356 protein-coding genes, 6 tRNA genes and 2 pseudogenes (1 of these 364 running past the window's edge) are annotated in these 461,373 nt (G+C 49.9%); 139 read left to right on the top strand and 225 right to left on the bottom strand.

Annotated elements, in window-relative coordinates:
- Positions 1–538: the 3' portion of an ABC transporter ATP-binding protein gene (locus tag B5X72_RS02780; RefSeq protein WP_079715286.1), read on the top strand. 242 nt of this gene lie to the left of the window's left edge; 538 of the gene's 780 nt are visible here — the last part of the coding sequence; its start codon lies beyond the left edge, outside the window; the stop codon is at positions 536–538.
- A 6-nt stretch (positions 539–544) separates the two neighbouring features.
- Here B5X72_RS02780 and B5X72_RS02775 read toward each other — a convergent pair whose 3' ends face one another.
- Genes B5X72_RS02775 through B5X72_RS02765 form a run of 3 tightly spaced genes read right to left on the bottom strand, consistent with a single transcriptional unit; the run spans position 545 to position 5,217 of the window.
- Positions 545–1,492, bottom strand: coding sequence for a siderophore ABC transporter substrate-binding protein (locus tag B5X72_RS02775; RefSeq protein ID WP_079715285.1), 948 nt, complete (start codon positions 1,490–1,492; stop codon positions 545–547).
- 13 nt (positions 1,493–1,505) lie between these two features.
- The gene (locus B5X72_RS02770; RefSeq protein ID WP_176146068.1) at positions 1,506–2,768 is read right to left on the bottom strand and encodes a DUF4374 domain-containing protein; all 1,263 of its coding nucleotides are present in this window, start codon (positions 2,766–2,768) and stop codon (positions 1,506–1,508) included.
- A 25-nt stretch (positions 2,769–2,793) separates the two neighbouring features.
- Positions 2,794–5,217, bottom strand: coding sequence for a TonB-dependent receptor (locus B5X72_RS02765; RefSeq protein WP_079715283.1), 2,424 nt, complete (start codon positions 5,215–5,217; stop codon positions 2,794–2,796).
- Positions 5,218–5,354: 137 nt separating this feature from the next.
- On the opposite strand from B5X72_RS02765, the gene B5X72_RS02760 reads away from it, so the two are divergent.
- Both B5X72_RS02760 and B5X72_RS02755 read left to right on the top strand, forming a co-directional pair.
- Positions 5,355–6,386, top strand: a complete 1,032-nt coding sequence (locus tag B5X72_RS02760) for an AraC family transcriptional regulator (protein WP_139378491.1) — start codon at positions 5,355–5,357, stop codon at positions 6,384–6,386.
- Positions 6,383–6,685, top strand: coding sequence for a DUF2218 domain-containing protein (locus B5X72_RS02755; protein ID WP_079715281.1), 303 nt, complete (start codon positions 6,383–6,385; stop codon positions 6,683–6,685). Before B5X72_RS02760 ends, B5X72_RS02755 begins: the two co-directional genes overlap by 4 nt.
- Here B5X72_RS02755 and B5X72_RS02750 read toward each other — a convergent pair.
- Positions 6,682–9,105 (bottom strand): S9 family peptidase, encoded by a 2,424-nt coding sequence (locus B5X72_RS02750; RefSeq protein WP_079715280.1) that lies wholly within the window; start codon positions 9,103–9,105, stop codon positions 6,682–6,684. The two genes, B5X72_RS02755 and B5X72_RS02750, sit on opposite strands and share 4 nt — an antisense overlap.
- A gap of 204 nt (positions 9,106–9,309) precedes the next feature.
- The gene (gene ispF, locus B5X72_RS02745; protein WP_079715279.1) at positions 9,310–9,789 is read right to left on the bottom strand and encodes a 2-C-methyl-D-erythritol 2,4-cyclodiphosphate synthase; all 480 of its coding nucleotides are present in this window, start codon (positions 9,787–9,789) and stop codon (positions 9,310–9,312) included.
- A 210-nt stretch (positions 9,790–9,999) separates the two neighbouring features.
- Between ispF and B5X72_RS02740 the strand changes: the two genes are divergently transcribed.
- Positions 10,000–11,562 carry an SUMF1/EgtB/PvdO family nonheme iron enzyme gene (locus B5X72_RS02740; RefSeq protein ID WP_079715409.1) on the top strand — a complete coding sequence of 521 codons (1,563 nt, stop codon included), beginning with the start codon at positions 10,000–10,002 and terminating at the stop codon, positions 11,560–11,562.
- 203 nt (positions 11,563–11,765) lie between these two features.
- Here the strand turns inward: B5X72_RS02740 and B5X72_RS02735 are convergent, their stop codons facing one another.
- Together B5X72_RS02735 and B5X72_RS02730 are read right to left on the bottom strand one after the other, a co-directional pair.
- Positions 11,766–13,232 (bottom strand): DUF4270 domain-containing protein, encoded by a 1,467-nt coding sequence (locus B5X72_RS02735; protein WP_079715278.1) that lies wholly within the window; start codon positions 13,230–13,232, stop codon positions 11,766–11,768.
- Between the two features lie 98 nt (positions 13,233–13,330).
- Positions 13,331–14,161, bottom strand: coding sequence for a glycogen/starch synthase (locus B5X72_RS02730; RefSeq protein WP_079715277.1), 831 nt, complete (start codon positions 14,159–14,161; stop codon positions 13,331–13,333).
- A gap of 152 nt (positions 14,162–14,313) precedes the next feature.
- On the opposite strand from B5X72_RS02730, the gene panC reads away from it, so the two are divergent.
- The 6 genes from panC to B5X72_RS21000 all read left to right on the top strand — a co-directional run bounded on the left by panC (position 14,314) and on the right by B5X72_RS21000 (position 19,044).
- Positions 14,314–15,153: a pantoate--beta-alanine ligase gene (panC, locus tag B5X72_RS02725; RefSeq protein ID WP_079715408.1), complete on the top strand. Its 840-nt coding sequence runs from the start codon at positions 14,314–14,316 to the stop codon at positions 15,151–15,153.
- A 187-nt stretch (positions 15,154–15,340) separates the two neighbouring features.
- The gene (locus B5X72_RS02720; protein WP_079715276.1) at positions 15,341–15,883 is read left to right on the top strand and encodes a hypothetical protein; all 543 of its coding nucleotides are present in this window, start codon (positions 15,341–15,343) and stop codon (positions 15,881–15,883) included.
- Between the two features lie 80 nt (positions 15,884–15,963).
- Positions 15,964–16,611 (top strand): hypothetical protein, encoded by a 648-nt coding sequence (locus B5X72_RS02715; RefSeq protein ID WP_079715275.1) that lies wholly within the window; start codon positions 15,964–15,966, stop codon positions 16,609–16,611.
- A gap of 84 nt (positions 16,612–16,695) precedes the next feature.
- On the top strand, positions 16,696–17,166 hold the full coding sequence (locus B5X72_RS02710; protein WP_079715274.1) for a hypothetical protein: 471 nt from the start codon (positions 16,696–16,698) through the stop codon (positions 17,164–17,166).
- A complete protein-coding gene (locus B5X72_RS02705; protein WP_079715273.1) occupies positions 17,163–17,633 on the top strand; it encodes a zinc metalloprotease in 471 nt (156 codons plus the stop codon). Before B5X72_RS02710 ends, B5X72_RS02705 begins: the two co-directional genes overlap by 4 nt.
- A gap of 10 nt (positions 17,634–17,643) precedes the next feature.
- Positions 17,644–19,044 (top strand): M43 family zinc metalloprotease, encoded by a 1,401-nt coding sequence (locus B5X72_RS21000; protein ID WP_079715272.1) that lies wholly within the window; start codon positions 17,644–17,646, stop codon positions 19,042–19,044.
- Positions 19,045–19,059: 15 nt separating this feature from the next.
- On the opposite strand, the gene porV is transcribed toward B5X72_RS21000, so the two are convergent.
- Entirely contained in the window at positions 19,060–20,184 is a 1,125-nt protein-coding gene (porV, locus tag B5X72_RS02695) for a type IX secretion system outer membrane channel protein PorV (protein ID WP_079715271.1), read from the bottom strand.
- A 425-nt stretch (positions 20,185–20,609) separates the two neighbouring features.
- On the opposite strand from porV, the gene panD reads away from it, so the two are divergent.
- The 6 genes from panD to B5X72_RS02665 all read left to right on the top strand — a co-directional run bounded on the left by panD (position 20,610) and on the right by B5X72_RS02665 (position 26,412).
- A complete protein-coding gene (gene panD / locus B5X72_RS02690; protein ID WP_079715270.1) occupies positions 20,610–20,957 on the top strand; it encodes an aspartate 1-decarboxylase in 348 nt (115 codons plus the stop codon).
- A gap of 232 nt (positions 20,958–21,189) precedes the next feature.
- Positions 21,190–21,468 (top strand): hypothetical protein, encoded by a 279-nt coding sequence (locus B5X72_RS02685; RefSeq protein WP_079715269.1) that lies wholly within the window; start codon positions 21,190–21,192, stop codon positions 21,466–21,468.
- A gap of 225 nt (positions 21,469–21,693) precedes the next feature.
- The gene (locus tag B5X72_RS02680; protein ID WP_079715407.1) at positions 21,694–23,970 is read left to right on the top strand and encodes a TonB-dependent receptor; all 2,277 of its coding nucleotides are present in this window, start codon (positions 21,694–21,696) and stop codon (positions 23,968–23,970) included.
- An 88-nt stretch (positions 23,971–24,058) separates the two neighbouring features.
- Positions 24,059–24,631 (top strand): CAP domain-containing protein, encoded by a 573-nt coding sequence (locus B5X72_RS02675; RefSeq protein WP_079715268.1) that lies wholly within the window; start codon positions 24,059–24,061, stop codon positions 24,629–24,631.
- A gap of 203 nt (positions 24,632–24,834) precedes the next feature.
- Positions 24,835–25,467 (top strand): FKBP-type peptidyl-prolyl cis-trans isomerase, encoded by a 633-nt coding sequence (locus B5X72_RS02670; RefSeq protein WP_079715267.1) that lies wholly within the window; start codon positions 24,835–24,837, stop codon positions 25,465–25,467.
- A gap of 36 nt (positions 25,468–25,503) precedes the next feature.
- On the top strand, positions 25,504–26,412 hold the full coding sequence (locus B5X72_RS02665; protein WP_079715266.1) for an FKBP-type peptidyl-prolyl cis-trans isomerase: 909 nt from the start codon (positions 25,504–25,506) through the stop codon (positions 26,410–26,412).
- A gap of 49 nt (positions 26,413–26,461) precedes the next feature.
- Here B5X72_RS02665 and B5X72_RS02660 read toward each other — a convergent pair.
- A pseudogene (locus B5X72_RS02660) lies at positions 26,462–26,806 on the bottom strand (gliding motility protein GldB-related protein); the annotation flags it as partial.
- Positions 26,807–26,951: 145 nt separating this feature from the next.
- Between B5X72_RS02660 and B5X72_RS02655 the strand changes: the two are divergent.
- Both B5X72_RS02655 and B5X72_RS02650 read left to right on the top strand, forming a co-directional pair.
- The gene (locus B5X72_RS02655; RefSeq protein ID WP_079715264.1) at positions 26,952–27,188 is read left to right on the top strand and encodes a hypothetical protein; all 237 of its coding nucleotides are present in this window, start codon (positions 26,952–26,954) and stop codon (positions 27,186–27,188) included.
- Positions 27,181–27,588, top strand: a complete 408-nt coding sequence (locus B5X72_RS02650; RefSeq protein ID WP_079715263.1) for a PIN domain-containing protein — start codon at positions 27,181–27,183, stop codon at positions 27,586–27,588. Before B5X72_RS02655 ends, B5X72_RS02650 begins: the two co-directional genes overlap by 8 nt.
- A gap of 111 nt (positions 27,589–27,699) precedes the next feature.
- On the opposite strand, the gene gldB is transcribed toward B5X72_RS02650, so the two are convergent.
- Positions 27,700–28,734 (bottom strand): gliding motility lipoprotein GldB, encoded by a 1,035-nt coding sequence (gldB, locus tag B5X72_RS02645; RefSeq protein WP_317043095.1) that lies wholly within the window; start codon positions 28,732–28,734, stop codon positions 27,700–27,702.
- 54 nt (positions 28,735–28,788) lie between these two features.
- Here gldB and B5X72_RS02640 point away from each other — a divergent pair, with 54 nt between their 5' ends.
- The 3 genes from B5X72_RS02640 to B5X72_RS02630 all read left to right on the top strand — a co-directional run bounded on the left by B5X72_RS02640 (position 28,789) and on the right by B5X72_RS02630 (position 31,853).
- A complete protein-coding gene (locus B5X72_RS02640) occupies positions 28,789–29,454 on the top strand; it encodes a porin family protein (protein WP_079715262.1) in 666 nt (221 codons plus the stop codon).
- A 22-nt stretch (positions 29,455–29,476) separates the two neighbouring features.
- Positions 29,477–31,120, top strand: coding sequence for an NAD+ synthase (locus tag B5X72_RS02635; protein WP_079715261.1), 1,644 nt, complete (start codon positions 29,477–29,479; stop codon positions 31,118–31,120).
- Between the two features lie 148 nt (positions 31,121–31,268).
- Positions 31,269–31,853, top strand: a complete 585-nt coding sequence (locus B5X72_RS02630) for a DUF4136 domain-containing protein (RefSeq protein ID WP_079715260.1) — start codon at positions 31,269–31,271, stop codon at positions 31,851–31,853.
- Between the two features lie 23 nt (positions 31,854–31,876).
- On the opposite strand, the gene B5X72_RS02625 is transcribed toward B5X72_RS02630, so the two are convergent.
- The 14 genes from B5X72_RS02625 to B5X72_RS02560 all read right to left on the bottom strand — a co-directional run bounded on the left by B5X72_RS02625 (position 31,877) and on the right by B5X72_RS02560 (position 49,369).
- Positions 31,877–32,908, bottom strand: a complete 1,032-nt coding sequence (locus B5X72_RS02625; protein WP_079715259.1) for a GntR family transcriptional regulator — start codon at positions 32,906–32,908, stop codon at positions 31,877–31,879.
- 65 nt (positions 32,909–32,973) lie between these two features.
- On the bottom strand, positions 32,974–33,165 hold the full coding sequence (locus B5X72_RS02620; RefSeq protein ID WP_200120776.1) for a hypothetical protein: 192 nt from the start codon (positions 33,163–33,165) through the stop codon (positions 32,974–32,976).
- Positions 33,166–33,329: 164 nt separating this feature from the next.
- A complete protein-coding gene (locus B5X72_RS02615) occupies positions 33,330–34,682 on the bottom strand; it encodes an alkaline phosphatase family protein (RefSeq protein ID WP_079715258.1) in 1,353 nt (450 codons plus the stop codon).
- The gene (gene eboE, locus B5X72_RS02610; protein ID WP_079715257.1) at positions 34,679–35,896 is read right to left on the bottom strand and encodes a metabolite traffic protein EboE; all 1,218 of its coding nucleotides are present in this window, start codon (positions 35,894–35,896) and stop codon (positions 34,679–34,681) included. Before eboE ends, B5X72_RS02615 begins: the two co-directional genes overlap by 4 nt.
- 4 nt (positions 35,897–35,900) lie before the next feature.
- Entirely contained in the window at positions 35,901–37,064 is a 1,164-nt protein-coding gene (locus B5X72_RS02605; RefSeq protein ID WP_079715256.1) for a 3-dehydroquinate synthase, read from the bottom strand.
- A gap of 96 nt (positions 37,065–37,160) precedes the next feature.
- Complete coding sequence (gene eboC / locus B5X72_RS02600) at positions 37,161–38,054, bottom strand: UbiA-like protein EboC (protein WP_176146067.1); 894 nt, start codon at positions 38,052–38,054, stop codon at positions 37,161–37,163.
- A gap of 8 nt (positions 38,055–38,062) precedes the next feature.
- Entirely contained in the window at positions 38,063–39,043 is a 981-nt protein-coding gene (locus B5X72_RS02595) for a TatD family hydrolase (RefSeq protein WP_079715255.1), read from the bottom strand.
- Between the two features lie 5 nt (positions 39,044–39,048).
- On the bottom strand, positions 39,049–39,957 hold the full coding sequence (locus tag B5X72_RS02590) for an EboA domain-containing protein (RefSeq protein WP_079715254.1): 909 nt from the start codon (positions 39,955–39,957) through the stop codon (positions 39,049–39,051).
- Positions 39,958–39,975: 18 nt separating this feature from the next.
- On the bottom strand, positions 39,976–40,761 hold the full coding sequence (locus B5X72_RS02585) for a 3-keto-disaccharide hydrolase (protein WP_079715253.1): 786 nt from the start codon (positions 40,759–40,761) through the stop codon (positions 39,976–39,978).
- Between the two features lie 27 nt (positions 40,762–40,788).
- Positions 40,789–41,949, bottom strand: coding sequence for a Gfo/Idh/MocA family protein (locus B5X72_RS02580; RefSeq protein WP_079715252.1), 1,161 nt, complete (start codon positions 41,947–41,949; stop codon positions 40,789–40,791).
- Between the two features lie 28 nt (positions 41,950–41,977).
- A complete protein-coding gene (locus tag B5X72_RS02575; protein ID WP_079715251.1) occupies positions 41,978–43,012 on the bottom strand; it encodes a sugar phosphate isomerase/epimerase family protein in 1,035 nt (344 codons plus the stop codon).
- Positions 43,013–43,161: 149 nt separating this feature from the next.
- The gene (locus B5X72_RS02570; protein WP_079715250.1) at positions 43,162–44,667 is read right to left on the bottom strand and encodes a RagB/SusD family nutrient uptake outer membrane protein; all 1,506 of its coding nucleotides are present in this window, start codon (positions 44,665–44,667) and stop codon (positions 43,162–43,164) included.
- Positions 44,668–44,700: 33 nt separating this feature from the next.
- The gene (locus B5X72_RS02565; protein WP_079715249.1) at positions 44,701–47,847 is read right to left on the bottom strand and encodes a SusC/RagA family TonB-linked outer membrane protein; all 3,147 of its coding nucleotides are present in this window, start codon (positions 47,845–47,847) and stop codon (positions 44,701–44,703) included.
- Positions 47,848–48,103: 256 nt separating this feature from the next.
- A complete protein-coding gene (locus B5X72_RS02560; protein WP_079715248.1) occupies positions 48,104–49,369 on the bottom strand; it encodes an MFS transporter in 1,266 nt (421 codons plus the stop codon).
- A 500-nt stretch (positions 49,370–49,869) separates the two neighbouring features.
- Between B5X72_RS02560 and B5X72_RS02555 the strand changes: the two genes are divergently transcribed.
- Positions 49,870–53,064 carry a PVC-type heme-binding CxxCH protein gene (locus tag B5X72_RS02555; RefSeq protein WP_079715247.1) on the top strand — a complete coding sequence of 1,065 codons (3,195 nt, stop codon included), beginning with the start codon at positions 49,870–49,872 and terminating at the stop codon, positions 53,062–53,064.
- 81 nt (positions 53,065–53,145) lie between these two features.
- Here B5X72_RS02555 and B5X72_RS02550 read toward each other — a convergent pair whose 3' ends face one another.
- From B5X72_RS02550 to B5X72_RS21160, 10 genes are all read right to left on the bottom strand, one after another.
- Entirely contained in the window at positions 53,146–53,994 is an 849-nt protein-coding gene (locus tag B5X72_RS02550) for a sugar phosphate isomerase/epimerase family protein (protein ID WP_079715246.1), read from the bottom strand.
- A gap of 48 nt (positions 53,995–54,042) precedes the next feature.
- Positions 54,043–55,083: a ThuA domain-containing protein gene (locus B5X72_RS02545; protein WP_217698080.1), complete on the bottom strand. Its 1,041-nt coding sequence runs from the start codon at positions 55,081–55,083 to the stop codon at positions 54,043–54,045.
- 22 nt (positions 55,084–55,105) lie between these two features.
- Entirely contained in the window at positions 55,106–56,323 is a 1,218-nt protein-coding gene (locus B5X72_RS02540) for a cupin domain-containing protein (RefSeq protein WP_079715244.1), read from the bottom strand.
- Positions 56,324–56,343: 20 nt separating this feature from the next.
- Complete coding sequence (locus tag B5X72_RS02535; RefSeq protein WP_079715243.1) at positions 56,344–57,414, bottom strand: aldose 1-epimerase family protein; 1,071 nt, start codon at positions 57,412–57,414, stop codon at positions 56,344–56,346.
- Positions 57,415–57,422: 8 nt separating this feature from the next.
- Positions 57,423–60,107 carry a c-type cytochrome gene (locus B5X72_RS02530; RefSeq protein WP_245826782.1) on the bottom strand — a complete coding sequence of 895 codons (2,685 nt, stop codon included), beginning with the start codon at positions 60,105–60,107 and terminating at the stop codon, positions 57,423–57,425.
- 63 nt (positions 60,108–60,170) lie between these two features.
- Positions 60,171–61,595 carry a RagB/SusD family nutrient uptake outer membrane protein gene (locus B5X72_RS02525; RefSeq protein WP_217698079.1) on the bottom strand — a complete coding sequence of 475 codons (1,425 nt, stop codon included), beginning with the start codon at positions 61,593–61,595 and terminating at the stop codon, positions 60,171–60,173.
- A gap of 88 nt (positions 61,596–61,683) precedes the next feature.
- Positions 61,684–65,034 (bottom strand): TonB-dependent receptor, encoded by a 3,351-nt coding sequence (locus B5X72_RS02520; protein ID WP_176146066.1) that lies wholly within the window; start codon positions 65,032–65,034, stop codon positions 61,684–61,686.
- 198 nt (positions 65,035–65,232) lie between these two features.
- On the bottom strand, positions 65,233–66,417 hold the full coding sequence (locus tag B5X72_RS02515; protein ID WP_079715239.1) for a FecR family protein: 1,185 nt from the start codon (positions 66,415–66,417) through the stop codon (positions 65,233–65,235).
- 122 nt (positions 66,418–66,539) lie between these two features.
- Entirely contained in the window at positions 66,540–67,094 is a 555-nt protein-coding gene (locus tag B5X72_RS02510; RefSeq protein WP_079715238.1) for a sigma-70 family RNA polymerase sigma factor, read from the bottom strand.
- A 61-nt stretch (positions 67,095–67,155) separates the two neighbouring features.
- Positions 67,156–67,314 (bottom strand): Rpn family recombination-promoting nuclease/putative transposase, encoded by a 159-nt coding sequence (locus B5X72_RS21160; RefSeq protein WP_370584493.1) that lies wholly within the window; start codon positions 67,312–67,314, stop codon positions 67,156–67,158.
- Positions 67,315–67,421: 107 nt separating this feature from the next.
- On the opposite strand from B5X72_RS21160, the gene B5X72_RS02500 reads away from it, so the two are divergent.
- Positions 67,422–67,802, top strand: coding sequence for a co-chaperone GroES (locus tag B5X72_RS02500; protein ID WP_200120757.1), 381 nt, complete (start codon positions 67,422–67,424; stop codon positions 67,800–67,802).
- A gap of 16 nt (positions 67,803–67,818) precedes the next feature.
- Here B5X72_RS02500 and B5X72_RS02495 read toward each other — a convergent pair whose 3' ends face one another.
- From B5X72_RS02495 to B5X72_RS02455, 9 genes are read right to left on the bottom strand one after another with little or no spacing between them, the layout of a single operon-like run.
- Entirely contained in the window at positions 67,819–69,468 is a 1,650-nt protein-coding gene (locus B5X72_RS02495) for a sodium:solute symporter family protein (RefSeq protein WP_079715236.1), read from the bottom strand.
- Positions 69,465–71,756, bottom strand: coding sequence for an FAD-dependent oxidoreductase (locus B5X72_RS02490; protein ID WP_079715235.1), 2,292 nt, complete (start codon positions 71,754–71,756; stop codon positions 69,465–69,467). The genes B5X72_RS02495 and B5X72_RS02490 overlap by 4 nt, the downstream gene beginning before the upstream one ends.
- Before the next feature lie 21 nt (positions 71,757–71,777).
- Entirely contained in the window at positions 71,778–73,817 is a 2,040-nt protein-coding gene (locus tag B5X72_RS02485) for a glycoside hydrolase family 2 protein (protein WP_079715403.1), read from the bottom strand.
- An 11-nt stretch (positions 73,818–73,828) separates the two neighbouring features.
- The gene (locus tag B5X72_RS02480) at positions 73,829–76,435 is read right to left on the bottom strand and encodes a beta-L-arabinofuranosidase domain-containing protein (RefSeq protein WP_245826781.1); all 2,607 of its coding nucleotides are present in this window, start codon (positions 76,433–76,435) and stop codon (positions 73,829–73,831) included.
- Positions 76,435–78,705 (bottom strand): TIM-barrel domain-containing protein, encoded by a 2,271-nt coding sequence (locus B5X72_RS02475; RefSeq protein WP_217698078.1) that lies wholly within the window; start codon positions 78,703–78,705, stop codon positions 76,435–76,437. The genes B5X72_RS02480 and B5X72_RS02475 overlap by 1 nt, the downstream gene beginning before the upstream one ends.
- Before the next feature lie 18 nt (positions 78,706–78,723).
- Positions 78,724–80,523 carry an FAD-dependent oxidoreductase gene (locus tag B5X72_RS02470; RefSeq protein ID WP_079715233.1) on the bottom strand — a complete coding sequence of 600 codons (1,800 nt, stop codon included), beginning with the start codon at positions 80,521–80,523 and terminating at the stop codon, positions 78,724–78,726.
- Positions 80,520–81,488, bottom strand: coding sequence for a hypothetical protein (locus B5X72_RS02465; protein WP_139378489.1), 969 nt, complete (start codon positions 81,486–81,488; stop codon positions 80,520–80,522). The genes B5X72_RS02470 and B5X72_RS02465 overlap by 4 nt, the downstream gene beginning before the upstream one ends.
- Entirely contained in the window at positions 81,479–82,972 is a 1,494-nt protein-coding gene (locus tag B5X72_RS02460) for a RagB/SusD family nutrient uptake outer membrane protein (RefSeq protein ID WP_079715231.1), read from the bottom strand. The genes B5X72_RS02465 and B5X72_RS02460 overlap by 10 nt, the downstream gene beginning before the upstream one ends.
- A gap of 33 nt (positions 82,973–83,005) precedes the next feature.
- A complete protein-coding gene (locus B5X72_RS02455; protein ID WP_079715230.1) occupies positions 83,006–86,020 on the bottom strand; it encodes a SusC/RagA family TonB-linked outer membrane protein in 3,015 nt (1,004 codons plus the stop codon).
- Between the two features lie 209 nt (positions 86,021–86,229).
- Between B5X72_RS02455 and B5X72_RS02450 the strand changes: the two genes are divergently transcribed.
- Positions 86,230–87,252 carry a GntR family transcriptional regulator gene (locus B5X72_RS02450; protein WP_079715229.1) on the top strand — a complete coding sequence of 341 codons (1,023 nt, stop codon included), beginning with the start codon at positions 86,230–86,232 and terminating at the stop codon, positions 87,250–87,252.
- 14 nt (positions 87,253–87,266) lie between these two features.
- On the opposite strand, the gene B5X72_RS02445 is transcribed toward B5X72_RS02450, so the two are convergent.
- The 8 genes and pseudogenes from B5X72_RS02445 to rhaT form a co-directional block, all read right to left on the bottom strand.
- Positions 87,267–88,382 (bottom strand): NAD(P)-binding domain-containing protein, encoded by a 1,116-nt coding sequence (locus B5X72_RS02445; protein ID WP_079715228.1) that lies wholly within the window; start codon positions 88,380–88,382, stop codon positions 87,267–87,269.
- Positions 88,383–88,441: 59 nt separating this feature from the next.
- Entirely contained in the window at positions 88,442–89,524 is a 1,083-nt protein-coding gene (locus B5X72_RS02440; RefSeq protein ID WP_176146064.1) for a DNA alkylation repair protein, read from the bottom strand.
- 34 nt (positions 89,525–89,558) lie between these two features.
- Positions 89,559–89,783: pseudogene (locus B5X72_RS02435) on the bottom strand (alpha-L-rhamnosidase C-terminal domain-containing protein); the annotation flags it as partial.
- A 15-nt stretch (positions 89,784–89,798) separates the two neighbouring features.
- Positions 89,799–90,959, bottom strand: a complete 1,161-nt coding sequence (locus B5X72_RS02430; RefSeq protein ID WP_079715225.1) for an alpha-hydroxy acid oxidase — start codon at positions 90,957–90,959, stop codon at positions 89,799–89,801.
- Positions 90,949–92,343 carry an FGGY-family carbohydrate kinase gene (locus tag B5X72_RS02425; protein ID WP_079715224.1) on the bottom strand — a complete coding sequence of 465 codons (1,395 nt, stop codon included), beginning with the start codon at positions 92,341–92,343 and terminating at the stop codon, positions 90,949–90,951. Before B5X72_RS02425 ends, B5X72_RS02430 begins: the two co-directional genes overlap by 11 nt.
- A 10-nt stretch (positions 92,344–92,353) precedes the next feature.
- Positions 92,354–93,628, bottom strand: a complete 1,275-nt coding sequence (locus B5X72_RS02420; protein ID WP_079715223.1) for a sugar isomerase — start codon at positions 93,626–93,628, stop codon at positions 92,354–92,356.
- A 90-nt stretch (positions 93,629–93,718) separates the two neighbouring features.
- Positions 93,719–95,845 carry a bifunctional aldolase/short-chain dehydrogenase gene (locus tag B5X72_RS02415; RefSeq protein ID WP_079715222.1) on the bottom strand — a complete coding sequence of 709 codons (2,127 nt, stop codon included), beginning with the start codon at positions 95,843–95,845 and terminating at the stop codon, positions 93,719–93,721.
- 91 nt (positions 95,846–95,936) lie between these two features.
- A complete protein-coding gene (rhaT, locus tag B5X72_RS02410) occupies positions 95,937–97,019 on the bottom strand; it encodes an L-rhamnose/proton symporter RhaT (protein ID WP_079715221.1) in 1,083 nt (360 codons plus the stop codon).
- 188 nt (positions 97,020–97,207) lie between these two features.
- On the opposite strand from rhaT, the gene B5X72_RS02405 reads away from it, so the two are divergent.
- The 20 genes from B5X72_RS02405 to nrdF all read left to right on the top strand — a co-directional run bounded on the left by B5X72_RS02405 (position 97,208) and on the right by nrdF (position 120,618).
- Positions 97,208–97,816: a hypothetical protein gene (locus B5X72_RS02405; RefSeq protein ID WP_079715220.1), complete on the top strand. Its 609-nt coding sequence runs from the start codon at positions 97,208–97,210 to the stop codon at positions 97,814–97,816.
- A 294-nt stretch (positions 97,817–98,110) separates the two neighbouring features.
- Positions 98,111–99,229, top strand: a complete 1,119-nt coding sequence (locus tag B5X72_RS02400) for a redoxin family protein (protein ID WP_079715219.1) — start codon at positions 98,111–98,113, stop codon at positions 99,227–99,229.
- 615 nt (positions 99,230–99,844) lie between these two features.
- A complete protein-coding gene (gene atpD, locus B5X72_RS02390) occupies positions 99,845–101,347 on the top strand; it encodes a F0F1 ATP synthase subunit beta (RefSeq protein WP_079715218.1) in 1,503 nt (500 codons plus the stop codon).
- Positions 101,347–101,595 carry an ATP synthase F1 subunit epsilon gene (gene atpC, locus B5X72_RS02385; RefSeq protein ID WP_079715217.1) on the top strand — a complete coding sequence of 83 codons (249 nt, stop codon included), beginning with the start codon at positions 101,347–101,349 and terminating at the stop codon, positions 101,593–101,595. The genes atpD and atpC overlap by 1 nt, the downstream gene beginning before the upstream one ends.
- 355 nt (positions 101,596–101,950) lie before the next feature.
- Positions 101,951–102,880, top strand: coding sequence for a branched-chain-amino-acid transaminase (gene ilvE / locus B5X72_RS02380; protein ID WP_233632568.1), 930 nt, complete (start codon positions 101,951–101,953; stop codon positions 102,878–102,880).
- Positions 102,881–102,882: 2 nt separating this feature from the next.
- Positions 102,883–104,580: a dihydroxy-acid dehydratase gene (gene ilvD / locus B5X72_RS02375; RefSeq protein WP_079715216.1), complete on the top strand. Its 1,698-nt coding sequence runs from the start codon at positions 102,883–102,885 to the stop codon at positions 104,578–104,580.
- Positions 104,581–104,663: 83 nt separating this feature from the next.
- Positions 104,664–106,412 (top strand): biosynthetic-type acetolactate synthase large subunit, encoded by a 1,749-nt coding sequence (gene ilvB / locus B5X72_RS02370; RefSeq protein ID WP_079715215.1) that lies wholly within the window; start codon positions 104,664–104,666, stop codon positions 106,410–106,412.
- Positions 106,413–106,500: 88 nt separating this feature from the next.
- Entirely contained in the window at positions 106,501–107,091 is a 591-nt protein-coding gene (gene ilvN, locus B5X72_RS02365; RefSeq protein WP_079715214.1) for an acetolactate synthase small subunit, read from the top strand.
- A gap of 25 nt (positions 107,092–107,116) precedes the next feature.
- Positions 107,117–107,605: a DinB family protein gene (locus B5X72_RS02360; RefSeq protein WP_139378486.1), complete on the top strand. Its 489-nt coding sequence runs from the start codon at positions 107,117–107,119 to the stop codon at positions 107,603–107,605.
- A 73-nt stretch (positions 107,606–107,678) separates the two neighbouring features.
- Positions 107,679–108,737 carry a ketol-acid reductoisomerase gene (gene ilvC / locus B5X72_RS02355; protein ID WP_079715213.1) on the top strand — a complete coding sequence of 353 codons (1,059 nt, stop codon included), beginning with the start codon at positions 107,679–107,681 and terminating at the stop codon, positions 108,735–108,737.
- Positions 108,738–108,805: 68 nt separating this feature from the next.
- Positions 108,806–110,314 (top strand): 2-isopropylmalate synthase, encoded by a 1,509-nt coding sequence (locus B5X72_RS02350; RefSeq protein WP_079715212.1) that lies wholly within the window; start codon positions 108,806–108,808, stop codon positions 110,312–110,314.
- A gap of 97 nt (positions 110,315–110,411) precedes the next feature.
- The gene (gene leuC / locus B5X72_RS02345; protein ID WP_079715211.1) at positions 110,412–111,809 is read left to right on the top strand and encodes a 3-isopropylmalate dehydratase large subunit; all 1,398 of its coding nucleotides are present in this window, start codon (positions 110,412–110,414) and stop codon (positions 111,807–111,809) included.
- Positions 111,810–111,814: 5 nt separating this feature from the next.
- The gene (leuD, locus tag B5X72_RS02340; RefSeq protein ID WP_079715210.1) at positions 111,815–112,411 is read left to right on the top strand and encodes a 3-isopropylmalate dehydratase small subunit; all 597 of its coding nucleotides are present in this window, start codon (positions 111,815–111,817) and stop codon (positions 112,409–112,411) included.
- 2 nt (positions 112,412–112,413) lie between these two features.
- Positions 112,414–113,964 carry an alpha-isopropylmalate synthase regulatory domain-containing protein gene (locus tag B5X72_RS02335; protein WP_079715209.1) on the top strand — a complete coding sequence of 517 codons (1,551 nt, stop codon included), beginning with the start codon at positions 112,414–112,416 and terminating at the stop codon, positions 113,962–113,964.
- 82 nt (positions 113,965–114,046) lie between these two features.
- A complete protein-coding gene (gene leuB, locus B5X72_RS02330; RefSeq protein ID WP_079715399.1) occupies positions 114,047–115,141 on the top strand; it encodes a 3-isopropylmalate dehydrogenase in 1,095 nt (364 codons plus the stop codon).
- Positions 115,138–116,370 carry a threonine ammonia-lyase IlvA gene (gene ilvA / locus B5X72_RS02325; RefSeq protein WP_079715208.1) on the top strand — a complete coding sequence of 411 codons (1,233 nt, stop codon included), beginning with the start codon at positions 115,138–115,140 and terminating at the stop codon, positions 116,368–116,370. Before leuB ends, ilvA begins: the two co-directional genes overlap by 4 nt.
- A gap of 322 nt (positions 116,371–116,692) precedes the next feature.
- Positions 116,693–116,929, top strand: a complete 237-nt coding sequence (locus B5X72_RS02320; RefSeq protein ID WP_079715207.1) for a glutaredoxin family protein — start codon at positions 116,693–116,695, stop codon at positions 116,927–116,929.
- Positions 116,930–117,026: 97 nt separating this feature from the next.
- Positions 117,027–117,440 carry a class Ib ribonucleoside-diphosphate reductase assembly flavoprotein NrdI gene (nrdI, locus tag B5X72_RS02315; protein WP_079715206.1) on the top strand — a complete coding sequence of 138 codons (414 nt, stop codon included), beginning with the start codon at positions 117,027–117,029 and terminating at the stop codon, positions 117,438–117,440.
- Positions 117,397–119,502 carry a class 1b ribonucleoside-diphosphate reductase subunit alpha gene (gene nrdE, locus B5X72_RS02310; protein WP_079715205.1) on the top strand — a complete coding sequence of 702 codons (2,106 nt, stop codon included), beginning with the start codon at positions 117,397–117,399 and terminating at the stop codon, positions 119,500–119,502. Before nrdI ends, nrdE begins: the two co-directional genes overlap by 44 nt.
- 132 nt (positions 119,503–119,634) lie before the next feature.
- Complete coding sequence (nrdF, locus tag B5X72_RS02305) at positions 119,635–120,618, top strand: class 1b ribonucleoside-diphosphate reductase subunit beta (RefSeq protein ID WP_079715204.1); 984 nt, start codon at positions 119,635–119,637, stop codon at positions 120,616–120,618.
- Between the two features lie 53 nt (positions 120,619–120,671).
- Here the strand turns inward: nrdF and B5X72_RS02300 are convergent, their stop codons facing one another.
- The 8 genes from B5X72_RS02300 to B5X72_RS02270 all read right to left on the bottom strand — a co-directional run bounded on the left by B5X72_RS02300 (position 120,672) and on the right by B5X72_RS02270 (position 133,354).
- On the bottom strand, positions 120,672–122,117 hold the full coding sequence (locus B5X72_RS02300) for a Gfo/Idh/MocA family protein (protein WP_079715203.1): 1,446 nt from the start codon (positions 122,115–122,117) through the stop codon (positions 120,672–120,674).
- A gap of 137 nt (positions 122,118–122,254) precedes the next feature.
- On the bottom strand, positions 122,255–123,883 hold the full coding sequence (locus tag B5X72_RS02295) for a RagB/SusD family nutrient uptake outer membrane protein (RefSeq protein WP_079715202.1): 1,629 nt from the start codon (positions 123,881–123,883) through the stop codon (positions 122,255–122,257).
- A 12-nt stretch (positions 123,884–123,895) separates the two neighbouring features.
- Complete coding sequence (locus B5X72_RS20995; RefSeq protein ID WP_245826780.1) at positions 123,896–125,536, bottom strand: TonB-dependent receptor domain-containing protein; 1,641 nt, start codon at positions 125,534–125,536, stop codon at positions 123,896–123,898.
- Positions 125,436–126,365, bottom strand: coding sequence for a TonB-dependent receptor plug domain-containing protein (locus tag B5X72_RS20990; RefSeq protein WP_245826779.1), 930 nt, complete (start codon positions 126,363–126,365; stop codon positions 125,436–125,438). The genes B5X72_RS20995 and B5X72_RS20990 overlap by 101 nt, the downstream gene beginning before the upstream one ends.
- The gene (locus tag B5X72_RS20985) at positions 126,362–126,934 is read right to left on the bottom strand and encodes a carboxypeptidase-like regulatory domain-containing protein (RefSeq protein WP_245826778.1); all 573 of its coding nucleotides are present in this window, start codon (positions 126,932–126,934) and stop codon (positions 126,362–126,364) included. The genes B5X72_RS20990 and B5X72_RS20985 overlap by 4 nt, the downstream gene beginning before the upstream one ends.
- A 403-nt stretch (positions 126,935–127,337) precedes the next feature.
- Entirely contained in the window at positions 127,338–128,921 is a 1,584-nt protein-coding gene (locus B5X72_RS02285; RefSeq protein WP_079715201.1) for a RagB/SusD family nutrient uptake outer membrane protein, read from the bottom strand.
- Between the two features lie 99 nt (positions 128,922–129,020).
- Positions 129,021–132,128: a SusC/RagA family TonB-linked outer membrane protein gene (locus tag B5X72_RS02280; protein WP_245826777.1), complete on the bottom strand. Its 3,108-nt coding sequence runs from the start codon at positions 132,126–132,128 to the stop codon at positions 129,021–129,023.
- Between the two features lie 545 nt (positions 132,129–132,673).
- The gene (locus tag B5X72_RS02270) at positions 132,674–133,354 is read right to left on the bottom strand and encodes a hypothetical protein (protein ID WP_394332949.1); all 681 of its coding nucleotides are present in this window, start codon (positions 133,352–133,354) and stop codon (positions 132,674–132,676) included.
- Between the two features lie 237 nt (positions 133,355–133,591).
- Between B5X72_RS02270 and B5X72_RS02265 the strand changes: the two genes are divergently transcribed.
- The 3 genes from B5X72_RS02265 to bcp are packed head-to-tail and all read left to right on the top strand — an operon-like array spanning position 133,592 to position 136,392.
- Positions 133,592–134,203: a fumarylacetoacetate hydrolase family protein gene (locus B5X72_RS02265; RefSeq protein WP_079715198.1), complete on the top strand. Its 612-nt coding sequence runs from the start codon at positions 133,592–133,594 to the stop codon at positions 134,201–134,203.
- Between the two features lie 8 nt (positions 134,204–134,211).
- Positions 134,212–135,912 (top strand): M23 family metallopeptidase, encoded by a 1,701-nt coding sequence (locus tag B5X72_RS02260; RefSeq protein WP_079715197.1) that lies wholly within the window; start codon positions 134,212–134,214, stop codon positions 135,910–135,912.
- A gap of 18 nt (positions 135,913–135,930) precedes the next feature.
- On the top strand, positions 135,931–136,392 hold the full coding sequence (gene bcp / locus B5X72_RS02255; protein WP_079715196.1) for a thioredoxin-dependent thiol peroxidase: 462 nt from the start codon (positions 135,931–135,933) through the stop codon (positions 136,390–136,392).
- A gap of 31 nt (positions 136,393–136,423) precedes the next feature.
- On the opposite strand, the gene B5X72_RS02250 is transcribed toward bcp, so the two are convergent.
- Complete coding sequence (locus tag B5X72_RS02250; protein WP_079715195.1) at positions 136,424–137,062, bottom strand: 4'-phosphopantetheinyl transferase family protein; 639 nt, start codon at positions 137,060–137,062, stop codon at positions 136,424–136,426.
- A gap of 141 nt (positions 137,063–137,203) precedes the next feature.
- Between B5X72_RS02250 and dcd the strand changes: the two genes are divergently transcribed.
- Positions 137,204–137,740, top strand: a complete 537-nt coding sequence (dcd, locus tag B5X72_RS02245) for a dCTP deaminase (RefSeq protein ID WP_079715194.1) — start codon at positions 137,204–137,206, stop codon at positions 137,738–137,740.
- On the opposite strand, the gene prfB is transcribed toward dcd, so the two are convergent.
- Positions 137,737–138,823, bottom strand: a protein-coding gene (prfB, locus tag B5X72_RS02240) for a peptide chain release factor 2 (RefSeq protein WP_139378485.1) whose coding sequence is annotated in 2 segments (ribosomal slippage) — positions 137,737–138,762 and positions 138,764–138,823 — 1,086 coding nt in all. Because the reading frame shifts where the segments join, the coding sequence is not laid out codon by codon here. The genes dcd and prfB overlap by 4 nt on opposite strands.
- Positions 138,824–138,908: 85 nt before the next feature.
- On the opposite strand from prfB, the gene pgi reads away from it, so the two are divergent.
- Positions 138,909–140,558, top strand: coding sequence for a glucose-6-phosphate isomerase (gene pgi, locus B5X72_RS02235; protein WP_079715193.1), 1,650 nt, complete (start codon positions 138,909–138,911; stop codon positions 140,556–140,558).
- A 1-nt stretch (position 140,559) separates the two neighbouring features.
- Positions 140,560–141,486, top strand: coding sequence for a phosphatase PAP2 family protein (locus tag B5X72_RS02230; protein ID WP_079715192.1), 927 nt, complete (start codon positions 140,560–140,562; stop codon positions 141,484–141,486).
- Here the strand turns inward: B5X72_RS02230 and B5X72_RS02225 are convergent.
- The 22 genes from B5X72_RS02225 to B5X72_RS02120 all read right to left on the bottom strand — a co-directional run bounded on the left by B5X72_RS02225 (position 141,483) and on the right by B5X72_RS02120 (position 171,130).
- Entirely contained in the window at positions 141,483–143,822 is a 2,340-nt protein-coding gene (locus B5X72_RS02225; protein ID WP_079715191.1) for a hypothetical protein, read from the bottom strand. The two genes, B5X72_RS02230 and B5X72_RS02225, sit on opposite strands and share 4 nt — an antisense overlap.
- Before the next feature lie 18 nt (positions 143,823–143,840).
- The gene (locus tag B5X72_RS02220; protein ID WP_079715190.1) at positions 143,841–147,464 is read right to left on the bottom strand and encodes a BamA/TamA family outer membrane protein; all 3,624 of its coding nucleotides are present in this window, start codon (positions 147,462–147,464) and stop codon (positions 143,841–143,843) included.
- Positions 147,461–148,315, bottom strand: a complete 855-nt coding sequence (locus tag B5X72_RS02215) for a hypothetical protein (protein WP_079715189.1) — start codon at positions 148,313–148,315, stop codon at positions 147,461–147,463. The genes B5X72_RS02220 and B5X72_RS02215 overlap by 4 nt, the downstream gene beginning before the upstream one ends.
- Positions 148,308–150,353, bottom strand: a complete 2,046-nt coding sequence (ppk1, locus tag B5X72_RS02210; protein ID WP_079715188.1) for a polyphosphate kinase 1 — start codon at positions 150,351–150,353, stop codon at positions 148,308–148,310. The genes B5X72_RS02215 and ppk1 overlap by 8 nt, the downstream gene beginning before the upstream one ends.
- Complete coding sequence (locus B5X72_RS02205; RefSeq protein WP_079715187.1) at positions 150,350–151,564, bottom strand: Pycsar system effector family protein; 1,215 nt, start codon at positions 151,562–151,564, stop codon at positions 150,350–150,352. The genes ppk1 and B5X72_RS02205 overlap by 4 nt, the downstream gene beginning before the upstream one ends.
- 177 nt (positions 151,565–151,741) lie before the next feature.
- On the bottom strand, positions 151,742–152,704 hold the full coding sequence (locus tag B5X72_RS02200; RefSeq protein WP_079715186.1) for a helix-turn-helix domain-containing protein: 963 nt from the start codon (positions 152,702–152,704) through the stop codon (positions 151,742–151,744).
- Complete coding sequence (locus B5X72_RS02195) at positions 152,694–153,332, bottom strand: sterol desaturase family protein (RefSeq protein WP_233632565.1); 639 nt, start codon at positions 153,330–153,332, stop codon at positions 152,694–152,696. The genes B5X72_RS02200 and B5X72_RS02195 overlap by 11 nt, the downstream gene beginning before the upstream one ends.
- A gap of 4 nt (positions 153,333–153,336) precedes the next feature.
- On the bottom strand, positions 153,337–153,822 hold the full coding sequence (locus B5X72_RS02190; RefSeq protein WP_176146063.1) for a DUF4833 domain-containing protein: 486 nt from the start codon (positions 153,820–153,822) through the stop codon (positions 153,337–153,339).
- A 78-nt stretch (positions 153,823–153,900) separates the two neighbouring features.
- Positions 153,901–154,797, bottom strand: coding sequence for a PfkB family carbohydrate kinase (locus B5X72_RS02185; RefSeq protein WP_079715183.1), 897 nt, complete (start codon positions 154,795–154,797; stop codon positions 153,901–153,903).
- A complete protein-coding gene (locus B5X72_RS02180) occupies positions 154,781–155,506 on the bottom strand; it encodes an HAD family hydrolase (RefSeq protein ID WP_079715182.1) in 726 nt (241 codons plus the stop codon). Before B5X72_RS02180 ends, B5X72_RS02185 begins: the two co-directional genes overlap by 17 nt.
- Position 155,507: 1 nt before the next feature.
- A complete protein-coding gene (locus B5X72_RS02175) occupies positions 155,508–156,545 on the bottom strand; it encodes a lysylphosphatidylglycerol synthase transmembrane domain-containing protein (protein ID WP_079715181.1) in 1,038 nt (345 codons plus the stop codon).
- Between the two features lie 12 nt (positions 156,546–156,557).
- On the bottom strand, positions 156,558–157,499 hold the full coding sequence (locus tag B5X72_RS02170) for a CDP-alcohol phosphatidyltransferase family protein (RefSeq protein ID WP_079715180.1): 942 nt from the start codon (positions 157,497–157,499) through the stop codon (positions 156,558–156,560).
- Positions 157,499–158,383, bottom strand: a complete 885-nt coding sequence (locus B5X72_RS02165; RefSeq protein ID WP_079715179.1) for an ATP-grasp domain-containing protein — start codon at positions 158,381–158,383, stop codon at positions 157,499–157,501. The genes B5X72_RS02170 and B5X72_RS02165 overlap by 1 nt, the downstream gene beginning before the upstream one ends.
- Before the next feature lie 26 nt (positions 158,384–158,409).
- Positions 158,410–159,114 (bottom strand): nucleotidyltransferase family protein, encoded by a 705-nt coding sequence (locus B5X72_RS02160; RefSeq protein WP_079715178.1) that lies wholly within the window; start codon positions 159,112–159,114, stop codon positions 158,410–158,412.
- A gap of 14 nt (positions 159,115–159,128) precedes the next feature.
- Positions 159,129–161,711 (bottom strand): DUF5686 family protein, encoded by a 2,583-nt coding sequence (locus B5X72_RS02155; protein WP_079715177.1) that lies wholly within the window; start codon positions 161,709–161,711, stop codon positions 159,129–159,131.
- Positions 161,712–161,867: 156 nt separating this feature from the next.
- Positions 161,868–163,202 (bottom strand): inositol-3-phosphate synthase, encoded by a 1,335-nt coding sequence (locus B5X72_RS02150; RefSeq protein WP_079715397.1) that lies wholly within the window; start codon positions 163,200–163,202, stop codon positions 161,868–161,870.
- 26 nt (positions 163,203–163,228) lie between these two features.
- Positions 163,229–164,230 (bottom strand): NAD-dependent epimerase/dehydratase family protein, encoded by a 1,002-nt coding sequence (locus B5X72_RS02145; protein WP_079715176.1) that lies wholly within the window; start codon positions 164,228–164,230, stop codon positions 163,229–163,231.
- Positions 164,227–165,345, bottom strand: coding sequence for a GNAT family N-acetyltransferase (locus B5X72_RS02140; RefSeq protein WP_079715175.1), 1,119 nt, complete (start codon positions 165,343–165,345; stop codon positions 164,227–164,229). Before B5X72_RS02140 ends, B5X72_RS02145 begins: the two co-directional genes overlap by 4 nt.
- Positions 165,345–166,550 (bottom strand): serine palmitoyltransferase, encoded by a 1,206-nt coding sequence (gene spt, locus B5X72_RS02135; protein ID WP_079715174.1) that lies wholly within the window; start codon positions 166,548–166,550, stop codon positions 165,345–165,347. The genes B5X72_RS02140 and spt overlap by 1 nt, the downstream gene beginning before the upstream one ends.
- Positions 166,551–167,038: 488 nt before the next feature.
- Positions 167,039–167,536: a thiol peroxidase gene (tpx, locus tag B5X72_RS02130; protein ID WP_079715173.1), complete on the bottom strand. Its 498-nt coding sequence runs from the start codon at positions 167,534–167,536 to the stop codon at positions 167,039–167,041.
- A gap of 173 nt (positions 167,537–167,709) precedes the next feature.
- Complete coding sequence (locus tag B5X72_RS02125) at positions 167,710–169,830, bottom strand: carboxy terminal-processing peptidase (protein ID WP_079715396.1); 2,121 nt, start codon at positions 169,828–169,830, stop codon at positions 167,710–167,712.
- 163 nt (positions 169,831–169,993) lie between these two features.
- Positions 169,994–171,130 carry a tetratricopeptide repeat protein gene (locus B5X72_RS02120; RefSeq protein WP_079715172.1) on the bottom strand — a complete coding sequence of 379 codons (1,137 nt, stop codon included), beginning with the start codon at positions 171,128–171,130 and terminating at the stop codon, positions 169,994–169,996.
- Positions 171,131–171,570: 440 nt separating this feature from the next.
- Here B5X72_RS02120 and B5X72_RS02115 point away from each other — a divergent pair, with 440 nt between their 5' ends.
- Complete coding sequence (locus tag B5X72_RS02115) at positions 171,571–172,851, top strand: replication-associated recombination protein A (protein WP_079715171.1); 1,281 nt, start codon at positions 171,571–171,573, stop codon at positions 172,849–172,851.
- A 56-nt stretch (positions 172,852–172,907) separates the two neighbouring features.
- Here B5X72_RS02115 and B5X72_RS02110 read toward each other — a convergent pair whose 3' ends face one another.
- A complete protein-coding gene (locus B5X72_RS02110) occupies positions 172,908–173,759 on the bottom strand; it encodes a glutamate--tRNA ligase family protein (protein ID WP_079715170.1) in 852 nt (283 codons plus the stop codon).
- 343 nt (positions 173,760–174,102) lie between these two features.
- Here B5X72_RS02110 and B5X72_RS02105 point away from each other — a divergent pair, with 343 nt between their 5' ends.
- Positions 174,103–175,080 carry a DUF4097 family beta strand repeat-containing protein gene (locus tag B5X72_RS02105; protein WP_139378484.1) on the top strand — a complete coding sequence of 326 codons (978 nt, stop codon included), beginning with the start codon at positions 174,103–174,105 and terminating at the stop codon, positions 175,078–175,080.
- A gap of 20 nt (positions 175,081–175,100) precedes the next feature.
- On the opposite strand, the gene B5X72_RS02100 is transcribed toward B5X72_RS02105, so the two are convergent.
- Both B5X72_RS02100 and B5X72_RS02095 read right to left on the bottom strand, forming a co-directional pair.
- Entirely contained in the window at positions 175,101–176,012 is a 912-nt protein-coding gene (locus B5X72_RS02100) for an alpha/beta hydrolase (RefSeq protein ID WP_079715168.1), read from the bottom strand.
- Positions 176,013–176,030: 18 nt separating this feature from the next.
- Complete coding sequence (locus B5X72_RS02095; protein ID WP_079715159.1) at positions 176,031–177,242, bottom strand: alanine dehydrogenase; 1,212 nt, start codon at positions 177,240–177,242, stop codon at positions 176,031–176,033.
- Positions 177,243–177,466: 224 nt separating this feature from the next.
- Between B5X72_RS02095 and B5X72_RS02090 the strand changes: the two genes are divergently transcribed.
- From B5X72_RS02090 to B5X72_RS02075, 4 genes are all read left to right on the top strand, one after another.
- Positions 177,467–179,392, top strand: a complete 1,926-nt coding sequence (locus B5X72_RS02090) for a polysaccharide biosynthesis protein (RefSeq protein WP_079715157.1) — start codon at positions 177,467–177,469, stop codon at positions 179,390–179,392.
- Between the two features lie 72 nt (positions 179,393–179,464).
- A complete protein-coding gene (locus tag B5X72_RS02085; protein ID WP_079715156.1) occupies positions 179,465–180,142 on the top strand; it encodes a tetratricopeptide repeat protein in 678 nt (225 codons plus the stop codon).
- Between the two features lie 76 nt (positions 180,143–180,218).
- Positions 180,219–180,710 (top strand): 6,7-dimethyl-8-ribityllumazine synthase, encoded by a 492-nt coding sequence (gene ribH / locus B5X72_RS02080; RefSeq protein ID WP_079715154.1) that lies wholly within the window; start codon positions 180,219–180,221, stop codon positions 180,708–180,710.
- 242 nt (positions 180,711–180,952) lie between these two features.
- Positions 180,953–181,729: a hypothetical protein gene (locus B5X72_RS02075; protein ID WP_139378483.1), complete on the top strand. Its 777-nt coding sequence runs from the start codon at positions 180,953–180,955 to the stop codon at positions 181,727–181,729.
- Here the strand turns inward: B5X72_RS02075 and B5X72_RS02070 are convergent.
- Positions 181,726–182,133 carry an RNA-binding S4 domain-containing protein gene (locus B5X72_RS02070; protein WP_079715151.1) on the bottom strand — a complete coding sequence of 136 codons (408 nt, stop codon included), beginning with the start codon at positions 182,131–182,133 and terminating at the stop codon, positions 181,726–181,728. The genes B5X72_RS02075 and B5X72_RS02070 overlap by 4 nt on opposite strands.
- A 150-nt stretch (positions 182,134–182,283) precedes the next feature.
- On the opposite strand from B5X72_RS02070, the gene B5X72_RS02065 reads away from it, so the two are divergent.
- The 4 genes from B5X72_RS02065 to folP all read left to right on the top strand — a co-directional run bounded on the left by B5X72_RS02065 (position 182,284) and on the right by folP (position 185,069).
- Entirely contained in the window at positions 182,284–183,102 is an 819-nt protein-coding gene (locus tag B5X72_RS02065; RefSeq protein WP_079715150.1) for a 2,3,4,5-tetrahydropyridine-2,6-dicarboxylate N-succinyltransferase, read from the top strand.
- A gap of 22 nt (positions 183,103–183,124) precedes the next feature.
- Entirely contained in the window at positions 183,125–183,706 is a 582-nt protein-coding gene (locus tag B5X72_RS02060) for an L-threonylcarbamoyladenylate synthase (RefSeq protein ID WP_079715148.1), read from the top strand.
- Between the two features lie 72 nt (positions 183,707–183,778).
- On the top strand, positions 183,779–184,261 hold the full coding sequence (locus tag B5X72_RS02055) for a DUF4920 domain-containing protein (RefSeq protein ID WP_233632562.1): 483 nt from the start codon (positions 183,779–183,781) through the stop codon (positions 184,259–184,261).
- 1 nt (position 184,262) lies between these two features.
- On the top strand, positions 184,263–185,069 hold the full coding sequence (gene folP / locus B5X72_RS02050) for a dihydropteroate synthase (RefSeq protein WP_079715145.1): 807 nt from the start codon (positions 184,263–184,265) through the stop codon (positions 185,067–185,069).
- 3 nt (positions 185,070–185,072) lie between these two features.
- Here the strand turns inward: folP and metG are convergent, their stop codons facing one another.
- Positions 185,073–187,148: a methionine--tRNA ligase gene (gene metG, locus B5X72_RS02045; protein ID WP_233632561.1), complete on the bottom strand. Its 2,076-nt coding sequence runs from the start codon at positions 187,146–187,148 to the stop codon at positions 185,073–185,075.
- Positions 187,149–187,271: 123 nt separating this feature from the next.
- Here metG and B5X72_RS02040 point away from each other — a divergent pair, with 123 nt between their 5' ends.
- The 13 genes from B5X72_RS02040 (at position 187,272) to B5X72_RS01980 (ending at position 201,488) form a co-directional block, all read left to right on the top strand.
- Positions 187,272–187,679, top strand: coding sequence for a DoxX family protein (locus B5X72_RS02040; protein ID WP_079715143.1), 408 nt, complete (start codon positions 187,272–187,274; stop codon positions 187,677–187,679).
- A gap of 7 nt (positions 187,680–187,686) precedes the next feature.
- On the top strand, positions 187,687–188,355 hold the full coding sequence (locus tag B5X72_RS02035; RefSeq protein ID WP_079715142.1) for a class I SAM-dependent methyltransferase: 669 nt from the start codon (positions 187,687–187,689) through the stop codon (positions 188,353–188,355).
- An 80-nt stretch (positions 188,356–188,435) separates the two neighbouring features.
- Positions 188,436–189,050 (top strand): TetR/AcrR family transcriptional regulator, encoded by a 615-nt coding sequence (locus B5X72_RS02030; protein ID WP_079715140.1) that lies wholly within the window; start codon positions 188,436–188,438, stop codon positions 189,048–189,050.
- 188 nt (positions 189,051–189,238) lie between these two features.
- On the top strand, positions 189,239–190,378 hold the full coding sequence (locus B5X72_RS02025; RefSeq protein ID WP_079715138.1) for an efflux RND transporter periplasmic adaptor subunit: 1,140 nt from the start codon (positions 189,239–189,241) through the stop codon (positions 190,376–190,378).
- A 6-nt stretch (positions 190,379–190,384) separates the two neighbouring features.
- The gene (locus B5X72_RS02020; protein WP_079715136.1) at positions 190,385–193,600 is read left to right on the top strand and encodes an efflux RND transporter permease subunit; all 3,216 of its coding nucleotides are present in this window, start codon (positions 190,385–190,387) and stop codon (positions 193,598–193,600) included.
- A gap of 66 nt (positions 193,601–193,666) precedes the next feature.
- Complete coding sequence (locus B5X72_RS02015) at positions 193,667–195,106, top strand: TolC family protein (RefSeq protein WP_079715134.1); 1,440 nt, start codon at positions 193,667–193,669, stop codon at positions 195,104–195,106.
- A 120-nt stretch (positions 195,107–195,226) separates the two neighbouring features.
- Positions 195,227–195,298 (top strand) — tRNA-Glu (locus B5X72_RS02010).
- Positions 195,299–195,708: 410 nt separating this feature from the next.
- Positions 195,709–196,104 carry a DUF1801 domain-containing protein gene (locus B5X72_RS02005; protein ID WP_079715133.1) on the top strand — a complete coding sequence of 132 codons (396 nt, stop codon included), beginning with the start codon at positions 195,709–195,711 and terminating at the stop codon, positions 196,102–196,104.
- 133 nt (positions 196,105–196,237) lie between these two features.
- Entirely contained in the window at positions 196,238–196,795 is a 558-nt protein-coding gene (locus B5X72_RS02000) for an RNA polymerase sigma factor (protein ID WP_079715132.1), read from the top strand.
- Positions 196,796–196,918: 123 nt separating this feature from the next.
- Positions 196,919–197,173, top strand: a complete 255-nt coding sequence (locus B5X72_RS01995) for a hypothetical protein (protein ID WP_079715130.1) — start codon at positions 196,919–196,921, stop codon at positions 197,171–197,173.
- Positions 197,148–198,008: a FecR family protein gene (locus tag B5X72_RS01990; RefSeq protein WP_079715128.1), complete on the top strand. Its 861-nt coding sequence runs from the start codon at positions 197,148–197,150 to the stop codon at positions 198,006–198,008. The genes B5X72_RS01995 and B5X72_RS01990 overlap by 26 nt, the downstream gene beginning before the upstream one ends.
- A 44-nt stretch (positions 198,009–198,052) precedes the next feature.
- Complete coding sequence (locus B5X72_RS01985) at positions 198,053–200,665, top strand: TonB-dependent receptor (RefSeq protein ID WP_079715127.1); 2,613 nt, start codon at positions 198,053–198,055, stop codon at positions 200,663–200,665.
- Positions 200,666–200,669: 4 nt separating this feature from the next.
- Positions 200,670–201,488 (top strand): DUF4249 family protein, encoded by an 819-nt coding sequence (locus B5X72_RS01980; protein WP_079715125.1) that lies wholly within the window; start codon positions 200,670–200,672, stop codon positions 201,486–201,488.
- A 37-nt stretch (positions 201,489–201,525) separates the two neighbouring features.
- Here B5X72_RS01980 and B5X72_RS01975 read toward each other — a convergent pair whose 3' ends face one another.
- Together B5X72_RS01975 and B5X72_RS01970 are read right to left on the bottom strand one after the other, a co-directional pair.
- Complete coding sequence (locus B5X72_RS01975; RefSeq protein WP_079715124.1) at positions 201,526–202,746, bottom strand: hypothetical protein; 1,221 nt, start codon at positions 202,744–202,746, stop codon at positions 201,526–201,528.
- On the bottom strand, positions 202,736–203,356 hold the full coding sequence (locus B5X72_RS01970) for an RNA polymerase sigma factor (RefSeq protein WP_079715122.1): 621 nt from the start codon (positions 203,354–203,356) through the stop codon (positions 202,736–202,738). Before B5X72_RS01970 ends, B5X72_RS01975 begins: the two co-directional genes overlap by 11 nt.
- Before the next feature lie 170 nt (positions 203,357–203,526).
- Here B5X72_RS01970 and B5X72_RS01965 point away from each other — a divergent pair, with 170 nt between their 5' ends.
- The 5 genes from B5X72_RS01965 (at position 203,527) to arsB (ending at position 207,099) form a co-directional block, all read left to right on the top strand.
- Positions 203,527–204,519, top strand: a complete 993-nt coding sequence (locus B5X72_RS01965) for a glycosyltransferase (protein WP_079715121.1) — start codon at positions 203,527–203,529, stop codon at positions 204,517–204,519.
- Positions 204,520–204,585: 66 nt separating this feature from the next.
- Entirely contained in the window at positions 204,586–204,912 is a 327-nt protein-coding gene (locus B5X72_RS01960) for an ArsR/SmtB family transcription factor (RefSeq protein ID WP_079715120.1), read from the top strand.
- 73 nt (positions 204,913–204,985) lie between these two features.
- On the top strand, positions 204,986–205,426 hold the full coding sequence (locus B5X72_RS01955) for a DUF6428 family protein (protein ID WP_079715118.1): 441 nt from the start codon (positions 204,986–204,988) through the stop codon (positions 205,424–205,426).
- Between the two features lie 18 nt (positions 205,427–205,444).
- Positions 205,445–206,056 (top strand): arsenate-mycothiol transferase ArsC, encoded by a 612-nt coding sequence (locus B5X72_RS01950; RefSeq protein WP_079715116.1) that lies wholly within the window; start codon positions 205,445–205,447, stop codon positions 206,054–206,056.
- Positions 206,057–206,058: 2 nt separating this feature from the next.
- Complete coding sequence (gene arsB, locus B5X72_RS01945) at positions 206,059–207,099, top strand: ACR3 family arsenite efflux transporter (protein ID WP_079715114.1); 1,041 nt, start codon at positions 206,059–206,061, stop codon at positions 207,097–207,099.
- A gap of 117 nt (positions 207,100–207,216) precedes the next feature.
- On the opposite strand, the gene yidD is transcribed toward arsB, so the two are convergent.
- Together yidD and B5X72_RS01935 are read right to left on the bottom strand one after the other, a co-directional pair.
- Complete coding sequence (yidD, locus tag B5X72_RS01940) at positions 207,217–207,432, bottom strand: membrane protein insertion efficiency factor YidD (RefSeq protein ID WP_079715113.1); 216 nt, start codon at positions 207,430–207,432, stop codon at positions 207,217–207,219.
- 117 nt (positions 207,433–207,549) lie between these two features.
- A complete protein-coding gene (locus B5X72_RS01935; RefSeq protein WP_317043094.1) occupies positions 207,550–208,272 on the bottom strand; it encodes a GTP-binding protein in 723 nt (240 codons plus the stop codon).
- 93 nt (positions 208,273–208,365) lie between these two features.
- Between B5X72_RS01935 and B5X72_RS01930 the strand changes: the two genes are divergently transcribed.
- Genes B5X72_RS01930 through B5X72_RS01920 form a run of 3 tightly spaced genes read left to right on the top strand, consistent with a single transcriptional unit; the run spans position 208,366 to position 210,857 of the window.
- A complete protein-coding gene (locus B5X72_RS01930; RefSeq protein ID WP_079715393.1) occupies positions 208,366–209,205 on the top strand; it encodes an oxidoreductase in 840 nt (279 codons plus the stop codon).
- 50 nt (positions 209,206–209,255) lie between these two features.
- Entirely contained in the window at positions 209,256–209,924 is a 669-nt protein-coding gene (locus tag B5X72_RS20980; RefSeq protein ID WP_245826776.1) for an Atu4866 domain-containing protein, read from the top strand.
- An 18-nt stretch (positions 209,925–209,942) separates the two neighbouring features.
- Positions 209,943–210,857, top strand: coding sequence for a helix-turn-helix domain-containing protein (locus B5X72_RS01920; RefSeq protein ID WP_079715111.1), 915 nt, complete (start codon positions 209,943–209,945; stop codon positions 210,855–210,857).
- 206 nt (positions 210,858–211,063) lie between these two features.
- On the opposite strand, the gene B5X72_RS01915 is transcribed toward B5X72_RS01920, so the two are convergent.
- Positions 211,064–211,504 (bottom strand): PepSY-like domain-containing protein, encoded by a 441-nt coding sequence (locus B5X72_RS01915; protein WP_139378482.1) that lies wholly within the window; start codon positions 211,502–211,504, stop codon positions 211,064–211,066.
- A gap of 266 nt (positions 211,505–211,770) precedes the next feature.
- Between B5X72_RS01915 and B5X72_RS01910 the strand changes: the two genes are divergently transcribed.
- Together B5X72_RS01910 and B5X72_RS01905 are read left to right on the top strand one after the other, a co-directional pair.
- Positions 211,771–213,015, top strand: coding sequence for a DEAD/DEAH box helicase (locus tag B5X72_RS01910; RefSeq protein ID WP_079715391.1), 1,245 nt, complete (start codon positions 211,771–211,773; stop codon positions 213,013–213,015).
- A gap of 33 nt (positions 213,016–213,048) precedes the next feature.
- The gene (locus tag B5X72_RS01905) at positions 213,049–213,510 is read left to right on the top strand and encodes a cold-shock protein (RefSeq protein WP_079715108.1); all 462 of its coding nucleotides are present in this window, start codon (positions 213,049–213,051) and stop codon (positions 213,508–213,510) included.
- Here the strand turns inward: B5X72_RS01905 and B5X72_RS01900 are convergent.
- Positions 213,507–214,571: a fatty acid desaturase family protein gene (locus B5X72_RS01900; protein WP_079715107.1), complete on the bottom strand. Its 1,065-nt coding sequence runs from the start codon at positions 214,569–214,571 to the stop codon at positions 213,507–213,509. The genes B5X72_RS01905 and B5X72_RS01900 overlap by 4 nt on opposite strands.
- Before the next feature lie 177 nt (positions 214,572–214,748).
- Positions 214,749–214,940 (bottom strand): cold-shock protein, encoded by a 192-nt coding sequence (locus B5X72_RS01895; protein ID WP_079715105.1) that lies wholly within the window; start codon positions 214,938–214,940, stop codon positions 214,749–214,751.
- A gap of 206 nt (positions 214,941–215,146) precedes the next feature.
- Here B5X72_RS01895 and B5X72_RS01890 point away from each other — a divergent pair, with 206 nt between their 5' ends.
- Positions 215,147–216,664, top strand: a complete 1,518-nt coding sequence (locus B5X72_RS01890; RefSeq protein WP_079715104.1) for an acyl-CoA dehydrogenase family protein — start codon at positions 215,147–215,149, stop codon at positions 216,662–216,664.
- A gap of 81 nt (positions 216,665–216,745) precedes the next feature.
- Here B5X72_RS01890 and B5X72_RS01885 read toward each other — a convergent pair whose 3' ends face one another.
- The 12 genes from B5X72_RS01885 to B5X72_RS01830 form a co-directional block, all read right to left on the bottom strand.
- Complete coding sequence (locus B5X72_RS01885) at positions 216,746–218,329, bottom strand: calcineurin-like phosphoesterase C-terminal domain-containing protein (protein ID WP_079715102.1); 1,584 nt, start codon at positions 218,327–218,329, stop codon at positions 216,746–216,748.
- A 119-nt stretch (positions 218,330–218,448) separates the two neighbouring features.
- Positions 218,449–219,618 (bottom strand): metallophosphoesterase family protein, encoded by a 1,170-nt coding sequence (locus B5X72_RS01880; protein WP_079715101.1) that lies wholly within the window; start codon positions 219,616–219,618, stop codon positions 218,449–218,451.
- Positions 219,619–219,708: 90 nt separating this feature from the next.
- Positions 219,709–221,304, bottom strand: coding sequence for a RagB/SusD family nutrient uptake outer membrane protein (locus B5X72_RS01875; RefSeq protein ID WP_079715099.1), 1,596 nt, complete (start codon positions 221,302–221,304; stop codon positions 219,709–219,711).
- Between the two features lie 23 nt (positions 221,305–221,327).
- The gene (locus B5X72_RS01870; protein ID WP_079715390.1) at positions 221,328–224,282 is read right to left on the bottom strand and encodes a SusC/RagA family TonB-linked outer membrane protein; all 2,955 of its coding nucleotides are present in this window, start codon (positions 224,280–224,282) and stop codon (positions 221,328–221,330) included.
- A 115-nt stretch (positions 224,283–224,397) separates the two neighbouring features.
- Positions 224,398–225,441 (bottom strand): FecR family protein, encoded by a 1,044-nt coding sequence (locus B5X72_RS01865; RefSeq protein ID WP_079715098.1) that lies wholly within the window; start codon positions 225,439–225,441, stop codon positions 224,398–224,400.
- Between the two features lie 61 nt (positions 225,442–225,502).
- Positions 225,503–226,027, bottom strand: a complete 525-nt coding sequence (locus tag B5X72_RS01860) for an RNA polymerase sigma-70 factor (RefSeq protein WP_079715096.1) — start codon at positions 226,025–226,027, stop codon at positions 225,503–225,505.
- Positions 226,028–226,174: 147 nt separating this feature from the next.
- Positions 226,175–227,581: a group II intron reverse transcriptase/maturase gene (gene ltrA / locus B5X72_RS01855; protein WP_079715095.1), complete on the bottom strand. Its 1,407-nt coding sequence runs from the start codon at positions 227,579–227,581 to the stop codon at positions 226,175–226,177.
- A 514-nt stretch (positions 227,582–228,095) separates the two neighbouring features.
- Positions 228,096–228,980, bottom strand: a complete 885-nt coding sequence (locus tag B5X72_RS01850) for a metallophosphoesterase family protein (RefSeq protein WP_079715094.1) — start codon at positions 228,978–228,980, stop codon at positions 228,096–228,098.
- A gap of 526 nt (positions 228,981–229,506) precedes the next feature.
- Positions 229,507–230,415 carry a DUF6528 family protein gene (locus B5X72_RS01845; RefSeq protein ID WP_079715092.1) on the bottom strand — a complete coding sequence of 303 codons (909 nt, stop codon included), beginning with the start codon at positions 230,413–230,415 and terminating at the stop codon, positions 229,507–229,509.
- Positions 230,416–230,422: 7 nt separating this feature from the next.
- A complete protein-coding gene (locus tag B5X72_RS01840) occupies positions 230,423–231,841 on the bottom strand; it encodes a RagB/SusD family nutrient uptake outer membrane protein (RefSeq protein ID WP_079715091.1) in 1,419 nt (472 codons plus the stop codon).
- On the bottom strand, positions 231,838–232,626 hold the full coding sequence (locus B5X72_RS01835) for a FecR family protein (RefSeq protein ID WP_176146061.1): 789 nt from the start codon (positions 232,624–232,626) through the stop codon (positions 231,838–231,840). The genes B5X72_RS01840 and B5X72_RS01835 overlap by 4 nt, the downstream gene beginning before the upstream one ends.
- A 155-nt stretch (positions 232,627–232,781) precedes the next feature.
- Complete coding sequence (locus B5X72_RS01830; RefSeq protein WP_176146060.1) at positions 232,782–233,396, bottom strand: RNA polymerase sigma factor; 615 nt, start codon at positions 233,394–233,396, stop codon at positions 232,782–232,784.
- A 164-nt stretch (positions 233,397–233,560) separates the two neighbouring features.
- Here B5X72_RS01830 and B5X72_RS01825 point away from each other — a divergent pair, with 164 nt between their 5' ends.
- Positions 233,561–235,156 carry an ArnT family glycosyltransferase gene (locus B5X72_RS01825; RefSeq protein ID WP_079715087.1) on the top strand — a complete coding sequence of 532 codons (1,596 nt, stop codon included), beginning with the start codon at positions 233,561–233,563 and terminating at the stop codon, positions 235,154–235,156.
- Positions 235,157–235,208: 52 nt separating this feature from the next.
- Here B5X72_RS01825 and B5X72_RS01820 read toward each other — a convergent pair whose 3' ends face one another.
- From B5X72_RS01820 to B5X72_RS01640, 37 genes are all read right to left on the bottom strand, one after another.
- The gene (locus B5X72_RS01820; protein WP_079715085.1) at positions 235,209–236,738 is read right to left on the bottom strand and encodes an alkaline phosphatase family protein; all 1,530 of its coding nucleotides are present in this window, start codon (positions 236,736–236,738) and stop codon (positions 235,209–235,211) included.
- Between the two features lie 36 nt (positions 236,739–236,774).
- Positions 236,775–238,253 (bottom strand): SusD/RagB family nutrient-binding outer membrane lipoprotein, encoded by a 1,479-nt coding sequence (locus tag B5X72_RS01815; RefSeq protein ID WP_079715084.1) that lies wholly within the window; start codon positions 238,251–238,253, stop codon positions 236,775–236,777.
- A 34-nt stretch (positions 238,254–238,287) separates the two neighbouring features.
- On the bottom strand, positions 238,288–241,740 hold the full coding sequence (locus tag B5X72_RS01810; protein ID WP_217698076.1) for a SusC/RagA family TonB-linked outer membrane protein: 3,453 nt from the start codon (positions 241,738–241,740) through the stop codon (positions 238,288–238,290).
- Between the two features lie 196 nt (positions 241,741–241,936).
- Positions 241,937–242,884 carry a FecR family protein gene (locus B5X72_RS01805; protein WP_176146059.1) on the bottom strand — a complete coding sequence of 316 codons (948 nt, stop codon included), beginning with the start codon at positions 242,882–242,884 and terminating at the stop codon, positions 241,937–241,939.
- A 99-nt stretch (positions 242,885–242,983) separates the two neighbouring features.
- The gene (locus B5X72_RS01800; protein ID WP_079715082.1) at positions 242,984–243,586 is read right to left on the bottom strand and encodes an RNA polymerase sigma factor; all 603 of its coding nucleotides are present in this window, start codon (positions 243,584–243,586) and stop codon (positions 242,984–242,986) included.
- 207 nt (positions 243,587–243,793) lie between these two features.
- Entirely contained in the window at positions 243,794–245,554 is a 1,761-nt protein-coding gene (locus B5X72_RS01795; RefSeq protein ID WP_079715081.1) for a lysophospholipid acyltransferase family protein, read from the bottom strand.
- 139 nt (positions 245,555–245,693) lie between these two features.
- Positions 245,694–246,428, bottom strand: a complete 735-nt coding sequence (locus B5X72_RS01790) for a phosphatase PAP2 family protein (RefSeq protein ID WP_079715080.1) — start codon at positions 246,426–246,428, stop codon at positions 245,694–245,696.
- 72 nt (positions 246,429–246,500) lie between these two features.
- Positions 246,501–247,493: an endonuclease/exonuclease/phosphatase family protein gene (locus B5X72_RS01785; RefSeq protein ID WP_176146058.1), complete on the bottom strand. Its 993-nt coding sequence runs from the start codon at positions 247,491–247,493 to the stop codon at positions 246,501–246,503.
- A gap of 11 nt (positions 247,494–247,504) precedes the next feature.
- On the bottom strand, positions 247,505–250,258 hold the full coding sequence (locus tag B5X72_RS01780) for a TonB-dependent receptor (RefSeq protein ID WP_079715078.1): 2,754 nt from the start codon (positions 250,256–250,258) through the stop codon (positions 247,505–247,507).
- Between the two features lie 107 nt (positions 250,259–250,365).
- The gene (locus tag B5X72_RS01775) at positions 250,366–252,147 is read right to left on the bottom strand and encodes a purple acid phosphatase family protein (RefSeq protein WP_079715077.1); all 1,782 of its coding nucleotides are present in this window, start codon (positions 252,145–252,147) and stop codon (positions 250,366–250,368) included.
- Between the two features lie 7 nt (positions 252,148–252,154).
- A complete protein-coding gene (locus B5X72_RS01770) occupies positions 252,155–253,009 on the bottom strand; it encodes a glycerophosphodiester phosphodiesterase family protein (protein WP_079715076.1) in 855 nt (284 codons plus the stop codon).
- A 7-nt stretch (positions 253,010–253,016) separates the two neighbouring features.
- Positions 253,017–254,246 carry a purple acid phosphatase family protein gene (locus tag B5X72_RS01765; protein ID WP_079715075.1) on the bottom strand — a complete coding sequence of 410 codons (1,230 nt, stop codon included), beginning with the start codon at positions 254,244–254,246 and terminating at the stop codon, positions 253,017–253,019.
- 27 nt (positions 254,247–254,273) lie between these two features.
- Positions 254,274–255,647: a PhoPQ-activated pathogenicity-related family protein gene (locus tag B5X72_RS01760; RefSeq protein WP_217698075.1), complete on the bottom strand. Its 1,374-nt coding sequence runs from the start codon at positions 255,645–255,647 to the stop codon at positions 254,274–254,276.
- 54 nt (positions 255,648–255,701) lie between these two features.
- Positions 255,702–257,348, bottom strand: coding sequence for a SusD/RagB family nutrient-binding outer membrane lipoprotein (locus B5X72_RS01755; RefSeq protein WP_079715074.1), 1,647 nt, complete (start codon positions 257,346–257,348; stop codon positions 255,702–255,704).
- A gap of 29 nt (positions 257,349–257,377) precedes the next feature.
- Entirely contained in the window at positions 257,378–261,025 is a 3,648-nt protein-coding gene (locus tag B5X72_RS01750) for a SusC/RagA family TonB-linked outer membrane protein (protein WP_245826775.1), read from the bottom strand.
- Between the two features lie 153 nt (positions 261,026–261,178).
- Positions 261,179–262,159: a FecR family protein gene (locus B5X72_RS01745; protein ID WP_079715073.1), complete on the bottom strand. Its 981-nt coding sequence runs from the start codon at positions 262,157–262,159 to the stop codon at positions 261,179–261,181.
- Positions 262,160–262,236: 77 nt separating this feature from the next.
- The gene (locus B5X72_RS01740; RefSeq protein ID WP_079715072.1) at positions 262,237–262,836 is read right to left on the bottom strand and encodes an RNA polymerase sigma factor; all 600 of its coding nucleotides are present in this window, start codon (positions 262,834–262,836) and stop codon (positions 262,237–262,239) included.
- Positions 262,837–262,877: 41 nt separating this feature from the next.
- Positions 262,878–263,801, bottom strand: a complete 924-nt coding sequence (locus B5X72_RS01735) for a glycerophosphodiester phosphodiesterase family protein (protein WP_245826774.1) — start codon at positions 263,799–263,801, stop codon at positions 262,878–262,880.
- 73 nt (positions 263,802–263,874) lie between these two features.
- A complete protein-coding gene (locus tag B5X72_RS01730; protein ID WP_079715071.1) occupies positions 263,875–265,620 on the bottom strand; it encodes a RagB/SusD family nutrient uptake outer membrane protein in 1,746 nt (581 codons plus the stop codon).
- Positions 265,621–265,639: 19 nt separating this feature from the next.
- Positions 265,640–269,131, bottom strand: a complete 3,492-nt coding sequence (locus B5X72_RS01725) for a SusC/RagA family TonB-linked outer membrane protein (protein ID WP_176146056.1) — start codon at positions 269,129–269,131, stop codon at positions 265,640–265,642.
- A 243-nt stretch (positions 269,132–269,374) separates the two neighbouring features.
- Positions 269,375–270,382, bottom strand: coding sequence for a FecR family protein (locus tag B5X72_RS01720; RefSeq protein WP_079715069.1), 1,008 nt, complete (start codon positions 270,380–270,382; stop codon positions 269,375–269,377).
- Positions 270,383–270,451: 69 nt separating this feature from the next.
- Positions 270,452–271,066: a sigma-70 family RNA polymerase sigma factor gene (locus B5X72_RS01715; protein WP_079715068.1), complete on the bottom strand. Its 615-nt coding sequence runs from the start codon at positions 271,064–271,066 to the stop codon at positions 270,452–270,454.
- Between the two features lie 165 nt (positions 271,067–271,231).
- On the bottom strand, positions 271,232–272,206 hold the full coding sequence (locus tag B5X72_RS01710; RefSeq protein ID WP_245826773.1) for a phosphatidylinositol-specific phospholipase C: 975 nt from the start codon (positions 272,204–272,206) through the stop codon (positions 271,232–271,234).
- Positions 272,207–272,296: 90 nt separating this feature from the next.
- On the bottom strand, positions 272,297–273,862 hold the full coding sequence (locus B5X72_RS01705; protein ID WP_079715384.1) for a RagB/SusD family nutrient uptake outer membrane protein: 1,566 nt from the start codon (positions 273,860–273,862) through the stop codon (positions 272,297–272,299).
- A 17-nt stretch (positions 273,863–273,879) separates the two neighbouring features.
- Positions 273,880–276,993 carry a SusC/RagA family TonB-linked outer membrane protein gene (locus B5X72_RS01700; RefSeq protein ID WP_079715067.1) on the bottom strand — a complete coding sequence of 1,038 codons (3,114 nt, stop codon included), beginning with the start codon at positions 276,991–276,993 and terminating at the stop codon, positions 273,880–273,882.
- Positions 276,994–277,028: 35 nt separating this feature from the next.
- Positions 277,029–278,096, bottom strand: coding sequence for a FecR family protein (locus B5X72_RS01695; protein WP_079715066.1), 1,068 nt, complete (start codon positions 278,094–278,096; stop codon positions 277,029–277,031).
- A gap of 112 nt (positions 278,097–278,208) precedes the next feature.
- Complete coding sequence (locus B5X72_RS01690; protein WP_176146055.1) at positions 278,209–278,811, bottom strand: RNA polymerase sigma factor; 603 nt, start codon at positions 278,809–278,811, stop codon at positions 278,209–278,211.
- Between the two features lie 83 nt (positions 278,812–278,894).
- A complete protein-coding gene (locus B5X72_RS01685) occupies positions 278,895–281,333 on the bottom strand; it encodes a phosphocholine-specific phospholipase C (protein WP_079715064.1) in 2,439 nt (812 codons plus the stop codon).
- A 37-nt stretch (positions 281,334–281,370) separates the two neighbouring features.
- Positions 281,371–282,504 carry a TIGR03364 family FAD-dependent oxidoreductase gene (locus tag B5X72_RS01680; RefSeq protein WP_079715063.1) on the bottom strand — a complete coding sequence of 378 codons (1,134 nt, stop codon included), beginning with the start codon at positions 282,502–282,504 and terminating at the stop codon, positions 281,371–281,373.
- The gene (locus tag B5X72_RS01675) at positions 282,501–283,826 is read right to left on the bottom strand and encodes a DUF5690 family protein (RefSeq protein ID WP_079715062.1); all 1,326 of its coding nucleotides are present in this window, start codon (positions 283,824–283,826) and stop codon (positions 282,501–282,503) included. Before B5X72_RS01675 ends, B5X72_RS01680 begins: the two co-directional genes overlap by 4 nt.
- A gap of 7 nt (positions 283,827–283,833) precedes the next feature.
- Complete coding sequence (locus B5X72_RS01670) at positions 283,834–284,520, bottom strand: HAD-IA family hydrolase (protein WP_079715061.1); 687 nt, start codon at positions 284,518–284,520, stop codon at positions 283,834–283,836.
- Positions 284,521–284,544: 24 nt separating this feature from the next.
- Positions 284,545–285,921, bottom strand: coding sequence for a (R)-1-hydroxy-2-aminoethylphosphonate ammonia-lyase (gene pbfA / locus B5X72_RS01665; RefSeq protein ID WP_079715060.1), 1,377 nt, complete (start codon positions 285,919–285,921; stop codon positions 284,545–284,547).
- Positions 285,918–287,822, bottom strand: a complete 1,905-nt coding sequence (locus B5X72_RS01660) for a metallophosphoesterase (protein WP_079715059.1) — start codon at positions 287,820–287,822, stop codon at positions 285,918–285,920. Before B5X72_RS01660 ends, pbfA (B5X72_RS01665) begins: the two co-directional genes overlap by 4 nt.
- Before the next feature lie 20 nt (positions 287,823–287,842).
- Positions 287,843–289,306, bottom strand: a complete 1,464-nt coding sequence (locus B5X72_RS01655) for a SusD/RagB family nutrient-binding outer membrane lipoprotein (RefSeq protein ID WP_079715058.1) — start codon at positions 289,304–289,306, stop codon at positions 287,843–287,845.
- A gap of 28 nt (positions 289,307–289,334) precedes the next feature.
- The gene (locus tag B5X72_RS01650; protein ID WP_079715057.1) at positions 289,335–292,646 is read right to left on the bottom strand and encodes a SusC/RagA family TonB-linked outer membrane protein; all 3,312 of its coding nucleotides are present in this window, start codon (positions 292,644–292,646) and stop codon (positions 289,335–289,337) included.
- A gap of 139 nt (positions 292,647–292,785) precedes the next feature.
- On the bottom strand, positions 292,786–294,150 hold the full coding sequence (gene pbfA / locus B5X72_RS01645) for a (R)-1-hydroxy-2-aminoethylphosphonate ammonia-lyase (RefSeq protein ID WP_079715056.1): 1,365 nt from the start codon (positions 294,148–294,150) through the stop codon (positions 292,786–292,788).
- 110 nt (positions 294,151–294,260) lie between these two features.
- Positions 294,261–294,833: a helix-turn-helix domain-containing protein gene (locus tag B5X72_RS01640; protein WP_079715055.1), complete on the bottom strand. Its 573-nt coding sequence runs from the start codon at positions 294,831–294,833 to the stop codon at positions 294,261–294,263.
- 142 nt (positions 294,834–294,975) lie between these two features.
- On the opposite strand from B5X72_RS01640, the gene B5X72_RS01635 reads away from it, so the two are divergent.
- Positions 294,976–298,362 carry a HEAT repeat domain-containing protein gene (locus tag B5X72_RS01635; protein ID WP_079715054.1) on the top strand — a complete coding sequence of 1,129 codons (3,387 nt, stop codon included), beginning with the start codon at positions 294,976–294,978 and terminating at the stop codon, positions 298,360–298,362.
- A gap of 62 nt (positions 298,363–298,424) precedes the next feature.
- Here the strand turns inward: B5X72_RS01635 and B5X72_RS01630 are convergent, their stop codons facing one another.
- The 7 genes from B5X72_RS01630 to B5X72_RS01600 form a co-directional block, all read right to left on the bottom strand.
- Positions 298,425–299,210 (bottom strand): hypothetical protein, encoded by a 786-nt coding sequence (locus B5X72_RS01630; protein ID WP_079715053.1) that lies wholly within the window; start codon positions 299,208–299,210, stop codon positions 298,425–298,427.
- A 58-nt stretch (positions 299,211–299,268) separates the two neighbouring features.
- Positions 299,269–299,985: a 6-phosphogluconolactonase gene (gene pgl, locus B5X72_RS01625; RefSeq protein WP_079715052.1), complete on the bottom strand. Its 717-nt coding sequence runs from the start codon at positions 299,983–299,985 to the stop codon at positions 299,269–299,271.
- A 4-nt stretch (positions 299,986–299,989) separates the two neighbouring features.
- The gene (zwf, locus tag B5X72_RS01620) at positions 299,990–301,492 is read right to left on the bottom strand and encodes a glucose-6-phosphate dehydrogenase (RefSeq protein ID WP_079715051.1); all 1,503 of its coding nucleotides are present in this window, start codon (positions 301,490–301,492) and stop codon (positions 299,990–299,992) included.
- A gap of 69 nt (positions 301,493–301,561) precedes the next feature.
- Complete coding sequence (locus tag B5X72_RS01615) at positions 301,562–302,029, bottom strand: RpiB/LacA/LacB family sugar-phosphate isomerase (protein WP_079715050.1); 468 nt, start codon at positions 302,027–302,029, stop codon at positions 301,562–301,564.
- A 214-nt stretch (positions 302,030–302,243) separates the two neighbouring features.
- Entirely contained in the window at positions 302,244–303,512 is a 1,269-nt protein-coding gene (locus B5X72_RS01610) for a glycoside hydrolase family 99 protein (protein WP_079715049.1), read from the bottom strand.
- Between the two features lie 5 nt (positions 303,513–303,517).
- The gene (locus B5X72_RS01605) at positions 303,518–304,759 is read right to left on the bottom strand and encodes a hypothetical protein (RefSeq protein WP_079715048.1); all 1,242 of its coding nucleotides are present in this window, start codon (positions 304,757–304,759) and stop codon (positions 303,518–303,520) included.
- Between the two features lie 167 nt (positions 304,760–304,926).
- Positions 304,927–307,182, bottom strand: a complete 2,256-nt coding sequence (locus B5X72_RS01600; RefSeq protein WP_079715383.1) for a GH92 family glycosyl hydrolase — start codon at positions 307,180–307,182, stop codon at positions 304,927–304,929.
- 43 nt (positions 307,183–307,225) lie between these two features.
- Here B5X72_RS01600 and B5X72_RS20710 point away from each other — a divergent pair, with 43 nt between their 5' ends.
- Positions 307,226–307,369, top strand: a complete 144-nt coding sequence (locus tag B5X72_RS20710) for a hypothetical protein (protein ID WP_176146054.1) — start codon at positions 307,226–307,228, stop codon at positions 307,367–307,369.
- Between the two features lie 218 nt (positions 307,370–307,587).
- Here the strand turns inward: B5X72_RS20710 and B5X72_RS20705 are convergent, their stop codons facing one another.
- From B5X72_RS20705 to B5X72_RS01565, 6 genes are all read right to left on the bottom strand, one after another.
- Positions 307,588–308,880: a DUF5013 domain-containing protein gene (locus tag B5X72_RS20705; RefSeq protein WP_176146053.1), complete on the bottom strand. Its 1,293-nt coding sequence runs from the start codon at positions 308,878–308,880 to the stop codon at positions 307,588–307,590.
- A gap of 22 nt (positions 308,881–308,902) precedes the next feature.
- Positions 308,903–310,837, bottom strand: coding sequence for a RagB/SusD family nutrient uptake outer membrane protein (locus tag B5X72_RS01585; protein WP_079715046.1), 1,935 nt, complete (start codon positions 310,835–310,837; stop codon positions 308,903–308,905).
- Positions 310,838–310,849: 12 nt separating this feature from the next.
- Complete coding sequence (locus B5X72_RS01580) at positions 310,850–313,984, bottom strand: SusC/RagA family TonB-linked outer membrane protein (protein ID WP_079715045.1); 3,135 nt, start codon at positions 313,982–313,984, stop codon at positions 310,850–310,852.
- A gap of 418 nt (positions 313,985–314,402) precedes the next feature.
- Positions 314,403–316,940, bottom strand: a complete 2,538-nt coding sequence (locus tag B5X72_RS01575) for a galactose oxidase (RefSeq protein WP_139378480.1) — start codon at positions 316,938–316,940, stop codon at positions 314,403–314,405.
- A gap of 120 nt (positions 316,941–317,060) precedes the next feature.
- Positions 317,061–319,550: a glycoside hydrolase family 95 protein gene (locus tag B5X72_RS01570; protein ID WP_079715043.1), complete on the bottom strand. Its 2,490-nt coding sequence runs from the start codon at positions 319,548–319,550 to the stop codon at positions 317,061–317,063.
- A 141-nt stretch (positions 319,551–319,691) separates the two neighbouring features.
- Positions 319,692–320,972, bottom strand: a complete 1,281-nt coding sequence (locus tag B5X72_RS01565) for a Gfo/Idh/MocA family protein (protein ID WP_079715042.1) — start codon at positions 320,970–320,972, stop codon at positions 319,692–319,694.
- 190 nt (positions 320,973–321,162) lie between these two features.
- Here B5X72_RS01565 and B5X72_RS01560 point away from each other — a divergent pair, with 190 nt between their 5' ends.
- On the top strand, positions 321,163–321,444 hold the full coding sequence (locus B5X72_RS01560) for a CBU_0592 family membrane protein (protein WP_079715041.1): 282 nt from the start codon (positions 321,163–321,165) through the stop codon (positions 321,442–321,444).
- On the opposite strand, the gene B5X72_RS01555 is transcribed toward B5X72_RS01560, so the two are convergent.
- Positions 321,412–322,026, bottom strand: a complete 615-nt coding sequence (locus tag B5X72_RS01555) for a TetR family transcriptional regulator (protein ID WP_079715040.1) — start codon at positions 322,024–322,026, stop codon at positions 321,412–321,414. The two genes, B5X72_RS01560 and B5X72_RS01555, sit on opposite strands and share 33 nt — an antisense overlap.
- A 289-nt stretch (positions 322,027–322,315) precedes the next feature.
- On the opposite strand from B5X72_RS01555, the gene B5X72_RS01550 reads away from it, so the two are divergent.
- The 5 genes from B5X72_RS01550 to B5X72_RS01530 all read left to right on the top strand — a co-directional run bounded on the left by B5X72_RS01550 (position 322,316) and on the right by B5X72_RS01530 (position 329,888).
- A complete protein-coding gene (locus B5X72_RS01550) occupies positions 322,316–325,600 on the top strand; it encodes a SusC/RagA family TonB-linked outer membrane protein (protein ID WP_079715039.1) in 3,285 nt (1,094 codons plus the stop codon).
- Positions 325,601–325,618: 18 nt separating this feature from the next.
- Positions 325,619–327,436 carry a RagB/SusD family nutrient uptake outer membrane protein gene (locus B5X72_RS01545; RefSeq protein ID WP_079715038.1) on the top strand — a complete coding sequence of 606 codons (1,818 nt, stop codon included), beginning with the start codon at positions 325,619–325,621 and terminating at the stop codon, positions 327,434–327,436.
- Between the two features lie 15 nt (positions 327,437–327,451).
- A complete protein-coding gene (locus B5X72_RS01540) occupies positions 327,452–328,711 on the top strand; it encodes an alkaline phosphatase family protein (protein ID WP_079715037.1) in 1,260 nt (419 codons plus the stop codon).
- 113 nt (positions 328,712–328,824) lie between these two features.
- Entirely contained in the window at positions 328,825–329,163 is a 339-nt protein-coding gene (locus B5X72_RS01535; RefSeq protein ID WP_079715382.1) for a PadR family transcriptional regulator, read from the top strand.
- Positions 329,160–329,888, top strand: coding sequence for a hypothetical protein (locus tag B5X72_RS01530; RefSeq protein WP_079715036.1), 729 nt, complete (start codon positions 329,160–329,162; stop codon positions 329,886–329,888). Before B5X72_RS01535 ends, B5X72_RS01530 begins: the two co-directional genes overlap by 4 nt.
- Positions 329,889–329,914: 26 nt before the next feature.
- Here the strand turns inward: B5X72_RS01530 and B5X72_RS01525 are convergent, their stop codons facing one another.
- The gene (locus B5X72_RS01525) at positions 329,915–331,759 is read right to left on the bottom strand and encodes a beta-N-acetylhexosaminidase (protein ID WP_079715035.1); all 1,845 of its coding nucleotides are present in this window, start codon (positions 331,757–331,759) and stop codon (positions 329,915–329,917) included.
- A 164-nt stretch (positions 331,760–331,923) separates the two neighbouring features.
- On the opposite strand from B5X72_RS01525, the gene B5X72_RS01520 reads away from it, so the two are divergent.
- Genes B5X72_RS01520 through B5X72_RS01510 form a run of 3 tightly spaced genes read left to right on the top strand, consistent with a single transcriptional unit; the run spans position 331,924 to position 336,007 of the window.
- Positions 331,924–334,380 carry a TonB-dependent receptor gene (locus B5X72_RS01520; RefSeq protein WP_079715034.1) on the top strand — a complete coding sequence of 819 codons (2,457 nt, stop codon included), beginning with the start codon at positions 331,924–331,926 and terminating at the stop codon, positions 334,378–334,380.
- Positions 334,381–334,393: 13 nt separating this feature from the next.
- Positions 334,394–335,752 carry a PepSY-associated TM helix domain-containing protein gene (locus B5X72_RS01515; RefSeq protein WP_079715033.1) on the top strand — a complete coding sequence of 453 codons (1,359 nt, stop codon included), beginning with the start codon at positions 334,394–334,396 and terminating at the stop codon, positions 335,750–335,752.
- A gap of 6 nt (positions 335,753–335,758) precedes the next feature.
- Positions 335,759–336,007, top strand: coding sequence for a hypothetical protein (locus tag B5X72_RS01510; RefSeq protein WP_079715032.1), 249 nt, complete (start codon positions 335,759–335,761; stop codon positions 336,005–336,007).
- Here B5X72_RS01510 and B5X72_RS01505 read toward each other — a convergent pair.
- Genes B5X72_RS01505 through B5X72_RS01495 form a run of 3 tightly spaced genes read right to left on the bottom strand, consistent with a single transcriptional unit; the run spans position 336,004 to position 338,859 of the window.
- A complete protein-coding gene (locus tag B5X72_RS01505; protein WP_079715381.1) occupies positions 336,004–336,651 on the bottom strand; it encodes a beta/alpha barrel domain-containing protein in 648 nt (215 codons plus the stop codon). The two genes, B5X72_RS01510 and B5X72_RS01505, sit on opposite strands and share 4 nt — an antisense overlap.
- 4 nt (positions 336,652–336,655) lie before the next feature.
- Positions 336,656–337,648, bottom strand: coding sequence for a sugar kinase (locus B5X72_RS01500; protein WP_079715031.1), 993 nt, complete (start codon positions 337,646–337,648; stop codon positions 336,656–336,658).
- Between the two features lie 26 nt (positions 337,649–337,674).
- The gene (locus tag B5X72_RS01495) at positions 337,675–338,859 is read right to left on the bottom strand and encodes a trans-sulfuration enzyme family protein (protein WP_079715030.1); all 1,185 of its coding nucleotides are present in this window, start codon (positions 338,857–338,859) and stop codon (positions 337,675–337,677) included.
- Between the two features lie 154 nt (positions 338,860–339,013).
- Here B5X72_RS01495 and B5X72_RS01490 point away from each other — a divergent pair, with 154 nt between their 5' ends.
- The 3 genes from B5X72_RS01490 to B5X72_RS01480 all read left to right on the top strand — a co-directional run bounded on the left by B5X72_RS01490 (position 339,014) and on the right by B5X72_RS01480 (position 340,626).
- Positions 339,014–339,412 (top strand): iron chaperone, encoded by a 399-nt coding sequence (locus B5X72_RS01490; RefSeq protein ID WP_079715380.1) that lies wholly within the window; start codon positions 339,014–339,016, stop codon positions 339,410–339,412.
- A 3-nt stretch (positions 339,413–339,415) separates the two neighbouring features.
- Positions 339,416–339,877: a GNAT family N-acetyltransferase gene (locus tag B5X72_RS01485; protein WP_139378479.1), complete on the top strand. Its 462-nt coding sequence runs from the start codon at positions 339,416–339,418 to the stop codon at positions 339,875–339,877.
- Positions 339,878–340,017: 140 nt separating this feature from the next.
- Positions 340,018–340,626 carry a 2'-5' RNA ligase family protein gene (locus tag B5X72_RS01480; RefSeq protein WP_079715028.1) on the top strand — a complete coding sequence of 203 codons (609 nt, stop codon included), beginning with the start codon at positions 340,018–340,020 and terminating at the stop codon, positions 340,624–340,626.
- Positions 340,627–340,628: 2 nt separating this feature from the next.
- Here the strand turns inward: B5X72_RS01480 and B5X72_RS01475 are convergent, their stop codons facing one another.
- The 3 genes from B5X72_RS01475 to B5X72_RS01460 form a co-directional block, all read right to left on the bottom strand.
- Positions 340,629–341,216 (bottom strand): RNA polymerase sigma factor, encoded by a 588-nt coding sequence (locus B5X72_RS01475; RefSeq protein WP_079715027.1) that lies wholly within the window; start codon positions 341,214–341,216, stop codon positions 340,629–340,631.
- A 369-nt stretch (positions 341,217–341,585) separates the two neighbouring features.
- Positions 341,586–342,857: a serine hydroxymethyltransferase gene (gene glyA / locus B5X72_RS01465; RefSeq protein WP_079715025.1), complete on the bottom strand. Its 1,272-nt coding sequence runs from the start codon at positions 342,855–342,857 to the stop codon at positions 341,586–341,588.
- Between the two features lie 60 nt (positions 342,858–342,917).
- Positions 342,918–343,445, bottom strand: a complete 528-nt coding sequence (locus B5X72_RS01460) for a DUF7935 family protein (protein ID WP_079715024.1) — start codon at positions 343,443–343,445, stop codon at positions 342,918–342,920.
- 102 nt (positions 343,446–343,547) lie between these two features.
- Between B5X72_RS01460 and B5X72_RS01455 the strand changes: the two genes are divergently transcribed.
- From B5X72_RS01455 to B5X72_RS01440, 4 genes are all read left to right on the top strand, one after another.
- Positions 343,548–343,901, top strand: a complete 354-nt coding sequence (locus B5X72_RS01455; protein ID WP_079715023.1) for a HesB/IscA family protein — start codon at positions 343,548–343,550, stop codon at positions 343,899–343,901.
- Positions 343,902–344,300: 399 nt separating this feature from the next.
- The gene (ileS, locus tag B5X72_RS01450) at positions 344,301–347,714 is read left to right on the top strand and encodes an isoleucine--tRNA ligase (protein ID WP_079715022.1); all 3,414 of its coding nucleotides are present in this window, start codon (positions 344,301–344,303) and stop codon (positions 347,712–347,714) included.
- Positions 347,715–347,718: 4 nt separating this feature from the next.
- A complete protein-coding gene (locus tag B5X72_RS01445; RefSeq protein WP_079715021.1) occupies positions 347,719–348,105 on the top strand; it encodes a TraR/DksA family transcriptional regulator in 387 nt (128 codons plus the stop codon).
- 92 nt (positions 348,106–348,197) lie between these two features.
- Positions 348,198–348,848, top strand: a complete 651-nt coding sequence (locus B5X72_RS01440) for a lipoprotein signal peptidase (protein ID WP_079715020.1) — start codon at positions 348,198–348,200, stop codon at positions 348,846–348,848.
- Positions 348,849–348,989: 141 nt separating this feature from the next.
- On the opposite strand, the gene gnd is transcribed toward B5X72_RS01440, so the two are convergent.
- Positions 348,990–350,444 carry a decarboxylating NADP(+)-dependent phosphogluconate dehydrogenase gene (gene gnd / locus B5X72_RS01435; RefSeq protein WP_079715379.1) on the bottom strand — a complete coding sequence of 485 codons (1,455 nt, stop codon included), beginning with the start codon at positions 350,442–350,444 and terminating at the stop codon, positions 348,990–348,992.
- A gap of 248 nt (positions 350,445–350,692) precedes the next feature.
- Between gnd and B5X72_RS01430 the strand changes: the two genes are divergently transcribed.
- The 3 genes from B5X72_RS01430 to B5X72_RS01420 all read left to right on the top strand — a co-directional run bounded on the left by B5X72_RS01430 (position 350,693) and on the right by B5X72_RS01420 (position 353,178).
- On the top strand, positions 350,693–351,628 hold the full coding sequence (locus B5X72_RS01430) for a glycoside hydrolase family 43 protein (protein ID WP_079715019.1): 936 nt from the start codon (positions 350,693–350,695) through the stop codon (positions 351,626–351,628).
- Between the two features lie 77 nt (positions 351,629–351,705).
- The gene (locus B5X72_RS01425; protein WP_079715018.1) at positions 351,706–352,638 is read left to right on the top strand and encodes an SDR family oxidoreductase; all 933 of its coding nucleotides are present in this window, start codon (positions 351,706–351,708) and stop codon (positions 352,636–352,638) included.
- A 15-nt stretch (positions 352,639–352,653) separates the two neighbouring features.
- A complete protein-coding gene (locus B5X72_RS01420) occupies positions 352,654–353,178 on the top strand; it encodes an acyl-CoA thioesterase (protein ID WP_079715017.1) in 525 nt (174 codons plus the stop codon).
- A gap of 22 nt (positions 353,179–353,200) precedes the next feature.
- On the opposite strand, the gene B5X72_RS01415 is transcribed toward B5X72_RS01420, so the two are convergent.
- From B5X72_RS01415 to B5X72_RS01385, 7 genes are all read right to left on the bottom strand, one after another.
- Positions 353,201–353,413 (bottom strand): hypothetical protein, encoded by a 213-nt coding sequence (locus B5X72_RS01415; protein ID WP_079715016.1) that lies wholly within the window; start codon positions 353,411–353,413, stop codon positions 353,201–353,203.
- Positions 353,414–353,512: 99 nt separating this feature from the next.
- Positions 353,513–355,453 carry an ATP-binding protein gene (locus B5X72_RS01410; RefSeq protein ID WP_079715015.1) on the bottom strand — a complete coding sequence of 647 codons (1,941 nt, stop codon included), beginning with the start codon at positions 355,451–355,453 and terminating at the stop codon, positions 353,513–353,515.
- Between the two features lie 57 nt (positions 355,454–355,510).
- On the bottom strand, positions 355,511–355,918 hold the full coding sequence (locus tag B5X72_RS01405; RefSeq protein WP_079715014.1) for an EVE domain-containing protein: 408 nt from the start codon (positions 355,916–355,918) through the stop codon (positions 355,511–355,513).
- Positions 355,919–355,967: 49 nt separating this feature from the next.
- On the bottom strand, positions 355,968–356,318 hold the full coding sequence (gldC, locus tag B5X72_RS01400; protein WP_079715013.1) for a gliding motility protein GldC: 351 nt from the start codon (positions 356,316–356,318) through the stop codon (positions 355,968–355,970).
- Between the two features lie 51 nt (positions 356,319–356,369).
- On the bottom strand, positions 356,370–356,618 hold the full coding sequence (locus B5X72_RS01395; protein WP_079715012.1) for a hypothetical protein: 249 nt from the start codon (positions 356,616–356,618) through the stop codon (positions 356,370–356,372).
- Positions 356,615–357,955 carry a DEAD/DEAH box helicase gene (locus tag B5X72_RS01390; protein ID WP_079715011.1) on the bottom strand — a complete coding sequence of 447 codons (1,341 nt, stop codon included), beginning with the start codon at positions 357,953–357,955 and terminating at the stop codon, positions 356,615–356,617. Before B5X72_RS01390 ends, B5X72_RS01395 begins: the two co-directional genes overlap by 4 nt.
- Before the next feature lie 31 nt (positions 357,956–357,986).
- Positions 357,987–358,337, bottom strand: a complete 351-nt coding sequence (locus tag B5X72_RS01385; protein WP_079715010.1) for a hypothetical protein — start codon at positions 358,335–358,337, stop codon at positions 357,987–357,989.
- 173 nt (positions 358,338–358,510) lie between these two features.
- Between B5X72_RS01385 and B5X72_RS01380 the strand changes: the two genes are divergently transcribed.
- Entirely contained in the window at positions 358,511–359,680 is a 1,170-nt protein-coding gene (locus B5X72_RS01380) for a glycosyltransferase family 4 protein (RefSeq protein ID WP_079715009.1), read from the top strand.
- Between the two features lie 32 nt (positions 359,681–359,712).
- Here the strand turns inward: B5X72_RS01380 and B5X72_RS01375 are convergent, their stop codons facing one another.
- Complete coding sequence (locus B5X72_RS01375; protein ID WP_079715008.1) at positions 359,713–360,957, bottom strand: dipeptidase; 1,245 nt, start codon at positions 360,955–360,957, stop codon at positions 359,713–359,715.
- A gap of 97 nt (positions 360,958–361,054) precedes the next feature.
- On the bottom strand, positions 361,055–361,471 hold the full coding sequence (locus B5X72_RS01370; protein WP_139378478.1) for a hypothetical protein: 417 nt from the start codon (positions 361,469–361,471) through the stop codon (positions 361,055–361,057).
- Positions 361,472–361,657: 186 nt separating this feature from the next.
- On the opposite strand from B5X72_RS01370, the gene B5X72_RS01365 reads away from it, so the two are divergent.
- Together B5X72_RS01365 and B5X72_RS01360 are read left to right on the top strand one after the other, a co-directional pair.
- Positions 361,658–362,215: a TetR/AcrR family transcriptional regulator gene (locus tag B5X72_RS01365; protein ID WP_079715006.1), complete on the top strand. Its 558-nt coding sequence runs from the start codon at positions 361,658–361,660 to the stop codon at positions 362,213–362,215.
- A 50-nt stretch (positions 362,216–362,265) separates the two neighbouring features.
- Complete coding sequence (locus B5X72_RS01360; protein ID WP_079715005.1) at positions 362,266–363,174, top strand: NAD(P)/FAD-dependent oxidoreductase; 909 nt, start codon at positions 362,266–362,268, stop codon at positions 363,172–363,174.
- 44 nt (positions 363,175–363,218) lie between these two features.
- Here B5X72_RS01360 and B5X72_RS21110 read toward each other — a convergent pair whose 3' ends face one another.
- From B5X72_RS21110 to B5X72_RS01315, 11 genes are all read right to left on the bottom strand, one after another.
- The gene (locus B5X72_RS21110; RefSeq protein WP_255539679.1) at positions 363,219–363,353 is read right to left on the bottom strand and encodes a hypothetical protein; all 135 of its coding nucleotides are present in this window, start codon (positions 363,351–363,353) and stop codon (positions 363,219–363,221) included.
- A 103-nt stretch (positions 363,354–363,456) separates the two neighbouring features.
- A complete protein-coding gene (locus B5X72_RS01355) occupies positions 363,457–364,710 on the bottom strand; it encodes an MFS transporter (RefSeq protein ID WP_245826771.1) in 1,254 nt (417 codons plus the stop codon).
- Positions 364,707–365,582, bottom strand: coding sequence for a zinc-binding dehydrogenase (locus tag B5X72_RS01350; RefSeq protein ID WP_245826793.1), 876 nt, complete (start codon positions 365,580–365,582; stop codon positions 364,707–364,709). The genes B5X72_RS01355 and B5X72_RS01350 overlap by 4 nt, the downstream gene beginning before the upstream one ends.
- A 4-nt stretch (positions 365,583–365,586) precedes the next feature.
- A complete protein-coding gene (locus B5X72_RS20905; RefSeq protein ID WP_217698073.1) occupies positions 365,587–365,790 on the bottom strand; it encodes a hypothetical protein in 204 nt (67 codons plus the stop codon).
- 25 nt (positions 365,791–365,815) lie between these two features.
- Positions 365,816–367,096: a PHP domain-containing protein gene (locus B5X72_RS01345; RefSeq protein WP_079715004.1), complete on the bottom strand. Its 1,281-nt coding sequence runs from the start codon at positions 367,094–367,096 to the stop codon at positions 365,816–365,818.
- A gap of 19 nt (positions 367,097–367,115) precedes the next feature.
- Positions 367,116–368,621, bottom strand: coding sequence for an alpha-L-fucosidase (locus B5X72_RS01340; RefSeq protein ID WP_079715003.1), 1,506 nt, complete (start codon positions 368,619–368,621; stop codon positions 367,116–367,118).
- 25 nt (positions 368,622–368,646) lie between these two features.
- Positions 368,647–370,266: a GxGYxYP domain-containing protein gene (locus B5X72_RS01335; protein ID WP_176146051.1), complete on the bottom strand. Its 1,620-nt coding sequence runs from the start codon at positions 370,264–370,266 to the stop codon at positions 368,647–368,649.
- Positions 370,267–370,292: 26 nt separating this feature from the next.
- A complete protein-coding gene (locus B5X72_RS01330; RefSeq protein ID WP_079715001.1) occupies positions 370,293–372,035 on the bottom strand; it encodes a RagB/SusD family nutrient uptake outer membrane protein in 1,743 nt (580 codons plus the stop codon).
- A 33-nt stretch (positions 372,036–372,068) separates the two neighbouring features.
- On the bottom strand, positions 372,069–375,407 hold the full coding sequence (locus B5X72_RS01325) for a TonB-dependent receptor (protein WP_176146050.1): 3,339 nt from the start codon (positions 375,405–375,407) through the stop codon (positions 372,069–372,071).
- Between the two features lie 282 nt (positions 375,408–375,689).
- On the bottom strand, positions 375,690–376,877 hold the full coding sequence (locus tag B5X72_RS01320; protein ID WP_079714999.1) for a FecR family protein: 1,188 nt from the start codon (positions 376,875–376,877) through the stop codon (positions 375,690–375,692).
- 152 nt (positions 376,878–377,029) lie between these two features.
- Positions 377,030–377,626, bottom strand: coding sequence for an RNA polymerase sigma factor (locus tag B5X72_RS01315; RefSeq protein WP_079714998.1), 597 nt, complete (start codon positions 377,624–377,626; stop codon positions 377,030–377,032).
- Positions 377,627–378,415: 789 nt separating this feature from the next.
- On the opposite strand from B5X72_RS01315, the gene B5X72_RS01310 reads away from it, so the two are divergent.
- A complete protein-coding gene (locus B5X72_RS01310; RefSeq protein WP_079714997.1) occupies positions 378,416–379,753 on the top strand; it encodes a M16 family metallopeptidase in 1,338 nt (445 codons plus the stop codon).
- Between the two features lie 25 nt (positions 379,754–379,778).
- Positions 379,779–381,827 (top strand): M16 family metallopeptidase, encoded by a 2,049-nt coding sequence (locus B5X72_RS01305; protein ID WP_079714996.1) that lies wholly within the window; start codon positions 379,779–379,781, stop codon positions 381,825–381,827.
- A gap of 67 nt (positions 381,828–381,894) precedes the next feature.
- Here B5X72_RS01305 and B5X72_RS01300 read toward each other — a convergent pair whose 3' ends face one another.
- Entirely contained in the window at positions 381,895–382,416 is a 522-nt protein-coding gene (locus tag B5X72_RS01300) for an NADPH-dependent FMN reductase (protein WP_079714995.1), read from the bottom strand.
- 123 nt (positions 382,417–382,539) lie between these two features.
- Here B5X72_RS01300 and B5X72_RS01295 point away from each other — a divergent pair, with 123 nt between their 5' ends.
- The 5 genes from B5X72_RS01295 (at position 382,540) to lepB (ending at position 387,283) form a co-directional block, all read left to right on the top strand.
- Positions 382,540–383,337, top strand: coding sequence for a ParA family protein (locus B5X72_RS01295; protein WP_079714994.1), 798 nt, complete (start codon positions 382,540–382,542; stop codon positions 383,335–383,337).
- 6 nt (positions 383,338–383,343) lie between these two features.
- Entirely contained in the window at positions 383,344–384,267 is a 924-nt protein-coding gene (locus tag B5X72_RS01290; protein WP_079714993.1) for a ParB/RepB/Spo0J family partition protein, read from the top strand.
- Entirely contained in the window at positions 384,267–385,004 is a 738-nt protein-coding gene (locus tag B5X72_RS01285) for a DUF5683 domain-containing protein (protein WP_079714992.1), read from the top strand. The genes B5X72_RS01290 and B5X72_RS01285 overlap by 1 nt, the downstream gene beginning before the upstream one ends.
- A gap of 68 nt (positions 385,005–385,072) precedes the next feature.
- The gene (gene dapB, locus B5X72_RS01280) at positions 385,073–385,822 is read left to right on the top strand and encodes a 4-hydroxy-tetrahydrodipicolinate reductase (protein ID WP_079714991.1); all 750 of its coding nucleotides are present in this window, start codon (positions 385,073–385,075) and stop codon (positions 385,820–385,822) included.
- A gap of 36 nt (positions 385,823–385,858) precedes the next feature.
- Complete coding sequence (gene lepB, locus B5X72_RS01275) at positions 385,859–387,283, top strand: signal peptidase I (RefSeq protein WP_079714990.1); 1,425 nt, start codon at positions 385,859–385,861, stop codon at positions 387,281–387,283.
- Positions 387,284–387,597: 314 nt separating this feature from the next.
- Here the strand turns inward: lepB and B5X72_RS01270 are convergent, their stop codons facing one another.
- On the bottom strand, positions 387,598–388,617 hold the full coding sequence (locus B5X72_RS01270) for an HlyD family secretion protein (protein WP_079714989.1): 1,020 nt from the start codon (positions 388,615–388,617) through the stop codon (positions 387,598–387,600).
- 166 nt (positions 388,618–388,783) lie between these two features.
- Entirely contained in the window at positions 388,784–389,197 is a 414-nt protein-coding gene (locus tag B5X72_RS01265; RefSeq protein WP_262497463.1) for a cysteine peptidase family C39 domain-containing protein, read from the bottom strand.
- A gap of 178 nt (positions 389,198–389,375) precedes the next feature.
- Between B5X72_RS01265 and B5X72_RS01260 the strand changes: the two genes are divergently transcribed.
- The 3 genes from B5X72_RS01260 (at position 389,376) to B5X72_RS01255 (ending at position 392,287) form a co-directional block, all read left to right on the top strand.
- Entirely contained in the window at positions 389,376–391,046 is a 1,671-nt protein-coding gene (locus B5X72_RS01260) for a vitamin K epoxide reductase family protein (protein ID WP_079714987.1), read from the top strand.
- Positions 391,047–391,181: 135 nt separating this feature from the next.
- Complete coding sequence (locus tag B5X72_RS20900; RefSeq protein ID WP_217698072.1) at positions 391,182–391,382, top strand: hypothetical protein; 201 nt, start codon at positions 391,182–391,184, stop codon at positions 391,380–391,382.
- Positions 391,383–391,471: 89 nt separating this feature from the next.
- Positions 391,472–392,287, top strand: coding sequence for a GLPGLI family protein (locus B5X72_RS01255; RefSeq protein WP_079714986.1), 816 nt, complete (start codon positions 391,472–391,474; stop codon positions 392,285–392,287).
- A 69-nt stretch (positions 392,288–392,356) separates the two neighbouring features.
- On the opposite strand, the gene B5X72_RS01250 is transcribed toward B5X72_RS01255, so the two are convergent.
- Entirely contained in the window at positions 392,357–393,082 is a 726-nt protein-coding gene (locus tag B5X72_RS01250; protein ID WP_079714985.1) for a pyridoxine 5'-phosphate synthase, read from the bottom strand.
- A gap of 108 nt (positions 393,083–393,190) precedes the next feature.
- On the opposite strand from B5X72_RS01250, the gene cdaA reads away from it, so the two are divergent.
- Positions 393,191–393,973, top strand: coding sequence for a diadenylate cyclase CdaA (cdaA, locus tag B5X72_RS01245; protein WP_079714984.1), 783 nt, complete (start codon positions 393,191–393,193; stop codon positions 393,971–393,973).
- 79 nt (positions 393,974–394,052) lie between these two features.
- On the opposite strand, the gene B5X72_RS01240 is transcribed toward cdaA, so the two are convergent.
- The 5 genes from B5X72_RS01240 to B5X72_RS01220 form a co-directional block, all read right to left on the bottom strand.
- A complete protein-coding gene (locus B5X72_RS01240; RefSeq protein ID WP_079714983.1) occupies positions 394,053–394,901 on the bottom strand; it encodes a DUF2911 domain-containing protein in 849 nt (282 codons plus the stop codon).
- Between the two features lie 186 nt (positions 394,902–395,087).
- Positions 395,088–396,371, bottom strand: a complete 1,284-nt coding sequence (locus tag B5X72_RS01235) for a sugar MFS transporter (RefSeq protein WP_079714982.1) — start codon at positions 396,369–396,371, stop codon at positions 395,088–395,090.
- A 405-nt stretch (positions 396,372–396,776) separates the two neighbouring features.
- Complete coding sequence (locus B5X72_RS01230) at positions 396,777–397,289, bottom strand: DinB family protein (RefSeq protein ID WP_079714981.1); 513 nt, start codon at positions 397,287–397,289, stop codon at positions 396,777–396,779.
- Positions 397,270–398,496 (bottom strand): sensor histidine kinase, encoded by a 1,227-nt coding sequence (locus B5X72_RS01225; RefSeq protein WP_079714980.1) that lies wholly within the window; start codon positions 398,494–398,496, stop codon positions 397,270–397,272. Before B5X72_RS01225 ends, B5X72_RS01230 begins: the two co-directional genes overlap by 20 nt.
- A complete protein-coding gene (locus tag B5X72_RS01220; RefSeq protein ID WP_079714979.1) occupies positions 398,493–399,704 on the bottom strand; it encodes an aspartyl protease family protein in 1,212 nt (403 codons plus the stop codon). The genes B5X72_RS01225 and B5X72_RS01220 overlap by 4 nt, the downstream gene beginning before the upstream one ends.
- An 84-nt stretch (positions 399,705–399,788) precedes the next feature.
- Between B5X72_RS01220 and gltX the strand changes: the two genes are divergently transcribed.
- A complete protein-coding gene (gene gltX / locus B5X72_RS01215; RefSeq protein ID WP_079714978.1) occupies positions 399,789–401,321 on the top strand; it encodes a glutamate--tRNA ligase in 1,533 nt (510 codons plus the stop codon).
- Here gltX and B5X72_RS01210 read toward each other — a convergent pair.
- Entirely contained in the window at positions 401,302–404,187 is a 2,886-nt protein-coding gene (locus B5X72_RS01210) for a DEAD/DEAH box helicase (protein WP_079714977.1), read from the bottom strand. The two genes, gltX and B5X72_RS01210, sit on opposite strands and share 20 nt — an antisense overlap.
- A gap of 94 nt (positions 404,188–404,281) precedes the next feature.
- A complete protein-coding gene (locus B5X72_RS01205) occupies positions 404,282–406,498 on the bottom strand; it encodes a helix-turn-helix domain-containing protein (protein WP_079714976.1) in 2,217 nt (738 codons plus the stop codon).
- A gap of 197 nt (positions 406,499–406,695) precedes the next feature.
- Between B5X72_RS01205 and B5X72_RS01200 the strand changes: the two genes are divergently transcribed.
- The 3 genes from B5X72_RS01200 (at position 406,696) to B5X72_RS01190 (ending at position 409,752) form a co-directional block, all read left to right on the top strand.
- On the top strand, positions 406,696–406,938 hold the full coding sequence (locus B5X72_RS01200) for a FeoA family protein (protein WP_079714975.1): 243 nt from the start codon (positions 406,696–406,698) through the stop codon (positions 406,936–406,938).
- Positions 406,939–406,942: 4 nt separating this feature from the next.
- A complete protein-coding gene (gene feoB / locus B5X72_RS01195; RefSeq protein WP_079714974.1) occupies positions 406,943–409,027 on the top strand; it encodes a ferrous iron transport protein B in 2,085 nt (694 codons plus the stop codon).
- 224 nt (positions 409,028–409,251) lie between these two features.
- Positions 409,252–409,752 carry a cupin domain-containing protein gene (locus B5X72_RS01190; RefSeq protein WP_079714973.1) on the top strand — a complete coding sequence of 167 codons (501 nt, stop codon included), beginning with the start codon at positions 409,252–409,254 and terminating at the stop codon, positions 409,750–409,752.
- A gap of 6 nt (positions 409,753–409,758) precedes the next feature.
- On the opposite strand, the gene def is transcribed toward B5X72_RS01190, so the two are convergent.
- The 4 genes from def to B5X72_RS01170 form a co-directional block, all read right to left on the bottom strand.
- Positions 409,759–411,015 carry a peptide deformylase gene (def, locus tag B5X72_RS01185; RefSeq protein ID WP_139378477.1) on the bottom strand — a complete coding sequence of 419 codons (1,257 nt, stop codon included), beginning with the start codon at positions 411,013–411,015 and terminating at the stop codon, positions 409,759–409,761.
- Positions 411,016–411,023: 8 nt separating this feature from the next.
- On the bottom strand, positions 411,024–412,739 hold the full coding sequence (locus tag B5X72_RS01180; protein ID WP_079714971.1) for a GMC oxidoreductase: 1,716 nt from the start codon (positions 412,737–412,739) through the stop codon (positions 411,024–411,026).
- Between the two features lie 32 nt (positions 412,740–412,771).
- Positions 412,772–413,287, bottom strand: coding sequence for a gluconate 2-dehydrogenase subunit 3 family protein (locus B5X72_RS01175; protein WP_079714970.1), 516 nt, complete (start codon positions 413,285–413,287; stop codon positions 412,772–412,774).
- 204 nt (positions 413,288–413,491) lie between these two features.
- The gene (locus B5X72_RS01170) at positions 413,492–413,683 is read right to left on the bottom strand and encodes a cold-shock protein (protein ID WP_079714969.1); all 192 of its coding nucleotides are present in this window, start codon (positions 413,681–413,683) and stop codon (positions 413,492–413,494) included.
- A 232-nt stretch (positions 413,684–413,915) separates the two neighbouring features.
- Here B5X72_RS01170 and B5X72_RS01160 point away from each other — a divergent pair, with 232 nt between their 5' ends.
- The 4 genes from B5X72_RS01160 (at position 413,916) to B5X72_RS01145 (ending at position 424,692) form a co-directional block, all read left to right on the top strand.
- Positions 413,916–419,981, top strand: coding sequence for an alpha-2-macroglobulin family protein (locus B5X72_RS01160; RefSeq protein ID WP_176146049.1), 6,066 nt, complete (start codon positions 413,916–413,918; stop codon positions 419,979–419,981).
- An 82-nt stretch (positions 419,982–420,063) separates the two neighbouring features.
- Entirely contained in the window at positions 420,064–421,929 is a 1,866-nt protein-coding gene (locus B5X72_RS01155; RefSeq protein ID WP_079714966.1) for a DNA topoisomerase IV subunit B, read from the top strand.
- Positions 421,930–421,936: 7 nt separating this feature from the next.
- Positions 421,937–422,779 (top strand): formyltetrahydrofolate deformylase, encoded by an 843-nt coding sequence (gene purU, locus B5X72_RS01150; RefSeq protein WP_079714965.1) that lies wholly within the window; start codon positions 421,937–421,939, stop codon positions 422,777–422,779.
- Between the two features lie 110 nt (positions 422,780–422,889).
- Positions 422,890–424,692 (top strand): hypothetical protein, encoded by a 1,803-nt coding sequence (locus tag B5X72_RS01145; protein WP_079714964.1) that lies wholly within the window; start codon positions 422,890–422,892, stop codon positions 424,690–424,692.
- Positions 424,693–424,708: 16 nt separating this feature from the next.
- On the opposite strand, the gene B5X72_RS01140 is transcribed toward B5X72_RS01145, so the two are convergent.
- From B5X72_RS01140 to B5X72_RS01130, 3 genes are read right to left on the bottom strand one after another with little or no spacing between them, the layout of a single operon-like run.
- A complete protein-coding gene (locus tag B5X72_RS01140; protein ID WP_079714963.1) occupies positions 424,709–425,605 on the bottom strand; it encodes a class I SAM-dependent methyltransferase in 897 nt (298 codons plus the stop codon).
- Positions 425,606–425,634: 29 nt separating this feature from the next.
- The gene (locus tag B5X72_RS01135) at positions 425,635–426,387 is read right to left on the bottom strand and encodes an ABC transporter ATP-binding protein (RefSeq protein ID WP_079714962.1); all 753 of its coding nucleotides are present in this window, start codon (positions 426,385–426,387) and stop codon (positions 425,635–425,637) included.
- Between the two features lie 21 nt (positions 426,388–426,408).
- The gene (locus tag B5X72_RS01130) at positions 426,409–427,143 is read right to left on the bottom strand and encodes an MlaE family ABC transporter permease (RefSeq protein ID WP_079714961.1); all 735 of its coding nucleotides are present in this window, start codon (positions 427,141–427,143) and stop codon (positions 426,409–426,411) included.
- Between the two features lie 266 nt (positions 427,144–427,409).
- Between B5X72_RS01130 and B5X72_RS01125 the strand changes: the two genes are divergently transcribed.
- The 5 genes from B5X72_RS01125 to ispG are packed head-to-tail and all read left to right on the top strand — an operon-like array spanning position 427,410 to position 432,377.
- The gene (locus B5X72_RS01125; protein ID WP_079714960.1) at positions 427,410–428,129 is read left to right on the top strand and encodes an SDR family oxidoreductase; all 720 of its coding nucleotides are present in this window, start codon (positions 427,410–427,412) and stop codon (positions 428,127–428,129) included.
- Between the two features lie 12 nt (positions 428,130–428,141).
- Positions 428,142–428,726, top strand: a complete 585-nt coding sequence (locus tag B5X72_RS01120) for a PspC domain-containing protein (protein WP_176146048.1) — start codon at positions 428,142–428,144, stop codon at positions 428,724–428,726.
- Positions 428,727–428,735: 9 nt separating this feature from the next.
- Entirely contained in the window at positions 428,736–429,692 is a 957-nt protein-coding gene (locus tag B5X72_RS01115) for a LiaI-LiaF-like domain-containing protein (protein ID WP_079714958.1), read from the top strand.
- Positions 429,693–429,695: 3 nt separating this feature from the next.
- Entirely contained in the window at positions 429,696–430,313 is a 618-nt protein-coding gene (locus tag B5X72_RS01110) for an RDD family protein (protein ID WP_139378476.1), read from the top strand.
- A 54-nt stretch (positions 430,314–430,367) separates the two neighbouring features.
- Positions 430,368–432,377 carry a (E)-4-hydroxy-3-methylbut-2-enyl-diphosphate synthase gene (gene ispG / locus B5X72_RS01105; RefSeq protein WP_079714956.1) on the top strand — a complete coding sequence of 670 codons (2,010 nt, stop codon included), beginning with the start codon at positions 430,368–430,370 and terminating at the stop codon, positions 432,375–432,377.
- An 85-nt stretch (positions 432,378–432,462) separates the two neighbouring features.
- Here ispG and B5X72_RS01100 read toward each other — a convergent pair whose 3' ends face one another.
- The 3 genes from B5X72_RS01100 to B5X72_RS01090 all read right to left on the bottom strand — a co-directional run bounded on the left by B5X72_RS01100 (position 432,463) and on the right by B5X72_RS01090 (position 435,723).
- The gene (locus B5X72_RS01100; RefSeq protein ID WP_079714955.1) at positions 432,463–432,966 is read right to left on the bottom strand and encodes a T9SS type A sorting domain-containing protein; all 504 of its coding nucleotides are present in this window, start codon (positions 432,964–432,966) and stop codon (positions 432,463–432,465) included.
- Between the two features lie 250 nt (positions 432,967–433,216).
- On the bottom strand, positions 433,217–434,917 hold the full coding sequence (locus B5X72_RS01095; protein ID WP_079714954.1) for an amino acid permease: 1,701 nt from the start codon (positions 434,915–434,917) through the stop codon (positions 433,217–433,219).
- A gap of 104 nt (positions 434,918–435,021) precedes the next feature.
- On the bottom strand, positions 435,022–435,723 hold the full coding sequence (locus B5X72_RS01090; RefSeq protein ID WP_079714953.1) for a hypothetical protein: 702 nt from the start codon (positions 435,721–435,723) through the stop codon (positions 435,022–435,024).
- 94 nt (positions 435,724–435,817) lie between these two features.
- Here B5X72_RS01090 and tyrS point away from each other — a divergent pair, with 94 nt between their 5' ends.
- Positions 435,818–437,101, top strand: a complete 1,284-nt coding sequence (tyrS, locus tag B5X72_RS01085; RefSeq protein WP_079714952.1) for a tyrosine--tRNA ligase — start codon at positions 435,818–435,820, stop codon at positions 437,099–437,101.
- A 99-nt stretch (positions 437,102–437,200) separates the two neighbouring features.
- On the opposite strand, the gene B5X72_RS01080 is transcribed toward tyrS, so the two are convergent.
- Positions 437,201–437,938 carry a DUF4397 domain-containing protein gene (locus B5X72_RS01080; RefSeq protein ID WP_079714951.1) on the bottom strand — a complete coding sequence of 246 codons (738 nt, stop codon included), beginning with the start codon at positions 437,936–437,938 and terminating at the stop codon, positions 437,201–437,203.
- Positions 437,939–438,129: 191 nt separating this feature from the next.
- Between B5X72_RS01080 and B5X72_RS01075 the strand changes: the two genes are divergently transcribed.
- A complete protein-coding gene (locus tag B5X72_RS01075; protein ID WP_079714950.1) occupies positions 438,130–440,703 on the top strand; it encodes an FtsK/SpoIIIE family DNA translocase in 2,574 nt (857 codons plus the stop codon).
- Between the two features lie 4 nt (positions 440,704–440,707).
- The gene (locus B5X72_RS01070; protein ID WP_079714949.1) at positions 440,708–441,370 is read left to right on the top strand and encodes an outer membrane lipoprotein periplasmic chaperone LolA1; all 663 of its coding nucleotides are present in this window, start codon (positions 440,708–440,710) and stop codon (positions 441,368–441,370) included.
- 18 nt (positions 441,371–441,388) lie between these two features.
- On the opposite strand, the gene B5X72_RS01065 is transcribed toward B5X72_RS01070, so the two are convergent.
- Entirely contained in the window at positions 441,389–442,192 is an 804-nt protein-coding gene (locus B5X72_RS01065; RefSeq protein WP_079714948.1) for a lytic transglycosylase domain-containing protein, read from the bottom strand.
- 246 nt (positions 442,193–442,438) lie between these two features.
- Here B5X72_RS01065 and B5X72_RS01060 point away from each other — a divergent pair, with 246 nt between their 5' ends.
- Both B5X72_RS01060 and B5X72_RS01055 read left to right on the top strand, forming a co-directional pair.
- A complete protein-coding gene (locus B5X72_RS01060; RefSeq protein WP_079714947.1) occupies positions 442,439–443,581 on the top strand; it encodes a pseudouridine synthase in 1,143 nt (380 codons plus the stop codon).
- A 64-nt stretch (positions 443,582–443,645) separates the two neighbouring features.
- On the top strand, positions 443,646–444,113 hold the full coding sequence (locus B5X72_RS01055) for a pyrophosphohydrolase domain-containing protein (protein ID WP_079714946.1): 468 nt from the start codon (positions 443,646–443,648) through the stop codon (positions 444,111–444,113).
- Between the two features lie 16 nt (positions 444,114–444,129).
- On the opposite strand, the gene B5X72_RS01050 is transcribed toward B5X72_RS01055, so the two are convergent.
- The 15 genes from B5X72_RS01050 to B5X72_RS00980 form a co-directional block, all read right to left on the bottom strand.
- Entirely contained in the window at positions 444,130–445,077 is a 948-nt protein-coding gene (locus tag B5X72_RS01050; protein ID WP_079714945.1) for a tRNA modification radical SAM protein MnmL/YtqA, read from the bottom strand.
- A 174-nt stretch (positions 445,078–445,251) separates the two neighbouring features.
- Entirely contained in the window at positions 445,252–449,532 is a 4,281-nt protein-coding gene (gene rpoC, locus B5X72_RS01045; protein WP_079714944.1) for a DNA-directed RNA polymerase subunit beta', read from the bottom strand.
- A gap of 35 nt (positions 449,533–449,567) precedes the next feature.
- Positions 449,568–453,377, bottom strand: a complete 3,810-nt coding sequence (gene rpoB / locus B5X72_RS01040) for a DNA-directed RNA polymerase subunit beta (RefSeq protein ID WP_079714943.1) — start codon at positions 453,375–453,377, stop codon at positions 449,568–449,570.
- 175 nt (positions 453,378–453,552) lie between these two features.
- A complete protein-coding gene (gene rplL / locus B5X72_RS01035) occupies positions 453,553–453,933 on the bottom strand; it encodes a 50S ribosomal protein L7/L12 (protein WP_079714942.1) in 381 nt (126 codons plus the stop codon).
- A 78-nt stretch (positions 453,934–454,011) separates the two neighbouring features.
- The gene (rplJ, locus tag B5X72_RS01030; RefSeq protein WP_079714941.1) at positions 454,012–454,533 is read right to left on the bottom strand and encodes a 50S ribosomal protein L10; all 522 of its coding nucleotides are present in this window, start codon (positions 454,531–454,533) and stop codon (positions 454,012–454,014) included.
- A 2-nt stretch (positions 454,534–454,535) separates the two neighbouring features.
- Positions 454,536–455,234, bottom strand: coding sequence for a 50S ribosomal protein L1 (gene rplA / locus B5X72_RS01025; RefSeq protein ID WP_079714940.1), 699 nt, complete (start codon positions 455,232–455,234; stop codon positions 454,536–454,538).
- Positions 455,235–455,257: 23 nt separating this feature from the next.
- The gene (gene rplK / locus B5X72_RS01020; RefSeq protein ID WP_079714939.1) at positions 455,258–455,701 is read right to left on the bottom strand and encodes a 50S ribosomal protein L11; all 444 of its coding nucleotides are present in this window, start codon (positions 455,699–455,701) and stop codon (positions 455,258–455,260) included.
- A gap of 179 nt (positions 455,702–455,880) precedes the next feature.
- Positions 455,881–456,426 (bottom strand): transcription termination/antitermination protein NusG, encoded by a 546-nt coding sequence (gene nusG, locus B5X72_RS01015; RefSeq protein WP_079714938.1) that lies wholly within the window; start codon positions 456,424–456,426, stop codon positions 455,881–455,883.
- Positions 456,427–456,443: 17 nt separating this feature from the next.
- Entirely contained in the window at positions 456,444–456,638 is a 195-nt protein-coding gene (gene secE, locus B5X72_RS01010; protein ID WP_079714937.1) for a preprotein translocase subunit SecE, read from the bottom strand.
- 17 nt (positions 456,639–456,655) lie between these two features.
- A tRNA-Trp gene (locus B5X72_RS01005) sits at positions 456,656–456,726 on the bottom strand.
- 83 nt (positions 456,727–456,809) lie between these two features.
- A complete protein-coding gene (gene tuf / locus B5X72_RS01000) occupies positions 456,810–457,997 on the bottom strand; it encodes an elongation factor Tu (protein WP_079714936.1) in 1,188 nt (395 codons plus the stop codon).
- A 54-nt stretch (positions 457,998–458,051) separates the two neighbouring features.
- Positions 458,052–458,123: transfer RNA gene (locus B5X72_RS00995), tRNA-Thr, on the bottom strand.
- A 76-nt stretch (positions 458,124–458,199) separates the two neighbouring features.
- Positions 458,200–458,272, bottom strand: a tRNA-Gly gene (locus tag B5X72_RS00990).
- A gap of 6 nt (positions 458,273–458,278) precedes the next feature.
- Positions 458,279–458,362, bottom strand: a tRNA-Tyr gene (locus B5X72_RS00985).
- 7 nt (positions 458,363–458,369) lie between these two features.
- Positions 458,370–458,442 (bottom strand) — tRNA-Thr (locus B5X72_RS00980).
- Between the two features lie 235 nt (positions 458,443–458,677).
- Here B5X72_RS00980 and B5X72_RS00975 point away from each other — a divergent pair.
- Entirely contained in the window at positions 458,678–459,838 is a 1,161-nt protein-coding gene (locus tag B5X72_RS00975) for a BamA/TamA family outer membrane protein (protein ID WP_079714935.1), read from the top strand.
- Here B5X72_RS00975 and B5X72_RS00970 read toward each other — a convergent pair whose 3' ends face one another.
- Complete coding sequence (locus B5X72_RS00970; protein WP_139378475.1) at positions 459,839–461,353, bottom strand: hypothetical protein; 1,515 nt, start codon at positions 461,351–461,353, stop codon at positions 459,839–459,841. It lies immediately after the preceding gene.
- Positions 461,354–461,373: the final 20 nt, after the last annotated feature.

The following is a 461,373-nucleotide window of genomic DNA, read 5'->3' as shown; positions in this document are numbered from 1 at the left end:
CATGCCACAGAGCGTCCCTACGGATATCAACCTGTCGGTCATTGAGGCGGTGATCAGTGCGCTGAAAGCCTCCCCGCTGGACGCTGCCGGAGATGGCAACGAACAATTACATAATCGCGCAATTGCAGTCCTGGAACGCATCGGTATCTCGCATTTGGCATTGGAGCCGCTCAACCAGCTGTCGGGAGGCCAACGGCAGATGGCCAGCTTAGCACGCAGTGTAGTGCGCGAGCCGAAGGTATTGCTATTGGACGAGCCAACCAGCGCCCTTGACCTCAAACATCAGCTCAAGGTGATGCGATTGGCCCGATCCTTCGCCGCCGACGGCCGCATTGTGGTCATGGTATTGCATGACCTCAACCTGGCACTTAAGTGGGCCGACCAGGTCATCGTCATGGATAAAGGCACCATTGCCAGCCATGGGCGCCCCACAACAGCCATTACACCCGATATCATCGCCCAAGTATATGGCGTGGCGATTCGTGTGGAAATCTGTTCATTGGGACTGCCCAATCTTATCGTCGACAGGGAACTATAAGAATTTTCAGAACTTCAGCCCGTACAACTGTGTGCCCACATCCGTAATCATTTTATCGACCGAGATCAGTCCCCCACCGGATACATACCAGATATTTCCGGGCAGTGCCACAATTTTGTTGTTCCGATAGGCCGGTGTCTGCTTCAATTCATCGCTCAGCAGCCCATCGGTTTGTTTCTCGTCGCCCCCCACTGCCGAATCACGGTCGATCAGAAAGAGGTAATCCGGATTTGCTTTCTCCACCAATCCATCACCTTCGCTAAACCGATGGCCGGTATGGCTGGTGTCATCCAAGTCGGCCAACGACTGGCGAACCCCCAGTACATCGTGGATGAAGCCGAACCGCGAACCACTGCCATACGCGGTATGGCCACCCCGCACATGTAAGACAACGAAACCAGTATTGCCATCATCTTTCGTCTCGGTGGTAACGAGATCCCGTTTCTGCCGCAATGCAGCCAGCTTCTGCTCAGCCAGTGCTTCTTTGCCATGTAGCTTGGCAATATGGCGCACGTTGGTCTCAAAACTACGCCAGTAGTCTTTCGTATCGACACCGAGAAATATCGTTGGAGCGATCGTCGATAGCGAGTCATAAGCGTTCGACTGCCTGCCGGAGATGATGATTAGATCCGGTGCAAAGGCAGCAATCGCTTGGATATCCGGGCCTTTGACACCACCTAATTTGGCATATTTGTCACTTCTGTATTCCGGCAAGTAGGCCGGTACACTGTTGGCCACACCAGCAACCGGTATGCCCAGTTCGTGATACGTCTCCAGCGAACCGATATCAAAGATGACTACCCGTTCCGGATTTTTCCTGACTTGCGTTTCGCCAAGCTGGTGTTTAATCGTCACCAGTTCGTCCTTACCATCCGCTATACCGAGGCTGGCCATGCCAATAAAAGCAGCGAGCACCATGCCCGCTACTTTTTGGATAAAGGTATGTCGTTGCATAATCCGCCTTACCTTAATATTCAAACCGTGACAAAGCCGCTACGCCTTCCGCTTGTATCACTAACCCTGCCTTTGCTGTTGCCGTTTCCGGATCGATGACATATACGGTAGGCTGCGCAGACGCAGTGGTTACAGGGAAATACATTTTCCCGTTATCGGCAAACGGCAATCCCGTAGCCGAAATCTCATCTTTGGCCGGAAACCCTTCCCGTACCCAGCTAAAGGTCTTGTCTTGCATCTTTACGACGGCATATTGACTGGCAGCGGTGGTAGAACCGTATTCCAAATCGTTGTATACCTCCAACAAGAAATAGTCTTCGGTGATATGCCATACCTTGCGGAAACGGTAACCACCCGACATCTCCTCAATGTTGAAATAATAACTTTGGTCGAAATCCGCAGCCCCTTTGTTGATGCGCAACGCGCCGGCAGGCTTGGTGGTACTGCTTTCAAACGAACCGGAAAACACGTACACATTGCCCGCATCGTCGCTGGCAATCTGCGAATAATACTGCGAACGCATACGGCCCGAAGCATAGCTGATGCGGTCATCCCGGTAAATCCGCTTTACATTGAGGTTGGCGTCCAATGCGGCTACCCATACGCTATCCGGATGCGTGACAGGGCCGGTACTCCCCCCGCCGCCGGCTTCGGGATCTTTCGGTTCGGACACTACCAGCCCGGTGAGAAACTCGCCGTTGCCCAGATCGACGATGCCGGAAAAGGTAGCAAGCTGGCCGTTACCGGTGAAATTCTCCGTTACGATGTCCCGTTGCGTCATGGTATTGTGGTTGTCCAAGTCGATGAAATTAAAAACAGCCCCCGTCTTGCCATCCGTCAGTGTTTGTCCGCTCACACTTGTGACGACATACTTATCAAATGCCCCATAGGTTGTAAAGCGGGATGTGATTTGAAACTCATTGCCCACGGGGACCAGGTTGCCGCTGGCGTCCAAGCCGTAAGAAATGCCGATACCGGGATCGCCCTGTGCATAGATAAGCCCTACCGAAGCCTTGGTGCCATTGTTTACCCACATGGAATAGGTACGTGGTATCTCCACGCCATTTCCGACGATAGTTGCCGTGCCAGATTCCAAATCGTCGGCCGTAAGCAGGTAAGTACTCGAACCCGCGGTAGCGGCGATAAAATACCTTTCGCCGTTTCCGCCATTGCCACCAGCCGGCCCCGGACCATCATTTTTGCTGCAGCCCACGGCTGCTAAAAGCGCCAGGCCTATGCCCCATACGCTACCATTCATTGTTTTAACGTGTTCCATATTCATATTGTTTTTGTTTAACGGTTTATCCATTTCGTTTGATTAAGAAATAGCGTAGTTTGAGTGAGAAGCTCCTTCCCGGTTTTTGCAGGCTGAAATTGTCGTACAGCATTGCGTCGGTAAAATTGCGTGCTTCGAAGGCGATGTTGTATCGCCCGTTTTTCAGCATGTACGACATGCTGAAATCGTGGTATACTTGCCGGGGTAGCGTAGCTTTGGTGTTTTGATTGCCCAAACTTTCCCAATCCAGGAAAAACTCACCCACGAAGTTGAAGGTATAGCCCAGACTCAATACATTGCCTGCACCCCATAAATCGTGTATATAGTAAGCCGCATCGGCATTGCCAAAAAAATAAGGGACGTTGCGCATGCGGTTGTTGTAGGTCACGCTCAGGCGATCGCCCGTCGATGATGCATAGCGCTCTTTATTCCGCATATCCTGATAAGTCACATTACCGCCAGCCATGAAACGGTTTTTGTAATAATAGCGCAATTCTGCATCCACACCGATGTTTCGTACTTTACCATGGTTGCTGTATCCAGCCGTGCCATAGCGTTGCTCGACCAGCCGTTGGATATAATCCTTGATATCGCGGTAATAGCCGTTGACATCCACGTACACCGAATGATCATTTTGCAGCGTGCTATTCCAGGTAGCGCCCACATTATAATTGATGGAATGCTCCGCACGCAACGATGTATTGCCCGTCTCCAGCACCTCATCGCCAAACAATTCGTTGTCCGTGGGCAACCGGAAAGCCTTTTCAATGGAAGCCTTAAGTTGGAAATCCCGAAAGAAGTACGTAGAAGCCAGCCCGTAACCGGTGGTGCTGAACGATTCTGTGCGTTCGCTATAAGCGGTGCTACCCGCAACCTGCGAGGTGTCGATGGGCCCTGTCACGCGCTGGTAGTAATATTTGCCAAAGAGGTTGGTATTCCAGTTTTTATTGTGCTGGTAGCGGTACGAAGCGCCCAGTACGTTTTTTATGTTGGCGCGCCGCATCGTGTCGATCGACGAATAGATATCGGTGGCGGCTACGCGATCGGCATTTTTACGTTCATAACCGGTAATGACGTTATTGAATGCCAATGCGTGCCTTTCATTGAACCGGTAGGTCACATTGGCCGTGGTTGAGGCGTTATCGTTATAAAATTTACCCAGCGTGTAGCTTGATTCGCCAAGATATCGCGTAGGGCGGTATTCACCAAACCAGTTGTATTGGCGGGCAGCGGTATCGATGTTATGGTTATAGTTCCGGTTGTAGTTGGCGGTCACACGTACATGCAAATTAGCTATGAAGAGGTTCTTTTTCTCATAGGACAGCGATGGCAGCACCGTGGTGCCGCTCCGTTCGCGCATACCAAAAACGATCTTCATCAGATTGGAATGCTGGATTTCCGCCTTCTCCCGGCCCAGCGTAATGCCAAACAGCAGGCGATCGGCCCACGGTTTATTGACGAAGCCGACCTTGGCCATGACCGTTTCATTATGGTAGGCATCATTGAAGCGCCGCACCCAGTATTCCTCCCACGAAAAGTTGCCGGTTTGTACATCCAGTACGCTCGTGCGTACCTTATAATCATTGTCTGAATAGTTCTGGAATGCATTGAGCTGAAACGTGAAACCGCCTTTCGTCGTATGGCCTACACTTATATTGGTCTTGTGCGTGTTGAATGAACCATAGGAATAAGAAGCATCAAGATACGTATTTGCACGTTGGTTGGTCACAATGTTGATGACCCCACCCATTGCATCCGCTCCGAATTCAATGGGCACCACACCTTTGTACACTTCAATGCGGTCGGCAACGTTTACCGGGATGTTGTTGAGTTGAAAGGCAGAACCGAACCCGTCCATCGGCACACCGTCCATAAATAGCTTGATGTGCCTGCCCGTAAAGCCATTCAACGAAATGGACATGCTCGAACCCATACCACCGGTTTCCCGGATTTTCACACCGGACGCCCTATCCAGCATGTGGCCCAGGTCCAGGGTCGAATTGTAAAGTGATTTTGCATCAAGCGCTACCACATTGAACGGGGATTCACGCACCTCGGCAATGGCTGATTTACCGACCACCTCCACTTCCTGCAAGTGATAGTTGCCATCTTTTACCATCACAAAATCGAGCTTATGGTCTCCACCTACCTGAATAGCCAGGCTGACCGCCTGCTGCCTGTAGCCCACGAGCGTGCATACTATCCGGTGCCGACCTCCCGGCACCTGCAATTGAAATACACCGCCGGCATCGGTTACGGCCGAAAACGAACTGCCTTCGATATATACAGAGGCGTCCTGCAAAGGGGCTCCTTCTTCTGTCGTTACCATGCCGTGCAACCGGACGGAAGTATGCTGAGCACGAACGGAAAACGGGACAAAGCTCCACATCAACCCACTTATCAATACCAGCAGCACCAGACGGTTTACGTAAAAATTTCCAACAATCATTTACTATTTAGACTAATTATAAATATTTTTGCTGCAAAAATAGAAGCCGTAGCGCCATAGTACTTGCGCCATTGGTATTATTATTTGCAAAAAAATTGGCCGGCTATGGTGCCAGTTATCGAAGCAGCAACGCGAAAATGAAGTTAACGTCACGCATAACAAGCATACCAGGTTGGATATACAACTTGGAAGTTGGGGATGATTACATGCCCGACAGCGCGTTGGATGAAGGGGTCAACACGATTGACCACCCCGCCATCAGGTATATGGAAGCACACTACCTGACCACCTCGGGCCTTATCATCGCTAATTGCCGCATGAGCTTTCGCGAGGACACCGAAGATCTGTTTCGGATCGACGGAAGCAATATCATGCTTAACTTCGGTTTAAGCGGATCGATTGCCTACGAGGTGGATAAACTTGTCCCCCTCCATCCGGCAACCTTGACCAGCCACACCATATCGTATACGCCTTACTTCCATGGACGTTTTCTCATGCCAGCGGGCCAGCAAATTCATTATGTTTGCATTATCCTTTCGGAAAGTTTCTATTTTAATCTGATCAGTAAGGAGTCGACATTGCACAAGGATTTCGTCAATAAGATGCAAAAAAAAGAGCACGCCTATTTTTCGCCGGGGCCTCTGAAGGTAACGCCCGATGTGAAATGCGTGCTATCTGAAATCGTAGCGGCGAATAAACAAGGCCGGTTACCGCGGTTGTTCTTGGAGACGAAGATAAAAGAAATACTGGTGGTCCAGCTTGAGCAGTTTCTTTATCAGGAACCGCCGGGCACGGGTAACCTGCCGTTGCAGGCTGCCGATGTCTCTAAACTCGCCGAAGCAAAACGCATTCTGGATGACCAATTTGCCAACCCGCCCCTTATCCCCACCTTGGCAAAAGCCGTCATGCTGAATGAGTACAAGCTCAAAGTGGGATTCAAAGCCTATTACCAGCAAACCGTCCACCAATATGTCATCCACAAGAAGATGCGGCTGGCCCTTTCGCTCCTTAAAGACGGAAACCATACCATCGGTGAAGTTGCCTATCAGGTCGGTTATCGGGATATCGCGCACTTTTCTAATGCATTTTTAAAATATTATGGCTGTCGCCCGAAACAGCTCGTACACCGGCTCGGCGATGAACCAGCCACAAAAAAAAATACACGATGAAAAAATCCATCAGTATCATACAAACACAAGCTGCCAGCAGTTATATCGGTAAACTATGCCGCCACTTCCGGCACAAAACCGAAGCAACGTACACGCCAACGACAGGCCGGGCGATTTTCCCCTTCGGGACATGCGAAATGATAGCTAAGCCCGACCAGCTCGTTTTTGACATTACTGCGTCAAACGCTGAAGACATTGAAAAAATAAAAGGTGTCCTTGTGAGACACCTGCTGAAATTTTCCTATAAAGAAGAACTGATCATCGAATGGCAAGACGACATGGCGTCTTCCACGGATTAGTCGGCCTTATTTTTGACATATTTTTCCAACCACTGATCCATTTCCCACAAGGTATGGAATACGGATTCTTTTGCGCGGTAGCCATGCAGCTCCTTGGGCAAGAAGACCAGGCGCACGGTACCACCATGCCCCTTAATCGCAGCGTAGAGACGCTCACTATTGATAGGGAATGTCCCTGAATTGTCGTCATCCATGCCGTGAATAAGTAAAATCGGCGTTTTGATCTTATCAGCAAAACTGAATGGCGACATTTGGTAGTATACCTCCGGGGCTTCCCAATACGTGCGGGGCTCTGCTTGGAAGCCAAATGGTGTCAGTGTACGGTTGTACGCACCGCTTCTGGCGATTCCAGCGGCAAACAAATCGGTATGTGCGAGCAAATTGGCCGTCATAAACGCACCGTACGAATGCCCTCCCACGCCTATCCGCTTCGGATCAGCGACACCCAGCGAAGTGACGTAATCAATCGCCGCTTTGGCATTTGCCTGTACCTGTGGCACAAAGGTGTCATTGGGTTCTTCATCGCCTTCGCCGACAATGGGCATATCCGCATTGTCAAGCACGGCATAGCCTCTGGTAACCCAGTAAATCGGCGAACCCCATGCTATGCGGGTGAAACGGTATGGCGACCCCTTAACCTGGCTTGCCGCGGCGGCCGTCTTAAACTCCCTTGGGTATGCCCACATCAGCATAGGAAGGGGACCATCCTCCTTCTTGTAATCTTTTGGCAAATACAGCGTACCGGTAAGCGTCAACCCGTCGTTTCGGGGATATGACAATTGCTGCTTCTGCACGCCTTTGAGTGACGGATATGGGTGTGGGAATGCAGTGAGCGGTGTCATCGAACGGTTTTTGAGATTGACGGTGTAATAATTCGGCGGTTCCTCCACCGACTCCCGTGAAACGATGAGTGTGCCCGTATTATCGAAATACAGCGGCGACTCATAATAAGGCGCCTGCGACCGAAACAGCGTATCCGTCTTTCCGGAGATCAGATTCCATCGCATCAAAAATGGACGATCGCCCTCGGGGGAAGCGCCTTCTGAGATCGTAAATACCGTCGGTTGCTTGCCTTTATCCAGCAACAACACCGAGCGGTCATAGGCATTGGGCGTGTACACGAACCGTCCCGGGTCCGTATAGGTATCCTCCGACGAGCGGTCCGCGATGGTCTTTATCGTGTCGCCACTATTGGAGTCAAACAACGTCATCTTTTCGCTGCGCGATTGCCGCCAACGTTCGCTCAATACCGCATAACCGTTGTCCGCCCAGGTGATGCCGCCAAACCGCAACGAGGTCGTGATCAAAGTGGTTGGTTGGCCGGCAAAGGGCGCTTCCAGTTGATATACCGCATCGCGCTTATCCGCTTTTTTGCGGGCCAGGCCACCATCCAATGCTTCCACCCAATACAAGGTAGCCGCTTTGTCCGGACGCCAGCTATACGCCCGCGGGCCGGGCGTCACGTTGTCGAAACCAATAGGGACGTTGTCTGCCAAAGGGGCCTCATGCAATTTCTTTATTTCATTGCCCTTGCTGTCCCAAACAAGCACATGGTACGGGAAGGAAAATACCGGTACAAGATAAGAATAAGGGCGTTTTACCTGTTGCACCAGTAAGTAATTCCCGTCAGGCGAATAGTTTAATGAACGGTAGATACCCGGCGTGCCAAGTTTCGTGATGTTGCCCTGCAAATCCACCAGCCCCAATTGCGCGGTCATGTAGTAATCAAACAGCGCCTCGTCATGCGGATTCTCCAGCAAATTCTGATACGTCCGCGAAGGCGCGGTTTTGCCCAAGCTTTCCTGCACGACAGGTCCGGTGGGCACATCACTTGCCTTTGGTGCGGCACCCCGCCCCTCCGGAATAAACTTGGCCAGGATATGCGTACCACTGGGTGTCCACACGAGCGTAGCGCCGAAGGCATCGTTGAGCGCCACGTCGGTCAGTTTCTTTGCCGTCAACTGTTGCATATCCGCTATCCAAAGCTCCACGCCTGTCTTTGTACTATTGCTGAAGGCCACCCATTTCTCATCCGGGCTAATCGCCACATTGCCGATACGGGCTTCCGCCGGTAAACCGGTGACCGTACTTTCCTGACCGCTCTTTACATCTTTTACCATAATGGCCGTAAAACCAGTCCCTCCTGCAGCATTATTGGCCGGATTGAGCCGTATGCCCGCAAGCCCCAATACGGGCTGAGCGATGTCTGCAATCGTCGGGAAGTCCGGCCGTTCGAGCAAAAGCATCTTGTCCCTACTTTTGGTAAAAAGCACCGACGGTGTAGTGGGCGCATCCACCAGTGCACGGATGCTTTCGGGTGGCGCCTGATAAGTCAAGTTGTCCTGCGCAATGGCGGCCGAGCAAAACGGCAGTAAAAACAATGCGAAGGCAGCCCCACGTGGCGTAAATTTTCTTTTCATGTGTAAGTAAATTAACTTTCGTTAGTAAAAGGGTGATTAAATCCTATTTTTCGAAGATTTTCGCTGACCGTAAGCTGGCTCAACCGCCAAATCAACGCCATCCTCACGCCAAATATCAATGTTTTTTTGACAAAAAACACGGGGGTAACTATCAAGTTACGTTCAAATCACCGAAATATCGCCCCTTTTTGCACCAAATTCAGCCTATTTCCGTTCGATCAAGCAAACGGCATACGCTACAACACCCTCTTGCCTTCCCACAAACCCCATCGTTTCGTTGGTCGTTGCCTTAATGGATATGTCATCCGGATCGATACCCGCCGCGATCGCAACTTTTTGTTTCATCTCAGGAATATACGGCTTAATCTTCGGCGCTTCCAGGCACAACATCGCATCAATGTTGCCCAACGCCCACCCACGCTCGCCTAACAACCTGACACACTCCTCCAATAAAATGAGGCTGCTGATACCCCTCCAGCGCTCATCCGTGTTGGGAAAATGATGGCCGATATCGCCTAAATTCGCGGCACCCAGCAATGCGTCGCATATGGCATGAACCAATACGTCCGCATCGGAATGCCCGAATGCCCCGGCGTGGTGCTGCACCTGCACGCCCCCCAAAACAAAAGGATGCCCCGCTTTAAGCTGGTGCACATCAAACCCGAATCCTACTTTTATCTTCATATCGTTATTTTATAAAGTCCATACAGCCGCAGATCACCGCTATCAGACCTCCGGTTACCAGCCAAACATAACCAAATGCCCGCACAATCTCAAAACGCTGGCCCTATTATCCCGCCGAACCCGAAGTAATTTTATTTCAATTGCAGCAACTTCAATATTTTATCCTATTTTTGGTTCTTGGTAAAGAAATGTGTCTTTCTGATGTACCGAATGAAAACGACAACCACTTATTTCACTTATTTCCTCACATTACTCTGCTGTGGCTCGCTATTGAGTTCCTGTAAAAACCGAAGCGGTGTATCCTCGAAAACCGGAGTAGCCTATAATGACCCTTATAACGGCGGATTGCAAATCAACAGAAAGGTAAAGGAAGGGCCCGGCCCCGGCTTAGTGGTCATTGAGGGCGGGACCTTCGTCATGGGAGGCAGCCTCAATGAGGACATCACCTATGCCCATGACAACCTCAAACGCCGGGTAACGGTGGCTTCATTCTACATGGATGAAACCGAAGTTTCCAATGCCGACTGGCTGGAATATCTGCATTGGCTCAACCAGAACTTTCCGGAGGATAAAGAACTCTATTACAATGCTCTTCCAGACACGTTGGTATGGCGTCAGCCACTGTCGTATAACGAACCGTATGTCGACCTTTATTTGCGGCACCCGGCGTACCAAGATTATCCGGTGGTGGGTGTTACTTGGGAACAAGCCAATGCCTATTGCGTATGGCGCACCGATCGGGTAAACGAACACATTCTCCGCCAACGCGGGGCTTTGGTAGATTATCGGACTTTGGCGGAATCGCAATCGCGCCCAAATGAGCCCTTCAACACGGACATTTACCTCAACGGGCAATACCAAGGTGAAGGAATTGACGGCGAACGGATGCCGCGCGATAACCGGCCGGGCGCCGAGGACGGATCGCGCCGCCCGGTACGGATGGAAGACGGTATACTTAAGCAACCTTACCGTTTGCCAACTGAGGCGGAATGGGAATATGCAGCGCTCGGGTTGGTAGGCAATACCGAGTTCGGCAACATTGAAACCGGCCGGGTATATCCCTGGGATGGATTAGGTGTTCGCTCAGGCAAGAGACGCACGCAGGGCCTGATGATGGCCAACTTCAAGCCCACCAGCGGGGATAACATGGGCGTGGCTGGCTACCTCAACGACGCAGGTGACATCACCGTACCGGTGACAAGTTACCTTCCCAACGATTACGGCCTGTATAACATGGCAGGCAATGTCAACGAGTGGGTAAGCGATGTCTACAGGCAACTCTCGTTTGAGGATTTTGAAGACTTCAATCCGTTCCGTGGCAATGTATACTTAGATAAACAATACGAGGACGCCGAGAAAGGCATTATTGCAAAGGACAAATATGGACGGCCCATCCGCGTACCGGCCAAGGCCCCGAGGAAACAGACCTGGGAAGAATTGCAGGCCGCATCCGCGGATTCGGCCCGGGCCGGCTTTGACCACGATATGCGCGGATATGCCGACGAGACAAATAACGAACTTTATGGCGTCACTTCGTTGATAAACGATAAATCCCGCGTATACAAAGGCGGCTCCTGGAACGACCGCGCTTATTGGCTGAATCCGGCAACAAGACGCTTTATGCAACAAGACGAGTCCAACGCCATGACCGGTTTCCGCTGCGCGATGACTTTGGTGGGCTCACCGGAAGTCTATACCAAAACGAAGCCGAGCTTCCCGGCCAACCGGACACGATCCCAGGGCAACAAGAAAAAGGTATTGGGCATCTTCTAATCGAGGAACAGAGCGAACAGCATAAAAGTAACGGTTGCGTTTATAACAAGCGCAACCGTTACTTTTTCCCCGCACCGGGGCACCGTCAACACAGTCTTGGCAAGCAAGCATCCGGCAATTCCGACTCAATTGGATATCGGTATAAATGAGAAAGCATCCGCGACTTCACGGATGCTTTCTCATCGGACAGCAGAAGCCGGATGTTAATCCCCTATCTGCGTATAATAGATATTCAATTTCATTTTCACGTTGGGGTCGTCAAGGTTGCTGATAATCGCCCGTCCGCCGTTGTTCAATGTGGGATGATAGGGAATTATATTATCGGTAATAGCCGCAGGGGCGATAAAGAACTCGCTGCGGTTTATCCTCCCCATAAGCACGTCCTGGACGAATGACGTCAGGTGGAAAACGTAGCGCTGTTTTTCGGTATCCAACAGGCCGCCGAACGCCCGCCAATTACCATAGCGGTACCAAAGGCTACGCCCATCGCCTGTGAAGCTGTTGCCGCTTGCGCGGGAATCGCCATCGGGAATGGGTTGACGTTGCCCGGCAATGTCTTCACGGTACAGGGTCAGCCGCGGTGCGTGAAGATCGAACCCGCCGTTGGAAGCACCCGAATCAACATAGAGCACCAGCTCAGCTTTATTTACGGCAATATTACGTCCTTTCAGCGCATCGATATACGGAATCCGCAACCGCGCCCGAAGTCCGGCGGGCGCCTGCAAATATAACTGTCCGTAGTTGCCTTCCGGGTTTTCCAGCTGGGCCAGTACATCCGCCGTATACGTCCGCTTGATGCTTGAAGACAACCGATGGTAGGTCGCCCCGCTGAAGCCATCCTGTATCGTCGTGGGCAGGAATGTACGCACCGTGTCGATGGCGGCGTCATCGCCTTCTTTGCCGTTCGGTTGCCGATAGGTTAATTCTATTCCTGTCATGTTGACGATACCCCGCAGGGTCACCAGGCCACCAACACCGTTCATGGCAGCATCATCGACACTCAGGTAAAGGCCTTTTACATGATTATTAAATCCGGCATCCGTCGAAAGCGTTGCCGAATCAACCGACTCACTGAGCAGCTCCTTGAAAAATTCCGGCGAAAGTGCCAAACGCAGCTGCGGGATTTCCTTTACCAATGAATCCTTGCCATCTATATGCTTAGTGATGCTGACGCTATCGCTTTGCTTGTAGGCAAAACGATTGATGGTTTTGGAGCCAATCACCGCTTCCCGCACCGACCATTGCTTAGAAGAGAAGTTTCCATCGGTGTAAGCCTCATCCAATTGGCGCACCTGCAGGGAAAAGAACGGATTAAGCGTATCGCCAAAGTACTCCGTGCCATACGGGAGTACCAAAATAACCGAATCAATTTCTGCGTCGGGGCGCAGCCGCGGAACCGCGGTCGGCCTTCCGATGGCCAGCGCAATATCGGCAACGGTCTTACCGATTACCGGATCGTCAAACCAGCCAAAAACGGTTTGATTGAATGACGACGAACGGGTACTGTCATCCCGTATAGTCACGGCGTGCAGCGTAAGGGTATCCGTCAACGTACCCACAATCTCATCGCCCGGATTTACATCCAATCCAATACCTGATGGGTTTGTACAGCCTCCCAAAACAAAAAGACTTATCAACAATGTTAATAAGTCCTTAGTATGATATCTCATTTGTATATTGTTAGTTTAAAAGCTAATGGAACATCCACGTGTATCGCACATTTTCAACAGCCGTGACGAAGGCCCATTTGCAAGAAATTAATCCAAAATTACGCTTCCAATTCCGTTTCAAGCTCAACACTTGAAAATTGTTCGTAAAGGTTGCAATAATTTTCGAATTCTGCATTGCTTTCTACTTCGAATGCCGGAATTTCGCTCGTTTTAACAATATTTAACAGTTGCTCGTCTACCTCATCGCCCGTCAAAACCACAGCGTCGGAATAAGCCAGGGCCCCTTGATACAACCCTGCATAATCGCCGGTACCGTATGCCGCCACGTCTGCAGCAGTCATATTGCCGGTACGTGCTATTTCCGCAAAATTTTCACCCAAAGAAAAGTTAAAATCTTCCTTATAAAGTGAATAAATTACTTTGGCGTCTTTGAAAGTCGGATCGTCCTTATAGGCCGTCTTGACATACGCCGGTATCAACGCACTCATCCATCCATGGCAATGCACCACATCCGGAGCCCATCCCAATTTCTTCACCGTCTCCAAAGCCCCTTTGCAGAAAAACACCGTGCGCTCGTTATTGTCTTCGAAAAATTTACCGCACTCATCACAAAACACGTGCTTGCGCTGGAAATATTCCTCGTTATCCAAGAAATACACCTGCATACGCGCCGCTGGAATAGAAGCGACTTTAATAATCAACGGATTGTCATTGTTGTCTACAACAATGTTCATTCCTGAAAGCCTGATTACTTCATGTAAACGGTTTCGGCGTTCGTTGATGTTCCCGAAGCGCGGCATCAGTATACGGATCTCATAACCTTTTTCCTGCATGGCCTGAGGCAGCTGGCGGGTGATTTCAGAAATTTTACTTAGTTCGAGGAAAGGCGACATCTCGTGGGTAACAAACAGAATCTTCGTTTTTGCCATCTCCAATTTATTGTTTTTAATTTTTATTAGAAAAGTAAAATCGGTTTGCAAAGATAATCATTTTTTGTCAATATACCAATTAGTTACCCGATCCGTAAATGAGATTACCTAAAAATTTATCATTTTTGTCAAACAAAAAACAAGTTCGTCTGTTGAAAATCGTTAAGACTAAGGAATCGTTGCATCAGCAGCTGCAACCCTATCGCAACCAACGGTTGCGCATCGCATTTGTCCCTACGATGGGTGCGTTGCACCAAGGCCATATCGCGCTTGTCAGTCATGCCAAGACGCTGGCCGATGTCGTCGTATGTAGCATCTTTGTAAACCCCACCCAATTTAATGACCCCGCAGATTTGGAGAAATATCCACGTCCCATCGAAAAAGACATCGCCTTACTGGAGGATGTACGTTGCGATGTGCTTTTCCAGCCTGAAGTCGACGAAATGTATCAGCCGGGCGAACAGTGGTATATGGAGCTGGGCGGATTGGATGGTGTGCTTGAAGGGCTTCACCGTCCGGGACATTTTCAAGGGGTAACACAGATTGTAAAAAAGCTGTTCGATGCCGTGCAGCCGGATGTGGCCTGTTTCGGCCAAAAAGATTTCCAGCAATATAAAATCATTGAATACATGGTTAACCAGCTGGCGCTTCCTGTTGCATTGAAGCTATGCCCCACGGTGAGAGAACTTGACGGCCTTGCCATGAGCTCACGCAATGTACGACTGACACCGCAAGGGCGAGCGCAGGCCCTGGCACTTTATCGGGCGTTGCTGCAAACAAAAGCGGATGCCGCGCATACGGACCTCCAAACGCTGCGCCAAAACGCTATCGACATGCTCGAAGCCAGCCCGGGCGTCCGGCTGGAATACTTCGCTATCTACGATGCCGACACGTTCACGGAAGCTAGCGATGCAGAAGACACCCCCGGATTAGTCGCTTTGGTCGCTGCTTGGGTAGACGGTGTGCGGCTGATTGATAATATATTGCTGTGACCTCGGCCACAAATGGCCGTCCGCTGGCCCGCTGTAGCATTCGGGGGCTAAGATACGTTCCTTTAAAAGCCCGCTATCATTTGGATTGTCAGGGTTAAGTTACTAACTTAGTGCTGGATATCAATTACCTGCCGAGACCTTTCGTTTTTAGCCAATCCAACGTGTTGTTTAGTTCAAAATTGTTGTTATGGATACCTCAAAAAGAATACTATTAGCCCTTGTCATATTAGCGGTTGCCGGTTGCTCCAAAAAAGAAGTAATCCCGGAGCATCCCGTCGAAGTGCAGTTCCAGCTACTGAATACCACCGGGGAGCCCACGACATCCTTTCGCGAAGGAGAAGATATCATATTTGATTATAAGATCGTGAACACAAGTTCGCAGGAAGTGGTTTGGATGTATTATAAGACAGATTATACAAATCTGTTTGAGGTGTCACAAGTATCTGCAGCCCAAGAAACTAAAGTGATAGGGTCTCCATATCAGAATATGGTCATACGTTGGCTCTGGGTGAGGCCAGGCCATAATATGGAACCAAACGACGAGGTTACAATGAGAATGACATGGATGGGGGATTGGGACAGATCGATTTACTTTAATACTGTTCTTGACGGAAAGCACGATCTAGAAGGCGAGGAAACCTTACATTACAGTTTTTTTGAGTATCTGCATCATCCCCCCCCTACCAAAAGGGCGATATCAGGTCACGGTGAAACAGGTTCTGGAATTTGAGGGGATTAATGACTTAAAAGTCGATAAAATAATTGCCTTTGAGGTTTTTTAGCACGGGGTAAACTACAAAATACAGTGTCATGAAAAGATTCTTAACTTTATTTTTTCTTGTATTGCTTGCATTTAGTGTGCATGCACAAATCCTCATCCAATCTTTAGAAACATTATCAGAAACCGAACGAAGCCGCCTATCATTAACAGATGCTGCTCCGGAAGTCCGGTTACCTTCGTATGATTATACAACCTTGCAGGAAGAAAACAGGGAGGTTACCGTCGGAATACCATTTCAGTTTGGCAAGACATATGACATGAAGATTGGTTTGGAAGATGGCGAATGGTATGATGAAGGCGGCCAATCAAAATGGAAATTAAAAATATCCTCACCTAGGGCATATTCCATTAATTTGATTTTTGACCAATTAAGTGTTCCAAATGGTGCTGCGCTGTATATCTATGACCGAAACAGAACAACGGTGATGGGGCCGATCGATGAATCCAACAGCGATGTAGAGGGAGAGTTTTGGACCGATCTGCTACCTGGCGATGGGATAATTTTGGAATTGTTGGGTGACAAAGAAGCATTGAAACAGGTAAAATTGAGTATATCAAAAGTGATACATGGATACATCAATACCTTTTCTACAGGATTCGGAGCATCGGCTCCCTGCAATGTAGACATTGACTGTCCGGTGGGGCAGCCCTTTGGATTGTCAGGATTAAGTTACTAACTTAGTGCTGGATATCAATTACCTGCCGATGCCTTTCGTTTTTAGCCGTAGCTTTTTAGGTTTATATCATCAAAACGCCGCGATATGGAAAATTCGATTAAAAACACGCTATTCCAGCTGCTAACGGCCGGCACGTTTTTCTGCCTGCCGCTGCTCGGTGGGTGCCAAAAGGCGGAATTACCTGACGAGGTAAACACCGTGGAGGAGGCCCGTCGAGTGATTGTTGGGGAATGGGAGTGGGAAAGAACTGAAATTAATTACAGAGGACAGGGAAATACCATATACGAGACTCCCGACACAGAAAATAAAACAATACAATATGTGTTTCGAAAAGATGGTACAGCGGCCAAAATTGAGAACGGCAAAGACTCTATCGACTATAATTTCGAAATAGAAGAATCCCTGGAATCCAGCGATTTCCATTTGACGTTATCTCCCAAGGATATAAACATACAAGTAAGCAGGACTTTTTTAATTCTCTATAATGGAAATTTAATTCTGACCAATCGATTAGGTGTTAGCAGCTATTACATTCGGAAAGCTAAACAATTATGAAACGTATTTTACTTCTTTTTGCAATCTTTATTCTTGGATTTCATTTTGGGTACGCACAACGCACCTGTGGATCTATTTTTAATTTAGACAGTATTGAAAAACATGCTCCCCATAGCTATCAACGCATTCTGCAAATAGAACAACATCTGCAGCGATACAATGAAATACTGAGTGAAGACATAAGTCGAAGTGTACCAGAAATCATACGTATCCCTGTGGTGGTACATGTATTGCATAATGGGGAGCCAGTAGGGACAGGACTGAATATCAGCATGGCACAAATCGAATCGCAGATCGATGCGCTGAACGAAGACTTTAGACGGTTGAATGCTGATGCAAGCAATACACCCTCAGTATTCCAGCCTGTGGCATCTGACGTAGGAATCGAATTTCACCTGGCTTGTATTGACCCGGAGGGCAATCCGACAAATGGAGTAAGGAGTAATAAGAAAACAAGGGCAAAGTAGTTATACTGTCGTGTCCCAAAACAGTGATAAGGTAAATGAATCTGCCACAGGCATTAAGCTTGGAGCCAACGGTTCTGCCGCCTGGCCAACAGACCGCTACCTCAATATATGGGTATGTAACCTTGCGGGTGACTTGTTGGGCTATGCGCAGTTCCCCCATTACTATGCTACGGATCCTAATACCGACGGCGTAGTTGTCACCACTACAGCATTTGGCAGAACAGGGAATGTGCTTGCCCCCTTCCATCTTGGAAGAACGGCCACCCATGAGGTAGGGCACTGGTTAAATTTAAGGCATATATGGGGTGACTATGTTGGTTGTGGGGGCGTTGGTGATGAAGTAGCTGATACTCCCGACCAAAATGACGCACGTACGGGCTGCCCATCTTTTCCCCAAATTTCATGTGGAACCAACGATATGTTCATGAATTATATGGACTATACCAATGACGGTTGCATGAATATTTTTACTTTGGGCCAGCGTAATCGCATGAGGGCTCTATTTGCTACAAATGGAGTCCGCAGAAGCTTCATCGAAACCCCATATGGATTTTCCATCACCGGCCCTTCCACGCTCTGCACCTCGGAAACCTACACGGTCACGAACCTGCCTGCGGGGGCTACGGTGACGTGGAGCGCCTCACCCGCCGGCGCTGTCACGCTCTCCGGCAGCGGCAACTCCCGTACGGTCACGCGCTCGGGAAGCTACTCGGGGTGGGTGACCCTGTCAGCGACGTTAGGCACCAGCTGTGGCAACACCGTCCTGACCCGCGACATCTATGTGGGTTTCCCATATATCGAATGCATAGCCTACAGCAACGCCATCGAAGAAGGGGATTTTACCTGCCAGCATGACGGCGGGGTCAGCTACCTCTGCACCACGCATGGCAACAACCGCATCCTGATCAAAACGGATGCGCCGCACACGCAGTATGAAATCCAGATCCGGAGCTACCCCTCGCTGGCCGTTGTCTCTACGCAAACGACCACAAGCAAATTGACCACATTAAGCTATGTACCTACCGTGCCGGGCTGGTACAACATCCGTGTACGGGCCATCGGCAGCATCAGTTGTGGCCCTGGACCGTGGCAAGAAGACGACATCGAGTTCATGGATTGTTCCGGAATGGATGGTGGAACAACGGTGTGGAAAGTCTTCCCCAACCCTGCCGATGAGACACTCACCGTGGCCCTGGGCAGCAAAGCCGAAGACAGCGGCCTGCCGGACAAATCAGCCCTGCCCGCATTCAGGGTTACCCTGTACGACAGCGGCGGCCGGCAACTCCGCCAGGGTGAAAGCAAGGAAGGTAGGATAGCGTTCGATACCCGGCAACTCGCCGCAGGCACCTACTTCGTGCACATCCACCACAACGGCGAAGTGGAGAAGCGGCAGGTGGTGATCCGGCATTGACAGGATAAACATCGCTTACCAGCCGTAGCTCAAGCCGAAACGCAACGTATTGCGCAGTGGATTCTGTTGCCGCGCGGAGATGAGATAAGAAAAGTCGAAACGCAGCCGCTCGTATCGCAACCCCATGCCTACCGTGAAGTAGCGAAGATCGTCCTTCCGCGGACTGGTATGGTAATACCCTCCCCGCAGTGCAAACTGTTCGCCAACCGACCATTCCAATCCGGTTGATATACGTACTTCGCTCAGTTCTTCCAGCAGACCGCCGGGAGCGTCTGTAAAAGAACCGAACACAGCCCCGGTGATGGAGCGATCGGGATTCTTGCCTTTGATGATGTTGCCCTGTGCATCCCGTTCCGGTTCTGTAGGAACGAGCAATTTATTTAAGTCAAGCGCGACAGAAACGCGGCTACCGTCCAGATGATGGGTATAGGCTGTGCCGATACGCAGGTTCATCGGCAGAAAATGGTCGTTGGATCCATACTGCATCCGCGTACCAAGATTGGACAGCTGGATGCCGAAAGCCAGGTCTGCATTAATACGATCCGGCGCCACCGGCTGTCTGCGGTACCACCCGACATCAAACGCGATGGCTCTGCCTGGAAAGGCTTCCCCCGTGAGGTAATCGCCCGCACCAATGCCGGAATAGATGTAACGGAAGGTCGTGGCCAATGCCATATAGTCGGAGAGCTTCAGTATGTAGGCTGCGTCTAAAGCTGCCTCAAACGCGCGGTACTGGAGGTACTCGTTGCCTTGCCCATCGGCAAAACGCACCTCGCCGAGCGAGAAGTATGTAAAGGATGCGGCAAGTGTCTGCCGCTCGTTCAGCCGCGCGTAACCACTGAGGTAAGAAAGGCTGATGTCATCGGCTAACTGACGCAACCATGGGGTAAAAGAGAGTGCCACGCCACCGCTTTCTTCCGCAAATGCATATTTGGCGGCATTCCAATGGATGGCGTAGGGATCAGGTTCGGTGGCTACCCCTACGTCACCCATTGCCCCGGCCTTTGCATCCGGCGCAATGAGCAAGAAAGGAACCGCCGTGCGGACATTGCTGTACTGCCCCCCATCAGGGCGGATAGATTGGCCTCCTACCCTACAGATAGATAGCAGACAGAAGAAAGTGAACAATATCCAGCGCATGGTTGAACGGTGTTGATGCCATTGATAAAGATAGCACAATCTGGTGGTTTCTGAAATTGTCGATCCTACTATTGACCTGATGAAGTAAAAAACGCAGCTCTGAGGCAGTCAACCACATTCCCGAAGTTTTCCTGTTCTGTCGCCTTTAATCACTATCGGTTATTCGGAAGCGGTCCGTACCCCCGCACTACCATATCCGTATCCCCTAAGGATTAACTCCATAATGAGTCCATAGTAAGTCCATAATGAGTCTATAAAACTCATGTTTTTTATGGATTCATTATGGACTTACCAAGGTAGTTTATTGTGGTCATGGCGAAGGCGGTAATAAGCGGTGTCTTCTCGGTATCGAGCGCGTATCAACCTGCAATTAGCCGGATAATAAAGGGCGGATCTGTTCTATTATTTTTCCGTATCTTTGTACCATGGTTATCGAGGTATTAAAATCCAAGATTCATCGCGTGCGCGTCACGCAGGCGGAATTAAACTATGTGGGAAGCATCACGATTGACGAGGATTTGATGGATGCGGCAAATATTATTGCCAATGAAAAAGTGCAAATCGTCAACAACAACAACGGCGCACGCTTTGAAACCTATGTCATCAAAGGCGAGCGTGGCTCAGGCACCATTTGCCTCAATGGCGCAGCGGCGCGCCTCGTGCAAGTAGGAGATATTATTATCATCATATCGTATGCGCTCATGGACTTTGAGGAAGCCAAAAAATACGAGCCTACATTGGTATTTCCCGACGAAAACAACCGGCTGCTATAACTTCCCGCAAATACTATCGAGAAAATTTAGCGAATTGTTAGGTTAATCAAACTCTTTCGCTTAACTTTGCTGTGGGTGTTCATTATGCGCCCCCTGCATCCAGATTAAGGTGGATCAGTCTTCGTAAAAAAGCGTTTAGTCATTACGAATGTGGAGTAGTAAGATCCGTCCAAGGCTCGCCTGGTTTCAAGCTATATTGTTCTGTTTGCTTGTCGCAAGTGGAACCGTCTTTATGCACAAGCATAAGACGGCTGACGGCCGGATCGTTATCCACGCCCACCCCTACAATTTATCAAAGGATTCCGATGCGACCAAGCATCACCATACGGAAACCGAGATCCATTTGCTGGATGTGATTTTTCAGGGTTCTTATACCCAGCCTTCCTGCATTGTCTTTGATTTCTCACTTGCCCTGCATTTTGTAATCCCCTTCAATGTCGGGCAGCATATTTATTACACCCACGAACCTTTCCAGTACGCGTATCTCCGCGGTCCACCGGCGATGTTATAAGCCACGGCTGCCAAGCAGATCCCGTGGTGCCGTTAACTGCGTGCAATCGGCATGCAGCGTATCATATATTTCAGGATGCGTCATCGATACCATTTATATCGTCGTGCAGCTACCATGCACGCGGTACGTCGGTGCGTAATCCGCGTCATCGGTAATAGCGTCATCGGTAATAATTACAACGAAAACAAAATTCAATCATACGATTCAATCATGAAACCGTTCATCATGAAACCTACTATTTTTACTTGCTTATATTTAGTGTTGTTCCATACCACGTTCGCTCAAGAGCGCCTTGCTGTTGTGTATGGAACGGTGGCCTCAGACGATGAGGTTGTTGCGGCGGCGACCATCTCGATAGCCAACACCTCCATCGCCACCAAATCCGATCCCTCCGGCCGGTTCCGGCTCAGCGTACCCGCGGGCAACGTCACCGTGGCCGTGCACGCCCTCGGCTACGCCCCTTATAGCAAAGCCCTCCAAGTGGCGGCAAATGACTCCGTCCACTTGTCCATCAGGCTGGAACCATCGAGTGTAACCCTTGATGAAGTGGTCCTTGATCGTCAGACCGGACTGACCAGGCGCACGCCTTATGCCGTTTCCGGTGTCGAAATGCAAAGCCTTTCGAAAAGCGGCAATCCCGGTGGTATTGCCGGCGCGCTGCGGGAAATTCCCGGGGTGAGCGGCGCTGGCATGGGGCCGGGAATCGTCAAACCGTTCATACGCGGCCTTGGGTTCTCCCGTGTAGTCACCCTTTACCAGGGCAATAAGCTGGAAAATCACCAGTGGGGCCAAGACCACGGTCTGGGCCTGAATAATGCCGGGGTAAGGAGCGTCGATGTCATCAAAGGGCCGGCTTCCATCTTATACGGATCGGGTGCGCTCGGCGGTGTGCTGATGGTCAAGGACGACGAAAGCTACCTCACCTCCGGCAAGGTAAGCGGCTCGCTCGGCTCGGTATTCAACAGCAACTCGAACGGCACCCGCACATTCGGGTCGATCGGCAACCGCTTTCAGAACGGGTTTTTCCTCAATGTAGACGCGGCTTATGAAAACCACGCCGACTATAAGGCTGGCGACGGATTGCTCATCGGCAACAGCCGGTTCAACAACCATACGCTGCGTGCACATGCGGGGGTAGACAAAGACCGGTTCAAGAATAAGCTCTCCTTTACGTACCACAGCCAGGACCTGGGTATCATTGCAGACGACGAACTGGAAGAGGGTGAATCACTGGTGACCACCCGGAATGACCGCAGCATGCAGCTCCCCTTCCAGCAGATCCGGGATTACCTGGCCTCTTACAACCAAGAGACCAGGCATGAGCACTTTGAAACGTACCTGCACCTGTCGCACCATTACAACGACCGCAACGAGATAGAAGAATCGTTTGACCAGCTCGACCTCGGGTTGATGCAACGCAACACGTTTTATTCCGGCCGGATCACGTTGCACCCGGACCGCGACCTTTCGCATACGCTGGGCGTGCAGGGTGGTTTCATCTCGACCTCCAATAAAGTGGCTGCAGCGGAAACCCTCATTCCCGACGCCAACACGTCCGACGTAGGCGTCTATTACCTGGGCAGCTTCGACTGGAAAAACTTCTATTTTCAGGGAGGTGCGCGCTTTGATTACCGGAAGGTCAACGCCGATGCCAGCGCACAGCACCTCGTTGACCATGGCTTTACCCTTCCCGGTGATCCCGCGGACCGGAAGCTGAGCGTCGATTTCTCGGGATTTTCGGGTTCACTCGGCGCGAGTTACATGCTGGCCGCCCAGCACCAGTTCAAGGTCAATCTATCCACCGGTTTCCGGGCGCCCGACCTTGCCGAACTGTTTTCCAATGGGCCACACCCGGGCACCAACCGGTTTGAAATGGGAAGTGTCGACTTCAAACGGGAGCAAAGTATACAGACCGACCTGAGCTATTCGTTCAGCTCCCCGGCAGTCGACATCGGCGCCTCGGTGTACAGCAACGCCGTGTCGAACTACATCTTTTTTGTAGCCACCGGAAACATCCGCCCTGAAGACGGACTGGAGATCTGGGCCTTCCAGCAACAGGACGCCGTGCTTTACGGTACAGAATGGGAACTTGCTTACCGGCCACTGCTCGACAAACGGTTGGAGCTGACGGCCAAGGGCGCCCTGGTGCGGGGAAATCTGCGGGAAAGCGACGAGCACCTTACTTTCGTTCCGGCTGATAATTATACGTTTCAAATCGCCCATGAGCCCCGGTTCTCCACCGGCACGCGGCTGTTCGCGGCGGTACAGCACACCGCTGCACAAAACAGGTTTGGCTTCAACGAACAACGGACACCGGGTTATACGCTGGTAAACGCGGGGGCCCAGCATGAATTTGCCTTCACAGGGGGAAAATTATCTGCGGCGCTCAATGTGAACAACGCATTTGACGTTTCCTACGTGGACCACCTGTCGATTCTCCGGGCATTTTCGATCCCCAATCCGGGCAGAAACATCGGTCTGGCCTTGGGTTACCGATTTTAACCCGTTCGGGGGACTGTGAAAAAGTGCAAGAAAAATTTGCACTTTTTCTCAGTAATTTATTAGCTTGCAGGAAATTTAACAGCTACCTATGTTAAAATATTCAACGCAAGTGGTGCTCTGCTTGTTCATTGTGCTGTCTGCCTGTGAGCCGAACGTCAATGAATCGTTGGAGCCTGTCCCAACAACGCCCACGGATATTCCGTCCGGTAACGGCAGTAACCCACCAGATGCTTCGATAGAGACTGACTCGACGATTATTTTAGCATTAGCCAAAATCAATGCATTGCGGCAAAAAGGCTGTGATTGCGGTAACCAGTCGATGCTGGCTACGTCCAGCGTAACGTGGAATACCAAGCTTTACGCAGCTGCCCTGGCCCACGCGAAAGACATGCACCTCAACAGTTATTTCAGCCACACAAGCCCCTCGGGCGAAAATATATACCATCGGCTTATCAAAGCGGGGTATATCTCCACGACCAGCGCAGTTCTTACTTACGGCGAAAACATTGCTTTCGGCAAGTTCGATCTGGAGACTGCCATTCAAAAGTGGCTTGAGAGTCCGAGCCATTGCGCCAACATCATGCGCGATTCGTATAAAGAAATGGCTATCGCCCATGACGGCAATTACTGGGTACAGGTTTTCGGCGCCCAGCGCGAATAACATGATAAACCGCCGAAATTTTCCATAGGCGTGTAGCAATCGGCAGCGCTTTTCCGTTTAATAAGGCACACACATTATGGACCATTGGTTTCCAGCAGGTTAGCCAAACCTTTGTTTTCATGATTTGTTAAATAGTGTTAAGGAACTAATTAATTGATTTATTTAAATAACTTTGCAACTCGCAAGGTTGAACGTGTAGTATTATGAAAAAAATAAATGTACTATTGTTGGGTTTGGTAACGGCTTTAGGGTTTTCTTCATGCATTGACGATGAAGAGCCATTTGACTGGGCAGCGCAATACGAAATTGAAAGGCCCATCATTGAGGCGTATGCGAGGGAAAACCTGGCGAATCCGCAATATCACGAAATCCAAGGTATGCGTATATGGTACGAGGTCATTGCATTGGGTGATGACGCTTCTTATCAATACAAAGTGATATCAAATCCGAATGCCCAAGGTGGGTACGCGATTGAAGCACCTGAGGTGCATGTCAGATACACCACTCGATTGGTGCAAACCGATGCTGTGGTCCGGTCCGTAGATGATGATGAGGGTGAGGAACTTGCTTGGAATAACGAACCTGCTATATGGCAGGCAGCCCTTTTTCCGCGTGAAATCCGGTACGATGAAGACGGCGAGCTGCTGGATGAGCCTGTGGAATTTGGTGGCATCACCACAAACGGCTTGAAACGGGGTGGCCGGATTCGTGTCGTCACTCCCTCGTATTTTGCCTACAGGAATGGTAGCAGTGGCAATATCCCCGCCAATTCGCCCTTATTCTACGACATTGAAATTGTCGAAATTGACGAGCCAAGCTCCAACAACAATCCATAAATCATTTGCAACTAAATTAGCTATCTTTATATACCGATGATCAAATCAACTTCTTGTATAGCGGCAGGTATCGCGATTGTCGCATTGCTGGCGGGATGTGGAAAGCAAGAATACCAATCGTTCGAAGAACTGGACAACGCCAATATCCTTGAGTATATCCAGCGAAATAACCTCAACGTCAGCCAATACAAGGAAACGGATTTGTTCTATCAGGTATTGGAGGAAGGTACCGGCAATCCGATTGATTACACGAAGACCTATCCGGTGGTGTATACCGTGAGAAGCTTGGATGGGGCCTATAATTCCGGCGATACGTTGAGCTTTAACAACCGCTATGCCGATTATTTCGGGTACTTTCCCTTTGGTTCGTCGGCAGCCGGCACCCCCACGGTGGAGCGTACGGGCGACTTCAAGGAGGTGATCCGCGAAGTGCTGCAAAAGACAAACGGTAAAATCCGCATCATCGTGCCTTCCCGCATCATGTATGGACGCAACGGCTCACCCAGCCAGGGCATCCCACCAAACGCTTCGTTGGATTACGTGGTAACCGTTCATGATAATTTTGAGGATTTCGAGAACAATTGGGTCATCCCGAACATGATTAAGCGTGCCGGATTGAATATCGACGAATTCACTAAAACCGACGATGGGATCTATTATAAGATATTGACGCAAGGGACAGGTGATCCCATTACGGTGGATTCCACCATCACAGCAATATATACGCTCAGAGCGCCTGCTGGAAATATCCTGGACAGCGGTGATAATTTTGAAACGGAGCTCTCCGGAGTGATTGCCGCTTGGGGTAAAATCGTTCCTCTACTCAATAAAGGCGGAAAGGTTCGATTATTCACTCCCAGTCCACACGCATATGGCTCAACCGGCAATCAGCAGATACCGCCTTATGCTTCCCTAGACTTTGAAATCGAAGTCAAAAACGAGTAAAAGATTAAAGATACAGAAGCCCGCAGCAGATGTTGCGGGCTTTTTTTATTCATCGCCCGCGATACTTCGATCCGTCAAGAATAGTCTGCGCATCGGAAATGTCCAATAATTCCGTCAACGTCGTTTCCGGATTCCTATCCATGTATTTTCTTACCATCTGCCATCCGATAAAGACCCCTAACTTGGGAGCCGACTCATTTTGCTCGCCCAATTCGGGTGTAAATGGAGCCTCGCCCAAATACTTCTGGATGCGATTGTAATCCGCCTCATAAAGTAGATTTTCCTGCAAGAACCAAGCCCAGATATCCCGCTAAAAACGATTGGCCCATGCCCACTGCTGGCCGGTGTACCCGATTTTCAGACTGTCTGCCACATGGGGCATCACCCGCTCTATGACACAGTACCGAGATTACTGGAAAGACAAGTATTATGCTTTGCTTGAGGTGCATAACAAGCTAATAAAAGCGAGGCATTTAAAGGAAAGTGAGTAACGATGAGGAATATTTTAGTATTTTTGTGTCAGAAAGGAGAGCAACGAGATGGTTCGAACGATCATAAAGCCAACAAAAAATAGCCTAACTATCCGTCTTCCCGATAACCTGGTCGGGAAAACGGTGGAGGTGCTGGCTTTTGAATTGGAAACGCCGAAAGTCGATGAAACCGTAACGGCCGATAAAGAGAAGCGGATCAAAGCATTGGAAAAAGGGTTGAACAAATACCGGATGGATTTATCAGGGTTTAAATTTGACCGTGACGAAGCAAACGATTATGACTAATCGCTATGCGTTGGACTCCAATATCCTTATCTATCTCCATGAAAAGGATGCCGGTTCGCACAAACGCATTGTTGCCCAACGTCTCGTGGTAGATACTCCTATTGTATCCCCGCAAGTCGTCAGCGAATATCTGAACGTCTGCCAAAGGCGGCTTTCAATGGATAAGTTGGAATCGATAGACGCTTTGATGCAGTGGCTTCCTTATTCGCTTTTAACCGGTTTTTCCCAAGAAGTATACCAACACACACAGAAGCTGATTAAAAGGTACCAATTCCAATTGTTTGATGCAGTTGTCGTGGCTTATGCATTATCGGCGGACTGCTCCTTATTATATTCTGAAGACATGCAGCACAATATGCTGGTTGAAAAGAGATTAAGGATCATTAATCCATTTCTATGAGTAATTCAGTCTGCTCCACCCACCAAATCAAAAATTTGGAGAAACAGTTGGACATCAATGAAAATAAATTTTTAAGGAACTTCAAAAGTCCAAGTACAAGACAGTTTTATTTCATCGCCCGCGATACTTCGATCCGTCAAGAATAGTCTGCGCATCGGTAATGCGCAGCAATTCCATCAACGCCGTTTCCGGATAACGATCCATGTATTTTCTTACCATCTGCCATCCGATAAAGACCCCTAACTTGGGAGCCGACTCATTTTGCTCGCCCAATTCGGGTGTGAATGGAGCCTCGCCCAAGTACTTCTGGATACGGTTATAGTCGGCCTCGTAGAGCAAATTTTCCTGCAGGAACCAAGCCCAAATATCGCGTTCGAAACGATTGGCCCAGGCCCATTGTTGGCTGGTGTACCCGATTTTCAGACTGTCTGCCACATCGGGCATCACCCGCTCCATCATGTACAGTACCTTCCCTTGGTAAACCATGTGCTGCAGCAGCGTAACGTCCAGCTCATCCTGCGGATACAGCTCTTCGCGTATATAGCTCTCCGTAACCCTTGGCACGATGTTCTCAGGGGTAAACCGCCGGGACAGGTAGTAGGGAATGCTTTCCCGCAGGGCCGGATAAAACTTTGAATCAGCCCCAAGAAACATATCCAGTCCGATACCGATGTAGTCTGACCCAATGGGCGTCTGCACCGCAAATCCCGAAAAAAAAGCGATGAACCGCGGGATACTGATTTCGGGAAAATAATACTTGAGGTGCTTGAATGCGCCAGTCAATCCGACTTCTTGGGCCGTCAGATTCGGATAGGTATCATACACACTGGTTTTCAACGCCTTGAAATCATCCGTTGCAATGACCCGCTCCAACACGGATGCCAACTGACCACTGTCCAGGGGATTACCAGCCTCAAGCATGTACCGCATGTAATCGCTATAGAAGGCGCCATACCGGCCGAGCCATTCCCGGTTTTTTTGTAGGATATTGTCCGGTGCCAAGCTATCCAACGCTTTATCGAAGCGCTCGATACGGATCTCAACATCGATGTGACTGACGTCTATGCGCTCACGCCTACTGCACGAAAACAGCGCGACAATCAAAAAAAAGCAATAAATTTGCGGTGCACGGTTTTTGAGCATCATTTTTGTTCGTTAGCCGGCAACGAAGTTAAGAAATTTGACGGAGCACCTTATACCATGCAAAAGAAAACGATACGAATCCCCCTGCTAATCCTCCTATTCGCGCTTATCCTGCGACCCGGCATTGCCCAGGACTATTACAGTTCTACTTATCAATACAAGCCCATATCGTTGGGTATAACCTTTTCACCCAATATGGGGTGGATGCGTTATGGCGACAACGACGCCTTTGAGAGCAGCCCAAAAATCGGCTATGCGTACGGCTTGCTTGCCGATTTTGCTTTTACGGAAAACTACTATTTTTCCACCGGTTTGCTCATCAATACCATGAACAGCGAGATCACCTTCCCCGATCCGGTATCCAGTGCTCCCAATACGAGCTTACGTACCACATATCGCCTGCAATATGCGGAGATTCCGCTATCCCTCAAGCTGAAGAGTACCATGCGGTATTTCCGAAGTTACTATGGGCAATTCGGCTTCACGTCGGGCTTTCGGTTGAATGCCAAAGAAAAGCTGGCCGAGGCGGACAATCGTACCAAGCTGGACGGCGCTAAATTTTTCCGCCTGGCGCTGCAAATCGGCGGCGGCGTGGAATGGCAGCTCGATCACAACCTGGTCATGATGACGGGGTTGAGCTTCAATAACGGATTTACAACCGCCGTTAATCATGGCGATGGCCGCAACTCGTATGTGGCCTTCAATTTCGGGATCTTATTTTAGTCATTACCAAACCCCAAAACGGATGATCATCGCTTTAGCTCAGCTCAACTACCATATCGGTAATTTTGGATGTAATCAGTCAGCCATTACCTGGGCGATACAGGACGCGAAAAACCGCGGTGCTGACCTGGTTATCTTCGCCGAGCTTGCCATCGGCGGCTATCCGGCAAAAGACCTGTTGCGTTCCGGAGCTTTTCTGGATCAATGCGAAGCTGCCGTTGTGGAAATCGCCAAGCAGTGCCAGGACATTGCCTGCATCATCGGGGCTCCTGTACGCAACACCACGGGCAAGGGGAAGCCGCTGTTCAATGCGGCGTTATTCATCGCCGAAGGCAAGGTGCAACGTGTGGTGCATAAAGGCTTACTGCCTGACTATGACGTATTCGATGAATACCGGTACTTCCAGCCGGCCGAGACGTTTGGATGCATCCGCTACAAGGAGCAGACCATCGCCCTCACCATTTGCGAGGATCTGTGGAACATCGCCACGCCAAAACTGTACCGCAGGAATCCGATGGATGCACTGCGCGAAGAGAATCCGGATATTATCATCAACATTGCGGCCTCGCCGTTTTCGTACAACCACCTGCGTGAGCGCATGGCTGTGCTGGTTGCCCATGCGCAGCAAACACAGGCTCCTTTGTTGTACCTCAACCATGTTGGTGCGCATACCGACATCATCTTTGATGGCCGCTCCATTGTGCTGGATGCGGCTGGTGAATGCGTCGACATGATGGCGTCCTTTGAAGAAGACCTGAAATGCTATGAACTGAAAGACGGCACCGTCACGCCCCTGCACGAAACACCTGCCGTGCAGCCTCCGCTCGACACTCCACTCATTCACCAAGCGCTGCTATTGGGTATCCGCGATTACTTCAGCAAGTCAGGCTTTAAAAAAGCGGTTGTCGGCCTGTCCGGTGGGATTGACTCGGCCGTGGTGGCCGCATTGGCCTGTGAAGCCCTTGGCCCTGAAAATGTCATGGCGGTGCTCATGCCTTCGGTATATTCGAGTGACCACTCGGTTACCGACGCGCTGGATTTGGTGCACAATACAGGTTGCCATCATGAGATTATCCCCATCCAACCGATGGCAGACGCGTTTAACCAAGGCCTTGAAAGATCATTCAGCGGATTAGCGCCCGATTTGACGGAAGAAAATATCCAAGCCCGTATCCGCGGGACGTTGCTGATGGCGTTTGCCAATAAACGGGGATACATCCTGCTCAATACGTCCAACAAAAGCGAGGCCGCCGTTGGCTACGGAACCTTATATGGTGACATGGCCGGGGCCTTGGGGGTCATCGGCGATGTTTATAAAACACAGGTTTATAAGCTTGCGGGGTATATCAACCGCGAACGGCTGGTGATACCCGAACATACGATCATTAAACCCCCTTCCGCCGAATTGAGACCCGGACAAAAGGACAGCGACTCGCTCCCGGAATATGAACTACTGGATGCGGTGCTCTTCCAATACATCGAAAATGAAAAAAGCGCTGCACAAATTATCGCCCTGGGTTTTGATGAGGATTTGGTGCATCGGGTCATCAGCCTGGTAGACAAAGCTGAATTCAAGCGTTTCCAAGCGCCTCCGATATTGCGCGTAAGCAGCAAAGCCTTCGGCGCGGGCCGATCAATGCCGCTCGTAGCCCGTTATCCACTGTAAGCCCGTGGCGCAACGGTCGGAAGAAAGAAGGAAAGAAGATGCCATGCGCTGTTGAGGTGCATGGCATGCCGCATCATGCGCATCACGATTAAACCATTACGTCCCTTTACAGTCTAACATAATAAACTGATTATAGGAGATTGTAACCATGAAACGGTTATTGTTATATATTGCACCTTTATTGCTTTTGGCGTCATGTTCGTCTTACAAATACCACACGACGAAAATCGAGGGAACTGATTTTTCGCAATACCGCACGTACGGCTGGCTCCCTCCGGTTGACTCGCTGTCCAAATCGTATTTTGACAACGACATCGCACAAGCCAACATTATGGAAACCGCAAATCGGGAATTGGAAGCACGGGGATTGACCTATAGCAAGGACAATCCGGATTTGCTCTTCCGGTACATCGCTATTGTAAACAACAAAAACCGGCCGATATATGGCGGTTATCCTTTTGGACCATGGGGTTTTTGGGGCTACAATCCGTGGATGTGGGGCCCGGGCTGGGGCTTGGGCTGGGGCTACGGTTGGAACCGGCCTATCGGCCAGGAACGTTATCGTGCTGGCCACATCATTATCGAGGCCAAAGATAGGCGAACGAACAGGGTGATCTGGCAGGCACGCGGTACCGGGGAAGTAAGAAATCCCGAACAGGCTATCAATAAATTGCCCGAAGTGGTGACGGGGGTTATCGAGCAGCTTCCTCTGCCGGTGACCAGTAGCCGGTGACAGCGGTCGGTGGTCGCCGATCGCTAAACCGAAGGCCTGAGGGTCAGATAAAAAGGCACCTTCTCGTGGCGTTTTGTATTTTCCAGGATGAGCATCGCCGCGGCTTCGCCCATGCGCTTGAAGTCCGTGGAGATGGTGGTGATGCCATTTAAAATAAATTTTTTCAAGGGGGTTTCATTATACGAGATAACCCCCACCTGTTTGCCGATTTGCAGCTTCAAGGATATCACCCGGTCAAGTAACTTTACCAAATCATCTTCCATGAGGTTAATGTAAACCTCGCCTTCCGATATGGGTTCCTCCAAAATGTCGCTTACCAGCAGATGATTAAATGCATATTGTTGGCAAAACCGATAGAATCCCTTGATAATGCCCTTCGGGAAATAGCTCTTGTCGGGAAAGATCAGTTTCAGAGTGTGGTATTTGCCCAGCTGTTCCCTGGCTTGCTCCAGCGCCTCATAGATATCGCGCTCGAAATCTTCATATACTGCGGCGTATTCACCTTCGACCTCGGGTACTATTTTGTCCAACAGCACCAGTTTGTCCTTCGGGATCGTATTAATAATGTCTGCAGCTTTGTCGCGTCCTTCGATAAAGTGCGGGATGATGACGTAATGTGTATATTCCTGCTTGAGGTTCTGGAGCAGCTTCCTGAAAAGCGATAAGTCATTGTTATAAATATAAAAGTCGACGGCGGCATCGCTTCCGATAGCTTGCACGAACGAATCATACACAATCTTCTTATGCGCGCTCAGCTTGTTGAAAAACAGCACGATTTGCAATTTCTGCTTGAAGTCGGCGTTGGTAATGTAATACCCTTTGCCCGGTACTGACCCCAATACGCCCAATTGCTTCAAATGCTTATACCCCTTTTCTGCCGTATCACGCGATATTTCCAGCACATAGCTCAGCTCATTGATCGATGGCAGCATGTCGCCTTTCTGTATTTTTCCGGCTTCAACCGCACCGATAACTGCATTAGCAAGCTGCAGGTATTTCGGCGTAGCGGAATATTCATTGATGTGGATATACTCAAACATGGATACTGGCTTCATATGTCAACCCCCTTTTTGGATTTTAGCGCATCAATATAGGGGGTTTACCTGATATTTACGTCAATTTATTCGTTTTTATAACGGACAATCATTGTTCGGCCTGTTAAGCCGGATGGCTGGACAGGCCATCCGGCCGCGTTGAACGGTTGATAGTCGATATTTACAAAGTTAATCTCATGGTAGTGCCGCCACTCCATTCCCTTCCTGTCCATATCCCGTATGCGGTTGGCCATGAGGTTGGCTACTTCAATGCGCACGGTGTTTTGCCGAAGGCTCCGCTCTGGGGATCCAGTAGCAGCGCGGTGCCATTGCTGGCTTCAAGCAGTGGGATGTAGGCGTCTACTGCGGCAGCTTGGTGATTTACCAGGTAATGATATACAAAGCTAAACTCCTGCTTTCTTGAAAGGATACTGGACTGGCTTCAGGAGGTAAGGCTAGCCAGGATGATATCCCTGACAGCGGTTGGCTCCAGCTTGTCCGTTTCTTGCCGTTCTTTCGTAATCAGTACGGGATAATACGCTTCCGGAATATCGATTGCGCCATGTGAGCCTTTGACCAACGTGGCATCCAACGGAATCACATCCAGCACGTAGCGAAACCCCAACTTTTTGCGTAGCAGCTTATAGCCTGCACGTAGTTTAGAGGTCATGAACATTTCCACGGGGTCGTAACCTGGCTTCTTATGGATATCTACCATCCGCGCATAATCGGGGGCCACCCGGTCATCCAGCCAGAAATAATAGGTAAACCAACTATCCGGCTTGGCGACGGCGATTAAGTCGCCCGCCCGTTCATGGTCGATATGTGCTTCCTTTTTCGCGGCATCATCCAGCAACCGCTCAATTCCCTCCACTTGCTCCAATCTCGCCATGACCCGCTTTTCCACCTCATCGTTTTGGGTATAGATGTGGGCAACTTGATGGTCTGCCACGGCAAACGCTTGGGAGGCACCTGCATCAAGCAATTCCAAACCCCGCTCCACACGGATGCCAAGAAGCCCCTCTTCGCGCAATATTCGATTGATATGTATGGGGCGCGATACCGGCACGATGCCATATTCTGACAGCAGGATGATGTTTGCGCCCCGCTGTTCGTAAAACTCGACCAACTGCTTCAATAACGCATCAATCTCCATTACTTCTTTGCCGATATTCGCCAGGTCAGGACCGAATTTTTGCTGGCAGTAATCTAAGTGGGGCAAATAAACAAGACTTAACGTTGGACTGTATTTTTCCTCCACATACATGGCGGCATCCGCAATCCATTGGGAGGATGCGATATTCGCCCCCGGGCCCCAGAAATTGAACAGGGGAAACTGACCGAATTTTGCTTGCAGTTCATCCCGCAACGACGCCGGGTATGCATAGCAGTCGGGAATCTTTCTGCCATCAGCCAAATAATTTGGTCGGGGTGTAACGGAATAATCCGCTCCGCAATACATGTTGTACCACCAGAAGAGTTGGGCGCAGGTAAAATTGGGATCAAGCCGCTTTGCGGTGTCCCACACGGATTCTCGCTGAACAAGCTTGTTGGACTGCTTCCAAAACTTTATCTCACAATCCACGCGATCATACCAGCCGTTGCCGACAATGCCATGCGCCGCCGGCCATTGGCCGGTCAGGTACGTCGATTGTACAGCCGTGGTAACCGCGGGCAGCATCGGTTTTATCTTCGTCAACTGGTTTTGTGCCAAGTAGGATGTCAAAAAAGGTGTCTTATCGCCAATCAATGCTGACGACAATCCCACCACATCGAGAACAACGGTCTTCCTCATATCGTTTCAAATTCGTTGCGTACCCAAAGCAACTCCCGCGATATGGAGTCTGCGATGGGCAACTGCAAATCCCGGGGCAATACGCCCCAGGTATAGGTCTCCACTTCCAGGTGGGCTGTCAACCGTCGATCGCGTTGTAGCCTCAATACTTCAATGATGTCTGACTGGGTAGACTTGAGCATGCCAAGATCTTCCAAAAATACCGGGACATGAAAATGCGATCGCCATTCCACAGCGTCCCTGTCATAAAGGGCATCCTGTGCTTCGGGCAGGTCTTTAAATCGGCGCACATCGCCATTGCGGTGCTTCGCAAGTACCTGGTGCAAGTAGGTCGGTTCGTCAAAGGCCATGAACGCTTCACCGACTGCAAGACGACCAGCCTGATCAACAGGTAACTGCGCCTTAACGGCCGCACTGATTTGAAATTTGCCTATTTTTATTCCATGACGGTTAAGTTCTTCAATAACCGCTGGATGATGCTCATATCCCAGTGCAAAATGGCAGACATCATAGCAGAGCCGAACATGACGTTTTAATGCATCCTCGGCCTCGGCAGGCGTCATGCCCAGCCGGTCTGTCAGGCCGGCCACCCCCGCGGGGACCAGCTCCTGCGTAAACCAGTCGATAAATTCAGGGCCGGTCTCCAGCACACCATCAGGCTCGGGCTCGATATCGATATGCAATGTCTTACCAGAACTGCGTTGTAGGCCAATCAAGTAAGCAGCGACATCGATGAGCTGCTCCGTAGCTCGTTTCCGCATGCTGGTCCATTGGCTTGCCGAGCCGTTATACCAATGGCGATACCCCAATGGCGATGTCGAAATCCCGCCGTCCATCCCCTCCGGAACCAGCTGTACCAGTATATCAAACAACCGCAAGGTGTAATGCAAGCGCTCGGCGGTCGTCCAATCAGGTGTGTGCACATGTGCTTTCACCACATCGTCGTGAAAGGCGCCAAAAGGAAACCCATTCATCGTAAATACGTAAGCACCCTGCTCCGACAGCCAGTCTTTGAATGCTTGCAAACGTACAGGATCTTGCAAATCCCGGCTTGCGATATCCGACAACCGGAGACCGATTCCCAGCGGAGCGTCTCCCGATACCTGCGCTTTAATCAGTGGAAATGTCGCCTTCAGGATGTCGAAATGGTCCTGCCAGTTTTCACCGCCATGGATGTTGGTACAATAGGTAAGGTGCCCGTGTTTCGTCAGCATAACTTCACAGTTGAATTTCAAAATCATTTTGCAGCACGGCGGCCGCAGCTAGCACGTGGTCCGTATCCATATGATGGACCTCCACCCCGGTACCGATGCCCTGCAACAACATAATGGTGAGCCTTCCCCCAAGATGTTCGCGAAATTCTTCCAGCCCGATAAGCAACGGATGGTCTGATGCCGTTGTATGCAGCAACGTGTGGGAAATGGGCAACCCAAGGGCTTGCAGTAGGTGGATAACGCGCTGCGCATCCGCATAAGATAAATATCCCCTCAGGTGGGAGTACATGCTATCCAGTGCAATACCGATGGCTACTGCTTCGCCATGCATTACGTTGAAGCCCGAAAGCTGCTCCAGTTTATGCGCACTCCAATGGCCAAAGTCCAATGGCCGAGACGAGCCGAACTCAAACGGGTCTGCACCGGCGATATGCTGTAAATGCAATTCAGCGCATCGGTAGATCAGGTATGCCATCGCATCGGCATCGCGGTGATACAGCGCATCGGCATGTGCCGCAATCCACTCAAAAAAAACGGCATCCTTAATCAAGGCCACTTTGACCGCCTCGGATATCCCTGAACGCCACGCGCGGTCAGACAGGGTCTGCAAAAACGAAAAATCGTTAAAGACGGCAAACGGTGGACTGAACGTACCGATGAAGTTCTTTTTACCCAAATAATTGATGCCATTTTTCACGCCTATCCCGGAGTCGTTTTGCGACAACACGGTTGTCGGAATGCGGATATGCCGGATTCCCCGGTGTGCAATGGCAGACGCGTAACCTACCGCATCCAGGACGGCGCCGCCACCAATGCAAATGATATAAGAATGCCGGTCTATGCCGTACTGATCTACGGCGGCTATAATCTTGTCGACAACCGCATGGTCATTTTTTGCATACTCACCGCCATTTACGACAATGAGATCGTCAACCAGTAAAATCCCCGACAAAGCGGCAAAATAGGCACGGACCTGGGGCAAAAGTTCGGGATGGTGGGTTGCTACGCCGTCGTCAACAACCACCAGCGCTTTAGCCACGGTATCCGAAGCATGACTTGCAAAAAAACGTGCGAGTACCGGATTGCTCGCTGCAAATAAATCCTCCGTAAAATGAACCTGATATCGGTAGGTCACCGTAAACGATTGTTCAATTGATTCCTTAATCATATTTCGTGATCTAAACACTTCATTCGCGATCCTTCATCCCACCGCATTCGACATCGCACATGCAACGATAGGAATCACAGCTGATCAAAAAGCTTGTTAAGTAACCGAAAACATTTTTGACAACCAAATGGATATCGGAAAAAGTGACAAAACAAAGACGGCCAGGCCCCATAGGCCGGCAGCGGCTACCCAGGCCGTATTCATGAAAATCAATGCAAGTACGCCATATTTCACGGATTTTCGAATATCCGGCGGTGCCAGTGTACGGACCGCTTTGAGAAGTGGACTATAGATGATCGTGGCAAAAACCAATAAAACGATCATACTAAACCACGTCTCGCTTTTCAGGGCACCATGATAGGCGATAAGCCCAATCACAACACCATATAACAGGGCCGAAAAAAGCAACGGGCTTCGTTTGCCGCCATGCACTTCTCCCCGACTGATAGTGGTAACTGCTGCTATATAGATGACCGGTATTCCGGCCAATAGCCAAACCGCGGGCAGTGCCGCGGGGAATAAGCTAATTCCTAAAAGAAGGTTCAATCCCCTGCATAGTCCCATGGCCAACGGGCCGGCCACGGCATGGTGCTTCGCCCATTTGTCATACAGCAAGCACATCAACACAATGGAAATGGCGATAAACAAGGAGGTGCCGCCCAAGAAACTTGCCGTCAAGGCACCCAATGCAAACAGGGCTGCACCTAGCCAGACGGCATGCCTTACCGGCACTCTTCCGCTGGGGATAGGACGCTCCGGCCGTTCTACGGCATCTAACCGGGCATCAAACACGTCGTTGAATACCACCCCGCCGCCATACAGCCCCATTGTGGATAGCGCCAGCAATACCCAGTAAATCAGGGGGCGATCGCCGGGGCTATCGGCAACGTGCAGCGTTGCGATGGCGGCTCCCGCCATGACGTCAGATATGGCCGTGACAATATTCGCCGGCCGCATCAGCTGCATATACGCTTTCCACACGATACTCATCCGATTGCCTAGGAAATGATGATGGAATCCGCATCCCTGCGGGGCTGTTGCCCCCCTCTCAACACCGAATTGCCAGCAAATTTTTTACCTTGGTCAATGCTGGTCTTTTCATTCAACATGGCTTCGTCGAGCTGTCCGCTCTGGGAAAAAGCAGCCACCGCATTCTGATAGCACACCTGCTCAATGGTCGCTTTAGGCAGGCCGCTTTTGACCATCAATGCGGCGGTCTTTGGTACCGCCAGCGGATCACTAATACCCCAATCTGCCGCGGAATTGACCAAGATACGTTCAGGCCCGTACTGTTTGACAATCTCCACCATGCGCTCATTCCCCATCTTGGTAAAGGGATATATCGTAAAGGCAGCCCAAAACCCTTTGTCCAAGACCTCCTTGACCGTTTCTTCGGTGTTATGGTCAATGATGACCATTCCCGGATCCAATCCGTGTTCCAAGGCAATGTCCATGCTACGGGAGGTTCCTTTGGTTTTATCACGGTGCGGCGTATGCACCTGTACGGGAAGCCCCGCTTCCTTGGCAAGTTCCAGCTGTAGCCGGTAATATTTTTCTTCCGCAGCGGTTTGGTCGTCAAAGCCAATTTCACCGACACCGACCACCCCTTCTTTATAAATAAAGAAGGGCAGCAGTTCCATCACTTCTTCTGCCAACGCCTCGTTATTGGCTTCTCGGGAATTTAATCCGATGGTGCAGAAGTGTTTTATCCCGAATTGCGACGCCCTAAACCGCTCCCAGCCGATTAAGCTGCTGTAGTAGTCCCTGAACGTATCTATTCCGGTACGGGGCTGCCCTACCCAGAAGGCTGGTTCGATGACGGCGACCACGCCAGCATCGGCCATGGCCTGGTAGTCATCAGTCGTCCTTGAAACCATGTGGATATGGGGATCGAAAAATCGAAATCCCTTCACCAAATCCAATTCCAGCGCGACGCGCTGCCCCATCGATGCCCGATCGCGTTCGTTATAATTACACATAACCCTTAATTCGTTTGTTCCGGCCAGCCGACCCAGGGCGTGTCGGCCGTATCCAATAAATCTGTTAATTCGCTATTTCCTGTCATAAAGTCCGTTGCCGGACGGTAGCTGCTCATTTGGAAAGCATAAGCAATCGCTTTCCGCTCGTGCAGCTGCTGACTTTTCAGTATGATTTGTTCCATCAGCCGGTATGCTCTTTCATCCACAAATGGCGCTACCAATATCCACAGCATGGGATTGATGGTTCTTTTGGCGGCGTGAAGCTCATAGGCATAGTCTACCAATGCTTCCGCCAACCGTGCGTTGTTGCGCTGTTTCAGACCGATAATGTGCGGGATATCTTCGTCCGTAAAAAACGCCTTCAACACCAGTTGGTTCCATGCCCCTTCATCCAAAAACTGGCTTGGATAGTGGTTGTTTACCATAATGGCTTGCCTTACCGGTGCCATATTGCTCCTGATGCCTTCCGTGCAACGAAGCCGCCATGCCGAAGGAAAGTCATATACGGGCAACGCTGCATAAAGCGCGGCCAGCTCTTCCATTTCACCGTATTTGAACAGCCGTTCGATGAGCGATACGTATGCTGTTTCTTCCAATGCCGGGATATTCATCAGTACCCACACCCGTATCAGCCGCACCAAGGGCCAATCCGTTACCACCAATGGCAGCTGACCCGTGCGCTTATCGGCCTCCGCCAAGGTAATCCGCAAATCCTTGTCGACGGATTTAAGGTTCCGGGGAATAGCCGTAAAAACCCGTGCCAGGCGGTGTGGCTGCGAGTCGGCACGTAAACGGTCTACCTGGTCGAGCAAGGCTTGCCATTCCCCCTCAGCGACATGGGGCGCTATTTGATTAGCAACCCACTCCTGAAACACCATGCGTTCGGCGGAAAAGCCAGCGTTTACATCATTCATAAGGTTAAGAAACTCCTGTTAAAGGTTCTTCAATCGTATATTCCTGAAAGCAATTTTCATTGGTGGGCCAACATGCACCTGAAATCCCATCAAGCCTTCAAATTTACGATTTTTCTCGTCATCATCAACCACCTCACTCATTAATATCCCGTTGATGTAATGCTGCAAGCGGTTTCCTTTGGCCACAATGCGGAGCTCATTCCAGTCTTCATGTTTGATATGCGCTTTTAACGAATCACGGTCGCCCAAAGACCCCGTTTCGACTCCTGCCGTCCAAACATTACCTTTGGCATAGTCGCCTATCTCGCCTTCGACCGGCGGGAGACGCATTTGCTGCCCTGGGAAGGCCAGGATTGTTCGGCCGCGCTCCTCATAATTTTGCCCCGTGTAGGTATTAGCCGCGTCGATATCGGCTTGGTAGCCCCGCAAAGCAAAAGGAACGTCCGGCAATTCCTCACTGCGGTAATTAAAACCGCTGTTTCCCTGACCGGTCAGCCGATATTCGGCGATCAGCTCAAAGTCTGCCGGCCGGCCGCCTTCCCAGATGATAAATGAATTCCGTTCCAATTTCCTGTCCGGCGTAATTTCACCGACGATGGCGCCATCTTCTACCCGCCAAAGCGCAGAGTCGCCGCGCCACCCGGCCAAACTGACCCCGTCAAATAGCACTGCAAATTCGTCCTGATTACCCGGCTGTTCAGTCTGCTGTTTGCCGCCCGAAGTACAACTTGCCAACGCCAACGCACACAACACAAATCCTCCGGCGCTTATATAGCGCCGGAGGTAACTCCATGATTTTAACATCTTATGTCGATTATGATAAAACAAACGCTAGCCAATTTCCACCTCCGTCCCCTTCCAACTGCGTGACTTGGCAGACTCGATAACTGCCTCACAAACTTTTTGCGTTTCATACGCATTTTTGAAGTCGGGCTGGCAGGGCTCGCCCGTCTCCAGGCTTTTCAGGAAATCGGCAACCTGATGAACGAAACTATGTTCATAACCGATACCCAAACCGGGCACCCACCATTTTTCCATGTAAGGGTGGTCGCCATTCGTCACATGGATGGAGCTCCACCCTTTGACATCCGAATCGACCGCGTTATCGAAGTACTCCAGCCGGTTCAAATCGTGCAAATCCCAGCGAATCGAAGCATGCTCACCATTGATCTCGAAGGTATAAAGGGCTTTATGCCCCCGGGCATACCGGGTCGATTCGAATAAGCCCAGCGACCCGTTCGCAAAGCGACAATGGAAGATACAGGCATCGTCTATTCCCACCTCTTGCAATTTGCCCGTATCCAGATGGACGCGCTGCTTTACAAACGTTTCGGTAACGGCCGAAACTTCCGTAATTCCACCGTTCAACCACATCGCCGTATCGATGCAATGGGCAAGCAGATCGCCTGTCACCCCCGACCCGGCTACATCGACATCCATCCGCCATGCGGCATCTCCACCTTGCGGAAGGTCGGCATTGATCGTCCAGTCTTGCAGGAAGTTCGCGCGGTAATGGAAAATTTTACCGAGCTTGCCGGAGGCGACGATTTTTTTCGCCAGGGTCACGGCGGGCAGACGCCGGTAATTATACCAAACGGTATTGGGCACACCGGCTTTTGAGACGGCATCTACCATGCTCTTAGCTTCTTCCAGGTTTCTGGCCAATGGCTTTTCCGTAAGCACCATTTTTCCTGCCTCGGCAGCTGCCACAGCAATTTCGGCGTGCAGGTGATTGGGCGTACAAATATCAACAGCATCGATATCGTCACGCGCGATGAGCTGCCGCCAGTCCGTTTCATACGAAGCAACCCCCCATTGATTGGCAAAGGCTTTTACTTTTTCCTCCCGTCTTGAACATACCGCCTGTAAAACCGGTTGGTACTGCAATTCAGGGAAAAAGTTGGGCACCCGGTTGTAACCATTGGCATGCGTACGGCCCATGAAGCCGCAACCGATTAATCCTATTCTCAATTTTTTCTTGTTGTCGCTCATATTTCTTGTTTTTGTTGTTAATCAATCACTATGCTTGCCACCCATGTGCTTCGCGAACACTTATCAATGCTGCCAGAATATCGTTCCAGGTCTGTTGCTGATTCAACACGGCATTGGAAAACATACAACCATCCCAGCAGATATGGTTGAACGCCTTGGTTAGCCGCCCCTGCTCGTCGCGCAGCCAGTGGCCCGCATCCTTGGCGATGTCCAGCTTACCATTCGGATCATTAGGCAAGCAATGCCTTCCGGTCTTATCATGCGAGCCGGATCCGAAGACCGTCCCGTCATTTTGCGCCACATGGAAATCTATCGTCCATGGGCGCAATGCACGCGTAAGCTCCCGTAGCCCTTCGGTGAGTGCTTCCCGATCATCCCATTGAAAATTTTCAGGGAGTATACGGTCTTCAGGCCTATTATAGCCCAGTAGGTAGAGAAACGTATGGGACATATCTGCTTGAAAGCCAATGTTCGGCCGGTCTACCGCTTCCAATGTATCGATCATGGTTTTCCAGCTGTGCATTCCGCCCCAGCAGATCTCCCCTTCAGCAGCTAGCCGCTCCCCATAATCGGCGGCCACGTCACAGGCTTCGCGAAACGTTTCCGCGATAATCTTGGTGTTGCCTGCCGGATCGGCCGCCCAATCGGAAGGTGTACAGGAGGAGTCGATTCGGATTACCCCGTAAGGGCGTATACCCAATTCGTTTAGACGCTGGGCAAACTGACAGGCCTTGCGCACCATATCTACAAATACCGTCCGGCTCTCCTTACTCCCCATTGCCGAACCTGCCCAAATGGGGGCTACCAACGATCCGATCTTGAGGTTATGCGCCGCCACCTTGTCTGCCAGCCGATTGGCCTCATCCCGTCCGCCGTTGATATCGACATGCGGATCGAGCAAGCCGATGTCTACGCCGTCGAATTTTATACCGTTGACTTCTGCTGCGGCCGTGTAAGCCAGCAGGTCGTCAAAGGGGATTACCGGTTCCGAATCCGGGCCCTTGCCAACAATTCCGGGCCAAGTGGCATTGTGTAGTTTGGGGAAATTATTCGTTGTACTCATATCGCTATTTTTTATTGTTACAATTATTGATTAATGATAACGCCTGCTTTGACAGCTTGCCTGTTTCCATATGATATTGATTGATTTATTATTGGGTTATGACTTCCAAATTTAAACAATTAATCCTTAAAACGTGGTAAATCACCCGACTAATAGCCACTGTTTTGCACCAAGTTGGTGTTGTTCCGCACCTCGCTGGTCGGTATCGGGAATAGCAGTTCCCGCTCTCTCAACACCGGCCCATACGTAAACCGATGCCCTACAAAATCTTCGAATTGCTTAGTCCTGACGTTGTACGCCTTGCGCAAACGCACCATGTCATACCACGTTTTGTTTTCGAAACACAATTCATACCACCGTTCTTTCCAAATGGCTTCCCGCAGATTCTCCTTTGACAAGTTCTCGAGATCGTCCAGTTCAGCCCGTGACCGAATGGCGTTGACCGCGTCGTATGCCGCAGCGGTAGGGCCGTTGACCTCGTTAGATGCCTCGGCAAACGTCAATAGTACATTTGCATAGCGTATCACAGACCAATTCAGGTCACTGTTTGCCGTGGTGGTCTGCGCTACCTCATCGAATAGCTTCCAGATGAAATATCCACCGAGATCGACCACTTGGTTTCGGTTGGATTCGTGGGTAAATTGGGTAAAGAAAAATTGCTTTTCCTGCGCCCGCAAATCACCCGGCTCATAGGATTCAGCGAAATCCGCCGTTGCATAGATGCCTCCGGTCTCATCGGCATACTGTGAAATGTTTTTGTTGTAGGGAATGATGGATACCTGCCAGTTGGGCACGATTATCTGCGTCTTGAACTGGATCATGAAAATATTCTCGATAATATTTTTCATGCTTGGATCATGCAGCGAGGCATAATCATCAAATAGCTCAAATGTTCCCGAGTTGATGACCTCTTCAGCCTTTTCGGCTGCGAGCCTGTAATAAGCTTCCCCCTTTTGCAATGGATAACCTGCCATCGTCAGGTACACCTCCGCGAGCAACGACTTCACTGCACCCAAGCTAACCCTTCCCGAAGGATCTCTCCAAGGCAACCCTGCTTCCTCGGCAACCGTCAGATCGGCTATAATCAAATTGTAGACAGCTTCGGGATCGGCTTGTAGCGGCCTTAGCTGCTCTGACTGCAATGAAATGGGTTCGGTGACCAAGGGAATGTGGCCAAACATACGGATCAGTTCGAAATAATACCAAGCCCGCAAAAAATGTGCTTCGCCCAACAGCCTGGTCGCCTCGTTGCTATCCATCGTGATTTCCGGAATTTTAGCAATGGAAAGGTTGGCATTCCCAATTCCTCGGTAGTAAGATGCCCAGATAGTTTGGCCATAACCGTTGTCAGATGTGTTATTCAAATCCTTGACGAAATAACTGTTGACGGCCTGCCCCAAATCCGTGGCCGCCAACCCGGTCGCAAATTCGGTCATCATCCAAGCCCCTCCGCCGAAACCGCTTGACAGCGGATCGCGCATACTCGCATAAATAGCATTTACCGAACTCCGGGCATGCTCCGGCTTGGTAAAATAATTCTCCACGGTAAAGTTGCTCGGATCCGACTCGTTCAAAAATTCGGAGCAGCTGCTCAATGCCAATGCGCCACCAGTGAAGGCCATTGTGATGTATTTTTTTATTGATATGGTTTTCATCGCTTCTTCGTTTTGATATTGCCTTTGTTATGGCTATAGTCCGATGTTCACGCCCAACATAAATACCCTTGGCCGTGGATAATCATACAGACCGTACCCTTGACCGAAAGCCGAGCTAGAATTGGAAACTTCAGGATCGTAACCACTGTACTTGGTGGCTACAAAAAAATTCTGTACCGATCCAAATAGCCGCACACGCTGCAGTTTCAGCCGCGACGCGAGTTGCGCCGGAAAAACATAAGCCAACAGCAGGTTCCGGCCCCTAATAAAAGAGGCATCCGACACCTTGTGGCTGTCGTCATTGGTGGTATAATAGGCGTTAATCGGCCGTATTTGCGCTATCGGAGTGTTTTGGTTCGTTTCGGTCCACGCATTCAATACCGTCTTGTAGCTGTTGGCGATACCTTGCCTGTCTTCTGCCGAGTGGATGCTTCGGTCCAGCACATCATTGCCGTACATGAATTGCAGGTCGACCGTTAATGACCACGCCTTGTATTGGAAGGTGTTCAGCAAGGTTCCGAATCCGTCGGGAATACCCTTACCGATAATTGCACGGTCGTTGTCATTGATGATGCCATCGTTATTGAGGTCGAGATATTTGACATCTCCCGGCCGCATATTGTACCGTGCTGCCTCTTCGGCCTCATCGGTAGACCATGTGCCCAGGTGCACCCGTCCAAAAAACGACCCCACGGGTTGGCCGACCCGCACGATGGTGGCTGCGCCGGGAAAAATATCGCTGCCACCGGACAGCGCCAGAACTTTGTTCTGATTAATGGAAATGTTGAATGTGGTATGCCAAGAGAAGTGGTCTGACCGTAGGTTGGTTGTATTCAGGCCAATCTCAATCCCCCTATTTTCCATGCTGCCAACATTGGTGTAGATGCTTCCATATCCGCTACTCAGGGGCAGCGGAGCATCCAGCAACATGTCGTTTACCTTCCGGCGATAAAGATCAACTTCAAGGTTTACCCGATTGGCGAAAAGCCCCAGCTCCAACCCGATGTCCACCTGATGGGTTTTTTCCCACTGAAGCGCCGGATTAGCCATCCGCCCGGTCCCAATCCCTATTTCACGGGCACCGCCAAAGATCACAGCATAATTGCTCATGCCAGCTAACGCCCGATAGGAAGGAATCTCGGAGTTGCCTGTAGCCCCATAGCTCGTACGGAGCTTCAGGTTTGAGATAGCAGGCATAGCTTGCATGAAATCTTCGTCACTGATCCGCCATGCCAACGCCGCCGATGGGAAAAACGCATATTGGTTTTGCTCCCCAAATTTCGACGAACCGTCGATGCGGCCGGTAAAGGTCACCAGGTATTTTCCGAGCAACGAATAGTTTAACCGTGTAAAATAAGAATTCAGTCCATAGGCCGACGCCCCAGAGCTCGGAGCCAGTGCAGTGGCACCCGCGCCCAGGTTGTTGAACTGGAAGTACGCATCCGAAAAGCCCTCGGCGTTCGCCTGGCTGCTGAAACTGTTGACGTGCTGCCATGAAAGGCCCAACATCGCATTCAACGAGTGGATACGGCCAACGTCTTTTTTATAAGTCAGGTAGTTTTCAAACTGCCACGAATTAAGCCGATTGTTACCTACATATGCATTGCCGTTGGTGGAGATGTATTGCAGCCCTGCCGCAGCAAAATAGTCGGTACGCTGATTGATGATGTTGGTACCGAGTGTGGAGCGGAGTTCAAGATTTTCCGCCAACCGGATGTTGGCATACATATTTCCCAGCATGGTTTGGGTACGGAGGAAATACAACCGTTCGTCTGCGACGCGTATCGGGTTATCCCCTCCTTCCATGCCTGGATAATCGCGGTTGCTTGCCCATGAACCATCGGCATACCGAACCGGCACGATAGGCAACGCCTCCAGAATCTGCCGGACCATGGTGATGCCGCCGCCGTCCAACTGGTCTACCTGCTTTTCATCTTGGTCATTATAGCTCAGTGACCCGCCTACTTTCAGCCAATCCTTAATCTCCGTATCGAACACGAAGCGGCCGGCATACCGTTTTTGCCATGAGCCGTACACCACCCCGTTTTCATTGCGGTAGTTCAGGAATGCCCCATAAGTTCCCTTTTCATTGCCATTGGTGAAACCCAGCTGATGATTTTGTGTAAAGGCCTCCCGGAACGCTTCCTTCTGCCAGTTGATATCATACAATGGGTTTCCCTGCGCATCGAAAAGCAGCGGGTTGATCCGCTTAGTACGAGGGTCTGTATATTTGGTGCCCGTTGCCCAGCCGACGGGGTCATATTTTTGGGCGTTAGCATAGGCGATTTCTTCTACCTCCAGGAATTCCCTTGCGTTTAAAACGGGTAGCAGCTTGGGGGCCACGCCCAGTCCGAAGTCTGCATCATAGGTCAGTGCTCCTCCGCCGGATGTGCCCCGTTTGGTCGTTACCAAGATAACCCCGTTGGCACCACGGGCGCCATAGATGGCCGTCGAAGACGCATCCTTCAGCACTTCGATGGAAGCGATATCATTGGGGTTGATATAGTCGATGGGTGTGCTGCCATTTTGCAGCCCGGATGTATTTAAAATCACACCATCAATCACATACAGGGGATTATTGGATACACTGATTGAGCTGGCCCCACGGATGCGGACATTGGTTCTCCCCCCAGGCCGCCCCGAATTGGACGATACGTTTACCCCCGTCACCCTTCCGGCCAAGCCCTGGTTCAAAGACGAGGCGGGCCGTTCTTGGAGAGCTTCCGCACGTACCGTGCCCACCGCTCCGGTCAGGTCGGATTTGCGCTGTGTACCGTAACCCACCACAACGACTTCATCGAGATCGGTTTGACTTTGTTCCATGACCACATTAAGCTGTGCTCCCGTGACGCGTATTTCCTGCGAGTCGTAGCCAACGCCACTAAACACCAATAGCGCTCCTTCGCCATGTTCTAACGTTATCGTGTATTCGCCCTGATCATTGGTACTGGTACTGTTGCTGGTACCCTGCTCAAGAACGGTAACGCCGCTGATGGGCACCTGGCCAGCATCGGTCACCCGACCGCGCACTGTTTGCTGATGCTCCGGTTCTGCCCATGCGGCGTGGACCACAGCCATCGTCAGTATTGCAAGCAAACACGAGGCGTTCACGCGCCAAGGCTGCCATCGCTTTTCGGCATGGCGGTGCCGGTTGATTGGATTGTCATTACACTTGTTCATAATTGGTTAATTTAATTGATTAAGTTAAATCTAATTGGTTTTCAGCATATTATGAATATTTTTAGCGTTTAACAATAGGCATAGCAATTCCATTGAATCACGATAGTGCTAATGCCCCCGGTGATTCTATTCGTTTTTAATAGCGCTCGACGTCAGATTTATTTCTTGGCAGTCCACTGTTCATCAGGCACGCCACAGGGGGTCAGCTGTTTGCTACTTACCCTCGGCGATGCCTTTTGAATGAAATCGGGCGCCATTAATGTATTGGCGGCTGTGTTGCTGCAGTAATTGATGCAGCCTTGCCTTTCAAACTTTTTTGCCAGAAGAAGAAAATGATGAACAAAACAATCAAAATAGCGGGGAATGAAACCATTTTAGCCAAAGCATCCTGGCCGGTAGCAAGCTCCAGGGCCGAATCGGTTAGTCCAGCGGAGGCATTTTTTTCCCGGGCTCCGTCAATCCAACTGCCGATAATGGGCTGGAAAATAGCCGTGGAAAACATGCCCACTCCTCCAATTACAGACATTCCCAACGCACCACTGAGCGGAACACGTTGAGCGGCCGAGCCCACCATCACCGGCCAGAAATAACAAACCCCCAAAGCAAATACCACCGCTGCGAAATAGGCCATTGGTCCGGTGACGACGCTGAATAAATAGATACCGAGGGTTGCGAATATCGCGCCGCCCAACAGTACGCCTGTCTGCCCTAATACACGGACAACGGGCCCCGCAAAAAAGCGTCCCACCGCCATCAAACCCGTTGTAAGGGCCAAGATAAGCATGCTGTCCGCTCCACTATGGCTCATGACAATAGACACCCATTGCTGCGGGCCAAATTCGCTAATGGCTGTGAGCGCCATGCAGCAAAACAAAAAAATGAAGGTAGGCGTACCCATTGCTTTAAAGTTCTGTGCGAGCGAGGTTGCACCTTCAACCTTGGGCCGAGGAAATGTTTTTCCATAGAACAATATGGCATAGATGATGGTAGGAATCATCAATATCCACATCTGTGTTTGCCATTGCTGAAGAACCCCACCAAAATCAGTCATAAATTTGGAAATGAGCGCTCCCAAAAGAATACCCCCAGGAAACCACATATGAAACCTGTTGAGCATTTTATTCATTTTGATGTGATTATCGGAGTACATGTCTGCAATCATCGGATTGCATGCGGCTTCGGTACAGCCGTTACCAAACCCGATAAACAAGGTGGAAATCAATAAACCGGCATATCCACCGGAATAAATGGTAAGCAAAATGCCTAAGGTATGCGCTACGAAAGCCACCCTCATGATGTTTGCAGCTCCAAAAGAGTGATACACCAGACCACCAATAATCATGGAGATGGGAAAGCCTAAAAACCACATCGAATTGATAAATCCAAGCTGTTCGGCACTTAAATTAAATTCTTGGCCAAGCTGCGGCAAAATCCCTGCGCGGATGGCAAATGTAAAAGCGGTAGTGATGAGTGCGAAGCATGACCCATTGAACAAAGCGGTCCTGTTAATGTTTTCGTTCATATTAAAAAGGTTTTAACTGGTCTAATAAATTAGCTATTTGTATCTATTGTTTTAATTTACCCTGCCAAAAAGCCGATTGATAAAACAATTTCGGATATCCAAACGCTGATTGTCCCTTCATGTCATTCGCAACATCATTCCCTGGAACGTACACAAAGATACCGTATCAGCTATGTAATGCTATCCTGTCCTATCCTGAACTTTCATGGCAGCCCAAAATAAGAAAAAATTCAGGGATTAAAAAAGGCCTTTTTTGAAAAGAAAACGGCACTTACCACCATGGTGGAACCGCAGATCACCAAGGACAGATAAGGACAGACCATGACGGTTAATTGAAAAACAATAAGTAACATTGGCTCCAGTTTTTTATAACAGCCAATTATGTTATAACCTAATAACTGTCACAACAGCAAATGCACCGAGCGTCCATAAAACGGTTGACTGCCACATCGTTGTAAAAGCATCGCCGAAGGTATGGCCGGGTATTTTAGTAAACTTATATGAAGAAGAGACATCCACGCATGAATATCATTCGTTTAATTACCTTATTCGGAGCGACACTAGCCTTGATATCTGCTTTACAGTGTACTTCAAATCCGAATACACTCAAAATAAAAAAGGGCTCACGCATTATTTTAATTGGCAACAACCTGGGGTCGAGGATGATGAATTACGGGTTTTTCGAAACAGAAATGCAGCTTCGGTACCCGGACAGCCTGTTGTACATCCGGAATATGTGCGATCCGGGCAACACCCCGGGATTCAGGCCGCATTCGGGCCGGCCGTCCCCCTGGGCATTTCCCGGTGCCGAACAATTCCAAAGGGAGCTGACCAACGACCCCAATAATCAAGGACACTGGGAAACACCGGATGAGTGGCTTACACGGCATCGCGCAGATATCATTATCGCTTTCTTCGGCTACGTCGAATCCTTCCAAGGCGAAGAAGGGCTGCGGCGCTACAAAGACGAACTTGATGCATTCATCAAACACACCCTGCAACAACATTACAACGGAGTTTCAGCACCGCAGCTTGCAATCGTGTCGCCCATTGCTTTTGAGGATTTGTCTGGCAAGCATGACTTGCCGGACGGCAAAAAAGAAAACAGAAACCTGTCAATGTACACCCAAGCGATGAAAGAGGTTGCACGCAACAACAATGTCCACTTCGTCGATATGTATACGCCATCCAAAAAGTGGTTCAACAAAAATGGCTGGTTTGTCAAAAATGATGAGCCGTTGACTATTGATGGCTCACAGCTCAACAAAACAGGCTATGCCAAGTTTGCGATACAGCTGGCTGACAACGTATTCGGCAATGTAAAACCGACAGATGAAACCCATCGCGAGCTGGTACATGCCGCCGTAATGGAAAAGAATTGGGTGTGGCACAAGGACATCAAGATGCCTAATGGCGTGCAAGCTTTCGGGCGTCGCTATGATCCATTCGGGCCAGACAATTACCCTGCCGAGATCGCAAAAATCAGGGAGATGACGGCCTTGAGAGATGAAGCCATCTGGAAGGCCGTAAAAGGAGAGAAAATGAACCTGGACAGCGCGGACGGGCGGACGTTACCGCTTCCCGAAGTCAAAACCAATTATCGCCCAAGCAACAAAAATGGCAACCCTACTTATCTTTACGGCGCCGAAGCGGTAAGGCAGTTGCGAACGGCCCCTGGCTACGAAATTGCGCTTTTTGCTTCCGAGGAAGAATTCCCTGACCTAAAAAAACCTGTTCAGCTGACGTTTGACAATCAAGGCCGGCTTTGGATTGCGACCATGCCATCATATCCGCACTGGAGGCCGGGAGACCCCAAGCCTGATGATAAAATCATTATCCTGGAAGATACCGACAACGACGGCAAGGCGGATAAACAGACCGTGTTTGCTGACAAACTACATTTACCCATGGGATTCGAAATCGCACCAGAGGGTGTCTACGTATCCCAGGGTATGGACATGGTACTGCTTAAGGACACCGACGGCGATGGCAAAGCCGATACGAAGGAGGTGCTACTAAGTGGTTTTGATGACCACGACACCCACCATGCGCACCATGCGTATACGGCCGATCCGTCCGGCGCTATCTACATGGGGCAAGGTGTATTCCTGCTAAGTGATATCGAAACGGCCTACGGCCCCGTACGTGGCACCAACGGTGGCTTCTTCCGCTACGACCCCAATAGGCGAAAGCTCGAATTTACAGCACAGCTATCCATCCCCAACCCGTGGGGAATTGCGTTCGATGAATGGGGGCAGAATTTTTACGCCGAAACGTCCGGACCGGATGTCAGCTGGATGATGCCGGGATCCGTCAGACCTACATATGGCAAGTTTACGCCAAAATCGAGAAACCTGATCGAAGACAAACATAAAGTACGGCCCACCTCGGGGCTTGAATTTGTTTCAAGCCGCCACTTCCCCGACGATGTGCAAGGGGATATGCTCATCAACAATACCATCGGCTTTCTGGGCATGAAGCAGCATACGATGACTGATGATGGCACGGGTTACAAAAGTCAGCACCGCCAGGACCTGATTTGGTCGGTAGACCCCAATTTTCGGCCGGTCGACATGGAATTTGCGCCGGACGGCTCGCTGTACCTGATTGACTGGCACAACATTCTGATCGGCCACATGCAACATAACCAACGCGATCCGCTCCGCGACCATACACATGGCCGTGTTTACCGCATCACTTACCCTTCACGGCCCCTGGTCAAGCCTGCAAAGATCGCTGGCGCAAGCATTGACACGCTGTTGGATAACCTGAAATTACCGGAATACCGCACCCGCTATCGCACCCGCCGCGAACTTCGGGGGCGCGACGCAGGAGAGGTGCTTAAGCACCTTAAAACCTGGGTGAACAATCTTGATGCCCGGGATCCGCGCTATGAACACCACCTATTGGAAGGTCTATGGGTGAGTTGGGGACTCAACCAGGTTGATCAATCGTTGCTTCGACGACTGCTGCAGGCAAAAGATTACCGCGCCAGAGCCGCCGCGGTGCGGGTACTGCGCTATACGGGCCACCAAGTAACGGATCAAGCAGAATTGCTCAAACAGGCCGCCGCCGACGTGCACGGGCGTGTCCGCTTAGAAGCGTTGGTTGCCGCCTCGTGGCTGGACGAAGGACAGGCACTGCCTGTTTTGGAAGAGGCTGCAAAGCACCCGCTCGATGACTGGATGACGGATGCGTACCGTGCAGCGCTGGCGCGCGTTGAAGGGCATGTCGAAGAGACCAAAAAAGAAGAAATCGTAAACACCGACCTAACAGGCACCGATTTGGCACTGTATAAACAAGGAAAACTGATTTATGAGCAGGATGGCTTTTGCATCACCTGCCACCAAGCGGACGGGAAAGGGCTGGAGGCCGCTGGTTTCCCGCCTTTAGCCGGCACGGAATGGGTTACAGGTGATGAGGCACGCCTTATTAAACTTACACTGAAAGGACTGCAGGGCCCAATAGAGGTACTTGGCAAATCGTATCCCGGGCAAGTGCCCATGACACCGTTTGGCGGCTTGTTGGATGACAAGGAAGTCGCTGCTGTGCTTACCTATGTCAGAAATTCGTTCGGCAACAAGGGAACGGCCATCGATCCCGAACAAGTAAAAGCCATCCGCGCCGTTATTGCGGATAAAAAAAGCTTTTATACGCCCGAAGAACTGCTGAAGGAGCATCCGCTACCAAGATAATAATCAGGCGAGATGGAAACCGACCATAAAAAAGCCGGAGTGCCAATTGATGGCACTCCGGTTTTTTTATTGAAACGCTTATCAAGCAAAATGGGAACGTAAGAAAGGAATCCCTTTGACGGCAATGGCTTCCAAGGACGGCTCGAAACTACGCCAGATGGATGCCGCCTTGGCCACAACCTTGACCTCCGGCGTGAATGACTCGATGACCAAACTGCCGGAGTAGTCGATGGCTTTCAAGGCATCGCGAATGCCGTCCCAGTTGATATGGTCGCCTCCGGGCGCGCCGCGATCGCAGCCACAGGCATGGACATGCAACAGGCGTTTACCTGCTTTACGGATAGCCGCGGGGGAATCTTTTTCCTCAATGTTCATATGATAGGTATCCAGCAGTATGCCCACCGCATCGTTGCCGACCGCCTCGACCAGTGCCAGGGCCTGTTCACATGTATTAATAAAGTCTGTTTCATAACGGTTCAACGGTTCGATAGCCAGCTTTTTTCCCAGATCCGCTGCCCGCGCGCCCAACGGTTTCAGGTGGCTCACCACCATATCCCACTGCTTCTTGTATTCATCCTCGGGCGTCTGCTCCGCACGTCCGACAGTTGAATAAAGTGGTCCGACCATCACCGGGCAGTCCAATACAACCATCGCATCCAATACTTCAGTAATATAGGCTATAGCGTTTTGTTGCTCAGCCGATGTGCCCCTGAGATCTCGGCCAGGCCCCATAGCAGCACAAATTGAAGAGCAAACCATACCATTATCGTCCAATGCCTGTTTAATCAAATGCGCATCGATATGCGCGGCATCCTCAAGCGCAATTTCCACCGCGTCGCAGCCCCAGGCTTTGAATTGCCGGATGATGTCGATGCGTTCGTTGGTAAACGGAGAGGTAAGTAAGAAGGTATTGACGCCGATTTTTAACATAGTTTTTCTAACTTGATTATTGATGATGTACTTATTGCTGATCGCCCGTTAATCTTCCTGCAGCCGATAGTCTGCCGGACGTTTGCCTTTTATGAAACTATCGAAACCAAACATGGTGGGCTGGTAAGGTGTGACGAATGCGACGTCAGCTTTTTCAGGGATTTGATTTTCAAGACCCACCGCCCAAAAGCACGCATTTACGAGCAGCCTTCTTAAATCTTCATTCAACAGGTCGACTGATGCACCCATGGTCGTTGTAAACGCTTTCCCTGATTTGCCATCTGGAAGTTTATAGCGCTTCGTCCAGGCAACAGGCAATGCAGGCTTGTCCCTGTTTACGGGATCGTCTGCGGTCATCCCACTGGTGGATTGCCCGTACATCAGTATATCCGCCCCGGCCAATCGGCCTACGGTATAAACATCGGTAGGCCCCCAGATATCCTGTACACCGTTCAATATAGGACTGGCAGCATTTTCTTCGTTGACAACGCCGCGCGTTCCTTCTTTGCCATGATCACCATGATGGCTTATCCAGGTTTCCCCCAGGACCAGTTTTCCAAAACCACCCTCCCAGCCGGATACGGTGCTCTGAAAATCATAGCGGGCGAACGGGTCATCCGGCTTTTTTGCGTAATGGAACGCATGGGTGGCCGTGCGCAAACCGACTACTGGTTTTCCTGCTTTTAAGTAGTCATCGATGTGACGCATCTGGTCAGGCGGCAGTTCACGAAATCGGGTAAAAATCACCATCAGGTCAGCAGATTCCAGGTTAGCCAGGCCCGGTATGTTGGCCTGTTGATTAGCATCGATTTCGCCCGTCGATGGATCAATGGAAAAAAGCACCGTGCAGGTAAAGCCAAATTTTTTGGCCAGTATCTGCGCCAGCATGGGCAGAGCCTCTTCAGAGCGATACTCTTCATCGCCACTGATCAGCACAATATGTTTGCCGGCACCCGGCCCTTCGTAGCCGGTGTAAGTGATCCATTGGTCTTCCGATATCTCCGGCCGTTCTCCTGCCGAGCATCGGATAAATCCCATCAGTGCAACCAGTAGGAGGAGTGACGACCATGCACGATTTGTCTTCTTCATATTGCTATCATTATGCTGTTGACTATGCTAATACCAAGTCCGGATTGCCCGGGCCGAAATGCTTCAGCATCACGATGGGATCTGTCTTCGACAGGTTCTCAATCCGTACGCCTGCCCGAGCCGCGCCCTCGCTCACAAAATACTCATCATACGTCAGCTGGCCGTAACGGATGAGCGCTGGTGTCTCGATGTCCCATACGCCCATACGTCCACGGCCCTGCATCATAATCATTCCATACGCCGCAGCATCCCGGATAGTGACCGTCGCACCAGGCAGCACCGTCAGCTCCTTCGCACTGAACGCATCAGACTTGTAACATACCCATTTTTCCGAATACCCAGACTCCAGCATCTCCGCCTCCTCCCGAACCGGCAACGGCGCCATGAAACGGTTCTGCATCGTGTTCGGATCAACGTTCAGCTCCCAGTCAAGCACCGCTATCAGCTCATCGTAGTCCCCGATACGGTCCTTCGGGGTACCGTTCCACAGCAGTTCCTCCGGTATCACTGCCTCGTTTACCAGCGACTGGTACATCGCAAACACGTCAGACGCCTTCTGTGGCTCATACGTACACAGGCTCCCCGGCGCATGCAGCAGCCCCGGCGGCACGTCCCAGCCCGTACCAGGCTCCAGGCGGTACGCCTGTGAATAGTTCGTTATCTTGTTGTCACCCTTTGTGAAATTGACCAGGCACTCCCGGATCTGCGCCTTGGTCGTCCCCGGGGCCAAGCCCACGAACGTATACGGGAAATCCCCGCCGTGGTTATTCAGCTGCGGAGGAAAATAATACGCCTCCGGCTTCCCCTGCTGGCCAATAAGCGCGGCCTTCTCATCGTTGTGGTGCACATGGTGCGGCAACGGCCCCATATTGTCGAAAAACTTCGAATACATGGGCCAGCCCCCGTAGGCAGACCACAGCCGCCCGCCGATCAGACCGTCCTGCAACACATCCACCGCTTCCTTCAGCAGAAACTGGTGAACCCGACCGCCGTCCTCAAAAACCACCTTGCTCAGCCCCTCATCCTCGCCCGTCAAGGGACCATTTTTCGCCGGGGTCGTCGATGACAGCCACCGCTCGTCTATACCTCCCCGTATGCCCCCAAGCACATAATAATCGTCCGGATGAAGCTTGATCCGGCGACCCGGAACACAGAACGAACGCGGCACCCATGTCGGAGCCAGGCGCAATATCCCTTCCCCAGATGATAACGCTTGCTTTGCAAATTGATGTGTATTCATATCTTATTTAAGTTTATAAATTAGTAGCTTTCGGTTTGTCCGGCAGCCTGTAAAAATGCAATAATATCCTCCGGCCTGTCCAATATCCGGATTGTCATGCCATAACTTCGCCGCTCCTTCGGCTGCAGTAAAATAAGCGAGCCGTCGCTCCGCGCACGCGACTGTCCAATGGGGGGATGGGTGCCCGGCTCCAACCCCACGACATACTCCCCCGGCCCCCAGTGCTGCCAGTTGGTCAACCAGGGCAACTGCTTTTTCTCAAACGCAATGGACAGCGCAATGCCAAGTTCGGGGTTATGGATTCCGCACAGGCATTTCCCCTCAACATCGGCCTCCACGTCAATGAATGCTGCTTCCTCCCCGCTGCCTGCGTGTTCTTCCAATGGTGGCTTTCCCTTCCGGAAGGGCATCCCCTTGCGAAAGATGCGGGCGTTATCTTCACCCTCCCGCGACGTCCAGCGACCTTTCCAGCAAATATCTGATCCCTCGTCCACCAAGGGCCAACCTAAATTCATATGATAAAGCAGCATATGGGGCGCAGGTGTATTCCCATGGTTGATGACTTCGTCCCGGATATGAATAGCCGGCTCGCCCAGTTTACCGGAAATCGTGCGTTTCAGCACCAGCTGCGCACCCAAGGGCTGCGACTGTTTGACAGTACCTGTGATGTGCATATCCAACCGCCCAGCCAACGGATCAGGCTGGACAATCGACTCGATGGTAGCGGACAAGCCGCTGAATTGGCTGTGAAGCCCCCGCTCGCCGTATTCATCAGCCTCGGGGCCACCCACATGGTCCAATCCGCAAGTGGTCAGTAAGCCGCCTCCGAATGCGTTCAACCATTCGATGCCGCGGTATCCGCCAGGCCGGGGGGCTATCACCCCCAAGTGGCTTATCCAAGCTAAACCATAGGCGTTGTAAAACGCATCAGCGATATCAAGCCCCCGATCGATGACCACTTTGTAACGGAGTCCAGCACCTGTATTTATCCACGCAATACGGGTACCCCGACCTGGGCCATCGTCCAGGACAGCTGTCTCGATACCGCCCACCTGCAGCGGGTTCGATACTTTATCTATCCAGTTTGCCATGCTTTCAGCTATTTGCCCTTATACGTGGGGCTGTCTTCGTTGCCGCCAGCCATCAGATAAGCCATTAAATCTTTCAACTCCTCTTCATTCAATACATTTAATGTACCGGGAGGCATGATGGACACCTTCGACACCCGCACTTCCCGCACGTCGCGTTTCGGTATCTCCTTCAGCACCTGCGGGGCATACGGGTTTTGTGACACCGAATAAACGTTCTCGTCTTCGCTGACCAATCTACCCATCACTGAAGACCCGTCGTTCAGTACCAGCACTTTAGACTCATATTGATCCGAAATCACGATATTGGGGTCAATAATTGCCTCCAGCATATCGCGAACAGAAAATCGCGTACCTAATTGCGTAAGGTCGGGACCAATTGCTCCTCCTTCTCCACGCATGGTATGGCACGACGCACAGCGTATCGCGACAAACAACTCCTTACCCCGTTCAAAATTCCTTTTCCCTTTATCTTCCTCAACGGATTTCAATGCATCCTCGATCTTCCAGTTCCTGCCCGGTCCTTTGGGTGGTTCAACGTTCTCGAATAACGCTTTACCAGACTCAGCAAGGAGCGAATCTCCGGATATGGTATTATAATGGGCAAATTGCGCTTTCGGCACGTTTTCCAACGCCAGCTTCCGGGCCGCATCGAGAAAGCCAATGAAGCTGTTACCGCCTTTATAGCCGAATGCGCCATAGAACCACTTGAAATAGCGTTCATACAACTCAGGAGTCCATCCCTCCGTCGCCTTGCTTAATGCCGTAGCATAATAAATCTGTTGAGCCGGGGGGGTCTTCGCCAAGGTGTTGGCGATATCCAGCCCGTATTGCGGGTTCCGCATGATCAGGTCGGATGAACTGGTCAATATCGGCTCCAGCGTCGTTGAGTCGTCTTTGGCACTTTCCAGCAGGGACAACGTTCTTTCTATCGCATATGGTGCACGAAGCTGTATGAGTAGTTTACTGAACTCTCGGTTCAACGCGTTATCCGTAGTAGGATACGCATTGGCAAAATAACCGATTAGCCGCTGCCCAATTTCCGGCTCGGGCTCTCCCATACGATAGAGGACCAGCTCAAAGGCGCGCAGCAGATCTATCTTATTTTCCTTGGATATCCGGTTGATATCCACGGTCATCAGCTTGCGCAGCATAACCGATTGCAATGCCGGATGACCCGTTTTCGCCATGGCTACCGTCGCATGTGTCACCGTACGGATATTCCGCTCACGGAACACCTTCTTTCCCCACAGTTTGATAGGCTGGTGCATCAACGCTACGGTCGCTGCATACCGCACATGCCGATCGTCATGGTTCAGATACGGCCACACTTCATTAACCACGTTGGAGTCGGCCGGGTGCTCGTAGTAGCTTTCCAACTGTCTACGTATCGCCATCTCCTCCGAAAGGTTGTCGCCCCGGTTCAGTTTGTCCTTCACGTTGTTATGGTCTTTATAATAGACCCGGTAGAGGTCGGAATCCAGTTTCCGCCCCCCAGTAAGGAAATACAGTGCACCATCCGGACCGATTTCTCCATCGGTAAGCGGTAAGGGAGCCCCGGAAAGAAATTCTTCCGCTGATGCACGATAGGTTGCCCCTTCTTGCTCCAATTGCACCGCGTATATAATGCCGAAGCTCCAGTCAAAAGCCAATAAGCTATTGCGGTATTTGTCAGGAAACTTGGCATTACCTGCAAAAACAAGATTGGTAGGCGACCCTTGCCCGATGTTAAGCAAGGATGGCAGGTTATCCGGATAATAGGTAGCCCACTTGGAATTACCCGTGCGCCAGCCGAACTCCGCACCCTTGGTTACATGCAGCAAACGGGTGGGCCGATACCAGGGCATCCCGAAATCCCATTCCATATCCGAATCATACGCAAATAACTCGTCATCGTCGTTAAACGCAATATCAAACGTGTTACGGAACCCAGCGGCCACTAATTGCCAGTGTTTTCCCAGCGAATCGGTTTTTGCTATCCACCCCCCGGGAGCCATGCGATCCGTGGCATGTCCGCGCGGATCTTTGATCGATTGGAAGATGTTGTCTTCATCCCAGTTGGACGGAAGCAGGTAACTATCCATTTTTGGCACATCGGTATGATTGCCACATACAAGGTATATCGACTGCCCGTCAGGCCCGAGGATAATGCTATGTGGACCGTGCTCACCATCTCCTTCGAATGATTTCAGCAAGGTGATTTCGTCGAACTGGTCATCATTGTCGTTGTCCTTCAGCCGGTACAGCCCGCTGCTCCTTTCGAATGTCGTATCGCCTCGGTGATTGACCATCACATAGAGGCTGTTGAATGCCCAGAGTAAGCCTTGCGCATATCCCATCCCCACTTTGGTCTGCGTGGTATCGTCCTTCCACTCGTCACCTGGAAATGCGAGCCGCTGCGGTTTAGCCGCCAGTGTATCCATACCTAATTCCGGTAGCTCGATCCGGTACAGCGCTCCAAACTGGTCGGACACGATCATCCGCCCTTTGTCATCAAACGTCATCGCTACCCATGAACCCTCCTTATTTTCGGATGGGCTGTAAAGGTGCTCCACCACAAAATCCGGTGCGGCGGTGATCTTCTCCACTTTTGGACCCGTGTCAACTTTAACCGATTCATCCTCTTTTTCGGTCTGACATGCCGAGGCCAGCAGCAACACCTGGAGTGCTGCTACTAAACCGCGGTTTTTTTTCATGAAAGTTTGCATATATATCTGTTAGTACAATTGTTTATGCGAATGTAAGGATTCTGACAAGCATTACCATCCCGGATTCTGTTCGAAGCCGTTCAAGCGGATTTCCCGTTCTGGAATGGGGAACAACAACTTATACGGTTGGATGTTGTACGCAGCGTTGCTCAGCCTGGTCAACCTTTCCTTCTCCTCAATGCCGTGCTGGGTCATGACTTCTATCGCCTTACCGGTCCTCAGCAATTGGTACCACCGATGATTTTCAAAGGCGAGCTCAATCCGTTGCTCACGGGCGACCGCCTCCCGGAATGCATCTTGGCCAAGACCAGCCAATGGATCCAGTCCAGCGCGCTCCCGCACAGCATTGATGTAAGGATATGGATCGCCCGCACCAGTCTCGTTCAATGCTTCCGCAAGCATCAGCAGCACATGTGCATACCGGTAAACCGGCCAATTCTCATCAGCGCGTCCATCTTCCAGAAATGGCGGATGGTAATACTTTTGAATAAACGGAATGTCGCCGCCGAAAGCCCGCGACTCCTCAAAATTGGCGTTGGAAGGGTCGCTGAATAGGGCGATAGACGCATCGCGGCGGACATCGCCCTCCTCATAAGCCCGGTAGATACTGGGGGTGGGGATGTTACTGCCGCCAAGATTCCCCGGAAAGCCAATCAGTTGGTTCTTTGCATTCCGTGGACCAAACATGAAAATAAAGTTGCTCGCCTCCGTTTGCAGCCCGGCATCGAACTGGATAGCAAATACCGACTCCGCATTGTTCTTGAATGCCGGATTGAAATTGTCCGCGTAATTGGGCAATAAACTATAACCCATATCCAACACCTGTTGAAAGGCGGTAGCCGCTTCATCAAAATTATGCAGTGTCATTTGTATTTCGCCAAGTAAGGTCAGCGCAGCACCTTTTGTCGCACGGCCGATATTGGATCCGGTGTAGGAGACCGGCAAGTTTTCTATCGCCCCGTTGACATCGGCCAAAATTTGATTATACACTTCTTCGACACTGGCCCGGCCTTCCGAAAAAGCACTTTCCGGATCTTCAACCTCGTCTATGATGAGCGGTACCGGCCCGAAAAGCCGCACCAGATGGAAGTATTGTAATGCGCGCAAGAATTGTGCTTCGCCTTTATACTGTGCCTTCTTGGCTTCATCCGAAAACTCCACGGGCTCGATACGGCCCAAGATGACGTTTGTCTGCTGAATATTCCGGTAAAGCATATTCCAGGTGTTGTTGACGTAGTTGTTTGTCGAGGTGATCAGAAATTCATCGATTTCTTCCCGTTGTTGAGCACCTCGATCGGACGCATCGAACTGGTAGTTGGTATTGTCGGCTACCATTTCGGTCATTGGCCAGAAGTGATCCACCGTATAAAGTTCCTGTAACGAGCCGTACGCCCCATTGACAGCCCTTAGAAACTGGCCTTCATTTTGGTAATAACTGGCGTCACTCGAAAACGTGTGGGGTTCTACATCCAGCATATGATGACATGATGCTAATGCAAACAAGGATAACAATAGGATTGAATATTTTTGGTGTTTCATCGATTCGTTCTTTCTAAATGACTAACTAAAAACTGAAATTGACACCCAGTGTATAGATACGCGGTACGGGATAATTGGAATAGTCAATACCGGGTACGAGTGCACCTGTATCCGGCCTGTTATAATTTGTACCTTCAGGGTTGCCGCTATAGCCTGTAAACAACAAGGCATTCTGGACGGTGGCATATACCCTCAAGCTGTTTATCCAGCGGTTTCCCATCATGCCGGCCGGAAGGTTATAACCAAGCGTGATGTTCTTTATCCACGCATAGTCGGTCTTTTCTATCCATAGACTATGGGTATCGCGGTACATTACCCGTCCGCGGCCCGTACCATTCGTGGTAGGCACCAGTCCGTTGCCGGGCTGCTCCGGTGACCGCCACCGATCCATCACATTGCGGTTTACGTTAAACACGCCGTCAATATTTCCGGTGTAGAAATTCGTGGCCCGTAACATCTCGGCCCCTACAGCGCCTACGACAAGCACCCGCAAATCGAGGTTTTTATACCGGAAGGTATTGGTGATTCCCCAATTGAAATCCGGATAAGGGTTTCCAATGACATCGAAATCCTGGAACGGCGTGATCTCTCCATCGCCGTTGACATCGCGGAACCGCATATTTCCGGGAATAGCCCCGGGAAATGCCGGATAGTTTTGAAGGTCTGCTTCGTTTTGATAAATTCCTTCGTACACATAGCCGATAATCATGCCCACAGGGCTTCCAATCCGCGTAATGTTTGTCGGATTCCCTTCACTGCTTTGACCGGAATAGATGGGATCGTCGCTTCGTCCCAATGCGATGACCTTATTGCGGTTGAACGAAATATTGAAATTGGTCGACCAATCGAAATTATTGGAAACGATATTGTGCGAAAGCACCCCCAGTTCAACGCCCCGGTTTCGCACGTCGCCCCGGTTTTCGGTTACCGTACCGAAGCCGGATGATTGCGGGATCTCGACATTGAGCAGCAAGTCTTGTGTATTCCTGTTGTAGAAGTCCGCCGTCAAGTTTACCCGGTTGTCGAGAAAATTGAAGTCAATGCCCAAGTTAAGCTCACGCATCCGCTCCCAGCCCAGATTAGGATTGGCCAAAGTCGTCATCACGCGGCCGCTGCCCAACGTACCGTTAAATACATAGTCCCGCGTACCGATGTTGCTCATGTAGGAGTAGTTCCCGATGTTGAAGTTGCCGGTAAATCCGTATGACGCACGCAATTTCAATTCGTCTATCCATGTACTGTTTTTCAAAAAGTTTTCTTCGGATAGCCGCCATCCGAGTGCAAAAGAAGGGAAGGTGCCCCACCGGTTGTTTGCGCCGAAACGCGAGGAACCATCCGTCCGCACCGTAGCGGTGATCAAATACTTACTGGCGAAAGAGTAATTGACCCTGGCCAGGTAGGAAATCAAGGCCCAATCGCTTATGTCAATCCCCCCCATGGTTATCCGTGCCGCTGCGTTCAACGACTCAATATCATCATCGGGAAACTGTTCGCCGTTGAAAGTATTATTGTGGACCTTTTGCGACTGCACCGTATAGCCTATCAATCCCGAAAGTGAGTGCCCTGTGTCCGAATTGTAGTCATACGTCAGCGTATTTTCATTCAGCCAGTTCAGGTATTTTACACTACCGTAGTTGCCCGAAGGCACCGATGGCGGGCGGGCGTTTTGGTTTCCCAAGGTAGAAGGCCGGAAATATTGGGAGTCGCCATCTTCAAAATCGACGTTAAACGAAGATTTGAATTTCAGGTTCTTGACAATTTCATATTCGCCAAACGTATTCATCAGAATCCGTGTCCGGCTGGCTTTGTTTACCGTCTCATTCAGCACCATAATGGGGTTGGGTATGCCGAAGGTTCCCGGAGATTCAATAAAGTCATTGTAACTGCCATCCGGATTGTATGCCGGCGGGATGGGGTTGGCAATTTCAAATCCCTCGTCCCTGCCCTGCCCCCTTACTCCCCCTCTCAGGAATGTCATGGAAGGCGCCAGGTTGACACCGACCTTAAACCGATCGGTGATATCAGCATCCATATTGGCCCGAAGTGAAAACCGGTCGAACTTGGTATTCAACATCACCCCTTCTTGGTTGAAAAATCCGGCAGAGACAAAGGTCCGTATCTTATCAGTTCCCCCGCTGATGCTTACACCGATATCCGACATCGGCGCCACGCGGGTCACCGCATCGTACCAGTCTGTGCCTTCGCCAATCAAGTCGGGGTTTCTATAAACCTCGGGGATATCCTCCAATGTGGGTTCACGGCCCTCTTCAAACCGGATTCGATCTTCGATGGCCTCCTTTCTGAACCGGGCAAACTCCCGGCCGTTCATCAGATCGGGTCTACCCTTTTGTGGCACTTCTTGCAAGCCAGAGCTTGCCGTCACTTGTATTTGCGGTTTGCCGGTGCTCCCTCGTCTGGTGGTAATCATCACCACGCCATTCGCACCGCGGGATCCATAAATGGCTGTAGCCGAAGCGTCCTTCAAGACGGTCATGGATTCGATGTCTTGCGGATTGAGCGAACTCATCGGATTGGACTGCTGCCCCGACGATGAAGGCACTGGAAAACCATCAATGACATAAAGCGGCTCACTGCCCGCACCGATTGCACCAATGCCCCGGACCTGTATCCGGGGGCCACCGCCCGGTGTACCGTTTGACGTACTTACATTAACACCTGATACCTGGCCGGAAAGCCCCTGGTCAAGGCTGGCAATGGACTGCCCCCTTACATTGGACATGCTGATTGGTGCAATTGACCCCGTCACATCCTTCTTCTGTTGGTTACCATATCCGACTACGACAACTTCTTGCAGATCGGCGGTTTCCTCTTCCAAAACCACGTCGATAGACGGCTGGCCGCCAACGGTTATTTCCCGTGCCAAATAGCCGACATTGCGAAATACCAAGACTTCGCCGCTTTTCGCTTCAATCTGAAAGCGCCCACTCGCATCGGTCGCTCCGCCACGGGAGGTACCCCTGACCAGTACCGAAACCCCTTCCAATGGGTTGCCGGAAGCATCTCTGACCACGCCGGTGACTTGATCCTGGCTCACATCGCCGTTTTTTTGCACCGGCTGTGATTGCTGCCGTTTGATGACTACCGTCTTATCCCCGGTGAAGACAAACTCAAACGGTTGGCCGGCAAAACATGTTTCCAGTGCCTTTTCAAGAGGCTGATTCCGGATATCCACGGATATCGGTTTCATCGTAGACAATAGGTTAGCGTCGTAGACAAAATCATAGCCGCTCTGCTGCGACAGTTGGTACAGCACATGCGCAGCCGGCAAATTTTTTACACGAATATTCACGTGCTGTCCATGGCCAGCTACTGCGAATTGAACAAATACTACGGTCAGCGAAATGATGAGTTTCATCAAGACCAAAACGTTAACCGGTTTAAAAATTGGTTCATGGCAATGCCTTACATAAAATTTTTTGTACATTTGAAGCTGGGTTTGTGATTAATAATTGGTTATGCAATCAGTTTTTTGGTCACCCTAATCGTCTGAACAGACAGGAACCGAGTGCGGGCCAACGCCTCGGTTTTTTTAACGCTTGGTGACCTTTCGTTATTAGTTTCCTATCACGGTGATCCTCCTTCCTTTGATGTTGAAATTTACCAACCCTGTTGTTTTAAAGCTCTCCAACAATTGTACGATGCTCTTTGACCGTTGGAAGACGCCTCCCAAATTGATGTTTTCCATACTTCCTTTATAATCCACATCCACGTCATACCATCTTCCTACCCGTTCCATGATGCTGGTGATATGCTCGTTATCAAAGATGAAATAACCGTTGTGCCAAGCAAGATCTTGATCAATATCGCTCTTCTTGATCTTAATGCCACTTTTCCCCAATTCACTTTCGGCAGTCTCGCCGGGCGTGAGTATCACCGTATTACCAGCCCCATTTACCGCCACTTGGCCTTCCACCAATGTGGTCTTCGCCTTCAGATTCGGGTAGGCACGAATGTTAAATACGGTACCCAATACCCGGATGGTTTGCAGTGATGTGTTTACAAGGAATGGCCTGGTCACGTCGGGAGCTACTTCAAAAAAGCCCTCGCCCACCAGTTGAACCTCGCGTGCTGCTCCGGCAAACCGGACCGGGTAACGAAGAGACGACTCGGCATTTAAGTGGACTTTCGTTCCATCTTCCAACACCACGTGATAGTGCCCCCCTTTAGGAATTTTAATGGTGTTGTACAGCACATACCCCATTGCATGGGCACCCGCCTCGTACCTGACCATGCCGTCGCCCAAGTTGCGGATGTAAACTCCCCCCTCCTCGGTGAGCAAGCCCGTATTGGAGTTATCCAATACTACTGTGCTGCCATTGGCCAGGATGATCATGGCCTTGTCGCTACCCGGTTCAATGCCGTATTGGGATACCGCCTGTTCCATGGTCAATTCGGCCCCATCGCAGTCACTGGAATAGAAATCAAGGATAGCCCAAGCGACCGTTGCAAGAAAAACAACGGCCACAACCTTAAACCATGGAAATAACGGGCGGATTACATTATCCGAAAAATCAGATCTCTTGCCGTTAAGTATTTTTCGCAACATCGCTTCACCCTGTTCATCAGAAAATACAGTATCGTTTGCTTCAAACGTTTCCCATTTATCCTGAAGTGCCTGCCTGACGGCGTCCTTATTCGACAGATCGGCCAGCAGTTCCTGCAACTCCTTCTGCTCCTGGGGGCTAATCGTGCCGTTTAGCGCGCGGTCTATCAGTAACAGAAGTGTAGCCCTATCCATTGATTACGATTAACAAATAAGTTTTATTGGTCTTTGATATAAAGACACCGGATTTTCAAAAAGTGGATACGGAAAAATTGATTTTTTTTAAAAGGCCGGTGTTAGCCACTGTTTGACCATGGTTAAGCCAATGCTTCGCCTTTTACAAATTCGCTAATAAATTTAACGGCGAGATGCTGGTATTTTTTTACGGACTCAATCGATAAGTTCATCCGTCTGGAAATCTCCGGATTTTTCAACCCTTGCCGCCTCAGCACGAACACCTTTTTTTGCTGTGGAGGCAATAAGCTGATCGCACGGTCTATCAGCTCGTACTGATCAGCCAAGCTTGTTACACCCTCTTCCTCGTGTACAGCGTCGAGTTCTAAGCGGTAAGCCTCCTTATTGCCCCGCTCGGCCACCATGCGGCGGATGTGGTTGAGCGTATGGTTGCGGCAGATGATAAATAGGAAGGCGTCAAACTTCTTAACTTGCGGGAGCGACTCACGGTCGATCCAGATTTTGGCAAATACCTCCTGTATGATTTCCCCGGTGACTTCGGTATCTTGAGTAAGTCCCTGTACATATGCACCAATCTGATTGTAGTATGCATAAAACAGTCTGGCAAACGCCTTTTCATCGCCATTGGCAATAAGCTTCAATACCGCTGCTTCATTGTTTAGTCTCTTTAATGCCATAATTTGGAGATAGGTAAACCCAAATTGTCATAACTGGTATACTGCAATACTAACACCTTTCTTACAAAGAGGCAACCTGTGCTGTCCTGTTTATGCACCAAAACACTACCCAATAATCGGCAAAAATATGTCCTATTGGAAATCCATATTCCCACTGCTTCCTCCCGTGGTAGAACAGGATTGGGATGATAGGTGTCAATTGCCTCCTTCTTTGCCTGATCTGTTGGTGGTAACCAGAAAACAGGCAGCTACCATCAAAAATGCCATATTGGCACGAAATGCCATTGCTGCACGGCTTTTGCTAACAATCGCAAAAATTGATTTGTTATGACCATCCAATTGACACAGGATAATAAGCTGAAAAAACTGATTGTTGTGGGCGACCGTGTGTTGATTAAGCCAACCAAGCCCAATGAACGAACCGAAAGCGGATTATACCTCCCTCCAGGGGTGCAGGAAAAAGAAAAAGTACAATGGGGATATGTGCTAAAAACCGGTCCGGGATACGCCATACCCGTGCCTGCAGAAGACGATGACGCTTGGAAACCTCAGGAAGAGCGGGTAAAGTATATTCCGTTACAAGCCAAAGAAGGCGATTTAGCTATTTTTCACATGGGTGCGTCCACCGAAATACAGTATCAAGGTGAAAAATATTTCATCGTACCGCAGAGTGCCATCCTCATGCTGGAGCGGGAAGAGGAGTTGTGAGCACTGTCTCGGGACGCTATGAAATAGTCCGTTTTCGGTAAGCCATGCGTAGCAAGCAGGTGCCTAACGCAACAATCATAAAGGCAATGGTCAATACAGCGGGCCGTCCGCTTGCAGCGAGCAGGCCCAATACCATTATCATCAATCCAACGCCTAACAACGCCAAGGCAACAGTTTTAATCGCCAATGCACTTTGCTGCTTCCCATGGGAAGCCACCTCGGCTCCATCGGCAGCAGCGTCGGCTGATGTTGCTATCCGGTAAGGCCGACGCCTGTAAACAACCTCGAAGATGGCCAGCAGCATGATGGGCAAGGACACGCCCAAGACCGTTTCTTGCATCCGGTCCAACATGACATTGAGCAGGGGCGGCGCGCCGAATTTGAAAAACACATTGATGGCTAAACTCACCAGGGTAGTAAAGAGGACGGAAAAGGCAGTTTGCCTGCGGGAAAATAATGCCCAAATGGCGGGGCCATAGAGCGGCACGCCAGTAAGTGCACCGATGCTAAGCACTACCTCGACAATGCCGCCCATTGCGGGTACCATCAGGGCCACCAACACGGTAATCATTCCAAACGCAAGCGTGGACAAACGGGCCACCCACATCAACGACCGGTTGGTAGCGCCGGGGTTTATCCGTTTATAGACATCATTGGTAAACACCGCAGACGATACATTGAGCGATGCATTCACTGAATCGGTGGTGGCAAAAATCATTCCCGTAATCATCAGGCCCATGAGGCCCGCCGGCAGCACCTCCTTACACATCATCAGATAGGCCCCCTCGTTTTCCAGTCCGGCGAGGTTGCCGTCAACCATCCGATAAAGCATCGGCGGCAGCATCCACACGACCGGACTAATCAGATACAGCCAGCCGAACAGGTAACCCACTTTCTTCGCTTCCCGTTTGGTGGGCACACTCGTGTACCGTTGTACATAAGCCCAGTTGCCGCCAATGAACACCATGTTATAAAGTCCGAAAGCGGCAATAAACCATGGGGTATATTCGCCGCCGGTAAGGTTAAAAAATCCTTCGGGTGCCGCGCTTACGAAAGCAGGTATGCCACCTACCCGCTCGAATGCCAGCGGCACGACGATCATCACCGCAGCGGTAAGCACCACGAATTGCAGCACATTGGTCACAATAACTGCCCATAACCCGCCGGAAGTCGTATAGAGCACGGCCATCAGACCGAAAAGCATGATTGCATAATGGGAAGGCAGGCCGGTTGACACGTTCACCAATTTCGCTACCGGATACAGGAAGGCCCCGTTGTAGGCAAAGCTCATCAGGAGAAAAACATACGTATAAAACTTATGGACACCGCTTCCGAATCGCTGTTGCACAAATTCGGCTGCGGTAAGCACACCGGTTTGCCGCCATCGCGGTGCGATGAAACGACCAATCAGGAATCCGGCAATGGCCATCATCCATTGTATGGTAATAGCCACCCATCCCTGTTCATAGGCAATGGCACCCCATACCACAAAAGTGCCCGCAGAGAAAAACCCCATGTACAGGGACAGACCGCTCATCCACCAGGGCAAGGCTCCGCTTGCGCCGAAATAAGACTGCATGTCCGCTTTGCGGTCGCTCATGGAAAGTCCGGCAACCAATATGCCGATGGAAAAAATCACGATTACCCAATAGTCAAGTGTCGTCATTGCACCCCCCCGTAACATCTGATGGCAAACAGGGCAGCGGGAACGTCATCGGACGGATGTTCGACATGGATCGTCAGCTTATCGGTCGTCACCGGTTCGTTCAAGACAATGATATTCCTTGTCTGGTAGTTATCCGTCTTTTGGTAGATCACGTTCCCGGCCGCATCTGCTATCCTGTAATTCCGCACACAAAACGGCATCACCCGTTCAGGATGAGTCATCAGCACAGACTCCATCGCATGGTCTGCATCCGTGTCAAACACCAGCACGATGCGGCTGATCGTTTCAGGCGTATCCCATTGCAACGAGACATGCGGATCAGCGTCATTGGGGTCAGCCACCCAGGCGTTAGGCCCGGTAACGGGTCGGTCTACGCCATTCCGGATATTATCCGGTTCGAATGCCAGCTGTGGATCAGCCAGTGCGATGGCGATATTCTGCCCTTCCGGGCGGCGTTGCGGACACCAGAACTCAAACTCATCCACCCCGGAGCCGACGGGCGGCTGCTGGTAGCCATTGTTAGACACTTTCTTGTTTACGCCATTGAACACCGAAAGCAGTCCTGTTATCCGCTGGTCGGTGTAAGGGAGCTGCACCTCGGGGTTTCCAAGGAAAGTCAGGAAAACATATTGTGCCTCCTCCAGCACCGCCTTGAAATCAAGCTCCAGGTCGGTCATCCCAGGCGCAAGCGCAACGGACTCCGTTGCCAGCACCGTATCGGGCGTAAATCCCCCTTTCCGGCTGCTCACCCGCAGTTCCACCACCAGCGCGGTATTGCCACTGGCCCGAACGGGCAGGGAAAACACCGGCACGGCGCCGGCATTTAGCGGCACCAACTGGGCAGCGCCGATGTCAAGCGATTTCCAGCGCAGATTTTCCCGCCGGAATCCAGAAAAAGCCAGGGTACTCGAAGCCGTCAGCCGCGCATGCGCGACCAGGTCAGCATCATCGGCCAACGCAAGGCCGGGAATATGCTGCCCCGTCTTCATCAATTCGCGCTGCAATTGGACCATGTGCCCCTGTTCGTAAAGCGCGCGTGGAAGCACACCCTGCCGTTTGCACAATGCTGCCGCCACCGCTACCGCCTGCCCCACGTAGGCACTGGTGGCCATCACACGCGTGGCGCCGAACGCCACGTGGCTCACGCTGATGATCCGGCCCGCAAAGAACAGGTTTTTGATGTTCCGGCTGTACAGGCACCGATACGGAATCTGGAAAACGCCCTTGCTATGCCATTGATTGCAAGGCTGCCGTTCGCTGAACACCCCGTCGGCGGGATGCAGATCAATGGACCATCCACCGTAGGCCACCGCATCGGGATGTGTGCGCTGCTCGATCAGGTCGCGCTGGCTCAGCATGTAGTCGCCCTCGAAACGGCGGCTCTCACGCTTGCCCGGGATCATCCCTACCCATTCCAGCGTCATGGTCTCGGCCTCCGGAAACTTACCGGAGTTTTTAATATAGTCCCAGATGCCGTACACCACGCGCCACAGCTCCCACTTGATACGCTCCGTATCATGTACCGTATCCAGGCGCCCCCCGTGCTCCACCCACCAGAGCTGGCAGCCATGCTCATTGGCCTTGAAATTCCGGAAACGCGGAATCTCCTTAGACACATCTATGGCAAAGGAGGGCGCGGTAAACTTCACCGGTTTTCCGGTATCCTTGCTGTAGAAATACAGTGAATGCCCCAGCAGCTCGCCATAGTCAGCATCCGGTGCCATGGGCTCATCAAACACTTCCCGCCCTTCAGCGCCCATGCGGAACGCTGCTCCCGCCAGAAAGCCCACGATACCGTCGCCGGAAGCATCGCAAAACAGAGGCGCTTCCAGGTGATAGGTGGTCGAATTCTGGCTGCAAAAGGCCTTCAGACTCCGGATAGTATCGGGGTCGGCCTTTTCCACCTCATATACCGCCGTATTGAGCAGCAGCGTGATATTCGGTTCCTGAACCACCTTGTCGAGCAGAATCATGTCCAGGATAATGGGATTGCCTTCGGGGTTCTGGTACATGTTTTCCACCAGCAACTCGTCTATGACCCCCCCTTCCCTGCTCCAGCGATTGTTGTTACCCATGTGCGAGGTAGCCCCCAATATCCATAGGCGCACCTCACTCGAGGCGTTGCCGCCCAATACCGGCCGGTCCTGCACCAGCACCACCTTCAACCCCTGCCTTGCCGCGGTGATGGCTGCACACGTGCCAGACAGACCTCCGCCTGTAATCACCAAGTCTGCTGACAAGGTGACCGTCCGGGAATATCTTCTATCAATTTCCGCTTCTTGAATCATGTCTTTATAGGTACTGTAAAATCAATTCTTTTCGTTCAACGTCATGGTTTGCTGCAAGGCTACATAGCCTGTGGGCTTGACGACTTTCAGCAAAATATCCTCCTGGAATCCGGTCACAGGCAAGGTGATCTCCGCGCTTTCGCCCGGTTCCAGGTCCGGTAAGTTTACCCGGGTATGTGGCGTTTCCAGCACATAGCCCTGTACCCTGTAGGCCGGGAAATCGGCCCGTGCACTTATTTTCAGCCGCAGCTCATGCACACCCTTACCCCCGGGCTGAAAACCCGTTTTTTCCACGGTCAGTGGAGCCATTTCCTGTTGATAAACCTGATAAGCCGGCCGGGCCGAGCGACCCGGACCCACCAGCCCCCACGGCCGGTAGCCGTTGGCATTGCTGCCGTAGTAGCGGCTTTGGTAATCGTTGTAGGTCCACCAGGCTGCACCGGCCACGTAGGGACGCTTCCGGAGTTCACCCATCACCTCAGTGATGTGCTGTACCTGCCCCGCTTCACCTTTTGCGTTGTCTGCCCGCACGCCCCATTCACTGATCAGGACCGGCTTATCCGGATAAAGCCGGTGAATGTGATCCAGCGCCTTGGCGTGGTTGCCGTAGATATTGGCGCTTACAAAGTCCACATACTGGCTGGCTTCGTCCTCCGGTTTTTCCGGCAGGCTATTCAGCCGCATGGTGGCAAAGGTATACAGTCTTGTGGCGTCCAGTTCCTTCGCATAAGCGATCATATCTTCGGTCCAGCGCTGGCCCTCCGGCTCGTCAGACAGGTACTCATTGCCTACACTGTAGGCTATTACGCTCGGATGATTCCAGTCGCGTTCAACCATCTCACGGAATTGCTGTTTGAACTTCGTGCGGATGGTGTCGTTGTCCAGTTGCTTCGGCGTAAGCTGCCAGTTGCCGGCTTCAGTAATGATCAGCATGCCGTAACGGTCTGCCAGGTCGTAGAAATATTCCGCCGGTGTATAATGCGTCAGGCGCTGAAACTCCATGCCCGCTTCCTTCATGAGCCGGAAATCCCGCTCAATGAGCCAGTCAGGCTCCAGTGAGCCTAAGCCCGGATAATCCAACACGCGGTTGCCCCCACCCAGCCGCACCGGCCGGCCGTTCAGCAGCAGTTGCGCATCGCGGACCTCCACTTTGCGGATCCCGAAGTTTGTCGCCACGGTATCGCTGCCCACCGCTGCGGCAAGGTTATACAATGTGGGCGAATTGATGTCCCACAGCTCGGTTTGGGCGGCAGAAAGCTTGCTGCTTGATTCCAGAGTGAGCGTTTCGCCTGCCGGTATGCGCAAGGCGCCGGTTTGCCACCGCAGCGGAATGGTCTGCTCGCCGAGGCGCACGATGAAATCGGATTTGGGCGAAACCGCCTGCTTTGAGGCATTGCGTATGCGGACTTTTGTCTTCAGAACGGCATCGCCCTTGTCCAGGTCAGGCGTCGCCTCCACCTTCAGGTTTTCGATGTAGACCTCGGGTTCCACGGTCAGGTACACCGGCCGGATCAGTCCACCGTAGTTGATCCAGGCCGGATACGAACCGTTGATATCATAATTATCCTTCACCGCCGGCACGGTATTCAGCTTCCAGGTGTCGTTGCTTACAGACACAGCCAGCAGGTTATCACCTTCCTTCAGATAATCGGTTATATCAAAATGAAAAGGCGTGTACCCCCCTTCATGCGTACCTACCTCTTGCCCGTTCAGCCATACCCTTGTCAGGTAATAGGCCGCATCAAAATGCAGGATCACGCGCTCGCCAGACGCGGGCTTCCACGCAAATGATTTGCGGTACCATGCTGTGCCCGTGTAAAACAGGTAACGCGGATCGGAAGAAAAACAGTGCGGCACCGTCACGATGTCCTGTCTATTGGTCCGGGTTATGCCATCAAGGTACCATTGACCGCTTATGCCCTGATCGGCCAGATCAAGCGCAAATGTCCATTCGCCGTGCAGCGTGATGGCGTTGGGATGCCGGATATGGTATTGGGCCAATACGCCACCCGTAAAGCCACAGGCCAAAACCAGCAGGATCAATCGTTTAATTCCGTTCATTTCAATACAAGTTAAGTCTGGTTCGTTAATTTGATCACCTTCAGCCCCCATGGCGGTAAATCTACCGCGAAACGCCCTTCTTCCACCCGCACGTCCTCGAGTTTCTCGCCCTTTTCGTCCAATAAAACGGCTGTGGAATATGCCGGCAGCGCAAGCCCTTGGAGCGATACCGAACTGCGCTGCGCCGTCGTGCTGTTGTTCAATAGCATCAGGTACATAGCGGTTCCACGGGTTGCTTTCGCCGCCATGAAATCCACCCGGGGGTTTTCAACGGTTACCGCCCCTATCGGGAGATACAGCGTTGCCGGAGCACCGAAAATCTGTCCGTCGGCAAAACCATACGGCTGGTGCGGCCCCACCTTCGGCGTGATGAAGCCCTTGGGAAAATTGATCTGTCCGTCGGAGCGTAGAGCAATTTCCGCAATCAGGTAGTCGGTGATCCACCCCACCTGCCACCACGCATGATGGGGGAACGGGCCTGACCCCGCATCCATTCGCGCCCAGTAGTAGGAAGCCACGCGGGTGGCCGGATCTACGAAGGCATCGCGCCCCCAGGCCGCGGCGCGAGCCATATCCAAAAACAGGCGCTCACCCGTCAGGCCCGCCATCCGTACAAACAGGCCGGCATGGCTGGCCAGCAGGATCGGGCCGCCACCGTTTGCTGAGCCCAGTGTTCCTCCATGCTCAAAACTAAGGCCCACCTGCGAAATTTCCCAATCTTCCTTTCGCTTTCCTTTTACTTCCTTGACCCGTTGCGAGGGTGTCGGATGGGTATACACCGAGGCCGTGTAAATCCTCGCCGCATCAATGGCAGCCTGGCGGTATACGGTATCGCCCGTCTGCTCATAGAGGTCCAGCAACGCCTGGGCGCTTTGTCCTGTCGCAAAGTCCGGTACAAAGCGCACATCGCCGCATACCCCCAGGAAATGCCCCTTGTTTACGGCCTCACGCACGTACCAGTCGGCACCCCGGATAGCGCCCTGAAGGTATTTTTTATCGCCCAGCAGGCGGTGGGCCACCAGGAGCCCATAAAACGTAGGGCGCAAATCCAGCTGGTCGGTAAATGCAGGCTGCTCGGTATGCCGGTCGTACGCCACCTGCCAGCTTCCATCGGGCCGCTGCCATTCCAGCAGCTTGTCTGCTCCCCGCCTCAGGCGGTCTTTCAGTTCCTTGTCGTCCGGCTCGAAAAGCAGAATGTTGCCAATGTCCAGCAGCGTATAGTACGTCAGGGCAATCGGTTCCACATAATCGCCCCACTCTTCGGTAAACCGCTTGCTTTTCCATAAGTAATACTGTCCAACCGCTGCGCCCTGGAAAAACCCATCTGCGGTCTGCTGCTGTGTCAGTTTAAAGTTCCGCGCCGGCTGTAGCCGGGTTTCGTTCAGCACGGCATCCTGCGTAATGCGGGCCAGCATCCACATGGCTCCGTAATCCGCGTTTTTCATCGCGTCTTTATCGGCACCCACTACTCCTCCAAGATACGATTGCGCCCCTATCTCCAGCCCCTGGTAGTTATGGACGTTCCATAGCGATGTCGAGTCATCCTTCAGGTAGTCCAGCATTGAGCGCACGCGGTCGGTCAGTGACTGCCGCGTATTCTTGAGCCGCACGGCTTCATCAAAGTCATAGACGTCATAGATGGCGTGTTTGTATACCTTAAACCAGTCGGCGCGTTGCAGCGAATACCTGAACCGGAAGACGCGTTCTTCACCCGCATTCAGGTAGGAATCCACCTCACCCAGCACCGGATGGTACAGTGTGGGAGAAAGCCCACCCCCGCGGTTCATCAGCGACAGGCCGAGCCGCCATTGGTCGCGCGAATCCCTGCTGTCCGCCCAGGGATCAGCGGCCGTGCCCGGTTCGGGGATTACGGCCAACGTCACGCCCTGTTTGTTTTGGATGAAAGCTGCCAGCGTGCTTGCCGTACGTTCGCGCACCACCACCGGGAGGCTGGGGATGCCCTGCCCGTACGCATAGGCCCGCAGCAGGTCCGGCTGGATGGCACGGCCCTGGAAATAACCGGGCAGCATGGCCCATTCCAGATCACCCGGCTCGGTGTTGAAAAGTGTGGGCGTCGCAAATGAAAAATAACCGGCCTGCCTGGCCGTCACACGCATTTCCACGAGCACATCATGGGTATAAAGGCGATCCAGCGACCAAATGATCTGCGCGGTAAACCGATCCGTTTGGTGCATAAATTCTACCCCGTGGGCCGAGGACCTGGCGCTTGACGGAAAAAACGAAACCGCCTCGCCCGCCGTATTCAGCGGCACCGGACGGAAGCAATCCCGCCACCGGTTAAGGATGTATTTATATTCGTCAAAGACATGACCTTTCGCTTCGGCAAGCAGCCCGGTGTTTATGGCGGTATCGGGCTTGCCGGCCGTATATAGCCCCACGTAGCTTCCCTCCGGAGCATCCAGAGCGAGGGAATCTGCACCGGGATTCAGCACGATTTCCCGCAGTACATACCCGCCGGCAGTGGGTACCCATTTCAAGCGCAGGTGCCCGTTTTCCAGCACCACGTTTTGCTGGGCAAACAAGCAGGCCGGCACCAGGTGTGCCAGTAGCAATAACACCGATGTAAAGGATTGTTTTTCGCAACGTCTCATAATCATCAATCAAGGCGGGTTAAGTGATATTCCATAGCGGGTTCTATCGGGAAGGAAAACGACGATTGCAGGTCATCCAACCCGATGACCTGTTCCTGGCCCGCTGCACGGTTTTCAATGCGGTATTTCCCCGGTTTCCAGCCGGCGAAAGATTTGTGGATGACGGCTGCACGCTCACCGTCGGGGAAGTAAAAGCGATAGGTAAACGGCTCATCCGATGTCGGGTAAACCCGGGCGTGGTAACGCTGGTCGGCTTGTTCGATGACCACGCCTTTGCCGCCAACGAATACCGGTATCTTATCCAAGGGAAAAGCATAGTTCTCCAGCGTTGTGGGGCCCTGGAACCACTGTTTGGTTTCATAATCCATCCATCTGCCCGCCGGAAGGTAGACACTCCGTGTCTTGGCAGTAGCATAATCATTGCCATACAGCGGCGTTGCCAGCAAGGACTCCCCCAGCATCCACGCATATTGGCGCCGTTGCGTTCCCGCTAAGCGGTACGTGGCTGAATCATGGGGAAATGCCAGCGGAAGGGGTGTCATGGCGTATGGGAAGCCGGTGTGATAACCTTTGACGGCTTCGCTGTATATATAAGCGGCATGCGCCGCGTGCCAATGGGCTGCCTTCTTCACGGCGTTTTCGTAGGTAGAGGATTCCAGGTGCCACGGCCCGTATCCCATGGCCATTACCGGGCTTACGGCCACGGTCATCGCATTGCGGACGAAATACAGCTTCTGATCATCGGTCAAGGGCTTCTCCAGGTACTTGCCGGCTACAATATCCAGGTAAACCGCTGAAACGCCGCTCGCCGCGTAATTAAGGCCATTGATCAGCGGTCGGTCCTGGTCAAACCCGTGCTTCGTGTCTTCCAGCCTGAGGATGTCGCCCGCCACCGAATAAGCACTGTTCCTGGCCATGACCAAGTAGCCGCGCTCCATCAACGCTTCATTCACCTTGTTCAGCTTGGCATCGTTATCGAGTTTCTTGCCATCAAAGAGCATCAGGTCTTCCTTAAACCCATCCACTCCCCACCGGTCTGCCCCTGCCGCGTACCAATCCACGGCCTCCGGCTTTTTACCATCCAGCAGGAATACCTTTCCCTGCGGAAAATTCACCCGGTAAGTTTCAGGCTTTCCGCTGCCGATAAAATAGTTCTTCGCAAGACCTTCTTGCATATATTTTCCGTCGTTCTCCGGTGTATAGAAGCCCCCATACTCCTCGGGGGCCTTGAAGTTTATGCGCAAGCCCAGCAAGAGGCTGATATCCCGGGCCCTGAAAAAATCCTTGAACGCCTGCGGATCCGGATAGCGCGGGTTGGGCAGGCCATCCTTCCTGCCAGCGGTAGCCGCGTCATCCCAGATACCGAAACTCGTGGTAGCGCCTTCTGTGGGTTTGCGCCGCTCACCCTTCCAGAATCCCGATCCCACCACCGCCCATTTCAGCGGGTACCCGCGCTCCAGATAAGCCGCAATGTCCTGCTCCACGGAAGACTGGTAAGTGTTCCATCCCAACGACCCGAATGCCTCATACCCCAACTGGAAAAACCGGTACTTCGGCTTCAGATCCGGATAACCTTCCGCTGCCTTCACCTGTTTATAGGCCTGGTAAATCTGCTTGGGCATACCGAAAAAATAGTAAATCGTCGCGGCCTTCGCTGCGGCAACGCCTAGCCTGTTTTCCGTTTGGGTGATGGCCACCCGATTGGTCCGCTCGCTGAACAGTACCTGCGCAAAGTTGTGGGCCGGGAAAATGGTAAACGTGGAGATAAAACGATGCTCGTTGTTACGGTTTCCGAAATCATCGTCCCTGAATCCCGTCACATCGGTACTCGAGCCGAAGCCACCGTGGTCTCCCAGCCCATATGCCGGGCTGAGCGGTGCCGCCTGGAAGTCAATGCGGTACAGCTGCTCCGGTACAGCGGCGTCCCCCTCAGGTGTCAGCGTCATCGAAAAGAAATCATCACCAAGCCGGAGGCGTATTTTGGCCGTCAAGCCGGCCGTGCTGGTCACACGGGCGATGAGCGAGTCGCCACCGTATTGCAGCACACGCCCCTCACGGATGCCGTGCATGCCTGTGTCCGTCACATGGGAAAAGACCGGATTTCCCAGCGCATGCCGAGGCATGTGCTTTTGCGCACTTTCCGCCCACATGGCCATGGTGGTGGTATCGACATAAAGCGTATAACCAGTCCGAGCAAGCGCGATGGTTGCTTGGCCTTGCGCATGCGCCGCCGCCGCTCCCAGGAGCAAGCACAGCGCAATCAAAATCTTTTGCACTATCAACACCACGCCTTCCTAGTCCTTGATCATTGCCACAAGTTCGTCCAAATGATCTTCATAGACACCCCTTGGCGTTGTGTTGTGCGCCTTGGCAATGGACGCGGCCATCCCGACCACCTCACCCATCATTCCGCAGGTCCGCATTACGCGGGTACTTCCAAAAGCCACATGCGTGGTACTGATGTTGCGGCCGGCCATAAACAGGTTGGGAATATTGCGGCTATACAGGCAACGATAAGGTATTGTATAAGGCGCCACCCGGATGTGTTCGGTACCGGCAAAAAACTCTTCCCCCGGGAAATAAAGACTGTTTTCTTTTTGCGGAAAATGCAGGTCAATGGTCCATGTGGCCGTCACGGTGGCGTCCGGATACATCTTGCCCTCCTGTATGTCCATCTGCGTCAGGATGTGATCGCCCAGCAAGCGCCGGGATTCCCGTTTACCACCAATGTATGCCACCCAGGCCAGCTCACGCTTGCCGTATTTCTCGGTCTTGTTATTCTTCAGGTATGACCAGTTGCCGTAAACCGCACGGAGGTTATGATCACGGATTTTCTCAGCCTCGGTAATGGTGTTCATGTTGCCAAAGCCCGTCTCCCACTGCCAGTCGGACCGTTCCTCATCTATGTGGTACTCATCTGAAAACGGCAAGGCCCACGGGGTTTCGGGAAAGCTTGTCACCGAATCCACGGGCAGCGAAGCCCAGAGGTTTGACGTGCCCAAGGTAAAATCATCGGCCTTTTCCGGAGCCAGTGATTCCCCCGTTTCGGCCCGGCTTTCCCGTCCCATGCGGTAGTCTGCACCCGCAAGGTAGCCCACGGTGCCATCGCCCGTGCAATCGGAAAAATAAGTACCCGTAAACCGGACTTCCCTGTTGGTCTTGATGTTCCGGCCAATGACCGCTGAAATCCGTCCCCCCTCCATCTCCACCTGGTAAACATGCGTATTCAGATACAGGTCTATATTCTTTTCATAACTGACCACGTCCAGTTTCCGTTTGTCGCCATAGTCGCTTCCACTTGGATTTCCGTTTCCCGGATCGCCGTTATCCAGCTCGCGCACCACCCTGCCCAGTTTGGGGTGATGGTTCTTGTCAATATCGCCGCGTAGGTGCACCCGCACTTCCGAGCTGTTATTGCCACCCAGGACCGGGCGATCCTGGATGAGCGCAACCTTCAGTCCCAGCCGCGCCGCCACTACAGCAGCACATGTACCCGCAATGCCGCCACCCACAACCACCAGATCAAAGTGCCCGGCTTCTTTCCGGGTCTGGTCCAGGCTGAGCAGCTCGCGCCGCAGACCGGACATCCCTGCAGAGTCCTGCGGCGGTTCACTGCCGGAGGTGCTGAAAAGCAATGCATCACAGCGCCCGTTGAAACCGGTCAGGTCCTTCAGCCGTATTTCAGCGGCAGCCTCATCAACCTTCACCTCACCGCCATAATACCATTTCCAGTCCACTGAACCGCTTTCGCCGAACACGCCCCCTGCCGGCTTGCCGTTCACCCACACCTGAAATTTACCCGGTCCTTTCGGGAACGGTGCCCAGTCTTTTGTCCGCACCCACAGGTGATACGTGCCGGGTTGCTCAAACCGGACGGTCGTCGTGGCATCCGCCACGGGCCTTCCCATGCCATGCGCCATGAGGTACGACGATTGGATAACCGGGAACGACTGCTGGTCGATCACCCATCCCCCCGGATCATCAAATGATTCGGCTTCCACCAGAACCTGGGTCTGCGCTTTTACGTGCACTGACAGTGCCCCCAGTAAGGCCAGCAGGCAGTAACGGGCTATAAAATTCAGTGGTATCTTCATGATTGTCTGTTTAGTAAATGTTCTATTCGTTCTGCAATAACTTCGTTGAAATCACCTTTATCCGTCGCCAGGCGGGTTCTCAGCGCGTTGGTCAGCGGCAATTGCTCCATTTTGTCCAAGATGCCCAGCTTCAGCCGGTAGCTTCCGCCCAGGAACGTTTCCCACAGCCAATTCTGCCGTTCCTCACCGGAAAAATAGGTTGGGGAAAGCCGCTTCAGCACATGGGCGGCCAGGAAAACATTAGGGCTGCGGATCAGGTTGATCACCGGTTCCCGGTAGTCGGGCTCCACATTCCCCTGGTTGTCCATCACCTTATCCAACGCAAAATACTGATACCGGTGGTTACGGCTTTCCAGAAAATGCAGCAGCAAGGGTGGGTCCACCAAGCTATCGGTGATCTTGGCAATGGTATCCACCACGCGGCCATGAGCGATATGCCAAAGCGTATAGCACGTATACAGGGCTCCCGGTATGACCACCGCCTGCAGGGACTTTGCCGTGGCCCCCGTCACCGCGTCGACCTCGCCCGGCGAAGTCTTGGTGGCCGACTCCACAAGCTCCTCCATTTCGTAGTCTTTCAGCAGCGAGTTGGAGTCCGCCAATATCTCGTGCAGCTTCGCATATTCCTCCCGCTTGAACTCCTCGTGGTCCATCTTGGTTAGCGACTCGTTGAGCGGAACCGTATACCGCAGATAGCTGCCCAGCAGGTCCCAATAGAGGTCTATATACACGGGCTTGCATACATCGTCGTCACAGACCGGCGTAAAGATACGCGCATGGTAATGTCCGGGCATGCCGGCACTGTCACGCACCAGCCGGACCTCATAGCTTATCCCGTTATACTCGTTTACGGGATAAGCCAAAGAATCGGCCGCATGGGGCGTCCGCGCATACGCAGCATTTACATTGGCAGCAGCAGCAATCGATATGAACAACACCAGTCTGCACATAGCGATCAGTTCCAATCAGGGTTTTGGGTCAGTTCCGGATTGGCATTGATTTCATCCTGCGGTATGGGGAAATACCTGTTTCTGGGCTGCACGTTCCTCACCGGATACACGTCATTTACCGCGTTGGGGATCACTTCAAGGAATTTCCCCGTACGCGTCAGGTCATACCAGCGGTCGCCCTCGGCAAAAAACTCCCAGGCCCGCTCCTGGATGACGGCATCAATGAAATCACCTTGGCTCAGCCCTGCCGGCAGCTCACCCAGGCCAGCCCTGGTCCTGATGGCATTCACATAGTCATACGCCTTGGCCGTGGGGCCATGAAGACGCGCTTCCGCCTCTGCCGCAATCAGGTAGATGTCTGCAAGCCTGAAGATGGGCAGGTTACGTGTCGAACTGGTCGTGGAGACCGGATCCTGGTATTTTTTTATCAATACACCCTCCGGCGTAATCGGGGTGATCTCCCGTTGGGGCACCCACCTCCCTGACCGGTCCAGATAAGTGGTATCCAGCAGCAGTCTCCTTTCATCAGCCGGATCAAAGGAGTTGAAGAAATCCATATAGGCAAACATGGAACCGTAGGAAGTACGGGCATATTCAACGCCCCCGCTGCCGGAAGGCCCCGTCAGCCCCACCATCTGGTGACCGTTGCCCGGGGAGATGGCATCTACTTCAAAGGCCCATATCATTTCCCTGCGCGCCTCTTCCTCATTTGCATGATGGAAAAGCTGTACCACATCATCAATAAGCGAATACGTCTGCGTCCCTAATATCGCCTCTGCTTTTTGCAGGGCAATCTCCCAATCTTCGTTATACAATGCGGCCTTTGCATGCAGCGCCTGGACGGCCTCCCGTGAAGGCCTGCCGGGCTCGACTGCCGGAAACGAAGGCAATCCGGCATTGTAAGCCATGTCCAGATCGGCATAGATCTGCGCATAAACCTCATTGAGCGGGCTTTTCGGCGTGTAAGCCTCGGCTTCTGTGGTGCTCGGCACTATTTTGACGGGAATCTCCCCAAAGTTTTTGGCCAGCATCCAGTGGTAAAATGCCCGTAGAAAATGTGCTTCCCCTATGATCTCCTGCTTACGTGTTTCATTCATCTGGGTTCCGGGCACCTTGGCGATGATCCAGTTGGCCCGTTCAATACCCTGGTAGCAGGACGTCCATATCTGCTGGGGTGACTCATTCAGCCTACCCTGGCTCCGCTGCGTGGTGTAGGTAGGCTCCACGGTAAACAACGTCAGCGTATTGCGGCCCACGACCGCACGCGGATACGTCTGGTCATCGCTGAAGTCAGGCACCAGCAAAGCCGCCGGCCCGCCATATAGCCCACCCAGCGCCCCATAGGCAGCAACCAACGCCTTTTCGGCGTCTGAAGCGGTCTGGTAGTAAGATTCGGTAAAAATTGACGAATAAATCGTTTCGTCAAGCTTGCACGCTGACATTCCCGAGCCAATAGCCAGGAACAGCATGGTTTTGTATAATTTGTTAAGCGATTTCATTGCCTGTTGTATTTTAATAACGGTCAAACCTGGTTAGAAACTCACCTGCACACCCCCAAGAAACGACTTGGCCTGCGGATAAACCAAGTTGTCGATACCTATCGTCGTGTTCGATCCTGCATAGGTATTTACTTCCGGATCAAAGCCGGAATAGTCCGTGAACGTAAAGAGATTATTCGCGCTCACGTACAGCCGGATCCTGCTGATTTTACCTATACCTTGGAAGGTGTAGCCTAAATTGATATTCCTTATCCGCAGGTACGAACCATCCTCCATCGCATAATCGGATATCGGCAGCCGACCCGCCACAAACGGACTCACATATTGGTTGCTGGGATTCTCCGGTGTCCACCGGTTTACCATGCCTTTCAGCAAGTTGCGTTGGCCCAGCGGATTTTCAAACGAGAGCCGGCTGATGTTATAGATGTCGTTTCCGTACGTTCCGGAAAGCAGCACACTCAGATCAAAGTTTTTGTAGTTGAAGTTGGTCGAGAAGCCGAAGATAAAATTCGGATTCGGGTCTCCCGTAATCACCTGATCATCGGTATCGATGTCGCCATCGCCGTCGATGTCACGCACCTTGTGACCGCCCAGGCGCCCATCATACCCGGGAATGATGGTCTCCCCGGTTTGGTTGATGCCATCAAAAACGTAGGTTTTAAAGACACCCAGCGGCTCGCCGACCTTTAAAAGGGTATAATTGGTGATAAACCGCTCATCGGTTGTGCCACCATCCAGGTTCAGCACTTTATTGCGGTTTGCGGTGATGTTGGCCGATACGGACCAGCGGAAATCGGAATCAACAAGCACAGCATTAGTTGCCAGTTCGAACCCCCGGTTTTCCAGCGAAGCATAGTTGCCCGTTATTTCCCCATAGCCCGAAGACAAGGGCAACGCCTTCACAAACAGGAGGTCTTCCGTGCGCTTATGGTAGTAGTCGGCCACGATGGACCACCTGTTGTTGAATAAGCTGATGTCAAGTCCCACATTCGTCTGCGTGGACTTCTCCCAGCGCAGGTCAGGATTGGCGATTCCCGTTGGGGCAATGCCCGTTTCCCATCCGTGGTTGAAATTATAGCCGCCGCTTGCGGCCACCATCGCCAAAGACTGGTATGGCGATATGCCGCCAGCATTTCCCGTGGTACCATAACTCGCCCGCAATTTCAGGTCGGTCAATTGTTTAAAATTTTGGAGAAAGGGCTCTTCGATAATCCGCCATGCAGCCGATACCGCCGGGAAGAACCCATATTTGTTGTTGGCACCGAATTTACTGGAACCGTCCACACGCGCCGTAACGTCCAGAAAGAATTTATCCCGGAATCCGTAATTCACACGCGCCATGTAAGAATCCAACCGCTGTCTTGTCCGTTCGCTGGACACCGTACGGTTCAGCGCCAGTTGCAACGCCTCATTCTTGGTAGCATCGTTAGGGAAACCCGTAGCCGACAGCAGGTTGCGCTTGTAACTTTCCGACTGGGTAGCAAACAATCCCGTAAACTTCAAGGAGTGGTCATCGGCAATCTGTGTTGAGTAGGTAATCAAGCTCTCATGCAGCAGGTTCAGGAAATCACGGTTATCCTTAGACCCCGAGCCCGAATTTTCATTGATATCCTGCTGGGCGATAATAGACAGCGGGGAATACGTGTCGTACAGCCGGTCGTCCACGTCAATGTTGAATGACGCACGGTAGGTCAACCCCGGGATCAGGGTATACTCGCCGTAAAAATTGCCCAATGTTCTTTTGAGCGTCCGCTGTTGCAGAATCTCGGTAAAATTCAACGGATTCACGACCTCGCGGTACCGCCCGCCGCGCTGTTCGGCAAACGGAAAAAGACTGCCGTCTTCGCGGTAAGGCTCCAGGGTAGGTGGCGCACCCAATGCCGCACCCAGCACGCTACCGGTGACCACACCCGCATTTCCCAGGTCGGTAGCACCCGCGCTGATGCCATGGTTTATCGAATAGCTACCCAATATACTGCTTCCAATCCTCAGCCGTTCATTGATGCGGTGATCCATGTTCAATCGGACGGAGTAACGCTCAAAGCCTGAATTAATGATAATTCCCTCCTGGTCAAAATAATTGAAGGAAAGTGCCAGCTGCGTCTTTTCGTTGCCCCCGTTGACCGTCAACTGGTGATTTTGCATGGGCGCATCCTGAAAGATCAGATCCTGCCAGTTGATCCCCTCGCCCATGGACGCAGGATCCGGATAAAAGTTGTCTTTGAACACCTCATTTTCCAGTTGCGCAAATTCCGCTGCGTTGAGCACGTCGAGGGTTTTGGCAACCTGCTGGACACCATAATAGCTCTCAACGTCTACCCTTGTGGCCCCGGCCTTGCCCCTTTTTGTCGTGATCAGGACAACACCGTTTGCAGCCCGGGCACCGTAGATGGCCGCCGCCGAGGCATCCTTGAGCACCTCTACAGATTCGATGTCATTGGGATTGATGGTAGACAACGGACTGACGTCGTTTACCCCCCCACCGTTCGAAACCTGGATACCGTCAATCACGTATAATGGCTCCGAGCTTCCGTTAATCGAGTTCGTTCCCCGGATCCGCATGCTGATGTTACCTCCGGGCGACCCCGAGTTTTGGTTTATCTGCACGCCCGCTACCCGCGCCTGCAGGCCCTGTGCCACGTTTGTCACCGGCATCTGGGTAAGCTCCTCGGACCGGACGGAAGCAATCGAACCTGTGGTCTCGATTTTCCGCTGCGTACCGTAGCCAACCACGACCACCTCGTCAAGCCCCATAGCCTCGCTCTCAAGCGCAACGTCGATTACGGCCCGGCCGCCGATCTCCTGAGTTGAGCCGGCAAAGCCAAGAAGCGAAAACGTGATCCGCTTGGCCGCGTCCATCAGTGTGATCCGATACCGGCCTTCGGCGTCGGTCTGCGTTTTTTGACCGGTCTCCGGAATAACAACGGTCACATGTTGTAAAGGTGTACCGTCGGTACGGTTGGTAACCGTCCCGGTCACGGTCTGCTGTGCAGTTGCCGTTGCTACCCAACAGCAAAAACAAAGAATAATGTAAAAAGATTTATCCATGGCTTACTCATAATTGGTTACTTTCCCTCATAACTGGTCTGGTGTGGTCTGGTATTTTAAACCACATTGCAAGTATACTACATTTGGTTTCATATCTCCAAATATTTTTGGAAAAACGGCTTTATCAGTCAGTTAATGTCCGAAACAGTCAATGGCACATCATATATGGTTTGGTTTGCACTGGTATTTCTTTACTTTTGTATCCTACTATGCAGACAACCGCCATTGATAGCCTTGCAGCTCCTGCTAACCAACGCATGAAATACATGCAGCTGGTCGATCATATCAATCAATTAATCGAATCTGATAAACTCCATATCGGCGACCGGTTGCCGTCCTTGAAGCAATTCGAAAAGGAACTGGGGATGAGTAAAGAGACGTTGTTGAAAGGGTTGAATCACCTCCTTGAGAAGGGTATTATCGAATCGGTCTACAGAAAAGGGTACTACGTCAAGAAAAAATCGGTAGACCATACCTACCGCGTGTTTTTGTTGTTGGACAAAATGAACATCATGCGTGATCGATTTTACCACACCTTATTCGATCAGTTGAAAGATGTCGCCGATGTAGACGTATACTTCCACCACCACAACCTTAAGGTATTCGAGAACCTCATCCGCGAAAACCTGAATAATTACACGCACTTTGTCGTCGCCACTTTTTTGAAAGACGACCCTTCCGATACGCTGAACCTTATCCCGCCACAAAAACGCATCATCATTGATTACGACCAACCGGGGTTAGACGGCGATTATTCCTGTGTATTCCAGGATTTTGAACACGACATTTACAGCGGGCTCACACAACTTAAACAACGGATTACCACCTATAAGAAACTTTTGCTCATCGCGCCGACGGAAGCCACACATGCCCGCCATGTCGTCGATGGTTTCCTGAAATTTTGCCTCGAACATCACATTCCTTACGCCATCCAGCATGAAGTGGAAGCCGGTAATTTCAAGAAAGGAAATGCGTACATCACGTTTAGCCGATACGACACGGACGATGTAGCCCTCATCAAACTCGCCCGGGGCAAAGGCTACAAACTCGGCAAGGATATTGGGTTAATTTCCTATAACGACACCGCCGTGAAGGAAGTTCTTGAAGATGGCATTACGGTGATTTCCACGGATTTTGAGGCGATGGGCAGGGCGGTCAGTAACGCGATCCTCCATCGTGAAACGGTGTCGATACGTAACCCGACCCATGTCATTGTCCGCAATTCGCTTTGAATATCGCCAGCATTTCAACGCGCATGAGTCAACCCCAGGTAATCCATGAGCTCGGTCGCCGCAGCCCTTCCGGCGCGGTTGGCTCCGATGGTAGACGCCGAAGGGCCGTAACCGACCAAGTGGATGCGCGGATTTTTTGCTACCATGGTAGCCAGCCGCCCTCCCATGACGATGCCTCCGTGCTCCTCCTTTAGCATCAAAGGCATCAGGTGATCCAACGAACTACGGAAGCCGGTACACCACAGAATGACATCGGCCATCACTTCACGGCCATCGGGCCACCGTACACCATGCGCCGTGATTTCGCTGAACATCGGCTGCCTATCCAACACACCTCGCTTGCGCATGGCATCGATTGCGGGGCTCCATGGCAATCCGGTGACGGACACCACAGAACCGGGCGGCAACCCCTTACGCACACGGGCCTCCACGATGGCTACGGCATCGCGGCCCGCTTTCTCGCCAAATGGGCCGCTACGAAAAATCGGCTCCTTTCTAGTCACCCATGTCGTGGTTGTCACACGCGAAATTTCGTCGAGCAGTTGGATGGCCGATATCCCCCCGCCCACAATGACGACATGCTTGCCCACGAACGCGTCAGCTGTCTGATAATCCCGGGTATGCAGCTGGACGCCCTCAAACAACCCTGCGCCCGGATAAACAGGAACATAGGGGGTCTCCCAGGTGCCCGTAGCATTGATGATACCCTGCGACGAAAAAAAACCGCGATCGGTCTCCACACGAAACCGGCTGTCGCGCTCACAAACAACCTTTACCTTTACCGGCCGATAAACGGTGAGACCGAATGTCTTTTCGTACACCTCGAAATAGTGTGGTACGGCAAGGTTAGCCTGCACCTCCGGTTGATTACCGGCTACCGTGTCTGAAAAGGGAAGCCCCGGCAGGTCATGGATACGGTTGACGGTGCGCAAGGTGAGTGATGGCCATCGGTATTGCCAAGCACCCCCTGGATGGGAAGATTGGTCTAACACGACAAAACCCCGGCCGATTTCAAGCCCTTGCTTTTTGAGGTGGTACGCGGCGGACAAGCCTGCTTGGCCGGCGCCGATAACGGCAATGCCCGTTTTGTACACCAGCCTTGAAGCCGATTGCAAAGTTGGCGTATCCATTTCCAAAGATAGGAAAGCGTACGCTGACGGCAAACAGTTTTGCCGATTAACTTACTTATTTATATATGCAACACAAACCGCACTTTGCCCAACGTGTTTCCATTGACAAGGATCTCCAGAAGGTGCTCCCCCGCGTAATGCTTGCGGGTGGTCAAATCCAGGAAGGGTTGCCTTTTGCTGAATTGTACCGCTTGCCCGGGTAAAAGCAGCACTTCCCTTAGCTTGTATACCTTTTTCATACGCACACCGGAAGCCTTTACGTAATGAATGGCATAATCAACGACCAGTTTTTGCTGCTGCTCGCTTTCGCTTTTTAGCCCGAAACCGAAAGACAGGGTGTCGCCTAAGCGGAGCGAAATTTTATCCGTATATAAGTTTTCCAATACCACAGACACTTCGCCCTCAAAGCCGAAGATCTTCAGCGCCTCTCTGTCGCCACGCTTGACAAGCGTCCGAATAGCATGTTTGATGATCCAGGAAGTGTGTTTGTTCGTCTTGTCCCAGCCACTGACCAAGTTCAACATATAGGAGGCATTGTCCTTGGAGTGATCATTCAGGTGATTGGCAACGGATTTCCGCACGTAAAGCGCTTCGTCTGCACTCAGTTTCTCCAGAATACCTTGAGTAAGTGCCGGTTGTTTAATAATTTCCGCCAACTTAAAAGACCAAGGAAGCCGCGGACGGCTGCCTTCTGAAGCTAGCCGTCTGACATGAACGTTTTTATCATCGGCCCATTTATGCATGACATCCAGTGTTTTTACCAAATCCGTCTTGAGAAACTCGCGGATGGCAAATTCTGCCGAGCCTAACGTGGTAAAATACTGAAGTGCCTCCATAGACTGATCAAAATGCTGCTTTCCATATAATGCCACATAATCAGGCAAAACCAATGCCGTGTAGCCTGCAGGCAATAAGGGAGCCGCAGCATACAGGATCGCTACAGCCTTGTTGAAATCGTCCGGCAGGTGTCGATGAAGCATAATAGACGTGTTGCGCAGCCGGCCGTTTAGCGAAAGCCTATCAATGCCACGGGTGACATCATCGATGAATGCTTCTACATGAAAGTGTTTGTCGACGTTGCCAAAGGCCTGCGCAAAATTCACATAGAACGCACGGTTGAACATTTCTTTAAGCGGTTCCATGGCGTAAAAATAGAAAAAACAATCGCGATAGCTTTCAGTCATTCGGAAACCTGATGCGATGACTACCCGCAGACAATACACGACACTCATCGCCGGACAATATCAAGGTAGCTGCTATTGGCAGGATGACGATATCCAGGTCTACCCGCGTACCCCTCTTTTTCCAGCCGCTCTTAATCGCCCCGTAGGCCCCCTCAAACGTCGCTTCGAAATGATCCAGCCCTTCCACGAAGTGAGACTCAATCACCACGTGTTTGAACCCCGGTTGGTGTTCTCATTTGGAAACCAAAGTCGCCGGAAAATCTCCAATTTTCTCGCAGCACACCTGTTCCATCACCTGTTTGAGTTGTGCTTTTAGCATGGCAATGGTGTGGTCACCTCCTTCTCGGCCCAGTGCCGCTACACCATACATAAACGGACGTCCCATGAACGTAAAATGTGCTCCGCAAGCCAGCGACCGTCCGATATCCGGGCCGGACCGCAACCCGCTGTCGATCATGATTTTCATCCTATCACCATATTTATCCGCCAGTCCCTTCAGCGGTTTGATGGTCGATTCACCAGCATCAATTTGTCTTCCGCCATGGTTGGATACAATAATCCCGTCTGCGCCAATGCGGATGCTCTCCTCCATATCCTCCTCACACACTACGCCCTTGATAACAAGTTTGCCTTTCCATAGGTCCCGGAGGGCTTTCACCTTATCCGCGTCTACGCGGCCGGTAAACGTAGCGTTCATAAATTTACCCAGCTGGCTCAGGTTGAGATCTTTGCCCATATAGGGCTTCAATGTTGCAAACTCAGGGATACCGACCCGTAAGGTCTCAAACGCCCAGGCCGGACGCGCCGCAGCCTGCAAAAAATTGTTAATCGTCATCTTGGGCGGCATGGAAAGCCCCGCTTTGATCTCCCGGTAACGAAGTCCAAAAGAGGGGACATCCACCAAGACCACGAGCACCGGGCATTGCACCGCTTCAAGCCTTCTAAGGATATCATCCCGCAGCTTGTTTTCCGTGGGGTGGTACAGCTGGAACCAAAATTGCGACTCGGTCACCTCCGCTATGCGCTCGATACTGCTTGTGGAGACTGTACTCAATGTGTACGGTATATTGTGTTTCAGGGCCGCTTTGGCCAATATTTCCGGCGCGTTGGGCCACATCAGTCCTTGTAATCCGATGGGCGATATACCAAAAGGGGCATCGTACACATGACCGAATAATTCGGTACGCATATCGACCCCAAAGTGTTTTTTGAGGTATCTCGGGATCAGCTGGACATCGCGGAAATCGGCTTCATTGCGCCAAAGGTTTATCTCTTCATTGCACCCACCTTCGAGGTAATCGAAAGCGAATTTCGGAATACGGCGTTTGGCTTTTCGCTTCAAATCGCTGACAGAAGGATACTGAGGGTTGTACTTGAGTAAATCAGGGTTCATTTTTTTCTGTTTTTTCTTTTTTTTCCGCCTGTGCATAAAACCGCAATTCAATGAGATCGTTCGGCATAGGCCTACTGTTCCAGGCCTCGTGGATGGCCAGTGCGGCACCTACCGCCGTGGCTTGCGCCATCGATGCCGCAAAGACTTCCATATCCGGAAATGCCTTTGCCAACAGATTCATGTAAATGGTATTTTTGCTAAACCCACCATCCACAAAAATACGTTTCACCGCTGACCCTTTAATCACCAGCTGGGTAGATAGCTGCTGCAATGCTATCAAATCCATAATCAAGCGGTGATAAGCCTCTTCATAGGACACAAAGTCCGACAGGTTGCGCTGCGCAAAAGCCGACACCTTGCCTCCGATGGGCATGGGCCCTCCTTTTTCTTGCTGCAACTTAGAAACGATGCTCCGGTCATAGGTCATATTGCGGTACCGGCTGGATGGCTGTCCAAAATGTTCGGCGATCCGCTTCACCTGGTGTTCGTGTTCATACCCCGCAAATAAGCGGGAAGCCTTCACCGGCGTGCCTTTGTAATGCAGGTAACATAGGCAGTCGGCCTCCAATTCCGCTTTCGTAAGCGGTGTGTGATTAAATGGGTTGAGGCTTATACACCAGGTGCCCGTGGAAATAAGTACGAACGGCTCATGGAAGCTAACCAAATAAGGAATCAATGCAGCCGAGCTGTCATGCAACCCAGTGCCCACTCCATAGCCGTTTCCGGGGAAGGACGCCGGATAGACCTCATCCGCCCGTGCCAGCGGCGCCAACTTATCGATGATCCCTTCCCGGTATACCCATTCGTGATAATCACGCTTGGTAAAGTCCCAAAGATGGGTGTGACAACCAATGCTTGTCATATCGGAGTACATCCGACCCGAAACAAGGAAACTCAGGTACTGGGGTAGGTGCAAAGCAAAATGGATACGTTCAAAGAGCGCCGGGCGCTCATACTTCAACCGGTATAGTTGCATGCCCGAATTGAGGCTACCCAACACGGGGGAGGCCGTGGTGAACGCTACGGTTTCCATTCCCCCGTAAGTCTCATAAAACTTGCGTTGCAATTCCTCCGGATAAGGTTTCAGGTAATTATACAGCGGTGCCAATGGCTTGCCGTCCTCATCGACATACACCAAGCTTGCCCCGTAAGCGGCAAAGTTGATCGCCCGCACTTCAAATTCGGGTTTTCTAAACACTTCATGTAACGAATCGAATACCGACAGGCGCAAGCTTTCGAGGTTCTCGCAAGGGTCGCCATCCTCATCCACCGTCTCGGTGAACCGGGCCGAACGCTCAAAGACTATCTTATACTGTTCGTTGAACAGAAACAGTTTCTTATTGGTTTTGCCTACATCGAATACGGCTATGACTGGTGTTTTCATCGTTCAATCCTTATAATCCGGTGGCCGTGGTTTTCGTTCCCCGTTCGCTAATCAGTTGGCCTCGCACATCCAGCTCCCTAAATAGCTGCAAGGGGTTCAAAGCGCCCCCCGCGCGCAGCCTCGCCTCGGCAACCAGGGGACGCACATCAGTACGGAACGCCTGCTGTAATAGCTCTTGTGCCCGCACAACGTCATTGGCAGCCTGGGCTTCAACCAATGCCACGCGATCGACCAACAGCGCTTGCGCATAGGCGATGAGTATCGCTTCTACGGACTGCAGCAGGTCTTCAAGCGGGTCTTTAAGGTTGTGTGAGGCATCAATCATCCAACCCAGATCGTTCGTGTGATCCATTCCACGGTTGTCCATTCCTTCGACCAGCTCATTGAATATCAGAAACAGTTGATAAGGTTTGACACTTCCGGTAGTCAGGTCGTCATCGCCGTACTTGGAATCATTGAAATGGAAACCACCAAGCTTGCCTTCCATCAGTAACAACGCGACAATCTGTTCGATATTCGCATTGGGCAGGTGATGTCCCAAATCAACCAACGTATAAGCTTTATCGCCCAGTTTATTGGAATACAGCAACGACTGCCCCCAGTCCCCGACCGTAGTGGAATAAAAGTTGGGCTCGAATGCTTTATATTCGACAAACATCTTCCAATCACCGGGCAATGCTTCGTAGACCTCCTGCAAGCTTTCCAGCGTATTCTGGAAGGCCTTACGGAAATTCAACTGCCCCGGGAAGCTCGACCCGTCAGCCAACCAGACGGTCAGCGACTTCGACCCCAGTTCGATGCCGTGCTTGATGACTTCGATATTGTGTTCAACGGCCTGCTTGCGGACGGCTTTATCCACATGCTGCATGGAGCCGAATTTGTAGCTAAGCGTCTGCCCCGGCTGGTCTTGAAAGGTATTGGAATTCATGGCATCAAACACCAACCCGTTTTGCTGGGCCAAGCTGCGGATAGCTGCATAGTCTTCCGGAATATCCCAGGGAATATGCAGCGATATCGCGCCGCTGGAGCGGTTAAGTGCGTGCAGTACCCCAATATCCGCTATTTTTTCTTCCAGGTTGCGTGGTTCGCCCCCTCCGGAGAACCGGCCAAAGCGTGTCCCGCCGGTGCCCAGTGCCCAGCTCGGTATAGCGACCTCAAAATCAACCAATCGCCCTATAACCTGTTCGGCATTGGGCAACTCATCGGCCAGTCGCATGAATCTGCGCCGATGGGACACCTCCAATTGTTCATTATGCTGCGTGATCTGATGTTTATCGATATGCATAAAAGGCTTACTTTATCAAAGGTAAAACAGAATTAGCAACGCGCACCCTTTACGATGATTTAGTTGACAATTCTGTTAAAAAAAGATAATCTAACGTACAAACGACATGGCTACACCGCCATCCACATTGAGCACATTGCCCGTGGACTTAGTCATCAGCCCCCCGACCAGGACAAAACAGGCATTTGCGATATCATCAGGCAGAATGACCTCATTCAGCAGGGTCCGCTTTGCATAATAGGCCGGTAATTCCTCCACAGAGATACCATATGCTTTTGCGCGTCCCTCCGCCCAACCGCCGGCCCAAATGTTGCTGTCACTGATGACTGCATCGGGGTTGACCACGTTTACACGGATTTTATCGGGCCCCAACTCCGCTGCGTTTAACCGGCTGAGGTGCAGCTGCGCTGCCTTCGCCGAGCCATACCCGGCATTGTTGGGCCCGCTTACCAACGCATTTTTGCTTACGATGTTAATGATATCGCCACCGATAGCCTGCTTTTTGAGCACCCGTACGGCAGCTTGGGTGACTAAAAACTGACCCTTGACCAAGACGTCATAAAGTAAATCCCAATCCGCTTGCGTATGTTCTTCAATGGACTTGGAGATGGACAATCCGGCATTGTTCACTACGATATCCACTCCCCCGAAGGCCAGCGCCGCTGCATCAAAGGCCTGCCGGATTTGACCTTCCTTGGTAACATCCAGTAATGCGGTTGTATAGGCATCCTTCCCAAATGCGGCGTTGAACTCCTCGCCTGCACCCTCCAGCCGCTCCGCATTCAGGTCGTTGAGGACCACCACCGCGCCTTCCTGAACAAATTTACGGGCAATAGCCTTGCCAATGCCCCCCGCACTGCCCGTGATCAAGGCTATTCGGCCTGACAATGGCTTAGGTTTGGGCATGCGCTGTAACTTAGCCTCTTCAAGCAACCAATATTCGATATTAAATGCCTCTTGCCGTGGCAATGCGGTATATTCCGATATGGCCTCCGCCCCTTTCATCACGTTGATGGCGTTGACGTAAAATTCAGCGGCCACGCGGGTGGTCTGTTTGTCTTTGGAGAACGAAAACATACCGATACCCGGATAGAGAATAATGACAGGGTTGGGATCGCGCATTGCCGGGCTATTGGGATGCCTGCAGGCTTCATAATATTCTTTATACATGGACCGGTAAACGTCAAAAGCAGGCGCTAACCGGGCTTTCAGTGCCGCTACGTCGGTCAGATCAGCATCCGGTGCCAAATCCAGCACCAATGGGCTGATTTTTGTGCGCAAGAAATGATCCGGGCAACTGGTGCCCATGGGAGCCAGTCGGTCAAGATCGTTGGAGTTGATAAACTCCAGCACCCGTTCATCGTCCGTAAAATGCCCCACCATATGACGTTCAGAGGAGCAGAATCCGCGGAGTACCGGCGCCAGTGCTGCCGCTTGCTTCTTTCGGTCGCCCTCCGGAATAGCGGCGATTTTTGTTCCGCCGAAAACCGGCCGTTTTTTACCATAGTTTGCCTCCAGGTATTCCGCGCAGCGTTCAATAACCGTCAGCGTGTTTACATAACTTTCGTAGGCCGTATTGCCCCAGGTGAATAGGCCATGCGAACCCAGCATGATGCCGCGGATACCTGGGTTTTCATCCAGACACTGCCTCAGCTTCAAACCGAGGTCAAAACCCGGCCGCTGCCACCCTACCCAACCGATTTCGCCGTTGAAAAGCTCCTGTGTAATGCGCTGGCCATCTTTGGCTGCGGCAATGGCTATTGCGGCGTCAGGATGCAAATGGTCGATATGTTTGAACGGTAGAAATCCATGCAAGGGGGTATCAATCGACGGCGCCTTGGACGCGAGGTCATAGATGCAGTGGTTAAACAGTTCAACCATTTCATCCTCATGCTCAAGTCCGCGGTAAACGTGCTCAAGGCTTCTCAGCCGATCTACATAAAGGGCGGCAAGCCCACTGCGTGTAAGGGTGCCGATGTCGCCACCGGAGCCCTTAATCCACATCACCTCCGTATCGAGCCCTGTCAGTGGATCTTTAGCCATGGCTTTACAGGACGTGTTCCCGCCTCCATAGTTGGTAAGCCTTAAATCAGCCCCCAATAAATTGGAGCGATAAAGCAACAGTGCTACTTCATCGCCTTCCAGTTCAGCTGCTTTGGCATCATCCCACAAATAACTAACATGCTTGAATGATTCTTTTCCGATAATTCCAGACATACGCTTTTATATTGTTTTCGTTAATTTACTTCGTTTGTATTCTCTTTGGCTGCCGGCATTCGCCCATCGGTTCCATGCGCCCGGCGCCCAACTACAATTCCAGCGTCCTTGCAAACCCGACCAACAGAATGGACAGGATGATCACGGCGATTCCCCCGATGATGGTGGCGTAGGTCCGCTTGCTTACTCCTTTCCACTCCTTTAAAACTACCCCCCAGGCATTAGCAATGAGAATGATGAATGCCATATGCAGTATCCAGGAGCTCGCCCCGTTTCCTAATCGGCTTTCTCCCATGCCATAAAAGAAAAACTGCAGGTACCATGTCGTGCCTGCCAAGGCACAGAACAAGATATTTCGACCGATAGGCACACGCGGGTTTACATAATCGCCAAAGGTTCTATTCTTTACATTGAGAAACATGCACCACAAAAAATTAGTCGTAAGTCCACCCCAAAGTACGACCACATACGTCACATTGTTCTGAAATAAAAACTCACCTTGCGCAGGATGATCCGCCTTCCACAGATCGTTGGCCACATGTGCCATGGGTTTTCCCGCTTCTAACCCAAAATTGAAACACGCACTCAAAACCCCAGAAACAATGGCCACCAACAATCCCGTGCCGAACTGGTAATCTTTGTTCCCGCTGGCGTCTGCCAGCGCACCCGTTAGTTCCCTTTCCTTCAGCACGCCTGCCCTGCCGCATAGGTAGATGCCCAGCACACAGACAGCCAAGCCGAGCAGAACCGTCCGGCCCGATGCCGTGGAAAAAAACAGATCGATGGTTTCTTTGCCTTCACTGCCATTGACGTAATAAAATATCGATGGAACTAACGAACCGAACACCATCGTTAATCCGAGAATAATACTGCTGCCAAGCGACACTCCCAAATACCTGACTCCCAACCCATACGTAAGACCACCGATACCCCAAAGCAGACCAAAAAGATAGGCATAGCCGATTGTGCTGTTATCGGCCTGCCGGATGATGCTCGCGGAATCCGGAATGGTGAGGTATGCGGCCAACGGCGGAACAATAAGCCACGAAAATAATCCACCGACGATCCAGAAACTTTCCCATGCCCACCCCTTTACTTTTTTATAGGGCACATAAAAACTTCCCGATGCAAATCCTCCGATGAAGTGAAAAATTACCCCCGCTAATGCTTGCATAACGATATGGTTAATTGGTCATTAATGATGGCGCAAGTTAGAAAAGATGGAAAAATGAACTGTTATGTGCTGTCATGTTTACACCAAACGTTGATCAATTTTATGCGGTTCGATTTCCAATTTAACAATAATTACCGTAATATCGTGTTCTTATAGTTGGAAACATAATTTAACAAGAGCTAACGAACATGAAAAACATTGCATTGCTGACCGTGCTGGTTGCTTTAATTTCGGTAGGAGATGTATTTGGTCAAACACCAACGCGGAGGGAACCCCCTAAAGGATCGCTCACAAGTGGAACAATAGACAGCCAATTTATCTATCTCTATGCGATTTCGAAGACACAGGATGGTATTGAGCATGTTCGCCAAGCGAACTTGGAGCGGATACGGCAAAATGTTGCCGACACCATCAAAGCGTTAAGTAAGGAAATTGCTGATTTAAAGGCAAAAGACGGTGATCAGCAGGCGCAAGTAGACGCGATGGCTGACTCACTCACGCAAGTCAAAAATGAGCTACGTGATGCCCAGCAGCAAAAAGATAGCTTTTCCTTTCTTGGTCTGTCGCTTCAGAAAGACACATACAGCCTAATCATGTGGGGAATTGTCCTCTTATTGGCTATCGCACTGATTTTTTACGTTTACCGATATAACCAAAGTCATGTGGTGATGCGCGATATCCAGAAGGCTATCGAAGAACTCCAAGCGGAATTTGATCAGCACCGCAAGAAAGCGCTGGAAAAGGAACAGAAACTCAAGCGGCAGCTACAGGACGAGCTCAACAAACGGTTGGGTTAGCCCTTCATCCCCCTACTTGGTGTACTTCAATGCGCCATAGCTGCGTATTGCTCGCTTATTTATTTCTCGGAGCTCGCCCGGATTCAGTTGGGTTTTGTTCGGATGAATCCGAGTAAACACCGGCTAAACTCCATGTTATGGCATGGGGATATTGGTAGGATATTTAGGGTATAGTTAGCGTAAGGGCTGGCTAAGGGTAAATTCCGTTCGACCAGACAGCAAGTTTTGTAGGCATTCTGGCAGATCGTAAACCAATTTTACCTAAATTTGTATATATTATAATCCTTTCCAGTTATGAAGCCATTCAAGAACATTGTTTTTTTATTGGCCTTAGTTGCGGCATCGACTTCAATGGCCTTTGCAGACGATCCCAAGCCGCTCCCGATCGGTGTCAAAGCTCCGGACTTCAGTTTGAAGGGCGTGGACGATAAAACCTATACGCTGGCGAGTTTTAAGGATGCCAGGTTGCTGGTCATTATTTTCACGTGCAACCATTGCCCTACAGCCCAGGCGTACGAAGATCGCATTATCGAGTTTACGGCGGCTTACAAACCCAAAGACGTGCAGGTGGTCGCCATCAGCCCCAATTCGGATGCCGCCATCCGGCTGGATGAACTGGGTTATACCGACCTGAGCGACAGTTTCGAAGAGATGAAAATACGCCATAAAGAGAAAGGCTATAATTTTCCGTACCTCTATGACGGCGAAGACCAACAAGCATCGGTTCAATATGGACCCGCCACCACGCCACATGCCTTTGTATTTGACGAAGAACGTATCCTGCGCTATGCGGGGCGCATTGATGATGATGAACACATCGGCAGGGCCAAAACATTCGATTTGCGAAATGCGGTGGATGAGCTGCTCGCCGAAAAACCGGTGACAACGGCCACCACCAGGACATTCGGGTGCTCCGTAAAGTGGAAATCTAAAACAGACTGGAAAACCCGCGAGGCAGAAGAATGGAAAAAAGAACCAGTGACCTTGGTAGCAGCCAATATGGATACACTGAAAGCTGTACTTCAAAACAATTCAGGAAAATACCGCTTGATCAATTTCTGGGCAACGTGGTGTGGGCCCTGCGTGGCTGAGTTTTCGGCACTTGTGGAAACCGACAAAATGTACCGCCACCGCGACTTCGACTTTGTCACGGTTTCGCTTGACGCCAAAAAATCGGCCGACAAAGTGCACACATTCTTGCGGCAAAAATATGCCAGTAACCGCAATTTCTTATTTGGCGACGAAAACAAATACGACCTCATTGAGGCGGTGGACGAAGAATGGCAGGGCGCTCTCCCCTATACCATACTTGTTTCACCGGAAGGCGAAATCGTTTACCGGCAAGCCGGCATCATTGAGCCCTTGGCGCTAAGAAAAGCCATCGTGGAACAGCTTGGACGATACTATCCCTAACCAAAATTTCGCGCTTACGCTTACTTAATGCTATTGGACGACAGGGCGCGTATAGTTGCAAACAAACAGCGGCCTATATCGTTGCCCAACAAGAAACCTGCTAAACCTATCTTTATGGCGAAAGCTTGCGTTTATTCAATTATCAAAACAAATCGTTGAAACATGAAGTACAAATTGTTAGGAAAACGGGCTTGAAAGTCTCCGAGCTTTGCCTTAGCCCGATGACTTTCGGGGGAAAGGGCATGTGGACCGCCATCGGTACGCTTCCCCAAGCGCCAAGAAAATCGTGAGTAAGCTCGTTCCAGAATGCCCCGGTTGGATGCTGGCCGGGCAGGGTGCGGATCGGCAAGCGGACTGATACCGCATGTTCGTTAATCGAGGCATCCGGTGTCACTTGTCCGCACGCTTTCTGACCCGCTGCCGCACCCGGAAACATTCAGCAAATGACGCTGATAGCCTTTTTGCCGCGCCACGCGTACCCCCACTGTTATCGGCCGATAATTCTTTGCATTTAAATTTGCTTTTAATTCTTTAAAGCGTATTTTTGCAGTCCAAAATTAAGGTCCGTATTTTGCCTTTATTACATTGGTTTATAAAATTTTAGTCCCTGATAATATGTCCAATATTGGAAAAATAGCCCAAATTATCGGCCCTGTGGTCGATGTAAGTTTCTCTGAAAACGCCAAACTTCCGAAGATTTATGATGCGTTGGAAATCGAGAAAGAAAACGGTCAACGTATTGTGTTGGAGGTTCAGCGGCACCTGGGTGAAGAGCGCGTCCGCACCATCGCGATGGACGGCACCGAAGGCTTGACCCGCGGCATGAAGGTAGTCGATACGGGTGCTCCTATCAAAATGCCGGTGGGTGAAGGCATCAAAGGGCGTGTATTCAACGTAGTGGGAGACGCCATCGACGGCATTCAAGAGCTTGACAAAACTGACGGGCGCAGCATTCACAGCACCCCCCCGAAATTTGAAGACCTTTCCACCGAAACCGAAGTACTTTTTACCGGCATTAAAGTAATCGACCTGTTAGAGCCTTATGCCAAAGGTGGTAAAATCGGTTTGTTCGGCGGCGCAGGCGTAGGAAAAACCGTGTTGATTCAGGAACTCATCAACAATATTGCAAAAGCCTACTCCGGGCTTTCGGTATTTGCAGGCGTAGGCGAAAGAACCCGTGAGGGTAACGACCTGCTCCGTGAGATGCTGGAATCGGGGATTATCAAATATGGCGAAGAATTTATGGAGGGCATGGAAAAAGGTGAATGGCCTCTGGAAAAAGTGAACGCCGAGGAACTGAAGGACTCCAAAGCCACATTCGTCTTCGGACAGATGAATGAGCCTCCCGGTGCACGTGCCCGAGTGGCCCTTTCGGGGTTGACCATCGCCGAATATTTCCGCGATGGTGACGGCGAAGGTGCCGGCCGGGATATCCTCTTCTTCATTGACAACATTTTCCGCTTCACGCAAGCGGGATCGGAAGTATCCGCCCTGTTGGGCCGGATGCCGTCAGCCGTAGGGTACCAACCGACATTAGCCACCGAAATGGGGCTTATGCAGGAACGCATTACCTCAACGAAGCGTGGCTCCATCACGTCTGTCCAAGCGGTATACGTACCGGCAGACGACTTGACGGACCCTGCACCGGCCACCACCTTTGCCCACTTGGATGCTACGACGGTGCTTTCCCGTAAAATTGCCGAGTTGGGTATCTATCCGGCCGTGGATCCGCTAGACTCTACTTCACGGATATTGAGTCCTGCGGTTTTGGGTGAAGAGCACTACAACACCGCACAGCGGGTGAAAGAAATCTTGCAACGCTACAAAGAACTGCAGGATATCATCGCCATCCTCGGGATGGATGAACTCTCGGAAGAAGATAAATTGGTTGTTGCCCGCGCGCGCCGTGTACAGCGCTTCCTGTCGCAGCCGTTCCATGTGGCCGAACAGTTCACCGGGCTCAAAGGCGTGCTGGTAGACATCAAGGATACCATCAAAGGATTCAACATGATTATCGATGGCGAAGTAGACGAGTATCCTGAAGCAGCCTTCAACCTGGTCGGTACGATTGAAGACGCCATTGAAAAAGGCAAGAAACTGTTGGCGGAGGCTGTCTAATGAAACTTACAATTATTACTCCGGACAAACCTGTTTTCGAGGGTGAAGTGACATCGGTGACCGTACCGGGCACCGCCGGCTCCTTTGAAGTGCTCGAAAATCACGCACCAATCGTGTCTACGCTGGAAGATGGGAAAGTCATTATCCGTACCGGTAAAAGCGAAGAAATTATCAACATTATCGGCGGCGTTGTGGAAGTCATCCACAACAACGTCACCGTGCTTGCCGAAGGGATAACAACGACATAAAATTCAATAAAAACAACAAACGAAAGCCCTCCGGCAGTGTTTACCGGAGGGCTTTCTTTTTGGCAACTTTTTGGATGGCAAACCCCATTTTACGCAGAATTTACCAAGATTTAACGTGCTAACGTAAAAGTGAACCGAATACCGAAACTGATTTTAGTATATCAATAAAAAAACATTATTCTGAACAAAACAATATTGAAGAAATAATATTCTACACAATACCGATATATAGAATTATATTATTATTCAAAAAAATGAATGACGGCTATTGCTTGATAAGAATAAAGATCCTACCTTGATAAAGTCAAAAAAGGACAGGAACCTATCGCGGATTTGAGGGAGAAATCCAAGTGGTATGGCAAAGCATAATTGGGCAAGTTCAGGTCAACGGAATATGCGATATTTTGGCAACGATACATGGGCCTATTTGAACGGCGAGTTTGTTAAAGCTGATGACACGAAAGTGGATTTCTTCAGCCAATCGCTACACTATGGCTATTCGGCCATCGAGGGCATAAGGGCCTACAACACGCATAACGGTACACGTTTATTCAAAGCCGAGCAGCACTATGATCGCCTCCGCCGCTCCTGCGAACTTGTGGGAATCGCGTTTCCCTGGAAAATTGATTACCTCGTCGATAAAACATATAAGCTTCTGGACAAAAACAACCTGAGGAGCGCATATGTCAGGCCGCTGGTTACCACCGGGCACAACATGTATTTGACCCCGGCCACCGACTCAAGTATCGTTATTTCAGCATGGGAATGGGGGCCTTTTCTGGGCACGGGGCTTATCCGGGTATCGTTGTCGCCCCATCAACGGCCAAACCCTCATTCGATGCCGCCGGATGCTAAAATCGCTGGTCAGTATGTAGCCTCTATCGTAGCCACGACGGAAGCCACCAAGCGGGGATTTGACGAGGCTATTCTATTGGATAGCAACGGCTATGTCGCGCAAGCTTCGAGCAACAACCTGTTTATCGAAAAGGACGGGGTCTTGTACACCCCTCCCACCGGCCATATTTTTCCGGGCATCACGCGGCAAACCGTTTTGGAACTTGGCAAGGCGCTCAACATTGACATGGTGGAAAAGCCGTTGTCTCTGGAAGAGCTGCGGGCCGCCGACAGCGCTTTTCTTACCGGAACAGCCACCGGTATCGTAGGCATCGCTGGAATTGATGATGCAAGCTTTCCCGAAAATTGGACGGATACGCTTGGTGCCACAATACAACGGGCCTATAAAAACCTGACATTGGAAAAAGAAAATTATCAAGTGATTATATAACGATGCTAACCAAACAAACAACAGAACTGAACAAATACAGTAAAGTACTTACACAAGACAAAACCCAGCCCGCGGCTCAAGCCATGCTTTATGGCATCGGGTTGACGGATGACGACATGCAAAAAGCCCAGGTGGGTATCGCTAGCATGGGCTACGACGGCAACACCTGCAACATGCACCTTAATGATCTGGCTAAAGTAGTGAAGGAGGGCGTGTGGAGCAACAACTTGGTAGGCCTGATCTTCAACACAATTGGCGTCAGTGACGGGATGAGTAATGGCACTGATGGCATGCGATATTCGTTGGTCAGCCGCGATATTATTGCCGATAGCATTGAGGCAATTTGCGGAGGCCAATACTATGACGGACTCATCGCCATCCCCGGTTGCGACAAAAACATGCCCGGATCCGTCATGGCTATGGGACGCCTTAACCGCCCTTCGATCATGGTATACGGGGGCACTATCGCACCCGGCCATTATAAAGGTCAGGATCTCAATATTATTTCCTCCTTCGAAGCACTCGGCCAGAAGATTGCGGGAAACTTATCTGAAGAAGATTTTATCGGCATTGTCAAAAATAGTTGCCCCGGTGCAGGCGCCTGCGGGGGGATGTATACGGCAAACACCATGGCTGCTGCCATCGAAGCGCTGGGCATGAGCCTTCCCTATTCATCTTCCAACCCCGCGATGAGCGAAGAAAAGCGTAAAGAATGCCTGGAAGCGGGGAAATACATACGCATCCTGCTTGAACGAGACATCAAACCCTCCGATATCATGACGCGGGAAGCATTCGAAAACGCGTTGCGGGTAATCATCGTATTGGGTGGAAGCACCAACGCTGTGCTGCATTTTATTGCCATCGGCAAAAGTGTGGGGGTAGACATCACGCAAGATGATTTCCAGCGGATGAGCGATACCACGCCGGTGCTGGCCGACTTCAAGCCAAGTGGTAAATACCTCATGCAAGACCTGCACCAATATGGCGGTGTACCTGCTGTGATGAAATACCTGCTTAACGAAGGCCTGTTGCACGGCAACTGCCTTACCGTGACAGGGCAAACGTTGGCCGAAAATCTGGCCGATGTTACTCCAATCAATGAAATTGACCAGCCCATTGTGCAAACATTGGATAACCCCATTAAGCCAACAGGACACCTGCAAATCCTGTATGGCAACTTGGCCGAAAAGGGCAGCGTGGCTAAGATCTCCGGCAAAGAAGGCGAACGTTTTGAAGGACCGGCCCGTGTATTTGATGGGGAAAAAGAACTGATTGCCGGACTCGCATCCGGTCGCGTAAAGCGTGGCGATGTGGTTGTGATCAAAAACGAAGGCCCCAAAGGCGCACCCGGCATGCCGGAGATGCTGAAACCCACCTCCGCCATCATCGGCGCAGGATTGGGCAAAAGCGTGGCCCTTATTACCGACGGTCGCTTCAGTGGTGGAACGCATGGTTTCGTGGTTGGGCATATCACACCGGAAGCCTATGATGGTGGGCTTATCGGCTTGGTGGAAGACGACGATCCGATCGTCATCGATGCTGTAAACAATACCATCACCCTTCAGGTGCCTGATGACATTATTGCCGAACGCCGCGCAAAATGGCAAAAACCGGCACTCAAGGCAACCAGGGGGGTACTCTATAAATATGCAAAGACGGTAGCCGATGCGGCCGCCGGCTGCGTGACGGACGAGTGTTGAATCTTCAATCCGCTGTAGGCTGTGAGCAATACATCATTGAACGTCGGCCTGTAGCCATAGCAAATTAGCAAAAAGAACGTAATATGAACACGCTGGAAATTACGAAAAACACCACACCATCTCATCAGGAAGGAAAGGCATCGATACAATTAAGCGGTTCGCAAGCGGTGCTTGAAGCATTGCTGGCAGAAGGCGTGGATACCATATTCGGTTATCCGGGCGGAGCCATCATGCCGATATACGATGCGTTGTATGATTACAACGACAGGCTCAAACATATCCTGGTACGGCATGAACAAGGAGGCATCCATGCAGCGCAAGGGTATGCGCGCACGTCGGGGCGTGTAGGCGTGGTATTTGCAACCAGCGGCCCGGGCGCAACCAATTTGGTAACCGGATTAGCTGATGCACAGATTGATAGCAATCCCATCGTTTGCATAACGGGCCAAGTATTCGCTCATTTATTGGGTACCGATGCTTTCCAAGAAACGGATGTTATCAACATCACCACGCCTGTGACCAAATGGAATTACCAGGTGACCGACGCTTGTGAAATCCCCACGGCGTTGGCAAAAGCCTTTCATATTGCCCGTACAGGCAGGCCGGGGCCGGTCTTGATAGATATCACGAAAAATGCACAGCTGCAATTATTTGCATACGAAGGATACAAGGTCTGTAACCATATCCGCAGCTACCGGCCGAAACCGATTGTGCGCAGGGAATATCTTGAACAGGCGGCGGCGCTCATCAACGCAGCAAAACGGCCATTTGTACTTTTCGGACAAGGCATCATCTTGGGCAAATCGGAGGCTGAATTCAAGGCATTTATAGAAAAAACAGGAATCCCCGCAGCCGCTACGGTAATGGGCCTCAGTGCCCTGGAAACGGACCACCCGCTACACGTAGGCATGCTGGGCATGCATGGTAATTATGCGCCAAATGTACTTACCAACGAATGTGACGTGCTCATTGCCATTGGCATGCGCTTCGATGACCGGGTAACGGGCCGATTGGATAAATATGCCAAACAGGCCAAGGTTATCCATCTCGACATCGACCCCGCCGAAATCGACAAGAATGTAAAAACCACCGTGCCGGTTTGGGGAGACTGCAAGGAAACACTCCCTTTACTTACCCAACTGGTGGAAGCACGGAAGCACCTGGACTGGGTCGGCCGCTTCCGCCAACTGGAACAGGAAGAGATCGACGAAGTCATCCGCGAGGAGCTGAACCCCAAAACGGATGTCATGACCATGGGTGAAGTTATCAACATATTAAACGACCTCACCGGCGGCGACGCAGTCATTGTTACAGACGTGGGGCAACACCAGATGGTCGCCTGCCGCTATGCAAAGTTCAATCGTTCAAAAAGCAATGTCACCTCGGGGGGGCTCGGCACGATGGGCTTCGGACTGCCCGCCGCCATAGGTGCCTGGCACGGCACGCCGGACCGGACCGTCGTGGCCATCATCGGAGATGGAGGCATTCAGATGACCATCCAGGAACTGGGCACCATCATGCAGTTCGGTGCCAAAGTGAAGATTCTTATCCTCAACAATTCCTTTTTAGGGATGGTGCGCCAATGGCAGCAACTCTTTCACGATAAGCGGTACTCCTTCGTCAACATCACCAGCCCTGATTTTGTGACGGTGGCTAAGGGCTATGGGATTGCCGGCCATAGCGTGAACGAACGCAAGGACCTCAAGCAAGCCTTACAGGACATGATCAATCACGACGGCGCTTATTTGCTGGAAGTGATGGTCGGCAAGGAAAACAACGTATTCCCGATGGTGCCGCAGGGCAGCAGCGTATCTGAAATACGATTGAAATAGGCAGACAAGGGGGCGAAAAAGTGGTATGCGGATTATAAACGGCTCCGCATACTGGCAACAAAAGTTTCAACGATAGCAAATTAAAGTCATGGAAAAGCAGGAATACACCATCACCCTCTATACGGAGAATAGCATCGGCATGATTGGCCGCATCTCCGCTATCTTTTCACGGCGTAAGATCAACATCGAAAGCCTGAACACCTCGCCTTCCGAAGCGGAGGGCATCCACCGCTTTACCATCGTGATTGAAGAAACGGAGGACGTGGTACGCAAACTCTGTCGGCAGATTGAAAAACAAGTAGAGGTGCTTAAGGCGTACTACAACACCAATGACGAGGTTATCTGGCAGGAACAAGCACTGTATAAGGTGCCAACGGAAATCGTAACCGAAAAGGCACCGGTAGAACGGCTCTTGCGCCAATACGGTGCCAGTGCGGTGGTCATACGCAATGATTACACCGTCTTTGAGACCGCGGGCCACCGCGAAGAAATCGATGCGCTGACTGACGCGCTGGCCGAGTACAACCTCATTGAGTTTGTGCGCAGTGCCCGGATTGCCATCATCAAAGACAGCGAAGGGTTCCACAAAAAGCTCAAAGAATTTGAGGAAGCTGAACCCGCTGCGGAAGTGGTGGAAAACAGGTACCTTGATAAGCAAGATAAGGTGTTTACGATGTAAAGTCGGAAGAAGATTACGTGATTACATGAATCAGCAAATCATTTTTAAATACATCAGGCAGACCAGAACCGTGTTTGCCCAATTATTGGAACAACTGACCCTCGAGGAAATCAACGAAATTCCAGACGGTTTCAAGAACAATATCGGATGGAATTTCGGCCACATCGCGGTTAGTACACCTGGGCTTTGCTACCGGCGTACGCAGGTGAGCCCGGATTACGAAATTCCTTATTCAAGCGATTACGGTAAGGGCACTAAGCCCGAAAGGTGGATTAGCGCAGAAGAGTTGGATTCCCTGAAAGGGCAGCTTATTTCATCTATCCAGCAGATTGAAGCGGACTACAACAAGGGGGTATTCGCTACCATCAGCCCCTTTGCTACATCCACTTACGGTCTTGAAATGAACACCATCGAGGAAGTCCTTTCCGCCGCATTGGCGCATGACAATCTCCACTATGGATATGCCATGGCTATTCGGCGAACATTGGAAGGGGAAAAACAAAAAAAGTCGTAATTTAGCATTGCATTTCCAAAAGTGCTGCGATTATAAATCAACTAGTTAAATAAGTAAAAACAAAAAGCAGAAAATGGCAAAGATCAATTTTGGGGGAGTCGTGGAAGACGTGGTAACCCGCGAAGAATTTCCTTTGGAGAAAGCTCAGGAAGTACTGAAGAATGAAACTGTAGCAGTCATCGGCTATGGCGTACAAGGCCCTGGACAAGCATTGAACCAAAAAGACAACGGTATTCACGTCATCGTAGGCCAGCGGAAGGACTCAAAAACATGGGATAAAGCCGTTGCTGACGGCTGGGTACCTGGCGAAACGCTATTTGAAATTGAAGAGGCCCTTGAAAAAGGAACCATTATTTGCTACCTATTGAGCGACGCCGCACAGATTGCATTGTGGCCTACGGTAAAGAAACACCTCACTGCAGGCAAAGCGTTGTATTTTTCACACGGCTTCGGCATCACATTCAATGAGCAGACGGGCATTATTCCGCCCCCAGACGTGGACGTATTCCTCGTAGCCCCCAAAGGATCAGGCACTTCGTTGCGCCGGATGTTCCTCGAAGGGCGTGGCCTCAATTCGAGCTTCGCCATCTATCAGGATGCTACAGGCAAAGCCCGCGATCGGGTCATTGCACTCGGCATTGCGGTCGGAAGCGGTTATTTATTCGAGACCGACTTCAAAAAAGAAGTGTATTCTGACCTCACCGGCGAACGCGGCACATTAATGGGTGCCATCCAAGGTATTTTTGCCGCACAATACCAAGTATTGCGCGACAAGGGACACTCCCCTTCCGAAGCATTCAATGAGACCGTCGAAGAGCTTACACAATCGTTGATGCCGCTTGTGGCCGAAAATGGTATGGATTGGATGTATGCCAACTGTTCCACCACAGCACAGCGTGGTGCACTCGATTGGTGGAAGAAATTCCGTGATGCTACGGCTCCCGTTTTTAAGGAACTTTATGAAAGCGTCGCTTCGGGCAAGGAATCACAACGTTCCATCGATAGCAATAGCCAACCGGATTACCGGGAAAAATTGGAAGAGGAGCTGAAAGAGCTACGGGAAAGTGAGATGTGGCAGGCAGGAGCCGCAGTACGCAGCCTGCGCCCTGAAAACCAGCCTACGGAAGTTTAATAGTGCTAAATACCATTTTATAGCGGCGCTTTCAAGAAAGCGCCGCTCCTTAAAAACATTGGAAAACCATGTTACACGATCCAAACCGCATATACATTTTTGATACCACCCTTCGCGACGGCGAACAGGTGCCCGGCTCTCAATTGACGACCCCCGAAAAGCTTATCATCGGCGAAGCGCTGGAATCCTTGGGCGTGGACGTCATCGAGGCAGGCTTTCCGATATCCAGTCCGGGAGATTTCACCAGCGTCGTGGAACTTTCGAAATTGGTCCGCGAGCCCGTTATTTGCGCACTTACACGTGCAAATAAAGGCGACATCGATTGTGCGGCGGAAGCATTGAAGCATGCCAAAAGACCCCGTATCCATACCGGCATCGGTTCATCCGATACGCACATCAAATATAAATTCAACAGTACGCGCGAGGCGATCCTGGAACGGGCCGTGGAAGCCGTGAAGTATGCCAAGACATTTGTTGAAGATATTGAATTTTATGCGGAAGACGCCGGAAGGGCCGACAATGAATACCTGGCCCGGATGATTGAGGCAGTGATTGCTGCCGGCGCAACGGTAGTGAATATCCCCGATACCAACGGTTATTGCCTTCCTGAGCAGTACGGGGCAAAAATCCGGTTTCTCAAAGAAAACGTTAAAAATATTGATAAAGCCATTATTTCGGTGCACTGCCATAATGACCTCGGATTGGCGACAGCCAATAGTATTGCCGGTTTGCAAAATGGCGCAAGGCAGGTCGAATGCACCATTAATGGCATCGGCGAACGCGCTGGCAACACATCATTGGAAGAGGTGGTCATGATCTTGAAAACACACGCCTCCGTCGGTCTGCACACGCACATCAACACGAAACAACTCTATCCGATAAGCGGGATGGTAAGCCGCATGATGCGCATGCCCGTACAGCCCAATAAGGCTATCGTAGGACGTAACGCTTTCGCACATAGCTCGGGTATCCACCAGGATGGCGTGCTTAAGCACCGTGAGAATTATGAGATCATGAACCCGGAAGATGTCGGGATTGATCAATCTGAAATCATATTGACTGCCCGCAGCGGCAGACATGCGCTGAAGCACCACCTCGAACGACTGGGATATACCATCGATCGGATTGACTTGAATCAGGTATACCAGCGCTTTTTGGAACTGGCCGATATAAAGAAAGAGCTGAAGGACGACGACCTCCTGCAACTGATGGGCGCCAAAATAGAAGAAAATTTCAAAAATGGCTTAGCCATCAATACATTACAGGTTAAGACCGGTGACCAAGAGTCCCCTGTGGCTACTATCCGACTAAACTACAATGGTGTGGAGCACGCTGCTACGGCCGTTGGCAACGGCCCGGTGAGTGCGACGATTAAGGCGATTGAGGAGATCATCGGCAAACACGTAGAAATCAAAGAGTTCAACATCCACTCTATCCATGGCGGCAGCGACGACGTCAGCAAGGTAGATATGCGTGTCGTTTATGACGATAAATCGTACATGGGATACGGCTTTAGCACGGACATCGTGCGGGCATCGGCAAACGCTTACCTGGATGCATTGAATAAGTTTATTTAGGCGTGGGCTTTAGGCTTGGCGGTAAGCCATAAATGGCAGGCTTAATGCCCGAAGCCGCGCGCTAAAAAGCAGAAACAAAACGACAACTATATAAGAAATGAGTAAGACATTATTTGACAAGGTATGGGATGCGCATGTGGTGCGTAAGATTGAAGGGGGGCCCGATGTGTTATTTATTGATCGGCACTTAATCCACGAAGTAACCAGCCCCGTGGCATTCCTGGGACTTAGAAAACGTGGCATCCGCGTATTATATCCGGAGCGGACATTCGCTACCGCTGACCACAACACGCCGACCATCAACCAACACCTCCCCGTACAAGACCCCTTGTCAGCCAACCAGTTAAAGGCGTTGGAGGAAAACACCAAAGAATACGGTATCCGACACTGGGGTTTGGGGCATTACAAGAATGGCATTGTACACGTAATTGGGCCGGAAAACGGCATTACACAACCGGGTGCGACCATCGTCTGCGGCGACTCCCACACATCTACGCATGGTGCTTTTGGCGCTATTGCTTTCGGCATCGGCACTTCGGAGGTGGAAATGGTACTTTCCTCCCAGTGTATCATGCAGCCGAAACCGAAAAAAATGCGCATCACCATCAACGGTACACTGGGTAAAGGCGTGCTGCCCAAGGACGTTGCCCTGTTTATCATTTCCAAGCTTACCACCTCGGGCGCTACAGGACACTTCGTGGAATATGCCGGAAGTGTATTCGAACAGATGACCATGGAAGGCCGGATGACGGTCTGTAACCTGAGTATCGAGATGGGTGCTCGTGGCGGAATGATTGCGCCAGACCAGACGACGTTTGATTACATCAAGGGCCGTGAGTTCAGTCCCAAAGGATCCGACTGGGACAAAGCAATGGCGTACTGGGAAACCCTGAAAACAGATGAAGGTGCCGTCTTTGATAAAGAATTGGTATTCGATGGTTCAGAAATCGAACCGATGATTACCTATGGCACGAACCCCGGCATGGGCATCGGTATCACGAAGGAAATTCCTAATGCAACCCAAGTGGAGGAAGCAAGGGCAACCTTTGAAAAATCACTCGGATACATGGGTTTCCACGAAGGCGAACCTATGCAGGGCAAGAAAGTGGACTATGTCTTTGTGGGTAGCTGCACCAATGGCCGTATTGAGGACTTCCGGGCCTTTGCATCCCTGGTAAAGGGCCAACGTAAGGCAGACGACGTAACGGTATGGCTGGTCCCCGGTTCGCACGTGGTGGAAGAACAGATAAAGCAGGAAGGTATCCTCGACATCCTTACAGAAGCAGGTTTTTCGCTACGCCAACCGGGATGTTCAGCCTGCCTGGCCATGAACGAAGACAAAATTCCGGCCGGCAAATATGCGGTAAGCACCTCCAACCGGAATTTCGAAGGCCGCCAAGGTCCGGGTGCGCGCACCTTGCTCGCCAGTCCATTAGTAGCGGCCGCAGCGGCCATTACCGGTAAAGTAACCGATCCGAGAACCTTTTTACAATAAGCATCATGGCATACGATAGTTTTAACATATTGAAAAGCACAGCAGTGCCGCTCCCCATTGAGAATGTGGATACCGACCAAATCATCCCTGCCCGGTTTTTGAAGGCTACTGAGCGGGTAGGTTTTGGCGACAACCTGTTCCGCGATTGGCGCTATAACCCGGATAATACGCCCAAGGCCGATTTTGTGCTCAACGACCCTACATACAAGGGAAAAATCCTCATAGGGGGTAAGAACTTCGGTTCGGGATCGTCGCGCGAACACGCTGCATGGGCCATCTATGATTATGGATTCAGATGTGTAGTATCTAGCTTTTTTGCTGATATTTTCCGAAACAATTGCCTCAACATCGGTGTGTTGCCCGTGCAAGTCAGTGCCGGGTTCCTGGAACGGATTTTCGCAGTGGTCTATGCCGACCCGGATACCGAGCTCGAAGTAAGCCTCCCCGAACAGACCATCACGCTATTGGCGACCGGCGAGCATGAATCGTTCGAAATTAACAGTTACAAGAAAAGTAACATGATGAACGGCTTCGATGACATCGATTACTTACTCAATATCAAATCGGATATCCAAGCGTTTGCAAAGACCCTTCCGTTATAGCCATGGAAAGCAGGAAACTAGAAATCATGGACACGACACTCCGCGATGGGGAGCAAACCTCGGGGGTGTCGTTCTCGGTTTCAGAAAAACTTACCATTGCGCAGCTGCTGCTGGAGGAACTTCGGGTAGATCGGGTAGAAGTAGCTTCTGCGCGGGTTTCCCAAGGGGAATTTGAAGCGGTGGAGGCCATCGCAAATTGGGCTTCCAAAAATGGATACCTGGGTAGTGTTGAGGTACTTACTTTCGTCGATAATGGGATTTCACTGGCCTGGATGCAACGGGCTGGCGTGAAGGTGCAAAATCTGCTGACCAAAGGTTCGCTGAACCACCTCACCCACCAATTGCGAAAAACACCACAGCAGCACTTCGACGAAATTGCCGATGCCATCATCCGGGCCGCGCAAGCGGGAATTGCCACCAACGTGTATCTGGAAGATTGGAGCAACGGCATGCGCCACTCGCCACAATATGTGCTGCAATACCTGGATTTCCTTACCGCGCAGCCCGTCAACCGGATAATGCTGCCCGATACCCTCGGCGTGCTTACCCCCGGCGAAACTCATCAATATATCGCGGCATTACGGGCCCGCTTTCCGCAGGCGCATTTGGATTTCCATGCCCACAATGATTATGACCTGGGTACAGCCAACGTCCTCGAAGCAGTGAAAGCGGGCATCGACGGACTGCACCTGACCGTAAACGGAATGGGCGAACGTGCCGGCAACGCTCCGCTTGCCAGCGCCGTAGCTGTCATTAATGACTTTCTTGCTGACGTCGAAATCGGCATCAACGAGTCTGCCATTTTTACCGTGAGCAAGCTGGTCGAAAATTTTTCCGGCGTGCGGATACCAGCAAATAAACCAATCGTCGGCGACAACGTCTTCACCCAGACGGCCGGCATACACGCCGATGGCGACAATAAAAACAACCTTTATTTCAACGATTTACTCCCCGAACGCTTCGGCAGAAAACGGAAGTATGCCTTGGGAAAAACATCCGGCAAAGCCAACATCGAAAAAAACCTGCAGGAGCTCGGTCTGAAACTGAATGAGGAAGACTTAAAAAAGGTAACACAACGGGTGATCGAACTGGGCGACAAGAAGGAGACTGTAACTACCGAAGACCTGCCTTACATCATTTCCGATGTGCTGGCGACCAAGGCTCACGAGGAGCGTATCCTCGTGGAATCCTACGTGTTGACCCACGCCAAAGGCCTGCGCCCATCGGCAACGATTGCCGTGCGTATCAATGGCCAGCTATTTGAAGAACACGCGCAGGGCGACGGCCAATTCGATGCGTTTATGAATGCGTTGACCATGGCATATGCAAAGAACGACATTCACTTGCCCAATCTGGTTGATTATAACGTGCGCATTGCCCCGGGGAGCAGCTCGGATGCCCTCTGCGAGACGACAATTACCTGGGAATCGGGCGACCGCACCTTCTCGACGCGCGGGTTGGATTCCGACCAAACCGTATCGGCTATCAAGGCCACGCAAAAAATGCTAAATATCGTGTTGAATGTGGATCAAATCGAAGTGATACCTACGTAAGTTTTATATTTTTGTACTTTAATTTTCTATGCTTCGGACTCCGAGCTTCCGGCTGGGGATTACCGACTTTAATTGAATGAATATGGAATTGAATATTGCGCTTTTACCCGGCGATGGCATCGGTCCTGAAGTGGTTGGCCAAGCTGTAAAAGTTGTGGATGCAGTGGCTGAAAAATTTGGCCATCGCGTAAATTGGACCTTTGGACTAACCGGTGCTGCGGCCATCGATGCAGTGGGCGACCCCTACCCGGAATCGACCCATGAAATCTGCTTGGCTGCTGACGCGGTACTGTTCGGCGCTATTGGTCACCCTCGTTATGACAATGACCCCAAAGCACCGGTACGCCCTGAGCAAGGGCTGCTGAAAATGCGCAAGCAGCTCGGTCTTTTTGCCAATGTACGCCCGACATTTACCTTTCCTTCCCTCATCGATAATTCGCCGCTGAAGCGTGAACGTATCGAGGGAACCGATTTAATTATCCTGCGCGAACTCACCGGTGGCATCTATTTTGGCGAACGTGGCAGGAAAGACAATGGCGAAACGGCCTTTGATACATGCACCTATACACGTGACGAGGTGAAACGGCTGGCCAAGCTGGGCTTCGAGATGGCGATGAACCGACGAAAGAAACTATGCTGCGTGGATAAAGCCAACGTACTGGAAAGTTCGCGGCTTTGGCGGGAGACCGTACAGGACATGGAGAAAGATTTTCCCGAAGTAGAAGTCAGCTATGAGTTTGTGGATGCCGTGGCGATGCGCCTGGTACAGTGGCCATCGTCATACGATGTGCTGATCACAGAAAACCTATTCGGCGATATCCTCACCGACGAGGCTTCCGTCATCTCCGGATCCATGGGATTAATGCCATCAGCTTCCATCGGTGTACATACTTCCCTTTTCGAACCGATACATGGCTCCTATCCGCAAGCTGCCGGAAAAGACATTGCCAATCCATTAGCTACCGTACTTTCGGCGGCTATGCTATTTGAAGATGCTTTCGGCCTGAAGGAAGAGGCTGAACTCATCCGGGCGGTAGTAAACAAATCGTTGGCCGAAGGCATCGTCACCGAAGATCTTGCCGCCAATAATAAAGCCTATAAAACCAGTGAAGTCGGTGATTGGCTGGCTGCTCAGGTCAAGCTTCCCGAAGGGATCACGGCAACACCTGCGCAATGAAACAGGCAATTGATGCTGCTGCTGAACGTTTCAAGGGAGTGGTAAACCGCACTCCCTTGCAATACAACCAGCGGCTGTCGGAAAAATATAACGCGTCGATATACCTCAAACGGGAAGATCTACAAATCGTGCGCTCCTATAAACTCCGTGGGGCCTTCAATAAAATCAGCAAGCTCACGGAAGCCGAGCGTATCAAAGGAGTGGTTTGCGCCAGCGCGGGCAACCATGCGCAAGGCGTGGCGTATTCCTGCAAAAAACTGGGAATAAAGGGAATCATTTTCATGCCCGGCCCTACGCCTAGGCAAAAAATCAGCCAGACCGAAATGTTCGGCGACGGCTATATCGAAATTGTACTGACCGGCGATACCTTCGACGATTGTCAGCAGGTGGCCCTGACCTACTGTGCCGAACAGGGCATGACATTCATTCATCCGTTTGACGATCCGGATATCATTGAGGGCCAAGGTACCGTAGGCACGGAAATCGTAAGTGACCAACCGGATACCGACGTCGTCATCCTACCCATCGGCGGTGGCGGGCTGGCGGCGGGCGTCGCGGCCTATCTGCGGGAAACCGTGCCCGGCATCCAACTATACGGTGTGGAACCCCAAGGTGCCGCTTCCATGAAGGCGGCATTGGCGCACGGTGCCCCCGTGATGCTCAACGAAATCAACCGTTTTGTAGACGGCGCCGCGGTAAAGCGTATCGGGAACCTTACCTATCAATACTGTAGCCAATTGCTCGATGATGTGCAGCCCATCCCCGAAGGGAAGATATGCACAACCATTTTGGAATTGTATAATAAAGATGCTATCGTTGCCGAACCGGCCGGTGCGCTGGCCATAGCGGCGCTTGATTTTTACCAACCTAAAATCCGGGGCAAAAAGGTGGTATGCATCTTGAGTGGCGGCAACAACGATATCGACCGAATGGGCGAAATCAAAGAGCTCTCGTTGTTGTACGAAGGATTGAAGCATTATTTTATCGTCCGTTTCCCGCAACGTCCCGGAGCGCTTAAGCTGTTTGTCAACGAAGTGCTGGGGCCGCATGATGATATCACCCGCTTTGAGTTCATCAAAAAAACGCAGCGCGAACGGGGACCGGCCTTAGTGGGTATCGAACTGCAAAAAGCGGCCGACTATGCGGCGTTAATCGAGCGCATGCGCGACCACCGCTTTGATTTTAAAGAAGTCAACAGGGATCCGACGCTCTTTGAATACCTCATCTAGCGCACAGTAGGCCAGACTGGCCAAAGCTGACTGTTTATCAAGAAGCATACCGAAGTCAGGTGTGGATTATCCACACCCACAAGCGAAATAGCTCATTGAATTAATCAAAAATATTGACTGACAGATTTTTGCAAAAAACGAAACCCACATCGATTATCCACAATGTGAATAATTCAACATCTGTTGATAACAATTGCTACCTAACTGAATCGAAATAGCTGATATTTGTTCTAAGGCTACAACTTACCAACCGTCACAACAGTAATTATCGGAATCTACCATTTCAGATCCGGCAGTTTTGAACATTAAAAATCGTATTGCTATGACACGGATTATTAAATTCGAAAAAAATGACTGTGCGCCTTGCAACCAAGTGTCGGAATTTCTCGACCGCAAGGGTATTACTTATGAAAAAGTAAATCCGTTTGACAAACCGGAATTGGCCATTCAATATAAAGTACGCACGGTGCCTACGGTTATTGTGTTGAATCACGACCAAGAGACGCAACGCATCATCGGATTCAAACCCGAGGAACTATCGGCATTGACTGTACAATAGTAGGGAGACCGAAATCGAAGTACTGAAACGAGCTATAAGGCAAAACATTAGGACCCCCTCGATAATGTGGGGGTTTACCATCTAAAAAGGTCTGCAAATGGAGAGGATATATTATGATAGCAAAACGGGGAATGTGGAACGGTTTATGCAGAAGGTGGCTGAATTAACCGGATGGATCACTCAAAAAATCCAACCGGACATGGAAGTGGGACAGGAAGGGCATTTGGTAACGTTTACCACCCGATTCGGGGAAATACCGGAGACGACAAAAAACTTCCTGCAGTATGCAAGTCCATACCTGCTTTCTGTATCTTCGAGTGGAAATCGAAACTGGGGACGGAACTTCGCCGTGGCCGGAGACAAAATTGCAACCGAATATGGTATACCGTTGGCATTAAAATTTGAGCTATCGGGAACCAACGAAGACGTTAATGAATTTATCGCTATTATTAAAGCAAGGAAACACTATGGTAACAAACGACGTAGCAAAGAGCTGGATTTTGCTCAATAACGAAATCATGATCAAACATGATGACGAGTTTAGCCTGCATAAGGATAAGGAAGCCGTACGCGCCTACTTTCTGGAGTATGTAAACAAAAACACCGTTTTCTTTTATACCTTAAAGGAAAAGATAGACTACCTCATCGAAAACAATTACTACATCAATTTCTATGAGTGGTTTACCTTTGAGGAGATGGAGCAGGTGTACAACTTCATAAATGCCAAGAAGTTCCGATTTCCGTCGTTCATGAGCGCCTTCAAGTTTTTCCAGAGCTATGCGCTGCGCGATGACTCCGGCGAAAAATTCCTGGAACGCTATGAAGATCGTGTTGCTGCCGTTTCCTTGTTTCTTGCGCGTCATGAAGGCGTGGACCGCGCCTTGCAATATGCTGAGCTGCTCATCAATCAAGAATACCAGCCGGCTACGCCTACGTTCCTCAATGCGGGCAAAAAACGTTCGGGAGAACTGGTGTCTTGCTTCCTTGACGAAATCGGCGATAATCTCAACGGCATTGGCTACGCCGTAGATTCAGCCATGAAACTATCGTCTATCGGCGGTGGCGTGTCGTTCAACATTTCAAAAATCCGTGCACGTGGTGAAGCTATCAAGGGTGTAGAAGGACGTGCCGGCGGCGTACTACCCATCATGAAGATCCTTGAGGATACCTTTTCGTACGCCAATCAGCTCGGCCAACGCCCGGGAGCGGGGGCCGTATACCTCAATATCTTCCATTCGGACATCGAAGAGTTTCTCGATTGTAAGAAAATCAATGTGGATGAGAAGGTCCGCATCAAATCGCTTTCCATCGGCGTGATTATTCCGGATAAATTCATGGAATTAGCAGCCAAGGATGAACCATGTTATCTGATACATCCCCATACGGTCATGCAGGAATATGGCAAGTACCTCGATGAATTGGACATGGACGAGATGTATGACGAACTCATCACTAATCCAAAAATCAAGAAAAAGAAAATAAATGCCCGTCACCTACTGGTTAAAATCGCCCAAACGCAAAAAGAAAGTGGCTACCCTTACATCTTTTTCAAGGAAAACGCTAATCGCCAGCATGCACTGAACGGGATTGGAAAAGTCAAGTTTTCGAACCTCTGCACGGAAATTATGCAGATTTCCGAAGTGTCTGACATCAACATATACGGACAAGAAGACACCATCCGCTACGGTATCTCCTGCAACTTGGGCTCGCTCAATATCGCCACCGTGATGGATAACAAACGGATAGAGCAAGCCGTGAAAACTGCGATGCGTGCGCTTACGATGGTATCAGACGTGACGGATATTGCCATGGTGCCTTCTATACAAAAAGCCAACCGTGAACTGCATAGCGTGGGCTTAGGCGCAATGAACCTGCATGGATACCTGGCCAAGAACTTCATCATGTATGAAAGCGAAGAAGCACTGGATTTTGCCAATGTATTCTTCATGATGGTCAATTATTATTCCCTGCAAGCGTCTATGGAAATTGCCCGCGAACGGAAAACCACGTTTACCGGATTCGAAAAAACGGCTTATGCCGACGGCACCTACTTTGACAAATACGTTAATCAGGATTATTTCCCGACCACGATTAAAGTAAGTGAACTGTTTGCAGGCATAGACATCCCAACTAAGGAAGACTGGAAAGCGCTCAAGCAACAAGTACAGGAGCACGGCGTCTACCATGCCTACCGCATTGCCATCGCGCCGAACCAGTCGACTTCATACATTATGAATGCCACTGCTTCGGTGATGCCGATAGTTGACACCATTGAGGTACGCGAATATGGCGATAGCACCACCTATTATCCCATGCCATACCTGACCAATGAAAATTATTTCTATTATAAATCGGCCTATGATATGGATCAGATGAAAGTGCTGCGGCTTGTTTCCGTTATCCAACGGCACGTCGATCAGGGTATCTCCACCATCCTGCATACCAACTCCCGCGACACTACGCGTGACTTGGCCCGTTACTACATCTATGCGCACAAGGTAGGATTGAAGTCGTTATATTATACACGTACACGCAAATCCACTATCGATGAGTGCGTATCGTGCTCAGCATAAGACAAGCGACGAATATTGCCGCGTATAGCGTATTGAGATTTTTCGGACAATCACAATACGCTATACGCAATGCACTGCACGCCATAAACAATACGAAACACCAAAAACAAAACACGAAAAAACGAATCTGACATGAAACAATATAAAGCCGTCAACTGGAACGATCCCGAAAATGACTACGCGCTGATGTTTTGGGAGCAGAATATCAAGCAATTCTGGATTGACACAGAGTATATCCCATCGAAGGATATAGACAGCTGGAAAGCGCTCTCGCCGGAAATGCGGGAATGTTATAAAAAAGCCCTGGGAGGCCTCACGCTTCTTGATACGTTGCAAAGCCATACCGGAATGCCCAAAATCATGGATCACATTGATTCGTTGCAAAATAAATCGGTATTGGCATACATGTGCATGATGGAAGCCATCCACGCCAAATCCTATTCCACTATCTTTACCACCGTAGCTACTTCACAGGATATTGAAGACATCTTCAACTGGGTTCAAAACAACAAGTACCTGCAGTTTAAGGCTTCCACGATAGACAAATACTATCGCAAGCTGGCTGAGACGGATATCAGTAAAGAGGATCTCTTTATGGGATTATGTGCCTCCGTCCTGCTGGAATCTTTCCTGTTTTATAGTGGCTTTTTTATTCCATTGTGGTTATGCGGACAAGGCCATATGGTAGCCAGTGCGGACATCATCAAAAAAATCATTGCAGACGAGTCCATACATGGCGTATTCGTAGGGTTATTGGCCCAGGATGTTTATAAAAAACTGCCCAATCCGGAGCGTGCAAAGGAAAAGCTCATCGTGCTGCTCAATGATCTGTATGAAAACGAGTTGAAGTATACGGAAGAAATCTATACGGATGTAGGGCTTACTGCGGAGGTAAAAGAGTATGTACGCTATAATGCCAATAAGGCGCTCATGAACCTGGGATTTGAACCCACCTTTGAAGTCAAACGCGTAAACCCCATTGTTTTAAACGGGCTTAATGTCGAAACGACACAACATGATTTCTTTTCCAAGAAATCAACCAACTACGAGAAGGCGACGGAGATCGTACACCTCAGGGATGAGGACTTCGCAATGGATACATCCATTGCTATCTAACTTCATAAAAAAAGGGGCCTGCGCCCCTTTTTTTATGAAGTTCAAGGATTATACTAAACGGCTGATAGCTCCCAGCCTTGGCGGTATTGCCGCTTTACGAATTGGTTGACCTCATCAAAGTTGGTCACCTTCATGTTGTCGTTATCCCAAATCAGTTTTAAATTCCTGCCAGGGTACTTATTATCAATCCGTAAATCCGAGCCGCGGATGGCCAGGTTGGACATCAACAATGCTTCGGTGAGCGGACCGGCAATTTCGAACGGAGAGCTCACTTCTTTATTGCCATACCCTGCGATAGCGGCTTCCACCCATTGCGCATAATGGCCGGCAGCCCCACCCGGTACACGTTCGTATTTTACAGGAAGCTTATGCTGCTCGGTCAATGAAGTAGGCAGTAACCGTGGATTTTCGGCATAGCAACCAGCCATCATCTTTCCCTTTGTACCGATAAAGAGGATGCCATTTCCACCGTCGCCGAACACTTCGTTTGGTCCCAGCTCTTCGGGGCGTTGCGGCTGGATGCCACCATCCATCCAGTGGATTTTTACGTCACCTGAAGTTTTGTCGGTTTTGGGGAAAGTCATGACCGCATAGCTTGACGGTGGGCAGCTTTCGGGGAAATACCCCCTTTTGAACTCATCCACGTATACCGAACCTACACTGGCTTGTACATCTTTCACGTATTGGAGCCCCAATATGCTAAACGGGGCTTCCATGATGTGGCAACCCATGTCGCCCAGGGCACCTGTACCGTAATCCCACCATCCACGCCAGTTAAAGGGCACCAGCTTTTCGACATAGTCTTTGTAAGGCGCTGTCCCCAGCCAAAGATCCCAATCAAGCTCATTCGGTACCGGTGCTTTTTGCGATGGCCATTGGATGCCTTGGGGCCATACGGGCCTATCCGTCCAGGTGTAAATGGTATGAACATCACCGATGAGCCCGGCATCGAACCATTCGCGCATTATGCGTACGCCGTCTCCAGAAGCTCCCTGGTTGCCCATTTGGGTGACAACCTTATATTTTTTTGCTGCCTCGGTCAATACCCGCGCTTCGTACACATCATGCGTGAGTGGCTTTTGTACATACACGTGCTTGCCCAGCTGCATCGCTGGCAGCGCATGGATAGCATGGTTGTGGTCCGGCCCCGATACCGAAACCGCATCGATGTGTTTGTGCTCTTTATCGAGCATTTCACGGAAATCCTTGTAGTATTTTGCTTTGGGAAACCGTTTTACAGAACCTGCTGCACGGCGGTCATCCACATCACAGAGGTAAGCAATCTCTGCCTTACCACTTTCGTGGAATGACCTCAAGTCGGATTCACCTTTACCGCCCACACCAATACCAGCCACTACCAATTTGTCACTGGGGGCAATAAAACCAGTACCGCCCAGTACATGCCTTGGCACCACCATGAAACCTGCCGCCGCTGCAGCACCCGTCTTGATGAAATCCCTACGGGTCGCACCTGCCTTTGATTTATTACTCTTTTCCATTTAAATAAATTGTTTTAGCGTATGAATGTTTATCCTTAGTACGTTGGTTAGCACAAATACTTTATCCCCCATTGTAGTACGGGGCTAATATATAAAAAAAAGCCAGCAAGTGGAAGTAACTTGCTGGCTACATTTTTTTAGTACCCGGGATTTTGTACGAGATTGGGGTTGATAGCAATCTGCGTATGAGGTATGGGATATATCTCTTTGTTAGGATCGTTTGTAGGCTGGTGGTCCCACCATGTACCATGCGTGAATTTGCCAAAGCGGATAATGTCCGTACGCCGTTTGCCCTCAAAAATAAACTCCCGGCCACGCTCTTCCAGCAACTCATCCATCGTCAGTGTAGCAGTCGTATACCGCGCCTCCGGCCAGTCTTCTGGCGAAAAAGCCCGTTCGCGGCATGCATTAACCAGATCCACCGCCTCTTGAGTAGCTACACCACCGTTTCTGCGCATGATGGCTTCTGCTTTGTTGAAATAGATCTCGGTCAGACGATAGATGATGTAGTGATTTTCCCGGTAATTTGGATCACTTACACGCCCGCTTTTGTATTTATTGAACCTGGCACCGCTGTTTTCCTCGCCTTCAGCCATGCCCCCCTCGCTGGTTAGATCGCCCTCACTTTCCCGCCTGATGGAATTGACGTAGACAAACGGCTGTTCATTCCATTCTTCCGTGCCAAGGATCGGCGTTTCAGTACCATAGACATATTGTGGACCAAACAAAAACCATTCTCTTTTTCGAAGGTCGTCTGCTGCGTATGCATCGAATGCGGTAGGGATAACCACCATGGCGTTATTGCCTGAATAGCCCACATCAAGCGCTTCACTTATGTTTGCATACCCCATCAAGTAGGCAGCCCAGTCGAAGACAAACCCGCCCTGCCTGCTGAATGCAAATTGGAAAAGTGCTTCCGACGCATCTTGGTTGGTATTACTGAATGTCGCTGCCAGATCATCTGCAAGCTGGGGTGTACCACCGAGTCCGCCTGCTTCGCCACTAATGATCCGGTCACAGGCTGCAATGCACTCATCCCACATTGGCGTGCCGATGAAGTACTCGGCATTTAGGTACAACTCGGCCAACATCGCATAGCCAGCCGTTGCTGACACGCGGCCGACCAACGCTGTTGAATAGGGCAGCAATTGCGGTACGTAGGTTTCCAATTCAGCCTGTATAAACGCAAACACCTCGGCCCTCGGCTGCGTGGGAAGATTGGCGGGCTCTTCGGCAACTTCCGTAGCAATCGGCACATTGCCCCAAAGCTCCATGATTTTCATGTAATGATAGGCGCGCAAGACGTGCAACTCCGCGATAATTGCCGTCATTTCCTCTTCGCTAATATCCAGTGCGGCGTAGTCTACCTCATTGAGATCTGCGATCGCGGAGTTGATATACCCCACACCCGTCCACATCAATATCCAAGCCGTCCGTGTGGGGTTTTCATTTGCTGTCCACGTATGATAATGCTGGCGAAAATGGTCTCCTCCATCATAACCGTGGCGTCCTTTTTGCGGCCACGCCAATTGGTCGGCGGATAACTCCGCATGGTAATAATAGCCTGTCTGCCCTGTTGGTGCAAGCCACGCTTGCATATGAGTAAACGGCCGGAGCGCCGCCTGCATCACTTCCAACCGGGAGTTATAGAAGCTATCTTTCTCAAGCTCGCTATACAAGTTCTCGTCCAAGTTCGTACATGCACCGATAGTGATTAACACGCTTGCGACCAGTGTACGTTTTATTTCGCTAAAATATCGTTTCATTTTCGGTTTGTTTTAGAATCCAACATTCAGTCCTAAAGTCCAGGATTGGGTACGCGGATAAAACCCGCGCGCGTCGACCCCCGCTTCAAACCCGGTATCTTGCAATTCGGGATCAATGCCGCTGTAACCGGTAATGGTTACAAGGTTCCGACCCGTCAAGTAAACCCGCATGTTACGGATGTAGCCCGAATTCAGCCGGAAGCTGTAGCCCAATGTGACATTATCCAGTTTAACGAAGTCGCCGCGTTCCAGGTAGTAATCGGAGTATTGAGGCTCATCATTCAGTCGGTTGTGCGTGGTAATCGCACTCCGCAGCAAGTTATTAGGCAACCATCGTTTATTTCCAAAGTAGAGATCTTGCGTATTCAGGATATCGAAGTCAAACTTCCCCCTCAACAACACCGTCAAATCAAAGTTTTTGTACGTAAACGAATTGCTCAAAGACGCTTGGTATCTTGGAACGCCGTTGCCTATCACCGTCAGATCATTTTCATTCATTTCAGTAGACGTGCCCGTAGAGCCGTCTGCTTTATAGAACAACCACCCTCCTTCTTCTGTAAATCCTGCAAAACGTTTACCATAAAAATTGCCCACTTCGCCTCCTTCTTCCAGCCGGAAGGCATTGCCAAGTGCGCCCGGCGATGGCAGCCCATAGAATTCCAGCCAGTTTGCCTGAAAGACGTCTGCAGATAATTTCGTCAGTTTATTTGAGTTGGTGTTGCCCGCAAAGTCGATATTCCACCGGAAATCTTCCCGTTGCATGGCAATGGCAGAAAGCTGTAACTCCACGCCTCGATTTCGTATGGAGCCCACATTGGTATAAATCAGATCCCGTACAAATGCCGGCTGCTGGGCGTTATAATTATACAACAAGTCCTTGGTTTCCCGATCGTAGACGTCGAGCGCACCACTAATCCGGTTATCCCATAAGGCGAAGTCAAGACCAACGTTCCATTCTGCCTTCTGTTCCCACCTTAAATTCGGATTGGGATTACGGGCGGGGCCATAGGTCTGATAATACACACCCTCCTGGGGATAAACGCCCCCTGTGCCCAACGTGAGCAGCGATTGGTAGTTTGGGATACCTTGGTTTCCGGTAATGCCATAGCCCACCCGCAATTTCAGTTCGTTTATTTGCGAAACATCTTCCATGAATGACTCTTCGCTCACGGACCATCCCATGGAAACCGATGGAAAGTTCCCCCATTTGTGATTGGCACCAAAGCGGGATGAACCTTCGCGGCGGAGGATAGCCTGAACCATGTACTTGCCCTTGTAGGTGTAATTTGCTCGACCAAAGAATGCGACGAGTGTATTGTCGTCCTTGAAGCTATTCATACCCGGCCGGGGCAACTGTGTATTCTGAATGGCACTGCCGGCACCCAAATTCCAATCCAAAAAGCCGTCGGTGGTGAATCCATTGTTGTTGGCGCTGAACCGTTCGACGGTTCCATACTGATAGCTGTATCCAAGCAACGCGGTCAACACATGGTCATCACCGAACGTTGTGTTATAGTCGAGCGTTGATTCAAGCGTCTGTATCCAGGATACATCATTCCACTTGGCCGCATAAGCCCTGCCATTCGGTCCCGGGGCGTTGTTCCCAATCGTTTGTTGAGCGATAGAAACGGTCGTTAAAACTATTGCGTACATAGGATCCGAATACCGATGCCGAAAGTCCTTCCACGATATCCAATGTAAGCTTGGCATCGCCGGAAAGAACCTGTTCGTTTCGTTCGGCGATGCGGTTGGCAAGTCGCGAAATCGGATTATAATTGTTATATGCCTGTGTTTCCAGGAACGACCCATCCTCATTATAAATGGGGGCCGTTGGATTGCGTTGCACCGCCTGTTCGAAATCAGCCCCTGTACTGGTAATCCGAGCATTGGGGTCGTCCGAATTGTTAAATCCACCGCCCAGCAGATTTGACTTCGAAAAATTGGCGGCAAGGTTTACCTGCAGGTTCAGGCGATCTTGGAGACCTCGCTGGTTGACATTAATCCGGCCACCCCATTGGTTCCTCGAGCTCTGCTTGGCGATACCGTCGGCATCATTTACGAACAACGAAACCCGGTAGTTCGTATTTGCTGAACCACCGGAGGCCGCAAAATTATGATAGTGGCTGATATTTTGTTTATCAATCAGTTCGTCATACAGATCCGTGGAAGCTCCGAAATCCTGATCGGCATTGACAATACCCTGTGCAATCAGGTTCCGAAAATCCGAAGCCGTGAGAAAGTCTGGCTTGCGATCGACAACTTCGCGTTGCACATATGTTGAATAATCAAATCGCGGTTCTCCCTCGCGGCCCTTTTTGGTGGTAATCAGGATGACGCCGGCATTCCCCCGCGTACCGTAGATGGCCGCGGCAGAACCATCTTTCAATACATCAAAGGACTCGATATCATCTTGCTGGAGCAGGTTGAGGCTCCCTCCGGGTATACCGTCGATGACAATCAATGGCTCACGCGAACCGGTCAATGAGGTAACCCCCCGCAGCTGGATAGCCGCACCCGAGTTGGGTTATTGCCTTGTGTACGCGTGATATTTAAACCCGCTACCTTACCCTGAATCAGATCCAATGGCGACCGTGTGCCACCCGCATTAAAATCTTCCGCGCGGACACTCGCCACGGCGGATGTCACCTCCTTCCTGCGCATGGTGCCGTATCCCACGACCACGACTTCATCCAAAGACGTCGCATCATCTTGCTCCAGTGCGATAGCAAGGACCTCCTGCTCTTTTACGACGACTTCCTGATCCTTATATCCAAGATAAGTGAAAATAATCGTCTCGCCGGCTGAAGCTTCGATAGCGAAGTTGCCGTCTTCGTCGGTGGTTGTGCCGCGTGATGTCGCTTTTACGGCAACGGTAACGCCTGTAAGCGGCAGGCTATCGACAGCGTCGACCACCTTGCCGGTAATTGTCCGTTGCTGGATACCGGCTTCAGGCATGTTAGCACTGCTTCCGCCTCTTGCCGATATTGCCTGCAGCAACAATAATGTCCCTAAAAAAATCCAAAAAAATACCTTAGGAGCAGATTGCCCCATTGACAGACTAAATAATTCTTCATTTTGATGTGTGTTTGCTAACTAGTGTTAGTGGTTTATCAAAAACCTGTTGTTTTTTTGATTTCGATGGCAGAATCTAAAATCCAAAACCAATACTAAAACATTTTAGCTAACAAAGGAGGAGGATGCTTATAAAAGTTCATAATTCGCAGCAATAAAAAAACGATTGTGTACCAAGAAACTAATGCTCTTTTAACAAAAAATTCTGCGAATAGTTTTAATATTTCATGAAAACAATGACAATCAACCACTTAAACACATCCAAATTACTGCAAAAAACATAAACAGCGCAATGCCCAGGTTCGGGTGGGTGAACCTAGGCATTGCTGTTTATGCGTCGTAGAAGTCAGGTACCGATGATACCCAACCCTAATTTAGATAATTAATCCGTGTATCCTGGATTTTGCACCAACGACGGGTTGCGTTGCAGCTCAACATCAGGCAACGGAAACAGCAAGTGTCTTTCGGCAAAAGTAGCGCCGAAACTGTTTTGCTGGCCGATTACATCTACAAAATTAATTTGCCCATTAGCGGCTGTTACAGGAAATTGCCGGGTACGTTGGATATCAAACCAAAGATGGAACTCGAAAATCAATTCGCGCAGCCGTTCTTTCCATACTTCCGCGACAAACTGTTGCGGGCTGAGGCCGGCCAGGCTGGCCTTTACCTGCTCGGTTGGCTGTTTCCAATACGCACGGCTCCGCACCTGCGCCAAATAGTCTACGGCCTCGGAGGTGACGCCTTCTGACTGGGCGATGGCTTCGGCTGCAATTAGCAGCACGTTGGCATAGCTCAAGATAGGCAAGTCTTTTCCAGAGGTCGCCGTTTCCAAGGCGGCCTGCTCATCAAACCAGATATGTGGAGCCGTATCAAAATTGGCCACGGTTCCGTTTGCCCTGGTCAGGGAAGAATGGAAATATTGCTTCTCCTGAATTCGCAAATCTTCCTCGGGATTATATGCGCGCAGGAGGCTGCTCGTCGGTTTATACGCATTGTTAAAAATAGCGTAAGCCAATTCCGGGGCCATGCTAACCGGAAAAGCATATTGCACATAACCGGAGTTGGAAATACCCACGGCATATTCGTAATAATAGATATGCTCGTTGGGCAGGTTGTCTGCCTCGCGAGCTTTATTGTAAGCACTATTAGCCAAATTTACCTCGCCCTGCCCGTCTACGTCATGCTGCGTCAGGCTATACACGCCACCGGAAATAAGCTCGCGTGCTTCCCGTGCTGCATCAGCGTAGTGGTTGGCCTGCAAGGGGTATCCGCTCATCGTCAAATACACCTCAGCCAACAACGATTTCGCAGCACCGTGGGTGATCCGGTTGCCGTTGCTGCTCATCGTCACGTTAGGCAGATAGCCCTGCTGGGTAGCAAATTGCAAATCCTGCACAATAAGGGCATAAACCGATTCGATGGTCGCGCGTTCAACATACAGATTTTCCAGGCTCTCATACGGCTCCGTGATCAGCGGGACACCACCAAAGAAACGAGTAAGGTAGTAGTAGCCCAATGCTCTAAAAAAGCGCGCCTCCGCCATCAGCTTATTCGCTTCCGATTCGGATAATCCAGGGGTAGTCGGGATGTATTTGATAGCCGTATTAGCCCGTGAAATACCGAGGTACAGGTCGGCCCAGATACCGCCAAAATAAGTCGACAAGTTTACACCATTCATCGTAAGCTGTTGTGCATGCTGCACATGCACTTCCTGCCCTTTGTAGTCGTTGTCTACAAAGCCCGATACATAGGGGCCAAACATCAATCTCGTTCCTGAATAAACTCCTCCACCAAACAGTGCGGGTGTCCCCGACCGATACAGGGCATTCACCGAGTTGTAGGCATGATCGGGGTTCTGGAAGAACTGACTGGGGGAAATCTCATCTTTCGGTACTTCTTGCAGAAAGTCCGAACAGGAGGTAGCCAACATCCCCGTTGAAAATATTATTGCAATTAACTTTTTCATTTGAATATCGTTTTAAGCAGCAATGAAACCCGCATAAGCGGTAATACATTTTCGTTGGTAAGCCTCAACGTATGCAGGTTTCATTTTCTGTAATTTACATTAGAATTGGAAACTGGTACCTAAAGTGAACGTTCTTGGATTTGGATATTGGAAGAAGAAAATATTCTGTCCCCATTGGTTTCCGCCCCAGGAAGTCGCTTCCGGATCGTATCCCTTAAATTCTTTCGATTTGACAAGGAATGCATTCTGCACGCTGGCGTAAACGCGGAATCCTTTCAGGTTGAGCTTGTTCAACGCCACGCTGCCAAAATTGTAACCGAGCGAAATCAAGTTGCCGCGCAGGTATGAGCCGTCAGCTACCCAGTGATCATCGACCTCACTGTTCTGGCCGGAATAAGGAGCATTACGTATCTGCTGGACCATCGTATTTTGGTTGTTTTCTGTCCAGCTGTCATACAACGTTGTCTTTAGCCCGTTGGACAAGCCGGTACGGTCTTCCATCGAGTGCATAAATTGCTGCAAGATGTCTACACCAAGAACAAATTGAAGGTCTACCGTGAGATCGAAGTTCTTATAGCTTACATTGTTTACAAAGCTACCTACCCAGTCGGGAAGTCCTTTGCCAATAATTTGGCGTTCACTGCTCCGCTTAGCCACACCGGGAATAGCCCCCACTGCAGCGGCTTCGGCGGCTTCGTGTGTACCCCAAGTGCCCAAGCGCCTATATCCCCAATACGAGCTCAGCGGTTCGCCGACGCGCAAGATGGTCTGGCTGCCGGACACCCAGCTAGGCCCTGGGAATATGTCTTCGTTATTTTCGCCCAATGCCTCGATGCGGTTTTTGTTATAGCTAAAGTTGAATGTCGATTGCCAATTAAATACATCATTTGATACTGGCGTACCGCTAAGCAGGACTTCGACACCGCGGTTAGATACTTCACCGATATTATCCCTTACACCCGAGAAACCTGTGGATGTAGGCACGGGACGATCCAGTAACAGGTCAGTAGTCAGCTTGTAATAATAATCAAACGACATGGTGAGCCGCCTGTTGAATAATGCCAAATCAAAGCCGATATCAAACTGCCTGGTTTTTTCCCATTCGAGATTTGGGTTTGGCAAGCGATTAATAAAGCTCTGTGACACCCGTGTTCCGTTGAGCAGCGTCGTTCCGGAAGATATTGTGCCCAATGAAAGGTACGTGTCAATTTCAGTATTACCTGTTATACCGAAGCTCGACCTAATCTTTAGTTCGTCCAGCCCCCTTGCATCACGCAAGAACGACTCTTCAGACAGTACCCAACCCAAGCCTGCCGATGGGAAAATCCCGTATTTGTTGTTTTCTCCAAAACGCGAAGAACCGTCTACCCGACCAGTAACGGTAAGTAAATACCGGTTTTTATATGTATAACTTCCCCGCAGGAAGTATGAATTCATCGTCCACTTATCGTGCGAAGAACCCGGTGCTCCCGGCTGGCTAGCCGATTGGATGGCATTGAAGCGGAAGAAATCATCCGCGAACCCTTCGGCGGAGATGTAGTTATTTTCATAGGTACGTTGCTGCCAACTCAATCCCAACGCCGAGTTAATCCGGTGATCACCGATTTCCGTATTATAATTCAAATAGGTTTCCTCCTGCCAATAGAAAGACCGTTGGTTTTCCAAATAAGCTCTTCCCAGCGGAGCTGAAATATTGATGAGGTCCGTCGGGCTATACTCTTGGATGTTGATATCATGTTTATCAAAACCGAATTGCGTACGCAAATCCAATCCAGGAAGAATATGGAAGGTCAAGTAGGCGTTTCCGAATAGTTGCTGCCGCTTGCGGAGCCTGTCCTGTGTTTCGAGTACATGGACCGGGTTGGGAATAGCCTCTAAGCCATAAGCATCGGTAATCATGCTGCTATTTGACCACGTGCCATCCGGGAATTTAACTGGAAATATAGGCGCCATCTCCAACATTGACCGACGCGGCATCTGGTGGCCCCCACCCTCTTCAAATTCGTTTTCGCGCGTATAGTTGGCAAGCAAGTTGATACCCAATGACAACCAATCCTTCGGTTTGGCGTCGTAAGCTATTTTTCCGTTTATCCGCTCCAACCAATTGTTGAGCATGATTCCCTGCATGTTGGCGTAGTTGATAAAGGCACCGAAGGATGAGTTGTCAGCTTTGGTCTGCACGGCAAACTGATGGTTATGAGACACAGCGGTGCGGGTAGCTTCTTCCTGCCAATCCGTATCGTACAGGGGATTCCCCTGTGCGTCGAAAAGCCTTGGATCATTACGTGTGAATTCCGGTATGTTTCCGGAGCTGTATTTCGAATGGTTGGCGAAGCCTCGTTCTAATACTTCCAGCCATTCTGCGGAATTGAGGACCTCTATCTTTTTGGGGAGTGTACCAACATTCATAAAGCCATCATAACTCACGATGGTACCTCCTACTTTGGCTCCCCGTCTGGTGGTAATCAAGATTACCCCGTTGGCTCCCCGTGCACCATAAATTGCCGTAGATGACGCATCCTTCAACACCTCCATGCGCTCAATATCATTAGGATTCAGGAATTGAATGTTCTCCATCACCACGCCGTCCACCACGAATAAAGGATTGGAAGACGAATTGATGGTACCCAATCCCCTGATTAAAATCCGGGGACTTCCGGAAGGTGCACCTGAATTCAGGAACACGTTTACACCGGCTACTCGCCCCTTCATCCCTTGTAGCGCGTTGGTCACGGGCGACATCAGCAGCTCGTCCGATGACAAAACAGCTACGGAGCCTGTCAAATCCGATTTTCGTTGCGTACCGTATCCAACGACCACGACCTCCTCCAGATCTGACGCATCGCTCGCCAACTGTACATTGATAATTGCATTTTGCCCTACAACGATTTCCTGACTGACATAACCCAAATAAGAAAACACTAAGATCTCGCCCCCCGTGGCCGAAATGGTATACCGGCCATCGTCATCTGTGGCGGCTCCTCGTGATGTCCCTTTTACGGTCACCGACACACCTGATAACGGCGTATTGTCCGCCGTGCTGGTCACCGTACCGGTAATGGTTTGCTGCGCAGTTTCCTTGGCAAAGCCACTGACAGGATTCGTGTAGCCGTCGGCAAACGCCGGACCCGCCAACAACACGGCCATCAGGGACAACAGCGCTGAGCGTATTTTCCCGCATTTTGTTTTTGTTGAATGTTGGTTCATTTTACTTGCTTTTTGGTTTGTACTAATTGTTGGTTACTGGTTTTTTTCTTGAAGTCACGAGACCACGCACGTTTAACCAAGACATCATTACTCCCCACCCAAATGTCCGCTGTCAGCAGGCCCGCTTCGTTCGGTTTCGCGAGGATAGCCTCAAGCTATCCCCAGGAAGTAACGAAGGTTCAACCCAAAAAAAGAGTCATAAAAATTTCTTAGATGAATTTTATATAGCTCTAAATTTCAAACTTGATCTGGAAAAAGTAATAAGTGGCTGGCATTAGAAAACAATGCTCTAACCCTTTGTGCACGTACAACTACGTAAGCTACAAGAAAGTCGCTAAAATATTTTAGCTAAACGCGAAATCGTTTTGTTTTTTCGGCATAATTGTGTGTTTTAACAGGTGAATAATTTGCTTAATCTAATTTGGTTTGTTGCAATACCTCGTCGTATTACGGCGCTAAGGTAGATAATAAAAGATTCACTTGCAAGTAAAATCATACGTCGCCCCGAAAAAACATCACCTGTTCATTTCAGGTGCCGGCCTACATCAATTCAGTGCCGAAATCGTTTTGACCAAGGTTTTTTTTGCTAAGGGGAGCAACGTATTTTCAACAGGGAATGTGATGTCGCTTTCCACTTGGTAAACCGCCGGATTGGGGAGTTCCCGTCGGGTATGAATAAGGTCTTTCCGGATGGCTTCGGGCGTATTGTAAATAAAATGCCGTTCGTATTTGGTCAGGTATGTGGTATGGATTCCCCGGTATTTTTCGTGCTGGCTTTCAAAGAGGGTTACCTGATACTCATACACGCGTATTCCCTTTTCATCGCCATTGCGCAACAGCAGATAACCGTTGTTTGGATATAGCGGTCGCATGCCCACTTCGGAGATAACCAAGTGGCTCTCCACAAAATCATGAATCTCCTGCCCTTCCTTGATTGCAGGCTTGATTTTACTTGCGGCGTAGGAGATAATCTGTCCGATCTCCTGCATCATCGTGTCGTCATTCACGATTTTTTCGTAAGTAATTTTGACGGCAGCCATATCAATACTGCTTAGCCGCACAGGAAACCCCGCTTCAAGCGTTGTTTTGTCTTGCTTAAATTTTTTTAGGTTATTATAATGAAAAATCAAATCGTTTAAGTTCGGATAGAGCCTCGTTTTATTAAAATGCGCATTGATTTGTTGTAAATAAGCAAGCAACTGATATTGTTTGTGCTCAAAATCGATAGGAACCTCGATGAACCAATTGGCATTTAACGTACGCATAGTCACCTCCTTGATACAAATGGTGAATATACACAAAATCAGCATCATCTCCAATACTCAATTGTAAAAAATCCGATGGTAATCAGCGCCGGAATCGTCGGCAGCTCCTTTGGCATTCAGATTATTACGGCTATCATCCCGGTTTTTAATACAATAACATTACTTTTGCATACGATAGACTAACAGTAAACGAAATCCATGAAAATCATCGCGATAGGCCGCAATTACACCGAACACGCCAAAGAACTCCATAATCCCATACCGGAAAAACCGGTTATTTTCCTGAAACCGGATACAGCCGTGCTTAAGGACAACCGGGATTTTTATTATCCCGAATTTTCCAAAAACATACACCATGAGGTGGAAATTGTCCTCCGTGTTTGCAAGGAGGGGAAACATATCGGCGCGAAATTTGCACACACCTACTACGATGCTATTGGTTTAGGCATTGATTTTACAGCCCGGGACATCCAACAGGAACACAAGGATAAATCCTTGCCGTGGGAACTCGCGAAGGCATTTGATGGCTCGGCACCGGTGAGCGATCTGCTTTCGAAAACCGTTTTTGGAGACGTCTACGATATTGCGTTCCGATTAGATAAAAATGGCGAAACCGTACAAATGGGTAACACTAAGGACTTGATTTTTTCATTTGAAGACCTCTTGGTCTTTGTCTCCCAGTACATCACCCTGCGCAAAGGTGATCTAATCTTTACGGGTACCCCGGCAGGCGTGGGTCCGGTAGCCATTGGCGACTATCTGGAGGGATACATCGGCGACCAACGAATGTTTCATTTTTATGTGAAATAGCACCATACATGAAGGTTAACCGTATCTTAGTTATTTGCCTGGCATTTTTCCTTGTCCATGTTTCTGTAAAGGCGCAAAACCCCATCATCAAAAACAGGGAATATCCCCAAGGCTATTTTAGAAGCCCGCTGGACATTCCGCCACAGGCGTCGGGCACCTTTGGTGAGTTGCGCTCCACGCACTTCCATGCGGGCGACGATTACCGTACGCAGCAGCGCGTGGGTTTACCACTTTTTGCGGTAGCGGAAGGTTATGTAGCCCGCGTACGGGTACAGATCGGCGGCGGCGGCAACTCCGTTTACATCAATCATCCCAACGGCTTCACCAGTGTGTACTTGCACATGCATGAGTTTAATGCGCAACTGGCTGCGATCGTAAAAGCCAAGCAATACGAACTGCAACGTTTCGATGTAGATATATCGCTTGAAGAGGCGGTCGTACCTGTCAGAAAAGGTGACCGGATCGGACTGGCGGGCAATACCGGCAGCTCCCAGGGGCCCCACCTGCATTTTGAAATACGTGACACCAAAAAGGAAGCTCCGCTGAACCCCCAGTTGTTTGGATTGAAATTTCCGGATAACCTGGCACCGCTTATCCGGGGCATCACGGTCTATGACCTGGCTGATGAACCGTTCAGTGAGCATACGCCGAGAAGGCATCTTTCGCTGCAAAGTGCGCAGGTATTACCAGTCAACGGCCGCTTCGGCGTGGGCATCAATACGGTAGATCGGCACAACGGCACGTCTTTCAACAACGGTGTCTATTCCATTGAACTGCTGCTCGATGGCAGGCCCGTCAGTACGGTGCTGTTTGAAGAGTTGTCTTTTGCCACTTCGGGCACCATCCATTCATATATTGATTATCCGTATTATATCCTGAAAAAGACCAGGATACAAAAGAGTTTTAAGGATCCGAATAATCCCATCAATATCTTCCACTTCCTCGAAGGTGATGGCAGCATCACATTAACCGACAACCAAGAACATACACTCACTTACCGCGTTCGAGATGTACATGGCAATACCAGCACACACACGTTTAAGGTGAGGAATACGCCTTCTTATACGCCTGTGCGGCAGCGTGCGCCGGGCACGGCAATGTTTAGTTTTGACCGCGAAAATCGTTTCTCCGCTGAAAATGCGGAGGTGATTATACCACAAAATGCCCTGTATGACCACTTACACTTCAGTTATCATCAAGGCTCGCGGCCAAACGGCGGATACTCCATGATGCAGCACATCCACAACCGTTTTATCCCGCTCCGCGACAGTTACGAACTGAAAATCAAAGCAGATAGCACATTGACAGACGCGCTGAAGGCCAAAGCCATTATCGTAAACGCAGAAGGCAACTCACATGGCGGCAATTTTGAGGATGGCTGGGTACGCACAAAAACCCGTTCGTTTGGCGGTTTTTATATCGCTATAGACACATTGCCGCCTACCATACAACCTCAGAACATCAGTGAGGGTAAAAATATGGCGGCAACAAACCGGATAAATTTCAAGATTTCGGACAATCTTTCTGGAATACAATCATTCAACGGCTATATCGACGACCATTGGGTACTGATGGAGTACGACCCGAAATCGCGATCGCTGTGGCACACATTGGAAAGTGACCTGCAAAAAGGCAAACACAGATTCCGGCTGGAAGTCGTTGACTGGAAAGACAACAAACAGGTCTATGAAGTAAATTTTATCAGGTAACCCCAGCAAATTTCCATAATGGCAAAACTAAAGGTAGGCGACAAAGCCCCGGCATTAACTGCAAAGAACCAACATGGCGAAATCATATCGCTGCAGGATTTCAAAGGAAAAAAAGTCATTCTATATTTTTATCCAAAAGACAATACACCGGGCTGCACCGCGGAGGCCTGCAACTTCCGGGATAATTATCAATCCCTGCAAGCCGAAGGGTTTGAAGTCATCGGCGTGAGCACAAACACTGAACGTTCGCATCGTAATTTCGCCAACAAATTCAACCTTCCCTTCAACCTGTTGGTGGATACCGACCAGGAAATTGTGAATGCTTACGGTGTCTGGGGCGAAAAAATGCTCTTCGGAAGATCGTACATGGGCACATTACGTACTACCTTCGTGATAGATGAACAAGGCATTATCACGCATATTATTGACAAAGTAGACAACGAAAATGCTTCCGGACAGGTCCGGGCGTTGCTAACTTAGCAATTGTTGCAAGACAGCGGATTGAAAACGATTAATTTTCCGTGACATAACCCAGCATGTACTCCTGGAACTTTTCATAATACACCTTGAACCGCTCCTGGCGATGCGGTGCGTCCAAGTCGAGAAACAACACACCCTGATCCTGAAAATCAAACGGGCGGATGGTCATGTTGTCTTTGAATGACACGCCTTTGTTGCCTTGTAGCTTATAGACGGCTTCCTTAGCACACCAACAGGCATATAGTTTTTCGATTCCCGTTCTTCCGATGGCTTCAAGCTCATTCGGCTTCATGAATTTGTCTGCTATGCGCAGGATCTTAGGCTTTACAAGCTCCAAATCTATCCCCACCTCCCCGTTGTCGCTCATCATCACCGCAGCATAGTCAAAGGAATGCGTAAGCGAGATCCGCTGCGGGAAATTTGCGAGATAAGGTTTGCCGTTCTCGTCCGATGGGCAGTCGATATATCCGGGAGTATCCAGCATTTTACGCAGTAAGACACGCGTGGCCAGCCAATGCAGGGTCCGCTTGCCTTTGTTCAGCCGGCTTAAAACCGCTTTTTCACGGGCACCCAATTGCAACCTGCCGATAAGATCTTCAGCAGGTTCTTCAATACGCCAAATAGCAAACCGCACATTATTATCCAACTCACGCAGGTATACCAGAGCCATAATTCAAAATTAGCTATTTATTGCCGATAGTCCTTAAAATTCTAATTCATTAATGTATTTTTGCCCACTGCGTTTATCTCGACGGCGATACGTAAGCAACGTGTATGATGCCGGAGGTTTCGCTGTCATGTCTAAAAGAAAATGATTTTATCTGACAAACGTATACTCGAAGAAATTGAACGTGGCTCCATTATTATTGAGCCTTTCCGCAGAGAGTGCCTGGGCACCAATTCGTATGACGTTCACCTGGGCAAATACCTTGCTACCTACAAAGACCGGGTACTTGATGCAAAAAAACATAACGAAATCGTACATTTTGAAATCCCAAAGACAGGTTTTGTTCTGGAACCCAACACATTGTACCTGGGGGTTACGCTCGAATATACGGAGACGCACAACCATGTGCCCTTCCTTGAGGGCAAGTCCAGCACCGGCCGGTTGGGCATCGATATCCACGCCACGGCAGGGAAAGGCGATGTCGGATTCTGCAACACGTGGACCCTCGAAATATCAGTGGCACAGCCCGTACGAATATACGTGGGTATGCCCATCGGGCAGTTGATCTATTTTGCGGTGGAAGGCGATATCGAGACCTTCTACAACAGCAAAGCGAATGCAAAGTACAACAACAAAACCACCCGCCCTGTGGAAAGCATGATGTGGAAGAACGAGTTTTAACTACCCCCAAACTCCATCAGGTAAGCCTTCAGGAATTCGTCGATTTCTCCGTCTAGTACCCCTTGCGTATTAGACGTTTCTACGTTTGTCCGCAGATCTTTCACCAGCTTATACGGATGCAGGACATAGTTCCTGATTTGCGAACCCCACTCTATCTTCTTTTTGCTGCCCTCTATCGCTGCCGTAGCTTCCTGCCGCTTGCGCATTTCAATTTCATAGAGCTGCGACTTCAGCAACCGCAATGCATTTTCTTTATTCTGCAGTTGGGAGCGTGATTCTTGGTTCTTGATGATAATGCCGGTGGGCTTGTGGTGAAGACGTACAGCCGTTTCAACTTTGTTTACATTTTGTCCTCCGGCTCCTCCTGAACGGAACGTATCCCACTCTATGTCGGCGTCTTTCACCTCTATTTCGATATTGTCATCCACTAACGGATATACATATACAGAGGCAAAAGAGGTGTGCCGTTTAGCGTTGGAGTCGAAAGGCGATATCCGGACCAGCCGGTGCACGCCGTTTTCGCCCTTGAGGTAACCGTAAGCAAAGTCTCCGGAAAACTGCAACGTCACGCTTTTAATCCCCGCTACGTCCCCCTCTTGATAATCTTGCTCAGTCACCTTATAACCATTGCTTTCGCCCCACATGATATACATCCGCATCAGCATACCGGCCCAATCGCAGCTTTCCGTACCGCCCGCACCAGCAGTAATTTGCAAAACGGCGTCCAGTTGATCCTCTTCAGCGCTAAGCATGTTTTTAAACTCCAATTCCTCCACCTTGTGTAGTGCCACATCGTATTGTTCTCGCAGATCGGCTTCGGAGGCATCGCCCGCCTGGAAAAATTCAAACATCACCACGGCGTCATCAACAGCAGCAGCTACCTCATCGAAGTGATCGGTCCATACTTTCTTGCTTTTGATGGATTGCAGCGTCTTTTCGGCCGCCTTGGAATCGTCCCAAAAATTGGGCTGGAGGGTTATCGCTTGTTCGTTTTCTATTTCCTCTTTTCGCGCATCGATGTCAAAGATGCCTCCTTAGGGAAGCTGTTCTATCCCTCAAGTCTTGAATCTGTTCTTTGGTCATGGCGCAAAGGTAAGGAATTTATGCCATCACATTACCCCCACTTAATGCAAAAACCCTTAACTTCGCAACAACAAAAAATACAACGATGCTACCCCGTATAAATTTTACAGAAACAGCCGCATACAAATACCTCAGCAACCATTACATCGATATTGCGCCACAGCACCTCCGCGATTTGTTTGCAGAAGACCCAAAACGGTTTGACAAATTTTCTATTGCATTTGGTGATATTCTCTTTGACTATTCAAAAAACAGGATAAACGACACCACCAAAGCGCTGCTGCTTCAGCTTGCCCGGGAATGCAAATTGGACGAAGCAATTGACGCCATGTTTTCAGGCAACGCCATTAATGAAACCGAGAACCGGGCGGTATTGCATACTGCACTACGCAACCAGGGCGATACACCCATTGTGGTAGACGGGAAAGATATCATGCCTGAAGTACGAAGTGTATTGGCCAAGATGAAAACGTTTTCAGAACGCATCATCAGCGGCACGTGGAAAGGCTATACGGGGAAACCGATTGCCGATGTGGTCAATATCGGTATCGGGGGATCAGATCTGGGGCCCGTGATGGTAACCGAGGCTCTCAAACCTTACAAAAACCACCTCAACATCCACTTCGTCTCCAACGTCGATGGTACCCACATTGCCGAAACACTCAAGCGGCTCAATCCGGAGACGACACTTTTCCTGATAGCCTCCAAAACATTTACCACGCAAGAAACCATGGCCAATGCCCATACGGCCCGGCAGTGGTTCTTAGCTGGTGGGGCTGCTGAAGATGATATTGCCAAGCATTTCGCGGCATTGTCTACCAACAGCCAGGCCGTGGCGGCATTCGGTATCGACACGCAAAACATGTTTGAATTTTGGGATTGGGTAGGCGGGCGCTACTCCTTGTGGAGCGCTATCGGCCTGTCCATCGTACTGAGTATTGGTTTCGAGCATTTTGAACAGCTCCTTGGGGGCGCCTATGCCACCGATGAACATTTCCGCCGCACACCGCTGGAAGAAAACATCCCCGTCATCATGGCATTGCTCGGCATTTGGTATAATAATTTCTTCGATGCGGAGACACAAGCCATCCTGCCCTATGACCAATACCTGCACCGGTTTGCTGCCTATTTTCAACAGGGCGACATGGAAAGCAACGGCAAATACGTAGATCGCAACGGAAATGCGGTAGCTTACCAAACGGGGCCCATCATCTGGGGCGAACCGGGCACGAATGGCCAACATGCATTCTATCAACTCATCCATCAAGGAACCAAGCTTATTCCCTGCGATTTTATCGCCCCGGCACAAACCCATAATCCTATCGGCGAACACCACACGTTGTTATTGTCTAATTTCTTTGCGCAGACTGAAGCGCTCATGAATGGAAAAGACGAACAAGCTGTAGTGGCTGAGCTGAAAGCTTCCGGCACATCCGACTCGGCCATTGAACGGCTGAAGGCTTTCAAAGTATTTGAAGGCAACCGGCCAAGCAATTCCTTCCTGATCAAGAAAATCACACCGTATACGCTCGGATCACTCATTGCACTCTATGAGCATAAAATATTCGTGCAAGGGGTTATCTGGAACATCTTCAGCTTCGACCAGTGGGGAGTCGAACTTGGCAAGCAATTGGCTGGAAAAATCCTTCCCGAATTGCGGACTGCCGACGCTATCGCTACGCACGACGCTTCTACCAACGGACTGATCAATCAGTATAAAAAGTGGAAAGCGTAGCATGAGGCGACTATCCGTTATCCGGAGGCTTAGCATCCGAGGGCCAGTGGCTATCCGTATATGGCTTGGCCTCGCCGCGATTGTGGTTGTTTCGAGTACACCTGCCGACGCTTCGCCCGTTGCCGGCCGACACGCGCACCGCACGGATTCGGTACACCGTGATACCGCCACGTTCCTCGCCGGAGTCGCTCAAGATTTTTTACGATTTGGGGACGGATTCCTTTATACGTTGGCATCTCCGGTAAAATGGAGGGGCAACGATTGGCTGAAAGTTGGCGGGGTAATTGCGGGTACGGCGTTAACGACGTTGGCGGACAAGCCTGTCAGAAACTTTTGGCTGGATCAAGACTCCAAACTACTCGATGGCATCGAACGTGCGGGCTTCCACTACGGGAAACCGTACGCCGCATTTTACCTGATGGGAGGCTTCTACCTGACCGGGCTGGCCATCAAAAGTGAGTGGGCCCGGGAGACGGCCATGGTCCTGGGTGCTGCATACCTCACCAGCGGCGCTGTTCAGTCCTTCATGAAAACCGCCTTTGGGCGGGCAAGACCGGCCACCGAAGTAGGTCCATGGGCGTTCAAGCCCTGGTCGCCTGAAGCAGCTTATCATTCATTCCCATCAGGGCACATCCAAATCGCGATGGTCAGTGCTGTTGTACTAGCAGAGCGCGTCGAACAGCCCTGGCTGAAAGGCGTCTTTTATTCTACCGCCGGCGTGACACTTATCAGCCGGATGTATTCGGACTCCCATTGGCTTTCGGACCTTGCCTTTGGGGGAGCCATTTCTTATTTCAGTGCCAAGGCCGTGCTTAAACGGATGGAACAGACCAAATCTGGCGATCACATGTTCAGGCGGAAGAAAAAGGAAATCACATGGAACTTTACGCCCACGTTCAATGGCTTTGCACTCGTTGGCACACTCTAGCGAAGCACAACGGGCAGCCTTATTGCATGGAGTCCGTTGACGCCCTGCAATTCGTCGAGCTCCAAGTATTCGATCGTCCTGCCCAGTAGTCCGTTTTGCTGCAATGTTTCGATATGATGGAGGTAGTCGTGCAGTGATTCTTCATGCCAGTAAATCAATGTGATTTTCCCCGGCTGCGTCACGCGCTCGGACGTGCCCTTTACCAATGCTTTATCAATCCGTTTTTTGACAACATGGTACCTGATGTTATAGGCTCCTTCCACATCAAATCGGCGTTCATCCTCGCGGAAACTAATATCGATCGCTGTATTATTGATAAAGATAAGCTGGGTAGTTTCCAATGCTATAGGCCGTGCTCCTGCCAGCCGGTGAGTTCCCTGTGCAATGGCCGCCATCGTCTCCAATTGCAAATACTTTATCGCCGACAATTTTTCTTCTTGAAAGGGAATATGAGGCGCGATTGACTGGCCGATGTAACAGTCGAACTCGATGCCATCCGTCCTGAATTTTTCGAAATAGCTGGGATAAATGGTTTGCAGCCTGTTGTTGAAAGCCTCGAGGTGCTGATTGATTTCCTGATTGATTGTTTTTACGGCCGCCTCAAATGCACGCCGATGCTGATGTGCTAATCCGACAGCGGGGTTCATTTGGTACTCGTAGCCCGAAATAATTTCGGCAAGCCTTCCATCTTTCTGTTTCAGCTCGTCGAACACCGTCTTGATGTCTCCGTTCTGAAAATCCGATATCGCCACCTGGCTATAATCCAGTTGGCTATCGTTAAGCCCGGCTTTCAAGCGGCTGAACGTTGCCATTAGCGAATGGGGAAGCGGATGAATCGCTTTCAGACGCAGTAAGGCGGTCCCCAAGGCGTCCATCTGCCACATGAGGTCAGCAAGAAGGGCATAATTACGCTTCAACGTGCTGTTGCGAATATCCACTGCCCCATATATCGGATATACACGATTGAAACGTATCTCAACATGGCCGAAAGGCATGCTGCTTGTTGGGCCGTAGTCGGCATCCGCCTGTAAATAGCGCCAAGCCGCTTCATTAAATTTCCACTGCACCGCAGGCTGAATAGCGGTGAACCGCTTCTTGATAATGCGGTCTAGCTTATTCTTGAAATCCACACAAACATCATTTGCAAACTGCGACAGCAACGGGATAGCGACCCGCAGGCGCGGCAATTCGTGCTTGCTGATTTGGAAACCTTGTTCTGTATACACTTCCAGCAATCCTACCACATCCTGGTTGTAGAAAAGCGGGATGACCGCCAAGCTATCCAACCCCGATTGTGCAGCCAAATCTGCCAGAGGCTCCGAAACCAGAGGCAAGCCGGCATCCACCCGGTAAGTGACCGGATAAGGGTCTTCCAGGTAACCCAGCCATTCCCTACGCAAGTGTTCGTCTACCGCCACCCCCTTAATAAATCGATATAACACGCTGTTTTCCGCCAATTGGTGATGGAGCAATGGTCTGCCATTGAGTTTCAAAACTGGGCTGATGCCGATCTTTAAGTTCGCATTGCCCGTCAATAGCTTCAAATTGTTTTCTATTGCCTCGTGGTACCGATGATAGTCATAATCACCACCCACAATGACAATATTTTTCAATTTATCGACCACATACTCATGCGTGATATCCTCCAAGGAAACGATGGAAAATCCCTCGATGCGGAAATTATTCAGATCCAGCAGGCTGTCCAAATCGCTTTCCCGCACTTCAGTAATCTTCTTGCGCCGGAGTGCTTGATAATTAATGGGGGGCAGCTGCCCCTTCGCTGTCACCTGCACAAACGTATTATCAAGCCGAACCGCGTAATACCGAGGCAATTCCGTAGCATCGTCCTGAAACGTGTATATCAGATTATCCAAACCTACATCCCCAAAGCCGTACAATCGCTCCATGATAAGCTGATAAACCATTAACCGGCTTACATCCTTACCATTGATTGCGTTTATCTTATCCATCACCTGACAGGCCCGTTTTTCTTGTTTCAGAAGCTGATAAAATGCGTCGGTGCCGTAAAAAACCTTGCCGGAGGGAGACACCAACCCCCATAATGCCTGCGTTTCATCAGTAAGCAGCGGTACGAGCAGGTTATATACAAAGTCCAGCTCTTTGCCGAATTTTGAGATGTTTTGTTCGTTGATCGGGCCATGTAGCTGCTGCGCTTTCCGGAAACGGTTAAGTACAAAGGCAAATACTTCCTGCCTACTTGTATGAGTTTCGCAACGCTGTGTTAAGTGGGTAAAGAAATGATCGAACGACAAAATACGTTCGGGCTCCGAAGCATGTTGCCATCCGTCAAAGATATCGAGTAGTTGTACTTGCATCGCAAACAATAACGGTTTTTAAAACCTAAAGCCTATACCGAAATAAGGGTACCAACCTTCCCTCGAATGGCCTACCACAACTTGTAAAACTGCTATATTTGCAGCAATGTAATACAGCCCGCCTCCGGTTCCCTGGTGAATACGGTCACTTTGTCTTGCATCAGACCATACTTTACCGATGTCATAAAACGCCATCATGCCCAATTCGCCCGGAAGAATATAATTGCCGACATAAGCTACCCGCGCCCGCAACTCCAAATTATTGAACAAGCTATGGTCTCCAGCGAAGCGGTATTGACGAAACCCCCGCAAATTTCCTTGGCCACCTAAAAACTGTGATTGGTAAAATGCGGGGTTACCGAACGTCATCCCCCCACCTATCCGGTTTGAAATGACCACCGCGTCCTGTGCCATACCGGCATAAACGGCCATCTCGGCATTCGCCTGCATATAGGATTTTGCGTGGTCATTGACGCCGCCATAAGCGCCCACCTTGACCTGAAAAAAGCCGCCCCTGCTCGGTCGTAGTTTACTGTTGCGGTTATCTTTCATGAAATTAGCCGAAAGCCCTACATGCCCTTTGTCTTCCTGAACAACGAGGCTGTCGTAAGTATGCACGGCTCCTGGCTGCACAATCAGGCGGCCTTCGTTTCCGCCAGCCGCAAACCGGTACCATTGCAGGCTTGGTCCGATGGCAAATGTCGTGGTCGCGTTCGGATTCCACTGTAAATGCGGTTCCAATGTGTACAACTCAAAACGAGTCCGGTAATACCGCATGTCGCGCTCGTCCCTATCGTATTCCGATGCATTGCCTAAGCCGAAATAATTCTGGGTCTGCGGAATGAGTGCGTGTGCTTCTATCACAGCATCGGCTTTGCCGACTATCGTTTTCCAATGCCCTCGGTAGTGCACGCGGAGTGCCCCGGTGGCAAAAGCGCCGGACAATAGAAATTGCTGTGTGTGGTTGAACGGTTCTTTCCTGAAGCCCCGTTGATGGGTATACTTAAATCCCGCCCCCACCAGCAACCCATCATCTGCGTTGTATCCCGCGCTGAGCAGCGGCGCCCACACGTTGTACAAATTTACCGGTATGAATGCAGTATGCATACTGTCTGTGCTGTAATGCGCCGTGTAGTGCATCGATGACGGTGAGAACGACGAATGTGTCCCCTGGTCGTAGATCGGCACCTTCCGCTTTGCAGACCGAATATCATAGAATTTATTGCCCACGCCACCAATCAAGCGGACGGCAATAGGCGATTCTTTGATTGCTACCTGCACGCTGTCGTCTCCCGCGGCCAAGTACACCCGGATTTCTTTGGTAAATTCTGGCGGATATACTTTCTCCATCAATTTGCGCTTTACTTCCCCTTCTTTGTTGATCTTCCGTACCGTCACCTGCAAGGATTGCCCCGGAGCATCTTCAATGTGTACTTGTTCGTGCTTATTACTCAATTTGACGTCCACGATGCGATTGATAAATTGGTAGTACCGATCCATTGCGGTTGGCAGTGCATCACGCCGCGCTTTTAGTATTTGCAGGAGTTCGTCATGGCGCAAGTCATAAACCGATTTAGGCAACTGCCTAACGCCCGCTTCCAGCACGCTGTCCGTCATCGCCCTCACAAAATCATCCACCTCGGCCATCCACTCCTCGTATGTGAACTGATTTTTGGGATGAGCGTTCAAAAAATCGGACTTGCGCAAGCTGTAATTTACCCGCCGGATTTCCGGGGTGAAGCCTTGGATAAGCGGCAGGGCAAAAGGCATGGACACGATGGTGGGCAATAGTCCCTCCATTTTGCGTAGCGCTTGGTCTCGGTCGCGGGGGACCCCCAAATAATCACGATCGGCTCCCTTTTTTCCTTTATTCTCGTCGACCCAACGCCATTGGTCGCCATGACGGTCCCAGTCATTGACCAACAAATCCAACATGCGGGCACGCAGGAAGGTCTTTGCTTTATAGACGTCATCATTGTCGTTATTCACGCGCCGTACCATTTTCACGGTGTTATCCGAATCGCCCAACGGCTCGCGTTCTTCGAGTAAGCACAATGTATTTGCAAATATTTCGTTATAATGGCCAAGCAGCGTATCGGGCGCGACCAAGCCGATTATTGGGTGCGTATGCGGTACACGGGCCGCATCTGCCAATGGAGGAAAAATCAGGGCTGAGTAAGGATGTTGCGCACTATTTGCGTCGTCCAAAAAGTCATGGGCGACCGTATGGTGCAGTGCTTCAGGAAGCAATGCATCGGCCTGCTTGTTGACTGAGCGCAACACCCATTCTTTACCCGTGGAGTCTACCAGGCGGAGGGACACCGTCTGCATACCCCCACCGCGTTTGACAGGCCTCAGGCCTCCATGCAGTGCTGACAGCCGAAGCACAGGTACCTCGGCCTCTGCCGCCCACTCTTTCCGATAATTTTCGCCGAACAACATACGGTGGAATGTGCTAACCTGGTCATACTTGACGTTTGCTTGCACGGTCACGCTATCTTTGCCCTGGGCAGGATCGCCCGCTTGATCGACAAACGGCAAGATGGTCCTGCGCGGTATGCGGTAGCTGTATACCTCGTTCACCGCATCATCGGCATACGTATAGTAGGTCACTTGGCTGCTTCGGTCTGTCAGGTAGTCGATCACCACAAACCCCTGTGCAGGGTGTGCGAATAGCGCGTGTGCACCCCGCTTGGTGAAGGAATCTTTTGCGCCGGCTCCGCTCACGACCTGGTAAAAATCTCCGTCTTTAATAAACTGCAACCCGTGATCATGGCCAGCGACATGGATGACATTGGCGTATTGTGCCGTCACTGCGGTGACCGCGTCAATCAACGCCTGGTAACGGGGATGAGGGATGTCCTCCGGATTCAACAGCACCGTCCTGCGCAATAACGGGTACAACGAACCGACACCCGGCAAAGGAATGTATAGCCCTTTATTCAGTAAGGTCAGGGGAAAAAGATGATCTTTCCACGAATAATATCCCCCGTGCACGCCATAAGAACGCAACGGATGGTGGATGGCCAAGAAAATCGTCTTATCCTGGTTGTCGTAAAACAGTTCCTGCAATTTTTCCGTTACCTGTGCCTCGGTTTCGCACTCACAATCCGCATCACCACTGTAACGTTCATAAGGGAATAACCACCATTCGCTATCAAAGGTAATAATCGCCAAGCTATCCGAAAGATCGATCACCTGTGGGTCGGGACAACCATTTGGTGGCAGTAGCTTCAACAATGAATCGTGTTGGCTAGCCAAGAATTGGCCCTGCGCCCTAATTTTCGCGAGCCCGTGCTTCCCCATCCTATCCCAATCATGGTTACCGGGAATGAAATACGTCGGCGCCCCCTTTGCCCGCATGGGTGCAAACTGCGACCGCAGTATATCCTGGGCCTTGGCAGCGTCTTCGCTGCCTGGCAACCCCATGCCACGGGGATAAATATTATCCCCCAAAAATACAGCTGTTGTTTTTCCCGGCACTATCAAATCCGCAGCCCGCAACACAACCGCCTCTTGCTCATGATTGATCTCACCGGCATCGCCGATAAAGATGATACGACGTGAAATATCCTGCGTGAATCCCGAAGCGGAGAACAACACGACAGAAAAAACAACTATCAACCATTTTTGTACCATCATGAGCTGAACTGAAACTTAAAAATAGTTGCCCGATTCCCTTTCTTTCCCTTTTCGTTGCTGATATACAGATTGCGGTTTGCATCGAAGGCTATTCCTTCCGGCTGCGTATATATTTTTGGATCCAAGCGGTGAGCGCTTGTTACATGCCATTGCTCATCCAGTATGACAAGCAGTTTATTAATGGACGCGATGACAAACCATTGGCGCGTAAACGGGTTCCAAGCCATGGCAGACGGCTGAAAGGATTTTCCCTTTAGCGGCACCAGCTGCTCAATCTGATCGAAGTGGATAGCGAATGTAAATCGCTGGCTCAATGCACCATCCTGCCCAAACCGAAAGGCATAGCCTGTTGCAGCCAATCGCTTTTTATCTTCCTTGCAGTTTTTGCAAAGTACATATAACAGGCTATCATGAGGAGTGGCGGCTAAGCTTTCATACTCACCAGCCGGAAACGGTGTCTTCCACTCCTCGGAAGTCAGCTCCGTTCTATGTTTTTCGGCTAACGAGAAGCGATAGAGGCTGCCATCGCTGCGCAAAATAACCACTTTTTCATGAAGCACGGCGATATCCTCGTAATCACCTGGTTTACCAAATTTCGTCCGCTTGGGCTTTTGGTCGCCCCATGTGAAATAAAACAGCTCGCCATCTTCGTCTTGCTGTGCATAAATCGTATCTGGATCGCCTTCCTTAAATGAAATACCCGATATCTCATCGAGCGCCTTCGTGAGTTCAAAGACCTCGGGATTACCCAAATCGTACCCGGTTGGATTATTTGCGTAATCGGCACGTCGGGCTTGGCCACAACTGACGCCTATGACCAGCAATGCCATTAATAAATGTCGTTCACTCATGGGTTTCTACGGTTTTGCCACAAAAAAAATCTTCCGTTGCCAGCTGCGCTTGCAGTAGATTAGGCGTAGCAGGTAGTCTATTTATCCCGTTTTCATCCAGCACGACAGCCGAGGCATTATCCGCGCATTGAAAATCGACAACTTGCTTGATGACGTGTTTGACCTCCTCATCGTATACCGGAAAACAAACCTCTATCCGGCTCTGCATGCTTCGGTTCATCCAATCGGCAGATCCTAAGTATACGAGCGCCCGTCCACCATTGTTAAATATAAAAATGCGGGCATGTTCCAGGTATCGCCCTACAATACGCCGTACAGTAATCCGTTCGCTGAGTCCATGTACCCCGGGCCTCAATCGGCAGATCCCCCGGATGATCAGCGTAACGGTTACTCCCGCCTGGCTGGCTTCATACAATTTGTCAATTAATTCCTCTTCTTCCAGATTGTTCAATTTGATGATTATCGAAGCGGGAAATCCACGGATTGCCTGATCAATCTCCGCATCGATAAGGCGCATGAATCCGCTCTTAAGATTGAACCTGGCGACAAGCAGGTGTCCGAATTTCGACGCGTCGACATCTTCTTTACGTGGCATTTGACGCATTTCCAGGAAGTTGAACAGTTGGTTAAGTTCGGCCAGTAGAGCTTGATTCCCGGTTAGCAAAAAATGATCGGCATAAACCTTGGCGGTATTTTCGTTCAGGTTACCGGTAGCCAGCAATCCCAAGAAATACGGCTTTCCGGTACTTTTTTTAATCAGCGCGACCTTGGCATGTACCTTCAGGCCCGGTATACTATAAATCATATTAATCCCCGCGTCCTGCAACCGCCTGGCCCATTTGATATTGTTTTCTTCGTCAAACCGGGCCTTTAGTTCAACAAAGACTGTTACGGCTTTCCCATTTCTTGCTGCCGTGATCAAGGCGTGCAATATCCGTGAATCAGCGGCGACTCGATAAATCGTCGTTTTGATTTCGAGCACATCTGCATCGATTGCTGCTTCATTGAAAAACCGTACAATAGGGTCAAAAGACTCATAGGGTGTGCTGATTAAAATATCACGGCCGCTGATCTCTTCGTGTAATGTCCGGTTGTCCGTTGGCACCACCTGGGCAGGCGACCGCGCCGGATACATCAGGCGCGGCAGTTTAATCGGAAAGTCCATCAAGTCCTTCAGGTTATGGTATGGACCTCCCTTCGTCTTATTTACTTTCTTTAACGAAAACGCCTTCATCAATCTGGAAAGACATGCTTTTGGGATATCGGGTTGGTACAACAGGCGTGTGGCCAACCCAAAATCCCGCTTTCGAATTTGACGTTCAATCCGTTCGACCACATCATCACCAAAGCCATCATCGAGCGGAATGTCGGCATCACGGGTGATTTTGAAACTGTATATGCCTTCGACACGTTCGCGCCCAAATAGCCGGGGGATCTCCTGCTTGATGATGTCATCGATAAACAGCACGTGGTGAACACCTTCCCGTTGTACGGTGTAAAACCTTGGAATCCGATGCGAAGGAATACTAACGATGACCATGTTTACTTCCTCTTTAATGAACACGGCCAAATACAGGCGGTTATTCAACGGAAAGAAGTCCGGATCTTCGTTTAGGCGATTTACTTCCAAAAACGTCGCGATCGTTGAAAAAAAATAGTGCCTCGCCTGTGATACCATCACCGTTGGTATTGGCTCGTTATACCATAGCTTAACGCCTTCGGTAGCGAGTTTCGGCAAGATTTGATGCTGCAGCAATTGACCAAACCATTGCTGCTGCAGGCGGATCACCCGTTTTGCCTCCTTCACTGCCGTTGTGTCTGCTGATATCGTGGCCGGATGCAGCTGTTGCTTACCTAATTTTTTCAGTGCAGCCAGCACAGGCATCCGTACCCGATAAAATTCATCCAAATTGGAAGAAAAGATGCCGACAAATTTCAGTCGTTCCAACAGGGGTACGTACGCGCGGGCTGCTTCATCCAGTACGCGACCATTGAATCGCAGCCAACTCAAATCTCGGTGGATGTATTTAGGTATCATCGGGTCATCCAATACATATCAAGGACGTCATGTGCGACACTGGCCAACAGAAACGTCAGCACCGAAATAATCATTCCGTACATAAAAATATTATACGCCAGCCGCAACAAACGGTATTTCCTTCCCAGCACAACCCCTTGTGAATATACATCCCTCGTAAGCGTCCCATATAAAAAATCGCGATCTTCCATAACTTTCTTCATTCCTGACGCGTATTCATCAAGGCCCATTTTATAAAAATTACCGAAGAAAAGTAGATTGACCGCTTTTTTATCGACATCATCTTGACTGAACATGCCTCCCGGAATTTTGGGCCGTGTGGCCAATATGGCTACCACAATGGTCGACAAGCTAACCAAGAGCAACACGAATGTCGGGGCAGCGAGGTGTTCGGCGTCTTCGAGTTTCCTCACCAGCAGCGCTATCACCACCGAAAGGATAATCGAATTGACGGTCAGCAGAATATTAGCCTTGTTATCGGCCATATCGCTGAGCCGCTGGTTATTTGTCGATGTCACCCGAAACATTGTTTCGATCCCACGGTCGGGCCGATTGTTTTGCTGCTTCTTTTTCTTTTTTCCACCGTCTTTTGCAACAGCCATGGCTGGCAACACCGACGCCTCCGCTGCCTGTTGTTCTTTTAGAAATTCGATATTCTTTTGCTTTTTTTCGTTTAGGCGTTGTTGGGCGTAAGTGGTGTGGTACTTGTGGCTTTCCATCAACGACAATGTTTGGCCACACCAGTCTTGTTCTAAACACCCATCGCCAGTCCGTTCTTTTAGCATCAAATCGTTCCGCTCGCGGAAATTATCACCACCTAAATGGAATAGATCCGCATCACTGACAATCTCCTCCAATAGATTTTTGGGCCTTTGGGGCAAACGGGTCGCATAGATGCAATCTTTCACGGCCTCAATAATTGGCTGCTCTACGCCATAGTTAGTTAAAAAATCGGCGGCTAGCTCCGCACCACGCTTCTCATGTTCAGTCGCGCCGCCGCTAAAATACCCCAAGTCATGAAAATAAGCAGCGATTAATACGACAAACCGATCGCGCGCTGAAAGGCGATAGTGATCAGCCATCACCGTCGCCGCCTTCACGACGTCCTCGGTATGCGCAAGGTTATGAAAACAATAGCCATGGCCCTCCTGCTTGGCCATATATGCCTTCACCCAATGGTCAGCATCCGTTAAAACTGCGTTGTAGTCCATGCCGCATTTTTTCTACCAAACTTAGGTAAATTCTTTTAATGTACGTATAGCCGCCTGCATATTAAAGGAGTTGCTACGCGACAGTGTTTCTTCGTAGGTGCTTTTGTTTGCGGGACGGCAGCTGCGCAGGTTTTCGGATGCGCAGCTTCTCAACCGTGTGATCACATACAGCGTACCCTATGGCGCGCCTTCCAACGTCCCCCTACTTTCACGATAGGCCTTGGGCGATATCCCTACCATCCTTTTAAAGTACTTTCCAAAAAAAGACTGATCACTGAAATTCAGCATATCCGACACCTGCGCAATGGTTAACGACGGCGTGGCCAACAGGATCTTGGCTTCATTGATAACAAACGTTTCAATCACCTTGGTGGCCGTCGCGCCTCCCAATTCCTTTACCACTTCAGACAAGTACTTCGGTGTCACAAAGAGCCTATCCGCATAGTAGGTGAGATCCCGGTGTTGCCTAAAGTACTTTTTCGCCAATCGGTAGAAACTTAGAAATAGTTGCTTTTTACGTGAGGAAGTATGGGGCAATGGCTCGGCATAGGTCGTGGCCAACGCGCCGAGTTCGTACATGAATACGCTGAACATTCCCATCAGGAGATCCCTGCCAAAGGTCCGTTCTTCGACACGGTTCAGGTAATATGCTAAGCTATCAATGACGTGCTTGAGGTGAGTAGCCTCCTCCTTGGAGAGGCTCCACATGGGCTTAAATTCGGACGTAAAGTAATACTGGATATAGTCAAAAAAGTACTCCGGAATATTTAGCTTGATGGGCAGATCAGCACTAAACGCTACCAATTGGATGACTGCCGTGCTTTTGATGTGCGTAACGGACTTAGAAGCATCCGGCAAGGCAATGATCACGTCGTTTTCGCGGAATGTAAATTGTTCCAAATCGATTTGCAAAGTTGTCTCGCCTTCCAAAAGAAGCGCAACGCAAAAAATGTCCGAGCGTGTTTCAAGCGAATAAATAGCCTCCTTGAGGTAAGGCGATTGCTTATTATGGTCAAAGGTAGCTACCGCAATGTCATATTTGCGGATACTATCAACGATATAATGACGGATATCCTGGAAGCAGTCATTCAGCCAGTGGTCCGTCCCGGCCTTCTTCGCCAATGCAGCATCACTCATCATCCGCCCCTTTCTGTTTGAAACCTGTACCAAAAATACTATCCCAAAACGATGAACTTACACCGAAGCCCTTTTCCGGGTCCGAATAGTGATGCAACATGTGGTGCTGTTTTATCTTTTTCCAGATGCCGCCCTTGAAGTTCGCATGATGGATAGCATAATGGGTCATATCATAGAAAAGATAGCCCAGGATGAAGCCAGGGAAGAAGGCGTTCATCACATAGCCACTAAAAAACAGCCTGAACAGGAAATAAATGATGATCGCCATCGGAATACTCGCTGACGGCGGCATGACCAGCCGCAGCCTGTCTTTGGGGTAGTCGTGATGTACACCATGGAAAATAAAATGGACGCGCTCCATAAATTTGCCTCTCGGTTCGAAATGGAAGACAAAACGATGGAGCAAATACTCCGAAATGGTCCACACAGCAAGCCCCAGCAGGAAATAACCGATGAAATGCCCTATCGGCATATTTTCCAATGCCAGTGCTCGCCATGAAAAGTACACCATCACAGGAATGTAAATAAACAAGGGCACACTAAAATGCACTTTGGTCAACGACTCCAGGAAATCATTTTTGAACATCCGGGTTGACTCCGTACTGTTTGAAACAAAATTCCGCTTTGCCATAGCTTCATGGTTTTATTTGTTCGACCTTGGCCTTACCCTGACGATTGACGCCTTCTATCTGCACGTACAGCACGTTGGGGCTGAATAAGCTGCCGCCGTCGATACGTACATAAATACGTTTCAGCACGCACATTTCGCCGGCTATGCGTGTCTGCACATGATATCCCGACGGCCCTTTGCGCAGATATAAGGGCAACTTATCGTAGGCAACTGACCTGAATTCAATTTCATTTGCTGTCACTTTTTTTACCTTTATCCCATAGGCAAACACCCGCTGGATATAATTTAAGTCCTGCCGCCTGCCGTCATCCGCGTACCGCATCCAAAAAATGTCCAACGGCTTACTTTTATCCAGCTTTCCCTGGCTGTCTGTATTCAGTGTATAGCAAACGGTATTAGCATTGGGATCGCGTTGGATATAAAACATCAGGTTATCGATCCCTTCGGGTACAGGGAATATGGTGGTATCTGCGGTGCTTGCTGCAGGCATAGGGCCAGCCCACGCGCAATATGGCAGCACGATGAAAGCCAACCAAACTATATATTTCTTAATCAACAGCATACTTCGCTAGTCAATGATGGAACCTACTTCGTTGCACCAAGCCTGCACGTCGGCCGGAGATCCCACGAAGGGGCCGTGCCGATGCGTTTTCAACGCGGCCATGGCCGCGGCAAACCGCCCGGCCTCACAACAATTTGCTCCTTTTAGTTTGCTATAGAGGTAACCCGCCATGAACGTGTCGCCGCAACCGGTAGTATCCAGCGGCGAACGCACAAAAAAGGCAGGAATAAAATGGCTTTGCCCTTTGGTATGGACAATGGCACCATTGCTACCTAAGGTAATGATAATCTCCTCGATACCAAACTTTTCCAGGTATCTGATGCAATCCTTGATACGTTTTGCGCCGGTGAGCAATCGCGCTTCTTCATAATTTGCCTTCAGCGTGGTTACCAAGGGTAAAATCGTGTCTGCGTGTTCCCATCGTTCATGCACGACCTGCACCCCCTCTACCCGGCGGATACAGCCCTGGACGTCCAACGATACCTTACCCTGCTTGGCCGCCCAACGCACCAAATCATCGGATATATCACCAGCGAGCAGGGGACCAAAATGATACCAAGAGGCCGTTATTGCCGATATATCGTCAAGTCGCAACGGATCGCCCTGGCTCAGCACCCGCTGCTTCCGGTAGTCGCGATTAGCGCTGTATTCGTTTTCGAAAAAATGGGAGTACCGCCCACGCGCAATGACCCACCCTTCGCCTTTAAAATCATATTCATCAAACACATCACTATCGTCTTGGGCAAATGATGTTGCTACAGACAACGACACGTCAAACGTCTTCAAAGCCGAAGAAAAGTAATACGCCGTTCCGCCTGGCATCACATGTACACTCTCCGGTGTAATCACCCGATCGACTGTAGCATGGCCGATACAGCAGATATCGTTATGCAGTTTTTCCATTGCCGTTCATTTGGTCTAAAGCACTAAGCAATTTGGCGAGATCATTGATTTCAGCATCCACAATCTGATATTCGTCAAGACCCGACTCTTCCCATCCTTCTACATTCAGCCAAACGGTCCTGCATCCCGCCCGCTTTGCAGGAATCATGTCCTTCTCGTAAGAGTCGCCTATCGCGAGGCATTCCGTTGGTGCATAGCCGAGGGCATCAACGCCCAACCGATAAATCTGGGCGTCGGGTTTCCGTACGCCCACCACTGCGGATTCGACGACATTATCAAAGAAATGCAGGATACCGAAATCAGCCAACACCGTCTTAAGGTTTCCGTAAAAATTGGATACGATGACCATGCGATAAGATCCCCGCAGCTTATTGAGTATTAATTCGGCCAGATGCACCGTATTGCGCGCTATATCTTCACACATTAATGCGATATCCGGAATGCGGCCCCGCTCTACAACCGCTCCATTAGCTTCCAGGTAATCAAATTGCTGTTCCAGTTTAAGTGATATGACGTCCAAGAACGTATGTTCCGGTTTGATAATCGGATTTATCGCAAGCATGCGTTCGCCGTACACGTAGGCCTTTGAAAACAAACGCCTATCGATACCGACATGATGCGTCTGATACGCCTCCCAAATGACGGCAGCCCAATGCCGCCCGTTGGTATCCAACGTCCCTCCGTAGTCGAAAAGCAACCCTTTTATCATACTATTTTTCGTTTATACTGTTGTCGGCCAACGCCAGTGCGGGCACTTTACTCATTTTTTTGGTAGGCCCCATAAGTGCCAACCCGATGAATATCCAGATGATTTCGCGAATGCGAGTGACAATGCCGATAAAAATACCGGCACTCCCCGCCATCCCGACAGCCTGCAGTGCCAAGGCCAGCCCACCCTCCCGGGTGCCCAGTTGCATCGGGAAAAAGAACAGCACATTGGCAAACAGCGACGAAGCAGAACTGACGACTAACGCTTCTCCCATGCTCATGCCCAATCCGATAGCCTTGGCCGTAAAATAAATCTCTGCGCAGCCGACTATCCGCGCCGCAAACTCCCAAGCCAGTGATCGGTAGAAGCTCGCCCGGCGTTGGCTATATAACGTGATAATATGCCGGTCGATTTCCTGCAATACGCTCGCCTGTCCTATCGCAAACCGGTTAACTCGCTGGCCAATCAACGGCCACCGCCCCAATTGGCGGAGGATACTCATGGTAAAACCTTTTTTGTATACCTTCGAAAACCCGATACACAAGCCGCCGCCGATCATAAGGATAACCACACTGCAACTTATCAGCAGCGCATTCCAAGGTAAAAGAAAAATGATGAGCAGGATGGAAAGCAGCCAAAAGACAATATGCGAAAACATATGCATAAGGCTGTATAACAATACGGATGAAGATGCTTTGGCCGCTCCGAGTGCTGGCTTCAATTCCATCATGCGGTAAGGCTCGCCGCCCAGCGCCACAAATGGTGTAACGTAATTGATTGCATAACCACTAATCGTAAGCCGCAGGATGCGCAGGAACGGCAACTGTGTGTCCGGCTTACCACGTTCTAAGATGATGGCCCGGAATCCCAGCGCGTTCATGATGTAGATGACAAGCCAGCTGCCTATAATCGGGATAAACCATACACCGGTCTTCCGAATGTTTTCCCAAATCACCCCAACGCCCAGCTGATAGACCATGTAACCCATCGTGGCTAAGCCGATGAGCAGGAATATCATTTTATACAGTTTGGAGTTCATATTTTTATTACCCTATTGACTCAGCTGATGATAAAAATGCTTACTTACTTTTTCCTGACGGCGGCACATGTAGACGAGGATGGGATTGAGCACAAAGATATCAAACACAAAATACAACCAAACCTGATCGATAAACAGCCATAGGAAAAGAAAGATCACGCGTGTATTGAACTGTACGATATTGGTGTATTTCATCAGAGGCTTATTCATTGCGCGGAATGCCGTTATCAAACCGGTCGGCAAATCATCCTTGAAACGAGCCTTCACTTCGTTCAGCAGCCGTTGCAAATTCGGCGACAATCGCTCCTGCATTCGGGTATAGCCTAAGTAACCGTTCAACACAAACTTGTCAAAGAAATGCCGGGACCAGCTCAGCCTATCATATTCCCGCTGCAAGTCCGCACTATTGTCCAGTTCACTACCCGCTTTGCCCTTGATGAAATAGAGGTGCACATTCCGATAATAGTCGGCCATGGCCGATTGGAAAACGTGCGATACGCCAGCCAACACCCCCGGCACCCAAACCCAAGCCGACCAACCTGTGTCCATCAGCCGCAAGCACAATGCGATGTGGATGGCTGCAAACCAGAAATCACCGGCAAAACCGTCCAAGATACGCCCAAACCGGCTTTTGTTGTTCGTAAGCCGGGCCAATTGCCCATCGGCACTGTCAAGAGAATTAGCGAACATGAGCAAAAACATCCCTATGGCATTGATCCACAAGACGGGATAATAAAACAATACGCCCGCAGCCACGCCAAAGAAGATGCTGGTAATGGTCACCGCATTGGGAGTAATCCCAAGTTTTGCACACACCGTTGCAATACGCAGCCCAATGGGCCGATAAAACCAGATATCGATCCGCTCTTCGGTATCGTTAGACTTCAGTGAGGCCTCGAACCTATCTGGCTTTGCCACTTCTCCGTTTTTACTATCTGCCAATGTATCTTCCATTATTGTCTTACTTTGATTTCGTCAGCGGTATACGCTGCCACCAGCAGGCTTGTGATAGCTTGGGCCGCTTCTTCGCGACAGGGGGCAAAACTTGGCCAGTCATTAAGGTCGATCACATGAAACGTTCCGTCCCTGCCGATAATGGCATCGCCACCGTAAATATGCACACCCAGGTTTTCAGCAGACTTTGTTGCAGTTTGCTTCAACAATGCCTCATCAAATGGATAGTATGAAGACTTGCCATTGATTTCTGCATACAACTCATATTTATGATGGTTGTGATCATAAGGGTAAAACCAATAAAAAAAGTCCGTGCCCCGCACCCCATAGAATTTAACCAAATCTCCCGGCAAGTGCTCGGAAACCACTACACTGGCAATACCCCGTAAGGCATATTCGCCGACAATGTGTTCGGCTTCTTCCCGCGAAGCCACAAACGACACATCTTCTTTGTGAATCGCATGGAAATCCCCCCGTTTGATCCATACACCCTGGCTTCCCATCTCATCATAGATGTGGCCAATAGGTTCCTTGGTAGACAAGAAAAAGCTCCGTGGGTAAGGGATTCCGCCTTGTATCAGACCATTGACCATATTGGTCCGGTAACAACGCTCGACCCCGAAAGCCGAATTATAAACCTTTAGACCACGCAACTCATCCGCTTTCAGACAGGCAACCAGATCTTTATTCCGTCCCATGGAGAAGATACCAACCGTCTCCCGCTTCTTTTCTTCGCAATACGCCCGCTCGCTACATACCGATACATCAAAATCGTGGTCCAGCAATTGGTTAACCACCAATTCAAAAATAAAACGATCGTTGCCAATATGATTGGGCGAAAAAAGGTTATCGCGTTTAATACCGATAATATGGGGTTTTGACATGAATAACAATAATGAATAAATAAAAATCAATCCGTTAAAATAAATGCTTCCGCTTTGCCAATATCGGCCACATGATCCACATCGATGATCTTCCTAAACGGGAACGCGGACACCGCCAGACCCTGGTCAATAAGTGCCCTTTGGAAATTGCGCATCCGCGATGTACCTGTAGCGATCACCGATTTGACGACGTCAAGCGCTTGCTGCCGCAAGCAGTATATCCCTCCGGAAGCATAAAGCTGCCCCGGCGACGGTGTGTCGGAAAACGAAATAATGCGTTGCGACTCATCCGTCATGACATACAGCGGGCTTTCGTCGTCGATATAGGCCGTTACGGCCATTAAGGCATCCAACGAACTGTCCTGCTGGAATGCATTGATATAGCGTTCAAACTCATTGCCCTGAAACACCGTATCTGTCGTCGCCAAGCAACACTCCCGGATGTAGGGATAGTGATGCAGCAATTCATAAAAGCTATGCAACGAACTGGGGGTACTTTTTTGCATCACATGTACCGGAACGTTAAAGTCCGTCTGTTGAAGATGGCGGGATAACACCGGGGACTCTTCGTTGATAATGACGTGAACAGACGCTGCTCCCACCGATGTAAACTGACCGATAAGCCGATCAATCAAGGGCACCCCACCGATGGGAACCATTGGTTTCGGTAGCTGCCATCCTTCAGACTTCAATCGGGATCCCTCTCCCGCGGCTATAATCGCATACTCCATCCTTCGTATACTTGTTAAAAATCAAGCTTAAACCGTGCACGCACGCCCCATTCGGGTACATCCGGGTTGTTGAGGTAGGTAAAGCGCTTCACCAAATCGACCCTGAATAGCTTAAAAATATTGGCTACGCCGGCACTGGCTTCGATATACGGCTCCCGATGCAAGGTGTACGAAATCGGAATACCGTCTTCGTTTTGCTGAAAACGGAATATATTGGTATTGTACGCCGGGTTGTTTTCGTCACGCAATCCTCCCCAAATTCCTTTGAAGCTAAATACTTCCCGTAATTTTAACCGCTTTAACAGCGGAATCTTGTTGAAAAGAAAGCCATTCATGTAATACTGCACATTCAATGCGGCATGATGGTCGCTCACAAACTCAAGAAAATTCATTAAGTTGTACGAATTGAGCTGATAGGCGTATGTTTGGTTTGCACGATGTATCGTGAGCACGGGGAATGGCAAACCATCACCAACGATATAGGTACCTTCCACATTGACATCTGCGTAACCCAACTGCGATAGATAAACACGTTTAAAGATCCCTCCGGTCACCTTGTGATAATCATATTCGCCGTCAAGGAATCCTTTGATGCCCGCGGTATAATTCAGCGAAAAGATAGGGTACTTGTTTTCAATAGGTATCCGATACAGTTTGCTTTGATAAAACTGCTCGTACGGCGCATACCGCAGCCTTACCGTCACCTCTGTGGTGTTCAACTCGGGATGATTCACCAGGTTGCCTGTTCCATCCACATGCTGATAAGACAGAATACCGGCCGGCAACTGCCGCCACTTGGTAAACTCAACGCCATAGGAAAAGTGATTATTCAGCTCATGCTGGTATTCCAGGCGATAAATGTCGTTGTACAGCCACCGGTGATTATCTCCTCGTTTGAAGGACAAGAGAAAGTTGTCCTCTTGGACAAACTGGAGCTCCTGACCGGGGATTTTCGTGTCCTTCTGATAACTCGCCCGCAGGTAATGCTGCGGAAAGTGGTAAATCGACTTGTTGTTAAAGGAATACGTACCACTGAGGAAATACTTCCATTTTTCGTCCCTGAAACCGTAAGCGGCGTAAGTCTCGGCGTAAAACCGCTTGCTTAAATCGGTCGTTGTACGGCCGCCTATCCTCAGCCGGAATCCTTCTACCGGGTTGAAACTATAGAACGTATTCACAGGCCCCACCTCTACCGGGCCAAACGACTTATAACCCGCCAACAAGAGTGTAGTAATATCCATAAACCTTCTGAAAGAAGGGATGGTCTGCAGGGTATCAACATTCTTATAGATGTTCAGTTCCCTGTTTTCCAAAGGCATATGCCGGGCGGCAATCCAGAAGTCCTCTTCAAATCGCTTTCCTTCTTCATAAGCAATTTCTTCGGTCGGTCCGGTATACATGCTATCCGGCTGAACCAAGCCCACTCGGTAATCGGCGTAATCAACGGTACGTTTCCCATATACGCCGCCGCCCCGGTTGGTCAGGGAAAATTCCATGCCGAGCTCGCTCCGGTCCAGATAATACCGCCCCTGTCCGTCCGGCTCGTATATCAGCGTCGCCTCCATACCACGTACGAAGTTGAGGTTTATTTCGTCACTCACTGTCAGCTCTGCACGTTTCACGGCATATTTGCCGTCGTGGGTAATGTACAGCCTCCCCGAAAACAACATATCTGTGCGGTTGCGGGGTACGAAGCTCAGCTCCACTAGCCACGGCTCTTCCGTCTTGATGGTATCCGTGATGAAAAATTTATAGAACGTAGGGGATGTACCGGCTGTCGGGCTCAAAAAAAGATTGGTTGCCAGCGAAATATTATTGTCATAAATATCGATGTCTTCGTACAGCCTGTTGAAGTAATCGTTGAGGCCCTCGTTATCGATAAATTTTTCATCAAACTCCGCACGCTTTTCGGCGGTCACGTATTGCTTCTTTTTATATGGGCTTCTACGAAAATATACCTGTGAAATTTTCTCATGCATATAAGCCGGAAGCATGTTTTTCCCGCCAATTGCCGTTGTGTCCTGCTCTTCAAAAAGGAACTGATAATTCCGGAAAATCCGTCTATTGCGGAATTTATCCGAAAGATTACTCAATGCGAGCGATATTTTTTCATATTGTTCATACTGCACATAATCCTGTGCCTCCATGCGGTTCTCGGCTTTATTTTCGATCACCTTGCGGATCAGCTGCACGGCCGGGTTATCGCGGTTTCGATACCGTCCACGCTTTCCGACGACCACAACCTCCTCCATCATCGTTGGGTCGACATCCAGCGCCACGTTGATTGTTTGATCTTCGCGCGACGTAACGTCGACATCGACCGGCAAATATCCGATATAACTGAAACGCAGTTTCGTATATCCTTGGGGGAGCTTGATTTCGTACCGTCCGTCTTCATTTGCGGACGTCCCCGTGCCTACCAGCCCTCCCACTACCGAAACGGACACATAAGGAAGCGTTTCCTTGGTCACTTTATCGGTAATCACGCCTGATATTGTAGTAACCTGGCCGTAAGCGGCGGTAATGAGCAATATCGCGCCCATCAGCAACGTAACCGCCAGCTTACTACAAAATCTTCTTCTAATAAATGTTGTCATGCTATTTCATACAGTGACGCCAAGAGCAGCCCCGCCCCAAAAATCGGCGGAACAAGGCATCCATCGGCAAGGATTAACCATCCAATAGAACAGATGGTACCTGCCAAACAGTCTTTCAAGGTATGGCGCATCGTGCGACGCGCCATACCAAAAGAACTAAATCATACTTTCTACCAATTCCTGATAATAGTCGAGCCCCAAATGGGTAATCAAATCTTCACCCATAATGTGCCGCAACGTATTTTGGAACTTAATCTGTTGTTTGAAAATGTCGTTTTCAGGCGGCAACCCGGGAGCCGTCTGCGGTGATTTAAGGTAAAACGAGAGCCATTCCTGGATTCCGAACAGGCCGGCGCGCTGCGCCAAATCAATGAACAGTGCCAGATCAAGTGCCACTGGAGCTGCCAATATCGAATCGCGACAAAGGAAATTGATTTTTATCTGCATTTTATAACCCAGCCAGCCAAAAATATCGATGTTATCCCAGCTTTCCTTGTTGTCTCCATGTGGCGGATAATAGTTGATGCGGATTTTATGATAAAGATCTTTGTACAAATCGGGACTCTTTTTGGCGTCCAAGATATCTTCAAGCACCCCAGTTTTGGTCACCTCCTTGCTCCGGAAATTTTCCGGATTGTCTAGCACCAGACCGTCACGGTTGCCTAAAATATTCGTCGAGAACCATCCGGACACTCCGAGGGCACGTGCTTGCAGCCCAGGAGCGACAATGGTCTTCATCAATGTCTGACCTGTCTTGAAGTCCTTACCCGCAATGGCTACCTGCGCCATGATGGCCAGTTCAACCAATGCCGGGATATCGCACGCCAAGTGCGGCGCTCCATTAACGAAGGGAACACCAGACTTGATGGCTGCGTAAGCATAGATCATGCTGGGGGATATTCGTTTGTCGTCTTCGTCAAGGCCTTTCTCGAAATTGACCAGACTGGCATATACATCAACACCTTCGAAGTCTTCGATGTATTTTTCGGTGGAACCGCACCACAAGACCACAACCCGGTCGCAGCCATTGGCTTCCTTGAAGGATTTGATATCTTCGATTACGGCATCGGCCAATTCGCGGCGTGTCCCCTGTTTTACGTGGGCGCCATCTAAGTTTTTGACGTAGTCGCGGTCAAATACGGCCTTCATGGGTTGGATGGCTTCCAGCGTCTCCCGCACCTGATCCAGTTGCGACTGCTCCAAGACCTTGGCCTTGGAGGCCGCCTCATAGACGTTGTCCTCGTAGATGTCCCAACCGCCGAAGACCAAGTCGGAAAGCTTGGCTAAAGGCACAAAGTCCTTGATTAATGGATTACGGTTTTCCGTACGCTTACCAAGCCGGATGGTCGACATCTGTGAAACCGACCCTATTGGCTTTGAAAGCCCCTTATTAATAGCAGCCACGCCTGCGATCAGGGTAGATGCCACGGCACCAAGCCCTGGGATTAATATACCGAGCTTACCTTCTGCTTTTTTTACTTGATTTTCCATTTTTGTTACGTTTGAAATCTGTATAGCTATAACCATTGCTGCGCTTTATACCAAGCAATCGTTTCGTGTAATCCTTTTTCAAGGTCATATGCCGGCCTATAATCCAGCTCCCGACTGGCCCGGCTGATATCGCACCCCCAGTTGGGTGCTGTCAGTTCCAGTATGCGCTCCGGATAAATCACCGGCGTGGTTGCCGACCTGCGATAGGCAAGCGCCATCCCCTCGGCTATCATGCGCACCATACCGGTCGGCAAGTGTATCCGCAGCGGCTTCTTGCAGAAAATACATGCAAGCATATCGGCCAAGTCATAGCGTCCGTAAATCCGCCCGTCGGAAATGTTATACTCCCGGACCGCTTTGTCTCCGGTCCCGAAAAGGGCTGCCTTGATGATGACCTTTGCCAAGTCAGTGGCATAGACGAAGCTTAACAGTTGTGGCGCTTTGCCGATGTAGGCGTCTACTCCCTTCGCTACGGCCCTGAAGAGCATAAGTAAGTCCCGCTCCCGGGGGCCATAAACCGCCGTTGGTCGGATAATACGTAGCGGTAAACCATCAATCGCTTTCAACCGTTGTTCGGCGTCCCGCTTGCTTCGCCCATATGCGGTGACAGGCTGCGGTATTGTGTTTTCGTCGATAAGCAAGCCCGGCTGGTAAGGCAACGGACCAATAGCCGCCAAACTGCTCACATACACAAACGAAGCCAATGGGATACCCGAATCCATGGCCGCCTGTGCTAAGTTTTGCGCATACTGCACATTTACTTGCTGATAAACCGCCGGAGATTGGGCACGGGTCACCGCCGCAGCATGCACAATATAACGATAGCGGCCGGCCGCTAACCGGGCAGATAAGCTGCTCTTCGTGTCATAAGGCAAATCTATCAGGCCTATTCCCATATCGCGCAGGTGGTCTGTACGGCTATGTGCACGCACCCCCGCGTCTACATCAAGCCCTTCGGCCTTTGCAGCATGGATAAGGTGGTATCCCAAGAAACCACTGCCACCCGTTATGAGAATTCGTTCGCTCATAGTGCCTTTTCGAAAATCCGGTAACGTTTATACAACCGCCCGTTTATTTGTTCAATCGCGTGATTCATCAGGTAGTTATGTTCAAGCATCCATGAACACTCTGCCCGATTATACGGGGTCTCACCACCGTTGCGGATAAGCTTTCCATACAAGCAGGCTTCGATGCCCAGTTTACGATAGCCCTCCAGTACACCCAGCATCAATACCCGGAGCGATGTCATTTTCTTTTTCTGGAACAACAATTTAAAAATCCCCGTAGGCAACAGCCGCCCGTTTTTTATCCCAATCTGGATTTCATTGATATTGGGTAAACCCAGCGCAAACCCGATGACCTGGTCATCTTTTTCAGCTACGACACAAAACCGGGGATCTAAAATCAACTTCATGCTTTTAGCTGCGTGATCAAATTCCTCCGTCGTCATGGGCACAAACCCCAGGTTTTTGTCCCAGGCTTTATTATATACCTCACGGATTTTTGCTGCCTCACGTTTGAAATCCTTCAGGTTGATCTGCCGAATAACAATGCCCTTACTACGCAGCCTGTCCTCCATGCGATCGAGAAACCGTGCTATCCGCGTATTTGCCGTATCTCGCTCAACCATATAGGCCAGCAGATCCGTCATCTTGACCAGACCACCGTTTACCAGCAAGGCCTCATAGTACGGCTTGTTGTATGGCATCATGACCATGGGCGGACTGTCAAAGCCTTCCACGAGCAATCCGCAAGTGTCATTTGTTGAAAGATTGACCGGGCCTATCAGCCGATCTGCGCCCTTTTCCTTCAACCAACCTTTTGCAGCCGTTAGCAGGATGTTTGCCACCTTTTGGTTGTCTTCGCAATCAAAAAAACCGAAGAACCCGTCTTTGTTGCCCGTGAACGCATTGTGGTTGGTGTTGTATATCGCTGCGATCCTCCCTTTGATTTGCTTACCATCTACCACTAAAAATAGTTGGCTGCTCGAATGATTATAAAAGGGATTTTTCCCCGGCCATAGCAACTCTTCCTGCGCTACGTACAGTTCGGGTACATAATTGGGGTCACCACAGTACAATTTATGCGGATAGTCTATAAATTGCTTCAGTTGTGATTTATGCTTTATTGCCACCAACTGCATTATGACACCGCCTTTACTAACTCAATATTCAAAGAACAATATGCTTTTACTAATTTATCAATAGCTTCGTCAATTTGCTGGAACGTGTGGGTCGCCATGAGTGAAAACCGGATTAACGATTCATGCGGCGGTACAGCTGGCGAAACCACCGGGTTGACAAAAACCCCATTTTCTTGCAGAAGCTTGGTTACCCGAAACGTTTTCTCATTGTCTCGGATATAAATCGGCAGAATCGGGCTTTCCGTCTTTCCAAGGTCAAATCCATGCTCTACCAGCAACTTCTTTGCATAATCGGTATTTTGCCATAGCCGTTCGATATGCTCCGGTTCTGACCGGATAATTTGCAACGCAGCCAACGTACTCGCCGCAGCACCGGGAGTCATGCTCGCACTAAACATGAGCGAACGTGCCCGGTGTTTCAAGTATTCAATGGTATCCGCATCGCTGGCGATAAACCCACCCAAGGAAGCCAATGATTTGCTAAACGTGCCCATGATCACATCGACATGCGCGGTTAACCCGAAATGATCGGCTGTGCCTGCACCCTGATGGCCGATAACGCCGAGGCTATGTGCATCGTCTACCATTATCGCGGCATCATAGGCCTCCGCAATCTTTTGCAGCTCCGGGAGTTTGACGATATCTCCCTCCATACTAAAAATGCCGTCCGTAGCGATCAGCTTGACCGCTTCACCCGGCAGCTGAGCCAATTTGCGCTCCAGATCATACATATCATTGTGGGCGTACTTAATGACTTTGGAAAATGAGAGCCGACTGCCGTCAATGATTGAAGCATGATTGCGCTCGTCCAACAAGATATAATCGTTGCGCCCGGTCAGGCAAGATAAGGCACCCAGGTTGGCCTGAAATCCGGTACTGAATAACAATGCGGCCTCCTTACCGGTATAATCGGCCAAGTGGTTTTCAAGCTCTTCGTGAATATCAAGGGTACCATTCAAGAATCGCGAGCCGGCACAGCCTGTTCCGTATTTGGCAGTTGCTTTTTTTGCGGCTTCAATAATTTTCGGATGGTTAGTGAGACCGAGGTAAGAGTTCGACCCAAACATTAGAACCTTCTGGCCATCAATCACAACCTCGGTATCTTGGCCGGATTGAATGGCTCGGAAATAAGCGTATAGGCCACTGTCCTTAATGAGTTGTGCATCTTTGAAAGCTGCTACCCGCTCGTGTAGTCTTCTATTCATACATTCATTCGTTGATATAACATCTTGCGCCCAACACTGACAAATATTATTGACTATGTCCCACACGCATTTTGTCCGTGCAAAAGAACTAGCTAAAACGGCCTGTAACAAGGCTTATTATTCGTCTGAATTGGTACAAAAGTCGGTTAAAAATTATTTGACAATTCATTAACAAACCGTAAATATAACTATCTACAAGAATCGTTGGTTTTAAATTCGGCCAACTTCATTCCGAAATCGAAATTTTTACGTGAAAATGAGAAACAGCTACAATCAATCGGTTTTACCCAAACAAAACTAAAATAATGACTGATAAGAAATTACAAAACAAACTACCGAAATTTAACGCATTCTTGCAAGCGTTTTTCCTTGTTTGCGCACACGGTCATCCGACTTTTTGACCAAGCCTATCGCTGATGTCCTGCAATGTGGTTGAGCGGACTATAGGCGGCAATCGCCCTGCTTCAGCGGCTTTATACCATGCAGCCTTAAACGGCAGCCAACGCGCTGGCGTAATCCGGTTCATTGGCGATCTCTGGCACTTGTTCAGCATATTTTACAGTGCCTTGCTCGTCAATCACGATTACGACGCGACTCAATAATCCTGCCAATGGGCCATCCACAATCCGCAATTGATAGGCATCCGAGAAATTACCATCTTTGTATTCAGAAAGCGTCTCCACGTTATTGATGCCCTCCGCGGCACAAAATCGCCCCTGCGCAAAGGGCAAATCTTTAGAAATGCAAAGCACGACTGTATTATCGAGACCAGCAGCCTTCTCGTTAAACTTTCTCACGGAAGTTGCACATGTACCCGTATCAATGCTTGGGAAAATGTTAAGTATTACCTTTTTGCCGTTATAATCTGCCAATGTTTTATCGGAAAGATTGCCAGCTGTCAGTTTAAAGTCCGGAGCCTGACTTCCTACAGCGGGGAGTGTTCCTGCAGTGTGAATTGCAGCCCCTTTAAATGTGATTGTTGCCATAATATGTTTTTTTTGGGGCTAATAATAGCAAATTATTGCCAGACCGGGAAAGATTTATAAATAGATGATTGGCGAATGACATACTTGCCATAGCCTGTCGCGCGTTTCAGGCAAAGGAAAAGCCACCTCGTGTGGCGTAAGGTGGCTTTTCCATTATCACGGAGTGCTATCTGTTACGGCCTTACCAATGCCACGTAATCGGCCATTACGGCTAAGCTTTCTTCTTGTATAAAATCAAGTCCTTCGTCCACGTTCGTAGCGGCACCACCGCCTAAAGGAAGATTGATTTTCATCTGTTGAAGTGCATCCGCACGACTCTTATTTTTCAAACGCCCCTCTTCCCGTTCCTTTTTCAGCCGATCTTCCTGAAGCGTGACGCTGGTTTCTGTCTCTTGCTTTTGCATCAATTCGATATCTTCTAACAGGAATTTATAAGCAGGCGATGCTTCCATGCGCGACTGGTGTCTGTTGACTAATTGAGTGATTGCCGGCCGCAGGTCAGCAATCGGGACGAAATCAGCCGCAGAAATTTGATCCCAGGGTAAGGCAGCTGGCTCTGAACTCTCTCCATATTTCTCCGCAGAATATAGTGAAGGAAAAGTGATATCCGGCTCGACGCCTTTGTGTTGCGTGCTACTGCCTGTAATCCGATAAAATTTTGCCAAGGTAATGTTAATCTGACCAAACTGGGGCGCCCCCACGGGAAGGCCCTCCCTGTCATCCGCCTTCGCCTTCAACAATATGCGGTCGGTAGGGCTGATTACTCGGCTCATGTCAATAGCGGACTGAACGGTCCCCTTACCGTACGATTGCGAACCTAAAACAATTCCCCTGCCGTAGTCCTGTATAGCCGCCGCAAAAATCTCGGAAGCCGACGCGCTGAACCGATTGATGATGACCCCTAGTGGGCCATCCCACGCCACGCCCTCTTCCCTATCGCTGCTCACTTCGACCCGATTGCGCGTGTCACGCACCTGAACGACAGGCCCCTTATCGATAAACAGGCCTGTCAGCTCAATGGATTCTTGCAACGATCCGCCACCATTGAACCGCAAATCCATCACCACGGCATCTACCTTTTCCTGTTTCAAGGTGTCGAGCAACAGCCGCACATCGCGTGTCGTACTTTTATAATCGGGATCATTCCGGCGATAGGCCTCGAAATCGATATAGAATTTCGGCAAACTGATAATTCCCACCCGATAAGTCTTTCCATCGTCTCCTACCACTTCCTTTATCTCACGTTTGGCAGACTCGTCTTCAATCACGACTCGATCGCGCGTGAGCGATACGATCTTAGGTTCGGCAGTAAGTTCCTGCCCTGCCGGAATCACTTTCAACCGGACCACTGTACCCTTTGGCCCCTTAATTTTGGCAACCGCATGGTCCAGTTTCCAGCCGATGATATCCTCAAACTCACCGTCCTCTCCTTGAGCCACCCCCACAATCCGGTCGTCAATCTGAAGCGCCTTTTCTTTATATACCGGTCCGCCAACGATGATGTCTGCAACTTTTACTACTTCATTTTCCGTCGTAAGCCTCGCCCCGATACCTTCAAATGTATTGGCCATCTCCTCGTTAAATCGTTGGGCGAAATACGGATTAAAATAGCTGGTATGAGGATCGACGGCGTTCGTCAGCGCGCTCATTATGACCTGAAAAGCCTCATTGTTATCGGTCTTTTTTGCCATCGATATCAAATTCTTATAGCGGTTGATCAGCGTTTCCTTTTGTTTCACGGCGGCAGAATCACTACCGTTGCCACTGAGCCGAAGGTTAAGTAAATCATACTTCACCCGCTTCCGCCACTGATCATTGGCCTCTGCCTCTGAGGCAAACCAGCCTTCATTTTCGCGATTATATGTGTATCGCTCATCCACCGAAAAATCATGCGGCGCATCCACTTGTGTCAACGCATAGTCGAGCCGATCGAGGTAACGCTTCATATATACATTAAAAATATGATATGCCGCACTCAAATCGCCCGATCGAAAATCTTGCCCCAATGTACTCCGGTATTGCTCAAATTCATCAATATCAGCTTGCATAAGGTAGTTCTTACCCTGATCCATAGCCTTGACTAAATTATCGAAGATAACCGATGAGATCGAATCATTAAAAGGCACCTTCTTGTAGCTTATCGACTCAAAAAGCCCCACCACATCTTTGGCGATCACCGCGTGCTGAGGTGTAGGTTTTAAAGCCCCAGCCTCCGCTTCCAGATTGACGCGCGGCTTGGAACCACACGCCGCAATGGCTACAACAAATAATGCAAAAAAAACTTTCTTCAACATATTCTCCATACTACTAATATATTCTTCTTTATCAAGGCGGCGATTGGCGCACAACCTTGGCCTATCTTGAGCCGTTAAATTTACTCAAAAAAACTACTAATCTTTATTACGTAATCGTAATAGGATTTGTTTGGTTCTTATTTGTTACAAAACGCTCAAACATTCAGTTATCTACCGGCTTTTCCTGCCCCCTAAACAGCATGTTTTTGAGCATATCGTATCGATTGAGGGCCAGAGCCGCCCCATTGTAATCGCCTGCTTGATGATATAAATTACCCAACGCATCCTGAATAGCCAGCTGCATCCCTATCAAGTGATCTTTTCTCGCTAAATCGTCGGCCACCTTATACTCTTCAATGGCTACTCGGGGGTTACCCGAGTGCTTTTTTGTTTCCGCCAGGTTAAAAATAATCTCCGGTAATTGCTCCGCGATCCCATCCCGATCAACAATGGACTTCGCCTGCACTAAAAACCATTGAGCCTCGGGGTACCTATGTTGCAAGGTATAGATATCTGCCAGTGTACAATACGCGGCCGCTCGCCCCGCTTCGTTCCTCGCTCGACGGAACAGCGGTACCACCTTCCGGATGATGTCTTGCTCAGCTTCTAATGAGTGACCTTGTTTAGCTTTTATCAACGCCAACTCCATCATTGCACGGGCTTGCCGATTGTTACTCTGTGCCTTTACGGCGCGGTCGTACAATTGCCGATGAAGCGCGTGAGCCTTATCCAGCTCCCCTAATGATTCGTGGGTCACCGCCAGATTGTGTACGATAACTTCCCAATCTTCCATAAGGCCCTGCGCTTGCTTAGCTTGCATTGCCTTCTTAAAAAATTCGATAGCCAGATCCATGGCGCCCACGGCTACATATTCCATGGCCAAACGGTTTTCGATATCTGCCTTTAAGGCTTCATTATCATATATTGATGCCTGGTCAGCTTCCATCAGCAGTTTGCCTTCCACACTGGCTGCTTGCGCTTCCACGATGGGCATATATTTCTTCGTTGCGATCTTGCCTGTTACCTCCAGCCGATGATAATATTTCATTCGATTTACATACTCAACGACCACTGCAGAATCAACTTCCTTTTCGGCATACCGGTCGTCCAATAGTTCTTCCGCACTCTTTGGAGGCGGAAGAAAATACACCCGTGGTCCGATACCTGCAAATGTGCTGTCGTATTTGACAATATGGCCGGAGAAGTCAACCTTTTGTTGGGCAATAACGCCGGAAGGGATGCTCCACAAGAAGAAGCAAAAGCATGCTGCATACCGTAGCAGCTCCTGTTTTACGTTCATATCATTGTCCAATCCGCCACTAAGGTACGAAAATTGTCTTGGAAATGCGGTGTGTCTTTCTTAATTTAGCAACGCCAGCCAATCCATGCTCTCTGTTTTTCTATCTGACATTGTACTTGCTAAAAAGATAATCCGTACCTGCTTCATACCCTATTCGCCATGAACGCATACGTTATCCGTAGTGGCTCCATAATGAGTCCATATTTTCCCTGCTAAATATGGACTCATTATGCAGTCATCATGGACTCATTATGGACTCATACCGAAGGAAGTATAAAGCGGATACCTTGTAGATGCGGGCAAGGTACGCAGATTAACTAAAAAGAGAGGCTCAAAACGGCTAGTCGGGCGCTGCGCTCAAATATACGGCAGTTTGGCTTGAATTGCAAGAAAAGGCCATTTGCATATCACGTTCAATTTCGCTAAGTTTGCTAAAAAATATGGCAACACAGATTCCCTTAGCTGAACGGATGCGTCCCATGACAGTTGACGAGTATGTCGGGCAACACCATATCGTTGGTGAAGGGGCAGTACTGCGCAACGCCATCCGTCAAAACAACATACCGTCCATGATTCTTTGGGGGCCTCCCGGCGTGGGCAAGACGACACTTGCCTATATTATCTCCAAGCAGTTGAACCGGCCTTTTTTCAGCTTAAGCGCAATAAACTCGGGTGTGAAGGATGTGCGCGAAGTCATTGATAAAGCCGAACAGCTCCGCAATTTCGAGCAGGAACAGCCCATCTTGTTTATCGATGAAATTCACCGCTTTTCCAAGTCTCAGCAGGACTCGCTGTTAGGCGCCGTGGAACGCGGGCTGGTCACGTTAATCGGGGCGACTACCGAAAATCCCTCTTTTGAGGTTATCTCTGCATTGCTCTCCCGCTGCCAGGTGTATGTATTGGAGCATTTGACAGAAAAGGAACTTGTCAGCATCATTAACAAGGCACTTAAAGAAGATGAATACCTCAGCCAACAGCGGGTGGTGGTAAAGGAACACGAAGCGTTGATCCGGCTCTCGGGTGGCGATGCCCGTAAATTGCTGAACGTGCTTGAATTGGTTGTCAATGCCGCAGGCGGAAAACCCCTGGAAATCACCAATGACTTTGTGCTCAAGCAGGTGCAGCAGCACATGGCCATTTATGACAAGGCAGGTGAACAACACTATGACATCATTTCGGCATTTATCAAATCCATCCGGGGCAGTGACCCGAATGCTGCTGTTTATTGGCTTGCACGGATGATTGAAGGCGGGGAAGATCCGCTTTTTATCGCGCGCCGGCTACTTATATTGGCTTCTGAGGACATCGGCAACGCAAATCCCAACGCACTGCTATTGGCCAATAACTGTTTCCAAGCCGTCAATGTCATTGGTTGGCCGGAAGCACGCATCATCCTTTCGCAGACGGTTACGTATCTTGCGTCGTCTGCTAAAAGCAACGCTTCGTACGAAGCTATCAATAAGGCTCAGGCATTGGTCAAACAAACCGGCGATTTGTCCGTCCCCCTGCATATCCGCAACGCGCCGACCAAGTTGATGAAACAGTTGAATTACGGAAAGGACTACCGCTATGCCCACGCTTATGAAGGCAATTTTGCGGAGCAGGAATTCATGCCGGAGGGCTTGAGCGGCATCAAGTTGTATGACCCGGGGAAAAATCCCGCGGAAGAAAAAATACGGGAAAAATTGCGAGAAAACTGGAAGGAGAAATACAAATATTAGTCCGTGCCAAGTATAGACGCCTGACACGGCTCTTCGTCCGCAGTGCTGCAGGCGACCTAAAAAACATCCACATCTCCCGCTGCAGCCAAAGGTAGATCCTTCCAGTCCGACACCGGGTACGCCAATCCAAGCATTTTTCCTATCATGGCATAAATCTCCGCTTTTCGTTTTCCTTGTTTGCGGAGATATTGAATGGAAGTGGCGCCGGCAGACTTTGATAATTTTTCGTTATTACCGGTCTTTAACAAGGCATGATGATAGCATGTGGCCGCAAGAAAGGAGCGATAGCCAAGCACGGCTGCTAAATATCGCTGGGCTAAGGTCGACGCCCATAAATCCGCACCCCTCACTACCAAATCTACACCATAATGCACATCATCGACCAGGGAAGCCAGTTGGTAGGCGGGGCACCCATCCTTTTTACGTACAACGAAGTACTGCATCATCGGGGGAAGGTGAGCAATTGCCGTATCAATACGCCAATTGTATCCCAATGCATCTAACGGCAACCTTTTATCTTTACAAGTGCCGGTATATAAACCCTGCGGATGATGATACATCAATGTCGTGCGCGAACATTCACAAGCAAACACTATTCCGCGGTTGCGTAGCGCACTCAAGGCGCCTTGATATACCCCCATCCGATGGTGTTGCGAATAAGCGGTGCGGTAATCGTCGTAATTCCGGGGGCCTTCATCCCAAGGGAGCTCGAGAAAATCCAATGTATCGAAGATATCCACCACATATTCCGGTTTTACCCGTTCGCTATCCAAATCGTCAATGCGCAGGAAGACTTTTGCACCATACCGGTTTGCCAGCATCACCGTGATGGCAAATGAAAGCGCATTACCCAAATGCAAATAGCCACTAGGCGTGGGTGCGATACGGGTCCTTACAAATTGTTGCATGCCGAATATCAAAGTTAATATTTTTAAAGCAAAACTGCACGCTTTTGACACACCGATTGTCCGTTTTCGAACAGCGCTGAAAACCACCAAAAACATATCATCCTGATTTACTGACTATTGAAATTTAGGCACGTTCTTTAATATTTTTTGGCACATGCGTGCAACGTTTTTGAGTCCATCGCGTCTTTAGCATGACTGGGGCTTTAGGCAAATCAGCTACGCAACGGCAATGAAATTGAGATTTAAAAATATTAATAATTATGTGTGTTTGTGAATCACTGGATAGCTGGTATCGCTCCCCGCGACTAACCAGCTCCCAGCTGATTCGTTAAAAAGCAAAAAAATGGATAAACATTCACTTACTTTAGGCCTTTTTCTCTTGTTGGTCGGCAAGGGCTGGGCACAGCAGAACCAAGTGTTGTATACCACGGAAAAATTTCCGGCAAGCAGCATCACGCAGGTAGATGTACAGACCGGAGGCGGCCAAATCACCATCAGCGGAGATGCGACGAGTGAAGCATCCGTGGAAGTGTTTCTCCATGCCAATAACAAGGCCGACGCCCGCACGACGGACGAAGTGACGGCGCTATTTAAAAAGGAATATGACTTTTCCCTTGCCGTACAAAATGGCACACTGAAGGTCAGTGCCAAACGTAAAAATGGCCTGCGAGGCAACCAGTCGCTATCGGTTTCTTTCCATATTGTCGTGCCCGAAAAGGTAAATACCAAGCTTCTCACAGGTGGCGGTTCAATCAAGCTTGAACGTTTGGCTGGAACACAATCCTTCAAAACGGGAGGTGGGAGCCTCCAGTTCGGCAGCATCAACGGTATCATCAATGGCGAGACGGGCGGCGGAAGTATTACCGCCACGAATTGTAAAGGCACCCTCAATCTTGTCACCGGGGGCGGATCTATTGCGCTTGAAAAGCTTTCTGGCACCATCGACATCCGTACTGGCGGTGGCTCCATTAAAGGCTCGCAGCTCACCGGAACACTGGCCACTAATACCGGGGGCGGCAGCGTTGAGCTCAAGGACTTGGCATGTGAACTGGCGGTCAACACCGGAGGCGGGAGCATTTCGGCATCATTGGCGAAAACGTCCGGTCCCATCAGCCTCAAAACAGGTGCCGGAAGCATCAACGTCAAACTCCCCGCAGGCGGTGGTTATGACGTAGACCTGCGCGGTAGCCGCGTGAATGCGACAAACCTCCGTAATTTTTCAGGCAGCCAGAAAAAAGATGAATTAAAGGGCCAAGTAAATGGCGGTGGTGTGGCGCTTACAGCCAGCACAGGCAGCGGAACGGTGAACGTCTCGTTTTAAGTTTTTACGTTAAATGAGGATCAAAAATTACCAAGCCACACCAAAAAGTGGTCAAGCCACTTGTCGGCCGTGGTCTTATTGTTCAAGCCAAATCCGTGTCCGCCTGCCGGATAGGTAATTAGTTTTGCATTGACTCCATGCTGTTCCAACGCTTCGACGTATGCTTGGCTATTGGCTATGTACACCACGTTGTCATCCTCGGCGTGCACCAAGAAAGCCGGTGGTGTGTCAGCAGTAACCCGCATTTCGTTGGAAAATAAACTGATATCTTCCGGTTCAGGTTGGCTACCCAATAAGTTGTTGCGTGAACCGGCATGGGTCATCCCGGGTTGCATGCTGATAACGGGGTAAAGCAACAATGAAAAGTCCGGCCGGAGCGAAGTGCCTTTGGGATTGTCGATCAACGCCTCTGCATAGTGGGTTGATAAGGTGGAAGCCAAATGCCCGCCAGCTGAAAAACCAGCTATGCCAATCTTATCGGCCAGGATACCCCACTCGTCAGCCCGCTCACGCACCACTTGCATCGCCCGCTGGGCATCCTGCAGGGGACCGATACGCTTATCCACCATGATTTCATCCTTTGGCAGACGGTACTTCAACACAAAAGCTGCAACACCATTTGCAGCAAGCAATTTTGCCACATCATGACCTTCGTGGCTAATGGCTAATATGCTGTATCCACCGCCGGGACAGATGATGACCGCTTTGCCCGTATTGGCCTCCCCTTTGTCTGGGAAATAAGCAGTAAGCGTGGGGACCGTCACGCCGGAAACACGGGTTATCCCATTATCATCAGTATTCGAGGTTTCTTCCAATTGAAAAGGCTTACTATTCGGCACGTCGCCGTCATAGAGATTCAATACCGTCTGGCCATTGGCCAGCGTTCCGGCCGCTAACATCCCGCAACATAACATCATCGTGAAACATTTCATAAATTAATGGTTTTATCATCAATGGTTAGAAAGCACCAGTAAATCCAAATCCTTTGGGGTAAGATTGAATTTATTGGCAATATCTTTATTGGTCAGGTAACCTTGGTAAAGGTAGATAGCATTGCGAATACCCGGTTTTGCCCAAATCAAGTTCATGATGCCCCCCATTTCGCCGATATCCAGCAGAATCGGAGTAAAAATATTGGTCAGCGCATACGTAGCCGTGCGCGCCACCCGCGAAGCAATATTAGGCACACAATAATGGATAACATCGTATTTGCGGAATGTCGGCTGTTCGTGATTGGTGATTTCCGACGTTTCGAAGCATCCCCCTTGGTCAATGCTGACATCTATCAACACCGAATTCGGTTTCATCTTTGAAACGGTCTCTTCACTGATAATACAGGGGCTACGTCCGTTTGTAGCGCGGATGGCGCCAATGACAACATCACATCCGATGACGGCTTTCCGCAGCACAATGGGTTGGATAACCGACGTAAACACCCGGCTGCCGACATTATTCTGCAAACGCCGCAAACGATACACCGAACTATCAAACACCTTCACTTGTGCACCCAGCGCTATTGCCGTTCGCGCCGCAAATTCGCCTACAGTACCCGCACCGAGAATAACCATTTCCGTAGGGGGAACGCCTGTAACACCTCCCAGCATTAACCCTTTGCCGTCAAACACATTACTCAGGTATTCGGCAGCAATGAGTACCGATGTGGCGCCAACAATTTCGCTCATGGCACGCACTACGGTGAGGGTATTGCCTTCGTCGCGCAAATATTCATAAGATAGCGCAGTCACCTTCTTTTTCATCAGCGCCTGAAGATGCTCAAGGGTCATCAATGAAGGCTGCTGGGATGAGAGCAAGACCTGGCCACTCCGCATCAAGCCGATCTCCTCCAAGGTAGGCGGGGCAATTTTGATGATGATGTCGGCTTTATAGACTTCTTCCTTATTATGCACGATATGTGCGCCCTGTTCGCTATAATGGTGGTCCAGAAAATTGGCCGCGTCACCTGCGCCGCTTTCCAAGACCACCTCATGGCCATTTTCAATCAGTAGTGCCACAGAAAGTGGAGTCAGCGGCACACGGTTTTCCTGGAAACTGATTTCCTTGGGAATTCCTATATACAGGTTATTCTTCTTTTTACCTGTTTCGAGCATCGCCTCCTGCGGCTGCAATAGTGCCTGACGGGCCAGTTTCGATAGCTCACTCATGATCGCTCACTTTATCCACAAATTTTTGGGTTCAACATGCGAAAATAATCAAAGTTTTAATAAAATCGGTCAAAATATAAAGTAAGGGAATACATCCGGCCTGCACCCCCCTTTTATAAAACAGAATTAAAATGCCTTAAAACTTGTTTGGTATAATAAAATGAGTATATTTGATGCGCACTTAGGGTACTATAGCATCAATTTGCCGCCTTTAATCGCTTTGGATGTTTGATAGATTTAACATCGTTCCCCGTTGGATCATTTTCACGCTCGATTTGTGTTGTAGTGCATTTGCATTGTTTTTTGCTTACCTGCTGCTCAACAGTTTCAGCTACGAAACCATCAATTCCACCGATTTTAGCCGCAAACTCCTGGTCGTATTGGGCGTCAGCACGCTTGTATTTTATAAGCTAAGGATGTATGCTGGCATCGTACGTTATACCAGTGCGTTAGACTCCGTCCGAATTTTGTCCTCCGTTGCCCTGTGCATAGCCACACTGTTCCTGCTCAATACCACCCTTGTTGCTTTAAACCATGCGCCGCTATTGTCCAACAGTCTGCTGATTGCTTATGGTTTGATGAATTTCCTGTTATTGATCATGTATCGTTCCACGGTCAAGCTGTTTTTCTTGTCTATCAAAAACATGAAAGTCAACCGTAAGCATACGGTTATCTATGGCGCAGGCGACGTCGGCATCGCCGCTAAACGCACGCTGGACCATGATCACAGTGCCAACAGTGTGGTTATTGGATTCATTGACGATAATATACAAAAGGTAGGAAAAATTATCGACGGGGTACGGATTTATCATACCGATTATTTTGAACAGCTTATTATACAGGGCAAAGTAGATGAGCTGATCATCTCGTCCCACAACATTCCGGTGGCCAAAAAAACGGCCATTGTCGACCGGTGCTTAGCGCACAACATCAAGGTGTTGACGATGCCGCCGGTGCACCGTCTGATAAATGGTGAAGTAGCGCCCAATCAAATCCAAAAAATGCGAATCGAGGATTTACTGGAACGCGAGCCCATTAAAATAGACAATCAGTCCATCAGCAAGCAAATCCGTGGCAAACGGATACTGGTGACCGGCGCGGCCGGATCGATCGGCAGCGAAATCGCCCGGCAATTGGGAAAATATTCGCCGCAGATGATTATTCTGAATGACCAAGCCGAGACACCGTTGCATGAGCTGCAACTGGAGCTGGAAGACTTACAAAAAAATCAAGTATACCATGCATTTATCGGCGATATTCGGGATACCGACCGCATGGAATCCCTGTTTCGGACGTTCAAACCCCACTATGTATATCACGCGGCGGCCTATAAACATGTGCCCATGATGGAAAACCATCCTGTGGAGGCCGTACGCACCAACATCATGGGCACACGGCTTCTCGCGCGACTGGCTGTGGCCTATGGGGTTGAAAAGTTCGTTATGATTTCGACGGATAAAGCCGTCAACCCGACGAACGTTATGGGAGCGTCGAAACGAATTGCCGAAATTTATGTACAAACCTACTACAACCATTTAGCTGGGCAAGCGCTGTTTAGTAGTGATGGCACGTCATATACGCGTTTCATTACCACGCGGTTTGGCAACGTTTTGGGTTCCAACGGATCGGTAATACCACGTTTTAAAGCTCAAATTGAGAAAGGAGGCCCCGTAACGGTCACCCACCCTGAAATTACCCGGTATTTTATGACCATACCCGAAGCCTGCCAATTGGTGTTGGAGGCCGGATCGATGGGAGACGGTGGCGAAATCTATGTCTTCGACATGGGCAATTCGGTGAAGATTGTCGAACTTGCGAACAAGATGATTAAATTATCCGGGCTTATCCCCAACAAGGACATCAACATCGAATATTCCGGCCTGAGGCCAGGAGAGAAATTGTACGAAGAACTACTCAATGATTTGGAAAATACCCTGCCTACACACCACCATAAAATCATGATCGCCAAGGTAAGAACCTATGACTTTGAATGGGTGGAAAAGAATATAGACGACCTCATCCGAATCACTAAAACCCAAAACGAACGGGAAATAGTCTTGAAAATGAAAGAATTGGTACCCGAATTCAAAAGCAACAACTCCATTTATGAGGAGTTGGACGAAAAGCGGAGACGAGGCATTGACATTTAAGAAGGTGTTGCAAAAAAACCTTGGATATAAATTGTAAAAGTGTATTTTTGCAATCCGAATTTAAAAACAGAAATGTCAAGTAATCAAAAACATAAAACGGTGGAGACAGCTCCCACAAAGAAAACCGGAAGCTTCATTCTTGAAAACCAAAAGAGCTTGGTATTCATTATCGGCGGGATTGTCGTGTTAGTATTGCTTTATATCGGCTATCAGCGTTTTTACTTGGCCCCACGTGCCGAAACCGCAGCTGATCAACTTTTCAAAGCAGAAGGCTACGCCACTATCGATTCACTGCAGCAACGAGCTATCGACGGCGATGGTTCCTACCCCGGCTTTAAGGAGATTGCCGACGAATACGAGAATACGAAGTCGGCTAATATCGCAAACGCGTACCTCGGTGGGCTGTACCTACGCCAAGGCAACTATCAAGAAGCCATCAGTGCCTTGGAAAAATACAGCAATACGGGGAGCACGATATTGGATCCGTTGGTTATCGGCATGCTTGGAGATGCGTATAGTGAGCTCAAGGATTACAAGAAAGCAGCGTCTTACTACAAAAAAGCAGCTGAAAAAAATTCAAACCTATTTACTTCACCGCTGCTGCTTAAAAAACTCGGACTGGTGTACGAGGCACAAAATGACTTCAAACAAGCGGTTGATGCATATAAGCGAATCCAGTCAGATTATCCCGAAAGCCAAGAGGCTACGGCCGTGGAAGGTTATATCGCACGTGCTGAAGCACAGTTATAAGTTGGTCACAAAAAATTTAACGCAAACGCGCTAACGTACAAAGCTGCCAAAAAAGCAGCTTTTATTTTGACTATATATGGCAAGTCATCATAAGAGTTTATCAGATTTCTCCCATATGGAGATCACCTCAGCCACGACTTACCGATTTGGCATTGTAGTGTCGCAATGGAATTCAGCAATTACCGGGCCTTTGTTGGATGGCGCATACGACGCCTTAAAAAAGCATGGAGCAAAGGAAGAGAACATAACCATCGTACAGGTACCGGGCAGTTATGAGCTGACCAGTGGCGCCGACATCATGCTTCGGGACAGCGGAATAGACGCCGTGATATGTTTAGGCTGTGTCATACAAGGCGAGACCAAGCATTTTGACTACATCTGCAGCGCTGTTGCTCACGGCATTACCCACGTCGCGTTGAAACACAATAAACCCGTGATTTTCGGCGTTTTAACTACTGATAACCTTCAACAGGCGTTGGACAGGGCCGGGGGGAGACATGGTAACAAGGGGGAAGAGGCGGCGGTGACGGCCATTCAGATGGCAGCATTGAGCGCTCGCATCAAATAAGTTGTATATTCGCAGACAAAAGAAGTCGACATGAAAAGGACACTCATCATCGGTATCATGTTCATTATCTGTGTTTCGTTTGTGATGCAGTCCTGCTCAAGACAGACCTGCCCAGCTTACAACACTTATCCAAAAACAAAGCGGGTTCGATAATTGTTATTATTATTTTAACAATCATTCATATCGTATTGCGATCATTCATGTTTTCACGTTTTCAAGGCAGCTAAAGCATTTTAGCTGGATTGAAGAATAGAATTATAGCGATGATGCACCATATTATTCAATTCAAACTAGGCCTATTCGTTGCTTTATTGAGCTACGCGGCGGTCGTAAAAGGGCAGGTTGCCACGACCAATACTGAGGTCGCCGATAAGCTATGGGAAGCAATTGGCGGAAAAGAAAACTGGCAAAATGCGCGGTATTTTATGTTCAGTTGTATCGGCGGCGAAAATCGTGCATTTATCCAAGACGAGCGCAAATATTTGTGGGATAAACAAACCGGAAACTGCCGCTTTGAAGGGATTACAACAGATGACGAAAGTCTCATCGTGCTTTTCAATGTTAAGACAACGGAAGGCACCGTATACCTCAGCGGAGCAAAGTTGGATAACCCACGTACCGAAGCAGACATCGTCAAAGAGATCGCCGCCGAATTTGAAAACGATGCCCGCCTCCTATTCCTGCCTACCGCCTTGGAAGGCGACCAGGCCTCCTACACCGTAGCTGAGGAAAAACTGGTCGGCACACAACGGTTTACTGTTGTGAACATCAAAAACCGTAAAACGAGCTTTGAAGCGGCCGTCGATGGTCAGCTGTACATTGACTCCCAGACCGGTCAGGCCCAGCGGTGGCGCCCAAACCAAGTGCCCTATCACTTCGTCATTAGCGGATTTAAAGATATCGGGGGCGGATTGGTTTTGCCGACCCGCTTCATCGGTAGTGACACAACAGCCAGCGTTACCTACCCGCTTGCCGCGGCATTGGTCAATATAGAAGGCCAGAAATTCAGCGAGCCCTAATCGTCTCCTTCATCCCACCAATCGCTTTTCAACCCATCAATCTCACGTCGTTCTTTTTTGGTGGGCCGGCCGGTCCCCCTGTCCCTTTTGAGCAAAGGTGCATGATGCACGGATTTATACCCATAGGTATCCTCCACGGGCGTATGATCTTCATAAAAGTTAACGGCCGTCTTAGCATCCACCCGTTTATCCAATAGCCCTGTCACTTTTATCACTTTCCGCTCGATACCTTTTTGGATATGATAGCTATCGCCAATCTTCACGATATTGGAGGGTTTTACATTCTGTCCATTGAGCTTCACCCGGCCAGCCTTGCACGCTTCGGTTGCAAGACTCCGCGTCTTGAATATCCGGATAGCCCATAAATATTTGTCTATACGTAGTTTTTCGCGCTCATCAGCCATAAGGCAAACTTAGCGAAAAAACACGGCATTCGCCAATAAGCCAATGATGCTGGCCAAGCCTGTATATTGCGCAAACAGCAAAAGCACAGATCGAGCAGGCAGAAGTCGAAAGAATTTGTTTTCTTTGCGGCTATAAAGCTTTATTACAACATGATTAAAGAATTGCAGAAACTTATTGAGGACGCCTGGGAGAACAGGCAGTTTTTGGAATATAAGGAATACCAAGAAGCCATCGAAACGGTCATTCAAGGGTTAGACCGTGGGGAATTGCGCGTCGCTGAACCCATTGGTTCGCGCTGGCATGTCAATGACTGGATAAAAAAAGCCGTTATTCTGTATTTCCCTATCCGCCAGATGGAAGTCGTTGAAACCGGGCCTTTCGTTTTTCACGACAAGATGAAGCTTAAAACCAACTATAAGGAATTGGGTGTCCGGGTAGTACCCCATGGGATTGCCCGTTATGGCGCTTACCTTGCCAAAGGTGTAATCATGATGCCATCATATGTCAATATCGGCGCTTATGTAGGTGAAGGCACAATGGTCGATACATGGGCTACGGTAGGCTCGTGTGCCCAGATCGGCAAACATGTGCACCTTAGCGGCGGTGTGGGCATCGGCGGCGTGCTGGAGCCTGTACAGGCCGCACCGGTTATTATCGAAGACAACGTTTTCGTCGGATCTCGCGCGATAGTTGTAGAGGGCGTACATGTAGAAACCGAAGCAGTACTTGGCGCTAACGTCGTATTGACTGCATCGACAAAAATCATTGACGTCAGCGGAGAGGAGCCCATCGAATATAAAGGCAGGGTCCCCGCCCGTTCGGTGGTCATACCGGGCGCGTATACCAAAAAATTCCAAGCAGGTGAATACCAGGTGCCCTGTGCATTGATTATTGGCAAGCGCAAGGATTCGACCGACAAGAAAACATCGCTCAATGACGCGTTGCGCGAGCACGACGTCGCCGTATAACTCCAACGCTAATCACAATACCATGCCGAATCAGGTGCATCCATCAGACATCAATAAAGCCCTCGACACGCTACGTGCCGGCGGGCTTATTCTTTATCCTACGGACACGATATGGGGCATAGGCTGTGACGCCACTATTCCCGAAGCGGTGGATCGGGTTTACCAGTTAAAAGGCCGGGATAAAGGTAAGAGCCTGATTGTCTTGCTCGACCATGAAAACCGTTTGCCAAGCTATGTACAGGAAGTACCGGAAGTTGCATACCAACTCATCGAATATGCAGAACGGCCGCTGACAATTGTCTACTCCGGCGCCAAAAACTTAGCCGGCAATCTGCTTGCTGAAGACGGTAGTATCGGCATACGGATCGTACAGCAGCATCCGTTCTGTACACCATTGCTCCAACGCTTCCGTAAACCCATTGTGTCGACGTCTGCCAACCTGAGCGGACAAGCCGCACCCTCGAATTTCGAACGCATTCCTCAGGAAATCCGTGACGGGGTGGATTATATTGTTGCCTATGGCCAGGATGACCCGCGCGAGGGAATGGCCTCCATTGTCATGAAACTTGAGCCGGGGGGTAAATTTTCATTTATTCGAAAGTAGTCTTTCCCATGCCGCATATGTTTCTAACACCAACTTTAATGCTTACTTTTGAATCAGCTAAAAAGCAGTAGCATGATGAAAAGACTGACAGCAGCATTTGCAGCCATGATATGCTTGGTTGCGCTATCAAGAGCCCAAGAGGAAATCCCATCTGCTCAACCCGGAGTTCAGTATGGAAAAGCCATCAACAAGGATGGAGCCATAGACATGCAGGCATTGGCCGCAAAGCTGGCCGCTGACTCCGTCTACACAGGAAAAGTGGAAGGCAAGGTTGTGGAGGTTTGCAAAAAGAAAGGCTGCTTCATTCGCATCGAGCGTGAAGGAGCAGGCGACCCCATTCTGGTACGATTTAAGGACTACGGATTTTTCATGCCGCAGGACATCGTCGGCAAGACCGTTGTACTTGACGGGCAGGCCAAAGTGAAGGAAGTATCCGTGGCACAGCAACAACACTTCGCCGAAGATGCCGGTAAAAACGCGACGGAAATTGCCCAAATCACCCAACCCAAGGTGGATATCAATATCATTGCTGACGGGGTAGTGGTGGTACGATAAGATGAATGCTAAGGGCAGGCTAATTGACCTTTCATCGCCCAAAGTAATGGGTATCCTGAATGTGACGCCTGATTCGTTTTACGATGGCGGGCAGCACGATACAGCAGATGCTGCCCTTCGGCATGCGGAGCAGTTATTAAAGGAGGGCGCTGACATATTGGACATCGGCGCCTATTCGTCCCGCCCCGGCGCAGCTGATGTGAGCGCTGACGAGGAGACGGCGCGCTTGGTACCTGTGATTGCGGCCATTGGCAATAGGTTCCCCAACGCCATACTATCAATAGACACGTTCCGCGCGAGCGTGGCCCGGGCCAGTATCGCTGCCGGAGCACATATCATCAACGATATTTCCGGGGGAACATTGGATGGAGGCATGTTTGCCGCTGTTGCCGAGTTGCAGGTGCCATATATCCTCATGCACATGCGCGGCACGCCAACTACCATGCAACGACTGACTGATTATACAGATGTCGTGCAGGAGGTAAGTTTATTTTTTGGCCGTCAAGTGAGGATGCTGCGCCATATGGGTGTAAAGGACATCGTGTTGGATCCCGGCTTTGGCTTCGCCAAGACGTTGGAACAAAACTACGAGCTGCTCCGGCGGCTCGACGAACTGCATGTACATGGGTTACCCATCCTTGGCGCGATATCACGTAAATCAATGATTTACAGAAAGCTTAATGTCACGGCCGCAGAAGCCTTGAACGGCACCACCGTACTCAACACCCTGCTCCTGACGAAGGGCGTACAATTGCTTCGCGTGCATGATGTCAAAGCCGCCAAGGAAGCCATAGCGTTGCTCCGATAGCGACTAGCGGATTACGCTGCCAGGCTGCACTTCCGTTTGCGGTGTCACGAAATCCAGACGCCCGTCCTTGTCTTCTGCCATCAGAATCATGCCCTGCGAGACAATACCTTTAATCTCCCGGGGCTCCAGGTTCACCAAAATGGCCACCTGCCTACCCACAATTTCTTCCGGAACGAAGTATTCGGCGATACCAGATACTACGGTACGCCGGTCTAGCCCCGTGTCAATGGTCAGCTTCAGCAATTTTTTGGTTTTGGGCACCTTTTCCGCATCAAGAATTTTGCCCGCGCGGATATCCATCCTGACGAACTCTTCGAAGCTGACGTTACCTTTTGCTTCCGGAACCGCCTTGGCAACCTGCATATTGGTTTCCTTGGCTTTCGACAACTTGGCCAGCTGCACGTCTACCTGTTCGTCGGTGATTTTTTCAAACAGCAACTGGGCTTCCCCCAACTGATGGCCGGTAGGCAACAAATCATAGCGTCCCGCCTGTTGCCAATCAACGGTGTCAAGATTAAGCATGCCAAACATCCGCTGCGCTGTATGCGGCAAAAAGGGTTGCGCCATGATGGCCAAGTTTGCGGCTATCTGTAAGCTTACATTCAGTACAGATTTTACTCGCTCCTCGTCCGTCTTAATGAGTTTCCACGGCTCCGAATCCGCCAGGTACTTATTGCCGAGGCGGGCGACATTCATAAACTGAGCCAAGGCCTCGCGGAATCGGTATTGGGTAAGCGATCCGGCAATATGTTTAGGGTAACGCTCAAGCTCCGAAAAAATAAACCGATCCGTGTCCGTCAGCCGGTTGGCCTCCATGACCTTACCCCCAAAATACTTATGAGAAAGTACGAGCACGCGGTTGACAAAGTTTCCAAATATAGCCACCAGCTCATTATTCACACGCGCCTGAAAGTCCTTCCAGGTAAATTCGCTGTCGGAGGTCTCGGGCAATATGGACGTCAACACATATCGTAGCTCGTCCTGCTTACCCGGAAACTCATCCAGGTATTCGTGTAACCACACCGCGTGGTTACGCGATGTGGAAAGTTTGTCCCCTTCGAGGTTGAGAAATTCGTTGGCCGGCACATTTTCGGGCAAAATATATTCGCCATGAGCATGGAGAATACTAGGGAACGTAATACAGTGGAATACGATATTGTCTTTGCCGATAAAATGAATCAAGCAAGCGTCATCTGCAGGGTCATTTTGTTTTTTCCAGTATTTCTCCCAATCATTGTCTGTATCCAATGCCCATTGTTTCGTCGCAGAGATATACCCAATCGGAGCATCCAACCAAACGTACAACTTTTTTCCCTTGGCCTCTTCCAACGGTACATCCACCCCCCAGTCCAGATCGCGCGTCATGGAGCGGGGTTGCAAACCGGATTTCAGCCATGATCGGCACTGACCATACACATTAGGCTTCAACACGTCCTTCTTGCCTTCCAGCAGCCATTCTTCCAACCATGGTTGATATTTGTCCAATGGAAGATACCAATGCTTAGTCTCACGAAGCACCGGCGGTTTGCCGCTAAGCGTCGAAACCGGATTTATCAAATCGATGGGATTAAGCGATGTGCCGCATTTTTCGCATTGGTCGCCATAAGCTCCGTCGCTTTTACAGTTGGGGCAAGTACCCGTTATATAACGGTCGGCCAGAAACTGATGGTACACTTCGTCATAATACTGCTCGGTCACCTGTTCGATGAATTCGCCCTTTTCATACAGATTCAAGAAAAATTCCTGCGAAAGTTCGTGGTGTATTTTCTCCGATGTACGGTGGTATATGTCAAACGATATACCGAACTGCTCAAAACTTTGCTTAATTTGGGCATGGTACTTATCAATAATCGCTTGGGGGGTTGTTCCCTCCTTCTTCGCCTTGATGGTAATGGCAGCACCGTGTTCATCCGAGCCGCAGACATAGACTACATCCTTATTGTTGAGGCGCAGAAAGCGCACGTAAATATCCGCTGGGATATATGCGCCGGCCAGGTGTCCGATATGCAAGGGTCCGTTGGCATAAGGCAATGCCGAAGTGATGGTATAACGTTTGAAAGGTAAAGCTATATTACTCAATGTATTCCAGTTATGTTAGTGGGTTTTAGCTTCATTTTTACACAAAAATGAGTGCCATAGTTTGCAACTGTCGCAAAGATAAGTCAATTTGCGCGGAAATACATCATTCATTCATTAATCAAAATGGCAGCATTATCTTGGTTAAACAAGTACAAAAACACTGGGTTATTACTGATGCGCATCGGGCTCGGCGTGATGTTTATCATGCACGGATATCCCAAGTTACTCGGTGGGCCCGCGCGCTGGGAAGGCCTAGGCCGGGCTATGAGCGAGGTAGGGATTACATTTCTACCGGTAGTATGGGGCTTATCCGCAGCGATCGCCGAGACGGTTGGCGGTTTATTTTTCATAATCGGTTTCTTTTTCCGTCCCACGGCGCTCACCTTGGCCTTTACCATGTTCATCGCTTCCCTACGCCATTTGGGTGCGGGAGACGGTTTGATGGGCGCATCCCATGCCATTGAGATTGGCATGGTATTTTTGGCTCTTGCCTTTATCGGGCCGGGCCGGTACAGTGTAGATAAAAAATAATTTTCACATGGACGAACCAATCGACTTCAGCGCAGTAGCCGCGCAACTGGCCAGGCCGGAAGGCGAAGCAGGCATCAAAGCCGCCGAGCAGATGAACACCAGCAATGCCGAGATGACGAAGCACACCATTGACTTACTGGCCTTAAAAGGCCGTGAAATCGTATTGGAAATTGGCCCCGGTAATGGCCGGTTTGCCGAATATGTCCTATCGAAAGGACCCGGCATCCAGTACACCGGCGTAGACATTTCGGCCACCATGGTACAAACAGCACGTCAAATAAACGGACACCTCATTGACGCAGGCCAAGCGGATTTTATACAAGTGGACGGCCAGCACCTGCCATTTCCTGAAAGCACATTCACTCATGTGTTTACCGTCAATACCCTTTACTTTTGGGAAAACCCCGCGGTGCAATTGGCGGAAACCAAACGGATACTGACGCCCGGAGGAACGTTTTGCCTCGCCATTGCGAGTAAAGCGTTCATGAAACAACTTCCCTTCACGGCTTACGGCTTTACGCTGTATACTCCTGAAACGGCGCAGCAGCTCCTTTTGGCGAACGGATTTGCCCTCGTCGACACAACTGTGAGAGCGCATAAAACTGTAAGTGCCAGCAAACAAGAGGTCATGCGCGAAGAGATCTTCATCCGCTGCCAAAGACCTGCCCATACTTAATTACATTATTATGGCATTTGAATCAAAAAATATCTTTTACCTTTGCCTAACACTGTTAAATTATTAAACAAGGGAAGATAGTGGGAAGCAGAGAACGGATACAGCGAATGAAAGATGAAAACAGGATGAACATCCTGGATGCCGCTCTTCAAATTGTCAAGGAAGACGGATGGCAGGCCCTTAGCATGCGCAAGATTGCTGACATCATCGAATACACTGCGCCCATGATCTATGAATATTTCCCCAGCAAAGAAGCGATACTCACTGAACTATCAGCACAGGGATTCCGCCAACTGGCGAAAAAAATGCGCGAAGCCAAAATGAATCATGAGCAACCTGAGAAACAATTGGAGGCCATGTGGCTGGCCTACTGGGATTTCGCGTTCGAACATAAAGAACGCTATCAACTTATGTTTGGGGTGGGGATGCGGGCTTGCGAAGCAGGGGCTGACTGCGAATATTCGAAGACCCATGCCGATTTGGTCAACGACGTCATTTACGAAATCATGAAAGAAAAGGCGCCCAGTCAAGAAGTATTATGCCGCAAATATTACACCTTTTGGTCGGTAATCCACGGGTTGATATCAATCAATTTGGTCAACATCGGACTTGAAGACGAAGATGAGCAGCAGCAATTAAATCAGCAAATATTAAAAGATGCGATTTACGGCATCACACGGTCGTTAGTCGATTAATTTTTTTTTGCACATTACCTTACATTAATAAATTTTTTAACGCCGTTAAATTACCCATAAACACCTCCGGCTGCACGTTCTCCTGAAGGCAGCCCTCGTTCATCGGCAGCACGCGTTATCAAGAAAACAACAAATCGATCATCATTTTTTGACTTTTACTTAACACTGTTAAATAGTTTAATCACGTTATGAAACATTCAATAACACTCATTTCACTTCTCGTAGCCCTAGGTTGCGACGGCGACCGCCAGTCTGGGCCGGAATCTACCCTGCAAGCCGTGCCGGTAGTTGAGATCAAGACAGGGCAACAGGTCACCTTTCAGGAATATCCGGCATCGATAACAGGGCTGTCTACCGTTGAAATCAGGCCTCAAGTTTCTGGCATCCTGGAGCGCGTCTACGTCGATGAAGGAGCCAAGGTAGAGAAGGGCCAGCTCCTGTTTAAGATTGACGCCAAGCCCTATATCGAACAGGTTAACCAAGCCAAGGCCAGCTTGCAGGCCGCAGAAGCCAATGTAGAGCATACCCAACTCGAAGTAGAGAAGATGAGCCGGCTAACAGAAAATAAGCTGCTGGCAGATTTCCAGTTGAAGACGGCCATAGCCGCCCACAAGGTAGCTCTTGCCAATCTGGAGCAGGCAAAAGCGGATCTGGCAACGGCCCAAATCAATCTCGACTACACGACCATCAAAGCGCCAATAAGCGGATACATCGGCCGTCTGTTCAAAAAGCACGGATCGTTGGTGGCACCTACTGACGCTGAAGCTCTCACACAGCTTTCCGATGTGCATGAATTGCATGTCTATTTCTCACTGGCCGAGCGCGACTTTGCGTCGTTTAGAAACCGTTTTGAAGGTCTTTCACTTGAAGACAAGCTCAGCAACGTCCCGCCGGTATCATTGGTACTTTCTGACAATAGTATATACCCCCATGTGGGCAAGATTGACATGGTCGATGGACAGTTTGACAGGAATACAGGTGCAATCACACTGCGTGCTACGTTTCCCAATGAACATGGACTCCTACGATCAGGCAATACAGGCAAGATTAGGTTAAGCATGCTCCATGACAACGCGCTGATTGTCCCGCAGTCGGCTACGGTCGAATTGCAAGACAAAATCTTCGTCTATGCCGTAGACGACAGCAATAAGGTGGTCAAGCGCCCGATCGCAGTCGCCGGTAAAACTGGCCCAAATTACCTGGTAAGCGCTGGATTGGCTGCTGGCGACCGAATCGTATCCAAAGGAATGGATTACCTTCAAGAAGGCCAAACAATCCTCCCCCAGAACGCATCTGCAGACAGTGTTAAACGAACCGCATTAAACTAGCTACATATGTTTAAGAAATTCATCGAAAGACCCGTGCTCTCCACGGTAGTGTCTATTCTACTGGTCGTCCTCGGTATCCTGGGATTGACACGGCTGCCGTTGCAGCAATTTCCCGATATCGCTCCTCCCGCAGTCCAAGTCACCGCGCTGTACCCGGGAGCAAACGCCGAAACCGTCCTCCGTGCCGTCGCCCCTTCCCTTGAAGAGTCCATCAACGGTGTGGAAGGTATGAGCTATATGAGTTCCACAGCAAGTAATGACGGCTCCCTGGTCATCACCGTCTATTTCAAACTCGGCACCAACCCCGACCAGGCAGCGGTGAATGTACAGAACCGTGTGGCGCAGGCCACAAGCCAACTGCCTGCGGAAGTAGTACAGGCTGGCATCACCACGCAAAAACAGCAGAATAGCCTCATTATGGTGGTTGACCTGTACACCGAGGACGAAGCACGATATGATCAGACTTTTTTGACAAACTATGCACAAATCAACATCATACCCGAGATGAAACGCATACCCGGAGTTGGACAGGCCATTGTCTTCGGGGGAAACAAAGACTATGCGATGCGCGTCTGGCTCGAACCAAGCAAGATGTCGGCCTACAACATTACGCCCAACGAAATCATGGCCGCCATACAAGATAAGAATATCGAAGCCGCTCCCGGACGTTTCGGCGAAAGCAGCCATGAATCTTTCGAATTTGTCATCAAGTACAAAGGGAAACGCAATCAACCGGAAGAATATGAAAACATCATCATCCGCGCCAACGCCGACGGGTCGATGCTGCGGCTGAAAGACGTAGCCAACATCGAGTTGGGTGCGTACACCTATGCAAGCGCCACCCGAATCAACGGCAAAACAGGATTGAACATCGGTATCATGCAACTGGCCGGCTCCAATGCCAACGAAATCCAAATCGCACTGCAGGATTTACTGGAAAAGGCCTCGAAGCAGTTTCCGGAAGGCGTGGAATACCTCATCTTATATAATACCAAAGATGCCCTCGACCAATCGATTGACCAAGTGAAGCATACGCTTATTGAGGCGTTCATCCTCGTATTTCTCGTCGTTTTCCTGTTTCTTCAAGATTTCCGCTCCACACTCATCCCCGCCATCGCCGTACCGGTAGCCATCTTAGGCACGTTCTTCTTTATGCAGTTATTTGGCTTTTCGATCAATCTGCTCACCTTGTTCGCTTTGGTATTGGCTATCGGGATCGTCGTGGATGACGCTATCGTGGTCGTCGAAGCCGTCCACGCCAAAATGGAACGGCGCCATCTTACCCCCAAGGCCGCTACCCTTTCCGCCATGAGCGAAATCACCGGAGCGATTGTATCCATTACGCTGGTCATGTCTGCGGTATTCCTGCCCGTGGGCTTTATGGAAGGCTCCACCGGACTATTTTACCAACAATTTGCCTTTACCCTGGCCATTGCCATTGTCCTGTCTGCCATCAATGCGTTGACACTCAGCCCAGCGCTATGCGCACTGTTTCTAAAGCAACACGAGTCCGCCCATGGACAGGACAATAAACGGCTGACGTTTAAAGAAAAATTCTTCACAGGGTTCAATACCGCATTCAACCGGCTTACCAATCGGTACATTGGCAGCCTGCGCTTTCTTATCCGTTTTCGGTGGCTTACGCTGGGGGCACTGGCGGCGGTAGTCTTAGCGACCATCGTTTTAATCCAACGCACACCTACTGGGTTCATTCCACCGGAAGATCAAGGATTTATCGCCATTTCGGTCGACCTGCCGGCGGGTGCTTCGCTTGACCGCACCAATGCCATCTTGCAGGAAGCTGAGCAAATCCTCCAGCCCATGGATTTCACGAAAACGCTGAACGTCATCTCCGGCTTTAGCATCCTTACGCAGGCCACCAGTCCTTCAGCGGGCGTCGCTTTCATTTTGCTGAAGCCGAATGAAGAGCGGGGCGATGTGAAAAGCATCGAGGAGATTATGACCGTCGTCAACCAGCGCCTCGCTGCCATCAAAGGCGCCTCCTTTTTTGTATTTACTTTCCCCACCGTGCCGGGATTTAGCAATATCGACGGGCTTGACATGGTTTTGCAGGATCGTACCGGCGGCAAGCTGGATAGGTTTGACCAAATCGGCGATGGCTTCATTCAAAATCTCATGCAACGTCCAGAAATCGCCATGGCGTTTACACCGTTCAAAGCCGACTATCCGCAGTATGAGTTGCTGGTAGACGATGTGAAAGCCGAGCAATTGGGCGTCCGTACGCGAGATATCCTGCAGACGATGCAAGCCTATTTCGGCAGTGCGCAGGCGTCAGACTTCAACCGGTTTGGCAAGTACTACCGGGTAATGGTACAGGCCGAGAAAAATCAACGGGCAGACCCGGCCTCGCTCGACGGTGTCTATGTAAAAAACAAGCTCGGCGACATGGTACCCATCAATACCTTGGTTGCGTTGCAGCGTGTCTATGGCCCCGAAACCGCATCGCGCTACAACCTATTTAATTCAATGAGCATCAACGCCATACCCGCACCTGGATTCAGTTCGGGCGATGCCATACGGGCGGTAGACGAGGTTGCTGCCACGGCATTACCTCAGGGATTCTCCCACGAATTTTCAGGTATCACGAAAGAGGAGATCACGTCCGGCGGCCAATCGACCGTCATTTTCCTGATGTGCCTTGTATTTGTCTATTTTTTGCTGGCTGCGCAGTACGAAAGCTACCTGCTACCGTTGGCGGTAATCCTGTCTATCCCGACCGGCGTATTCGGTGTTTTCATCGCAATAGGTCTTGCCGGCATCGAAAACAACATTTACGTTCAAGTCGCCCTGGTGATGCTTATCGGTTTACTTGCCAAAAATGCCATCCTGATTGTCGAGTTCGCGGTGCAGCGACGGCGAATGGGCAAATCCCTGGTATCCGCAGCGCTGGAAGCGGCAAGGCTCCGGCTTCGCCCAATCCTGATGACTTCCCTTGCATTTATTGTGGGACTTACCCCCATGATGGTTGCTACAGGCCCTTCAGCAAAAGGCAATCACTCCATCAGTATCGGTGCAGCCGGGGGGATGATTTCGGGTGTCATATTAGGGTTGCTGGTAATCCCCATTTTATATATTTTGTTCCAATACTTGCAGGAGCGGATCACAGGCCCCTCGCCTACCGTCGCACGTATTCCATCATCACCGTTTCAAACGGCCTCAAACAACGTAGAAGAAGTCAACACCGCATTACAACAACACTGATATCATACGCGGCAGTTTATAGTACCGGCCAGATTGGTGCTATCGCTGCCTTCACATAGACGCTATATGATGAATTTTCTTTTGATCAAAATCCCGCACTGGCTTTGCCTTACCGCATTGCTGTTTATCACATCGTGCAAAGCACCTCAAGAAGGCGTGCAAGCAAGCGCCGGGCTCCCCGAGTCGTACCGCAACGCGCCGGCACCATCGGCCGACACGACTGACACACTGGGTATCGCCCACCTCCCGAAGACAGACTATTTCAGCGACAGTATTCTGCTGACTTTACTGGATACCGCCGTCGCACAGAACAACGACCTACAGTTGGCCGTAAAAAATATCGAGATCGCTTCCCGTATTTTGTCACAAGCCAGACTGGCGTATCTACCATCCGTGGGGCTGGCCTTAACCGGAAGTACTACCCGTCCATCCAACAACAGCTTGAATGGCATTAGCCTGAATCAGTTTCTCGGAAACAAACACATCGAAGACTACAACGCCTCGGTGTCTTTTTCCTGGGAGCTGGATATCTGGGGAAAAATCCGTAATCAAAAAGCGGCGGCACTCGCCTCTTACTTACAAACCGAAGAAGCGCGCAAGGCCGTCGAGACGCAGTTGGTCACCAATGTAGCTTATGCTTATTATAATTTATTGGCATTGCGCGAGCAACTAACCATTGCCAAGCGCAGCCTTGCCCTTAATGATACCACACTGAATCTCATCAAACTCCAGTATGAAGTTGGTGAAGCCACCCTATTAGCCTTGGAGCAAGCTGAAGCACAACGGTTGAGCGCAGCAACGCTCATTCCTTTATATGAGCAGGAGATCAATATACAGGAAAATGCATTGAGTATTTTACTAGGTAAGATGCCTGCAGCAGTATTTACAGCTGCGCACCTTGCCGATATCGCCGTTCCTGATCGCGTGTCTGCTGGCATTCCCTCCGTCCTGCTTAGTAGGCGACCGGATGTCCACGCTGCGGAATTAGGTGTACGGATAGCAGACGCCCAAATGCGGCAGGCTCGGGCGAACATGTATCCTTCACTGACCATCACCGCCCAAGGTGGTGTCAATACATTTACTGCCAGCAATTGGTTTACGATACCGGCATCGCTTTTCGGAGCAGTCGCCGGAGGGATAACACAGCCCATTTTCCACAACCGGAGGCTAAAAACAGCGTATGAGGTGTCGCGCATCGAACGGGAGAAATCCGTCATCCAATTTCGTCAGTCCATGTTGGTAGCTGTTGGCGAAGTAGCTGACGCGCTCATCAAAATCGAGAAATTGAAAGCACGCAGCGTCCTTGCTGCAGAAAAAGTGACCCGGCTCCGCAATGCCGTAAACAACGCCAATAGTCTATATACAAATGGCGTGGCAAACTACCTGGAGGTGATAACAGCACAGAACAATATGCTGCAGAGCGAGCTTGAACTTACCGATGTCAAACGACTACATCTCGAGGCATTAGCCGACCTTTATCGGGCCGTTGGCGGTGGGTGGCAATAGTACCACTCACGCCGCTACCCATAGCGACATTAAAAAAATTTTGATTTTCTTTGGAAGAAATAGAAATACTCCTATCTTTGCAGACCGAAAAACAACAGGGTTGTTCGGAAAGATAGAAAAGGCCCGTTCGTCTAGGGGTTAGGACGCAAGATTTTCATTCTTGAAACAGGGGTTCGATTCCCCTACGGGCTACTAAAAAAGCATCAGTCACACACGATTGGTGCTTTTTTTATGTAGTAGGGCTAAAAATAGGGCAAGTTTTGAAGATCAGGGATCAATTACAAAACCTGTGAACTAACCAATAACTTCCCCCCTACCGTTTCAGTTTGCTCTGTGGTAATTGCCATTAAAAACCTAAACTTCCGCCATTAGGACATACATATCGCCACCTGATATTGAGGAGGTCTGTCAGATTTTGCAGGAAAGTGAAGGGTTCCTGATTCACATATCGGTTCGGCAAGACCAGGAGATAAAACACTATATTTGCTTAACCCGCTGTGAAATCATCGGTGTCCGCGTTAAAAAAGAAAGAGTTACCTCCGGTTGCACCATTGAGGTGCTTTATTAAATATGAGTATGTAAATTTGCGTATAAAATATAATATGATTTCCAAAGACATATTAGCATACAACGATGCTAAGGACGGTACAGATAAATCCATTTGTGAATTGCTGGCCAGCGAAATCACTAAACACCTGCCCGAAGCTGAAAACAAAATATGGCATGCACACCCCGTTTGGTTTCTGGATGGCAATCCGACGGTTGGCTACAGCAAACAAAAAGCGGGCATCAGACTGATGTTTTGGAGCGGAGCAGACTTTGAAGAGGAAGCGCTGAATGTCAAGGGCAAAAAATTCAAAGACGCATCAATCTTCTACAATTCGGTCGAAGAAGTCAACGTGAAAGACCTGCAGCGATGGTTAGACAAATCCAAATCCATTCAGTGGGACTATAAGAACCTCGCAAAAAGGAAGGGGACGCTGGATCGCCTGAAATAAGCCGTATAGCACGCATCTTACCGCTGGATCGCCCTACGGGAAAAAAACAGATTCGTGTTAAATCTTATCTATTTTTAAAGTTCATTAAACTTCTGGCCTATCTTTGCCCATTCAACGGAAACATCCATCAGGCATGCAAGATACCACCGGCAATACTGCAATTATCAAAAAGCTTAAAACCGGCGACCAGACAGCATACAAAGAACTGTACTTACGGTATTACCCGAAACTGATTGGGATAGGACGGAAATTCAACTTCAGCTTGTTGTCTCCCGAGGATTTTGTACATGAAACATTTCTAAAACTGCATAAAAACCGCCACTTGCTGAAGGAAGATGTCTTGCTGGACAAGCAAATCTTCGTCATATGCAAAAACATCATCCTGAACCATATTAAGAAGGAGAAGCGGAACACCGCCCTGGACACCTCCGATTTCCTTTTGGAAACCGACGGACGCGCCCCGAACGAAGCGTTGGAAACGGCACGCGAAGCTGCTCTGGAAAGGCTGATAAAAAAGCTACCGGAAAAACAGGAACAAATTTTCCGGATGCACAAAATAAACGGATATTCTTACAAAGAAATCGAAGCACTCACCGGACTGTCGCCGAAAACCATTGCCAACCACCTGTACCTGGCCAACAAATTTCTAAGAGCGCATGCCCAAAACGAGGCTTCATTGCGGGATCCGTAGGAACACGGTTTCAGGTCCCTTAAAGGGCTCGCTCGTGTTAACAAATTGTTAAATTTCACCAAACCATTAGGAACTTCCCGGATCCAAGTTGTCAAGTGGCTGTGATAACAATCAAAAAGCAATATGGTAGTTGAGATTTTCAAGACCGACGTGTCGGATCCCGGGCAGGCCGAAGCCCTTACGAAGTCGCTGAAGCCCTTGGCCGCAAACGGCAGGGTTACATTCGATCTGGAAGACGTTGACAAAATTCTGCGTACCGAATCCGACCGGGGGATCGCCGGGCAGGTGATCCGGTTGATGGTTGACAGCGGATTTTCATGCGAGCTATTGTACAGCAAAGAAACCTCAAGACATGAAACTGAACGAGTACCTCAATAAACTTTGGCGCGCCGACTATCCCGCACCGCAACACGAGGAAGCGGAAGCTTCCTGGGAACGCTTCGCCAGCAAAGCCTTTGAAAAACCCACAAAGGTTGTTTCATGGAAAACCCATTGGAAATACTTTTCCGCGGTGGCGGCGTCAGTGATGTTGGTCATTGCGGCCCTGCAATGGGCGATAAACGCCGGAGCCGGAGCCGATTTCCTGCTGGTGGAAAACACCGACGAAACCATCCGCGTGTTTACGCTGCCCGATCATTCGGTAGTCAATCTCCTACCGGGCTCAACGCTTCATTATGCCGAAAACTTTCAACGCGATAGAACCATCAAATTGGAAGGCGAGGCGTACTTCGAAGTCACGAAAGACGCGCACGCGCCGTTCAGCGTGGCCTGCAATCGTACGATCACCACCGTGCTCGGCACCTCGTTCAACATAAAGAGCCTTGCCGGTGGCGGTATCGAGGTGGCGTTGTATGAAGGCAGCGTAAAAATGGAAGTGGAAGGCGCAGAACAAGATTGGATGCTGTCGCCGGGCGAACTTTTTGTGTACCGCGATGCCAAAGCCGAGGTCCTCCCCTTCCGTAGCCGGCAACGTGCGGCTCCGCTATACGTCGATTTTGAAAAGGCGAGCCTTGCAGAAATCGCAGCCTATATACAACAGGCCTATGGCTACACGGTAATGGGCGAGTCGGGGATTCTGGAGGAGCGGGTAACCATGCGTATCCGCAAAAATGAACCGTTGGACAATATCATGAAGACCATCACTACCATTTATGATGTGCGTTCAAACATCGACACCTTAAGGAAGGAAATCACACTCACACACGAACGATAATTTTAATCACAACAGAATATCTCATAGCTCACATCCGAAAACAAATGAAACTTACCTTCGTCTGGTTGTTTTCACTCGTGTTTTTATACCACGGCCACGCACAGGAAAACAGCATCATTTTAAACAACCCAAGTCTTCAACAGCTATTCAGTACGATTGAAGCCCACAGTGACTATAAATTTGCCTACGACAATAAGCTGGACATCGCAGAAAAAATGGGATTTACGGTCACCATCGATCCGAATGACATCGAAACGACAATCGCAGCGCTTGAAAAGAAGTCTCGCTATACGTTCGGTCGCCAAGGCCACAACATTACTGTAAAACCTATTCCCAGCCAGGGGCAGGAAACTTATACGTTATCCGGAACGATTTTGAATGAACAGCATCACCCCGTTCCCGGCGCCAATATTTCGATTAAAGAAAGGCGGACATCGGTCCCTACCGACGATGAAGGCCGCTTTTCTGTCCGCCTGCCCAATGGGCACTACACGTTACGGATTAGCCACATGGGGTATTTGGATATGGAAGACCAGGTCTGGCTCCGCAGTGATATGGCAAAAGACTACACGCTTTCAGCGGACAGTGAAACCTTGGAGGAAGTAGTGATTACCGAAAAAAGGAAAAACATCGCTGAAATCAAAAAGCCGCAGATGAGTGTGAACCGTCTTTCGATGGAGCAGATAAAACGCACCCCGGTGGTCCTTGGTGAGTCCGACCCCCTGAAGTCGCTCATGCAGCTGCCAGGCGTCACCAGCGCGGGTGAAGGAGCGTCGGGATTCAACGTGCGGGGAGGAGCAGCAGACCAGAATCTGATGCTGCTCGATGGCGCACCCATTTACGGTGATTCCCACCTGTTCGGCTTCTTTTCGGTATTCAATGCCGACGCCATCAGTGGGTTGGAGCTGTACAAAGGCGGGATCCCTTCGAAGTTCGGCGGACGGGTTTCGTCCATTTTGGACGTCCGTCAAAAGACCGGCGATTACCGGGATTTTCACATGAACGGCGGTATTGGACTGATTTCAAGCCGACTGACGGCCGAAGGCCCTCTCGAAAGGGACAAAGGATCATTTATGCTGTCAGGCAGAAGTTCCTACGCACATCTTTTCCTAAAACTTGCCAACCAGGATAATTCCGGGTATTTTTTTGACCTCAATACCAAGCTTAATTACACGCTCAACGAAAACAATTCCCTGTACCTCTCCGGCTACTATGGACGCGATGTGTTCGACATCAACGATTTGTTTTTCAGTTCGTACGGAAACGCAATGCTCAATCTACGCTGGAGGCACCGCTTTTCCGAAGACCTAATCGCTGATTTGACCACGTTCTATAGCGATTACCGCTTCGGCCTGGAACTGGATTTCGCCGACTTTATGTGGAATAATGCGGTTGAAAGCTACGGGCTGAAATACGACTTTTCACACCGCTTTTCGGACGATTTCAGCCTGCAGTACGGTGTCAATTCATTGTACTACGATTTTAACCCCGGTACACTGGAACCCAGCGGCCCGGCGTCGATCATCAATTTTATGCAGCTGGATAAAAAATATGCATTGGAACCTTCGCTGTACATCGACGCCGAACATACACTATCCGAAAAGCTGACTGTCCGCTATGGACTGCGCTACAGCCAATTTTACCGGTTTGGGCAGGAGGATGTCAACCGCTATGAACACAACCGTGCTGTAGTTTTCAACCCCGTTTTTGGAATCTATGAAAAAGGGACCCCAATCGGGTCGACAAGCTACGGAAGGGGCGAAAAAATTGCTTCCTTTAGCAACCTGGAGCCCAGGATTGGGATTTCGTACGCGCTGGATGACAACACCTCGTTGAAGGCCAGTTATAACCGGATGACGCAGTACCTGCACTTGCTTGCCAACACCCAGTCACCTACGCCGGTAAATATCTGGACGCCCAGCGGACCCTTCGCCCAGCCCCAATTGCTGGACCAAGTGGCCATGGGGTATTTCAAGAATTTTGCGGACGACACCTACACCATTGAAACCGAAGCGTTTTACAAAACCGTCCAAAACCGTATCGATTACATAGACGGGGCCGAGCTGATCGCCAACAACGCAATCGAACAAGTCATCCTGAACGGGGAAGCCCGCTCGCTGGGGTGGGAGTTCCTGCTCCGGAAAAATACCGGAAGGCTTACCGGTTGGGTAGCCTATACACTGTCGCGGGCAGAACAACGGACGCCGGGCCATACGCCCGAAGAACCGGGGATTGCCAATGGCGCATGGTACCTCTCCCCTTACGACAAGTTGCACAACGTGGTCATCACCAGTGTCTATGAACTTAACGACAAGTGGTCTTTTGCAGCCAATTTCGCCCTGCAGTCGGGACGGCCGGTGACGCATCCAAACGGACAGTACCAGATAGGGGGCATCATCATCCCGAGCTACGGCTCGCGGAACGACAGCAGACTTCCCGCCTACCACCACCTGGATGTCGCCGCGACTTATATACCGAAGCCCAAACGAAAAAAAGGTTGGCAAAGCGAATGGGTATTTAGTATCTATAACCTGTACAATCGCATGAATGCAGCTTCCATCCGGTTTGCGACCAATGAAGATACAGGTATCAACGAGGCAACCCGGCTTTCCATTTTTGGTATTATCCCCGGCATTTCTTACAATTTTAAGTTTTAAAAAGATGAACACTCAATCGTTTTTGCGCATCGCATTTTCCCTCACCTTTATGGCATTGTTTGTAGCCTGCGAAAAAGTAGTTGATATCGATCTGGACACGGCCGAACCCCGGTTGGTGGTCGATGCGGCGATTTCCTGGGAAAAAGGCACTGACGGAGCTATCCAGCGGATCAAGTTAAGCACGACAACCGACTATTATGCAACGGAGATTCCAACCGTATCCGGGGCAACGGTGTACGTGACCAACACCGCTGGCCAACGGTTTGATTTTATTGAACGTCCTGGTACGGGTGAGTACATATGCACCGATTTCGTCCCCGAACTTCACAGCACGTATGAACTCCGGGTAGTTGTCGGTGATCAGACATATACCGCTACCGAAACCTTGGTGCCCGTGCCCGAAATCAGCCGCGTAGAACAGCGGGTATTGAACATTTTCGGAGACAACATCGAAGTCCGTTTTTACTTTAACGATGATGGCAATGCACCGAACTTTTACCTTACGGAAATAACGACCGGTTTCCTGCTGTTCCCTTCCTATGAGATATTGGACAATCAATATACACAAGGCAACGAACTGTTCCAGCCGTTTATACACAGTGATCTTGAAAGCGGAGACGAAATACGGATGAGCCTATCGGGCATCTCTCAGCAGTTTTACAGCTTCATGGGCCTGATTTTAGCGAGCGCGAGCGGAGACCCGTTCAGCACGCCACCGGCTAATATCCGCGGGAACATTGTCAACCAAACCGATGCGGGAAATTACGCCCTGGGTTATTTCAGGCTTTCGGAAACCGATACCGCCGTATATCGGGTGGAGTGATTCGGTGCGGAACTGTGGCTCGCCATATTTGCCCCGCTCACTGCACATAAAACCGAAGCGATACCCCGCCGTGCAGCCAGCGATACCGGTCATTCCGCAACCGCCCAACGGGAATCCCGACATATGGAGCTATCACGGTATTGTACCGCTGCAGGAATGGTGGCGTTACATAACCGGATAGCTGGATGAATCCCCAGTAATTATTCCCCCGGTAAATCGAGTCCGGCCGATTCGATTCGGTCCTTTCGCTGATGATGCGCCTTGTCGTATCGCCCGAAAGCATATCACCGTGCACCCATCGATTGGACTGGATCACATCGGTTCGTCTATCCCTTACCGCGCTGAAAGGCGCAAGGCCCAACGATACAGAGAAACGCTCGGTGAACGCATAGTTCAGGGAGACTGGGAGGGATACCATCCCTATCGTGTTCCGGCTTTCCACGACCTGGGAGCCGGTGGTATCCGACATGTCCGCCGCCCAGCGCTTTCCTGCTGTCATGGAGGAATAGCTTAGCCCGATTTCGGCAGACATCCGATTGGTGAATGCGATTTGCGCGGATAGCCCACCTCCCAATACCAACCCTTTGTCCGTCAAGGCAGAATTGAGGTTTGCCCCGAATTTGATGTCCCCGAGATTCAACCGATTTTTGGTCGATAATCGCAGGGCCGGCAATTTGATGTCTTCAACCCGATGGGAAGTTCCGGTCTGCGGTTTCCAGCCAGGTGCTACATGCTTCGACATCGGCACGGTTTCAATTTCACCTTTGTTGATGGATGGCAGACCATCCAGTGAGCCAGGTGTTGACGCCCCTGCATCCGTTGGTCCGGCAAACACCGGATCCCCCAGCTGCATATCGCTTACTGCACGGCTTGTCTGCGGCATCCGCGTAGGCGGTGCATCGATTTGCTCCTTATTCTGCCCAGCAGCGTCGACAGCGGGCGGTATCGAATCCACGATTACCGAATCGCGCTTATATTGGCCTGCGTCTTCCATGAGGTCAGGAGCCTGCTTCTGCACCGGCGTTTTCCTGTTATCAATTCCATCCAACAATGGAAGGTACTTTACCGAGGCATAAACCATGAGGAACAACGAAGCTGCAATGCCGGCAAGCTTGACAAAACGTGGTATGGATTTCCGTTGCTTCTTTCTGTAGCGTTGGAAGTGCGCCCATTCCCGGTGGTCATATGGCTCCTCAAAATCCCGAAGGAAATCCCGGATGCCAGCTATCAATTCTTTCTTATCTCGCTTATCCATCATACCTCCCCCCGAAATATTTGATATATAATGACCGCAATTCCTGTTTTGCCTTGGTCAGGTAAACGCGGCTCGAACTGGCTGGGATCTGCAACAACTCCGCTATTTCGTTGTGCTTATATCCTTCCAATTCATAAAGGTTGAAAACGATGCGTTGGATATCTGGCAGTCCTTCCAGAAGACGGAGGATATCATCCAGTTGCAGCCTGTCATCCATTTCCACTGCGGGATGGCTTTCCAGTCGGTCAACGGCTATCGGTTCAGGCATTGTCCGCTGTCCTCGCAAACGATCAATGGCAGTATTGACGGTGATACGGATCAGCCAGGCACTGAATACCGCCGGTTTATCCGGCCCCTGCCCCCTGAAATCAGCAAGCCTGTCGAAGGCCTTAACAAAGCTATCGTTCACGACTTCCCTGGCCGTCTCCGTATCCACCACATACCTTCTGGCCACGCCCATCAGCTTGCCCCAATATCGGCGATAAACCTGCTCCTCCAGCTGGGCGGTAAGGTTTAGCCGTCCACTCAAGATGTCGGCTAAAAGCCCGTCTTCCTTTCCGTCCACGTAAAGTAGCTGTCCTGTCTGTTTAAATCCAAATTCATATGTACCCATAGATATAGACGGAAATCTGCTGCGAAACGCTAATAAAAATATTGCTTTTTCCTCTTTTTTTTACTTTTTCCGTTAAACGGCAAGAATCGTTTAGCATTCCCACCAAAGGCTACGTCTTGATTCAATAGAAGGGCATTTCTCTTTTTTTAACCCGATTCAAATTGCCGCGCATGCAGTTATCCATCATCATCCCCGTTTTTAACCGTCCGCAGGAAGTAAGGGATTTACTCGAAAGCCTCGCCAACCAAACCGATCCTGATTTCGAAGTGCTGGTTGTCGAGGATGGTTCGACCGACAGATGCGAATCCGAAGTGGATGCCTTCAGCACAAGGCTGCATATCAGATATTGCTATCGGGAAAATTCCGGCCCCGGACGGGCACGCAATGCCGGAGGCGCATTTTCCTCGGGCGATTACCTTATTTTCCTCGATTCCGACTGCGTCCTGCCGCCGCATTATGTACAGACGGTTCGGCAATCGCTCTCGCAGGACTATTCAGACGCTTTCGGCGGCCCGGATAGGGCAAGAGAAGATTTCTCGCCGATGCAACGGGCCATCAACTACTCCATGACTTCGTTCTTTACCACAGGAGGTATCCGGGGCGGAAACGAGCGATTTGAAAAGTTTCATCCCCGGAGTTTCAACATGGGCTTTTCCCGCGTCGTATTCGAGAAAACAGGAGGATTTGCGGCAATGCGTTTCGGTGAAGATATCGATATGAGCATCCGGATTATCGGCATGGGCTTCACGACAAGGTTGATCAAGGAAGCCTATGTTTACCATCGGAGGCGTACAACGCTCCGGCGATTTTTCAAGCAAGTATACAATTCAGGCGTCGCACGAATAAACCTTTATAAACGGCATCCCTATTCCTTGCGTGCTGTGCATTTCGCACCCGCGGCATTCACCGTCGGCATAGCGCTGATTTTGGTTTTGGCCGTATTGTTATCTCCTTACTTTTTGCTGCTGTTGGGTGTGCATGCGGTCTTCATCGCTGCAGATGCAGGGGCCAGGAATCGAAATTTTTTCATCGGCCCACTGGCGGTTGTGACAAGTTATACGCAGTTGATCGGATATGGACTCGGATTCATGCATGCCTTTATGGCGCGGATCATCTTTGGACAACAAGAATTTTCCATGTTCCAACGATCTTTTTACAACTAAAAAGCTCAAGAAAAAAATTTGGAAATCTCCTAAGTATATCGTAATATTGCGATATAAAAAAATACCATGGGTGCCACAAAAACAGAACACTTTACCGCGCAGCAAAATCGGATTGCGACGATTTGTAAGGCCCTTGGACACCCTGCAAGGATTGCTATCATTGAATATCTACTGAAGGTAAACCGCTGTATCTGCGGCGATATCGTAAACGAGTTGCCATTGGCTCAACCAACCATTTCGCAGCACCTGAAAGAACTTAAGAATGCAGGATTGATTAAAGGAAATATCGAGGGCAATGCTATCTGCTATTGCATCGATGATAAAACGTTTGATATCCTGAACGATTATTTCTCCAACATCATTACTACGGTGACCAACCAAAAATGCTGTTAATGCATTTTTTTTGGAAACACCCATCGTAATATTACGATAGACATTATGGCTTTTAAAAACAAACTATTTACACATGAAATTATCAGAAATAAAATCTTTGTTGCCAACATTAGCTAACGTTAATTTCCAGCTGGAAGACGGGACATTTGTTCCCGAACATTTTCACGTTACCGAAATCGGGATGGTTTCCAAACATTTCATTGATTGCGGTGGGACAATCAGGAATGAAAACGTCGTGAGCTTCCAATTATGGGACGCCGATGATCATGACCATCGCTTAAAACCCATAAAATTGCTCAACATAATCAAGCTTTCGGAAGATAAATTGGGTATCGATGATAGGGAAATCGAAGTAGAATACCAAAGCAATACCATTGGCAAGTATGGTCTGGATTTTGACGGAACAAATTTCGTTCTGAAAAACAAAGCGACCGCCTGCCTGGCACAGCACGCATGCGGAATACCGCCAGCGGCACAAAGATCCTGCTGCACAACCGACAACAAGAACTGTTAAACTCAAATCCAATCAGGTATGTATCCGCAATTGTCTCAAACCATTGAAAAACTCCGACAGCAAACCATTAGCCCGGAGCGCAAAGCTATTTTACAACCGCTCATTAATTTCATTCAGCAAAAGGTAAGCGCACGAAAAAATGCAGACATCAATTTCATCTGTACACACAATTCGCGCAGAAGTCATTTGGCGCAGGTGTGGGCACAAACTGCAGCGCACTACTTTAATATCCCGGAGGTATACTGCTACTCGGGTGGCACGGAAGCTACGGCTTTGTTTCCTAAAATAGTTGAAACACTCGTTGAAGCAGGTTTTCGTATTTCGGTGATTGCCTCAACCGACAACCCCGTTTACGGCATAAAATACAGCGAAAACACATTACCCGTCATCGGTTTTTCAAAACGCTATGATGATTCGTTCAACCCCACTTCAGCGTTTGCAGCCGTCATGACCTGTTCACAGGCTGATAGTGGTTGTCCATTTATTGCCGGTGCCGGGCAACGAATTGCCATTACTTTTGAAGACCCGAAAGTTGCGGACGACACAATGGAGCAAGCACAGGTTTATGCGCAAAGGAGTTTGCAGATAGCCGCCGAGATGTTCTATGTCTTTTCCATGATTGAAAAATAACCATGCAGCCGAAACTACGATTCCTTGACCGCTACCTGACATTTTGGATTTTTCTTGCCATGCTCATAGGCGTGCTGGTGGGCTATTTATTCCCCGGCCTTGCCAATATTACCCACTCGATTGCTGTTGGTGCCACCAACATACCGCTTGCTACCGGGTTGATTTTGATGATGTATCCACCATTGGCCAAAGTAGATTATTCACTGCTGCCCAAAGCCCTCCAAGACAAACGGGTGATGTCCATTTCGCTGGTTCTGAACTGGGTAATCGGCCCTGTCTTGATGTTTGTATTGGCCGTCGTTTTCCTGAGAAACGATCCGGATTACATGGTTGGACTCATTTTAATCGGTTTGGCAAGGTGTATCGCCATGGTTATTGTTTGGAATGATTTGGCAAAAGGCAACCGGGAATACGCTGCGTTGCTGGTTGCATTAAACAGCATCTTCCAGGTCATATCATACAGCTTCTATGCTTGGCTTTTCATCAATGTACTTCCGCAGAAACTGGGGCTGGGCAATTTCAATATATCAATCCCCATGCGGGATGTTGCCGAAAGCGTCATGATTTACCTGGGAATACCATTTTTAGCCGGATTCCTGACTCGTTACGGGTTGGTGAAAGCGAAGGGAAAGGATTGGTACAATAGGAAGTTCATTCCTGTAATATCGCCGATCACGCTGTATGCCCTGCTTTTCACCATCATACTGATGTTCAGTTTGAAAGGCGACCAGATTTTAGCGTTGCCATTGGATGTACTACGGGTGGCGCTACCGTTGATTATTTATTTTGTCCTGATGTTTTTCATCAGTTTCTTTATCAATAAATCGCTGAACATACCATATGACAAAAATGCCGCGGTATCTTTCACCGCCACTGGCAATAACTTTGAATTGGCGATAGCCGTCGCAATCGCAGTTTTTGGCATCCATTCACCGCAGGCATTTGTCGGCGTAATCGGTCCATTGGTCGAGGTACCCGTTTTAATGCTTTTGGTGAAGGCAAGCCTCAGATTAAAGAAAAGTAAGCCACCCCATTCAACGTGACATTCAAACGAGGTGGTTTGATTAAAGACCTAGTCGTTATCGCTTGTGCTCAAACACCACCTGGCCGTCTTTTGTCAGCTGCAGCTCGCCATGATGTTCGGTATAGACGTAGAACGACTACAGGAAACTGCCCACGTCTTTCCGCGAACGGGGAGCCAAGCTATCAATTTCTTCAAGAACTTCCCGTGCCGCCGGCTTTCTCGGTACCGCGTCATATTGGGATGTTCCCCAGGGATGGCCGCGGGCAAGCCGTTTCAACCTGGGAGACACTCCTTTCCACACTCCCCATTCCGTAATGGTCTCCGCCATGTACTGCGGGACAGGAGAGCACATACCTGCAAAAACGGCGGAGCAGTGGCGAATAAGTTAACCGGTTCAGTACCCCGACACCCCGCCGCATGTAACCGTGTGGTTCGAAATTCCGTAAACCTCCGTATTGGTTCGCTCTCTTTATATAGTTTGTGGAAACTCATCCTTCCAATGTGTGTATTGCCAGTCATCAGCCTCCTCTTCGGTAAGCAAGCACTTTTCCAGATCGCGCAGGTGCCTGTCTTTGTCGAGGTTCTGCCCGATAAAGACCAGCTCCGTCTTCCGGTCGGCCCATTGCGGGTGCCAACGGTCCTCAATGGATTGACGATGTTCGATATAGTCTGCATAGCGATACCGCTCGACTTCAGGTATACTGCACCACCACGATCCGGCACTTTCGATGCGGAGGCTGCCGCCGGCCTGGCTGAAACCGATGGCCATATTGGGTCGCGAAGCGATCCAGAACAGTCCTTTCGCCCGTATCATTCCGCTGGGATCCACGTAGCTGAATGTCTGCGCTACGGGGATTGGTTCGGAAATTCCCGTATTTTCGATCAGCAGGTAGTCGAACCGGTTTTCCTTTGCCAGCCGTTCAACCTCCACCATGAGGTCTTCCCGCAGGGTACAGCAAATGCAGCCGTTGCTCATTTCCGCCAGCTTCTCATCCGTGCGCGAAAGCGTATGCTCCCGTTCGACCAACTGCGCGTCGATATTCACTTCGCTCATATCATTGACGATAACCGCCACCTTGAGGTTTTCCTTGTTGTGCAATACATGGTTCAATAATGTCGTCTTCCCCGCTCCGAGGAACCCGCTTAATACAGTTACAGGTACTAATAAATGCTGCGGTGGCAGCACATTCACGATCCAACTACGTTATTCATTGATTCGGTTAGGTGGAGCATTCTTTTCATGGCCAACTTTGTACCATTGTTTAATCATAAAATGTTAAAAAAGATGGATACAAAAAAAGTATGGTTCGTTACCGGGGCTTCGAAAGGGTTGGGACTTGCCCTGGTCAAAAAATTATTGCAGGACGGCTACCGTGTAGCGGCAACGACACGGAATGCACAGCCTGTAAAGGACGAAATCGGGGAAGGGTCAGACGTGTTTCTTCCACTGGAGGTAAACTTAACCGACAACAACGATGTACAACGTGCTATTGAAAAAAGCATCGCACACTTCGGCAAAATTGATGTCGTGGTCAACAATGCGGGCTACGGACAAATAGGCACGTTAGAAGAGCTGACGGACGAAGAAGCCAGGGAAAATTTTGATGTCAATGTTTTCGGTGCGCTGAATGTTATCCGGAATGCAATGCCTTATCTCAGGAGTCAGAAATCGGGTCATATCTTTAACATCGCATCGGCAGGCGGCTTATTCGGAGGTTTTGCGGGCTGGGGGATTTATTGTGCCACAAAATTTGCCATGGCGGGCTTTACGGAAGCATTGGCCGCGGAAGCTGAAGCGCTTGGCATAAACGTCACTGTCGTCTATCCCGGGTATTTCCGGACCGATTTTCTGGCCAAAGGCTCGGTAAGAACGCCCAAACAAACCATTCCGGACTATGAAGCTGCCCGGCAATCCGAACAGGCACACCTGGGCAGCATCAACGGCAACCAGCCAAACGACCCCGAGAAAGCGGCAGATGTATTGATTGCCATCAGCAATGAAGACAAACCGCCTGTTCACTTGTTATTGGGTAACGATGCGTACGACATCCTGAAAAACAAGATTGACATCATCACCAAAGACGTAGAACAATGGAAAAGCTACACGTTATCCACCGCATTTTAATCGGGATTGTCTTATGGGGAAATACAGGCTGTTCGTCAAAAGCGCAACAAATGGAACATCCGGAAACCAAAGCGGCAGCAGAAATAGTAGCCGTCCGGTTTGAAAAATGGAAAAAGGGCGAAGCCGACTTTTTCGGACTGTTGGCGGATGATGTGGTTTGGACAGTCAGCGGCAAATCACCCGTTTCGGGTACTTATCACGGGAAAACCGATTTTTTGGAACGTGCCGTTAATCCAATCATCGGCAGACTCAAAACACCACTGAAGCCCGAATTGATTAGCCTTACGGCCGACAGTTTTTTTGTGTGGCTTCACTTCAGCGCAAGAGCGACCACAAAAACGGATGAAATTTATGAAAACACCTATATTTGGAAAATGCAGTTGACAGACAACAAGATAACGAACTGCATTGCGTTTCTGGACACGTACGAATTAACAGATTTGATGAATAATAAAGAAAAAACGATGAACCAAACCATAGCGGAAACTAAAGAATACATCGGAATGTGGGTAACCAAGGATGGCTATATCCGCCACGAGCTATTGCCCAACAACCGATACGACGAAGCACGGGGCAATCGCAAAAGTGCCTATCAGGGTAGTTACAAGGTAACAGGAAATCATATTGATTACAAAGACGATACGGGATTTTCCGCAGACGGTGAGTTTAAAGACGGCGTGCTGTATCATGCCGGAATGGTCTTGTATAAAGAAAAGTAATCAGGTAAATTAGCACTTATGGAAAAGGCATTCCGCTTTAACTCAATCGCTGAATTTCACGCTTTCTGCAATTTGCCTAAGCCTGAGCATCCGTTGATCAGCTTGATAGACTACAGCAAGGTCTCCTATCCTGTTGAAGAACATGAGCTGAAATGGATTCAGCACTTCTATGCCATTGGCTTAAAGCGGAATGTCAATGCCAAATTCAACTACGGACAGCAGCAATACGATTTCGACTCGGGCGTGCTCACGTTTGTCTCCCCGCTCCAGTTCTTGAAACTGGAAATCAACCAGGAAGCCAAAGCGGAACCAACGGGCTGGCTGCTGCTGGTCCATCCCGATTTTTTATGGAATACACCATTAGCCAAAAAGATAAAATCGTACGATTTCTTCCAGTACGCCGTAAACGAAGCGCTGTTCCTTTCTGACAAAGAGGAGCGGGTTATCGTAGATATACTGCAGCGAATCGAGCAGGAATATCAATCCAACCTGGATAAATTCAGCCAGGACCTTATTATTGCCCAGATAGAATTGTTGCTCATTTATTCGGAGCGCTTCTATGAACGCCAGTTTATTACGCGCAAGAAATCCAACCATGAATTATTGGAACGATTTGAAAACGTGCTTTCCAACTATTTCAAAAGCGGTCAATTGCTTGAAAACGGCACGCCAACCGTGACGGCTATTGCCGAACAGCTCAATATTTCGCCCAATTATTTAGGCAGCCTTTTACGGATACATACCCAGCAAAGCACGCAACAGCATATTCAGCACAAATTGATTGAATATGCCAAAGAACAATTGAGTACGACAAATTTGTCCATAAGTGAGATTGCTTACGAGTTGGGGTTTGAACACCCGCAGTCGTTTAGTAAACTGTTCAAAAGCAAAACCAACTTAACGCCTTTGGCGTTCAGGCAGTCGTTCAACTGATAAAAAAAACGATTAACCGGGCGGCCTCCTACACGTGGTGCCTTGCCATGGTATCCTTTCCCGATTTCAATTCCGGTATCCGGCACACACCAGGCAAGTATCAGCCAGGTAAAACACGGGTAGCACACACTTGCATGACACCGTCTAAAGGTGGTTTATACGTGGCTAATACCTGACTAATACGTGGCTAACAGGCGGGACATCGGTCAATCTCTGACGTCTTTTTTGAGCACCTTTCCCTCGGCATTCAGAAATACAGTGGCATCATCGTCATCGGACGTTATATCAATCGTGTAAAACACGCCTTCCACGGCATCTTGCACAAATAGATAGTTGTCCACTTCGTAACCTGCTCCGACATACCGGCTCACCGCAGCTGCTACCTTGGCGGGCAACTTACTTTCCGGCACTGGTTTTGAAGTGCTCAGCCATTCACCCGCCATGCTTATTTCCATGACGGAACCGTCGGAGAGGACAGCGATATATTTGCCCCGCTGCTTATCAGCAATCCATTTGTTAATTTTGTTGCCGGTAGCCTTGCCTTCTGCTATGGTTTTTACCTGAGCAGGGATATTTTCCTGTGCCTCTGCATTGTCCGTGGTTAGGGCTGCTATGATCAGCAGGCCCTTTATCATCAACTTCATCATTTTATAGGGTGTTTTACTGATGACAAAGCTACAGCGAATGTTTTGTACATACGACCGTGCCGCTACGGAGCTCGCATTCTACGTATTACTACGGTAATGTGTCCGCCACAGCTATCCCATATAGGGACAGGCTGGGCCAATTAAAGACGGTAAACCAATTAAAAAATATCGAAATTTTGTCGTATCTTTGTGACTTCCGTTCAATTAACCGTATTCAACGGGAAGGCTGGTGTTGTTATGCATTCAACACTTTTAATACGAATAATTTGCAATTTTCATCTTTCAATCTTTCTGAACCGATATTAACGGCTTTGGAAAAAGCGGGATACCATACACCCACGCCCATACAGGCGCAGGCCATCCCCATCATCATGCGAAAACGCGATGTTTTGGCATGTGCGCAGACCGGAACGGGCAAAACCGCTTCGTTTGCGCTGCCGCTCATCCAATTATTGCTGGATCACCGCATGCACAGGGCGGCGGGCCCACAGGTACTGATTCTGGCGCCCACCCGGGAGCTGGCAATACAAATCGGTGAGAATATCGACGGATATGCAGCGCTGACCCCGGTTAAGCATGCTGTTATATTCGGCGGCGTATCAATCAATAACCAGATCAGCATGCTCCGGAAACATCCAGAAATCCTTGTCGCCACGCCAGGGCGATTACTGGATCTATTGAACCAACGTGCCGTCTCTTTATCGTCTATTGCTTACCTGGTACTTGACGAGGCCGACCGGATGCTCGATATGGGCTTTATCAAAGACATCAAGAAAATTATTGGACTGATTCCTACCACCCGGCAAACGTTGTTGTTTTCGGCCACCATGCCGAAAAACATCGAGGATTTTGCCCAATCTATCCTTACCAACCCGGAGCGGATCACCGTCACCCCGGTATCTTCTACGGCAGAGAAAATCGACCAACTGGTTTTCCCGGTGGCAAAAGCAGACAAAATCGGGCTGTTGGCACACCTTATCAAGCAGGAGAAAACAGGCTATATCCTCGTATTTTCACGGACAAAGCACGGCGCGGACAAAATTGCCAGGAAGTTAAACCAAACGGGAATCACGGCTGAAGCTATCCATGGCAATAAATCTCAGCAGGCGCGGCAAAAAGCGCTGAGCCGCTTCAAGACGGGCGCCATCAAGGTGTTGGTAGCCACGGACATTGCCGCCCGTGGCATCGATGTAGACAACCTGCACTTGGTGATCAACTACGACCTGCCGAATGAGCCGGAGACCTACGTACACCGCATCGGCCGGACCGGCAGAGCCGGAGCCAGCGGCAGGGCGTGGTCTTTTTGCGATGTAGATGAGCGGGAATACCTTTGGCAGATCCAACGGCTTATCAATAAAGAAATCGACAGGAAAGATGATCACCCTTTCCCTGCCGACGGCATGCTGTCTTACATACAGCCAAAGCCCCAACGGCAAGTGGCCTCGGCCACCAGCGCCCCGAAAAAACGGAAGAAAAAGCGAAAAAACAAACCAGCTGTCTCCGCAGCGTAAAACACCAACTTCTTTAATTATTAATTAGCATAAATGGCAAAATCCCAAGAAACATTCAACAAAAAAGAACGAGCAAAAAAGAAACTTCAAAAAAGAAAAGAGAAAGAACTGCGCAGGGACGAAAAACGGCATGAACCCTCAAGCAAAGGCAAGAGCCTTGATGACATGATTGCGTATGTGGATGAAAACGGCAACATTTCTTCCACACCACCGGACCCCAAAAAGGTCAAGAAAATAGCCGTGGAAGATATCGTCATCGACACGCCAAAGGAAGCTCCGGTCGATCCGGATGCGCTGCCCACCGGGATCATCACGTATTTTGACGCGGCAAAGGGATATGGGTTTATCACAAACCAACAGTCACAAGAACGTATTTTCGTGCATGTGAAAAGCCTGGCTGAGCCAGGCGTCACCTTAGCCACCGGAGATAAAGTGGAATATACTGCAACAAAAGGTCCACGCGGCCTACAGGCCGAATCGGTCCGAAAGATCTAGCTCCTGCCCAGACGATAGATATGCCGGAGATGGGATGCAAACGCGTGTCCCATCGTCCGGTGTTCCAAATAGACAACACCGAATTCTTCACATGTCGCTTTTACCAGCTTGTTAATAGCTGGGTAATGCACGTGGCTAATGCGTGGGAAGAGGTGATGCTCCACCTGGAAATTCAGCCCGCCAAGTAGCCAGGATACTATCCGGCTGCCTGTTGCAAAATTGGCTGTTGTACTCAGTTGGTGAACCATCCATTCCTGTTCGATTTTTCCCGAATCCCCGTCGGCCACCGGAAATTGGGTAGACTCCACGACGTGGGCCAGTTGGAATACCACGGCCAGGCAAAACCCACAGGAAACGCCAACGATCAACCAGCCCAGTAAGGCTGACCAGCCGACCATGAAGATCGGTATCACAAGGTATACCCCGGCATAACACAGCTTTGTACCCCAGAAGATGAGGTGTTCGCGAAGCGGCATCGATTTCCTATCAGCTTTAATGCCCATTTTGCCGGAAAAATACTTTTCAAAGTCCTGAAACAATACCCAAGCGATATACGATATCCCATAGAGTACAAACCAATAGGCAAACTGAAAGCGATGGAACCATCTTCTGGGCTGATCCGCATGCATACGCATAAACTTGATGTCGATGTCGTGATCAAGGCCATCCACGTTGGTATAGGTATGGTGGCTGATATTGTGCTTTTGTTTCCAAAAATAGATTGTGCCGCCGAGCATGTTTAATGTATAGGCAGAAACATTATTGAGCCAGGCTTTCTTCGAAAAGCTCTGGTGCCCGCCTTCATGCATGATATTGAAGCCGACTGTTGCAAAGGTCACCCCCAGGAGGACACAAAGCACACAAGAAACCCAAATCGGCATGGTGAGAAAAAGTAGCGCCAAATACAGCGCCACGGCTATTGACACCAACAAAATACTTTTGATATATAGTTTTCGGTTTCCCGTACTGGATAGGCCGTGAGTCTTGAAATAATCGTGCACCCGCGTGCGAAGCGTGCTGGCAAACGGTTTGTTTGTGCTGTTGAAACTGATTTTAGACATGTGAATGTGATATAATAAATAATTACCGAAGATACAGGTTTGATCTTGGGCAATGGCATCGTGGAAGAAGGTTTAACGATTTTTAACAAAGGGCACGGGCATCTGCCCAACCCGATACAAATAAAAACCATCCGGCGTAAATTACCGGATGGCTTTATACAATATCTGAAAAATGGATTAGATCAATTTGACATTTACTGCATTTAGGCCTTTCTGGCCTTGTGCGACTTCAAATGAAACATCGTCATTCTCGCGGATACGGTCTTTCAACCCTGATGAGTGAACAAAAATCTCACGTCCACCGTCATTGGGGGTGATGAAACCGAAACCCTTGGTTTCATTGAAAAATTTTACTACGCCTTCTTGCATGGCATTTTGAATAAAAAATGAATAAAACTATTAATTGCGATAAAGATAAAAATAAAATATTGAAAATCAGCCATTTTTTATCATTATTTTCCAAACGCACATTTTCCGCGGAAATACCTCGTTCCTGCAAACAACTAAAGAAACATACCAAAAGACAAGCAAAATTCATTAGTTTTGCATGCAGACCAGCTAATTAAATTAATACATTGGTATCTTCGAAAGCACACCCGGATAACGGCGAAAACCTACCCAACTTCATTGCCCGGTTTGAAAAAGCCCTGCATGAAGCATTTTATAAAGAGGCTGACATCAATCAGCTTAGCTTACAGCGCGGATTGCCTCCGGCCGTCTGGAAGCGCATCATGGATGAGGTCCCCCTTGCTGTAGCCATACCAGAAGCCTACGGAGGGCGGGGTGCTATTGTGAAGGAATGCCTTGCTTTGTTGGCATCGGCCTCGTATGAGTCGCTGCCATTATCACTTACCTTCGGCATCAACATTGCCCTGTTTTTGGAGCCTGTCGCAAAGTATGCCGCAGCTGACGTGAAAGCACCTATTTTCGATGCGTTTTTAAAACACCAGCGCATGGGCGGGTTGATGATCACCGAACCCGATTATGGAAGCGATGCGCTCAATATGCGCACGGCCTACATGCCACACGAATCGGGCTATCGCATCAAGGGCACCAAGCACTGGCAGGGTCTTACGGGGCAAGCCGACTTTTGGCTGGTCACCGCCCGCAAACAATTGCCCAACGGCGAGTTGGCGCGTGACATCGATTTCTTCATCAGCGACAACAACGTGCCTGCCCAACACATCAAGGTGGAGAAGCTGTTTAACAACCTCGGGCTGTACATGATTCCCTATGGGTTGAATACCATAGACATTGAGGTGCCTGCCAACCAGCGGCTACAACCCGAAAGCACGGGCCTGAAAATGATGCTCGACATCCTCCACCGCAGCCGGATGCAATTTCCCGGCATGGGCATGGGCTTCATCAAGCGGATGCTGGATGAGGCGGTAAGCCATTGCAGCCAGCGCATGGTGGGCAGCGGCAACCTATTGGCGTTGGATTCGGTACAGTTCCAGCTCTCGCGCATCCAATCGGCGTATACCATCTGCTCGGCCATGTGCGCCCGGAGCAGTGCGATCAGCGGCATACCATATAACCTGTCATCCGAAGGCCTGGAAGCCAATACCATGAAAGCATTGGTAACCGACCTGATGCAGGAAGCGGCCCAGCTATGCTTGCAGGTTTCTGGCGCCAATGGCTATAAAATCAGCCACATTGCCGGCCGCGGCATCGTAGACAGCAGGCCCTTTCAGATTTTTGAAGGATCCAACGAAATGCTGTATACACAGATCGCTGATATCCTGCTCAAGAAAATGAAAAAAGCGAAAGTAGACAATCTGTTCCAATACCTGTCTGCTGGCGAGCTCACCAAACAAGCTGCGCCCCATTTCAAGAAATCGCTTGATTTCTCGCCGGGGGAAGTACTGACGCAGCGTAAGCTGGTCGATCTGGGCAAAATTATCAGTCGCACAACAGCTGCGGGTTATGTGCTATCCCTAGCGGATAAAGGGTTCCGCAGCGATTTGGTGGAGGGATGCCTGGAAAACCTAAGCATGGACATTGCCCATTTGGTATCCAATTTTTACCTCGATAGCCGGGCGCAAGTAATCAATGACTATACTTCGGCTAGCGACTGGAAGGCATTTGTTTAAGCCTATGATCTCCCAAAAAAAACCACCCGTCACCTCATCAAGGTATACGGGCGGCACTAAGTTGATTATTAACTAAATCGGTTATTGCGCTATCGGCGGTTCAGCGAGCCGATAGGTACTTTGTTGTGTAAACGTCCTTCCAAACATATCCGTGGCGCGTACTTCAATACGATGCTCACCTACGGGCAAATTGGTCGGGATATTCGCCCGCCAAAGGTGGGTGCTATTCACCGCATTGGACGGCCGGCGCCCGGGCATCAACTCCTCCGTCGTATCCCAACGGTATAGCAACCGTACAAAATCGGGGTCCGGTGCTTCGACGTAGTTCATGGGCTTCCAATCGCCGTTGCCGACACGGTACTCCACCTTGTTGCCTTCGTGTCCCATGAAAAAGTTGGCAAAAATACCCGACGACGTACTGCGCCCTTGTGCAACCACTTTCGGATGGAAGAGCTTAATCTGGAACTCGTTCGGCTCGTTTGCAACCTTATAATCAATGACATATTGATTGCCACTGATGCGAAGAAAAGCATACCCCTTGGGTGTACCGTCGCGCATGGTCGATACCGGCACGCCACGTTCATCGAGCTCGCCGGAATACCAATCACCCGAGGTCGTACCTGCATTATATTCGTGGTGTGGCTTGTCTTGGCGCCAGCCTGCCTCGCGGCCATAAAAATTCTGGCGCTGCAAATGCGTATGGGCCGACATGGACAACGTATAGGGGTAGTCTTTCAATAAATCGAACAGCCGTTGGCGATCCGCATCACGGAATGCATCTTCATTGTTGTGCAACAGGGGGATATGGAAGGCCAGCACAATCAGTTTATCCGTACTTACGTGCTTTAAGTTGTTTTCCACAAAATCCAGTTGGTCTTTGCGAAAGCCGCCCCAGTAGCCACTGCCATCGCGCGGGTCTGGATACAGGATGTCGTCGAGTACAATGAAATGCGCGTTGCCATAATTAAACGCGTAGTTGGCCGGGCCGAAACTCGCTTCATAAGTCTCATCGGCCAACGAATCGGCAGGAGCATCGTAATCCATGTCATGATTGCCCATCAGGTTATACCAGGGAACGCCAATCTGCGCCACGGTGTTCCGGTACGCTTCGTGCATCGACAAGTTGTCGCCAACCAGATCGCCCAAGCTCAGCCCAAAGGCAACATTTGGTATAGCCTTCACTTCGGCTACCACCCCCCTATTGAAGTTTTCCATATCCTCATCCGTATAAGGTTGTGGATCACCGAAAATCAAAGCGGTAAAATCGTTAGGCTCCTCCCGCTTCGTCAACGGGAAATCAACAGCTTTCGGCAGTGCTCCGGTAGCCGCTACGCCACCGTATTTCAATGCCGGCGAACCATTCGGTTTATGGATATAATAAAATTGAGGAAGGTTGTTTTCATCTACGGGCACGGCGTATCCCGACGGTTTAATTACAAAAATGATGTTATCAGCCCCTACGGGCAGCTCATAACGCCCGCTTTCATCGGTCTTCGTCACCTGCACGCCATTACTTACCGAAACGCCCGAAATACCTTGCTCGCGGCGATCGCGCCGGCCATTACCGTTTGCATCGTCATAGACATACCCGGTTACGACCGATTGGCCATATAACAGGATACCACAAAACAGCGAAAGAAAAGTTAGAATTAGTTTTTTCAACATGGAATCACTTTTAGTTTCTGGCAGACAAAGAAACGGCCTAATCGCCAATTAAACATTAATCTTATGCTACCTTATTGTTAAGTTACACCCCATAGCTACGCAGCGATCTGTTCGCGTATCTAATTTACAGATGCCCGGCTCGCCCCCGCGGTGACAGCCGAATGAAAAGGCACCACAAACCGTTCGAACAATGTAGCTTCCGGCTTTTCCAGGGAGATGGCTTCCTGGGCAAGCGTATAGTATTCGCCCACCAACTGTAGGCCCTCTTCCAGCTTTTTGACACTGATTTTGAGAAAACCGTAGCGGTCATCACAGTAATTTTCCAGCCTCACCTGATGGATGGCTGGATGGCCGTCTTCCACGCGTACATCACCCAAAGGGGCAATCGGATGCAAATCGGCATAACCACCAGCGCCAGCCACGATATAAGGCAGTACGCTCCCGTCTTCATAAGACTTGGTAAACCGCTGATAGTTGTGCACATGCCCACTGAAAACGATATCAGGCCTCACGCCGGCCAACTTGAATGCATGTTCAAGAAACGCAATCATCGCCGGGCTGGACCCGTGGTTGGTATCCGCAGAATAAGGAGCATGATGCAGACAGACGATGACAGCCTTATCCGGGCGCAGGCTATTTGAATAACGAAGTTCTTCCACAAACCAATCCTGTTGCTCGGCGGTAATAGCACCGTGCTTCATGACATTGGCATAGAGCCCGATGAAATGAGCGAGCGGCGTTTCCAAAGCCCAATACACATTGGGCTGTACCATGCTTAGCCGCTTACTGCCATTCCCAAATATGACCTTGCGTGGATAGGTATCGCAAAACACATCCATAAACGCGTCCAAGCTCTGGTAAAGGAGGTCGCTGCCCGGATTGACATCGCCATCATGATTGCCCGCAATGGCAAATATCGGCCCAGGATAGTCTTCATAAGGTACGAAAAACTGCTTCGCATACTCGCGGGCCTCGCCATGATTGTACACGATATCCCCCAAGTGAAACAAAAATGCCGGCCGCTCGCAGGCTGGCCCATCGTTATGAGCCTGTTGTGTCATTGCCGAAGCAATTAACGATTGAAACGCCGAGTGCCGCACGCTACCCGTGTCGCCAATCATGTGAAAACTCATGCCTTCCGCCAACCGTTCGTCTCTACCACGCAGTACGTCACGTATGTTTAACCGATAAGGGTATACGCCCGTCGGATGGGGCAACGGCCTGAATAGATGGGAGTCATCCGGCACATGCCGCAAAAAAACAGGTCCTGTCCGTCGTACATTTGCCATATCACAAAGTTAACATGATATTACAAAGTTAACACGGGTATATTAAACCCGTGTTAACGAACGACTAAACATCTATGTCTTTGCGCGCGGTTATTGATACCCGGTATTCTGATCCAGGTTCGGATTGAGCGTGCGTTCGCTCGTGGGTACCGGGTACAGGCGCATGTTAGGATTGCTGTCCGTTTTATATCCCCAGCTATCTTCAAATCTACCGAAGCGAATCAAGTCATTCCGGCGCCAGCCCTCCCACGCCAGTTCCCGTGCGCGTTCATCCAGCAGTTCGCCAAGAGATACACTTTCCACCAGCGGCGCGTGCGCCCGTTCACGAATTTTATTGACCAGCAGCGCAGGCGTTTGCAATTCGCCATTGACAGCTGTGGCAGCCGCCCCGCGGAGGATAGCTTCTGCTTTCATCAGGTATACGTCTGCCAACCGGAATACCGGCATGTCGTTGTTTTGATAGCGCGTGCTCGGATTGGCATTCTTATCGGGATAGTATTTGATGGAACGTACACCCCGCGCTTGTCCCAGCACATCATTTCCGATATCCATGGTTGCCGGAAACCGCAACGGCATTTCGGGCGTAAATTCGAGATGCCATTCGATAGGTGCCGTGCCATCGGCACCTTCATAGGTCTCATCGAGCCCCTTCTTTGTGGTGCTGATGGTGATTGGCGTGCCGTCCCAGTTGTATTGCTTACCAGCCAACCACGTATCGTTGCGCACATCGCCCTCCAGATTAAACAGCGCATAATAGTCGGCAATGGTGCTTAGCGCAATGCTTGGCCTGAAAGGCAGCTCATATTTTTCCTGAATGGCTGTGTGCAGGCCGTAACGATTGAAGTGATTTCCTTCCGCTACGTTGGCGTCGTAAGGCACCGCAAGGATTGTTTCCTGGATTTGCGCCCCATTGTCAGGGGCAAAGATGCTCATGTAATCGGCATCAAGACTATACCGCCCTTCAGCAAGGATGTGATCACCCATTTCTACCGATTCGACGTAACGTGGCGTACCGGTGTAATACTCCGCATTCAGATACAGTTTTTGTAGCAATGCATAAGCCGCAAACTTGGTGGGACGCCCATAGGTCAATTGCCCCACCGTGGTTGACAGGTCGGGCAAGGCCGCCTTCAATTCTTCCTCGATGTAAGCAAACACCTCCACACGTGGCGCGGTTGCCGGTGCATCGGTTTCGCCAAACGCCCGGATGATGGGAATGTTGCCGAAGAGGTCCATCATAAAAAAGTAGAAGAGAGCTTTCATCGTCCGTACCTCAGCCACGGTCATCGCCTTGGTTTCGGATTCAGGGGCCGACTCAAACAAGTTGAGTATCCGGTTGCAGGTATTGATACCGCCGAACCCCCACTCCCAGACATCCTTCACAATGATGTGGTCCGGATTCCATGTATGGTAGTGCAATGTCCGGAAGCGACCGCCATCGTCGTAGTTGCCCCCTCTCGCGGGGATGATGGCTGCATCGGTCGAATGTTCCTGCAATCGCCAGTAATCCACGGCGTACCGCGAGCGAAGCTGCGTATATATGGGGCCGGTGGCTGCCACAAACGATTCGGGCGTGGTGGGGAAATTGCCGGGTGTGTATTCCGATTCGATAGGCACATCCAAATCGGTGCAGGAAGCTGCGCCCATCAAGAGCAGTGCAGCGCATATTTTCATCGATTTCTTCATCGTATTATCTCCTTAGTTATCTATTAAAAAATCACATTCAAGCCAAAAATGAACGAGCGCGTTTTGGGGTAGTAATTTCCGTTGTCAATACCGGGGGTAAGCCCGCCCATGTTGATTTCCGGATCGATACCCCGGTAATCGGTGATAACAAACAGGTTGTTACCGGATGTATAGAGCCGCAACGTGGACGCGTTTTTCAGCTTAAACGTATACCCCAATGTCGCATTGTCCAGCCGGAGGTATGAGCCGCTTTCGATATACCGATCAGACAGCAGGTAGGCATTGTTGTCATTGGCCGCTTCGTCTAAGGTAAAGACCGGTATGTTCGAAAACGTCGCTTCACCGGGGCTATTCAGATCGGCCAGCGTAGCGTTCATGATTTTATTGCCCGACACGCCCCGCAGGAAAAAGTTGAAGTCGAAATTTTTATACCGGAAGGTGTTGTTCCATCCGTAGATAAATTTCGGCTGCGCATTGCCTGCAAAAGCGAAATCGTCTGATGTCGGTGCCGTGGTCGGATTGCCTTCCCGGTCGTAGATCAATGTTACGCCTTCTTCATTTTTGCCCGCATATCGCCAGGTATAAAACGTGCCGATGGGATAGCCTTCCTGTACAATCTGCGACGAGTTGCCCGACTGGCCTTTGCCGCCGAGGTAAGCGGTGTAGATTAACGGCAGTTCGAAGTTGTCATTCGATAGCGATATCAGCTCGTTCGTATTGTGGGAAAAATTCAGGGAAGTCCTCCACGTGAAATTGCTATTGCGCAATGGCGCTGCGTTGAGCAGCACTTCCACACCGGTATTTTTCACTTCCCCGGCATTGGCGGTCAATTGGTTGACGAAATATTGCGTGGTGGATACCGGGTACGTCCATATCAAATCAGATGTCCGCTTGTCATACCAGTCTATTGAACCGGACACCAAGCCGTTAAACAAGCCGAAATCCACGCCAATATTCAACATGCCGGTCCGTTCCCACTTCAGGTCGGGGTTGGCATTCTGGAATGGCCCAATGGCATTGATGAAACTACCGTCATAATAAAATCGCTGTGCCGAGCCGTACAGCAGCGTGGCGGTGAATGCATCAAATCCTTGTGAGTTGCCCGATACACCGTAGCCGGCCCGCAGTTTCAACAGGTCTACCGCCGTTGCATCCTGCATAAATCCTTCATTGTGCAGCAACCATCCCGCTGACACCGCCGGAAAGTAGCCCCAGCGATTGTTTGTGCCGAAAGCGGAAGATCCGTCTCTGCGGATAGACGCCTGCAAGAGGTATTTATTATGAAGGGTATAGTTTGCCCGCCCATAAAATGAGATAATTCGCTGCGTTTGTATCCGCATATTGCCATAATCTACCGGAACGCCCGCCGGTGGATCACCCAGCCCGGGATTGTTGTACCCGAGGTCATCGCTCACAAACCCTTGATTGGACGTCTGGAAGCCGTCGCCGAACTTATCTTCCTGCCACGAATATCCGGCCAAGAGCTTCACCTCGTGTGCTCCAAACAAGCGGTCATAATTCAGGTACGTCTCCAGTATCCGCTTGGTGTTGTTTACCGTATTGCGTACTGCCCTTCCGTTGGCATTCTGATACAATCCGGACAGGCTGTTGTAATAAATGTTGTTACTTACCTGCTCGTCCTGCGCCGAGATATTCAGTGTGTATTTCAATCCATCAAAGATATCCACTTCAGCTTGCCCGCTGGCCAGCAGGGTTTTCACCTTGCCATCAAAGCTATTGTTGTCAATAAGCGATACGGGGTTCAGGTAGTTGCGCGTACGCGACCAGTCTTCCGAGTAGGTACCATCGGGCTTTTTCACCGCCACCGTGGGCAGGTATTTGAGCATATTGGAGTAGACCAGATCATGCACATCCTCGGTGTTGGTGATGCTGTTTACCAGTGAAAAATTTAGCTTCAGGCGGTCGTCAAACTGCCGGTGCTGGATATTCGTACGGAGGTTGAACCGCTCCAGGGATGTACCCCGGATAATGCCTTCGTTACTGAGGTAGTTGATGCTCGCACCGTAAGCCGTCTTGGCAGCAGTGCCCATGAACGACAGGTTATGGTTGTGCGAAACGCCCGTACGGCTCACCTCCTTCTGCCAATCGGTATCACTGCCATCGTCATCGCTGGCAGCCAGCGACCTTCCGTTCGCTTCGAGGTATTGGCGCAACTGCGGCCCGCTCAACATTTCGATGGCATTCGACACCTGCTCAGCAGCGGTATACGCACTATAAGACAGGCGGGTTTGCCCCATCGCAGCCTTTCTGGTCGTAATCATGATCACCCCGTTTGCCGCACGCGCGCCGTAAATTGCGGTAGAGGATGCATCCTTCAACACATCGATACTGACAATGTCATCTGGAGCAACCAGATCAATGGAAGCCCCCGGCACACCGTCAATCACGTAAAACGGCTCCTGGGCACCATCGCGCAAGGTAGACGGCCCGCGCAGGATAATCGCTCCACGATTGTTCGGGTCGCCACTCTTGGTGATATTTAATCCGGCAACCTTACCCTGCAAAAGTTGTCCGGGCGAGCTGAACACCCCGGTGTTGAAATCGTCCTCATTCACGGATTGTACGGCGCCGACCAGGTTTTCTCGCTTGGTATTGCCATAGCCGACCACGACAATCTGGTCCAACTCGGTGGTACCCTCCTGTAGTTTTATAGCCAAGGAGATACGTTCGCCCCGGACGACACGATAGCCTTCGAGCCGTTGCGTCTCATACCCCAACGAGGAGACGACAAAAGCATACGGACCGCCCTCTGGGAGTTGTTCGAATTGAAACAGCCCCTGTTTATCCGTTGATGTCTGGCGATCGATGTTTGCTGCCTCATTGACCACCCTTACCGTTGCTCCAGCGATCGGTTCGCCCGTAGCGTCCTGCACGATGCCATTGACCATCGCTGCTTGCTGTGCAATGCCCCAATGGCTTGCCATTGACAGGATAAGCAGCATAAAAAATTGTCTCATCCTGCATTTTTGTTTTTGTTTTTGCATACGAATCGTTGTTTATAATGATAAAATTGACCATACTCTTCCCCGTACGCCCCAACTGAGGCGTTTGTCATCCTTGCTACCGGATAGCTTATTGAATAATTATGCGATAATGCTGTTCGTCTGTCCGTTCGAGTTTAAGGTGGTTGAGTGCACATATGATTTGCAACACCTGCTCCAACCGTTCCTGTTGTATATCTACCGTACCTGTGTAAGACACTTTGCCCAAGGCCTGCCGATCGAAATCAATATGGGCATCGTACTCCTTGGCAAGACGCGTTATCACATTGTCCAGTGCCATGTTATGAATAGCCAGCACCGTCCCATTGCGCGTGATCGACGGACGCGTATTATTGTTCTTTGGTCTGCTCACCGCAGGCTTCGAGATGCCGTGTCGCAGGTCGAAGGCACCACGGGCACCCGGTGTCGACAAATACTGTTCCTCATGATGCTCATCGGTGTGCCAAAGCTTCACCTTTCCGCTGTGCAGCCACACTTGCACCCGGCCATCCACTGCCGAAGCATCCACGGTAAACGATGTACCCAATGCCGTCGTAGCAAAGCCGCCCACCAAAACCGTGAAAGGCCGCGTGGTATCACGGGCTACATCAAACCGGGCTTTCCCCCGTAGCTGGATATCGCGCCGATCTGCATCAAACGGTTCCTTGAAGCGTATATTGGCTCCTTTGTGCAACGACACCTTGGATCGATCGGCCAACACAACATGCATCACGGTGGCCGTATCATTGGATACGGTTTTCCAAGCGGGGATTACCGGCAATTCCATGGCCGCCAAGCGTTGTTGTTCGCGTATTGCCCATCGATGTGCCTGTATTTTCCAGAAAAGTGAGAGGCCGCCCACGACCAGCAGCATACTCGCGACGGCATACCAGCCCGGAAGATAAAACTGAAAAACTTTACCGCGCTGTTGGGATATCCCCTGTTTTACCGCATTGGCTATCCGTACGCCTGTCGCTTCGGGCAAGCGGTCCACTTGCTGAAATGATTCCCAATCATCTTCTCCCAGCAAATGGTCGCCAAGCGGCTGCTTTTCGTCCAGCAGTGTACGCAGCAGTTTTTTCCGCTTATCGGCCGGATGCCTGCTCAGGTTATCCTGTTGTTCTTCACCGTTCATACCGATAATACGGCTGTCGAGGCCTTATCCCCTACCGGTTAATAATTAGTTAACACAGGTGTCAAAGCAAGAAGGTCAACAACGATTCTTTGAGGTGGCGCAAGGCCTTGGCAATGTGGTTTTCGACAGTCTTAGGGGATATGGAAAACAAGTCAGCAATCTCTTTATGGGTGAGTCCCTGTTCGCGGCTGAGGTTGAAAATTGTTTGCTGCATATACGGCAATGAGGCAATGGCTTGCTGGATGTGACGCAGCAAGTCTTTATTTTCTATCGCGTCGATAAGGCTATCGGTAAAGGGGGTATGTGCTGATTCCTGGGCGTATTTCAACCGGGCCTGCTCCTTACGGAGCTCATCAATAAGTACCGACTTGGCGATCTGAAACAACTGGGATGCCAGTGGAATGGCCGGATCCAGTTTGCTTCGCCGTTGCCACAGGCGGATGAAAGTCAGTTGCACCACTTCCTCGGCCACGAAATCCGAACCAATCTGTTTCTGGATATAGTAATAAAGGCGCTCGTGGTATTGTTGAAATACCTTCTCGAAGACCTGCTCGTCTCCCTGAACGATAGCCAAAGTCGCTTCCATGCAACTGCAAAAATTTAGAACAGCTATTTGGTTAACGCGAAGTTGATGTTATGAAATTGTTATATAGAATCGAGTAGGAAGTAAGGGATTATTTCCCTTACTGTCCTCTCACACCACCGTACGTACCGTTCGGTATACGGCGGTTCCTTAAGTTTTGACATGAACCTTTTTGTAGTAATCCGACAGAAAGGCATATCCCGCTTGGCGTAGCCTATCGTTGGTCAGGGAAGTCGCAAGAATGTAGCTGTTGGCTGTGTACCAGTAGCCTTTTCTTGTATTCGCCCATTCCCATGCCTTGGATTTGTTTACGCCCAGTTTGATTAGGTTGGCCAGTCTGGTCCTGATGCGTTTCCATTGTTTCCAGATGACCATCCTGAGCCGTCTCCTGTACCATTCGTCAACTTTTTGCAGGAGGCTTCCCATGTCCGCCAATTTGAAGTAGTGCACCCAGCCAATGATATACTGGCGGAGTTCCTCTTTCCGGCGCTCATTCCCCCAGCCATTGCCACGGCATGTAAGCTCCTTGATTTTGGCTTTCATTTTCATAGCACTTTTGGGGTGGATGCGCAGACGCCCCAACCCTTTCTTCCTGTAAAAGGAGTAGCCCAGGAATTTGACGCTCCGGGCGGGGACGACCCGGCTTTTCTCCTTGTTGACCTTGAGCCGCAGCTTCTGCTCGATGAAGGGAACAAGACTGCCCATAACCCTTTCCGCCCCCCGTTTGCTTCTGCAGAAAACAATAACGTCATCTGCATAACGTGCAAACCGGTGGCCTCTTCGCTCCAGTTCCTTGTCCAGTTCGTCCAGCATCACATTACTCAATAGTGGGCTTAGGGGACCTCCTTGCGGCACACCCAGCTCACCGGGTTCATAATGCTCACCGATACGGATGCCTGCGTTCAGGTATCTGTGTATCAGCGATACCACCCTGCCATCATCTACCCTGCGGGAGAGCAGTTCGACCAGCCGGCTATGGTTGACCGTGTCAAAGAACTTTTCCAAGTCCAGATCCACCGCATAGGTATAGCCTTCGGTGATGTGGTTCCTGCTTTTGAGTAGGGCTTGGTGGGCATTGCGTGCTGGCCTGAAGCCATAGCTGTTTGGGGAGAACCCTGCTTCATAGAGCGGCGTCAGTGCTTGACTGATGGCCTGTTGGATCAATCTGTCGATGACCGTGGGTATCCCCAGCATTCGTTTACTTCCGTTGTCCTTGGGGATTTCTACCCGCCGGACGGGGTTCGGGCGATATTTGCCCTGTAGGATGGATGTTATGAGTTCTTCTTTCCGGTTCAGCAGGTAATCCCTGAGGGAATCAACCTCCATGTTGTCCACCCCGGCTGCTCCCTTATTGCTTGTTACCTGTTTATAGGCTGCGTTCAGGTTGGCCGGGGATACGATGAACTCGAGCAATCCATGACCCGTTTTACTGTCCGTGGGGTTATTTTCAGTTATCCACATGAAGGTCTGCCCTCCCACGTGGGCGTCAGATTCCGTCCTGGCTTGATGTGGGCAGGTCTCTGATTGATTCGAGATTTTCTGCTTTTTACCCTTCATCTGGTAACATTCGTTTACTTCCCACTCCTTAAGGTTTGACCCTTCGAACTTTGGTGAGGCCTCGTTGGTGTACAACGCTCGTTACTGGTTCTACTATGGTCGCTGCTGACTTCTCACGACAACTGTTGTCCGCGCTTCCGAAAAAAACGTCCGCACGTCCGTGAGACCTCCCCGGGTAAGAACGATAACTTTCATCCCATATACCTGTTGCATTTACCATGTTGTCCCCGTGCAGTATGGGACTTCGATTCGTGTTGCAATCTCATCCAAACAACTTTGGCCTTATATGCACTTCCTGTTCGTCAGGCCGGGAGTTTGCCGCCGGCTTCCTTCAGATTCCACCTCGCGGTGGACACCCTTGCCCTTGGCTAACACTTCCTACTGCAAAGCGTGTTCGGGACTTACACCCTAGAGTTATCGCCCATGCCGGGCGCACAACAAAAACCCATCCATGCCAGCTCATGGATGGGTTAATTATCACCGTCAATTCAGGTCGGCGTCAGTTTAACGGATGTTAAAATCCGATATATTTCCACTTAAAGCCCTCCTCCTTAACATCGAAAAGAAGAAACCCCCGGGGGCCGAAATTGGTTCCCCGCCATGTCGGGCGTCCGGCGACCGAGCCGCCCGTAATGAAATGTGTCCGGTTTTCCACATTCAGATCTTCAAGCCAATGCAGGTGCCCTTGAAGGACCAGCCTGAGGTTATGCTTCTTAAATACCGCCAGCAATGCATCCCGATCGACGATGGCGGGTCCGGCATCGTTGTTTTGGTCCGGTCTGGGATACACCTGGTTGAACGCCGTTATCAACGGAATGTGCAGGGTTACGACAATAGGAGTCTCTGGAGATACGCCAGCCAGATCACGTTGTAGCCAACGCAGCTGGTCTTCCCCAATTTGCCCGAAGTACTTTTGCCCAGCCACGTCCAATGCATTCAATACGATAAAATGCCAGCCCTTATGATCAAATGCGTAATACGTATCGCCAAAATAACGCTTGAACATCCCGTATTTATAGTCCGCATGGGTAGAATCTTCCATACTTTCCGGATAGATGGCAAACAATTCGTGGTTGCCTACCGTGTTGTGCACCGGTACCTTTATCCGGCTGCTCAGGGTTTTGTACAACGTGAATAGCGAATCACCCTTGGCCTTATTGCCACGCATGACGTCAAACACTTGATCACCGCCTGAAATCACAAAATCGACATCGAGCTTATTGACGGTATCGACGAGCCGGTTAAAAGCAGCCACCACCGCCGAATCCGGCCGGATATGCACATCCGTCATGAACACAAAGGAAAAGTCCGTTTTCCCCACCGCGTCAGCTTGGCCGAAGCCGGATGTTAAGGTTCCAACGAAAACCAGCAAGAAGCTGATAAAATGTCTAACATTCATATGCCAAATTAATTAAAACCAGGATTTTGAGGCATCATATTCGTCAGGTTGGCATCGATGTGGTTGCCTTCTTTTAATTGAGTGAATAACTGTTCATTGCTCCAGTTGGCGACGACTTCCATGGTGGTGGGCAAAATTAATCCAAAGACGGCGTACCGATGGCAGAAGACGTGTTATGAATTGGTTAAGTTTATATATAAAATCTCCGGAATCCCAGTTTTTCGATACTTGGCTAATTGGAGAGACATCGACAGAAAATTAACGCGTCACCGCAAAAAAAGCGGTCAACGCCGTTGTGACTACGGCTATCCAGATAATGGCGCGTTGCTTGGCCTTGCGCGACGATTGTCTATCAATTCCCTATCAATGAAGTTTTCCACATCGCAAAGTTAGCGGAGCAATGCAACTAAATCAGGTACAGCATGTTATGATTTTGTTAAAAAAGTTTATTAACGAGGCCGCCCAAACAATGATAGGCGGCCTTCGGGTACATCGTATTGAATGGGTACGCCCTGCCCTTCGGGATCTAGGGCGCCACCCTTACCTTGTATAACCTAATGGATGGGATGGGAAGCGTAAACGCTGGGGTTTGCCCATAGATATTAAATGTCCACCAACTTTGTTCGGCAATGGTATACACGAGTTTGCCGGTATCCTGGTTATAATTCGCTGATTTCACGTTCACGCGGTTTGCCAACGGGGTAAAAGGTTCGAAAAAGCCTTCGCCGGTGTCATGAAAGAGCCATACATGATGATGAGTAGAGACGATAAAATGCGACTCATCCACTTTGCTTAAGTCGTGGCCGCCATCGTCTGGCAACTTATACGATTTCACCAGTTTCAACGCTGGTTTTTCAGACGACCAGTTTACCAACTCGTAGGCCCTCAGCTCGTCAAAGCCGAGCGCCAGCAATTGCTTTCTTGATTCGTTCCAAACGACCCCATGCCCCGAATACAAGCTGTCTTTATAGATGACCCGTTCGCTGGTCCCAATGTCATAGATCTCCAGACTATTGCCCAGCTCATGGGTTGAATTGGCAACCGCTATGCGATTGCCAGGCAATAGATCTGCTGAGTGGGCCATAGGCGTCTTTGCATAGAAAAGTACCTTCTTGGACGCAATATCAAGCAGCACAGTGGCCCCACTCGATGAAGTAATGAGCAGCTTGGTGTTACCATCAACCGGTTTGCATTCATCCAACGTGGCCAACAACGGTTGGTATGCGGCTGGCAATTGATTTTTCGACTCGCTCGCCCGCCAGGTCCATTTGCATTTTACCACATTCTTCTCAGCCGCTTTACCGTCAAGTATGAACACTTGATCATCTCCACATGCAATCAGGTCGCCGGCTTGCAATACGCCATCGCCCGCTATGCAGGAAATATGGATGAACAGGCCAACGAACAGGGTTATGAAAAACATCTTATTCATCATTCAAAATCTACCAATTTGGATTATTAGGTGCCAAAGCGGGATTTTCCTGTATTTCGTATGCAGGCACCGGCCAAAGGTAATCCCGGTCCTTATTGAACCTCCTGATCAGCTTTTGCGTATAATTATGCGTATGGATGGGCGCATTCATCACCACTTCTGCGGTTCGCCACCTGATGATATCCATGTAATAATATCCCTCGCCTGCAAACTCGATTCGCCTTTCCAGACGGATTAGTTCCCGCATCCGGGCCTGGTCGTTCATTGCCACATAGTTGGCCACATCGGATGGATCGTAATGCTGTATTGGCGGCATCCGGACATTACCCCTGCCCCGTACGGCATTGATGGCTTCGTATACGCTTTCGTCAATCTGGCCCAATTCGGTTTTGGCTTCGGCGTACATCAGCAATACGTCGGCGTAGCGCAATACGATATAATTGATATCCGATTGATTGCCATTTTTGATCACATTGTTATAGGCATTATCCTCGTCGTAGATGCTGTATTTTTTATAGGTATAGCCGGTCTGAGCGAAAGTGCTATGAGTTACTGTCGTTCCCCGATACTGCGAGCCGGGCCATACCAACGTCATCCGGAAACGCGGGTCCCTGTTTTCCCAATACCGCTCTGCATTGTATCTTGAAGAAGTTGCGATGTCCGCACCGTCGTCCATCAGGTAAGCGTCTACGAGATCCCGAAGGGGCGCGCTGGTATCGAATTGACGGCGAATCAAGTCAAACGAATGGCAATAATTCGGAAAAAGGTACTGCACATCAAAGATGACCTCGCTGTTGTTCTCGTTTTCGGGCATAAACAGTCCACGATAATCAGGAAATATGCTATATTTTCTTAAATCCATGACCTGCTGGGCAGCTGCCGCAGCTTCGGCATAATAGCCGTGGTAAAGGTATTGCCTAGCCTTAAGCGCATAGCAAGCGCCCTTGGTCGCTCTTCCTGTCTCTGTAGCATCCACACCCAGCACCTCGGCGGCTTCGTTCAGATCGTTGATAATCTGCGCAAAGATCTGATCTTTAGGCGTCCTGGGCAAGGTATTATGCTCCTTGACAGGAGGATCCAGAATAAGGGGTGCATCGCCGTAATAATTGATCAGCAAGCTATAGTAAAGGGCCCGAAGGAATTTCGCCTCGGCGATTCCCTGGTTTTTCTTCCCTTCATCCATCGGGATATCCCGAACCTTCGCCAGATACGTATTGCATCGGCCGATACCTTCGTAGGCATGCGCCCACCGGTTATTAATAATTCCGCTATTTGAAGCGTCATGAATACCCTCCGCTATGCGAAAAAAGCCAGATGCACTGTTGTAGTCTGTAGCATTGGGCGTAGCGGCATCTTCCCAAAGCGGGGTAGCCCAGCTCCCGCCGCCGTATATACCTTCTTTGCGTAGCGTCTGGTAACAGGCTGTCAACCCTGCATCCGCATGCGTTTCGGATTGCCAAAACGTAGCTCACCGTTTTTCCAGCTCATCGCCAGCGATACGTCCGTCATTTGCTTGATACCCGTTTTATCTACTGCGTGATAAATCACCTGCTCGCCTTTTTCCAGCATCCATCCCAGGCTGTCATGTACGGCGTTTACCGATACCTTTCCAGTGGCAACGGTGACCGCTTGCTCCGTTTCGCCTTGGTAGCTTTTTATATTGAATGATGTACCCAATACCTTTATATCCAGCCCAGTTGTATGAACCAAAAAAGGCCTTGTTGAATCAGGCCTTACTTCGAAGAACGCCTGGCCTTCAAGAAATAGCTCCCGCCTATCCGACTGGAAATTTTTCGGGTAGCGGATTGTGCTGACGTTGCCCAGCCATACACGCGAGCCGTCGGCGAGGGTCAATAATTTACGCTGCCCGGCAGTGGTGCTATGCGTCATGTAAGTGACTTCCTGCACCTGCGCTTGGTCGGCTGATCGATGAGGCCGGCTGAGCCAAAACGTAAAAACACATACCAATATCGCTGCCGCGCTCGCTGCCCAAACAAATTTGACCTTCCGTGACCTCCCAAGCATCGGAGGTTGCGTCACTTTCCGTAGTTCACTCATGGAGCGCTCTTGCCATTCGTCAACGGTCTGCTTATCCATTCCTTCACCGGTGTCCAACTGGTCAAGCCACTTCACCACCAACGCTTGTTCGTCAGGCGATGCCGTTCCTTCCATTACCTTTTGGTATAACACCTCTAATTTGCTGTTGTCTTTCATCACTGGTTTCCTCCAACTGCCGGGGCAACTACTGCCCCCGCAGATCACCATATGCACTATGCCCCAAGTTATACTATAGTAAAGCACCAAAAGCCAAAACATACCAATGCTTGGACATTAAGCTTCTATGAATATTGATTAATGATTTATTAACACTAGCCCGATATGATCCACCAAAGCAGGGCGATACTCAACGTAGACAGGTTTTGTGCTTCCAGGGATTTACGGAGGCGCTTCATGGCAATGTGAAGGTGGTTGCGCACCGTATTTGGAGAAAGGTTGAGGTGATCGGCTATTTCGTCGATGGTAAAATGCTGTTCGCGGTTAAGCAGGAAAACTTCGCGCATCCTATCCGGCATTTGTGCAACCGCAAGGGCTATGGCATCCATGACGGTTTCAAACTGGCTTTCAAACACCTGATCTATCGATTCACCGGGCTGGACCACCGGTTGTTCGCACGCCATGAATATCCTGAAATTCTCCAGATGCCGTTGCTGAAATCCTTGTGTCCGGAAATAGGTGATCAGCTTATACCACAACCGCTTTTTAAGCCAGGCGAGTGACAACTGATGCAAAGGGAAAACATCCCGCTTATTCCAGAGCTCCAAAAACAGCTCCTGCAACAGATCGTAGGCCTCGTCCCGATCACCCAATTTCTTACAGGCCAAACGAAACAATACCGACCAGAATCTTTCATGCAGCTGCTCAAAAAGTTGTTCAGCAGATGCAGGTGCTTCGATTTGTATACTCCCTTGCTTCGCTGTCTTCACGCCAGCAAAGTATAGCATTGGATATTTATTCAACGCGAAACTAAAAAGAACAAATTATTAAAAGGGGACGGCGGTTTGCCTTTTTTGTGAAGCGGACATTGATTTTTAACCGAAAGATAGCATCTGGATAACATTTCGGTAGCATCAAAGAAATAAGTTTAAGGATGCTGGAAAAAACAGACCCCTTGAAACGTGCTGGTATGCCGCTTCTATTTTTGACAGCCGCCTTTATGCTGCTGTTTAACCTCGGAACGCCCCCGATCTACATCCTTGACGAGGCAAAAAACGCCCAGGCAGCACGGGAAATGCTGGAACAGGACGAGTGGGTCGTGCCTACGTTCAACGCTGAGCCCCGGTTACACAAACCGCCACTGCACTACTATTTCATGCGTGTCTCGTATGCGATGTTTGGCGTCAACGCTTTTGGTGCCCGGTTCTTCTCTGCGGTGATGGGATGGCTCACTATCTGGATAACCTGGTACTTCGTACGCAAGTTCATCGGAAAACGTCCGGCGTGCTGGACTGCGATGACGCTGTTGCTCGCCACCCACTTTGTATTCGAATTCCGCCTTGCCGTTCCGGATCCATATTTGATTTTCTTTTTTACGGCAGGGATGCTATGCTTTTATGCTTATGCCATTGAAAAGCGTATCAAATGGCTCCTGCTGTCGGCCATCGCCATGGCGTTGGCTGTGCTGGCAAAGGGTCCTGTCGCTTTGTTGCTCGGCGGCGGCGCAGTGCTTTGCTGGACGTTGGTCGGCAAAAGGTTTGCGATCCTTTGGTCATGGAAGACCCTGGGCTACGGGCTGCTCATCCTGGCGCTTGCACTGCCCTGGTATATCGCCGTGCACCGAGCCACAGAGGGGGCGTTTACACGAGAATTTCTTTTCACCCATAACTTGGAAAGGTTTGGAAAACCAATGGAAGGCCATGGCGGCAGCCCACTGCTTATCCCGTTATTTGTCTTCGTGGGATTACTGCCCATGGCCGTATTCCTACCCAGCGCCTTCAGGCGAAGGGCAGTGGATCATCGCAACCCGCTCGTGCTGCTGTCGGCGTGTGTCGCGATACTCACCATCCTGTTTTTCAGCCTATCGGGCACCAAACTACCCAACTATCCGATGCCCTGCTACCCATTCGTAGCCATTATCATCGGTACGGGCATCTCATCGCTGCTCCATGTAAAGACTTTTGATGTACGGTATGTGCTCTGGCCCTTGCTTGTGATTTTCGCTGGTTTATTTGGTGCCGCGCATATAGCGCTGTCAGTGGAGCAAACGTTGATAGGTGTACGCTTTCTGCCACTGATTTTTCTCATCCCGGTTATCGCGGTGGCTCTTGGTCTTTTCCTGCTGCACAGGATGGGTGTCAAGTTCGTGCTTTACGTGCTTGCCGGCGGCTATATCGTATTCAACCTCGTGGCTATCCAGGTGGCTTACCCCGCGATTTACCGACAGAACCCCGTGACCAAGATGGCCCCCTTTCTTGACCCCGACGAGCAGCTGTACGCCTATAAGCTGTATAATCCGGCTTTCAATTTCTATCTGAACAAACCGATTATCGTCCTGCACGATGAAGTGGCTCTTCAGGAACTGCTATCCCGATCGCCGCAAGCCAAAGTCATTGCAAGAGCGCGTGAACTGGAAGCACTGACCGGTATCCCCATAAAACTGCTGGCCAAGGAAAAAGACCTGTTTGAGCCTCCCGTCAGTGTTATCTTCAGCGGCATGGCAGACACAGGCGGTCAGATAGCGCGTTAGCTGGCTCAAGGCAAGGAGCTTTGCCTCCCGAATGGGGGAGGCAAAGCGAAGGTTATTGCGGCCCGGTTCGTCTTGTCCTGCCAAAATCGAGGTACCGATGACCATCTATCGTAGACAGTTGTGCTTCTACTTCGTATGATCCCCATGTACCAGCCGCGTTGCTTTTCACGGTTTCTATCTCAACCTTGGGCGTGGCACCTCCACGCTCGTCAGCAAAAAACTCCGAAAGTACCCGGCCGTCCATTTGCCCGGCTCGTCCGATACCGTGCAATGCCAGCACGGTGGGCATGATGTCGATAAAAGACGAAGGCAGCTCAGAGACATATCCTGCTTTAAAGGCAGGGCCAAACAATACCATGGGTGTCCGGATTTCGTGTTTACTGATTCCACCATGGCCTGCCGCAATGCTGCTTTTGCTATGCTGTACGCCTTGGTAACCATATTCGTTTACCTTGTCATCCCAAGCATATGCCACCAAAATATCGGCCGCCCTATCTGGGTGATTCCAGTGAATGATATCAAATGACAAGGTGCCTGCGACAATACCTTCCGGCATGCCCGGGGCCTTAGCGGCGGTAAATAGCGGACCTACCCAGGGCTGCTCCTGCAGCTTGGCTACGATATCCGCGATCACCGCCGCATCACGGTTTTTTACAAATATGGCGCCATCAGCAACGATAATATCATCCGATTGCACATCGCTCTTGAGCTTCTCCTCAATTAAAAAGTCGCGCAAGGTTTGATCGCCCTCATAGGTGATAAATCCATGATCGGACGTTACGATAAGGTTTACCTGACCCGTCAGGTTCCGTTGCTCCAATGTATCCAGTATCCGGCCGAGTTGCGCATCCATGACTTTTACAGCTTCCAGCGAACGTGGAGAGCCGATGCCTGTGGCATGCTGGGTGGCGTCAGGCTCGGAATACCAAATGGAACTGACTTCCGGTCCGTCAGTTGCCAACCCGAAATGGATGAAAGCATCGGTAATCCACATATGCTTGGCATAGCCGTTTCCTTGCTGCGATTTCACTTCGCCTATCGCTGCTTTCACCTTCGGTTCAAGAGATTTAGGCAGGACAAATCCGGGATGGATGATGGCTCCTTTTATCTGCGGATTCTGAAGAAATGCCTGTCCGGATGTCCCGGAGCTGAACGCATAAAGCTGCTTACCATTTTCTGCCAGTAGCTCGCCGGCCGAGGTAGCTGTGAGCAACCGATGCCCCGACAGGCTATCCACGGCGAGTAAATCCGCCATCGAACCGGTGTCATAAATTTCGGTATTGCCGAGGGTAGGCACGTGGATGGAATTACCCAGAATGCCATGCCGAGCAGGATACGATCCCGTGGCATAGGAAGCTGAGTTTACACGGGTCACCGTGGGAAACACGCTGTGATTATTATTGGCATAACCAGCCTGCTGTTTGAGCTGATACAAACGGGGCATCAACTGCGGTGTGATGTAGTCCGGACGCAGTCCGTCAAAAATTACGATCACCGTTTTCATTTCGGATTGTGCCCATACCATGGATGACATCATCAGGCACGACGCCATCAACAAGGTGATTTTTTTAAGGGGTTTCATTTTATAAAATACGTTAGATAAGTGATTAGCTATCGATTACTCGGTGTCCCACCAAACGCGGATGTAACAATCGTCCCCGCCCATTTGCTCTACGGCCCTGGCCAAGTTTTCCGCATTCAAGGACTGAAGATACAGCGGATACGGCGTCCTACGTGGAAATACGCGGTCTGCTGGAATACCACTCCCTTTTTGCAAGACGGGATATCCCGTTCTACGTTTTTCGAACCATGATTGGTAGTCCACGAAAAACGATGCATAGTATTTTTGCAGCATGATCTGCTCAAGCTGTCGTTCGAAAGACTGGTCGCTATCGTATACAATACCTGGGCGGCCTAAGAAGTCCGCAGGCATCGCTACATCCCATTGTTCCATGGAAGCACTGATCGCTTTATCATAGTGTTCTTTTGGCGTCCCGCCGCTTGAAAATTCCCTTAAAGCCAGTTCGGCTTTGATAAACTCGACCTCTGCATACGACATGATAATACCCAATTGTGGCAATGTCTTAAGGATATCCGTATAATTTGAGTTAGCATCGACATCATATTCTACGCCTACGGGGTAACCGCTTTCTATCCCCCGATAAACCTGCTGGCCATTGTCGGTCACCGTACGTGCCCAAATGGTTCTGCGTGGATCGCTGGTTTCATTCAGTTTAGCTAAGAAAAACGTCGTAAAGTAGCTACCATCACGCCAGTCCAATGTACGTGCATTGTAAAAAGGATTGTAGTAGGGAAATACGCCGGTATACCTAAAAATGGCTTCATCCTCGTTTGACTCAAACAAGGGATATTGGGCTGGGTTAGCCAGCATCTCATTGATTTGGCCTGTTACGTCGATTTCACCATCGCGCTCCCGTATCCGCAGCAATGATCGCAGCTTCAACGCGTTGCAAAGCTTCTTCCATTTGACCATATTGGCAGCACTGTTATGCCCATAGTAAATCATATCTCCACCATATAGCAAGGCTTCATCGGTATGGATGAGTGCATTCGCTTCGTCAAACCATGCTAATACACGCTCATATACGGCTTTTTGCGTATCAAAGGCTGGCAGAAAGTTGCCATCTTCACCTTTGGTGGCTTCCGAGCACGGAATATCCCCATATAAATCAGTCAATATGGTAAACATGTATGCCTTCAATATTAGCGCAATCGCCTTGTAGTTGTCTTCGCCCAGCTGGTCTGCGATGGTATAAAGATCGTCCACATCCAGCAAGCATTGGTAATAATTGGTCCAAATGCCATCCCTCGGTGCGATAAACCACCGCATGACACTATTCAAGCTGGTGCTTGCCCGTGGTGCATGTACCTGCATAATTTCGTGTGTGAAATTTTTAGCATCGCTCATCTTGGCGTTAACAATACGGTATTGGAGCTGGCCCAATAAGACGCCGGGTGTTGCTTCTTTCGGCCGATTGGGATCCAGGTTCAAGTCGTTGAATTGTTTTTCGCAGGACACCAGGAGCGTCAGCATACCTGTAAACAGCCCGAGTATTCCGAGGTTTCTTATCTTCATTTTCAGAAAAATTAATACATTCATTATTTTATCCTTAAAAGCCAAGTGTGATATTCATTCCAAGACTACGGGTGGATGGAAATTGGGTCAACTCTACGCCCGGCGTGAGCGTACCGTCATTTAAATTGCCTCCCTCGGGGTCGAAGCCCGGAAATGACGTGAAGTTGAACAAATCCCTGCCCCAGAGCGCGATGGATGCATTCGTCAGCCTTAGTTTGGCTGATAGCGCGGGGGGCAAGGTATAAGACAACCGCACTTCCCTTATTTTCAGGAAAGAAGCATCAAAGACATTGGTTTCCGCATTGGATATCTGGTAATAATTGTCATAGTACGTGCCTGCGGGCACCCGGGTCGTATTAGGTACAAACGAGCCGTCACTTTGCCGTACCACCCCTTGGCCAACAATACCCTCATCACGCCCTGGGAGCGTCACTTTTGTTTTTCCCAGTGTATTGTTCTTGTGGTTAGTCTGGGAATAAATACTTCCCCCTTTCTGGCCATCCAGCAACACACTCAAACCGTATGATTTATAACTAAACCGGTTGGACAATCCGGCTTTCCAATCGGCAAATGCATTGCCCCACTTTTTCATTTCGGGATCTAACGATTCCGGTAATCCGGAAATATTGTAAATGATTTCGCCCTCGGGCGACCGTTGAAACCCGCGGCCATACAAATCGCCCATCCTTCCGCCCACACGTGCTTCGATATTGACGTTGTTGCTGTGGCTATAGATAATTTGGTTGGTGATGCCTTCGGCCAGTTCTTTGACATAGCTTCGGTTCAATGACCAATTGAGGGCTAAATCCCATTTGAACGCCTGACTCATAACGGGCTGCCCATTGAGTACAACCTCGATGCCTTTGCTATTGATAAGCCCTGCATTGATCAGTGCGCTGGAATACCCCGATACCGGATCCACAGGAGTTGCCAGGATCTGGTTTCTGCTGTCGTTGGTATAGGCGGTAATATCTGCTCCTATACGTCCGCGTAAAAACCGGATATCAAGGCCCGCCTCGTAGCTCGTCGTAATTTCGGGCTTCAGGTTGGGATTGTATAAAATAGAAGAGTTGGTTAGGCTGTTGCCGTAAATCTGGTCATAATAGCGAGCCGTTTGATATGGCCGGGTATCATTCCCAACCTGCGCCCATGATAAGCGAAGCTTGGCGAACGAAATAGCCCTCGGTAGTGCCAATAGCTCATTGAGCACGAAACTGGTGTTGACGGATGGGTAAAAGAAAGAACGCTGGGCCACCGGTAAGGTGCTTGACCAATCATTCCTTCCTGTAAGGTCTACAAAAACTTTATCTTGATAAGACAATTGCCCAAAGGCGTATAAACTCGCTATCGCTTTCCGCTGCTGGTCTGCCTCTGACACGACGGGGTCCAAGCTGTTTGACAATTGATAAATCCCGGGCTGGGCAAGCTGATCGGCATACATCCCATAAAATTTGTACGACTGGAACATATAATTCCCCCCCGCAGATAAAGACAATTGCAAGGCATTGCTGACCTGTCTCCGGTACGAAAGCAGCACATCCGTATTGCTTTCGTAATTGGTGATACCCTGTTCGCGATACATGCCCCTCGGGTACTTGGTCATGCTGAAAGGCCGTTGTTGGGATCGATCCTCCGCAGCAAAATCCAATCCCGACCGCAGCATCACATCCATATTGTCGGTTACCTTGTACGTTGCGCTGACATTTCCTATGATATTATGTTTATTCATTTTGTTGAGCATTTCATACATAATCGCATAGGGATTTTCGGGCCCGGCGTTAAACGGTTTATATTGTTCTACACCTTCCCTCCCCGCCTCCCAGTACGGCATGAACCACTCAGGCCGTACATTGGGCGTCGTGCCGATGATGAGGAAATACATCATCGTCTGGTTGTTGTAGCCGGCCGCCGGCAGGTTGTCACTTTTCTTAATCGCATAGTTAAATTTGCCGCTCAACCGCAGCCTTTCGGATACTTTTTGCTGCACAGATAAGGAAGCGTTGATCCGGTTAAACCCGGTGTTTGGCAAAATCCATTTATTAGTAAGATGTGTCACCGACAAACGCGCTCCGCTGTCTTCATTGCCTCCCGCTATAGCCAGCCCATTGGTCGTGGTAATCCCCGTTTGAAAGAAGCCGGAGATGTAGTCATCATAAGCCACCCACGGTGTCCGCGTCGTCGGAATGCCGCCGGGGTTAAGGGGATCATATTGGTAATATTGTTGCCCCTCGAACCGTGGCCCCCATGCCCGTCCGGCAGCGACGTTCATGCTCGTATTGGGGCCGTCTTCCGTAGCTCCATACGAATAATATTCGTCCGTGCGCCCTTCTCCGTATTCAAACTGGTAATCCGGCCAACGGTTGATTTGCTCGATGCTGGTATTGGAATTGAATGTAATGCCTATTCCGTTTTGCTTACGGGACGCTGACTTTGTTGTCACAATCAGCGCGCCTCCCGCCGCCCGGCTTCCATACAGTGCGGTTGCTGCCGGACCTTTTAATACGGTAATATTTTCAATATCATCCGGATTCAAATCGTTTACATTCGATCCAAAATCAATCGGACTATCTTGCGAAAGGTGGGAGTTGAAGCCCGTACCTGTAATACGGTTGCTGACCGGCACACCGTCAATCACGACCAACGCTTGGTTATTATCCAGGTTGAGTGACGATTCGCCGCGCAGTGTAATGCGGGAAGATCCCATTGGCCCTGCCCCGGCCCCTTGTACGGTGAGCCCTGCAACTTTTCCTGACAAGGCATTTACCCAGTTGTTGCTCTTAGCCTCGGTCACGGCTTCCTCGGTGACGGTCTGGGCAGCATATCCCAATGATTTCTCTTCGCGTTTTATCCCCAGTGCCGTGACCACCACCTCGCTCAGTGCCCCCTGCTCTTCATCCAGTGTAAAGTCTGCCCTCACGCCTTTGCCTTCCTCCACCGCGATGCCGCCTTTCTGCTGTGACCGGAAGGCAATGTAAGTCACTTCAAGGGTATATGTACCCGGCGGCAAACTGATGGAATAATGCCCGTCGTCATCGGCGCTGTAACTGCGATTGATTTCGCGCACTTTAATGCTGGCACCAGAAAGCGGCGTGCCTTGGGTGTCCGTGATGCGGCCAGTGATGCGCCCCGGGGCTTGCATTTTATAGAGTATCACCGTTCCCGATTGTTCTCTAAATGCAATCCAGTTGGTGTTTAACAACGCTTTAAGTACTTCCTCCAGACGCCTGTTTTTATAATGGACGTCTGTAAACGTGATGTTATCCAAGCCGAGATTGTCGGTAAAAGCAAAGTCGACGCCAGTCTTCTGCTGGATGTCCTTGATGACGGTATAGGCATCTGCACGGCGATAGGATAAATCAATCCGCTTATCTAGGACCTGCCCGAAGGAATTTGCGGCACACAACAGTTGTGTGGCAGCAACCAAAGCAAAGGCAAGAACAAAGGTAATCCGCATGATATGATGTAGTAATGCTTGCTGTGACTTCATTTGATTTATTGTACGGCCCAATAAGCTGGAATGTCACCTTGGAATGAAGTATTTCCATTCCTATTTCCTAACTTTGGGCAATGGGTGATTAATGCTGTTAATTGCTCGTGGGCTGTAGCGCAGCGACCAAACTTCTGCTACGGCCGTTTCAAAGGCACAGGCGGCTGCTTCTTGCAGTACCTGTGTTTTTTTATCGTCAGTAAATCCTTATCGTTCCGTTTTCCTCCTTTCTGTAATTTTTATGCAGTGTCGTGCAGACAAGCGCTATCGCTTCTTCCAGCCTGTAGGTCGGTTGCAACGTGAGGTTGTACCGATAGGATGCCACGTCCTGATCTGCCGTGGTCAACCGCACACCATAGCGGTTGTAAAACCCCTGAACCAGCTCATCAAAACTTGCCCTGTCAAGCACAATGCGGCCCTCGCGCCACGAACGGCTATCGGCCACAGCCACGTTGCCTACAAGGAATGTCTTATCAGCCCTGCGGTAAGCTAATTCTTGGCCAACGGTCAGTTCTGAAAGCTGTTGCGCCGCTGCGTTCGTCACCAGCACCCTACCCGTGCTTACGGCTACTTTGATTTCTTGAAGGCTTTCGTATGATCGGAGGTTGAAAGACGTGCCCAGTACCTTGACGGTAATGCCATCCGCCTCCACAACGAACGGACGGACGGTATCGCGCGTCACTTCAAAAAAAGCTTCACCGGATAGGCTGATGCGCCGCGCATCAACACCGTAGCCCGGTAATACCTTCAAGTTGGAATTGGCATTGAGCCATACCTGCGTACTATCTGGCAATTGCACTTGCTTAAGTTGGCGGCTACCGGTGGTAATCACATGCCACCGATTGTTGGTTTTCGCAAGTTGGGCGGCCGACTGCCCCGCGGGATCACGAACCAGATACAACCAAACCGCTGCGCCCAACAATAGTGTAAGGCTGGCAGCAATCCTAAACGCGTGCTGTTTATACCATCGTATTGGCTTACGCTGCTTGGGAACAGCTTGCCATAAGCGCGATTTCAAGGCTGTTTTTTCGGCCTCAGTTTGCAGGCCCGGAACCGCCTCTGGATCCCCGCCAAACGATTCGTACCATTGATCCACGACATATCGTTCGGCCTTTGTCGCTATACCATCATGGTATCGCTTCAACAATTTTTGTAATGTAGCTAACTTCACCGATTTACCTTGTTACATCTACATAGTGCAGTACAAGGCGCCCAGGTACTTCAACAAACCGTTGCCAAATTGTTAACTTTTGATAAACAGCGCCAAAAGCAGGTAGAAAGAGGGGGGAATATCGGGATGCTTTTCAGCCAACACCACGCGTAGCCGGCGCAAAGCATCCGTTGTATTGTTTTTGACGGTCTGTTCGGATAGCCCAAGGGCGATGGCAATCTCTGCCACCGTAAACTCCTCCGTTCGCATCACGAAAATTCGGCGCATATTTTTGGGGAACCGTTGGATGGCGTTGTGCAGTGTGCTGCTGATTTCACCCGCTGCCATTATATCCAATACAGAACGCTCAATGACTTCCATCCGGTGCAGCAAGTGTTCCATGGCCCGTTGCTGCAAATCAGCCTTGCTCGCCCGTTTAATGAGGTGGTACTTTAATGCGGCATGTAAGTAAGCGCCAAAAGAGGTGTTGATGGCAAGCGAATGCCGCCGTTCCCAAATGTCGGTAAAAATGTCTTGTACGACGTCTTCCGCTTCACTTTGATCACGCAGGCGATGGTATGCCTGGCGATATAGCGCCTCCCAGTGTGTATTGAAGAGTTCCTCAAACATACCGGGCACATCATTCCTGATACCGGTGAGCAATTCGGACTCCGTGATAACTGCCTTAATGCGCATACAAGCAAAGATAACCAGCTTATATTATGCTAACATTAATTTTGCTACACCGCTCAGGCGCTATCCTTGCTGTTGCCTTCACGCAAGCTGCCTTAATGCATACCGGATACGTGCCGTATGCGGCGCGGATGTAAGGATTTCACGGATACGCCTCGGATAAGTCCCCGCATCGCGCACGGAGGACGGCAGGAAAAAGAGTAGCGTTTGTCAGGAACGATTGCCGAAAAAACGTCGTTCCATGGCTTCGTCCAATTGCTGGCGGTCAAATACGAGAAACCCGTCCAAACAATGGTTGAACTTGGGATCTACATTAAATGCGATGATACTTGCTTTCAAGCTCAGGTAGTGGCGTAAAAGTACCGGAAAGCGCCGGTTTGGTTTTTCGATGTCCAAGACCAATCGCTCCAGCGCATTGAGGGATGTCGGGTCGTCCAACAGCGCTTCCAGGTCCATCTTCATCAGGCTGGGTTTAAACCGCTTCCTGGGCCGTACCAGCGCGGCGAGCTCTTCGTCATAACAGTTGCGCCGGATAAACTCGACGATCACCGAACGGGAAAACCGCGAAAAATCCCCACTGATACTTACCGGCCCGATGAGGTAACGGTATTGCGGGTATTTTTCCAAGCACCAGGCGATACCTTTCCACAGCAGGTACAACGGCATAGCCGTTTGTTGGTATTCTTCTCGGATCCAACTACGACCCAATTCCATACTCTCCTTCAGCACGGGCGTGAGGGCCTTGTCCATTTTAAACAATTGGGAAAGATAGAATCCCCGTTTCCCTTGGCCATATAGCAGTTCAGCCCCCATTCCCACACGATATGCGCCCACCACTTTTGTTTCGCGCCGATCCCAAATAAATAAGTGCCGATAATACAGGTCAAAGACATCCAAGTCGATGGAGCGGTTACTTCCTTCGCCAACTCCGCGAAAGGTCACCTCACGGAGCCGGCCGATTTCACGGATGAGCCGTGGCATCTGCTGGGCCTCTGACAAGAATACATCAAAGTGTCCCGCAGTCAATATGCGATTGGACTGCAACTGGGCAAGTTCTTGCTCCAAATCTGCGACAGGTACCGGCGAAACAATATCTTCCGGCCTTTTAGGCAGCGTGAATCTTCCACGTTCCAACCATTCCCATTTGGTTTTAGGCATGTCCATTCCCAATGCATACGTGCGTGCCCTTACATAGTCGAGCAGTTCTCTTGGCTGCTGCTTTCCCTTGGCTATTTTTTCGGGACTAATCGCCATACCTATCCGAAGGTGCACTTCATGTCCGTGCTTATTGAATAGTTCTGCCGCCAGCCGTGCCGTACGCAACTTCGGATGCAACATTCCCAGCAGATTAAACAGCAAACCGTTGTGCCCGTGGAAATAAATGGGTACGATGGGCACTCCCGCCTTGGCGAGGAGTTTGCCGACTACCGGGTGCCAGCGCTTATCCGTGACCTGCTGCAATGCCGGTTGGTAGGCCGACACTTCGCCCGCCGGAAACATCGCTACCGGCATGCCCTGCTTGACGGCTGCCAGCACTTGCCTTAACCCGGCGACATTGGAAAGATGCGCTTCTTCATGAAATGGATTGATTCCGATGAAATAGCCGCTGAGGTTCGGGATGTGCTGCAATAGAAAATTGGCCACCACCTTGGTTTCCGGCCTCGCCGCGCACAGTATTTTAAGCAATATCAGTCCTTCGATGCCACCGTAAGGATGGTTGGCCACCGCAATAAATGAACCTTTTTTCGGTATTTTCTCCAGATCGGAAGGGTCTATGCGGACCTGGATACCCAGCAGCTCAAGTACGCCATCCACAAATTCCGCCCCCTCCAAGTGGCGCACCTTGTCAAATTCGGTATTAAACCGATCAAGTTGCATAAAAGACATCAACAAGCTGTCGATACCCGGCAATGGCAATCGGTGGATCCCTGTTGCCTTAGCGAATGCCCCCTTGGTGATCAATGGCTCCATGATGTATAACTTTCTACAAAGCTATATTCACGGTATTAAGTCAACATTACGCCATGATGAATATAATCGGCACCCGTCAATGATGCTGGTTGATTAAGGTGACAGATAATTGCCCGATACTGCCTGAAGTGACGGCAGATTAATCAGCAGGATTGGTACGCACAGAAACGGCGCTGGCTCCCTCACATTTAGCGATCGATACGTGCAACCTCCTATTGGCCCAATCCGCCTTGAACAGCCTACTGCTATCAAACCACCAGAGCAAAAGAAAGGTCGTTGAACTGCCAATCAGGGCACCCGCGAAGACGTCCTGGGGAAAATGCTGGGCCAAATAGATGCGAGAATACCCGACAAGCAGGGCCATCACAAACAGAAACGGTGAATTTCGTTGATTGGGAAAAAAGTAATAGAGCACGGCCATCATCGCAAAGGCGGTGGTGGTATGCCCTGACGGAAAACTGTTGTGGAAATGGACCGCATGGTCCGGCGGTATGTGGATATCATAAACACCTTCAAAGACCTTGGCCGGCCTCGGAAACCCAAGTGTCCGCTTGATACCCTGCGCCAAAAGCCCAGTCACTATAAAACAGGCCGTCGCATAGACCGTATACTTGAAGCGCACGAACAACAGGACTGCTGCCAACAGCACCATCAGCAGGCCATCACCGCCATAGGTAATGTATTGAAATGCGGCATCTGCAATTGGGTGGTGCAATTGGTTGACAAACAAAAACTGTTCGCTTTGCGGGACGAAAAGCATCAAAGCTCCGCCTGCCAGCATCAACAGGAGAACGGAAATGGTAAACGCAGGATAGGCGGCATAAAAGGCCGAAACACCGCCTCCGGTCAGCTGACTCGCCTTGGTAACATTCATACAGCGAATGTATGATTAGGATAATAACAGATTGTTAAACAAAAGAAAACCAATGGTGACCTTTATGACAATTTATCGTAAAGTAGCAAAGCGGAAGGCCGCCCATACAGGCAAGTGGTCGGATACCTGACCAGCTTCTGTGACCACCCGGCCTGCGACCAGCTCAAGTGCATTGTTATAAAAAATGTAATCGAGTCTTGAAGTAGGATGTTCACTGTCATAGGTATACGGGATTTCGGCTGTGCTGCCTAAATCGACCGACCTTAAATTGGCCTGGAGAATCTCAAGGATTGTCGGCTCGGCTTCATCCGGACTGCTGTTGAAGTCGCCCACCATTACCGTAGGATACTGCGCACTGTACTGCTGGTACAAGCGCAGCACAGCTTGGGTATGTCTTTCGCGCGTATCCCTGTCAAAGGCCTCCAGGTGCACATTGATGACCATGACCTCCTTGTCATGTACCACGAGCTTAACCACTTGAGCTAACCGGTGAAGGTAAAATGCCCGATAGTAAAAAGGAGCGGAGGCAACTTCGGCCAGCGTATCCACCACGTGTTCCGTCACCGGAAACTTAGATAAGATCGACTGGCCGGAGAGGACTTTGCCGAAATGCACGCTGGGCGGCCAATATGGAAAGGGCACATACCGCTTGTCCCAATTGACCGCCCGGGCTGCGAACGGATAAATGGTATCTGCTAACGCTGCTTCCTGATCGACCGAATAACTTCGTGTGCTCCCATAATCAATCTCCTGCAAACACACGATATCAGGTTTCAGGTGTCCCAGTAAATCAGCGGCCTGCCGGAGATTGGCTGAAAACAAGGATTCATCCCGTTTGACCGGCTCGTTATTGGTCATCCCACTGAGGTAGCCAATGTTATAGGTCATGATGGAAAACACGGTATCCACTTCCTCCCTGTTGGCCCCGGCACGAAGGCTGTCCGTACGCAATAACACATGCTCCGTCGTAGAGCGGTTGGGCTGCTGCCCCCAAAAGTAAAACGCGGTGGCAAAGCCCAGGACAAGCAGGAGGATAGCTGCCGCAATCCGGATGATTATTTTCATGGGGGTATCCATTAAAACGTTATCCTCACCTGGGCACCGATAACACTTCTGCTGCCGCCAATGTAGGTGGGGAATCCAATGGTGTCTCCGGTATTCCCGGCGTCAATAAGATAGCGCGTATCAAAAACATTTTTGCCGTAAGCGCCTATGTCATAGCGTATATTATTGACCAAAAACCGATACCCGGCCGTGAAATTGGCCAGCCCGTACCCTGCCTGATGCAAATCTTCGCGGTTGCTGTCTTCAAAATATATCCCCGATTGGTAAGCGTACGAAGGTCGCAGGTAAATGGACGAACGGCCGTTGACGGGGATATCGGCATCCAGCCCGATGGCAAAGCTGTGTTCAGGCGTCAGGCGGAAACGATTGCCCGCGTATTCCTGCGGATTGCCATTTTCATCCGTATCATTGAATTTTCCATCAATGTAGGCATAGTTACCAAAGACATTGACGGTGGGCGTGAAGAAATACCGCAGGCCGGTTTCGATACCGAAGCTGTGGGCTTTGCCCGCATCGTCAGCCAGCAACATCGGCGCAATGCTTCCTGGCACTTGCTGCAACGACAGCGTCTGAAAATTGTACCAGTCGTAGTAATATGCACTCAACTCATACCCCAGTTTACCGTTGGCTACCAACCCTTTCACGCCTGCCTCATAACTCCACACCACCTCGGGTTTCAGGTAAGTCGTCTCGGCCGGCAATATCGAAATAACACCCGGCCTCCTACCCCGCGAAACGCTGGCATACACGTTGTTGCGGGCGAAAAGGTAGTTCAGCGCCAACCGCCCCACATACGAGTAGTAGTTTTTGCTGGCGTATATCGTACCATTTGATACCGGATTGAGCAAATTCGGTGATCCGTTGTTGGCAATCATACCAAATACGCTTGGCGGCGAAGCGGCATCGGCCCGATAGCCTCCACGCTGAGCCTCATACGTGCCGCGGAGGCCGGCCGTTAGCTTCAGTTGGTCGGTCAAATCGAACGTACCGTCTGCAAATAGTTCCACGGCCTGATTCCTTCCATAATTGGTGTATGACTCGGTATGCAAACGATTGATGGGGCTGCCATCCAGTAAGGTGACCAATGCAATGAGCTCCTCGGGGAGCGCGGGAGGCAACATGCCGGATTGAAGGAGTTGTTGCCAGGTGATACCCAGAGGCAGGCCACCCGGAACCAGCTGGCTGATTAAGCCCAGCGCTAATGGTTGCAAGTTGGGCAGGTTTTCGACAAGTTGGGGTTGCCCGTTCGCGATGACCGGCTCCGTATGGAAGAGCTGCTGTACCTGTTGGGTAAGTGCTTGTACTTGTGCGTCGGGCAAACCCAGCGACGTCCCAAGTTGACCAAGCTGTCCAGACAGCTGGGCACTCAGTATCGGGGCAATATAAGCTGGATACAATGCGCGCTCGTCTACCCGCAGCGGCACCTGCTGTGAAGAGTTTTCATAGAAATAGCCGGCCCCGATGAATCCGGAGAAACGGCTGTTGTTTTCATAGGTCAACCGCAGTTCCTGGCTGTACTGCGTGCCTTTCGCCCGTTCGGAAACCCATAATAACTGGGCCGGGGTACCGTCGGCGTCGAAGGACTCATTGCTGTCAAAGGCCCGGAACCCTGAAAGGGATGACAACCGCCATGCATTGCCCAAGCGATGGTCCACCAGTAGCGTTGCCCCGCCTACATGCCGTTTGATATACAGGTCTTCTCCCTGTTCCAGATCGGCAGAGGTAGTGGGATCGGTATCGCCACCCGCCGGCGCAAAGCGCCTGCTCTTGAAACTTGTACCTGGATAGTTGTCGTATTGGTAGTTCAGGATGAGATCTGCCGTAGTGTTCGAACCTCCCCACAGGCGGGTGCTGTTGCGCAGTGCGATCACTTCCTTTCCGTTGAGCCTTCCGCCGGAGAGGTTGCTGATAAATCCATCCCTTCCCTCGTAACTGAATGCCAATCGGTTGGCCAACTTACCCGCAGTGATGGGGGTGTTGATATAGCCATTGACAAATCGATGGTTATAGGCTCCATATCCGCCATAGACCTCCGCCCCAAAGCGATCTTGTGCCTTATGCTGAATAATGTGCAGCGCTCCGATTTGCGCACCTCGGCCAAAGAGTGTACCCTGTGGACCTTTCGCTACTTCCACCCGCTCGATATCGAACAGTTCGACCACCGACGCCCGTGACCGGGATATGGAAATCCCGTCCTGAAAAATGGAGATACGCGGCTGCGTGCGCGAGTCGCCATCATCCGACGTAATACCCCGGATCACATATCCCGGATTGTTTGGGCTTTGCAGCTGCACCTGCATCCCGGGGATAAATGTTGACATCTCATCCATCTGGCGCATGTTGAGCCGGCTAAGCGTCTCGCCAGATAAGGTGCTTACCGTAACGGGCACTTCAATGCTGGTCTGAGTACGGCGCTGTGTACTTACGACAACCTCACCCAGGGCAACCTGGCCCGGCTGAAGCCGTATCTCGTCAAGCTGTACGTCTCCACCGCTAATATCTACCGATTGGGAGTAATTGACGCGCCCTTGATAAGAAATGACCAGCCGATAGGTAGCCGGGGGGATTTTAACCAGTTGAAATGTGCCATCTGACTGCGTCGTGGCCTGGAAATTAGTGGCCTCCAAAGCAACGGTCGCTCCGACCAGGGGAGCTCCGGTTTCGTCTACAACGCGGCCCGAAACGCTGTGCTGCTGCGCATAACAAACCATACAAGCCGCCGGAAGCAGGAGCAATGTGATAATGAATGTAAAGATATAACGCATACTAATCGCTTTTTTACAAAGCTATTGTTGTTGCGTTAAGTCCTTATTAACGTATGATGAAGCTAAATCCTATCCCTGAACGATGGGCGACACAACCTTTCCGCGGTCTACTTTTTGATGATCAGCCTATCCTGTGCTGAGCCATCCGCACCATGGCAGGTATACGTAAGCTGGCGTCCTTCAATGCGAAAATGTTGATAAAAATTACCATTTTCGATACGCCTGGCCACGAACGGCTGCTTATCTTTCGCTTCGCGGGCCGCCGCGGTTGCTACCGACATCAAGTAGGTCACACCGTGTTCATCAGGCCTGTTTCCTTTCAGCGGTTGCGTCCGTAGGTAATAATGGAAATGGCCGCCCATCACGATATCCACCTTATATTTCTCGAACAAGGGCACCCATTGGCTGACGATTTCCGGATAGGGCTCCACTTCGTTATAAGGCGGAAAATGGAACACAACGAATTTCCATGTCCCTGCCGATGAAGCGAGGGTCTCCTCCAGCCAGCGGGTTTGTTCGGCTACCGGGAAACTTGCCGCATCAATCATGACAAACAAGGCGTTTTTATAGTTGAAGGAATACGTGAGCCCGGCGGGGAACCCTTTAGGTCCATTAGCCGGGTAATCAAGCAATGCCTGAAACATCGAAGCGCCGAGACCGTCTTGACTGTCGTGGTTGCCTGGCACGGCCATCAATGGCTGTTTGGCAAACACATGGCCCGCAACATGGAAGAACTTATCCCAATCATTGCGGTGAAGGCCCGTATTGACTAAATCGCCCGAACAAAGGCTAAATGCGGCGGTCAAATCCTGTCCATACGCAAGCTTAATCAGATCGCCTGCTGCGGGGTCGTTGTGGGTATCGCCGAACCAATTGAAGGAAAAAGTATCCTCCAAGGGTGCCGTCGCAAACTGAAATACATCCGATATAGCGCCCGATTCACTGTGGATTTGATATTGATAGCTGCTACCGGGCGATAAGCCCTTGAGCTCGGCCATGAACCGGTGATTGTAGCGGTCGTTGATTAACAAGCGATCTTCCAGCCGGTTTACCACAGCCTGTTGCGTGGCGGTATCGCCGTAATTAGTCTGCCAGTAAGCTACCCACGCGCTTTTTATGGTGGTGTCGGTACGCCATTGTACGGTCATGGCTGACGATGGGTCTTCGCCCAACGTCAACGCGAGCTGATCGGCCTCACCACGGGCAGGAAAATCCGTCTTCCGGAATGCCCGGACGAGGTGGGCTTCACGCGCACGGCCGCGGATCGTGGTCAGCAGCAACTGGCCACGGAGCACCTCCGGCACCGCTGTAAGCGTAAGCCCGTCCCAATCGTGGTACGTAAACGAACCGATACCCAAGGTATCGATATGCTGCACCGCGGGAAAAACAGGTTCAATGGTTAGCTGTACCGTGGCATCCTGGGACGCCACACTCACAAAATATACCGGTCTATGCTTATCAAAGCCGTTGATGCCGAGCTTGATTTCTCCTGCTGGAAACTTTTTTTGCCAAACCTCGTAGGTGTACAATTCATTCTTAACCAGCATGTCCGTCTTTTTGAAGCCCGATGATTCCAACCAAAAAGGCGGCCGCGATTGGGCGGTGTCACGCATGAGCGATACCACGACGGGTACATTCACCTGAAATTGCCAATAATTCGTGGCCAATACGTCACGTTCTTCCGGGGTGATAAAATCCAGGACAAACGCTTCCCCGATGGTGTCCAGCTTATCGGCCTCGTATTGGGCGTACAGCCGGGAGACGATGGCATCCATCGTCTCAGCCACTGAGCGGTCCGGTATGGGGGACTTACACGCCCCTACTAAAAGCAACAAGACAACGGGCAATGTAATAGCCCGACATAACGGCTGTTTTTTTTGTTGATACATACGTGAATCAATTGGTTTGGTTTTTTCGGAGGAATGCTACCATCGCTTCCGGCTGATCCGTTTGAACGACATTGACCAGGGCCATATCTTTAAAAAACAAAGCATAACCTTCTTCTTTCTGTTGATCGACTTTTCCCAACGTGTTTGCCCATATACGGATTCCTTTTTTTACCAACGGCTCGATCAGCGCAGCATCGTAATAGCTGTCGTCGATGTGGATGATGGTCGCGATATTCATGGCTGATATCGCAGCCAAATCTGCGGGACTATACGCCCTCGGCATCACCTTTATGCGTGGATTAAAAGCGTGCAGGCGTGGCATCTGCCTGTAGTCGTACAGAAAGAAAAGCACTTGCTCTTCCATGCCCAGTTCTGCTACTACCTGACATACCTTCATGGCAGCCTCTTCGCTCTCTGCCTTGAAGTCAATATCCACCAGGATGGAATCTTTGCACCGGAGCAGCGCCTCCTTGAATGTTGGCACACGATGTTCGGTAGGCTTCCCGCGATGGGTAAGCACCAATCGCCGCACGTCGTCGTAGGTCAGCGACGCCACTTCCCCCTTCCCGTCAGTGGTACGGTCTACGGTTTTGTCATGCAAAACGACCAGCTCGCCGTCCTGCGTCTCACGTACATCCAATTCAAGGATGTGCGCCCCTGCTTTAATAGCTGCTCCCATGGCCGCCAATGAATTTTCGGGAAACTGGTGATGGGCTCCACGATGAGCGGCTACCAGCACGGTTTGAGGTTGTGTGTGGAAGACCGTCAGGATGGAGTCTGCGCGTGATTGCTGCGCAACACCTGTTTCCGAAAAGGCCAACAGCACAAGCGCAACCAAACAAAGATAATTGAGTTTATTCATCTCGTTTTTATTTGGTCAATTCAAACGAATCGACAAGCTTGCCAGCCACATTATAGGCTTTGTACTGCAACTTGTCGCCAGCCACCTGTACAGTTTGGTAAAGCTGGGTATCTACCAAGGAGACATCCATCCACCGTTCGGAGTCTGATTTGTACATTTTAGGGCCAGCGACAGACAGGACATAAACGGGTCCCGACGCTGTTGCGTTTGGCCCCTTGCCACGCGCGTAGGTATGGTCATGCCCCTGAAATACCAGATCGACCCCATACTGGTCAAACAATGCCTTAAGCCGTGCTTTCGCTTCCTTATTATCATCACTGCGGTTTTTGGAGGTCGAATACAGCGGATGATGGAAGAAAACCACCGTCCATCGCTGCGGATTGTCTTGCAACAGCTTTTCGAGCCAGGCTACTTGGGTATCAAAGGAGCCTTCTTCTACGCCCATCTGCTGTGAGTTAAGACCAATGAGCCGCACGCCTTGATAATCGACATAGTAGACGGATTCCTGATGTCCCGCTGGACCGTTTCGCGGTAGCGTAAACTGGGCGGCCCAATGCGGATCAAGTGTGGGTTTTTCCTGGGCATCCCGGAAATACTCATGGTTGCCCGGGACGGGCAGGGCTGGAATCATCGAATGGATGAACCCTGCACCATAGTGCCACTCGCCCCACTCAGCATCGGTATTCGACCGGTTGATGAGGTCGCCCGCATGGATGATAAACCGCGCATCAGGCTGCTGGCGAAACGCCTGGCGGATGGCCCTGGACCATCTTGATTTGATGTCATTTTGGGCATCGCCAAGATAAATAAACGAGAACGGCTCAGGGCCGGCAGCGGCTGTCTGGAATTGAAACCACTCACTCCAGTGCGTGCCATCCCCCACGCGGTATACATATACCGTAGCGGGCTTCAGTCCGGTGAACGTTACATGATGGTAGCGATCTTCCCGCCCTTCCTTTCCTGTGAACGGGCGCGTTTCGGCGGGGTACTCCACGGCGTCGGTTTCTAAATCGGGTGTTCCGTCTTCAAGCCGCACCTGCGCCTTGGCACCTGTGACCGATGCATCCGTACGCCAGGTGACCGTCTGGGTGGTTGTTGGGTCGGCTGACCAGGTGAGTACCACCCGATCAGGGTATGCACCCGGCTCAAATTGCTGTGCCCAAGCGCCGGGAAGCCAGGCGTATCCAAGCGCAAAAGTCAGCGCCAATTGGATCAACGGTTTTACGAATCTATTCATGATGGTGAACGTTTAGTTTATATGTCTTTATAATATCCCGTTCGGCCCGAATACAAACACCCGCGTACTCTGGGTGTATTCGCCGCCTACGGGGCTTTGGTATTTGAGATCTACGTAATACGCTTGGTATCCTTCGGACGGCGCGGGGAGGTTAAGCTTAATGGCCGGTTTGCCCTGGATCCCCAATGACGTACTCGTCCATTGCTCATCGCGGAAATCTTTATCGGTAGACGTAGCGGTCCACAGCACCACATCGGTCAGCTGCCCTGGGGTGGCCGCCACGCGGAGTTTTGCCCTACGGCGTCTGGCCTTCAGCGTCCAATCGGTTTCCGGATAGGGCAAGTTCCCCAACGTCGTTCCTACGAACGCACTTAATGCCTTCATTGCCTGCTGGCCATCACCCAAATCGTGCCCCGCATTGGGCACATAGTGGAGCCGGTTTTCACCGGGGATGCTGTCCAGGTAATGTTTTACATTATCGACGACCCAATACGGATCGTTAGTGCCCATGAACAGCATTTTGGGCATGGTGAGCGATTTGCGGTAGGCGTAAGGATCTACCATCGTGGTGATTTCCTGACCATCGGGAGTAGTGGCGCTTTGCGGGATCCCCAAGCGTACATAGTCTTGAATCTGCACACTGTAGTCGCCCCAGGTTTCTATCTGGTACTGCAGGCTCACCGGCATATTGAGTACGTCGATAACCATAGGCGCTATGGCAACCACACGCCCATCGGCGGCGGCCGTAAGCCATGTGGTCCATCCCCGTTTGGAAAATCCGGAAATAATGAATTTATCCACCGGCACAGTCAGCCTTCCAGCGGTGAACGCCTGCACAGCATCCATGGCCCTGACGGCACTCTTCACCATCGGGAAGAGCAGCGGCCATTCATAATCCTTGTCTTGCTTATACCGGTGCAGGGTCATGGAAATAAGCTCGTCTTCGGTGCGGCCGCCGTACAACGGTTGATTGGGCGTTTGCCGCAGTATAGCTACGACCGCGCGATTGGCTGTAGCAATCATGCGCATAGCGGCCAGCTGCCGGTCTTCGGGGTTGTCATTCCAACGTGGCAAGCCGTCCCGCACCGAGCCACCCGTGATGAACAGCAGTGCTCCGCTGTGCTCCACGTGCTCCGGCACGACAACGGAAAGCTGGTGCGTCCACACCGTATCTTTCCAAGTTTGGGAGACCAACAGCAGCTGATAAACCGTCACTGACGGGTTGAGCACCGAATCCTTGACTTCCCACCGGTATGTCGCATCTGGCTTATCTACATAATGTTGCAGCGCCGTCTCAGGAGTTATGGCGCTTTGCGCAAAAAGGTTCGTGATCGAAAATGAAAGGATGGCCGCCAGGGCGACCATCCGGATAGGTTGATTATTGCGATGCGTTCGTGTCATTCTCTTTTAGTATCCTGACCTATCGGCCAAACAAATATAATGTGAATATTGCAATTACCAAGGTTTACCTGTACCTTGAAGCAACCACGGCTTAGACCAAGCACTGTTTTCACCGTCGGCTTGTGAGTATCCCGTCCGTTCGAGACGTTGCAATGCTTGTTCGGCGTTTGCCCGGTTGATATTCAGTTCATCTTGCATATAATAAAAGCGCACGGGCAGTACGGATCTCAGGGCTGCCGGGCCTGCCTGGAGCGCCGGGTATCCTGTACGGCGGTAGTCAAACCAAGCTTCAGTGGCAGCTGTCCAGCTGGCTATCCATTTCTGCTCCAAGATCTGTTGTTGCGTACCGTTGTACGATACGTCCGCGCCGGCGATGTAGTCTGCATAAGCGCTGCCTACCGTCCAGCTTTCCAGCGATGCCCGGATGCCGTTGTTATAATGCGTTTCTGCATCGCCGACATTCCAGCCTTTCCACGCCGCTTCGGCCAAAATAAACGAAACTTCGGCGGCAGAGAGCAACTGCGCCTTCAGCAACGGGCCGCTCGCATCCATATACATTTCGTTGAGGTAGGAGACGTGTGGATTATAAGATGTCTGTCCAGGCGTAGGATTGAGGTTGTATGCCGACGGCAGTGCCGAATGGCTCGGCGGCAACCCGACATAATCCGGGTCTGTATCTATTGTGATTCCCGCCACCACGTCGGGTGAAAGGTGCCGTCTCCCGTTGACCACTTCATCCGTACCGGCAGGGAAGGCGTCGCTTACCACCAAAGGAATCTCCACTGGTTTTGCCCAAATGGCCAAGCGTGGGTCATGCCGTTGCTGCAGGTACTCCACCAGTGTGGCACACATCTTCACACGGCGGTAATTGCTGCCACTGACATCCGTAAATGTGTTGGACGGCCATGAGTCGAGTGCGGATGTGCCTCGGTACGACATCGCGACGTCGTGGTTGCTCGACGAAATGAGCGGATACTGTGTGGGATTTGCCACAATACGTTCAATACCGGCCCTGGCCTCCTCCGGGAGTTTTTCGGAAATGCGCATGTAATAGCGCAGCTGGAGGGCGTTGGCAAACTGCCGCCAAAGATGGGGGTCTCCGCCAAAGTAGACATCTGCGCTGCTCAATACGGACTGGTATTCACTCGCCGGCCTCGAAAGCAAGGTGTTTGCGGTTTCCAAATCGGCAAGGATACCCTGGTAAATTGTTTCCTGGCTATCGTAGGCTGGCAATAGGTTGACCACGCCTCCTTCCTCGGCTTTTAATGCTTGTGTATACGGTGCGTCGCCCCATAAATCGGTAATCAAACCAAACATAAATGACTTCATCACCAACGCTACTCCCCGATGGAAGTCCATCCCTTCCTCTTCTGCTCGCTTCATCAGCAGCGCATTGTTGCGCAGAATGCCGTAGTCTCCATTCCAACTTTGGCTACCCAGCCATTCATAATTATTGTGCGAGCCCGCCCATGCGTCCTTTTGTGTATGCTGCACGACACCGGCGATATCCTGAAATCCTAAATCAAGGTACCGCTTTGCTGCTTCGGTCAATACCGTAGGCATAATCAAATTGGGGTTTACCGTGGCTTCATCGGTTCCATTGGGATTGATATTCAATTCAGTAAGATCCTTACACCCGCTGATGACTACCAGTGCAACCACCCATCCAAATCGTGCTACGATAGCTATTATTTTCTTCATTGCTGTGTTTTTAAACCAAGTAATTAACCTTAAAATGTAACCGCCAGCCTAAATCCGATAGGCATCGCCCACGGTGTTACGTTATACCGTTCTATGCCTTGCTTAAACTGGATACCGCCGCCCTGCACACCGCTTTCTGGCTGGAACGCCATTTCCGGGTCGACGCCTATCTTCGCCTTCGTCCACAAAATCAGGTTGCGGGTGTAAACAGATAGCGATGCGTTTTGCATACCCAGTTTCTGTGCGAAAGCGGTGGGCAAAGCATAGCCGATCGAAAGTTCACGCAGTTTGATATAGGAAGCGTCAAACGTGGAGGCCAACATGTAGTCCCACGGATAATTATCTGCATATGGCAGATACCTCGTTTCTGGGCCGCCAAGGTTTTCTATGTAGTCAACGACTTCGCCTGCATCATTGTACACGGCGATGACACCCGGATTGAAGACGGCGAAATTGCCATAATTGACTCCGTCCATGACTAAAGGGAAAGCGCCGTACTCGGCTGTCGGTCCGCCGACGATGTTGAACTGATTGCCTTTGACACGCACCAAATCATTGTTTACCAAGTAGTCGCGCAAGGCGTCTCCTGTGAGTCCATTGGGGTTAATCAGGTTATCCAGGAACCGCTGGGTTTTAAGGTCCGACTCGGAGTACCGGTAGGTCTGGGACATAAAGTCACCCCCGAAACGCATGTCAAATGCTGCATTGAGGGTAAAGCGTTTATAGGTCAATGCCGTCTGTATACCCATCACAAAATCAGGATTGAAGTTGCCGATTTTATTGCGGGTATTGTTGATGCGTATCGCTTGCCATGAACCACGGTCATTCAAAATGGGATAACCATAGTACGGAGAGTTGGGATCTTCCACAGTCACCAGCTTGGAGTCATAAAGGTCGCCGATTTCCTCACCGACGTACGTACGGGCGCCGCCCCTCCCCTCTGTCCAAAAGGTAAAAAACTCCATGCCTTCTGTAAGTTCCTCTATCTTGGTACGATTGCGCGACCAGTTGAGGTTGATATCCCACGTCCAGTCGGTCGTCTTCACAGGTGTGCCACCAACAACAACCTCGATCCCCCTACTCGCCAACAACCCTGCATTGACATTGATTGAGGTAAAGCCGCTTGATCCCGGCAATGCTGTCGGGAAAATTTGGTTCTCGTTTTCTACCTTATAATAATTTGCCTCCAGCCGCAATCGGTTATTTAGCGCAGCCACATCGATACCTACTTCATACGAGGTACTTTTTTCCGGTTTTAAGGTAGGTGTCAGCAAATTACTCGATTTGCTCATCTGAATGATTTCTCCGCCCCACGCACCGGCATTGCCCAGCACATTCATCAGTTGATAAGGACTCGCATCGTTGCCCACCTGGGCAACGCCACCGCGCAGTTTCAGCAGACTTACCTGACTGGGCAGCTTCAACATCCTGTCCAGCAATAAACTCAGCGAGGCCGATGGGTAAAAGTACGAACGGTTGTCTACCGGCAACGTACTCGACCAGTCGTTTCGGGCCGTCAGATCCAAGTACACCATATCGCGATACCCCAAGTTTACCAGCCCATATACACTGTTTACCGCTCTTTCCGAGAGGTAGCTGCTGTAATCCAGGCTCGCCGGTGCAATATTAGCCAACGTATACAGATTGGGGGTAATTAACCCCGATTCATTTTGCGTTTTCGTTTGAACGGTCCTGTTGCGTTCATAGCGTACGTTCCCTCCTGCAGAAGCAAAGAAACTCAACGCATTGAACGTTTTTTTGAAGGAAGCCAAAAAATCGACATTCTGCTCCTGATGGCCGAGGTTGACGATGCCATAGGCCCCACGCGGTTCGTTCGTGTAACTGAAGGGTACTTTGGACTCGCGCTCCTCACTGTAAAGATCCAGGGCATAGCGAGCCATGAAGCTCAGCTCGGGCGTGATCTGCCAATCGGCACGCAGGTTTCCAAACACGCGATCACGTACAAATGCGTTGTTGACCTCATAGGCGAGGAAATAGGGATTGTTGTAGTTTCCGGGCGCCTGTGAAAGCTGCTGCACGCCTTCGCTGCCTTCTACCCAATAGTTTTGCAAATCCCGTATATTGATGTGGGGCGAAACTTTGTATGCCCATTCCATTGGATTGGCGCCTCGGTTATTTGCCGGGCGGTTATTGGAGTTATTGCGACTGAAATCTACCTGTGCACCCAACGACACCTTTTCATGAAGCCTAACGGTTGAGTTGATGTTTAACGAGTTGCGGAAAAGGTCCGAATTGGGGATGATACCGCGGTTGCTCATGTTTGCATAGGAGATGCGGTAATCCGTCCGATCGTTGCTGTTTGCGATCGAAATCCCATTGGTGGAGGTGATGCCGGTTTGCACAAAATTACGCACATTATCGGGGTGGGATACCAGCGGTGTAGGGATTTTATTTCCGTTTTCGTCTACCGGACTGTTCCATTGCACAGCCAGGTACCCTTTATCGAGTTCCGGCCCCATGCCGGCGGCCGATCCTTCCTCAATGACGAGCCTGCCCCCAGCCAACGGATTGTCCGGCGTGAGCGGTAGTACACCCGTTGCAAATTTGGAATGCATGTCGAGGAATTTATACGGCACGTCGAAGACGGTGTTGCTGGTCACCGAAATGGTCATCCTGTCTGCATGCTTTCCAGACTTCGTGGTGATGAGCACCACACCGTTGCCTGCACGCGATCCATACAGCGCCGCAGCGCTCGGCCCTTTCAGGATGGAAATTTCTTCGATATCGTCCGGGTTCAGGCTGGCAATCGCATTGCCATAATCCACCCGGTTGTCGCTACCAATCTGCCCGATGTTGTTTAGTGTGTTCGCCACGGGCACCCCATCAATGACAAAAAGGGGCTGGTTGTCGTTGTTTAACGACGTGGCACCACGAATAACCATGCTTACAGAAGACCCTGTACCACCAGTGGCACTGATCGAAACACCCGGCACCTTACCAGCAATGCCGGTAAGCACGTTGTCATTGACTACCCGGCTCAGGTCATCGCCCTTCACCCGGCCTACCGCATAACCTAATGAGCGCTCTTCCCGCTTAATGCCCAACGCGGTCACCACGACTTCGTTTAATTCATCCGACGAAGCCGACAACCTAAAGTCAACTGCCACCTGTTGATTGCCAGTGACGACGATGCCTGACCGACTGGTTTTGCCGTAGGCCAGGTAAGTGACTTCCACGGTGTAGGTACCCGGACGGACGTTGACGGAAAAGTAACCGTTGGCATCGGAGACCGTACTGCGGCCCAATTCGACAACCCGGATGGTCGCTCCCGCAAGCGGCTCTTGGCGGTCGTCCGTGACGCGGCCATTGATGCTGCCCATTTGCTGTACAGCCGCTTGGGTGGTGAGCACGATCCCTGCTTCGCTTTCGATGTAGGTGATATCGGTATTGGCCAATAAGTAATGAAGTATTTTCTCTGCTTCCGTATCCCTGAAGCGCTTTGCTTGTACCGTGTGGTCGGCCAGCTTCAATGCCGTCGCATCGTAAGCCATCTGCACGGATAGGCTTTTGCTTAGTTTCAGCAGCGCATCAGAAAGACTTTCGGTATTAAAGTTGATGCTGACCTTATCTTGCATCCCCTGAGCGTTGGTATAGGAAGCCCAAAGTAGCTGTGTGCAAGTGAGGAAAGAAGCCATGATTAAAAATGTTCTCATCATGAACTGGAATAGCTTATCACTTATATTCATATATTTGTACATTCGATTAAGTTAAATTATTCGGATTCCTTGTGGCCAGTCTCTTGATTTAGCGGTCTGTTGACTGGCAGCAAACTTTTGGGGGGCATTGCCCCCTTTTTAATTAGTGGATAGTTAGTATATCGTTATTTCATTTCCTTGCCTCCTATAATTAGTTTGGTGAATATCACAGATGAGCCGCATGGTTTCATCAAGCGGAGTTTGTTGCAGAATAGTCATGGTATAACGAAAGTGCGAAGCCTCGGGCAATCGGGTCTGCAACGTCACACCGAAACGGTGTTGCATGACTAAGGCCAACTCGGCAAACGTTGCATTATCCAGCAATGTACGCCCTTCCATCCAGCTTCCCGCATCGGCTGCAAAGCGATCGTCTGCCTGGAAGGCTTTCCCTTCTTTATGGTATTTCAGACCATGGCCGGCGGCAACCGTATCGAGCTGGATACCGTTTTGTGCAGAAACCGATACTTGTCCGGTCTTAACGTGTACACTGACGTAGTCCAGCTCCGGGTAACTCTTTACGTTGAACGACGTACCTAATACCTCGGTACTTACAGCGCCCGAATGTACGATGAAAGGATTATCCGGATTTTTCGTCACCTCGAAAAAGGCTTCGCCATGGTCGATGACTAATTCCCGGTGTTGCTCGAAGTGTCGGCTGGAGTAATGGATTTGAGTACTGGCATTCAGCCATATCACTGACTGATCGGGCAAGACCACACGCTTCATTCTGCCAGCATCAGTGCGTATGGTGTCAAATGATGGCGGCAGGTCAGCGCTTAACTCCTGAAGGTTTTCAAGTCGCTCGTGCGGGCGCCATATCCACCAAGCAGCCATGAGCATCAGCAGTACAGCTGCGGCTACTTTGGGAAACCAACCATAAAGCCGGGTTGTCCGTCGTGGCGGTTTTATGTGCGTTTGGAGGCGATTTGCAAGCGCCTGGTGTATACGGTCTACCTTTTCTTCATCACGAAGCGGTTCGATATCCTGCCCGTACCCGAATGAATCAAACCATTCATCTACTTGCTTCCGCTGATCCTTATCCAACTTGTCGTGGAGGTAATCCCGCAACAGTCGCTTAAATTGTTTCTTGTCCACAGACGTTACTTTTCGCGTGTTTATAGGGAATACAAGTCGACCAGCCCTAAGTACCTTAATTTTGCAAGAAGAATAGGTTAATTGTTTGTTAAGACCGCGACAGCTATGATCAATCCTGCAAGCTCTTCGTCCGAAAACTTTTTAAGCAGTGATCTACGCAGCCTATGGGAGGCTTCTGTGAGATGATTCTTTACAGTCTGCTCAGCGATGTGTAGTTTTTGGGCTATTTCTTGGATAGAACGATTATCGCTCCGCATCAAAAAAACAGCCCGCATGGTGTCCGGTAACTGTTCCACCTGTTCGTCAAGAAAGCGTTCCAGTTCGAGGTAACGGCTCGGCTGGTAGGCCGACTCTTCAACGACCGCCTCCATGCGGTGCATGACGCGTTGCAAGGCTTCAGCTTTTGCCCGCTGGGAGGTATAGTGATTGATAACCCTGTTTTTGACGGCCTTAAGCAGGTAGTATTCAATATATTCCGGCGTCAGCGTAAGTTTATCCCGCTTATCCCATACTTGCATGAACACTTCCTGCACAATGTCCTGCGCGAGCTCCTCGTCTTGCAGGCGACGGTAGGCTACCGCATAGAGGAATTTCCAATAACGCTCAAACAATACCGTGTAGGCATGTGCATCTCCCTGGCCTAAGCGGCTAAGTAATATGGCGTCTATTGCTTCCATCGCTTCGGAAGCAAAGCTACGATGCGAATGTTAAGTGGCGGTTAATTTTGCAAAGCTTCCGCCACTTCAGTGGGTAGATCGGATTCCAGCACGGTAGCGCCATCTTCCCTAATCTGCCGATAGGCTTTGGCGCGCTCCTCGACAGTCTCCATTTTGTCGTACTTCGGTGCAGCCGATATCATACAACGGATACCCTTGCTGTGGAGCACGCGATAAAGCGCTTGGTTGGATGCTTTGATTTCAGGGCCGATATATGCGATCATTTGGGAAGTGGGTATCCCCACACGTTCGTAAGCCAATAAAGCAGCTGGCGTCGTTACAAACGCAGAAAACATACGCTGTGGGTTGTCATCATAGAAAAACTTGGCATCTTCAGCGTTATGCACGGTGACCATCACAAATGCATCGGCATGGTATCGGCGAATGATATCGGCTGTCATGGCCAAAGGAACGTCCTTTTTGTCGAGGTTGAGTACCGTTTTTCCCCTTGCCCACTGAATCATTTCAGCCAAGGTTGAAATGCGATAAGGCGTAATACGCCCCTCTCGGTCTTTCAGACGCAATTTTTTCAGCTCTTGCCAGGTGTAGTCTGCTACGTTACCGGTGCCGTTGGTTGTCCGATCGAGCGTTGCATCATGCAGTACCACTATCATACTATCCTTGGTGAGCCGGGGATCAATCTCGAATATAGCTGGCGTATGCGCTAACACATATTCCATGCCCGCGATGGAGTTTTCGGGCATCCCCCCTTCAATGGTGCCGCGGTGACCGGAGATAATCGGTGCAGCGTCTTGGCGATAAGCAAAAAAGGCATGCAACTCCGCTGAGGTAGAAAATTCGAGATAATGTGGCCGTAGCCGTTCATCATCGCTTTTCTGGCCGCAGGCACAGCCGGTGATCATACCCAAGCCCGTCAGGAGCATGTGTAGCCCTGGCAGCAAGTAGATTTTATTTAATAGATGCATCGTTGTAAATTTAAAACAAAAATCGCGAAACTGCTTTGGCATGAAACTGCGAAGCAGTTTCGCTAGCAAAGCCCTACCAGTCCGGGTTTTGCGACAAATTGGAATTATCGGTAATGGCTGATGTAGGGATAGGACGAAGGTATTTCTTATCCTCCCAGTTTCGCACCACATGATATATGAGGTTACCGTGTGTTCCGTCTGTCAACGTAAACCTATCGGACAAGACAACATTATAGTAGTTGATTCCTGCCAAGGGAGCCGCGGAAACGACCACATCATACGTACCGTCTGCATTCAAATCAAGGGGTTGACCCAGCGCCGGAACATATAATCCATGCCACGGTCTGGTTAGCAACTCACCCAGCTTCCACCGCATGATATCGTCATAACGCAAGCTTTCGAGCACCAACTCTATCCCTCGCTCCCTTCTCACTTCCAATATCCATTTATCGTTGGTCTGATTTAAGTAATAGGCTTGCAGGTATGGGTCATAGGTCTCCGGGGCACTTCCATCGACACCAGCTCGTTCGCGCAACGGCCTTATTGTGGTATTCCAGACACTTTCATCCATTTGGCCAAGCTCGGCCATCGCTTCGGCATAGTTAAGCAATACTTCGGCGTATCGCAATATGGGCAGCGAATTATAGCTATTCGCACTCCCATCATGGCGATCGTGATCCAAGCTCCACTTTATGGGGTGATAGCCCGTCAGTGTAACAGCGAAGTTGGGTGCCACAGGCGTGCCGGCTACGCCACCGACCGTCCGGGTATAGCCCGCCGTCCTGATGGTTTGCTTCAGCCGATAATCCCTGTTGTGTACCTCGTCATCAAACACCATACGATCATAATCGGGTTGGTCCGTGAAACGTGATCCATCCAAGTATAGGTAAGTATTGATGAATTGCTTAGTCAAGGATGTCCTCGCAGCAGCCGAACCGGAGTTGTAATGCCACGTGGCACTATGCCAACGGGACAACGCATCATTAAAATTATTTGCCAACAGCACTTCCATACTGTTGATGGTTTCACTGGTGAATAAGCTACGATATTGTGATTCCAAATTAGCGGATGAGTTGACTAAGGTATATACGCCTGCATCCATCAGCGTCCTGGCAGCTACGGCAGCTTCCTGCAGTAAACCATCGGCAGTGGCCGTTAAGCCGAGTTCAGTATGGTATTTGCGGTAGGTACCTTCAAAAAGCGCTACCCTGCTTTTGAACGCCAAGGCTACCCACCTCGTGATGTTGGACGCACTGGCGTCCTTTGTAGCCACGCAATGGGTAGCGGCATACCTAAGGTCCTCCAGGACTTTCGCCATGACAAATTCGCGCGCGTCCCTTCCCTTATACAATGTTTCGTCGGCTGGATCTAATGCATGCTCATACCATGGCACATCACCGAATGTGCGAACTTTATCATAATAAAACCACGCCCTCCAAAATCGCCCCACACCTTCGTAGTGCTGCCTGATTTCATCGCTTACTTCAGCCCTGTCAATATGATCAAGAAAATAATTGATGTTTCGCAGGTCCTGCCAATTGCCAACACCCCACCCCCCTTGGTCGTCCGCAGTCCATGCGCCGGTAAGGTATACCGTGGATGCATTCGTGGCAGCGATATCCGAAAAATTATCGCCAAAAACGATGGCATCCCAGGCCGGAATCATCCGCTGGATGAAACCATTGGCATACAGTTCGAGGTCTGCTTCTGTTTTGAAAAAGTTATCCGAATTGATCGAATCAAAGGGGTCTTTCTCCAATACCGAGGTACAGGAACTTGTCGCAACACAAACGGCAAGCATAGTTATTAGATGTCTCATGATAATACGTCTTCCTGATTTATAGTGTAATGTTCAAACCAACGGTCACGGTCTTCAGCATGGGGTAGCTATACCCATCGCCGTCAGCGCCCGCTGTACTCCTGAAATCCGCATCTCCAGGCTCGATAACTTCCGGATCGAAATTTTTCGTCACATTAAACAAATTTGAAAATGTGAATAGGTTTTCCCCAGTAGCATATAACTTTAGCCCCGCGAGGCCTAACTTCCCTGCAATTCGATTGGGCAAGGTGTAGCTGAGGGTGATGTTTTTGATCCGGAGATAAGAAACGTCTTGCAGATACCGGTCATTAGGCAAGGCCATCGTACCCACACTGTTTTGCGCGATGTAAGCCCGATACCGTGGCCAATAAGCGTTGGGATTGGGGTTTTCTTCCGACCACACATTATTGCCCATGTGGGCCTGTAACAGATAACTGTAAGGCCTATTGTACTGTCCCCAGAAATAAGCCGATTCCCTTGCGGGGTACCAATCGCGTTTGCCTACTCCCTGCAAGAATATACTGAAACCGATGTTATTCCAGTTGGCATCAAGGTTGAGGCCAAACTGATAACGTGGAGTTGTGTTTCCGATCACCTCCATGTCACCATGGTTGTCAAGGGTTTGGTTACCCCTATTAATGACTCCATCATTGTTTAGGTCAGCAAACTTTAAATCACCTGGTGCAGTGATGCGGCTATCCGTATTGTAGAAAAACGATTGGTCGGCGTGATTGTCAATTTCTTGCTGATTAAAAAACAAGCCTTCCACCCTGAATCCCCAGATATCGCCCAACTCCATCCCTTCGTAGTACGTAGTAATGAGTCCTGTAGCGTTGTAAAACTTGGTAATCCAGGAGCGGTTGTCCCAGAGCATCCCCCTAACACTCCAGTTGAATGGCTTTCCGGCGAGGCCGAACGAGTCCCGCCAACCTATAGACACTTCCCATCCTCGTGTCTTCATATCTGCATTGTTTCCTCTCGGCGCGGTAACGCCCAGCACTGCGGGAAGTGTCGGCCCTACCGTATACATATCGGTGGTGTATTTTTCGTAATAGTCAACGACCAGATCCAATCGGTTGTTCAATGCCGAAAAGTCAAGTCCCACGTCATAGGTGGTTACTTTTTCCCAGGTCAAACCTGTGGGGACAAGGTTAGGCGCTGACGTGTAGCTTTGCTGTGTTCCACCGATGAGCACTGAAGACCGGGAAATGCCCATCGTAGACAAGTAAGAATACGGTGCCACAAGACCATTGCCCAACGTGCCAAGCGATGCCCTGACTTTCAGGTTGGTCAACCAGGAAGCGTTTGCCAGAAATTCCTCATTGGAAAGCACCCATCCAGCCGATGCGGAAGGGAAGAACCCCCATTGCTGATCTTTTGGAAACTTGGATGTCCCGTCGTAGCGGCCGCTCAACTCCAGCAGGTATTTATTCTGGTAACCATAATTCGCCCGGAAGAAAGCGCCCAAGAACCCCCATTCATTGCCGCCGCTTGCTGTTGTGTAAAAAGTGCCATCCATCATCGAGAAGCTGGGCAAATCGGGATATAGCAATCCCCTTCTATACGTTTGCTGGGTTTTGTACAATCGCTCTTCGATATTACTGCCCAGCATCAATTTCAGGTCATGGGCACTTCCCAAGTTCGGGGTATAGTCCAACGTCAGGTTACCTGCGACATAGTTTTCATCATATCGCCAGTTTTCCAATGAGCTGAATGTATTTCTGGTACCCATGGCTTGAGGTCCCGTAAAAAAATTATACTGATTTTCCAAGCGGTCCCTAAAAGACGCTCCGGCGGCGTAGGTCAAGTCGCCACGTATGGTAAACACGTCTGGGATAGCTCGCAACTCGAAATTAGTCCGATTCCGCAGGTTGAGCCGATCATTATACTGGTACGATGTACCTTCCACAAATCCGGCCCAGCCGATGTAGACCGCGGTTTCTGTCCACGTCCCGTCCGGGTTCTTTTCTACGGTCACGGGATACGCCTGGTGCTCCATCTGTCGCTGAATAAGTTGCCGGTCATACATGACCATGGGCTGGTGGTATTTGATCTTTGTAACGTCTAGATTATTTCCGATTGTCAGCCATGGTTTTACTTTGATTTCGCCCTTCGCTCGGATGTTGTATTGCTTAAAATTTTCATTACCGGCATTGTATATGCCGTCCTGGTCATAGAACCTACCCGAAACGTAAAAATTCGCCCGGTCATTACCTCCGTATACACTCAGATTATGCTGCTGCGAAGTATGACTATCCTTGAATATTATCGAATGCCAGTCGGTACTACCGTAATAATCGTACAAACCGTCGGTACCGATGCCCACCGTTTCGGCATTAGGGTCTTGTGAACGTCTGCCCAACTCTTCATACCAAGCTCGGTCAAACCGGAACACGTTGTTTATCGCATTGGGGTCTACACCGCGGCTCCCGATATAAGCCTCCAAAAACTTGGTGGTCCAAAGGTAGCCGTCAGTGACCAATTCCGGCACCACGGTCCGGGAGTTAACCGAATAATTGCCATCATAAGTGATTTTTGTGCTTCCTTGATCGGCCTTCTTGGTGGTAATCAAAATGACTCCAAAAGCTCCACGGGCGCCATATACCGAAGCAGAAGAAGCATCTTTCAATACCGATATCGTTTCGATATCGGCTGGATTAACGTCAGTCATATTGCCTTCCGCACCATCTATTAACACCAATGCACTGCCTCCTGCACCAATACTGTTAGTCACCCCCCGAATGACGGGAACCGCTCCCCTTGAGGGTTTGCCGTCCGCAAAGGAGACATTTACTCCAGGAATCATTCCCTGTATTGACCGTACCACATTGGGCGTCACGCGGCCTTCCAAGTCTGCGGACGACAGCTGTGATACTGCTCCTGTTAAACTTTCTTTGCGTTGTGTTCCATATCCGACGACTATGACTTCATCCAGGTTGTCGAGCGAGGGTTGCAACGCAACATTGAGTTGCACGGATTGGCCTTCCTGAACCTCGATTTGCTCGTGCTTGGTCAAATAGGAAATATAGCTAATAGCTAACGTGTACGTGCCAGGAGCGATGTTAAAGGTATAATGACCATCGCCATCGGTTTGATAACTCCGATCATGCCCTACAATATTGATGTTAGCTCCGCCCAATGGCTGGCCTTCTGCATCGGACACGTTACCCGATATGCGCCCCGGCTGCTGCGGCGGCTGGTAGGTTACGACAATGTTCTTGCCAACCTGCTTGTATCGGGTATGTGTGCGTTGGGCTAGATCCTGCAACACCTCGTCAATGGTAGCCTCCTGTTGGATGGTTACTTTTTGGTTTTCGGGAATTGCCCCGTTATTATACACAAAACGATAATCGCTTTGCCGTTCGATCTCCTTGAAGACCTGCTGCAGCGTTTTGTTTCTTACCTGCAATGTTATCAAAGTCGTATGAAGCCCTTGCGCCTCTACCGGATGCGCCTGTATCATCGTACTGCCCAATGTGATGGCTAAGACAAACAGCGAACTGTATCTCATGATGATTAACGTATATTTTGTAAGGATATATGCATTCCTTTTCATTACTTTTGACAAATGATTAATGGGTTATTGTTCAACTCGTTTATCGTTGGGTGGTGCCCTACCGTTGTCCAGACCGCAGGCATCACCTCACCACATGGCCTTCCGGCACTTTGCCGGAGGCTTTTTTGCTTATGCTAAACCTGTCATCCGTACATGTCTTTCTATTTTGGTTAACTTAAACATTGACTGATACCTTACTCATTGCAAATACACTTGCTTGCCTTCCAAGGTGTAGGTAAACCCGGAGCTACTTTGCAATAGGTCTAACACCTTATTGATAGGCAGATTAACAAACTCACCGGTAAACCGGTAACGCTTCAACCGTTCGTTTCGGAACCGAACCTGGACGCCGTACCACCTTTCCAATAGTTGGGCAACCTCTTCAAACGACTGGTTTTGGAAGACCAACACGCCGTCTTTCCAGGCTGTCCATTCAGCCAATGCATTGACCCGATCGATGGCTGCGTCTCCGCTTTTTTTCTTGTACGTAAATCGCTCACTTGGGGAGAGTATTACTTGGGACCTTTCATCGGCCAACGAATCCGGGCGCTGACCAACCCGAACGGAACCCTCGGTCACCACGACGTGGATGGCGCTGTCGCCTTCCCGGGCGCGGACATTGAATGAAGTACCCACCACAGTGGTGTACAGTGGAGCTGTGCTGACGATAAATGGTTTGTCTGGATTCGGGGTCACTTCAAAAAATGCTTCACCAACCAGTTTTACCATGCGCACAGACTTATTGAAGCCATCGTCATACTGCAGGGTACTACCTCCATTGAGGTGGATGACTGAACCATCCGGCATGCGCACCTGCTTCTTTTGGCCATGTAATGCCGTGATTTCTTGTACAGCCAGCGTTTGCAATGCAGTTTCGTGATCGGATGGGGAGTTGTTCCTAAACAGGAAGAAACTAACCAAGACCAAGCATGCCGCTGCTACCCACTGCCACCACGGCCTGATGAGCCTCCGTGGCGGAGAAGGCGAAATACGCTCCATCACTTGGCGAATACGGCGGCGTCCATCGGCGTCTACCGGCATATCCTGGAAACGCTCGGTATCATCCCACCACCTTTGCATGGCACCATGGATTTCATCTTGCTTCGCTGCGTCACCCAAAAGCGCAAAAAAGGCCTTGCGTTCCTCGTCTGATAATTCCTCGGCGATATACCGCCGGAAGAGTTCATCGAACTGCTGCTTATTCATGTATGTTGATGACAACGCCAAACCCCGGGACGGGCTATCGGATTACATTAAGTTTATATGAAGTAATCGTTACGAAACAGGATGCAGCAATACGCCAAGCAACAGGAAGAAGACAAATTCATCCACCCACCGGCGTAGGGTGAGGTATGACTTGCCGAGCTGATGCTTTACGGTATGTGGGGAGATATTGAGGCTTTTGCTTATTTCTTCGGTAGTAAGTCCCTGCTCTATTTTCAACTTCAGGATTTCCCGCCGCCTGGGAGGCAACTGTTCAATGAAGGAAGCGAGTAGCCCTTGGTAGTCTTTCCACAAAATATCGTGTTCACCGTCGGCTTCCAGTGTAGCCAATGCCGCAAATTGTTCTTCCCGAAGATGCCTTGCCGCAATTTCCTTGAGGCTATTCAATGCCCTGTTACGACCGATGGTGTACATCCACGCCGCTATCGAATCGATTTCTCCAAGCATCGCCCTGGACTCCCAAAGCTTGATAAAGACATCTTGGGTAATCTCTTCGGCCAATTCAGCTGATTTGAGCAACTTCAGCACAAACTGGTAGATGCGCGCTTCGTACCGCACCATCAACGATTCCAAGGCTACAGGATTGTCCCTTGCGAGCTCAGCAAGCAGATAAGCATCAGGTGGTATGCCCGGTGTCGCCTTATGCATGGAATAAACCTGTTTCATCCCGTGCAAAAATAAGGCCGTGATGTTACCTCAATATTACCTTTGAAAATCTTGATACCGTGAGGGGAACAACGGTGAACGATAAAGTGATTGCTTATTTAATCGGCACCAGGGAGAGCACTGGTTGTATCCCCCTGATGCCGATAAGCCATGCGGCTTTATTGGTTAAAAATTGGTTTCATATATCGCCTTGGAAAGATCTTCATTGATGAAATCCGCCACGATAATTCCGAACTTAGCAGTTGATTGTGCGTTTAAGTAATCGTTTAACCTTGGGTTGACGTAGTCGGACACCGAAGTAATGTTGGGAATTCCTAAAATACTGCGATAGCCGCTACTGAAGTTGACATAAAGCACTTTATTCGCCGGATAACCGGTCGACTTTGTGATCTCAAGAAATTGAGAGACCCGCGACCATTTGTTTTGAGGGGTTGTTTGATACTCATCCTGTATTTCCAACTGGTAACCTGGCCGATTGATGGTAAACGTGGCGTTGTCTGCCCAGCCTGGGGTAGCTGCTATTCCAAGTGCTCCGCTATATCCGAATCGACGGAACAGTACAATCTTTCCACGGCTGTCGCCCAACGATGGAATCTCATCTTCCAAGTACCACAACGCCGGGTCTTGAGCTACATAGGCAAGAAACCGTTCCTCAAATGTGGTCGTATTATTTTCAGCAGTATGCTCAGGCTTGACACTCATGACAATCGTTTCAGACGGATGGGCCGCCAGAAAAGACTTACAAGCGTTGATCACATCGTCAAAATTAAGGTGCTGGTAGACGGCTCCATGGTGGATAGTAAAGGCATCATTAAAATGACGGCATCGAATATCCAGGAAACGGACACCGGCATTAAGCTGATCGCCGATGCTCAGGTTCTGCGTTTTGGCCGTGCCCGGAAACGGCTCATGCCGTGCTCCACTATCGTGTGTTCCGGGAATACTGAGGTGATGGAGCATCGATTGATCAGGCAATGCACCCATCCAATTGGACGAGCTGTAGGACAGTAGCAACGCGTCACTTAGGCCGGCTGCCAACGATTCGGCAGCAAGTTGTTCAGCTGGGGTGCCCCCCTTTTGGCAGGATGATGCGACCAAAAGAACGAGGTAACAGACAACAAGATTTGAAAAACGTTTCATAGCGATATAAATTAGTGGACAATAGATAAAACGTACAAACCGAAATGAAAAAGCCATGCTCCTTAATCGGGAACATGGCTCTGAACAATTTTACCACCCTTCGTTCTGGCTAATTCCGGAGTTGGTGATATCTGCCGGCGGGATCGGCCACACATGATGGATAGCCGGATTGAAATTGCGGGCCGGCCACACTTCCGTGACGGTGTATGGCGAATTGGGGTTGTCCCTATTCGCATGTTGCCTGCCGGTGGCTGGCTTGCTATACGCCTCCTGTGCATCACCCCAACGCACCAAATCGACATGACGGTCGGTGTATTCTGCGGCGAACTCCGAGCGCCGTTCGCGCTTCAGGTCGGCCAAGGTAGCTCCGGTAATCGATGGGAGTCCGGCGCGGTTCCGGATTTGGTTAATCGGCGCATCGGCATTCTGGTTCTGCATAATCAACGCCTCCGCCTTCATCAGCAGGATATCGGCATACCGCACCAAGGGCACGTTCAGGTTAGACGTGGGGTAATCCCCATTCGGATTGAGGTGGACCTCCTGCGGGAACCGGAAAGGCTGCATGTATTTGTTGAACTGGAATCCCGTCCACGAATTGGACGAATAGTATTGCCGCTCTTCCCCGAATAGGGTAAAGGTATCGCCAAACTCCAAGATGGTCGCCTTCTTGCGGTAATCGCCTTCCTCAAAGTGGTTGTACAACTCGAGCGTAGGGTGGAAATACCCCCAGCCGTTATACAGGCCATAGCCGGTGTTTTCAAACAACACAGCAGGCAGGATGCATCCACGTACATTGTTGGATACGACGGAGAAAATATACTCAGGAGAGAAATTATTTTCCACGTAAAATACGCTGGCGAAATCTTCCTGTGGATTGCCGGTGTTGATGAGGGCGCGCCCCGAGCCCGAACTGGTCACCATATCGCAATACCGTACCACTTCAGCCCACTTGCCGGCATCATAGCGTGCCCAGTGCAGGTACATCTTGGCCAAATAAGCATAGGCTGCATCCCGATGTGCACGCCCAAGATCATTCGCACCATAAGCGGTGACCAAGGGAAGCAATTCGGCTGCTGTAAGCAGATCCTGCTCCATCTGCTGGTAATTTTCGCTGACATGGGCTGGCCGGGTAAACCGTGCTTCATTCATATTCGCCTCGGTGACAATGGGCAAGCCCGCGCGGTGATCACCGTAATATTGGGTCAGGTAAAAATAAGCGTAGGCCCGCATGAAATAGGCTTCACCTAACACCCGGCGCTTCACCTCTTCGTTGATCGTCATATCCGGCACATTCACCAAAATGCTATTGGCACGCTGGATAATCTGGTAAAATTTCTTGTACATGCTGTTAATGCGGCTTTCATTGCCTGTCGCGACAAAGTCACGCGCGGCAGCCGAACCAGCATCCGTACGCCCTGTGACCATATCGTCGGACGCATTGACGAACCAAAATAGCCCCCGGCCGAACATGTTATCGTCGCCCCAATGCTCGTACAAACCGTTGGCTGCAGAAACCGCATCGGACTCCGTACTCCAATAGTTGCCGGATGTCACGCTCCCCTTAGGTGTCAAGTCCGTGAAGCTTTCAGAGCAAGCCTGTGCGGCAAGTACGATAAGCGCGGCACCTATTACCTTATTGATGATTATCTTTTTCATGATCTTCATTTACACTTTTAGAAATTTACACTTAAACCTATCGTATACGTTTTTGGCAAGGGGTAATTACCCACATCCAAACCCACTGAACCCACTTCAGGGTCAATTCCGGAATAGGAAGTGATGGTCCATGGATTTTCGGCAGAAACATAGATCCGAGACCTTAGCTGGGAACCAATTCTTGACAAGAGCCGGCCGGGCAAGGTATAGCCCAATGCGATATTTTTTATCCGGAAGTAATCACCGCTTTCCAGATACCAGTCTGAGGCCGTGCCGAAGTTGGCATTCGGATCTTGACGGGAAAGCACCGGAATGGTTGAACCCGTATTGTCCGGGCGCCAGGCATTCAACACACGGCTATCCAGGTTATACCCTTGCAGCCCCGCATTGTATGCGGTGTATTTGTAGCCGTTGAACAGCTTAACCCCTGCAACGCCGTAGGTCAACATACTGAGATCGAAATTTTTATATTCGAGCTGCAACGAAAAGCCGTAGGTGAAGTCTGGAATGGCGCTACCCATAAACACGCGATCCTCATCATTGATTTGTCCATCACCATTTTGATCCACAAATTTCAGATCGCCTGGGCGGGCGTTGGGTTGTATCAGCCTATCGCCTTGCCGGTGATTCTGTATCTCTTCTTCAGAATTAAAAATACCTGCCGATTGAATCAGGTAATAAGAGTATAACGGCTGACCCGGCTCGGAACGATAGGGAAGCAATACGCTACGCACATTATCACCATGCTGGATAAAGTCATTGGAATAACTGTTAAGGTTCAGGAGCTCATTGCGATTGACCTGCACATTACCCGTAGCCGCCAACTTCCAATGGCCGAATTGGCCTTCGTAACCAGCGGTAAATTCAAATCCGCGATTCGACACATCGCCAACATTCATCGTGGGACCCTGATTGACACCGACGTGCGGATCAGCATCGTTAGTCTGAATCAGTCCTAAGGTCTTCTTAGTATAATAATCTGCGGTGATATTTAACCGGTTGAATAAGGTGATATCCAAGCCGATGTCAAATGTTTCTGATGTTTCCCACATTAAATTAGGGTTTGACTGTTGCGTCAATGCAAAATGCCGCACCAATTGTCCTGAACTTCCGATAGGCGTGACGGTACCCGTAGACAGCGGTATGTTATAAGCGTAGTAACCAACCGACTGAATATTGCCGATTTGCCCCCAAGACGCACGCACTTTCAGCAGATCCACTGCTGGAAGGTTAAAAAAGGGTTCCGAGGATATTTTCCACGCGCCAGATACCGCTGGGAAGACATCGGATTGGTTTTCCTTTGCCAGTCTTGATGTACGGTCTTGCCTGATGCTGGCGCTGACAAAATAGCGGTCATCAAAATCATAACTGACCCGCCCAATCGCGGACGTCAGGGCATCTTCGTATACACCACTTGTTGGTAAGTTTGGCGTTGAGCCCGCATTACCAATATACTGGTACCAGTCGTCCTCACGTTCAAAACCCCGGGCTTCTACGCTAAAGGATTCGTAGGCGGTTTTCTGCGCCGAATAGACAGCAAGCACATCCAGACCATGGCGGCCAAACCGCTTGTTATAACTTAACTGTTGATCCCATATCCACCGGTTGGTCCGGGATTCGGTTTGATTCAAGTAATTCTCCGAACTCGGTCTTCCGATTTCGGGAGCGATGGGGTCAAACCGTTTATACGAATAACGATTCAAATCAATGGCAAAATTGGATTTGAAGGTCAATCCATCGATAATCTCAAGTTTTCCAAACACGTTTCCATTTAAATTCAACGCCGGATTGGAGATGTTGGGCCTTTTTAGCAATGCCACTGGATTGTACGTATCGCCATATGCCGCCGAAAATTGCGCTAAATCAAAGGGAACGGTACCGTGGAACCGCCCATTTTCGTCATATATAGGAGCCGCAGGGTTCATGTAGATGGCATTGATAATAGCTCCGCTATAGCTGCTGGAGGTATTGATACCCCGCGATTGCATCTGATTGACATAGAAGTTCTGGCCTACCGTGATGCGGTCGGATAGATCAAATTCGGACTTCAATCGGTAGGCAAAGCGCTTGTAGTTCGTATTGATCAGCAAACCGTCCTTGTCATGGTAGCCAAACGACGATGAATACCGAGCATGCTCGGTGCCTCCGGAAACCTGTAAATTCAGGTTGGTGATTGACCCGGTCTGAAAGATCTCATCCATCCAGTTGGTGCGGGTTACCTGCCCCCATGGGTTCAGTTCGGCGTTGTGACCGTCTGCCGGAACAACGCCCGCATGGGCAGAAGCATCGATATAAGCCTGCGCATATTGCGCCGCATTGAGGGCGGAAGGCAGGTTACTGGCCTGATGCCAACCCTGGTAAAGATCTACCGCAAACCGAGGCTTACCAATTTTGCCGCTCTTGGTGGTGATTACGATGACGCCGGACGCCGCTTGCGCACCATAGATAGCCGCAGAGGCTGCGTCTTTCATGACGTCTACGCGCTCAATATCATTGGGATTGATGGGGCCGCCATAATAAGGCACTCCATCAACGACGTACAGCGGCTGTTCGCTCCCTAACGTACCCATGCCCCGTATCAGCACCCGCGGTGAAGATGACGGATCGCCTCCCCCGGATACCACGGTTACACCGGCAATGTTTCCTTGCAGGATATCAGAGACGTTGGTCAATGGCCGTGCTACGTTGGTCGCCACATTGGGCAACGACGCAATAGCGGTGGTCAAGTCTTCCCGTTGCCGTTCGCCATAGCCGATCACCACGACTTCATCCAACGCCGATGTCTGTTCGGCCATCCGCACCAGGATAGAGTTGTTGTCGCCCGGCCGCACTGTAAAATCAGCCATCTCATGCACTTCATAACCAATCAAGCTGAAGCGGATGGTGTAGTTGGCGCCAGTCTGCAGCCCCTGCAACACAAACATGCCATCAGTGTTCGTGGCTGTGGTAGCAGCCTGTGTACCGTCAGCACCGAGCGCTGCGACGGTGACCCCACTTAGCGGCATACCGCTATTGTCCATAACTGTTCCTCGAACCTGTCCTCCGTTTTGGGCGCTGGCCGATATGGTGGCGAATAGCGCCAATATCGTCACCCACCACCGAACGTTTAAAATTAGTCTGTTTTGTTTCATATTCTATTTATTAAAAATGCATGTCATACAAGTTTTTATTGGGTTCCGGTCTGCTTTTTTCGAATAATAACCTGACCATCCTGATATTCGTGAACCAAATCGTTCATTTGGCAGATAACAGACAACATCACCTCCAACGAGTCGGTAAGTTCAAAACTACCGGTAAAGGAGAGCCCCTTCAGGTCGGTTTTCGTCACGACAATGGTGGTTTTCATTCGGGCCGCCACGTGATCAAATACCGCGGCCAGCGGCGTCTGCTCAAATTGCAGCGCTCCGGTGGTATCCAAAGGGACTGCGGGCCGCAGCGCTTTGATGGGGCTCTTCGGCGCTTGCGCTGCTTTGGGTTTACGTTTTACCGCTACTGCGCCTTCGATACCATTAATTTGGACTTCATCCCCCGGCAAGAGAAATGTATCTTCCATCGCAACTAAGCTTGCCTTGGTGGAACGCACCACCACTTTGCCGGTAAGAAGCCGCACCAGCGTCTTACCCGTCTGCCGAGTATCGATGACAAATGCGGTGCCCAGCGCTGTTGTAGTGTAGCCGTTTGCTGATACGACAAAGGGCAGTGCCGTATCGCGCACGACCGTAAATTTGGCCTCACCTTCCAATGTCAACGCACGCGCCGTCAGGCCGTAGTCATCAGTATACGATACGGTGCTGCTTGGTGACAGGGAGATACTGGAACCATCCGGCATCTTAAAATGCAAGGTGTCCGATCCCGGATTTGATACTTGGCGCATAACGGCTTCGGCATAGCCAGGCGTACTTTCCTTCACCTGCCCGGTGACATTCAACAAGTACCAAGAGACGGCACACGACAAGATAGCCGTCGCTGCCACTGCCCACTTGGTTTTCCACCATTGGATGTGTACAGGTTCCCGGCGCACGTCAAGCCGGGTATGGATATGTTGCAGCAATTCCGCAGATTTCTGTTCGCCTAATGGAGCATCCGCGTGATTTGCAGTATCGTCAAACTCCTCAGCTAATGCTGATCGCCATTCCTTGTGGCGGGTTATCAAATCCGACAACAGCTGCTGTTGTTCGTTTTTTGTAGCCGTTCCATTCCAAAAGGCTGCGATAGCTTTGCGAATACTGTCCATATACACCAATAAATACACGGCGGACCGCCCAAAGGGGATGTTCGCCGTATTAAGAAATCATCAATTAATTGCAAATAAATAAGGAGGGGGGAACCGCTATGCGGCGCCCGTATCACCACATACCCAACCATGTCAACAGCAAGGTCGTCTCACCAGCATAGGGGTAGCGCATGGAAACATAAGCCTTAATGGCTTTATTGGATTGCTTGAGGTAGTCCTTAACAGATTTGGGTGAAATGCCCAGTTGCTCGGCCACGGCTTCCTTGGATTTGCCTTCATACCGGCAAAGCCTGAAAACTTCCCGTTTTCGCTTCGGCAATTCGTCGATGGCTTCCTCCAAAATAGCTATCTGCAAGCGATAGGTTTCGTCGACCGCCGTATCGTCCTGCTCAGCGATTTCAAAAGGATAGGTCGCCACGAATTCGATGGAATCTTTTAGGCGGCGCTTCAAGAAGGTAAGCGACTTATTGAAGCTGACGACAAATAACCATCCCCCTATGGATTCGCCGGTACGTATGTTGAATCGGTTTTGCCAAAGCGAAACAAAAACATCCTGAAGAATTTCTTCGGCATATTCAGGGGCCTTAACCATTTTCAGGATGTTGGCGTAGACGCGTTGGTGATACCGCTCATACAGTTGGTTGAAGGCACCGATATTGCCATTGGCCAGCTCGGCCACTTCTTCCAATTCGGTGAGCGTGCTTTTCGTTTTCACCCTTTTTATGCCTTAGGTACTTTTTCGGCATCAAAATTATTCAAAAAAACTACCCGTGTTCAGTCACCGATATTATCAAATTGTTATATCTGTACCTGCCCGCCCATCAGAGGATCGGTTATGCTGGGTTTTCCCGTTTCTACGTGGCCGGCGAAGCGCTGCGTATAATTGGGATAGCCTGCTACTTGCACCGATAAATCATACCAACCGCCTGAATCGGCCAGTTCCGGCCAAAAGAGCTCTCCAGTGCCCGCTTGGAAGCTCTTTTCCAGTCTGCTGTATGACAGGTCTTTCACCGTTACCTGAAGCTCTTCATCGGCGGTGCACGTTATTTTCAGTCTGCCGCTTTTGGTGTCTGGAATGACCTTGACTTGCAGCGGCGGATCGTCCATGCCACCCTTAAACTCCCGAAAGAAACCGTTAGGGCCATGCACATGCACATGATATTTACCCCCCGCGAAATGCTGCAACGGCCAATGAAAACTCAACGGTTCGTCCTCACGCACCGCGAAATCCCATGTGCGCCCGGGCATGTCCGCCATATAAGGCACAATGGCCTGAACACGGAATGGTACGCCGATGACTTTGGTCTTTGGCAAATCGCCCGTTGCAGCGAATTGCATGGCCAGGCTTGCACGTTCGTTATCCAGGCCGGCAGTAACGGCGAGTTGATAAGGGATGGCACAAGCAGGCTTAGTACCCGTCTCCTGGCGGGGCAATAGCGGCACCGCAGGATCATAGAGGCGGTAGTTTCCCGGTAATCCTTTGGTTTTAGCTGAATAGATACGCTCCACGTAGGCATCACGTCCCAAAGCTTCCAACTCCAGCTTGCCGGCGGTGCCGGCTGGGCGGAATACGGACGTCAGGTCGCCGCAGACCAACCTTCGCCAAGCGCTGATGTTATGCTCATGAATTCGCTTTCCGGTCTTTTTTTCGAGAAAATGCTCCAAAAATTGCAAGGTAGACGTATGATCAAATACTTCCGAATTAACCCAGCCCCCTTTGGTCCACGGAGAAGCTACCACCATTGGCACCCGAAAACCAAGGCCGATAGGACTTTCCAATGTAGCCTCGGGATTGCCTGTACGTATTTTTTCCTGCTCGGCAGTCACATATTCATCCGACGTGTCGACTCCACGCGCTACTGCCCCCTGATCGGACCGCCCGGTAAGCGGAGGTACAAAGGGCGGAATGTGATCAAAATAGCCATCATTCTCGTCGTATGTGAGTATGAAGATGGTCTTTTTCCATACCTCCGGATGCTGGGTGAGGATATCTAACGCTTCTGACACGTACCATGCACCATACCATGGGGCTCCAGGATGATCAGAAAAGTTGCATGGAGCCACGAGCCATGAAACGGTGGGTAACACGCCATCCATCACATCTTTCCGGAACTGGTAGAAGATATCGCCCTTTGGCACCCGTACCACCTTCTCACCTTCCTCATCGGTGTACTGGATAGTCTCCAGCTTTCCATAGTCCGGATCAGCCGTATTGGTGACGAAAGCCCGTCGATGGATTTCGCGGTCCCGTTCAGGCAATGCATCAAAATTAACGGTGCTATACCGTTCCAAGTCCGCTTGCAGCCGGGTCAGTTCCTTTTGCTTATCGGCCAACGCCTCCGTGTCCGGCTCAAGCGCAGCTATCTCGCTTCGGAGTTGTTCGGCACGTTTTTCCATGTATGCCCGGTGGGTTGAATGGAAGCGCACGTGATATTGCTGATGGAATTCCAAGTTATTATCCGTAAAGTTGGCCAGCCAATCTTCCTCCTCACCATCGAAACCTACAGGCAAGCTAAGTTCGTTTTGGTACACCTTCCAGGAAATGCCCGCTTCCTGCAACCGCTCGGGGTACGTTTTCCAGGTGACGTCTTTATAATTGATTTGCCCGTTGTCGACATGGGCTATCGAGTTGCCATTGCGGGGTTCTTCACGGACGGTCCCGGCCCAGAAATACGACCGATTGGCACTGGTACCAGTAAGTGATGAACAGAAGTGCTGGTCGCATACCGTGAACGCATCTGCAAACGCATAATAAAACGGAATATCCTCCCTGTCATAGTAGCCCATGGTCAATGGCATATGCTGGTATTCCGGATTTCCGGCCTTCTTGGCTTCCAACCAGGTGTCCATCTTGCCGTTATTGCGGGCATGTACCATATCCCGCCAGCCATGGGGCAATGAGCCCATCCAGGTAGCTTTGGTGTTTTGGATATCCAAACGGAAAGGCGTATAACACTCACCATTCGCATTGGCCTGCACCCATACAGGCAAGCCATTGGGAAGCGAGATAGCCCTGGGATCATTGAACCCACGAACCCCGCGCAGCGTGCCGTAACAGTGATCGAACGATCGATTTTCCTGCATCAGGAAGACAATATGTTCAGCGTCCAAATACGTACTTCCCTCAGCCGCGTCGATGGCCAGCGCCCGCTGGATAGACGGCGGCAGCACGTCGGCCACCGCCGCTGCTCCTGCAAGCAGGGAAGCTTTTTTTAGAAATGTTCTTCTGGATTCCATGGTTGTTTTACGGTGTTATGAGTTGCGTATAGCGTATTTATGAGCCAAAAACATGTTCCGACAGTCCGAAGGACAGCGTCATCCCCGCACCACCCAGCGCGTTTAGCACAAACACGCCTTCTTCGGGCTGGGCCAGCAGGTGATTACTGCCATTGGTCATTTTGGCATACACGCCGTTCCACGACTGTGTGAGCCGGTAGTCCTTAAAACGGGTAAATGTTTTCAGGTAGTCCATCACCATGTCATTAATGAACTGCCTGTCGAAGGGATCGGGTGCCAGCCCGTACTCATGAGAGTCGCCAATTGTCAGCTCGCCGCTGCCCTGCTGGGAGGCCATCACATGAATGCCCCACCGCAGGTATTCCGCCATCTCCTGTTCGACCCATTGCCGAAGCGCCGCACTGGCGGGAGTCGCCAGGAAGGAGCCGTAATGAAGCAGGGAAAGCCCACCACAGAGGGCGGGGCCAATACGCCAGGCGCCGGGTTGGGCAACGAGGCGCATCATCTGCAGCTTGCATTTGGTGATGGGGGAAGCCGCATAAAGCTCGGGGTACAAGGTCTCGAAATCAGCACCGCTGCATACGGCCACCAGATCAGCCTCGTGAAATGTGCCATCGCCGGTCCATACGGTCGTACCGTTGATCCGGCTGATGTTGGTGTTCCATCTGAATGTGACGCCGTGCTGTTCTTCAAGATAGCCAGCCACCTTAGCGCTGGCTTCACGCGGATCTACAATCACTTCATCCGCACTCCAAAGCCCGCCAAGCAAACCTGCGGGATTGACAGCAGGCGATTTTGACAGCACTTGGTCGGGTGTAAGCATCGCGCAATCGCGCGTGTGTCCATATTGTGCAGCGTACTGTTCGAGTACCGCCAGTTCCAGCGGGTGATAGGCCACATGCAAGGAACCGACCTGTTCGTGCCACATTTTTGCGGCCGTACCGATTGCTTTCCATACGTCGCGCGAGCGAATGGCACACTCGTAGGCGATACCTTCCGGCTGGCCGACTGGCCAGACCATTCCGAAGTTGCGCACCGAGGCACCTGTCGCCTTTGGATGCCGCTCGTACACGGTTACTGAGTAACCTTGCTGAATCAGTGTCCGCGCTGTGGCCAGTCCGACGATGCCGGCTCCGATGACAGTCGCTGCTTTATTATTTTTGATGTTCATATTCCTGAATAAGTCATTGTTCCGTCTATCGATGCTTGCCGTTGTTTATTAAGCTGGTGAGCTCGCTTCAGCCGAAAATACAATAATGACAAGGATACGCAAATTCCACCTAATATGGCCGCTATCAGCACCGCCTGCTGGAAAAACGTTCCCCAGCTTAAATGAACAAAACCCCATTCGCGCACGACCAACACAGCCACACTGCCTAAGTAGCCAATGGCATCGGCCAAATACATCACAAAACCGATATTGCCGCGATGTTGGAAACTCGCCAAGAGCCGCTCGAAAAAAATGGCATTATAAGGGATATAGACCATATATAGTCCCAGCCCTGCGATGCTCATCCAGGCGATACCGCCCAGCTGCCCTTGCTGGAATAACCAGGTCGATACCCCTGCAAGTACACAGCCCAGGATGATCATCAGGTGAATCAATGTAAAAGCCTCTAAGTTGTCTTTAACAAAGATAAGCAACGCCATCATCACGAGCACCATGAAAGCGATTGCTGAATCCGTCTGCGCATAAATGGCTGCGCCAGTCACACCGATATCGGCCCAGATTTCTACCTCAAAGTTATCCCGCACGTCGCGGATGATGGTAAATAACAGATAAGCAACTATGGTGAGCAACAAACCCGGCAAATACCGTTTGAGAAAAGCTTGCCGTTCATGTGCGCCCATTGGTTCCCTTGCCGTCCGCAACGCCTTATCCCGCGCGTCAGGCGGCGGTACAGCTTCCAGCAGTACCGTGCAGCATACCAACGGAATAACAAAAAGTAAACCGGTGCAAAACGGCATCCAGTGCTCACTCACGTGGACCCGTTCCATCAGTGTCCGCGCGACCGTCTTAACAAAACCTGAAGCAAATACCAAGCTTACGCTCATCACCGCGCCGAGAAACTCCGTAGTGCGGCGTCCTTCAAGGTATGAAAACACCAGCCCCCATATCACTCCCAAGGGTAAACCGTTGATAAACAAGCACACGATATTAAAAGGAGCCGGAATTACGGCAAACCCCATTAGCGCTATCCAGGCAATGCCTACCAATGACAGAATTTTATACCCCCGCTTTTGATGGCCCAGCTCGGCGATGAATTTAATTCCATAAAATTTACTCAGCATATAGCCGAATACCTGTGCAATGACCAACCATACCTTGTAATCTATGCCCCAGACGGACAGCTCATCAAATGTACCTGCCGTAAAAGCCTTACGGAAGGCGTACATGCTGGTATAACATCCAAAAGCCGCCAAAGCCGTAATGACGGTCATATAACTGAAAGGCATCCGGCTTAGGTATTGGCTGAGGGCAGCTCGTCGCATAACGATGTCATTTTTCGATGATACCTACAACCTCACGTATGTCATCTATAATATGTGTAGGGTCGTATTTCTCAAGTTCCTCGCGCGTATATGCTCCCGTCGTGACGCCGATAACGTATTGGCAGCCCGCGTTTTTCCCTTCATTGATATCAACCTCGGTATCACCTACTTTAGCCACCTGCAAGGGATCGGTTATCCCGGTCTTTGCCATCAACTGCTGGATCATATCTGGATATGGCCGCCCCCGCAGTACTTCATCGGATGCAATGAGGTAATCGATGAGTTGGCGTTCGTACCAGCCCAGTTTTTCGACAATGACATCTGCTATGTTACGGGAGAAGCCTGTATTGATGGCAATTTTCACACCCTGTTGGCGAAGCACTGCAAAGGTCTCCTCCACGTTAGGCAGTGCCTCTATTTCTTCGGATGTCTCATAATACCGGATCATCCGGCCTACAAAAGAGCGGTGGATAGCCGAAATTTGTGCGTCGTCCATTGTAACATTTCCATTTTGGTAGGTTTTCAGGATCTCCTTGATAGCTTTATTTTTTTCGTAGCCCATGTAAGGATTGATCTGCTCAAGCGGAATATCATACCCGAAATGCTGAAGTGTTGCCCGAAAGGCGTCGCCTACTTTGTTGTCGTCTTTTACGGTAGTTCCTGCGATGTCAAAAACAATTAATGCAATATCCATTTAGCTGTAGTTGTTATGTATAAGTTATGTGATGTCTGTGCGAATCGAAAACACTTCGGCCAATACATTGACCAATTCATCGCATTGGGACTGGCTGATGGTTAACGCCGGGCGGATCGTGAGGATGTTTCCTTCAATGATTTTAAACGCCACACCGCGTTTGAGGCATTCGTACATCGCCCATTCCGCGTAGGCAATGGCACGCTCCTTGGTCAACGGGTTGCTCACCAAGTCAATGCCGAGGTGCAGGCCTTTTCCCGCGATATGGCCAATCACCGGAAACCGTGCTTTCAGCATCGTCAATTGTTCCTTGAGGTAAGCACCCACGGCAGCTGCATTTTCCACCAAGCCTTCTTTCTCGATGAATTGAATAGCCGCAAGCCCGGCCGTAGCACAAAGCGGATTTTTTTCGTGCGTATAATGGCCAATCGAGCGGTGCTGCAAGACGTTATACGACTCCCTCGCCACGATGCCCGCAAAGGGAAGCAGGCCGCCGCCGAGCGATTTGCCGAGTACCAGTATATCGGGCGTTACATAGTGCTCGCAGGCAAACCACTTACCCGTCCGGCCCAAGCCTTCAATAATTTCGTCAAAAATCAATACGATATCATGTTGGTTGCAGATTGCTCTGACCCGCTCCCAATAATACCGCGACGGCACAACGGGTGTGGCGGATATCGGCTCGGCGACCAATGCAGCAATATCCGGGTTACGCTGGATGATCAGCTCCAGTTGGCGGATATATTGCTCATCAATGGCTTCCTCATCCTGCCATCCCCAGGGGTTACGGTAATAGTTGGGAAATTCAATGTGGAACGCACCCGGCACCATGGGCCCATTTCCGGTAGCGAAATGCTCCTCCCCGCCAATGCTTGATGACTGGAAACCATTGCCATGATAAGAATCCCAGTATGAAATGGTCTTCCACCGCCCGGTCACCTGCTTTGCCAGCATGACAGCCATTTCGATCGCTTCGGAACCACCGGGACAGAACAAGACACGCGACAGCCCCTCGGGTGAGATGTCAACCAGCTTTTTCGCCAGTTGAATGGCCGGGATATTGGTATACCGTCTGGGGGTAAAAGCCAATTTCTCCTGCAATTGGCGGATAACTGCGTTGATGACGTGCGCATTGGAAAAGCCTGCGTTATGCACACCATTACCATGCAGATCGAGATAACGCCGTCCCTGTAAATCATAGAGGTATTCGCCATCGGTTTTTGTCAGCACATTCATCACCGGGGTGGAAAGTGCTTGATGCAAAAACACGTCTGTATCTTCTGTTATCCACTTTAAGGTATCGCCGTCCAACTCGCTCACATAATCTTTCCGCAGGTCGCTGCCGTTGATATCACCCTGTTCGCGTGATACTACGGATTCGGAAGTATTCTGTATGCTCATTGGATCTCCCCTTTATGAATATCAAGATAATCGCGCAATCGCCCATCGATATCATACATTTTCAAGTTCAGGTCACCCCCCGTGACGTGTATCGTGCAATAATGGTACCCCCTATAAGTTTTGGCATTGTACCAAGCACGGGTCGGTGTGAAGTCTTCCAAGTTGCCTCCCGCCCCGCCGGCTTGGATGTAGATGACCCCCTGCTTGTCGACTTGGTTACCTATCAGCGGGAAAGTCCGCTGATAGGTATGCAGGTGGCCATAAAACACCATGTCCACGCCATATTTTTCGTATAGCGGTACAATCCGTTGTATTTGGGCGTCACCCAAAGCGGCCTTACCTTTCCATGAGTTACCGTAGTCATCTTCATCGGCCGAGTACACCGCGTGATGGTGTGCGACAAATTTCCACCGGGCTGTGGAAGCACTCAGTTTTTCTTCAAGCCATTGGTATTGTTTGCCGCCAGGCGCAAACTCTTCAGGCCGATTGCTATCCAACATGAAAAAGTCTGCATTGCCATAGGAAAAATGATAATTCGCTTGGGTGTCGGGCAAGGAGTGATACCGGAGGTACCAATAAAGGTCACCCTCACCGTTGCCGGGTACCGGAAAAAATGGAAGCCGTTCCACCAGTTGCCCCATACCGGTGAAATATTCGTAATTCCATTCATATTTATTACCCCTGTCGCCCCCATCGGTGATGTCACCGAGATGTAGACCGAAGTCCGGGCGCTCGTCCCACACCAAATGTGCTATCCGGTTGTTGATATGGGGCCTTCCCTCCGTATCACCGATTATCGCAAAAGCATAAGGTGCTGCAGCAGGCTTGGCTGTGCTATATGTGCAGATACCCGATCGGATGGTATCACCATCGGCATCTATAGCCTCAATCTCATAAAAATATGGCGTTGCAGCTTTCAAGTTATCCAGTTTTACTTTACGGATGTGGCTGCTCACCCCTCCCCCGTGGGGTTCGCCTGCTTGCATGGACAATACAAGGCTATCCGTCAAAGGCAACGACTCGCCGTAACGAATGATTGCCCGTGCAGGCCGGTCTGTTTCCCATACCAGCTGGATACTTTCGGCTGTAACAGCATTTAGGTAGGGGCCTGCATTAAAATGAAATTGCGCCGGCAATAGCTTGCCATTTTCTACCATATTCTTCAATATGTCGAATCGTGCAGCCACCTCGTCCGCATCAACCGCGCGGTCAAGCAGCCGGACATTTTTGACTAAATCGCCTAGCTGCATGTACGGTTCGTTTTCCATATAAGCGGCGATTTCCAAATCGCCACTACCGGAGGGCAAAGGCACCATTCTATCACGCGCCTCTACCAACTCCCCATTGATGAAGAGGCTTAGTTTCTCGCCATCATACGCGCCCACCACATGCAGCCAACGGCCTTTCCATCTCTGCCTTTCAATCGTGTAGCCAATAGTGGCAGACGCTGTTGCGGCGTCTGCCTTTTGGGGGTCTAACGAAAAGACCAGCCGATCATGGTGATATCCCAGCAGCCATGACAGACCCAAAGGTGACTGCTGATTGCGCATCAACACCGCGGCGCCAATCGGGCGGTTAACGTGATTGACCATCCACAACTCCAGGGTGAATGCTTGTCTAGCGAAATATCCAACCGGCAGGATTCCTGAAATCCTGTCTGTCGGTCGTGCGCCAAGAAAGCTGTAGGATTGAGATTCCGAGGCCACCGTAGCGGAGCGGGCACTTGGATACAACAACTGGTGTTGTTTCGGGTTTTTTGCCCGTTCGCCCAACGTATAGTCGGGCCAAAACCACCAATCTCCTACGACGTGATCGCTTTGCTGCGCATGCAGGTGTAAGAAATAGCAGGACATGATGACGATGAGCATAATGCCCCGCTTTTCTGAAGTTGGTTTTCCCATAGCTATGTCGTGCTTCGCAATCAATTGTCCCACCAAACGTTGGTATTGATGTCATCAGACCCTTGTCTGCTTACTGCGGCTTCCCGGTTTGCGGCGTTGCGCGACTGTTCAGACAATGGATAGGCATAACGCACCGGTACACGGTCGTTATTTTGGTTCGATGGGCCGGCGATCACTTCCGGATAACCGGTTCGCCGCCAATCAAACCAAGCTTCAAGCCCGGTAAAAAACAAGCCAATCCATTTTTGCGTACCAATGAGTTCCAGCGCGCTATCCGGTTGGAAAGCGACGCCGCCGCGCGACAAATAGTCTGTCGGCATAGGCGTATCTACATACGCAAACGCGGCAGTGACACCCTCACGATAATAGGCTGCGGCGGCGCCTGTTATGAGTCCTTTTTGTGCGGCTTCTGCCAGAATGAATTGAAGCTCGGGATAAGCCATGATATAACCCCTCGCCACTCGTCTTCCACGGACGGTAATTGCATCTTCAAAATACAAACTTCCTAGCCGTGATACATTTTGCACACCACCGTTGTAATTGAAGGCATCCACGTCGCTCAACCCATTGGGAATACCCACATATATGGGATTGGAAGTACCTGCACTTGCAGCCGTGTGCCGTGCAAATACGGAGATGCGCGGATCCTGAAATGCCAGGAGCTTATCTGCGAGATTCTTGCTCAACCGAAACTCATCAAAGGACCCAACGCGTGTGGTATGCAATGGAAATTGGTTGGGTGCCTCCGCGAGATACTCTAATGTGGCGTTGTCAGCATTATTTTCGAAAATCGGGTATTGGCTGGGATTGTCCACAATGCTGCGCATCGCCGTAGATACGTCCGTCCTGCCGGAAATGCGCATCAAATACCGTAAGCGTAGGGAGTTGGCCAGTTTTCTCCAAGCTTGTACATTGCCACCGAAGAGGACGTCTCCATTTATCGCTTCTTCTGTGGATCCTAGCAATTCATTGGCCGTGGTCAGATCGGCCAAGATACCAGCATAGATTTGCTCCTGCGGATCGTACACTGGAGTAAGAATCCCGTCCGACTTGCCCCGAATTGCCTCCGAATAAGGCACATCGCCATAAGCGTCGGTCAGTACGGAGAAAATCCATGACTTCATCACTAGCGCCACGCCCTTATAGTTGTTGAAACCCGATGCATCACTCAAGGTATAAAGGTTGTTGACATCTCGTAATACGCCGTATAGGCTGCTCCACAAGCCGGACCGGTCGCCCCATATGTACCGATCTTCATTGACAAACTGGATCTTGGCCGTCTGTTGGATGACAATATTACCAATGGACCATCCATCGTCCATCACACGGTTTACCGACCCCCGGATAACAGTTGGGAGAAGCAGATCTGGCGTCACATTCAATATCGCATAGGGGTTTTCGTTTATCGCCTCGAAATTCTTATCGCATGATGACACTGAAACAAGCAGTGCCATGATGCCGAATAATAGGATTTTACGTCTCATGATCGTTGATTTTTTGAGCCATTTGTGATTATAACCTGAAATTCAAACTCAATCCCCAGCTCCTCGCAGAGGGCATAGCCATATCCTCCACGCCTGGAACGATCGTACCACCGCTCATGGCCGATGTTTCGGGATCGATGTGGGGGACATCGGACCACACAGCTAAATTGCGGCCTATTACCGATATGCGTACATCGCGAAACGGCATCCTTCCCATGAGGCGCGTAGGCAATGTATAGCCCATACTGATTTCCCGCAATTTAATGTAAGACGCATCGAAGATGGCGCCTTCCAACAGACTTCTTCCCAAGGTGTACGAAGTATGCCACTCTCTGGCTGGCAGCTTCACCTCATTAGGCGAATACGACCCGTCTGCATGTTGGACAACACCCTTGCCGATCACGCCGTTGCCGGCCACATTCAGGTCGTAGCCATCGGCGCGTCCTTCTAACGTTTCAATGATTGAGCCGGTCTCACGACCAATAACTTGCGTATGAGAATATACCTCACCACCATACCGGATGTCAAACAAAACACCTAAATTGATCCCGTTCCACGTAAATCCATTGCGTATCCCCAACAACCAGTCGGGGTTATAATTACCGAGTTTCACAATGGTGGGGGTGGGCAAAGGCTTTCCTTCACTATTAAAAATGACTTCGCCATAGTAGGGGCTGTTGGGATCATCCACCCGGCGGTATCCCAATCCGTACATATCCCCCATACGTCCACCCTCGCGGGCCTCAATAGATACATAGCGCCCTGCCATTTGATAGTTACGTATCCCCATCTCGGGGGCCAGCTCCAGGACTTTGCTCCGGTTGGCCGAAAAGTTGAAATTCAAATCCCACTGGAACCCCCTTGCAGACCGCACCGGTACGGTATTCAGCATGGCTTCATAGCCCCAGTTGCGTATTTCTCCAGCATTCAACACCATGCTGGTGTAACCGCTCGCTTCCGTAAGCGGCACATTAGTCAGGATTTGGTTGCGTGTCGTAATGGTGTAATATGTAAAGTCCAGGTTGATCCGACTGTCGAAGAAGCGAAGTTCGGTACCCACCTCATAGGACGCACTAATCTCCGGCTTCAAATTGAAGTTCGGAAGGCGGCCCGACTCCGAAAACGCCCGGTAAGGACCGAAAGGGTCGAGCGTATTGTAGGGTTGCGCAAAGGAGTAAGGGTCGGTATCGTTGCCCACCTGTGCGAAACCGGTACGCAGTTTAGCATATGACCACCAACTGGGCAGGTTGACGAACCCATTAAACACCACGCTTAGTGAAGCCGATGGATAAAAGTAGGAGTTGGTAGACGTGGCCGCAGCCATCACGCCCATTGGAACGGTGAGCGAGCTGGCCCAATCGTTGCGAGCGGTCAATTCCAGAAAGAGAAAATCCTTGTAGTCGATCTGCGCCGAACCGTAGAAACTGTTTACTTTTTTCCGCACGTTGGATTGGTCGGATACCAATGCCACACGCGAGTTACCCAAGGAATATATGCCAGGTATAATTAACTGAGGCGCACTTACGTCGATGGAGTTGCCCCGGACATCACGTTGGCTGCCCCCAGCATTGATAGCCAGATTTATCGACCCGAGGGGTTTTGAAAACGTCAGGAGGAAATCCATATTGCGCTCTTCGTTGGCAATCCGCGCTTCACGATACGACCCGAACGGAAACCGTTGGGTGCTGAATGCCCGACGCCGGTTGCGCAGTTGATTCGTATAGTCGGTACCGATACGGGCAAATGCTTTAAGCCAATCGTTAAACCGGTAGTTAACCGTCACATTGCCATAAAGCCGATTGTCGTCCAAACTGTTGGTATTGATGCCGAGGTTGAAATACGGATTGTCATGGTAGTTGTAATTGGAATTGAATTGCGCAATATCTTCCCTGCCTATCATCCAGATCGACTTCTTCGGTTCAAGGTCTACCTGGCGTCCCAACCAGCCATATAGCAAATAATTAATATTTTCCGTACCGTAGGTAAGGTTTGGACGATTATCGCTGTTACTTTTCACGTAGTTGGCCGACACGCGCACATCCAGTTTGTCAGTCAAGTTATAACCGGCATTCAGCGAAAAGGTATTGCGTTGCAGATCGGTATTGGGCACGATGCCTGTTTGATCAAAATTGGTGTAAGAAAACCGGAAATCGCCCTTTTCATTGGAGCCCGATAACGCAACGTTGTTAATATACGTTGCCCCGGTTTCATAGAAATTCTTGATATTGTCCGGACGAGCAACCCATGGCGTAGGTGTAATCTCACCCCGTGCTGCCAAATCCGCAGCGCTCCCTATTTGGCCGTCATCCACGAGGTTAATGTCTCCACCGCGGTAGCCATTTGATGTCGGGGAGTCAAATTGTTTAATTAACCGGCCATCCAGTAGCGGTCCCCAGCTTTCGTCGACCCCATCGTTTAAGCCCGCTCCAGCACCGTCTTCAAAACTAAACTCGCCATTAATACCCTGGCCGTAGCGATTTTGAAACTTAGGTAACACCAAAGCGTTGTCAAACGTTACACTTGAGTTTACGCTGATGCCAATGCCGCGCTGACCGCGCCCCGATTTAGTGGTGATGAGTACCACACCATTTGCGGCCCGTGAGCCGTACAACGCTGATGCGTTGGCTCCCTTCAACACAGAGACCGACTCTACGTCGTCCGGATTGACCAAACCAGCGCCATTGCCGTAGTCAGTTTCTTGAAAGCTCCTTCCTGAAGATCCAAATAAGTCATTGGTGATCGGCACTCCGTCGATAACAAACAACGGTTGATTAGCGTTGATATTAAGCGACTTGTCGCCCCTGATGGTTATCCGTGAAGACCCCCCGATGCCAGAAGGGCTTCCTACGATGGTCACTCCTGCGACTTTTCCCGCCAGCCCATCCACAAAGTTGCTCGTGCGTACCTGGGTCAGTTCGTCGCCTTTTACCTCCTGCGCGGCATAGCCGAGTGACTTGGATTGCCGGGAAATACCCAACGCCGTCACGACCACCTCTTCAAGCCCATGCACATCAGCATCCATAACCACGTCAATGGTTTGACGAGCGTTGACTGGAATCTCTTGCGTTTGGTATCCCACAGCACTGAATACCAAAACATCCCGATCACTTGAAATGCCTATCCGATAGCTGCCGCCTGTACCGGTCACCGTTGTCCGATTTGTGCCTTTTAGATTGATGGTTACTCCGGCAAGGCCTGCGCCTTCCCGATCCACCACGTTGCCTGTTATTTCGATTGATTGGTGGTTGGCTGCGTAGACAACGCCAACCGTGATGACCATCAGCATGAGGCAGATGGTATATTTCAATAAATTTTCGAGCAATTTTCGTTGCATGTTCATATATTGCGCAAATAAATTATACCTTATAGTTGTGCAGCATTCCGGGTTTGGATTTGGTCGATTTGGGCCCGGTTTAGCTGCATAATTCCGATAGTTTAGTGCTGAGGTTTCTGACTGCCTGACATGTACCTCCTTTCAATCATGACTGTATACTTTCCTGAATGGCCTCTTCAAGCACATCCAATGCTTCGCCCAATTGCTGCTCATCTATCACCAGTGGTGGGTAAAGCGACAGCACATTGCCTCCTGATACTTTCAGGCTCATTCCTTTTTCCAGACAGCGGTATAAAACCTGTTCGGCTAACACCGGATGTGGGGTTTTGCTGTCGTTATCTTGCACCAATTCTATTCCCCACAGTAATCCAATACCCCTTACATCGCCTACTTCACGATACGAGGCTTTCATTGCCTTCAAACGTTGGTTGACAATCGTTGAAAGCGTATTAACATGCTCCAAGACGCGGTATTCGTCCATGTAGTCCAGCGCAGCCAGCGCCGCTGCTGCGCCCAATGGATTTTTCTCGTGGGTAAAATGCCCAAGGGACACGTGGGCGGCCACATTTAACGATTCTTTACACAAGATAGCGGCCATAGGTACAACGCCAGCCCCAAGACCTTTCCCCAACACCACGATATCTGGAACAATACCATAATGTTCATAAACAAATGTGTTTCCCGTACGCCCTAAGGCCGTGGGAATTTCATCCAAAATGAGCAAGATCTGATGTTTATCACATATTTCCCTAATCCGTTTCCAATACCCTTCGGATGGCACATGCACGGTTGTACTCCGTACAGTTTCAGCCAATATTGCTCCGATATCGCCCTCCTTTTCGATAACATACTCGATATAATCGGCATAAGCCATGTCTCCGGACGGTTGGTCAGCCATATGCCACATCCCCCGATAATGATCCACGGGTGGCACATGTACACTACCCACCAACAACGGCCCTAACCCCTGGTGAAAAATATACTCCCCCCCTACGGAAATGCTATCCATGGACGCCCCATGAAAAGAATCGTACATGGAAATGGTTTTGTAGTTGCCAGTAGCAATACGGGCCAACTTCAATGCCATGCCGATAGCCGATGTGCCACCAGGCGCGAAAAGCACGCGTGTCAATTGACCGCCGGTAAGCGCGGATAGCCGTTCAGCCAATTCGATCGTTGGAAGGTTCGTAAATCGGCGCGGACAGAATGCTAAGGTGTCCAATTGGCGTTTTACGCGTTCGATAACGTACGGATTATGATAACCTAATTGGTGCACGTTGTTGCCATGGAAATCGATATAGGTTTTACCCTGAAGATTAGTCACCAACGCCCCATCACTGGACGCCAAAACGTCCAAACAAGGGGTAGATAACGACTGGTGCAAAAACGCTTTTGCATCCCTGGAAAGTACTGATGCAGTCTCGTTGTTATGCGTGTTGTCCCAATACTTCCGAAATTCGGTATTGTTTACATCACCTTCCGCTCGCGAATGTGGGTTTACTGATGTCATTTGTCTAACACTGCTTTACGCTAAAAGTTAAGCAATACTAAACAAAGTTTATTAACGCATTTCGTACGGAAAATTAAATAATCATTAAATTGATGGAGTGCAAGTGGCCGTTAGTCTTCAAAGAAATAGACGACCAACATAATCGCCTTATCTCGTCCAATATTCTTTGGCGTATGGGGGATACGTCCGTCAAACAACATGGAATCACCGGCATCCAATAGAATCGTTTCCTGCTCAAACTGGTATTCAATCTTACCCGACAGGACATATTTGTATTCAAAAGCTTCGGTCTCCACCATAGGACGACTGGCATTGGGTTCCAATTCCAGCAAGACAATATCTACGGTAGATTTATCGATGTTTTGGGTAAATATGCGGTGGTACCGAAAGCCCGATGCTTGTTCTTTCTCAAAGAAATCATATTCATCCCTTCGTTTTACCAAGACGGTCTTCGTCGATTGTTCGGTATCGATTTCTTTGAAAAATACATTCAAGTCAATGTCCAGCGCCCTGATAATTTCAATCAGTACCATCAAAGATGGGACCGCACGGCTATTTTCGATTTGAGAAATCAGTCCTTTGCTTACCGATGCCCGCTCCGCAAGCTCCTGCACAGTAATCCCCTTGTTCCTTCTGCGCTCCCGGATTTGGTTTCCGATTTGAATGAGAATGTCTTCTTTCATCTGACCGTTATAGCAAGCAAAGATATCCCATTTCAGGAGAATGGCAAAACATCGAAAAAAACCAACTCTCAACCGCCTAAATTCGATAATCCTTATTATATTTAACGCCACTAACCGGAGAAATGTTAGACCCACAATTATTATGAATAAAATCATTATCACATTAACTGCTGTTGCCTTCGTATCGGGCTGCCGAAACAAACAAGTTGATTTGCCTATCAAAGAGATGGATCCTGCCCAAACCGCCCAAATCGCGGCAACTATTGAGGATCGCATCCATGCCGAACTTGATAGTGGCCTCACGTTAAAATTATGGGGTATTGACTCGTTGGTAATTTCGCCCATTGCTATTGATATTGATGACCACGGAAGATTGTATTATACCACCACGGACAGGCAGAAAAACTCTGAATTTGATATCCGCGGCCACCGTGAATGGGAAATACCTTCCATCAGCCTGCAAACGGTTGAAGATAGGCGGAAATTCCTCCGCAGCGAGTTGTCTCCTGAAAACAGTGCGCGCAATACTTGGCTGGCCGACCTGAATGGCGATGGCTCGCACGACTGGCGCGATCTCACCGTGGAGAAAGAAAAAGTATACCGTGTGGAGGACATTTCGGGCGACGGGATTGCAGACCGGTCGCAATTGGTCGTCGATGATTTCCACGATGAGGTGACCGATGTGGCCGGTGGGGTGTTTGCCGATGGCGACGATCTGTATGTCGCGGTAGCCCCTGACCTATGGCGGATGACCGATACAGACGCAGACGGCATTCCAGACAAGAAAACATCCATCTCCCATGGCTACGGCGTACATATCGGTTTCAGCGGCCATGGCATGTCCGGTGTCAAAATGGGACCTGATGGCCGCCTGTATTGGCAAATCGGCGACATTGGCTTTAACGGCACTGGACCCGATGGACAAAAGTGGGAATATCCGAATTGTGGGGTGATCGCTCGCTCCAACCCCGATGGCAGCGACTTTGAAATTTTCGCGTATGGCCTACGCAACACCCACCAATTTGTATTTGATGAATATGGCAACATTATCAGCGAGGACAACGATGGCGATCATCCCGGCGAAAAAGAGCGGTTGGTCTACATCGTGAACGGATCGGATGCGGGCTGGCGCAGTAACTGGCAGTACGGCAAGTATCGCGACCCGGATAACAACAGCTATAAAGTATGGATGGATGAGCAGCTTTACTTACCCCGGTTCGAGGGACAGGCCGCCTATATCACGCCGTGTATCAGCAATTTTGTCAGCGGACCCGCTGGCCTGGTCTACAATCCCGGCACCGCATTGGGCCCGGCGCACAAAAACACCTTTTTTGTGGCAGAGTTTGTAGGCAACCCCTCCAGTTCGGGCATCCATAGCTTCAAACTAAATCCCAAAGGCGCTACATTCGAACTGGGCGAACATAAAAAAGTCTTAGGGGGTATATTGGCCACCGGCCTGGACTTCGGGCCAGACGGCGCCTTGTACGTGGCCGACTGGATTGACGGATGGGGAACACATGATTATGGCCGCATCTGGAAGATGGATGATGAGGATGGTGCCAACCGGACAATCCGTCAAGAAGTAAAAACGCTACTGGCTACCGATTTCGGGGCCAAGGAAGATAGCGAATTGGGTCGCCTGTTGCGGCATGAAGATATGCGCATCCGGCAAAAAGCACAGTTTGCATTGGCTAAACGCGGTGAAAAGGGAATGCAAATCTTCAAAGAAGCATTGGCGCAGACCGATCTACAATTGGCCCGCATACATGCCATATGGGGCATCAGCCAGTTAGCACGGCAAGACCGGCAACATGCGACGGTATTGCTGCCACTGCTGAAAGATGCTGACCCCGAGATACGGGCTCAAGCAGCGAAGTGGCTGGGTGACATCCGCTATGCAGACGCTGGGGCGGACCTCGTCCCATTATTAACAGATACAAACAGCAGGATACGCTTTTTCGCAGCTGAGGCTTTGGGGCGAATCGAATATGAACCTGCCATCATACCGATTATTTCCATGCTGGAGGCCAATGATGACCAAGACGCCTACCTAAGGCATGCCGGCACACTCGCCCTGGCACGTATCGGAAAAGCCGAACCGATAGCTGCCCTGGCCAAAAGTCCTTCCCGCGCGCTCCGCATCGCGGCGGTGGTGGCTTTACGGCGCATGGGCCATGCAGACATCGCACACTTTCTCCAAGACCAGGATGAGTTTGTCGTCACCGAAGCCGCGCGTGCTATCAATGACGACCTGTCTATCGAAGGCGCATTGCCTGTGCTGGCTGACCTGCTGAATAAAACGCGGTTTACCAACGAAGCGCTAATTCGCCGGGTTATCAACGCGAACCTAAGGGTAGGCAAACCGGCTAATTTAAAAAACCTCATCCGCTACGCGCAAAGCAACGGCCATCCAGCAGCAATGCGCACAGAAGCAGTAGATGCATTGAGCACATGGGCAAAGCCATCCGTTTTAGACCGGGTAGATGGCCGTTATCGCGGGGTTGTCGAGCGTGATGCCGCCGAATTGCGGAGCGAAACTACCGGTGCTCTCATCGGATTACTTACCGACCAGAACCTTGCCGTACGACTAAGTGCTGCCAGAGCCGTCAATAGATTAGGCATCAGACAAGCGTCGTCCACACTACTGGCAGGACTACGGCAAGATAGCGATGCGGCGATGCGCGCGGAATGTCTGAAAGCACTCGTCGCGCTGAACGATCCTCAGCAGGAGCAAGCCATCAAGCTGGCGCTTGCTGACGGGGAGAAATCTGTACGTGTAGCAGGGCTTGACCTGCTGGAAAACATGACTATTCCGCGGCCACTAATGGTTGATTTGCTGGCAGATGTCATTGCCACCAAAACCGTGGAAGAAAAGCAGGCCGCTATCATAACTCTTGGCAAAATGCCCATTGAAAACGCTGCGCCGTTATTCAGCAACCTATTGGACAATATGGAACGCGGGCGCCTGAGCCCCGAAGTTTATCTGGAATTGGGTGAAGCAATAGACAGTACGCGCGCCGAGTCGTTAATTGCACGCTACAAAGCTATTCGCAGTAAATCCTCGAGCGATGAACTGATGGCTTCGTATTCCAGTGCATTGCAAGGCGGCAATCCGAACAGGGGCAGGCAGGTATTTTTTCAGCATGCACAGGCGCAATGCATGAAATGCCACGCCTATGACGACCGGGGAGGGAACGCAGGCCCACGCCTGAATGGTATCGGAAACCGCCTTTCCCGCGAACAATTGCTGGAGTCGCTTATCGACCCAAGCGCACGGCTGGCGCCGGGCTACGGCATGGTCACTCTCGAATTGAAGGACGGCAAAACCATCACAGGCGTTTTTGTCTCGGAAAATGATACCGCTATCAAAATTAAAGAGTGGCAAGGGCCTGACCAAGAGATCCCTTTAAGTCATGTTGCGAAAAAAACCTTTGCACCATCCAGCATGATTGATATGAAAGGGGTACTGTCCACTCGGGAAATACGGGATGTGGTTAGCTTTCTGGCAACGCTCACCGAAGATGACTGATTCGATTATCCGGCTTGTTGAAAACCGGATAATCGGCCGCAAGGCGGAGGAACGCGGAAGTGTCAAATCGCGTAACTGGGACCTCCATCGCTCTCCTGCGCGCTTATCTGACCGGTCTTCACCAAGTGGTTCAGCCGGAATGCCACTACTCTTTTTAGTTTCGTGAGGCCATAGCTTGGTTCCAGCCCGTTGAGATAGTCTATCAACTCCGCCTTGGTACGACCATTTTTTTGTGCCAATGCAAATCGTATTTTTTCGTCGATGGTAGCTGTGGTGTCAAAAGCCGGTTCTGCGGCGGAAGCCTTTTTAGTCCTGCGCGATGGGCGCGTATCCTTTGCAGCATCTTTTGGCAATGAGGGTACCACCACGATCGGCGGCTCCGATACCGATTTGTTGGACTTGCCAGCGGCTTTTCTCTTGGCAACAGGCGCTACGGCCGTCGACACGGAATCAAGCGAAGCAGTTATCTTGCGTGAATCTGACGCGGGCTTGGCTGCCGTAGCCCTACCGCGACGTGCGCGGCGCCCTTCCGACTCGTCCTCCAGCGTTGCGGCAACCGTAGCAACAGTCTCGGGTGTCGCCGCCGATTTCGGGAGCTTAGCTCCCCGCTTAGTAGCCGCTGTTTTCACCTCGTCCACTTCATCAGCAGCTTTGGCCACCCGCTTCCGGATAGCCTTTTCCAGTTTCTTTTTCTTGCCTTTTTTCTTATCTTTTTTCCCGTTTGACTTGACGTCTTCACCGAAAAAAGTTAGTGCAGCCTCGATCTGACTCAGCTCTTCTTGCAAGAAATACTTGCGCTGCTGAAGATAAGCGAGGACTTCGCTTTCTGTAATTTTTGACTTTGCCATACTGCCTTTCTAATTGTTTTGCCAAAAGTATTCATTTTTAGCCAGATAACAAATCAGACTAAATACGCGCGGCAGCGGCTTCATCAACAAACCAAGTAATCCGCTCATCGGCGATATCCAAAAGTTGAGCGGGATATTGTTCGCTATTACGCACTCCCTTCAACACTTCATATAAGGCATCGGCTTTGTTGGCACCGTACGCAATGACGGCTACCCGGGCTGCACGATTGACCAGTGGCACCGTGAGTGTAATGCGGTACATATCTTGGGCATCGAGGTAATACCCGACGACCCATTTGTGTTGCTCGTGCAGCACATCCGTATGAGGAAACCACGAAGCGGTATGACCATCAGGCCCCATACCAAGGAGTATCAAATCAAACCGGCCTTCCGGATGTAGATGAAGCCTCAACGTTTGTTCGTATTCGCGGGCAAATTCCTCGGGCGATACGCCATCGGCCCACATGGGAAAAATATGTTCCTCCGGAATGGGGACGTGCGTCAGCAAGGTCTCAAATGCCATCCGTGCATTGCTTCTGTCGTCACTCAACGGCACCCAACGTTCGTCGCCCCAAAAGATATATACATGCTCCCATTGCACTTGGTCGCGATAAGGCACTGTGGCCAGCAATTGATATAAAGCGGCTGGCGAAGAGCCTCCCGTTAATGCTACCGTAAAATGCCCTCCGGCGGCGATGGCTTCGTTCGCCGTTTGGATGAACAGCTCGGCCGCCTCCCCGTTGAGCTGCTGCAAGTCATTGAATCTTTTGACCATGGTCTTATGTATGTAAGTTTAATGCCCAGACGTGTCCCTGTCTTGCAATCAGCGCTTCCGCGCTTTCGGGGCCCCAAGTTCCAGCTGCATAATTAGGGAAATCCAGCGAATCCCTGCTCTCCCACGCCTCCAATATCGGCGTAATCACATCCCATGCCTCTTCTACCTGATCCGACCGCATAAACAGGGTTGCATCGCCCCGCATTGCATCCAGCAACAACGTTTCATACGCCTCCGGCGTTTGTGTGGAGCATGTGTCATAGTTAAAGACCATCTCCGCAGGATTAAGGCTCATTTCCAACCCTTGTTTTTTTGCCGTGAAGCGCAGCCTGATATCCATCGCAGGCTGAATATTGATGGTCAATCGATTAGGCATCAGGTTGCCTGCCTGGCTCGGTGAAAAAGTAGAGTGAGGCACTGGCCTGAACTGAATGGTAATGGAAGACGTTTTTTCCTGCATCCGTTTTCCCGTACGCAGATAAATGGGCACACCCTGCCACCGCCAGTTGTCTATATATAGCTGGACGGCTGCATACGTCTCGGTATTGGAGTCTTGTTCGACGCCCACTTCCTCCCGATAACCGGGCACCTTCTTGCCGTTAATCCAGCCGGCACCATACTGCCCCCTTACGGCATATTTATGGACCTCCTCGGGCCGCAACCGCCGGATGGCGCGCATCACATCGACCTTGCGGTTGCGTATTTCCTCCGCTTGGAAGGATATGGGCGCTTCCATGGCAATCATGCACAGTACCTGCAAGAGGTGATTTTGAATCATATCCCGCAACGCCCCCGAATGCTCATAATAGTTGCCCCGATCTTCCACACCTACCTGCTCAGCGACTGTAATTTGAATATAGTCGATGTAATTGCGGTTCCACAGTGGCTCAAAAAGCGCATTTGCAAAACGGAAAGCCAGAATATTCTGAACAGTCTCCTTGCCAAGGTAGTGATCGATACGATAAATCTGTTCTTCTTGGAAGGTTTGGCTCAGCAGGTTATTAAGCGCTACGGCGGTTTCCTTGTTGTAGCCAAACGGCTTTTCAATAATGATGCGATCCGAAGCTGGTATATTCGCCAGTTCGAATTTACTGATATTCACGGTCGCGGCTTCGATAAACTGCGGGGCAATGGATAGGTAAAACAACCGATTGGCGCGTATCCCCCATGCTGCATCAAACGCGTCGAGTTTAGCAGCTAACCCCTGGTAGGCAGCTGGGTCGTTGATATTTGACTCAAAATACGAAATCGCAGCATTGAACTGTTGCCATTGCGCACCGTCGGGTTTCCCTTTCCGCGAAAATTCCACCAAACCTTCATGCAGATGGTCTTTGTAAGCCTCATCCGTGAGCTTCGTGCGACCCAGACCGATAATGGCAAACCGCTCGGGCATCCAGCCGTCTATATACAGGTTGTAGAATGCGGGGATTAACTTCCTTTTGGTAAGGTCGCCTGTACCACCAAAAATAACAATGATGGTTGGGGCTAATTTTCTACCTGATTTCATTCGAAATAATTATTGATTTTGTCTGTTTGTAACGGCATCAATGAACCTGCTATCCGCAGGCTGATTGTTTTATTGTTTCGTTCCCATCAATGCGTGTTTCTCCAGCGCAAGCACCTTCTGCAGTCGCCGTTCAAAGCGCTCACCGCCGTCATATTCTGCCTGCAGGAATGCGTTGGCCAGCTCCCAGATCAACATGGGGCCAATAACCCGCCCACCTACGCATAGCAAGTTCATATCATCGTGCTCCACACCCTGATGGGCAGAATACGTATCGGTAATCAAGGCCGCACGCACGCCCGGTATTTTGTTAGCCGCGATTGAGACACCCACCCCACTGCCGCATACGGCTATGCCCCGTTCCACTTCCTTATTTGCTACCGCACGCGCCAACGGGATAATGATGTCCGGATAGTCATCTGCCGGGTCATACGCTAACGCGCCGTAGTCCTGTACCTGATATCCTGCACCCATCAGTTCGGACATCAGTAGTTTTTTCTGTTCAAAACCGGCGTGATCCGCCGCTATGCCTACCTTCATTTCATTATGGATAGATTATACGAATTGTTTTGCCGATTCCAGTATTTGCAAAACAGCCGATGAAGATAGCCAAAAAAACTGTTTTTGATTTAAACTTATTGTCAATTTTTGAAAAGGCGCGATAGGCCGCAACACAGGAATGTTGGGCAATCGCTTGCTTTGAAGCCCATCGCCGAGGGCAAAATACAGGTAGCACCGCTCTTAGTCGCCTGGGCTATCGCCGACTTGGCCGCTCGCTGCTGAATCCTGTTTTTCCATGAAACCACGCCGCAGCCTGACCGGCAAGCCACAAGTAATGGTCAGTGGGCAAATCGTCTTCGATACCGACAAACCGGAGTCCTCCGTTCCCATTGAGCGGGGTATCCTTTTCATTGGCGCATTTGAAAATGGCTGTTCCTTCGTCGATCTCATCAAACATGGCAATGTACAATGACTTCGCCCCAGCCCGTTTGATTGCCGCAACCTGTTGCCAGAAAAAGTCGCCTTTCAAGCGTGGAATCTGGTGGTATATGCTGGGGTTGTGGTGCATATTGCCCCAACTGAATCCAGCAAAGACCAATGGCACGTAGTCAACGCCATTGGCAGCACACCAGGCGATATCGCTTGCAACTACCGCAGGCTGAAATGCCCTGCTATCATACCGTCCTACCGCCCATGGCATGACGATGTCTGCTTTTTTGATGAGCTCATGCAAAGCAGCCGAGGGTTCGGTATCATTGCCCAGCGTGCTCCAATAGTAGGGTACCCCAAGCATGATAGCGACGTTATGCTCCGCAGTACTTAGCCGATCAACCAACCGGTCGACATCTGCAATGGTGTAACGCCGCCGATCATTGAACCCGACACCCCAGATGGTCAACATGGGCTTGCCCCTATGCCATAAGTAGGTCGGGTTGACCGCTGGATCGGTCAATTTGAAGGTTTGCTCAAGCTCTCTCCAATCCGTCTCAACCAGTGCGATATCTTCACTGCGGCATCCGCTCAGATCATACATGACGCTGATAGCCCTGCCATATTTTTTTGCAGCCTTGAGTGCATTTTCAAGCACTTTGTTGAAATGCCTTTTCCCGGATGGATTTTTGATTTCACTCACGAAGCGTTGCATGTGCACCCCATCGATGCCGTATTCCTTCATCCATTTGAAGTGCAGATCCACGCTTTCTTCATCGTAAGGACTATATAGGTAAGCATCGGAGCCATCGGCAAACTTAAAGGGCGACTTATAAGTCTTGGTATATTCGCGGATATCCGGCCAAAAATCCACATTGGTATTCCCCGGTTCGAAAACGCCCCCGCTACCCCGATAATGATACCAGCCCCGATTGGAGCTATCGCCTTCGGCTGCAAACCATCCTTGGTAGCCAGCCATTACGAGTCCGGTGTAGGATGAGTAGATCGGCTTTGCAATGTCGCCTGCCATGGCTGGCAAGCTTTTCAACACAACGACAAGTACCGTCATGTAGACAATATATCCCTTCTTCATGATAGCTATTGTTTAGGCTGGATAATTCGATTATATAACGCTTCACCATGATCTACGCACGCAACCGCCTGTATGACAGCATTCGGATTGTCTATGGTCAGCGGATCTGCTGCTGTATAATTCCGCATCCGGCATCCGAAAAGTGAAACAGTAAGCCGTTTATCCCCTTTTACCCAAAGGAAGTCATAAGATCTCTCAAGATTGGTAAGCGCTCCATTGTCCCCCGAAAAGGCCTCCACGTTTGAAATAGCCGTATGGCCTTGTCCATCAATGATAATCGGACGGGTCTCTTCCAACGTATTTCCGGCATTGGCGATAATGGAGCCTTGCGCGATCTGCCAATTCCGGTTTTTGGCGTTCGAACCTTCTTTATAAATACCCACGGCAACACAATCTAAATTGAAGTTGGTCAATTGACCATAACTTTCGCTACCGAGATGGATACCACCCCACGTGGCGAATGTAAAGACATCCATTAATTGCGCATTATCGGTGTGGTTTACGCTATAGGCAAATGTTTTGCGATTCACAACCGAATCAATGATTGCTTTTGAAAAACGATATCCAATTTCACGCATGATGGCCGGATTGACATGGCAATGAAGAAAACGCGGGATATCGTAGCAGTAGTCGATACGAATAAATTCGCCACTCAACGGATAGCCATAGCAATGCTCGATGAGGATCAATTCACACTTAAATTTGGGGTCGGCATCGAAGTCCATGGCAATGTATTCGCCGTAGAATGTCAAGTCGGACAATTTCACCCCCTGCGTAAATGCTGCCTTATTCAACTGAATCGTCGGCGGGTAAGGAATGACCTTAGTCGGGTCTTCCAGCTCCTGCTTCGAATACCAAAATTGGATCCCCTCAATACGAGTGCCGGATTCGACCACGATAAAAGGTTTGCTATCGTCGGTAATATTGAAGACGCTGCCTACCGGGCGCTTGGCATCAGGGTGTCGGGTACCTCGGGGTGTAGGTCCATTGGCGCCTATCAGCGAGACATTTCTTTTCAATATAATACCGCCGTCGATGGGATAAGGAACCTCCACCGGCTCAATATACAGCGCGGCACCGCTGCTGGTTGCCCAATCAATCGCTTTCTGTAGGTTTTTTGCATTTACAGAAGCATCATTGGTGGGCAATACGCCAAACGCTTGGATACTTCTTAGCTGTGCGTACGCGGTTGGCAACATCGCCACCGTCAGTGCAAGCATTACGAATACGGAACGTGTGTGTTTCATGGATCTGATAGTTAATTAATTGATGTTTTTCCAGATATTTTAATCGTGTTTTCCTGACTTCTGCTGTTGGGCAATCCGGCCCTTGTGTATTCGCCAGGGATCGGTTTGTTTCGGCTCCGGTGATGATGCGGCTTTCCGGCATGACCTGCTCATCATCCTTATTTTTGTTATCCCTTCGGTGCCCTGACGCCCCACGATTTATTAGCTTTCTCGCCCATCTCCAATTCCAACACCCCTCCATTGACCAGGTCTTCATGCGATAACCAAGGTACGTCTAACACCTTTCCATTCAGTTTGGCGCTTTGGATGTATTTGTTCGCGTGGGAGGTGTTCCGGGCAATCACTTCAAATATTTTTCCATTGGGAAGATTAACCCGGGCCCGCTCAAATACCGGGCTTCCAATGGAGTACATTGGGGTTCCCGGCGTAACCGGATAGAACCCTAATTTCGAGAACACGACAAAAGCCGACATCCCACCGCCATCTTCGTCTCCGGGCACCCCCATGAGGTCGTTGCGAAACCATTGCTTAAGCAGCGCACGGATACGCTTCTGCGTTTTCCATGGCTGGCCGCCATAATTATACAGGTATGGAATATGGAGCGATGGCTCATTGGCCATGGAGAACTGACCTACGTTACCTGTATGATCAGGCAACTGGGCATAAAAATCGAATTTTGACCTACCCAATGGGCGGTTAAACATATCGTCCAGATTATTTACAAACACCTCATTGCCACCCATTAGCTGAATGAGATCAGGAATATTATGTTGTACATCCCATCGATAAATCCACGCATTGTTTTCTCCATAGTATTCACGCGCACCTAATCCTCCCGAAAACACGTAGTCAAATGGCTCGATAAATTTCCCATTGACATCTTTTGGGTGGAAAAAATGGGTCTCAGGATGAAACAAGTTCCGATAGTTAAACGATTGCTTAAGAAAAAACTCATGATCTTCATTTTTCCCAAGTGCCTTTGCAAGTTGTGCCAGACACCAGGTGTCATAGGATGTACCCAACGTCACGGCGACCGGTTGCCTCCGTTCGAATCCATTGACTTCGGGAATAGTTTCCTGTTCTCCTTCCCTTAACGCCGGGATGTATCCATGCGTTTTAAAAAAGGCATCAAGCTCTCCCGCAGGCGCACCAGACCACGGTGCCAGTGTTTTTTCGGTGATGGCACCCTTTGCCGCTTCATAAGCCTTTTCCAAATCGAATCCCCCCAACCCTTTTACATAAGCGTCGAGTAATGTAGCTACACCATGGTTGGAATTCATCCTGCGGCTATCGCCGTTGATTTCGGGAAATGTAGGCAGCCAAAAATGTTCCATCTGTTCAGCCATTGTCACGAAGGAGTGTAGTATATGCTCTTCCTTTTTTGGATCGATCAACACATTCAACGGGTGGTGTGCCCGATAGGCGTCCCAAATCCAGTCATCGGTGTAGAACGGTATCCCGTTGTCATCATGCACCTGTCCGTCGAACGCACTGAAATACCGACCGTCTTCCGATATCTTCACCGGTCGTTCGAACGTTCGATACAGTGACGTGTAAAAGACCACTTTATCCTCTTCATTTCTGCCAGACACCTCAATTTTGCCGAGCGCGTCATTCCATGCTTTTCTGCCGGCCTCCTGCAATGCAGCTAAGTCATAGCCTTTGATTTCCCGCAACACATTTTCCCGGGCTTGTTCCGTATCAATGAACGAAATGCCATACTTCATGCGTAATTGCTTCGTGCTTGTCCCAAAGCCGAGCACCAAACAGGCATTCGTTCCTTCGGCTACCGTCCCGTCTTCCAGTTTTCCATCACGTAGGACAGCAGCATGGCTGGGCGTAACCTCCGGCTCCAGGTAAATATATACATTCGTATGATTGCCAATATCTTGATAACCAGACAGTGCCCGTCCGTCCCATTTTAGCGTTCCATTTCTTGAGTTAATGGATAAAAATAGCGGTTTATCTTGTTCGAAATCCAACTGGTACAATGCAGACTGATGGGACGGCGCAAAGGAGACCGCTATTTGCTGTTCATCCAAATAAACGGAATAAGCATAAGGCTTGATTTCTTCGTTATCATAGCTATAAGAAACGATGGGCTCCAATTCACCCCCTTCCGCGTGAAAGGGACTTAGATTGAAAGCCGAATTGCCCCGATGGCTCGTCACGATAAGAGGAAGCCCCCGTAGTCGATCTCCGGTATAATCGCCACGCTCAGGATAAACGCGCAAAAAACTATTCGGTAAATGAATAGTAGGATAGGTAGGTACCAACAGGTGACTGATATTGCCCATATAGGGGTTTACATAGTCTACGGGCTGTCTGCCGTGGCCCGCGTCTTCTGGGTTGCATGCAGTCACTGAAAAAAGTAAACAGCTTAGTAGGATAAGGCTGAAAAATCTGATGTGTTGAACGTTCATGATAATTGAAGAATATTCGAGTATATGATAATTTGAATTGCTTATGGATTGGGTACGATTGGTCATCATTCTCAGCACTCGTACGGACCATTGCCATGATGGCCTCCGGCATAGCACCTTCTACCCCGTAAGGGCTGAACCGTTGCAAAACCACGGTATGGATTCGGTGATCACGACGGCCACATAGCTGTGTATACTGATCATGCTCTTTATCTCGCTTTCGTGCTGGTTTGTTTTATTTCTGAATAGTGCCATCCGCATTAAATTAGCTCCGTAATGGAGCCGCGCCCCGTATATCTTGCCGCGGGGATCGGTTGTTTTCATGCTACATTGGTTCTTCGTCTTTCATGATTTTCATTAAAAAAGGTTGTCCACCACGGCGGTGCTGGACAACCAAAAATACCGTTAATCTATCTTTTCAAGTTTAATCCAAGAAGGCCTTACGTTTTGTTCTGTTCCGGTGAAGTTAACCACGAAACCGGCAGATACGGTTGTCGGCGCCGCCAATGAAAATTCGACACTAACATTTCCGGCGTTATCGACACCTGTAAAATTAGCCGATGCCAGTGCTGACGATATGTCTTCCACATCAGGAAGGGTTTCTCCGACAGCTACGGCAAGATATCGCGGATCGCTACCTTGATTACTGATAATGGGATTGTCGCCGGCAAAACTCAACGTAAACCTAAACTGGCCAGCGGGAAGATCGAGGGTTTGATAAAGTTTACCATTTTCGATAGGCGCTTCTCCTTCCCCCCACCGTTCAAAACCCAAACTTTGCTTGTCGTTGTCGGCGCCTTCCCAGCCACCGTCATATCCCCCCATGCCACCGCGCGTACGCATCGCTTCGTTGGTAATCCAGCCACCTGCCAAATTACCCCACCGATTACCATCCCAGTCAGCACGGCTAAATGGCCATTGTGCGTTGGAGAGGTAATTATCAGGAACTTCATCTGGATTATTCTGTGCATCAGCAGGGACTTCCACTTTAATAATCTCCGTGTAATTATATTTCCGGTTAGCATCGTTTACATTAGCCCCCAATCTAACGTAGTACGTATAACCTGCTTTGACAGGAAGCGGGCCAATCGTATATACATCGCTCGTCTCAGCATCACCCACTTCTTCCTCCCAGGATTTGTTAATCTGTCTTCTTTGATTATTATATTCAGGGATATCGATAAAATTGGTTGCGCCACTGAACGTCGTGAGGCTTAAGAAAGGCTTGATTTCAACGAGGTTTGGCAGGTCGACGCGAATAGGCGCATTAAGGCGACACTTCATTACCAAGTTCAAACCATTCAGCGAAACTTCGAAGTCAGTCAATCGCAAATAAGGCGTAACGGTGAAATGCTGTTCCGTATTTCCGTTCAAAACCACGCCTTTTACAGTATCAACAGGCCAGAAAGGGCCTCCATAAGGAAGCATATCATAGGTTCCGGCAAATAATTTACTGTTGTTATACGAACCATCCTGTTTTACAGACAACGATTGGGGGTTAGGAGTTGACGCTGTCCATGTCCTTTCCCATATACGAATCCCCCAGTCACCCTGCGATGAAAGTAAATTCTCTCCGGTATACGAATCGATTACGCGCCCATGAACCCGTACATCCGGTGCATCCCAGTTGTCTGTCTTCAAACAAGAAGTAACCGACATCAAGGTCACCCCTAAAAGTATATATCTTATCTTCTTCATGATATTAGCATCAATAGGTTAGTTAATAAAGTGGGTTCTGTGGCAGCAAATTACCGTTCTTGCCAATTTCGCCCCATGGAATCGGTTCGTAATAACATTGCTTGGAGGCTGTCCAGCTCCTGTTATAGCGATTATCTTCATCCAGGTAAATATATTTTCCTTCATCGGCGACATAATAACAGCTCAACACGCGGTGACGGAATTGGTTGAGCACCTGATCAGCAGTTCGCCAACGGCGGAGATCCCACCACCAGTGATTTTCGCCATAAAGTTCACGTGCGCGCTCATCGCGAATGAACTGCAATGACTTTTCAACCGCATAAGGATAATTGGCATTATTGATGGTACCTCTATTTGTTGTTATCACATCAATTGCCGGGCGGACGAGCTGGGCACCTGCACGGTCACGAATTTTTTCAATGTAATCGAACGCTTCATCCCTGTTACCCAATTCGTAAAGCGCCTCCGCTGTATTTAGATAAATTTCGCCTAAACGGAAAACCACCCAATGCTGGTCGCTGCGGTACTCGCGAACGTCGCTTGTAGCCATGTCAGGGTTGATGTATTTGCGAACAAACGCGGCTCCCCAACCGTTGTTTTCACCCCCCTGGTCATCGAAATGCCCATGCGCTCCGGTAATGTTATATGTTGCGCCATTAATCTCGGTAGTCCAGCCTCGTCCACCTAAAATACGGTTGCCACCACTGTTGATTGGCGCGCCGTTGCTCCCCCCTTGTGCATCTGCTGCCAGTCCGTTATAGCTTCGGTAGATACCCTTTTGGATGCTGAACGTTTTTCCGCGTAATTCATCGCCATCAAAATACATTGTACCCCTCATGCGCGGCTCCATTCCATTACGGATATCGCCACGGCTGTCAAAACGAATCGGAGTGCCGTCAGGATTGGTGTATGCCGGCATTTCATACAATTCCATAAAGTCAAGCGGCGGATAGCTTTCTGCACCTACAAATGATGACATATCGGGTTGTGGAGACATAAGCGCATCGTAGCTATGACGCAAACGATTGTTTCCTGGACTTGTCATATCATAGTCTTTTATGAAAATTGATTCAGAGGACGCCGGATCCAGAAATAGATTGGCAAAGTTGGTGGCTTTGTCCGGATAACCCCGGGTATACAACGAATAAGGGCCAGCTTCTACCACTTTTCCAGCATCTACGCAATACTGAAAGAATTCATTGGCCTGAGCGGGATCCATACCGGCCAGACCGGCTTGCGTCGCAGCTTCACTTTCGAATCCAAGGTATTGTGAATATTTTGCGATTGAGCCCGCATAAAGCATCGTACGGGAGAGCAAGGCCGCGGCCACATATTTGTTTGCACGACCTGACTCGCTGCTTTCGGTCATGTTGTCGACCGCATACTTCAAATCTTCATAAATAAATTTCCAAGTGTCATATTCCGTGCTACGTGATACGTTCAACGTCTCAGCGCCAGCAAGTGGATTTTGCACTTCTTTTATAATCGGAATACCGCCATAACGTTTGGCCAAACCAAAATAGAAGAATGCACGTAAAAAATGCGCTTCCCCCATTAACTTATTGAAATCGGCATCGGTATAGTTGTCCCTATACGTTGGAAAGTTTTCGATAAACGTGTTGACGTCACGAATGCGGTCATAGGGCCAATAGGCAAATCCATCATTGTCTACACCTACCCAAGTATTGAAAAATTCGCCACTCATATTACCCTGACTAAATTTCCCAGCTTCCCAGTAATTATTGGGGCGGTAGGCATTATCAGAATTTGTTCCATAATACAGAAAATCTTCAATGGGTAGATAATTATAGATACCTGCGAAGTACTTCTTCACTCCATATTCGTTTCCGAAAAGCTCAGGCTCACCCAAGATACCTTTTGGTTCCAGGTTCAGATCCTGACAAGAGAAAAGAAGTCCTCCCAAAAGTGTAATGTATGTTAAAAATGTCTTCTTCATCGTTGTAGTTTTTTAGAATCTAACGCTTGCCCCAATCGTAAAGGTCCGGTTTACCGGATAATTATAGAAGTCGATGCTACTTGTCGAAGCGCCGCCGGATGCACCCGGGCGTTCCGGATCGACATTTTGGAGACCGGTAAACGTCAGCAGGTTATAGCCACTCACGTAAGCTCTCAAATTCTTCACGCCTATTCTTGATAGCAATTTATCCGGGAATGTATATCCTATTTCAGCAGTTTTCAAACGCATGTAGGATGCATTTTGAATACCATTCGTTCCCGTACGTCGGCCATCACGACCGGTGACCGGATAATACCCGGGAATCCATTCAGTATCCGGATGAAAATAATCCGCGTTGGGGTCAGCAGGACGCCACCGGTCCATGAACCAGCTCAATGTATTTTGTCCGCCGAATGGTAAGGCTTCAGTAAGCACCTCCGCATATTGTACGTAAACACCATTTGCTCCTTGAAAGTCCAATGCGATATCAATGCCTTTCCACGAAGCGCCCAATGAAATACCGTAATTAAAAACGGGAAGTCCGTACGTGGCAATGGGATGTTCATCGTTACCATCAATTACACCGTCTTCGTTCCAGTCAACCAACCACCAGTCGCCGGGCAACGCATTCTGTCCCATCGGACGTTCGAAATTACGGATGTCTTCAATATTGGTAAACATTCCGCCCGATTCCTGCCCCCACCAGATATTGGTGTATCGGCCGCTGGTGCGGTTTCTCCAATAATCATATGAATTACCTGCTGGCGTCTCAAGCCAATCCGTCCGCATATGTTTGGTAGCGGAAACCTGTCCCCTGACGTAGTACGAAAGATCGCTGAACCGGTTTCGGTAATCCAGTGACACTTCATAACCGAAGTTACGGTCGCTGTTCAGATTTTCCTGTGGCAAGCTTGCGCCCACCGTGCCAGGAATTACAGCAGCACTAGTCGCCAATAGGCCTGAACGATCACGCCTAAACACGTCAATCGTACCGTTCAACTTGTTTTGCAGCAATCCGAAATCTAAACCAAGGTTATAGGATTTAATGCGATACCAGGTTAAATCGGGGTTTGGAATACTGGACGGTGAGACACCACCAGTCAACGTACCATCGTAAAACCATCCGATTTCATTGCCATTCAAGTTATAACCCGTTCTTGGCGGGTAGTTACCTGCCGAACTGTCATCGCCCATCTCACCGTAGGAGCCTCTTAACTTAAACTCGCTAAGAAATGCCAAATTATCTTTTATGAAGTTCTCTTCGCTGATACGCCACGCTGCGGAAACACTTGGAAAAAAACCATAACGACTTCCTTCTGGGAAACGGGATGAGCCATCGTAACGGAATTTGAACGCAAACATGTACTTTCCTGCATAGTTATAATCCAGCTGGCCTATCAATGATTTACTGGCCCGGTCGCCTATATCTCCACCAACAGCACGCTGATTTTTATCTTCTCCCGCAAATAGATATTCCGAATCAACCATTAGCTCGCGATACGCGCTGAAGCTATCCCAACTGTTGTACATTTCTTCATAAATCAGGAAGTTATTGAAGTTGTGGGCACCAAACGATCGATTATAGAACAACCCCAACTGCATGTCCGTATCAAAGTTGAAATTTGCGCCTCTTGTCACGTCTGAAGGGGTATTTCGCTGGATAGGCGCATACGTATCATCATCCGGATTGTAACGGAACAAGGTGTAAGCACGTTTGTAATTTTTATAATCAGGTAGTCCGGCCGTGTAGTCGTATAATCCCTTTGCAGACAGCCCTTCTACACCTGGGATATCATACTGCAGCGTTAACGTTCCGTTGAATCGGCGATTTCGGTTTAAATTATACCCCACATAATCGGCATCAGTCTGAACAATCATGTTAGCGCCTTCATTCAGGTACTGTGAATCGCCGTTGGGATAAGCCGGGTTATCGTTCGCATAAAAAGCTGCATCGGGCCGAGCCAACCAAGATAGCTTGTACGTTGACCAACCTGTGCCGTTCGGTTGCGTGGTATTATCCATAATCCCGCCCAACGAAACCCTTGCAGTCAGTCTTTTGGTAATCTGGGCATCCACATTGGCGCGCATATTCCAGCGTTCTGAATGATAATCGCCGCTTTTGTACGAGCCTTCCTGTTTTAAATACCCTAAAGTGAAGTAATAACGCAATTTCTCACTACCCCCATTCACGCTGAGGTTGTTTTCAAATTGGGGTGTAGTTTTTCGGAATACCTGATCCATCCAGTTGTATGACTGTTTGGTACCATCAAGGTAGGGCTGAAAAGCTTCTTCTGCAAACATCGGATTTTGACGAACCAAATAGTTTTTACCGAAATCCTGCCAATTTTGCTCATTCCTCAACGTCATGTAATCGATCGCATTTACACTTTCAGGAACATAAAGAAACTGCTGCATGGTACTGCTGGTCGTGAAATTTATATCTACTTTTCCATCTTGTGCCGTGCCGCTTTTGGTGGTTACAAGAACAACCCCATTGGCAGCGCGCAAACCATAGATAGCCGCTGTACCGTCTTTTAGTACCGAGACGCTTTCTATTTCTTCCGCGCTCATGCGCGCGAAGTAATCTCTATCTCTGGGAATCCCATCGATTACAAACAACGGATCACCCATCCCACGAATGTCAATTTGAGTATCGTATGCACCTGGTGCGCTACTGCGCTGAACCACACGTATCCCTGGAACTTTCCCCGTAAGCATGTTGAGCACGTTTTCGTTTTTTGTACGAATCATATCATCGCCACTAATCGTAGACACCGCGCCGGTCAGCGTTGCCTTTTTCTGGCTGGTATACCCAACCACAACCACCTCGTCCAGTTGCCCTTCGTCATTTTCCAATTGAACGTCTATGGCAGTTCTGTTGTCAATCTCTTCGGTAAGCGTCATTCTACCGACATATTGAAAGACAAGCGTCGTTGTTTCAGCAGACACTTCGATACGATAAGCGCCTTGGTCATCCGTTGATGTGGCGCGTTCGCGTCCGGCGGCCGTATTGGCTGTAACGCTCACACCAGCCAGTGCTTCGCCGGTTTGCGCATCGGTAACCCGGCCGTGTATGGTCCGTGTTTGCGCAAGCCCATGCATAGCAGCAAGCATGATAAATAAAAATAGGTATGTTATTTTTTTCATCCCAAAATAGATAATTGGTTAAATAATTGCTGATTAGGTAGTACCTGGACACCGACATCCATGTCGGCAATTATCCGGCAAAGTCTTACATCGTCAATAGTGACCTATGTCGGAGGTGGATCATTGTTGGTTAGTTTCATTGCTTTGGTTTTACATTCAGATCATTGGGCACTTGGCTAAGCCAACTGATTTAATTGGTCATTCAAATTCATTTCAAGATTAATCCCGAAGGCATAATAAAGCATTAACAAAGCATTAACAGACCCATATAAACGGCTACCACAAACACAAAAAACTCATTATCAGCACCATAAACACCAATTCATTTTTGCATTAATATGCCATTAAATCTTTCCGGATTTATGCTGGGCTATTGCACCAGCAGACTGCGATAGGTTTTCGCAATCAACGCAACAATTTACTGCAGCTGGGAAAGTACCATCCTGTAGTCCTTGCCGAACTCTTCACCATAGATCTGGCGGTATTCGTTGCAGAAGTTTTCAAATGTCTGGGTAGCCAATGAGTGATTGCCCATACACGCCAGTGCCTTGCATTTGATGGTCATTGCCTCTTCGTGGACGGGATCAAAATAGAAAATATAGTTGGCAAGCTCGACCATAAACTCTGGGTCTTCTGAAACTTGTACACGTTCGGCGAACCGCATGTACGTATTTATCACTTGAATGGAGACTTCCGCCTTAAATGAGTCCAGCCATTCGTAATCCGTTTCGGAAAGGAAACCACCCCGCTGGACAATAACCGACAGCTCCTTGACACGTTCCTTATCCAATTTGCTTTTGCTGGTTACGATAGCCAAATAATCTTTGTAGTCGATGTAAATGTCATCATCGGCATCGAATCGCCAATACCCCGTCTCTTTAGAGATTTTCGCACGCCCCATACGTTCTAGTACGGCATTGATTTTGGCAATGTTGACCGATCGGTTGTTCCGGGCACTTTCGGCCGATTTATCAAACCAAAATTGTTCGGTCAATTTTTCAGAACTAATACCCCGCCCCCAACGAATAGTGTGCAATAAGACCACCAAAAACAGCTCTTTGATAAGCGGCGTGAAATTACGCGTAATATCGGTCCCTTCAGTATCAAACAATTGCAAATCGCCTCCAAAAAGGAAAATACTGTTTTCATACCGTTGTCTTTCCAGGGGTGTGGATAGGCGCAGCTGTTCTTCAAAAGGTCGATCAACTGTCGATTTAGAACCGACAGGAGGAGTCTTCTTCTTGCGCCTCAGCAGGTATATACCAGCTAGCGTCAATAGGCCAAGTCCAAGTCCAAGTCCAAGATAGGCGATATTTTGGGAAAACCAATCTTTTTGCGAACCATCCTTCGCCATAATATGAGGAAGCGGCGGACTGTATAAGGAATAGATTTTAGCTGTGGTAAGGTCTTTTTCATCATGGTATAATGTTACTGCCGCAAACCGCTTACTATCCGGACAATAATACAAATCTGAGAATGAGCGAATATCGTGGAATAGATAGGGTATCGCTCCCCCGAGTTTCTTTAATTTCGGCTTAGCCAATGAGCCCGCAACCAATTGCAGATTTGCATTGTATTGGTGCTTAGGAAACATCAGTCCATAATATTGATTGGTAGCTTCGTCGATCACCAACGAATTAGCCCACACAAAATCATCCTCCCCGGGTTCGAGTTCGTATTTTTTTGTGAGTGTCCGGTTTTCAGCATCAAAAAAAAGTAGGTCATACAAGTTGCGGGGATTGAGCATTTGTTGGCCAGAGACACTTCCATAGCCGCCGAGGATGTACGCCCCATCTGAAGTGGCTCCCAAGGCCGCGAGATACCGTGGAATCAACGGATCGCCTGTCGGTTCGATACGGTGCCATGTCCCCCTCAAACTGAATTGATGGATTTCATTTTTGAATAGAAAATGTCCATATCCCCCAACAAAATACAAGCTGCTGTCTATCGCCGAATAAAACTTATTGAAATGAAGGTAGCTCGTCCCTACTCCGGGGTAGTTGAAATTTTCCGACCAACGCAGTGAAGCGAAATCAAACACCGAAACCGTACGCTGATCAATACATATATTCAACAGTCTGTTGTGTACCGTATCAAAAAAAGACTGATTACCATTAATCAACAACAAGGGTCCTGAGGCATATTTGAAAACACTACGCTGCCCGGTCGGCACATGGATTTGCAGCAAGGAATCCCTGCCAACAATGAATACATTTTCAGTTCGGGGATCAAAGGCCGCACTTGCCTGTCCACCCACTTTAACATCCTGGAGCAGCCCCCATTCGTGGTGCAACCGTCTAATCCATTGCGGATTTCTGACTATTGCGGTCATACCCTTCACGACATCTTTAATCTCGGTACCCTCTTCTTCATCCAACGGCCAATGATGGGTAAGACGATCGCCCTGGCAGACTTGAACATCCCGGATTTTCATGGCTGGCACGTCAGTGGTCTTAAACTCCTTATAGTTGTTGTATCCAAATAGTATTTTTAGGCAACCACGTGCCTCAATTGCCAGCTGTTCGCTGAACACTTTGCCGCCACAGGTCAGTGTGAGTTGTTTCGAAACCGCGTCTAACTTGACCGTTATTGGCACCCATTTGTTGAACAATGTGTTAGAGTCGATATTAAATGCGATGTTGGAGAATTTCTCGCCCCTTACGATTTTAAAATGTTTCTCTACGTTGTCAAGCCGATCATATAACAAATCGATATTCGTCTGATCATTGACGATGATTCGTACGACATAACCGAAGTAATCTGAGCGGTTTGGCACGAAGGAGAGGTCAAATGACAATTCGACATCATCTTCGAAGCAGATTTGCCCTCCGTCACTTAGGTCCAGTCCCGTCCGTTGATCCAGTACGGTCTCATGGCTCGCAAAACCTAATCCATATTGCGCATTGAGACGCAGCGGGAATATACCTGTACACCCCACAACGCACCACAAAATCATATGAAGAGTCCACGATCTCAACGCCTATTATAGATTTATAAATTGCATCCAAAAATAGGCAATTTCAACCAATATGCGGTATAATATTATGGATACCCTTCGGGGCTGCGTTTTCCGAAATTAAGTACGTTTCCGCTTCAAGTGACTGTCTAATTGCAATATCTCACCCCCCTTTGTTTTGAAATTTGCGGTTCGATCGCCAAGTCTCAATGTTAAGCGGCCACCTTTTTCGGCTACAATGCGTGCATCCTGCAAGATACCGTCCTCCCAAGTCAGGTCAATGACAAAGCCACCGCGCGCACGCAATCCCTTGACGGAGCCCTGAATGAGCGCCGTGGGCAACGACGGCAGCAAGTGCACCTCAAAGCGAGTGCCTTTTAGCGGCACATGACTCTGCACCAACATCTCGGCGATAGCTGCGGTAGCGCCGAAGTTGCCATCAATTTGAAACGGCGGGTGGTTGTCAAACAGGTTGGGCAACGTCTTCTCGCACAGGAGTACCCCTAGCAGCTTGAAAGCATGGTCGGCATCGTGCAAGCGGTTCCACATGTTGATTTTCCATGCCAAGCCCCAGCCCGTACCGTCGTCTCCCCGCGCTATCAGCGTCTTTTTGGCAGCCGCCGCAAGTTCGGGCGTACCTGTCACCGATATCTGGTTGCCCGGATGGAGGGCAAACAAGTGGGAAGTATGTCGGTGGTGGGGCTCCACTTCGTCATAGTCTTCTACCCATTCCATAACCCGCCCGGTGGTCTCGCTGATGCGGATGGGCGCCAAGCGGGAAAGTGTTTTCAAGCAAGTATTTCGGAAATCTTTGTCGATATTCAGAATCTTCGTGGCAGCAACACAGTTGGTCAGCAAATCATGGATAATCTCAAAGTCCATCGTAGCACCGTATGTAAAGACTGAATGTTCACCATTTGGCAATATAAAAGCATTCTCCGGTGAATAGGAAGGACTTGTCACCAATTTTCCCGCTACAGGTGTTCCGGACGGGGCTTCCACCAGAAAATCGAGAATGAATGCAGCCGCTCCTTTCATCAAAGGGTACGCCCGTTGCCGCAAAAAAGCCGTATCCAGTGTATAGCAATAGTGCTCCCAAGGATGCTGTGCCAACCATGCGGCTCCCATAGGCCAAATCCCCTGTGGCCCATCTGCCGGTGCAGTAAATCCCCAAGCGTCTGTTAGGTGGTGCACCACCCAGCCATCGGCACCGTACAACACCTTAGCGGTACGCTGTCCGGGCTTGACCAGCGACGCCATCAGGTCAACCAGCGGCAAATGCATTTCCGAAAGATTCGTAATCTCCGCAGGCCAATAGTTCATCTGGAGGTTAATATTGGTATGGTAATCCGCGTTCCACGGCGGGTTCATCTGCCACGCCCACAGCCCTTGCAGGTTGGCAGGCATCGTGCCCGGCCGCGAGCTGGCTATCAACAAGTAGCGTCCATACTGGAAAAATGTCTCCACCAGCAGTGGATCGGGTTGACCCGTTGTTCTTGCCTCTTCCAGTAATTCGTCTGTCGCCAAATGCCAATTCTTCCCGTCCTGTGCGCCCAGTTCAAGCTCCACACGACTATAGTAACGCTGATGTTCGCGAATATGAGCCGCTTTTACGGCTTCATACGATTGCCTCGTCGCGTTGGATATGATGGCAGCGCATGTATCTTCCGGAATACCGGGAAAATCGAGCCCGCCGTCATAGACATGTTCCAAGCCGGGATAATTGGTTGCACCGGCAATATACAAAGTCAGCGTGTCGGCGCCTTCCACCGACAGTACGTGGTCATGAAACCGGGTGTGCCCACCACTGACCACCGCTTTCACCTGTGCCGCAAAACGAAGACCGCGGGCATTGCCATCGCTATCTTTCACCGGCAATCGACCTTTTAACAGCAACGATGCTGCATCTGTTGGATGAGGCGTCGTCTCGGCATCTTGCTGGCGCCGCAAGGTGAACGAATTGCTGATTTTTCCGCCGCCGCTCGCAGTAAACCGGACAATGATGGCATTGAGCTCAGCCGAAGCAAAGCTTTCGCGGGTATACCAAATGCCATTATGTTTGTAGCGTACAGTCACAACACCTGTGGCCAAATCCAGGCTCCGCGTATAAGCGTCTGCCGAAAGGTGCCGCGTGTCGAACCACAACTCTGCAAGCGATTGATAAGGTTTGACTCCCCGAGGGCGCCCCATCATCGTTTGCTCCGCCAACTTCACAGCCTCATTGTTTTTGTCTGCGAATAATAAGCGGCGCACTTCAGGTAGTGTTTCCAGCGATTCCGGATTATTTGGATCCAGTGCATAGCCATCCCACAACGTGCTTTCATTGAGCTGAATCCGTTCATCGGCTACTCCACCGAACACCATGCCTCCCAATCGACCGTTACCAATGGGTAATGCCTCTTCCCACACCTTCGCCGATTGTTTATACCATAGCACGTTGCGGCCGGATGGGCGCTCGCCTGCACCGGAAAAGGAAGCCCTGTCCAGCCATTCAGCGCGGATATCACCCATGCGTGAACTGGCAGGGGCCACCTGCGCCATTACACCTAAACCGCTGAGGCAAAACAAGCCAATAAAAAGATACGCTTTTAATTTCAATAGGATAACCATAGCTGTGTTTATAATGAAGAGCCTGTTTAAAATTCATCTACCAATTTTTGCCATATAAATTTAACAGGCGTTAACTGCTGCTAAAATAGGCGCTCCCATTAAAAAAAGCTTAACAAAGAATTAACTGGGGCATTCTACCCCCTAAAAATCCGAGAAATTCCATGGTGTCCGATAGGGTCGTGATATCAATTGGTTTGCCGAAGCATGGTCAAACACTTCGTTCTTCGGATCCCACTTTACATCGGCCTGCAATTCATACACAATATTCACCGCATTGCATACCGATGCCGTGCGGTGGCCTATCTCAACATCAGCAATCGGGCGGCTTCTTTTTTTCATGGCGTCTACCCAATCCTGGTAATGGTTGTCACTTTGGTAGAGTGGCTTATCTGTAGGCTTAAGTGTTTGCGCTACTAATGCGGTTGGTGTTGATCGCAGAAACTCCCGGGATACCTCGATGGTTCCCTCAGTACCGATAAATTGCACAGCATTACCCGGCCCCCACTGCCGGTGGTATACCGTCACGCCGTTGGCATATTGAAATGACGCACCCTCTTGCGCCAGGGGATCCTGCGGTGCACGGAAAGACACCGGGCCGGATTCATCCATACCCAAAGCCCACTGCACGATGTCAAACATGTGAGCACCCCAATCGGTCACATATCCCCCACCGAAATTACGGTAGTTCCGCCAGCCAGCCCAATCTTTGTCGTTTTCAATAGGCGGGGCCAAGAAGGGGTGATATCCGCGATAGAGCGACGGCCCGATCCAAGCGTTCCAATCCAAGTAATCCGGTATCAATTGGGAAGGCAAATCACATTGCCGCACTGGCCCGCCGACGGATACGTTTATCTCCTTAATATCGCCGATGTAACCATTTGTGATCAATTCACACGCCTGACGGAAAGGCTTCCATGAACGCTGCATGCTGCCGGTCTGCAGCACCCGTTTATATTTTCTGACGGCATCAACCATCGCCCGCCCTTCGGCGATGGTCAGTGCCAGCGGCTTCTCGCAATAAATATCTTTGCCCATTTTTGCTGCATCAACACACATTTGCGCGTGCCAGTGGTCTGGCGCCGCCACGACCACGGCATCAATGTCCTTTCGCTCCAGTAACTCCCGGTATTGGGCATAGCCCGTTACTGATGTCGCCACCTTTTCCGCATTGGCCCCGGTTGCACGCTCGACAAAACGGGCAAGCTTTTTGGTATCCACATCACTGGCGGCCAACACAAGCGTTTCGGGGCAACGATTGATATCGCCCAACAAACTCATGGCCTGTTTGCCAACGCCGATATACCCCAGCGTAATCCGATCGCTTGGCGCCAAAAATCCCTTACCGCCAAGCACATGCCTTGGCAGCACCGTAAAAGCTGCCGTCCCCAAAGCCATGTTTTTAATAAATGCTTTCCTTTTCATTGTTGTGGTTTCTAACGTTTATCAAATGGTTAATCGTATCCGCTGCAAAACAAACGCTTATTTGTCAAGCTTGGTAAAGATAACACTAAAGTTTGACGTTAAAATAGTATCGCCTCCCCGATGTGGAGTTTTTGTTTTGGAGGGAGGTAAAGGTTTCGGTACATTAGCCTTCATCAATTTATTAAGAGCAATGACAGAATCAACGGTTACCATCATTGGATGGCTTGGATTTATTTTCTGTACGGTAGCCTACCTACTCCTCAACCTAAAAGTGCTCCGGTTTGACCATCCCATTTATCAATCGCTGAACGTGATAGGCGGTGTGGGTTTGGTCATTAGTGCATTTTATTTTGACGACACTCCCAATCTTGCGGCCAACGGCGTATGGGTACTCATCGCATTGTTCGGCGTCGCTCGTTATTCGAAGGCGCTATCCAGGTCACGACGAAAAGATCACGTCAGGAATGCCTAAAAGCCGGTACGCTTCGGCTTTATAATCTTTGATTTTTTCATCGAACGCTTTGGCATTTGCCGACACACTCAGATAAAAATAGGCACCATCGACCAGGGCGAAGATCAAGTCGGCCGTGAGGCGGGGATTGTCCACTTCAATCAATCCGGCGTCGTTGCAGCGTTGAATAAGCGCGGTAAGCCGCAACCGCAGCGAATCGGTGAGCTTTCGGTACATTTCTTTCACCTTTTTCTCCCGGAAGGTGAGTGCATAACAACTGTAAAATAAGCCATCGTCGAACAGCTTGTTCCATTTTCTGGAAAAAAGATCATCGATAACCACAGCCAGGGTATCTGCCGAAGGCGGGTTCGTACCCTTCTCAGCCCGATAAATGGTCAGGTATTTCTCCAGCGTGTAGTCGATTAACGCATAGGTCAATTCGTCCTTGGTCTTAAAATAGTGAATGATCAAGCTTGGATTGATTTCCATCACCGCCGCAATTTTGGCAATCGATGTATTTTCCAGCCCTTCTTTTTTGGCAACCTTATAGAATACCTTGATGATTTCTAACTGTCGAATCTCCTTTAAGCTTTTCCTTCCCATAAAACGGTGTTAATAGCCGTTACGAAAATACAAAATTTGGACTTACCCTACTTTTATTTTTTATTAATTGCATATTCATTCAATATTTAAACCACAAAATTTCAACCAGCCATCAGCCAGTGTTCCTGTACAACGAACTTTGGCCACGGCTAACAAGCGTTTTCCGTTTCCAATCAATTCATTTAACGAATAGATAACATTTCGATTAAAGCCAGTTCATAGCACAAAATCACTTTTGTTTATTGACTAAATGTTCAATTAATATATACAAGATTCAAAAAGGTAAATTATGAAAAAACAACGACATTGGGACAACGCTTGGAGGCTGGTTTCCCAAAGCTGGGGCACCATCTTTTTGGCGCTGGTATTATTGAAGCCTTTCGATGTATTGGCGCAAAGCCGCCTGGTCGGTAAGGCAACGGATCCGTCCGGCCAGCCGTTGACTGGCGTTAGCGTAGTTGTGCAAGGCACTACCTCAGGCACAGCAACTGACGATGTTGGCCAGTATGCACTCGACAATATTGAGCAAGGCGCGATATTGGTATTCCGTATGGTAGGGTACAAAACGCTGGAATTGCAGTATACAGGTCAAAATCAATTGGATGTCGTATTGGAAGCAGATGCCAGTGACTTAGATGAAGTTATCGTGGTCGGATACGGCACGCAACGGAAAGTGAATCTGTCGGGTGCTGTTGACCAGGTGGACGCGAAAGTATTGGAAAATCGCCCCATTTCCAATACCGCACAGGGCTTACAAGGCTTAGTGCCCAATTTAAACATCCGGTTTGATTCGGGAGCGCCGGGAGCCGCCGCAGATATCAATATCAGGGGAATCACGTCCATCAACGGGGGCGGGCCGCTTATCATGGTTGATGGCGTTCAGGTGAGTTCGGCCGAGCTGAACCTCATCGCACCACAGGATATCGAGAGCATTTCAGTCATTAAGGATGCATCCGCGGCAGCGATTTATGGCGCACGGGCTGCTTTTGGTGTCATCCTGATCACCACAAAGAACGGATCGGTCGCCGGAACAACGGTGAGCTATTCCAATAACCTAACGTTTAATACACCGACGGTAATGGCCAGGAAGATCACCGATCCTTATGTATTTTCCCGGTTATTGCAAACCTCTACGGACAACACGCCCTGGAACAACGTCAACTACAACGACCAGTTTTACACCTATGCCCGCGATCGTTCAAATGATCCATCGATCCCCGGCGTGCGGATCAATCCCTCCGCCACCGGCGAATGGGAGTATATGGGCAACCGCGACTGGGCCCGCTACTTTCTGGATGATTTCAATTTCACGACCAACCATGACCTGGCCATCAGCGGCATGAGCGAAAACCGGAAAGCCCGCTATTACCTCTCCGGCGGTTACAACCGGCAGAATAGCCCGCTCACCCTTGCCGATGATTATTATGACCGGTTCAGCCTGCGGACAAAGGTAGACTATGCGTTGACGGACTGGTTTACGCTGGGCAACAATACATCGATGACCAATGCCAAGCGTAAAACCCCAACGCAGCTGGATATTTTTGAAATCTACAACTTTTTCCCCACGGCTTGGGATATCAATCCAGATGGTACATGGGCAAATACGTCCGTCGGCCGCCAAGCGGCCGCCATCACCGATGGCGGTGAATCAACCCGGGCTACAGAGGCTTTCCAAACCCAGTTTACCACCGAACTTTCCTTTTGGGATCGGCTGTTGAGAGTCAATGCGGACTACACCTACCGCCGCACAAATGAAAACTACAATGCCTACAAGACAAGCTACCTTATCGGATTCGGCCCTGATGATGTCAGGGAAGAAGGCGACAATGAAGCCACAAGAGAAGGTCTGTTCGACACATACCAAGCATTAAACATCTATGGCACGCTAAACAAGGAAATCGGAGAACATCACCTTTCGGCTATCCTCGGTTACAACCAGGAGAGCTACCGCGGTGAACTCTTCAGAGTCAGCCGTACAGGACTTATTTCCAGCGCATTTCCCACACTTGAACTTGCCACGGGCCAAGCCAACGGTACGGAACGCATCGATACCTATGCGCTACGGGGTGCATTTTTCCGTCTCAACTATATATTTGACAACCGCTATATCGTGGAGTTCAATGGCCGGTATGACGGCTCCTCGCGTTTTCCCAAAGATAAGCGCTTCGGTTTTTTCCCTTCGGGATCGGTGGCCTGGCGCCTGGATCAGGAGCCTTTCATGGAGTCCATCCGCGGCACCGTGAGCAACCTGAAGCTGCGCGCCTCTTACGGCTCGTTGGGTAACCAAAACGTATCCAATTATGGTTATATTCCGTCGATGGCAACAGCGCAATCGGACTACCTGATCGGCGGTGCCCGCCCCAACCACATCTCACCGCCTTTACTGGTCTCACCGAACTACACCTGGGAAAAGGTCAATACGCTGAACTTCGGTGTTGATTTTGGAGTAATGAAGGAAAAGCTTACGGCCACATTTGATATGTATACGCGGAATACGCTGAACATGCTGACGCTGGGTAAACGACTGCCTGGCGTACTGGGTGCCGCTGAACCCCTTGAGAATGCGGCCGACCTGAAGACACGGGGCTGGGAGCTCTCCTTAGGCTACCGCGACAACTACACCGTCGGTGGAAGCCCGTTTAATCTGGAAGCCCGTTTTGTCCTTTCCGACTCAAAGAGCGAGATTACCCGTTTCACCAACCCTTCGAACGACATCCTGCAGTACTACGAAGGCATGCAACTGGGTGAAATCTGGGGCCTGCAGAGCGACGGCTTCTTTACCAACGCGGAAGAGATCGCCCGGCTTGACCAATCGTCAATCATCCCGTGGGATGCCCTGGCCATCGTGCCCGGCTGGCCCAAGTACAAAGACCTGAATGGCGACAACGTCATCAATAAAGGAAACCTGACATTGGGCGACACGGGAGACCTGTCCGTTATCGGCAACACCACACCGCGCTACCAGTTCGGGCTGGACCTCAACATGAATTGGAAAAACATCGATTTCCGCATGTTCTGGCAGGGCGTCAGCAAGCGCGACTATTACCCGCTGGATTACCTGTACTGGGGGCATTACCAGCAGCCTTACGGCAATACGTTCGAACACCTGCTTGACTTTTACCGGGCCGAAAACGAAACTGAGGCCGAGCGGGCACGGCATTCGCAGGCCTATCTGGACCTGGGCCTAGCTGATCAAAACTTGAACGCACGTTTTCCCCACCTGCAGAGCTGGCTGGCCGATGCCAACCTCGGCACCCGCATTGACGGCGCACGGGGGCTGGCCATTCCACAGACCAATTACTTGCTAAACGCCGCTTATCTGCGCCTGAAGAACCTCACCATCGGCTACACCCTTCCTGCGCGGTGGACAAGCAAAGCGGGTATCTCGCGGATCCGGGTGTTCGCAACCGGCGAAAACGTATTCGAGTTTTCAGAGGTAAAAAAATATTTTGACCCTGAAACGACCAATGCCAACATCAATACGGACCCCACCCAAGATATCGGCCGTAGGGGCAACGGGATGACATACCCCTTCCAGCGCAGTTATTCATTTGGCCTCAACCTTATTTTTTAATCCCAGCATATACAAGCCATGAAACGAATTTCAAACTATCATACCTTTGCCGCAGCAGCACTGCTGTTCCTCTCGTCCTGCAATGACGGCTTCCTTGAGAAATACCCTGAAACGGAGATCGGGCAGGAAAGCTTTTTCAATAATGAGCAGGATTTGAATCTGGCGTCTTTAAGGCTTTATGACTTTCCGTCAGTAGGAGGCTATTATATTTCGGACGCCGTTACCGACAATGCCTGGACAACCGGCAGTGCCGAATTGAAGAACATGATGGTTTCCACGCCAAGTGCGGAATCACTAACCAGCGGATGGGATTGGGAAAAGGTACGCAACTGCAATTTCTTTCTGGAGAATTTCCGCAGAGCGGCCGTAAGCGAACAGCGGTTGAACCATTATGAAGGTTTAGGCCGTTTCTTCAGAGCCAGGGCATACGTGGAGAAAGTAAAACGCTATTCTGACGTACCCTGGATTGAACAAACCGTATCCACGGATAATGAAGGCATCCTCTTTGCGGCGCGCGACCCCCGCGAGCTGGTCGTCGGTAAGATATTGGAGGATTACGATTTTGCGATTAACAACATCGACGAGACAGCGCCAAACGGCGCGGTCAACCGTTGGGTAGCCAAAGCCGACTATGCCCGTTTCCTGTTGTACGAAGGCACGTTCCGCAAGTACCATCCCGAACTGAACCTGACTTCATCGGCAGATGCGCTGTTGCAGCGCGCAGTGGAAGTAGCGCAGGATGTCATCACGAACGGCGGATTTTTCATCCATAACACCGGTAATCCCCGGGAAGATTACGGCAGCTTGTTTTTCAACACCAACCTCTTTGCCGTTGGCGAAATCATCTTTGCCCGTGACTACGCCCATGAACTGTTGAACGGTGATGTATGGGATACCAGCGACGGCGTATTTGGCAACTACGAGGTTTTCCCGGTGAAAGACCTGGTACAGGCTTACCTGATGGAGGACGGCAGCTTCTATAGTGCGCAACCGAACTATGCGCAGAATGAGTTTGTAGACGAGTTTAAAAACCGTGACCCAAGGATGTACCAAACCCTTGCCTACCCGGGCTGGGAATTGGTGCGCTCAGGCACCTATTTGCAAGGATCCGGGTTGTATGTACAGCAATTAGCCAAAAACTTTTCGGGATACCACCAAATCAAAGGCCTGTACAACACGACAAATTTGCAGGAACGAAACAACATCGATTTGCCATTGTACCGGTTTGCGGAAACCCTGCTCATCTATGCGGAGGCAAAGGCCGAGCTCGGGCAGCTTACCCAGGGAGATCTGGATATCTCGGTGAACATGTTGCGGGCCCGGGCGGGAATGCCCGGCATGACGCTCAACCCGCCGGTAGATCCGGTACAGGCCGCTAAATTCCCGAACGTGAGTTCCCCACAGCGGGCGGAGATTCTGGAAATCCGCAGAGAAAGAAGAATCGAATTGGCTTTCGAAGGATTCCGGCATGATGATCTGATGCGGTGGGAAGTCGGGAAACTGCTTGAAAAAGAGCCTCAGGGCATTTACTTTTCCCGTTTAGGGCAGCACGACCTCAACGGCGATGGCGTACCCGACATCATCCTGCTGCCGGCATCCGAATCCATTCCCGCGCAACGCGAAACCAACAGCCTGGGCGTGCCGTTTATCTATTATCGCGTGGGCACGTTTGCCAATCCGGATGTTTCTGTATTTTTGAGCAGCCCCACGTCCGGCAATGTGCAGGTAGTGGAAAATGCAGGAACTTTTGAAACACCGAAATACTATTACAGGCCGATACCCCAATCCCAGATCCAGCTAAATCCTAATTTAGGGGACCAACTATTCGGTTGGTAAGTAACTTTGAAAACAATGAAAAAAACAGCAAAATTACTGACATTGGCGCTGGCGGCACTTTGGGTCGCCGCCTGCCAATCGCCTGAAGCGAAGACTCCGCCAGTTCGGAAAGTTTTGTTCGCGATTGTCGATGGAATCCCCGCAGATGTTATCGAGCGGGTAAATACACCGTGGATAGATAGCGTGGCGGCCCAAGGCGGGTATACCCGCGCATACACCGGTGGCGAAAAAGGGAGCTATTCGGAGTCGCCCACCATTTCGGCGGTATGTTACACCCATTTTGTGACCGGCACGTGGACGAATAAGCACAACGTATGGGATAATGGCATTGCCGCCATCAACTACCACTACCCCACCTTTTTTTGGTACCTCAAGCAGCAGTATCCGGAAAAGAAAATCGGAATATTTTCCACATGGGAGGATAACCGCACGAAGCTTGTCGGAGAAGGCAAGTCCGAAACAGGGGGCATCAAAATGGACGTTCATGTAGATGGGTATGAGTTGGACACGGCGGCATTCCCACATGATCCAGCAAGCCATTATATCCACCTGATTGACGAACGCGTATCGGAAGAGGCCGCACAAGCCATCCGGAATGATGCGCCGGACCTCTCATGGGTGTATTTGCAATACACAGATGATATCGGCCACCAGTTTGGCGACAGCCCGCAGATGGACAGCGCGGTGGTCATCGCTGACCATCAGGTGGGGCGATTGTGGCAAGCAGTCCAATACCGTAAGGATAACTTCAATGAGGATTGGCTGGTGTACATCGTCACTGACCATGGCCGCGATGACAAGGGCTACCATCATGGTGGGCAAACACCCCGCGAACGGGGCATCTGGTTGGCCACCAATGATAAAAACCTAAATACTTATTTCCACGAACGTAAGCCTGCATCGGTGGATGTGCTTCCAACGATTTTGCGGTTCTTGGATGTGAAAGCACCACGGGAGTACCAATTTGAGTGGGATGGCATTCCGCTTTCGGGAAATGTTTCACATGTTTTCAAAACAGCAACATTGCAGGGCGATAGCTTATCATTGGCATGGGAAGCATTGAATACCGAGGGAAATCTCACCGTATGGCTGGCCACAACCAACAACCATGCTTCGGGTGGAACCGACGTATACACGTCGTTGATGGAAGTACCCGTAGCTGCTGGCAGAGCTATCATAGACATCAGTGAGTATCCGTCTGATTTTTACAAGGTGGTGTTGGAGTCTGCCGACCATACCGCTAATCGATGGGTAATACGCGAAAGTACCCGGTGATAGCCTAAGGACGGGAGCACGGAACGAACGTTGTAACGACATAATACGGTGATTGGTAACTTTTCGATATACATAATTTACTTATGTATATCGAAAAGTTATATATTTGCACCATGAGCTCGGCAAAATTATTAAAAGGTACACTTCAGACCATCATCCTGAAACTGCTGGATGACCACGAAAAAATGTACGGTTATGAAATCACCCAGAAGGTGAAGGAATTGAGCGGCGGTGAATTCAAACTTACCGAAGGTGCGTTGTATCCGGCACTGCACAAGTTGGAGGCTGATGGCTTACTGGAAACCAGTACCGAGCTGGTGGACGGACGCATACGTAAGTACTATTCACTATCGCGGGAAGGAAAGAGCGAAGTAAAGGAAAAAATGGGCGAAGCCGCCACGTTTATCGAAAAACTGCAACTGGTGTTGAACCTTAAACCAACCGTATCATGAAGACGTTGATGCCCTATGAAAAGCGATGGATTGCAAAACGATTGAAAATTTACAGCATAAAGTATGCTGAAATATACAACGAAGTATACGATCATATGGTATCAGCGTGCGAACACAAACGCCAATCGGGCGACAATCGTCCAATTCTTTCGCTTTTCCAGGAGGCGATGGATCAGGATATCGGCAGCCACAAGGGCATTGCATGGATGACGGAAGAACGTGAAGCGCTATTGAAGGAACATCTGTTGACGGCACTTAAACAGGAATTTAAAAGTTACTTTGATTCGGCAAAAATACTCTGGGCGTGCGCTGCATACGTCGCATATTTTACGGCAATGCAATCCCTGCAGCTTGATTTGCGCTGGCATTTAATCGTATTGGCCGGGGTATTGGCACTTCCGTTTTGCTATCTGCTGGTTGTCGGCACGAAAAATGGATACTTCCGGACGATCACCCATAAGCGAAAAACATCGTTGGTCAATACGCTGATGATACGGCTCACACAACCCGCAGCGTTGGGCTTTTATGCCGGATTTTTCAGCATACCCCAACTGCTTACGCTGTTTACCAGCGACTCAGAAACTGGTACACAGCTGACGAAAGGGTTCGTCCATTTTTTGGGCCATCCGGGGATGTCCGTACTGATAACCGTTGCGTTGATTTATGTGGCGTCGTTCGTCAAAATCGTCAACACAGATTACCGGAGATTGATTGCTCACGTTTAGCCGGTAAGCCCGGTATCGGGCTTAAATCAATCTACTTGCTCGAAATGTACCATCGAACGTATGCTTACCGGACTAATCCGCTGACCATCCCTGAATGTTGCAGCGCGCACGGTCGTATATTCAGCGACTTCAAACGGTCCCTCATAGCGCGGTGAATTGGCCGATGGTTCTGTACCGTCCGTGGTGTAATGTATCAGCGGCCGGTAGCTATCGGTTTTCAGTGTTACGGTCGAAGTATTGCTTGCAACGTTGTCTTCTACCTCAAAATAGACCTGATAGGCACTTTTTGCATAGTTGATACCCGCGCGTTCATAGCGTACGTACTGGGTCTCCATCCGCCGGATAAAATCTTCCCAATTCTTGTTTTCGGGGCTGCTCCAGCCAATTTCCGCTACCGCCGCACCCCGGGGATAGGTCATATAATCCGCCTTGTCCGGCGAATGGATATATTCACCCCACACGTTACCTTGTACACCCAGGATAAATTCGCGTTCCTTACCTTCCAGCTCTTCCGGTATCGGCTCAAACGAGTACACCTTGCGCAGGGGCAAGTGCCCTCCGATAGCATTGGGCTCCAGATAAGGCTCGCCTTGAAAATAGTCAAGATACATGTGGGTGGTGGGGGTCATTACTACGGGATGGTGCATCCGGGCTGCTTCAATCCCTCCTTTCGTACCCCGCCACGACATGACGGCAGCATTGGGCGCCAAGCCACCTTCCAGGATTTCATCCCATCCGATGATGCGTTTGCCCTTACTATTGAGGAATTTTTCGATACGTGTAATGAAATAGCTTTGTAGCTCATGTTCGTCCTTCAACCCTTCGTCCTTTATGCGTTGTTGGCAATGCGGGCAGGCTTTCCAACGGTCTTTCGGGGCCTCGTCACCACCGATATGGATGATTTGGCTGGGAAAAAGTTCAGCAACTTCAGCGAGTACGCCCGCCAGGAAAACAAAAACTTCTTCCTTACCTGCACAATAAATATCTTTTTGGATAGCCCACTGTTCGGGGATTTCGAAAGGCCCTCCTGTACACGAAAGCTCTGGGTAGGCTACCAGCGCCGAAAGCACATGGCCGGGAAGTTCGATTTCAGGAATCACCGTAACGTACCTTTCCTGTGCATAGGCTACCACTTCCTTGACGTCTTCGTGTGTATAAAATCCGCCATGTGGATGATGATTGATATACGGCCCGCGTTGAAAATTGGTACTGGGCCGCCAAGCACTCACATCGGTAAGCCGGGGATACTTTTTTATCTCAATGCGCCATCCATGGTCTTCCACCAGATGCCAGTGGAAAACATTCATTTTATGCATAGCCAGGTAGTCGATGTATTTCTTGATGTAGTCTACCGAATAAAAGTAGCGACCTACGTCAAGCATCAGCCCTCGCCAGCCGAACCGAGGCTTATCAACAATTTCCACGGCAGGGATCAATACGGCCTGGTTAGCGGTTTGCCCGACCGGCAGCAATTGATAGATAGATTGTATGGCATAAAACAGGCCATTGGTTTTTTCGGCACGCACCGTAATGTTATCGTTATCTATAAACAGGCGATAGCCCTCGTCGCCAAGCGTATCAGCAGTTAATTGCAGCCTTATGGCAGTTTCTGCACGCTCCGCATGCGGCGAAGATAAGGAGGCACGTATTCCCGTACGCTCAAACAGCCCCTGTAGCAGTAATTCGCCCAGCGCCCTCAATTCGGGTTGGCTGCCGTCCACTTGAATTACTGTTTTTTCAGTGAATACAAATGTGCCCTGTTTCTGTTCCAGCGCCAGCGGTTTCGGAATAATGGAAAGCTGTTCCTGGGCACACAATCTCGCTGAGGTCAACAATGCGAAGACAATGGAAATTTTGGCAATGCTATTCATAATCGGTATATCTATCCTACAAACATAGCGAACCAAGCGCATAATATCCCGCGCAATCGATTGAGCAATTTTCAGAAAAAATGCACCTTCTTTTTTTAGTGAGTTTTGATTTTGATGATTATTTGCTTTAACATTGCACTTTATTTAAATTAAGTCCAAATAACATGGCTAATAAATTAACCTATCTATTCATATCACTTTTGCTTGCCGGCGTGCATCAAAGTGGTTTCAGCCAAAGCTTATCGTTGGCTGGACAAGTCGTTTCGGTTGCCGACCGGCAGCCGCTCGCAGGTGTTACCGTTCGTTTATCTGGCATTCCGAATGGCCGGGTCACGGATGAGCGCGGCGTCTTTTCTTTTGAAGGGCTTGCTAATGGCCAATACACCTTGACATTTTCATACCTTGGGTATGAGGCCGCCCGCGTCAGTATTTCGCTCCCTTCTCCAAATAGCGGCAACTTAACGGTCGCCTTGAGTCCCATCGAAAATCAGCTGCAAGCGGTGGAGATCTTGGGACGAAAAGAGCAAACCTATAAAAACACGTCCTCATTTGCCGGCACCAAGACCGAGACGCCTATCAAGTTTGTCCCGCAAGCTATCAGCTATGTGACCAAGGAAGTCATCGAAGACCAACAAGCATTCAAAACCAGCGATGTGCTGAAAAACATAAGCGGCGTCAATGTCTTTTCCTATTACAATAATGACTTTACGCTACGCGGCTTCCGGGCCAGCAACGCATTAATCAATGGCCTGCGCGACGCCACCAACAGTTGGGCTCAGTCACTGCTTCCAAACGTAGAACGTATTGAGGTAATAAAGGGGCCGGCCTCCGCGTTGTTTGCCAATACGGATCCGGGCGGCACGGTAAATACGGTGACGAAAAAACCGTTGGATGTAGACCGTAAATCAGTGAGTTTCGCCACGGGCAGCTACAATACATACCGGATAACGAGCGACTTTACCGGCCCGATGAACAAAGAAAAGACCTTACTTTACCGGCTGAACCTGGCATATCAAAATGCGCAGTCCTTCCGCGTATTGCAGGGGGGCGAAGACATGGTAATTGCTCCCTCCATCTCCTTCGTTCCTACCGACCGTACGCAAGTAAACGTCGATTTTGTTTACTCCAAAACCAATTCACGGCTGGACCGCGGCCAACCCATCTTTGGCGCCTCAGCCGGGACGGACTTATACTCCACGCCGGTATCATTTGCCATCGGTAAGGAAAACGACTATGAGAACGAGCTGAATTTGTATACCACGGCATCGCTGCAGCACAAACTTACCGACCACATTTCGTTCAATGCTTCCTACATGAAATTTCTGTATGACGAGGACCTGCTCGAGCATCGTACATCTAACCGCTATGCCGTGGATGCCAACGGACAGCAGATTCCAACATTGATGGAAATGCAAACCATTCGCCGTAAGCGCAAAAACTATAACGACAACATTACGCTGTATCTTGTCAACGACTTCCATACCGGCCCCTTGGTGCATAAGCTACTGGTAGGATATGATTATATCCAGAATGTTTCGCCTGTAGGCGGTTCAAACTATAATGCGCTCGGCTATCGCAACGCTGCCAATAATGGGGCTATTAATACGTATGAGCCCGAAAATCGCGACGACTACCTGATTCGCAATGGCCGTCCGGTACCGAATGTACCCCACTTCGATTTGACAAATCCCGATTATTCCATATCCGAGATATCGGGATATTTCAACGTCTCCAGCCCTCAAGCCGTCACCAAATACTATGTCAATGGGTTTTACCTCCAAGACCAGATTACATGGGGACCGATACAGGCTTTGGTGGCCTTCAGGCAAGAATATTATACAGATATCCTGAACTACCAGCGGGATAACGAAGAAACCGTGGAACAGCAAAAGTTCATTCCTCGGTTTGGCCTTGTATACACGCCTGCCGAGCCCGTCAGCGTATATGTAACTTACGCGCAGGGTTATCAACCTCAGGGCGCAGGCACCATTGGTGACCCTGGACGGTTCGGCGGGCCGTTTGACCCGCTTACCAGCACGATGTACGAAGGTGGAGCAAAGATGGAATTTATCAACAAGCAATTAAGCATCAATGCTGCCATCTACCATATCGAGCAAAATAACATCCTCATCAATGCCAATGACCCCGGCAATCCGGATCTGCTTAGGCAGCTCGGCCAGCAACGGTCAAGGGGGATAGAGTTAGATGCCTACGGCCAGATCAGGCCCAACCTCAGCATCACAGCCAACTTCACCATCAACGAAACCATTATCACCGAAAGCGATGATCCGGATGAAATAGGCAATACGCTACCCAACGCACCTAAGCATCAAGGCGGCATATGGGCTAAATACACCTTTACCATCCCCGCCCTGGATGGCATAGGCGTGGGCGCCGGAGCGAACTACGTGAGTTCCCGGGCTACGCTCAGCGATATCCTCACATTGCCATCATATGTCGTTGCCGACGCGGCGCTCTATTATACCATCGACAAGTTCAAGCTTTCGGCCAACTTCAATAACGTATTCAACAAAACACACTGGGTAGGCGGTTACGATTTCAACCGGTTGTTTCCAGGTACGCCCAGGAATTTCCTGATTGGCGTAGGTTACACCTTCTAATTATCCAACTAAGATGTCCAAGCGCGCTGGCAAGGCAGAAAGCAACAAAAAGCTATTTTGGCGTCTCCACCACTGGGTGGGATTGTATACCGGGATACTCATCGGTGTGCTGAGCCTTACGGGGGCAATCGCTGTATTCATTCCGGAAATTGACGAGCTGATTGTCAAACATTACTATCATGCGGCATCAGTGCCTTCACCCTCCGGGATACCGCAATTTGGCAAATCCATCGATTCGCTTATCAAACGGTATCCCGATTACAGCTCATTGACGATCAACCTGCCCGACCAAGACGGTCAAACCGCAAAGGCCGACATGACCATCCGTCCGCCTGACCAAGACGGATTGGTACGCTATGACTTTTTTATCGACGCTGGCATGGACCGTATCGTCGGACAACGCAACCAACAGAATTCGCTGGCCAACTACTTAAGGCAGATGCATGTACGGCTTTATGAAGGCTACTGGGGCAGGCAATTAGTAGGCCTCGGCGGGATAGCCTTAGCCGTGGTCGCCATCACCGGGCTGCTCATCTACGGCAACTTTATGAAAAAACAGGCATGGCCTAACCTGCGGAAGACGCTCGACATGCGCATCATCATGGCTGATTGGCATAAATTATTAGGTATCAGCGCAATGGCATTCAACCTCGTCATAGCGCTCACGGGTGCGTGGCTGGGGCTACAACCTTGGTTGATGCGGTGGCTGGAGATCGAAACCCCCAACACGTTTAAAGCTCCGATCGTCATGGAAGCCGATGCGGACAAAACGCAGTATATCGATTGGCAAGCGGTCTTAGCCGCAACAAAAACGGAATTCCCCGAATTGATTCCCCGGCATCTGGCCCCCTCGACCAATGGCTCGGCATCCATCACAGTCCGGGGTAATATAGCTGGACAAATCTACGAGCGGAATATCAATACGTTGGTTATTTCAAAAAGTGGTTACACGCCTATTTTCAAATATGATGTCCGCGAACAGTCTTTTGGCCACAAGTTCTACTTTATTCAGGAAGCCGTGCACTTTGGCGATTTTGGCGGGTTACTGCTCAAAGCGGTCTACGCCATACTTGGCCTTACCAGCGGCTTTCTATCCATCAGCGGCTTCGTCATTTTTCTTTTTCGGCGCAACAAGAAAAAAGGCAATTCGACCGCTCCAACCAGCCCCTGGAAAACCACGTTTGTCTACAGCATGCTGGTGCTGCTGTTTTTGATTGTGATCGCACTGATTAGCTTGTTCATTGGCTATACACAAGCAGCCTTGGTGGCAGGCATTGTCATCAATGTATTGTTAATCACGCTAATCGCTTATTCCTTGGTACGCTATGTTATTGTGCGATGCCGGGGAAAGCGACAGGCGGGTATACATTAGTTAAAAATGAAACATACGAAAAAGCACTATCACGCACTTATCGAGCACTATCTTGTGCCCGCTGCGCTCTTTTTGCTCAACATCAATCTTATACATATCATCTATGCATATTTCAATGGCAGCTGGGATCGCCTGTGGCATCTGGTTGCGCTGACGATCGCTTTCGCGGCATTGGGCAGTGCAGTCCTGCTAAAGAATCAGCGTTTGCTATGGTGTTCGATGGGCTATTATTTGTTGCTGCTGGCCTATAGTTAGCGATACCTACCTACCCAATCCATCATTTCGCGGCTTCGTTGCACCAACCAATCGTACCCTATCGCTCCCTCGGGTTTAGCAAACAACTTCGACCCTAAGCCTACCGCACTCACGCCGGCACCGAACCATCCGGCGATACTATCGGCCGTTGGATTTACGCCGCCTGTCGGCATGAACCGCATGGCGGGGAATAACGGTTTAATGGCCTTCAAAAAACCAGTACCCAATGTATCACCAGGAAAAAGTTTAACTAATGGCGCCCCAAGATCTTCAGCATGGCTAATCTCTGTCGGCGTCATGCAGCCCGGCACCCAGAGGACACCTTGTTCAAGCGTGACCGCCGCGATTTCGGCCTTGACAACCGGACTAACGATAAACGTCGCGCCCATTTCGATATAGGCGGTAGCCATGGCTGCGGTTTTGATGGTACCGATGCCAAGCAACAGATCCGGCCAATGCGCCCGCTGATAGGTGAGAAGCTTAGAAAAATTCTCCGGCGCCTTCTCGCCGCGGTTTACAAATTCAAACACTCGGATGCCGCCCTGGTAGCAGGCGTTTACCACTTCCGTGCAGGTATGAATATCCTCATTATAATATACCGGCAGTACCGGATACCTCAGGATATGGTCAAGTGTGCTTTTCATATACTCAAATCGCTCCATTGCCAAAGTCGCCTTTGACAAACAATTTCTTAAATCCTGCGGCCGTGGCCGCATCAATGATGTCCTGCCCGCCCTTCTCATTCACGAGGGCATAAATTAATCCCGCCATAAAGGCGTCACCGCTGCCAATACGATCGATCACCCCGTTTGTTTCATTAACAGGGGAGATAAAGTCCGCTTCACGTGTATGGTATGTACCATACAGCAGGTTGTGAGTAGCCGAGTCCATGAAACGGAAGGTATAGGCAATGTGCTTGCATCGGGGTAATAAGCCGAATACTTCCCCCGCAGATTCCTTGGCGTGTTCGAAATACACTTCAGGGGGGGTATCCCTCGTCAATGTTTCCAATACAGAACTGCCAACCATTTTGTTTGCGGCCCAAATATTGCCCATGACAACGTCGCAATACTGCAGCAATGCCGGCATGACCTCAATGGGCTGTTTACCATAATTCCACAGCTTGTTGCGGTAGTTGAGATCGACGGATACCGTCAACCCCTTGCGGTGCGCCACCTCCAGTGCTTCCAGGCAAACGTCTGCCAGCGGCGCACTCAAGGCAGGTGTGAGCGCACTCCAATGCAACCACGTAAAGTCTTCCAGTATGGCATCCCAATTGATTGTGCCGGGCTTAAGTTCGCTGAAAGCCGAATAGTTCCTGTCATACACAACCTCGCCTTTGCTAAGGCCATTGGCCGACAAGAGAAAGTACAGGCCCATCCGATCGCCTTCGAGTAAGGTAGGCGAAACGTCCACACCAAGCGTTTTCAAGGTAGAAAGAGCTTGCAGGGCCAGCTCGTTGCCAGGCACACGGCTGAGGTAGCTGCATGCGATTCCCAGCTGCCCCAGCGATGCCGCCACATTCGCTTCCGAGCCGCCCGGAAAAACCACCACCTGTCCGTCCGCCCCCAAAAACGACTCGCCCGAGGAGCTCAGCCTTAACAGCAATTCTCCAAATGAAAGTATCTTGTGTTTAATCATGGCTGCGCTAAGTTAAGAATTTTGTCTCAAATCCGCCCCAGGGCCTGCTCAAAATCTCCGATCAAATCTTCCTCATGCTCAATGCCCACGGAGATGCGCAACATGCCATCATTGATGCCCGCTTTCAGCTTCTGCTCTGGCGAGTGGTGTAGCCCCCACATGCTTGCCGGATGGACGACCAAGGACTCTACACCACCCAAGCTCGCCGCATTGGCAAAGAGCTGTAAGCTATTCAATACTGTTTGGGCACGCGTAAACTGCTCTTGCTCATCTTTACCGGCTATCTCCACGCAAAGCATGCCCGTGAAACCATTCATTTGCCGCCGGGCCAGCTCATGCTGCGGATGCGAGGGCAAACCGCAATAAAGCACACGCTTGATGAGCGGATGGGTTTCAAACCATTGGGCAAGCGCCAAGGCATTTGCGTTTATTTGCTTGACGCGGAGAGACAGTGTACGTAGTCCACGCAGCAGCAGCCAAGCATCAAATGGGGCTAAGGCCCCGCCCAATGAAAGCATTTTTTTCCATGCTTTATTCACCGCCGCCGACGTACCACAGATGACACCTGCGGTCAAATCGCTGTGGCCGCCCAGGTATTTGGTGGCACTGTGCACAATAATATCAATGCCGAAATCCCCGGGCCGCTGATTGATGGGGCTGGCGAATGTATTATCACAAACCGTGGTAATGCCTTTTTCCCTCGCTAATGCGCCCACGTAGGCCAAATCCGTGATAGCGAGATTAGGGTTCGAAGGTGTTTCGACATAAATTAATGCCGTGTTGGGCCTTATTTCGGCATCAAGCGAAGAATTATCGCTTTGGTCAAAATAAGACACTTCAACGCCGAATTGCGGCAATACCTCTTTCAGCAACACGCTTGCCGCCGAATAATGTGATCGCTGCGCAACCACATGGTCGCCGGCCTTTACGATGGATAGCACCGCGGTACTGACTGCGGCCATCCCCGTAGCCGTCAGAAGCGCGGCTTCGGTACCTTCCAGTCTGGCCACCAACTCCGCCGTCTGACTGCTTACCGGATTGCCGTGCCGGTGGTAAAAATAGGGATGGCGGGCTTCCGTGGCCGCCTTCAGGTATTCCTCCGGATTGGTATCAGCAAAATAGGTCGCCGTTTGGTATATTGGGGGAATAACTGAACGAGTTTCGTTGAAAGCTTTCCCCGAATGGATTAAATCCGTTTCGATATGGCTCATAGTGTGTGTGATTATATCCGGCTAAGGTAAGGAGATGCCGTGGCAAAAACAATGTATACCTCAACTTGTCGCATCTCCCCCCTTACATTGTCATACTTTCCCATTTGCTCGTCCATGGCCATGGATTATGTTTGCATTAAAATATGCAAGTGACATGGAACGAAAAAAAACATCGAGTTTCAATTCTGTGGATGCATACCTTGCCACCATTACTGACGACAAACAAAAAGCGACGTTGGCACGCGTACGATCCCTCATTAGACAGGCAGCTCCCGACGCCGAGGAAACCATCAGCTATCAAATGCCGACTTACAAATATCACGGTACGCTCGTCTACTTTGCCGCATGGAAAAACCATTGGGGGTTGTATCCCGCCAGCGCGACGATCCAGCAGGCATTCAAGGATAAGCTGGCTGACTACAAACAGACAAAAGGCGCCATCCAATTTCCTTGGGAAGAGCCACTTTCCGAAACGCTGATCACGCAGCTCATTAAAAAACGTGTGGAGGAAAACATCCAAGCAACACGGCCGGAGGCCACATCTTCTGAATGATCCATGTTATTTATCATTGACAGGTTAATGCCGCATAGGGCGACTGCCGACACCGAAGGCAGCGATGACGGTCACCAACTCAGGGGCAGCGGCATCATGCTAAAGGTCCTGACAAGTGCCGATGCAGACGCATTCTTCAACTTGCATGTTCGCTCAGCTGATGATACCGGCTGCCGGCGCCAGCTGATTCGCAACGACGACACATCGGAAACCTTTGCACAACGTATTGTTTCCACCTATGAGATGGTATGGACAATCCGCCCGGAAAACTACCCCGATACAATTATCGGCGACTGCGCTATACGTTATCGCGACAAGACCAGCAATAACGAGCTGGCATTTGAAGGCTCCCTTATCCCGGCATACCAGCATCAGGGCATCATGACCACCGCCTTTTCGATAATTGCACGCTTTGTAAAGGAACATTACGCAGGCGGCAACCTTCCTTTTCCATTGTCGCGATAGCCGAAGCTGCTCGCAATGCGTTAAACCTTCCACCACGCCGCCGCAGGCATTATATGAATGTTAATAATTTTAGTAAAAAATTCAATTAAATTTGGAAACCCCCAAATGTTGTTTTATTTTTACTAAAAGAATTAGTCGCAATGAAAGCATCCATTCCAAGAGGGTACCGGCTGTGTGAGTATTTGCTCATCATTGAGCCCACGGACCAGGCGAAGAAGCAGATACAAGCGTTCAAGCAGTATTTTATAAAATGCCACCGTTATCAGAATGCCATCGTTTCAAAAGGCCACATCACCCTGGCGAGATTCCTTCAATACGAACACCGTGAGCAGCGCATAGTCCAAAAGCTCCAGCAACTTGCGGATTGCACGCAACCTTTCCAGGTCGAATTACAGAATTTCGGCAGTTTTGGTCACACGCTATTTATTGATATCAAATCGGCGGATCCCATCCTTCAGGTCGTTGCCATGCATAGGCACGAACTTCGCCCCTTGATAAACGGACCTAAGCATGTTGCCCCTTATTTTGCAACGAAGCCACACATTACCATCGCGCGAAATCTCACTCCGTCCCAAAATGAGGCGATATGGCCTATCTGGGAAAGGACACGCTACAACGAAACATTCAGCGCCAAGAACATGGTGTTATTGAAGCGCATCGCCGGCATCCGGTCTCCCTATACCATCGTCCGGAAATTCGATTTCCTGGGCTTACTACCTGCGGTTGTCCAAGGGAAACTATTCGCCTGAGGCTATCCGATTTTCAGCGCGAGCTCCTTGCCATACATCATCTTGCGCAAGTTATTCAGTGCATAGCGCATTCTGCCCAACGCGGTATTGATGCTTACCTGTGTTACATCAGCTATCTCCTTAAAGCTCATTTCGCCATAATGACGCATGATAAGCACTTCCTTTTGGTCATCCGGAAGCAGCTGAATCATTTTCCTCAGGTCCTTGTAGGTCTGCTCGCGGATCATTCGCGTTTCAACGCTTTCGTCCGCAAAATGCAGCACATCAAAAATATCAAATCCCTCGCTGTTGACCACCACAGGTGTACGGCGTTCTTTCCGATAATAATCAATTACCAGGTTGTGCGCGATACGCATCACCCAAGGCAAAAATTTACCTTCTTCGTTATAACGGCCGCCCCTAAGGGTATTGATTACTTTGATAAACGTGTCCTGAAAAATATCTTCTGCCAGGTATTCATCCTTCACCAGCAAGTAAATGGATGTGTATATTTTAGATTTATACCGGTCTATCAAGGTTTCCAGACCCCGCTCATCACCGGACACATACAGACGGATGAGTTCTTGGTCTGTTCGTTGTTCAAGCTTCATAATACGCTACGCTCACTTTTACTATTTTCAACAAATAAGTAATTCTCTTTTTGTAGTCGTATCTCCTATAGCCGTTCTCCTATCAATGGTTTCGTTAATCAAGCCAAAAAAAAGCAAAATTTTCAGTATTTCAAAGCCTTTGTTGATTTTTCATGAGAATAATTTGTTTATTCATTACTTGTTTGTTTTTAAAGGCATTCATGCTGCCTTCGGCGGTTTTATCGGCAATGAAGCTTGCATGAATTGCCGACACATGTCCGTGAAGGACAATTCATGCAGGTTTTGCCTCCTTCCTGTTTATCAAAGACAGCTTTGCACAAAAAAAGACCCCGTTTAAGACCGAGACCTTTCGAATGCCTGCAGAATGGCTTACTTGTATAGCGGGTACTCAGCCATCAACAGCTTGACCTTATTGTGAATCTTGCCTAACGCCGTATCGTCGTCATGTTTGATCAGCGCCACGTCAATCATTTCGGCAATTTCCAGCATTTGTTCTTCTTTAAGGCCCCGGCTGGTGATAGCTGCGGTACCCAAGCGGATGCCGGAGGTTACAAATGGCGACTTATCGTCGAAGGGCACCATGTTTTTGTTGATAGTGATGCCTGCCTTGCCCAGTGCTGCTTCAGCGGCCTTTCCGCTGATACCTTTGTTGCGGAGATCAATCAGCATGAGGTGATTGTCTGTGCCACCGGAAATGATGCTGTAACCTTTATCTACAAATACCTTCGCTAAAGCGGCCGCATTTTTCTTCACTTGGATGACGTACTCCATGTATTCTTCGCTAAGCGCTTCACCGAATGCAATAGCCTTAGCTGCAATGATGTGCTCCAAAGGCCCACCCTGGGTGCCGGGGAACACCGCCAAATCCAGCAAGGATGTGATGCTACGAACTTCCCCTTTTGGTGTCTTAATGCCCCAGGGGTTTTCAAAATCCTTACCTACCATAATGAGACCTCCACGAGGCCCGCGCAGGGTTTTGTGCGTGGTGGTCGTTACCACATGACAATGCGGAAGCGGATCACTAAGCAGCCCACGAGCGATCAGCCCTGCCGGATGGGAAATATCAGCTACAACCAGCGCGCCGATTTCATCAGCCACCCGGCGGATGAAGGCGTAGTCCCAATCGCGCGAATAAGCAGAAGCTCCGCAAATAATTACTTTCGGTCTTTCTTGCAGTGCGACTTCTTCGAGTTGTTTATAGTCAATCAAGCCGGTCTCTTTATCCACCCCATAGAACAACGGTTGGTAGAGCTTGCCCGAAAAATTGACCGGAGAGCCGTGCGTAAGGTGCCCTCCATGGGATAGATCGAAACCCAAAATCTTGTCTCCAGGCTGCAACAGTGCCAAAAATACGGCAGCGTTGGCCTGGGCGCCGGAATGTGGCTGCACATTTACCCATTCGGCATTAAAAAGCTGCTTCGCACGCTCGATGGCAATAGTCTCGACCTCATCGACTACCTCGCAACCGCCATAGTAACGCTTTCCAGGCAAGCCTTCGGCGTATTTATTGGTCAGCACCGAACCGGCTGCCTCCATCACCTGCTTGCTTACAAAGTTCTCCGAAGCGATAAGTTCAATACCCTCTTCCTGGCGTGTAAGCTCCCGGTTGATTAAATTAAAAATGGTTTCGTCCCTTCTCATTATGATACAAAGAATTGAATGTTAAAAAGTTGCGCAAAGATATAAACTTGCATCCAATATTCAACGTTCGAGCTCACTTTTGATGGCTTTAAGTGCCAGGTCATACGGATTTTCGTCCAGGGTGTTGATGTGTTCAAGGATTACCGTGCTGAGTTCTTTTGCGTCCGCGTTAGCTGGCAGTCCCGCTGCCGCATTGCGGATGAGTGCCACGGTGCGCTGCTTGAGTTGCTTGGTGACCGCCCATGCTGCAGTGCTCACATACAACTGTTGGGTGATATTGTGCTGATATTCAGCACGTATTTCGCTGACCAACAGGTGCTGAAAAGCTTCGGCATCCAGCCCGGGTTCGTGCAGCCGCAGCAACATATTCGCCGGCGCGATGCGTTCGACAAACAGCACCAGCCGCTCATAGGCCTGCAGCCGCAAAGGCTGTAGTTCCTTCCTCGCCGCATGCCCTGCCTCCAACATTTTAAGCCGAAAAACATGACTGTTGTATTTCGTCCAAAACATCCAGTTTGCTACGCCCATCACCAAGCATCCGGCCAAGACGTATTTGGTGAGATCAGTTAAGAATAGTGCAATATCCATGAGTTGTCGTTTGTTTATGGAACGTCAAAATCCACATCATCCTGCAAAAGTGTAGAATTTTATGTATTTTTGTGTGTTTGAATTTAATTAATTGCAACGAAGATGAGCACAGCAACACTTTCACCGACGGCACCATTGACCTTGACACCAGGCGCTATCAAGGAGCTTAAAAAGTTGAAAGAACAACAGGAAATCTCGGATGATTTCGGATTGCGAGTAGGCGTTGAAGGCGGTGGATGTGCCGGAATGAATTATATATTGGGATTTGACCAAAAGAAAGAAGGCGATTCGGAATACAATATCGAAGGGATACGTATTTTCATGAATAAAGCACATGGCCTCTACCTCGCGGGCATGGAGATTGACTTCCGGAGTGGCTTGGATGCCCGTGGCTTTACCTTCAACAATCCGAATGCTTCAAGCACCTGTGGCTGCGGGTCGTCTTTTTCGGCGTAATACCGCCGCTTTAACCATTGAAACTACCACCGCCAATACAGCTTGCATAGCACCTTTTGGCGGTTTTGTCATATAACGGGCTACACGATCGTTAGTTTTTTTTTACCCATCTTTTACCGGTTCCTTACCTCTTGTTTATTTCTTCCTTACCCTTTCCTTACCTTTTCCTTACCTTTTCCTTACCTTTTCCTTACCAACAGGGTAACGGAAAGGTAGCGCTGCGGTAACCCAACGGTAACCCGGATCCATCGGTTATCCAGGCTAGCACAGACAAACGTTAAGAAAGAGAATAAAGCGAACGATTCCAGCTGGGGAGCAACCGCGCGAATCAAACCTTTCTTTTTCCTTTCATACTAATTCGCTATCTTTGCATCCTCATTTTTCGAATACAAACAATTGATGTACAAGGAATATAAGCAGCTCAATTTACCCGAAATCGGCAAGGAAATATTGGATCGTTGGCGGACGGAACACATCTTTGAAAAAAGCATCACGCAGCGTCCGGCCAACAAGCCCTATACCTTTTACGAAGGCCCGCCTTCAGCGAATGGCATGCCGGGCATCCACCATGTCATGGCAAGGGCCATCAAGGATATTTTTTGCCGCTACAAGACCCTCAAGGGTTATCAGGTAAAGCGCAAAGGAGGCTGGGATACGCATGGCCTGCCCATCGAGCTGGCTGTGGAAAAGACCCTTGGCATTACCAAAGAAGATATCGGCAAGACCATATCCGTAGCCGATTACAACGCGGCCTGCCGTCGGGAAGTCATGAAATATACCGATGTGTGGAATGACCTTACCGAAAAAATGGGCTATTGGGTGGATTTGCAAAATCCATACATCACCTACAAGAACGAGTACATCGAGACGCTGTGGTGGATACTAAAAGAGCTGTATAAAAAAGGGCTACTTTACAAGGGTTATACCATACAACCCTACTCACCCGCTGCCGGTTCGGGCCTTAGCTCGCATGAGCTCAATCAACCCGGCACATACAGACCAGTGAAGGACACAACCATTGTAGCCGAATTTCGGGTCAAAAGAGATCAAGTACACCCGGCCATGGCCATGCTCTTTGAGGATGAAAACGAGGATACCGCCATCCTGGCTTGGACCACCACACCGTGGACGTTGCCTGCCAACAGTGCACTGGTTGTGGGCAAGGATATCCGCTACGTCAAAGTGCGCACCTTCAACCCCTATACGTTTGAGCCGGTGAGCGTTGTATTGGCGAAGGAACTGCTAAGCCGGTATTTCAAGCCTGAAGGGCAGGCGATTTCATTGAAAGACTACAATCAAGGAGACAAAATCATTCCTTGGGAAGTCAGGGCCGAGTTTTTAGGAGCCGAACTGCTTAATCTCCGGTACCATCAGCTGCTGCCCTATGTCTCCAGCGAAGAATTGGAGCAAAAGGCCTTTCGGGTCATCGCAGGTGATTTCGTGACCATCGAAGACGGCACGGGCATCGTACACTCATCTGCGACATTTGGCGCAGACGACTTCCGTGTAAGCAAAGAAAACGATGTACCGGGGGTTTTTGTGAAAGACGAGAACGGCAAGGATGTCCCCATCGTAGACAAGCGGGGCCGCTTTGTCAAAGAAATCGGCGAATTTGGCGGACGCTTCGTCAAAGAAGAATATTACAGCGATGAAGAGCGCGCAGCCGAGGGCTTCAAGCCCACCGATGTGCTCATCGCCATCAAACTCAAAGAAGAAAACAAAGCTTTCGAAGTCAAACGATACGAACACAGCTATCCGCATTGTTGGCGTACGGACAAGCCGGTACTTTACTACCCACTGGATAGCTGGTTTATCCGCACGACAGCGGCGAAAGATGAGCTGGTGGCGCTCAACAAAACCATCAATTGGAAGCCTGAAGCCACGGGCACGGGCCGCTTCGGCAACTGGCTGGAGAACCTTGTTGACTGGAACCTTTCGCGTTCGCGGTTCTGGGGGACTCCCCTACCCATTTGGCGCAGTGAAGACGAGAACGAAGAGATCTGCATCGGCTCCATAAGCGAACTGAAGGCCCATATCGAAAAGAGCCTCGCGTCGGGCGTGCTCAACGACGCTGAAAAAACAACGCTACAGGAATACTTGCACAAATTCGGCACCGATGAGCTGGACCTCCACCGGCCGTATGTGGATGATATCGTGCTCGTCTCTGACGCTGGGCAGAAACTCTACCGCGAACCCGATCTCATCGACGTCTGGTTTGACAGCGGAGCGATGCCCTTTGCGCAGTGGGGGTTGGATCAGGAGAAGCTTGCTGAAGGCGACGATGCGCCTTTCAAAACTGGTTTTGAGGGGGCATACCCGGCAGACTTCATTGCCGAGGGTGTCGATCAAACGCGCGGCTGGTTTTTTACCCTGCATGCCATTTCCACGATGCTCAGGCATTCCGTAGCGTTCAAAAACGTGGTATCCAACGGCCTGGTATTGGACAAAAACGGCAATAAAATGTCCAAGCGGCTGGGCAATGCCGTTGACCCCTTCGCTACCATCGAAAAATACAGCGCCGATGCCACGCGTTGGTATATGATTAGCAATGCATCCCCTTGGGACAACCTTAAGTTCAATGAGGAAGGGCTGGACGAGGTACGGCGCAAGTTTTTCGGCACGTTGTACAATACCTATGCGTTTTTTGCCCTATATGCCAATATCGACAAATTTGCCTACCAAGAGCCTGACCTGCCCATTGCCAGCAGGCCGGAGATAGACCGCTGGATTATCTCGTTGCTCAACAGCCTGACACAGGAAGTAGATGGCTACTATGCGGATTTCGAGCCAACAAAAGCCGCCCGCGCCATACAGACGTTTGTAGATGAGCACCTAAGCAATTGGTACGTTCGCCTCTGCCGCAGGCGCTTCTGGAAAGGGGAATATACTGAAGACAAGATTTCAGCATATCAAACACTCTACACGTGCCTTGATACGATTGCGAAGCTGATGTCGCCCATCGCGCCATTCTTCAGTGATCGGCTGTACCTGGACCTGAACGATGCCACAGGCAAAGAACAGGCCGAATCCGTACATTTAGCTGATTTCCCGGCATACCACGAAGACTTGGTAGATAAAGCACTGGAGGAACGCATGACCCTGGCGCAGGACATATCGTCACTTACCCTTTCATTACGCAAAAAAACCGGCATCAACGTCCGGCAACCGCTTAACAAAATCCTGCTTCCCGTGTTGGACGATGACTTCCGCAGGCAGGTCGAAAAAGTAAAGGACCTTGTCCTTTCTGAAACCAATATCAAGGAAATTGAATTTATTACGGATACTTCGGGCATCATCAAAAAAAGAATCAAGCCGAATTTCAAGGCCCTCGGCCCCAAAGTAGGCAAAGACATGAAGTCCGTGGCTGCTACCATCCAGGCGTTCACTGCAGAAGAAATTGCAACGTTGGAGCGTGAAGGAGCAATCGCAATACCCGGCACACCCTATGTCGTGCTGTTAGCCGATGTGGAGATTATTGCCGAGGATGTCGCCGGATGGCAGGTATCCAATTTGGGTAAACTTACGGTAGCTTTGGACGTCCATATCACGCCGGAGCTGAGAAACGAAGGTATCGCCCGTGAGCTGATCAATCGCATCCAGAATCTCCGTAAAGAACGCGGGTTCGAGGTCACCGACCGGATTAGCGTGCGCCTGACCGATATCCCCGATATTACCGAAGCAGCAAAGATTAATTTATCTTATATTCGCACCGAGATATTGGCAGACTCTTTGATGTTTGAGGATACCCTTGCCAACGGTGATACCATAGAAATTGCGGAAAGGGAGTTGAACGTATTAATCGAAAAAGTATAAAAATATGGCAAACAACAGCGAAAAAACACGGTATAGTGACGCAGAATTGCAAGAATTCAAGGAAATTATCTTGGAAAAGCTCCGTGTAGCCAAGGAGGAGCTGTCGGCCCTGACCAAATCGTTGAATGCAAGCAATGCCAACGGAACTGACGATACGGCAGGAACTTTCAAAACCTTGGAAGATGGCTCTGCCACATTGGAAAAGGAACAGACCAACCAATTGGCAGCCCGGCAAAAGAAATTCATAGACAACTTAGAGGCCGCATTGGTGCGTATCGAAAACAAGACGTACGGTATTTGCCGCGAGACAGGAAAACTTATCCAGAAAGAGCGTCTTCGTGCAGTACCGCATACGACCTTGAGCATGGAAGCCAAATTGAAACAATATTAGAACCAGCTATCGGAAATCAGCTATCGGAAATCGGCTTTTTACGCCGGTGAGAAGTCGACAGCTGGCAAGCCGACGGCCGGACAACTAACAGCATGAAAGGTTATACTAAACCCCTTATACTAATTGTATCAGTGCTTCTGGTAGACCAGCTCTCCAAGCTATGGATAAAGCTCAACATGACGCTTGGACAGGAATATAATATATTAGGCGACTGGTTTATCATTCACTTTACCGAGAATAATGGCATGGCGTTCGGCCTTGAATTCGGTGGCGAATCCGGTAAGTTGGCGCTGTCCCTATTCCGCATCGCGGCAGTGGCCGGTATCGGTTATGGCCTGCATTACATGATCAAGCACAAATACCATCGCGGGTTTATCCTGAATGTGGCGCTGATATTTGCGGGGGCAATGGGCAATATCATTGATTCAACCTTTTATGGCCTTATCTTCAGCGAGAGCACCTGGTTTGAAAAAGCAAGGCTTTTCCCGCCCGAAGGCGGCTATTCCAGTTTGCTGCATGGCAAAGTGGTAGACATGCTCTATTTCCCCATCATCAAGGGAACGTTTCCCTCCTGGCTGCCGATTTGGGGCGGCGAAGATTTTCTATTTTTCCGTCCGGTATTCAACATTGCGGACTCCGCCATTACCGTGGGTGTAGCGCTTATCCTACTGTATCAAAAACGGTATTTCAAGGAAGAAATCGTCGAACCAGAAAGCTATAATAGCGAAGTGGTGGAAGATTGATCAAGGGGAGAGAACGTGGAAGACTAGCCAATAAGGGATCATAACGCGTAAGGACAAACAAGCCGATATAACAAAACAGCAGCGTCAAGTGACTTGGCGCTGCTGTTTTGTTATCGGGGGTATTTATTAATACCCGACACCTTACACATCATAGGTGGTGGAGGAGGTTTCTCCGCCCCTTCCCGTCCAATTGGTATGGAAAAATTCGCCACGGGGTCTATCCAGCCGCTCATAAGTATGGGCGCCAAAATAATCACGTTGTGCCTGCAACAAGTTGGCGGGCAACCGCTCACACCGGTACCCATCATAGTAAATCAACCCCGCACTGAGACACGGTACGGGTATGCCGTTGGTAATCGCGGCTGCCACGACTTTACGCCATCCGCTTTGGGCGGCTTGTATTTTCTCTTTAAAGAAATCATCCAGTATCAAATTCCGCAAGTCAGGATTTTTATCAAACGCTTCCTTGATTTTCCCCAGGAATGCCGAACGGATGATACACCCCTCGCGCCACATTAAAGCGATGCTACCGTAGTTGAGCTTCCAACCATACTCTTTGGCTGCCACGGCCATCATCTGAAAGCCCTGTGCATAGGAGATTACTTTTGCGGCATACAACGCGTCGCGAAGGTCGTCAATAAAGGCCTGTCTATCGCCGTCAAACGATGGTAAAGGCCCCTGTAGCACTTTGGAAGCCGCCACACGTTCATCCTTCAACGCTGATAGGCACCGGGCAAAAACGGATTCAGCAATAAGCGTCAGCGGCACCCCCAGCTCCAGGGCCACCGTGCCTGTCCATTTGCCTGTACCCTTTTGGCCTGCGGTATCCAGAATTTTGTCGACCAACGGCAGGCCGTCCTCGTCCTTAAACGCCAAAATATCGCGTGTAATTTCAATGAGGTAGCTGTCAAGCTCCCCTTCATTCCATTCCTTAAATACCTCATGCATCTCATCCGGCGTCATGCCCAACACATCTTTCATCATGTGGTATGTTTCGTTGATGAGCTGCATGTCGCCATATTCGATACCATTGTGCACCATCTTCACGAAATGCCCTGCACCGCCTTCGCCCACCCAATCGCAGCAGGGCGTGCCGTCAGCTACTTTGGCAGCTATGGCTTGGAAAATCGGCTTGATGGCCGGCCACGCGGCAGCTGACCCACCCGGCATGATCGATGGTCCCAAAAGCGCGCCTTCTTCACCTCCGGAGACGCCGGTACCGATATACAGCAATCCTTTACTCTCCACGTATTTGGTGCGGCGCTCCGTGTCGGGGAAATGCGAGTTTCCACCATCAATGATGATGTCGCCAGGTTCCAAATGCGGAATCAGCAGGTCGATAAAGTCGTCCACAGGCTTACCCGCCTTGACCATCAGCATGATTTTCCGGGGCCTTTTAAGCGAACGGATCAAATCCTCGATGGAAGTGGCCCCATAAATGTTTTTGCCTTTTGCCCGGCCATTGACGAAGCGTTCTACTTTATCCACGGTACGGTTGTAGGCCGTTACATGAAAGCCTTTGCTCTCCATATTCAGGATGAGGTTTTCCCCCATCACGGCGATACCAATGACGCCTATATCAGATTTTTCTTGCATACGCATCTCCAATTAGTTTGCTCCCAAAGTTATACTTTAAGCACTACGAAAAAAGACAAAAAAAGAAAAATGTTTTTATTATGATACCGTGCCGGGGCATTCCCGGCCGGCAGCGCGCCAAGGATGATGTATTTTCCCTAATTTTCTACCCAAAATTGCAAATCAAAGTGTATTTTAGCGCAAACAAACCCTTATAGCTGATGAATATTTTTCGTACTTGTTGCATCCTATCGTTTACGTCGCTTTTCATGCTTGGTCTTTCACAACGCCTATCGGCCCAGCAAAACCCTGTTTTCCCCGGTTGGTACGCTGATCCGGAGGGCATTGTCTACGGCGACCGTTTTTGGGTATATCCTACGTATTCGGCTCCTTACGAGGAGCAGGTGTTTTTCGATGCCTTTTCTTCTCCGGACCTTGTCAACTGGACCAAACATCCACGCATCATCGATACAGCCGAAGTCAAATGGGCCAAACGGGCCATGTGGGCTCCCGGCGTGCTGGAGAAAGATGCCCGGTATTACTTCTTTTTCGCGGCCAACGACGTCCACGAAGGTGAGGTGGGCGGCATCGGGGTTGCTGTAGCCGACAAACCCGAAGGTCCGTTCAAAGATTTATTGGGGAAACCACTGATCAACGAAATTGTCAATGGTGCACAACCGATTGACCAATTTGTATTTAAAGATAAAGACGGTTCATACTACATGTACTACGGTGGCTGGAAGCACTGCAACATCGTTAAACTGAACGACGACTTCACCGGCTTGGTACCTTTCGAAGACGGTGAACTTTATAAAGAAGTCACCCCCGAGGGGTACGTAGAAGGGCCGTTTATGTTTATGCGAGACGGCAAGTACTACTTCATGTGGTCCGAAGGCGGATGGGGCGGTCCGCATTACAAGGTAGCTTATGCAATCGCGGACTCCCCCTTTGGCCCATTTGAACGGGTAGCCACCATCTTAGAACAAGATCCCGAAATCGCTACGGGCGCGGGGCACCACTCGGTCATCCAAGTCCCCGGCCAAGACCAGTGGTACATCGTATACCATCGCCGTCCGTTGGATAAAAAAGGTGCAAACGAGCGGGTTACCTGTATCGATGAAATGCACTTCGATGAAGAGGGCTATATCCTGCCGGTCAAGATGACGCACACTGGCGTACGACATCCCTTAGGCAATCAACAGTAGTGGCTGCACAAAAGTATTGCTATCTTTGGGCAAAACGTTTCGACACACGGATCACCATTACATAAAGAACTCAGCAGATGACTAATGGCATATCATTAAACACAAAAAAAATCCTTGTCACGGGAAGTAACGGCCTTTTAGGCCAAAAAATTACGGATTTGGCGCTTGCTGACCCAGCCATTGACCTGATAGCCACTTCCAAGGGGGAAAACCGCCATCCTGTGAAAGAAGGCTATTCATACATTGATCTGGACATCCTCAATGAGCAACGGCTTCGAGAAGTCGTTGCTGAATATCGGCCGGATGCCATCATAAACACCGCTGCAATGACCAATGTGGATGCCTGCGAACAGGATCCTGAAGGCTGCCGGAAGCTGAATGTCGGCGCAGTCGCCGAACTGGCATCCTTAAGCGAAGCGTTTGGCATCCACCTCATCCACCTGTCCACAGATTTTATTTTCGATGGCGAGGAAGGACCTTATGCAGAGGACGCTATCCCCAATCCCTTAAGCCTTTACGGTCAAAGCAAGCTGGATGCTGAGCGTATCATCCAGCAGTCACATAGCAAGTGGGCCATCCTTCGCACCATACTGGTATATGGTGTGGTAGCCGATATGAGCCGCAGCAATATTGTGCTGTGGGCCAAGGGTGCACTGGAAAAAGGGCAACCGCTCAAGGTCGTCAACGACCAATGGCGCATGCCCACCTTAGCCGAGGATTTGGCGCAAGCCTGCCTCCTTGCCGCCACCAAAGAGGCGGAAGGCCTCTATCACATTTCAGGCAAGGACATGTTTTCAATCGATGAACTGGTAGCGGCTGTTGCCGATTTCTGGGGGTTAGACAAGTCCCTGATTAGCCAGGTAAGCTCCGCTACGCTGAACCAGGCGGCACCCAGGCCCAAACGTACAGGTTTCCTATTGGATAAGGCACGTACCGTGCTTGGATATGAGCCGCACAGTTTTTCGGAAGGGCTGGCAGTGGTAGACCGTCAACTGAAAGCGGAAAAATAATTTCATCTTTACAACATGACCCAGAAGTTTGCCCGCGAATCCTATACCATCATGAACGAATTGGTACTCCCCAATGATACCAATACACTCAACAACTTAATGGGAGGACGCCTGCTCCATTGGATGGATATTGCCGCTGCGATCTCCGCCCAAAAGCATTGCAACCGTATCGTAGTAACTGCTTCTGTAGATAATGTGTCCTTCAAACATCCGGTAAAGCTGGGCGACGTCATCAGCATTGAGGCGAAGGTCACCCGCGCGTTCAACACTTCCGTGGAAGTACGCCTCGTGGTGTCGGCGCAGAACATTCCCTCGGGTACCAAGATTCGGTCAAACGAAGCCTTTTATACGTTCGTTGCAATTGATCAGAATGGCCGTACAATTACTGTCCCGCAGCTGATACCCGAAACCGATGAGGAGAAAAAATTGTACAATGAGGCACTGCAGCGGCGAGAGCTCCGGTTGATTCTGGCGGGTAAGCTCAAACCGAAAGACGCGAAAGAACTTCAGAACCTGTTTCGTGAAGTGGTAAAAGAATAGGTCGCCGGCGCGACATCTATCATTATCTCCTTCGCGGAATAACCAGCAGGACCACACCGGCTACCAATATTATCCCGCCAACGTAAGGCGACCAGTTGACCCGTTCTTTCTTGTCAGCGGAAATTTCCACTGAACCGATATCAACGACTTTTTCTTTGCGCGTAAACGAGAAGCCGGTCCAGGCCAGCATGATTGCGCCAACGACAACTAAAATAATTCCTACGGTCCTTGCCATATGGTTGCTTTTTGAAGTAACCAACAAAGTCTGCGGGAAAATGTTTTTATTTTACCGAATCCCGGCTTGCATACCACGGTAATCCATCGCCAAACCTCGTTACGGCTGCGTAACGCTACCGTCCGTGGCCGACGCCGGCAAGTCTGCATCATGCCCATCCACCAAGGCAAGAGGAAGGCTGTAGTAAAAGCTGGCGCCTGCATCGTCGTTGTTCGCCGCCCACAGGTCACCGTCCATTGTTGAAACCATTTCGTGGCAGATTATCAGCGCCAAGCCCGAACCGCGCGATTCGGAAGCCTGCTGGCCAGCGGGCTTATCTTTCTGGAACAAATAAGGCAGTACATCTGCAGGAATACCCCCGCCGTTGTCGGCAATACACACCGTGATCTGATGGTCCGCATCGCGCAGTGTGGCGGTGATGGCCAACTGCCCTTTTTCAGGCGCATGTTTGACGGCATTGTGGATGATATTGCGGTTGACAAAGAGTAGCATTTCCCGCTGCGCTTTTACTTCATACATTTCCGGAACGAACAGCATGACCTCAAGCTGTTTCTTCGCTATCACACCGCTGTTGAATGCCAATGCCTCGTCGATGTTGTTCTTAAGGTTCACAACCGAAGGGGAATAAGCCAACCCGATCACCTGCAGCTTCATCCAGTGTAGCAGGCCATCCAATGCTTGCAGCCCCGTATTGGCCGATTGGTAGATTTGGTCAAACACATACAGCAAATCTTCCTTGCTCATATATTCCGTGATGCCTTCTCCCCTCATCATCAGGATGGATGAAAAGGGCTGACGAAGGTCATGCGACAGCATGGAAATGAGCTTTTGGTGGAATTCATTGTTTGTCTCCAACAACCTGTTTTTCTCCTCCAGTTGTTTATTGGTGATTGCGAGGCTCGCCGCCAGCTTACGTTTCAGCCGGTATTGCCTATACACCGCCACGATAAACGCCACCGCCAGCACACATATTGCCAGGAGGAGCATCAGCCATGTGCGGCGCAATTGGTGCTTTGCAGTTGCGATTTCGACTTCCTTTTCCTTGATGGCCAATTCGAGGAAGCTAATGCCTTCCTCTTGGTTGTCCAACTGTTTCTGCCTGGACATTTCCAATAGGATATTCCCATATTCGTTGGCTTTGGCGGGCATGGGCCGTTGGCGTTTCAACGCTTCATAAGCCTGTGTCAGCGTATGGTAGTGCAGCACATCGTACCCCGTGTTTTTCGCAAGCGCTATCGCGGCTTCATAATAATGCAGTGCGCTATCGACATCCAATTGCAGAAACATGTTGCCCATTTCCATGTAGGACATTGCCGTGAGGTACTCATATCCTTTCTCCTGCGTTTCCCGGATCACCTCGTGCTGTTCGGCTATGACCTGCCTGACATCCATCCCCTTGAAGAATTTCATGGCGGTACGCGCTTGCTTGATGGAAAGCATGACACGCTCGTCCTTATTCTTCGCCGCAATGGCATGCGCTTTGTCATACAATTGGTTGAGTTCGGGAAGTGTGGCGTGGAAAGATTTGGGAAACGCCATATTGAGGATGATCGAGGGCTGGATGGAGTCCTGCTTCAACTGCAGGCTCATCTGATAAGCCTTTTCAAACTGCGACAGTGCCTGATCCGGCTTGCCTTCGCGGCCGAGCAGCACACCGATGTTCATCGTTACTTCGCAGACCTTCTCTTCGATGCCCAATTTCTCGAAAATGGCCAAGGACTCGTTGGCATACTTATAGGCAAGATACGGGTTGCCCTTTTCGATGTAGTAAAAGGCCAGGATATTCAACGCTTCCGCTTCGCCTCGCTTATCGTCTATGCGCTTGGCCAACTCCAGGGCGCTTGCACTGAAGTAATAGCAGGAATCCAACGAGCGATTGACATACATCTTGCCCAAACGCACGAACGTCTTCATTCGTTGGACACTGTCCGTCGCCGCGTCAGCTTGTCCCCTTAATGCCGTTATTTCCTTTACCTGTCCTTGCCCCGGCAGTCCCGAGCCCAGGAACAACAGGATCAAAACAAGCTGTATCCGACTCATCGTTCTCGCTTTGAATTTGAACCCATACCTGCCGCCGATACCGTCAGCCGCAATTTGTCAACCCGCGCCCAACGCCACAATACGGTCGAATTCTTCCCTCGTAAGAGGCATCACAGAAAGTCGACCTTGGCGTACCAAGGCTATATTTTGAAGTAGGGGATCGGCTTTAATTGTTTCCAACGTGACAGGTTTTTTGAGCGTTTCCACGGGAGCCAAATCTACGACAACCCAACGTTCGTCAGTCGTGGTCGGATCCTGATAGTACTCCTTCACCACCTTAGCAATGCCCACCACTTCCTTGCCTTCATTGCTATGGTAAAACAAAACCAAATCGCCTGTTTTCATCGCCTGCAAACTGTTGCGCGCCTGATAATTGCGCACACCGTCCCAAAAGGTTTGCTTGTCCTTAAGAAACTGCTGCCAGCTGTATTTGAACGGCTCTGATTTTACTAAAAAGTAGTTCATAACTGTTGTGCTTTTGCTTGCTTTGGGGTCTGGGCTTTAGGCTTATCGGTTAATTCTGCTTCTGCGTTACTTCCATTTTCTCCGCAAAATGCTCGCAATAATCGCGCAGGTCGCCGATGACGGCTTTCGCCATGGCGTCATCTCCCGAGGCACGGATAAAGGTATCTCCCAAGGTTTGCAACGTTTCATAGAAAAAACGCTTCATCTCATCCAACGGCATATCTTTGGTCCATAGGTCGATGCGCAAAGAATTTTTATAGTGGTGGTCCCACAAGGCCAGAAACATAGCCTTAGCCGGCAAGGCCTCCGTGCTTTCGCCATCTGTCGATTCCCAGGTAATATTATCCGGAACGTTATTGTCGTCCAGTTCGATAGTTAGTTTTATTTCTGCTTTTTTCATTATCGTTTAGAATAATTTGTTAATCCATAATCGGCTCGCCATTGTAAGGCGCTACCACGCCCTTAAAATCCAAACCAACACCACTACCAGCAGCACGAATACGCCTTCGGCCATCCACACGCGTTTCAGGTTGCGGAGCATCAACCTGAAGAACTGGTCGGCGGCAACCAATACCAACAAAAGTAACAAAAACCACCCGGCTGTACCCATTCCGATTCCTTCGGCGACAATTTGCCACAGCAACCAAGTCATGAGCAACGCCGATGCGATATTCAGTGGAGTAATCCTCAGCTGTCTCATCGCTTCTTCCGGATCGACTTTGGTTTGCCTGCATAGGCTGTATTCCGCTTAGTTTTTTGCGGGGACCGGCCGTTCTTTTTTTGATTGGCTACCTTCTTTTCATGGAACGCACCTTTAAATTCCGGATTATCCTTCCGTTTCTGTGCGTCTATTTCCCGTGCTATGGCCTGCCGTTCTTCAAATCCGGTTTCGGCTATTTCCACCCCTTCGGGGATATCAGCCACCGGAATCTGTTGGCGGATTAGCTTTTCGATTTTACGGATGTAATATTCCTCTGCCGGATTGCAGAAGGTGATGGCATCGCCCGTCTGGAATGCACGGCCCGTACGGCCTATACGGTGCACATAATCCTCGATGACGATGGGCACATTGAAATTGATTACATGGCTCACGTTGCTTACATCCAGGCCACGTGCCGCGACATCCGTGGCCACCAGTATCCGGATATCGCCTTCCTTAAATGCGTTGATGGAATTTATCCGCGTGTTTTGTCCTTTATTGGCGTGGATCACGCGGACGTTTTCCGCACCGTATCTACGTTCGACAAAACTGAATACGTTGTCTGCCACCGCCCTGGTCTTGCAGAACACGATGAGCCGGTGCAGTGTTTCATCGTCCTTAAGCAAGTGCTGCAGCAAATTGATTTTAGTTTTAAGGTTGGGAACGTAATACAATGTTTGTCTTACTGTTTGAGCCGGCGTGGCCTGTTCGGTCACTTCTACGATGGTTGGGAACGCCAGGAAGTCCCCCGCAATTTTGTGCACCAGTTCGCTCATGGTGGCGGAGAAGAGCAGATTCTGCCGCTTTCGGGGCACCACCTCCAATATCCTGTGCAGTTTACCGATGAATCCCATATCCATCATTTTATCTGCCTCATCCATCACGAGCACTTTCAGGGATTTGGTGGCAATATGCCCCGCGAGGTACAAGTCGAGAAACCGACCCGGCGTAGCCACGATGATATCCACGCCCTGTTCAAGCGCCGTAATTTGCGTTTTAGGGCCAAGGCCGCCGTAGAGTACGACCGTTCGCAAGTCTGTGTATTTAGCAAACAAACGGATGTTTTCTTCGATTTGCATGGCCAGTTCGCGTGTCGGCGAGAGGATAAGTGCCCGCGCATCATTGCCTTGGGCATAATTGAGTTTCATCAAAATCGGCAACACGAAAGCCGCAGTTTTACCCGTGCCTGTCTGTGCTATGCCCATGACATCCTGGCCCGACAAGATCGGCGGAATGGCTTTCCGCTGGATGGGCGTTGGTGCCGAATACCCCGCATCCTCGATGGCATTCAGGATTTGTCTGTTGAATTTGAAATCCGAAAAGGTATTCCGCTCCATCCCGCAAAGATAGCAAAAATGAAGGTATTGCTTAGTTCTTTCGTTTCACCAACAGTACTTCATCATTATCCAGCAGCAAATAGCCGTATTCATAACAAAAGCGGTATTGGCTGCCGTTGTTGGTTTCATACATGTCGGTGATGTAGTCAAAATTAAAACCGGCACTGACAAGCGTTTTCCACCTTACTTTTACCTTGCCTTCAGGATTAAGGGTTTCGAGAATCTTCCGATTCCGTTTCAGGATACTATTTACTCGACGGAGGTAGCCGTTTTCTTCGGCATTCCGCCTGTTGTTGTAGTTGCTACGGCAGGCGTCATCGCAGAATTTCTTGTCAGCACGGCCAGCCAACGGCTCACCGCAATCTAAACATTTTTTTTTCATAGGCGAGGGTTACGTTTGACAATATGCTTAGATGATGGCTTAAAGATAAGGTTTTTTCCCCAAGGCGCAATAACGGGTGCACGACCGCTGTTTGCAGATTGCTCAAAATCCGAAATTTGCCGTGCGCCCCCCGATAACGCCTTACATTTCGTAGCTTTGCCTACATTCACGCTATGCGTATACTCATTCTACACAACCACTATCAGGACCCCGGGGGCGAAGATGCGGTTTTCGAGCAGGAACGGATCTTACTCTCCACCACGGAAACGGTGTCATCCCTCACGTTCAAGAACCGAAAGGGGTGGCGGGGAGTGTGGCAGACACTATGGTCGCCATGGAATGTGTGGGCTGCCCAACGGATAAAACAAGCCATCCAGCGCCATCAGCCCGACCTTATCCACATCCATAACCTGCACTATGCCATCGGGCCCATTGCGGTTGTTATTGCCAAACGGATGGGTATCCCCGTCGTGATGACGCTGCATAATTATCGGCTGTTATGCCCATCGGCCACATTGTTCCATCATGGAAAGCTGTTTACATCAAGCCTGCGTGCGCAGTACCCTTGGAAGGCTATCCGGTTAGGCGTACATAGTCATTCCATATTCAAGACGTGCTGGCTGGCCAGCACCACTTGGCTACATAAAAAATTAGGCACCTGGCAACAGGTCGATCGGTACATTACGCTGACGGACTTCGCCAGGCAACTATTTATTGTTTCATCGTTCAATGTCCCGGCGGAAAAATTTGTAGTTAAGCCGAATTTTGTGACCCGAAGCCGGCAATCCGGGCAACCACGGGAAAAACACTTCCTGTTCGTCGGGCGCCTTACGGAAGAAAAGGGCGTAAAGGTATTGCTGGATGCGTTTAGCACTACCGGTCTCCGATTGCGGATTGCGGGCGATGGCCCACTGCGGGAGCTGGTCAAGGAAGCGACAAAAAAGCAACCCCATATCACCTACCTGGGCGCGCTGCGGCCAGCAGCAATCGACGCCGAGTTGGCCAGCTGCACGGCACTCGTTTTTCCGTCAATTTGGTACGAGGGTATGCCCATCACGTTGCTGGAAGCGTTCGCCGCGGGCACGCCGGTCATTGCCAGCGATTTAGGCGCCATGCGGTCGATGATTACCGAAAAGCAAAACGGATGGCGTTTCCCTGCCGGTGATGCAACCATCCTGCGCCAGAAGCTCCAGCAATGGCTTGACCTGGATGAGGCATCCAGGCGGCGGATCGGCAACGGTGCCAGGCTGACGTACGAACAGCACTATACAGCCGAGCGGAACAAAGCGCGCCTGCTCGATATCTATCAATCGGTCACCGCACAACGTCCCCGGGCAACCTGATGCCCCCCAGGAGCCGCCGCAATGCCATGCCATCACCCCTTGTTCAGTTCGGCGGCAACACGCTGGGCCTCCTTCATCACTCGGAAAAAGTTTCCGCTCCAGATTTTTTTGATGTCTTCCTCACTATAACCGCGCTTGACCAACTCATAGGTAATGTTGCCCATCTCGCTCACATCAAACATACCCGTAACACCGCCGCCGCCATCCAAGTCAGGGCCAATGCCTACGTAATCGACACCTACAAGCTTGACGATGTGGTCGATATGGTCCACCACAGTCTGTAGCGTAGCAAGTTCTTCGGGAAATCTTTTATTGATCTCCTGCATTTCCGCAGCCCTCGCCTGCTGCTGCGCCTCGGATAGTTCAGCGCCCCTCGGATACTTTTCGCGGAGGGCCTGCAAGGCTTTAGCACGCCCAGCGTTGCCCGCTTTCAGGTAGCCGCTAAGCATATTCATCTGGACCACGCCGCCTTTGGCCGCTATTGCTTTAATCTGGTCGTCCGTAAGATTGCGTGGATGATTAAACAGCGCTCGCGCCGAGCTATGGGTAGCCACAATGGGTGCAGCGGAAAGCTCCAAACAATCCCACACGGTGCTGTCAGACGTATGCGACACGTCCACAATCATGCCCAGACGGTTCATTTCCTTCACCACTTCAACGCCGAACGGACTAAGTCCGCCATGTTCGGGCCCTTTGGGATCGGTTGACGAGTCACAAATATCATTATTGCTGGTATGGCAGAGCGTCATATACCGGGCACCCAGATCATAATAGGTCTTCAGCAGAGACAAATCGTTGCCAATAGCCCATCCGTTTTCCACCGCGGTAAATACCGCGAACTTGCCCGCTTTTTCCAGTGCCATCGCCTCCTCGGGGGTCGTTGCAAATCCAGCGAAGTCAGGATGGTCATCCGCGATCTGATGAACAATGTCAAAAAGCTCCAGCGCACGTCTCTTGGCATCCGCATTGCCCGCCGGTGTACGGGGTCCCTGCCCGAGGTATACCGCAAAGAACATGGCATCCATACCACCTTTTTTGATCCGCGGAAAATCTACCTTAGAGCCAGTCGTGCGGGGGTTGTGTTCCTTGGTCACATCAAAGTCCGGCCGTGCGTGCAAAAGCATCGGCAAGTCACAATGCGTATCGAGCGTCAAGGCAGAAGCATGGATAGCATCGGCCTTGGCTTTGATTTGTGGATCATTGTACGTTTGACCGAAAACGGCAACGGTTGACAGCACGATGCTGCCCAATGTGATAGGCGTAACAATTTTATTCATAAAAAACGTGTCGATAGTGGTATTATTTGTGTTTCTGCTTCTAAAACTAAACAAAGATCAGCACTTACGCCCATCTTTTTATAAAAATGTTGCAAAATCACGCCTCGTCAGCAAGTTCCTGCTCGATATGATTCAATACTTGAACATCTTCAAAGTCGATTTGACCGGTTATTTCGTGGCTACGCTCCAAAAGCCACTTCGATCGCCCTAAAAGCGTGCACTTCGCTACATTGGACGACTGCTGCAGGGCATCGTGATACAACAATAACGCCAGCGGACGCAGCTGCAGTTCATGCAATCGGTCAACCGTGTCAAGCAGCGTCTTGTCCGGTAACCGGAGCATATCCACGCGCCTGATGTCAAAGTATTCCTCGTAAAGCAACGCGAGATCATCCTGCATCTCGGGCAAAGCGTCATCCAGGGCTGGACTGCCCTTGCTTTTGATCCGTTCAAGCGCTTCGAAGAAACGCTTAATCAGTCGCTCAATATAATCCTCCCGGCGTGATTGGTACATGGTTCGTTCAACTTTCGGTGACGGTATACCTGGTGCATGGTTAATCCGCAAGCATCTAACCGCTGCCAAGGATAACCAATTTTTCCGTTTATGCGAAATCGTTGATACCATGACCGCCGGATTTCCACGCTTTTGACATTAAAATGTCACACAAACGAGAAATTAATCCTATAATTGTGTCATCATATGTTAGTAGACACCAAACAACGAATCGTAGATACGGCTATCGCTATTTTCAACGACGACCAGTCGGCCTCATTGGAAAGGGTAGCCGAAAAAGCGTCCGTGACGCGGCGGACACTCCATCGTTATTTTAAAGATCGCCGCGAACTGCTGGCTGCCTGTAGCAAAGACATCCGTAAGCGCTGTAGCGAGGCGATAACGGCCGCGCTTGATAATCCGGGCGATCCCGCATGGCAGTTGGAGCAGCTATTATATGCCGCGATAGATTGCGGGGTGAAATACGCTTTTTTCCATAAATTGCATCATAGCGAAGATCACGACCACCGCAGCGCCAATGATGATTGTGCGGCCTATGAAGCCATGCACCGACGCTTTCTTCAATTCATTGTACACTTACAGGAACAGGCAATCATCACCAAGCACCTTACTGCCGAATGGATATACTGCTTTTTCAGCGGCGTAGTGAACACGGCAGTGAGCGCTGACAGCACGGGTGCAGTAGCCCGGTTAAGCCAGAAGCAATTTGCGTGGTTTTCATTTAGCAAAGGAATCGGAATTTAAATTTTTTTGTACCACCATGTCCCATCTTTGAGACATTTAACCCTCTTCGTATGCAACAACAATCAAGTTTTGACGCCGTAATCGTCGGTGGCAGCTATGCAGGCCTCGCTGCCGGTATGGCACTGGGCCGGTCTATACGCCGAGTACTCATCGTTGACAGCGGTAAACCCTGCAACGCGCAAACCCCTCATTCGCATAATTTCCTTACGCAGGACGGCAACACCCCTGCTGCCATTGCGGCGATCGGACGTGAGCAAGTACTTGCCTACCCTACGGTACAAATTGTGCATGACGAGGTCATTGATGTCTCCGGCGAAAACCTAAGTTTCCAACTAAAAACAGCCACGGGAAAGCAGATCGCGGCCAGAAAAATCGTGTTTGCAACCGGCATCAAGGATCAGTTGCCAGCAATCGACGGGTTTTCCGCATGCTGGGGCATATCTGCAATACATTGCCCCTATTGCCACGGCTACGAATACCGCAATCTGTCCACCGGCCTATTGGTCAATGGCGAGATGGCTTTCGAAAAAAGCAGGTTGATACACAACTGGACTAAGCAGCTCACCGTATTTACCAATGGTGAGCCGACAATTGCCGACGATCAGGTCAGGCAACTCACAGCTCTGGGAATTGCCGTGGTGCCTACCCCGGTGCAACGGCTCGTACATACATCAGGCCACATTGAACACATCGTATTGGCAGACGGCAGCACATACGCGCTAAAAGCGCTGTACGCCGCGCTACCCTTTGTGCAGCACAGCACATTGCTGGAGCAGTTGGGATGCGAATTACTGGATTCGGGGCACGTCAAGGTGGATGGCTTTCAGCGAACCACAGTGCCGGGCATATACGCAGCAGGTGACAACGCCGTAAAGATGCGCAGTGTAGCGTCAGCAGTCGCAGCAGGAACCACCGCCGGTGCGTTTGTCAACCATGAGCTGATCAGTGAAGGACTGTGACCACCTTGTTGGCAAGACGTCGCACTCCTTCTGTATGGGGAGTACTAATGCAGAAGGTAGTAGATAAACTCGCCCATACTTTTACCAAATGCATAAATGGCATAAGCAGAAAGGGCAAACAGACCGATTCGTACCACTTTGTTTTCCAGCAGGCGGCTACTTTTTCGTATGTCTATCATCACAAGTTTACTTAAAACAATCCTAGTATCTTTACAAAGGTACATTTTTCTATCGATTATGTGATAGCTAGAACAATTGCACTTATCGCTTATATCAGCACGGTCAACCGGATACTTGACGATTATCGGCACGGACAAGCGAAATGGAAATGGCCGATAAAGCCGCGATTACTGCAATAGCCGCAAAGATGGAAGACGTACTTTGGCTCCAGTCCACGATATAACCCAGCATCGGTTCGCCAACTGCGGCAAAAAAATAAGCCGTAGTGTTCATTACCCCGATACCGGTGCCGGTGTTCGTGCTCCCCAGCAGTTCCGGGCACAACGCCCAGAAATTCGCTTGCGGACCATAGACAAAGAAGCCCGTGAGCAACATCAGCACGCCACTGAGCACAACGTTTTCAATAGGTGCCCAATAGATCAGCATCGCGAGCAAAGCGCTGGCTACCATTCCGAAGCGTATAGACGCTAATTTATTGTGCTTAAACAGCGTATCGGATATAATGCCGAATGCCAATGCCCCGAATGCCATTCCCACCGGCATCAAAAAAGTGACCCACAGATTGGTTGAGTCTTCTTTCCAGCTATGCCCAAGGTAATGGATAGGCACCCAAAAAATCAGGCCGTAGCGGGCCATACTCTGAAAGCCGATGGCTACACAAGCAGTCAAAAAACTACGGTTGGAGAAAACAGCTGCGTACCTTGACTTCAACGTGCCGCGTGGCGCCGGCGCGGGAGAGCCATCGTCTTTTTTTTGGACACTGCCGTACCCTTTGTCTGACGGCTTGTCGCGCGCAATAAAAAAAAAGACCACCGATGCAACAAGCAACAAAAGTACAGGTATGCGGAAAAGCATCTGCCATTCCATGCCTGCTTGCAGGAGGTAGATGGACAGCAGATACGTAACAGCGGAAGAGGAGCCGGCAGCCATGGTATAGAAGCCGAACGCCTTGCCGTGCTCGGCTTCTGACCACCAATTGGTAATCAGTTTACCCCCAGGTGCCCAAGCCATGGATTGGAAGTACCCATTCAGCGCCCATAGCAGGATCACGGTGGTGGGTGACTGAGCATAGCTGACCGCAAAATTGGCGAATACCGACAGGATGGCGCCTAAAGGAATCATCATTCGTGGGCTGAAGCGGTCGGCAAGGTTTCCGTTGATAAACTGACCGATGCCGTATCCGATAAGCATCGAAAAGCTAATCCATCCGATCATGGCGTAAGGGATGTCCAGTGCCGTGGCCATCCCCTGTGCCGCCCACCCAAAGTTATGTCTGCCCGTATAAAAAAACAGGTAGCAGAACATGGTGACGAACAACATCTTCCATTGTTCTTTTCGGAAATTCCCCGCCATCATTCCCCTATTCTAATACCCACACGTAGTGGCTTATGAGAAATCGCATATTCAAACGCCTGCTGGGCCTGCGAAAGCGGGAACTCTTTTTCCACCACGCTTGAAAATGGGTATTTCAGCGTATTGCGTGTCATAAAATCGAGAGCATATTGAATATCTTCATAGTTATAGTTGTGCAGCCCCCGGATCGTTAGCAAACGCCTGACGATGCTTTCAGCATCCATGGCTAACTTACGATCACCAAACACCGCGCCGACCCATATCGCCGTTCCACCGTAGGACAGCGTTTCCAGTCCCATTTCCATCGCCTGCGGCGAACCGCTCATGTCGAAGGCGATGTCGACCGTAGCTGGAGGTATGCGCTCACCTCGACTTAAGTAGACCACTGCGTCTGCACCAAACAACATGGCTTGCGATAAGCGCCGGTCACTGACGTCTGCAGCGATGACCTGGCAAGCCCCCGCATCTTTGCACATAGCAGCGCAAGCAACCCCCAGGAGTCCCATGCCGGTGATCAATACCCGCTTACCCTGAATATCCCTAGCCATGCGCAACGCCCCAGCCACGGTAGCGATGGCGCAGTTGATCGGTGCCGCTACCGGTATGGGAATCCCTTCCGGAACCTTTAAGATAACAGTATAAGGCCGCAGTATGCAGTACTCCGCCAGACCACCATGAAAGGCGTCCTCCTCGGTCAACAGCGCGTGACCGTATTTGAACAGGTTATCCCCCTTTTGCGGCATGCCCTGCCGGGATAACTGGCAATTTGCGTCCGATGCGAAAATTGACCAGGTCACGATGTCTCCGACGCCTAAAGGCAGGCCTGCATGGTCCCTGCCAGCGTGCTGCTCATCAATAGCAATGACACGTCCCACAATTTCATGGCCCAATACAGATGGTGTTTTTTCGTTCCGTTTCCCCGGAAAAACTATGTAAATCGCTACCGCAAAGTGTCGTATAAAGATTGGCCACCAGCACTTCCCCCGCCTTCAGGCGGGGGACTTGATACGAACGCGCTTCCAGGGGCTGTCCGGCTCCGGAAAACACCATGATTTCCCCGGTGGGGTGTGTGCTTTTTTTCATCCTATTCCGCTTTCTGGCCAATGCCTCAATTTGATGAGCTGATTCCAAATGGATTGGTAAACGTCCGGTAAACGTTATCACCATCTATCCGGATGAGCTCGGCCCTAACGTAGTTTCGGATACCCGGATTGCTGTTTAGATCCAGTGTGCTGCCCTCATGGACAATGTTGCCCAAAGCCCACGGTTCGTTACTCGTCTTATAATCTGCCAACATCTCCAGGGTTTCAGGGACAGATATCCAGTTGATCTTGTCGTAATTGGAAGCCGTTATCGTGATGGTATTGTTGCGTTGGTCGATACCGATATTGTCGATGGTCGGGAATGCATTAAAATCGTATTGCCGGACGTCCGTTCGCCCGGGAGCCTTGCAAAAATAGAATTGGCCCCGCTCCATGGCATCACGGACCGCTTCGGTCGTAAATTCGTCGATGAGGAAAACGGTAAACGTATAATTGACATGGTCAAACGCATGCATGTCATTACCTCCAAAGCCCCAAACCGGGCGATCGGGCATAAGTCTGGCCAGCAATTGGTCCCACAATCCGATATCAAACTTCTCACGCTCGTCGTCATTATTGGTTACTTCGATGCCTACCAAACCATCGGCCGGATTACTGGTAAACCGCTCGACATACCATTCCACTGGTCTGCGCAGCCACCAGCTGTGCGTTTCGAGCTCGCCGGGATGGTTTAATACAGTCAGCCCTCCTTTTTCCCGGACTCCCCGGATCATGTCGTCTTCCCAGACTTCTCTTCCTTCATCGTCGGTAATTCCGCCATACGGTGCTTCGGGACCCGTTTTGTCGTAGTAAACACCGTAATCGGAAAAGTAACTGTTGATGTGATGCCTGAACGTCAGCTCATTGCCCTGAATACCGATCATGCCAAGCTCTTCAGGTGTGGAACTGCCGTAGTTTGTCCACGGCCAAGTCGGATTGGCAGGGAAATTTTTCGGTAATCTTCCGATAGGATAAGGGGTTGCTGCTTCCACGGGCAGGTGCTTCCAGCTAATCCGCTCATTGGGCCAGTTCCAGTCATGATCCGTGATGGAAAGGATGGTAAAACCTGCCTGCCTGAAGGTGTCGATGACATCCTTTACTTTATGGAAACCATCGCTCTGCAACGAGTGCACGTGCAATGCGGCATGGTGCTTTTCAAAGGTCTGCCAGTTTACGTTGCCATATGGATTGACAACGACGCGGTTCTTGCCTGTACTTGCTTTGCTTGTCGGTTTTTTATCCACTCCTTTGAAGTTTACGAATAAAAACGCAAGTGCTATTCCTAAAGAAATCTTTATATAAGTCATGTTATAGAGCTAAAATCAATTACTTTTTTGATGATTGGATAGCTGGATGCATTTCGAATCTCGCCAGCTTAAAAACAAACGCGTGTCCACCGGCAAGCTCGGTTTGTGTGATATCAGGGACTTTGATAATCAGTTGCCCGTCTCGTTTTACGGTATATGCAATGTTACCGGGGTGTCCCAAAAGCGTTATGCTGCCTGATTTTTTACCAGTTACCCGAACGGCCTGAAACTGAACCTCCTTGTGCGGCTGCCCCATCACCATGGCATATAACGCTGTGCTGTCCTTGGACAGGGTATACCGGATGTCTTTATCGGTGTAGTTGACGGCTTCTTTCGCGGACTTAGCCATCGCTATACTGGCTTCGCGGGGTGTGGGCCCTTCCCCTTCGACCAGCCACCTTCGGGTTTGGTAGATGGCCTCTCCGTTGATATCCAGCCAACCACCCAGTGCCAACAACCGATCTTCCATGATGGCAGGAATGCGCCCGTCTGCCGTAGGCCCCACGTTTAGCAACAGGTTTCCTCCCCGGCTGACCACATCTATCAGCAAATGGATAATCTGCTGACGCGTGAGGTAATCTTCAATATTCTCGTTTCTATTGAATCCGAAGGACGCACCGATGCCCCTGCATTCTTCCCAAGGATGCCGGTCAGCAAGCGGGGTGCCATTGACATCCACTTCACCGTACTCGGTGGTATAATAACCGCCGTGCTTGCTACGGGTGCCTTCACCCCACCGGTCGTTGACAACGATGTCGGCTGGGACACCGGGTTCATTATACAGCCACGCCAGAAACTCTTTGCTCTTGTACGCTTCAGCCGAGGCTGTCCACTCCCCATCGGCAAACAGAAGCGATGGGTTGTACCTTTTGACCAGGTCTTTCAATTGTGGCATCATGACTTCATCAACGTACTTTCCAATATCCCGTCCTCCTTCGGGGTCGGCAGGGGCATAATCCTTGTCGTACCAATTATGCAGGGAATAATAGTGTCCCATCTTGACACCGGTTGCGGTGACAGCCTGGGAAAGTTCGCCCAACAGATCGCGCTTCGCGCCAATCTCGACACTATTCCATCCCTTGCTGGACGGCGCCGGCCACAGGCAAAAGCCATCGTGATGCTTACTGGTTAGCACAACGTACTTTGCTCCGGCCCGCTGGAACAAGTTCGCCCAGTCGGCGGGGTCAAAGAGTTCAGCTGTAAAATGCGGTGCAAAAAGCTCATAAGGATAATCGTCGCCATAGACTTGGCGATGAAAACTACGGAATGGGCCGTCCGGCTTGTCATTGCGCAAGAGCGACCAATACCACTCGGCATACTTTCCTTTGGGTGCCCACGCTGGGACGCTGTATACGCCCCAGTGGACGAATATGCCGAACTTTGCATCGGTGAACCACGCTGGCACTTCTCGCGAATCCAGTGACTCCCAAGTGGGTTTATACGTCTGTTGGGCGATGGCGCCTGCAGTGATGCTGCAGAGCAATACGATGTATATGGGATAGACCCTTAACTTTTTGATTTTCATTTACTTGATTTTGATATTTTAATGGCTAATGACGCGATCTGTATTGTTTGTATAAGTCAACCATTTCGCCCGGCGAGACAACGACCCAATCGGCCGGAAGGGCGTTTATCGTCTGAATAATATCGCTGGGATGCGTGTATACACAAGCGACACTGAAAAAGGCCGGGGTGGGTCCGCTGTATGCGGATATATCATCCATATCCTTGTAACTGTAATTGATAAAAATGGCTTTGCCATTATACAGCTCATGCGACCGATGATTTTCCTGTACGATAGGCCGCGTCGGATCGTCATGACCGTACCCGCAAAACACACCCTCCACGCTGGGAATGGTAGACAAGGGCCGCCCCGACTCAAAGCTGTACTCCATCGTCCGGATGGTCCGGAACCTTGCGTTCTTCATATACTCGTCGGTAAGCTGGAAATACGCCTCGCGGTATTGTTCGGGCGGCGGGTATTTATAATAACCGACGCCGGTAACCGGAGTTACGTAGCTATTTTGCCCTCTCTCGGCATAAAACCACTTAGCCGCGACTGGATCCAGCTCCCACAACGTACTGGGGATTTCCCAGGCTATGGGGAAATCACCCCGCTGGGGAGTGTTAAACCGAATCGGAAAGATCTGCTGAATAAACTCATAGTTATCGCCGTCTGTCTCGGTAAAACAGATGTACTTTTTAGCAGGATCGAAAGTCAGGTCACGCACGGTCTCGCTTTCTTCGGGAACATAGGGCGGAAATCCACTGGTGTAGCTGATATTGAACGCCTCAAAGTTCGGAATACAATATTTACCCCTGCTGTTTAGGTAACGCATAAACGTGTCTTCTGAGGGCGCACCTCCGGTAACGTTCCAAATACCGTATACGGGAGCCGGTCCCAGAACCCTGTCGAAGACTTCATCGGTGAACTGTTGCTCCAGCATCGACGGATCGCCTTTCATATTGATGATGAACATCTTGTTCTTTATCAGGAAGTCGAACATCCCTAAACAATAATGAGAATTATTGGCTATGGATGCGATTACCGGCTCGCGATAAGCCACTTCTATCGCATAGCGATAGCATCCCAACCAACTATCAAATTCAGGAGTTGTTGTATTCTCGAGAATGGGCAATTCCACACCGTAAGTTGACTTTAGTATTTCATATTGACGCATGGTCAACGCGACAGCCCCATGATAGGCACATAACATCGCCGTAACATTCAGCTTTGCCACCAGGTTGTCGTTGGGCTGGGGGTACCTTGCTCCACTTACATAATTGCCGAACAGGTCATCGTCGTAAATGACACACCCGTCTATCCCGACACTTAGGAAATCCCTGACGAGCAGGTATGGGTCCTTGAACTCCGTCTTCTTTTTATCGTTGATCGTGTTGAGCCAAAACGACCGGTCGACCATCGCGCCAGGGCCATCGTATTCGACGATCGGAGTTTTCTGAATCCATATATGCGGCGCTTCACGATTGACATTCCCCTGTAGGGTGGTCACCATGAATAGATCATATAAATCCCTACTTTCCATGTCAATGTGATAAATAGTCCCCTGTTCAATCGTCACAGGCTGGGGAAGGTCAACCGAGGGCGACGGATCGCTTTTCTTGCATCCTGCAAAGAAGAGCAACGATATCAATAGTGATGAATACATTAAATTCGAATTAACCATAACTGAACTTAATAGCCGGGATTGTCCGGGGCCAGATTTGGATTATTGGCAATGCGTGCGGGAGTTATCGGAAAATAGTAGTGCCTTGCCGAAAAGCGGGCGGGAGCACCTTCATGCACATTGTCGTTGATTTCGATTTTATACTTACCCGAGTTGACATCGTAGAACGTATAGATACCGGTAAACGTCCGCGTTATTGCCTCTTCGGCAATCCGCCATCGCTTCAGGTCCCACCATCGGTGATTTTCAAAAGCCAGCTCGACCTTACGCTCGTGGCGCACCTTCTCCCGGTCGATTGCATCCAGCAGCTTGATACCCGCACGGTCCCGCAGCAGGTTGACCGCCTCCAATGCTTCCTGCTCTTTGCCAAGCGCTATTGCCGCCTCGGCTTTGTTCAATAAGATTTCACCAAGCCGGAACACGATAAAATCAATTTTTGTGCGATTCTGATCCACGGGGACCAGGGTTTCGTCCAGGTATTTAAGCACGTTAAAACCGGTGATGGCACCACCGGCGTAACCACCGGCAGTGTACGAGCGACCTTGTGCGGACTTTCCTTCATAATAACCACTGGTGATTCTGGTACCATCGGGGGTGATGATTCCTCCCCAATTCTCGATGGGCTCACCCTTCCATTCGACTCCCTCGTAGTATATCGATGCATGAAAACGCGGTTCCTTATCTTTAAACAATTCCCTTAAATCCCACGGCTGGCTGGTTGCCAGCGCATGGTCCAGCTTCCCAGAAGAACCATCGATGTTTTCAAACTCGTCGACCATTTCTAAGTATACAGACGTATTGCTACCTCCCCAGCCCGGACAAAATTGGAAAGGCGACATAAACAGGTCATAGTTGCTGGAAACATTTTCGCCGGTCAGTTGCCAGGAGAATATCACCTCACTGTTATTTTCATCAACAAAAAGCCTTCTAAAATTCTCGGCTTTATCATTCGGTAATGCATTGTATAAACTGTAAACGCCCGAGCTGATGATCTCCTGCGAGGCATCGTAAGATGATTGCCAAAAACGGGCAGCTTCGCTGGCCGGAATCCCAACCAAGCCGTTCAATGCCACTTCTCCCCAAGTCGCGATGCTGGCAGCATACATCGATGCGCGACTTTTCAGGGCTAATGCGGCGAACCTCGAGGGATAGCCGACCGGAGCCGATCGGGGTAGCTCATTCACAATAGCGTCCAGCTCATTGATGATGAAATCGTAAACTTCGATTTCCTTATTCCTTGACACAAACAGATCTTCTTCGGGGGCATCGATGGGCTGAGGCTTGTCGATAATCGGAATGCCTCCATAACGCTTGACCATGTAAAAATAGATAGTCGCACGCGCAAACCTCATTTGAGCGACCATCTGGTTCTTCATATCGTCAGGAAGGCCGGATTTCTCTTCAATTTTCTCAAGTAACTCATTGATATTGCGTATATTGCCATAATCCCACAACTCCATCAGCCCGCCGCTTTCCCTTAGCATTCCCGCTTTCCAGTGGTGATACAATTCGTGCCAGCTCCGGCCTTGCCGTCCCTCATCGGCAAGCCCTGAGGTGGGGTCCACATTTTCGAAGCCGCTACCCTCACGGTTCAAAAAGGACAGCCTGCTGTATACATTGTTGACGTATGCCTGTGCCAAAACGGGATCCGAATATACCGCGTCTTCCGAAATGATATCCAGCGGTCCCTTGTCCAACAGATCGCCGCAGGCGGTGAACAAAAAGGCAAATAATAAAACGTATGTTCTCATGATATCTTCTTATGTCTTTTGGATTAAGGTGGATTATAAGGTTAGATTCAGTCCCAATGAGTAGGTCTTCTGGATAGGATACGTCCACCCCCTCGTTGCGTCGGGAGATTCAGGGTCCAGTCCATATCTACGGAGCGGGTTTAGCGTCCACAGGTTTACTCCGGTGAAGTAAATACGAAGGCCTTTTATCCCGATCGGCTGGAGAACTTTCGAATCAAAGGTATAGCCAAACGACAGGTTCTTCAGCCTTAAATAGGAGGCATCGCGGTTCCAATAATCAGAATTCCAGTTGTTGGTTGACTGCCCTAACCGCTGGCGCGGAATGATGGCACTGGCATTGTTGTTTTCCGGTGTCCACCGCTCGTTCCAGATGACCATCATTGGTGTTCTTTCCGAATCAATATTGATATTGCCGGGTTGGAGCGTCACCGTGTAATTTGCGGCACCCTGAAAAAGTACGCTTAGGTCAAAATTCCCATACTGGAAATCCATATTGAGCCCATACATGATGTGCGGCGTCCCCCCGTTGTTGATAATAGTTTGATCTCGCCAATCGATTTTGCCATCGTTGTTGAGATCGACTAATTTGATATCTCCGGGACTCAACGTGCTATTCGCTTGTCCATCCATATCATACGGCAGATTATCGATCTCTTCCTGGCTGGTAAACAGCCCATCGCTTTTGTACCCGAAACCGATATCGGTGCGTTGACCGGTCCGTTTACGGATACGGATTTCATCCTCATCTGTATACACGACCTCGTCATAATGTTTCCACCACGATCTGGCAAGCGACATATTGGCGCTGATATCATATCGAAAACGACCACTTGTCCCCCTGGATCCCAACTGGAGCTCAAACCCTCGGGCGATCTGGCTGTTTATATTTTCACTCGGCAGGCTTGCCCCGAAAGTATTGGGCAGTGATGCGACCCTGCTTCCCAGCATGTCTTCCCGCAAACGCCTGAAAAGGTCTGCTTCGGTATAAATTTTGCCGCCGAGCACAGCCAGTTCAACACCCAAGTTTGACAGTGTCATCGTCTCCCAAGTTATGTTGGGATTGGGGAGGCCGGAAGTGACCAAAGCAGGCACCTCCTCTCCATCTACCACGTAAATACCGGAGAAGCGGAACCCCGTCAAATACTGGTAGGCAGCGACATTGTCGTACCCCATCTGACTGATACTACCACGCACTTTGAGGTGATCAATCCACGAAACATGGTCTTTAATAAATGCCTCTTCAGACATCCGCCAACCCAGGGATAAACTGGGGAAGAACCCCCAGCGTCGGTCTGCCGGGAAATTAGGAGACCCGTCATACCGTACAGTTGCTTCAGCTAAATACTTGTTTTGAAAACCGTAGTTGATCCGGCCGACGAGACTTTTGCGACCCGACTGGCTGGCCGATCCGTTGGACCTTTGATCCACAGTCCCTCCGGCAAACAGCTGGTCTATAGCCGTTGAGATATAGTGCTGGCGAAATGCAGAGAAATTTCGTCCGGCATAGTCTATGGCCTCAAACAACAACAAACCATCCACTGCGTGCCGTTCGTTGAACGTGCGGTGGTAGTTAGCCGAAAGCTGCCCCGTGATGATTTGGTTATCATCGTACGTTTGATTAAGCTGTGTTGGCTCCGATGTGCCGTGCAAACTATAGGTATCGGTTTCGTAATCATAGTTCCAAATCTCTGCTTGCTTACGCCAGATTTTTTGTTCAATGCCCTCATTGTAGTAATTGAGCTTTAACCTAAAATCCAGCCCTTCAACCTGTTTCACGTTATAATTGAGGGTCAACGCGCCGTTATAATAGCTTTTTGCTCCCTTAGAATACTCTCCGATATCTTCATGGGTGTTGATGATCGCATTATAAGGGCCGGGGGAAATGTTCGGCACCTTCGTCGGGTCTGGATAAGCTGCGGGGGCTGTTGGTCTGCTGTCAAAAAAGTCCATCCAGAACCACACTTCTGACGCGGGGCGGGATGACTGACTGACCATCTCTTTGATACCCGAAAGATCTAATGATACGGTAAGCGAAGGGGTGACTTCGATATCCAGGTTCGACCGAACGTTGTATCGGGAGTAGCCTGTGTTTCCACCCTTAAACATTCCATCCTGCCCCAGGTAATTCAAAAAGGCGTAGTATTTAGTCTTATCCGTCCCGCCGGAAACGGACAGATTATGCTGTTGTTGCAAGGCAAGCGACCGCATGATGATGCTCATCCAATCCGTATCGGGGTATTGTGGGTCTGTTCCGGCCCGGTACTTTTCAATATCCTCGTCACTGAACTTTACTTGCGGCTCAGGGATGCCCGCATTCATTTGCGCTTCGCGATACAGCGTGGCATATTGCCAGGCATTGACCGGTTTAGGGAAATTCGTAAACGATTGCCCGGTAACCAATGAATTTACGGATATAGTGGGCGCTTGGGTACTGCCTCGTTTAGTAGTCACCAATATAACACCGTTGCCGGCACGCGCACCATATATCGCTGCAGACGCATCTTTCAACACCGATATTGACTCAATCTCTTCGGGATTGATGTTATTAAAGGATTGTTCAACTCCGTCGACAATAACCAACGCCGCTCCAAAGTTGCGGATATTGAATCGTGATGCATCAAACCCGGGCTGACCGCTGGTCTGTTTCATGACGAGCCCGGGCAAGCGCCCGGCAAGCGTATTTACGGTGCTTGCTGACGGATTACGTTTCAACACGTCTCCCTTTACCGTAGCAACTGAGCCCGTGACATTGGCTCTCCGCTGCGCACCATACCCGACGATGACCACTTCATCCAAATCACTGACGGACTCGTCCATTGAAACATCAATCGTTGACTTCGCTCCTACCGCAACCTCCATATGCTTGTAGCCGACAATCGTAAATACCAACACACTTTCCGGGCCGGAGACTGTCAAACGGTATTTACCAGCCTCATCGGTGGTAGTGGCCGAAGCGGTTCCCTTGACACTTACGGTGACCCCGCCCAGCGGCTGCCCTTGTTCGTCTGTGACTATTCCTCCCACCGTTTGCTGCGCAATTTTCACTGGCGCCGAGACGTTTCCCTGCATTTTATCCACTACACCTTCCTGCACGAAAATCGTTTGTTCCTTAATTCGATAAGACAGGTTCCTTGGGACCAATATTTCGTTCAGAAACGCTTCCAATGGCATTTGATGTGCAACCACCGTAATTTTCTGGTTGGCATTGATCTGTTGGTCGTTATAGATAACGCCAAATTGGGTTTGTTCATAGATCGCTTCAAAGATTTGCCTGATAGGTTGGTCTTTGGCGGTGAGGGTAATGGTTTGTGACACAGAATGAGCGCTGACATGCAGTGCTCCTAAAAGTAACAAAGCTGTAGTTATTTTCATAACCAAGAATAAAAGACTTAGCTGTTCGTTCGCTTTGGTACGCGAAAGAGGCGTGACTCGCATTAACTTCTTTTTTTATACCGCGCACGCAAACCAAAGAACTTTTCTTAAGTTTGTGTTCGGGTAGGTTTGTAATAAACTGTTAACTCCGGTTTAAAATGACTTATCCAAACGCAACAGGGGGGTGGTTCCGACACTTCCCTGTTTGTTTTTTTCGTCCGTAAGACTAAGTAGGTTTTCTGTTCATAGCTGTTGGTTTACTGATTAACGTATAAATAAAAATTAATAAGTTTCAGATTGGATGATTACTGTACGGCCACGTAAGGTAAACTGAGCCGAGGATTCATTTAAGAATTCGAGTAATGTCTTGAGTGAAACATAGCGGCTCATCAACCCGCTATACGATTCCTGCGGCACGTCACCTACGTACTGAATATCGACATCATACCACCGGCTAACTTGTCGCATCAGTTCGACGAGACTGGTCTCCTCGAAATAAAATATGCCAGACTGCCACGCCAACTCTTTTTTAAGGTTTGCCTTAGCGCTGTTTAGCACGCCTGTGCCCGACAAACTTGCCTGTTCGCCCGGCGCAAGCACCAACGATGTGCGCCTACCAAGGGTAGTGACTACCCGGACACTCCCCTCTACCAACGTGGTCTCAATCATCGGTTCATCCTTATATGACGAAATATTGAACTCAGTACCCAAGACTTCAACGACCTGTCCTGCAGACAACACCTTGAAGGGTATGTTTCGCTTACCCGTCTTTTCCTTTAGCTGTGCCACGGAGAAATAGGCTTCGCCTTCCAGTTCCACGACACGCTCGTCGTCATCAAAACGCTTCGGATATTTTAACGTAGATGCTGAATTGAGCCACACGTTGGACCCGTCGGGCAAGGTGATTTGATACGTTCCGCCTTTGGGAGTGGATAGGGACATGCCGGTGTCCTGCGCCAAACCCGAGACCGCAGAGCCATCTAAATACCTAATTCCGTCTCCAACAACAATTCCCGACTGCGCTTCGCTCAAATCAATCGAACGGCCATCGGCAAGGGTCAATATAGCACGGTTAGCTGCCGGCGGAATATCTTCATTAGAAACAATGACGTGAGCACTGTCTGACGACCAACGGCTATTCATCATTAGCCACCCGACAACAAAGAAGATTACCACAGCCGCGGCATAGGGGAGCCACCGGCGCACGCGTCGACTGCGGTTGGAAGTCGGGGTTGATTGACGGGCCAACCGTTCCTGTAACCGGATGCCCGCACGATCGGCAACTTTTCGGGCTTGGTATGCCAAGGCCCGCGGGGTATCGTCGTCGCTGTCGAGCATACGTGTAATGTACGCTTTCAGCAGCATCTCATTGGCTTCTAAGCCAAAATATGCATATAGACGCGCAATTTCGTCCGCGCTGCACTCGCCCTTAAGGTACCGTTCGAATAGGTGCTTGATATCTTGTTCCATCGCCAACGCCCTCTTTGTTTTGTCCTAATACAAGTGGCACGGAAAAAACAGCTACTCGAACCCAAATATTTTTTATGAAACCGTCATGGTTTTCAAAAATCACACGATGGTATGATTAAACCATGACAGCTTCATCGCCATTGAAGAAAAATTTAGACAGATGAAAATAAATACAACACCAGCAGCAGCGGTAAGCCACCGGATGATTTGAGATAACCCTTCAGGTAGCGTGTGCCTTTCTGCAGGTGATTATTTACGGTATGCGTTGATATCCCAAAGCGCTCGGCGGCTTCGTTGTGACTTAGCCCATCCAGTTTGACGGCGACAAACACCTGTCTACATTGGGCAGATAACCCAGTTAGGATCCGATCGATCAGACGTTGATTTTCCTTCCGGAATAAATCAGCCTCTATGTGATTGTATAATTCAGTAGACGACTGGATAATCTGCGCCAGAATGTCCCGCTCCTTACTGGCCCGTTTCATGAAGTTGAAGGCCGTATTGGTCGTGATGCGGTAGAGGTAAGCCTTGAACGACAGGCCGGGATTAAGTTGCGCACGTCCTTCCCAAATTTTCAGGAACACATCTTGCAGCAGCTCCTCGGCATAGGCCTCGTTGCAAACCAACTGCAATAACCTGGCCGCTAACCGCTCCTTGTATTTGTCATACATCGCCGTAAATGCAGCCTCATCGCCATCTCTTATTAGGTTAACCAGCTGCTCTTCCGTATATCGCGAAAATTTGGACATCTTTGGTTGAAGCGTTATTGTTGACAAACTTAGTTCAAAAGATGTTAATTTTCAATTCTACTTCCGGTAGGGTGGGGCCATGGTTTCCTGCGCTTCCCCACATAGTAAGCTGCGCTGCCTGCTGATTGCCCTTTCAGCACTTTTCCTGAAAAAAGGCACACCAATAGATTACAATTTATTAAGGGAATGATGATGTAAAAATAACAAGCAAAACCTGCACAACAACAAACTTCCAGTGGACGAACGCTGCTTTAAAGCATTTTAAGCGTTGGAGCGAAATAGATGTATGAAATGGTTCAACGTGTCAATCTGAGGGTCAGAAGTACTCGAAGATAATAACCAATAGCAAATAAATAAAAACTAAGGTTGTAAATTAGCTTGTTATCTCCGCCGCCAATCTGTGCCATCTCTCGCACCGTTGGTACATCGCATTCGCCAATGGTGGTACACCAAACGGACAAACAGGGCAACTGCCCGTGACAGCAACACCTCACACCCCTAATCAGCCGCCTTTTGGGTAAGGATAACCCGACCATGCTCCAAGCGACGAAGCCTTGAGAAACGTGGCAGATAGGTGGATTATACGTGGCTTATACGTGGATCATAGGTGGCTAAACCCGGATTCATCCGTATCGTTGCTAAGACAGCAGTAAGCAGCCTATTGACCCCAGTACTTAAAACCTGTAGTTATACAAAAAATGTAACAACAAGCCTGCTTTTTTCATCCAAGAATGGTAAACTTGCATGACGTTAGTCGACGCAATAAGTTCTTTAACCACATAATCACATATGAAGAAAGCTCTATCAATCACCGCACTTGTCGGCCTGTTGCTGTGCAACGGAGTTGTAGCAGATGCGCAAAACCGCATTGAATTCAAGGAATTCAAGCTTGACAACGGCCTCACCGTGCTCATGCACCGGGACAATACCACACCAATTGTAGCAGTCTCAGTCATGTACCATGTGGGTTCCAAAAATGAAGACCCCCAACGGACCGGATTTGCGCACTTCTTTGAGCATCTGCTCTTTGAAGGCACGGAAAACATCGGACGCGGCGAATACATGAAAAAAATCGAGTCCATTGGTGGTACACTCAACGCCTATACCTCAAACGACATCACGTATTATCATGAAGTTGTACCGGCGAACTACCTCGAAACTGCACTCTACATGGAAAGTGAGCGCATGCTACACGCCAAAATCGATACCGTCGGCGTGGAAACCCAGCGTAGCGTGGTGAAAGAAGAGATGCGGCAACGTTATGACAACCAGCCATATGGCACCATCCTGCGCGAAACCTTCAAACGTTCGCACCAGGTGCACCCCTATAATTGGCCGGTCATCGGCTCACTTGATCACCTGAATGCCGCTACATTGGACGAATTCATGCAGTTTTACCGGACTTATTATGTACCCAACAATGCGGTGCTTTCTATCGCTGGCGACATCGACTATGCGCAAACCGAAGCTTGGGTGCGGAAGTACTTCTCCGAAATACCGGCCGGTACCGGCACCATCAACCGACCCAATGTGACCGAACCCAAACGCACGCAAGAAATACGCGACATTGTATACGACAATATCCAATTACCTGCGGTCATCCTGGCCTATAACCTACCGCCCAAGAAACACCAGGATTCTTATGCGCTGAGTATGCTCTCGACCTACCTCACCGGAGGTAACAGCTCGCTGCTGACCAAGGAGGTCGTGGATAAACAACAGAAGGCTGTGGGCGTAGCCGCATTTCCGCTCGACCTGGAAGACGGTGGCGTGTTTCTCACCTATGCCATAGCCAATATGGGCGTATCGGCAGACTCGTTGCAGCATGCACTGGATGAGCAGATTGAAAAAGTCATCGCCAATGGCATATCCGAACGCGACTTCCAGAAGTTGCAAGCACAAGTGGAAAACTCCGTAGTAAGCCGTCATGCGTCCGTTGCCGGCATTGCGGAAAGCCTTGCCGAAGCGAAGACCTTTTTCGGCAACGCCGATGAGATAAACCACGAGATGGCAAAATACAATAAGGTGACTCGTGAAGATATCCAACGGGTAGCGCAACAGTACTTGGCCAAATCTGGCCGCGTTGTATTGTATTACCTGCCGAAATCTGAAGAACCAAAACAATAACCGCTTATTTCAACGAATCAACAATATGAAGAAAATCAGCATATATCTATTGGCTTTGGTAGGCGCCTGTACCACAGCCTTCGCTCAGGTAGACCGCAGCAAGTATCCCGAACCTGGCCCCGCCCCGCAAATCAACATCGGCGATCCGGTCACCTTCACACTGGATAACGGCCTGAAAGTGTTTGTCGTGGAAAACCACAAGTTACCACGGGTCACCTATTCGCTCGTGCTGGACCGCGATGCCATCCTCGAAGGTGACAAAGCGGGGCTTACTTCCCTCGCCGGCGACATGCTCACGGGGGGCACCACGACACGTGCCAAAGACGAGCTCGACGAGGCCATCGACCGTATCGGCGCACGCATCAGCGTGTCATCCACCTCAGCAAGTGCCTCGTCGTTAAAAAAGTACAACGACCAACTGCTCGAACTGTTTGCCGATGTACTGTTTAACCCGGCATTCCCGCAATCAGAACTCGATAAGCTCAAAAAGCAGTTAATCTCATCGCTTGCAGCGGCTAAAGATGACCCCAACAGCATCATCGGCGTGGTGCGTAACGCCGCTATGTACGGCAAAGACCATCCCTACGGCGAAATCGAGACAGAAAAGACGGTAGGTAACCTGCAAGTCGATGACTTCAGAGACTATTACAACACCTATTTCAGACCCAATGTTGCCTATCTTGCCATTGTGGGCGACATCACGCCAGCCGAGGCGAAGGAACTCGTGAATAAGTACTTTGCTGGATGGCAACGTGCGGACGTACCCAAGCACGAATGGCCCGCCCCTCAAAAAACGCAGGGTAACAGGGTTGTCGTGGCCAACCGCCCGGTAAGTGCCCAGTCGGTCATCAATATCGGCTATCCCCTTGATCTGAAGCCCAACAACCCGGACGTCATTGCCGTCAACGTGATAAGCCGTATACTGGGCGGTGGCTCGTCTGGGCGCCTGTTCCTTAACCTTCGGGAGGATAAGGGGTATACTTATGGGGCCTACGGCGGTATCACACCAGACAAATTGGTGGCCACACTGAACGCCAGCGCCTCGGTGCGCAATTCGGTAACCGACAGTGCCACGCGCGAATTCATCCATGAATTGAAAAGGCTGCACGAAAAAACCATTACCCAAGAAGAGCTCGATCTGGCAAAGGCAGCACTCGCCGGAAGCTTCGGTCGTTCATTGGAGCAGCCTTCGACCATCGCCAGCTTTGCCATCAATACCGAAATGCATAAGTTGCCGAAAGATTATTATAAAAATTATCTCAAAAACATGGATGGGCTCACCTTGGATCAAATTAATAATATTGCTGCAAACTATGTGCGAAGCGATGACCTGCAAATTACCATCGTTGGAAAAGCGGATGATTTTGCGGACAAGATGAATGCCTTTGGCGAGGTGCAATTCTATACCGTCACCGGCGATCCGGAAGTAAACATGGCCATCACGGATGCCAGCGTTACGGCTGAAGGTGTCATTGAAAAGTATATCGAGGCGATAGGCGGCCGCGAAAAGTTGACGGCCGTCAACAGTATCCGGTTGGTAAGCGAAGCGGAGATACAGGGAATGACTGTCTCCATTGAACAGCTGGTTGACCGAAACAAGGGTGTTGCGGTGCAAAACACCAAGCTTAGCGCACAATTGCTGTCGAGCGTCCGTGTCACCAAGGACGCCGTGACCGTATCGGCCCAGGGGCAGTCACAGCAACTTCCTGCCGATGCTGCCGCCGCCTACCAAGCTCTATTGGATATATTCCCGGAGCTGTCTTATCAAGAAAAAGGTGCTCAGTTGGAGTTGGATGGCATCACCAAAGTCAATGACGAGGATGCCTATAAGGTAAAAGTAACCTCGGGCAGTAATGTCTCTACCGAATATTTCAGCGTGGCAACAGGGCTTAAGCTGAAAACGGAAAGCGAGCTGGCCGGCGAAACCACCATGAACAACTACGCCACTTATGAAGGCATCCAGCTGCCGGAAACCATCACCATCGTGAACCAAATGGTACCGTTGCCGCTAAAGGCTGTCACCAAGGAGGTGGTCATCAACGGGGAAATCAGTGAGGACGAGCTGAATCCCTAATTAAATCGATGTCATAAGGGATGGTTACGGGCCGCAAGGCATCCGTAACCATCTTTTTTTAGTTGTATCAAAAACGTATAAACGCCTCAATCTGTTCATTGGTAAACCGGACAGTATCGTCCTTATACAGGTTGCCCTCGGCATCAAACTCACTGAGAATATAGGGAATATGGATGCGCAGCGGCAACACGTGCAACCGCACATAGTGGCAGACGCCCGTAAAATGATCCACTCCCCGGATATTGCCATACTTGCCACTGGATAATCCCACCAACGCGGCTTTTTTATCAAAAAAACTATCGGGAAACTTGCAGGCGTCCACAAACGTTTTCAGAATCCCCGGAAAACTCCCATTGTACTCCGGGATGACAAAAAGAAATTTCTCCGTCGCGCTGATGCGTTCCTGATAAGGGAGAAATGCATCACTCCGGTTTTTGTACATATCGGCCGATATGAAATCGGCCGACAAATCCGCCAACGACAGGATATGAGCTGCCACCCCCCTTTTCGAAAGCTGGTGCTGATAATAACTGGAAAGCTTAAACGTATTACTATGAGGACGGTTTGTACCGGATATAATGGTAATCATAATGGATTAAATTAAAAAGCGTATCTTAGCCCCTCTGATTCAGCATTGCTGAAATGCCCAAAAGTACAAATTAATGAATACTTTTGGGATGCGAAGCAACGGAGCGTTAATTTTTCATCACCCATGGGTAAAATCATTTCAATAGCCAATCAAAAAGGAGGAGTAGGCAAAACGACCACTTCCATCAACCTTGCAGCGAGCTTAGCTGTACTGGAATATAAAACCTTGCTGGTGGATGCCGACCCGCAGGCTAACTCGACCTCGGGTATCGGATTTGACCCGCGCGCCATTAAGGCCAGCGTCTACGAATGCCTAATCAACGACCTTGACCCGCATGAGGCCATCCAGCACACGGAGACACCGAACCTTGATCTCCTGCCCGCACACATTGACTTGGTCGGTGCAGAAATCGAAATGATTAACTTGCATGAGCGGGAATATAAAATGAGGGGGATACTGAACCAGGTCAAAGATGAATATGATTTCATCGTAATCGACTGTTCGCCTTCCCTGGGCCTCATAACCATCAATGCGCTGTCTGCGTCCAATTCGGTCATCATCCCGGTGCAGTGTGAGTACTTCGCACTTGAAGGGTTGGGCAAATTGCTCAATACCATCAAGATTGTACAGAACAGGCTGAACACGGCCTTGGAAATCGAAGGCATTTTATTGACCATGTATGATGTCCGCCTCCGCCTTTCCAACCAGGTCGTGGAAGAGGTGAAGACGCATTTCAACGAACTGGTCTTTGATACAATCATCCAGCGCAATACCCGGCTCAGCGAAGCACCAAGCTTCGGCATTTCGGTGATTATGCATGATGCCAATAGCAAAGGAGCCATCAACTACCTGAACCTGGCACGCGAAATTCTCGAAAAAAACAACCTCAATAAGGAAGAAAAAGAACAAGTAAGCGTATAAAACAACATGGCAGCACAACAACGGAAAATAGGATTGGGTAAGGGATTGAGTGCATTGCTCGACGACTCAGAAGAGGTAATCAAGCGGCCAGCCGAAAATAACGTCACGGAAGTGCCTTCCCCGCGGAAAGCCCCGGGCACCATCAGTGCGGTACCTATTTCGAAAATAGCCATTAACCCCTTCCAGCCGCGAACGGAGTTTGATGAAGAAGCGCTGCGCGAACTGGCAGACTCCATCAAACTACAGGGCCTGATACAGCCCATTACGGTGAGGCAGGCCAATGGCGACACCTATCAGCTGATCAGTGGTGAGCGGCGGCTTAGGGCAGCCAAACTGGCTGGATTGACCGAAATACCTGCGTATATCCGTACGGCTAATGACCAGCAGATGCTGGAAATGGCCCTGATCGAAAACATCCAGCGTGAAAACCTCAATGCCATCGAGGTGGCGCTGAGTTTCCAACGGATGATCGAGGAATGCAACCTCAAGCAAGAAGAACTTGGCGAACGGGTAAGCAAAAACCGATCTACGGTAACCAACTACCTGCGCCTGTTGAAGCTGCCGCCTGCTATACAGGCCGCGATACGCGATGGGCAGCTAAGCATGGGGCATGCCAGGGCATTGATCAACGTCTCCGAAATCGACAAACAGCTTTATATCTTCCGGGAAATCGTCAAGAAGGGGCTCTCCGTCAGGAAAACCGAGGAGTTGGTGCGGGACGTACAGCAACACGCCAATAGGCAAGCCGACAAGCGGGAAAAAACACCGGCCTTATCTTTCCAATACCAGAAGGTGGAAGATGACCTTGCTTCCAAATTTGCCACTCGGGTAAAACTGAAAGTTTCAGGCAAGAAAGGAAACGGCGCGATCGAAATTCCGTTTCATTCGGAAGACGACCTCAACAGGATCCTTGAATTACTCGATTGGTGATGAACCGCTGGCTTGTTATCGTCTTGTTGGTTCTGGGGACCGTAGGCGGCCTACATGCCCAGGAGCCTGACAGCCTACGCAGGGACACCATACCCAAGATGGCCGACACCCTTGCCGTGGATACCGCCGGCAGGCAGGCCGATGAAACCCGGCGGGAAAGACGGCAGCGGGAACGGCGCGAAAGGGAAGCGCAGGAACAAAAACAAACGGTGTTTAAAGATTCAGCCAGGCTCGCTTTGGAGGCTATGTCTGTACGGCCCTGGAAGCAGTCGCTCATGGTACCGGGCTGGGGGCAAATCACCAACGGCGGCTGGTGGTGGCTCAAGGTACCTGTCATTTACGGCGGGTTCGTGGGTGCGGTGCTTGTATTTGAGTTCAACAACCGATATTACCACGATGTATTGCGGGAAGCGCAATATCGCATCAACAACAACCACGCCATCCCGCCCAACACCAAATTCCCCTACCTTGCCGCCGGTAGCCAAGCCACTGACCGCTTGGTTGCGGCCAAAGACTATTACCGGCGTAACCGCGACCTGACGGTGCTGGTGACCGTCGGCTGGTGGGGTATACAAGCCGTGGAAGCCTATGTCACTTCCATGCTCAAACACCGCTGGGATATCGGCGATGATTTGGGCTTCCGGATCTCACCGACGCTGCTGCAACAGCCGCCTACATCATTGACCTATCAACATAGCCCTTATGCTATCGGCCTGAAGGTAGGCTTTAGATTTTAAAAAAAATCATGTTCCGCTAAAATTGCTTCGCATTTTATGCTAAGTTTGCGGATTAGCGATTTAGTTACATGAATATTGCATTACTCGGATATGGCAAAATGGGGCAGCTTATCGAAAAATTTGCCCTACAACGCGGTCATCAAATCCACCTCATCGTGGACGAAGGCAATCGTGAAAGCATCGGTGCCGCGGATTTGGGTGGCGCTGATATCGCCATCGATTTCAGCAGGCCTGAAGCTGCGGTGAGCAACATCGACTTATGTTTCGAAGCCGATGTACCCATCGTGGTCGGCACCACGGGCTGGTATAACCAGCTTGACGTGGTAAAAAAAAGATGCCTGGACGGTAACAAAACGCTGCTGTATGGTTCTAATTTCAGTATCGGGGTAAATGTATTCTTTTATATCAACAAGCTGCTGGCCGCTGCAATGAATCCATACAAACAATACGATGTGCAGGTAGAGGAAATCCACCATACCCAAAAACTGGACGCCCCCAGCGGCACGGCCATCACCATTGCTGAAAGCATCATCGAACATACGGATGCCAAAACGGAGTGGATAAACAACCTGATCGGTGAAGGCGAAGAGTCCATCCCAAAGCCCAATCAATTACTCATTGAGAGCCACCGCATCGAGGACGTGCCTGGCACACACACGGTGTTATACAGCTCGGAGGTTGACCAAATAGAGTTCAAGCATACCGCTCATAGCCGCGCGGGGTTCGCCTTGGGCGCGGTAATCGCTGCTGAATGGCTCAATGGTAAAACCGGATTTTACCAAGTGACCGAAATGTTTAACTTTGGCGGGCAAGTGTAGTACATCAAACAGACATATTTTTAATAAAAACCTATTATGGGATATATCGTTTTTGCAATCATTCTTGTCCTCGTCCATTTCGGCTTATGGAAGCTTTTCATTAAGGCCGGCCGCGCGGGCTGGGAATCCCTCATACCGGTTTACAGAGAATTCGTTATTGCCAAACACATTACCGGACGCCCGGCATGGTGGATCGCGTTGTTGCTTATCCCCATCGTGAATATCTTCATTTTTTTCGGATTGTACCTTGATCTGGTCAAGGCTTTCGGCAAACGCCGGTTCTGGGAATATGCGGCCACAGTGTTATTCCCTTTTGTAGTCCTCCCATGGTGGGGCAACGATCCCAAGGTGGTTTACCTCGGCCAATCTGCCACGCCGGAGTTTAGGGAGAAACATCCATATAAAAAGTCTGTTGCCCGCGAATGGGCAGATGCTATTGTGTTTGCCGTGGTGGCAGCAACGCTCATCCGCGGCTTTCTTATTGAGGCTTACATGATACCGACAGGCTCCATGGAAAAAAGCCTGCTCGTAGGCGACTTCCTGTTTGTCAGCAAGCTGAATTATGGTCCGCGGGTACCCATGACGCCTGTTGCTTTTCCCTTCGCGCATCATACGATGCCGCTGACCGGTGGCAAGGCCTACTGGGAAGGCATCAAACTGGGGTACAAACGGCTACCGGGTTTCCAAGAGATTGAACGAAATGACGTCGTCGTATTCAACTACCCCATGGAAGCTGATCCGCCTTTCAACAGGCCTATCGACAAGCGCGAAAATTATATCAAACGTGCCGTAGGCATCCCCGGTGATACGATTTCGCTGCGCGAAGCGCAGCTCTATGTCAACGGCAAACGGGCTTTTGAGCCACCCAACGGCCAATTGGACTATTACGTATACACCGATGGTACCGGCTTGAACCCGCAGCGCCTGCTGGATATGCGCATCGAATCCAATCCATACGCGCGGGAGCCTTACCAACTCTTCCTTACCGACAAGGCTTATGAGGAGGTGAAGGGCTGGGCCAATGTAAGCCGCATCGTACCCAATATCAGGCACCGTGACACGGCTGAGCCCGGCGTATTCCCAAACAATCCGCTGTACCACTGGAATATCGACAACTTCGGGCCGATTATCGTACCCAAAAAAGGGTGGACGATAACACTCGATAGTCTGACGATGCCCCTCTATGAGCGCGCCATCCGCGTATACGAAGGCAACGAACTGGAAAGCCGCGAGGACGGCATATACCTCAATGGCAGCAAAGCGGACAGCTACACCTTTAAGATGGATTACTACTGGATGATGGGCGACAACCGCCATAATTCAGAGGACGCTCGCACGTGGGGGTTTGTACCCGAAGATCATATCGTGGGCAAAGCGTTGTTTGTATGGCTGAGCTGGGACAAACACGGCACTTTCCTGAGCAAAATCCGGTGGAACCGGATTTTCATGGGGATTAAGTAGGGAGTTGTCTTGTAGTTAGGATGTGAACTGTCTCTTCTTATAACAAGGCGGCTTGTTCGGATCATTTATGAGCGTAAATAGTCTTAATGATATTACGCCCTATTCGCGAAAACAAAGAAACATCTTCTGTGATGATTTCAAGGGATCTTGTCAATCCCGTGTTTAATTGAATATGTCCCTCCCTTCGAATTGGATCTAACGTTAAGCGGGCCATAAAAATACTGTCTTAGTGAGGCACTTTGTTAATCTGGCTTACTTTTCCTTTCAATATTCCATATTCTTCAAAGGGATAACTGTCCAACTTAATTATGGCTTCATGCCCTTCTTTTATCTTCCCCCATATTGTATTGTGGAATATTAACTTCGCCAAAAAAATCCGTGCTCCCTGGATTGATATAAAAGACCTCCTGCCCGGCATTAATATACTGATTTTCTTGAATAATACCTACAAAAGCAACTTTTCCTGACTGCCTAGCGGTAAGAACGTATTGACTTTTCCAATGCTCCGCATCACTAATAAGGCTATTTAGGGCATGAATGAATTTTGATTTTTCTTCTGCAATCTGATTATCCACCTCCGCAAGCTCCTTCGTTTTAGAAACATAGGCGGATTCATTGGTAAGCAAAGTGGACTTAGTTTGCTGTATAGGATATTGCTTAGCCAATAAAGCCGCTTGTTGCTGTTGAAATTCCGCTGGAGAAATCACTTGTTTCTCTGCAAGAGCTTTATAACGCCCAAATTCCTTTTCTGCCAACGTATATTCCTGTTCCTGTAAGGTCTGTTGCAACAATAATTGTTCCCGCTGTGCCTTGATGTTACTGATGTCTTGTTGGATATAGCTGCGCCGTTTCGGATAGATACCGCTAACTGCCGCAGCCCGATAACTAAGGTAGGATTGGTAGAATGCCTGATAAGCACTTTGGAGTTCTCCCAATTGTAGGTAAACTGGAGCTTCTAAAGCCGCTAGATCTTCATTAGCGTTCATCACATGTTTTTCACGCAATAATTGCATCTGCCGCAGCAACCCTAATACTTGGCTATGATTTGCAGTACTCTCCATCAAAGCCAATTCCTGGCCAGTTGTAACCAACTTATTTTCCCAGACCAGCAATTTAACGACATTTCCCGAAACCTTACTAACAATCGTTCGGGGAGCATTTAACGCATTAATTCGCACAGAGGCACGCACGACATCAGGATAGTGAATAAACGTTGATGTCAATACTACGATAAATAACACCAATAGTACTGAAGTGATACCCCAACGCAGCAACCAAGAAGGGGGAGTGCTGATGATATCTCGTATATCCTCTGAATGAGTCTTCTGCTGCATTTCATTTAAACCTTATGTGTTCCTTGTTCTACCACCTCACCTTTGTCTATCACTATGATGTTGTCTGGGTGACTTACGGTACTAAGACGGTGTGCCACAATGATGACCGTCCGGTTCTGAAAAAAACCTGTTAGATTATTTATAATCACCCGTTCATTGTTAGCGTCTAGTGCATTGGTCGCTTCATCAATCCCTGATGCATACCCCTGTAAGCAAACCAATTGCCCAAGAATTCCTGTTGGCTAAGTCTACAGTGTCCCATTGCCGGGTCGGCGATATAGTACTTGTCCTTCCTGACTTTGTAGAGCACCACAAAATGATTTTGCCGCCAGTGTAAAATGCAAGGTAGCGATGTCTCTGCCAGTCGTTCGAGTGACAGACGCGCACCCTGTGTACGGAAACCGATTTTCTCAGCGGCCTCACTAATGCCCAACAGATTTATACCACTTCTAGTTGATTGGCAAAGTTGACGAAGTTTGTGGATTGAGATATTACGTCCATAATATCGGCATATCATGCGCAAGCAGGTAGCTCCACAATCCATCTGATCTTGTTGACGATAATAGGAAAAGGCTTCAATTGAATTGATTTTTTATGTTTGTGTATGCCCTATTAATGAATTAAATTAATAGTATCCGCCAACACCTCAAAAAAATATCTATTTTAATAAAATTGTTACTTTTTTTTGCAAAAATATTCTATTTGAAATAGCTAACTTAGGGAAAGTTAAGTTTATTCCCAAATAAAAACAACTTAGAATGGCCAGCTTTCATCAATACAGTTTGACAAGAGCACCAAATCATAACAAAAGAGACGGCTTATCTCCTGTTTGCCAATTCCTCTTGAACTTTTTCAACATTAGATTCACAAATTCCCAACTTTCCGATTTTCTTAATAATCACCTTGAATCCCCATCTCTGTTAACCATCAAAGATACGTTGGCAGAATACGGTATCGATAACGCTGCGATCAAAAAAGCAGACTATTCTTATACAGACTTTGAAACACCTTTTGTTTGCGTGATACAACGGAAAGATTGGAATCAAGCCAGGTTTACCGTGGTTACAACGGTGGATCAAGGCATGATAAGCTATCTCAATCCGGTTGACAATAAATTTGTTTCAATTCCATTGGCCGAATTCGAGAAGATGGATAAGGAATTGATACTGTTTATGGATGGTTCCAACGACAGAGATGAGAAAAACTATCAGAAAAACAGACAGCAGGAAGCCATAAACGGCATTATCAATCAAATTCCGATATATCTTTTGGGGGTTTCTCTCACAATTACAGTGTTATACCTATTTAGTGCGGCTAATTTAACGCCACAGCTTTACTATGTCCATATCGGTTATCTGTTAACAAGCATTTTAAGCATCGGTTGTGCCATATTACCACTATTGCATGATGTAGATTCGCACAATCCCTTTGTCCAAGAGATTTGCGGAACCGGAAACAAACAAGTGAATTGCACGGCTGTTCTTACCTCCAAGGGTTCTTCATTTTTGCACATCAGTTGGTCCATATGGGGATTCACCTATTTTACGGCATTTTTCCTGTCCATGTCGCTCTTCGCAAACCAAAGTCTGATATACGTTAGTATCTGGCCGGTATTGTCTTTCATTGTTTCGCCCTATGTGATTTACTCACTGTATTATCAAAAGCTGGTCGTAAAACAATGGTGTCCCCTTTGTCTTGCCGTGCAGGCGCCACTATTTCTAAACTTATTTTTAGCCACTTTCCATTTAACAAAGAACAACACCTTGGCATTTGGAGTCGAAGGTTGGTATGCGTTATTTACCGTTATATTTTTGGGCTTAAGCATATTGATGGCGGCCTATTGGGCCATACCCTTAATAAAACGGAGGAATGATAGCAAGAACTACAAAAAGCGCTGGAAAAAATTACTCTTGCATCCGGATACTTTCCAAGTGTTATTATCTAAGAGCAATCCGATAACTGAATCTGTAATAGATATAGGGATTGTCATCGGCAATCCAAATGCACGAAATGAAATTATCAAAGTTTGCAACCCATATTGTGGCCCTTGTTCAAAAGCGCACTCGGAGTTAGAGCACCTTATAAACAGGAATGCAGATGTCCGGTTAAGGACTATTTTTTCGGCGAGCGGAGCAGATGATGACAAACGGACAGCCCCTGCAGCACATCTGTTAGCTATCCAACAAAAATATGGAGAGGCTATTGTTAGACAATCATTGGACGAATGGTATCTGACCCCTAAAAAGAAGTATGCATCATTTGCCAAAAAGTATCCCATGAATGGCGAATTAAAAGAACAAAAAGGAAAAATAGAAGAAATGAGAAATTGGTGTGATACGATGAAAATAAGAGTGACACCACCACTATTTATTAATGGGCGTGAATTACCCAAACATTGTCGTGTTACCAATTTAAAGAGTTTTTTATAAGATATTATTACGCAATAAGTTTGGCCCAATTGCAAGTGGTCCAAACGCAGATGGCACTCTGCAACTGGCCCTCCTACGATTTTCGGGAGAAAGTGAAAATCAACTATTAACAAACAAATTAACGTAATCGTAATTATGAAAAAAATCAGTTTCAAAAACTTATCTGCCGATGAAATGCTCTCAAGAGAAGAAATGAAGAATATTTCTGGTGGATACACATGTCAACTCATGAGTGGGGGCACATTTACATGTAACGCACCTTCTGCATCAGATTGTTTGGATGTGTGTTATGAGAACAACTGGGATTGCTTTGGCTGTTTCGAAGTGATTTCCTGAATAAGTTCACCTACTATTAAAAATAAGTATGGGCTTTTTCGCCTATACTTATTTTTAACAAACATGAATTGAATATTTACTCATTGACCATGATTCGAGCACTTTTTTTGTTGTTGGTTTCTTTTGTTGTTTCCCATTGCTTGTTTGCGCAGGCGCAGAATCCTGCGCATAAAATACTGTACCTCATGGAGTTCAGAGAAGACAGCACGTCCAATAACACTAAGGAGGAGCTGACAGAGCTATTGATTAGCAACGAAACATCTCTTTTCCGTTCTTGCTACTTAGCCCAACGGGATACCATGCGATACCATCCGGATGCGGGGCTTACCGAACCGACCTTTCCGATTTCCGGAAATTACCATAGAATAGTGAAAAACAGCCAAGCCCAAAGCATTGCATATTATCAACAGTTGAATGTAGTGAACGGTGAACTATATCGGTACACCGAATCAATGGAAGATTTGAACTGGGAATTGCTACCGGACACCATGTCCATCGGTAGTTTGAAATGCCAGAAGGCAAAAATAAACTATGGTAACAGGAAATGGGAGGCATGGTTCTGCCCGGATATCGCCATTTCCGATGGGCCGTATAAGTTTTGCAACTTGCCGGGACTGATAGTGCAGGTTGCGGACACAACAGATTCTTGGTCATTTTCGCTTGTTGGAATCCATGAAATTCCCCCATTTGATTTCGATCTTCGCTACCTGAACCAAAGCGTGGAAATGGACAAGTTGGACTTTTACAAACATCGAAAAGAGTTCATGGCAAACGCTGTTGATAGAATGTTGGCTGCTGGAGTAATAAGTTTTCCCGATCCGGCAACAGAAGTAAAAATGAGAAAAAAAAGTGAAGAAGGAATAAAACAAAGAAACAACCCTATAGAGCTGTATCCTCAACCGTGATTCGAGCATTTCTGCCGTTAGTTTATTCTATACATCAACCGTTCCCCCCGGAGCTTGTTCTACCGACCGCTAATCACCACCTGCCAACTGCTCCAAATACCGCTTAATCGTCGTTTCCAGCCCCAGATACAATGCATCGGCAATCAGGGCATGGCCGATGCTCACCTCCAGCAATCCCGGTATATGCTGGCTGAAATACCGCAAATTGTGCAAATCAAGGTCGTGCCCGGCATTAAGGCCCAGGCCTGCCTGCTGCGCCACCTTAGCCGCCTCAATATAAGGCGCGATGGCGCGCTCCCGGTCTTGATGGTATAACCGTGCATAAGATTCGGTGTATAATTCCACGCGATCGGTGCCGGTCTGTGCCGCAGCTTCTACCAGCTGGGGATCGGCGTCAACAAAGATGGAGACACGGATGCCGGCTTCTTTAAACTGCGCACAGGTCTCTTGAAGATAGGTGCGGTGTTTGATGGTATCCCATCCATGGTTGGACGTAATCTGCCCCGGATCATCCGGCACCAGCGTCACCTGGGCAGGTAGCGTATCCAGCACCAGGCGGACAAACTTCTCCTCCTGGCTATTGCCTTCGATATTGAGCTCGGTCTTGATGGTTGCCTTTAAATCGTAAACGTCCTGATACCGGATATGCCGTTCGTCCGGCCGTGGATGTACGGTGATACCCTGCGCACCAAAGCGCTCACAGGCCAACGCGGCCTGGAGTACATCCGGGTTATTTCCACCCCGGGAATTGCGGAGTGTTGCAATTTTGTTGATATTGACGGAAAGTCTTGCCATGATTTTTTTTACAAAGGTATAAACTTAGTTAAATTGCTGCGCAGTTATCAATCGCTCTTCAGCCATCGAGCGTTTTTTATAGTGGAAATTTCCTAAATTGCGGGAATTATGGAGAGTCTCGACTTTAGTTTTAGGTTACTGGACATCATTGACATCTTTCTCGTAGCTGTCATCCTTTACTATATCTACAGCCTTATCCGGGGAACGATTGCGGTCAATATCCTGATTGGATTGGGACTGATATACATCATCTATATCCTTGTCAAGCAATTCAACATGCACCTGCTTACCAACATCTTCGGCGGGTTCATCAGCGTAGGGTCATTGGCCTTGGTCGTGGTTTTCCAGCAGGAAATCCGGCGTTTCCTCATCCATATCGGCAAAAATATCTCCGTCAAGCGAAAGAACTTCCTTTGGTCGTTCTTTGTGAGCAAAAAGGCCGCCACACAAGATAATCGCCTGCGCCTCAAGCCCATCATCGATGCGTGCAGGAGCCTATCCAAATCTCATACGGGAGCATTGATGGTCTTTGCCAAATACTATGATGAAGAATATTACCAAACCAGCGGCGAATACCTGGACGCTCATTTGTCAAAACGGCTTCTGGAAAGCATCTTTCAAAAAAACAGCCCATTGCATGACGGCGCCGTGGTCATCGTTGATTTTAAAGTCATGACCGCCAGCTGTGTTCTGCCGCTGTCGGACAGTGAAGATTTACCGCTCCATTTTGGGCTGCGCCACCGTGCAGCCATTGGCGTGACGGAGGTGAGCGATGCGATTGCCGTGGTGGTCTCCGAAGAAACGGGGGAAATTTCATTTGCCAAAGACGGCAACGTAAACATGAATATCAGCCATGAAGAGCTGGAGGAGCTGTTGAACGTCAATCTGTAGGCCTCTCTTGTAAGCAAAGGCCCGTGCCGCTTTGCGCAGACCGGGCCTTTACGACAATTTCGGATATATTGGCGCGTGCTTATCGCTGAGCTTCAGCCAGCACCTGGCCGTTCAGCCGCACATATTCGGGATTGTTTTGTTCCTTTGCAATCGCAACACCTTCTGTAGCGGTAGCAGCCGCTCCGGCTTTGTCTCCGGCCTTGAGTTGTATGCGAGCTTTCCAATACTTGATATACGGTGCGGGATTAGGTGCCTTATCGGCTTCGTTGATCCACGCCAAGGCTTTTTGGATATCCTTGTTATTCGTATAATAATATTGTGCGGCTTGCAAATACGGCTTCTTTTCACCTTTCATGGCTTCATCGATGGAGGCCATAATTTCGGCATCTTGATCGACTATCAAATCGAAGCCGATTTGTGTATTTTCCCAGGCGATGTTCAATTTGGCACTTTGCGCGGTCACATCGGAAAATGTCATGATGAAGGTTTCCACCGGTTTGCTCAACTTTTCGGGGTTAACCTTAAAGCGGAATAAATCCTCTTCCTGCGTATAGGAGTAGGCGCCCCATTGTTTGCTGTTTTTTGAAAAAATAACCGTCCATTCGTCCGCCCCCGGTATGGTGAGCAGCCCGTACGTACCGGGCGGCACTTTATTTCCCGCGATGGTCACTTCGGTATCAAACGTGAGCGATGGAATGTTGTTGGCTCCCGTACGCCATATAGCGTCATAAGGTTCCAGCCCGCCAAAAATTTTCCGCCCGTTCAAGTTAGGACGGCTATAGGTAAGTGTCACCGTACCGATACCGAGACCCTGCGTGATGGTCTGCGCGCTACTGGCAGGAGGCAACTTCAATTGAGCGTTTGCTGGCTGCCATCCCATGGCAACCGCAATGGCAAGGATTGCCGATGCAAAAAGTCGTTTCTTCATGTTTCTGTTGTTCGTTTACAATGGTCCGAAATTAAGAAATATCCGGCAACATTACCGAAATATTACAATTCGTGCATAATACACCTTCGTTCCACACGTTTTAAAGGTGTTATTTCACAAAGTCCTGTTTTCCTGTGCTGTGCTGACGCATGGCGCAGGAAAATCAGGCACAAGCCCTCCGATAGCCTATTTTTTCCCAGCCGTATGGCCGCTTGCTGCGTAATACAGGATATAGAGGTAGCATACGCCCATCAGCAATAGAAACACCAACTGGAAGTCGTAGCTATCCTTCAATGTGGCGAACAACTGCGGGATAACGGCCCCACCGGCTATGCCCATGACCAACAGCGCGGATCCCTTTTCGGTAAACTTGCCCAAACCGGCGATGGCCAACGGCCAAATCGCTGGCCACATCAACGCATTGGACAAGCCCAAAAGCGCCACAAAGGCAACCGAAACATAACCGGCAGTCAGGTACGCCCCTGCTGTGAAAACAATCCCCAAAACGGCCGATAGCTTCAGCGCCTGCCCTTGGCTCATGACTTTCGGTATCGTAAACAGGCCGATGATATACCCTACCAACATGGCGCCCAATGTAAAGGACGTGTAGATGGTAGTCTCCTCGGGTGGGATATCGAATCCCTGTGCATAGGCACCGATGGCATCCCCGGCCATTACCTCCACGCCGACATAAAGGAAAATACACAATGCCCCAAGCAATAAATGCGGGAATTGGAGCACGCTGGTTTTTTCCTTGGCCAACGACGCATCGCCTACCGGTTCAGCGTTTATCTCCGACGCATTTATCTCTGGCAGGGACGACTTGGCCACCCAGATGGCCAGAACGACCAGTATGAGGGCCATCACCATGTAAGGCGCGTATATTTTGGCTGCAAACTCGTTGAGTATGGCTTCGGCAGCTTCATGCGACCCCGCCTCGGCAACACGTTTATCCAGATCGCGCACATCTTTAAAAACCAGTGCACTGATGACAATCGGACTCAAAATACCCGCAAGCTTGTTGCATATCCCCATGATGCTGATGCGGCGCGCGGCAGTCTCAATGGGCCCGAGAATACTGATATATGGATTTGACGCTGTTTGCAGCAACGACAAGCCGGAGCCAATGACGAACAGCCCCGCAAGGGAAATGTTGTAATTTCGTTGGGTAGCATAAGTACCGAAAATGAAGGTCCCCACAGCCATGACGAGCAACCCCAGGGCCATGCCTTTCTTCATGCCGGTGCGCTCCAATATCCAGGACGACGGCAGCGCCAAAAAGAAATAAGCCATGTAAAACGCTGTCGTGACCATGAATGCTTTGGAATAGGTATCCAAGCTGAAGGCCAACTTCACGAATGTAATCAGCGGACCGTTGATCCAGGTAACGAAACCGAAAATAAAAAAAAGTGCACCGATGATGACCATAGGTCCGACGGTGGATTTAGGAGTAGTAGCATTGACACTCATGTCGGGTTAGTAGTTAAATGTTGTTGTACTTACAAGACTATGAAATTAAATCTACAATTGGAATAAAAAAGATTATGCAAACGGTTGATTAGTTTTCGATGAGCGGTGGCCGGCAAAGATGGCAGATGGTCGACGACCGGCATAAGGTTTTCTAAAATAGGAAACGCCCTGAATTATCAGGGCATTTCCTACACCTAAACCGTATCATAAAACCATGGAAATGGTTTCGTAGATATCTTAATTACAAAAGAGCGTTAAAAAGGTTTTTTTGTTTTTTTATTTTTTATCGCTTGATAAGTGCACGCTGCCGACACCGTCGACCGGCTCCTGTTCCACCGCTGGTCGCTGCCCCCAATTAAACCCGTTCAGGTGGCTGGAATGAAGCCCCGGACGCAGCGATGTGAATCATTCTCCCAGGTACCGTTCGCGGATGATGTTGCGGTGATGATTAAGGTGGCCTGCAATAATGTACATGAAGGCACGAACACTGATAAGCCGCTCGGAAGCAAGCCCCTTGCGCATCAACTCGTGGTCGTTTAAATGCCTGAAAAGCATTACGTTTGATTCCCTGACCAACGCAAACTCATCGGAGAGACTTTTCAATGACCGCTCATTGAACCGCGCATTAGCGACAAAGTCGTCCGGTTCAAAACCAATCAGTTCTTTGGTATCGTTGCGTGCAAACCGCAACGCGCGATAGGCCATAATTCGCTCCGTATCAATGATATGGCCCACCACTTCTTTGATCGTCCACTTTCCTTCGGCGTACGCATATTCGGATTTTTCCTCGGGGATGCCGGCCAGGAACATCGGAAAGGTCTTGACTTGTTCATTGAGCAAGTCCATGATATCTCCCGAGATGGTCTCTATGTAGGCGGTGTAAATTGCCGGATATTCATCAGATTTGAGCGGGTTCATACGTTTGGCTACTTGGTAATACAATTCTAAATGTGGTTCCTTTGTCTATCTCAGACTCTTTTACAAAAATCTGCCCTTTATGATATTCGATCATCCGCTTGGTAAGACTTAATCCCAGTCCCCAACCCCGTTTCCGGGTGGTAAAGCCCGGCTGGAATACCGCATCGAACTTGGCGCGCGGAATCCCTTTTCCGGTATCGCTAATGTCTATAAAAATTTGCTCTTTTGCAATATTCTCTGAAATCACAATATCGATTCGACCTGCGGACTCAATGGCATTTGCCGCATTCTTCAACAGATTTTCGAGTACCCAATCGAATAACGGCACATTAAGCATGGCTTCGACTTTGGTATCGCCTGAAACGTTGAAAATGATCTTGTCGCTCGTCCGTACCTTGAAATAGCTGACAAAATCGACCACCACTTTATATACTGCATGACTTTGTAGCACCGGCGCCGAGCCGATTTTGGAAAACCTGTCGGCAACGATTTCCAGCCGTTTCACATCGCTCTCCATTTCGATGAGTAAGGGATCGTTTTCGGCATCAAACTTGGCACGGACCAATTCCAGCCAAGCCATGAGCGACGATATCGGCGTACCCAATTGATGGGCTGCTTCCTTGGCCATCCCCACCCAGACGAGATTCTGCTCGGATTTACGGATGGAGTTAAATACGGTGTAGGCAATGCCCAGGAAAATCGCAATCAGCGATAGCTGAACGTAGGGGAAAAAACGCAGCTGGTTTAACAGCAGCGAATCTTTGTAATAGACAAACCATTGACCTCCGTTGGGGAGGTTGATGATAATCGGTGGATGGCTTTCCTTCATGATAGCCAGTTGCCGATTGAAATATGCCGGGTCATACTGGAGGTTGTCATCGTTGCTATCTGCTAAAATATTGGTTTTGGTAGAATCCAGATCACGCCAATAGATGATGCTGTCATGAGCATCGGCGATAATGGCCGGAAGCGAAAGGCTATCACGAACGGCATAAATGAATGTAATGGCCTCATCGTCTAAATCGGGCATCGTAATGATGTTTCGCGTGCTCATCGCCCATACCTCGGCCTTGGTCCGCTCAGATTTGGAAAGGTTCCTTACCAGGTAATTTGTGTACAGCAGCGACGCCCCTGCAATGAGCGCCGCAAAGATTAACAAAGCAAATTTCCAACGTTGTTGGTTATATTGGTAAGGAGTGAGATTCATTCTTCTGCCGTAATTTTCACTCGTTTTGTCATCCCATCATCCGCCTGTATGGTCAGGTATGCCTGATTTTCCTCAATATCCAGCAAGTTTTCAAGAATTAAACTACAGGTCTCCCGTTGCGAGATATCAACATCGTTGATCGCCATGATGCGATCGCCCACCCGTACACCCGGATCACCGTTTCCCCAGATAATCCCGACTACCAGTTTATCCCCAGGTATCGTTGGAGAGAGGCTCCAATCTTTTATTGTCTTTTGATAGGTAAGTTTCATGGCCGTCACATCGTGAGGCGCAAAATAAAAATGTTTATTTATACCATCTATGGTCACATTACCGTAACGTAGCGGTCCCGCTCCCAATCTTGTATTCGAACCATCCTGTGTGGTGGTACTGACGTCAGCAAATTCGACTCCACCGATTTTCAATGCCGGTAGCAACACACGATAGCGCGTGCCGCCTACCCCTTCGCCATGCAACCCAATCTGCGCATTCCCAAATCCACGTTCTTTCAAGCGGAATGCTTTGCGCCTTTTTCTGGAAAAAACAGCATAACTGCGCTCGCTTAAACTATAAAAATTGCCGTCGCCGGTATCAAAAAGCACACGCTCTGATGCCTGTTTTGCTGGATGCACCTCCACGAATGGCAGGCTTTGTATGCTATCCAACAGGAGGCCGGTCCGAAAATCTGGATCGACTGCCACGTGCCGGATATCGTCGGTAAGCACAATCACCTGCCGTTGTGCGTCAAAATGGACGATGGAATTTCTGGTCATGTTGCTCCCAATAAGCCCCTCGACATCAAAGCACTTCAATATCAGGTTGTCCTCGCTTGCCACCAGAGCAGGAATTCCATCAAAACGCGTCGCACCGATACTTATTCCATCGATATTGACCACATACATTGAATCGCGTTGCGCATTTACATCAGTTATTCGCTTTTTGGCCAACGTGTCCGCATACAATTCCGCGGCGAGCCGACGAGAAACCAACAAGGGCGCATCGGTATCCCAGATAAATCGCCTCTCCTTATTTTGAATGGCTATGCGCACAATGATTTTATTACGCACCCCTTCATAAGGAATCTCTTCATAGTACCCGGCGTGCTGCGTGCCCCCCCGGTTGAATGCCACGGTATCCTGCGGTCTACAAAAGCCACCAAAACAACCCGGTACAACGAGGAATAACAAAATGGACAAACTGCGCATCATATAAGCGGATCTTAAATCCACCGCCAAAATACATAATTCTGCCTTAAATGGTGGTTTCGGTGCCGCATTTTTTATCTTTGCGACATGGATCAGGACAGGAACGTAAGGGTGCGTTTTGCACCGAGCCCCACGGGAGGGCTGCATTTGGGTGGTGTGCGCACGGCGCTATTCAACTATTTGTTTGCCAAACAGCATGGCGGTACGTTTGTGCTGCGCATTGAAGATACTGACCAGACCCGCTTTGTACCGGGTGCCGAAGCATACATCCAGGATTGCCTCCGCTGGTGCGGCATTGAGCCCGATGAAAGCCCCATCCATGGTGGCGAGCACGGCCCCTATCGCCAGAGCGAACGCAAAGCCAATTACCGGGCATATGCAGAACAACTCGTAGCCAATGGCTATGCCTATTATGCCTTCGACACAGCCGAGCAACTGGATGCCCAACGTGCGGCACATCCCAACTTTAAGTATAGCCATGAAAACCGGCAGCAACTGCGCAATTCACTCAGCCTACCCGCTGACGAAACCGAACGGTTGCTCGCGGAAGGCCATCCGCACGTCATCCGCATCAAGATGCCAGTAGGCGAAACCATAGGTTTCGAAGACCTTATCCGGGGGATGGTAAGCTTCGACTCGTCGTTGGTGGATGACAAGGTGCTGCTCAAGGCTGATGGCATGCCCACTTACCACCTGGCTGTGGTGGTCGATGATTACGTGATGGCCATCACCCACGTCTTCCGCGGCGAAGAATGGCTGCCCTCCGCGCCTGTACACATCCTGCTATGGGAATACCTTGGCTGGCGCCACGCCATGCCCAAGTGGGCTCACCTGCCGCTCATCCTTAAACCCGACGGTAACGGCAAGCTCAGCAAACGCGACGGCGACCGGCTCGGCTTCCCGGTATATGCAATGAACTGGCTTGACCCCCAGACCGGCATTCTCACGAAGGGCTTTCGCGAAATGGGTTTCCTACCCGAAGCGTTTGTGAATATGCTGGCGTTGCTTGGCTGGAACGATGGCACCGACCAGGAGATTTTTACACGCGATGAGCTGGTAAGCAAATTTTCCGTAGAACGCATCAGCAAGGCTGGCGCCAAATTTGATTTCGAAAAAGCCAAGTGGTTTAACCACGAGTGGATAAAGCGGAGCGACGGCGACACCCTGCTTTCCGAGCTTCGCAGCCTGCTGGCGGCCAACGGCGTCATCGATCCCGATGAGCAATACCTCTCAGCAGTGCTGGCGCTGGTAAAAGACCGGCTCACGTTCACCACCGATTTTTGGGAGCAGGCTTCGTATTTCTTCAAACAACCGGAGGGATACGACCTTGCCGCCATACAGCCCAAGTGGAATACGGAAAAGACCGCGTTCTTCGCCGATATGATTGCCAAGCTGGAAAATTTTGCGCCCTGGCATAGCGCCGAGTTAGAGAGCTTTTACAAGCTGGCCATTAATGCTTCAGGCATGAAAATGGGTGAATTAATGCTTCCATTCCGTGTCATGCTGGTGGGCGGCAAATTTGGCCCGCACGTGTTTGACATCGCTGCGCTGCTTGGTCGCGAAGAGACCGTAGCGCGCATGAAGAAAGGCCTGGAAGCGTTTACCCAAGCAACTCCTTGATATCATCCTGCGTGAGCGACTTAATGAAGCTTTCCTCGGTAGTGATAAGTGTGTCGGCAATGGTTTTTTTGCGGTTTTGCAATGCCAATATTTTTTCTTCCACCGTATCTTTGGTAATGAATTTATAGATAAACACATTGCGTGTCTGCCCGATGCGGTGGGTCCTATCTATGGCCTGCTGTTCTACTGCCGGATTCCACCATGGATCAAGGATGAACACATAATCGGCTTCCACCAGGTTGAGCCCCACGCCCCCCGCTTTGATGGAGATAAGGAAAAGCCGGGTATCTTCGTTTTCCCGGAACTGCTTGACTACTTCTTCTCGGTTTTTAGTTGCGCCATCCAGGTACGCGTAGCCGATGCCGTGTTTTTCGAAATATTGCTTAAAAATCACCAGCTGTTTCACGAATTGCGAAAATACCAGCACTTTATTCCCCCGCTGCAATACGCTTTCAAGGGTGTGAATGACGCTCTCGAACTTGCCGGATTCTCCTTTGAACGTGCTATCGACCATACGCGGGTGGTTAGCCAGCTGCCGTAGCCGGGTGAGCCCCTGCAACAACGTGATTTGCGGCGTTTTATGCTTTTCGTCACCCAAATTTTCCAAGATGGCATTGCGGTATTCTGATTTTATCCGCTCATAGCGCTCGGCTTGTTCGTCTCCCATCGCGCAATAAAAAATCTGTTCCGATTTGGGGGGCAGTTCAGTAGCCACCTGGCTCTTGGTACGCCGCAGGACAAACGGTTTGATGATGGCCTGCAAACGCCGGGCCTTTTCTTCGTCCTTCTTTTTTTCGATGGGCTGTACAAACTCCTGTTGGAAATAATGGTAACTGCCCAGCAAGCCCGGATTGAGAAAAGCCATCTGCGACCACAAATCGGCCACGGAATTTTCCACAGGCGTACCGCTAAGCACCAGCCGGTGTTTGCTCTTGAGACTTTTCACGGCCTTGAATGACTTAGACGTCGGATTCTTGATAATCTGGCTTTCGTCGAGGATGATGTAGTTGAAATAAAAGGCACTCAGCAGTTCCTCGTCACTGCGGACAATGCCATAGGTGGTGATGATGAGGTCGTAGTTTTCAAATGCGGCTGCTTCCTTATGCCGGCCTATACCGGTATGCACCAAGATGCGGAGATCGGGCACGAATTTGTCTGCTTCGTTCTGCCAGTTATACACGAGTGAAGTGGGCATGACAATGAGCGACGTCTTGGGGCCTTCCGCCTGGGTCATCCCCTCTTTCTGTTTCTGCAGAAACGCCAACGTCTGGATGGTCTTCCCCAGGCCCATATCGTCTGCCAGGCAGCCTCCAAAGCGGTATTGCTGCAAAAAGTGGAACCAATTGTAGCCTGCCTTTTGATAGGGCCGTAAGGCACCCTTGAATTGCTGGGGCTCTTCAATATCTGCAATCGCTTCAAACCCGGCCAACTGGGCCAGTTTACGGTCCATCGTCAAGGCCGTATGCTCGGAGATATCACTGAGCAACCCTACATGGTACTTACTCAGGCGAATACTTTTTTTATCTTCCGAAAAATGGAACAGCTGATTGTAGCGGGCAAACCATTCTTCGGGAATAATGGCGACCTCACCATTTGGCAGGACAAATTCTTTGACACTGTTCAGGATATGGTTGCGCAATTGCGTAAACGGCACTTCGTACTGGCCAAAACGCGCAATAGCCTGCACATCAAACCAATCGTTATTTTCATTGATGGATAGATCCAACTCCGTCCGGCCAAAGAAAAACCGTTTGTTGGGATCCTCCTGCACGATCTCATAGCCCAGCCGAAGAAGTTCTTCGTTGTGATCCCGCAGCCAGTCCATCGCCGATACCGCCTCGTTGCCCCTGGGCTCAGGCTCGAGGTTGCTGAAAAGCGCACTGGCCTTGTGCAAGCCCATGTGCAGCAGCTCCTGCAAGCGGTTTTCCTCCCAGTGCAGTGAGCGCTTGATACGGTGAAAGGTGTATTGATCTGCCGCCTCATCGTATTGCATCCGCACGGTCACTTTATTCTCGCCGCCCGACGCAAAAAGGTATGGGCCATAGCGGAAATCCAACTGCAGCTGGGAGGTTCCGTTTTCAACATAAAGCAACTTGATGACGGGAACCGCGTTGTGCTGATGTGTTTCGATGGCAAACCCCTCCGCATATACATGATGCTTTTCTATCAATCCGCGTACGAACGTTTCGAAATATTTGCGCTCGGTCGCCCGTGCTACAGCGATATACCGCTTTTGAAGAAACGGCGACAGCTTTTTTCCTTCCAACGGTTGGTCGAAATGGTACAACACATTTTCAAGCAACAGCCAGGCTTGCTGATTGATGACCACCTGTGCGTCTTTATACATAAATTCGATACGCTGTCCCTCATACTTTATGGTTGGGAAATAGCGTGTTTCTTCGCCGTTGCGGCGAAAGTGGAATAACACTGACGCCGCGTGCGGAGCGATTTCAATCCGCTGCTCCGCGGCATATCCGTCTTTGCTCATCAAAAACAAAGGTTTTTCTTTGAGCAATTCCAATGCCTGCAACAGGCGCCGCTCGATTTTGGGCCGGATGTAGTCGAAAAACTTTTGATCAAATATTTTGGCGAAAAAATCTACCGGCCTGACGGGCTTCTTGTGGTAGCGCTTTATGATATTGGTTTGTTCTATTTCTTCCAGCAGTTTAATGAGCTTGTGGTCGGTCTCGTCCAACACGCCCGCATAGTCTGCTGATGTATTGCTGAAAACCCGTCTATGCGTCAATGAATATCCACCATTGGGATTGAGCTGCACGACGTGCGGTTCGATGAGATAACCCAGATAGGGGTGTTCGCAAAGGGAATAGACCAACTCGTAAGGCTGTGTAGTATCGACTTGCTGCATCTAACAACTGTGGTATCTGAAAAAGGCATCAAAGATACGGAAATCTGCGCAATAATCCCGCTGTCTTCCGTAAGACTTGTGCCATCCGGCATTTTTACTGCGCGATAGCGGCTTGGGCAACGCGGATTTCGTCGTATCCGACGTCAGGCCCCAACATGTTTTTGATGGCTGAAAACGACTTTCCAGGGTGCTTACGCAACGTATCCAAAATGGTCTCCAATTTGGCTGCATCCACCAATTGGGTGGCTTCGACACCGTTGCCGATGAATTCAAGGAGATGGCCGATCACCGTGCCGGCGGTTAACCCCCGCTCTGCTGAAATCTCATCAACGGATTTGCCCGATCGGAACAGCTCAAAGCTGATGCGCTTCGTTTCGCCCTTTTTTGTTTTGCGCGCCGCGGCCATGTCGGGCAATTCCGATGCTATTGCAATGGTTGCCAATCCGTTCGCCTGGGTCATTATCGCTTGCAGATCATCGCCCTTGACCAATGCTCCCGTAATGGAGGCACACTGCCGCAACTGCTCCCGCTTGCGCTTGAAATCAATGAGCGGTTCTTTCAGCGCTTCCACGTACTTCTTCGTCCTTTTTTTAACCGCCCAAGTGCGTATATGCGCTTCCAATGGCACCACCAATTCGTCGTCGATGCGGGGCAAAAACCAATCTACGGCTTTGGCGGTACGCTCGTGGATCTGGGCGTAGTCGGCATGTTCTTGCTTGTTGAGCAAGCCATTCAATTGGTTCCTGAATCGATTGGCCACTTCCCGCAGGTGTTCGCAGGTGTGGCATTGCGCCTGCATAAACTGCATAGCTTCGGTCAGATCGGCGATATTGCGTTTGGCTAAATCGGCTTTCAATGCAGCCAATGCTTCGACAGCGGCGTCCCACCTGAAGGCCTGAAGGAGCATATGCCCGATGTAGTGGCGTTGGGAGGCTTCCAATAAGGCGGGCACCTCCTCATCTGCCAGCGTGTTGCTCGAAAAACGGGCCACCTGCTGGTCTGTACGAATGCTATGCGCGGGGATGCGCGAATACAACACCAACCCCTCTAACGTGCGAAGGCGGCTCAGGGCCACATACACTTGGCCGGCGGCGAAGGAGCCCCCCGCGTCGATGATGGCTTTGTCAAACGTTAGCCCTTGGCTTTTGTGGATGGTAATCGCCCATGCCAACCGCAGGGGGAACTGGGCAAAGGTGCCTAACACCTCCTCCTCAATTTTATCTTCCGCTTTGTCATAACGATACCGGATATTTTCCCAAGCTTCGCGTTTCACCTCCACCGCGTCGCTGCCGTCGGTGAAATCAACGATCAACGCATCCCCCGAAGCGTCGATATGCTTAACGTAACCAATTTTGCCGTTGTAATAGCGCCGTTCATCCCCGCTGTCGTTACGGATAAACATGACTTGCGCACCGATTTTCAGTTCCAGCTCCACTTCCGCGGGATACAGGCTTTCGGGAAAATCGTTTGACACCTTAGCCTTCAATGCGATGGGTTTGCCCGGAAGCGCGTCAAGCTCTCTCCGGTTGATGGCATCGGCCCGGTGATTGTGGGTCGTCAGCGTGATGTAAGGCTCATCGCTGGATGGCAGGAAATCGGGGCGGTAATAACGATTGAGCAACTCCAGCTGTGCAGGCGAACAACAGTTGTTGCGGATATCGTTGAGGATATCAATAAAAAGCTGTTCGCTTTGCCGATAAATCTTCTTGAGCTCCAGCAATAGCGGTGGATGCGCTCGCAACACCTTTGCATCGAAGAAAAAGGGAGTCGGATAATACTGGCTCATGATCGCCCACTCCCGCTCTTTCACCACCGGCGGCAGCTGGTACATATCGCCGATAAATAACACTTGTAGACCGCCGAAGGGACGGGCATCACGCCGTACCGATTTCAGGATGGCATCAATGGCATCCAGCGTGTCGGCCCTCAGCATGGATACCTCATCAATCACCAGCAAATCGATTTCCTGGAGGAGGGCTCGCCGCTGCTTGGTCAGCTTCACTTTCCCGAATAGCCGGCGGCGGTTGTATATATGGCTATCATCATCGTTCCACGCGAGCTCATACTCTTCGATATACAGACCGAAGGGCAACCAAAACAACGAATGCAGTGTCGTGCCGCCTGCGTTCATGGCTGCCACGCCCGTTGGCGCGGCAACAGCCATTTTCTTATAACTATGCTGCCGGATATACCTGAGAAACGTTGTTTTCCCCGTGCCGGCTTTACCGGTAAGGAAAATGTTGCGGTTCGTCTGGTTCACAAACGATACGGCTTGCATGAATGCCGTATTTTGCACGTCTAGTTCGGCCATAATGCTGAAGAAGGTTTACTGTCAATGTTAAACAGCAGGTAAACAAACAAAAGTACTATTTTTTTGGATAGTTGCGGCCGGTGTATACGATAAACTTCCGGTTGTCTCCAGCTGCCGTTTATACACCGAAACAATTTCCTGATGTTTAGATTCATTATAATTAGTACCTTTGTACCCTTGTTAGCAAAGTCCATGTAATGTCACAACATCAATCCATTAACCAATTAAGAAAGGGAGAAACAGCAACCATCGTTGGATACCTCGCCGATGAGATACCCATTAAAATCTACGAAATGGGATTATTACCTGGGGTCGTGCTAACCTTGAAACGGCAGGCGCCATTCAATGGACCGGTTTGCATCCATATCCGGGACAACCCCAATGCCATAGCGTTGCGCCGGTCTGAGGCAGCCCTTATTTTAATCGAAACCCTATCATAAAAACATGACCGAGACAAAAATCGCCTTGGTGGGCAACCCCAATGTAGGTAAATCCACGGTATTCAATAAACTGACTGGCCTGCGCCAGAAGGCGGGCAACTATCCGGGCATCACTGTGGAAAAGAAAACGGGAAGCTTTACTTATCAGCATACCAAATATCAGCTGATTGATCTCCCCGGAGCCTATGGCATTCACCCCTCTTCGCTGGACGAGGAAATCGTTTATGAGGTACTCGTTGATAAAAACAATCCGAACCACCCCGAGCTGGTGGTCGTTGTGGGCGACCCGTTCAACCTGAAGCGCTCGGCCCTGCTTTATCAGCAAATACGGGAGATCGGATTACCGGCCATTTTTGTGGTGAATATGATTGATGAGGCCGAACGGGCAGGAATTTCCATTGATGTAGACCGGCTCGAAAAGGTGCTTTCGACCAAGGTTGTGCTTACGGATGCGCGCTCGGGCAAAGGCATTGATTCGCTGAAAGCCGCCCTGCAATACAAACCCAACGGCTACACTCCCGCATTCAGCATTCCGGATGAGTATGCCGCTGTCACCCAACAGGTGAAGGAGCAGCTGGCACCTGCCAACGATTACATCGCATGGTTGTATTTGTCGCAAAAACGCAGCAAACACTTGGATGCCACAGCGTCTTCCGAAATCAGCGCCATCCGGCAAGAAAACCAGATTAATTATCATCGGCTGCAAATACACGAAACGATGGCAAGGCACAGCACGCTGGATCGCCAGCTGGCCAATGTGCTGAAGGATCCAGCCAAAAAGCGTGAAAACCTCACGGCTCGCCTTGACGACTTGCTGATCCACCCGGTTTGGGGGTATGTTGTCTTCTTCGCTTTGCTCATGCTGATTTTCCAGGCCATATACACATGGTCGGGCCCCTTCATGGATGCCATAGATAACGCCTTCGCGTGGCTGGCAGCCAGTGCCGGCGAACGATTGCCGGACGGCCCGCTTAATGGCTTGCTGACGGACGGCATCATCGCCGGTATCGGCGGCATCGTCATTTTCATCCCGCAGATTGCCATCTTATTTGTGTTTATTTCCCTGATGGAGGAATCCGGCTACATGAGCCGGGTAGTCTACCTGATGGACCGGTGGCTACGCCCCTTCGGGCTCAGTGGTAAAAGTGCCGTACCCCTCATGTCGGGCGCAGCCTGCGCCATTCCGGCGGTGATGTCTGCCCGCACCATTGAAAACGATAAAGAGCGATTGATCACGATACTGGTCACACCGTTTATGACTTGCTCCGCGCGGCTGCCCATTTACATCATCATCATCGGCTTGGTCATCCCCCAAGAGCGTTTCTGGGGATTGGACTTACAAGGACTGGTGCTCTTTGGTATGTATGTATTGGGCATATTAGCGGCCTTAGGAAGTGCCTGGGTGCTGAAACAATTGATGAAAACCGACTATAAGAGCTTTCTGATCCTCGAAATGCCCACCTATAAATATCCCGTGGTACGCAACGTACTGCTGAACGTATGGGACAAAACCATGGGCTTTATACTGGGTGCAGGCAAGATCATTTTGGCCATCAGCGTTATCCTGTGGGTATTGGGCTCGTTTGGGGTAGACGATCGGTTTACCAATGCCGAAGATATTGTACGTACCGAGCGTCCGGAGCTCAGTGATGAAGCCCTTGAAAATGAAGTACAGTCGCAGCAGCTGGAATATTCGTTCCTTGGTACAATGGGCCGGTTTATCGAGCCGGCAATAACGCCCTTGGGCTACGACTGGAAGATGGGTATTGGCCTGATATCTTCGTTTGCGGCCCGCGAGGTATTTGTCAGTACCATGGCTACCGTTTACAGCTTGGGTGGCACGGATGATGAGCTGACCATTCGCGAGCGTATGGCGAGTGAAATCAATCCCAACACGGGCCGTCCGGCCTACAATTTTGCCTCGGGTATATCGTTATTATTATTTTATGCGTTTGCCATGCAATGCATGAGTACCATCGCTATTGTCAGAAGAGAGACAAATTCGTGGAAATGGACATTGATACAATTGACATTTATGACCGGATTTGCGTATCTTGCAGCTTTGATGGCATACCAACTTTTGAAATGATCAATGGATGCGATTACGATTCAATACCTAGCCATTAGTGCGCTGTTTTTAGCAGCACTGGTTTACCTGATTCGGCGAACCAGACGCTCCTTCAATGGAAGCAAGGGGTGCTCAAAAGGGTGCGGGTGCGAATTTAGTGAGAAAACAAAAGCGCTGAAAACCGAATAGGATATTGAAAACCTGTCGGGTTTCTATTATATTAGCCGCTTCAAATAAAAAAACCAATGACTTACCAAACGAAGGAAGAACTTTTCAACGAGATAGCAGGGGTCCTTACAGGCCAAGGATTCCAAATCGTACAACAGGACCAGACGCGTCCGTGGGGTGGTTTTTTCGTGATTGAGGAATCCCAAGCCCAGGAATTTGCGAATACCTATTTCAATGGGCTTGACGTGCAGGAGCTCAAGATCTCGGGAAAGCTCAGCCCCAAAATCCTCATCGTAGCCCCCGGAAAGCGCCTTTCCTGGCAGTACCATCACCGCCGCGCCGAAATCTGGCAGGTGGTACGCGGTATCGTCGGCGTGGTGACCAGTGACACCGATGAAGAGCACGAATTGCAAATCCTGAATCCAGGAGACGTTATCCGGCTCGACCAGGGAGAGCGCCATCGCCTCGTAGGACTTGATGAATGGGGGGTACTGGCTGAAATCTGGCAGCATACGGATGCTTCCAATCCGTCGGATGAAGACGATATTGTAAGGGTACAGGACGATTTTGGAAGATAAGGCAGGTTAGTGCGCTTGCTCCACGTATAGTTCGACCTCCTCGTTGACACGGTGGTAGGTCGCGGCTGCCTGCTCGGCCAATCGATCGGTAAAAAGGATACCATAAAGGTGGTCGGTTTCATGCTGGAAAATAACAGCTGTAAAGCCTTCTACCATTTCCTCATGCTCAGCTCCATCGATGTCCTGGTAAGTGAGGCGTATGGCGTAGTTGCGCAATACCTGACCCATGGTATCCGGGATGGAGAGGCACCCTTCCAGCCCCTTTCGCAGCAATTTGGACCGCCACGTGATTTTGGGATTCAGGTAGAGTTCGAATGGCTCGCCTGCCTTGTCGAAGCGCTGCACCCAAATCAGATTTCGGTTTATCCCAACCTGCGGCGCTGCAATGCCCACACCAGGATGCGTCGAATCTCTCACTGCCTGGTACATCCGCTTAGCCAATAACGGCACTAACCCGTCCTGCGGATCGATATCATCCGATAGGGCCTTGAGTATACGCCCCTCATCGGGCACGGTATCCTGAATGACGCGCAACAGTTGGGCGGTGTCTCCGGAGAGAATCAGGTTTCGCTCCGCTTCCGTCAAGGGGTTCGGCGGGCTATCGGGGCGTGGTCGTTGCTTCATGGGGCCAGTGTATTTTTTTTCGCCTGCGGGAATGGGTACCGGCAGGTTGTTCGCTTTGGGAGGTACCGGACAGCGATAGCCGCTGCTATATGCGCAGTAAGGGTTGTAGGCAAGATTAAAGTCGATAATGATATAACCGCCGTCTATATCCGAAACTGACAAATCAAGGTACCGCCCGCCACCATAGGTACCATCGCCATTCGTTGCATCGGTAAAGGGCAAAAACAGCTGATTCCGATAGGCGGGACTGACAAACAGATCGGCACTTCGATACATTGTCAATTCAAGCGGCTCGCCGTTTATCTCAAAGCGGGCCTTACCGTAACGCACATAAGCTTTACTCGTGCCGTCGGATGTAGGCATCCTAAACGGCTGCTCGCTATGGAGAAGCTCTACCGCCGCACGTACGCGATATGCGGCATCCGGTTTGTAATGGTGGAGATGCTGAGCATCCCCTTCGTTTAGCGGTGTGGAGGGATCCTTCAGAAAAGCGGCCACGCGGTTTTTCCGCAGCGTAAGGATGCTATCTCCATAGGTCTGCGCCTTGGACAGGCTTATGCAGCCAACAACCAACACCACAGCCCATGACACCTTACGTTGTAAGTACCTGCATTGCATGGCAAAATGAATCGTTGACATCGCTGGATCTATAAGTTTCCCTTTTTCAACTCGTTCACGGCGTGATCAACCGCTCGCGCCGTGAACGCCATATAGGTAAGTGTTGGGTTTTGGGTGGCTGTAGAGGTCATGCAAGCGCCGTCGGTCACGTAGACATTTTTGCACAGATGCAACTGATGCCATTTGTTTAACAGCGAGGTCTTCGGATCGTGACCCATGCGTACCCCACCCATTTCGTGGATGTCGTTGCCGGGCCGGCGATTGTCGTCTGCCGTTTGGATATTAGTAAAGCCGGCCGCTTCATACATCTCACTCATCTGATCGTAGTAGTCTTGGCGGCGCTGCCAATCGCTGTCATCGTAGGCTACCGAGATGTGCAAAAGCGGCACACCCCAGGCGTCTTTCTTATTGTTATCGAGCCACACGCGGTTGCTTTCCTTGGGGATGGTCTCCGCCATCATGTGCGAGTGAATCCGCCAGTTGCTGAGCGTTGGCTGCAACAGACCGTCTTTAAGGTTCGTGCCAACACCGCCGGTATCCCGCAGTTCTTGCCTGCTTGCGCCGAAGGCAGCAGCCCACCCGCGTAAGAAGTCCGTTTCCTGCCGCGTTACATTCCTGAAATTCGGGATGTAACCGCCGCCCGCCGGATTCCGGCCGTCGGTCTTGTATTGCAACAGCCCGTCGTACTCGGCACTGATCCGGGCCGTATAATTGTGAAAGGCAATATACTTGCCCAGCAACCCGTTGTCATTTCCCAACCCATTGGGGAAACGTTCGGAAACGGAATTCAGCAATATCAAATTGGTGTTTAAGGTTGAAGCATTGACAAAAATGACCTGGGCATAGAACTCCAGTTCGTCCTTGGTATTGGTATCGACTACTTTCACGCCGGTAGCTCTGCCTGTTTCCTTATCATACAGGATGGAATGCACAACCGAAAAGGGCCTCAAGGTAAGGTTACCTGTTTTCTGTGCCCAGGGCAAGGTAGACGAATTGGTGCTGAAATACCCGCCAAAGGGGCACCCGCGCTGGCATAAAGTACGATTTTGGCACTGTACGCGGCCTTGCTGAATATGAATAGGCTGTGGCTGGGACAGGTGGGCGCACCGGGCACTGATAACATGGCGTCCTTTATAGCGGTTATCTACGGTTTTCCGAAAATGGTCTTCTGCAGCATTAAGCGGGTAAGGTGGCAAAAACTCGCCATCGGGCAATGTGGCCACCCCGTCCTTATTGCCCGCTATGCCAACAAACCGCTCGACATAGCTATACCAGGGCGCAATATCGGCGTAACGTATCGGCCAATCGACCGCAAAGCCATCACGGGCCGGCCCCTCGAAGTCATACTCGCTCCATCGTTGCGTCTGGCGCGCCCAGAGCAGCGATTTTCCACCTACTTGATATCCCCGTAGCCAATCAAATTCTTTATCCTGGATATAGGGGTGTTCATCATCCTTCACAAAAAAATGCGCCGAATCTTCACGGTAGGCATAACAACGGTTGGCTATGGGATTCCGTTGCCTATCCTGAAAAGTCATTTCCCCCCGATGCTCAAGCTCATACGGGTAAAGGTTGGTCGTGGGATAATCCTTGACATGCACGACGTCACGCCCCCGCTCCAACACTAAGGTCTTCAAGCCTTTCTCAGTAAATTCCTTGGCGGCCCATCCGCCGCTGGCTCCGGATCCGATGACGATGGCATCAAATGTCCGGTCCTTCACACTATCTATCGCTATATTAGCCATGTGTTATTTCAGTTGTTTAGTTTGGTTTGGTGTCACACCGGGAAATATCCATTATACCTACCGGGGATCAACTCGTATTTTACCAGATTGGTCATGACGTATTGGGAGTTCATATATCCTTGGATGGTTCTGCGTTTGACCATGCCATAAAAAGATGTGAGCTCGTCGTCGCCACTATCAGCCACCTTGCTTAACAGCGCCGTACGTTGTTCAAGATCGGCCTCGGCAAAAGGCTTCCCCAATTCTTTTTGCGACCAATTTCTAAATGCCGCTAAGCCCTTGGTAAACGCCTGCTGATCGTCGGGACTGTGGCAATCGTCGACCATCTTGAGGACAAAAAAGTGCAATAACAGGTCTTTCCCTCCCGGATTGTCCGTGGCCGGAACCAATGTTTCCACCAATTCCTCCAACAGCCCTTCATCGGCTTCACTGATCGAAAGGTTAGCCAATGCTATGCTGGCCTTGCGCGATTCACGGAAGCACGCTGGAAGGACCATCGTGCCTCCGGCAATATATAACAATGTACGAACTGCCGCTCTACGATTCATAATAGCTGATCACTTTATTTTAGCCTTCAATAATACAAAATTTATTCGACATTATCCGCCAGGCCGTGGCGCAGACACATTTCGGATTTCGCCGTGGTGTTTCCGGTTCACGGCGGTCTTGTTCTACGTATTCGCCCATAAAAAAAGCTGCCTTGAGGGGCAGCTTCAACGAAAACCAATCGAATTGATTTGCTGGAATTTCCGTTAGATAAGCCTGACATTCACTGCGTTGGGGCCTTTTTTGCCTTTAGCAATCTCAAAAGACACATCGTCTTTCTCGCGGATCTTGTCAATCAGACCAGATACATGAACGAAAACATCCTCACCTCCACCTATGGGAGTGATAAATCCGAAACCTTTGGTCTCATTGAAGAATTTTACTACACCTTCTTGCATGGGTAATCTAAAAATAAAATTAAATAATGGCGAATGTATGCATTATTTGTGCCAAATATTGAATCTTATGCAATTCATTTTTTTTCGCCGCCAAATTACCGGCGCAGACCGGCGCGAAAAGACTTATGGATTTGGCATGCTTGTAGCATCTGTGTATCACAACGCGTCATTACAACATATCACACGTTATCGCTAAGTTTGCAAAGCAATGAGGGACTCTAATTCCAGTATCATGATTCGTAGCATATTCTTGTCATTCCTACTTTTTTCTACCATGGCCAGCATGGCACAACGCCCCCCCGAAACCACGTCAATCCAGCAAAAATGGCAACAAATCGATAGCCTTGTGCAAAAAGGCCGGCCGGAATCGGCAGCGGCAATTGCGCGGAAAATCTTGACCGAAGCACAAAAGGAAGGCCTCGCCCCTCATGCCATTAAAGCACAGCTCTTCTTGATGGGCGCGGATGAGCGTATTCAGGAAAATTCCACCATTCGTAATATCCAGCGTATTGATTCTATCATCCGGATCAGCGAGGGCGCCGAAAAAGCAATCTGGCAGAGCATCAATGCCGAATTGTATTGGCAATATTATCAACGCAACCGCTGGACCATTCTTGGCCGCACACCCATTGCCGGAGCTCCGCCGGCAGATATCTCCGTATGGGATGCAGGTACATTTATCGCCAAAGCGAGCGACTTGTACCAAGCGTCGATCCTGGACAGCGAACCACTGAAAGCTATACCGATAGCGCAATATGTGCCGCTCATTGCCGAAGGCGAAAATACACGGCATCTGCGGCCGACGCTGTATGATTTCCTCGCGTTCCGCGCGATCGCTTTTTTTGAAAACGAAGAAAAAGACATTACTCAACCGGCATATCAATTCCAGATTGACGGCACACTGTGGTTCGAACCGGTTGACCGCTTTGCCGAGGTCAAAGTAAACCCCGCGCAACCAGCTTCCTTGCATTTCCGCGCATTACACACTTATCAACAAGTGCTCGATTTTCATCGGCATGACGAACAGCCCGATGCACTCATCGACGCCGACCTTCATCGGCTGGCTTTTGTGCACCGATATTCCGTACATCCTCAAAAAGACAGCTTATACTTACGCGCGCTGACGTTGTTGGAACAGCGCTATCCGAACAACCCTGCGGCCGCGCAAGCGTCCTTTTCAATCATCCAATGGCTGTACAACAACCGGCTTCGCCATACTGAAGAAACAACGGATTTGCGCGTACTCAACAGAAGATTAGACACGCTGATTGCTCGTTTCCCCGGCTCGGAGGGCGCCGTGAACGCGACCAGGCTACGCCATGAACTGACCACGCCTTCCCTAAGTCTACAAACCGAAGAAGTGGTATTGCCCGCAGAAAATAGTAAAGCGTTGATAACCTATCGGAACCTCGATAAGGTCTACTTAAATCTGTATAGCATCACCCCACCGATAGACGCGAACCAGCGCCAGTTGAGTGATGCCGAACAAGCCGAAATACGCCAGAAACAGCCATTACGATCATGGGAGCAAGCCTTGCCAGCAGCAGCCGACCACGATGAACATCGCGCGGAGTTGAAAATCGAACCCCTGCCCGCCGGCTCGTATGTGTTGGTAGCTTCGGCCACACCGATATCGCAAACCTCGAAAAACATCGTACATGCGGCTCCATTCCAGGTGTCGTCACTAAGTGCGGTCACCAACACCGGTGCGGACGGCAATTGGTTGTTTGCCCTACACCGCAAATCGGGCATGCCGCTGCATGGAGCCAAGGTAGTCTATTGGACAAGCAACTGGAACAACGAGCGCAAAGCTTACCAACATACGAAGCTGGGGGAAACCACGACGGACGATACCGGCAAAGCTGCGATACCCGATGCGGGGACAAAGCAAGCTGCCCCATACGGCGCAAGCCATACACGGGTGACGGGGATTTCACTCATCCATCACGCAGACTCGCTCAAGCTGCCAGGCTATTATCACTTCACCAGAGACAACAACAAACAGCCTGAAAACCGTGAACATGCGTTTTTCTTCACCGACCGATCAATATACCGCCCAGGACAGTCCATTTACTTCAAAGGAATTTTGGTAGCATATAATACCGCAAACAAGATTTCTAATGTCTTACCCAATAAGCAAGCCAAGGTGACCCTTTACGATGTAAACGGGCAGGAAGTAACAACATTGGATGTAACGACGAATGACTACGGCTCTTTTTCAGGCCATTTCACCGCGCCTGAACATGGCCTCACCGGCCAGATGCGTCTGGGAAACGATCAGGGCTCGGCCTATTTTGCCGTTGAAGAATACAAACGGCCAAGATTTAAAGTCTCATTCGATACATTGAAGACCGGTATAGCCCTTAATCAGGAGGTTATGGTGAGCGGCAAGGCTCAGGCATATGCCGGGAACGCCGTAAGCGGGGCCGAAGTCCGCTATCGGGTGGTGCGGCGCGCCCGCTTCCCTTACTTCTGGACATTTTACCGTTGGGGGCAACCACATTCGCCTGATATGGAGATTGCCAGCGGGACATCGACTACCGATGCAGAAGGAACTTTTGACGTGGCTTTCACCACGATACCCGATAAGCAGCTTAATCCGGAGACATTCCCGGTATTTACCTACACGGTATATGCCGATGTGACGGATATCAACGGCGAGACACAGCGCAGCTCCATCGGTGTGAACGCGGGCTACCGATCCCTGCAATTGACGGCTTCGATCGATGAGCAGCTGGACCTGCATCAGCAGCAGCAACTGCACATTCATACCCAAAACCTCAATGGAATTCCTGCTCCGGCAGAAGTGGCCATCGCCGTCCGGCCGCTGCGCTTTCCGGGGAAGCTGTATCGCAAACGGCTCTGGGAAAAACCAGACCAGCACCTCATGAGCGAAGCGGAATTTCGCGCTGCCTTTCCCGATGATGAATATAACGATGAAGCCGACTACCTGCAATGGGCGCCCGGTGATACGTTGTGGTCGGCTTCGTTAAATACCGAAAAGACGAACATGGTGGAATTGCCCGCCAAGATTTGGAAACAGGAGGGTTGGCATGTCATTGAACTGACAACGTCTGATCCCCTGGGCAATGCCATCACCGAAAAGAAGTACATCTACGCGGTCGACACCGGCAAGCAAGCTCGGACACAGGCCAACCTGTTGGTGTTTAGCAATAAGACGTCGCTGAAACCTGGAGAGTCATTGCGGATAGCCGTAAAGACAGGTAGCGACAGCACTTACGTGTTGGAGACCGGTACGGACACTGCCCCGGCGATTACGGCTTTCTCCACTTCAAGGCTCATCGACCGCCGGATTTCGGAAAAAGATCGGGGTGGCATAGCATTCTCCTGGCTCTATGTATACAATAACCGCGTATACACGGCGTCTCAGCAGATTATGGTGCCCTGGTCCGATCGCGACCTCCACCTGGAATGGGCCACCCACCGGGACAAGCTGCTGCCCGGTGAAGCGGAAGAATGGCACCTGACGATTAAGGGCGATAAAAAGGAACAGGTAGCAGCGGAACTGCTGGCCGGACTTTATGACGCCTCACTTGATGCATTAAATCACCATCAATGGCATTGGAACACACTGAGGGAAACGACGTTTTTAACCAGCTATTGGAATACCAGTTCAGGATTCGGCCAATCGTTGGGTTCCGGCTGGCAGAACGACCTGCAAGCCCCCCTTCCCGACGGATATACCAAGCGCTATGATGAGCTTGACGGCCTGGCACGCTCCATTTATCCTGGTGGACGAATGGCCTTGCGCGGTATGGCCGGCGCCTTTGAAATGGCGGCGGCGCCTGCACTGCAGTCAAAAGCGGCTGACGGCGTAGCTGTCGAAGAAGTAGCAGCAGCCGGCCAAGAGCACACCATCGGCTATAGCGACAGCATTCCTGGCGAAGCTTCTCCCTCTCCGCAGGCTGAAGCGATTCCACTGCGCGCGAACCTCCAGGAAACTGCCTTCTTTTTCCCGCACTTGCAGACCGATGCTGAAGGTAATGTGTCCTTCAAATTCACCATGCCCGAGGCACTCACCGAATGGAAACTGATGGCTTTTGCCCATACCGCCGATTGGAAAACCGGTTACCTCGAAGGAAAGGTAAAAACCCAGAAAGATTTAATGGTGATGCCCAATTTACCTCGCTTCGTCCGGCAGGGCGATGCCGTCCGCATCAGCGCAAAAATAAGCAATGTCAGCGCTGTGGACCTCAAAGGCACAGCCAGCCTCGTGCTCCTGGACGCCACGACCTTTGAGCCGATAACGGGCTTGAGCGATACTATCCCGCCAAAGGACTTCGTTGTGAACGCCAATCAAAGCAGTACAGCAGATTGGATGCTGCACATCCCGGCAGACCTTTTCAACCCGATAGTCGTACGCGTCACCGCAAAGGCGGGCAATTTCACGGACGGCGAGGAACATACCTTACCGGTCCTTACGAATCGCATGTTGGTAACCGAAACATTGCCGTTGCCCATCCGAGGCAATGAAAGCCGGACTTTTGAACTGGAAAAGCTGCAACAGCCTGCAAGCGACACGCACACAAACCATGCGTTGACCGTGGAATTTACGGGCAACCCCGCTTGGTATGCCGTACAGGCGCTCCCCTACTTGATGGATTATCCGCTGGAATGTGCCGAGCAGGTCTTCAACCGGCTCTATGCAAATGCGCTGGCGGCCCACATCGTGGCCCAGGCACCGCGGGTGAAGGCTATCTTTGACCAATGGAAAGGAAGCGATACGACTGCCCTGCTTTCCAACCTGGAGAAAAACCAGGAGCTGAAATCGGCATTGCTTGAGGAGACACCGTGGGTCATGGAGGCGAAGGACGAAGGCGAACAAAAGCGGCGCATCGCACAGTTATTCGACAGCCACCAATTGGCGCAGGGGCTGCAGCAACATGCCGTTAAGCTGGCCGACATGCAGCTGCCCGATGGCAGCTTCCCATGGTTCCGCGGTATGCAGAGCGACCGCTACATCACACAGTACATCGCCACGGGAATTGCCCGCCTTCGGCACCTCGGTATAGCTGCTGCGCAATCGGAGGTGGTTGATGGAATACTTACCCGCGCGGTAGGTTTCCTTGATCGGCAACTCAAGGCTAATTACGACACGTTGCTGGCAAAAAAAGCCAACCTGGAAAGCCAGCACATTGCCCCTATCCACATTCAGCAGCTCTATTTACGGAGCCTGCTCAGCGACCTTGCGATCCCTACCGAAAGCCAGGCGGCATACGGCTACTATGCGTCACAGGCCGTGACGTACTGGCCGCAGTTCAACCCCTACTTAAAAGGCCAAGTGGCCCTTGTGCTGAGCCGTCGTGACAACGCTGGAGCCGCAGCCGAGATCATCACGTCCCTCCGCGAAACAGCGATAAACCACCCCGAACTCGGCATGTACTGGAAATCCATGCCTCGCGGATACTGGTGGCATGAAGCTCCGATAGAAGCACAGGCGTTGCTTATCGAAGCTTTTGGGGAGGTAGGCCGTGACACGAAAACCGTGGACGACCTGAAGGTGTGGCTGCTCAAGCAAAAACAAACACAGCACTGGAATACCACCAAGGCAACCGCTGACGCCATCTATGCCTTATTGCTCCAAGGCAGCGATTGGCTGGTGAATGAGCCAGCGGTGACCATCGCCCTTGGCAAAGAGACTATCCGTACCGCTGATGTCAGCACCGAGACCGGCACGGGCTATTTCAAAAAACGCTTCGATGGCGATGCCATAACGCCGGATATGGGCAAAATAACCGCAACGGTAAACAAGGCAACGAACGAAGGCGTGGCATGGGGTGCGGTGTACTGGCAATATTTCGAAGATCTCGATAAATTAAGCGCCACTGCCAACGCTCAGGAGGCGGGGACGCCACTAAGTCTACGTAAACAGCTTTTCATTGAACGGAATACGGCCCATGGCCCGGTGTTGGAGGAAATAAACGAAACCAATATGTTGCGCGTAGGCGACAAGGTCAACGTGCGCATTGAGCTGCGTGTAGACCGGGACATGGCTTATGTGCACCTGAAAGATATGCGGGCTGCTTGTTTTGAGCCCGCCAATGTGCTGAGCGGACACCGATACCAAGCTGGATTGGGGTACTACGAAAGCACGCGCGATGTGGCAACCAACTTTTTCTTCGACTACCTCCGGAAAGGCACTTATGTGTTTGAATACCCGGTGGTGGTATCACAAGCCGGTGATTTTTCCAACGGCGTCAGCACGATACAATGCTTATATGCACCGGAATTCGGCAGTCACAGTGCGGGGATACGGGTACGGGTGACCGGTGAGTGACAGGTGGCGGGATAAACAAAAATTGCGTAATATTGCAATGCGTAATCAACATGATTAATGGCTACGTAGGAAGTACTCACTTATGACAGCATACAACGAAGACAGCATACGCTCGCTAGACTGGAAGGAACACATCCGGCTGCGGCCCGGCATGTATATCGGTAAACTGGGCGACGGCTCAGCATATGATGATGGCATCTACGTACTGCTCAAGGAGGTAGTAGATAACTCCATTGACGAATTTGTGATGGGTGCGGGAAGGACGATCGAAATTTCCGTCAATGAACACAAAGTGGCTGTGCGCGACTATGGCCGGGGTATCCCACTGGGATCCGTGGTGGATGTGGTCTCGAAGATCAACACCGGCGGCAAATATGACAGCAAAGCTTTCCAAAAATCAGTGGGCCTCAACGGTGTAGGCACGAAGGCAGTGAATGCCCTGTCTACGTCATTCACGGTCCAATCTTACCGGGACGGAAAAACACGCATTGCCGAATTCAGCAAGGGCGAGCTTCTTAAGGACGAGGAAAAAACCACTACCCAACGCAATGGTACGGCAGTGACTTTCTATCCGGACGATAGCATCTTCAGGCATTACCACTACCGGCTGGAGTTTGTAGAAAACATGATCTGGAATTATGTTTTCCTTAATTCGGGGTTGACCATCAACTTCAACGGCAAAAAATTCGTCTCGGAAAATGGCCTTAAGGATCTCCTTGAACGTAATATCGATGCCGAATCGATGCGCTATCCCATCATCCACCTCCGGGGAGACGACATCGAAATAGCACTCACACACGGCCAGCAGTATGGAGAGGAATATTATTCCTTTGTCAATGGACAGCACACGACGCAAGGCGGCACCCACCAGGCGGCATTCCGGGAGGCGGTCGTGAAGACCGTGCGCGAGTTTTATAAAAAGGATTTCGACGCATCCGACATCCGCGCATCCATCATCGGTGCCATCGCGATTAAAGTGCAGGAGCCTGTTTTTGAATCGCAAACGAAGACCAAACTCGGTTCGCAGAATATCGGACCTGAAGGTCCGAGCGTACGGACATTCATCAACGACTTTGTCAAGAAGGCGCTTGACGATTACTTGCATAAATCGCCCGACACCGCTGATGCGCTGCTGAAACGTATCCTGCAATCTGAGCGCGAACGCAAAGACATCGCCGGTATCAAAAAGCTGGCTAATGAACGGGCAAAGAAAGCATCCTTGCACAATCGCAAACTACGGGACTGCAAAATCCATTACGGCGACAAACACGAACTCGCACAGGAAACGACCTTATTCATCACCGAGGGTGATTCAGCCAGTGGATCCATTACCAAATCGCGTGATGTGCTCACCCAGGCGGTATTCAGTCTCAAGGGCAAACCCTTAAACGCCTTTGGCCTCACCAAGAAGGTTGTGTATGAAAACGAAGAGTTCAACCTGCTGCAACATGCGCTTAACATCGAAGATGGACTGGATGGCCTGCGGTATAACAACATCGTCATTGCGACCGATGCCGATGTAGATGGTATGCATATCCGCTTGCTGCTGATGACCTTCTTCTTGCAGTTTTTCCCTGATTTGGTTAAGTCAGGGCATGTATCCATTTTGCAGACACCGCTATTCCGGGTGCGCAACAAGAAGGAAACCATCTATTGCTACAGCGATGAAGAACGCCAGCGTGCTATCTTAAAATTGGGCGGCAAGCCGGAAATCACCCGTTTCAAAGGATTAGGGGAAATTTCACCGGTGGAGTTTGGGCTGTTTATCGGCAAGGATATGCGGCTCGATCCCGTCATCCTTTCGAAAGACCAGAAGATAATCCAGTTGCTTGAATACTACATGGGCAAAAACACGCCGGACAGGCAGCGCCATATTGTAGACAACCTGCGCATCGAGATAGATATTGCCGAAGAGCAGAAAACAGCTGCAGCGGAATTGGTGGCCTGAAACGGAAATGACAAATCAAACCCTCATCCTCATTCAATGCCGTGATGCTGTTGGGCTGGTGGCACTCATTGCCAATACGGTAGCGGAGCATCAGCTCAATATCGTAACCATGCGCGAATACGTGGACGAGGCAGCCAATCGTTTTTACGTGCGCATTGTATGCGCTGGAAAAGCCAATGATAATGAGCAACTGGCATACGACTTAACGGCCGCATTGCCACAAGGGGCCACCGTGACCGTAAACCCTCCGCAACAAAAACGGCTGGCCGTACTGGTCACCAAAGAACACCATTGCCTTGGCGATATCATTGTCCGGCATTTCTTCGGCACCCTGGGCGCCGAAGTCTGCTGCGTGGCAGGCAATTACAACGACCTCAGCACATTTACCAAACGCTTTGGCATCCCTTTCCATCATGTAAGCCATGAAGGGAAAAGCAAAGAACAGTTTGAAGCTGAAATCGCCCATACGCTTGAGCCTTATCAGCCCGACTATGTCGTACTCGCGAAATTCATGCGTATCCTCTCGCCGGAATTTGTGGCCCGGTACCCCGGCCGGATCATCAACATCCACCACTCTTTCCTGCCTGCATTCATCGGAGCTAATCCCTACAAGCAAGCGCACGCACGCGGCGTCAAACTTATCGGGGCAACAGCCCACTTCGTTACAAATGACTTGGATGAAGGCCCCATCATCGCGCAGGACATCAAGCCTGTCAATCACAGCCATACCGTAAAGGATATGGTAAGGGCGGGGAAAGAAGTGGAAAAATCAGTATTAAGCAAAGCGCTTGCACTGGTCATCGAAGATCGCGTGATCATCACGGGCAATAAAACAGTGGTATTCGAATAAATCCGTGTAAGCTTCCCCAAAAAAATAATAGCAGTCACTTTTTTCTATTACGCTAATTACGAAAAGGCAACCAGAATATCGTGTACTTTGCCGCTGTATAGGTAACACTCATGACGCATTCCTTCCATATTCCCGTACTGGGACTGGCTTTTTCCATCGACACCCCACTTAAGGTGGCCCATTATGGTATTTCTTCCGTGGTTTCCATCGTTGACGACGAACTTATCGAACGGATGCGGCGGTTCCACTGCCAACAATCCGGAATACCCTATCTCGCCATCAATAAAAAGACGCCTGATTCGCGGGCGCTACGTATTACGGCATACCTTGACTTAATCGACGACTTGGTTACTCGCCGCACGAATTTAGTAAAACAGCAATCTTTCGAAGACGGCACGGATATCCAGCGGTATTTCACGTGGCTGCCGAATCACTCCAAACTTAAAACGGTCTACCGTGCCATGCTTCGGGAACAAGATGAGCGGCAGAAAAAACAGCTGCAGGAGGTGCTGCGCGCGTACGTGAAGCCGGGTGCCGTGGACGTCAACATCATGGCCAAGGTCGACAAATTAAACTTCGCAGATAATGGCTACCCCTTGGATGAAAAATATACGGATGCGATGGCAGCCTTACGGGGAGCGGCCAACAGCAAACTGTGCACCTCGGTGGTACTTTCGGCGGGAATGAATCCAAAGCTCTATACATACTTGAGCGAATTTCCCGATTTCATGCCCGACAAGACGGGAAAATTGAAAAAGCGGATTATCCTTAAAGTAAGTGACTATCGATCGGCACTGATACAGGCCAAATTTCTTGCCAAGAAAGGCCTGTGGGTCTCGGAGTTTCGTATTGAGTCTGGGCTCAACTGCGGCGGACATGCCTTTGCGACCGAAGGTTTTCTCTTAGGTCCGATACTGGAAGAGTTTAAAGCGAAAAAAGAACAGCTCCTCGCCGAACTGGCTGAACTGTATACCGAGCGTATCTCCGCCCTCGGCAAACAGCACCAAGGGGTTCCCCCAACACGTTTTACGGTACAGGGGGGCATTGGCACGGCGGCAGAACACCATTTCCTGTTGCACTATTACGAACTGGATGGCGCTGGATGGGGGAGCCCCTTCCTGCTGGTACCTGAAGCTACAACCGTCGATGACGACACGCTGGCTAAACTGGTGCAGGCAGACCATGAAGATTTTTACGTCAGCGGGGCTTCCCCGTTAGGTGTCCCCTTCAATAATTTCAGGAAAAGCCCAGCCGAACAGCTGCGCATGGAGCGCATAGCGGTCAATCGTCCGGGTAGCCCCTGCACGAAAAAGTACCTGGTATCCAATACCGAATTTACCGACAGGCCCATCTGCACCGCATCGAGGCAATATCAAAGCAGAAAAATAAAACAATTGAAGGCGATGGACCTCCCACCTGGCGAATACATCCGCCAATTAGATGCCGTGATGGAAAAAACCTGCCTCTGTGACGGTCTTGCCGCCAGTGCATACGTCAAAAACAACCTGCTTAAACCCAGGGAAAACAGTGCCGTTGCGATCTGCCCTGGGCCAAACCTTGCCTGGTTCAACCGCACGTATACGCTGGAGGAAATGATTAACCACATTTATGGGCGTACAAATCTGCTCGAACATGCGCCGCAGCGCCCCAACCTCTTCATCAATGAACTGAATCTCTATATCCAGCATATTAAAAAATTCATTGAAGACAACTGCTATGACATAACTGGCAAAAAAGAACAATATGTGGCAAGATTCAAAGCTCGGCTAAACGAAGGGATTGCTTATTATGAAAAGCTGTTTGACTATGCCGGAAACATCACCGCTGTCTTTTCACCAGCTATGCACCGCCATCTGGAACAGGCTAAACTGCAATGCGCATTCATCCAATCGAAAGAAACCACATGCCCTTGAAACCGCGCCGGTATCGTTAGCCCACGGTCCGGAATTTACCAAAAACACCTAAGGGCAGCTTACTGCCGGCGGTCGCTTGTAAATACAGTTCGCCGGTTTCTAGATTTTGTACAGTCGGCATCGCCGATTTGATCAGATTTTCTACGATTACGGAGGAGAAGCCCAACGAGTAGGTGTTTAAAATCAGGAAGTGCTCATTCGGATCCAAAAGGCCAACCACATCGCGCATCATCTCGGCAATGTGATCTTCCAGTTTCCACTTTTCTCCTTTCGGGCCATGGCCATAAGCCGGGGGGTCAAGGATGATACCATGATAGCGGTTGCCCCGTTTCAGTTCCCGCTTCACAAATTTCAGCGCATCCTCTACGACCCAGCGGATATTTGACAGCCCCGACAGTTCCTGGTTTTCATTTGCCCAGGTAACCACTTGCTTGATGGAATCTACGTGCGTTGTATCAGCTCCCGCGGCACGGGCTACCAGCGAGGCACCGCCGGTATAGGCAAACAGGTTGAGCACTTTGGGCTGCTTGGTCTGGAATGCCCTGATGGTATCAGCGATGTAGTCCCAGTTGACCGCCTGCTCGGGAAAAATCCCTACGTGCTTGAATGAGGTAAGCCCCAGCCGAAACTTGACGGCCACATCGTTATTCCGATAGCTGACGTGCCAGCGGTCGGGCAATCCGGGGCGTTTCTTATGCCAGTCGCCGCTCGTGGCGGACCGACCCTTGAAACGGATGTCGTGTCGCCGAGTCCATTCCGCTTCCGGCAGCCCCTTGGGCCATACGGCCTGGGGCTCCGGCCTAATCAATATCATATTGCCAAAACGTTCGAGCTTTTCAAAATCGCCGCAATCAATAAGCTCGTAGTCTTCCCAATGTTGCGGGGTCAGGAGTTGGATGCTGTTTACAGACAAGGTAAAAATTTTTGCTGCAAAGATAACGATTAAAACCGCTCTTTGGCCACCTTCATAAATGGGCTAGCGAAAACAAAATTATTTAGTTCTTCCACGTCCGAATGGGCAATTTCCTTATTTGACCCCTCCCACCATTTTTGGCCTTTATACAAGAAGAGGATATAATCTCCAATGCCCATCACGGAGTTCATGTCATGCGTAACCACGACGGTTGTGCATTGATATTCCTCCGTAAGTTCAGCTATCAGCTCATCAATGAGAATGGCTGTTTCGGGATCAAGCCCTGAGTTGGGTTCGTCCACAAAAAGATATTTCGGACTCATACTGATGGCACGGGCAATCCCCACACGTTTTTTCATCCCTCCGGACAGCTCCGCAGGGTACAGCTTGTTGCGGCCGGCAAGGTTGACGCGCTCCAAGCAAAAATTTGCCCGCTCGATCTTCTCCGCCCGGCTCATATCGGTAAACATCTCCAACGAGAAGATGATGTTCTGCTCGACGGTCATAGAATCAAACAAGGCAGAATTCTGAAACAGCATGCCGATTTCTTTTCGAATCGGTATGCGATCTTCGAAATTCATCCGTGTAAAATCCTGGTCTTGATAAAGCACCTTCCCCTGTTCGGGGCTGTGCAACCCCACCATACATTTCAACAGTGTACTTTTGCCTGAGCCGGACCCCCCGATGATCAGGCTGATTTTTCCTGCTTCGAATTTGGCATCTATCCCCCTCAGGACGTGGTTGTCGCCGAACGACTTGTGGATATTCTGAACTTCAATCATATAACATAACTGGATAATTGGTTAAAGCATCAAGGCCGTAACGATATAGTCCATCACCAAAATAGCGATACAACTGATGACTACCCCCCGGGTGCTGGCTTGCCCCACTTCCAACGCGCCTCCGCGCACATAAAACCCTTTAAATGCGGATACCGAGGTGATGACAAATCCGAACACAAATGCCTTAACCAGGGCCACGGCTACCGTATAACCGATAAATCCGTCTGTGATCCCACTGATATAATCGGCCGGCGTGACTGCGCCGGACAACGCGCCCCCTACCAAACCGCCCGTCAACGCGAGAAAAATAGATATAATAACCAACACCGGAATCATGGTGATACCAGCCAAAATTTTAGGCAGAATCAGGTATCCCGGTGCATTGATACCCATGATTTCCAGTGCATCGATTTGCTCGGTCACGCGCATGGATCCGATTTGCGATGAGATGGACGAACCGACCTTCCCTGCAAGCACCAACGCCGTGATCGTAGGGCTCAATTCCAATATGCTCGAATCACGATTGATCTGCCCGATGACCGAGTTCGGAATCAAGTCCGAGACCAGCTGGAAGGCAATCTGCATGGTCATTACAGCGCCCACGAACGTAGAAATAATGGCTATTAATCCAAGTGACCCCACCCCTATTTCATTCATTTCATGAATAATCTCCTTCCAGTAAATCCGCCATTTTTCGGGCCGCCTGAAGACCGATTTTAATAGCAAGAGGTATTGTCCAAAGTAAGTAAAAAACATAAAAACAACCTTATGTATACTGAATATACGCGTAAAACTCCGGTTAAAGATACCCATTTTACGCGTATCAACGAAACTGCGCAAGCCACTGCTCAAAATGAGGCCTATGAACAGACATGTTGCTGCCGTCAACCAATGAACTTCCTCGCCGCTAAATCAGCCCGATGCAATGAAACCTGCTTGAGCTACCACTCAAAAATTAAGCCTGCCGTTGTTGGCCTTCTCGTGGATAAACTTCTTAACTTTGACGTTAGATACACAGCGATATGGCTACACTCATCAATCAAAAGGCTTTAATTACCGGGGCTACAAAAGGCATGGGCCTTGCTATTGCGGAAAAACTCGCCAGCCTGGGCTGCCATTTACTGCTCGCTGCGCGTGACCGCCGGGCACTCGATGCGCTCAAAACAACGCTGGAACAAGAACATCCCACCATTCAGGTGCAGTGCTTGGCCTGCGACTTTTCCGATAGCGCCGAACTCAAGCGGCTTATACAATGGATGGAGCATACCGCACCGGATCTGGATATCCTTATCAACAATGTCGGTATATTCCGCCCCGTATCGTTATTCGAGGAATCGGAGGAAGACTTCGAATTGCAGATGCTTATCAACTATCACACGCCCCACCTGTTGTCACGCGCAGCAGGGCGGAATATGCAAAAAAACCATAAAGGCCATATCTTTAATATCAGCTCTATCGCCAGCAGGAAGCCCGTTGCTTCTGCCGCCACCTATACTGTAACAAAATATGCGGTAATGGGTCTAACTCATGTGTTGCGGGAAGCGCTGAGGCCGTACGGCGTGAAGGTAACCGAGATTATTCCCGGTTCGACGTTGACATCCTCCTGGGAGGGCACCACGGTTGCTGCGGATCGGTTTGTGCTGCCAACGGACATCGCTGACGCGATCGCCTCCTGTCTCCAGATGAGTGATGGAGCCAACGTGGATGAAATCGTGGTAACACCAAAATTTGGTAACATTTAAAATGACATGACGATGGAAAAGAGACTTCAACGGATACCGCACGAGGGCGCTATTGCCGGTGTTTGTGCAGGCTTGGGTGCCTACTTTGCTGTTGATAAGACATGGTTTAGGCTTGCCTTTGTCATCAGTGTTTTCTTTTCGGGATATATTGGCCTGGGGCTACTGGGACCAATCGTCTACATCGTCCTGTGGATTGTCCTTCCAGTAAAGGTATTTTCGTTGCCCAAAGATCCATTTGATGTGGACTATCGGGCGCCTCAAAATCCTGAAACGGCCGGTGACGCTTACAACTACACCAGCGGATACGGCTGGAACCCGATGGATAAGCCAGCCGGGAGACTACCAAAGGACAGGTATATCGCCGGCTTGATCCTCTTGTCTGTCGGTTTGTTTTTTCTCCTGCATCAACTCGGTGTGTTCCGGTGGCATGACTTTGCGCGCTATTGGCCCGTATTGCTCATTATTATGGGAATAGGCAGCATCGTCAGTGCATTCAACGATAAAAAACCTACCGTTCCTCATGAACAGGAACATGGACATCAGCAGCAGCCCGAATCGCCTTCGGACGACGACTCTGCACATTCTTACACCAAATAAGCACAGGTCATGAATAAAGAAAAATTGAGTTGGGGGCTCATCCTATTGTTTGTAGGAAGCGTCTTGTTACTGGATAACCTGAATGTTATCAACTTCTATTGGCGATCTGTCTTTAGCATGTGGCCGGTTATCCTGATCATCATCGGCGTCAACCTGCTGGTGCCGAAGCAGGGCATCGGCAATGCCATTTCCATCGTTGTAACCGTTGCCGCATTAACGTTCCTCGCTTATCGTGGCACGTTCCACCCGCGTCATGATTGGTGGGCATTCAACAATCAGGATTGGCGCATCGAACGGGAATCGCCGGCTAACAAAAATAAAACACGCCGCGAGAAATCAAGCGGCACGTTTACGCACGAATATGACAGCGCCATTACAACGGCCCGTCTTCATATCCGTGGTGGCGCGGTCGAATACGAGATCGACGGCTCCACCGACAAGCTCTTCAGCGCAGAGGCCACCAGTACGATAGGAGCACATCAGCTGGAAACATCCACCACAGGCTCAAACGCCGATCTAATCTTCAGAATGCAAGACAGCCGGAAAGGCTCCTGGAATCTCAACGGCGATGAAAACTGGGCAAAAATAAGCCTCAATCGCAATCCGGTATGGGACATCGATCTGGAGATGGGCGCCGGTTCGGCCGAATTTGATCTGACGGAATACAAGGTGGCCAATCTTAAGTTTAAAGGCGGCGCCGCATCCATCGAGGCCAAACTGGGCATGCCGTTGAGAGAAACGACAATCGCTACGGAATCGGGCGTATCCAGCATCGAAATCGAAATACCGAAGGCGGCGGCATGCCGAATCGTCACGAAATCTGGACTTTCTTCCCGGGATTTCCCGGACTTTATCAAACAAAGCGACGGTTCTTACATCACGGAAGGCTATGAGCAAGCCGAAAACAAGTTTCAGATAAATCTACAAGGGGGGCTAAGTTCCTTCACGGTAAAACGCTACGACTAACCTTTGGATACATTGTTAGGCCAATATGAAGTTGTCATCCACGGGAAACCGCAAGGGCCATTTACCCTGGATGAATTGCGGGGCATGAACCTCCGCCCTACCGACTTTGTGAAACCCGCAGGTCACCCGGAATTTAAGGAACTCCGCGAATTTGCCGAGCTATCCAAATTACTTGGCGTGAAACATCAGACCACACAACCGCAATATTTCGCATCGCTGGATATGCGGTTGCTTTCTACCGCCATTGATTATTTTATCGCTTTCTGTATTTATGCTGTGCTCGCCGCGATATACCTTGGCGGCACGGCCAATGCAAAGGAAAGTGTCCCCACATTGCTGGTCGGCCTTGTACTGGTCCCCGTTTTTAAATTTGTGCTCTGCGTTATCACAGAAGGTTCTCAAAAGCACGCTTCCATTGGCAAAATGCTTATCGGCATCAAAGTCACGGATGAGCAAGGGCGACCGATTGGTTATGGGAAAGCCCTCTTGCGAAACCTGGCCAAAATAGTTGGCGTAGTGACGCTTGGCATTGGTTTTTTCACAGGCTTCCTGGATCGCAGGCAGCAATGCCTGCATGACAAGATCGCCGGCACGTTGGTCATCAAGGACAGGCTGATTTGAGCTGGATTGCGTTCCGTAATTGTTGCAATTTATCCCTAACTTTGTAATCCGAAGATGGATATGAAAATTGGAAATACGCTACCCGGGGGCTATTGCAACTCGCTGACGGAATATTCAAGATGGCGCACACGTGAGGTGACCATTGGTGACGTGCCTATGGGTGGAGACAATCCCATCCGCATCCAGAGCATGACCACGGTGGATACCATGGATACCATCGGATCGGTGGAGCAAACCATCCGCATGGTAGATGCAGGCTGCGAGTATGTCCGCATCACCGCGCCGAGCATTAAGGAGGCCCATAACCTTGCCGAAATCAAAAAAGAATTGCGCAGGCGGGGTTACCATGTACCTTTGGTGGCCGACATTCATTTTACGCCGAATGCCGCCGAGGTGGCGGCCCGCATCGTAGAAAAAGTTCGCATCAATCCCGGCAACTATGCGGACAAGAAGAAATTTGACCAACTGAGCTATACGCAAACCGCTTATCAAGCCGAATTGGAACGGATATATGCCAAATTCGCGCCATTGGTAAAGATCTGCAAGGAATACGGCACCGCCATGCGCATTGGTACCAACCATGGTTCGCTATCAGACCGCATCATGAGCCATTATGGCGATACGCCGGAAGGCATGGTGGAATCCGCCATGGAATTTATACGAATCTGCGAGGATTTGCACTATTACAACCTCGTCATCTCCATGAAGTCCAGCAATCCTCAGATCATGGTGCGTGCATATCGGCTATTGGTAGAGAAAATGGTAGCAGAGGGGATGAACTACCCGCTACACCTCGGTGTCACCGAAGCAGGAGATGGAGAAGATGGGCGTATTAAATCTGCGGTAGGTATCGGCACATTGCTTGAAGATGGATTAGGAGACACCGTCCGGGTGTCACTTACCGAGGAGCCTGAATTTGAAGCCCCCGTGGCAATCGCATTGGTCAATCGGTACAAAGCTCGGCAAACAACATCGAGCGTTCAGAAACCACTGGATATCGGACAGCGCCCCCACCCATCCCCTTTACCCGCGCCCTATGTGGCGGCTGAGGTCAATGCGTTTATCGGCAGTTCAATCGTGCCTCGGGTGGTTGTCGATATTTCACGCAAAAACCTGAAAGACCCTACCATCCTCTCCGACGTCGGATACAAATACGATATACTGCTCGATAAGTACCACATGGGAGAACAGTCGGTTGACTTTGTGTACCTGGCCGATAACCTACCCTCTTTTAGCATGCCAGGCAACCTTAAGCAGCTGTATGATTACCAAACATGGCTGACCATCAAGAACAAGGCGAATATCCACCCGGTATATACGTTGGGCGAATTTATTGAGGCCGATCTCCGAGACGCAAACCTCAATTTGGTACGGATAAGCCGCCGTGATCTAAGCACCCCCCTATTTGAGGCGCTGCCTTTGGATAAGACGGTTGTCTTCGTGCTGGAAACCGACGAACCACATGGTATGGCTGATCAACGTTTGTTTTTCTCGATGCTATCTGAGTTGGGCCTTGAAAATCCCATCATCATCCGGCGCCAATATCCAGCACCGGAATTTTCCGGCCCGCAAAACAACCTCATGGATCCGGAAGAGCCCTTATCTAAGCTACAACTTTATGCAGCCACTGATATCGGCGGACTACTGGTTGACGGCATGGGCAACGGTGTGTGGATAGATGCCCCTACCATCCCGACGGACAAACTGGTATCCGCATCTTTTGCTATCTTGCAAGCGACACGATCCCGTATTTCCAAAACGGAATATATCTCCTGTCCAAGTTGCGGCCGCACGCTGTTTGACCTGCAAGAAACCACCCAAATGATACGGAGCCGCACAAACCACCTCAAAGGTCTGAAGATTGGCATTATGGGATGTATCGTGAACGGACCCGGCGAAATGGCCGATGCCGACTACGGTTATGTAGGCGCTGGACCAGGAAAAGTCACCCTGTACCGGGGCAAAGAGGTCGTCAAACGCAACGTCAGCTCGGCCGATGCACTTGATGAGCTGATCGAAATCATACGCGAAGACGGCCGCTGGATAGACCCTGAAATAAAATAAGGAAGGCGGGTGCAAGCGGAGGTGTAGCGGAGACGCTAGATTGCTACGATTATTTCACAACAAATATTTCACAACAAAGCTATACTTACAATACCGAAATACGCTTCACAACGGTTTCAGCCCCTGCAGACACGCGGATAAAATAGAATCCGTTTGTCAATTTGTTATTGGTTTCGAAAACGTGGTTTTGCGGCCCGGCATCCAGTTCTTGGTTAAGCAATGTCATGACCTCATTGCCCAATGCGTCCATGACCTTGATCGATACGGAACTTTGCTTACCCAGCCTATAAGAGAGGCTGATCTGGTCCACAACAGGATTGGGAAATACCTTTACCCCACTAAGCAGCTTTTCATCCTGCGCGTTGTTGGTCCGAAAGGGAAAAAAACTCTTAAACGATGAAAAAAACGACCGTTGTACACGTCTTTCCGCTGAAGCCTCCAGTGCAGCCATCCGCGCCCCACTATTTTTTACGCGGCTACTATCAACCGCAGCAATAGCCGAAGGCGCTTGTGCAGCGTCCGAACGCTCAACGAGTGCCGTAGTGCATACTGTTAATATGACAATTATGTAGTGTAAATACTTCCTCATATGGTATCTGGTTCAAAAAAGGTGCTGCGCTCAAATTTAAGTTTAAATCATCCCCACCCTTTCAAGTAATACAAAGGTAGAAGAAAGTGCCCAATACACACAGGCCAATGTATAACTTTTTCATTAATTTAACAATTTTTAACACGTTAGGACGTTAAGGCCGCGACTTCGATAATCGCTTGTTATTGGGTGTAACAACGTAAAACAAATTTAGTTTTATAAAAAACAAAAAAATCGTTGGACCGCCGCATCAGGGTGTCGCATTCTCCATCTTGTTGAGTTTGGAATGCTTATAACCATAGCCAAAATACACCAACAACCCAACGCCCAACCACGCGATGAAAATGATCCAATTGCTCGCGCCAAGTTGAGCCATGAGGTATAGGTTTACGAGGATTCCTGCGACAGGCAATAATGAGAACCGATAGATATAGCCCATGACACACAAAACTACCCAAACCAGCCAAAACACAATCGTAAGCATCTTGTGTTCAAGCATATCTCGCCATGATAATTGACGCCATTCTGCAATGGTATCTTGGCCAAAGATATAAACACCATAGACAGCCAGCAACAACCCGATCGTAATGAGGTAGCGTCCGTTGATATAAGGCACCTTGAATTTGGATTGCTTAGAAATGCCGGAATAGTCCATATACAAAACACCCGCACACACCAAGATGAAGGCGAAAAATGTACCTACGCTTGTCAAATCGACAAAGAAGTCCATTTTAAAGAATAACGCCGGTATCGCGACCATAAGCCCAGTAATAATGGTCGCGAAAGATGGTGTTTTATATTTGGGATGTATTTGCGCAAATCGCTTCCAGAGCAAGCCATCGCGGCTCATTGTCATCCATATCCGCGGCTGCGCAAGTTGGAAAACCAACAGCGCGCTGGTGATGGCCACCACAGAAGTGACCGATACGATGCCGGCCATATAATCCATCCCCACATATTCAAATACATAGGCCAACGGATCCTTTACGTTCAATTCGGTATAGTTTACCATACCCGTCAATACCAGCGTAATCAAAATATACAGCACAGCACAGATCAGCAGGCACAGAATCATTGCCCTGGGCAAATCGCGCTGGGGGTTCTTGCATTCTTCGGCCGTGGTGGATATGGAGTCAAACCCGATAAAGGCAAAAAATACGGCAGCAACCCCACTTAATACCCCCCCCACGCCATTGGGAGCGAAAGGCGTCCAGTTCTCAGGCCTCACAAAAAACACACCGCCGAAAATTACAAACAAAATCACGCCGATCTTGATAGCCACCATGATGTTGCTGGCGGTCCTGGATTCTTTTATACCAATGTAAACCAACCAGGTAACCAAAAAAGTAATGAGTCCGGCCGGCAAGTCAAATATGATCGGAATGTCCCCTATTCGTGGAGCATGCTCATAAGCTAATGCTGCAGTCTGTTCTATTTTAGAGAGTGATTCTATCCCCTGTTCCTGCACTTTTGCATAGGCCTCCGAAGCATAAGCCGGCGCCATCGTAAGCCATCCCGGCAGGCGGATGCCAAAGCCGGCCAACATGCTTACAAAATATTGCGACCAGGAAATGGCTACCACCATATTGGACACCGCATACTCCAGAATAAGCGCCCAACCGATAATCCAGGCAAACAGCTCGCCAAATGCCACATACGCGTAGGTATACGCGCTCCCGGATACGGGAACCGTACTAGCAAACTGCGCATAAGCCAATGCTGTGAACACACAGGCTACGGCTACGAAAACAAACAGTAGCGAAACAGCAGGTCCGCCATTGAAGCTCGCTAATCCTATCGTGCTAAAAATTCCCGCTCCCACGATGGCCGCTATCCCCAATGACACCAAGTCACGAACGCCCAGCACCTTGGCCAACTCACCGGACTTTGCGGACTGGGCGGAGGCTAAAATATGTTCTACTGTTTTTTTGCGGAAAAGTCTGTTTGCCATACACGGGTAACTCCTTGGGTTTGGTTGATCGCCAACCGGCCAAACTTATGAAAAAATTTTAGGATAGGCAGTTTTTATCCGATTATTTTACAAATAAACGGGCCCTATGTAAGTTTAGACCGGATTTCATCAAAAATGGTATGGAAGTTTCCATCCAATGTCGCTGCATAATCTGTAATGACATCAATTATCCCTTCCAAATGCACATCGTTAATTCCTACGTCCCATAAACGGCGGCATATATTGATCATGGCCGAGGCGATTTGCTCAATTTCCCAGTAACCCTGTACATATTGAGCGTGCATAAAGCTGTTGAAATACACAAAAAAAAATGCGGTATCCTTTATCTCACATAATCGTAGAAACCGATCGGTCATCTCATAGTCGATAGCGCCCAAGTATGCGTAAAAATCCGATTCATGGACCCAATTATTTCGAAGCAGCAGGTGGTCGAGCAGCAGCTCAAGGGCAATGTGCGACAAGAAGGACGGCCTAATCAGCGTATCACTGACGGTCGGTGTGAGCAAAATTTTCAACGCATGGGTATGACTATAAAAAAAAGCGGAGTTATGAAAATAACGATCCGTTTCCATATGCCGTGTCCATCCGTGGTAGATGCTATGCAGTTTGGGGTTGTTACCAAAGCGACCTTCGTACCTTTGCGGCCACATGGTGACGTTTCTGTCGGCATTTTTGATCAAATCGGGCAGTATACTACCCAACACCAATTCGGGGTTATGACTATACCGCTCGAAATAATAATGAGAGAGGAAATTCATCCTGCCGCTTTCCGAAATGTTGAACACTTATTGTGCCAAGATAACGAATTCGAGCGACAATTCCGGCATATTCTACTATCTTTGCGCTCATCATTAATTACGCATTATTACAGTTAAGACGATGAGTTTTGTTGAGGAATTACGTTGGCGGGGCATGTTACATGATATTATGCCTGGAACCGAGGAGCAATTACTCAAAGAGAAAACGGCCGGATATATCGGCTTCGATCCCACGGGTGATTCGTTGCATGTCGGCCACCTTACGCAGATCATGACCTTGATCCATTTTCAGCAGGCAGGTCATAAACCGGTAGCGCTGGTTGGAGGTGCAACAGGTATGGTAGGCGACCCCTCAGGGAAGTCAGCAGAGCGCAACCTGCTGGACGAAGAAACCCTAAACCACAATATATCCTGCCTAAAGAATCAGCTTGCCAAATTTTTGGATTTCTCGGGTTCGCGGCACAGTGCTGTCATGGTCAACAACTATGACTGGTTTAAAGACTTTCGTTTTCTGGACTTTATCCGCGATGTCGGCAAACATATTACGGTCAATTACATGATGGCAAAGGACTCCGTCAAGAAAAGACTCGAAGGAGAAAACGGGTTATCCTTTACCGAATTCACTTATCAGCTGATACAAGGCTATGATTTTTACTACTTATGGAAAAACCATGGCTGCGTCCTGCAAATGGGGGGCTCGGATCAATGGGGGAATATCGTCACCGGCACGGAACTTATCCGCCGCAAAGATGGCGGTACTGCCTACGCCCTAACCACCCAACTTATAAAAAAGGCCGACGGCAATAAATTTGGGAAGACGGAAAGCGGAGCGGTTTGGCTCGATGCCAATAAAACATCGCCCTACAAATACTACCAGTTCTGGCTTAATGCAAGTGACGAAGACGCAAAAAACTGGATTAAAATTTTCACGTTAAAATCCAAGGATGAAATCGCGGCCATTATCGCCGAACATGATGCCGCACCACACCTTCGTATTGTGCAAAAGGAGCTGGCCAAAGACATCACCATCCGTACACATTCGATGTCAGATTATGAAACTGCATTGAAGACCTCTGAATTTCTATTTGGCAATGGGTCCCTGGAATTTCTGAAAGCAATACCCCATTCAACGCTATTGGATATCTTTGACGGCGTACCTCGGTTTCGAATTGCGAGGGAATCATTGGCCAGTGGCATCAATGTACTGGATCTTCTGGCCGTCGCCTCCTCGGTTTTTCCGTCAAAAGGGGAAGCCCGCAAAATGATTCAAGGCGGCGGCGTGTCGATAAATCGGATAAAAATCACCGATATCGAACAGGATTTCCGTGTAGATGACTTGATCAATGACAACTATCTGATTGTCCAACGAGGGAAAAAGAACTATTACCTACTAATCGCCGAATAGGCTATGCATAGGCAAAAAAAACCGCTCCCGGGGAGGGAGCGGCATCCGCCTATCGACGGATTTCAATCAACCTAAACTTATGGAGAAATACGTGCTGTCCTAATGGACAATAATACCGTGTCCCAGATCCAAGGATTCATCGCCTGTACTTTCGAATAACCCCTTGACCCATATGGTATAGATCATATTCGTCTTCGGGGTAAACTCAAACGTATGCACAACATTGCCGCTGCTGTGCTCGCCGATGTAGAACGTATAGGTTTCTTCCGCCTCAATTTGGGAAAATTCCTCTACCTCCTTAAATGCCTTATCATTAGCGATTAACGTGTCTGCGCCCTGCACACCGAAGTCCAGCGAAGGGGCATCCGGACTCAAATGTATAAATCGAATTTTTGCTTTCCCCGCCTCCGGCGCAGACAGATCATCCATCGTCGCCATCAGTTCGATATCCTCGTATCCTACCACGTACAACGAATAAAACCGTCCCGGAATGAAGTTGACTGTCCGCTGAGCCAATGGCTGTGCATTGGGATAATCCGCCGGATCAAAGACCGTCACCCATCGGTTTCCCGGCCAAGCATTTTTATAGGCCAAGGTATCCCCGAAGGCAAAGTCTTCATCCTGGCGAGTTGCGTTGTCGTAATTAAGTTTATTTTGATTCAATCCAATGTCCAGCGATGCCGACCCGGGCACCGCATTTAACGCTCGCACAGCCGAGATTTGATAGCTGCCCTGCTCATCATCTTTAAGACAGCCAGACAACGTTGCCATAACCGTTACAACAAACCCTGCCAAAAGAAACAATCGGCTGCTCGTCAATTTTTCAAATCGTCTCATTCAATTTTTGTGTAATTCCGACTATCAGTTTACTCAAGGCGCTCCCTTATCGCCTGTTGTCGTGAAAACGGATGCATCAAGCAGAATGCTACATCCCGCCCGAAAATATTGGAAATCCTATCCGTTATTCGCCGCAATCGATTATCTATAAAAAATCCGTAAGTTTGTCTCAAACAAATTGCGTGTTTTAAATGGCTGGAAAAGGGAATTCATTCAGAAAGAATATACAGCACGATACGGAAGGCAAACCCTCCCTACGCAAAAAAAATGAGCGAAAATCAACGATTCTTTATGGTCAGGCATTAGGCAGTAAAGCGAGAAAGATCGCTGGCTTGTTTCTGCTCATACTGTCTGTGTATTTCCTCATCGCGTTCATATCCTACTTATTTACTTGGAAAGAGGATCAAAGCTACGTTTCTGCTGCCAACGGAGGATGGCATACGTTATTTAAAACCCGGGAAGAGCTTGCCCTTGCTGGCATTGAACCTCCCGTCGTGCAAAACTGGATGGGCAAATTCGGTGCGTTGCTTGCTCATCAGTTCATTTACAAATGGTTCGGGATAGCCTCTTTCCTTTTTATTGCCGTTCTGTTCGTCATTGGATACAGGCTATTACTCAGAATAAAGATTATTGCCACCTGGAAAATTTTAGTATATACTTTTTTCGCTTTGGTATTTATCTCGGTAACATTAGGCTTCATCCATGGATTCATCAACGATTATCCCCATTTCCTTGAAGGCGAATTCGGGTTCTGGAGCAACCGATTGCTTGAAGCCCAAATCGGTACTCCGGGAGTGGCTGGATTGTTACTTTTCACGATATTGACCATTTTAATCGTCTTCTTTAATTTCGATTTTAAATTCAGCAGTGGCCGAAGGGTAGCTGTGGGCGGCGATCAGGAACGCGATCCGGCCGACCACCAACGTGGCGAAAAGTATGCCCATGAATCCGAATACCGGGTAGAACCGGTGGAATTCAGCCTCAATAAGCATAAGGAAGCTGCCGCGGCAAACGAGGCATCCGCAAACCGGCTAAAAACTGTTCCCGACCGGCAAGAAACTTCCGAAAAGCTCCAACAGCAGCTGACCGTTCCTCCAAAGGCTCCCGCACAAGAGCCCGAAGCGGCTTTGGATTTTGCTATCGAACGGCCACAGGAAAAACCCAAAAATGAGCTTATAACGCCCCCTTTGACAGTTTCCGCCATTAAGGAAGAGAAGCCAAATACCGCTGATGAACTGGTTGAACGGGTAGGCCAGTATGACCCCAAGTTGGATCTGTCGGGCTACCAATACCCCTCCCTTGATCTGCTTCGAGACTACGGATCCGGCAAAATTACGGTCAATAACCACGAGCTTGAAGCGAACAAGGATAAGATAGTAGAGACATTAGGCAACTACAATATCGAAATAGCAAAAATAAAGGCGACCATCGGCCCCACGGTCACGCTTTATGAAATTATTCCCAAACCGGGCGTGCGTATCTCCAAGATTAAAAACCTGGAAGACGACATTGCGCTCAGCTTGGCTGCGTTGGGCATCCGTATCATTGCTCCTATGCCCGGAAAAGGGACTATTGGCATCGAAGTACCGAACAGCCACCCCGAAATGGTCTCCATGCGCTCAGTGCTGGCTACCGAAAAATTCCAGCATACGGATATGGATCTGCCCATTGCGCTGGGCCGTACCATCTCCAACGAAGTGTACATCGCTGACTTGGCCAAAATGCCTCACCTATTGGTGGCAGGGGCCACCGGGCAAGGAAAATCAGTAGGCATCAACGCCATCCTCACTTCGCTGCTTTACAAAAAGCACCCTGCCGAACTTAAGTTTGTGTTGGTGGACCCAAAAAAAGTGGAACTGTCGCTATTCAAAAAAATTGAGCGGCATTTCCTTGCTAAACTCCCCGGCGAGGAAGATGCGATCATCACCGATACGAAAAAGGTTATCAACACGCTTAATTCGTTGTGTATCGAAATGGATGCGCGGTATGACTTGTTGAAAAATGCGCAAGTGCGCAACCTCAAGGAGTACAATGCCAAGTTTATTAACCGTCGGCTTAACCCCGAGGAAGGGCATCGCTACCTGCCATTTATCGTGCTCGTCATTGACGAGTTTGCCGACCTCATGATGACGGCGGGCAAGGAAGTAGAAACCCCCATTGCGCGGCTGGCTCAGTTAGCCCGTGCTGTGGGCATCCACTTGGTAATCGCTACGCAGCGACCATCGGTAAACATCATCACCGGCACTATAAAAGCCAACTTCCCTGCCAGATTGGCATTCCGCGTGCTCTCCAAAGTCGATTCGCGGACTATCCTCGATTCCGGAGGAGCTGACCAACTTATCGGGCGGGGGGATATGTTGCTGGCTACCGGCAGTGACCTCATTCGGATACAATGTGCTTTCGTAGACACCCCTGAGGTGGAAGAAATATCCGACTATATCGGCAACCAACGCGGTTATCCGTCAGCCTTGCTCCTACCTGAATATGTAGGCGAAGACGGTGACGGTGGCGTTGAAGATTTTGACATGCAAGACCGCGACTCAATGTTTGAGGATGCGGCCCGTTTAGTCGTGTTGCATCAACAGGGCTCTACCTCACTCATTCAGCGCAAGCTGAAACTCGGTTATAACCGAGCAGGAAGGATTATTGACCAGTTGGAGGCCGCAGGTATCGTCGGCCCGTTTGAAGGCAGCAAGGCCCGGGAAGTGCTCTTTCCCGACGAATACTCATTGGAACAGTTTTTGGATGGGTTAAAGAAAGATTAGGAAAATGAATAGCGCAATTTATCGTGCCAGTCTGTGGTTAGTTTTCTTGGTGATGATTAACGCACCAAGCCACGCACAGACCGATGCCGCGGCTAAGACCTTACTCAATAAAGTAAGCAAAACATATGAAGGATATAAATCCATTCAGGCATATTTTACCCTTACCGTACAGCAACCCCAACAAACGGACAGCTATACCGAGTCCGGCGCCATATATATGGAGGGCGCTGCAGGTAAGTACCACATTATGACGTCCGGCCAAGACATTATCAGCGATGGCAAAACGCAATGGATGGTACTTAAAGAAGAGCAGGAAGTCCAGGTGACGGATGTCGATCAATCGGGAGGCTCCATCTCTCCAATCAATATCTTTTCGTTCTATAACAGCGGATATAAATATGTTTCTGCACCTGACGAACGATCGGGAAATATACCATTGCAGGTAGTCGAACTTTCGCCTGAGGACACCAGTGCACCTTATTTCAAAATCAAACTACGGATCAATAAGACAACCAACCTGATACATGACGCCACTATTTTTGACAAGAGTGGAATCAAATATCATTACGCCATCAAAAACACCAAGGCCAACGCCCCCATCCCTGCCAATAAATTTACATTTAAACAAAGCGACTATCCGGGAATGGAAATCGTCGATCTCAGATAGCCGGGCTGCGGGTAACCCTTATAGCTTATTCTGTTGCTGGGACTCTTCATTCGTTGCAGCGGCTAGCAAGTGGTTTTTCCTGTAGCCGTGTGCAGCGGGATTTTCGATGATCTCTTTGACCGAGATCAGTTTATACACATAACTGCCCGTCTCCCTGTTGAGCTTCAACCTGAAGTAATTATCCTCACGTTGCCTGTCGATAATCCTTCGGAGGTTCCCTTCGCCAATATTGAAAGCCGCAGCGACCAGCGTCCAGCTGTTAAACTCATTATACAACGCCTTAATATACCTTGCTGCGGCCGCGGTAGACTTTTCAATATGCTGCCGCTCGTCCACCTCGCTATCTACACGCAGCCCAAAAGCCCGCGCTGTACCGGGCATGAACTGCCAGTAGCCTGACGCCCCGCGATGTGAAGTAGTACCGCTCACCAATCCGCTTTCGACCAAAGGGATATATTTAAAATCCTCGGGAATCCCATGTTGACGTAAGATAGCGGCGACTTTCGGCAATGCATGCAATGCCTTGTGATGCAATACATGCGAACGGCGTTTTGTGTAGGAATACTCTTTAAGGTAACGCATCATTTTACGCTCGATTTGCTTATCACCCAACGGAAGGTTTTCATCAGCAAAATTCAATGATGCAAAGTACGGAGTGTTGCGGATATCAGCGATATCGTCTTGCAATATTTCTCCTTGAGATAAGGAGTCATGCGGTAGTGCGGATGTCTCGGTATTTGTCGCTACGCGATAAGCGTATAGCTTAGAAAGTAATACCAGTAATAAAACCGCGCTACAACAGAGCAGTTGTTTTTTTATCATTTATAACCTTTCTGTAATCCAGCGACGCATAAAATAATCGCACCACAGAATTACTTGATCCAAAAAGCTGGCGACAAAAGTAAAAATTATATTGTTAATTCACAAACAGTTACCATAAGCCCCCTTGGTGTTTAACATAATTTAACGTATTTTGACAGGTCTTGCTCTTATAAAAAAGCCAAGCGTACAGGCGATTAAACATATAATTTTACCTATCTTTGTAGCCTACATTTTTATATAAAAATCATGCCCTTTAGTAACAAAAGGAACAGTCGTGACGACAAATCCAAGCGCTTCGGTAAATCAACCCCGAACCCTTCCCATACGCGTAGCCGGAAATACGACGACCGAAGCACACCAGACAACGACAAACGATATACAGACGAGCGGTCTGGAGAAAATCGGGAGAGAAAATACCCAAGCGATCGGCCACGGCCTCGTGCAGGCGGCGGGTCGACAGCAGGTCGAAATACATCAAACAACGAGCAGAGATTCAGCGACAAACGGTCAAGTGATTATCGGGACCGGGAAAAAAAATACGGGAACGGACAAAAGCCGCCCTATAACACAGATAGGCGCTCAACGGAAAACAGACCGTACAATCCTTCGCGAAAATTGCGTGAGCGAACCGACCCAACGCCGAAGCCATTCAAAAGTACACCGGAAGATGACGGACTGATCCGGCTAAACCGGTATATCGCCAATTCGGGCATCTGCTCGAGACGTAAAGCAGATGAGCTGATCCAAGCCGGTGTCGTCTCTGTAAATGGCCATGTTGTCACCGAGCTCGGTGTCAAAGTAGATCCATCCAAAGATGAAGTGCGCTATAATGGCGAACGCCTAAAGCGCGAAAAAATGGTTTACGTGTTGCTTAACAAACCCAAAGACTACATCACCACAACGGATGATCCCCAGGAACGCCGCACGGTGATGCAACTGGTGTCCAAGGCTTCCAAAGAACGGATATACCCTGTTGGCCGTCTTGATCGTAACACCACCGGGCTGCTTTTGCTGACGAATGATGGTAACCTTGCCGAAAAGCTTTCGCACCCGCGCAACAATGTTGTCAAGATTTATAACGTCGAACTCAATAAGAGTCTCGCTCAAGGTGACCTTAATAAAATTGCGTTTGGCCTCGAATTAGAGGACGGCTTTGTCAAACCTGACACGATAAGTTACGTACAGGGCGGAAGCAAAAGGGAAGTAGGCATTCAGATTCACAGTGGAAAAAACCGCATTGTGAGGCGTATTTTTGAGCATTTAGGTTATGAAGTGATTAAGCTGGACAGGGTCGTTTACGCTAACTTAACGAAAAAAGATCTACCCCGTGGACGCTGGCGCTACCTCGAAGAAAAGGAAATCATCCAACTCAAGCACTTTATTAAGTGACTTTCAGCTTGCCTGCTTACGAATTTGATTGACAACCCACAACTTTTGACAGAAGACTACAGACATGACCGATCCAAAAACATTGACGGCCGTTGCCGAATTTCACAAGACATTTAAGCATCCCGTATTACCCAAGCCTACTGTTCCGGACGAGCAGCGGTGCCGGTTGCGGGTCGCGTTACTGGCAGAAGAACTCAAAGAACTTGAAGAAGCCATCGCGGACAACGACATCACGGAGATTGCCGACGCGTTATGCGATCTTCAATATGTATTGTCAGGAGCAGTACTCGAGTTTGGCTTAGCCAGCAAGTTCGCGCAACTTTTTGATGAAGTACAGCGATCAAACATGAGTAAAGCTTGTAAGACCGTCCAGGAGGCCGAGGATACGGTGGCACATTACACGGAGAAAGGTGTGGAATGTTTTTATGAGGAGGCGGATGGCCATTACCTGGTATACCGGACGGCAGACCGGAAAACGCTGAAATCCGTGTACTATTCGCCTGCTGACCTCGCTAAAATTCTGGAAGGATAGTATTCTTTTCGTTCTCCTATATGCTGTATTTATTCCCTTGGTAAGCCGCCCTACGCTCCAGCTCTTTATCGATATAGGTTTGAATGGCTGACTTGCCCAAGCCCCAATTTGGCGCTATCAGCAATTCCTGATCGGCCAGTCCAAATAGGCGCTGAATCACAATGTCAGGGCGCAGCAAAGGGATAAACTCACAGAGGAAATCCGTATATTCCTCCAAGCTAAATACATGAAAAGGCTGGCGTTTGTACTGCACGCCCATAATAGAGCCTTCCACAATATGGAGGTGGTGGAGTTTCACAAACTTGATTTGCGGAAACCGGTTGATTTCTTCCGCATAGCGCAGCATCATCGCCCTGGTTTCCCAAGGGAATCCAAAGATGGTATGCACGCAGATATCCAAGGAACTGTTTTGTACCAAGGCGAGTGCCTTTTCAAGCTCTTCATGCGTGCACCCTCTGTTTATCCGGTTTAACGTACTGTCGTAGATGGATTCCATGCCCATCTCCAGATCCACATCATATCGATCGGTATAGCTTTCGAGCAGGGCCACTTTTTCAAAATCTATGCAATCCGGCCGCGTACCCACCGAAAGCCCTACCACATGTTCGGGTGCTACGCTCAAGGCCTCATCATACAAGGATTTAAGGTAATGCGCCGGTGCGTAAGTATTGGTATTGGGCTGGAAATAAATCACGAATTTTTCAGCTCCATAACCGTTTACTGCACGCTGGATCCCCTCTTCCACCTGTTCACGGATAGTCGGCAGTTTACGTGCCGAATCCGGCGTAAACGAATCCACGTTGCAATAAGCACAGCCACCGTACCCCTTACTTCCATCGCGGTTCGGACAAGTAAAATTACCATCCACAATAATCTTAAACACACGCTTGCCGTCGTATTTGGCCCGCAAATATGCCCCGTAGTGATTGTACGGTTTCTTTCCAATGTCCAACAGGGTACCCATAGTCGTGCAAAGATACGAGATAAGTTTGAGACATGCGCTATAAGGCGCTAAGCGTCAACCACGGTGTTAGCTGGCGAGCAGCGCCGAATTCCAAAAAAAAAACCGTCAGGCGTACACCTGACGGTCTGAATTGTTTTTTATCGTTTACTGACCCCGCGGGTCACCGACAGCGGATTAATCTTCCTCCTTCGATGCCAGCAGCTGATCATATTCCTCTTGCGAGCCTACGATAATGCGTTCATAATCGCGCAGGCCAGTTCCGGAAGGAATCAAGTGGCCGACGATGACGTTCTCTTTCAAACCCAAGAGGTCGTCACGCTTACCGGCAATGGCAGCCTCGTTGAGTACCTTCGTAGTTTCCTGGAACGATGCCGCAGAAATGAATGACTTGGTACCCAATGACGCGCGGGTAATACCCTGCAGTAACGGGCTTGAAGTCGCCGGTATGGCGTCGCGTACTTCCACCAGCTTCAGGTCACGCCGTTTGAGGCTTGAATTAACGTCCCGTAGCTTACGCAGCGAGACAATCTGCCCCGGCTTCAACTCGTTGGAATCTCCCGCATCCACCACCACTTTTTTGTCATAGATAGCATCATTCTCCTCAACGAAGTCCCACTTGTTGACCGCCTCTTTTTCCAAGAAACGGGTATCGCCCGGGTCTTCAATTTCCACCTTTTGCATCATTTGGTGTACGATGGTCTCAAAGTGCTTGTCATTGATCTTCACCCCTTGGAGGCGGTAAACTTCCTGGATACCATTTACCAAATACTCCTGCACGGCCGACGGGCCTTTAATAGCCAAAATATCGGCAGGCGAGATAGAACCATCTGACAACGGCATACCCGCTTTCACGAAGTCATTATCCTGTACAAGAATATGTTTAGACAGCGGCACCAAGTACTTCTTGATCTGTCCGTCCCGTGACTCAATTGAGATTTCACGGTTACCCCGTTTTACGCCACCCAGGGTCACCACACCATCTATTTCGGTGACGACCGCAGGGTTGGATGGATTACGAGCTTCGAACAGTTCCGTCACACGTGGCAGACCACCTGTAATGTCACGGGTCTTACCGGTAGAGCGCGGAATCTTAGCTAATACAACACCCTCTTTTACCACGGTGCCGTCATTGACAGAGACGTGCGCACCCACCGGGATGTTGTAAGTGCGGATAACCGCGCCTTTGCTATCCAATATTTTGATGGCCGGGTTTTTGGTCTTGTCGCGCGTATCAATGATGACCTTTTCCCGGTGTCCCGTTTGTTCGTCGGACTCCTCACGGAATGTTACCCCTTCAATGATCGACTCGAACTCAGCTTTCCCACCAAATTCGGAAATAATCACCGCATTGTACGGATCCCAAGAACAGATACGTTGCCCTTTTGTCACCTTATCGCCAGCATTCACATAGAGATAAGAACCGTAAGGGATATTGTTCGTCATCAACACTTTTCTCGATTCCGGGTCGACAATCCGAAACTCACCGGAACGCCCGATAACGACTTGATCTGGTCCTTCTTCCCCTTCGTGGGGTACCGAACGGATATTTTCCAGCTCGATGATGCCATCGAACTTAGCGAATATTTGAGATTCCGCCGCAATATTTGACGCGGTACCACCCACGTGGAAGGTACGGAGTGTAAGCTGCGTTCCAGGCTCACCGATAGACTGTGCTGCAATCACGCCCACTGCCTCACCTTTCTGCACCCGTTTACCCGTAGCCAAGTTGCGTCCATAACAAAGTGCACACACACCCCGTTTACTTTCACAGGTCAATACCGAACGAATCTCGAGCCCTTCAACCGCAGATGCCTCAATCTTAGCGGCGATTTCCTCATCGATATCCTGATCGGCCGCTACCAGCAATTCTTCAGTTACAGGGTCATACACATCGTGTAGGGAAACCCGGCCAAGAATACGGTCGTATAGCGGCTCAATGATATCCTCGTTATCTTTCAGCGCTGTTGTATATACCCCCCTCAAACCACCGCAATCTTCATCCACCACAATCATATCTTGGGCTACGTCATGCAGACGACGGGTCAAATAACCGGCATCAGCCGTCTTCAACGCGGTATCCGCAAGACCTTTACGGGCACCGTGTGTAGAAATAAAGTACTCCAATACCGACAACCCTTCCTTAAAGTTGGAGAGGATAGGGTTTTCGATGATTTCACCGCCTGAAGAACCAGATTTCTGCGGTTTGGCCATCAGACCCCGCATGCCACAGAGCTGACGAATTTGCTCTTTCGAACCACGGGCGCCCGAATCAAGCATCATGTATACGGAATTGAATCCTTGGTTGTCTGTCGAAAGGATTTCCATCACATTCGCGGTCAACCGGTTGTTGATGCGTGTCCAGATGTCGATGATTTGGTTATAGCGTTCGTTGTTGGTGATGAAGCCCATGTTGTAATTGTTCATCACCTCCTCCACTTCTTTCGTTGCCTGTTCGATCAGATCGGCCTTGGCATCCGGAATGTTCAAATCCTGTAGGTTGAACGAAAGCCCACCTTTGAACGCCATCTGGAATCCTAATTCCTTGATATCATCCAAAAACTTCGCTGCCCGGGCCATACCCGTAATTTTCACGACCTCGCCAATGATATCCCGCAAAGACTTTTTGGTCAACAGCTCGTTGACGTATCCGATTTCCTCGGGAACGACCTGATTGAACAACACACGCCCTACGGTAGTCTCGATGAGCCTTTCTTCGATATTGCCATCCTTGCTCCTTACTTTGGTTTTCACCTTAATAAAGGCATGCAAATCGATTTTCTTTTCATTCAGCGCTATAATGACTTCCTCAGCAGAATAGAAGGTCATGCCTTCCCCTTTCATCACCCGGCTTTCATCGGTCTTACGGCCTTTGGTCATGTAATAGAGTCCCAGTACCATGTCCTGCGAAGGAACGGTAATGGGTGTGCCATTAGCCGGGTTGAGGATATTATGCGAAGCCAGCATAAGGATTTGAGCTTCCAATATGGCAGCATTGCCTAAGGGCAAGTGCACAGCCATCTGGTCACCGTCAAAGTCGGCGTTAAATGCCGTACACACCAACGGGTGCAACTGGATTGCCTTGCCTTCTACCAAAGTCGGTTGAAATGCCTGAATACCCAAGCGGTGCAGCGTAGGTGCCCGGTTGAGTAATACGGGGTGTCCTTTCAATACGTTCTCCAAGATATCCCATACGACCGGATCCTTGCGATCAACGATTTTCTTGGCCGACTTCACCGTCTTCACGATACCACGCTCTATCATTTTGCGAATGATGAACGGCTTATACAGCTCGGCAGCCATGTCTTTTGGCAATCCGCACTCATGCAACTTCAGGTTTGGTCCAACCACGATGACCGAACGTGCGGAGTAATCTACCCGCTTACCCAACAGGTTCTGGCGGAAACGGCCTTGTTTACCTTTTAGGATATCAGAGAGTGATTTCAATGCACGGTTGCCTTCCGTCTTGACAGCGTTCACCTTACGTGAATTGTCGAATAGCGAGTCCACAGCTTCCTGTAACATCCGCTTTTCATTACGCAAAATGACCTCGGGCGCCTTGATTTCCATCAAACGCTTCAACCGATTGTTACGGATAATCACCCTCCGGTACAAGTCGTTTAGGTCGGAAGTAGCAAAACGCCCACCTTCCAACGGCACCAACGGACGCAGCTCAGGCGGAATAATCGGTACAATTTTGACGATCATCCATTCCGGCCGGTTTTCAATCCGATCCCTCGACCCGCGGAATGCCTCCACAACCTGCAGGCGTTTTAGCGCCTCATTTTTACGTTGCTGGGAAGTTTCATTAGCTGCCTGGTGGCGCAAATCATACGAAAGCTGATCCAGATCCAGCCGTTTCAACAACTCTTCCAACGCTTCCGCACCCATTTTGGCAATGAACTTCTGCGGATCGGTATCATCCAGGAACTGGTTTTCCTTCGGCAGGGTATCCAAGATGTCGAGGTATTCCTCTTCTGTAAGGAAATCCATGTACTGGATACCATCCTCCTCCTTTACCCCGGCTTGGATAACCACATAACGCTCGTAGTAGATAATCATATCGAGCTTTTTGGTGGGCAGGCCCAACAAATAGCCAATTTTGTTCGGCAATGAGCGGAAATACCAGATATGCGCTACAGGCACCACCAAGCTGATATGGCCCATACGCTCACGACGTACCTTCTTCTCGGTCACCTCCACACCGCAACGGTCACAAACGATGCCCTTATAGCGAATGCGCTTGTATTTACCGCAATGGCATTCGTAATCCTTTACCGGGCCGAAAATGCGTTCGCAAAACAAACCGTCACGCTCCGGCTTATACGTCCGATAGTTGATGGTTTCCGGTTTCACGACTTCACCACTTGAGCGCTCCAGAATCGTCTCTGGAGAGGCCAAACTAATGGTAATCGAGGTGAAGTTGCTTTTTATTTTATTATCCTTTTTGTAAGACATACTTTCGTTTCTAAAAGTTAAAGCGCCATGCTTAATTAATCCAACGTGATATCCAGTCCTAAGCCACGCAGCTCGTGTACGAGTACGTTAAAGGACTCGGGCACAGACGGTGTCGGTAGATTATTGCCTTTGACGATGGATTCGTATGTTTTAGCCCTACCAACCACATCATCAGACTTGACCGTGAGGATTTCCTGCAGAATGTTCGAAGCTCCGAATGCTTCCAATGCCCACACCTCCATTTCACCGAAGCGTTGCCCACCGAATTGCGCCTTACCACCAAGCGGCTGTTGCGTAATGAGTGAGTACGGTCCGATAGAACGGGCGTGCATCTTGTCATCCACCATATGGCCCAGCTTCAGCATATAAATCACACCTACGGTTGTCGGCTGGTCGAAACGCTCGCCGGTCAAGCCGTTGTAAAGGTAGGTACGGCCGGATGCAGGCAACCCTGCTTTCGCTACCCACTCTTCTACCTCTTCGGTAGACGCACCGTCGAAAATTGGCGTCGCAAACTTGACACCCAACTTTTGTCCGGCCCACCCCAACACGGTCTCGTAGATTTGGCCAAGGTTCATCCGTGAAGGTACCCCCAATGGGTTCAGCACGATGTCAACCGGTGTGCCATCTTCCAAGAAAGGCATATCCTCATCGCGCACGATGCGCGCAACGATACCTTTGTTGCCGTGGCGGCCGGCCATCTTATCCCCTACCTTAAGCTTACGCTTCTTGGCAATGAATACCTTAGCCATTTGCACGATGCCCGAAGGCAATTCGTCACCGACGCTGATAGCAAATTTGTCGCGCTTATAGGCACCGAGCTCTTCATTCAGCTTAATGTTATAGAAATGGAGCGCCTGCTTAATCAGTTCGTTTTTGTCGTCGTCGGTAGTCCATCCTGCCGGATTGATATTGTTGTAATCCAAATCCGCCAGAATCTTCTGGGTAAACTTAGCTCCTTTAGGCACCAACAGTTCTTTATAGACGTTGTAGACACCCTGCGAGGTTTTACCATTGACGATGGCAAACAGCTTGTCTACCAATTTATCTTTTAACGCCTTCAATGCCTTAGCATGCTGGGCATCCAGTTGGTCGAGCGCCTTCTTTTCTTCTTCCTTAGCCATTTTCTTGGCACGGGAGAACAATTTGGTATCAATAACCACACCGTTGATAGACGGAGGGGTTTTCAAAGAGGCATCTTTCACATCTCCGGCCTTATCGCCGAAAATCGCACGAAGCAGTTTTTCTTCCGGAGAGGGGTCAGACTCGCCCTTAGGCGTAATCTTACCAATCAGGATATCACCTTCACGTACTTCGGCCCCCACACGGATGATACCGTTTTCATCAAGGTCTTTCGTTGCTTCCTCAGATACGTTTGGAATATCGGCTGTCAGCTCCTCTTCACCGCGCTTTGTATCGCGTACTTCCAGTTCAAACTCCTCGATATGAAGGGAGGTAAAAATATCCTGGCTGACCACGCGTTCTGAAATCACGATAGCATCTTCGAAGTTGAAGCCCTGCCATGGCATGAAGGCCACCTTCAGGTTACGACCTAATGCCAACTCGCCATTTTGGGTAGCATAGCCTTCACAAAGCACTTGTCCTTTCTCTACCTTTTGCCCTTTTTTTACAATAGGCTTTAAGTTAATGCAAGTACTTTGGTTTGTCTTCTTGAACTTAATCAACTTATAGGTCTTCACGTCGTCGTCAAACGACACAAGCCTTTCGTCCTCATTCCGTTCATACCGGATCTTGATTTCATTCGCATCGACATATTCCACTACACCATCAGCCTCCGCATTGATCAAGGTACGCGAGTCGCGCGCTACGCGCCCCTCCAATCCCGTACCCACGACGGGTGCTTCGGGGCGCAGCAACGGCACAGCCTGGCGCTGCATGTTAGAGCCCATGAGCGCACGGTTTGCGTCATCGTGCTCAAGGAATGGGATTAAGGATGCCGCGATAGATGTAATCTGGTTCGGGGCCACGTCCATCAAGTCCAATTTTTCGGGTTCAATGACCGGAAAATCCCCTTCAAACCTGGCCTTTACTTTCGGGGTAATAAAGTTGCCCTTGTCATCGTATTCGGCATTAGCCTGTGCGATGGTTTTGCCATCTTCGTCTTCAGCCGAAAGGTAAATGACCGGCTCTTCAACGACAACCCGCCCCTCTTCTACCCGCCGATATGGCGTTTCGATGAAACCTAAGTTATTAATTTTGGCGTGTACGCAAAGCGACGAAATCAGACCAATATTCGGTCCTTCTGGCGTTTCAATCGTACATAACCTTCCATAGTGCGTATAATGCACGTCACGCACTTCGAAGCCCGCGCGTTCGCGAGACAGTCCACCAGGGCCGAGCGCAGACAGCCTACGCTTATGCGTAATCTCAGCCAACGGATTGGTTTGGTCCATGAACTGCGACAGCTGGTTCGTACCAAAGAATGAATTAATGACCGACGACAGCGTACGTGCATTGATCAAATCCGTCGGAGTAAACACCTCATTATCCCGGATATTCATCCGCTCACGGATTGTGCGTGCCATACGCGAGAGGCCTACACCGAACTGCGAATACAATTGTTCGCCGACCGTACGCACCCGGCGGTTAGACAGGTGGTCAATATCATCAACCTCAGCTTTAGAGTTGATCAGGTTAATGAGATATTTTACAATAGCAATGATATCCTCACGAGTAAGCACTTTAATCTCATCGGGAGTATCCAATTGCAACTTACGGTTGATGCGGTAGCGGCCTACGTCGCCAAGGTCATACCGTTTATCCGAAAAGAAGAGCCGTTCAATAATCCCGCGGGCCGTTTCTTCATCGGGTGGTTCGGCATTACGCAGTTGGCGATAAATGTGCTCTACAGCCTCCTTCTCCGAGTTTGACGTATCTTTTTGTAAGGTATTATATATGATGGAATAATCGGCGGCGTTTGCGGTGTCTTCTTTGGTCAAGATGATAGACTTCACGCCTGCGTCGATAATCAAATCAATATGCTCGTCTTCCAGTATAGTTTCGCGCTCCAGCACTACTTCGTTGCGGTCAATGGATACGACCTCACCCGTATCTTCGTCTACGAAGTCTTCTATCCACTTCTTCAATACCCGCGCTGCCAATTTACGGCCTACGTATTTCTTCAGCCCGGATTTGCTTACTTTAACTTCGTCAGCCAGCTCGAACAGTTCCAAAATGTCCTTGTCAGAATCGTAGCCAATGGCGCGCAGTAGTGTAGTTACCGGAAATTTCTTTTTACGATCGATGTATGCATACATCACGTTATTGACGTCTGTAGCGAATTCGATCCACGACCCCTTAAATGGAATGACGCGGGCCGAATACAGTTTCGTACCGTTGGTGTGGCGGCTTTGGCCGAAAAACACCCCCGGCGAACGGTGCAGCTGCGATACAATGACACGCTCGGCACCGTTGATGACAAAGGTTCCTTTAGGAGTCATGTAGGGAATGGTTCCCAAATAAACGTCCTGTACAATGGTCTCGAAATCTTCATGTTCCTCGTCATTGCACGACAGACGTAGCTTTGCCTTGAGCGGGACACTATAAGTCAATCCACGTTCGATACATTCCTGAATACCATAACGTGGTGGATCAATAAAATAATCCAAGAACTCAAGTACAAAAATGTTCCTTGAATCAGAGATCGGGAAATTCTCGGAAAACACCTTGAATAGCCCTTCCTGGTGGCGGTTGTCTGAAGTTGTTTCAAGCTGAAAAAACTCCTTGAAAGATTCCAATTGCACATCCAGAAAATCAGGGTAATCAATTACCTTTTTACTGCTTGCAAAATTTACTCTTTCGCTGTGAATACTTTTGTTTGCCAAGGGAATAAGAATTTAGTTTAACTATTTAAACTGCGTTTTTTGCTGTTCTTTGCCGCGTGTGCGGCATCCGTGTACAGCGTGGATATGACTATAAAGGAAAAGTCATAAACAGGAATAGACTCTGACGAAATACACGTCAGAGTCTAACCCATTCAGGTACGTTGTATGATCAGCGTTACTTAATCTCAACAACAGCTCCTGCTTCTTCAAGTTGCTTTTTCAAAGCTTCAGCTTCGTCCTTAGCAACTCCTGCTTTGAGTTCTTTTGGTGCGCCATCAACCAGGTCTTTTGCCTCTTTCAAGCCAAGACCGGTCAAATCTTTAACAAGCTTAACAACAGCCAGTTTCTGACCGCCAGCTTCTTTCAAGATGACGTCAAAGGAAGTCTTTTCCTCAACAGCAGCAGGCGCATCACCACCTGCAGCAGGACCAGCAACAGCAACTGCCGCAGCAGCTGGCTCGATGCCATACTCATCCTTCAAGATTTGAGCTAACTCGTTAACTTCTTTTACTGTTAAGTTTACCAACTGCTCAGCAAACGCTTTTAAATCTGCCATTTTATTTTTAATTTTTGAATTTACTGTTTAATACCTTTTATTAACAATCCATTGGGCTTTTTGATTGGGAGTATTGCCCTATTCTCCTCGTTCCTGTAAAGTTTTAACCAACCCGGCCAACGTGTTGCCTCCAGATTGAAGAGCAGAAACCACGTTCTTGGCAGGGGACTGCAGCAATCCAATGATATCGCCAATAAGCTCGTTTTTCGATTTAAGCTTGGTCAACGCATCAATTTGGTCATCGCCGATAAATACCGCGGCATCGATGTAAGCACCCTTTAATACGGGCTTATCGCCCTCCTTCCGGAGCTCTTTGATCAGCTTAGCCGGTGCGTTACCCGTCTCAGAAAACAACATTGTTGATGACCCTTTCAGCACACCGAATAACTCTTCGGCATCCACTCCCGCCTCGATGAGGGCTTTCTTAATCAACGTGTTTTTTACCACTTGCATGGTAATGCCTTTATCATAGCATTTCCGGCGGATACCATTTACGGTGGCCACGGTCAAATCAGCAGTATCGGTAATATAAAAATTGCCGTAAGATTTAATCTGCTCAGCTAAAGCCTTAACAATCTCTTGTTTTTCTTCTCTTTTCATGATTAAATTCCTGCTACTGATTTAGTTTCTACTTGAATACCGGGGCTCATCGTAGAGGAGAGGTAAATACTCTTGAAATACGTCCCTTTTGCCGCCGAAGGCTTCAACTTGGAAATTGTTTGCAACACTTCCAGGGCATTTTCATAAATCTTTTCCGGTGGAAAAGAAACCTTGCCAATAGATGTGTGAATAATTCCTGTTTTATCTACCTTGAAATCAATTTTACCCGCCTTCACGTCAGCAACCGCCTTACCGATGTCGGTTGTTACGGTACCCGTCTTAGGGTTAGGCATCAGGTTGCGAGGACCGAGGATACGGCCAAGCTTACCTACCTTCGCCATGACGCTGGGCATAGTAATGATGATATCAATGTCGGTCCATCCGCCTTCGATTTTGCTGATATAGTCGTCCAATCCCACATAGTCTGCTCCGGCAGCTTTTGCTTCTTCTTCCTTATCAGGCGTACAAAGCACCAATACACGGACGGTCTTACCCGTACCATGTGGCAATGTGGCGATACCACGTACCATTTGATTTGCTTTACGGGGATCCACGCCGAGGCGTACATCAATATCCACCGAAGCATCAAATTTGGTCGTAGTGACATCCTTGACCAAGGCAGCCGCCTCTTGCAAAGAATACGCTTTACCAACTTCAATTTTGGATAGTGCCGCTTTTTGATTTTTTGTTAATCTTGCCACTTTCTTAAAACTGATTTCGTTAATTAATTGTTCCAGGGCGCATTACCATTCACGGTAATTCCCATACTGCGTGCCGTCCCTGCTACCATTTTCATGGCAGACTCCAGTGTAAACGCATTCAAATCAGGCATCTTATCTTTGGCAATGGCTTCCACCTGTTCCCAGGTAACCGATCCGACCTTTTTACGGTTCGGTTCGCCAGACCCGCCTTTCAAGCCGGAAGCTTCAATAAGCTGAATAGCAACAGGAGGGGTTTTAATGATAAAATCGAACGATTTGTCGCTGTACACCGTAATGACAACGGGCAGTACTTTACCGGGCTTATCCTGCGTACGTGCATTGAATTGCTTGCAGAACTCCATGATATTCACCCCTTTGGCACCCAATGCGGGACCTACCGGAGGTGATGGATTCGCAGCGCCACCCTTCACTTGTAATTTTACTAACGCACTGACTTCTTTTGCCATTTTAACGATGTTGATTTAATTAATAAATGTTTGTTAGTAAGTTGGAAGCATTTAACGTAACATTTAGATTTTGAAGCGCCAAGCGCTAAATTGCCTTTGCACCCCAAAATGGAGTGCAAAGGTACGAAAAAAATCTTTATTACAATATTTAATGAAAAAAAATAAACCTATCGGCTCTGTTATTCTTTTTCTACTTGTATATAATTTAATTCCAACGGTGTCTTCCGGCCAAAGACTTTTACCATTACCTTCAGCTTTTTCTTTTCTTCGTTTACCTCTTCAATTTCGCCAGTAAATCCGTTGAATGGACCATCATTCACTTTGACCAATTCGCCAACGTAGAACGGTACGCTCATCAGTTCGCCCTGCTCTGACATCTCGTCTACTTTTCCCAAAATACGATTGATCTCCGCTGGACGCAACGGGATAGGGGTACCGTCTTTATCGCCCAAAAAGCCGACAACGCTGTTGATATTCTTAATCACATGTTCCAGCTCGCCATCCAACGCTGCTTCTAACAACACATAGCCGGGATAGAAATTACGCTCTTTAGCGACCTTCTTTCCGTCGCGCATTTGATAATATTTCTCCATTGGGATCAACACCTGAGGTACAAGGTGATTGATACCGAGACGATTTATTTCGGCTTCGATATATTGTTTTACTTTCTTTTCCTTACCACTTACGGCCCGTACAACATACCATTTCAGTCCTTGATCTGCCATTTCTTCTTCCCCAACAATTAAGACCCAATATTATAGAACAACTCCAACACGTTGCTCGACGCTTTATCCATCGCAAAGATGACCAATGCAATGATAATCGAGGCTACCAACACCACCACGGCAGAACTTTGCAGCTGTGACCAAGTGGGCCAAGTGACCTTTTGGCTCATCTCTGTATAAGAGTCTTTTATAAATTCAAGTACGTTTGCCATGTCCTGTTAAGAGTTAGCACGGGCACCAGGATTCGAACCCAGATCAAAGGTTTTGGAGACCTCTATTCTACCATTGAACTATGCCCGTTTATATTTTTTAGACACGATTAGCTAATCAGCACATATACTGATTAGCTAATCGGTGGAACATTAAATTCCAAAGGGACTTAATTACTTAATAATTTCAGTCACCTGTCCGGCGCCTACGGTCCGACCACCCTCACGGATAGCGAAACGGAGACCTTTTTCCATCGCGATGGCGTTGATCAATTTCACGGTGATGGTCACGTTATCACCAGGCATAACCATTTCAACGCCGTCAGGAAGCGCAATCTCTCCGGTCACGTCAGTGGTACGGAAATAGAACTGCGGACGATATTTGTTAAAGAACGGCGTATGACGGCCACCCTCTGCTTTTGACAGTACGTAAACCTCAGCCTTGAACTCCGTGTGAGGCGTAACAGAACCGGGTTTGCAGATAACCATACCCCGACGGATATCGGTTTTTTCGATACCACGCAGCAACAAGCCTACGTTATCGCCAGCTTCGCCGTAATCCAAAATCTTGCGGAACATTTCCACACCTGTAACCGTTGATTTCAGGTTCTCAGCACCCATACCCAGGATTTCCACAGGGTCACCGGTATTGATCACACCACGCTCAATACGGCCGGTTGCTACTGTACCACGGCCTGTGATAGAGAATACGTCTTCGATTGGCATCAAGAACGGCAGATCGGTCAACCGCGGAGGAATCGGGATGTAGTTGTCTACAGCGTCCATCAATTCCATGATCTTGTCTACCCACTGAGGCTCGCCATTCAAACCTCCCAAAGCAGAACCACGGATTACCGGAATATCGTCACCTGGATATTCGTAGAACGATAACAACTCACGGATTTCCATTTCCACCAAATCCAACAATTCCGGGTCATCCACCAAGTCCACCTTGTTCATGAATACAACCAACGCAGGTACACCTACCTGACGAGCCAACAGGATGTGCTCGCGAGTTTGTGGCATCGGACCGTCAGTTGCAGCAACTACGATAATCGCACCGTCCATTTGCGCAGCACCAGTAACCATGTTTTTCACATAGTCAGCGTGACCCGGACAGTCAACGTGTGCATAGTGACGGTTGGCTGTTTGATATTCAACGTGTGCTGTATTAATGGTAATACCGCGCTCTTTTTCTTCAGGAGCAGAGTCGATCGAATCAAAAGAACGGGCTTCAGAAAGTCCTTTATCTGCTAGTACTTTTGTGATCGCGGCGGTAGTAGTCGTCTTACCGTGGTCAACGTGACCGATCGTACCAATGTTTAAGTGCGGCTTACTGCGGTCAAATTTCTCTTTTGCCATTGTTATGCGAATTAGTAATTTAAAATTTTATGTATGAATATAGTTACTCTTACGAGCCAATGATGGGACTTGAACCCATGACCTCTTCCTTACCAAGGAAGTGCTCTACCGCTGAGCTACATCGGCTTTTTGTGTTTACAATCCAAATCCCCGCCAATTCACCGTTTTAATGGTTTGACAGAGCATTCGTTAACACATTACGAGCGGAAGACGGGTCTCGAACCCGCAACCTATAGCTTGGAAGGCTATCGCTCTACCAATTGAGCTACTTCCGCTTATTATGGTGGGGGGAGAAGGATTCGAACCTTCGAAGCCGAAGCAACGGATTTACAGTCCGTCCCATTTGACCGCTCTGGAATCCCCCCAACTTTGAGCCCCCTGCCGGGATCGAACCAGCGACCTACTGATTACAAGTCAGTTGCTCTACCAGCTGAGCTAAGGAGGCAAAAACCTTCAAAAAACGTAGGAAATCCACTTTCCCTCTTTACCCTACTCGGCGTGCCTCGCTTAGTTTAGTTACTAAATATAAACGTTGAAAAACACCCCTTTTCCTTAGGGACTGCAAAGATATACAAACTTGTTTTAATACAAAAATTATTTACAAAAATCTGATATCCCCCTGCCGGCGTGCGTGATATCGCATCAATTTCCGCTTCTTATCCTTATCTTCGCTCCGCAAAATGATTATAAGATTTGTTCTACGCTATTTGATCGGCCTATGTTTGGGGTGTGCCATCGTGCCTGCCCTTGCACAGGAAAGAAGGGGACTTGGGGAGCATCCCCTGGTGAAACGGTTTATTTCCCCCGAAAAAGACAGCACGCGGTCAGCCGGCTTTATCGTCGTCCCCGCGTTGGGATATGCCCAGGAAACCGGCTTGGAATTTGGTCTGGCGGGGGTTTATAATTTTTATGTAAACAAGGCAGACCACGCAATCCGTACTTCCAATCTCACATTTATTGGCACATTCACTACCGAGCGGCAAACCAACCTTAAGTTGGAGTCAGATATCTGGACGACAGACAATCTGTACCATTACACCAGTGAATTACGTTTCCGCAACTTCCCTTTCAACTTTTACGGGCTGGGCAACCAGACGTTAGAACAAAATCAAGACGTTTTAACCCAACGTATGGTAAGGATACGGCTGGAGGGCGAGCGCAAGTTGGCCCCCAACTATTACGCAGGACTCAACTTGGCTTACGAGCATCTGACTTTTTTTGACAAAGAGGAAGATGGAATATTTGATCGGACGCCGCCCTATGGCCAAACGGGCGGGCAGCATCTCCTCATCGGCGTCTCCCAGCTGTTTGACACACGCAATAGGAACACATACACCACTAAAGGCTATTATGCACGCGCGAAGTATGCCTATTCGCCCGGTATCGGCGGTGGCCACCATTTCAAAGGAAGCACGGTGGATATCGATCTACGAGCTTTCTTTCCATTGACTAACCAGCTTACACTGGGGCTAAACAGCCACTTTGAGACTACCTTGGGCCCACGAGTACCCTTTTACGTATACCGGGAATTAGGTGGCGATATGATGATGCGTGGCTATTACCTGGGCCGTTACCGGGACCGCAGTTTACTTGCCGCACAAGGCGAGCTACGTTACCGCTTCCATCCGCGTGTCGGTGTTGCTGCCTTCGCAGGCACGGGTTCCACATACCATGACGGCCTTAAAAATGCCCGGTTTATCCCGTCCTATGGTGGAGGGCTGCGCTACTTTTTTGATTTGGAACACAACAGCAGCGTCCGATTAGAATACGGCGTGGGCGAACAGCGCCCGGGAGAAAAACGCCAGGGCGGATTCTACCTATCCTTGAGTGAAGCGTTTTAATCAAAACTTGCTTTCCACCCTATCGTGCCATTCCGTATCAAGTTCCACGTTAAATCCGTTGATACTGCCCAACGTCCCCAGCAATCGACCACTGAATTTCAATTGGACACTGTTCAGAATATGCTCATCCACGCTGAACTTGTTCAACAATTCGTCATCCTCATCGTATGCCGTCACTTCATAACGCACATGGCGAGTGTCGGTGGGCATTCCCAAAAATTGATGAAAAGCAATCCGATAATCTTCCGCATCCGTAAACCCATCGAACACCATGGTGTGCGCGTCGGTAATCGGCAAGGCTATCGGCGCACCGAACGGCGTATACAGGTAATTATCATGCAGCCGTGTTACGGCTATTTTTTTTACCGTAAGCAGGTCACGTACCCTATCCGTAAAGTCGAATTCCACCAGGCTATAGCACCTACCCAGTGTCACCGTTGCCTCTTCATCGGCATCGGTTACCTCAACCCTATTGACAAGCGAAGCATAAGTAATGGCTTGATCGTCTGTAAAGTGCTGGCCAAAATAAAACGCATTGGCATCCGCAAGTTCGTCGGGCAACAGTATTCCATCATTAGACCGATAGGCCAGGAACACGATATCATAAGTACCTCCGGCCAACATCACCTCCACCATACCATCGCCTTGCAATTCGCCCAATGATAGCCGCTGCTGTTTGGCTATACCGCCATTGTCAGCATCGAATATGAAATAATGCAGGATATCCGGTAACGAAGGATTGCCAACAGGCTCACCGTTGTACACGCCAGCAATACGGATGTTGTCGAGTTTCACCACCCCGGTATTTTCATTGTAATTGCCTGCACCTTCACGGTCGCCCGGCAGAAACTCCATCCTAATTTTCAGTACGCCGGTAAAATCCGACAAGGTGCCCAAATCAAACGAATAGGAATTGCGAACCTGGGCTCCCATATTTTCGAATTGGTTGGTCGGACTAAGCGTTTCATAGCTGGTTCCTCCGTCTATGGAATAGGTAAGTATAAAATCCTTTGGCCCTGTATTAGAACTACTGATGTCAAAGGCAAAGACAGTCAGCGATTCAACACCATATAGCGGCAAGCTTATTTCAGCCATTTGCGGACCGCGGATGCTCCAGGCCTGCCCTGCCTCAAAGGGGGCCAGCGCAAAGCCGCTCCCAAAATCCAACGCCCCGGCCCCATCAAATGCAATCCCTGCTCCCGCCCCGTCTATCGCGATATCCGGTTCCAACGTTTCATTGTTAAAAGACCAATAGTATAAATACTGCGGCTCTATACCGGGTTCGATATTCCGCAGCGCCAACCCACGCGCGCGTAGATCGCCAAAAGCCAGACGTGCCGCCGCCCCCCGCATGGGCACGACATCAGCTTCAAAACCGGTTAATCTAAAGGTGACGGTATGTAACGTTTCTGGAGAGGGCAAAGGAACGGGAATATTCCGTTTACAGCTCAGTAAAGTACCGGCAACGAACATACAGCAGACAAAACGGTGCAAGAAGTGTTGTAGCGATTTCATAAGTAAGATATGATAAGGTG

Source organism: Parapedobacter luteus (assembly GCF_900168055.1).
Lineage (GTDB): Bacteria > Bacteroidota > Bacteroidia > Sphingobacteriales > Sphingobacteriaceae > Parapedobacter > Parapedobacter luteus.
The sequence above is the reverse complement of the archived record's forward strand: the minus strand, read 5'-3'. Positions and strand labels throughout refer to the sequence as shown.

Coding starts and splice junctions, on each gene's coding strand:
- B5X72_RS02685 (WP_079715269.1), top strand. CDS start 21,190: ATGCACAAGCATAAGACGGCTGACGGCCGGATCGTTATCCACGCCCAC.
- B5X72_RS01710 (WP_245826773.1), bottom strand. CDS start 272,206: ATGAAACGTTTTTCAAATCTTGTTGTCTGTTACCTCGTTCTTTTGGTC.
- B5X72_RS01605 (WP_079715048.1), bottom strand. CDS start 304,759: ATGAAACACACACGTTCCGTATTCGTAATGCTTGCACTGACGGTGGCG.
- B5X72_RS02120 (WP_079715172.1), bottom strand. CDS start 171,130: ATGAACGTAAAACAGGAGCTGCTACGGTATGCAGCATGCTTTTGCTTC.
- arsB (WP_079715114.1), top strand. CDS start 206,059: ATGCAGCCGAAACTACGATTCCTTGACCGCTACCTGACATTTTGGATT.
- B5X72_RS01660 (WP_079715059.1), bottom strand. CDS start 287,822: ATGGGAAAACCAACTTCAGAAAAGCGGGGCATTATGCTCATCGTCATC.
- B5X72_RS01640 (WP_079715055.1), bottom strand. CDS start 294,833: ATGAAAGAAGACATTCTCATTCAAATCGGAAACCAAATCCGGGAGCGC.
- B5X72_RS02165 (WP_079715179.1), bottom strand. CDS start 158,383: ATGTCAAAACCCCATATTATCGGTATTAAACGCGATAACCTTTTTTCG.
- B5X72_RS02525 (WP_217698079.1), bottom strand. CDS start 61,595: ATGCTGGATGTAGAACCCCACACGTTTTCGAGTGACGCCAGTTATTAC.
- ispG (WP_079714956.1), top strand. CDS start 430,368: ATGGATATGAAAATTGGAAATACGCTACCCGGGGGCTATTGCAACTCG.
- B5X72_RS01685 (WP_079715064.1), bottom strand. CDS start 281,333: ATGGAATCCAGAAGAACATTTCTAAAAAAAGCTTCCCTGCTTGCAGGA.
- B5X72_RS01455 (WP_079715023.1), top strand. CDS start 343,548: ATGAGCACAGCAACACTTTCACCGACGGCACCATTGACCTTGACACCA.
- B5X72_RS02545 (WP_217698080.1), bottom strand. CDS start 55,083: ATGAAGAAGACAAATCGTGCATGGTCGTCACTCCTCCTACTGGTTGCA.
- B5X72_RS01065 (WP_079714948.1), bottom strand. CDS start 442,192: ATGATAAAAAAACAACTGCTCTGTTGTAGCGCGGTTTTATTACTGGTA.
- B5X72_RS01885 (WP_079715102.1), bottom strand. CDS start 218,329: ATGTTGAAAAAACTAATTCTAACTTTTCTTTCGCTGTTTTGTGGTATC.
- B5X72_RS02420 (WP_079715223.1), bottom strand. CDS start 93,628: ATGCATATCGATAAACATCAGATCACGCAGCATAATGAACAATTGGAG.
- B5X72_RS01905 (WP_079715108.1), top strand. CDS start 213,049: ATGGCAAAATCCCAAGAAACATTCAACAAAAAAGAACGAGCAAAAAAG.
- B5X72_RS02640 (WP_079715262.1), top strand. CDS start 28,789: ATGCAAAAGAAAACGATACGAATCCCCCTGCTAATCCTCCTATTCGCG.
- dcd (WP_079715194.1), top strand. CDS start 137,204: ATGATTTTATCTGACAAACGTATACTCGAAGAAATTGAACGTGGCTCC.
- B5X72_RS01490 (WP_079715380.1), top strand. CDS start 339,014: ATGGAACGAAAAAAAACATCGAGTTTCAATTCTGTGGATGCATACCTT.
- rpoC (WP_079714944.1), bottom strand. CDS start 449,532: ATGTCTTACAAAAAGGATAATAAAATAAAAAGCAACTTCACCTCGATT.
- pbfA (WP_079715056.1), bottom strand. CDS start 294,150: ATGACATCAGTAAACCCACATTCGCGAGCGGAAGGTGATGTAAACAAT.
- B5X72_RS01680 (WP_079715063.1), bottom strand. CDS start 282,504: ATGAACATCAAAAATAATAAAGCAGCGACTGTCATCGGAGCCGGCATC.
- B5X72_RS01615 (WP_079715050.1), bottom strand. CDS start 302,029: ATGAAGGTAGGCATAGCGGCGGATCACGCCGGTTTTGAACAGAAAAAA.
- B5X72_RS01775 (WP_079715077.1), bottom strand. CDS start 252,147: ATGTATCAACAAAAAAAACAGCCGTTATGTCGGGCTATTACATTGCCC.
- B5X72_RS01845 (WP_079715092.1), bottom strand. CDS start 230,415: ATGATGAATAAGATGTTTTTCATAACCCTGTTCGTTGGCCTGTTCATC.
- ilvD (WP_079715216.1), top strand. CDS start 102,883: ATGCTAACCAAACAAACAACAGAACTGAACAAATACAGTAAAGTACTT.
- B5X72_RS02360 (WP_139378486.1), top strand. CDS start 107,117: ATGAATCAGCAAATCATTTTTAAATACATCAGGCAGACCAGAACCGTG.
- ileS (WP_079715022.1), top strand. CDS start 344,301: ATGTACAAGGAATATAAGCAGCTCAATTTACCCGAAATCGGCAAGGAA.
- B5X72_RS01695 (WP_079715066.1), bottom strand. CDS start 278,096: ATGGACAGTATTCGCAAAGCTATCGCAGCCTTTTGGAATGGAACGGCT.
- B5X72_RS01325 (WP_176146050.1), bottom strand. CDS start 375,407: ATGAAAATAACTACAGCTTTGTTACTTTTAGGAGCACTGCATGTCAGC.
- B5X72_RS02675 (WP_079715268.1), top strand. CDS start 24,059: ATGTTAAAATATTCAACGCAAGTGGTGCTCTGCTTGTTCATTGTGCTG.
- B5X72_RS01560 (WP_079715041.1), top strand. CDS start 321,163: ATGACAGAATCAACGGTTACCATCATTGGATGGCTTGGATTTATTTTC.
- B5X72_RS02105 (WP_139378484.1), top strand. CDS start 174,103: ATGGATAAACATTCACTTACTTTAGGCCTTTTTCTCTTGTTGGTCGGC.
- B5X72_RS02205 (WP_079715187.1), bottom strand. CDS start 151,564: ATGGACTACAACGCAGTTTTAACGGATGCTGACCATTGGGTGAAGGCA.
- dapB (WP_079714991.1), top strand. CDS start 385,073: ATGAATATTGCATTACTCGGATATGGCAAAATGGGGCAGCTTATCGAA.
- B5X72_RS01100 (WP_079714955.1), bottom strand. CDS start 432,966: ATGAGGAAGTATTTACACTACATAATTGTCATATTAACAGTATGCACT.
- secE (WP_079714937.1), bottom strand. CDS start 456,638: ATGGCAAACGTACTTGAATTTATAAAAGACTCTTATACAGAGATGAGC.
- B5X72_RS02740 (WP_079715409.1), top strand. CDS start 10,000: ATGAAAACGACAACCACTTATTTCACTTATTTCCTCACATTACTCTGC.
- B5X72_RS01200 (WP_079714975.1), top strand. CDS start 406,696: ATGTCACAACATCAATCCATTAACCAATTAAGAAAGGGAGAAACAGCA.
- B5X72_RS01135 (WP_079714962.1), bottom strand. CDS start 426,387: ATGATTGAAGTTCAGAATATCCACAAGTCGTTCGGCGACAACCACGTC.
- B5X72_RS01365 (WP_079715006.1), top strand. CDS start 361,658: ATGTTAGTAGACACCAAACAACGAATCGTAGATACGGCTATCGCTATT.
- B5X72_RS01630 (WP_079715053.1), bottom strand. CDS start 299,210: ATGGCAAAGTCAAAAATTACAGAAAGCGAAGTCCTCGCTTATCTTCAG.
- B5X72_RS01875 (WP_079715099.1), bottom strand. CDS start 221,304: ATGAAGAAATCGATGAAAATATGCGCTGCACTGCTCTTGATGGGCGCA.
- B5X72_RS02655 (WP_079715264.1), top strand. CDS start 26,952: ATGGTTCGAACGATCATAAAGCCAACAAAAAATAGCCTAACTATCCGT.
- B5X72_RS02615 (WP_079715258.1), bottom strand. CDS start 34,682: ATGAGGAAGACCGTTGTTCTCGATGTGGTGGGATTGTCGTCAGCATTG.
- B5X72_RS01405 (WP_079715014.1), bottom strand. CDS start 355,918: ATGAACTACTTTTTAGTAAAATCAGAGCCGTTCAAATACAGCTGGCAG.
- B5X72_RS01525 (WP_079715035.1), bottom strand. CDS start 331,759: ATGAATAGCATTGCCAAAATTTCCATTGTCTTCGCATTGTTGACCTCA.
- B5X72_RS02705 (WP_079715273.1), top strand. CDS start 17,163: ATGAAACGTATTTTACTTCTTTTTGCAATCTTTATTCTTGGATTTCAT.
- B5X72_RS01585 (WP_079715046.1), bottom strand. CDS start 310,837: ATGAAGAAGACATTTTTAACATACATTACACTTTTGGGAGGACTTCTT.
- B5X72_RS01740 (WP_079715072.1), bottom strand. CDS start 262,836: ATGGAAGCAATAGACGCCATATTACTTAGCCGCTTAGGCCAGGGAGAT.
- B5X72_RS02280 (WP_245826777.1), bottom strand. CDS start 132,128: ATGAACCAACATTCAACAAAAACAAAATGCGGGAAAATACGCTCAGCG.
- ilvE (WP_233632568.1), top strand. CDS start 101,951: ATGGCAAAGCATAATTGGGCAAGTTCAGGTCAACGGAATATGCGATAT.
- gltX (WP_079714978.1), top strand. CDS start 399,789: ATGGATCAGGACAGGAACGTAAGGGTGCGTTTTGCACCGAGCCCCACG.
- glyA (WP_079715025.1), bottom strand. CDS start 342,857: ATGAGAAGGGACGAAACCATTTTTAATTTAATCAACCGGGAGCTTACA.
- B5X72_RS01130 (WP_079714961.1), bottom strand. CDS start 427,143: ATGTTTTTTACTTACTTTGGACAATACCTCTTGCTATTAAAATCGGTC.
- B5X72_RS01655 (WP_079715058.1), bottom strand. CDS start 289,306: ATGAGACGTAAAATCCTATTATTCGGCATCATGGCACTGCTTGTTTCA.
- B5X72_RS02250 (WP_079715195.1), bottom strand. CDS start 137,062: ATGGCTCTGGTATACCTGCGTGAGTTGGATAATAATGTGCGGTTTGCT.
- atpC (WP_079715217.1), top strand. CDS start 101,347: ATGAAACTTACAATTATTACTCCGGACAAACCTGTTTTCGAGGGTGAA.
- gnd (WP_079715379.1), bottom strand. CDS start 350,444: ATGCAAGAAAAATCTGATATAGGCGTCATTGGTATCGCCGTGATGGGG.
- B5X72_RS01345 (WP_079715004.1), bottom strand. CDS start 367,096: ATGACTTATATAAAGATTTCTTTAGGAATAGCACTTGCGTTTTTATTC.
- B5X72_RS01300 (WP_079714995.1), bottom strand. CDS start 382,416: ATGATTACCATTATATCCGGTACAAACCGTCCTCATAGTAATACGTTT.
- B5X72_RS01965 (WP_079715121.1), top strand. CDS start 203,527: ATGCAGTTATCCATCATCATCCCCGTTTTTAACCGTCCGCAGGAAGTA.
- B5X72_RS01815 (WP_079715084.1), bottom strand. CDS start 238,253: ATGAAGATAAGAAACCTCGGAATACTCGGGCTGTTTACAGGTATGCTG.
- B5X72_RS02155 (WP_079715177.1), bottom strand. CDS start 161,711: ATGACAACATTTATTAGAAGAAGATTTTGTAGTAAGCTGGCGGTTACG.
- tuf (WP_079714936.1), bottom strand. CDS start 457,997: ATGGCAAAAGAGAAATTTGACCGCAGTAAGCCGCACTTAAACATTGGT.
- B5X72_RS01190 (WP_079714973.1), top strand. CDS start 409,252: ATGACTTACCAAACGAAGGAAGAACTTTTCAACGAGATAGCAGGGGTC.
- B5X72_RS02585 (WP_079715253.1), bottom strand. CDS start 40,761: ATGTTAAAATCATGGAGTTACCTCCGGCGCTATATAAGCGCCGGAGGA.
- B5X72_RS01480 (WP_079715028.1), top strand. CDS start 340,018: ATGAAAGCATCCATTCCAAGAGGGTACCGGCTGTGTGAGTATTTGCTC.
- B5X72_RS01295 (WP_079714994.1), top strand. CDS start 382,540: ATGGGTAAAATCATTTCAATAGCCAATCAAAAAGGAGGAGTAGGCAAA.
- B5X72_RS02140 (WP_079715175.1), bottom strand. CDS start 165,345: ATGCAGTTGGTGGCAATAAAGCATAAATCACAACTGAAGCAATTTATA.
- B5X72_RS02000 (WP_079715132.1), top strand. CDS start 196,238: ATGCAAGATACCACCGGCAATACTGCAATTATCAAAAAGCTTAAAACC.
- B5X72_RS02630 (WP_079715260.1), top strand. CDS start 31,269: ATGAAACGGTTATTGTTATATATTGCACCTTTATTGCTTTTGGCGTCA.
- spt (WP_079715174.1), bottom strand. CDS start 166,550: ATGAATAGAAGACTACACGAGCGGGTAGCAGCTTTCAAAGATGCACAA.
- B5X72_RS01370 (WP_139378478.1), bottom strand. CDS start 361,471: ATGTACCAATCACGCCGGGAGGATTATATTGAGCGACTGATTAAGCGT.
- ilvC (WP_079715213.1), top strand. CDS start 107,679: ATGGCAAAGATCAATTTTGGGGGAGTCGTGGAAGACGTGGTAACCCGC.
- B5X72_RS01575 (WP_139378480.1), bottom strand. CDS start 316,940: ATGATTTTGTGGTGCGTTGTGGGGTGTACAGGTATATTCCCGCTGCGT.
- B5X72_RS01670 (WP_079715061.1), bottom strand. CDS start 284,520: ATGGATATTGCATTAATTGTTTTTGACATCGCAGGAACTACCGTAAAA.
- B5X72_RS01650 (WP_079715057.1), bottom strand. CDS start 292,646: ATGAACATGCAACGAAAATTGCTCGAAAATTTATTGAAATATACCATC.
- B5X72_RS01355 (WP_245826771.1), bottom strand. CDS start 364,710: ATGATGGCGGGGAATTTCCGAAAAGAACAATGGAAGATGTTGTTCGTC.
- B5X72_RS01930 (WP_079715393.1), top strand. CDS start 208,366: ATGGATACAAAAAAAGTATGGTTCGTTACCGGGGCTTCGAAAGGGTTG.
- B5X72_RS01475 (WP_079715027.1), bottom strand. CDS start 341,216: ATGAAGCTTGAACAACGAACAGACCAAGAACTCATCCGTCTGTATGTG.
- B5X72_RS01700 (WP_079715067.1), bottom strand. CDS start 276,993: ATGAAACAAAACAGACTAATTTTAAACGTTCGGTGGTGGGTGACGATA.
- B5X72_RS01175 (WP_079714970.1), bottom strand. CDS start 413,287: ATGAATCGTAGAGCGGCAGTTCGTACATTGTTATATATTGCCGGAGGC.
- B5X72_RS01285 (WP_079714992.1), top strand. CDS start 384,267: ATGAACCGCTGGCTTGTTATCGTCTTGTTGGTTCTGGGGACCGTAGGC.
- B5X72_RS01445 (WP_079715021.1), top strand. CDS start 347,719: ATGGCAAACAACAGCGAAAAAACACGGTATAGTGACGCAGAATTGCAA.
- B5X72_RS01485 (WP_139378479.1), top strand. CDS start 339,416: ATGTTATTTATCATTGACAGGTTAATGCCGCATAGGGCGACTGCCGAC.
- B5X72_RS01120 (WP_176146048.1), top strand. CDS start 428,142: ATGGAAAAGAGACTTCAACGGATACCGCACGAGGGCGCTATTGCCGGT.
- B5X72_RS00975 (WP_079714935.1), top strand. CDS start 458,678: ATGATTATAAGATTTGTTCTACGCTATTTGATCGGCCTATGTTTGGGG.
- B5X72_RS01410 (WP_079715015.1), bottom strand. CDS start 355,453: ATGAGTCGGATACAGCTTGTTTTGATCCTGTTGTTCCTGGGCTCGGGA.
- B5X72_RS02430 (WP_079715225.1), bottom strand. CDS start 90,959: ATGAACCCTGATTTACTCAAGTACAACCCTCAGTATCCTTCTGTCAGC.
- B5X72_RS02055 (WP_233632562.1), top strand. CDS start 183,779: ATGATGAAAAGACTGACAGCAGCATTTGCAGCCATGATATGCTTGGTT.
- B5X72_RS01760 (WP_217698075.1), bottom strand. CDS start 255,647: ATGACACGAACGCATCGCAATAATCAACCTATCCGGATGGTCGCCCTG.
- B5X72_RS01635 (WP_079715054.1), top strand. CDS start 294,976: ATGAATAAAATCATTATCACATTAACTGCTGTTGCCTTCGTATCGGGC.
- B5X72_RS01205 (WP_079714976.1), bottom strand. CDS start 406,498: ATGGCCGAACTAGACGTGCAAAATACGGCATTCATGCAAGCCGTATCG.
- B5X72_RS01990 (WP_079715128.1), top strand. CDS start 197,148: ATGAAACTGAACGAGTACCTCAATAAACTTTGGCGCGCCGACTATCCC.
- B5X72_RS01060 (WP_079714947.1), top strand. CDS start 442,439: ATGCCCTTTAGTAACAAAAGGAACAGTCGTGACGACAAATCCAAGCGC.
- purU (WP_079714965.1), top strand. CDS start 421,937: ATGACAAATCAAACCCTCATCCTCATTCAATGCCGTGATGCTGTTGGG.
- B5X72_RS02065 (WP_079715150.1), top strand. CDS start 182,284: ATGATTAAAGAATTGCAGAAACTTATTGAGGACGCCTGGGAGAACAGG.
- B5X72_RS02285 (WP_079715201.1), bottom strand. CDS start 128,921: ATGAAAAAGTTAATTGCAATAATATTTTCAACGGGGATGTTGGCTACC.
- B5X72_RS02195 (WP_233632565.1), bottom strand. CDS start 153,332: ATGGCAAAGCGGAATTTTGTTTCAAACAGTACGGAGTCAACCCGGATG.
- B5X72_RS01080 (WP_079714951.1), bottom strand. CDS start 437,938: ATGAGACGATTTGAAAAATTGACGAGCAGCCGATTGTTTCTTTTGGCA.
- B5X72_RS01555 (WP_079715040.1), bottom strand. CDS start 322,026: ATGGGAAGGAAAAGCTTAAAGGAGATTCGACAGTTAGAAATCATCAAG.
- B5X72_RS02110 (WP_079715170.1), bottom strand. CDS start 173,759: ATGCAACAATTTGTAAGGACCCGTATCGCACCCACGCCTAGTGGCTAT.
- def (WP_139378477.1), bottom strand. CDS start 411,015: ATGTCAACGATTCATTTTGCCATGCAATGCAGGTACTTACAACGTAAG.
- zwf (WP_079715051.1), bottom strand. CDS start 301,492: ATGAAATCAGGTAGAAAATTAGCCCCAACCATCATTGTTATTTTTGGT.
- B5X72_RS02770 (WP_176146068.1), bottom strand. CDS start 2,768: ATGGAACACGTTAAAACAATGAATGGTAGCGTATGGGGCATAGGCCTG.
- B5X72_RS20985 (WP_245826778.1), bottom strand. CDS start 126,934: ATGGGGCAATCTGCTCCTAAGGTATTTTTTTGGATTTTTTTAGGGACA.
- B5X72_RS01210 (WP_079714977.1), bottom strand. CDS start 404,187: ATGCAGCAAGTCGATACTACACAGCCTTACGAGTTGGTCTATTCCCTT.
- B5X72_RS01850 (WP_079715094.1), bottom strand. CDS start 228,980: ATGAATGTTAGACATTTTATCAGCTTCTTGCTGGTTTTCGTTGGAACC.
- B5X72_RS01800 (WP_079715082.1), bottom strand. CDS start 243,586: ATGCGCATTAAGGCAGTTATCACGGAGTCCGAATTGCTCACCGGTATC.
- bcp (WP_079715196.1), top strand. CDS start 135,931: ATGGCAAAACTAAAGGTAGGCGACAAAGCCCCGGCATTAACTGCAAAG.
- B5X72_RS02200 (WP_079715186.1), bottom strand. CDS start 152,704: ATGATGAGTGATGCTGCATTGGCGAAGAAGGCCGGGACGGACCACTGG.
- B5X72_RS02765 (WP_079715283.1), bottom strand. CDS start 5,217: ATGATTGTTGGAAATTTTTACGTAAACCGTCTGGTGCTGCTGGTATTG.
- leuC (WP_079715211.1), top strand. CDS start 110,412: ATGAGTAAGACATTATTTGACAAGGTATGGGATGCGCATGTGGTGCGT.
- B5X72_RS02405 (WP_079715220.1), top strand. CDS start 97,208: ATGAAAAACATTGCATTGCTGACCGTGCTGGTTGCTTTAATTTCGGTA.
- yidD (WP_079715113.1), bottom strand. CDS start 207,432: ATGTGCTCTCCTGTCCCGCAGTACATGGCGGAGACCATTACGGAATGG.
- B5X72_RS01790 (WP_079715080.1), bottom strand. CDS start 246,428: ATGAATGTTACCAAGGCGAGTCAGCTGACCGGAGGCGGTGTTTCGGCC.
- B5X72_RS02335 (WP_079715209.1), top strand. CDS start 112,414: ATGGAAAGCAGGAAACTAGAAATCATGGACACGACACTCCGCGATGGG.
- B5X72_RS01780 (WP_079715078.1), bottom strand. CDS start 250,258: ATGCGTTATATCTTTACATTCATTATCACATTGCTCCTGCTTCCGGCG.
- B5X72_RS02220 (WP_079715190.1), bottom strand. CDS start 147,464: ATGATGGTACAAAAATGGTTGATAGTTGTTTTTTCTGTCGTGTTGTTC.
- B5X72_RS20980 (WP_245826776.1), top strand. CDS start 209,256: ATGGAACATCCGGAAACCAAAGCGGCAGCAGAAATAGTAGCCGTCCGG.
- B5X72_RS02575 (WP_079715251.1), bottom strand. CDS start 43,012: ATGAGTACAACGAATAATTTCCCCAAACTACACAATGCCACTTGGCCC.
- B5X72_RS02635 (WP_079715261.1), top strand. CDS start 29,477: ATGATCATCGCTTTAGCTCAGCTCAACTACCATATCGGTAATTTTGGA.
- B5X72_RS01600 (WP_079715383.1), bottom strand. CDS start 307,182: ATGAACGTTCAACACATCAGATTTTTCAGCCTTATCCTACTAAGCTGT.
- B5X72_RS01730 (WP_079715071.1), bottom strand. CDS start 265,620: ATGAGACATCTAATAACTATGCTTGCCGTTTGTGTTGCGACAAGTTCC.
- B5X72_RS01380 (WP_079715009.1), top strand. CDS start 358,511: ATGCGTATACTCATTCTACACAACCACTATCAGGACCCCGGGGGCGAA.
- tpx (WP_079715173.1), bottom strand. CDS start 167,536: ATGGCAACAATCACATTTAAAGGGGCTGCAATTCACACTGCAGGAACA.
- B5X72_RS02040 (WP_079715143.1), top strand. CDS start 187,272: ATGGCAGCATTATCTTGGTTAAACAAGTACAAAAACACTGGGTTATTA.
- nusG (WP_079714938.1), bottom strand. CDS start 456,426: ATGGCAGATCAAGGACTGAAATGGTATGTTGTACGGGCCGTAAGTGGT.
- B5X72_RS02530 (WP_245826782.1), bottom strand. CDS start 60,107: ATGAAAAAAAACCGCGGTTTAGTAGCAGCACTCCAGGTGTTGCTGCTG.
- B5X72_RS02755 (WP_079715281.1), top strand. CDS start 6,383: ATGAAAAAATCCATCAGTATCATACAAACACAAGCTGCCAGCAGTTAT.
- B5X72_RS02520 (WP_176146066.1), bottom strand. CDS start 65,034: ATGAAACTCATCATTTCGCTGACCGTAGTATTTGTTCAATTCGCAGTA.
- B5X72_RS02160 (WP_079715178.1), bottom strand. CDS start 159,114: ATGGAGTATGCGATTATAGCCGCGGGAGAGGGATCCCGATTGAAGTCT.
- B5X72_RS01765 (WP_079715075.1), bottom strand. CDS start 254,246: ATGAATAGATTCGTAAAACCGTTGATCCAATTGGCGCTGACTTTTGCG.
- B5X72_RS02095 (WP_079715159.1), bottom strand. CDS start 177,242: ATGAGTGAGCTATCGAAACTGGCCCGTCAGGCACTATTGCAGCCGCAG.
- gldC (WP_079715013.1), bottom strand. CDS start 356,318: ATGAAAAAAGCAGAAATAAAACTAACTATCGAACTGGACGACAATAAC.
- B5X72_RS02070 (WP_079715151.1), bottom strand. CDS start 182,133: ATGGCTGATGAGCGCGAAAAACTACGTATAGACAAATATTTATGGGCT.
- B5X72_RS01460 (WP_079715024.1), bottom strand. CDS start 343,445: ATGGATATTGCACTATTCTTAACTGATCTCACCAAATACGTCTTGGCC.
- B5X72_RS02775 (WP_079715285.1), bottom strand. CDS start 1,492: ATGCAACGACATACCTTTATCCAAAAAGTAGCGGGCATGGTGCTCGCT.
- B5X72_RS02415 (WP_079715222.1), bottom strand. CDS start 95,845: ATGTCTGGAATTATCGGAAAAGAATCATTCAAGCATGTTAGTTATTTG.
- B5X72_RS01125 (WP_079714960.1), top strand. CDS start 427,410: ATGGCTACACTCATCAATCAAAAGGCTTTAATTACCGGGGCTACAAAA.
- B5X72_RS02425 (WP_079715224.1), bottom strand. CDS start 92,343: ATGAAAACACCAGTCATAGCCGTATTCGATGTAGGCAAAACCAATAAG.
- B5X72_RS02320 (WP_079715207.1), top strand. CDS start 116,693: ATGACACGGATTATTAAATTCGAAAAAAATGACTGTGCGCCTTGCAAC.
- panD (WP_079715270.1), top strand. CDS start 20,610: ATGGTTATCGAGGTATTAAAATCCAAGATTCATCGCGTGCGCGTCACG.
- B5X72_RS02020 (WP_079715136.1), top strand. CDS start 190,385: ATGTTTAAGAAATTCATCGAAAGACCCGTGCTCTCCACGGTAGTGTCT.
- B5X72_RS01385 (WP_079715010.1), bottom strand. CDS start 358,337: ATGAAAAAAAAATGTTTAGATTGCGGTGAGCCGTTGGCTGGCCGTGCT.
- cdaA (WP_079714984.1), top strand. CDS start 393,191: ATGGAGAGTCTCGACTTTAGTTTTAGGTTACTGGACATCATTGACATC.
- feoB (WP_079714974.1), top strand. CDS start 406,943: ATGACCGAGACAAAAATCGCCTTGGTGGGCAACCCCAATGTAGGTAAA.
- B5X72_RS01050 (WP_079714945.1), bottom strand. CDS start 445,077: ATGGGTACCCTGTTGGACATTGGAAAGAAACCGTACAATCACTACGGG.
- B5X72_RS02590 (WP_079715254.1), bottom strand. CDS start 39,957: ATGAATGATGTAAACGCTGGCTTTTCCGCCGAACGCATGGTGTTTCAG.
- B5X72_RS02605 (WP_079715256.1), bottom strand. CDS start 37,064: ATGATTAAGGAATCAATTGAACAATCGTTTACGGTGACCTACCGATAT.
- B5X72_RS01160 (WP_176146049.1), top strand. CDS start 413,916: ATGATTCGTAGCATATTCTTGTCATTCCTACTTTTTTCTACCATGGCC.
- B5X72_RS01865 (WP_079715098.1), bottom strand. CDS start 225,441: ATGAACGGTGAAGAACAACAGGATAACCTGAGCAGGCATCCGGCCGAT.
- B5X72_RS01985 (WP_079715127.1), top strand. CDS start 198,053: ATGAAACTTACCTTCGTCTGGTTGTTTTCACTCGTGTTTTTATACCAC.
- B5X72_RS01795 (WP_079715081.1), bottom strand. CDS start 245,554: ATGGAGCCATTGATCACCAAGGGGGCATTCGCTAAGGCAACAGGGATC.
- B5X72_RS02350 (WP_079715212.1), top strand. CDS start 108,806: ATGTTACACGATCCAAACCGCATATACATTTTTGATACCACCCTTCGC.
- B5X72_RS02230 (WP_079715192.1), top strand. CDS start 140,560: ATGAGGCGACTATCCGTTATCCGGAGGCTTAGCATCCGAGGGCCAGTG.
- B5X72_RS01920 (WP_079715111.1), top strand. CDS start 209,943: ATGGAAAAGGCATTCCGCTTTAACTCAATCGCTGAATTTCACGCTTTC.
- B5X72_RS02490 (WP_079715235.1), bottom strand. CDS start 71,756: ATGATTCAAGAAGCGGAAATTGATAGAAGATATTCCCGGACGGTCACC.
- B5X72_RS01835 (WP_176146061.1), bottom strand. CDS start 232,626: ATGAAAGACAACAGCAAATTAGAGGTGTTATACCAAAAGGTAATGGAA.
- B5X72_RS02535 (WP_079715243.1), bottom strand. CDS start 57,414: ATGGCAAACTGGATAGATAAAGTATCGAACCCGCTGCAGGTGGGCGGT.
- B5X72_RS02730 (WP_079715277.1), bottom strand. CDS start 14,161: ATGGCAAAAACGAAGATTCTGTTTGTTACCCACGAGATGTCGCCTTTC.
- B5X72_RS01580 (WP_079715045.1), bottom strand. CDS start 313,984: ATGAAAAAAATAACATACCTATTTTTATTTATCATGCTTGCTGCTATG.
- B5X72_RS02565 (WP_079715249.1), bottom strand. CDS start 47,847: ATGAACAAGTGTAATGACAATCCAATCAACCGGCACCGCCATGCCGAA.
- B5X72_RS02560 (WP_079715248.1), bottom strand. CDS start 49,369: ATGAACGAAAACATTAACAGGACCGCTTTGTTCAATGGGTCATGCTTC.
- B5X72_RS01755 (WP_079715074.1), bottom strand. CDS start 257,348: ATGAAGAAAATAATAGCTATCGTAGCACGATTTGGATGGGTGGTTGCA.
- B5X72_RS01240 (WP_079714983.1), bottom strand. CDS start 394,901: ATGAAGAAACGACTTTTTGCATCGGCAATCCTTGCCATTGCGGTTGCC.
- B5X72_RS02265 (WP_079715198.1), top strand. CDS start 133,592: ATGAAAATCATCGCGATAGGCCGCAATTACACCGAACACGCCAAAGAA.
- B5X72_RS20705 (WP_176146053.1), bottom strand. CDS start 308,880: ATGAAGAAGATAAGATATATACTTTTAGGGGTGACCTTGATGTCGGTT.
- pgl (WP_079715052.1), bottom strand. CDS start 299,985: ATGGTCAAAAGATTCAATGACTTGCAGCAGCTCAACGGGGAGGCGGCC.
- leuD (WP_079715210.1), top strand. CDS start 111,815: ATGGCATACGATAGTTTTAACATATTGAAAAGCACAGCAGTGCCGCTC.
- B5X72_RS01440 (WP_079715020.1), top strand. CDS start 348,198: ATGAAAGGTTATACTAAACCCCTTATACTAATTGTATCAGTGCTTCTG.
- B5X72_RS21110 (WP_255539679.1), bottom strand. CDS start 363,353: ATGATAGACATACGAAAAAGTAGCCGCCTGCTGGAAAACAAAGTGGTA.
- B5X72_RS01980 (WP_079715125.1), top strand. CDS start 200,670: ATGAACACTCAATCGTTTTTGCGCATCGCATTTTCCCTCACCTTTATG.
- B5X72_RS02455 (WP_079715230.1), bottom strand. CDS start 86,020: ATGGATAAATCTTTTTACATTATTCTTTGTTTTTGCTGTTGGGTAGCA.
- B5X72_RS02450 (WP_079715229.1), top strand. CDS start 86,230: ATGCAGACAACCGCCATTGATAGCCTTGCAGCTCCTGCTAACCAACGC.
- B5X72_RS02445 (WP_079715228.1), bottom strand. CDS start 88,382: ATGGATACGCCAACTTTGCAATCGGCTTCAAGGCTGGTGTACAAAACG.
- B5X72_RS01770 (WP_079715076.1), bottom strand. CDS start 253,009: ATGAATAAACTCAATTATCTTTGTTTGGTTGCGCTTGTGCTGTTGGCC.
- pgi (WP_079715193.1), top strand. CDS start 138,909: ATGCTACCCCGTATAAATTTTACAGAAACAGCCGCATACAAATACCTC.
- rplL (WP_079714942.1), bottom strand. CDS start 453,933: ATGGCAGATTTAAAAGCGTTTGCTGAGCAGTTGGTAAACTTAACAGTA.
- B5X72_RS01230 (WP_079714981.1), bottom strand. CDS start 397,289: ATGAACCCGCTCAAATCTGATGAATATCCGGCAATTTACACCGCCTAC.
- B5X72_RS02750 (WP_079715280.1), bottom strand. CDS start 9,105: ATGAAAAGAAAATTTACGCCACGTGGGGCTGCCTTCGCATTGTTTTTA.
- gldB (WP_317043095.1), bottom strand. CDS start 28,734: ATGATGCTCAAAAACCGTGCACCGCAAATTTATTGCTTTTTTTTGATT.
- B5X72_RS01420 (WP_079715017.1), top strand. CDS start 352,654: ATGACCCAGAAGTTTGCCCGCGAATCCTATACCATCATGAACGAATTG.
- B5X72_RS01500 (WP_079715031.1), bottom strand. CDS start 337,648: ATGATTAAACACAAGATACTTTCATTTGGAGAATTGCTGTTAAGGCTG.
- B5X72_RS02550 (WP_079715246.1), bottom strand. CDS start 53,994: ATGTTAAAAATCGGCGTCAATACCTTCTTACTTACCTCTCCGTTTACC.
- B5X72_RS01250 (WP_079714985.1), bottom strand. CDS start 393,082: ATGGCAAGACTTTCCGTCAATATCAACAAAATTGCAACACTCCGCAAT.
- ilvA (WP_079715208.1), top strand. CDS start 115,138: ATGAAACAGGCAATTGATGCTGCTGCTGAACGTTTCAAGGGAGTGGTA.
- rhaT (WP_079715221.1), bottom strand. CDS start 97,019: ATGCAAGCATTAGCGGGGGTAATTTTTCACTTCATCGGAGGATTTGCA.
- B5X72_RS01225 (WP_079714980.1), bottom strand. CDS start 398,496: ATGAATCTCACTCCTTACCAATATAACCAACAACGTTGGAAATTTGCT.
- B5X72_RS01900 (WP_079715107.1), bottom strand. CDS start 214,571: ATGTCTAAAATCAGTTTCAACAGCACAAACAAACCGTTTGCCAGCACG.
- B5X72_RS02735 (WP_079715278.1), bottom strand. CDS start 13,232: ATGAGATATCATACTAAGGACTTATTAACATTGTTGATAAGTCTTTTT.
- B5X72_RS02215 (WP_079715189.1), bottom strand. CDS start 148,315: ATGAGTGAACGACATTTATTAATGGCATTGCTGGTCATAGGCGTCAGT.
- B5X72_RS01750 (WP_245826775.1), bottom strand. CDS start 261,025: ATGATGAGAACATTTTTAATCATGGCTTCTTTCCTCACTTGCACACAG.
- atpD (WP_079715218.1), top strand. CDS start 99,845: ATGTCCAATATTGGAAAAATAGCCCAAATTATCGGCCCTGTGGTCGAT.
- B5X72_RS02580 (WP_079715252.1), bottom strand. CDS start 41,949: ATGAGCGACAACAAGAAAAAATTGAGAATAGGATTAATCGGTTGCGGC.
- B5X72_RS02100 (WP_079715168.1), bottom strand. CDS start 176,012: ATGAAATGTTTCACGATGATGTTATGTTGCGGGATGTTAGCGGCCGGA.
- B5X72_RS02480 (WP_245826781.1), bottom strand. CDS start 76,435: ATGATTATGAGACGTTGCGAAAAACAATCCTTTACATCGGTGTTATTG.
- B5X72_RS01520 (WP_079715034.1), top strand. CDS start 331,924: ATGGCTAATAAATTAACCTATCTATTCATATCACTTTTGCTTGCCGGC.
- B5X72_RS01995 (WP_079715130.1), top strand. CDS start 196,919: ATGGTAGTTGAGATTTTCAAGACCGACGTGTCGGATCCCGGGCAGGCC.
- B5X72_RS01270 (WP_079714989.1), bottom strand. CDS start 388,617: ATGCAGCAGAAGACTCATTCAGAGGATATACGAGATATCATCAGCACT.
- B5X72_RS01540 (WP_079715037.1), top strand. CDS start 327,452: ATGAAAAAAACAGCAAAATTACTGACATTGGCGCTGGCGGCACTTTGG.
- B5X72_RS02060 (WP_079715148.1), top strand. CDS start 183,125: ATGCCGAATCAGGTGCATCCATCAGACATCAATAAAGCCCTCGACACG.
- B5X72_RS02400 (WP_079715219.1), top strand. CDS start 98,111: ATGAAGCCATTCAAGAACATTGTTTTTTTATTGGCCTTAGTTGCGGCA.
- B5X72_RS02485 (WP_079715403.1), bottom strand. CDS start 73,817: ATGAACGGAATTAAACGATTGATCCTGCTGGTTTTGGCCTGTGGCTTT.
- ppk1 (WP_079715188.1), bottom strand. CDS start 150,353: ATGATACCTAAATACATCCACCGAGATTTGAGTTGGCTGCGATTCAAT.
- B5X72_RS01950 (WP_079715116.1), top strand. CDS start 205,445: ATGTATCCGCAATTGTCTCAAACCATTGAAAAACTCCGACAGCAAACC.
- B5X72_RS01180 (WP_079714971.1), bottom strand. CDS start 412,739: ATGGCTAATATAGCGATAGATAGTGTGAAGGACCGGACATTTGATGCC.
- B5X72_RS00970 (WP_139378475.1), bottom strand. CDS start 461,353: ATGAAATCGCTACAACACTTCTTGCACCGTTTTGTCTGCTGTATGTTC.
- rplK (WP_079714939.1), bottom strand. CDS start 455,701: ATGGCAAAAGAAGTCAGTGCGTTAGTAAAATTACAAGTGAAGGGTGGC.
- B5X72_RS01820 (WP_079715085.1), bottom strand. CDS start 236,738: ATGAAACCCCTTAAAAAAATCACCTTGTTGATGGCGTCGTGCCTGATG.
- B5X72_RS01425 (WP_079715018.1), top strand. CDS start 351,706: ATGACTAATGGCATATCATTAAACACAAAAAAAATCCTTGTCACGGGA.
- B5X72_RS02650 (WP_079715263.1), top strand. CDS start 27,181: ATGACTAATCGCTATGCGTTGGACTCCAATATCCTTATCTATCTCCAT.
- B5X72_RS01290 (WP_079714993.1), top strand. CDS start 383,344: ATGGCAGCACAACAACGGAAAATAGGATTGGGTAAGGGATTGAGTGCA.
- B5X72_RS01075 (WP_079714950.1), top strand. CDS start 438,130: ATGGCTGGAAAAGGGAATTCATTCAGAAAGAATATACAGCACGATACG.
- B5X72_RS01170 (WP_079714969.1), bottom strand. CDS start 413,683: ATGCAAGAAGGTGTAGTAAAATTCTTCAATGAGACCAAAGGTTTCGGA.
- B5X72_RS02225 (WP_079715191.1), bottom strand. CDS start 143,822: ATGCAAGTACAACTACTCGATATCTTTGACGGATGGCAACATGCTTCG.
- eboE (WP_079715257.1), bottom strand. CDS start 35,896: ATGCTGACGAAACACGGGCACCTTACCTATTGTACCAACATCCATGGC.
- B5X72_RS02145 (WP_079715176.1), bottom strand. CDS start 164,230: ATGAGCGAACGAATTCTCATAACGGGTGGCAGTGGTTTCTTGGGATAC.
- pbfA (WP_079715060.1), bottom strand. CDS start 285,921: ATGAGCATACAGAATACTTCCGAATCCGTAGTATCACGCGAACAGGGT.
- B5X72_RS01330 (WP_079715001.1), bottom strand. CDS start 372,035: ATGAGAACATACGTTTTATTATTTGCCTTTTTGTTCACCGCCTGCGGC.
- B5X72_RS01870 (WP_079715390.1), bottom strand. CDS start 224,282: ATGAGACAATTTTTTATGCTGCTTATCCTGTCAATGGCAAGCCATTGG.
- B5X72_RS01735 (WP_245826774.1), bottom strand. CDS start 263,801: ATGCATCTATTAAATAAAATCTACTTGCTGCCAGGGCTACACATGCTC.
- B5X72_RS02760 (WP_139378491.1), top strand. CDS start 5,355: ATGAAGTTAACGTCACGCATAACAAGCATACCAGGTTGGATATACAAC.
- B5X72_RS01880 (WP_079715101.1), bottom strand. CDS start 219,618: ATGGCAAATGTACGACGGACAGGACCTGTTTTTTTGCGGCATGTGCCG.
- leuB (WP_079715399.1), top strand. CDS start 114,047: ATGGAATTGAATATTGCGCTTTTACCCGGCGATGGCATCGGTCCTGAA.
- B5X72_RS02595 (WP_079715255.1), bottom strand. CDS start 39,043: ATGTGTAATTATAACGAACGCGATCGGGCATCGATGGGGCAGCGCGTC.
- B5X72_RS01825 (WP_079715087.1), top strand. CDS start 233,561: ATGCTGGAAAAAACAGACCCCTTGAAACGTGCTGGTATGCCGCTTCTA.
- B5X72_RS01960 (WP_079715120.1), top strand. CDS start 204,586: ATGGGTGCCACAAAAACAGAACACTTTACCGCGCAGCAAAATCGGATT.
- B5X72_RS01055 (WP_079714946.1), top strand. CDS start 443,646: ATGACCGATCCAAAAACATTGACGGCCGTTGCCGAATTTCACAAGACA.
- B5X72_RS02540 (WP_079715244.1), bottom strand. CDS start 56,323: ATGAATACACATCAATTTGCAAAGCAAGCGTTATCATCTGGGGAAGGG.
- B5X72_RS02085 (WP_079715156.1), top strand. CDS start 179,465: ATGTCAAGTAATCAAAAACATAAAACGGTGGAGACAGCTCCCACAAAG.
- B5X72_RS02090 (WP_079715157.1), top strand. CDS start 177,467: ATGTTTGATAGATTTAACATCGTTCCCCGTTGGATCATTTTCACGCTC.
- B5X72_RS01070 (WP_079714949.1), top strand. CDS start 440,708: ATGAATAGCGCAATTTATCGTGCCAGTCTGTGGTTAGTTTTCTTGGTG.
- B5X72_RS01975 (WP_079715124.1), bottom strand. CDS start 202,746: ATGATGGATAAGCGAGATAAGAAAGAATTGATAGCTGGCATCCGGGAT.
- B5X72_RS02015 (WP_079715134.1), top strand. CDS start 193,667: ATGATGAATTTTCTTTTGATCAAAATCCCGCACTGGCTTTGCCTTACC.
- ispF (WP_079715279.1), bottom strand. CDS start 9,789: ATGAAGATAAAAGTAGGATTCGGGTTTGATGTGCACCAGCTTAAAGCG.
- B5X72_RS02115 (WP_079715171.1), top strand. CDS start 171,571: ATGGCAACACAGATTCCCTTAGCTGAACGGATGCGTCCCATGACAGTT.
- B5X72_RS01320 (WP_079714999.1), bottom strand. CDS start 376,877: ATGGAACAAGATATCAAGCACCTATTCGAACGGTACCTTAAGGGCGAG.
- B5X72_RS01515 (WP_079715033.1), top strand. CDS start 334,394: ATGTCCAAGCGCGCTGGCAAGGCAGAAAGCAACAAAAAGCTATTTTGG.
- B5X72_RS02510 (WP_079715238.1), bottom strand. CDS start 67,094: ATGGCATTAAAGAGACTAAACAATGAAGCAGCGGTATTGAAGCTTATT.
- B5X72_RS01305 (WP_079714996.1), top strand. CDS start 379,779: ATGAAGAAAATCAGCATATATCTATTGGCTTTGGTAGGCGCCTGTACC.
- B5X72_RS02460 (WP_079715231.1), bottom strand. CDS start 82,972: ATGAAATCGCTTAACAAATTATACAAAACCATGCTGTTCCTGGCTATT.
- B5X72_RS02185 (WP_079715183.1), bottom strand. CDS start 154,797: ATGGAAAAACTGCATAACGATATCTGCTGTATCGGCCATGCTACAGTC.
- porV (WP_079715271.1), bottom strand. CDS start 20,184: ATGCGCTGGATATTGTTCACTTTCTTCTGTCTGCTATCTATCTGTAGG.
- B5X72_RS02190 (WP_176146063.1), bottom strand. CDS start 153,822: ATGCCTGCAGCAAGCACCGCAGATACCACCATATTCCCTGTACCCGAA.
- B5X72_RS02570 (WP_079715250.1), bottom strand. CDS start 44,667: ATGAAAACCATATCAATAAAAAAATACATCACAATGGCCTTCACTGGT.
- B5X72_RS20995 (WP_245826780.1), bottom strand. CDS start 125,536: ATGTACGCAATAGTTTTAACGACCGTTTCTATCGCTCAACAAACGATT.
- B5X72_RS02035 (WP_079715142.1), top strand. CDS start 187,687: ATGGACGAACCAATCGACTTCAGCGCAGTAGCCGCGCAACTGGCCAGG.
- B5X72_RS02295 (WP_079715202.1), bottom strand. CDS start 123,883: ATGAAACGATATTTTAGCGAAATAAAACGTACACTGGTCGCAAGCGTG.
- B5X72_RS02005 (WP_079715133.1), top strand. CDS start 195,709: ATGATTTCCAAAGACATATTAGCATACAACGATGCTAAGGACGGTACA.
- B5X72_RS20710 (WP_176146054.1), top strand. CDS start 307,226: ATGGATTGGGTACGATTGGTCATCATTCTCAGCACTCGTACGGACCAT.
- B5X72_RS01705 (WP_079715384.1), bottom strand. CDS start 273,862: ATGAAAAAGATAATCATCAATAAGGTAATAGGTGCCGCGCTTATCGTA.
- ilvB (WP_079715215.1), top strand. CDS start 104,664: ATGAACACGCTGGAAATTACGAAAAACACCACACCATCTCATCAGGAA.
- B5X72_RS01340 (WP_079715003.1), bottom strand. CDS start 368,621: ATGAAAATCAAAAAGTTAAGGGTCTATCCCATATACATCGTATTGCTC.
- B5X72_RS01675 (WP_079715062.1), bottom strand. CDS start 283,826: ATGCGACGAGCTGCCCTCAGCCAATACCTAAGCCGGATGCCTTTCAGT.
- B5X72_RS02500 (WP_200120757.1), top strand. CDS start 67,422: ATGACCATCCAATTGACACAGGATAATAAGCTGAAAAAACTGATTGTT.
- B5X72_RS01415 (WP_079715016.1), bottom strand. CDS start 353,413: ATGGCAAGGACCGTAGGAATTATTTTAGTTGTCGTTGGCGCAATCATG.
- B5X72_RS01220 (WP_079714979.1), bottom strand. CDS start 399,704: ATGATGCGCAGTTTGTCCATTTTGTTATTCCTCGTTGTACCGGGTTGT.
- B5X72_RS02625 (WP_079715259.1), bottom strand. CDS start 32,908: ATGAAGCCAGTATCCATGTTTGAGTATATCCACATCAATGAATATTCC.
- folP (WP_079715145.1), top strand. CDS start 184,263: ATGAATGCTAAGGGCAGGCTAATTGACCTTTCATCGCCCAAAGTAATG.
- B5X72_RS01375 (WP_079715008.1), bottom strand. CDS start 360,957: ATGAATAAAATTGTTACGCCTATCACATTGGGCAGCATCGTGCTGTCA.
- B5X72_RS01860 (WP_079715096.1), bottom strand. CDS start 226,027: ATGGAAGCGACTTTGGCTATCGTTCAGGGAGACGAGCAGGTCTTCGAG.
- B5X72_RS01810 (WP_217698076.1), bottom strand. CDS start 241,740: ATGAAGTCACAGCAAGCATTACTACATCATATCATGCGGATTACCTTT.
- tyrS (WP_079714952.1), top strand. CDS start 435,818: ATGAGTTTTGTTGAGGAATTACGTTGGCGGGGCATGTTACATGATATT.
- B5X72_RS01145 (WP_079714964.1), top strand. CDS start 422,890: ATGACGCATTCCTTCCATATTCCCGTACTGGGACTGGCTTTTTCCATC.
- B5X72_RS02150 (WP_079715397.1), bottom strand. CDS start 163,202: ATGGAAAATCAAGTAAAAAAAGCAGAAGGTAAGCTCGGTATATTAATC.
- B5X72_RS02680 (WP_079715407.1), top strand. CDS start 21,694: ATGAAACCTACTATTTTTACTTGCTTATATTTAGTGTTGTTCCATACC.
- B5X72_RS01395 (WP_079715012.1), bottom strand. CDS start 356,618: ATGAGACAGCTGAGGATTACTCCACTGAATATCGCATCGGCGTTGCTC.
- B5X72_RS02300 (WP_079715203.1), bottom strand. CDS start 122,117: ATGGAAAAGAGTAATAAATCAAAGGCAGGTGCGACCCGTAGGGATTTC.
- B5X72_RS01430 (WP_079715019.1), top strand. CDS start 350,693: ATGCTTGGTCTTTCACAACGCCTATCGGCCCAGCAAAACCCTGTTTTC.
- B5X72_RS02025 (WP_079715138.1), top strand. CDS start 189,239: ATGAAACATTCAATAACACTCATTTCACTTCTCGTAGCCCTAGGTTGC.
- B5X72_RS20905 (WP_217698073.1), bottom strand. CDS start 365,790: ATGAAAAAAAGCACACACCCCACCGGGGAAATCATGGTGTTTTCCGGA.
- B5X72_RS02720 (WP_079715276.1), top strand. CDS start 15,341: ATGGATACCTCAAAAAGAATACTATTAGCCCTTGTCATATTAGCGGTT.
- B5X72_RS01390 (WP_079715011.1), bottom strand. CDS start 357,955: ATGGAGCGGAATACCTTTTCGGATTTCAAATTCAACAGACAAATCCTG.
- nrdI (WP_079715206.1), top strand. CDS start 117,027: ATGGAGAGGATATATTATGATAGCAAAACGGGGAATGTGGAACGGTTT.
- B5X72_RS01155 (WP_079714966.1), top strand. CDS start 420,064: ATGACAGCATACAACGAAGACAGCATACGCTCGCTAGACTGGAAGGAA.
- lepB (WP_079714990.1), top strand. CDS start 385,859: ATGGGATATATCGTTTTTGCAATCATTCTTGTCCTCGTCCATTTCGGC.
- nrdF (WP_079715204.1), top strand. CDS start 119,635: ATGAAACAATATAAAGCCGTCAACTGGAACGATCCCGAAAATGACTAC.
- B5X72_RS01955 (WP_079715118.1), top strand. CDS start 204,986: ATGAAATTATCAGAAATAAAATCTTTGTTGCCAACATTAGCTAACGTT.
- B5X72_RS02260 (WP_079715197.1), top strand. CDS start 134,212: ATGAAGGTTAACCGTATCTTAGTTATTTGCCTGGCATTTTTCCTTGTC.
- nrdE (WP_079715205.1), top strand. CDS start 117,397: ATGGTAACAAACGACGTAGCAAAGAGCTGGATTTTGCTCAATAACGAA.
- B5X72_RS01610 (WP_079715049.1), bottom strand. CDS start 303,512: ATGAAGAAGGGATATATTGTCTACATGACGGTACTTGTCGTTGTGTTG.
- B5X72_RS01715 (WP_079715068.1), bottom strand. CDS start 271,066: ATGAAACAGGTTTATTCCATGCATAAGGCGACACCGGGCATACCACCT.
- B5X72_RS01495 (WP_079715030.1), bottom strand. CDS start 338,859: ATGAGCCATATCGAAACGGATTTAATCCATTCGGGGAAAGCTTTCAAC.
- B5X72_RS02515 (WP_079715239.1), bottom strand. CDS start 66,417: ATGGATAGGGCTACACTTCTGTTACTGATAGACCGCGCGCTAAACGGC.
- B5X72_RS02470 (WP_079715233.1), bottom strand. CDS start 80,523: ATGAAGATACCACTGAATTTTATAGCCCGTTACTGCCTGCTGGCCTTA.
- B5X72_RS01360 (WP_079715005.1), top strand. CDS start 362,266: ATGCAACAACAATCAAGTTTTGACGCCGTAATCGTCGGTGGCAGCTAT.
- B5X72_RS20900 (WP_217698072.1), top strand. CDS start 391,182: ATGAAAAAAATCAGTTTCAAAAACTTATCTGCCGATGAAATGCTCTCA.
- B5X72_RS01260 (WP_079714987.1), top strand. CDS start 389,376: ATGGCCAGCTTTCATCAATACAGTTTGACAAGAGCACCAAATCATAAC.
- ribH (WP_079715154.1), top strand. CDS start 180,219: ATGGCAAGTCATCATAAGAGTTTATCAGATTTCTCCCATATGGAGATC.
- B5X72_RS01510 (WP_079715032.1), top strand. CDS start 335,759: ATGAAACATACGAAAAAGCACTATCACGCACTTATCGAGCACTATCTT.
- B5X72_RS02715 (WP_079715275.1), top strand. CDS start 15,964: ATGAAAAGATTCTTAACTTTATTTTTTCTTGTATTGCTTGCATTTAGT.
- B5X72_RS01235 (WP_079714982.1), bottom strand. CDS start 396,371: ATGAGTGTCAATGCTACTACTCCTAAATCCACCGTCGGACCTATGGTC.
- B5X72_RS02440 (WP_176146064.1), bottom strand. CDS start 89,524: ATGGAACCGCTTAAAGAAATGTTCAACCGTGCGTTCTATGTGAATTTT.
- B5X72_RS02710 (WP_079715274.1), top strand. CDS start 16,696: ATGGAAAATTCGATTAAAAACACGCTATTCCAGCTGCTAACGGCCGGC.
- B5X72_RS01915 (WP_139378482.1), bottom strand. CDS start 211,504: ATGATGAAGTTGATGATAAAGGGCCTGCTGATCATAGCAGCCCTAACC.
- B5X72_RS02670 (WP_079715267.1), top strand. CDS start 24,835: ATGAAAAAAATAAATGTACTATTGTTGGGTTTGGTAACGGCTTTAGGG.
- B5X72_RS02170 (WP_079715180.1), bottom strand. CDS start 157,499: ATGGAAGATACATTGGCAGATAGTAAAAACGGAGAAGTGGCAAAGCCA.
- B5X72_RS01095 (WP_079714954.1), bottom strand. CDS start 434,917: ATGGCAAACAGACTTTTCCGCAAAAAAACAGTAGAACATATTTTAGCC.
- ltrA (WP_079715095.1), bottom strand. CDS start 227,581: ATGAAGGGTAAAAAGCAGAAAATCTCGAATCAATCAGAGACCTGCCCA.
- B5X72_RS01535 (WP_079715382.1), top strand. CDS start 328,825: ATGAGCTCGGCAAAATTATTAAAAGGTACACTTCAGACCATCATCCTG.
- B5X72_RS02125 (WP_079715396.1), bottom strand. CDS start 169,830: ATGTTGAAGAAAGTTTTTTTTGCATTATTTGTTGTAGCCATTGCGGCG.
- B5X72_RS01335 (WP_176146051.1), bottom strand. CDS start 370,266: ATGTATTCATCACTATTGATATCGTTGCTCTTCTTTGCAGGATGCAAG.
- B5X72_RS01505 (WP_079715381.1), bottom strand. CDS start 336,651: ATGAAAAGCACACTTGACCATATCCTGAGGTATCCGGTACTGCCGGTA.
- eboC (WP_176146067.1), bottom strand. CDS start 38,054: ATGAGTATCGTGTGGAAAGCGTATATGCAGCTGATGCGGCCGGCGAAT.
- B5X72_RS01970 (WP_079715122.1), bottom strand. CDS start 203,356: ATGGGTACATATGAATTTGGATTTAAACAGACAGGACAGCTACTTTAC.
- B5X72_RS01570 (WP_079715043.1), bottom strand. CDS start 319,550: ATGGTTATCCTATTGAAATTAAAAGCGTATCTTTTTATTGGCTTGTTT.
- B5X72_RS01785 (WP_176146058.1), bottom strand. CDS start 247,493: ATGAAAATAATCATCCGGATTGCGGCAGCTATCCTCCTGCTTGTCCTG.
- B5X72_RS02555 (WP_079715247.1), top strand. CDS start 49,870: ATGAAGAAGAGACATCCACGCATGAATATCATTCGTTTAATTACCTTA.
- rplJ (WP_079714941.1), bottom strand. CDS start 454,533: ATGAAAAGAGAAGAAAAACAAGAGATTGTTAAGGCTTTAGCTGAGCAG.
- B5X72_RS02175 (WP_079715181.1), bottom strand. CDS start 156,545: ATGAACTCCAAACTGTATAAAATGATATTCCTGCTCATCGGCTTAGCC.
- B5X72_RS01725 (WP_176146056.1), bottom strand. CDS start 269,131: ATGAGATACAGTTCGCTGTTTGTCTTAGCCATCACATTGGGCAGTACG.
- B5X72_RS01565 (WP_079715042.1), bottom strand. CDS start 320,972: ATGAAAAGGAAAGCATTTATTAAAAACATGGCTTTGGGGACGGCAGCT.
- B5X72_RS01310 (WP_079714997.1), top strand. CDS start 378,416: ATGAAGAAAGCTCTATCAATCACCGCACTTGTCGGCCTGTTGCTGTGC.
- B5X72_RS01550 (WP_079715039.1), top strand. CDS start 322,316: ATGAAAAAACAACGACATTGGGACAACGCTTGGAGGCTGGTTTCCCAA.
- B5X72_RS01545 (WP_079715038.1), top strand. CDS start 325,619: ATGAAACGAATTTCAAACTATCATACCTTTGCCGCAGCAGCACTGCTG.
- B5X72_RS02495 (WP_079715236.1), bottom strand. CDS start 69,468: ATGACGACACTTGACTATTGGGTAATCGTGATTTTTTCCATCGGCATA.
- B5X72_RS01530 (WP_079715036.1), top strand. CDS start 329,160: ATGAAGACGTTGATGCCCTATGAAAAGCGATGGATTGCAAAACGATTG.
- B5X72_RS01255 (WP_079714986.1), top strand. CDS start 391,472: ATGATTCGAGCACTTTTTTTGTTGTTGGTTTCTTTTGTTGTTTCCCAT.
- ilvN (WP_079715214.1), top strand. CDS start 106,501: ATGGAAAAGCAGGAATACACCATCACCCTCTATACGGAGAATAGCATC.
- B5X72_RS01720 (WP_079715069.1), bottom strand. CDS start 270,382: ATGAATAAGCAGCAGTTCGATGAACTCTTCCGGCGGTATATCGCCGAG.
- B5X72_RS01315 (WP_079714998.1), bottom strand. CDS start 377,626: ATGTCCAAATTTTCGCGATATACGGAAGAGCAGCTGGTTAACCTAATA.
- B5X72_RS01115 (WP_079714958.1), top strand. CDS start 428,736: ATGAATAAAGAAAAATTGAGTTGGGGGCTCATCCTATTGTTTGTAGGA.
- B5X72_RS01895 (WP_079715105.1), bottom strand. CDS start 214,940: ATGCAAGAAGGCGTAGTAAAATTTTTCAATGAAACCAAGGGTTTCGGT.
- B5X72_RS02665 (WP_079715266.1), top strand. CDS start 25,504: ATGATCAAATCAACTTCTTGTATAGCGGCAGGTATCGCGATTGTCGCA.
- B5X72_RS02180 (WP_079715182.1), bottom strand. CDS start 155,506: ATGATAAAAGGGTTGCTTTTCGACTACGGAGGGACGTTGGATACCAAC.